This is a genomic window from Streptomyces sp. NBC_01304, from assembly GCF_035975855.1.
In the GTDB taxonomy this organism is placed as follows: domain Bacteria; phylum Actinomycetota; class Actinomycetes; order Streptomycetales; family Streptomycetaceae; genus Streptomyces.
In genome coordinates this window covers 1085473-1546845 of sequence record NZ_CP109055.1, presented here as the reverse complement: position 1 = coordinate 1546845, position 461373 = coordinate 1085473, and the positions used below count along the sequence as shown (strand labels likewise).

Annotated in this window: 411 protein-coding genes and 6 pseudogenes (2 of these 417 cut by a window edge); 217 read left to right on the top strand and 200 right to left on the bottom strand. The window is 70.9% G+C overall.

The window, feature by feature from the left end; genetic code table 11:
- A protein-coding gene (locus OG430_RS06845; RefSeq protein WP_327351517.1) for a uracil-DNA glycosylase crosses the window boundary here: on the top strand, positions 1-178 show its final stretch. The gene continues 500 nt to the left of window position 1, outside the view; only the last 178 of its 678 coding nucleotides appear in the window; the start codon falls outside the window, past its left edge; the stop codon is at positions 176-178.
- Between the two features lie 421 nt (positions 179-599).
- Complete coding sequence (locus OG430_RS06840) at positions 600-1331, top strand: hypothetical protein (RefSeq protein WP_327351516.1); 732 nt, start codon at positions 600-602, stop codon at positions 1329-1331.
- 49 nt (positions 1332-1380) lie between these two features.
- Here the strand turns inward: OG430_RS06840 and OG430_RS06835 are convergent, their stop codons facing one another.
- On the bottom strand, positions 1381-1581 hold the full coding sequence (locus OG430_RS06835) for a hypothetical protein (protein WP_327351515.1): 201 nt from the start codon (positions 1579-1581) through the stop codon (positions 1381-1383).
- Positions 1582-1988: 407 nt separating this feature from the next.
- Between OG430_RS06835 and OG430_RS06830 the strand changes: the two genes are divergently transcribed.
- Genes OG430_RS06830 through OG430_RS06815 form a run of 4 tightly spaced genes read left to right on the top strand, consistent with a single transcriptional unit; the run spans position 1989 to position 3418 of the window.
- Entirely contained in the window at positions 1989-2258 is a 270-nt protein-coding gene (locus OG430_RS06830) for a hypothetical protein (RefSeq protein WP_327351514.1), read from the top strand.
- 9 nt (positions 2259-2267) lie between these two features.
- Positions 2268-2627: an ANTAR domain-containing protein gene (locus OG430_RS06825; protein WP_327351513.1), complete on the top strand. Its 360-nt coding sequence runs from the start codon at positions 2268-2270 to the stop codon at positions 2625-2627.
- A gap of 44 nt (positions 2628-2671) precedes the next feature.
- Positions 2672-3028 (top strand): PRC-barrel domain-containing protein, encoded by a 357-nt coding sequence (locus tag OG430_RS06820; RefSeq protein ID WP_327351512.1) that lies wholly within the window; start codon positions 2672-2674, stop codon positions 3026-3028.
- A gap of 36 nt (positions 3029-3064) precedes the next feature.
- Positions 3065-3418 carry an ANTAR domain-containing protein gene (locus tag OG430_RS06815; RefSeq protein ID WP_327351511.1) on the top strand — a complete coding sequence of 118 codons (354 nt, stop codon included), beginning with the start codon at positions 3065-3067 and terminating at the stop codon, positions 3416-3418.
- A gap of 179 nt (positions 3419-3597) precedes the next feature.
- Here the strand turns inward: OG430_RS06815 and OG430_RS06810 are convergent, their stop codons facing one another.
- Both OG430_RS06810 and OG430_RS06805 read right to left on the bottom strand, forming a co-directional pair.
- Complete coding sequence (locus tag OG430_RS06810) at positions 3598-5004, bottom strand: PP2C family protein-serine/threonine phosphatase (protein ID WP_327351510.1); 1407 nt, start codon at positions 5002-5004, stop codon at positions 3598-3600.
- A gap of 55 nt (positions 5005-5059) precedes the next feature.
- Positions 5060-5713 carry a GNAT family N-acetyltransferase gene (locus OG430_RS06805; protein ID WP_327351509.1) on the bottom strand — a complete coding sequence of 218 codons (654 nt, stop codon included), beginning with the start codon at positions 5711-5713 and terminating at the stop codon, positions 5060-5062.
- A gap of 288 nt (positions 5714-6001) precedes the next feature.
- Between OG430_RS06805 and OG430_RS06800 the strand changes: the two genes are divergently transcribed.
- The 3 genes from OG430_RS06800 (at position 6002) to OG430_RS06790 (ending at position 7740) form a co-directional block, all read left to right on the top strand.
- Entirely contained in the window at positions 6002-6631 is a 630-nt protein-coding gene (locus tag OG430_RS06800) for a hypothetical protein (RefSeq protein WP_327351508.1), read from the top strand.
- On the top strand, positions 6628-6978 hold the full coding sequence (locus tag OG430_RS06795) for a hypothetical protein (protein WP_327359498.1): 351 nt from the start codon (positions 6628-6630) through the stop codon (positions 6976-6978). The genes OG430_RS06800 and OG430_RS06795 overlap by 4 nt, the downstream gene beginning before the upstream one ends.
- A 372-nt stretch (positions 6979-7350) precedes the next feature.
- Positions 7351-7740: a hypothetical protein gene (locus tag OG430_RS06790; protein ID WP_327359497.1), complete on the top strand. Its 390-nt coding sequence runs from the start codon at positions 7351-7353 to the stop codon at positions 7738-7740.
- A 76-nt stretch (positions 7741-7816) separates the two neighbouring features.
- On the opposite strand, the gene OG430_RS06785 is transcribed toward OG430_RS06790, so the two are convergent.
- The 4 genes from OG430_RS06785 to OG430_RS06770 all read right to left on the bottom strand — a co-directional run bounded on the left by OG430_RS06785 (position 7817) and on the right by OG430_RS06770 (position 10484).
- Complete coding sequence (locus OG430_RS06785) at positions 7817-8533, bottom strand: GAF and ANTAR domain-containing protein (RefSeq protein WP_327351507.1); 717 nt, start codon at positions 8531-8533, stop codon at positions 7817-7819.
- A gap of 87 nt (positions 8534-8620) precedes the next feature.
- Positions 8621-9376: a GAF and ANTAR domain-containing protein gene (locus OG430_RS06780; RefSeq protein ID WP_327351506.1), complete on the bottom strand. Its 756-nt coding sequence runs from the start codon at positions 9374-9376 to the stop codon at positions 8621-8623.
- Positions 9373-9954 carry a hypothetical protein gene (locus OG430_RS06775; RefSeq protein ID WP_327351505.1) on the bottom strand — a complete coding sequence of 194 codons (582 nt, stop codon included), beginning with the start codon at positions 9952-9954 and terminating at the stop codon, positions 9373-9375. Before OG430_RS06775 ends, OG430_RS06780 begins: the two co-directional genes overlap by 4 nt.
- An 80-nt stretch (positions 9955-10034) precedes the next feature.
- Positions 10035-10484, bottom strand: a complete 450-nt coding sequence (locus OG430_RS06770; RefSeq protein WP_327351504.1) for an STAS domain-containing protein — start codon at positions 10482-10484, stop codon at positions 10035-10037.
- A gap of 434 nt (positions 10485-10918) precedes the next feature.
- Between OG430_RS06770 and OG430_RS06765 the strand changes: the two genes are divergently transcribed.
- Positions 10919-11392: an Asp23/Gls24 family envelope stress response protein gene (locus tag OG430_RS06765; protein WP_327351503.1), complete on the top strand. Its 474-nt coding sequence runs from the start codon at positions 10919-10921 to the stop codon at positions 11390-11392.
- 268 nt (positions 11393-11660) lie between these two features.
- On the opposite strand, the gene OG430_RS06760 is transcribed toward OG430_RS06765, so the two are convergent.
- From OG430_RS06760 to OG430_RS06740, 5 genes are all read right to left on the bottom strand, one after another.
- Complete coding sequence (locus OG430_RS06760; protein ID WP_327351502.1) at positions 11661-12290, bottom strand: DoxX family membrane protein; 630 nt, start codon at positions 12288-12290, stop codon at positions 11661-11663.
- 396 nt (positions 12291-12686) lie between these two features.
- A complete protein-coding gene (locus OG430_RS06755; protein WP_327351501.1) occupies positions 12687-13505 on the bottom strand; it encodes a universal stress protein in 819 nt (272 codons plus the stop codon).
- 49 nt (positions 13506-13554) lie between these two features.
- Positions 13555-14442 carry a universal stress protein gene (locus tag OG430_RS06750; RefSeq protein WP_327351500.1) on the bottom strand — a complete coding sequence of 296 codons (888 nt, stop codon included), beginning with the start codon at positions 14440-14442 and terminating at the stop codon, positions 13555-13557.
- Positions 14443-14471: 29 nt separating this feature from the next.
- On the bottom strand, positions 14472-16859 hold the full coding sequence (locus tag OG430_RS06745; protein ID WP_327358979.1) for a phosphoketolase family protein: 2388 nt from the start codon (positions 16857-16859) through the stop codon (positions 14472-14474).
- Positions 16860-16920: 61 nt separating this feature from the next.
- The gene (locus tag OG430_RS06740; protein ID WP_327351499.1) at positions 16921-17790 is read right to left on the bottom strand and encodes a universal stress protein; all 870 of its coding nucleotides are present in this window, start codon (positions 17788-17790) and stop codon (positions 16921-16923) included.
- Positions 17791-18188: 398 nt separating this feature from the next.
- Here OG430_RS06740 and OG430_RS49425 point away from each other — a divergent pair.
- From OG430_RS49425 to OG430_RS06715, 6 genes and pseudogenes are all read left to right on the top strand, one after another.
- Positions 18189-18299 (top strand): annotated as a pseudogene (locus OG430_RS49425) (CBS domain-containing protein); the annotation flags it as partial.
- 13 nt (positions 18300-18312) lie between these two features.
- Entirely contained in the window at positions 18313-18813 is a 501-nt protein-coding gene (locus tag OG430_RS06735) for a flavodoxin domain-containing protein (RefSeq protein ID WP_327351498.1), read from the top strand.
- Positions 18814-19470: 657 nt separating this feature from the next.
- Positions 19471-19935, top strand: a complete 465-nt coding sequence (locus tag OG430_RS06730; RefSeq protein WP_327351497.1) for a Crp/Fnr family transcriptional regulator — start codon at positions 19471-19473, stop codon at positions 19933-19935.
- 59 nt (positions 19936-19994) lie between these two features.
- Positions 19995-20639, top strand: coding sequence for an oxidoreductase (locus OG430_RS06725; RefSeq protein ID WP_327351496.1), 645 nt, complete (start codon positions 19995-19997; stop codon positions 20637-20639).
- The gene (locus tag OG430_RS06720) at positions 20632-21288 is read left to right on the top strand and encodes a CBS domain-containing protein (protein WP_327351495.1); all 657 of its coding nucleotides are present in this window, start codon (positions 20632-20634) and stop codon (positions 21286-21288) included. Before OG430_RS06725 ends, OG430_RS06720 begins: the two co-directional genes overlap by 8 nt.
- Before the next feature lie 102 nt (positions 21289-21390).
- The gene (locus tag OG430_RS06715; protein WP_327351494.1) at positions 21391-22083 is read left to right on the top strand and encodes a response regulator transcription factor; all 693 of its coding nucleotides are present in this window, start codon (positions 21391-21393) and stop codon (positions 22081-22083) included.
- Between the two features lie 11 nt (positions 22084-22094).
- Here OG430_RS06715 and OG430_RS06710 read toward each other — a convergent pair whose 3' ends face one another.
- Together OG430_RS06710 and OG430_RS06705 are read right to left on the bottom strand one after the other, a co-directional pair.
- Complete coding sequence (locus OG430_RS06710; RefSeq protein WP_327351493.1) at positions 22095-23822, bottom strand: sensor histidine kinase; 1728 nt, start codon at positions 23820-23822, stop codon at positions 22095-22097.
- Positions 23823-24283: 461 nt separating this feature from the next.
- Positions 24284-24709 (bottom strand): STAS domain-containing protein, encoded by a 426-nt coding sequence (locus tag OG430_RS06705; RefSeq protein WP_327351492.1) that lies wholly within the window; start codon positions 24707-24709, stop codon positions 24284-24286.
- Between the two features lie 185 nt (positions 24710-24894).
- Between OG430_RS06705 and OG430_RS06700 the strand changes: the two genes are divergently transcribed.
- Both OG430_RS06700 and OG430_RS06695 read left to right on the top strand, forming a co-directional pair.
- Positions 24895-25311, top strand: coding sequence for a DUF3662 domain-containing protein (locus OG430_RS06700; RefSeq protein ID WP_327351491.1), 417 nt, complete (start codon positions 24895-24897; stop codon positions 25309-25311).
- A 714-nt stretch (positions 25312-26025) separates the two neighbouring features.
- The gene (locus tag OG430_RS06695; protein ID WP_327351490.1) at positions 26026-26364 is read left to right on the top strand and encodes a MerR family transcriptional regulator; all 339 of its coding nucleotides are present in this window, start codon (positions 26026-26028) and stop codon (positions 26362-26364) included.
- A gap of 216 nt (positions 26365-26580) precedes the next feature.
- Here OG430_RS06695 and OG430_RS06690 read toward each other — a convergent pair whose 3' ends face one another.
- From OG430_RS06690 to OG430_RS06680, 3 genes are all read right to left on the bottom strand, one after another.
- Entirely contained in the window at positions 26581-26835 is a 255-nt protein-coding gene (locus OG430_RS06690) for a hypothetical protein (RefSeq protein WP_327351489.1), read from the bottom strand.
- Complete coding sequence (locus OG430_RS06685; protein ID WP_327351488.1) at positions 26832-27326, bottom strand: DUF5994 family protein; 495 nt, start codon at positions 27324-27326, stop codon at positions 26832-26834. Before OG430_RS06685 ends, OG430_RS06690 begins: the two co-directional genes overlap by 4 nt.
- A 226-nt stretch (positions 27327-27552) precedes the next feature.
- A complete protein-coding gene (locus OG430_RS06680) occupies positions 27553-27903 on the bottom strand; it encodes a DUF5994 family protein (protein ID WP_327358978.1) in 351 nt (116 codons plus the stop codon).
- 85 nt (positions 27904-27988) lie between these two features.
- Between OG430_RS06680 and OG430_RS06675 the strand changes: the two genes are divergently transcribed.
- Entirely contained in the window at positions 27989-28441 is a 453-nt protein-coding gene (locus tag OG430_RS06675; protein WP_327351487.1) for a DUF5994 family protein, read from the top strand.
- 519 nt (positions 28442-28960) lie between these two features.
- On the opposite strand, the pseudogene OG430_RS06670 reads toward OG430_RS06675, so the two are convergent.
- The 3 genes and pseudogenes from OG430_RS06670 to mmuM all read right to left on the bottom strand — a co-directional run.
- Positions 28961-29194: pseudogene (locus OG430_RS06670) on the bottom strand (uracil-DNA glycosylase); the annotation flags it as partial.
- 73 nt (positions 29195-29267) lie between these two features.
- On the bottom strand, positions 29268-30359 hold the full coding sequence (locus OG430_RS06665; protein ID WP_327351486.1) for a WD40/YVTN/BNR-like repeat-containing protein: 1092 nt from the start codon (positions 30357-30359) through the stop codon (positions 29268-29270).
- A 128-nt stretch (positions 30360-30487) separates the two neighbouring features.
- Complete coding sequence (gene mmuM / locus OG430_RS06660) at positions 30488-31471, bottom strand: homocysteine S-methyltransferase (protein ID WP_327351485.1); 984 nt, start codon at positions 31469-31471, stop codon at positions 30488-30490.
- A 44-nt stretch (positions 31472-31515) separates the two neighbouring features.
- Here mmuM and aroQ point away from each other — a divergent pair, with 44 nt between their 5' ends.
- The gene (aroQ, locus tag OG430_RS06655; RefSeq protein ID WP_327351484.1) at positions 31516-31983 is read left to right on the top strand and encodes a type II 3-dehydroquinate dehydratase; all 468 of its coding nucleotides are present in this window, start codon (positions 31516-31518) and stop codon (positions 31981-31983) included.
- A gap of 10 nt (positions 31984-31993) precedes the next feature.
- Here aroQ and OG430_RS06650 read toward each other — a convergent pair whose 3' ends face one another.
- Both OG430_RS06650 and OG430_RS06645 read right to left on the bottom strand, forming a co-directional pair.
- Complete coding sequence (locus tag OG430_RS06650) at positions 31994-34447, bottom strand: ABC transporter permease (RefSeq protein WP_327351483.1); 2454 nt, start codon at positions 34445-34447, stop codon at positions 31994-31996.
- Positions 34441-35163 carry an ABC transporter ATP-binding protein gene (locus tag OG430_RS06645; RefSeq protein WP_327358977.1) on the bottom strand — a complete coding sequence of 241 codons (723 nt, stop codon included), beginning with the start codon at positions 35161-35163 and terminating at the stop codon, positions 34441-34443. Before OG430_RS06645 ends, OG430_RS06650 begins: the two co-directional genes overlap by 7 nt.
- Before the next feature lie 577 nt (positions 35164-35740).
- Between OG430_RS06645 and OG430_RS06640 the strand changes: the two genes are divergently transcribed.
- The 4 genes from OG430_RS06640 to OG430_RS06625 all read left to right on the top strand — a co-directional run bounded on the left by OG430_RS06640 (position 35741) and on the right by OG430_RS06625 (position 40175).
- A complete protein-coding gene (locus OG430_RS06640; protein ID WP_327351482.1) occupies positions 35741-37042 on the top strand; it encodes a sensor histidine kinase in 1302 nt (433 codons plus the stop codon).
- Positions 37015-37674 carry a response regulator transcription factor gene (locus OG430_RS06635; protein WP_327351481.1) on the top strand — a complete coding sequence of 220 codons (660 nt, stop codon included), beginning with the start codon at positions 37015-37017 and terminating at the stop codon, positions 37672-37674. Before OG430_RS06640 ends, OG430_RS06635 begins: the two co-directional genes overlap by 28 nt.
- A 118-nt stretch (positions 37675-37792) precedes the next feature.
- Positions 37793-38893, top strand: coding sequence for a hypothetical protein (locus OG430_RS06630; protein WP_327351480.1), 1101 nt, complete (start codon positions 37793-37795; stop codon positions 38891-38893).
- Between the two features lie 94 nt (positions 38894-38987).
- A complete protein-coding gene (locus OG430_RS06625) occupies positions 38988-40175 on the top strand; it encodes an aminotransferase class V-fold PLP-dependent enzyme (protein ID WP_327351479.1) in 1188 nt (395 codons plus the stop codon).
- A 59-nt stretch (positions 40176-40234) separates the two neighbouring features.
- Here OG430_RS06625 and OG430_RS06620 read toward each other — a convergent pair whose 3' ends face one another.
- The 3 genes from OG430_RS06620 to OG430_RS06610 all read right to left on the bottom strand — a co-directional run bounded on the left by OG430_RS06620 (position 40235) and on the right by OG430_RS06610 (position 43130).
- The gene (locus OG430_RS06620) at positions 40235-40789 is read right to left on the bottom strand and encodes a cupin domain-containing protein (protein WP_442816440.1); all 555 of its coding nucleotides are present in this window, start codon (positions 40787-40789) and stop codon (positions 40235-40237) included.
- Positions 40786-41946, bottom strand: a complete 1161-nt coding sequence (locus OG430_RS06615; protein WP_327358975.1) for a cytochrome P450 — start codon at positions 41944-41946, stop codon at positions 40786-40788. Before OG430_RS06615 ends, OG430_RS06620 begins: the two co-directional genes overlap by 4 nt.
- 104 nt (positions 41947-42050) lie before the next feature.
- Positions 42051-43130: a type III polyketide synthase gene (locus OG430_RS06610; RefSeq protein ID WP_327351478.1), complete on the bottom strand. Its 1080-nt coding sequence runs from the start codon at positions 43128-43130 to the stop codon at positions 42051-42053.
- A 230-nt stretch (positions 43131-43360) separates the two neighbouring features.
- On the opposite strand from OG430_RS06610, the gene OG430_RS06605 reads away from it, so the two are divergent.
- The 3 genes from OG430_RS06605 to OG430_RS06595 are packed head-to-tail and all read left to right on the top strand — an operon-like array spanning position 43361 to position 45994.
- Positions 43361-45055 (top strand): acyl-CoA carboxylase subunit beta, encoded by a 1695-nt coding sequence (locus tag OG430_RS06605; RefSeq protein WP_327351477.1) that lies wholly within the window; start codon positions 43361-43363, stop codon positions 45053-45055.
- Positions 45052-45309 (top strand): acyl-CoA carboxylase subunit epsilon, encoded by a 258-nt coding sequence (locus OG430_RS06600; RefSeq protein ID WP_327351476.1) that lies wholly within the window; start codon positions 45052-45054, stop codon positions 45307-45309. The genes OG430_RS06605 and OG430_RS06600 overlap by 4 nt, the downstream gene beginning before the upstream one ends.
- 28 nt (positions 45310-45337) lie before the next feature.
- The gene (locus OG430_RS06595; protein WP_327351475.1) at positions 45338-45994 is read left to right on the top strand and encodes a hypothetical protein; all 657 of its coding nucleotides are present in this window, start codon (positions 45338-45340) and stop codon (positions 45992-45994) included.
- A gap of 250 nt (positions 45995-46244) precedes the next feature.
- Here the strand turns inward: OG430_RS06595 and OG430_RS06590 are convergent, their stop codons facing one another.
- From OG430_RS06590 to OG430_RS06580, 3 genes are read right to left on the bottom strand one after another with little or no spacing between them, the layout of a single operon-like run.
- A complete protein-coding gene (locus OG430_RS06590; protein ID WP_327351289.1) occupies positions 46245-47015 on the bottom strand; it encodes a transposase family protein in 771 nt (256 codons plus the stop codon).
- 40 nt (positions 47016-47055) lie between these two features.
- Positions 47056-47739, bottom strand: a complete 684-nt coding sequence (locus OG430_RS06585) for a response regulator transcription factor (RefSeq protein WP_327351474.1) — start codon at positions 47737-47739, stop codon at positions 47056-47058.
- Positions 47736-49025 (bottom strand): sensor histidine kinase, encoded by a 1290-nt coding sequence (locus tag OG430_RS06580; protein ID WP_327351473.1) that lies wholly within the window; start codon positions 49023-49025, stop codon positions 47736-47738. Before OG430_RS06580 ends, OG430_RS06585 begins: the two co-directional genes overlap by 4 nt.
- 269 nt (positions 49026-49294) lie before the next feature.
- Between OG430_RS06580 and OG430_RS06575 the strand changes: the two genes are divergently transcribed.
- Together OG430_RS06575 and OG430_RS06570 are read left to right on the top strand one after the other, a co-directional pair.
- Positions 49295-49999: an ABC transporter ATP-binding protein gene (locus tag OG430_RS06575; protein WP_327358974.1), complete on the top strand. Its 705-nt coding sequence runs from the start codon at positions 49295-49297 to the stop codon at positions 49997-49999.
- On the top strand, positions 49996-52368 hold the full coding sequence (locus OG430_RS06570; protein WP_327351472.1) for an ABC transporter permease: 2373 nt from the start codon (positions 49996-49998) through the stop codon (positions 52366-52368). The genes OG430_RS06575 and OG430_RS06570 overlap by 4 nt, the downstream gene beginning before the upstream one ends.
- 94 nt (positions 52369-52462) lie before the next feature.
- Here the strand turns inward: OG430_RS06570 and OG430_RS06565 are convergent, their stop codons facing one another.
- Positions 52463-53542: an NADH:flavin oxidoreductase/NADH oxidase gene (locus tag OG430_RS06565; RefSeq protein ID WP_327351471.1), complete on the bottom strand. Its 1080-nt coding sequence runs from the start codon at positions 53540-53542 to the stop codon at positions 52463-52465.
- Between the two features lie 150 nt (positions 53543-53692).
- Here OG430_RS06565 and OG430_RS06560 point away from each other — a divergent pair, with 150 nt between their 5' ends.
- Positions 53693-54043, top strand: coding sequence for an ArsR/SmtB family transcription factor (locus OG430_RS06560; RefSeq protein WP_327351470.1), 351 nt, complete (start codon positions 53693-53695; stop codon positions 54041-54043).
- On the opposite strand, the gene OG430_RS06555 is transcribed toward OG430_RS06560, so the two are convergent.
- From OG430_RS06555 to OG430_RS06530, 6 genes are all read right to left on the bottom strand, one after another.
- Positions 53966-55447, bottom strand: coding sequence for a nucleobase:cation symporter-2 family protein (locus OG430_RS06555; RefSeq protein WP_327351469.1), 1482 nt, complete (start codon positions 55445-55447; stop codon positions 53966-53968). The two genes, OG430_RS06560 and OG430_RS06555, sit on opposite strands and share 78 nt — an antisense overlap.
- 179 nt (positions 55448-55626) lie before the next feature.
- Positions 55627-56016, bottom strand: coding sequence for a MerR family transcriptional regulator (locus OG430_RS06550; RefSeq protein ID WP_327351468.1), 390 nt, complete (start codon positions 56014-56016; stop codon positions 55627-55629).
- Between the two features lie 51 nt (positions 56017-56067).
- Positions 56068-57114 carry an MDR family NADP-dependent oxidoreductase gene (locus OG430_RS06545; protein ID WP_327351467.1) on the bottom strand — a complete coding sequence of 349 codons (1047 nt, stop codon included), beginning with the start codon at positions 57112-57114 and terminating at the stop codon, positions 56068-56070.
- Positions 57115-57228: 114 nt separating this feature from the next.
- Positions 57229-57936 (bottom strand): carbon-nitrogen hydrolase family protein, encoded by a 708-nt coding sequence (locus tag OG430_RS06540; protein WP_327351466.1) that lies wholly within the window; start codon positions 57934-57936, stop codon positions 57229-57231.
- Between the two features lie 5 nt (positions 57937-57941).
- Positions 57942-58475: an AAA family ATPase gene (locus tag OG430_RS06535; protein WP_327351465.1), complete on the bottom strand. Its 534-nt coding sequence runs from the start codon at positions 58473-58475 to the stop codon at positions 57942-57944.
- A complete protein-coding gene (locus OG430_RS06530; RefSeq protein ID WP_327351464.1) occupies positions 58472-59050 on the bottom strand; it encodes a hypothetical protein in 579 nt (192 codons plus the stop codon). Before OG430_RS06530 ends, OG430_RS06535 begins: the two co-directional genes overlap by 4 nt.
- A 181-nt stretch (positions 59051-59231) precedes the next feature.
- On the opposite strand from OG430_RS06530, the gene OG430_RS06525 reads away from it, so the two are divergent.
- The gene (locus OG430_RS06525; RefSeq protein WP_327351463.1) at positions 59232-59642 is read left to right on the top strand and encodes a hypothetical protein; all 411 of its coding nucleotides are present in this window, start codon (positions 59232-59234) and stop codon (positions 59640-59642) included.
- Between the two features lie 135 nt (positions 59643-59777).
- On the opposite strand, the pseudogene OG430_RS06520 reads toward OG430_RS06525, so the two are convergent.
- Positions 59778-60423 (bottom strand): annotated as a pseudogene (locus OG430_RS06520) (dihydrofolate reductase family protein).
- 170 nt (positions 60424-60593) lie between these two features.
- On the opposite strand from OG430_RS06520, the gene OG430_RS06515 reads away from it, so the two are divergent.
- Together OG430_RS06515 and OG430_RS06510 are read left to right on the top strand one after the other, a co-directional pair.
- Positions 60594-61154 (top strand): AAA family ATPase, encoded by a 561-nt coding sequence (locus tag OG430_RS06515; RefSeq protein ID WP_327351462.1) that lies wholly within the window; start codon positions 60594-60596, stop codon positions 61152-61154.
- A gap of 149 nt (positions 61155-61303) precedes the next feature.
- Positions 61304-62149: a DMT family transporter gene (locus tag OG430_RS06510; RefSeq protein WP_327351461.1), complete on the top strand. Its 846-nt coding sequence runs from the start codon at positions 61304-61306 to the stop codon at positions 62147-62149.
- A 27-nt stretch (positions 62150-62176) separates the two neighbouring features.
- Here the strand turns inward: OG430_RS06510 and OG430_RS06505 are convergent, their stop codons facing one another.
- On the bottom strand, positions 62177-62869 hold the full coding sequence (locus OG430_RS06505; protein WP_327351460.1) for a hypothetical protein: 693 nt from the start codon (positions 62867-62869) through the stop codon (positions 62177-62179).
- Positions 62870-63178: 309 nt separating this feature from the next.
- Here OG430_RS06505 and OG430_RS06500 point away from each other — a divergent pair, with 309 nt between their 5' ends.
- Positions 63179-63952 carry a GNAT family N-acetyltransferase gene (locus OG430_RS06500; protein WP_327358973.1) on the top strand — a complete coding sequence of 258 codons (774 nt, stop codon included), beginning with the start codon at positions 63179-63181 and terminating at the stop codon, positions 63950-63952.
- A 103-nt stretch (positions 63953-64055) separates the two neighbouring features.
- A complete protein-coding gene (locus OG430_RS06495) occupies positions 64056-64577 on the top strand; it encodes a carboxymuconolactone decarboxylase family protein (protein WP_327351459.1) in 522 nt (173 codons plus the stop codon).
- A 134-nt stretch (positions 64578-64711) separates the two neighbouring features.
- Here the strand turns inward: OG430_RS06495 and argG are convergent, their stop codons facing one another.
- Together argG and OG430_RS06485 are read right to left on the bottom strand one after the other, a co-directional pair.
- Complete coding sequence (argG, locus tag OG430_RS06490) at positions 64712-66157, bottom strand: argininosuccinate synthase (protein WP_327351458.1); 1446 nt, start codon at positions 66155-66157, stop codon at positions 64712-64714.
- Between the two features lie 219 nt (positions 66158-66376).
- The gene (locus OG430_RS06485; RefSeq protein WP_327351457.1) at positions 66377-66778 is read right to left on the bottom strand and encodes a hypothetical protein; all 402 of its coding nucleotides are present in this window, start codon (positions 66776-66778) and stop codon (positions 66377-66379) included.
- A gap of 127 nt (positions 66779-66905) precedes the next feature.
- On the opposite strand from OG430_RS06485, the gene OG430_RS06480 reads away from it, so the two are divergent.
- Complete coding sequence (locus OG430_RS06480; protein WP_327351456.1) at positions 66906-67751, top strand: aldo/keto reductase; 846 nt, start codon at positions 66906-66908, stop codon at positions 67749-67751.
- On the opposite strand, the pseudogene OG430_RS06475 reads toward OG430_RS06480, so the two are convergent.
- A pseudogene (locus tag OG430_RS06475) lies at positions 67748-67953 on the bottom strand (mycothiol transferase); the annotation flags it as partial. The gene OG430_RS06480 and the pseudogene OG430_RS06475 sit on opposite strands and share 4 nt — an antisense overlap.
- A gap of 250 nt (positions 67954-68203) precedes the next feature.
- Between OG430_RS06475 and OG430_RS06470 the strand changes: the two are divergent.
- Positions 68204-69046 carry a hypothetical protein gene (locus OG430_RS06470; RefSeq protein WP_327351455.1) on the top strand — a complete coding sequence of 281 codons (843 nt, stop codon included), beginning with the start codon at positions 68204-68206 and terminating at the stop codon, positions 69044-69046.
- On the opposite strand, the gene OG430_RS06465 is transcribed toward OG430_RS06470, so the two are convergent.
- Positions 68991-70340, bottom strand: a complete 1350-nt coding sequence (locus OG430_RS06465) for an FAD-dependent oxidoreductase (RefSeq protein WP_327351454.1) — start codon at positions 70338-70340, stop codon at positions 68991-68993. The two genes, OG430_RS06470 and OG430_RS06465, sit on opposite strands and share 56 nt — an antisense overlap.
- 327 nt (positions 70341-70667) lie before the next feature.
- Between OG430_RS06465 and OG430_RS06460 the strand changes: the two genes are divergently transcribed.
- Positions 70668-71201: a DUF6214 family protein gene (locus OG430_RS06460; RefSeq protein ID WP_327358972.1), complete on the top strand. Its 534-nt coding sequence runs from the start codon at positions 70668-70670 to the stop codon at positions 71199-71201.
- A 107-nt stretch (positions 71202-71308) separates the two neighbouring features.
- On the opposite strand, the gene OG430_RS06455 is transcribed toward OG430_RS06460, so the two are convergent.
- Complete coding sequence (locus OG430_RS06455; RefSeq protein ID WP_327351453.1) at positions 71309-71992, bottom strand: DUF305 domain-containing protein; 684 nt, start codon at positions 71990-71992, stop codon at positions 71309-71311.
- Positions 71993-72251: 259 nt separating this feature from the next.
- Between OG430_RS06455 and OG430_RS06450 the strand changes: the two genes are divergently transcribed.
- Positions 72252-73703: an LVIVD repeat-containing protein gene (locus tag OG430_RS06450; RefSeq protein WP_442816693.1), complete on the top strand. Its 1452-nt coding sequence runs from the start codon at positions 72252-72254 to the stop codon at positions 73701-73703.
- Here OG430_RS06450 and OG430_RS06445 read toward each other — a convergent pair.
- A complete protein-coding gene (locus tag OG430_RS06445) occupies positions 73691-74404 on the bottom strand; it encodes a TetR/AcrR family transcriptional regulator (protein ID WP_327351451.1) in 714 nt (237 codons plus the stop codon). The genes OG430_RS06450 and OG430_RS06445 overlap by 13 nt on opposite strands.
- Positions 74405-74608: 204 nt before the next feature.
- Here OG430_RS06445 and OG430_RS06440 point away from each other — a divergent pair, with 204 nt between their 5' ends.
- Positions 74609-75259 carry an HAD family hydrolase gene (locus OG430_RS06440; protein WP_327351450.1) on the top strand — a complete coding sequence of 217 codons (651 nt, stop codon included), beginning with the start codon at positions 74609-74611 and terminating at the stop codon, positions 75257-75259.
- A 16-nt stretch (positions 75260-75275) separates the two neighbouring features.
- On the opposite strand, the gene OG430_RS06435 is transcribed toward OG430_RS06440, so the two are convergent.
- Complete coding sequence (locus OG430_RS06435) at positions 75276-75914, bottom strand: L,D-transpeptidase (RefSeq protein ID WP_327351449.1); 639 nt, start codon at positions 75912-75914, stop codon at positions 75276-75278.
- On the bottom strand, positions 75907-76401 hold the full coding sequence (locus OG430_RS06430) for a SigE family RNA polymerase sigma factor (RefSeq protein ID WP_327351448.1): 495 nt from the start codon (positions 76399-76401) through the stop codon (positions 75907-75909). The genes OG430_RS06435 and OG430_RS06430 overlap by 8 nt, the downstream gene beginning before the upstream one ends.
- A gap of 140 nt (positions 76402-76541) precedes the next feature.
- Here OG430_RS06430 and OG430_RS06425 point away from each other — a divergent pair, with 140 nt between their 5' ends.
- From OG430_RS06425 to OG430_RS06415, 3 genes are all read left to right on the top strand, one after another.
- Complete coding sequence (locus tag OG430_RS06425; RefSeq protein WP_327351447.1) at positions 76542-77492, top strand: L,D-transpeptidase; 951 nt, start codon at positions 76542-76544, stop codon at positions 77490-77492.
- 69 nt (positions 77493-77561) lie between these two features.
- Positions 77562-78068 carry a hypothetical protein gene (locus OG430_RS06420; RefSeq protein ID WP_327351446.1) on the top strand — a complete coding sequence of 169 codons (507 nt, stop codon included), beginning with the start codon at positions 77562-77564 and terminating at the stop codon, positions 78066-78068.
- Between the two features lie 246 nt (positions 78069-78314).
- Positions 78315-78755 (top strand): GNAT family N-acetyltransferase, encoded by a 441-nt coding sequence (locus OG430_RS06415; protein ID WP_327351445.1) that lies wholly within the window; start codon positions 78315-78317, stop codon positions 78753-78755.
- Positions 78756-78896: 141 nt separating this feature from the next.
- Here OG430_RS06415 and OG430_RS06410 read toward each other — a convergent pair whose 3' ends face one another.
- From OG430_RS06410 to OG430_RS06400, 3 genes are all read right to left on the bottom strand, one after another.
- Complete coding sequence (locus OG430_RS06410) at positions 78897-79625, bottom strand: alpha/beta hydrolase (protein WP_327351444.1); 729 nt, start codon at positions 79623-79625, stop codon at positions 78897-78899.
- Positions 79626-79867: 242 nt separating this feature from the next.
- Entirely contained in the window at positions 79868-80596 is a 729-nt protein-coding gene (locus tag OG430_RS06405) for an SDR family oxidoreductase (protein WP_327351443.1), read from the bottom strand.
- Positions 80597-80618: 22 nt separating this feature from the next.
- Positions 80619-81689: a pyridoxal-phosphate dependent enzyme gene (locus OG430_RS06400; protein WP_327351442.1), complete on the bottom strand. Its 1071-nt coding sequence runs from the start codon at positions 81687-81689 to the stop codon at positions 80619-80621.
- Positions 81690-81781: 92 nt separating this feature from the next.
- On the opposite strand from OG430_RS06400, the gene OG430_RS06395 reads away from it, so the two are divergent.
- The gene (locus OG430_RS06395) at positions 81782-82705 is read left to right on the top strand and encodes a LysR substrate-binding domain-containing protein (RefSeq protein WP_327351441.1); all 924 of its coding nucleotides are present in this window, start codon (positions 81782-81784) and stop codon (positions 82703-82705) included.
- 101 nt (positions 82706-82806) lie between these two features.
- Here OG430_RS06395 and OG430_RS06390 read toward each other — a convergent pair whose 3' ends face one another.
- A complete protein-coding gene (locus OG430_RS06390) occupies positions 82807-83406 on the bottom strand; it encodes a TetR/AcrR family transcriptional regulator (RefSeq protein WP_327358971.1) in 600 nt (199 codons plus the stop codon).
- A gap of 55 nt (positions 83407-83461) precedes the next feature.
- On the opposite strand from OG430_RS06390, the gene OG430_RS06385 reads away from it, so the two are divergent.
- Positions 83462-83926 carry an SRPBCC family protein gene (locus OG430_RS06385; protein WP_327351440.1) on the top strand — a complete coding sequence of 155 codons (465 nt, stop codon included), beginning with the start codon at positions 83462-83464 and terminating at the stop codon, positions 83924-83926.
- Positions 83927-83952: 26 nt separating this feature from the next.
- Here the strand turns inward: OG430_RS06385 and OG430_RS06380 are convergent, their stop codons facing one another.
- From OG430_RS06380 to OG430_RS06340, 9 genes and pseudogenes are all read right to left on the bottom strand, one after another.
- Positions 83953-84807, bottom strand: a complete 855-nt coding sequence (locus OG430_RS06380) for a hypothetical protein (RefSeq protein ID WP_327351439.1) — start codon at positions 84805-84807, stop codon at positions 83953-83955.
- A 276-nt stretch (positions 84808-85083) separates the two neighbouring features.
- Positions 85084-85176 (bottom strand): annotated as a pseudogene (locus tag OG430_RS06375) (VOC family protein); the annotation flags it as partial.
- A gap of 33 nt (positions 85177-85209) precedes the next feature.
- Positions 85210-85776: a dihydrofolate reductase family protein gene (locus OG430_RS06370; RefSeq protein ID WP_327351438.1), complete on the bottom strand. Its 567-nt coding sequence runs from the start codon at positions 85774-85776 to the stop codon at positions 85210-85212.
- A 41-nt stretch (positions 85777-85817) separates the two neighbouring features.
- Positions 85818-86804: a GNAT family N-acetyltransferase gene (locus OG430_RS06365; protein WP_327351437.1), complete on the bottom strand. Its 987-nt coding sequence runs from the start codon at positions 86802-86804 to the stop codon at positions 85818-85820.
- A 141-nt stretch (positions 86805-86945) separates the two neighbouring features.
- A complete protein-coding gene (locus OG430_RS06360) occupies positions 86946-89642 on the bottom strand; it encodes a helix-turn-helix transcriptional regulator (RefSeq protein WP_327351436.1) in 2697 nt (898 codons plus the stop codon).
- An 86-nt stretch (positions 89643-89728) separates the two neighbouring features.
- Positions 89729-90400, bottom strand: coding sequence for a response regulator transcription factor (locus OG430_RS06355; protein ID WP_327351435.1), 672 nt, complete (start codon positions 90398-90400; stop codon positions 89729-89731).
- A gap of 1 nt (position 90401) precedes the next feature.
- Positions 90402-91379: a HAMP domain-containing sensor histidine kinase gene (locus OG430_RS06350; RefSeq protein WP_327351434.1), complete on the bottom strand. Its 978-nt coding sequence runs from the start codon at positions 91377-91379 to the stop codon at positions 90402-90404.
- Between the two features lie 150 nt (positions 91380-91529).
- A complete protein-coding gene (locus tag OG430_RS06345) occupies positions 91530-92786 on the bottom strand; it encodes a cation:proton antiporter (RefSeq protein WP_327351433.1) in 1257 nt (418 codons plus the stop codon).
- A 4-nt stretch (positions 92787-92790) separates the two neighbouring features.
- Positions 92791-93261, bottom strand: coding sequence for a cation:proton antiporter regulatory subunit (locus tag OG430_RS06340; RefSeq protein WP_327358970.1), 471 nt, complete (start codon positions 93259-93261; stop codon positions 92791-92793).
- Between the two features lie 407 nt (positions 93262-93668).
- On the opposite strand from OG430_RS06340, the gene OG430_RS06335 reads away from it, so the two are divergent.
- From OG430_RS06335 to OG430_RS06325, 3 genes are read left to right on the top strand one after another with little or no spacing between them, the layout of a single operon-like run.
- Positions 93669-94337: a hypothetical protein gene (locus OG430_RS06335; protein WP_327351432.1), complete on the top strand. Its 669-nt coding sequence runs from the start codon at positions 93669-93671 to the stop codon at positions 94335-94337.
- Between the two features lie 14 nt (positions 94338-94351).
- A complete protein-coding gene (locus OG430_RS06330) occupies positions 94352-96511 on the top strand; it encodes a hypothetical protein (protein ID WP_327351431.1) in 2160 nt (719 codons plus the stop codon).
- Positions 96512-96513: 2 nt separating this feature from the next.
- Positions 96514-97581: a hypothetical protein gene (locus OG430_RS06325; protein ID WP_327351430.1), complete on the top strand. Its 1068-nt coding sequence runs from the start codon at positions 96514-96516 to the stop codon at positions 97579-97581.
- 50 nt (positions 97582-97631) lie between these two features.
- Here the strand turns inward: OG430_RS06325 and OG430_RS06320 are convergent, their stop codons facing one another.
- From OG430_RS06320 to OG430_RS06310, 3 genes are all read right to left on the bottom strand, one after another.
- On the bottom strand, positions 97632-98645 hold the full coding sequence (locus tag OG430_RS06320; protein ID WP_327351429.1) for a helix-turn-helix transcriptional regulator: 1014 nt from the start codon (positions 98643-98645) through the stop codon (positions 97632-97634).
- Between the two features lie 525 nt (positions 98646-99170).
- On the bottom strand, positions 99171-99803 hold the full coding sequence (locus tag OG430_RS06315; protein WP_327351428.1) for a DUF6629 family protein: 633 nt from the start codon (positions 99801-99803) through the stop codon (positions 99171-99173).
- A 108-nt stretch (positions 99804-99911) separates the two neighbouring features.
- Positions 99912-100838 carry an AraC family transcriptional regulator gene (locus tag OG430_RS06310; RefSeq protein WP_327351427.1) on the bottom strand — a complete coding sequence of 309 codons (927 nt, stop codon included), beginning with the start codon at positions 100836-100838 and terminating at the stop codon, positions 99912-99914.
- Positions 100839-100938: 100 nt separating this feature from the next.
- Between OG430_RS06310 and OG430_RS06305 the strand changes: the two genes are divergently transcribed.
- Together OG430_RS06305 and OG430_RS06300 are read left to right on the top strand one after the other, a co-directional pair.
- Complete coding sequence (locus tag OG430_RS06305) at positions 100939-101889, top strand: MBL fold metallo-hydrolase (protein WP_327351426.1); 951 nt, start codon at positions 100939-100941, stop codon at positions 101887-101889.
- Positions 101890-101972: 83 nt separating this feature from the next.
- Positions 101973-102200 carry a hypothetical protein gene (locus OG430_RS06300; RefSeq protein WP_327351425.1) on the top strand — a complete coding sequence of 76 codons (228 nt, stop codon included), beginning with the start codon at positions 101973-101975 and terminating at the stop codon, positions 102198-102200.
- A 49-nt stretch (positions 102201-102249) separates the two neighbouring features.
- Here OG430_RS06300 and OG430_RS06295 read toward each other — a convergent pair whose 3' ends face one another.
- Positions 102250-102792 carry a TetR/AcrR family transcriptional regulator gene (locus OG430_RS06295; RefSeq protein ID WP_327351424.1) on the bottom strand — a complete coding sequence of 181 codons (543 nt, stop codon included), beginning with the start codon at positions 102790-102792 and terminating at the stop codon, positions 102250-102252.
- Positions 102793-102875: 83 nt separating this feature from the next.
- Here OG430_RS06295 and OG430_RS06290 point away from each other — a divergent pair, with 83 nt between their 5' ends.
- On the top strand, positions 102876-103304 hold the full coding sequence (locus tag OG430_RS06290; RefSeq protein WP_327351423.1) for a DoxX family protein: 429 nt from the start codon (positions 102876-102878) through the stop codon (positions 103302-103304).
- A gap of 73 nt (positions 103305-103377) precedes the next feature.
- On the opposite strand, the gene OG430_RS06285 is transcribed toward OG430_RS06290, so the two are convergent.
- Positions 103378-103749: a VOC family protein gene (locus OG430_RS06285; RefSeq protein WP_327351422.1), complete on the bottom strand. Its 372-nt coding sequence runs from the start codon at positions 103747-103749 to the stop codon at positions 103378-103380.
- Between the two features lie 116 nt (positions 103750-103865).
- On the opposite strand from OG430_RS06285, the pseudogene OG430_RS06280 reads away from it, so the two are divergent.
- Positions 103866-104339, top strand: a pseudogene (locus OG430_RS06280) (class I SAM-dependent methyltransferase); the annotation flags it as partial.
- 45 nt (positions 104340-104384) lie between these two features.
- On the opposite strand, the gene OG430_RS06275 reads toward OG430_RS06280, so the two are convergent.
- Entirely contained in the window at positions 104385-105851 is a 1467-nt protein-coding gene (locus OG430_RS06275) for an MFS transporter (RefSeq protein WP_327351421.1), read from the bottom strand.
- 180 nt (positions 105852-106031) lie between these two features.
- Here OG430_RS06275 and OG430_RS06270 point away from each other — a divergent pair, with 180 nt between their 5' ends.
- On the top strand, positions 106032-106802 hold the full coding sequence (locus OG430_RS06270; RefSeq protein ID WP_327351420.1) for a class I SAM-dependent methyltransferase: 771 nt from the start codon (positions 106032-106034) through the stop codon (positions 106800-106802).
- 185 nt (positions 106803-106987) lie between these two features.
- Positions 106988-107440, top strand: coding sequence for a DUF4267 domain-containing protein (locus tag OG430_RS06265; RefSeq protein ID WP_327351419.1), 453 nt, complete (start codon positions 106988-106990; stop codon positions 107438-107440).
- Between the two features lie 33 nt (positions 107441-107473).
- Here OG430_RS06265 and OG430_RS06260 read toward each other — a convergent pair whose 3' ends face one another.
- Positions 107474-107836 carry a DUF4180 domain-containing protein gene (locus OG430_RS06260; RefSeq protein ID WP_327351418.1) on the bottom strand — a complete coding sequence of 121 codons (363 nt, stop codon included), beginning with the start codon at positions 107834-107836 and terminating at the stop codon, positions 107474-107476.
- A 174-nt stretch (positions 107837-108010) separates the two neighbouring features.
- Here OG430_RS06260 and OG430_RS06255 point away from each other — a divergent pair, with 174 nt between their 5' ends.
- Entirely contained in the window at positions 108011-108214 is a 204-nt protein-coding gene (locus OG430_RS06255) for a hypothetical protein (protein WP_327351417.1), read from the top strand.
- Here OG430_RS06255 and OG430_RS06250 read toward each other — a convergent pair.
- Entirely contained in the window at positions 108211-109521 is a 1311-nt protein-coding gene (locus tag OG430_RS06250) for an MFS transporter (protein ID WP_327351416.1), read from the bottom strand. The genes OG430_RS06255 and OG430_RS06250 overlap by 4 nt on opposite strands.
- Positions 109522-109681: 160 nt before the next feature.
- Here OG430_RS06250 and OG430_RS06245 point away from each other — a divergent pair, with 160 nt between their 5' ends.
- Positions 109682-110602, top strand: coding sequence for a LysR family transcriptional regulator (locus OG430_RS06245; RefSeq protein WP_327351415.1), 921 nt, complete (start codon positions 109682-109684; stop codon positions 110600-110602).
- Positions 110603-110725: 123 nt separating this feature from the next.
- On the opposite strand, the gene OG430_RS06240 is transcribed toward OG430_RS06245, so the two are convergent.
- From OG430_RS06240 to OG430_RS06225, 4 genes are all read right to left on the bottom strand, one after another.
- Positions 110726-111376: a sigma-70 family RNA polymerase sigma factor gene (locus OG430_RS06240; protein ID WP_327351414.1), complete on the bottom strand. Its 651-nt coding sequence runs from the start codon at positions 111374-111376 to the stop codon at positions 110726-110728.
- A 137-nt stretch (positions 111377-111513) separates the two neighbouring features.
- Positions 111514-112182 (bottom strand): hypothetical protein, encoded by a 669-nt coding sequence (locus OG430_RS06235; protein WP_327351413.1) that lies wholly within the window; start codon positions 112180-112182, stop codon positions 111514-111516.
- Between the two features lie 189 nt (positions 112183-112371).
- Entirely contained in the window at positions 112372-113565 is a 1194-nt protein-coding gene (locus OG430_RS06230; protein ID WP_327351412.1) for an acyl-CoA dehydrogenase family protein, read from the bottom strand.
- 133 nt (positions 113566-113698) lie between these two features.
- Positions 113699-114631: a carbohydrate kinase family protein gene (locus OG430_RS06225; protein WP_327351411.1), complete on the bottom strand. Its 933-nt coding sequence runs from the start codon at positions 114629-114631 to the stop codon at positions 113699-113701.
- A 218-nt stretch (positions 114632-114849) separates the two neighbouring features.
- On the opposite strand from OG430_RS06225, the gene OG430_RS06220 reads away from it, so the two are divergent.
- From OG430_RS06220 to serS, 11 genes are all read left to right on the top strand, one after another.
- A complete protein-coding gene (locus OG430_RS06220) occupies positions 114850-115878 on the top strand; it encodes an urea transporter (protein ID WP_327351410.1) in 1029 nt (342 codons plus the stop codon).
- Between the two features lie 61 nt (positions 115879-115939).
- Entirely contained in the window at positions 115940-116245 is a 306-nt protein-coding gene (locus OG430_RS06215) for an urease subunit gamma (RefSeq protein ID WP_327351409.1), read from the top strand.
- 14 nt (positions 116246-116259) lie between these two features.
- Positions 116260-117039, top strand: coding sequence for a sirohydrochlorin chelatase (locus OG430_RS06210; RefSeq protein WP_327351408.1), 780 nt, complete (start codon positions 116260-116262; stop codon positions 117037-117039).
- Positions 117040-117054: 15 nt separating this feature from the next.
- On the top strand, positions 117055-117444 hold the full coding sequence (locus OG430_RS06205) for an urease subunit beta (protein ID WP_327351407.1): 390 nt from the start codon (positions 117055-117057) through the stop codon (positions 117442-117444).
- The gene (gene ureC / locus OG430_RS06200; RefSeq protein ID WP_327351406.1) at positions 117444-119168 is read left to right on the top strand and encodes an urease subunit alpha; all 1725 of its coding nucleotides are present in this window, start codon (positions 117444-117446) and stop codon (positions 119166-119168) included. Before OG430_RS06205 ends, ureC begins: the two co-directional genes overlap by 1 nt.
- Positions 119165-119866, top strand: coding sequence for an urease accessory protein UreF (locus OG430_RS06195; protein ID WP_327351405.1), 702 nt, complete (start codon positions 119165-119167; stop codon positions 119864-119866). Before ureC ends, OG430_RS06195 begins: the two co-directional genes overlap by 4 nt.
- 49 nt (positions 119867-119915) lie before the next feature.
- Positions 119916-120536, top strand: a complete 621-nt coding sequence (gene ureG, locus OG430_RS06190; protein ID WP_327351404.1) for an urease accessory protein UreG — start codon at positions 119916-119918, stop codon at positions 120534-120536.
- A 5-nt stretch (positions 120537-120541) separates the two neighbouring features.
- Entirely contained in the window at positions 120542-121510 is a 969-nt protein-coding gene (locus OG430_RS06185; RefSeq protein ID WP_327358969.1) for an urease accessory protein UreD, read from the top strand.
- A gap of 27 nt (positions 121511-121537) precedes the next feature.
- Entirely contained in the window at positions 121538-122926 is a 1389-nt protein-coding gene (locus tag OG430_RS06180; protein WP_327351403.1) for an ammonium transporter, read from the top strand.
- Complete coding sequence (locus tag OG430_RS06175) at positions 122926-124302, top strand: ammonium transporter (protein WP_327351402.1); 1377 nt, start codon at positions 122926-122928, stop codon at positions 124300-124302. The genes OG430_RS06180 and OG430_RS06175 overlap by 1 nt, the downstream gene beginning before the upstream one ends.
- Positions 124303-124717: 415 nt before the next feature.
- Complete coding sequence (serS, locus tag OG430_RS06170; protein WP_327351401.1) at positions 124718-125998, top strand: serine--tRNA ligase; 1281 nt, start codon at positions 124718-124720, stop codon at positions 125996-125998.
- Here serS and OG430_RS06165 read toward each other — a convergent pair.
- Entirely contained in the window at positions 125995-126573 is a 579-nt protein-coding gene (locus OG430_RS06165; protein ID WP_327351400.1) for a PadR family transcriptional regulator, read from the bottom strand. The genes serS and OG430_RS06165 overlap by 4 nt on opposite strands.
- Before the next feature lie 114 nt (positions 126574-126687).
- Between OG430_RS06165 and OG430_RS06160 the strand changes: the two genes are divergently transcribed.
- Positions 126688-127116: a nuclear transport factor 2 family protein gene (locus tag OG430_RS06160; protein WP_327351399.1), complete on the top strand. Its 429-nt coding sequence runs from the start codon at positions 126688-126690 to the stop codon at positions 127114-127116.
- Here OG430_RS06160 and OG430_RS06155 read toward each other — a convergent pair.
- A complete protein-coding gene (locus OG430_RS06155) occupies positions 127113-127670 on the bottom strand; it encodes a DUF421 domain-containing protein (protein ID WP_327351398.1) in 558 nt (185 codons plus the stop codon). The genes OG430_RS06160 and OG430_RS06155 overlap by 4 nt on opposite strands.
- A gap of 118 nt (positions 127671-127788) precedes the next feature.
- Positions 127789-129036: an MFS transporter gene (locus tag OG430_RS06150; protein WP_327351397.1), complete on the bottom strand. Its 1248-nt coding sequence runs from the start codon at positions 129034-129036 to the stop codon at positions 127789-127791.
- 114 nt (positions 129037-129150) lie between these two features.
- On the opposite strand from OG430_RS06150, the gene OG430_RS06145 reads away from it, so the two are divergent.
- The 6 genes from OG430_RS06145 to OG430_RS06120 are packed head-to-tail and all read left to right on the top strand — an operon-like array spanning position 129151 to position 134918.
- Positions 129151-130173 (top strand): ABC transporter substrate-binding protein, encoded by a 1023-nt coding sequence (locus OG430_RS06145; RefSeq protein ID WP_327351396.1) that lies wholly within the window; start codon positions 129151-129153, stop codon positions 130171-130173.
- A complete protein-coding gene (locus tag OG430_RS06140; protein WP_327351395.1) occupies positions 130163-131305 on the top strand; it encodes a FecCD family ABC transporter permease in 1143 nt (380 codons plus the stop codon). The genes OG430_RS06145 and OG430_RS06140 overlap by 11 nt, the downstream gene beginning before the upstream one ends.
- Positions 131302-132099 (top strand): ABC transporter ATP-binding protein, encoded by a 798-nt coding sequence (locus OG430_RS06135; protein WP_327351394.1) that lies wholly within the window; start codon positions 131302-131304, stop codon positions 132097-132099. The genes OG430_RS06140 and OG430_RS06135 overlap by 4 nt, the downstream gene beginning before the upstream one ends.
- 41 nt (positions 132100-132140) lie before the next feature.
- Entirely contained in the window at positions 132141-132971 is an 831-nt protein-coding gene (locus tag OG430_RS06130; protein WP_327351393.1) for a Rossmann-like domain-containing protein, read from the top strand.
- A complete protein-coding gene (locus OG430_RS06125; protein ID WP_327351392.1) occupies positions 132968-133993 on the top strand; it encodes a GHMP family kinase ATP-binding protein in 1026 nt (341 codons plus the stop codon). Before OG430_RS06130 ends, OG430_RS06125 begins: the two co-directional genes overlap by 4 nt.
- Entirely contained in the window at positions 133914-134918 is a 1005-nt protein-coding gene (locus tag OG430_RS06120) for a pyridoxal-phosphate dependent enzyme (RefSeq protein ID WP_327351391.1), read from the top strand. Before OG430_RS06125 ends, OG430_RS06120 begins: the two co-directional genes overlap by 80 nt.
- 140 nt (positions 134919-135058) lie before the next feature.
- Here OG430_RS06120 and OG430_RS06115 read toward each other — a convergent pair whose 3' ends face one another.
- The gene (locus tag OG430_RS06115; RefSeq protein WP_327351390.1) at positions 135059-135652 is read right to left on the bottom strand and encodes a DedA family protein; all 594 of its coding nucleotides are present in this window, start codon (positions 135650-135652) and stop codon (positions 135059-135061) included.
- Between the two features lie 81 nt (positions 135653-135733).
- On the opposite strand from OG430_RS06115, the gene OG430_RS06110 reads away from it, so the two are divergent.
- The 3 genes from OG430_RS06110 to OG430_RS06100 all read left to right on the top strand — a co-directional run bounded on the left by OG430_RS06110 (position 135734) and on the right by OG430_RS06100 (position 137433).
- Complete coding sequence (locus OG430_RS06110) at positions 135734-136354, top strand: L-threonylcarbamoyladenylate synthase (protein WP_327351389.1); 621 nt, start codon at positions 135734-135736, stop codon at positions 136352-136354.
- Positions 136355-136393: 39 nt separating this feature from the next.
- A complete protein-coding gene (locus tag OG430_RS06105; protein ID WP_327351388.1) occupies positions 136394-137041 on the top strand; it encodes a GNAT family N-acetyltransferase in 648 nt (215 codons plus the stop codon).
- Between the two features lie 92 nt (positions 137042-137133).
- Positions 137134-137433, top strand: coding sequence for a hypothetical protein (locus OG430_RS06100; RefSeq protein ID WP_327351387.1), 300 nt, complete (start codon positions 137134-137136; stop codon positions 137431-137433).
- A gap of 54 nt (positions 137434-137487) precedes the next feature.
- On the opposite strand, the gene OG430_RS06095 is transcribed toward OG430_RS06100, so the two are convergent.
- The 5 genes from OG430_RS06095 to OG430_RS06075 form a co-directional block, all read right to left on the bottom strand.
- Positions 137488-138405: an aminoglycoside phosphotransferase family protein gene (locus tag OG430_RS06095; protein WP_327351386.1), complete on the bottom strand. Its 918-nt coding sequence runs from the start codon at positions 138403-138405 to the stop codon at positions 137488-137490.
- A gap of 145 nt (positions 138406-138550) precedes the next feature.
- Positions 138551-139189 (bottom strand): LysE family translocator, encoded by a 639-nt coding sequence (locus OG430_RS06090; protein WP_327351385.1) that lies wholly within the window; start codon positions 139187-139189, stop codon positions 138551-138553.
- Between the two features lie 123 nt (positions 139190-139312).
- A complete protein-coding gene (locus tag OG430_RS06085; protein WP_327351384.1) occupies positions 139313-140302 on the bottom strand; it encodes an esterase/lipase family protein in 990 nt (329 codons plus the stop codon).
- A 191-nt stretch (positions 140303-140493) separates the two neighbouring features.
- Entirely contained in the window at positions 140494-140895 is a 402-nt protein-coding gene (locus OG430_RS06080; protein ID WP_327351383.1) for a hypothetical protein, read from the bottom strand.
- Positions 140896-141116: 221 nt separating this feature from the next.
- Entirely contained in the window at positions 141117-141542 is a 426-nt protein-coding gene (locus tag OG430_RS06075) for a spore germination protein GerW family protein (protein WP_327351382.1), read from the bottom strand.
- Positions 141543-142025: 483 nt separating this feature from the next.
- Between OG430_RS06075 and OG430_RS06070 the strand changes: the two genes are divergently transcribed.
- From OG430_RS06070 to OG430_RS05990, 17 genes are all read left to right on the top strand, one after another.
- A complete protein-coding gene (locus OG430_RS06070; RefSeq protein WP_327351381.1) occupies positions 142026-143669 on the top strand; it encodes an ABC-F family ATP-binding cassette domain-containing protein in 1644 nt (547 codons plus the stop codon).
- Positions 143670-143828: 159 nt separating this feature from the next.
- Entirely contained in the window at positions 143829-144806 is a 978-nt protein-coding gene (locus tag OG430_RS06065; RefSeq protein ID WP_327351380.1) for an endonuclease/exonuclease/phosphatase family protein, read from the top strand.
- A gap of 213 nt (positions 144807-145019) precedes the next feature.
- Positions 145020-145682 (top strand): GntR family transcriptional regulator, encoded by a 663-nt coding sequence (locus OG430_RS06060; RefSeq protein ID WP_327351379.1) that lies wholly within the window; start codon positions 145020-145022, stop codon positions 145680-145682.
- On the top strand, positions 145679-146581 hold the full coding sequence (locus tag OG430_RS06055; RefSeq protein ID WP_327351378.1) for a dihydrodipicolinate synthase family protein: 903 nt from the start codon (positions 145679-145681) through the stop codon (positions 146579-146581). The genes OG430_RS06060 and OG430_RS06055 overlap by 4 nt, the downstream gene beginning before the upstream one ends.
- Positions 146569-148362 carry an L-arabinonate dehydratase gene (gene araD, locus OG430_RS06050; RefSeq protein WP_442816439.1) on the top strand — a complete coding sequence of 598 codons (1794 nt, stop codon included), beginning with the start codon at positions 146569-146571 and terminating at the stop codon, positions 148360-148362. The genes OG430_RS06055 and araD overlap by 13 nt, the downstream gene beginning before the upstream one ends.
- Before the next feature lie 114 nt (positions 148363-148476).
- Positions 148477-149421, top strand: a complete 945-nt coding sequence (locus OG430_RS06045) for a carbohydrate ABC transporter permease (RefSeq protein WP_327351376.1) — start codon at positions 148477-148479, stop codon at positions 149419-149421.
- Between the two features lie 44 nt (positions 149422-149465).
- On the top strand, positions 149466-150344 hold the full coding sequence (locus OG430_RS06040; RefSeq protein ID WP_327358968.1) for a carbohydrate ABC transporter permease: 879 nt from the start codon (positions 149466-149468) through the stop codon (positions 150342-150344).
- A gap of 5 nt (positions 150345-150349) precedes the next feature.
- Positions 150350-151522 carry a Gfo/Idh/MocA family protein gene (locus tag OG430_RS06035; RefSeq protein WP_327351375.1) on the top strand — a complete coding sequence of 391 codons (1173 nt, stop codon included), beginning with the start codon at positions 150350-150352 and terminating at the stop codon, positions 151520-151522.
- The gene (locus OG430_RS06030; protein ID WP_327351374.1) at positions 151519-152361 is read left to right on the top strand and encodes a PmoA family protein; all 843 of its coding nucleotides are present in this window, start codon (positions 151519-151521) and stop codon (positions 152359-152361) included. Before OG430_RS06035 ends, OG430_RS06030 begins: the two co-directional genes overlap by 4 nt.
- Entirely contained in the window at positions 152358-153890 is a 1533-nt protein-coding gene (locus OG430_RS06025) for a glycoside hydrolase family 43 protein (protein WP_327351373.1), read from the top strand. The genes OG430_RS06030 and OG430_RS06025 overlap by 4 nt, the downstream gene beginning before the upstream one ends.
- Positions 153891-153940: 50 nt before the next feature.
- The gene (locus tag OG430_RS06020; protein WP_327351372.1) at positions 153941-155962 is read left to right on the top strand and encodes a pectinesterase family protein; all 2022 of its coding nucleotides are present in this window, start codon (positions 153941-153943) and stop codon (positions 155960-155962) included.
- Between the two features lie 51 nt (positions 155963-156013).
- Positions 156014-157375: an ABC transporter substrate-binding protein gene (locus OG430_RS06015; protein WP_327351371.1), complete on the top strand. Its 1362-nt coding sequence runs from the start codon at positions 156014-156016 to the stop codon at positions 157373-157375.
- A gap of 50 nt (positions 157376-157425) precedes the next feature.
- Positions 157426-158256 carry a rhamnogalacturonan acetylesterase gene (locus tag OG430_RS06010; protein ID WP_327351370.1) on the top strand — a complete coding sequence of 277 codons (831 nt, stop codon included), beginning with the start codon at positions 157426-157428 and terminating at the stop codon, positions 158254-158256.
- A 2-nt stretch (positions 158257-158258) separates the two neighbouring features.
- A complete protein-coding gene (locus OG430_RS06005) occupies positions 158259-159563 on the top strand; it encodes a pectate lyase family protein (protein WP_327351369.1) in 1305 nt (434 codons plus the stop codon).
- A 52-nt stretch (positions 159564-159615) separates the two neighbouring features.
- Positions 159616-160113, top strand: coding sequence for a hypothetical protein (locus OG430_RS06000; RefSeq protein ID WP_327351368.1), 498 nt, complete (start codon positions 159616-159618; stop codon positions 160111-160113).
- Positions 160114-160196: 83 nt separating this feature from the next.
- A complete protein-coding gene (locus OG430_RS05995; protein WP_327351367.1) occupies positions 160197-160958 on the top strand; it encodes a helix-turn-helix transcriptional regulator in 762 nt (253 codons plus the stop codon).
- A 212-nt stretch (positions 160959-161170) separates the two neighbouring features.
- The gene (locus OG430_RS05990; protein WP_327351366.1) at positions 161171-161821 is read left to right on the top strand and encodes a calcium-binding protein; all 651 of its coding nucleotides are present in this window, start codon (positions 161171-161173) and stop codon (positions 161819-161821) included.
- Between the two features lie 94 nt (positions 161822-161915).
- Here the strand turns inward: OG430_RS05990 and OG430_RS05985 are convergent, their stop codons facing one another.
- From OG430_RS05985 to OG430_RS05960, 6 genes are all read right to left on the bottom strand, one after another.
- Positions 161916-163997, bottom strand: coding sequence for a pectinesterase family protein (locus OG430_RS05985; RefSeq protein WP_327351365.1), 2082 nt, complete (start codon positions 163995-163997; stop codon positions 161916-161918).
- Between the two features lie 147 nt (positions 163998-164144).
- Positions 164145-165104, bottom strand: coding sequence for a pectate lyase family protein (locus tag OG430_RS05980; protein ID WP_327351364.1), 960 nt, complete (start codon positions 165102-165104; stop codon positions 164145-164147).
- A gap of 184 nt (positions 165105-165288) precedes the next feature.
- Positions 165289-166056, bottom strand: coding sequence for an enoyl-CoA hydratase-related protein (locus OG430_RS05975; protein ID WP_327351363.1), 768 nt, complete (start codon positions 166054-166056; stop codon positions 165289-165291).
- A 24-nt stretch (positions 166057-166080) separates the two neighbouring features.
- On the bottom strand, positions 166081-167397 hold the full coding sequence (locus OG430_RS05970) for a hypothetical protein (protein WP_327351362.1): 1317 nt from the start codon (positions 167395-167397) through the stop codon (positions 166081-166083).
- Positions 167394-169034 (bottom strand): amino acid adenylation domain-containing protein, encoded by a 1641-nt coding sequence (locus tag OG430_RS05965; RefSeq protein WP_327351361.1) that lies wholly within the window; start codon positions 169032-169034, stop codon positions 167394-167396. The genes OG430_RS05970 and OG430_RS05965 overlap by 4 nt, the downstream gene beginning before the upstream one ends.
- Before the next feature lie 307 nt (positions 169035-169341).
- The gene (locus OG430_RS05960) at positions 169342-172257 is read right to left on the bottom strand and encodes a glycoside hydrolase family 48 protein (RefSeq protein WP_327351360.1); all 2916 of its coding nucleotides are present in this window, start codon (positions 172255-172257) and stop codon (positions 169342-169344) included.
- Between the two features lie 269 nt (positions 172258-172526).
- On the opposite strand from OG430_RS05960, the gene OG430_RS05955 reads away from it, so the two are divergent.
- The 4 genes from OG430_RS05955 (at position 172527) to OG430_RS05940 (ending at position 178899) form a co-directional block, all read left to right on the top strand.
- A complete protein-coding gene (locus tag OG430_RS05955; protein ID WP_327351359.1) occupies positions 172527-173993 on the top strand; it encodes a cellulase family glycosylhydrolase in 1467 nt (488 codons plus the stop codon).
- A gap of 8 nt (positions 173994-174001) precedes the next feature.
- On the top strand, positions 174002-175711 hold the full coding sequence (locus tag OG430_RS05950) for a glycoside hydrolase family 6 protein (RefSeq protein WP_327351358.1): 1710 nt from the start codon (positions 174002-174004) through the stop codon (positions 175709-175711).
- 146 nt (positions 175712-175857) lie between these two features.
- Complete coding sequence (locus OG430_RS05945) at positions 175858-177705, top strand: alpha-L-fucosidase (protein ID WP_327351357.1); 1848 nt, start codon at positions 175858-175860, stop codon at positions 177703-177705.
- A 186-nt stretch (positions 177706-177891) separates the two neighbouring features.
- The gene (locus OG430_RS05940; RefSeq protein ID WP_327351356.1) at positions 177892-178899 is read left to right on the top strand and encodes a LacI family DNA-binding transcriptional regulator; all 1008 of its coding nucleotides are present in this window, start codon (positions 177892-177894) and stop codon (positions 178897-178899) included.
- Between the two features lie 34 nt (positions 178900-178933).
- Here OG430_RS05940 and OG430_RS05935 read toward each other — a convergent pair whose 3' ends face one another.
- The 5 genes from OG430_RS05935 to OG430_RS05915 all read right to left on the bottom strand — a co-directional run bounded on the left by OG430_RS05935 (position 178934) and on the right by OG430_RS05915 (position 185373).
- A complete protein-coding gene (locus OG430_RS05935; protein ID WP_327351355.1) occupies positions 178934-179638 on the bottom strand; it encodes a glycoside hydrolase family 12 protein in 705 nt (234 codons plus the stop codon).
- 55 nt (positions 179639-179693) lie between these two features.
- A complete protein-coding gene (locus OG430_RS05930) occupies positions 179694-181661 on the bottom strand; it encodes a beta-galactosidase (protein ID WP_327351354.1) in 1968 nt (655 codons plus the stop codon).
- A gap of 67 nt (positions 181662-181728) precedes the next feature.
- Positions 181729-182655, bottom strand: a complete 927-nt coding sequence (locus tag OG430_RS05925) for a carbohydrate ABC transporter permease (protein WP_327351353.1) — start codon at positions 182653-182655, stop codon at positions 181729-181731.
- Positions 182652-183701, bottom strand: coding sequence for an ABC transporter permease (locus OG430_RS05920; RefSeq protein ID WP_327351352.1), 1050 nt, complete (start codon positions 183699-183701; stop codon positions 182652-182654). The genes OG430_RS05925 and OG430_RS05920 overlap by 4 nt, the downstream gene beginning before the upstream one ends.
- A gap of 1 nt (position 183702) precedes the next feature.
- Positions 183703-185373: an extracellular solute-binding protein gene (locus OG430_RS05915; RefSeq protein WP_327351351.1), complete on the bottom strand. Its 1671-nt coding sequence runs from the start codon at positions 185371-185373 to the stop codon at positions 183703-183705.
- 273 nt (positions 185374-185646) lie between these two features.
- On the opposite strand from OG430_RS05915, the gene OG430_RS05910 reads away from it, so the two are divergent.
- From OG430_RS05910 to OG430_RS05880, 7 genes are all read left to right on the top strand, one after another.
- On the top strand, positions 185647-188598 hold the full coding sequence (locus tag OG430_RS05910; RefSeq protein ID WP_327351350.1) for a glycoside hydrolase family 3 C-terminal domain-containing protein: 2952 nt from the start codon (positions 185647-185649) through the stop codon (positions 188596-188598).
- The gene (yicI, locus tag OG430_RS05905) at positions 188595-190838 is read left to right on the top strand and encodes an alpha-xylosidase (RefSeq protein ID WP_327351349.1); all 2244 of its coding nucleotides are present in this window, start codon (positions 188595-188597) and stop codon (positions 190836-190838) included. The genes OG430_RS05910 and yicI overlap by 4 nt, the downstream gene beginning before the upstream one ends.
- A 180-nt stretch (positions 190839-191018) precedes the next feature.
- Positions 191019-192719 carry a sigma-70 family RNA polymerase sigma factor gene (locus OG430_RS05900; protein WP_327358967.1) on the top strand — a complete coding sequence of 567 codons (1701 nt, stop codon included), beginning with the start codon at positions 191019-191021 and terminating at the stop codon, positions 192717-192719.
- A gap of 14 nt (positions 192720-192733) precedes the next feature.
- Positions 192734-193303 carry a SigE family RNA polymerase sigma factor gene (locus OG430_RS05895; protein ID WP_327351348.1) on the top strand — a complete coding sequence of 190 codons (570 nt, stop codon included), beginning with the start codon at positions 192734-192736 and terminating at the stop codon, positions 193301-193303.
- Positions 193303-194130, top strand: a complete 828-nt coding sequence (locus tag OG430_RS05890) for a hypothetical protein (protein ID WP_327351347.1) — start codon at positions 193303-193305, stop codon at positions 194128-194130. Before OG430_RS05895 ends, OG430_RS05890 begins: the two co-directional genes overlap by 1 nt.
- A 118-nt stretch (positions 194131-194248) precedes the next feature.
- Positions 194249-195079, top strand: a complete 831-nt coding sequence (locus tag OG430_RS05885) for a pectate lyase (protein ID WP_327351346.1) — start codon at positions 194249-194251, stop codon at positions 195077-195079.
- Positions 195080-195213: 134 nt separating this feature from the next.
- Positions 195214-196893 (top strand): rhamnogalacturonan lyase B N-terminal domain-containing protein, encoded by a 1680-nt coding sequence (locus OG430_RS05880; protein ID WP_327351345.1) that lies wholly within the window; start codon positions 195214-195216, stop codon positions 196891-196893.
- A 102-nt stretch (positions 196894-196995) separates the two neighbouring features.
- Here the strand turns inward: OG430_RS05880 and OG430_RS05875 are convergent, their stop codons facing one another.
- From OG430_RS05875 to OG430_RS05865, 3 genes are read right to left on the bottom strand one after another with little or no spacing between them, the layout of a single operon-like run.
- Positions 196996-197859, bottom strand: a complete 864-nt coding sequence (locus OG430_RS05875) for a carbohydrate ABC transporter permease (protein ID WP_327351344.1) — start codon at positions 197857-197859, stop codon at positions 196996-196998.
- Positions 197856-198797: a carbohydrate ABC transporter permease gene (locus tag OG430_RS05870; RefSeq protein ID WP_327351343.1), complete on the bottom strand. Its 942-nt coding sequence runs from the start codon at positions 198795-198797 to the stop codon at positions 197856-197858. The genes OG430_RS05875 and OG430_RS05870 overlap by 4 nt, the downstream gene beginning before the upstream one ends.
- Positions 198794-200143: an extracellular solute-binding protein gene (locus OG430_RS05865; protein ID WP_327351342.1), complete on the bottom strand. Its 1350-nt coding sequence runs from the start codon at positions 200141-200143 to the stop codon at positions 198794-198796. The genes OG430_RS05870 and OG430_RS05865 overlap by 4 nt, the downstream gene beginning before the upstream one ends.
- Positions 200144-200389: 246 nt before the next feature.
- Here OG430_RS05865 and arfA point away from each other — a divergent pair, with 246 nt between their 5' ends.
- Positions 200390-201898 carry an arabinosylfuranosidase ArfA gene (gene arfA, locus OG430_RS05860; RefSeq protein ID WP_327351341.1) on the top strand — a complete coding sequence of 503 codons (1509 nt, stop codon included), beginning with the start codon at positions 200390-200392 and terminating at the stop codon, positions 201896-201898.
- Between the two features lie 71 nt (positions 201899-201969).
- On the top strand, positions 201970-202950 hold the full coding sequence (locus OG430_RS05855; protein WP_327351340.1) for an arabinan endo-1,5-alpha-L-arabinosidase: 981 nt from the start codon (positions 201970-201972) through the stop codon (positions 202948-202950).
- Here OG430_RS05855 and OG430_RS05850 read toward each other — a convergent pair.
- Positions 202944-203195 carry a DUF397 domain-containing protein gene (locus OG430_RS05850; protein ID WP_327351339.1) on the bottom strand — a complete coding sequence of 84 codons (252 nt, stop codon included), beginning with the start codon at positions 203193-203195 and terminating at the stop codon, positions 202944-202946. The genes OG430_RS05855 and OG430_RS05850 overlap by 7 nt on opposite strands.
- Positions 203192-204019: a helix-turn-helix domain-containing protein gene (locus OG430_RS05845; protein ID WP_327351338.1), complete on the bottom strand. Its 828-nt coding sequence runs from the start codon at positions 204017-204019 to the stop codon at positions 203192-203194. The genes OG430_RS05850 and OG430_RS05845 overlap by 4 nt, the downstream gene beginning before the upstream one ends.
- Before the next feature lie 85 nt (positions 204020-204104).
- Between OG430_RS05845 and OG430_RS05840 the strand changes: the two genes are divergently transcribed.
- Positions 204105-204542 (top strand): ATP-binding protein, encoded by a 438-nt coding sequence (locus OG430_RS05840; RefSeq protein ID WP_327358966.1) that lies wholly within the window; start codon positions 204105-204107, stop codon positions 204540-204542.
- Here the strand turns inward: OG430_RS05840 and OG430_RS05835 are convergent.
- Entirely contained in the window at positions 204530-205798 is a 1269-nt protein-coding gene (locus OG430_RS05835; RefSeq protein WP_442816692.1) for a D-arabinono-1,4-lactone oxidase, read from the bottom strand. The two genes, OG430_RS05840 and OG430_RS05835, sit on opposite strands and share 13 nt — an antisense overlap.
- Before the next feature lie 142 nt (positions 205799-205940).
- Positions 205941-210110 (bottom strand): S8 family serine peptidase, encoded by a 4170-nt coding sequence (locus OG430_RS05830; RefSeq protein ID WP_327351336.1) that lies wholly within the window; start codon positions 210108-210110, stop codon positions 205941-205943.
- A 91-nt stretch (positions 210111-210201) separates the two neighbouring features.
- Between OG430_RS05830 and OG430_RS05825 the strand changes: the two genes are divergently transcribed.
- Positions 210202-211152 carry a helix-turn-helix domain-containing protein gene (locus OG430_RS05825; RefSeq protein WP_327351335.1) on the top strand — a complete coding sequence of 317 codons (951 nt, stop codon included), beginning with the start codon at positions 210202-210204 and terminating at the stop codon, positions 211150-211152.
- Positions 211153-211159: 7 nt separating this feature from the next.
- Here the strand turns inward: OG430_RS05825 and OG430_RS05820 are convergent, their stop codons facing one another.
- The gene (locus OG430_RS05820; protein ID WP_327351334.1) at positions 211160-211756 is read right to left on the bottom strand and encodes a hypothetical protein; all 597 of its coding nucleotides are present in this window, start codon (positions 211754-211756) and stop codon (positions 211160-211162) included.
- A gap of 243 nt (positions 211757-211999) precedes the next feature.
- Here OG430_RS05820 and OG430_RS05815 point away from each other — a divergent pair, with 243 nt between their 5' ends.
- From OG430_RS05815 to OG430_RS05805, 3 genes are all read left to right on the top strand, one after another.
- Positions 212000-212707, top strand: a complete 708-nt coding sequence (locus OG430_RS05815) for a DUF2470 domain-containing protein (protein WP_327351333.1) — start codon at positions 212000-212002, stop codon at positions 212705-212707.
- An 88-nt stretch (positions 212708-212795) separates the two neighbouring features.
- A complete protein-coding gene (locus tag OG430_RS05810; protein WP_327351332.1) occupies positions 212796-213617 on the top strand; it encodes a siderophore-interacting protein in 822 nt (273 codons plus the stop codon).
- A 142-nt stretch (positions 213618-213759) separates the two neighbouring features.
- The gene (locus OG430_RS05805) at positions 213760-214986 is read left to right on the top strand and encodes an LmeA family phospholipid-binding protein (protein WP_327351331.1); all 1227 of its coding nucleotides are present in this window, start codon (positions 213760-213762) and stop codon (positions 214984-214986) included.
- 55 nt (positions 214987-215041) lie between these two features.
- Here OG430_RS05805 and OG430_RS05800 read toward each other — a convergent pair whose 3' ends face one another.
- From OG430_RS05800 to OG430_RS05770, 7 genes are all read right to left on the bottom strand, one after another.
- On the bottom strand, positions 215042-216205 hold the full coding sequence (locus tag OG430_RS05800) for an aldose epimerase family protein (protein WP_327351330.1): 1164 nt from the start codon (positions 216203-216205) through the stop codon (positions 215042-215044).
- Between the two features lie 54 nt (positions 216206-216259).
- A complete protein-coding gene (gene mmsB, locus OG430_RS05795) occupies positions 216260-217504 on the bottom strand; it encodes a multiple monosaccharide ABC transporter permease (RefSeq protein ID WP_327351329.1) in 1245 nt (414 codons plus the stop codon).
- Positions 217501-219069: a multiple monosaccharide ABC transporter ATP-binding protein gene (mmsA, locus tag OG430_RS05790; RefSeq protein ID WP_327351328.1), complete on the bottom strand. Its 1569-nt coding sequence runs from the start codon at positions 219067-219069 to the stop codon at positions 217501-217503. The genes mmsB and mmsA overlap by 4 nt, the downstream gene beginning before the upstream one ends.
- A gap of 32 nt (positions 219070-219101) precedes the next feature.
- On the bottom strand, positions 219102-220214 hold the full coding sequence (gene chvE / locus OG430_RS05785) for a multiple monosaccharide ABC transporter substrate-binding protein (RefSeq protein WP_327351327.1): 1113 nt from the start codon (positions 220212-220214) through the stop codon (positions 219102-219104).
- 5 nt (positions 220215-220219) lie between these two features.
- The gene (locus OG430_RS05780; protein ID WP_327351326.1) at positions 220220-221242 is read right to left on the bottom strand and encodes a hypothetical protein; all 1023 of its coding nucleotides are present in this window, start codon (positions 221240-221242) and stop codon (positions 220220-220222) included.
- Positions 221243-221413: 171 nt separating this feature from the next.
- The gene (locus tag OG430_RS05775; protein ID WP_327351325.1) at positions 221414-222436 is read right to left on the bottom strand and encodes a zinc-dependent alcohol dehydrogenase; all 1023 of its coding nucleotides are present in this window, start codon (positions 222434-222436) and stop codon (positions 221414-221416) included.
- Positions 222433-223587, bottom strand: coding sequence for a mandelate racemase/muconate lactonizing enzyme family protein (locus OG430_RS05770; protein ID WP_327351324.1), 1155 nt, complete (start codon positions 223585-223587; stop codon positions 222433-222435). Before OG430_RS05770 ends, OG430_RS05775 begins: the two co-directional genes overlap by 4 nt.
- Before the next feature lie 248 nt (positions 223588-223835).
- Here OG430_RS05770 and OG430_RS05765 point away from each other — a divergent pair, with 248 nt between their 5' ends.
- The 4 genes from OG430_RS05765 (at position 223836) to OG430_RS05750 (ending at position 226468) form a co-directional block, all read left to right on the top strand.
- The gene (locus tag OG430_RS05765; protein ID WP_327351323.1) at positions 223836-224612 is read left to right on the top strand and encodes an IclR family transcriptional regulator; all 777 of its coding nucleotides are present in this window, start codon (positions 223836-223838) and stop codon (positions 224610-224612) included.
- The gene (locus OG430_RS05760) at positions 224609-225451 is read left to right on the top strand and encodes an SMP-30/gluconolactonase/LRE family protein (protein ID WP_327351322.1); all 843 of its coding nucleotides are present in this window, start codon (positions 224609-224611) and stop codon (positions 225449-225451) included. The genes OG430_RS05765 and OG430_RS05760 overlap by 4 nt, the downstream gene beginning before the upstream one ends.
- An 88-nt stretch (positions 225452-225539) precedes the next feature.
- Positions 225540-225902, top strand: a complete 363-nt coding sequence (locus OG430_RS05755) for a DUF1304 domain-containing protein (RefSeq protein ID WP_327351321.1) — start codon at positions 225540-225542, stop codon at positions 225900-225902.
- Positions 225899-226468: a TetR/AcrR family transcriptional regulator gene (locus OG430_RS05750; RefSeq protein WP_327351320.1), complete on the top strand. Its 570-nt coding sequence runs from the start codon at positions 225899-225901 to the stop codon at positions 226466-226468. Before OG430_RS05755 ends, OG430_RS05750 begins: the two co-directional genes overlap by 4 nt.
- Here OG430_RS05750 and OG430_RS05745 read toward each other — a convergent pair.
- The 4 genes from OG430_RS05745 to OG430_RS05730 form a co-directional block, all read right to left on the bottom strand.
- Positions 226440-227282, bottom strand: a complete 843-nt coding sequence (locus OG430_RS05745; RefSeq protein WP_327351319.1) for a triphosphoribosyl-dephospho-CoA synthase — start codon at positions 227280-227282, stop codon at positions 226440-226442. The genes OG430_RS05750 and OG430_RS05745 overlap by 29 nt on opposite strands.
- 3 nt (positions 227283-227285) lie before the next feature.
- Complete coding sequence (locus OG430_RS05740) at positions 227286-228239, bottom strand: intradiol ring-cleavage dioxygenase (protein ID WP_327351318.1); 954 nt, start codon at positions 228237-228239, stop codon at positions 227286-227288.
- A gap of 52 nt (positions 228240-228291) precedes the next feature.
- Positions 228292-229860, bottom strand: a complete 1569-nt coding sequence (locus OG430_RS05735) for a glycoside hydrolase family 53 protein (protein WP_327351317.1) — start codon at positions 229858-229860, stop codon at positions 228292-228294.
- A 138-nt stretch (positions 229861-229998) separates the two neighbouring features.
- A complete protein-coding gene (locus OG430_RS05730; protein ID WP_327351316.1) occupies positions 229999-232068 on the bottom strand; it encodes a beta-galactosidase in 2070 nt (689 codons plus the stop codon).
- A gap of 185 nt (positions 232069-232253) precedes the next feature.
- Between OG430_RS05730 and OG430_RS05725 the strand changes: the two genes are divergently transcribed.
- Genes OG430_RS05725 through OG430_RS05710 form a run of 4 tightly spaced genes read left to right on the top strand, consistent with a single transcriptional unit; the run spans position 232254 to position 236477 of the window.
- Positions 232254-233600 (top strand): extracellular solute-binding protein, encoded by a 1347-nt coding sequence (locus OG430_RS05725; RefSeq protein WP_327351315.1) that lies wholly within the window; start codon positions 232254-232256, stop codon positions 233598-233600.
- Complete coding sequence (locus tag OG430_RS05720) at positions 233597-234520, top strand: carbohydrate ABC transporter permease (RefSeq protein ID WP_327351314.1); 924 nt, start codon at positions 233597-233599, stop codon at positions 234518-234520. Before OG430_RS05725 ends, OG430_RS05720 begins: the two co-directional genes overlap by 4 nt.
- Positions 234517-235449 (top strand): carbohydrate ABC transporter permease, encoded by a 933-nt coding sequence (locus OG430_RS05715; RefSeq protein WP_327351313.1) that lies wholly within the window; start codon positions 234517-234519, stop codon positions 235447-235449. Before OG430_RS05720 ends, OG430_RS05715 begins: the two co-directional genes overlap by 4 nt.
- Complete coding sequence (locus OG430_RS05710; RefSeq protein WP_327351312.1) at positions 235446-236477, top strand: LacI family DNA-binding transcriptional regulator; 1032 nt, start codon at positions 235446-235448, stop codon at positions 236475-236477. The genes OG430_RS05715 and OG430_RS05710 overlap by 4 nt, the downstream gene beginning before the upstream one ends.
- 26 nt (positions 236478-236503) lie before the next feature.
- Here OG430_RS05710 and OG430_RS05705 read toward each other — a convergent pair whose 3' ends face one another.
- Complete coding sequence (locus OG430_RS05705) at positions 236504-236935, bottom strand: SRPBCC domain-containing protein (protein ID WP_327351311.1); 432 nt, start codon at positions 236933-236935, stop codon at positions 236504-236506.
- A gap of 161 nt (positions 236936-237096) precedes the next feature.
- On the opposite strand from OG430_RS05705, the gene OG430_RS05700 reads away from it, so the two are divergent.
- Positions 237097-238068, top strand: coding sequence for a MerR family transcriptional regulator (locus tag OG430_RS05700; protein ID WP_327351310.1), 972 nt, complete (start codon positions 237097-237099; stop codon positions 238066-238068).
- A 19-nt stretch (positions 238069-238087) separates the two neighbouring features.
- Here OG430_RS05700 and OG430_RS05695 read toward each other — a convergent pair whose 3' ends face one another.
- A complete protein-coding gene (locus OG430_RS05695; protein WP_327351309.1) occupies positions 238088-238999 on the bottom strand; it encodes a LysR family transcriptional regulator in 912 nt (303 codons plus the stop codon).
- Between the two features lie 70 nt (positions 239000-239069).
- Between OG430_RS05695 and OG430_RS05690 the strand changes: the two genes are divergently transcribed.
- Positions 239070-240071: an NAD-dependent epimerase/dehydratase family protein gene (locus OG430_RS05690; protein ID WP_327351308.1), complete on the top strand. Its 1002-nt coding sequence runs from the start codon at positions 239070-239072 to the stop codon at positions 240069-240071.
- A 33-nt stretch (positions 240072-240104) separates the two neighbouring features.
- Positions 240105-240992 carry an aldo/keto reductase gene (locus OG430_RS05685; protein ID WP_327351307.1) on the top strand — a complete coding sequence of 296 codons (888 nt, stop codon included), beginning with the start codon at positions 240105-240107 and terminating at the stop codon, positions 240990-240992.
- A gap of 44 nt (positions 240993-241036) precedes the next feature.
- Here OG430_RS05685 and OG430_RS05680 read toward each other — a convergent pair whose 3' ends face one another.
- Entirely contained in the window at positions 241037-241501 is a 465-nt protein-coding gene (locus tag OG430_RS05680; protein WP_327351306.1) for a MarR family winged helix-turn-helix transcriptional regulator, read from the bottom strand.
- 175 nt (positions 241502-241676) lie between these two features.
- On the opposite strand from OG430_RS05680, the gene OG430_RS05675 reads away from it, so the two are divergent.
- Together OG430_RS05675 and OG430_RS05670 are read left to right on the top strand one after the other, a co-directional pair.
- Positions 241677-243122, top strand: a complete 1446-nt coding sequence (locus tag OG430_RS05675) for an MFS transporter (RefSeq protein ID WP_327351305.1) — start codon at positions 241677-241679, stop codon at positions 243120-243122.
- Positions 243123-243165: 43 nt separating this feature from the next.
- Entirely contained in the window at positions 243166-243936 is a 771-nt protein-coding gene (locus OG430_RS05670; protein ID WP_327351304.1) for an SDR family NAD(P)-dependent oxidoreductase, read from the top strand.
- A gap of 79 nt (positions 243937-244015) precedes the next feature.
- Here OG430_RS05670 and OG430_RS05665 read toward each other — a convergent pair whose 3' ends face one another.
- The 4 genes from OG430_RS05665 to OG430_RS05650 all read right to left on the bottom strand — a co-directional run bounded on the left by OG430_RS05665 (position 244016) and on the right by OG430_RS05650 (position 248535).
- The gene (locus OG430_RS05665; RefSeq protein ID WP_327351303.1) at positions 244016-244876 is read right to left on the bottom strand and encodes an ABC transporter substrate-binding protein; all 861 of its coding nucleotides are present in this window, start codon (positions 244874-244876) and stop codon (positions 244016-244018) included.
- A 298-nt stretch (positions 244877-245174) separates the two neighbouring features.
- Positions 245175-246164 carry a ubiquitin family protein gene (locus OG430_RS05660; RefSeq protein ID WP_327351302.1) on the bottom strand — a complete coding sequence of 330 codons (990 nt, stop codon included), beginning with the start codon at positions 246162-246164 and terminating at the stop codon, positions 245175-245177.
- Positions 246165-246394: 230 nt separating this feature from the next.
- Positions 246395-246850, bottom strand: a complete 456-nt coding sequence (locus OG430_RS05655; RefSeq protein ID WP_327351301.1) for a hypothetical protein — start codon at positions 246848-246850, stop codon at positions 246395-246397.
- An 89-nt stretch (positions 246851-246939) separates the two neighbouring features.
- On the bottom strand, positions 246940-248535 hold the full coding sequence (locus tag OG430_RS05650) for a hypothetical protein (RefSeq protein ID WP_327351300.1): 1596 nt from the start codon (positions 248533-248535) through the stop codon (positions 246940-246942).
- Positions 248536-248790: 255 nt separating this feature from the next.
- On the opposite strand from OG430_RS05650, the gene OG430_RS05645 reads away from it, so the two are divergent.
- Both OG430_RS05645 and OG430_RS05640 read left to right on the top strand, forming a co-directional pair.
- Positions 248791-250362: an FG-GAP repeat domain-containing protein gene (locus tag OG430_RS05645; protein ID WP_327351299.1), complete on the top strand. Its 1572-nt coding sequence runs from the start codon at positions 248791-248793 to the stop codon at positions 250360-250362.
- A 141-nt stretch (positions 250363-250503) separates the two neighbouring features.
- On the top strand, positions 250504-251592 hold the full coding sequence (locus tag OG430_RS05640; protein WP_327351298.1) for a hypothetical protein: 1089 nt from the start codon (positions 250504-250506) through the stop codon (positions 251590-251592).
- 27 nt (positions 251593-251619) lie between these two features.
- Here OG430_RS05640 and OG430_RS05635 read toward each other — a convergent pair whose 3' ends face one another.
- The gene (locus OG430_RS05635; protein ID WP_327351297.1) at positions 251620-252513 is read right to left on the bottom strand and encodes a hypothetical protein; all 894 of its coding nucleotides are present in this window, start codon (positions 252511-252513) and stop codon (positions 251620-251622) included.
- A 192-nt stretch (positions 252514-252705) separates the two neighbouring features.
- Between OG430_RS05635 and OG430_RS05630 the strand changes: the two genes are divergently transcribed.
- Positions 252706-252918, top strand: a complete 213-nt coding sequence (locus OG430_RS05630; RefSeq protein WP_327351296.1) for a hypothetical protein — start codon at positions 252706-252708, stop codon at positions 252916-252918.
- 148 nt (positions 252919-253066) lie between these two features.
- Here OG430_RS05630 and OG430_RS05625 read toward each other — a convergent pair whose 3' ends face one another.
- Positions 253067-253510, bottom strand: a complete 444-nt coding sequence (locus OG430_RS05625) for an adenylyltransferase/cytidyltransferase family protein (RefSeq protein ID WP_327351295.1) — start codon at positions 253508-253510, stop codon at positions 253067-253069.
- A 125-nt stretch (positions 253511-253635) separates the two neighbouring features.
- Between OG430_RS05625 and OG430_RS05620 the strand changes: the two genes are divergently transcribed.
- Positions 253636-254865, top strand: a complete 1230-nt coding sequence (locus OG430_RS05620) for a M20/M25/M40 family metallo-hydrolase (protein WP_327351294.1) — start codon at positions 253636-253638, stop codon at positions 254863-254865.
- A 306-nt stretch (positions 254866-255171) separates the two neighbouring features.
- Here OG430_RS05620 and OG430_RS05615 read toward each other — a convergent pair whose 3' ends face one another.
- The 3 genes from OG430_RS05615 to OG430_RS05605 form a co-directional block, all read right to left on the bottom strand.
- A complete protein-coding gene (locus OG430_RS05615; RefSeq protein ID WP_327351293.1) occupies positions 255172-255384 on the bottom strand; it encodes a DUF4287 domain-containing protein in 213 nt (70 codons plus the stop codon).
- 104 nt (positions 255385-255488) lie between these two features.
- Positions 255489-256820, bottom strand: coding sequence for a DUF2254 domain-containing protein (locus OG430_RS05610; protein ID WP_327351292.1), 1332 nt, complete (start codon positions 256818-256820; stop codon positions 255489-255491).
- Positions 256821-256854: 34 nt separating this feature from the next.
- The gene (locus OG430_RS05605; protein ID WP_327351291.1) at positions 256855-257412 is read right to left on the bottom strand and encodes a 2'-5' RNA ligase family protein; all 558 of its coding nucleotides are present in this window, start codon (positions 257410-257412) and stop codon (positions 256855-256857) included.
- Positions 257413-257535: 123 nt separating this feature from the next.
- Here OG430_RS05605 and OG430_RS05600 point away from each other — a divergent pair, with 123 nt between their 5' ends.
- The gene (locus OG430_RS05600) at positions 257536-258513 is read left to right on the top strand and encodes an oxygenase MpaB family protein (protein WP_327351290.1); all 978 of its coding nucleotides are present in this window, start codon (positions 257536-257538) and stop codon (positions 258511-258513) included.
- A 58-nt stretch (positions 258514-258571) separates the two neighbouring features.
- On the opposite strand, the gene OG430_RS05595 is transcribed toward OG430_RS05600, so the two are convergent.
- Positions 258572-259342 carry a transposase family protein gene (locus OG430_RS05595; protein WP_327351289.1) on the bottom strand — a complete coding sequence of 257 codons (771 nt, stop codon included), beginning with the start codon at positions 259340-259342 and terminating at the stop codon, positions 258572-258574.
- A gap of 228 nt (positions 259343-259570) precedes the next feature.
- On the opposite strand from OG430_RS05595, the gene OG430_RS05590 reads away from it, so the two are divergent.
- Positions 259571-260050 (top strand): YfbM family protein, encoded by a 480-nt coding sequence (locus OG430_RS05590; RefSeq protein ID WP_327351288.1) that lies wholly within the window; start codon positions 259571-259573, stop codon positions 260048-260050.
- Here the strand turns inward: OG430_RS05590 and OG430_RS05585 are convergent.
- Together OG430_RS05585 and OG430_RS05580 are read right to left on the bottom strand one after the other, a co-directional pair.
- Positions 260047-261276, bottom strand: a complete 1230-nt coding sequence (locus tag OG430_RS05585) for a TetR/AcrR family transcriptional regulator (protein ID WP_327351287.1) — start codon at positions 261274-261276, stop codon at positions 260047-260049. The two genes, OG430_RS05590 and OG430_RS05585, sit on opposite strands and share 4 nt — an antisense overlap.
- A gap of 124 nt (positions 261277-261400) precedes the next feature.
- Positions 261401-262744 carry a M64 family metallopeptidase gene (locus OG430_RS05580; RefSeq protein ID WP_327351286.1) on the bottom strand — a complete coding sequence of 448 codons (1344 nt, stop codon included), beginning with the start codon at positions 262742-262744 and terminating at the stop codon, positions 261401-261403.
- A 157-nt stretch (positions 262745-262901) separates the two neighbouring features.
- Between OG430_RS05580 and OG430_RS05575 the strand changes: the two genes are divergently transcribed.
- The 4 genes from OG430_RS05575 to OG430_RS05560 all read left to right on the top strand — a co-directional run bounded on the left by OG430_RS05575 (position 262902) and on the right by OG430_RS05560 (position 269084).
- A complete protein-coding gene (locus tag OG430_RS05575; RefSeq protein WP_327351285.1) occupies positions 262902-264251 on the top strand; it encodes a helix-turn-helix domain-containing protein in 1350 nt (449 codons plus the stop codon).
- A 482-nt stretch (positions 264252-264733) separates the two neighbouring features.
- The gene (locus tag OG430_RS05570) at positions 264734-265663 is read left to right on the top strand and encodes a trypsin-like serine peptidase (protein ID WP_327351284.1); all 930 of its coding nucleotides are present in this window, start codon (positions 264734-264736) and stop codon (positions 265661-265663) included.
- 10 nt (positions 265664-265673) lie between these two features.
- A complete protein-coding gene (locus OG430_RS05565) occupies positions 265674-265976 on the top strand; it encodes a carboxypeptidase-like regulatory domain-containing protein (protein WP_327351283.1) in 303 nt (100 codons plus the stop codon).
- Between the two features lie 123 nt (positions 265977-266099).
- Complete coding sequence (locus OG430_RS05560) at positions 266100-269084, top strand: helix-turn-helix transcriptional regulator (RefSeq protein ID WP_327351282.1); 2985 nt, start codon at positions 266100-266102, stop codon at positions 269082-269084.
- 126 nt (positions 269085-269210) lie between these two features.
- On the opposite strand, the gene OG430_RS05555 is transcribed toward OG430_RS05560, so the two are convergent.
- Both OG430_RS05555 and OG430_RS05550 read right to left on the bottom strand, forming a co-directional pair.
- Complete coding sequence (locus OG430_RS05555) at positions 269211-269897, bottom strand: ABC transporter ATP-binding protein (protein ID WP_327351281.1); 687 nt, start codon at positions 269895-269897, stop codon at positions 269211-269213.
- A 4-nt stretch (positions 269898-269901) separates the two neighbouring features.
- Positions 269902-271341 (bottom strand): ABC transporter permease, encoded by a 1440-nt coding sequence (locus OG430_RS05550; RefSeq protein ID WP_327351280.1) that lies wholly within the window; start codon positions 271339-271341, stop codon positions 269902-269904.
- 239 nt (positions 271342-271580) lie between these two features.
- Between OG430_RS05550 and OG430_RS05545 the strand changes: the two genes are divergently transcribed.
- From OG430_RS05545 to OG430_RS05530, 4 genes are all read left to right on the top strand, one after another.
- Entirely contained in the window at positions 271581-272243 is a 663-nt protein-coding gene (locus OG430_RS05545; RefSeq protein ID WP_327351279.1) for a response regulator transcription factor, read from the top strand.
- Positions 272240-273502 (top strand): sensor histidine kinase, encoded by a 1263-nt coding sequence (locus tag OG430_RS05540; RefSeq protein WP_327351278.1) that lies wholly within the window; start codon positions 272240-272242, stop codon positions 273500-273502. The genes OG430_RS05545 and OG430_RS05540 overlap by 4 nt, the downstream gene beginning before the upstream one ends.
- Before the next feature lie 175 nt (positions 273503-273677).
- A complete protein-coding gene (gene trpS, locus OG430_RS05535) occupies positions 273678-274793 on the top strand; it encodes a tryptophan--tRNA ligase (RefSeq protein WP_327351277.1) in 1116 nt (371 codons plus the stop codon).
- 47 nt (positions 274794-274840) lie between these two features.
- Positions 274841-275899 carry an enoyl-CoA hydratase/isomerase family protein gene (locus OG430_RS05530; RefSeq protein WP_327351276.1) on the top strand — a complete coding sequence of 353 codons (1059 nt, stop codon included), beginning with the start codon at positions 274841-274843 and terminating at the stop codon, positions 275897-275899.
- A gap of 51 nt (positions 275900-275950) precedes the next feature.
- On the opposite strand, the gene OG430_RS05525 is transcribed toward OG430_RS05530, so the two are convergent.
- The 5 genes from OG430_RS05525 to OG430_RS05505 form a co-directional block, all read right to left on the bottom strand.
- A complete protein-coding gene (locus OG430_RS05525; protein WP_327351275.1) occupies positions 275951-276217 on the bottom strand; it encodes a metal-sensitive transcriptional regulator in 267 nt (88 codons plus the stop codon).
- 39 nt (positions 276218-276256) lie between these two features.
- Complete coding sequence (locus tag OG430_RS05520) at positions 276257-276820, bottom strand: rhodanese-like domain-containing protein (protein WP_442816691.1); 564 nt, start codon at positions 276818-276820, stop codon at positions 276257-276259.
- 71 nt (positions 276821-276891) lie between these two features.
- Positions 276892-278511: an FAD-dependent oxidoreductase gene (locus OG430_RS05515; protein WP_327351273.1), complete on the bottom strand. Its 1620-nt coding sequence runs from the start codon at positions 278509-278511 to the stop codon at positions 276892-276894.
- Positions 278512-278683: 172 nt separating this feature from the next.
- A complete protein-coding gene (locus tag OG430_RS05510; RefSeq protein ID WP_327351272.1) occupies positions 278684-280654 on the bottom strand; it encodes a caspase, EACC1-associated type in 1971 nt (656 codons plus the stop codon).
- Entirely contained in the window at positions 280654-281112 is a 459-nt protein-coding gene (locus OG430_RS05505) for an effector-associated constant component EACC1 (protein WP_327351271.1), read from the bottom strand. Before OG430_RS05505 ends, OG430_RS05510 begins: the two co-directional genes overlap by 1 nt.
- 210 nt (positions 281113-281322) lie before the next feature.
- Between OG430_RS05505 and OG430_RS05500 the strand changes: the two genes are divergently transcribed.
- Positions 281323-284376, top strand: a complete 3054-nt coding sequence (locus tag OG430_RS05500) for an NPCBM/NEW2 domain-containing protein (protein ID WP_327351270.1) — start codon at positions 281323-281325, stop codon at positions 284374-284376.
- Between the two features lie 81 nt (positions 284377-284457).
- On the opposite strand, the gene OG430_RS05495 is transcribed toward OG430_RS05500, so the two are convergent.
- On the bottom strand, positions 284458-285318 hold the full coding sequence (locus tag OG430_RS05495; protein ID WP_327351269.1) for a LysR family transcriptional regulator: 861 nt from the start codon (positions 285316-285318) through the stop codon (positions 284458-284460).
- Positions 285319-285386: 68 nt separating this feature from the next.
- On the opposite strand from OG430_RS05495, the gene OG430_RS05490 reads away from it, so the two are divergent.
- Complete coding sequence (locus OG430_RS05490) at positions 285387-286379, top strand: EamA family transporter (RefSeq protein ID WP_327351268.1); 993 nt, start codon at positions 285387-285389, stop codon at positions 286377-286379.
- Positions 286380-286482: 103 nt separating this feature from the next.
- Here OG430_RS05490 and OG430_RS05485 read toward each other — a convergent pair whose 3' ends face one another.
- From OG430_RS05485 to OG430_RS05470, 4 genes are all read right to left on the bottom strand, one after another.
- The gene (locus OG430_RS05485) at positions 286483-287043 is read right to left on the bottom strand and encodes a dihydrofolate reductase family protein (RefSeq protein WP_327351267.1); all 561 of its coding nucleotides are present in this window, start codon (positions 287041-287043) and stop codon (positions 286483-286485) included.
- Between the two features lie 83 nt (positions 287044-287126).
- Positions 287127-288221, bottom strand: a complete 1095-nt coding sequence (locus tag OG430_RS05480; RefSeq protein WP_327351266.1) for a hypothetical protein — start codon at positions 288219-288221, stop codon at positions 287127-287129.
- 117 nt (positions 288222-288338) lie between these two features.
- Positions 288339-289352, bottom strand: a complete 1014-nt coding sequence (locus OG430_RS05475; protein ID WP_327351265.1) for a WD40 repeat domain-containing protein — start codon at positions 289350-289352, stop codon at positions 288339-288341.
- A gap of 52 nt (positions 289353-289404) precedes the next feature.
- Positions 289405-290097, bottom strand: a complete 693-nt coding sequence (locus tag OG430_RS05470; protein ID WP_327351264.1) for a hypothetical protein — start codon at positions 290095-290097, stop codon at positions 289405-289407.
- Between the two features lie 182 nt (positions 290098-290279).
- Here OG430_RS05470 and OG430_RS05465 point away from each other — a divergent pair, with 182 nt between their 5' ends.
- The 5 genes from OG430_RS05465 (at position 290280) to OG430_RS05445 (ending at position 296557) form a co-directional block, all read left to right on the top strand.
- Complete coding sequence (locus OG430_RS05465; RefSeq protein WP_327351263.1) at positions 290280-293000, top strand: NACHT domain-containing protein; 2721 nt, start codon at positions 290280-290282, stop codon at positions 292998-293000.
- Between the two features lie 384 nt (positions 293001-293384).
- The gene (locus tag OG430_RS05460) at positions 293385-293825 is read left to right on the top strand and encodes a subtilase-type protease inhibitor (protein ID WP_327351262.1); all 441 of its coding nucleotides are present in this window, start codon (positions 293385-293387) and stop codon (positions 293823-293825) included.
- Between the two features lie 353 nt (positions 293826-294178).
- Positions 294179-294901 (top strand): transcriptional regulator, encoded by a 723-nt coding sequence (locus tag OG430_RS05455; RefSeq protein WP_327351261.1) that lies wholly within the window; start codon positions 294179-294181, stop codon positions 294899-294901.
- A gap of 66 nt (positions 294902-294967) precedes the next feature.
- Positions 294968-295534 (top strand): hypothetical protein, encoded by a 567-nt coding sequence (locus OG430_RS05450; protein WP_327351260.1) that lies wholly within the window; start codon positions 294968-294970, stop codon positions 295532-295534.
- A 69-nt stretch (positions 295535-295603) separates the two neighbouring features.
- On the top strand, positions 295604-296557 hold the full coding sequence (locus tag OG430_RS05445) for an isopenicillin N synthase family dioxygenase (RefSeq protein WP_327351259.1): 954 nt from the start codon (positions 295604-295606) through the stop codon (positions 296555-296557).
- Between the two features lie 33 nt (positions 296558-296590).
- Here OG430_RS05445 and kstD read toward each other — a convergent pair whose 3' ends face one another.
- Both kstD and OG430_RS05435 read right to left on the bottom strand, forming a co-directional pair.
- A complete protein-coding gene (gene kstD / locus OG430_RS05440) occupies positions 296591-298378 on the bottom strand; it encodes a 3-oxosteroid 1-dehydrogenase (protein WP_327351258.1) in 1788 nt (595 codons plus the stop codon).
- Between the two features lie 236 nt (positions 298379-298614).
- Positions 298615-299685 carry a LacI family DNA-binding transcriptional regulator gene (locus OG430_RS05435; RefSeq protein WP_327351257.1) on the bottom strand — a complete coding sequence of 357 codons (1071 nt, stop codon included), beginning with the start codon at positions 299683-299685 and terminating at the stop codon, positions 298615-298617.
- Between the two features lie 531 nt (positions 299686-300216).
- On the opposite strand from OG430_RS05435, the gene OG430_RS05430 reads away from it, so the two are divergent.
- The 7 genes from OG430_RS05430 to OG430_RS05400 all read left to right on the top strand — a co-directional run bounded on the left by OG430_RS05430 (position 300217) and on the right by OG430_RS05400 (position 311468).
- The gene (locus tag OG430_RS05430; protein ID WP_327351256.1) at positions 300217-301515 is read left to right on the top strand and encodes an ABC transporter substrate-binding protein; all 1299 of its coding nucleotides are present in this window, start codon (positions 300217-300219) and stop codon (positions 301513-301515) included.
- Positions 301516-301570: 55 nt separating this feature from the next.
- On the top strand, positions 301571-302554 hold the full coding sequence (locus OG430_RS05425) for a carbohydrate ABC transporter permease (RefSeq protein ID WP_327351255.1): 984 nt from the start codon (positions 301571-301573) through the stop codon (positions 302552-302554).
- A gap of 41 nt (positions 302555-302595) precedes the next feature.
- Positions 302596-303453, top strand: coding sequence for a carbohydrate ABC transporter permease (locus tag OG430_RS05420; RefSeq protein WP_327358965.1), 858 nt, complete (start codon positions 302596-302598; stop codon positions 303451-303453).
- Positions 303454-303521: 68 nt separating this feature from the next.
- Positions 303522-304760: a glycoside hydrolase 5 family protein gene (locus tag OG430_RS05415; RefSeq protein WP_327358964.1), complete on the top strand. Its 1239-nt coding sequence runs from the start codon at positions 303522-303524 to the stop codon at positions 304758-304760.
- Between the two features lie 25 nt (positions 304761-304785).
- The gene (locus OG430_RS05410) at positions 304786-306849 is read left to right on the top strand and encodes an endo-beta-N-acetylglucosaminidase (RefSeq protein WP_327351254.1); all 2064 of its coding nucleotides are present in this window, start codon (positions 304786-304788) and stop codon (positions 306847-306849) included.
- 49 nt (positions 306850-306898) lie between these two features.
- Positions 306899-309928, top strand: coding sequence for an alpha-mannosidase (locus tag OG430_RS05405; protein ID WP_327351253.1), 3030 nt, complete (start codon positions 306899-306901; stop codon positions 309926-309928).
- A gap of 220 nt (positions 309929-310148) precedes the next feature.
- A complete protein-coding gene (locus tag OG430_RS05400) occupies positions 310149-311468 on the top strand; it encodes a hypothetical protein (RefSeq protein ID WP_327351252.1) in 1320 nt (439 codons plus the stop codon).
- A gap of 53 nt (positions 311469-311521) precedes the next feature.
- Here the strand turns inward: OG430_RS05400 and OG430_RS05395 are convergent, their stop codons facing one another.
- Entirely contained in the window at positions 311522-311902 is a 381-nt protein-coding gene (locus OG430_RS05395; RefSeq protein ID WP_327351251.1) for a DUF1801 domain-containing protein, read from the bottom strand.
- Between the two features lie 95 nt (positions 311903-311997).
- Here OG430_RS05395 and OG430_RS05390 point away from each other — a divergent pair, with 95 nt between their 5' ends.
- Together OG430_RS05390 and OG430_RS05385 are read left to right on the top strand one after the other, a co-directional pair.
- Positions 311998-312420, top strand: a complete 423-nt coding sequence (locus tag OG430_RS05390; RefSeq protein ID WP_327351250.1) for a hypothetical protein — start codon at positions 311998-312000, stop codon at positions 312418-312420.
- A 66-nt stretch (positions 312421-312486) separates the two neighbouring features.
- On the top strand, positions 312487-313368 hold the full coding sequence (locus OG430_RS05385) for a preprotein translocase subunit SecD (RefSeq protein WP_327351249.1): 882 nt from the start codon (positions 312487-312489) through the stop codon (positions 313366-313368).
- Positions 313369-313372: 4 nt separating this feature from the next.
- On the opposite strand, the gene OG430_RS05380 is transcribed toward OG430_RS05385, so the two are convergent.
- Complete coding sequence (locus OG430_RS05380) at positions 313373-314575, bottom strand: L-talarate/galactarate dehydratase (protein WP_327351248.1); 1203 nt, start codon at positions 314573-314575, stop codon at positions 313373-313375.
- A gap of 53 nt (positions 314576-314628) precedes the next feature.
- Positions 314629-315543, bottom strand: a complete 915-nt coding sequence (kdgD, locus tag OG430_RS05375; RefSeq protein ID WP_327351247.1) for a 5-dehydro-4-deoxyglucarate dehydratase — start codon at positions 315541-315543, stop codon at positions 314629-314631.
- A 168-nt stretch (positions 315544-315711) separates the two neighbouring features.
- Between kdgD (OG430_RS05375) and OG430_RS05370 the strand changes: the two genes are divergently transcribed.
- On the top strand, positions 315712-316587 hold the full coding sequence (locus OG430_RS05370) for a LysR substrate-binding domain-containing protein (RefSeq protein ID WP_327358963.1): 876 nt from the start codon (positions 315712-315714) through the stop codon (positions 316585-316587).
- A gap of 52 nt (positions 316588-316639) precedes the next feature.
- Here OG430_RS05370 and OG430_RS05365 read toward each other — a convergent pair whose 3' ends face one another.
- Both OG430_RS05365 and OG430_RS05360 read right to left on the bottom strand, forming a co-directional pair.
- Complete coding sequence (locus tag OG430_RS05365) at positions 316640-319162, bottom strand: polysaccharide lyase family 8 super-sandwich domain-containing protein (protein WP_327351246.1); 2523 nt, start codon at positions 319160-319162, stop codon at positions 316640-316642.
- 225 nt (positions 319163-319387) lie between these two features.
- Positions 319388-319855, bottom strand: coding sequence for a hypothetical protein (locus OG430_RS05360; RefSeq protein WP_327351245.1), 468 nt, complete (start codon positions 319853-319855; stop codon positions 319388-319390).
- A 687-nt stretch (positions 319856-320542) separates the two neighbouring features.
- Here OG430_RS05360 and OG430_RS05355 point away from each other — a divergent pair.
- Positions 320543-321250 (top strand): S1 family peptidase, encoded by a 708-nt coding sequence (locus OG430_RS05355; protein ID WP_327351244.1) that lies wholly within the window; start codon positions 320543-320545, stop codon positions 321248-321250.
- A gap of 3 nt (positions 321251-321253) precedes the next feature.
- Here OG430_RS05355 and OG430_RS05350 read toward each other — a convergent pair whose 3' ends face one another.
- From OG430_RS05350 to OG430_RS05305, 10 genes are all read right to left on the bottom strand, one after another.
- Positions 321254-322387 (bottom strand): acyltransferase family protein, encoded by a 1134-nt coding sequence (locus tag OG430_RS05350; protein ID WP_327351243.1) that lies wholly within the window; start codon positions 322385-322387, stop codon positions 321254-321256.
- Between the two features lie 97 nt (positions 322388-322484).
- On the bottom strand, positions 322485-326261 hold the full coding sequence (locus tag OG430_RS05345) for an nSTAND1 domain-containing NTPase (protein ID WP_327351242.1): 3777 nt from the start codon (positions 326259-326261) through the stop codon (positions 322485-322487).
- Positions 326261-326674: a hypothetical protein gene (locus OG430_RS05340; RefSeq protein WP_327351241.1), complete on the bottom strand. Its 414-nt coding sequence runs from the start codon at positions 326672-326674 to the stop codon at positions 326261-326263. The genes OG430_RS05345 and OG430_RS05340 overlap by 1 nt, the downstream gene beginning before the upstream one ends.
- Before the next feature lie 44 nt (positions 326675-326718).
- The gene (locus OG430_RS05335) at positions 326719-328047 is read right to left on the bottom strand and encodes an LCP family protein (RefSeq protein WP_327351240.1); all 1329 of its coding nucleotides are present in this window, start codon (positions 328045-328047) and stop codon (positions 326719-326721) included.
- A gap of 115 nt (positions 328048-328162) precedes the next feature.
- The gene (locus tag OG430_RS05330) at positions 328163-328909 is read right to left on the bottom strand and encodes a GntR family transcriptional regulator (protein WP_327358962.1); all 747 of its coding nucleotides are present in this window, start codon (positions 328907-328909) and stop codon (positions 328163-328165) included.
- A 142-nt stretch (positions 328910-329051) separates the two neighbouring features.
- A complete protein-coding gene (locus tag OG430_RS05325; RefSeq protein ID WP_327351239.1) occupies positions 329052-330056 on the bottom strand; it encodes a proline racemase family protein in 1005 nt (334 codons plus the stop codon).
- 83 nt (positions 330057-330139) lie between these two features.
- On the bottom strand, positions 330140-331054 hold the full coding sequence (locus OG430_RS05320; RefSeq protein ID WP_327351238.1) for a dihydrodipicolinate synthase family protein: 915 nt from the start codon (positions 331052-331054) through the stop codon (positions 330140-330142).
- A gap of 47 nt (positions 331055-331101) precedes the next feature.
- Positions 331102-332511, bottom strand: coding sequence for an NAD(P)/FAD-dependent oxidoreductase (locus tag OG430_RS05315; protein WP_327358961.1), 1410 nt, complete (start codon positions 332509-332511; stop codon positions 331102-331104).
- 382 nt (positions 332512-332893) lie between these two features.
- Positions 332894-333217, bottom strand: a complete 324-nt coding sequence (locus tag OG430_RS05310; protein WP_327351237.1) for a (2Fe-2S)-binding protein — start codon at positions 333215-333217, stop codon at positions 332894-332896.
- Positions 333218-333260: 43 nt separating this feature from the next.
- A complete protein-coding gene (locus OG430_RS05305) occupies positions 333261-334445 on the bottom strand; it encodes an NAD(P)/FAD-dependent oxidoreductase (RefSeq protein ID WP_327351236.1) in 1185 nt (394 codons plus the stop codon).
- A gap of 369 nt (positions 334446-334814) precedes the next feature.
- Here OG430_RS05305 and OG430_RS05300 point away from each other — a divergent pair, with 369 nt between their 5' ends.
- The 3 genes from OG430_RS05300 to OG430_RS05290 all read left to right on the top strand — a co-directional run bounded on the left by OG430_RS05300 (position 334815) and on the right by OG430_RS05290 (position 338537).
- Complete coding sequence (locus OG430_RS05300; protein WP_327351235.1) at positions 334815-337184, top strand: collagenase; 2370 nt, start codon at positions 334815-334817, stop codon at positions 337182-337184.
- 97 nt (positions 337185-337281) lie between these two features.
- On the top strand, positions 337282-337902 hold the full coding sequence (locus tag OG430_RS05295) for a TetR/AcrR family transcriptional regulator (protein ID WP_327351234.1): 621 nt from the start codon (positions 337282-337284) through the stop codon (positions 337900-337902).
- A 32-nt stretch (positions 337903-337934) separates the two neighbouring features.
- Positions 337935-338537 carry a DUF2867 domain-containing protein gene (locus tag OG430_RS05290; protein WP_327351233.1) on the top strand — a complete coding sequence of 201 codons (603 nt, stop codon included), beginning with the start codon at positions 337935-337937 and terminating at the stop codon, positions 338535-338537.
- On the opposite strand, the gene OG430_RS05285 is transcribed toward OG430_RS05290, so the two are convergent.
- From OG430_RS05285 to OG430_RS05265, 5 genes are all read right to left on the bottom strand, one after another.
- Positions 338513-338974, bottom strand: a complete 462-nt coding sequence (locus OG430_RS05285; RefSeq protein ID WP_327351232.1) for a hypothetical protein — start codon at positions 338972-338974, stop codon at positions 338513-338515. The genes OG430_RS05290 and OG430_RS05285 overlap by 25 nt on opposite strands.
- The gene (locus OG430_RS05280) at positions 338961-339383 is read right to left on the bottom strand and encodes a cystatin family protein (RefSeq protein ID WP_327351231.1); all 423 of its coding nucleotides are present in this window, start codon (positions 339381-339383) and stop codon (positions 338961-338963) included. The genes OG430_RS05285 and OG430_RS05280 overlap by 14 nt, the downstream gene beginning before the upstream one ends.
- A 121-nt stretch (positions 339384-339504) precedes the next feature.
- Entirely contained in the window at positions 339505-341067 is a 1563-nt protein-coding gene (locus OG430_RS05275) for a S53 family peptidase (protein ID WP_327351230.1), read from the bottom strand.
- A gap of 193 nt (positions 341068-341260) precedes the next feature.
- Positions 341261-343693, bottom strand: a complete 2433-nt coding sequence (locus OG430_RS05270) for a polysaccharide lyase 8 family protein (protein WP_327351229.1) — start codon at positions 343691-343693, stop codon at positions 341261-341263.
- Positions 343694-343880: 187 nt separating this feature from the next.
- Positions 343881-344507 carry a hypothetical protein gene (locus OG430_RS05265; RefSeq protein WP_327351228.1) on the bottom strand — a complete coding sequence of 209 codons (627 nt, stop codon included), beginning with the start codon at positions 344505-344507 and terminating at the stop codon, positions 343881-343883.
- Between the two features lie 120 nt (positions 344508-344627).
- On the opposite strand from OG430_RS05265, the gene OG430_RS05260 reads away from it, so the two are divergent.
- Positions 344628-345170: an FABP family protein gene (locus tag OG430_RS05260; protein ID WP_327351227.1), complete on the top strand. Its 543-nt coding sequence runs from the start codon at positions 344628-344630 to the stop codon at positions 345168-345170.
- 20 nt (positions 345171-345190) lie between these two features.
- Here OG430_RS05260 and OG430_RS05255 read toward each other — a convergent pair whose 3' ends face one another.
- From OG430_RS05255 to OG430_RS05245, 3 genes are read right to left on the bottom strand one after another with little or no spacing between them, the layout of a single operon-like run.
- Positions 345191-345694, bottom strand: coding sequence for a hypothetical protein (locus tag OG430_RS05255; RefSeq protein WP_327351226.1), 504 nt, complete (start codon positions 345692-345694; stop codon positions 345191-345193).
- On the bottom strand, positions 345691-346743 hold the full coding sequence (locus OG430_RS05250) for a class I SAM-dependent methyltransferase (protein ID WP_327351225.1): 1053 nt from the start codon (positions 346741-346743) through the stop codon (positions 345691-345693). Before OG430_RS05250 ends, OG430_RS05255 begins: the two co-directional genes overlap by 4 nt.
- A complete protein-coding gene (locus OG430_RS05245; RefSeq protein ID WP_327351224.1) occupies positions 346734-347681 on the bottom strand; it encodes a LysR family transcriptional regulator in 948 nt (315 codons plus the stop codon). The genes OG430_RS05250 and OG430_RS05245 overlap by 10 nt, the downstream gene beginning before the upstream one ends.
- 221 nt (positions 347682-347902) lie before the next feature.
- On the opposite strand from OG430_RS05245, the gene OG430_RS05240 reads away from it, so the two are divergent.
- Positions 347903-348667 (top strand): sulfite exporter TauE/SafE family protein, encoded by a 765-nt coding sequence (locus OG430_RS05240; RefSeq protein ID WP_327351223.1) that lies wholly within the window; start codon positions 347903-347905, stop codon positions 348665-348667.
- 100 nt (positions 348668-348767) lie between these two features.
- Here OG430_RS05240 and OG430_RS05235 read toward each other — a convergent pair whose 3' ends face one another.
- The 11 genes from OG430_RS05235 to aroF form a co-directional block, all read right to left on the bottom strand.
- Positions 348768-349988: an LLM class flavin-dependent oxidoreductase gene (locus tag OG430_RS05235; protein ID WP_327351222.1), complete on the bottom strand. Its 1221-nt coding sequence runs from the start codon at positions 349986-349988 to the stop codon at positions 348768-348770.
- A gap of 184 nt (positions 349989-350172) precedes the next feature.
- Positions 350173-350958, bottom strand: coding sequence for a helix-turn-helix transcriptional regulator (locus OG430_RS05230; protein WP_327351221.1), 786 nt, complete (start codon positions 350956-350958; stop codon positions 350173-350175).
- Between the two features lie 517 nt (positions 350959-351475).
- Positions 351476-352852 carry a hypothetical protein gene (locus OG430_RS05225; RefSeq protein WP_327351220.1) on the bottom strand — a complete coding sequence of 459 codons (1377 nt, stop codon included), beginning with the start codon at positions 352850-352852 and terminating at the stop codon, positions 351476-351478.
- Positions 352853-352933: 81 nt separating this feature from the next.
- Entirely contained in the window at positions 352934-354187 is a 1254-nt protein-coding gene (locus OG430_RS05220; protein WP_327351219.1) for an MFS transporter, read from the bottom strand.
- A 63-nt stretch (positions 354188-354250) separates the two neighbouring features.
- Positions 354251-355483, bottom strand: coding sequence for an NAD(P)/FAD-dependent oxidoreductase (locus OG430_RS05215; protein WP_327351218.1), 1233 nt, complete (start codon positions 355481-355483; stop codon positions 354251-354253).
- Positions 355480-356742, bottom strand: coding sequence for a nickel pincer cofactor biosynthesis protein LarC (gene larC / locus OG430_RS05210; RefSeq protein ID WP_327351217.1), 1263 nt, complete (start codon positions 356740-356742; stop codon positions 355480-355482). The genes OG430_RS05215 and larC overlap by 4 nt, the downstream gene beginning before the upstream one ends.
- On the bottom strand, positions 356739-357557 hold the full coding sequence (larB, locus tag OG430_RS05205; RefSeq protein WP_327351216.1) for a nickel pincer cofactor biosynthesis protein LarB: 819 nt from the start codon (positions 357555-357557) through the stop codon (positions 356739-356741). Before larB ends, larC begins: the two co-directional genes overlap by 4 nt.
- 3 nt (positions 357558-357560) lie before the next feature.
- Entirely contained in the window at positions 357561-358427 is an 867-nt protein-coding gene (larE, locus tag OG430_RS05200; RefSeq protein ID WP_327358960.1) for an ATP-dependent sacrificial sulfur transferase LarE, read from the bottom strand.
- A gap of 15 nt (positions 358428-358442) precedes the next feature.
- A complete protein-coding gene (locus OG430_RS05195; protein ID WP_327351215.1) occupies positions 358443-359942 on the bottom strand; it encodes an isochorismate synthase in 1500 nt (499 codons plus the stop codon).
- Between the two features lie 2 nt (positions 359943-359944).
- Entirely contained in the window at positions 359945-361066 is a 1122-nt protein-coding gene (locus OG430_RS05190; RefSeq protein WP_327351214.1) for a phenazine biosynthesis protein, read from the bottom strand.
- Between the two features lie 32 nt (positions 361067-361098).
- The gene (gene aroF / locus OG430_RS05185; RefSeq protein WP_327358959.1) at positions 361099-362142 is read right to left on the bottom strand and encodes a 3-deoxy-7-phosphoheptulonate synthase; all 1044 of its coding nucleotides are present in this window, start codon (positions 362140-362142) and stop codon (positions 361099-361101) included.
- A gap of 79 nt (positions 362143-362221) precedes the next feature.
- On the opposite strand from aroF, the gene OG430_RS05180 reads away from it, so the two are divergent.
- From OG430_RS05180 to hisC, 7 genes are all read left to right on the top strand, one after another.
- The gene (locus OG430_RS05180) at positions 362222-363028 is read left to right on the top strand and encodes a cyclase family protein (RefSeq protein WP_327351213.1); all 807 of its coding nucleotides are present in this window, start codon (positions 362222-362224) and stop codon (positions 363026-363028) included.
- 23 nt (positions 363029-363051) lie between these two features.
- Positions 363052-364272, top strand: coding sequence for a DUF362 domain-containing protein (locus tag OG430_RS05175; protein ID WP_327351212.1), 1221 nt, complete (start codon positions 363052-363054; stop codon positions 364270-364272).
- 1 nt (position 364273) lies between these two features.
- On the top strand, positions 364274-365695 hold the full coding sequence (locus tag OG430_RS05170) for an aldehyde dehydrogenase family protein (protein WP_327351211.1): 1422 nt from the start codon (positions 364274-364276) through the stop codon (positions 365693-365695).
- Positions 365696-365810: 115 nt separating this feature from the next.
- Positions 365811-366908: a hypothetical protein gene (locus OG430_RS05165; RefSeq protein WP_327351210.1), complete on the top strand. Its 1098-nt coding sequence runs from the start codon at positions 365811-365813 to the stop codon at positions 366906-366908.
- Positions 366909-367011: 103 nt separating this feature from the next.
- On the top strand, positions 367012-368289 hold the full coding sequence (locus OG430_RS05160) for an ATP-grasp domain-containing protein (RefSeq protein ID WP_327351209.1): 1278 nt from the start codon (positions 367012-367014) through the stop codon (positions 368287-368289).
- Positions 368286-369533, top strand: a complete 1248-nt coding sequence (locus OG430_RS05155; protein WP_327351208.1) for an ATP-grasp domain-containing protein — start codon at positions 368286-368288, stop codon at positions 369531-369533. Before OG430_RS05160 ends, OG430_RS05155 begins: the two co-directional genes overlap by 4 nt.
- Positions 369534-369547: 14 nt before the next feature.
- Positions 369548-370609, top strand: coding sequence for a histidinol-phosphate transaminase (hisC, locus tag OG430_RS05150; protein ID WP_327351207.1), 1062 nt, complete (start codon positions 369548-369550; stop codon positions 370607-370609).
- Between the two features lie 14 nt (positions 370610-370623).
- On the opposite strand, the gene OG430_RS05145 is transcribed toward hisC, so the two are convergent.
- A complete protein-coding gene (locus OG430_RS05145) occupies positions 370624-371109 on the bottom strand; it encodes a hypothetical protein (protein ID WP_327351206.1) in 486 nt (161 codons plus the stop codon).
- A gap of 458 nt (positions 371110-371567) precedes the next feature.
- Between OG430_RS05145 and OG430_RS05140 the strand changes: the two genes are divergently transcribed.
- On the top strand, positions 371568-372503 hold the full coding sequence (locus OG430_RS05140; RefSeq protein WP_327351205.1) for a GDSL-type esterase/lipase family protein: 936 nt from the start codon (positions 371568-371570) through the stop codon (positions 372501-372503).
- 6 nt (positions 372504-372509) lie between these two features.
- Here OG430_RS05140 and OG430_RS05135 read toward each other — a convergent pair whose 3' ends face one another.
- Positions 372510-374753 carry an arylsulfatase gene (locus tag OG430_RS05135; protein WP_327351204.1) on the bottom strand — a complete coding sequence of 748 codons (2244 nt, stop codon included), beginning with the start codon at positions 374751-374753 and terminating at the stop codon, positions 372510-372512.
- 148 nt (positions 374754-374901) lie between these two features.
- Between OG430_RS05135 and sigJ the strand changes: the two genes are divergently transcribed.
- Positions 374902-375837, top strand: coding sequence for an RNA polymerase sigma factor SigJ (gene sigJ / locus OG430_RS05130; protein ID WP_327351203.1), 936 nt, complete (start codon positions 374902-374904; stop codon positions 375835-375837).
- A gap of 43 nt (positions 375838-375880) precedes the next feature.
- On the opposite strand, the gene OG430_RS05125 is transcribed toward sigJ, so the two are convergent.
- The 4 genes from OG430_RS05125 to OG430_RS05110 all read right to left on the bottom strand — a co-directional run bounded on the left by OG430_RS05125 (position 375881) and on the right by OG430_RS05110 (position 383960).
- The gene (locus tag OG430_RS05125; RefSeq protein ID WP_327358958.1) at positions 375881-377305 is read right to left on the bottom strand and encodes a rhamnulokinase; all 1425 of its coding nucleotides are present in this window, start codon (positions 377303-377305) and stop codon (positions 375881-375883) included.
- A gap of 92 nt (positions 377306-377397) precedes the next feature.
- Positions 377398-379467, bottom strand: coding sequence for a bifunctional aldolase/short-chain dehydrogenase (locus OG430_RS05120; RefSeq protein ID WP_327358957.1), 2070 nt, complete (start codon positions 379465-379467; stop codon positions 377398-377400).
- Positions 379468-379472: 5 nt separating this feature from the next.
- Positions 379473-380672, bottom strand: coding sequence for an L-rhamnose isomerase (gene rhaI, locus OG430_RS05115; RefSeq protein ID WP_327351202.1), 1200 nt, complete (start codon positions 380670-380672; stop codon positions 379473-379475).
- A 78-nt stretch (positions 380673-380750) separates the two neighbouring features.
- On the bottom strand, positions 380751-383960 hold the full coding sequence (locus OG430_RS05110; RefSeq protein WP_327351201.1) for an alpha-L-rhamnosidase: 3210 nt from the start codon (positions 383958-383960) through the stop codon (positions 380751-380753).
- A gap of 246 nt (positions 383961-384206) precedes the next feature.
- Between OG430_RS05110 and OG430_RS05105 the strand changes: the two genes are divergently transcribed.
- From OG430_RS05105 to OG430_RS05085, 5 genes are all read left to right on the top strand, one after another.
- The gene (locus tag OG430_RS05105) at positions 384207-385703 is read left to right on the top strand and encodes a sugar ABC transporter ATP-binding protein (protein WP_327351200.1); all 1497 of its coding nucleotides are present in this window, start codon (positions 384207-384209) and stop codon (positions 385701-385703) included.
- Complete coding sequence (locus OG430_RS05100) at positions 385700-386782, top strand: ABC transporter permease (protein ID WP_327351199.1); 1083 nt, start codon at positions 385700-385702, stop codon at positions 386780-386782. Before OG430_RS05105 ends, OG430_RS05100 begins: the two co-directional genes overlap by 4 nt.
- A complete protein-coding gene (locus OG430_RS05095) occupies positions 386775-387806 on the top strand; it encodes an ABC transporter permease (RefSeq protein ID WP_327351198.1) in 1032 nt (343 codons plus the stop codon). Before OG430_RS05100 ends, OG430_RS05095 begins: the two co-directional genes overlap by 8 nt.
- Positions 387807-387831: 25 nt before the next feature.
- Positions 387832-388917 (top strand): rhamnose ABC transporter substrate-binding protein, encoded by a 1086-nt coding sequence (gene rhaS, locus OG430_RS05090; protein ID WP_327351197.1) that lies wholly within the window; start codon positions 387832-387834, stop codon positions 388915-388917.
- Positions 388918-389029: 112 nt separating this feature from the next.
- On the top strand, positions 389030-390052 hold the full coding sequence (locus OG430_RS05085) for a LacI family DNA-binding transcriptional regulator (RefSeq protein ID WP_327358956.1): 1023 nt from the start codon (positions 389030-389032) through the stop codon (positions 390050-390052).
- Positions 390053-390079: 27 nt separating this feature from the next.
- Here the strand turns inward: OG430_RS05085 and OG430_RS05080 are convergent, their stop codons facing one another.
- Positions 390080-390826 carry an NADPH-dependent F420 reductase gene (locus tag OG430_RS05080; protein WP_327351196.1) on the bottom strand — a complete coding sequence of 249 codons (747 nt, stop codon included), beginning with the start codon at positions 390824-390826 and terminating at the stop codon, positions 390080-390082.
- Positions 390827-391037: 211 nt separating this feature from the next.
- Here OG430_RS05080 and OG430_RS05075 point away from each other — a divergent pair, with 211 nt between their 5' ends.
- From OG430_RS05075 to nadE, 7 genes are all read left to right on the top strand, one after another.
- On the top strand, positions 391038-391865 hold the full coding sequence (locus OG430_RS05075) for a helix-turn-helix domain-containing protein (RefSeq protein ID WP_327351195.1): 828 nt from the start codon (positions 391038-391040) through the stop codon (positions 391863-391865).
- A gap of 111 nt (positions 391866-391976) precedes the next feature.
- Positions 391977-393182: a phosphatidylinositol-specific phospholipase C1-like protein gene (locus OG430_RS05070; protein ID WP_327351194.1), complete on the top strand. Its 1206-nt coding sequence runs from the start codon at positions 391977-391979 to the stop codon at positions 393180-393182.
- A 24-nt stretch (positions 393183-393206) separates the two neighbouring features.
- Positions 393207-394415 (top strand): epoxide hydrolase family protein, encoded by a 1209-nt coding sequence (locus tag OG430_RS05065; protein ID WP_327351193.1) that lies wholly within the window; start codon positions 393207-393209, stop codon positions 394413-394415.
- Between the two features lie 40 nt (positions 394416-394455).
- Positions 394456-395028: a GNAT family N-acetyltransferase gene (locus OG430_RS05060; protein ID WP_327351192.1), complete on the top strand. Its 573-nt coding sequence runs from the start codon at positions 394456-394458 to the stop codon at positions 395026-395028.
- Between the two features lie 348 nt (positions 395029-395376).
- The gene (locus OG430_RS05055; protein ID WP_327351191.1) at positions 395377-396606 is read left to right on the top strand and encodes an RNA-guided endonuclease InsQ/TnpB family protein; all 1230 of its coding nucleotides are present in this window, start codon (positions 395377-395379) and stop codon (positions 396604-396606) included.
- Positions 396607-396731: 125 nt separating this feature from the next.
- Positions 396732-396887 (top strand): hypothetical protein, encoded by a 156-nt coding sequence (locus OG430_RS05050; protein WP_327351190.1) that lies wholly within the window; start codon positions 396732-396734, stop codon positions 396885-396887.
- A 74-nt stretch (positions 396888-396961) separates the two neighbouring features.
- Positions 396962-397792, top strand: a complete 831-nt coding sequence (gene nadE / locus OG430_RS05045) for an ammonia-dependent NAD(+) synthetase (RefSeq protein ID WP_327351189.1) — start codon at positions 396962-396964, stop codon at positions 397790-397792.
- Between the two features lie 27 nt (positions 397793-397819).
- Here nadE and OG430_RS05040 read toward each other — a convergent pair whose 3' ends face one another.
- Positions 397820-399367, bottom strand: a complete 1548-nt coding sequence (locus tag OG430_RS05040; protein ID WP_327351188.1) for a glycosyltransferase family 39 protein — start codon at positions 399365-399367, stop codon at positions 397820-397822.
- 420 nt (positions 399368-399787) lie between these two features.
- Here OG430_RS05040 and OG430_RS05035 point away from each other — a divergent pair, with 420 nt between their 5' ends.
- From OG430_RS05035 to OG430_RS05015, 5 genes are all read left to right on the top strand, one after another.
- Positions 399788-401125 carry a gluconate:H+ symporter gene (locus tag OG430_RS05035; RefSeq protein WP_327351187.1) on the top strand — a complete coding sequence of 446 codons (1338 nt, stop codon included), beginning with the start codon at positions 399788-399790 and terminating at the stop codon, positions 401123-401125.
- A 44-nt stretch (positions 401126-401169) separates the two neighbouring features.
- Positions 401170-402117 carry a 5-dehydro-4-deoxyglucarate dehydratase gene (kdgD, locus tag OG430_RS05030; RefSeq protein ID WP_327351186.1) on the top strand — a complete coding sequence of 316 codons (948 nt, stop codon included), beginning with the start codon at positions 401170-401172 and terminating at the stop codon, positions 402115-402117.
- Positions 402118-402179: 62 nt separating this feature from the next.
- Positions 402180-403541 carry an enolase C-terminal domain-like protein gene (locus OG430_RS05025; protein ID WP_327351185.1) on the top strand — a complete coding sequence of 454 codons (1362 nt, stop codon included), beginning with the start codon at positions 402180-402182 and terminating at the stop codon, positions 403539-403541.
- A 114-nt stretch (positions 403542-403655) separates the two neighbouring features.
- The gene (locus tag OG430_RS05020; RefSeq protein ID WP_327351184.1) at positions 403656-404132 is read left to right on the top strand and encodes a cupin domain-containing protein; all 477 of its coding nucleotides are present in this window, start codon (positions 403656-403658) and stop codon (positions 404130-404132) included.
- Positions 404133-404553: 421 nt separating this feature from the next.
- Complete coding sequence (locus tag OG430_RS05015; RefSeq protein WP_327351183.1) at positions 404554-405027, top strand: DUF4352 domain-containing protein; 474 nt, start codon at positions 404554-404556, stop codon at positions 405025-405027.
- 281 nt (positions 405028-405308) lie between these two features.
- On the opposite strand, the gene OG430_RS05010 is transcribed toward OG430_RS05015, so the two are convergent.
- Complete coding sequence (locus tag OG430_RS05010) at positions 405309-405713, bottom strand: nitroreductase family deazaflavin-dependent oxidoreductase (protein WP_327351182.1); 405 nt, start codon at positions 405711-405713, stop codon at positions 405309-405311.
- Between the two features lie 208 nt (positions 405714-405921).
- Between OG430_RS05010 and OG430_RS05005 the strand changes: the two genes are divergently transcribed.
- Positions 405922-407328 (top strand): NAD(P)/FAD-dependent oxidoreductase, encoded by a 1407-nt coding sequence (locus tag OG430_RS05005; RefSeq protein WP_327351181.1) that lies wholly within the window; start codon positions 405922-405924, stop codon positions 407326-407328.
- A gap of 69 nt (positions 407329-407397) precedes the next feature.
- Here the strand turns inward: OG430_RS05005 and OG430_RS05000 are convergent, their stop codons facing one another.
- Positions 407398-407748 (bottom strand): hypothetical protein, encoded by a 351-nt coding sequence (locus tag OG430_RS05000; RefSeq protein WP_327351180.1) that lies wholly within the window; start codon positions 407746-407748, stop codon positions 407398-407400.
- A 242-nt stretch (positions 407749-407990) separates the two neighbouring features.
- On the opposite strand from OG430_RS05000, the gene OG430_RS04995 reads away from it, so the two are divergent.
- The 3 genes from OG430_RS04995 (at position 407991) to OG430_RS04985 (ending at position 412267) form a co-directional block, all read left to right on the top strand.
- On the top strand, positions 407991-409913 hold the full coding sequence (locus OG430_RS04995; protein ID WP_327351179.1) for a CASTOR/POLLUX-related putative ion channel: 1923 nt from the start codon (positions 407991-407993) through the stop codon (positions 409911-409913).
- A gap of 200 nt (positions 409914-410113) precedes the next feature.
- Positions 410114-411130: an SGNH/GDSL hydrolase family protein gene (locus OG430_RS04990; protein WP_327351178.1), complete on the top strand. Its 1017-nt coding sequence runs from the start codon at positions 410114-410116 to the stop codon at positions 411128-411130.
- A gap of 57 nt (positions 411131-411187) precedes the next feature.
- Positions 411188-412267 (top strand): LacI family DNA-binding transcriptional regulator, encoded by a 1080-nt coding sequence (locus OG430_RS04985; RefSeq protein WP_327351177.1) that lies wholly within the window; start codon positions 411188-411190, stop codon positions 412265-412267.
- Between the two features lie 21 nt (positions 412268-412288).
- Here OG430_RS04985 and OG430_RS04980 read toward each other — a convergent pair whose 3' ends face one another.
- The 4 genes from OG430_RS04980 to OG430_RS04965 form a co-directional block, all read right to left on the bottom strand.
- The gene (locus OG430_RS04980; RefSeq protein WP_327351176.1) at positions 412289-413521 is read right to left on the bottom strand and encodes a glycoside hydrolase family 64 protein; all 1233 of its coding nucleotides are present in this window, start codon (positions 413519-413521) and stop codon (positions 412289-412291) included.
- A gap of 135 nt (positions 413522-413656) precedes the next feature.
- Positions 413657-413881: a helix-turn-helix domain-containing protein gene (locus tag OG430_RS04975; RefSeq protein WP_327351175.1), complete on the bottom strand. Its 225-nt coding sequence runs from the start codon at positions 413879-413881 to the stop codon at positions 413657-413659.
- Complete coding sequence (locus OG430_RS04970) at positions 413881-414531, bottom strand: DUF2975 domain-containing protein (protein WP_327351174.1); 651 nt, start codon at positions 414529-414531, stop codon at positions 413881-413883. The genes OG430_RS04975 and OG430_RS04970 overlap by 1 nt, the downstream gene beginning before the upstream one ends.
- A 17-nt stretch (positions 414532-414548) precedes the next feature.
- Positions 414549-415532, bottom strand: coding sequence for a LysR family transcriptional regulator (locus OG430_RS04965; RefSeq protein ID WP_327351173.1), 984 nt, complete (start codon positions 415530-415532; stop codon positions 414549-414551).
- Positions 415533-415712: 180 nt separating this feature from the next.
- On the opposite strand from OG430_RS04965, the gene OG430_RS04960 reads away from it, so the two are divergent.
- The 5 genes from OG430_RS04960 to OG430_RS04940 all read left to right on the top strand — a co-directional run bounded on the left by OG430_RS04960 (position 415713) and on the right by OG430_RS04940 (position 422433).
- On the top strand, positions 415713-416996 hold the full coding sequence (locus OG430_RS04960) for a cytochrome ubiquinol oxidase subunit I (RefSeq protein WP_327351172.1): 1284 nt from the start codon (positions 415713-415715) through the stop codon (positions 416994-416996).
- A gap of 14 nt (positions 416997-417010) precedes the next feature.
- Positions 417011-418033, top strand: a complete 1023-nt coding sequence (cydB, locus tag OG430_RS04955; RefSeq protein ID WP_327351171.1) for a cytochrome d ubiquinol oxidase subunit II — start codon at positions 417011-417013, stop codon at positions 418031-418033.
- A gap of 30 nt (positions 418034-418063) precedes the next feature.
- Entirely contained in the window at positions 418064-419761 is a 1698-nt protein-coding gene (cydD, locus tag OG430_RS04950; protein WP_327351170.1) for a thiol reductant ABC exporter subunit CydD, read from the top strand.
- A gap of 121 nt (positions 419762-419882) precedes the next feature.
- Positions 419883-421592: a thiol reductant ABC exporter subunit CydC gene (gene cydC, locus OG430_RS04945; protein ID WP_327351169.1), complete on the top strand. Its 1710-nt coding sequence runs from the start codon at positions 419883-419885 to the stop codon at positions 421590-421592.
- A 226-nt stretch (positions 421593-421818) separates the two neighbouring features.
- On the top strand, positions 421819-422433 hold the full coding sequence (locus OG430_RS04940) for a short chain dehydrogenase (protein ID WP_327351168.1): 615 nt from the start codon (positions 421819-421821) through the stop codon (positions 422431-422433).
- A gap of 85 nt (positions 422434-422518) precedes the next feature.
- Here the strand turns inward: OG430_RS04940 and OG430_RS04935 are convergent, their stop codons facing one another.
- Positions 422519-422995 carry a carboxymuconolactone decarboxylase family protein gene (locus tag OG430_RS04935; RefSeq protein ID WP_327351167.1) on the bottom strand — a complete coding sequence of 159 codons (477 nt, stop codon included), beginning with the start codon at positions 422993-422995 and terminating at the stop codon, positions 422519-422521.
- Between the two features lie 138 nt (positions 422996-423133).
- Between OG430_RS04935 and OG430_RS04930 the strand changes: the two genes are divergently transcribed.
- A complete protein-coding gene (locus OG430_RS04930; protein WP_327351166.1) occupies positions 423134-424072 on the top strand; it encodes a nucleoside hydrolase in 939 nt (312 codons plus the stop codon).
- Positions 424073-424080: 8 nt separating this feature from the next.
- On the opposite strand, the gene OG430_RS04925 is transcribed toward OG430_RS04930, so the two are convergent.
- The 4 genes from OG430_RS04925 to OG430_RS04910 all read right to left on the bottom strand — a co-directional run bounded on the left by OG430_RS04925 (position 424081) and on the right by OG430_RS04910 (position 431419).
- Positions 424081-424530, bottom strand: a complete 450-nt coding sequence (locus OG430_RS04925) for a GNAT family N-acetyltransferase (protein WP_327351165.1) — start codon at positions 424528-424530, stop codon at positions 424081-424083.
- 115 nt (positions 424531-424645) lie between these two features.
- A complete protein-coding gene (locus OG430_RS04920) occupies positions 424646-427402 on the bottom strand; it encodes a TIM-barrel domain-containing protein (RefSeq protein WP_327351164.1) in 2757 nt (918 codons plus the stop codon).
- 45 nt (positions 427403-427447) lie between these two features.
- Entirely contained in the window at positions 427448-429460 is a 2013-nt protein-coding gene (locus tag OG430_RS04915) for a hypothetical protein (protein ID WP_327351163.1), read from the bottom strand.
- A 129-nt stretch (positions 429461-429589) separates the two neighbouring features.
- Positions 429590-431419: an RICIN domain-containing protein gene (locus tag OG430_RS04910; protein WP_327351162.1), complete on the bottom strand. Its 1830-nt coding sequence runs from the start codon at positions 431417-431419 to the stop codon at positions 429590-429592.
- 133 nt (positions 431420-431552) lie between these two features.
- On the opposite strand from OG430_RS04910, the gene OG430_RS04905 reads away from it, so the two are divergent.
- Complete coding sequence (locus OG430_RS04905; RefSeq protein WP_327351161.1) at positions 431553-432812, top strand: ROK family transcriptional regulator; 1260 nt, start codon at positions 431553-431555, stop codon at positions 432810-432812.
- Between the two features lie 4 nt (positions 432813-432816).
- Here OG430_RS04905 and OG430_RS04900 read toward each other — a convergent pair whose 3' ends face one another.
- Entirely contained in the window at positions 432817-433710 is an 894-nt protein-coding gene (locus OG430_RS04900) for a LysR family transcriptional regulator (RefSeq protein WP_327351160.1), read from the bottom strand.
- A gap of 80 nt (positions 433711-433790) precedes the next feature.
- On the opposite strand from OG430_RS04900, the gene OG430_RS04895 reads away from it, so the two are divergent.
- Entirely contained in the window at positions 433791-434744 is a 954-nt protein-coding gene (locus OG430_RS04895; RefSeq protein ID WP_327351159.1) for an EamA family transporter, read from the top strand.
- Entirely contained in the window at positions 434741-435376 is a 636-nt protein-coding gene (locus tag OG430_RS04890; protein ID WP_327351158.1) for an NAD(P)-dependent oxidoreductase, read from the top strand. The genes OG430_RS04895 and OG430_RS04890 overlap by 4 nt, the downstream gene beginning before the upstream one ends.
- A 75-nt stretch (positions 435377-435451) precedes the next feature.
- On the opposite strand, the gene OG430_RS04885 is transcribed toward OG430_RS04890, so the two are convergent.
- Positions 435452-436129: a macro domain-containing protein gene (locus OG430_RS04885; RefSeq protein WP_327351157.1), complete on the bottom strand. Its 678-nt coding sequence runs from the start codon at positions 436127-436129 to the stop codon at positions 435452-435454.
- A gap of 231 nt (positions 436130-436360) precedes the next feature.
- On the opposite strand from OG430_RS04885, the gene OG430_RS04880 reads away from it, so the two are divergent.
- The 4 genes from OG430_RS04880 (at position 436361) to OG430_RS04865 (ending at position 442384) form a co-directional block, all read left to right on the top strand.
- The gene (locus tag OG430_RS04880) at positions 436361-437980 is read left to right on the top strand and encodes an ADP-ribosyltransferase domain-containing protein (RefSeq protein ID WP_327351156.1); all 1620 of its coding nucleotides are present in this window, start codon (positions 436361-436363) and stop codon (positions 437978-437980) included.
- Between the two features lie 107 nt (positions 437981-438087).
- A complete protein-coding gene (locus OG430_RS04875; protein WP_327351155.1) occupies positions 438088-438618 on the top strand; it encodes an RNA polymerase sigma factor in 531 nt (176 codons plus the stop codon).
- A complete protein-coding gene (locus OG430_RS04870; RefSeq protein WP_327351154.1) occupies positions 438615-439733 on the top strand; it encodes a hypothetical protein in 1119 nt (372 codons plus the stop codon). Before OG430_RS04875 ends, OG430_RS04870 begins: the two co-directional genes overlap by 4 nt.
- 128 nt (positions 439734-439861) lie before the next feature.
- Complete coding sequence (locus OG430_RS04865) at positions 439862-442384, top strand: bifunctional serine/threonine-protein kinase/ABC transporter substrate-binding protein (protein WP_327351153.1); 2523 nt, start codon at positions 439862-439864, stop codon at positions 442382-442384.
- Positions 442385-442472: 88 nt separating this feature from the next.
- Here OG430_RS04865 and OG430_RS04860 read toward each other — a convergent pair whose 3' ends face one another.
- Together OG430_RS04860 and OG430_RS04855 are read right to left on the bottom strand one after the other, a co-directional pair.
- The gene (locus OG430_RS04860) at positions 442473-443012 is read right to left on the bottom strand and encodes a GNAT family N-acetyltransferase (RefSeq protein ID WP_327351152.1); all 540 of its coding nucleotides are present in this window, start codon (positions 443010-443012) and stop codon (positions 442473-442475) included.
- A 164-nt stretch (positions 443013-443176) separates the two neighbouring features.
- The gene (locus tag OG430_RS04855) at positions 443177-444511 is read right to left on the bottom strand and encodes an aspartate aminotransferase family protein (protein ID WP_327351151.1); all 1335 of its coding nucleotides are present in this window, start codon (positions 444509-444511) and stop codon (positions 443177-443179) included.
- Between the two features lie 90 nt (positions 444512-444601).
- Here OG430_RS04855 and OG430_RS04850 point away from each other — a divergent pair, with 90 nt between their 5' ends.
- The 5 genes from OG430_RS04850 (at position 444602) to OG430_RS04830 (ending at position 449911) form a co-directional block, all read left to right on the top strand.
- Entirely contained in the window at positions 444602-445579 is a 978-nt protein-coding gene (locus OG430_RS04850) for a LysR family transcriptional regulator (RefSeq protein ID WP_442816690.1), read from the top strand.
- 32 nt (positions 445580-445611) lie between these two features.
- Positions 445612-446301, top strand: coding sequence for a FadR/GntR family transcriptional regulator (locus tag OG430_RS04845; RefSeq protein ID WP_327351149.1), 690 nt, complete (start codon positions 445612-445614; stop codon positions 446299-446301).
- A gap of 47 nt (positions 446302-446348) precedes the next feature.
- The gene (locus OG430_RS04840) at positions 446349-447089 is read left to right on the top strand and encodes a creatininase family protein (protein WP_327351148.1); all 741 of its coding nucleotides are present in this window, start codon (positions 446349-446351) and stop codon (positions 447087-447089) included.
- Between the two features lie 183 nt (positions 447090-447272).
- On the top strand, positions 447273-448310 hold the full coding sequence (locus OG430_RS04835; protein ID WP_327351147.1) for an alpha/beta hydrolase family esterase: 1038 nt from the start codon (positions 447273-447275) through the stop codon (positions 448308-448310).
- A 35-nt stretch (positions 448311-448345) separates the two neighbouring features.
- Entirely contained in the window at positions 448346-449911 is a 1566-nt protein-coding gene (locus tag OG430_RS04830; RefSeq protein WP_327351146.1) for an AbgT family transporter, read from the top strand.
- A gap of 76 nt (positions 449912-449987) precedes the next feature.
- Here OG430_RS04830 and OG430_RS04825 read toward each other — a convergent pair whose 3' ends face one another.
- The 5 genes from OG430_RS04825 to OG430_RS04805 all read right to left on the bottom strand — a co-directional run bounded on the left by OG430_RS04825 (position 449988) and on the right by OG430_RS04805 (position 454884).
- The gene (locus OG430_RS04825; RefSeq protein WP_327351145.1) at positions 449988-450626 is read right to left on the bottom strand and encodes an SMI1/KNR4 family protein; all 639 of its coding nucleotides are present in this window, start codon (positions 450624-450626) and stop codon (positions 449988-449990) included.
- Positions 450627-450673: 47 nt separating this feature from the next.
- Positions 450674-451879, bottom strand: a complete 1206-nt coding sequence (locus OG430_RS04820; RefSeq protein WP_327358955.1) for a cytochrome P450 family protein — start codon at positions 451877-451879, stop codon at positions 450674-450676.
- 176 nt (positions 451880-452055) lie between these two features.
- On the bottom strand, positions 452056-453216 hold the full coding sequence (locus OG430_RS04815) for a hypothetical protein (RefSeq protein ID WP_327351144.1): 1161 nt from the start codon (positions 453214-453216) through the stop codon (positions 452056-452058).
- On the bottom strand, positions 453200-454042 hold the full coding sequence (locus OG430_RS04810; RefSeq protein ID WP_327351143.1) for a hypothetical protein: 843 nt from the start codon (positions 454040-454042) through the stop codon (positions 453200-453202). The genes OG430_RS04815 and OG430_RS04810 overlap by 17 nt, the downstream gene beginning before the upstream one ends.
- A 194-nt stretch (positions 454043-454236) precedes the next feature.
- Entirely contained in the window at positions 454237-454884 is a 648-nt protein-coding gene (locus OG430_RS04805; protein ID WP_327351142.1) for an RNA polymerase sigma factor, read from the bottom strand.
- Positions 454885-455212: 328 nt separating this feature from the next.
- Between OG430_RS04805 and OG430_RS04800 the strand changes: the two genes are divergently transcribed.
- The 7 genes in view from OG430_RS04800 to OG430_RS04770 are tightly spaced (at most 49 nt apart) and all read left to right on the top strand, a layout consistent with a single transcriptional unit that may run on beyond the window.
- The gene (locus OG430_RS04800; RefSeq protein WP_327351141.1) at positions 455213-455653 is read left to right on the top strand and encodes an acyl carrier protein; all 441 of its coding nucleotides are present in this window, start codon (positions 455213-455215) and stop codon (positions 455651-455653) included.
- A 49-nt stretch (positions 455654-455702) separates the two neighbouring features.
- Positions 455703-456821: a 3-oxoacyl-ACP synthase III family protein gene (locus OG430_RS04795; RefSeq protein ID WP_327351140.1), complete on the top strand. Its 1119-nt coding sequence runs from the start codon at positions 455703-455705 to the stop codon at positions 456819-456821.
- Positions 456818-458503 (top strand): MFS transporter, encoded by a 1686-nt coding sequence (locus tag OG430_RS04790; protein ID WP_327351139.1) that lies wholly within the window; start codon positions 456818-456820, stop codon positions 458501-458503. The genes OG430_RS04795 and OG430_RS04790 overlap by 4 nt, the downstream gene beginning before the upstream one ends.
- Positions 458500-460041: a phytoene desaturase family protein gene (locus OG430_RS04785; RefSeq protein ID WP_327351138.1), complete on the top strand. Its 1542-nt coding sequence runs from the start codon at positions 458500-458502 to the stop codon at positions 460039-460041. Before OG430_RS04790 ends, OG430_RS04785 begins: the two co-directional genes overlap by 4 nt.
- The gene (locus tag OG430_RS04780; RefSeq protein ID WP_327351137.1) at positions 460022-460579 is read left to right on the top strand and encodes an ester cyclase; all 558 of its coding nucleotides are present in this window, start codon (positions 460022-460024) and stop codon (positions 460577-460579) included. Before OG430_RS04785 ends, OG430_RS04780 begins: the two co-directional genes overlap by 20 nt.
- A complete protein-coding gene (locus tag OG430_RS04775) occupies positions 460576-461115 on the top strand; it encodes an ester cyclase (RefSeq protein ID WP_327351136.1) in 540 nt (179 codons plus the stop codon). The genes OG430_RS04780 and OG430_RS04775 overlap by 4 nt, the downstream gene beginning before the upstream one ends.
- On the top strand, positions 461112-461373 hold the 5' end (the start) of the coding sequence (locus OG430_RS04770; protein WP_327351135.1) for a cytochrome P450. Its footprint extends 1163 nt past the window's final position; the window shows 262 of its 1425 coding nt (coding positions 1-262); the start codon lies at positions 461112-461114; its stop codon lies beyond the right edge, outside the window. Before OG430_RS04775 ends, OG430_RS04770 begins: the two co-directional genes overlap by 4 nt.

The window sequence follows — 461373 nt, the reverse complement described above, 5'->3', positions numbered from 1 at the left end:
GTGGGGGCGGGACGCCCGCAATCTGCGGCCGCTCCTCGGCGATCTGCCGGCGGTGGAGTCCTCGCATCCCTCGCCCATGTCGGCGGACCGCGGCTTCTTCGGCTCGCGGCCGTTCAGCAAGGTGAACGAGCTCCTTGTGCGGCAGGGCGCGGAGCCGGTCGACTGGCGGCTTCCGTAGACCACGACCGTCGCAGTTCCCTGGCTTCTTCACCGAAGTACCAGAAGGTTCTTGATTCTCTTCGCGCTGGGGGTCTTGCCGCGGCTTGGCCTAAATTGGCATGACCAGAGATAGCGATGGTGCGTTGCCGCACTTCCTGTTTGGTGCGAGGGCGAAGGCCCAAGCGTTCGGTCACCCGGTGAGTGACGCACAACTGGCCGGGGTGTAGAGGGAGGGCGACGCGTCCGAAGTAGTTGCCCGGCGACTGCCGGGACCTGGGTATTTGTACTTCTGATCACCCGACCACTCGCAGGGGTGGTCGAGAAGCCCCCAGGGCGCGCAGGGCCCATCACATCGCCATCAGCACTCCTTCGCTCTAGCGATCAAGGATTATTTACGGCAATCTGGACTGGGGGCATTGAGGGTTATGGGGTGAATGCTTATGACTGGCGCGCCGCAATTCTTCTCGCCACCCCCGGAGGGTCCCGAAGTAGTGGAGATCCCGGGCGTGCGGCTGTGGCTGGAGGATTTAGAAGACCTTTATGATCTTCTAGCGCAGTGCTCGCAGGGGGTCACCATATTTCGCGGAAACACGGTTTCGGCTACCGTCGCGGACCTTCAAAAAGCCCGCAGGTCCGATCTTCAAAGAGTGCAATTTGAGACAGTTGGCCCGAACATTGTTATAAACTTTGAGAATGGTTCTATCTACTACCCAGCAGGAGTCGCCCCCTGCCTGAAGAATCGCGTTAAAGATATTTTCGACACCGCAAGGCGGGTATGGTACATCCCTAGCTTGGACGTCATCGGGACTACGTTGTTTATTCTAGGAATGGCCCTCGGGGCTCTATTTCTCCCGGCGCCAGAATATACTATCTCCCTCGTCGGCTACGCGGTATATGAATTGAGCCAGCATGTAAGTTGGGTGCCACGGCCGACTCGTGAATTTCTATTCTGGACTTACCTGCTCTGTGCGGGGGTCTTCGTTTCGGAGTCTATTGATAATTCAAAGCGTGCGGTGAAGGTCATACCGTATAGCCGTAGCGATATTCGGCAAGTCGTCATGCATGCCCACGTAGGTTGGGTGACGAATTTAATGGGGGCGATAGTTCTTCTGATTCTAACTGTTCCTGTTGCCATTCTTGTGGCATGGTTGAGTGACTATTACGGGTTCTAGTCTTGCTTTGGGCTCGAGGGATCGGCATGGCCGCGAACCCGCGGTGCGGTCAAGGCTCGGCGGCGTCGTCCGTCAATGAGCCTGTGCCATAGGGCGGTTGGGTGTGATCAGGTGCGGCTACTGGGGTGGATGGAGCCTCGGCGGGGGCTTCGGTCGCCGCGGTCGGAGGCAGTATCCGGTCCTCCCACCAGGCCAGGCTCATCACGGCGCCGAGCAGGATGAAGGGGACGAGGAGGACCAGCGCGTACATGGCACCGCCTGCTGTCGGGCATGGCGAGGGGACGGGCGACGGATCGTTGCCCGCACGGGGCGCATGGAGACGGGGCCGGGCTCGCGTGGCGACGGCGGGCCGGCACACTCGTGACGCGGTGGGATTCCGGAGCCGATGCGCAGGAGGCGCCCTACGGGGAGCGCGCTGACTTCTCGACGCTGCCGGGGGCCGGGGCGGCACGGGTGACACTAGTCCCCGGCGTTGATCCTGGACAGGCGTCAAGTGGCCATCTGCGCCGGGCCGTACGCGTTGAGGCTGGACGCTATCTGCAACCGTCGGGCGGGACTACGCTGTTGAGTGAAGCCCTGGTCCCCGGCAGCGACCAACCTCCCCCACGCTCGCGACTTCGTCGCGCAGGGGGACCCTTCGCGCCGGGGAGGCCCGCCGTGATCTTCTTGTTCGCCATCCTCGCGCTTGCCCTGTTCGGTCTGGGCTTTGTGAACTCCCTGTGGTGGCTTGCCGGGGCCGTGCTGATCTTCGGATACGTCCACTACGGCCGGCGCGGACCGGGGCGCCGGCGTCGCGGTGAGGATTCCGCGTACGGGGAGTACCGGGACTCCCGGGACCGTGAGGACCGCTGGGCCCGCCGCTACCGGCACCAGCGCCGCGGACGCTGGATGCGTCAGGACCGCCGCGACCGCGAACACCATCGCTAGGCGGGTGTCATGAACCAAACGGTCAGGGTCAAGGAAGAGCGATGGGCCTTGAAGGCCGAGGTGGCCTGGGGCGATGCGGCGCTTGCGCCGGCCATTGCCATGCTGCGCGTGGAGAACGACACACTGCGCCGGGCGCTGGCCGGCCACGTGGTGATCGACCAGGCGCGCGGCATGGTGATGGCCCTGGCTCCGTGTTCCCGCGGGGAGGCAAGGAGTCTGCTGGTGGATGTCTCACGACAGTGTGACCTCAGGCTCCGCGAGGTTGCCGCGGCTTTCGTGGCGACCTCGGACGGGGTGGAGCTGCCCCGTGAACTGCACGTAGCACTGCGCAGGGCGCTGCGGCGACTCCACGCGGCACAGCGCAGATGACCGTATCGCCGAACGCCGGGCGAGTCTCCCGGAAGGGCCAGAGCATGATCCGTACAGCTGACATCCGCGAGTGGCGTGACTGCGACGTCGTGGACACCGAGGGACACAAGATCGGTGTACTCGAAGCGGTCTATGTGGACACCACCACCGACGAGCCCGCCATGGCCACCGTGCGGACCGGACTGCCGACCCGCCACCGGCTGCTCTTCGTGCCTCTCGACGACGCCGTCGCAGGACCCGACCGCCTGCAGGTGCGGTACGTCAAATCCTTGGTGCGCAAAGCTCCTTCGATCGGTACGGACGACATCCTGCCTGCCGAGCAAGAAGCAGCGATCTTCCAGCACTACGGCCTCACCTACCAGCCCGGCGCGGGCGGCGAGCGACAACTTGCCCGCCGCTGATCACTCGCTGACCACCTGCGTGATGAGGGATGCGCCATGCAGCAGGCGATCACGGTCCAGGAAGCCCGGCAGGAAGTGAGTGCCGGGCTTTTGGAGGAGGAACTGGATTTGGCGACGGAGGTTGCCGAACTACGCGCCCAGAATGACCAATTGAGCCGCGCCCTGACCAGCCGCTCCGTGATCGACCAGGCGCGCGGCATGGTGATGGTCGTGGCGCCGTGTTCCAGTGAGCGGGCCTGGGGCCTGCTGGTGGACGTCTCGCAGCACTGCAACGTCAAACTCCGGGTCGTGGCGGCCGCCCTGGTCGCCACGGCCGACGATGAGGCGCTTCCGGAACACATGCAACGCGAGCTGCGCGGTGCACTGCGGCGCCTGCACGCGGCCGGCTGACTGTGACCGGCAACAGCGCCCTGCGAGTGGGAGCGGAACGAGACCAACGGGCGGCACCGGAAGCTGTGAACTCAACTCTCCGGTGCCTTCGTCCTGGCCGGCCGACGGACGCTCTCCTCGGGTAGCCCGCCTGATGCACCCCAAACACAGGCCGGACAGCCCTTGGCGGTCCGGTCCGCTCACGTGGGACGGGGCAGGCTGGTGTGGGCGGTGCCCGACGCGCCGGAAGGCGCTGTGGCCGGGGTGGTAGGGGTGGCGCTGAGGGCGAGCAGGGCGACGTCGTCGGCTGGGCCGGCGGGAAACGTACCGAGCAACGCGGTGAGGTCGTTGATGATTGCCGAGGCGCCGATGGCCGGACGGGTCGCGGCATGGTGACTGAGGTGGGCGGCCAATCCGGTCTCGCCGAACCGGGCGCCGTGGGATGTTCGGGCCTTGATGAGACCGTCGCTGTAGAGGAACAGCGCCTCGCCGGGAGCGAGGCGCAAACTGCGGCAGGTGAAGTCTGCCTGGGCCAGGGCGCCGACGAGCATTCCGCCGGGCAGGTTCACGGGCTCGGCGCGGGCGGCGGCCGGTGCGGGTCCGCCGTAGAGAGGCGGGCGCAGGTGGTAGGCCGGGAGGTGGCCGCCGCCGGTCAGAGTGAGGGCGAAGCCGCCCGCGGGGTCGGCGGCCAGGGTGCCGAAGGTGAGGGTGCAGAAGCGGCTGCCGTCGTCCGGGTCGAGCAGCAGGGTGGCGTTCAGCGTCCGCAGGACGGCGCGGGGGTCGGGTTCCAGCAGGGCGGTGGAGCGCAGGGTGTAGCGGATCAGCGAGGTGACCGCGGCGGCCGGTGCGCCACGGCCGCTGACATCGCCGAGGAAGAACGCCCAGCGCCGCGCGTCCAGCGGGAAGACGTCGTAGAAGTCGCCGCCCACGTCGTGGACCGAGGCGGTGGTGTAGTGGCAGGCCGCCTCGAGCCCCGGCACCTCCGGCAGGGCGGGAGGCAACAGGGTGCGCTGCAGGGTGGAGGCGAACGCGGCGATCTCCGCCCGGTCGCGCTCGGTCCGCTCACGCGCAGCGTGCTCGACCGCCAGTAGCTCGCGTTCCACCCGCAGCATCTGCATCGCGGACAGCCGCAGTTCCAGCTCGTCCATCACCAGCGCGGCCAGATCCGCCAGGGCGCCGGCCTGGTCGGCAGTGATCCGGCGGGGCTCGGTGTCCAGGACGTCGACGGTGCCGAGGCGGTATCCGTCGCTGGTGATGATGGGGGCGGCGGCGTAGAAACGTACCCGCGTCGGCCCGGTCACCAGGGGGTGGGTGTGGGCCAGCGGATCAGCCAGCGCATCGGGGACGATCAGGATGTCGTCGGCGAGCATCGCCGAGGTGCTCAGCCCTGGATCCCGGCCGGTCTGGGTGACGCCCGCCAGTCCGTACACGGCCTTGAACCAGACCCGATCGGTGTCCACGATCGTCACCGTCGCCGCCGGTGCGTCGAAGAGGCGCGCGGCCAGTGCGGCGATCCGGTCGAACGCCCCGTCGGGCGGGGTGTCCAGGATGTCGTACCGGCGCACTGCCGCGATCCGCCGTGCCTCCAGCTTGGGCGACCACTCCATGCGCCTCGTCCGCTCCCATCGGGTCCGAGCCGTGCTGGGCTGCCAACTCTGCCGACTATTCGGGCCGTTGGGTGCGGTCGTTGTGCGCGAGGCCGTCCGGATGCTCTGCCGTGCGCTCGCCGAGCGGAAGCACCAGGACCCGCAGGGCGGTGGCGCCGGGCGGTTCCCGGCGGATCTCTCCGACGTCCTGCCAGCCCCAGGACTGAAGGGCCGCGCAGGCGGTGCGATCAGACCGGTCCACCGAGGTGATGCCGAGGGATGCCTGGTGGTCGGCGAGCAGCCGCTCCTGCAGCCGACGCGCGAGACCGCGATGCTGCCCATGCGGGTGAACGACGACTTCGGTGATCGCGAAAACATGCCCGGACGCGGTCAGTTGCTCGATGTTCTGCGGCAGCGGCCCGTCGAACCCCTGCCACCAGGAGCCGTCGCGCACGACAGGGAATCCGTAGGCGCAGCCCACCACGGACTGCGCCTCCGCGATCAGCATGACGAATCCGGGCATCTGTACGTTGTCCGCCAGGCGGTGCAAGAACTCCTGTCGGCCGCGGAACTCTTCGCCGGGCCGGGTGGTCGAGGACTCCACATACAGGTCTGCGAGGTCCTCCCGGAGGTCCTCGGCCTGCCAGCGGTTCAGTCTGCGTAGCCGCACGGTGTCCATCGGGGACGGCTGTGACTCTTCGGCTTCGTCGGGGTGCGGCGGAATGCGCATGGGACGCCTCGGTTCAGAAGACCGGGTGGACGTACGGGGCAATGATCGTGGCCAACTGGCCCTGCGCCGCCGGGGACTGGGACGTCTCTCACCAGCATAGCTCCGGACCGAAGCCGAGGCCCCGGCCGGTTGGAGGCACGAGGCCGGCGGGTTGCGCGCAGCCCTCGCCCCGGTGTCATGCGGATGCCGTACGGGACCTCCGCCAGGTCGTTCCGTTTGGTGCCGCTGCCCGCGGCTACCCGGCCACGCACAGCCCCAAGTGTGGGCTCATCCACCGGAAGGCACACCATGTCCACCGGTTTCCTCATCGCCCTGCTCGTGGTGGTGATCCTCATCGCCGGACTGCTCGCCGCCAAGTTCCTCGCGGGCGAGGGCGCCAGCGGCCTGCGCCATCGCTTCGGCCCGGAGTACGAGCGGACCGTGGCCCAGTACGACGGTGACACCAAGGCGGCCAAGAAGGACCTGGACGGCCGGGTCCACCGCCACGGTGACCTGAAGGTCCACCCGCTGACGGCCGAGGCGTACGACCAGTACGCCGCCGAATGGTCCTATGCCCAGGAGGAGTTCGTCGACGCCCCCGCCAAGGCGGCGGCCCATGCCGACGGGGTGATCGGGGGGCTCGCGCAGGAGCGCGGCTTCCCGGCCGAACCGTACCGGGAGCAGCTCGCCGCGCTCTCGGTGCACCACCCGCAGCACCTGGAGAGCTACCGCCGCCTGCACGCGGCCGTCCACCACTCCGATGCAGGCAAGAGCAGGACGGAGGACCTGCGCGACCTCTTCGTGCACGCCCGCGCCTTCTACGACGACCTTGCCGGAGAACGGCCCGGCGCCGCGTGCTCACAGCACAGTGACGAGCCCGAGCGGCGCCCCTGGGGGACCTTGCGGCGCCGCGACGCCAGCCGAGGGAGCACGCCGTGACCGAAGCCCAGCAACCCGCGCGCAGGCCCGATCCCCAAGAACCCATGTCGCTGTCCGAGCCCCGCCGGCCCACCCGCCTGCCGGAGCCCGGCACGGCACTCCCGCCGGGCGAGCGTGACAAGCTGCAGCTGCGCCTCCAGCACGCCGTCAACGGCTTCGTGGATGCACCACGGTTGGCCGTCGAGGAAGCCGACGCACTGCTCGGCGAACTCATCACCACGGTCGGCCAGATCCTCGGTGAACGCCATGCCGTGCTGCGCGAGTCTGACCCGAATCCACCTGATCCGCGAGAACTGTGGGGCAGCCCTTTGGGGGCACCTCTGACGGGGCCGGGGGCCGCCTGTTGATCGAGATCGGTGAGGTCCGCGCCGCACGACTGCCGCGCGCCGCTTCCTGATGCGGCATGACGCCCGGTGCTACGAGCCGTCGTACGGAAAGGGGCGTCACCAGACTCGGAGGGGGCGAAGGAGCCGACGTTCCGTAGTCGCGGGCGACCCCGATGGGCCTGAGGCTGCTGGCGTCTTCTCCTTTGGCTCCTCGTTACGTTGGTGCCGCCCGTGGTCGACGTCATCCTGGGCGCACGCTATGACTCGGCCGGGTCGCCAAGGCCCGGCCTCTGGTCCTTTGCTCAACGCCGGCGTCCACGGCCTCGGCCCCGGGCAGCCCATCCGGATCCCACACCGCCCGAGTGCAGTGCAAGGAGGGCAAGTCCGACAAGCATGAGACCGGTCGGGCTGAAGATCGCCTCGGTCGACGTCTCGGTGGCGTGGATGATGAAGGCGATGACGAAGAGCACAGCTGCTGCGAAGGCGAGCATTTACCTACTCCTGCCAGGGGGCGATGCGCCTCAGCCCGTTGCGAGGTCTGCGTCGCTGTCGGCCGTGTTCCCCTATGTCAGCCAGTCATTCGGGCGGCCCGAGGTTTCATTCAGCTGTCGAGGCGGGTCGTCGGGTAGGGCGAGCCGCCACTGCGGAAATCCCGCGGGGACGGTCATCCTCCACATCGCGGACATCACAGCACTGATTCTGATCCTTTGGATCGCCTTCTTCCTGCTCAACGCCAACACTGCCAACAGCGCGGTGGACTGGATCCACGATGCGGCGAATTGACTCTCGGGCCGGTCGCGCGGCCTGATCACTGCCGAGTCGGACAACTGGCGCACCGTGGTCAACTACGCCATGAGGGTCAGGTATCCAGGCCGGCGAGCGGCTCGGCATTGTCGATGAAGGCACGGGCCACGTCAGACAGGCGCCGGTTGTGGGCGCGGGCGTAGCCGCGCAGCGCACTGAAGGCTTGTTCCATGTCGATGTTCCGGCGTTCGGCGAGTTTGCCCTTGGCCTGTTCGATCAGTACGCGGCTGTTGAGCGCGGTCTGGAGCTGCTCGTTGAGGACGGTGCTGCGCTGGGTCGAGCGCTGCTGCAGCAGGCTGATGGTCGCGACGTCGGCCAGGGCCTGGGCGATGGAAGCGCCGAACGGGTCGAAGGGGCCCGGCGTGGCTCGGAAGAGGTTGAGGGCGCCGACGACCTCGTCCCGCAGTCGCATCGGCACGGCCTGGACCGCGCCGAACCCGCACAGGTCCGCCGCCTCGGTGAACCGCGGCCACCGCGCGGTCTGCGTGCTCAGGTCCGCCACGGTCACCGGCACGCCGCCATGGAAGCACTCCAGGCAGGGGCCCTCGTCGCTTTGGAGCTGGAAAAGTTCCAGGAGGCGTACCTGCTCGTCGGAGGCGGCCATGACGCGCAGTTCACCGTCGTGGTCGGCAAGGAGCACACCGGCCGCGGTCACGTCGAGTATGCCCACGCAGCGGTCGGTCAGCAGGCGCAGGAAGTCGATCAGATCGAAGTCGGCTACCAGGTTGTCGGCCAGTTCGACGAAGGTCTTGGCCAGCAGCTGCTCATTCATCGGACACACCCTTGACGGAGAGTAGTACCGCCCCGAGGGAGCGGGAAGTGCAGCAGAGGGCATTGTCGATGTCGGGGCGCGAGGACGTCAGCCATGGTGATCGCCCGGATCCGTGTCGTCAGCGAGGTGGAGCCTGTGGGCCACCACGTCGGCGGCGACATCAGACAGGCGGCGGCCATGGGCGTAGGAGTAGGCGCGCAGCCGGATGAAGGCTTCCTCGATGCCGACGCCGAGCTGGACCGTGAGCATGCCGATGGCCTGGTCGATCTCGGCCCGGTATCCGCCCAGATCTGCAGCGTCTTCGTGTGCGGTGTCCGCGTCGGGGGGCGCTCCCGTCGCGTCGATCTGCGTGTCGAGCAGAACGAGGGTAGCCGTGCGGGCGAAGGCCAGGGCATCGGCCAGTTCCTCCACGTCCAACGTGCCGGGTGCATTGCCGTACAGGTCGAGCACTCCTGGGCTGATCGCCCCGATCTGTAGGGGGAAGGCGAAGACCGCGCGTGCTCCGGCCTCCAGGGCTGCTTCCGCGAACACCGGCCAGTGGTCCTGTAGTTCGCCGTTCCGCAGATCAGGTGTCAGGACGGCGGTCTGATGGGTGAAGGCATCCACGCAAGGTCCCTCGCCGAGAGTGAGCTGCAGTTCTTCCAACTTCTCGCTGATCTCGTCGGTGCTGCACAGGGGATGGCTGGCCGCAGTGCTGGACATCGCGGACACCCCGGCACCGTTCACCGGCAACGCGACCACGGCCGCCGTGCACACGTCCATCACGCCGACCTGCCCACCTCGCTGGGCCGCCTGTTCGGCGACCAGCAACTGGATCCGGACCGACCGGCCGTTGGACCTCACCCGGGCCACCGGGGCCGGGCATGGTGGGCAAGCCCTTCCAGCCTCTGTGGCGTTCGTTCACCGACGGGAAGCACCAGCACCCAAAACGCTGCGGGACCGGCGGGGCGCCAGATCTCTCCGAGGTCCCACCATCCCCAGGACCGGACCGAATCGAGAGCAGGATGATCGTCATGAGCCACCAGGGTGACGCCCAGCGACGCATGGTGATCGGCAAGCAGCCGCTCCTGTAAGCGGCTGGCCACCTCCAACTCCTGTGCATGTGGGCGGACCAGGAGATGGGTGATCGCGAACACGCCTCCAGACTCGGTGAGTTGCCGGACGCTGAGCGGCAGCACGCCGTCGAAGCCGAGCCACCACAAGCCGTCACGGGGGACCGGGAATCCGAACGCGCACCCTGCCAAGTCCACCGTCTCCGCGATCACCATGGCGAACCCCGGCCGCCGGGTGTCACCGCCGAGGCGGCTCAGGAAGTCGAGGCGGCTGCGACTTCGGAAGGGCTCGCTGGGAGATGTCGCGCAGAACGCCGCGTGCAGATCCGCCAGGTCCTCGCGCATGTCCTCCGCCAGCCAGCGGTTCACGCGACGCACACGCACTCCGTCCTTGGCGGAGGATCCCTCGGTGCCGGGTTTCCGTGACAGCGCTCGGCCGGGCCGGGCCTTCACGGCACACCGCCCGAGGTGACCGGCGCGGCGGGGGTGAGGCGGCGCAGGGTCTCGAGGCACGGCACGGGCAGCGTTGCCGGCATGGGTGCGGGAACGGGGTTTGGCAGGAGAGCCGTTGCCGGGGTGGGCGCAGGGCTTGAGAGGAGGAAGGTGCAGCGGGCGAGGGTGATCATCCGGGTCAGCATGGGTGGCGGGTAGTGCAGCTGGAGCGAGCCGCCGGCTGTGTTGATCTGCTGCGCCGCCTTGATGAAGGCGTTGAGGCCGGTGCAGTCGCAGAAGATGACGGGGGTGAGGTCGATGTCGAATGTGCGGATGCCGTCGCGCAGACATCGCTCCAGCGTCTCGCGCAGCAGGGGTACGGACTCCAGGTCGATCTCACCGGACAGGGTGATCAGGGCCCGGGTGTTCCGGTCGTGCCGGTAGACGTTCAATTGCGGTAACGCCATGGCGCCTCGGTTCGCAAGACCCGCCGGGCAGTTGCAGCACGACGGAGCCGGGGTTCTCGGGCACCGGGCGTGCTCTCGGCGGGGTGTAGGTACGGCGGAGGCAGGTGGAAGGCCGGTCCAGTAGAAGAGGAACCCGCCAGTCCCCCAGGGGGATGCGTCAGGTGAGGGGACGAGCAATCCGCTACCCGCAGCCATCCGTTGGAGCAACAACGAGCCGCCGGGGTCTGGGACGTCCACCGCTGAGCATAGTCCCCGGACCGGCCCGACGGGCGGCCGGAAGCCGTGCCCGCTTGGAGTGAGCCGATGCCCGCAAAGTGAAGCCGTGAACGCATGTTCGTTGCCCGGCAAGGTACTTGGACACGCAGGGTGCAACGTGGCCGTCGGTGGCCGCCCGGGCACGCCAGGCCCTGTACCGCCCGAGGAGGTGGCTTCCCATGACGGAGCCGAACAGTTCCACCCTGCAGAAGGCCAAGCCCGACGAATCCCGCACCGGCCTGGGCACAGTGCTGCCGGCCGAATCTGAGCTGCGCGGCAAGACGACCATCGCGGACGGTGTGGTGGAGAAGATGGCCGGGATCGCCGCGCGGGAGGTCCCCGGAATCCACGCCCTGGGTGGCGGATTCACCCGCACCATCGGGTCGATGCGCGACCGGGTTCCCGGCGGGGGCGCGAGCGCGGGGCGCGGCGTCAAGGTCGAAGTCGGTGAGAAGCAGACCGCCATCGACCTTCAGGTCGTCGTGGAATACGGGATCAGCATCACCGAGGTCGCCGCAGAGGTCCGCGAGAACGTGATCGGCGCGGTGGAACGGATGACGGGCCTGGAAGTCGTCGAGGTGAACATCGCCGTCAACGACGTGCACCTGCCGGACGACGACGAGCCGGACACCGGCGAGGGCCGCGTCCAGTAGCGCCGTCGAGCCAGGCTCCGTACAGCTGGGCAGGAACGCTCGCCTCATGGAGGTGACGAGCCGGCGTTCAAAGCCGACCTTGTAGAGGGTGGATCGCCTGGTACCGCCCAGCGCCGGCGTCCACCGCCTCGTCGGGGAGTCCACCCAGCCCCCCACGCCGCCCATGTGCACGGCGAGGAGGGCGAGTCCGACGAGGGCAGCGCAGAGGGGGGCCTGTGACGGGGTGAATTGGCGGGCCTCCCTTGGAGACCCGCCGCCCCTCCCGCGGTCAGCGCAGCCAACCGTTCCGGCTGACGAACGGGAGTTTGGCCCAGCGCCTGCCGAGGCCCAGGGCATCGCCGGCGGCTGCCGCTGCGAGGGCGATGAGGGCGACGGCGTAGATGACGTGGTATTCGACGAGTGGGTTCGTGGACAGGCTCGGCGAGCCGTCGGAGAGGGTCTTCGCGGGCGGCCATTCGGCGATCCACATCAGCGCCATCATCAAGGTGCCGGCGACTGCGGCGAACCGCAGTGCCACACCGGCGATCAGTGCGATGCCGATGCCGAGCAGGCCGAGCATGAACAGCCAGTTCGCCCAGGTGTCCCCGGCCCAGCCGTGGAACGTGGACTCCATCGGCCCTGCGGCCACGCTGCTGAGGAAGCCCTGGGTGGGTGAGCCGCCGTCGATCCAGCCCTTGCCGGACGGGGTTGCGTAGCCGACCCCGAAGGTCTTGTCGAGGAAGGCCCACAGGAAGGCGAACCCGATGAGCAGACGCAGGGACGCGAAGGCGTAGGCCCGACCGGCGCGGGTGCCGGTGCGTTCCGACACGGCGGGCTCGCGTGCGGAGGTGGTCCGGTTCCTGCGCGACGACGGCAGGTGGAAGCCCGGGTGCCGCTGAGGGTGCTCGTGCACGGCCATGGTGGTGATCCCTTCGGGACAGTGGGGTCCTTGCTTGACACCGCTCACTCTCGTCGGCGTGGGTGAGCGGCGCCGGATGCCGATGGGGTGCGGGTAGAGGGCTGAACGGCCCTGATCTCAGGGCTGGTTGGGTCGCCTGGCGGATGCCTGCGTAACGCTCAAACCGGTGCGGTCCTGCGCGGACTCTGGTCCGCCGGCGGATCACGAGGTGACGCTGCGGACAGCCCGTGTGCCCTGAAGTCGGGCGGACGCATCGCGAGATGGCGCTGTTTGGCGTGCCGAGGGTCGGCACGACATCGCTGAGTTCCTGGTTGAGTGCGGTTGTACTGCCTCGACGCTGCCGTACGACAGCGTCGCTTGTGGGCCGCTGATGGCGTAGCCGTCATGGAAGAGCGGTCACACGCGGCAGCGGCGCTCGGTGACGGGAACGATCAACACGGGGCAGTGCGACCGGTGCAGCAACGTGTGCGCGACGGAGCCGAGTTGCCGGCCGCGTGCGCCGGCACCGTGTCGGCGGGCGATCACGACGACGTCCGCTGTCCGGGTGGCCTCGAGCAGAGTCTGCGGGGCACCGGTAGCTTGGCGCGTCTTCGTGAGGGCTCGCGGTTGCGGTTCGCCGGCTGCCCGAGCCGATGCGTCGTCAGCTGGCAGGCGCGACGCAGAGGAACCGAGGCGCTCGTGGGCCATGGGCACTGGCACCACGTGCTGGTGGGCCGAGGTGCGCAGGGTCCGCAGCCACGCACCGCGTAGCTCGGCCTCCTCGAGGGCGTATGCCGTCGCGCCGGTCCGCGGCTCGCGGTCGAGCACGAGCAGTACTTCGCCGTACGGGCGCGGCGCACCATCGCCCCGTACGACGAGCAGCGGACCGCCCGCGAACGAGGCCAGGCGCCGGCTCACCGAGCCGAATGCCGCTCCGGCGAGTCCACCGAAGCTCCGGCAGCCGACGACTGTGAGCGTGGCATCGCGTGCGCGCGTCGCGAGGACGGCAGCCGCGTTCCCCGCGACCGGGAGCGTGGTGATCGGAAGCCCGGGGTGGCGGGCACGTACTCGTGCGGCCGCGGAGACAAGGACCGGGCCGGCCACGTCGAGGTCGGGGACGGCGTACACGATCTCCAGGGCCGCAGTGCGCCGGGCTGCCTCCTCGGCAGCCCGGTCCAGGGCGCGTACGGAGTTCAGAGAACCGTCCACACCGACGGTGACGCGACGGATGATCATGGCGTTCCTCCCTTTCGGCGGTGGCCAGGGGCCTGCGCCGGGAGCCGGGTCAGACGTGCGGGACCACCACGGCGGGGCAGGCCACGTGGCGGATGACGGAGTGCGCGACCCGGCCCAGGCGGGCTCCGGGCAGGCGTCGGCCGATGACCACCAGAGAGGCGCCCAGGGACGCCTTGAGGAGGGTGTGGCCGGCGTGTCCGTAAACGAGGTGTTCGGTGACGGGCGTGTCCGGGAACTTGCGCTGCCACGGCTGCAGGGTCGCGGTGAGGGCTTGCCGGGTGTCCGTCTCCAGGTCGGTGGTGTCGGCCGTGACGGTGATCGCGGGGATGTACGTCGAGAGCGGCGGCAGGGTCCAGGCGTGCACGACTTCGAGCGGTGCGTTCCGGGACGCGGCGGCGCCGAACGCGTACGAGAGCAGGTCGTCGCTCGGCTGCGTGAGATCGAGGCCGAGGACCACCGGGCGGTACGGCGTCGTGCGTGATGAGGCTTCCTCGGCGTCGGGTTCGTGGGCGTCCTCGGGGAGTTCGCCGGCGCGGACGAGGACGACCGGACGTTCGGCGCGGGAGGCCACCCCGAGGGCGACCGAGCCAACCATGAAGGCGGCGAATCCGCTGAAGCCCCGGGAGCCGAGGATCAGCTCTTCTGCCTCGGTCGCCGCTTCCACCAGGGCCGGGACGGGCGGTCCGGTGATGTGCCGGGCGTGGAGCTCCAGGGCCGGGTGGGCGTAGGAGAGGCCGACGACGGCCCGGCTCAGGGCGCCGGTCAACCGGTCTGCGCTGACGTCGAGTTCGGGGAGTCCGGTGCGTGAGCGGGGACCGTCGGTGGCGTGCAGCAGCTGCAGCGTGAGGCCGCGGCGTACGGCTTCGCGGGCGGCCCAGGCGGCGGCGTCCAGGCTTTCCCGCGAGCCGTCGAGGCCGACGGTGATGACACGGTTCATGACTCACCTCCATTGGTGACAAGAGCGGTTCAGTAGGGCCAGGCCCAGTCCGCGACCTCGGGCAGGTCGGTGCCGTGGGCGCGGATCCAGGCGTGGTGGCGGGTGCGGGTGTCGGCCATCTGCTGGCGTACGGAGGCGGCCCGGACGGCGAGGCCGGGGACGCGGTCGATGACGTCCATGACCAGTCGGTACCGGTCGAGGTCGTTGCGTACGACCATGTCGAAGGGGGTCGTGGTGGTGCCGGACTCCTTGTAGCCGCGCACGTGCAGGTGCGCGTGGCCGGTGCGGCGGTAGACGAGGCGGTGGATCAGCCAGGGGTAGCCGTGGTAGGCGAAGATCACCGGCTTGTCGCGGGTGAACAGGGCGTCGTACTCGGAGTCGGGCATGCCGTGCGGGTGTTCCTCACGCGGCATCAGACGGGCGATGTCGATGACGTTGACGACCCGGACCGTGAGCTCGGGCAGGTGCCCGCGCAACAGGGCAGCGGCGGCCAGGACTTCCTGAGTGGGCACGTCGCCCGCGCAGGCGAGCACGACGTCCGGTTCGCCGGTGCCGTCCTCGGTGCCTGCCCAGTCCCAGATGCCCGCGCCGCGTGCGCAGTGGGCGCGGGCCTCGTCGAGGGAGAGCCAGTCGAAGCAGGGCTGCTTGCCCGCGACGATCACGTTGACGTAGTCCCGGCTGTTGAGGGCGTGTTCGGCCACCGACAGGAGGGTGTTGGCGTCCGGCGGGAAGTAGACGCGGACGACCTCGGGGCTCTTGTTGAGCACGTGGTCGACGAAGCCGGGGTCCTGGTGGCTGAAGCCGTTGTGGTCCTGGCGCCACACGTGCGAGGTCAGCAGGTAGTTGAGGGACGGAACAGGCGCCCGCCACGGCAGGGCGAGGGATGACTTGAGCCACTTGATGTGCTGGTTCACCATCGAGTCGACGATGTGCACGAAGGCTTCGTACGACGAGAACAGCCCGTGCCGGCCGGTCAGCAGATAGCCCTCGAGCCAGCCCTGGCAGAGGTGCTCGGACAGCACCTCCATGACGCGGCCGTCACGGGCCAGGTGCTGGTCGGTGGCCAGGGTCTGGGCCTGCCATGCCTTTCCGGTCTGCTCGAGCAGGGCCCCCAGGCGGTTGGATTCCGTCTCGTCGGGGCCGACCACGCGGAAATCACGCCGCCCGGCGGTGTCCGCCATCACGGCGGCGAGCAGATCGCCGAGTACCCGTGTCGGTTCGTGCAGGGTGCTGCCCGGTTTGTCGACGGGGACGGCGAAGTCCTCCAGTGGGCGGATCGGCAGACTGCGGGTGAGCAGACCGCCGTTGGCGTGCGGGGTGGAGCCCAGGCGCCTGGTGCCCTCGGGGATGCAGGCGAGGACCTCGGGGCGGGGGCGGCCGTCGGCGTCGAAGAGCTCGTGCGGCCGGTAGGAGCGCAGCCACTGGTCCAACTGGCGCAGATGGTCAGGGTTTTCACGTACGGCGGAGAGAGGGACCTGATGAGCGCGCCAGGTGTCCTCGACCGGGATGCCGTCGACGCTCGCCGGGCCGGTCCAGCCCTTGGGGGTGCGCAGCACGATCATGGGCCAGCGGGGACGGCCCTTGGCGGCGGGGGCATCGGCCTTGATACGAGTGATGCGGTCGAGCGCCTGGTCCAGGGCGTGAACGAGGTCGCGGTGGACCCGGTCGGGCTCACTGCCCGTGACATACAGCGGCTCGTGTCCGTATCCCTTGAGCAGGGCGTCGAGTTCGTCCTGGGGGATGCGTGACAGGACCGTCGGATTGGCGATCTTGTAGCCGTTGAGGTGCAGGATCGGCAGGACCGCGCCGTCGTGCACCGGGTCGAGGAATTTGGTGGAGTGCCAGGACGCGGCAAGCGGGCCGGTCTCCGCTTCTCCGTCGCCGATCACACAGGCGACCAGCAGATGCGGGTTGTCGAACGCGGCTCCGTACGCATGGGCCAGGGAGTAGCCGAGTTCACCGCCCTCGTGGATCGAGCCGGGCGTCTCCGGTGCGACATGGCTCGGAACGCCGCCGGGAAACGAGAACTGCCCGAAGAGCCGGGCCATCCCGGCCGCGTCGCGGGTGACATCGGGGTAGGTCTGCGAGTAACTGCCGTCCAACCAGGACCCGGCGAGCACCGCCGGGCCGCCGTGGCCGGGACCCCAGATGCACAGAGTCTCCTGGCCGCGCTCCTTGATGATCCGGTTGAGGTGTGTGTACACGAGGTTGAGGCCGGGAGAGGTGCCCCAGTGGCCGAGCAGCCGCGGCTTGATGTGCTCGGGCCTGAGCGGCTCGGTGAGCAGCGGGTTGTCCATCAGGTAGATCTGGCCGGCCGCCAGGTAGTTGGCGGCGCGCCAATGTGCGTCCAGGGTGGAGAGCTGGTTCCTGGGCATGAGGCGCTTGCCTTCCGTCGGGGTACGCGAGTGGTCGTGCAGGGAGCGGGTTCCACGGGCGGCCGGGGTCAGGCCGCCGGTCCGCCTGAGGTGGTGTTCGGGCTCAGAGGTGCGGAACCACCGCGACCGGGCAGCTCGCGTGGTGCAGCACGGCGTGATTGACCGGTCCGAGCTGCATGCCGACGTGCCCCTTGCGGCGACGGGCGCCGACCACGAGCAGGTCCGCCGTCTTCGCGGAGTCGAGCAGCGCGGTGCGGGCCCGGCCCTCGACGACCTCGCGGCGCACGGTGCGGTCGCGGTGGACGGATAGCTGCTCGCGCAGCGCCTGCGCCAACTCGCCCTCGGCAAGCAGCCGATGGGCATCCGTGGCATCCTCGGCGCGCGGATGGTCGGGGAGTTCGTGCGCGGGGCAGCGCCACGCATGCACGGCCCGCACCTCTGCGTCTCGGCGCTCGGCGGCGTGGAACGCGAACTCCAGGACGGGCGCCGCATCCTCGGCGCTGTCCACGCCGACGGCCACCTGACCGAAGCCGCCCGCCAGATTCTGCTCGGCTCCGCGCACCACGATCACCGGGCACTCGGCCTGCGCGGCGACCGCCAGGCTCACCGACCCGAGCAACAGGCCGGTCAGTTCGCCCCTGCCCCGGCTACCGACGACCACGGCACCGGCCTCGCGGCTCTCCTCGATCAGCGCAGCCGCCGGGTCGGCGGGCAGGACCTGACCGGTGGCCTTCACGGCGACCGTGCGGCGGTAGGCCCGCTCGACGGCCTGCGCCACGATGGTGTCCGCGTACACCCGGACCGAGCTTCGGTTGATCTCGAAGGACGGTTCGCGGCCCTCGTACCACTCCCAGCTCGACCCATGCAGGATGCGCAGCTCGGTGCCACGCCGCAGGGCCTCGTCCACGGCCCAGTCCAGGGCGCGGAGGCTGGACTCCGAGCCGTCCACGCCCACTGCCAGCGGTTGCTCCATGGTCGTCAACTCCCCTTCGGGCGCAGCCCGGTGTGGCCGCGCTCCTCATCGAACGCTGGCACCGGCGGCAGAGGGTGGACAGGGGCGAACCGGCCCTGGTGAGGGCCGACCGGCCCGCACCGCCGGCAGTGACCGCGAGCAGGCCACAGGCCGACCGGACCTCGTCCGGGGCCCCTTGGCCTCTCGGCAGTCGACACGCCGGAGGTGGACGGTGGGTTCGTCAACCGGCCGGCGAGCAGCGGGAGAGGGACGACATGACCGCCACTCCATCCCCGCCCGACGGGTGCATGCCCTGCTGTCGGACGGCACGACCGTCCGCATGCGTCCCGCCGAGGTCGAAGACCACGACGCGGCGCTGCACCTATACGAGGCGCCGCAGAACCTGCGGCTGAGGTTCCGACGGCGTCGTCGCGGTCGTGGACAAGCTCACCTACTGCTGCGACGACTCCCATCTGCAGCCCAGTGACCAGGCGTTGCACGGCATCGCCGACGACTGGCTGCACAAGCTGCGAGGAGGCAGCCATGGCCAGGACCGTCCTGGTGACGTACGGAACGAAGTACGGGGCGACCGCCGACATCGCACGCAGCATCGGCGACGCACTGCGGGGGCACGACTGCACCGTGGAGGTCCGCCCGGCGGACGAGGTGCGAGACCTCGGAACGTACAACGCGGTGATCCTCGGCGGAGCCCTGTACGCGGGCCGCTGGCACCGCGACGCACGCCGCTTCGCCCGCCGCCACGGCAAGGCGCTGGAACGCGTGCCCGTGTGGCTGTTCAGCAGCGGCCCCCTGGACGACTCGGCCCCCGGCCGGCCGCCGACTGCCCAGGTGCGGCGGCTCATCCGCCGCCTCGACGCGCGAGGCCACCGGACCTTCGGTGGCCGGCTCGACGACACTGCCCGCGGCCGCATGGCCCGGATGATCGTCGACTCCGGGAAGGGCGGCGACTTTCGCGACACCTCCGCCATCACCTCCTGGGCTCAGGACATCGCCAGGGAGCTGCCGCAGGACACCAAGTCGTGAAGGCTGCCCTCCTGCAACGCAGTTGGCGCCACGATCCCTTGCGGCGCCGCTGCGACCTGGTGGCGGCCTGGACGTCGCCGTCCTGTTCCAAGGCGTGCCGGCCGCGGGAACGGCCACCGCGCTGACGGCATGAGGAGACGCACAGGCGGAGGCTCATGCCCAGGCACGTACGCGTCACCACGGGCGGGCCCACCTCATCGAGGACGCGCCACCAGTGGCGCCCAGGCAGGGCGGCAGGGCCCTTACTGCGGGGTACCGGTGCCCTGGACGGATTCCGACGGCACCTGACGTACGGTCACCGCCAAGGTTCCTGCCGGAACGGCACGCGGCGAGGCTGTCGGCATATGGCTCGACCAGCGAGGACTCATCGCTGCAGCGCCCCTGGCCACCGAGGACACCACCGGCCGGGCGATCGGCGTTGGCGTGGCAACCGCCGCAGCGATCGTGGCCCTCACATTCACGCTGCGCTGGTCCCTGCGCGGATTGGCATTACGCCACCGTATGTCCGAGCGGGAGCGCGACTGGGGCGTGGTCGGGCCCGAGTGGGGCAGCCGTCGGGGCTGAACGGACCGTCGACAGGCCCGAACGGCCCCTGCTGCATGCCCTTGTCCGCGCAGGACGCTGGTAGCAGACCGGACCAGAGCCGAGGAGGCAGCCATGACCACCACCGCCACCCCCCGCATGGTGCAGGTCCTGTCGACCGAGCACCGAGGCCGCCTCATGCGCATCGCCCGTGAGGTCAACATCCCCCAGGACACCCGCCTGTTCAACGAGGGCGGCCACGCCGACCGCTTCTGGATCATCCGCTCCGGCACCATCGCCCTCGACCTGTATGTGCCAGGCCGCCAGGCCCAGGTCGTCGAGCGGCTCGGCTTCGGTGAACTCGTCGGCTGGTCCTGGCTGTTCACCCCGTACGTCTGGCAGATGGGCGCCACCGCCGAGACCCCGGTCCGTGCACACGAGTTCGACGCCATGGCGGTGCGTTCGATGTGCGCCGACGACCCCGAGCTGGGTCGGGCGCTCGCCCAGTGGGTGGGCAAGGTCCTCGCTCACCGCCTGCAGTCTGCCCGCACCCGGCTGCTCGACCTGTACGCCCCGTACGGCAGTGGTGGCGCGCGATGACCGCCATGTACCGAGTGGTGGCTCGCTGGCCCGAAACATGCGATAGCGCCACCCTGCGAATGGACCCGGAGGGCGAGCCACTGCCCGGCTTCGTGGCCGGACAGTTCGCCCGCATCGGGAGGCACGCCGTCCCGGTCAGCGCCCTGCCCACGACCGGCGGTCTCGGCGTCACCGTGCGAAAGGCCGAAGCCACGGTGTACGCGGCCGCGGTTGGCGACCACCTGGATGTCGCCGGGCCGTTCGGGACCGGCTGGCACCTGGAGAAGGCCCTCGGCCATGACTTGCTGGTCATCGCGCACGGTATGGGGCTCGCCTCGCTGCGGCCGCTGATCCGGGACGTGGTCGCCGACCCCAGGGCATACGGACGCCTGAACCTCCTGCTGGGCGCACCGGAGTCAACGGCCCTCATGGCTCGCTACGAGACCCGCTGCTGGGCCACCGCCTTCACGGGGATCACGGTCGACCGCCCCGGCCTCGACTGGTATGGCGGCATCGGCCCTGTGCACGCACTCCTGGCCCGCGCCCGCTTCGACCCCGACCGCGCCACCGTTTTCCTGTGCGCGCCCAGCCAACTGGCCCGTGACACCGGGCAGGAGCTCCTGCGCCACGGCTTGCCGGCCGACCGGATCGTCATCGGCTCGCTCACCGACGACCGACCCACCACACCCGCGCACATCTGCACTTGGGGAGAGGCTGATGCCTGAGTCGACGCACAAGGTCAGCTCTCCGTACAAGGTCAGCGACGTGATGACGCACACGGTGGTCGCTGTCGGCCGTGACGCCCCCTTCAAGGAGATCGTCGAGCTGCTCGACGAATGGAAGATCAGCGCCCTGCCGGTCCGGTCCGGTGAGGGCCGCGTCATCGGCGTCGTGTCCGAGGCGGACCTGCTGCCCAAGGAGGAGTTCCGCGACGACGACCCGACCCGGTACGACGTGCTGCGCCGCCTCTCCGACCTCGCCAAGGCGGGCGCCGTGACGGCCGGAGAGCTGATGACCAGCCCCGCGGTCACCGTGCACGCAGATGCCACGCTCGCCGGGGCTGCCCGAGTCATGGCCCGGCGCCGCGTCAAGCGCCTGCCGGTCGTGGACAACTCCGGTCTTCTGCAAGGGATCGTCAGCCGAGGCGACCTGCTCAAGGTGTTCCTGCGCGAAGACGAGCAGATCGCCGACGAGATCAGCCGCACGATCCTCGCGCGGCTGCCGGCGATCTCCGAAGTGACCGTCTCCGTCGCCGGCGGTGTCGCCACGGTCGGTGGCCGGCTGCGTGACCGGGCGCTCGTGCCCGTCCTGGCGCGGGCCATCCGTGCGATTGAGGGCGTCGTCGACATCAAGGTAGACGTCGTACGCCCGTGAACGCACAGTTGGCACAGGGCCGTTCGGCCCCTGGTGTGCGCGACCACGCACCGGTCAGTCTCGTACGAGCCGTCGCCCGAAGTCGCCCGTGAGGGAGCCCCGATGACCGCACCGCCCCCCACACCACAGCCGCCCATCAGGGTCTTCCTCCTCGACGACCACGAAGTGGTCCGCCGCGGCCTGAGCGACCTGCTCGGCGCCGAACCCGACATCGAAGTCGTGGGCGAGGCCGGCACCGGCGAACAGGCCCTCGTGCGCGGCCCGGCCCTGCGCCCCGACGTCGCCGTCCTCGACGTACGCCTGCCCGACAGCGACGGCATCGCCGTCTGCCGCGAACTGCGCTCGCACATGCCGGAGTTGGCGTGTCTGATGCTGACGTCGTTCGACGACGAGGACGCCCTCCTCGACGCCATCATGGCGGGTGCGGCGGGCTACGTCCTGAAGCAGATCAAGGGATCCGACCTGGTTACCGCCGTCCGCACGGTCGCCGCCGGCCAGTCGTTGCTCGACCCGGCGACCACGGCCCGCCTCATGCGCAGCCTGCGCGGCCCGGACGAGACCGAGCAGCCCGCCGGGGACCCACGGCTGACCGGCCTCACCGACCGCGAACGCGCCATCCTCGCCCTCATCGGCCAGGGCCTCACCAACCGGCAGATCGGCAAACAGCTCTACCTGTCCGAGAAGACGGTCAAGAATCAGATCTCCCGCCTCCTCGCCAAACTGGGTGTGGCGCGCCGCATCCAGGCCGCCGTCATCGCGGCCCAGGCCCCACCCCTGCCAGACACATCCCTCTGACGTCCGGCCGGCTACGCCCCACTGGACCCGGACAGCGGAACCCGCCACACCAGCCGCGTCCCGCCGTCGCCGCCGGGGCCGACCGCCAGCTCACCGTTGAGCTGCTCGGCCCGTTCGGCCAGGTTCCGCAGCCCGCTGCGTCGGCCCGCGCCGCTCTGCGTACCGACGCCGTCGTCCTCAACGGTCAGCACCAGCTGCCCTGTGCGTACGACGAGAGACACCTCGGCCCGCGCGGCTCGCGCATGCCGGGCGACATTCGACAGTCCCTCCACCACCACGGCCACCACATCGTCGGCCACCGGGCGCGGCACATTCGTCTCCAGCAGGCCCTCCATCCGCAGCGCCGCGGTGAAGCCGAGCCCCGGCCCGGCCTCCTCGGCCGCCCGCACCAGACGGACCCGCAGGCCCGGTGCCACGCCGGGGGCATCGTCCTCGCGAAGCCCGAAGATGGTCGACCGGATGATCTTGATCGTGGTGTCCAGATCGTCCACGGCGCGCTGCAGCCGCTCCACCGCCTCCGGATGCTCCACGAACCGCTGCGCACTCTGCAACGTCATGCCCGTCGCGAAGAGCCGCTGGATCGCCAGGTCATGCAGGTCACGGGCGATACGGTCCCGGTCGGCCAGGAGGCTGACCTGCTCGGCGTCGCGCCGCCGGTCGGCCAGTTCCAGCGCGAGCGCTGCCTGCCCGGCGAACCCCGTCAGCGGCGCCGTCTCCAACGGTCCGAACGCCGGGCGGCCCGCCCTCCGCCCGAGCAGCAGCACACCCCGCACGCCGTCCCCGGTGCTCATCGGCACGGCCACGACGGGTCCGATCCCGTCCCACCGTTCGGGCCGGAACGTCAGCCGCCCGTCCTTGCCCGCCTCGGCTGTCTCCACCAACGCGCCCGCATCAAGAGCCGCCCCCGCGAACGTCCCCTCCCGGGGCAGCAGCACGCCTTCATGTGCCTGGGCGCCCTGCCCCAGGGCAAGCACGGGCTTCAACTCACCTGAGGGTTGCACCAGTTGTACGACGCCCAGCTCGGCAGACGTGAGCTGCTGTGCCCTCTCGACCATCAGCTCAAGGACCCGTGCCTCCGAAGCCCCGGACAACAGCTCACTGGTGACCTCGGCGCTCACCTCCAGCCACCGCTGCCGCAGGCGCGCCTCCTCGTACAGCCGCGCGTTCTCGATCGCGATCCCGGCAGCGACCGCAAGAGTGGAGAGCACCGCCTCGTCCTCGGCGTCGAACTGCCCCGCACCGCGCTTCTCCGTCAGGTACAGGTTCCCGAACACCTTGTCCCGCACCCGGATCGGTACTCCTAGGAACGAGTGCATCGGCGGATGGTGCGCCGGGAACCCTGACGACGCCGGATGCTCGGACAGCTCCGCGAGCCGCAGCGGCTCCGGATTTCGGATCAGCTCGCCGAGCAGCCCGTGTCCGGACGGCAAGTCCCCGATCTCCGCTCGTAGTTCGTCACTGATCCCCACCGGCAGGAACTCATCGAGGAGCTGTCCCTGCCCGATCACGCCCAGTGCTCCGTATCCGGCGTCCACCAGCGCCACCGCGGTCTCCGCGATCCGCTGCAGCACCTGCGCCAGATCCAGTTCCCGGCCCACCGAAAGCACCGCTTCGAGCAGCGTGTGCAGCCGATCCCGGGTCCCGCGTACTGCTCCGATCCGTGCCTGCAGCTCTTCGAGCAGCTCATCCAGCCGCAGCCGTGTCAGCTGCCCTGACCCCCGCGCATGGTCCTCGCCCATCGGTGCCTCCCGGAGCGGATGTGGCAGGCATCCGAGCCCAAGGTAGTCGGCGTTGACGATGCAGGGGAGAGGCCGCCGGACAGCGGGTTCCTGCACCGGTCGGCACGGTCAGGGCAAGGCGCGCGGCACAGCGAGCCGCTGACGCTGATCAGGATGGGGGTCTGTGTCCAGCTGCCACGAGCGTAAAACCACCGTGTGGTGTCGTCACAGGCCGCAGGGCGCCAACTTGGACACCGCTGTGATTGCCTTTCATGCGCGTTGCGCGAGCGCCTCAGGCATCCCGGCCGATGCCATGACGGCCACTTCGGGCACACCCCGAGACGGTCACCGTGCCTCGAACTACGGACGGGGACCTCGCAGACCACGAGCTTCCCTTCCCTTCCGTGCCACCCACCCAGGGCGTCGGCATGCACTGTCCACGGCATCCGGCCGGGCGACGGACACCCGACTGTGCGTTTCTGCTACCGCGTGTCTCGAGCCCTTCCCCCTGGCGGTCGTGGTGCCGGTGGCCAGTTGGGCCGGTGTGCTGGTGGCAGATCCTGGAGGGCCTGGCTCACCGTTCGATGGACAGGAAGCAGGCTGGTGCTGCCCGTCTGCGCCAGGAGTTCACTCAGCCGTCGACCCGCGCCGGCCAGCAGGAGCTTGCCGCCTCGACGTTCAAGGAGCCACCGGATGGCGAGCAAACAGTTCAGCCCCTGCGAGTCGCAGAAGGTCAGAGCCGTGACATCAAGGACCAAGTGACAATGGCCGGCGTCGACACATGCGCCGATGGTGCCCATGAACAACTGCTCGCAGCTCTGGTCGAGTTCGCCGCTGACGCGAAGGACCGCGCACGCCTCGCTACTCGCGACGTCGGTGATGGTCAAGCGGTGGGTCTGCGTGGGCATCACACCTCCATCCTGCCTTCGCCTGCGACCTCGACGCGACAAGTCCCCGCACGACGGCACCTGCTGCGCACTGGGCGAGACAGGCCGCGCCCGCTCTCGCAGCGGTGCCGTGTGCTCACGGTGCCCGACTGCACGGCACTCATATGGAGGAGCCTGCCCCGCATTTCGGTGGGCAGCGGAACAAAATGAGAAACCTCACCACCCTGGAATGCGCCATGGAGCGATGGTCCGACGCCCTGTGGGCGCTGCTGACACCGCCCACCCGCAAGCAGGCAGAGGTCGTGGGGATGCTCCGCCGGGAGTGCGACAACCGCGCCTTGATCCTGGACCGCCGGCGCACCCTGGTACCCAATACCTTCGTCATCGAGCTTCCCCCGGAGTCGCACCGTCAACTCGCGGCCAGCAGTGCCCAGGTGGCACGGCAGCTCGCCACACAGGTGCGCCGGCACGCCGCCGAGCAGGGGTATACCTTCGCCGGTCCCATCTCCGTCCGGCTCACCCCCGTGCACAGCGCAGCCGTCGGCCGCTACCGCATCGGCAGCCGCATCACGCCCGCACAATGCCGAGGTGAACAAGGCGGCCCGCCGCAGGCTCGGACCTGAGCCCCGCCCGGAGCCGGATGCAGGACGGATGCCGAGGGGGGCAAGCGGTCACCTGGCCGAGCCGGGAGCGTGACTTCACCCTGGTCTCTGGCTCGTCGATGCCCGCCACCTCGTACCGCGGCACAGCCCTCAGCCTGGCGGCTCGACTACCTCACGAACGCGCGAAAATCTATGTCGGCCGGAGTAGACATTGGATGGTGGCGTGGTTATGGTTTCTCTCGTAGGTGAGATCCAGAGAGGCCCGACAGACACGAACTGCCGGGCAGCAGAGTGCAGGACGGTTCGGTGGTGGAGTTCCGGAGCCAGGTGTTGCAGGACGGCGACGGGGCTGACGACCGGACCGGGTGGCCCACAGTGATCAGGGGCTGCCACCAGCGGTAGCGCAGTTGCAGTACCCGCAAGTGCAGTTCGCAGTACCAGCAGTACGCAGTCCCTTCGGTAAGTAGTTGATCAAGAGGGAAGAACGGAGGAGCCGAGCGCCATCAGGATCGCCCGGGTGGAAGCCTTGAGCCCGGGTACCGCAGGACATCGATAGTGAGGTGGTCTCCGGTCAAGCAACCGCGATCCCCGCATTCCCCGCCCTCTCCCGGGTGGGCGTGCGGACACAGAAGGCCGACGCAGTTCTAGGGTCGGCAGATGGTGTAGCAGTTCCTTCGGGGCCCTGGTGCCGTACGGCACCAGGGCCCCTCGACGCGTTTCCACAGAGAGGTGCAAATGACAGCAGACGACTCGTTCAACCGGCTCGATGACGACGACTACCCCGCCTACACCATGGGCCGGGCCGCCGAGATGATCGGCACCACGCAGGGCTTCCTGCGCGCCATCGGAGAAGCCCGCCTGATCACCCCGCTGCGCTCCGAGGGCGGACACCGCCGCTACTCCCGCTACCAGCTGCGCATCGCGGCCCGCGCGCGGGAACTCGTCGACCAGGGCACCCCCATCGAGGCCGCCTGCCGCATCATCATCCTCGAAGACCAGCTCGAAGAAGCCCAGCGCATCAACGCCCAATACCGCCGCGCCACCGACTCGACGAATCCGACTTCCCCAGCCTGAGACGCTGGGGCGGAACGCCACAGCATCCCGGGCAATACTGCCCTTCCCGTGCCGGGGGTCCGGGTGGTCGCCGCCCCCCCGGTGGCGCTGCGTGACGCCGTGACGTATGGATCGGCGACGGTTTCCCGTTGCTGTTCGGCCTGCCACCGGGTGCGCCTGCGCAGATACATCGGGGCCATCGGGACTCCCGTCGCGGTCCTTTGGGCGCGGCCTGGCTCAGCGGGCCTGTTTGTGCGTGGTGCGGTCACGGTGGCGGCGCGCCGGGAACCGCCCGCGGCCCCCGTCGCGATGGTCGTGCCGGTCGGCCGGGGCGACCGGCGGGGGAGGCGACGTGCTGCCGTCCTTCGGTTCGGCGGGGGTGCGGCGGTCGGGCAGGGCGCGGCTGTTGGTACGCAAGTCGATCCTTTCGGCGTGCTGCGCGTCGAGACGGTGGTTCACGTACGCGGCGAGTGCGGTGTCCTTGGCGGTCACCGCCCCGCGGCTGTGGCGACGGCGTGGGTGGAGGTCGCACCGCCCTCGTACTCCCATGATTCCTCCGTGTCCTGCAGCCGATCGCCCACGGCGTCGTGGTGGCGCGCGATCTCGGCGGCGACGAGAGCGGTGGCGGTCAGCGGGGGCCCGTCCGGGGCGCAGGCGGCGGTCATGAGCCGGGTGGCGGTCGCGGCGTCCGTCTCGGGCGGGATCACCAGGAGGTCCCAGCGGCCGGCCCTGTAGGAGAGCAACAGCAGCTTGTGCGGGTCGATTTGAGGGGTGAACCAGCCGACCTTCAGTACGCGGTCGCGGACGGTCACCCTACGCGGGACGACGGGCCAGAGCGTCGGATTGACGGCGACGCGGGTGATGCGGCCCCACAGCGGATCGAGCACGTCCGCCAGGGCGGGCAGCTCGCTGGCCAGGTCACGTGAACGGGGCCACCAAGCGCCGTCGAGCAGGCCGTGGCCTGTCGGGGACTTCAGCGCCACACGGGCCACGGAGGGGGGAGGTGAAGGAGGGGTGCGGGTAGACGTGGTGGTCGCGGTCATGATGCGAACCCGTCTCGGGGCGACGCGGCGGCCGTCCCCGATGCCATTGCTCACCGAGGACGAGACCCGCGTGGAAGCCGGAGTGCGAAGTGCCCTTGGTGTCTCCACGGTACTCCTGCGGAGGGGGTCGGTGACGAGCCCGTCGCCACCCGACAGGTCCGGATCGTCAGCTGGTCGGACCCACGGTCGCCATCAGAGCGGTACCGGTGAGGCGTAGGGCGGGATCGGCTGCCGCGGCCATCAGCCGGGCGGCCGCGCCGGCCTTGCTCTGTGGCGGGACGACGAGCAGGTCCCAGCGGACTGTGTCGTGTGAGAAGAGCCGGATGGTGTGCGGGCGGGGCCACCGACCTGTGGCCGCTGGCCCGGCTCTCCTTCGGCGAGAGCCGGCGCAACCTCCATCACGCCGATTTGGAACGCGGCTGGATCGATCTGTCGGCCGTCGTCCGTGTCCTCGAACGCCTCGGGCTGGCAAGCGAAGTGCGTCGGCCGCCCCCGCCCCCGTCGCTGCCCGCCGCATCTGACGCTCTTCCTCAACCACCCGCGAACCACCTATCAACCACCAGTCCGAGCAGGGCAGCGGCAGGAGCCGCACCCCATGACCCTTGCCCCGCACCCCCGCTTTTCTCTCTGCCCCTGCCCCTGCCCCAGCTCCGCCTGCGCCTGGCGCCCCACGCCGGCGGGCCCGGCGCCATCGACGGGGATGGTGGCAGCGCTCGTACGACCTGCTCGCCGAATTCCCAGCCCTGCTCGACGGGTTGCCCCGCATCTGGGGTCACATCGCCAGCGTCTTGCCCATCGGCCAGATGTGGCCGACGACGCCGGGCCGGATGTTCGTCGCCGGCCAGGTCTTCCGTCTGTGCAGGCGCCTGACGGCCACCGGCCGCGCACACCGTCGTCCTCGTCGCCCCGGACACGGGCGCTGGGACCTGCTCGTCGCTCCCGGATTCGACCGGGGAGGCCGCGGTGCCGGTCATGGTGCGTGCGGCGGGTACGGGTGGGAACCGCCGCCGCGTGTGAGAGGGCCGGGATGGCCGAAGTATCGGCATTCCCTGTAGCAGCCCCCCGGCCGGTTCGGATGGCCGCAGATCGCAGGTGCGCGCGTACCGGCCACAACGCGGCGGCTCGCGGTGCGCCTTGGTCGTCGCCGGGCGGTGAGCCGTGGTCCGGAAGGACAACGGGCGGGCGAGTGCGCCAGCAACTGATGTATGAAGAAGGGAAGTTGATACATGTCGGGCCTGAGGGCGGGTAGGTGCCCCCTCTACGTGCCCCACGACCCCGGGTGCGGTCCTGGAGACGGCCGGATCCGCGGCGCCGACACGCGCGGTTCCGGCGCCTCGCCCCTTCGGGCGGTCACCACCAGGGCACTCCCGCGCTCTGGAGCCGCAGGGGACGAGGTAGGCGAGGAGACGCCGATTGGGGAGCGCGTTCTCTCGCCGCAGTGGCCCCTGGCGATGTTCCTCGGATTTCCGTCAGGGGCTGTTCTGCGGCAGGCACGGCACGGAGGGGCGGGTTCGCCCCATGAGAGAGGGTATGCGTTGCGGCCCGCTGCTGACCGACCGCCCCCACCGGACCGGGAGCGGGGCCGCTCGCCGTGGGAAGCTGAGCGGGTCCCCCCGTTGACCCGGTGCCAGGTCGTAGACCGGCTGCTGGAACGCGCGCAGCACATTGGCCCCGGCCGGCAGATAGGTGCGCCCCGCGGCGATCTCCCCGCGCAGGAAGTCGCCCATCGCGGCGATCCGTTCGGCCACGGGCTCCAGTGCCTGCGCCCAGCCGGGTTCGACGATTTCTTTCAACGGTCGTGCGGCCACAGAGGATTGCTCGCTTCACAAGGTGGGTCGGGAATTACGGCGCGTCACTCTACTGGCGTACCGGGGCCCCGGATCAACCGATGGCCGCGGCTCGTACACACAGCACATCCGGCAGATGCGAGGCGAGCTGCTGCCAGCTGTCGCCGTCGTCCGCGCTCGCGTACACCTCGCCGTTCCGGTTCCCGAAGTACACCCCGGCCGGTTCCCCGTGGTCGACGTCGTCCGTGCACAGCGCGTCCCGCAGCACCGTGCCGAAGTGGTCGCCCTCGGGCAGCCCCGCCGACAGCGCCTCCCAGGACCTTCCGGCGTCCGCCGTGCGGTAGACGCGACATCGTCGCCCGGCCGGCACCCGGTCCGAGTCGGCCTCGATCGGGAAGACGTAGGCCGTGTCCCCGCGATGCGGATGGGTCGCCGCGGCGAACCCGAACGTAGAGGGCAGGCCCTCGCCGATGTCTACCCACTTGGCGCCCGCGTCGTCCGACCGGTACACCCCCCAGTGGTTCTGCAGATACAGCCGGTCCGGCTCCACCGAGTCCCGGGCCACCTTGTGCACGCACTGCCCGAACTCCGGGTCCGGATCGGGCAGGAACACCGCGGACACCCCGGAGTTGGACGGCGCCCAGCTCGCCCCGCCGTCCAGCGTCCGGAACACCCCGGCCGTGGACACGGCGACCGTCACCGCGTCCTTGTCCCGCGCGTCGGTGAGGATCGTGTGCATCCCCTCACCGCCGCCGCCCGGCACCCACTTGGAGCGCGTCGGATGCTCCCAGAGGGGACGTACGAGCTCGAAGGTCTCGCCCCGGTCCTCGGAGCGGTACAGCGCCGCGGGCTCCGTGCCCGCCCACACCACGTTCGGCTCGGCCGCGGACGGGTGCAGCTGCCACACCCGCTCCAGCGAAGCCCCGGTGTCCTTGGGGAACTTGACGGCGGCCTTGGCGGGCTCGGTCCAGGTCTCGCCGAGGTCGTCCGAGTGGAAGACCGACGGCCCCCAGTGCGCACTGTCCCCGCCGACCAGGAGCCGGGGTGCGGCGCGCCGGGTGTCGATCGCGATCGAGTACACCGCCTGCGCGTTGAAGTGCGGCCCCGTCAACTCCCAGGTGCCGCCGCGCCTGCGGCCGATGAAGAGTCCTTTGCGGGTGCCTACGGTGAGCAGTACGTCGGCCATGCCGACCACCTCCGGGACGTGTGGTGACTGCGCTGTCCACGCCGGCTGTTCGTGACGCTTTCCACGGCAGTCGTCCACGTGTGATTCAGGACACAGCTCAGTCTGCACCCCGGCACTGACAACGAGCCTCAGAACGCCTCTGACCAGCCATTTTCCGGCTTCTCGCCCACCTGGGAGGCCAGCGCCGCGATGTCCTCCGGCCCCACTCGGCAGCAGCCCCCGACCAGCCGCGCCCCGTCACGCACCCATCCGGCCACCCGGCCTGCGGCGAACGTCCCCGGGCCGCGCCACCTCCGCCGCTCCGCGTCCCACCGCTCCCCGCTGTTGGGGTACACCACCACCGGCTTCCCGGTGATCCGCGCCGCCAGGGCCACCGCGGCGTCCGCGTCCTCGGGCGCACAGCAGTTCACGCCGACTGCGAAGACCTCCTCGGACCCGGCCGCGAGCGCGAACGCCTCCTCCAGCGGCTGCCCGGCCCGGGTCCGCCCGCCGCTCACGCTGTACGACAGCCAGGCGGGTACGCCGAGCCCGCGCACCGCCCGCAGCAGGGCCCGGGCCTCGTCCGTGTCCGGCACCGTCTCCAGGGCCAGCACATCGGGCCCGGCCGCGGCCAGCGCCTCGAGCCGGGGCCGATGGAACCGCTCCAGCTCGGCCACGCCGAGCCCGTACCGCCCCCGGTACTCGGAGCCGTCCGCCAGCATCGCCCCGTACGGACCCGTCGATGCCGCCACCCACAACGGCCGCGCGACCCCCTGGGCCCCTGCCCGCCGAATCGCCTCGCGGCCCGACTCCACGCTCAGGGCGAGCAGTTCGGTGGTCCGCGCGGCAGAGATGCCGTGCCGCGCGAAACCCTCGTACGTCGCCTGGTAGCTCGCCGTGATCGCCACACTCGCGCCCGCCGCGAAGTACGCCAGATGCGCGTCCACGACCGCCTCGGGCCGGTCGGCGAGCAGCCGGGCCGACCAGAGCGCGTCGGACAGGTCGTGCCCGGCGGATTCGAGCTGGTTGGACAGGCCGCCGTCGAGCACGACCGGGCCTGCCGCGACCGCGTCCGGCAAGGAGGGGCCGGGCGGCGGCTGCGGGGCTGAGCTCACACTCGGACCAGTGGTCATAGTCCGACGCTAACCCCGACGCCGTACCGCCGTAGGCTGTGACCATGGCATCCGTACTGATCCTCAACGGCCCCAACCTGAACCTCCTGGGCACCCGCGAACCCGGCATCTACGGCGCGCAGACCCTTAAGGGCGTCGAGGCCCTGTGCCAGGAGACGGCCGCCGAGCTGGGGCTGACCGCGGACTGCCGGCAGTCCAACCACGAGGGGCAGCTGCTCGACTGGATCCACGAGGCCGGCGAGGAACAGCGGGCGGGCCGCCTGATCGGCGCCGTCCTGAACGCGGGCGCCTACACCCACACCTCCGTCGCCCTGCACGACGCGATCAAGGGCACGGGCCTGCGCGTCATCGAGGTGCACATCTCCAACGTGCACGCCCGCGAGCCGTTCCGGCACCACTCCTACCTCTCGCCGGCCGCCGCCGGCATCGTCGTCGGCTTCGGTACGGAGGGCTACCGTCTGGCCGTCCAGGGTCTGCACCGCCTGGCCGCAGCCGAGCAGGCCAAGGCCTGAACGGGCTGCCTCACTCCCGCATCCCCGCGAGCTCCGCAGGCCTGCGCCGCAGTGCGAACGCGGCGGGCACCACCGCGGCGATCACCGCGAGCGCCGCACACGCTCCGGCGACCGCGCCCATCTCCCGCCAGGGCACCAGCAGTGGCGAGGGCACCCGCAGCACCCCGAGCGCGCCCCATATGCCGAGCAGATTGAGCGCGGCGACCGCCGCCCCGAGCAGCGCGCCGACCGCGACCACCGTGGCGGACTCGGCGGCGACCAGGCGCAGCACCTGCCGCGGCGTCGCTCCCGCGAGACGCAGTGCGGCCAGTTCGCGCTTCCGGTCCGATGTGGCCATCACCAGGGTGTTGGCCAGCGCGATGCCCGTGTAGACCAGGGCGATGCCGAGGACGACCAGGTAGCCGAGCCGGGTGTGCTCGTTCGTCGTCGGGTAACCGGCCGCCACCCATTGGTCCTTGGTGAGCACCCGGCCGCCCGACGGTTCGACGGCGGCCCTCAGCCGGTCGGCCACCGCCCTCGCCTGCGCGCCGGGTGCGAGCTTGACGTCGATGCGGTCGACGGGGGCGCCCGCCGCGTTGTGCGGGGTGACGTAGACGCCGTTGTTGCCGGTGCCGGTGCGCAGGACGGCGGCTATCCGCAGCGCGACCTTGGTGCCGTCGGCCCGCCAGATGTCGACGCGCTGCCCGACCCGGTGACGTTCCCACTCCTCGTTGACGATGACGGAGCGGTCGTCCAGGTCGCTCACCTTGCCTGCCGCCAGGGGGAGCCGGGCGACGGCGGCCAGAGCCGCGGGGTCGGCGGAGCGGGCGTCCGACTTGAGCAGAGCGGTGCCCTCCTCCAGGACGAAGACGGAACTCGACCCGGTCGCCGAGGTGACGGCCCCGGGCACCTGGCGCACCCGGTCCACGGTCGCCGTGTCGAACACCGCGTCCCCGGGCTTGGTGAGGACGAAGTCCGCGGCTGTGTGGGCGCGCACCTCGCGGGCCTTCGCCTCGTTCAGGGTCGCGGTCGCCCCGTACAGCGAGCCGGTGAGAGCGACGGTGACCAGCACGGGGGCGGCGATCGCCGCCGTACGCCGGACCGCCGCGGCCGCGTTCTCCCGTACGAGCATGCCGACCGCGCCCGGCAACCGGGCCGGCAGCCAGCCGAGGAGCCGCGTCAACGGCCGTACCAGGACGGGCGAGAGCAGTGCGAACGCGGTGATCAGCAGCATCGGCCGGCTCGTGTACGCCTTGCGGCCGAGCAGCTCGCCCGGATTGTCCAGCAGCGCGAACACGAGCAGCCCCAGGCCGGTCAGCAGCAGTGCGCCGCCACATGTCCAGCGCCCCGCGGTCATCGCCTTGTGGTCGACCGCCGCCTCGCGCAGCGCCTCCGTCGGCCCGACCCGCCCGGCCCGCCGCGACGCGGCGACGACACCGGCGAGCGCCACGCCGAGCCCCGTCCAGAACGCCAGGTGATACGGCCACGCGTGGTCGCCGATCGCGAACCAGCGCGGCGCCACACCGCCGTCCACCATCCAGCCGGCGAGCAGCGGAGCTCCGAACCGGCCGAGCGCACAGCCCGCCGCCGACGCGAGCACCGCGACCAGCAGGGCCTCCGACAGCACCATGCGGCGAATCTGCCGAGGTGTCGCCCCGGCCGTACGCAGCAGCCCCAACTCCCGCCTGCGCTGCGCCACGGCGAACGCGAACGTGGACGCGACCACGAACACCGACACGAACCCGGTGACCCCGGCCGCCGTCCCGAGCAGCGCGTTCACCGCGACAAGCGCCTCTTTGTCGCGCTCCGGATCGGCGTCGGCGAGATGCCGCGCACTGCCGGTGAGGACCTGGGCGGGTACGTCCCCGAGGTGCTTGCGCACTGTCTTGGGGTGCGCGTCCACGACCAGGGCGTCGACGCGCGGCGAAATCTGTGCGGCGCGCGCGTCGGTGAAGAACATGGCGTCCTCGAAGCCCCGGTCGGGTGCCGTGCCGACCACCGTCACCGGGCCCCGGTCGGTCTTCAGCCGGTCGCCGGTCCGGGCCCAATCCCCGGTCACCAGAACTTCGTTGTACGCGGCCGGGGCGCGCCCCGCGCCGATCTCGTACGGTGCGTACGCCGCGGTGGACCAGGGGTGGCCCACCAGGGCGGCGGGCCCGCCGGGGGCGCGTACCGCAAAGGACCGGTCCGGCACGGCCCTGCCGGGCGCGGAGAGTTTCCTCACCAACTCCTGCGGGAGCGGGCGAGGTTGATCCAGCTGCTTGGTCTTCTCGCCGTGCCGGATGGGCACGCGCAGGGTGTCAGTGCCGCGGACCACCAAGGGCGCGGCCGCGAAGCGTTCGGGCCGCTGCTCCGGTGCGTCCAGGGTCGAGGCGAGGCCCAGGCCCATGGTGGCGATGAGGCCGACGCCCAGGGCGAGGGCGACGAACGTCCCGACGAACGTGATCCAGCGGGTGCGCAGCGTGCGCAGGGCGATGCTCAGCACGGGGCGGCCTCCAGTCGCGTCATGCGCGCGGCCACCGATTCGGCGGTGGGCGCGGCCAGTTCGCCCGAGACCCGGCCGTCCACGAGGAACAGGACACGGTCCGCGTACGAGGCGGCCACCGGGTCGTGGGTGACCATGACGACGGTCTGGCCCTCCTGGTCCACCATGCGGCGCAACATCGCCAGGACCTCGCGGCCGGTCCCCGAGTCGAGGGCGCCGGTCGGCTCGTCGGCGAACAGCACGTCGGGCCGGGTGATCAGCGCGCGGGCGAGGGCGACGCGCTGCTGCTGACCGCCGGAGAGCTCGCTCGGCCGGTGCCGGGCGCGCTCCGCGAGCCCGACCCGCTCGAGCACCTCGCGGACCTGCGCCCGCGCGGGACGGCGGCGGGCGAGTCGCAGCGGCAGCGCCACGTTCTGCTCCGCGGTGAGCGAGGGGAGCAGGTTGAACGCCTGGAAGACGAACCCGATGCGGTCCCGGCGCAGCAGCGTCAGGCGGGTCTCGCTCAGCCCCGTCAGCTCGGTGCCGCCCACGGTCACCGTCCCCGAGGTCGGCCGGTCCAGGCCGGCCGCGCACTGCAGCAGCGTCGACTTGCCCGAGCCGGAAGGACCCATGACGGCGGTGAACGAGGCACGGGGGAACGCGAGCGACACGCCGTCGAGCGCGTTGACGGCACCGTCGCCGCTGCCGAAGACGCGGCTGACCGAGCGCAGACTTATCGCGTCGACGGGCGTGGTGGCGGGCGCTTCGACCGGGGCGTCCGTCGGGGCAGGGTGGGCGTGGTGCGGGGCTGTGGCATCAGCCCTGCGGAAGATTCGCCGGGCCCGGCGCGCGCGAAGTGCGCCGAGGTGGGCGGATCCCGCCCGCGAGGCGCCCCCATGGGCCCGGGCGGAGTCGGCACCCCCGGGTTGTCTTTCGCGGCCTTCGGGGCCAGTGCCCCGGCCTGGCCCGATCTGCTGCGCCGGGCTCGGGTGGGCCGCCGTGCCGGCCTCGCCGGCCGGGCTCCCGGCCGAGGTCCCGATCGAGCTCCCGGGGGAGCCCCCGGCGGCCCCGTCGGTCGCTCCGCCGAGGGCTGCCCGAGCCGTCCCGTCCCGTGATGTGTTGCGGCCCCCGCGAGGAAAAGCGCCGGTGGATTCCGTGGCCGTGGCGGTGGATTTCGTCATGCCCCAACTCCACCGTCCGACAGCGCCCCGCACATCAGTGCCCGGGCGAGTCCTGGGGGTAGTGCCAGCACTACCCCCAGCCCTAGCCCTGGCGCGATGGCCGCAGGTCAGCCGTGCCTTCTACGGTGGTCGCATGCGTCCGACGAATGTGTGGCAGGCCCTCGCGGCACGCGGGTTCCTGCGCTCCGGCTGGCCCTGGCGGTCGGCCGGCTATCTGCTCACCGGGATTCCGCTCGGTATCGCGGTCCTGGTGGGCCTGCTTGCCGCCCTTGTCACGGGCGGTGTGCTGAGCCTCGTGCTGATCGGGCTGCCCCTGCTCGCCCTGACCGCGCTCGGCGGCCTGCCGGTGGCGCTGGTCGAGCGGCGACGGCTGAGGCTGGTCGACGACGCGCCGGCCGCGGACCCGCACCGGGCCCCCGCCGAGCCGGGCCTGCGCGCCTGGGCCCGGCTCCGCTTCACCGAGCAGGCCACCTGGCGCGAGCTCGGCTACACCGTGCTGTTCGCGCTCGTGCTCTGGCCGTTGGACGCCCTGCTCGTCGCCGTACTGCTCGGCGCGCCCCTGACGATGGCCGCCGCACCCGCGCTCATGGCCACCGTCGGCCACGGCGAAGAGGTGAAGATCCTCAAGACCTGGACGCTCACCAGCTACCCCGCCGCATGGGCGATCGCGGTTCTCGGTCTCGTCCTGTTCGGCGTCGGCGTCTACGCCCTCACGGTTGCCGCAGGGGCCCGGGCCGCCCTGACCCGGCTCCTCATCGCCCCCGTGGACCCGGGACTGGGGGAGCGGGTCACCCAACTCGCGCGCTCCCGCGTCCGGTTGGTGGACGCCTTCGAGGCCGAGCGCCGCCGCATCGAGCGCGACCTGCACGACGGCGCCCAGCAGCGCCTCGTCGCCCTCAGCATGGCCCTCGGCCTCGCCCGCCTCGACGCCCCGCCGGGCCCGCTCGCCGACCAGCTCACCAAGGCGCACGAGCAGGCCCAGGCGGCACTCGACGAGATACGCGAGCTGATCCACGGCATCCACCCCCAAGTCCTCGCGGACTACGGCCTGGAGGCAGCGGTCGCCGACGCCGCCGACCGTTCTCCCGTCCCGGTCGACGTCACCGCCGACCTGCCGGGCCGGCTGCCGCAACCGGTGGAGAGCGCCGCCTACTTCGTCGTCTGCGAAGCCCTCGCCAACATCGCCAAGCACAGCGGCGCCGAGCGCGCCGAAGTACGCATGGGACACCGGGACGGACAGCTGACGATGGAGATCAGCGACGACGGCACCGGGGGTGCCGACGCGCGCGACGGCACCGGCCTGACCGGGCTCGGCGACCGGGTGTCGGTCCTGGATGGCAGACTCTCCCTGTCCAGCCCGGTGGGCGGGCCGACCGTGCTGGCCGTGGAGATTCCCGTGGAGATCCCTTGCGAGTGGACCGAACGCTGCGCGTAGTGCTGGCCGAGGACAGCGTGCTGCTCCGCGAGGGCCTGGTCGGACTCCTCGAGCGCTTCGGGCACGAGGTGGTCGCCGCGGTCGGCGACGCGGACGCCCTCACCACCGCCGTACGCGCACACACCCCGGACATCCTCCTCACCGACGTCCGCATGCCCCCGGGCTTCCAGGACGAGGGCCTGCGGGCCGCGGTCGAGCTCCGCGCGCAGCGCCCCGGCCTGCCCGTGCTCGTCCTCAGCCAGTACGTACAGCGCGCGTACGCCGCCGAACTCCTCGACTCCGGCGACGGATCGGGCGTCGGCTACCTCCTCAAGGACCGCGTCGGCCAGGTCGAGGAGTTCCTCGACGCGCTGCGGGACGTCGCCGACGGCGGCACTGTCGTCGACCCCGAAGTGGTACGCCAACTCCTGCGCAGACGGCGCGATCCGCTGGCCGCGCTCACCCCGCGCGAACGCGAAGTCCTCGCTCTCATCGCGCAGGGCAAGTCGAACGGCGCGATCGCCCGCGAGCTCGTGGTGTCCGACGCCGCGGTGGGCAAGCACATCAGCAGCATCTTCGCCAAGCTCGACCTGCCGCCCGCCGACGAGACGCACCGCCGCGTACTGGCCGTACTCGCCTTCCTGCGCAGCTGATCCCGGCCCGCGAATCCGCGCAGCTGAGACCGTCCGCGCGGAACCACGGGAAGGGCCCGGGGCGTTCTCCCTGCGGAGGTGTTCGGCAAGGACACACAGCGACGAGGGGGACGGGTTCATGGCCACAGGGACCGTACGCATCGACGGGGACGGCCTGACGCTGCCCGGAGGCGTGCACATCCAGTTCATCCGCACCCTTCGGCTGCCGGAGAAGGGAACACATGCCCTGCCGCCGGGGCTCGGCCGCTTCCCGCTGCGCCGGGTCGAGGACTACCCCGACACCGTGCCGCCCGAGTGGCTGGCCCGCGGCGGGGTCATGCTCCCCGTGTATCTGCGCGAGGCCATGTGGCTGCGGTTCTCCGCTGGCGAGCCCGCCGCACTCCAGGTCGGCGTCGGCAAGGTGTGCGCGGTGTCCGGAAAGCCCTGGAGCGACCGGCTGGTCAAGAAGCCGCAGAACTATGTGGTGCTGCCGAGGCAGCCCTGGCTGGACGGCATCAACTCCGGTGACGGCACGGTCCGTCAGTTCGTCGCCGTCCCGCTCGGACTCGGTGCGACGGTCGAGGGCCAGGTCACCGGTGAGGAGCACTGGGGCGGCGTACAGCTGCAGTCACGTCCGCTGAACGACGAAGTCCTCGCGCGCCTGCGCGAGGAGCAGCGGCGCCAGGCCGCCGAGCGGATCGACTGGATGTCCGCCGACGGGCCGGCAGGTGGCGGATACGGGGCGGCAGGTGGCGGATACGGGGCGGCGATGCCCATGTCCGCACCCCCGGCGCCCGGGGGCGTGCCGGCGCCCGCGCGGTTCAAGGCCCGAGCGGGCGGGCCGGCCAAGCCCGCCGCCATGGGCCTCGGCGTCGGCGGCACCATGCGCCAGGAGGTCTACAAGGACGACCGGCCCCTCACGGACTGGGCGACGGAGGCGGCCGGCCGGGTCTTCGTCCACCTCGTGACGCCGCCGGAGTGGCGGCGGATCACGGGAGAACCGGCGCCCGCGTCCCCGGTCGACCGGGCCGCGTACACCCGGGCGGGACTGCCGTGGTTCGACTACTACGACGCGGACTCCGAGGACCTGGCCCCCACGGACACCCTGGAGGGCGTGAAGCCGGTCGGCGACTGGCTGGGCGACGACCACGAGCCGTGGCAGCAGCCGTCACCGGGCCAGACCAAACCGCTCAAGGACGCACCGGAGCCGGGAAATCCGGTGGCCGACGGCGATTGGTGACATCACCAACCCAGGACACCACCAACCCCGGACACCACCAACCCCGGGCAGCACCAGGCGCGGCAGCGCAGAGCAAGCAGGAGGAAAGAACCGCATGGACGTCGAAGCACTCCGCCGCGACACCCCGGGTTGCGCCCACCGCACCCACCTCAACAGCGCCGGAGCGGGCCTCCTTTCACGGCAGACCCTGCAGGCGATGACCGGCCATCTGGAGCTCGAGGCCACCATCGGTGGCTACGAGGCCGCCGCCCGGGAGCGGGCGCGATTCGAGGAGACGTACGACCTGATCGGCCGTCTCGTCGGCGGCCGGGCCGACGAGGTGGCGCTGTTCGACAACTCCACGCACGCCTGGAACGCCGCGTTCTACTCGCTGGACCTCCAGCCCGGCGACCGCATCCTGACCGGCCGCAACGAGTACGGCAGTGCCGTACTCGCCTACCTCCAGATCGCCAGGCGCACCGGTGCCGAGGTCGTCGTGGTGCCGAACGACGCCTCCGGGCAGATCGACACCGCCGCCCTCGCCGAGATGATCGACGAGCGCACCAAGCTGGTCGGGATCACCCATGTCCCGACCAGCGGCGGCCTGGTCAACCCGGCCGCCGAGATCGGCCGGATCACCCGGGCCGCGGGCGTGCCGTATCTCCTGGACGCCACCCAGTCGGTGGGCCAGTTCCCCGTCGACGTGGCGGAGATCGGCTGCGACATGCTCACCGCCACCAGCCGCAAGTTCCTGCGCGGCCCGCGCGGCCTGGGCTTCCTGTGGGTGCGTACGGACTTCCTGGACCGGCTCGACCCCTTCGTCGTCGAGATCGAGGCCGCCACCTGGGACGGCGCGCGCGGCTTCACCTGGCAGGAGGGGGCGCGGCGGTTCGCCACCTGGGAGATGAGCGGCGCCAACGTGCTCGGCCTGAACGAGGCGGTGCGCCAGGCGCTCGACCTGGGCCTGGACGAGATCGGGAAGCGGGCCGTCCGGCTCGGCGGCCGGCTGCGCGACGGGCTCGACGGGATCACCGGGGTCGGCACGTACGACCTGGGCCGCGACAAGTGCGCGATCGTGACCGCGAAGGTCGAGGGTGTGCCGACGGAGGAGGTGGCCGCGGCCCTCGCCCAGCACGACATCAACGTCTCGACGACCTCGCCCGAGCACACCCAGTTCGACGCCGAGGACCGCGGCGGCGTACACCCGCTGGTGCGTCTGTCGCCGCACTACTACAACACCGAGGCCGAGGTGGACCGGGCCCTGGAGGTGTTCGCCGAGGTGGCACGCAAGGCCGGGCACTGAACCGGCTGGGCCTTGAACAGGCCCGGGCAGGGCCCTGAATCAGGCCCGGCCCCGAAGAACTACACGTCGTGCCGCAGCGGCGTCAGCTGTTCGATGTCGTACCGCGCCCGCAGCTCGGCGATCGCCGCATGGTCGACGGCGCCGGGCGCGGGCGGCGAGTCGAGGAGGGCCAGCAACTCCTCGAAGTACCGCTCGTGATCGGGCGGCGGCGAGGCCTGGAAGAACATCTTCGCGGGCTTGCCGGAGCGGTTGGCGAACGCGTGCGGACAGCCCGGCGGCACCACGATCACGGTGCCCGGCGTGGCCCGCACGGTGCGCCGGCCGGAGGGCGACTCCCAGTGCTCCCAGCTGTCGCTCGTCCGCACCCGGGGCTCGAAGGCCAGTACGTCGAGCTCGCCCTCGAGGACGTAGAACAACTCCTCGCTGCGCGTGTGCACATGGGCCCCCACGTCGAACCCGGGCGGCACCACCACCTCGAAGCTGGACGCCGCCCGGGAGTGCTCACCGGTGACCTTGAAGGTGACCTCCTGGGCGGGCGTGCGCAGCGTACGGCCGTGTCCGCTCGGCACCAGGAGGCCGTCGGGCCGCGACAGGGGAGGGGGAGCGGCCGTCACCAGGTCACCGGCAATCCCTCGGGACCGCGGATCAACGCGCCCGGGCGCCAGCGCAGTTCCGCCTCGGGCACCGCGAAGCGCAGGCCGGGGAACCGGTCGACGAGCGCGTCGAGCAACAGCTCCTGTTCGAGGCGGGCGAGCATGCCGCCCACGCAGTAGTGCGGCCCGTGCCCGAACGCCACATGCGGATTGGGGCTGCGCTCGAAGTCGACGGTGTCCGGGTCGGGGAAGACGTCCGGATCGCGGTTGGCCGCCAGATACGAGACGTACACGGCGTCGCCCGCCGGGATCGTGATGTCCCCGACCGTCACGTCCTCCCTCGCGATCCGCGAAAGGCCGACGGAGCTCCGGTGCGGGATGAAGCGCAGCAGCTCGTCGAGGGCGGAGGGCCGCAACTCGGGCTCGGCGCGCAGCCGCTGAAGCAGATGCGGCTGCGTGAGCAGGATGTACACCATGTTCCCGGTGTTGTTGGTGACCGCTTCGCCGCCGATCTGGATGAGCAGCGCCAGGCCCACCGCCTCCGACTCGCTGACCTCGCCGCTGTGCACCGCGGCCGCGAGCAGCCCCACCACGTCCTCGCCGCCGTCGGCGCCGCGCTCGCGCAGCCGCTCGGCGAAGTACCCGCACATCGCGCCCTTGGCCTGCTCACTGAGCTCCCGGCCCTCGGACGAGGACAGGATGCGCGTCGTCCACTCGTGCAGCTGCGGCCGGTCGGTCTCCGGCACGCCCATCAGCTCGCAGACCACGGCCAGCGGGAAGGGCGCGAGCAGGCGCTCGGTCAGATCGGCGGGCGGCCCGTCCTGCAGAGCTGCGTCCACGAGCTCGTCGAGCATCTCCTGCGCGCGGGTCCGCAGCCGCTCGACCCCCCGGCTGGTGAACGCGGGCGCGACCGCCCGGCGCATCCGCGTGTGGTCGGGCGGATCCTGCATCCCGACCGCTTCCTTGCTGGGGATGAAGTGCGGGGCGAGCCGGGTGACATCGCGCTCCATCACGGCGGCGCGGCTGAACCGCGGATCGTTCGTCACCGCGCGTACGTCGCCGTGACGGGAGACGAGCCAGGCCCAGCCCTCTCCGTGCGGCAGCCGGATCCGGGTCACCGGGCCCTCGCGCATCAGCTCGGCGAGGACCGGGTCGAAGTCGACGCCGCGCAGCTCCATGGCGGGCCAGTCGCGGATCGGGGGCAGGTCGGCGGCGACGCCCTGGGGGCAGCCGGGCGGCGCGGCGGCGGTGCCCTCGCGGCGGCCGGTCGTGGTCTCGCTGGTCACCGGGTGCCTCCTCGCGCTCCGGGCCGGCCCGTGGTGGTCCAGCGGCCGAGCGACATCTCCGCGGTGATGCCGGGCCCGAACCCGGCGAGCAGCCCGCGTGCCGTGTCCTGCGCGCCACCCTCGTCGAACATCCGGCGCAGCGCGTCGAGGACGACGGCGCTGGCGATGTTCCCGTACTCGGTGAGCGTCGCCCGGCTGAAGCGGAACGCCTCCGGCGGCACCCCCAGGAACTTGCTCAGGTCGTCCAGGATGCGCGGCCCGCCCGCGTGGATGATGTAGAAGTCCAACTCCGAGGCGTCCCAGCCGTGTTGGACCGCCATCTCCTTCAGCGCGGGAGCGAGCGGTTCCATCGTGCCGGGCACGCGCCGGTCGAGCTGGAAGTGGAATCCGGTGGAGCGAACGTCGTACATGATCCAGCTCTCGGTGTCGGGCACCAGATACGAGCCGTTGCGCTCCAGCGAGATGCCGGTGCCCCCCTGCCCGCGGACGACGGCCGCGGCGACGCCGTCCCCGAACAGTCCGTTGGACAGCAGATTGCCGACGCCCAGATCGGTCGGCTGGTAGCAGAGCGAGCAGAACTCGCAGGACACGATGAGCGCGTTGGCCTCGGGATAGGCCGTGCAGAAGTCATGTGCCCGGTTCACGGCCGCGCCTCCTGCGGCACAGCCGAGCTGGGCTATGGGTATCTGGCGGGTGTTGGAGCGGAAGTCCAAGTTGTTGATCAACCAGGCGGTCAGGGACGGCATCATGAACCCGGTGCACGACACGTAGATGATGACGTCGATGTCGGCCGCCGTGAGGTCGGCGTCGGCGAGGGCCCGGAGGATCACCGGGGGCACGCGTTCCTTCGCCGCCTCCTGGTAGGTGGCGTTGCGGGCCTCGAAGCCGGGGTGGCGCAGGGTCACCTCGATGGGCTGGATGATGTGCCGCTTCTGCACACCGGTGTTCTCGATCAGGCGCAGCGCGAGCTCCAGTTGGTCGTGGTCCGCGTGCACGGAGCGCGCCAGCTCCAGCGTCTCCTCCATGGTGATCACATGCTCCGGAACGTCGACCGCAGGCCTGCACAGAGTCGCCATGGAGGTAAGCCCTTCTGTTGCCCCGAGCGATGAACCAGGCACTCACTATCACTCGCGTCACAGGGGGCATCCCTAATCGGGCTGCTCCGAACCAGTGACAGCGCCCCTTGCTCGCGCGGCGCCCCCGAACCCCGGTGGGCAACCCGAATGGCAGACCCCGGATGCCGTCACCGGGGCCCCGGCGGAACATGAGGGCTACGCATGTTCCGTGTGGGGCTGGAGGTCTCCCGATGACCGAGGTCGAGGAGCCGGCGATCGTCGCGGACACGGTGCGCCGCCCCGTCGCACCGTCGCCCGTCGCACCGTCGCCCCTGCCCGCGGCACCCCCGTCCGAGGCGCCCGCGCCCGCGGTGTTCACCGAGCAGGACGACGGTCCCCCGGAGTCGGCGCTCAGGGCCGCCGAACTGCGCTGGGTCAAGGACGAGATCGCCGCGGGCCCGGACATCGCACCCGGCCCCGCCCCCACTCCCACGAAGCTCACCGCACGCGAACGCATCGCCCTCCTCCTGGACGACGGCTCCTTCACGGAGACCGAACCGCTGCGCCGCCACCGCGCCACCGCGTTCGGCCTGGCGGACGACCGCCCCTACACCGACGGCGTCGTCACCGGCTGGGGCACGGTCGAGGGCCGCACGGTCTTCCTGTACGCACACGACGCGCGGATCTTCCAGGGCGCGCTCGGCGAGGCCCACGCCCAGAAGATCCACAAGGTGATGGACCGCGCCGAGGCGGCGGGCGCCCCCTTGGTCAGCCTCTGCGACTCGGCCGGCCCCCGCCTCCTCGAAGGAGTCGCCTCGCTCGCCCAGTACGGCGGCATCTTCCGCCGCAACGCCCGCGCGTCGGGTGTCATCCCGCAGATCAGCGTGGTGCTCGGGGCCTGCGCGGGCGGCGCCTCGTACTCCCCGGCACTGACCGACTTCGTCTTCATGGTCGAGGGCCTTGCGCAACTGGTGGTCACCGACCCCGAGAACGTCGAGTCCGCGACGGGGGCGCGGACCACCGCCGAAGACCTCGGCGGCACCGGCGTGCACACGACGACTTCGGGCGTCGCGGGCTTCGCGTACGAGGACGAGGAGACCTGCCTCGTCGCCGTACGCCGCCTCATCGGGCTCCTCCCGTCCAACAACCGGGAGTTCCCGCCGGCCGTGCCCAGCGCCGACCCGCCCGACCGGCGCTGCGAGGCGCTGATCGATCTCGTGCCGGCCGATCCGCGGCAGCCGTACGACATGCGCACGGTGATCGCCGAAATCGTCGACGACGGCGCCCTGTTCGAGGTGCACGAGCAATGGGCGACCAACGTTGTCTGCGCCCTGGTCAGGCTCGACGGCGAGGTCACCGGCATCGTCGCCAGCCAGCCGCAGTCGCTCGCCGGTGCGCTGGACGCCCACGGTTCCCTGAAGGCCGCCAAGTTCGTGTCGACGTGCGACTCGTTCAACATCCCGTTGGTCACGCTGGTGGACGTACCCGGCTTTCTGCCCGGCGTCGAGCAGGAGCTCGGCGGTCTGCTCCGGCACGGCGCGCACCTGCTCTACGCCTACTGCAACGCGACCGTGCCGCGGGTGTCGGTGGTGCTGCGCAAGGCGTACGGCGGCGCGTACGTGGTGATGGACTCGCGCTCCGTCGGCGCCGACCTGGCGTTCGCCTGGCCCGCCAACGAGATCGCGGCGCGAGGTGCCGGCCAGGCCGTCGCCGACGCCTTCCGGCAGGAGCTCGCGGACGCCGAGGACCCCGCCGCGTTGCGGGCGCAGCTGACACGGCAGTACGAGGACGAGCTGATGCACCCCTACCGCGCGGCCGAACAGGGCCTGGTCGACGACGTGATCGACCCGGCCGAGACCCGGGACGTCCTCGTGCGGTCGCTCGCGATGCTGCGGGCCAAGCAGGAGGACGTGCCGTCCCGCAAGCACGGGAACCCTCCGCTGTGAGCGACCAGGACGCGGTGCCGGATCCGGACGCGGATCCCGTACCGGATCCGGACTCGGACTCGGCCCCGGACTCGCTGGACATGCGCGTCGTCAGCGGAGAGCCCGACCCCGACGAGCTCGCGGCACTGACGGCCGTCCTGAGCCTGCTGATCGCACGCCGCCAGGCCGAGGAGCACCGGGCCCGCCGTCCGCGCCGCGCGGGCTGGGACCGACGCAGGTACGGCCACGGTCCGGCCGGGTCCTGGCGCAGCTGACATCGGAACGGAGCGAAGGGGACGAGAAGTGGTACGAGGCAGGGGCGTCGCCCGCCGACAGGTCCTGGCGGCACTCGCGCTGACCGTCCTGGCCGCGCTGACCGGATGCGGCGGTGGCCACCAGAGCCCCGAGGCCACGGTCTCGGACGCCGGGCGCGACACCACGATCATGATCATCCGGCATGGGGAGAAGCCGGGCCACGGCGAGCAGGGCGTCGACGAGGCGGGCAGGCCCGACAAGAAGTCGCTGACCCGGCGCGGATGGCGGCGCGCGGACGCGCTGCCCCGCCTGTTCGCCGCCGAGCCGGGCCGGCCCGCGCCGAAGCTGCCGAGGCCCGCGACGCTCTTCGCTGCGGCCGACACGGGCCCGCACGCGGGCGCCCACCGGATGCGCCAGACCGTGACCCCGCTGAGCAAGGCGCTGCACCTCCCCGTGGACACCTCCGTCGCGGAGGGGCAGGAGACCCGGCTCGCCACCGCGGCACTGGCGGCGAAGGCTCCCGTGCTCATCAGCTGGGAGCACTCCCGCATCCCGGCGATCGTGCGGGCGCTGGGCGCCGCGCAGGCCCGGGGAGTTCCCGGGAAGTGGCCCGAACGCTTCGACCTGGTCTGGGAGTTCACGCGCACGGGCGGCAACTGGGCGTTCCGGTCGGTGCCTCAGCACTTGCTGGACGGGGACGAGTGAGCGGCCCCAGGATCTAGGGCCTGTCTTCAAACTCCCGTCTGCCTCGCGACGCCTGGCACGCACGCTCGCCGCACCGGGCGAAAGCCCAAGTACGTCCAGTACGAGGACTTCCACCCGGCACGCCGAGAGCACGCACCAGACGCCGCAAGGCCGCCCTTCGGGCGACGACGGGAGTTTGAAGACAGGCCCTAAAGCGTGTTGCACAAGGCTGTGTTCGGGCAGGTCAGGGCCTGTGATCGCGGTCTTCTGGTCATGATGCGAGGGCGAGGTTGTGCATGTGGGCGACGGCCTGGACGGCGTGATGGAGGCCGTTGCCGCGTTGTCGGCAGTCGCGGAGGATCTTGTAGTTCTTCATCCGGCCGATCACATGCTCCACGCGGGCGCGGACCTTGCGGTGCGCGGCGTTGTCCGCTTCTTCGCCCGGTAGCAGGGACCGTCGGGGACGTTTGCGGTGCGGGATGACCAGACCGGTGTTGGTGTAGGCGCCGTCGCCAAGGACGGTGACGCCCTGGCAGTGCTCGGCGAGGCCGGAGGCCCGCCAGGCGTGGGCGTCCGCGGTGGTGCCCGGCACCGGGCGGGCCGCAGCGATCACCAGGCGGGTGTCAGCATCGACGATGACCTGCACGTTCGCCGAGAACCGATAGTTGCGGCTGGAGGAACCGACCTGCCGGTCGCGGACCGGGATCAACGTTCCGTCCACGATCCACAGTCGCTCCGGTGCGTCCGCCGGGCGGGAGGCCGGCTCGAGCGCGAGCAGCGGCCCGAGCCTTTGGATCACCCGGCAGACCGTGGACGAGGAGATACCGAACAGCGGTCCCAGCTGCCGCATCGTGAGGTTCGTGCGGTAGTACACCGCCACCACCAGCACCCGTTCGGCCAGCGGCAGACTCCACGGCCGGCCCTGCAGCGTGCCGTTGCCGCCGCGCTCGCGCACCGCCTTCAGCAGCCGCGCAAACTGCGTCACCCGCAGCCCGGTGAACGTCTCCACCCACACCCGTTCTGCCCTCAACACCCCAGCCATACAGCGGAGATGCCCAGATCACAGCCTTGTGCAACACGCTTTAGGAGCCGTCGCCACCAGGGGAGACCAGCCCCGACTCGTACGCCAGGACCACGGCCTGCACCCGGTCGCGCAGGTCCAGCTTCTGCAGGATGCGGCCGATGTGGGTCTTGACCGTGGTCGTGCCGAGGAACAGCCGCTCCGCGAGTTCGGCGTTGGTCAGACCCGTCGCGAGCAGCCGCAGCACCTCCAGCTCGCGCGGGGTCAACTCGGACAAGTCGCGGTGCAGGGCGGGAGGTTGGGCCTCGTCGTGCCGGGCGTAGCGTTCGATCAGACGGCGGGTGATCGTCGGCGCGAGCAGTGCGTCGCCGGTCCGCACCAGGCGTACGGCCGCCACCAGATGCTCGGGCGTGACGTCCTTGAGCAGGAAGCCGCTGGCACCGGCGGCGAGCGCGGCATAGACGTAGTGATCGAGGTCGTAGGTGGTCAGCATGATCACCTTGGTGGGGTCGGGGCCGGCGTCGGCGAGGATGTGCCGGGTCGCCTCGATCCCGTCCATCTGCGGCATCCGGATGTCCATCAGCACGACGTCCGGCCGGGTGCGCCGGCACGCGGCGACCGCCTCGGCCCCGTCGGCCACCTCGGCCGTCACCTCGATGCCGTCGGCGGCCAGGATCATCCCGAATCCCGTACGCACCAGGGCCTGGTCGTCCGCGATGACCGCGCGCAGCGGCGGGCGGCTCATGCGGTCCCCCGGGGGACTCGGGCCCTGACCCGGTAGCCGCCCGCGAGGGTCGGTCCTGCGGTCAACTCCCCGCCGTAGACGGCCAGTCGCTCGCGCAGCCCGATCAGGCCACGGCCGTTCCCGCTCGCCGGCCGCTCCGCCCGCGCCGGTCCGGTGTCGGTCACTTCTATCTCCAGTACGTACTCGACGGAGGTGATTCTGACCGCCGCGTCGGCGCCCGGCGCGTGCTTGATCGTGTTGGTGAGGGCCTCCTGTACGACGCGGTACGCCGCGAGGTCGATCCCGGACGGCAGCGGGTCCGGCGCGAGCGCCACCTCGACCTCGACCGGCACCCCGGCCGCACGCACCCGCTCGACCAGGGCGTCGAGCTGCCCCAGGCCGGGCTGCGGCGCCAGGCCGTCGGGGCTCTCGTGGTCCGGGGCGGCCAACAGGCCCATCACATGGCGGAGTTCGGCCATGGCGGCCCGCCCGCCGGCCTCGACCGCGAGCAGCGCCGCCTTCGACCGCTCGGGCGCCGTGTCCATCACCTTGCGGGCCGCGCCCGCCTGGATCACCATCACGCTCACATTGTGGGTGACGACGTCGTGCAGCTCGGCGGCGATCCGGGACCTTTCCTCCGCGACGGCCCGGCGCGTGGTCTCCTCCTGGGTCTGCTGCAGCCACAGGTAGCGGTCCCGGCTCGCGGCCAACTGCTGTTTCCAGAGCCGGACCAGGCCGGCCAGGACGCCCGCGGTCAGCAGCACGACCACCGGACTCGACCAGCCGGGAAGGACGGGTTCGGTCCGCCGGAACGCGAGACCGGCCAGTACGGCCGCGAGGAGCATTGCGGCCAGCGCCCGTCTGCGGTGGCGGCTGTGCACGACGGCGCTGTAGGCCGCGATGACACAGGTCAGCACGTTGATCCAGCCGGCGTCGTCGACCATGACCAGGGTGGCGCCGACGACCACGGCGAACGCCGCCAGCGGATAGCGGCGCCGGCCCGCCAGCGGCAGCGCGGACAGCACGACGAACGGCCAGATCGGTGAGGTCTCCTCGGCCACCACCTGGATGCTTCTGCCCGTGGGCGGCCGGGGCCCCGGAGGCGGGAAGGGAACGTCCTGGTTCGCCGTGATCAGCCCGCTGTCGGGATAGCGCACCGCCACGAACAGCGCGACGGCGGTCAGCATCACCGCCAACGCCGCATCCACGGCCAGCGCCTTGCGCGAGGGCGGAGCGGGCCTCGCCTCCTCCCGACGCAGCACATCGCGCAGCTGCGGACGCCAACCGTGCCCTGCCTCCAAGTCCACGGGCACATTGTGCAGTTCAACTCATCAAGCCCGCGTCAGCCTCGGAGACCAGGGCCGCGACCCTCGGGAGTAGGTCGCGGGGAGGACCCCCGGCCCGGATCGTCCGCGCGAAGGGCCGCATGTCGGTGCCGCGGCCGACGCGGTCGGCGAACGGCCGCGCCTACCTTCGCTGGGGCCTGCCGTCGGCAGACACCTCCCGACCGCGAAGGACGGACCTTCCCATGACCCCGGAAACGACCCCGGAAATGCGCGCGGAAACGGCCGCGGAAATGAGCCCGAAGACGACCCCGGTGATCCAACTGGCGGGGGTGGCCAAGCGCTACGACAGCGTCGGCGCTCCCGCGCTCGGACCGATCGACCTCGAGGTCGCCCGGGGCGAGGCGCTCGCCGTGATCGGCCCTTCCGGCAGCGGCAAGTCCACGCTGCTGAACCTCGTCGCGGGCCTGGACAAGCCGAGCGACGGCGCCGTCCTGGTCGCCGGGCAGCGCATCGACGAGATGAACGAGCACGGGCTCGCCCGCTATCGCCGCGAGCGGATCGGCATGGTCTTCCAGTTCTTCAACCTGCTCGACGACCTCACCGTCGCCGACAACATCCAGCTCCCCGCCCAACTGACCGGCGCCCCGAGGCGCAAGGCCGCGGCCCGCGCCGCGGAGCTCATGGAAGTCCTCGGTATCACCCGGCACGCCCGCGCCTACCCCGGCCGGCTGTCCGGCGGCGAGCGCCAACGGGTCGCGGTCGCCCGGGCCCTGGTCAACCGGCCGGCCCTGCTGCTCGCCGACGAGCCGACCGGGGCACTCGACACCGCCTCCGGCCACGACGTACGGGAGCTCCTCGTCGATCTGCACCGTGGCGGCCAGACCATCGTTCTCGTCACCCATGACCTCGCGCTGGCCGAGGCGTGTGCGAGCCGCACGATCCAGCTGGTCGACGGCCGGCTCGCGCTCGACTCCCGGGCGGAGGCCGTGCGATGAGCCTCTTCGGCGGCGGGGCGCTCGGCCGGGTCGTGCGCTCGGGGGTGGGCCGGCGGCGGGTGCAGACCGTGGTGGTCGCCCTGGCCACCATGATGGCCGTCGCCGCGGCCGTCGTGGCCGGGTCGCTCATCGTGGCTTCCAATGCGCCCTTCGACCACGCCTTCGCCCAGCAGAACGGCGCCCACCTCACCGCACGGTTCGACCCGGACAAGGCAACCACCGCCCAGCTCAAGGCAACTGGGCAGCTGTCCGGGGTCACCGCGACCGGGGGACCGTACCCCGTCACGTCCATCCACCCGGTCGACCGCAACGGCGGACAGCTGCCCGCGATGTCCCTGGTCGGCCGGTCCGGTCCGCACGGTGACGTGGACGACCTGGACCTCAAGTCCGGGCGCTGGGCGACGAAGCCGGGTGAGATCGTGCTGTCCGCGTCGTTCAAGGGGCCCGTGCTCGGGCTCGGTTCCACGCTGAAGGCCTCGGAAGCATCCGACAGCCCGACGCTCACGGTCGTCGGCTTCGCGGTGTCGACCAGCCAGACCGCCGACGCCTGGGCGACTGAGGGCCAGGTCGCGGCGCTGGGATCGAAGGCGAGCCCGGTCACCAGCCAGATGCTGTACCGCTTCGCGTCCGCGGCCACCAAGGGCCAGATCGCCGCCGACCGCAAGGCGGTTGCCGACGCGGTGGCGTCCGGGGCACTGCTGGGCACCCAGTCCTACCTGGACACCAAACGCGCCGCCGACCAGGGCGCCGCGCCCACCATTCCCTTCCTCGTCGCCTTCGGCGTGCTCGGCATCGCCATGTCGGTGATCATCGTGAGCAGCGTGATCAGTGGCGCGGTCGGCACCAGCCTGCGCAGGATCGGCATCCTCAAGGCCATCGGTTTCACCCCGCGCCAGGTCGTGCGGGCCTATGTGGCACAGGCGTTGATCCCGGCCGGGGCCGGCATCGCCCTCGGGGTGGTCCTCGGCAATGTGCTGGCCGTGCCGCTCCTGGAGGACACCGAGCAGGTGTACGGCACGGACTCGCTGTCCGTGACGTGGTGGGTGGATGTCGTGGTGCCCGCCGGTGCGTTGCTCGTCGTGGCGATCGCCGCGGTGATCCCCGCGCTGCGGGCCGGCCGGCTGCGTACCGTCGAGGCCATCGCGGTCGGGCGGGCGCCCCGCACCGGGCGCGGCCAGTGGGCGCACCGCGCGGCAGGCCGGCTGCCGCTGCCCAGGCCGGTGACGTACGGCCTCGCCAGTCCCTTCGCCCACCCGGTCCGTACGCTCGCGCTGCTCCTCGCCGTCACCTTCGGCACGGTCGCGGCCACCTTCGCCCTCGGGCTCACCTCGTCCCTGAACGCGGTCGGCAAGGCCTCGGATCCGGAGGAGCGGGCCGAGGTCACCGTGGTCAGCGGCGTACACGGCGGCGAGGGCGGCGGACCCCGCCCCGGGGGCGGCAACCGCCCGCCGCCGTCCGCCGACCCGGCGAAGGTCGGCGCGGCCATCGCGGCACAGGAAGGAACCGCCTCGTACTACGGCATGGACACGCAGGACGTCACCGTTGCCGGGATCTCCGGATCGGTCGAGGCCAGCCTCTACCAGGGCGACGCACGGGCCGGCAGCTACGAGATGATCGCCGGGAAATGGTTCACCGGGGCGGGTCAAGTCGTCGTGCCCACACGGTTCTTGGAGCGGACCGGCACCCGCATCGGCGACACGGTGCGGGTGACCCTCGGCAAGGACACGCAGACCCTGCGGATCGTGGGCGAGGCCTTCGACACCAACAACGACGGCCTGTCCCTGCATGCGGACATGAGCAGTTTCGGCGCGGCCAAGCCTCAGCTCTTTCACGTCGACGTGAAGTCGGGGCTCTCCCCGGCCACGTACGCGGAGAAGCTGGCCAAGACGGTCGGCCCGCTGGGCGGCGACGTCATGGCCAACGGGCCCGCGGAGGGCGAGAGCATGATTCTCATCCTGGACGCGATGGCCGTCCTGCTCACCCTCATGCTGGTGAGTGTCGCGGGCCTCGGCGTGCTCAACTCCGTTGTCCTCGACACCCGGGAACGCGTCCACGACCTGGGCGTCTGTAAGGCGCTCGGCATGTCGCCGCGGCAGACCGTGGGCCTCGTGCTCGCCTCGGTGGCCGGGATCGGCGTGCTCGGCGGACTGATCGGCGTACCGGCCGGATACGCGCTGCACGGATTCGTGCTGCCGGTCATGGGGCGCGCGGCGGGCACCAATCTGCCGCCGTCGGTCCTGGAGGTGTACGACGCTCCGCTGCTCGTGCTCCTGGGAACGGCCGGCATCGTGATCGCCATGCTGGGCGCGCTGCTCCCGGCCGGCTGGGCGGCGAAGGCACGCACGGCGACGGCGCTGCGGACCGAGTAGCGAGCCGCCCGGCCGTGCGTAGGACGGTGCGAGGGCCGGAACTCCCTTATGGATTCCGGCCCTTGTACGCGCGTGGGATGTGCGCCGACCGGAGTCAGACCGAGCGGTGGTACGGGTCCGGTACGTGCACCTCGGCGCCGAGTTCACGGGCGGCGTGCCGTACGAAGGACGGGTTGCGCAGGAGTTCGCGGCCGAGCAGGACGGCGTCGGCGTCGCCGTTGTCGAGGATCTTCTCGGCCTGTCCGGCGTCGGTGATGAGGCCGACCGCGGCGACCGGCAGTCCGGTCTCGGCCTTCACGCGGGCGGCGAACGGGACCTGGTAGCCGGGCCCGACCGGGATGCTGACCTTGGGGGCGTTGCCACCGGTGGAGACGTCGAGGAGGTCGACGCCGTGCTCCTGGAGCAGGGCGGCCAGGCGTACGGTCTCGTCCGCGGTCCAGCCCGCCTCGTCCAGCCAGTCGGTGGCGGAGATCCGGAAGAAGAGCGGCTTGTCCGCGGGCCACACCTCGCGCACCGCGTCGACGACTTCGAGGGCGAAGCGGGTGCGGTTCTCGAACGAGCCGCCGTAGGCGTCGGTGCGGTGGTTGGAGTGCGGCGAGAGGAACTGGCCGATCAAGTAGCCGTGCGCGCCGTGCACTTCGACGACCTCGAAGCCGGCCTCGAGGGCGCGGCGGGCGGCATCCCTGAACTGTCCGACGACGTCCTGGATCTGGTCGGCCGTCAGCTCGGCGGGTACCTGGTGCGCCTCGGAGAACGCCAGCGGGCTGGGGCCGACCACGGGCCAGCCGTGGTCGTCGGGGCCGAGCGGGCCGCCGCCCTTCCAGGTGCGGTCGGTGGACGCCTTGCGGCCGGCGTGGGCGAGCTGGACGCCGGGGACCGTGCCCTGTGCCTTGAGGAAGGTGGTGATCCTGCGCAGCGCCTCGACCTGGGTGTCGTTCCAGATGCCGAGGTCGTAGGGGCTGATCCGGCCCTCGGGGGAGACCGCCGTGGCCTCGGTGAGGATCAGTCCGGTGCCGCCGGTGGCGCGCGCGGCGTAGTGCGCGAAGTGCCAGTCGGTGGCCACGCCCGTGCCCGGGCCGACGGGCTCCGCCGAGTACTGGCACATCGAGGCCATCCAGATGCGGTTGGAGATGGTCAGCGACCGCAGGGTGTAGGGCTCGAAGAGCGTGCTCACGGCGGACTCCATTCGTCGGCGAGGACCGGACTCGTACGATACTCGCCGTACTACGGCTGATGTCAAACTACGACGACACTCGTACAATGGGGGTCTCGGTCCCGCACCCATCCCGGACGGGCCCGCACAGGAGCAGGAAGGGGAGCCGCCGTGACCGCCGCCACGGGCAGCAGCCGTGAACTCGCCCACCCGGCCCGCGAGGAGATCCGCCTGGAGGGCGTGCTGCACGCGCTGTCGGACCCGATGCGGATGCGCGTGGTCCGTGAACTCGCCGCAGCCGAGGGCGAGTTGGCTTGCTCGCGCATCGAGCTGCCGGTCACCAAGTCCACGTCCACGCACCACTACCGCGTGCTGCGCGAGAGCGGCGTCATCCGGCAGTGCTACCGGGGCACCGCCAAACTGAACGGCCTGCGCCGCGACGACCTAGCCGCGCTCTTCCCCGGCCTGCTCGACAGCGTGCTCGGCGCGGCCGCCGGGCAGGACGAGCGGCTCGGCGCCTGAGTCCGACGCCGCTCCCGTCTTCGCCGGGCCCGGCTCCGTTATCTCTGGCTCCGTCTTCGCCGGCTCTGCCTCTCCCGTGCCCAACTCCCTCTTGCCGCCCGGCAGATGATTGAACAGCAGGTTCAGCGCGAGCGCGGTGATGCAGCCCGCGCTGATCCCGCTGTCCATCACCGTCTGGAACCAGTCCGGGAACTCCTTGTAGATCTCCGGCACCCCCACCGGCAGCATCCCGACGGCCACCGACACCGCGACGACCGTCAGATTGTGGTTCCCGTGGAAGTCGACCTTGGCCAGCGTCCGCAGCCCGCTCGCGGCCACCGTCCCGAACATCACCAGGCCCGCCCCGCCGAGCACCGGCGCCGGCACGGCCGCCACCACCGCGCCCAGCTTGGGCAGCAGCCCGAGCAGCACGAGGATGCCGCCCGCGGCCGCGACCACCCAGCGGCTGCGTACGCGCGTCATCCCGACCAGACCCACGTTCTGCGCGAACGCCGTGTACGGGAAGGTGTTGAACACCCCGCCGAGGACGGTCGAAAGCCCGTCGGCCCGCAGCCCGTCGGCAAGGGCGCGCGGCTCCACCTCGCGGTCGGTCATCTCACCGACAGCGATCATGTCGCCGGTCGTCTCGGTCATGATCACCAGGGCCACCACCAGCATGGACACCACGGCAGCGGCCTCGAAGGTGGGCGCCCCGAAGTGGAACGGCGTGCTGATGCCCACCCAGTCCGCGTCCCCCACCCCGTCGAAGTCCGTGAAGTCCAGCGGCACGGCCGCCACCATCCCGGCCACGATCCCGATCAGCACCGCGATACGGCTGAAGAAGGGCGGCGCGAACCGCTGCACCGCAAGGACCACCACGAGCACCCCACCGGCAAGCGCCAGATTCTTCGGCGCCCCGAACTCCGGCGAACCGGCCCCGCCCGCCGCCCACTTGCCCGCGACCGGCAGCAGCGACACCCCGATGATCAGGATCACCGTGCCCGTCACCAGCGGCGGGAAGAACCGCAGCAGCCGCCCGAAGACCGGCGCGAGCAGCACCATCGCCAGGCCCGCGACGATGACCGCCCCGTAGATCGCCGGCAGCCCGCCGCCCCCGGTCCCGATCAGCACCATCGGCGACACGGCCGCGAACGTACAGCCCTGCATGATCGGCAGCCGTACGCCGAACCGCCAGAACCCCACGCACTGGATCAGCGTCGCTATGCCGCAGACCAGCAGGTCGGCGGTGATCAGATACGCGAGGTCGGCGGGCGACAGCTTCATCGCACCGCCCACGATCAGCGGCACGGCCACCGCGCCCGCGTACATCGCCAGCACGTGCTGCAGCCCGAAGGCGCCCAGCTGGGCGAGGGGCGGCACCTCGTCCACGGGATGAACGGGATGAGGGGACGTTGAGGAAGCCATGGGCCACTCCAGGCTCGGATACGGATGCGGCGGCGGGCACAGCGACGTACGCGGCGAACTGCGGGTACGGAATCACTGTGCGGGCAACTGGACGAGACCGTAAGTGGCTTGAACATTCTGTTGATTACGAGGGTGTTGCCGGGCTGTGTCCGAGCCGGGCCCCTGCTCAGGGGTGTGGATCAACGCGCCCCGTAAGCCCGCCGGGCGAGGCTCGCGCGCAGGTGGCTCAGGCGGTCGATCTCGGCGTCGAGGGCCGCGAGCCTGCGATCGACGACCTCGACGAAGGCGCCGGGTCGGCTGTCTCGTACCGCCTGGTCGTCGGAAGCGCACCGCGGCGGCGGCTCCGCGACGAGCAGAGGGAGGCGGTCGGCACGACTGCGCAGGTCCTCGACGGTCAGCCCGAGGCTCAGCAGTTCGCGGATGACGCGGACCAGGGCGACCTCGTCCGCGGTGTACTGCCGCTGGCCGGAGGTGGTGCGCACGGCGGGCGGCAGCAGCCCGCGCTGCTCGTAGAACCGCAACGCCCGTGGCGTCGTGCCGGCCGCCGCCGCTGCATCACCGATCCGCATCCGTCGAGGCTCCCCGTGTCCTGCGCGTCTTGTGCAGCTACAACTCCGCAGCTACAACTCCACCACGGTGGCCCCGAAGTGCCGCCCACCGATCAACCCGGGCAACGCCTGCGGCGCGCGATCGATTCCGGCGATCGACGTGTAGGGGAATCGGATGTCGCCGGAGCGCAGCCAGCCGCCGAACCGATCCGCCCACTCGGCCTCCACCTCGGGATGGTCCGCACCGCAATACCCCCGCACGGACACCCCTTTGACGACGAGGCGGTACGAATCGATCTCCACCGGCGCGCTGCCGCCTGCCCGCTCCGGCGACAGCTGCCCCGACAGCGCCCCGACCAGGGCGAACCGCGCGCCCTGCCGGGCCGCGCCGAGAGCCGCGGACAGCTGCTCGCCGCCGACGGTGTCCAGCAGGACGTCGATGCCTTCAGGTGCTACGTCGGCGAGTTGCGCCGCGATGCCCCGCGTCCCACTTCCGCGCAGCACGACGGCGTGATAGCCCAACTCCGACACCAGACGCTCGGCCTTCTCCGGCGAGCCGGTACTGCCGATCACCTTGGCGGCACCCAGCAGGCGGGCGATCTGCCCGGCCATGGTTCCTACCGCTCCCGCCGCTCCGGTGACGAAGACGACGTCACCGGGACGCACGCCCGCGAGCCGGGTCAGTGCCCCGTAGGCCGCGGCCCCCTGGGCGAGTGGGGCAACCTGGTCGGGCAGCGTGCCGTCCACCGGAGCGCAGTCCGCGGCGCCCACCAGCGCGTACTCGCGCCAGCCGAGCAGGTGCGCGACATCGTCCCCCGGGCGCAGCGGTCCGCCGTCCGGCGCGGCGACGACCTCGCCGACGGCGGGTCCGAAGAGGGTGTCCCCGCTGCGCAGCGGGGGCAGCGGCACGCCGTCGGTCTCTCCTCCGATCAACGTACGCAGGCCGGGAAAGACCAAGAAGTGCCGGTTCCGCACGAGCACCTGGCCGGGCCCGGGGACGGGCAGCGGCGTCTCGACCACGGTGAAGTGCTCGGCCGACGGCAGCCCTCGGGGATCGGAGGTGAGGCGGATTTCGCGGGTGGTGCGGGGCAGGGCGGGTGTCCGGGCCGGAGTCGTCATCGAGTGCATCTTCCTGTCAGGTTCGGGGGAGCGGCCCACCTCGCTTGTGAGCGGCGGAGGGACGCTAACCCTTGACCCGCACGTCAGGGTCAAGCAGGAGCCCGGCCCGTACGCCTATCCGACGTCGGCGACGACCACCATGGGCCGGTCGGCGTCGGCCTGCGCGAGAAGGGCGCCGCCCGGGGCCCACAGCGCGGAGCGGCCACAGCCGGTCCAGGCGCCGGCCGGGCCGACATGGTTGGCCACGACGACGTGCAGGCCGAAGTCCTTGGCGATACCCGGATACACCGTCGCCAGTTCTTCCACGCCGCCGCCCGTGCCGTACAGCGAGCTGGCCAGATGCACCTGACACCCGTCGGCGGCGCCACGGGAGGCCAGCTCCGGGAAGTGGTTGTCGAAGCAGGTGGCCAGAGCGAAACGCAGCCCTCCGACCTCGAACCGCCCGTCGCGCCGGCCCGCTTCGAATACGTCCTGCTCGTGCTCGAACAGATGCTGCTTGCGGTACGTGGTGATCAGTTCGCCGTCGCTCCCGAACACCAGCGTCTCGATGGCAGGCCGCTCTCCGCCAGTGGGGGCGGCACAGTTGACGACGCAGGCGACACCGCTCGCCCGGATCGCCTCCAGACGCGGGTCGTCCGCCCGCAGCCAAAGATCGGGGCGGGCGGCCACGGCTTCGAGCTCGTACCCGGTGAGCGACAGCTCAGGGAACACCACCAGCTCGGCACCCTTCGTACGCGCCTCGCCGGCGAGGGCGGCCATCTGCTGCACATTCGCCGGGATGTCAACGGGAACGCAGGTGAACTGAGCTGTCGCGATCTTCATGGACCTCAGCATGCCAGCCGGGCCAGCACCTCCTCCGCCAGGGCGGTCGGAGTGAGCTGGCCGTCCAGGAACACCGTGTCGCGGGGCAGGGTGTCGGCCGCGGCCATGCAGTCCTCGATCCGGCCCTTGCACCAGCGCCGGACCTGTTCGTCCTGCTCAGGGTCGTCCGGGGTGAAACTGCGGCCGTCGATCCGCTGCTCCAGAACATCCCGGGGGACCTTGAGGAAGAAGTGGTGGACGTCGATGCCCGCGTCGCTGAACGCGCTGAAGATCTCGCCGACATAACCCGGGTCGACCAGGGTCATCGGGACCAGGACCGGACGGCCGTACTCCGCGACCAGCCCGACCGCCAGCTCGCCGACCTGCCGCCGCCACAGCCGAAGGTCCTGGAAGTCGCCGGTCGGCACCTCCACGATTCTCCGCAGGAGATAGCCGACCGTCTCCGGGTCGAAGACGAGTGCTTCGGGCCGGCGCTTCCTCAACTCGTCCACCAGCGTGGTCTTTCCGCTGCCGAATGCGCCGTTCACCCAGACGATCAACGTGATCCTCCCTGTATCAGTTGCAGCTGCCACCGGCCGTACCCCTGGATACGCAGCAGCCCTTCGGACGGCACTGCTGCTATCCCTCGCAGTGCCTGGTTCTGCGTGAGAGGCCGCTCCTCGTCGTCGGTGAAGCTCCGGAAGTAGAGGGCTCCGCCATCACCGCTGTCCCACTCGAATCTCAGGTTCGCCCCTGGTCCCGAATGGAACAGAAGGCTGCTGTGCTTTCCCTTGACCACGTCTTCGCTGAGTTGCGTCAACTCCTCAACGGGTACGACGCGCAGGTGCCACGGCCCGTGGGCGATGGAGTTGCCCTTGGTGGTGAACCGACGGACGCGGACACGGTCGCAGCCGGCAGGGAGCACGAAACGATCCGGTCCGAGCCCCATGACGGTTGCGAGACTGGGGCCGACCGCCTCCTGATTCTGGACCGTTTCCAGTGCGTCCAGGCTGTACTGGGAGGTGAACCAGCCGCCTCGAAATTCCAGCACCGTCGGGCGGGCAGCATTCTGCGCAGGGATCTCAACCACCCGATTGCGCCAGCCACTTACCGCGAAATCCGCACTGTCCGTCATCCGGCACCCCACCCCTGTCGTTGACTGCGTCGGGGCAATCTATCCGCTCACTCGTGCCCCTGCACGTCCGGCGATTGGTAGGCCGAACAGGCGAAACGCCGTTCTGGAGCCGAGCTTTGGGGGTTAGGAGTTCGCAATGTATCGGCCTTGATGCGGCCGCCCTCGACGAAAGCAGGTCTTCATGCGATCCAGGACTCTGACCCTCTTCCTCGCGGTCACAGCTCTCACGGGCCTCGGAGTGCTCAACTCGCCCACAGCTACGGCGGACGCGGACCTCACGTTCGTCTACGGCGAACCCGAGATCAGCGAGCAAGGACACCGCCTCGGCTGGACCTGGAAGCTGACCAACACCGGTGACCGGACCGCCCGCCACGTCGTCCTGACCCACCGGCTCACTCCCCACCTGCCGGTCACCCGGGTGAGCCGCGAGTGCGTGGTCGCAGGCGAGACGATTCGGTGTGAGTACGCCGGCATCGCGGCCGGGGACGAGATCGAAGGGCGAGTGGATGCCGATGTGCCGCGTGGCATCCAGGAGTCGGTACGGATCAACGGGCGGGTGACCTACCAGCCGGCCCCCGCCCGGACCTCCTGATCCGATCGACCAGACCTCCTGACCCGACCGCCCGGCATTCGGGCCATGGCCGGGTCACTCACCTCGATCCTTACGTCATCGGCTTCGGCTTCGGCTTCGGCTTCGGCTTCGGCTCCGGCATCGTCATCGCCACTGTCACCGTCGCCAGAAGAGATGGTGCGTCACGCCGCTCGGGCTGGGCACGACATCGACGTGGAAGCGGTCGCGCAGCTCGTCGGGTGACTCCCACAGGCGGGCCCCTGATCCGAGCTTCACCGACGAGACCGCCACGTGCAGGGTGTCGACGAGGTCGGCATCGAGGAACTCCCGGATGACGGTGGCCCCTCCGCCGAGTCGGACGTCCTTGCCCTGCGCCGCTTCCCGTGCCTGTTCGAGGACGGTGGCAGGGTCTGCGTCGACGAAGTGGAACGTGGTGTCGGAGAGCGTGAACGAGGGACGCTCGTGGTGGGTCATGACGAACACCGGGGTGTGGAAAGGCGGCTCGGCCCCCCCACCAGCCGAGCCAGTCGTGGTCCTGCCAGGGCCCGCGCTGGGGCCCGAACTTGTTGCGGCCCATGATCTCGGCGCCGATGTTGTGCGTGAAGTCACGGGTGAAGTAGTCGTCGAGACCGCGGCTCCCTCCGGGGTCGGTGCGGTTCGGCCAGCTGGCCGTGGCGCCGGCCCAGGAGAACATGTCCCCGGGATCGGCATGGCCGAACGGCCGCTCGAGGCTTTGGTTTTCACCGGCACCGAAGCCATCGCTCGAGACCATGAAGTTCTGGACCCTCAGCAGCTGACTCACGTGGTTCCTCCCATGTCGTTCGTCGTCCGTCGTCTTGTCTGTCGTAGGTGACGGGTGACGGGTGGACTGTCCGTGGCAGGAAAAATCATCGGCCGTGCCCGATCTCCCGTGCCTTCCGGCTCGGCCATCATCATGGGAGGCAGGAGCCCGAACCCCGGAGAGGAACACACATGACCGAGCCCGGCCAGGTCATGGTGGTCACCGGCCCACCCGGGGCCGGCAAGAGCACCGTGTCCGCACTGCTCGCCGCGATGCTCTCGCCCAGCGTCCACCTGCACACGGACGACTTCTGGGCCTTCATCAAGGCGGGCGGGATCGCCCCGTACCTGCCGGCGGCCCAGCGGCAGAACGAGGTGGTGATGGGCGTCGTGGCGGAGGCCGCGTTCGGGTACGCGCGGGGCGGCTACCAGGTCGTCCTCGACGGCATCGTGGGACCGTGGTTCATCGAGGGATTTTTGCGGGCGGCCAAGACGTACGACATCTGTCTGCGCTACGTCGTGCTGCGGCCGGACGAGGAGACCACGGTGGTCAGGGCGACCGGCCGCGGCCCGGACGCCCTGACCGAGCGCGATCCGATTCTTTCCATGTACCGGCAGTTCCAGGACCTCGGCGAGCTCGATCGGTGCGTGCTCGATTCCAGCGGGCAGACGCCCGAAGTGACCGCGGAGCGAGTGTTCGCGGCGATCTCCGCGCCGGAGTCGGTGCTGTGGAGCCGCGCGCGGGCCTCATGACCAGCTAGGTCTCGCCGGCCCAGTCGTCGCCCGGTCAGCGCGCTGGCGCGGATCGACGGTCCGGGCTTTATCGGTTGGTACATTCCGAAAATGCCGATCACGCCGATTGTTCCGCTGTCGTCTGTCCGTCCCGACCCGCTCAGCTAGCCGTGCTGGTTCTCGCGGTGGTGTTCGCGGTGCTCGGTGCCGCCAGCAACGCGACCGGCACGGTGCTGCAGCGCCGCGCAGCGCTCGCCGTGCCGGACGCGGACGCGATGAGCGCACGCATGGTGTCGCAACTGCTGCGCCAGCCGGTCTGGGTGCTCGGGATCCTGGGGGTGACCTGCGCGGCGCTGTTCCAGGCCCTGGCGCTCAACACCGGTCCCATGGTGCTCGTACAGCCCGTGTTCGTGCTCGAGCTGCCGCTCGCCATGCTCCTCTCCATCCCGCTGCTGCGGCAGGGCCTTTCCCGGCAGGGATGGCTCGCGGTGGGTGCGATGGTGGCGGGCCTCGCCCTGTTCCTGGCCGCTGCCGCACCCGGCGCCGGCACCACACAGGCGCCCATGCGGCACTGGATCCCGGCGCTGGCCGTCTGCTGCGGAGCCATGGCCCTGCTCACCGTCGCCGCCCTGCGCCGCCCGTCGGGCGTGGTCCGCGCGGCCTGCCTGGGCTTTGCCGCGGCGATCGGCAACGCGCTCACCGCCGCGCTGATGAAGTCGGCCACGCACACCCTGGACGACGTGGGGCTCGGGGCATTTCTGACGACCTGGCAGACCTACGGCTTTGCCGCGGCCGGCATCGCCTCGGTCTTCCTCCTGGAAAACGCCCTGCAGGCAGGCCCGCTGATCGCCTCCCAGCCTGCCCTCACCCTCGGCGACGCCCTCGTCAGTCTGGCCCTGAGCCTCACCCTGTTCTCCGAGCCCGTCCGCACCGGCTGGTGGCTGCTCCCGGAGGCGGCCGGGCTTGCGCTCGTCACCGCGGGAGTGGTGGGGCTGTCCCGGCTCCGGCGGGATTAGCGCCGAAGCCTCAACTGCCCTCGGCGCTCAGGGCATTCGCGCGCTCAGGGTGCGTACGACCTCGGTGAGGACCTTCTTGCTCCAGTTCTGGTCCGCCTTCGGGTACTCCCCGACACCGTCCGCCGTGGACATGCCGCTCACCTCGAACTGGTAGGGGCCCTGGTGGCAGACCGGGCCGTCGGAGACGTCCGGGAAGTAACACCCGTCCGTGCCCAGGGAGTTGCCGAGATCCTGGAACTTCTTCTTGTACTTTCCCGCGTCCTTGCTGGCGTCGTCGCGGTCCTCGGTGTAGTTCTCCCGTACGAGAGCGGGATCCGCGATGGCCGTGAAGGTGACCTTGACGCTGCTGTTGTGCTCGCTCTCGTACTTGGCGGGCAGCCCGAACTCGAACTCGCACCCGCCGGCCGGCACGTCCCCGGTCGTCCCGGGGTCCGACTCTTCCATCGGGTTGAAGTTGATGATCGTGACCTTCACCGGTTGGCGTTCGACGTCGGTCGCCTGCGGGAGGATCGCGCGTATCTCCTTGTCGCTCAACACCTTGCAGGCATTGGGCCATTGGGCGAGGGGCAGCGAAGCGCCCTGCGCCGGCTGCGCGGCGAGCGGCTCGCCGGAGGCCTTGGCCTTTCCGAACTCCAGCTCCGGCGGCTCGTCGCTGCAGCCCGCCAGCATGAGCGGCACGGTCAGGGCCAGGGCAAGGCAGAACTGCTTCTGTCTGGACACGTCGAATTTCCCCCGAAAGCAAAGAAGCTGATGGCGGAGGCCATTCTGCCCTCCTTCTTATTCCCTTGCCGGTCGTCTCGCCGATGTGAAAGCCTCGACCGAGCATTCCGACTCGCACGCACCACCCTGCACTGACCAGCACGTACTCACTCACGATGAGGGACTGAAGCCAATGACTGCGGCGAGCCCCAGCGGCCGCCGTCGGCACTGACCTCCCTGCCTGCGCGGCACGGCGGCGACCAGTGCTGTACGCAGCCATGCGACGAGCGCACCTTCCGTCCTGCCATCTCTCTCGTGAGGCCATTCACCATGGACATCGACGTCCAGAGCTTTGCCGTCATCAACCTCCGCCGTCGCCCCGCAGCGACCGAAGTCGGCGGATTCGTCGCGGGCTTCGACCCCGCGACCACCAGCCCCTACATCAACTACGCGACACCGCTGCCCGGCGCCCGCCCGACCAGCCGGGACGTCGCAGCCCTCGTCGAAGCCTTCCGGGAGCGCGGGCTCACGCCTCGCCTGGAGTTCGCGCCGGACGGCGCGCCCGCCGTGGAACCGGCGTTGCGCCGGGCGGGGTTCACCACCGAGGCCGTGCACGAATACCTGGTCTGTACGCCCGCCACCTTGACCGTGCCGCCGCTCCCCGGGACGGTCCGGCCGGGCACCGCTGCGTCGCCGGTCGAGGCGCCGCGTACGGACGAGGACTATGCGTCGATCGACGCAGCCCTTTCCGAGGCGTTCGCCGGGGAGTTCGCCGCGTCCGAGGAGGGTGCTGCCCGGCTGCGCCGGATCGAGGAGGGCGGCGGCGCCGTCCGGTTCGTGCGTGCTCCCGGCGGCGGCTGTGCCGGTGCGGCCTCCTGCTCCGCGCCGGCCGTGGGCACGGCGGAGCTCGCGGGCGTGGGAACCCGGCCGGCCTTCCGGGGGCAGGGCATCGCCGCCGCCGTCACCGCGGCGCTGAGCGAGACCATGTTCGCGCGGGGGGCGCGCTCGGTGTGGCTGGAGTACGGAGGCGAGGGCTCGCGCCGCGTCTACGAACGCGTCGGCTACCGCCCCCACGGCACCCGCTTGTACATGACGGGTGGCTGACCGGGCTTTACATGGTGGGTGGCCGACCTCGGCCTGACGTTTTGAGCGTCCGTGTCGTCGGACTACTGAGACACCGTCCGACAGCGAGAGGGAAGCCACCACCATGACCACCACCACGGCCACGTCCACGCCCACCGAGGCCCAGCAGGACGACCTCCGGTCGCGTCTGCCCGAAACCACCGACTTCCCCGAGATGCCGACGATCGCCGGCTCCATGGCCAAGGCGATCCGGAACGGTTCGATTCCCCAGATCACCATCGGCCTGGTGCAGCTTCGCGCCGGACAGATCGTCGGCAGCACGTACCACACCGTCGACAAGACCAGCAATCTTCGGAAGGCGGGGGAGACGGAGGACCGGATCACCGCCCTGGCGTCATGGCAGGACGCCCCGTACTTCACCGACGCCGAACGGGTCGCACTCGAGCTCGTGGAGGCCATCCTCAGCCCGAACCCGTTCGGGGAGCGCGTCTCCGACGAACTGTTCGCCAGGGCCTGCGCCCATTACGACGAGAAGGCCCTCTGGACGCTCACCCTGGCGATCAGCCAGTTCTTCTACTTCATCCCGATCGCGCTCATCGCCAAGCCGATCCCCGGCAAGGCTCCGGGGCAGAACTACAGCAAGTAACTCCCCACGGATGAACGGGAACCGGCGAACGGAAGGGGCCGGCTCGACGACATCGTCGTCGAGCCGGCCCCTTCCGTGACTGCATCGCAGCCCGTGCGTCAGTCCGTACTTCAGGCCGTACGTCAGCCCGTACGTCAGTCCGTCCCGAACTCCATCGCGGCCCGGTCCAGCATCTCCTCGTCGCCGGAGACCTCACCGCGCGAGGCGATCGCCTCGGCGCCGCCCTCCGGCATGTTGCCGATCAGGCCGGTCGCGGCCGCCTGGGCGGCGCCGATGGCAGGATTGGCGGTGCCGATCAGGCCCAGACCGGCGTACTGCTCCAGCCGTGCGCGCGAGTCGGCGATGTCGAGGTTGCGCATGGTGAGCTGGCCGATCCGGTCCACCGGGCCGAACGCCGAGTCCTCGGTGCGCTCCATGGACAGCTTGTCCGGGTGGTAGCTGAACGCCGGGCCCGTGGTGTCGAGGATCGAGTAGTCCTCGCCGCGCCGCAGCCGCAGCGTGACCTCCCCGGTGACCGCCGAGCCGACCCAGCGCTGCAGCGACTCCCGGATCATCAGCGCCTGCGGGTCCAGCCAGCGGCCCTCGTACATCAGCCGCCCGAGCCGCCGGCCCTCGTTGTGGTACTGGGCGAGGGTGTCCTCGTTGTGGATCGCGTTCACAAGGCGCTCGTACGCGGCGTGCAGCAGGGCCATGCCGGGCGCCTCGTAGATGCCCCGGCTCTTGGCCTCGATGATCCGGTTCTCGATCTGGTCCGACATGCCCATGCCGTGCCGGCCGCCGATGGCGTTGGCCTCCATCACCAGGTCGACGGGGGAGGCGAACTCCTTGCCGTTGATGGTCACGGGCCGGCCCTGGTCGAAGCCGATCGTCACGTCCTCGGTGGGAATCTCGACCGAGGGGTCCCAGAACTTCACACCCATGATCGGCTCGACGGTCTCGACACCCGTGTTGAGGTGCTCGAGGATCTTGGCCTCGTGGGTGGCGCCCCAGATGTTGGCGTCGGTGGAGTACGCCTTCTCCGTGCTGTCGCGGTACGGCAGCTCATGGGCGAGCAGCCATTCCGACATCTCCGTACGGCCGCCGAGCTCGGTCACGAAGTCCGCGTCCAGCCACGGCTTGTAGATCCGCAGCTGCGGGTTGGCGAGTAGGCCGTAGCGGTAGAACCGCTCGATGTCATTGCCCTTGAAGGTCGAGCCGTCGCCCCAGATCTGGACGTTGTCCTCGAGCATCGCCCGGACCAGCAGCGTGCCGGTGACGGCACGGCCGAGCGGCGTGGTGTTGAAGTACGCCCGCCCGCCGGAGCGGATGTGGAACGCGCCGCAGGTCAGCGCGGCCAGGCCCTCCTCGACCAGCGCCGCACGGCAGTCGACCAGGCGCGCGATCTCGGCACCGTAGGCCTTCGCACGGCCGGGCACCGAGGCGATGTCGGGCTCGTCGTACTGGCCGATGTCGGCGGTGTAGGTGCACGGGACGGCACCCTTGTCGCGCATCCACGCGACCGCGACGGAGGTGTCGAGGCCGCCGGAGAAGGCGATGCCGACGCGCTCGCCGGCGGGAAGGGAGGTGAGGACCTTAGACATAGGAAGAGTATGCATGGACACGTATGAACATGCAACGCGGTCCGATTCTTGATCTCAAACGAACTTGAGGTTCTACGGTGATCACGTCCGGGAGCGAGGGCCCGGAGAAGGCCTGGAGAGCCCGGAGGAAGCCTGGAGAGCCCGGAAAGTGCGGGCGTGATGACCATGAAGGGGAGCCTCGTCATGACGACCACGGCGGTAACGGCGGTCAAGGAGTACTCACAGGAGATGCTCGCTGCCCAGCCCATCGGAGCCTGGAGCGGCGAGGCCTACCGGCGGGCGGTGGGCGCGCTGCGCGGCCAAATCGCGGTGGAGGGGTTGACCCAGCCGCACTGGTGGACGCTGAACCACGAGGCCGGACAGCCGGCGGCATGGGACCGCCCCGCCCTGACCGAGCGCCTCCAGTCGTACGACGGCCTGGGCATCGACTTCGACGGCGTCTTCGACGACCTCGTGACCCGTGGCTGGATGACCGAGGAAGCCGGCGTCATGACTCTGACCGAGGCCGGCGAGGCCGGCCGGCTGCGCGCCCGGGACCGCAATCTGCAGGTCCATCACCAGATACATGAGGGCATCGACGCCGGCCGACTTCGCGACCACCATCGACGTGCTGCGCCGCATGGTGGCCAACCTCGGGGGCGACGGGAATCTGGCCGATTGAACGGGAATCCCGCCGAACTGCGAGCGAAGGCCGGAGGCCCGGCCCGCACTGTTAGCCTTCGCGTCCGGAGCCAGGGGGAGATCGCAGATGACATCGACCAGTACGTTCCCGATCGGCGGGGACCTGACCGTGGGCCGGCTCGGATTCGGGGCCATGCGGCTGCCGACCGAAGCGGGAAGCGCGCGCGAGGCCTCCCTGGCTGTCGCCCGGCGGGCCGTGGAGCTGGGCGTCACCCTGATCGACACCGCCCATCTGTACGGCGGCGGAGCCAACGAGGAACTGCTGGCCGAGGCCCTGCATCCGTACCCGGACGACCTGCTCGTCACCACCAAGGTCGGCGTCGCACAGACGGGCCCAGGCGGGGAGTGGGAGCTCAACGGGCAGCCGGACGTCCTGCGCGACCAGGTCGACCACGCCCTGCGCCGACTGCGCGTCGACCGCCTCGAGCTGTTGCAGCTGCACCGCATCGACCCGGAGGTGCCGCTCGCCGACCAGCTCGGCACGCTGCGGGAGCTGCAGAGTGCGGGAAAGGTCGGCCGGATCGGGCTGTCCGAGGTCACGGTCGCCGAGCTGGACCTGGCCCGGGAGATCGTCGACATCGTGAGCGTGCAGAACCGCTACAGCCTGCTCGACCGTGAGCACGAGCCCGTGCTCGCGGCATGCGAGGCGGCGGACATCGCGTTCCTGCCCTGGAGGCCCGTCGCCCCGGCGGCCTCGGAGACGCAGACCGAGATCGCCGCCGTGGCAGCCGAACTCGACGCCACCCCTGCGCAGATCGCGCTCGCGTGGCTCCTCGACCGCTCCCCGGTCATCCTCCCGATCCCGGGCACCGCCCGGATCGGCCACCTGGAGGAAAACGTCGCCGCGGCCCGACTCCGGCTCACCCCGACCCACCGTGAGCGCCTCGACGGACTGGCGGCGGAGCAGGCCTAGTTGCCCGTTCCCGGCGCTTCCGCTTCCTGAGTCGCGCGCTCCTTGCGCATGCCCACGGAGCGTCCATGAGCTCCCGGAGGATGTCGGGGTACCCGGCGTGCCGACGCGTATCGGCGATCACGCGCACCACGGCGTGATGCAACGTCACGTCGGCCTTGTCGCTGAGCCACCACGGCACCCTGCCGACGGTGTGGTGCGGCAATTCTGCCGCTGACGTGATCCCTGTCCACCGGCTTCGCGACGGACGTAGCCATCGGCACCCAGCTGCAGGGGCCGCGTGCATACGTTCCCGGAGCTCAAATCTCCCTCTGAATCGGCCTGTTGAGCGGTTCGCCGACCAACCCCGCGGAAATGGGCGGCTCATGAAGCCGACCTGGCCCCGCCCGTGGCATCGACGGCGCAGCCCGCAGCCGCCGGCCCGTGACGCACACCCTGCGACAGAGCCCCGGGCCGTGCCCCCGTGGTCCCGGTCCACGCGGGCCGACGCCGACACCTGCCCGGTGTCGCCCGCCGAGCGGATATGGCTCGACACGGGCTTGGACTGGTGTCGCAGGGAGTTCGGCGTCGCCGTGGCCCGGAATCCCATCGCCCTGCCGACGGCAGACTTCTTCCCCGCCGATTTCGCCGGCTCGGGGGGACAGGTCGACGAGCTGGTTCGCCGGGTCGGCGCGGTGATGGGCGCGGACGCCGGGAGCCTGACCGTGAAGCTGTTCGGAAGCCTCTCGTCCGACGGCCGTGCGGCGTCAAAGGACCGCATCGGTCGCCGGACGGTCGGCCGCTACCGGAGCGTCGGCGGCCGCAATCAGATCGAGTTGGACCTGGCGAGGGCCGACGAGCCCGCTGTCTTCGCGGCCGTCGTAGCCCACGAACTCGGCCACGTCCGTGTCCTCGGCGAGGCCCCTCGCGTCCACGACCACTATGGCGTGGACGACGAGCAACTCACCGATCTGGTCACCGTCCACCTCGGCATGGGCATCTTCACGGCGAACGCCGCGTACCGCTACACCAAGTCCGTACGGGGATTCTCCGTGTTGCCGATGGGCGACCTCACCGACCGCATGCTCACCGGCACCGCTCACGACCCGACCTTCGCGCTCGGCTATCTCAGCACGAACCAGTACGGATACGCGCTTGCCCGTCACTGCCTGCTCCGCGGCGAGACCGACCCGCCCTGGAGCCGGTACCTGGAGCCGGGTGTCCGCCTCGCCTTCCTTCGCGCCTTGCGCCACCTCGCCGCCGCTACCCCGCCTCACCCCGCGCCGCCGCCAACAGCCCCTCCCAGTCCGCGATCTTGACCGGTCCGCGTCCGAGTGAGGCGCCCAGTGCCGCTTCGGCCTGTTCGATCGCCCGCCAGCCCGTCCACTCGACGGGCCGCACCCCTGCGGCCCGCAGCGCGTCCAGCGGGTCCGTGGACGCTTCGTGCCGTACGAGGTCGGGGGCGTCCTCAAGCAGCGAGGTGACCGTCTCCTTCGCGCAGGGGCGGTTGGTGCCGATCACGCCGGTCGGGCCGCGCTTGATCCAGCCCGCGACGTACTCGCCCGGAGATACCGCTCCCTCGCGCAGTACCCGCCCTGCCCGATGGGGCACCGTGCCGGGGCCCTCGTCGAAGGGCAGGCCGTCGAGCGGCACCCCGCGGTATCCCACGGAGCGCAGGACGAGTTGGGCGTCGATGTCCTCGTACGTTCCCGTCCCCGCGACCCCGCCGTGGCCGTCCGGCGCGGTCCGTTCGAAGCGCACGGCGCCCACCCGCCCGCCGGCGGCGAGGAGTTCGACGGGCCGAAGGAAGAAGCGCAGGTGGATACGGCGGGCCCGGCCCTGCGACGGACGTCCGGCCCAGGTGCGCATGGCCTCGATGTTGCGGCGGTTGACGGCGGGCAGCGCCGCCGGATCGGCCCAGGCCGGGTCGAGCGCCAACTCGGCCGGGTCGAGGACGATTTCGGCATCCGGCAGGGACCCGAGCTCGCGCAGTTCCTTCGTGGTGAACTTGGCCTGCGAAGGGCCCCGCCTGCCCACCATGTGGACGTCCTGCACCCGGCTCTCGGCCAGCGCGGCGAGTGCGGGGCCCGGCATGTCCGTGCCGCGCAGCTCGTCGGCGCCGCGCGCGAGGATCCGGGCGACGTCGACGGCGACATTGCCCACGCCGATCACCACCGCGGACCGGGCGCCGTGCACAAAGCCGTTCTGGCCCGCGTCGGGGTGCGCGCTGTACCAGGAGACGAACTCGGTGGCGGACCAGCTGCCCGGCAAGTTCTCGCCGGGCACCGCGAGGTGCCGGTCGGCGGCGGCGCCCACGCAGTAGACGACAGCGTCGTACAGCCGCAGCAGCTCCTGTGCGGGCACGCCCTGCGGTCCGATTTCGACCGCGCCGAGGAAACGTACGCGGGGATCTTCCAGGACCGTCCGCAGGTTGTTCTGCAGCGATTTGATCTTCTCGTGGTCGGGCGCGACGCCATAGCGGACCAGTCCGTACGGGCACGGCAGCCGGTCGAGCACATCGACCCGCACTTGCGGCATCCGGTCCTGGGTGATGAGGGACTGGGCGGTGTAGACCCCGCTCGGCCCCGATCCGACGACGGCGACATGAAGCACGGCATGGCCCCTTCCGCGATGTCTTCAGCATCGCACCGCGGTCCGACAACGGGGAGGGATGCGACGCGACCATGGACGAGCTGCGCTGACGGGGTGCCTTGCCGCACCTCGACCATTGAGCGTGTGCGTGCCGTTGCTGACCGTATGTGACAGTACGGCTACCTTGCCACTGTGCGGAAAAGCTCATTTCTTGACGAAGCTGATCATTTTCGACCGAATGATATGGCGTACACGGCACCTGATGAAGTGACGTACACGGGATCGGATGGCGTGACGTACGCGGGACCGGATGAAGTGACGTACACGGCGACGTCACCGAGCGCCGCGGTGTCCGTGTGGCCGACGTGGGAGCTGCAGGGCCACGGCAGCGCGTCGGCGTACGGCGGCGCGGCGCCCGCGCACTTCCTTCCGCCCTGGTTCAACGTGCGGTTGACCTTCGGCGACGGCGGGCGGATCGACGTGCTCGCCGTGGTGTCCGACGGGCGCATCGCCATCGAGGACATGCGCGCCGAACCCGCCCTCGCCCTCGACGGATTCGCCGGGCTCGGGGACTGGCTGGAGGGCCCGCTGCGGGACGCCTGCCGAGTGGTGGCCGAGCAGTGTGCGGCGGGCGGGCCGCGCGGTTACTACGACGCCTTTCCGCCCGACCCGCCGGCGGGTCACCGGGCGCGCCCGTCCTGGCCGCGCGGCAGCGCGGGGCGGCGGGTGGTGGCCGAGGCGTACCGGGCGGCGCAGGACGAGGGGCGCGATCCTGTGCTCGCGGTGATGTGCGCGACGGGGCGCAGCCGCCGCAAGTCGCTCAAGCTGATCGCGGGGGCGCGGGACGCGGGGTATCTGGCTCCGCGCCACAACCGCCGCTAGGCGCTCCGCGGGTAGCGGGGTCATCTTGGGCTGGGCGGGCGGAGTGTGTCAGCTGCAGGCCGGTGGGGGCTGGTCGCGCAGTTCCCCGCGCCCCTTCGGGGCACGCGTTACTCCATCTCGCGCATCCTGTTGATCTCGCTCGTCTGTTGGGCGATGACGTCGTTGGCCATCTCCTCGACCTGCACGTTGTTGCCCTCCGACAGGACCTGCGTGGCCATGGTCACCGCGCCGTCGTGATGCGTGATCATCAGCTTCAGGAAGAGCTCGTCGAAGGCCTTGCCGTCGGCCGCGCGCAGGTTCTTGAGCTGGGCCTCCGTGGCCATGCCGGGCATCGGGGCGTCCCCGTGGTCGTGACCGCCGCCGGCCTTGTCCTCGTCGCCGCCGTTGTGCTTGAGCCAGCCCTTCATGGCGTCGATCTCCGGGCGCTGGGCCGCCGCGATGCGCTCGGCGAGACGCTTCACCTTCGTGGACTCGGCGCGCTTGGGCGCCAGTTCGGTCATGGTGAGGGCCTGCCGGTGGTGCTCGATCATCATGTGCGCGTAGTCGAGATCGGCCGAGTTGGGGGAGTCGTCGCCGAGTTCCTTGGCGGCGTCCTCGGGGGAGAGGGTCCGGGCGGCTTCGCCCGGTTTGCCCGGAGCGATCACCGAAGGGCCGTTGCCCGCACCGGACTTGCCCTCCGGCTTGCCGTCGGACGCGTCGCAGCCGCCGAGCACGAGAACGGCCGCCACGGCCCCCGCGGCGACGGCGAGCAGACGGGCACGGGCGCGAGCGGATCGGTGGCTGTTCAGCAAGGGGCCCTCCCTCGGGTTCACTTCAAGCACTTCAGGACCATCGGCATCGTCGACAACACCGTGGATGATCGTTCCTAGCACGCATCCGATCGGTGATGATCAAAAAACTCGATTACAAGTGCGTTGCCGTCTGTTGATATGGGCATGTCGAGCACGATACTGCGGGTGTCCGTGACCCGTTGAACGATCAACGGCGACTAGGGAGGACACTGTGACCCAGTTGAACGAACCCCGTGCCCGGCGCAGACGCTGGGGCGTCATGGCCGCCGCGGCCGGGCTCGTCGCCACACTCATGACGGCCGGACCTGCCGTCGCGACCCCGGACCCCGGCGACAAGCCGACGTCCACGCCGGTCTCCAAGAGCGATGAGGCCGCAGCCGAAAAAGCCATCAAGAGCGGGGAGATACCCGACCCGGACGAGGTCGTCCACTCCGACAACATCCAGCACCTGGCGAACATCCCGAAGGAGACCCTGCCGGGCCTCAACACGGACCTCGCCTTCCAGGGCAAGTACGCGTTCGCGGGCAACTACGACGGTTTCCGCATCTTCGACATCAGCAACCCGAAGGCGCCGAAGACCGTCGCCCAGGTGCTCTGCCCCGGCTCGCAGAACGACATCTCGGTCTCCGGGAACCTGCTGTTCCTGTCCACCGACTCCTCGCGCAGCGACAACTCGTGCAGCAGCGTGACGCAGCCCGCCACGGAGAAGAACTCGTGGGAGGGCATCAAGGTCTTCGACATCAGCAACAAGGCCAAGCCCGAGTACGTCGCCTCCGTCGAGACCGCCTGCGGCTCGCACACCCACACGCTGGTGCCGAAGCGCAAGAACGTCTACGTGTACGTCTCCTCGTACTCGCCCAACGTCACCTTCCCGGACTGCCAGCCCCCGCACGACGGCATCTCCGTGATCAAGGTTCCGCGCAAGGCCCCGCAGCAGGCGGCCGTCGTGAACTTCCCGGTCCTCTTCCCGGGCAGCGGCCCGGACGGCGGCGGCAACCCCGGCGGGCCCACCAACCCGGGCGTCTCCAAGACCACGGGCTGCCACGACCTGACCGTCCTGCCCTCGAAGGACCTGGCCGCCGGTGCCTGCATGGGTGACGGCATCCTCTTCGACATCAAGGACCCGGAGAACCCGAAGGTCCTCGACCAGGTCCAGGACAACGTCAACTTCGCGTTCTGGCACTCGGCGACCTTCAACCAGAAGGCCAACAAGGTCGTCTTCACCGACGAGCTCGGCGGCGGCGGTGGTGCGACCTGCAACGAGGCCACCGGTCCGACCCGCGGCGCCGACGGCATCTACGACATCATCGGCAAGGGCGACAAGCGCAAGCTCGTCTTCAAGAGCTACTTCAAGATCCCGCGCCACCAGGCCGACACCGAGAACTGTGTCGCCCACAACGGCTCGATCATCCCGGTCAAGGGCAAGGACCTCATGGTCCAGGCCTGGTACCAGGGCGGCGTCTCCGTCTGGGACTTCACCAACTCGGCCAAGCCCAAGGAGATCGGCTACTTCGAGCGCGGTCCGCTGACCACCGACGCCATCACGATCGGCGGCTCCTGGTCCGCGTACTACTACAACGGCTACGTCTACTCGAACGACATAGCCAAGGGCTTCGACGTACTCAAGATCAATGACCGTCGTACGGACCCGGCGCGCTGGGTCCGACTGTCCGAGCTCAACGTGCAGACGCAGCCGGACTACTTCGACTGATCCCGTCGATCCGGATGTGATCGGTCCCGGTCATCGGCCGGCGGGCGGACCGTCGCCGGCTGCGTCAGATGACCGAGCAGTCCACCAGGTGTCCCGCCGGGCGGCCCTTCGCCCGGCGGGACACCGAGCTCCCAGTCGAGCCCGAACCGCTGGAAGAGCTCCGCCCGCAGGGTCGCCACCGGCATCGGTGCGCCCGGCAGCAGCACGGCGAACACCGCGCCCATGAGCAGCGCACGCAGCAGCGGATACTCGGTGTCCACGTCCCGCGTCCCGTACCGCACGACGGTGTCGCGCAACAGCTCCGCGAGACGCTGCTGCTCAGCGCAGCGTACGAAGCCGTCGGCCTGCAATATCCCCGCCATGTGCGTCCGCATCAGCACGGGCCGCTCCACCGCCAGGCCGAGAATCGCGTCGATGGCCCGCGCCATCCGCTCGTCACCGTTCTCGGTGTGCGGTTCACGCGCGAGCGCCGCTTCGAGGGTGACATGCATCAGCCGGTGCACCGCGGACTGCAGCAACTGCCGCTTCCCCGGGAAGTAGTACGACACCAGGCCGCGCGCCGCCCCGGCCCGATCGGCGATGTCCCCGAGCGTCGTCGCCTCATAGCCGCGCTCGCCCACCAGCTCGACGGTCGCCTGCAGCAACCGCTCCCGGGAACGCCGGCGCAGCTCCTCGTTGACCGCTGCGCTTCGGGGGGACATCAGGAAACTCCTGCGTTGACTGGCTCTCAGCCAACTATACTCAGCCTGTGCTGAACGGCCCTTCCGGGGCTCTGTTCAAGGCTGCCGTCTGCGCCGGGCGACGCGGGGGATCGTCCGGCGCAGACGGCAGCCTCACTTCGGGGGATGCGTGTGCGGAGCGGCCCGCAGGGCGGGCCGAGCAGGGCGAGCCCCTATCCTGCGGTGATGATCAAGCCGATTGAGCTCGTGATATTCGACTGCGACGGCGTTCTCGTCGACAGCGAACGCATCGCCGTCCGTGTCCAGGTCGCCCTGGGGGCGGAGCTTGGCTGGCCGCTCACCGAGGACGAAGTGATCGACCGGTTCATCGGACGTTCCAGCGCCTCCATCGGCGAGCAGATCGCCGCCCGGCTCGGCCAGGAGAAGGCTGCTACCTGGGCGCAGCGGTTCGAAGAGCTGCACCGCGAGGCGGTGGATGCCGGTCTGACCCCGGTCGAGGGTCTTCCCGAGGCGCTCGACGGACTCACGCTGCCGACATGTGTCGCCTCCAGCGGCTCGCACGAGAAGATGCGCCACACGCTCGGCCGCACCGGCCTGTACGAGCGCTTCGCGGGCCGCATCTACAGCGCCGGCGAAGTCGCACACGGCAAGCCCGCGCCCGACCTGTTCCTGCATGCCGCACGGCAGATGGGGGTCGACCCGGCGGCGTGCGTGGTGGTCGAGGACAGCCGGCCCGGCGTCGAAGCCGCCCGTGCCGCGGGCATGCGGGCCTTCGGCTACGCGGGCGGCATGACGCCGGCGGCACGGCTCGAAGGACCCGGCACGGTCGTCTTCCACGACATGCGCAAACTGCCGCGCCTCCTCGCCGAGCAGTGACCGATGCGTTCGCCGGTCAGCGGTCCACGCCGACCGTGTCCCCGACCTCTAGCTGCTCGTACAGCCACTCGGCATCCTCGCCCCGCTGCACTCCGATCAGACCGCGGCCCGACTTCGACGGCCACTGATACATGAAGACACGCGAACCGTCGTCGGACACCAACTCCACCACCCAGCGGGCCCAGTAGTCGTAATCCCCGACGATGCCGACCGCGGATCCGGGCAGCAGGAGCTTGGCCGACTTGGACACCACGGTCAGTCGCTCCAGCGGCGAGGCGCTCTGCACGGAGACCGGGATCACCCGCCCCTTGCGTCCGGCTCGCTCGACCACGACTTGCCGTCGGCTCAGATCGAGGGAAACCTTCGCACGTCCTTGCCGAACAGGGCTCGGGTCCTGGCTCGGGCTCGCCGGCGCCGACGCGGCGGGCGAGGCCGACGTCCCGCGCGTCTCCAGGAACCGCGGCAGCCCCAGCGCCGCGGCTGCGACCAGCACCACAGCCACCGCGGCGGACGTCGCCACCCGTCGGCGTCGGCCACGCGCCTCACCACGTAGCCGAATCTGCGAACCGGACAGCGAAGGGGGCGTCTCCGCCTCGGCGGCGAGTCCGCGCAGCAGGGAGCCGAACTCGTCCCTCTCGTCGTCGGCGTCAGACATGGCTGCCCTCCATCTCCTCCGTGTTCAGCAGCCGGGCGAGCGCGGCCCGGCCCCGCGACAGCCGGGCCTTGACCGTCCCGACCGGGGCACCGGTCTCCGCCGCGACCTCTTCCACGCTCATGTCGCACAGATGATGCAGCACCACCGCGAGCCGCTGCGCCTCGGGCAACTGCCCCAATGCCTCCACCAACACCGTGTGTTCGGGCCCGGGCCCGGGCGTACGGTCCTGCGGCGGGTTGCTCCGCACCAGGTCCAGCCAGCGCCGCGTCCGCCGCCAGCGGCTGACCGCGAGCCGCATCGCCACGGTACGGATCCATGCCTCCGGCGCTCCCTCGGCCAGGAGCGCGGCCCGGCGGTCCCAGGCGCGCACAAAGGCCTCCTGCACCACGTCCTGCGCCTCGCCGTGATCGCCCGTGAGCGCGTACAGCTGCCCTACGAGACGGGGGAAGGCCGTCGCGTAGAAGGCGTCGAATTCCTCCTCGGTCACAAGCGGAAGGAGTGTCCCAGAGGGCTTTCGGTTCCCCCCGGAAGATTTTGTGTTTCAGATGCAACCCCGCTGCCCTCCCGTGCGTACAGAAGCCGCACACCGCAGCTGACCTGCAGCTGCCTCAGGGGGAGGAACCACCCATGCCACGCCACACCCGCGCCCGTCACCGCGCCGTCGCCACCGCTGTCGCCGCCGGACTGCTCGGCACGCTGTCGCTCACCGCGTGCTCCGCCACCGACGTGACACCGGACGCCGCCGCGGCCGAACGCGGCCGGCCCGCCACCACCGCGCCCGCGAAGGCGAAGCCCACGCAGGAGCCGCCCTCCCCGGCTGTCCTCGCTCACTTGGCCGCGGCCTCGGTCAACATCGCCGACGGCCGGGAGGTCGGTGTCGGCATGCCGATATCGGTCACCTTCAAGCACCCGATACCCAAGGCCGAACGTGTCGAGGTCGAGCGTCTGTTGAAGGTCACCGCCGATCCGGGCGTCACGGGCGGCTGGGCCTGGATCAAGGACCGCAACCTGCACGACGGCCAGCGCGTCGACTTCCGCCCGCGGACCTACTGGAAGCCGGGCACCAAGGTCAGCCTCCAGGCGGGCCCCGACATCTCCCGCACCGTCACCATCGCCCGCTCCCTCGTGGCCACCGTGGACGTACGCACCCACCGCATGACCGTGGTCAAGGACGGGGCCGACACCCGGACCATCCCGATCACCGCGGGCGCAGCGGGCATGGAGACCTGGAACGGCACGATGGTCGTCTCCGACAAGCAGCGCTCGGTGGTGATGGACTCCCGCACGGTCGGCTACGGCGACTCGTACTACGGGCGGTACAACTACGCCGTGCACCTGACGACTTCGGGCACCTACCTCCATGAGAACCCGAAGGCGAACACGTACGCAGGCAACAGCAACGTCACCCACGGCTGCGTCGGACTCGCCACCGACGGAACGGCGCGCGGCTTCTACGAGCAGATCATCCCGGGCGACGTCATCCGCGTCACCGGATCCAAGGACCAGGTCGCTGTCGGCAACGGCTACGGCGACTGGAACCTCCCCTGGTCCGAGTGGCTCGCCCTCAGCGCCCTCTGACCGGGCCCCGTCGGCGCCGGGCGGCCCCCACCGCCCGGCGCTGTCAGTGGCGTGTGGAAGGGTGCCGTCATGACGACCACGACGGAACTCACGCTGTTCGCCGACTACTTCCAGATACATGTCTGCGACGAGGACGCGGACGGTGACCTGGGCGACGCATGGACGACTGAGGCCGTTGCCGATCAACTGGCAGTCGCGGAGGACGCGTTGGGCATCGGCACGGTCGTCAACGTCAACGTGTCGGTCACCGTCGAGATCCTGCCGCACGAGCCGAGCGAGGACAGTTCCGAGTTCGACCACGTCGTCGAGGCGAGTGTCGATGTGCCGTCGGGGCGCCTGTCGGTCATGGGCTGCTCGGACTACGGCCCGGACGCGGCCGCTTTCGAGGTCCCCGAGGGTTGGAATCGCGTCCGCGCGTCCCGGAGCAACCTCGCGCGGGCGGCTCAGGCCGACATCGACTCCGCCAAGAGCCCCGAGACCACCGAGCGGATCCGCATCCAGGTGTGGCCGGCCCCGGAGCTTCCCTCGAGGATCGTCAAGCGTTGGGTTCGGGACGACGACAAGGGACACGCGTAAGTCGTCATGGCGCATCGGCGGCGAAGCCCTGGCTGAGGAACTGTCGGGGGACGCCTCGTACAAGGGGCAGCATTGCGCGTGGTGATCGTTCCCCCGTTGTTGACGTGGGGTCGGCGTGCTGTTGCGATCATTCGGCAACGGCGCGGTGGCGCGGTTCACTCCCTGCAGACGGTTGTTGCCGATCACGCACGCGGGCGTCGTCCCTCCGCAGCCACCGCCGTCGAACGTACGTCAATGAGGAGAGCCGTGACTGTTGAGGTGGAGATCGTTCGGCACGCGAGCGAGGAACTGGTGGACGCTCTGGGCAGGCTCCTGCCGCAACTGTCCGCCGGAGCCGAGCCGTTGGACTTCGCCGCGGTCGACCGCCTGGCGCGAAGCGAGGCCACCACTCTGCTGGCCGCCCGTGTCCGGGGCGAAGTCGTCGGCACCCTGAGCCTGGTGCTGTTCCCGGTGCCGGCCGGCGTGCGGGCCCGCGTCGAGGACGTGGTGGTCGACTCGGCCGCCCGAGGGCAAGGCGTCGCGGCCGCCCTCACGAGCGAGGCGCTGCGACTGGCCGGGGAGGCGGGCGCGCGGACCGTGGATCTCACCTCGCGGCCCGATCGTGAGGCCGCGAACCGGCTCTACCAGCGCCTCGGTTTCGAGGCCAGGCAGTCGACGGTCTACCGGTTCACCGTGCCGGCTTCGTAGTCGGAGTAGCTTTCCGAGTCGTCGCCAGAGGGTCATCGACTGGGCCTGTGTGCGCAGCACCGGTCGGGAAGGCATGCCCGTGCTCGGCGCAGAGAACGACGACGGCGCCACGCCCGACGGTCGGTCGGCGCCCGCCGCGCGTCATTCGTGCGCGAGCAAGGACGCCGCTGCCGCTATCACGCGAGCCGTCGCCCGCCCGAGGTCCCTCACGGACGGCTCGTCCGTCGGCAGACACCGCTGAGCCGTGGGGTCGTACACGCAGCCCAGCACCCCGGCGTGATCCGTGGCCGGCTCGGAAAGCTCGGAGTCCCAGCCGAGGGCGAGGAGTTGCTCGTGCAGTTCACGCGAGGAATCGCCGGGTACGACCGTGTCGTGGGTGCCGTGCACGAGCCGGACGGGCACCGGTGTCACGGCCCGGCGGACCGCGTCGAGGGGCACGGTGCCGGTGGTGCGTGCCGGGCGCCGGTAGCCGCCCGCGATGCCGACGACCGCGGCTGGCCGCCAGCCGTCGAAGAGCTCCGGCTGCAGGGCCACGCCCACCGCGGCGCCCGCCCCCGCGGACCAGCCCGCGAGCACCAGTTGGGCGGGGCCGTCGACGGCGTCCCGTACGTGGTCGCGGGCGAACCGCAGGGTGTCGGTCAGATGCGCGCGGCCGCCGTCGGGGCGGTCCGAACGCCAGTCGGGGACAAGGACGGTGGCCCCCGACCGGGCGACCTCCTGGGCCAGCGGGGCGAGCACGTCTCGCTCATCGGGGCCCATGCCGTGCCACAGCAGCACGCATCGATTGCCCGGCCGGGCGGGGGCGTAGATGTCGAGAAGCTTGCCGTCGCTGCTGCTGTCGGTGGCGTACCGCACGGTCCGGGTCCTCATCCGCACAGTCTGCCGGTCGCGTGGGGCACGGTGAACGCGGGGCCTAGGGCCTGTCTTCAAACTCCCGTCGTCGCCCGAAGGGCGGCCCCGCGGCGTCTGGTGCGTGCTCTCGGCGTGCCGGGTGGAAGTCCTCGTACTGGACGTACTTGGGCTTTCGCCCGGTGCGGCGAGAGTGCGCCCGCTGCGGCAGCAGCTGATGTCACTGCGGCGTCGCGGGGCAGGCGGGAGTTTGAAGACAGGCCCTAGGAGTCCTGGGCCGTCGCCGCGAGGACGATCTCCCGAATGCACACCCGTTGCGGAGCCTCGTAGGCGTACTGGATCGCGGCCGCGACATCCTCGGGGGTCAGCGCGTCGGTCGACTCCTTGTACGCCTGGTAGTCGGCCTTGATGGCCTCGTCGGTGGTGTGGGAGAGCAGTTCGGTCTCCACTACGCCCGGGGCGATGGTGGTGACGCGGACGCCGTGCCCGGCGACCTCGGCCCGGAGGTTCTCGGACATGGCGTGGACCGCGAACTTGGTGCCGACGTAGACGGTGTGGTTCGGGTAGCCCTTCCGCCCGGCCACGGAGCCGACGTTGACGATGGTGCCGCGGCCGCGCCCGATCATGCCGGGGAGGACGGTCCGTACGCCGTTGAGCAGGCCGCGGACATTGACGTCGAGCATCCGGTCCCATTCTTCGGCCGGTTGCTCGGCGACTTCGCCGAGCAGCATCACGCCCGCGTTGTTGACGATCGCGTCGGCCGGCCCGAATATCGCCTCCGCCTCCTCGACGGCGGCCGCCAGCGCCTTCGCGTCGGTGACGTCCACGGCACGGGCGAGAGCCGAGGGCAGGCCGAGCGCCTCCAGGCGGTCGACGCGGCGGGCCAGGAGCAGCAGCGGGTGGCCGAGGCCGGCGAAGGCGCGGGCGGTGGCCGCGCCGATGCCGGAGCCGGCGCCGGTGATGACGATCAGGGGCTTGTCGGGAGAGGGCATTGAGCACTCCAACTTTCTTGATTCAGTGGCTGTTTGGGGCGTGCGGGTTGGCCTCGGCGCCTTCGGTGCTGAGCAGTACGACCGTGCGGTCGGCGTGCTCCGCCAGCGCCGCGCGGCGTTCGGCGGCGGAGAAGGCGGCGCGGGCGCCGGCCAGTGTGGCCGCGCCGCAGGGCCCCGAGGAGACCCCGAGCGCCGCCAGATCGCGGGCCGCGCGGATGCTGTCGGCATCGGTGACTGCGACGGCCGTGTCGAGCCCGTCGCGCAGCACGGGCCAGGCGGCGCCCGAAGGCGTGCCGCAGTTGAGCCCGGCCATGACGGTGGCGCCGGTGGGAACGGTGGTCGGGCGGCCAGCGGTGAGCGACGTCAGGACGCAGGCGGCGGTATCGGGCTCGACGCCCAACAGTGAGGGCGGCGGGGCGTCTCGCGGGACGCGGTAGTGGGTGACGGCTGCCTGGGCGAGCGAGCCGACGCCGACAGGGACGGCGACCAGTCCGGCGGGTTCGGCGCCCAGCGCGCGCAGTTGCGCGTCGATCTCGCCGAACAGCGTGCCGTAGCCCTCGGTGATCCACCCCGGGATCCGGGTGTATCCGGGCAGGGCGGTGTCCTGGATGAGGACGGCGCCGGGTGCGCGACCGGCCTCCTCGGCGGCATCGCGTACGGCGTCGTCGTACGGGCCGAAGACCCGCGTGACGCGCGCGCCCTCCGCCTCGATGGCGGCAGTCGCTGCCGGGTGCACCGCATCGGGGACGAAGACGTGGGCGGCCAGGCCCAGGAGCCGGGCGGTACGGGCCACCGCTCGGCCGTGGTTGCCGTCGGTGGCGGTGACGAGTCGTTCGCCGGGTGCCTCGGCCAGCGCCCGGTGGATCGCCCAGGATGCCCCCAGGATCTTGAACGCGGGCAGGCCGAGCCGGGACGACTCGTCCTTCACGAACACTCTGCGTACCCCCAACTCGACGGCAAGGGAGGGAAGTTCACGGAGCGGGGACGGTGCGTAGCCGGGGAGGGCGGCGTGGAAGGCGGCCGCGTCGCGCGGGGCCGGCGGGCAGACCCAGGAGCGGGCCGGCGGATGTGTGTACCAGTGGGCGGTGGGCATGACGATCACTCTGCCGTGCCATCATCTCAACGGTCCAGCACATCTTTTCGAGCAATACTCATCGGCAGAACCGAATGATTGGAGAGGTCCGCATGCTCGATCTCCACCGGCTGCGGCTGCTGCGTGAGCTCAAGCACCGTGGCACCCTCGCCGCGGTCGCGGCCGCCCTCTCGTACAGTCCCTCGTCGGTCTCGCAGCAGCTCTCGGTGCTGGAGTCCGAGGTCGGCGTGGCACTCCTCGAGCCGGTGGGGCGGCGGGTGCGGCTGACCGAGCAGGCCGAGATTCTCGTGGCGCACACGGAAGTTCTGCTGGAGAGGCTGGAGCGGGCCGAGGCCGACATCGCCGCCTCGCTGGCCGGCGTCACGGGCACGCTGCGAGTCGCCGCCTTCCAGACGGCCGCGCTGGCACTCGTCCCGCCGGCCCTCACCCTGCTGCGTGCCGAGCACCCCGGTCTCCGCATCCACGTCACGCAGGCCGAACCGGAGGCGGCGCTGCCCGCCCTGCTCGCGCGGGATGTGGACCTGGTCGTGGCCGAGGAGTACCCGGGGCACGCGGTCGCCCGCTCCGCCGAGATCGAGTCGGCGGAGCTGTGCGACGACGAGATGCGACTCGCCCTCCCGCCGCGGAGCGCCACCGATGCACCTGCACCCGAACCGGCAGCGGCCTTGCGTGAGTTGGCGGGTCACCCTTGGGCCATGGAACCGGCAGGCACCGCCTCCCGGCAGTGGGCGACGGCCCTGTGCCGGGAGGCCGGATTCGAGCCCGATGTGCGGTTCGCATCACCGGACCTGCTGGTTCAGCTGCGGCTCGTGGAGCAGGGGCACGCGGTGGCATTCCTGCCGGGCCTGCTGTGGGGCGGGCGCGCGCCGAGCGTTCCGCTGCTGCGGCTGCCGGATGGCGCTCGTACCCGGCGGCTCTTCACCTCCGTACGTCACGGCAGCGAAGGCCACCCGGCTGTCCGGGCCTGCCGATCGGCGCTGCAACGCGCGATGGAGAGCGCCCGCTGCCTGCCTTGAACGCCCGCTGCCTGCCTTGAACCCCTGCTGCCTGCCTTGAACGCCCGCGCCCGGACCGTTCGTCGCCCTTCCTTGCTGTTGGTTCGCGCCGGCGGTTCGGCTCACTGCGAGCCGTAATACATCCGAAGGAACTCCTCCATGGCCGCGTCGACGCCGGCGCGGTCGCCGGTGGCGAGCAGGTCGAGCAACAGGCCGCGAACGGTGGCGAGTCCCAGCCTGGCGCGGTTCCTGGCCGTGGCGGGATCCACCCCTGCGGCCACCTCGGCGGCCACGAGCGGCTCCAGCCAGTCCGTCACGAGCCGTTCCAGGAGGGGTGCCACCTCGGGGCGGCCCCGCAGGCCCTGTGCGCAGATCTCGAAGAAGAGCCGCTCTTGGCCGGCCAGTTCGGGGTCCGTCAACTGCTGCCACAGTCGCCGCGAGGCGTCGGCGGGCGAGAGGCCGGGCTCCAGTCGGAGCTGAGACAGGAGAGCGCGCTGGCGCAGCTCCGACGTCCTGACGATCTCGACGAGCAGTTGCTCCTTGGAGCCGAAGTAATGGATCAGCATGCGGTGACTCACACCGATCGCGGCGCCCAGGCGGCGCAGGCTCAGATCCGAGATGCCGTGAGCTGCGACGTGATCGACGGCCGCGTCCACGATCCGGCCGCGCCGGTCCCCGCCGGTGTCGTGTGCGGTCTCGCTCTTGGGGTGTACGTCGTCCATATTCGCCACGACGCGAGTGTACCAATTGGTACATGGCCCATGTACCGTGTGGTACATGAAGCCTGTCACCGCGTCGATCGATGTGCCGCACCCGCCCGAGCAGGTCTACGACTTCCTCGATGTCATGGCTCACCACGAGCGCTTCACCGATCACTACTTGACCAACTGGCGCTGCAGCGGGCCCGATCGGGGCATCGGCTCGTGCGCCACGGTCACCGCCGAGCTCGGTGGCACGAAGACCGAGATCTCGATCGAGGTCATCGAGGCCGACGCGCCGCGCAGCATCGTCGAACGCAATGTGAGCGCGGGTGGTCGGCGCCTGGCTCACGGCACCTACACCGTCGAAGCGCTGCAAGCCGGCGGCAGCCGCGTGTCGTTCACGTACGCCTGGGAGCGCGCCCCGCTCGCCGACCGCCTGCTGGCACCCGTGATCCGGGCCACGATGCGGCGGGCCAACGCCACGGTCATGCGGCGCCTGGCCGCCGAGTTGGCCGTCCATGTCGCGACTGCCGGCTCCTGACGGCGGGGCATCGGCAACTCGCCGGGTTATTGCGCCCAGTCGAAGACGCCTGATTCGAGGTCGATCTGCGCGTTCCCGCCACCGAAGTTGACCTCGCCGACGCCGTCCTCGAGCTCGAACACGTACGGGGTCAGTCCGCCGGGCACCGCCTGGCAGGGCACTATGGTTCCGCCGAGGTGGGAGCGTCCGCTGATGGTGGTCCAGTACTCCTGCAGGTGCGGGTCCTCGGACGACCAGGCCTCGACGTAGGCGTCGTCGCCGTCCTCGGACGGAGCGATGCCGGTGTTCGGGTCGTCCGCGCGCTCGCCGATCCAGACCGTGGTCTCGGCGGCGCTGTCGTCCCAGGCGTTGCGGCCGAAGCAGGACGGGTCGGAGGGATCGCCGGGATCGGCAGGGCGGATGTCGGCCGGGGGTTCGGTCCGGGGCGCGCCGAGTTCCGCTGCGGTGAGCCAGATGAGCGCGTGTGTGCCGCCGATCAGATCCTCGAGGTCCTGCTGCCGGGGATGGCGTGCGGCGGCCGCGGCGGCCACCGCGGCAAGGAACGGGTCGGCCGCCTGCTCGGCCGAGAGCGGCGAGCCCGCCAGCAGCTCGGCGACGCCGTCGACGTCGTCGGCGACATGGTCGTCGGCCTGGAAGAAGGCGATGGCGACCAGAGCCGGGCCCTTGCGGCGGTAATCCGGGGGGAGTTCGAGGGTGAGCACGTGCACCATCGGCAGGCCGGTGATCGGACTCCGGGGCCACCCCGCAGCCCCGATCCCGGGCGCGCGCCCGCCGCACCACCCGGCGACTCGGGCCTCGGGCAGATCGATGGCGGTATCCGATCCGGGCCGCACGAGCAATGCGTCCGCGGACTCCCCGAATCCCAAGTCGTAAGCCTTCACCCTGAATGCCTCCGTTCGCCGGCGAGGCATTGAAACTACGCGACAGCACTGACAGGCCTTCCGCGCCGGGGCGGAGAACGTCGTCGGGTGAAGTGGAACGGGCCCCGGCATTGCCGGGGCCCGACCTTCGCACGGAACCAATGGGGGGATCGATTCACTGCGTCAGCGTGCTCAACGAGCCGCCTGCAGGAACGTTATGGCTGAACGGGTACGCGATGCCGGGAGCGATTCGATCGCGTCAGGCCATCCAGGGCGGCAGGCCTCTCTGCTGCTGATCTACGCCCACTCGACGAGCTGGACGATCACGCCGTTGGGGTCGGTCAGCTGGAACAGCCGCTCGGCCCATGGCTCTTGGCGCAGAGGCAGGGTGGTGTTGGCAGGGCGGGCCGGGGTTGGCCGCCGCTAGCGGGTGTAAGTGGTGATGGTGAGGCCGGAATCAAAGCTGCGGGTGCTGGTCGGCTTGAAGGTCGTCGGGGTGAACGGCCCCTGGAACAGCGGGATGCCGGAGCCGAGGATCATCGGGTTCCTCTTGATGATCAGCTCGTCGATCTCTTCGCGGAGCACGGCAGCGAGCGTGCCGCCCCCGGACAGCCAAATCCCCATGCCGTCCTGCTTCTTGAGCTCACGGACGAGTGCGACGGGGTCACTGTCGACGACCGTCACCGCGGGGTCGGGGGCTACCAGCGTGCGGGACACGACGTACTGCCGCAGGTGTGCGTAGGGGCTGGTGAGGCCCATCTTGAAGCCCGGCTCGTACGCCCCACGCCCCATGATCACAGTGTCGAAGCGTTCCGCGGGACGGTCCGCCACGCCCCAGGGCCCGCGTGCGGGCGTCGGCATGGTCTCGGGGAAGTCGGCGAGGATCGCCGCGGCCTCCTCGCCCTCGAAGGGGAAGAAGTCGAACTCGCCGTTGGGGCCGGCGATGTAGCCGTCCAGAGTGGCGGCGACGTAGTAGGTCAACTTGCGCATGCAGGTGCTTCTTTCACGAGGGGGGGGCAGGTGCGATGTGGTCAGGCGCCGGGCAGATCGAGCTGGTACTCGTGGACGATCTGCTGGGAGCGGAAGCCCAGGCGCCGGTTGACGGCGAGCATGTGGGTGTTGTCGTCGGCGTTGTCGGTCTCGATCTCGACGATGGCGGGGTAGGTGTCCTTGAGGGTGCGCACCATGGCGGCCTTCAGCCACAGCCCGAGCCCGTGTCCGCGGTGGGCGGGCACCACGGCGGTGTCGTACTGCAATGCCTGGCGGGTTTCCCCGGCCCGGATGACGATCTCGGTGTAGCCGCCCATGGTGTCGCCCTTGAGCGCGGCGAGGGTGAGCAGGGTGTCGCCCCGGTCGGCCAGGACCTGGGCCATCTTGCGGACCCGGTCGGCGTCCCAGTCCGACTGGCCGTAGTCCATGTCCCCGGTGGGCATGTCGTTCATCGCGTTCTTCGCCGCGGCGAAGGTGCCGGCGAGGTGGTCGGGGACGGTGCCGGTCCAGCCCGCCAGTTCGTAGCCGGGGTACTCGGCATCGGCCGCGGAGTCGTCGGCCTCGGCGACGGACAGCAGGAGTTGATGGAGCGTCAGTACGCGGCGGAAGTCGCGTCCGGTGCAGAAGGCGTCGCCCGCGGTGCCGTCGGTGGCCACGGTCAGCAGGCTGCGGCGCTGCTCGACCTGGGCGGCGAAGGCGGCCGTGGACAGCAGCTGCGTACCGACGCCGCGGCGTCTGGCGGCCGGGTGGACGTGCAACTCCAGCTCGACCAGATGGTCCTGGCCTGCTGCGGTGAACAGGCGCAGCCCCGCCACGCCGACGACGCTGCCGTCTGTCTCCGTGGCCAGCCAGAAGAGTCGGCGGCTGTCCAGGCCTGGTGTGGTGAGCTGGGCGTGCACCTGCTTGGCGCTGGGCAGTGGCCGGCCCGGGAGGTCGTGCTCCATGGCGGCGCTGACCACCGCGTGCCATGCGGCGGTCTGCTCGGCCGACAGCCAGGCGACCGGGGCGATGTGGATCTGCTGGGACATGGGGAACTCCTGCGGTCGATGTGCTCACTACGCTAGGGAGCACGCCGACCTGCGGAATCGGCCCGCGTTACTTAACCCCATGACGGATACCGGGCGCGGTATCAGTCATCGGCTACCGGTGGGCGGCCATGGGAGCGCGAGTTATCGATGGTCGGCCATCGCCGCGGGCAGCTCATGACGCGAGGCGACGCCCAACTTCGGGTAGGCCCGGTAGAGGTGGTGCCCGACCGTCCTGGGGCTGATGAACAGCTGGGCGGCGATGTCCTTGTTCGACATGCCTTCCGCCGCCAGCGTGACGATGTGCAGCTCCTGCGGGGTGAGCAGGGACAGCACGCCCGGGCCGCGGCGCGGGGTGATCGCGACGCCGGTGGCCTCGAGTTCGGCCTGGGCACGGTCGGCCCAGGGCCGGGCGCCGATCAGGTCGAAGGTTTCCAGGGCCGCGGCGAGATGCGTCCTGGCCTCGGACTTGTGGCGGCCGCGGCGCAGCCACTCGCCGTACAGCAGCTGCGTACGGGCGTGTTCGAAGGGGCGGCTGTCGCGCTCGTGCAGTCGCAGCGACAGGGCGAAGGTGTCCTCTTGAGGGTCGAGCAGCGCCCGGCAGCGGTGCAGGAGCGCCTCGATGGAGGGTTCGGGCACCCGGCGTGCCAGGTCCGTCAGCCGGCCGAACGCCCCCGTGGCCAGGTCGAGTTCACCCAGCCGTGCCGCGGCCTCGACCAGGTCGGGCAGGCTGCGTTCGGCGGGCAGCTGGTGCTGTGCCGGTCCTTCGTACAGCACCGTCAGGTGGTCCAGGGCCTCCCGCACCCTGCCGTGGCCGAGGTCGAGCAGGCCCAGCGCCCACCTGGCCCGGTGCGGCCCCGCCGGACGGGCGCCCGTGCCGGGGTCGGTCAGCGCCTCCTGGGCCAGGTCGCGGCAGCGGTGCTCGTCGCCCTCGATCGCCGACAAGTACGCCATGACCCCGTGCGCGTGACTCACCCAGTGGGGCTGTCCGGTGTCCTCGGCGATGTCGAGCGCCTCCGCGGCGCTGGTCGCGGCGGAGCGGTAGCGGCCCAGGAAGGTCTGGGAGATGGCCGCGTAGTACAGGGCCGAGGGCAGGACGCCGACCTTGCCCTCGTTGCGTGCCGCGGACGCCACCTTCGACGCCAGGGCCTCCGCTTCCGCGTCGAGGCCGCCCATCAGGCCGATGCCACAGATCATCAGGAGATCCCTGGCCTCGTGTGCGCGCAGGGCGGCCGCCTCGGTGAAGACCTCCGGCAAGTCGGGCAGCCGCTCGGCGGAGCGGCAGAGTGCCAGGGCCGTCAACCAGCGCTGGAGCTGCAGCACCGACCAGGCGGGATTGCCTGCGGGCGGCCGCAGCGCCTCCAGTTGGGCCGCCGTCACGGTGGCGAGGTCGTGCTCGCCCGCGAACCAGGTGGTGTGCAGGGCGTCCATCATGACCTCGACGGCCCCGACCGGGTCGCTCTGCGCGAGCCTCGCGGCCTCCGCCAACTGCAGGGCATGGGCCTGGCGGAGGAAGCCCCGGCCGGCTGCGGCCGTCGCCCGGACCCGGACCAGGCCGCGGCGGGCCGCCGGGTCGGTGATCCGCTCCGCCAGGGTCTGGGCCCGGGCGAGGGCGCCGGACTCCAGGGCGGTCTCGGCGGCCAGGGTGAGCAGACGGGTGCGTACGTCGGCAGTGACGGCCAGCTGGGCCGCTCGTTCATAGGCCGCCGCGGACGCCGCGTACCCTTTGCGCCCGGCCGCCAGCGATGCGGTGCGCTCCAGTTCGGCCGCGATGTCGGCGTCGGGTCCGGTGGCGGCCGAGGCCAGGTGCCAGGCCCGCCGGTCGGCCTGGTCGGCATCGACCAGTGCGTCCGCCAACGCCCGGTGTGCACGCAGCCGTTGATCGAGCGGGGTGCCCTGGTAGACGGCGGCCCGCACCAGAGGGTGCCGGAAGGTCACCTGTCGGCCGTCGACCCGCAGCAGCCCTGCCCTCTCCACCGCGGGCAGGTCGCCGACACCCGCCCCCATCGACTCCGTGGCCCGCAACAGCAGGCCCAGGTCGCCGGTGTCGTCGGCGGCGGCCACGAGGAGCAGGGTGCGGCTCGCCTCGGGCAGCCCGCCGGCCTGGGCGTGAAAGGCCAACTGCAGCCGGTTGGTGAGGGGGAGTGCGGGACCCGGTGTGGACTCGGCGAGTGCGGTGGGCAGTTCGATCAGCGCGAGGGGGTTGCCCGCCGCCTCGGTGAGGACCCGCCGCCGTAGCTCCGACACCAGGTCGCCCTCGCGGGCGTCGACCAGTGCGGCGGCCGCTTCGCAGGACAGCCCTGCCAGGCGCAGCTCCGTCAACCCCGGTGTGGGGAAGGGGGCTTCGCCGTCGCGGACCGCGAACACCATCGCGACGCCCTCGGCCCCGAGGCGCCTCGCGGCGAACAGCAGCGCCTCGGCCGAGGGCCGGTCCAGCCACTGGGCGTCGTCGATCAGGCACAGCACGGGGGCGCCCTCGGCCAGCTCCGACAGCAGGGTCAGCACGGCAAGACCCACCATCATCCGGTCCGCCGGTACACCCAGGGCCAGCCCGAACGCCCCCTCCAACGCCTGGCGTTGGGGTTCGGGAAGACCCTTCAGCTGGTCGGTGAGGACCGGGCGGAGCAGCAGGTGCAGGCCGCCGAACGGCAGCTCGGCCTCCGACTCGATGCCCACGCCCCGCAGCACCAGCATGTCGCCCTGGTCGGCGAAGGAGTCCAGCAGCGCCGTCTTGCCGATGCCCGGTTCGCCGCGGACCACCAGGACACCGCTCGTCCCGGCGCGGGCTTCCTCGAGCAGCCGGCCTATGACCGATCGCTCGGCATCCCTCCCGTAAAGCATGCAGGTCAGATTACCTGCAGGTTGCCCGCCCACGACCTGGCCGTCGGAATGACCGTGGCCGGGCGGCGGCGGGGCCCGAGCGCGGCTCAGGGTTCGACGAGCCCCGTCCGGATCGCGTAGCGGGTCAGCTCGAGGCGATCCCGCAGGCCGAGTTTCTGCAGCATGTTGGCCCGGTGGCGTTCCACCGTCTTGGCGCTGATGAACAGGATGTCGGCGATCTCCTTGGACGTGTGTCCTTCGGCGACGAGCTTGAGGACCTGCTCCTCCCTGGCGGTCACCGCCTTGTCCGGCAGCGGCTCGCCGTTCTGCGCGCGCTCGAGGTAGTTGCGCAGCAAGGTGGTCATCGTGCCGGGGTACAGGAACGGCTCGCCCCGCATGGCCGCGCGGCACGCGGCGACCAGGTCCCGGTCGGCCACGGACTTGGGTACGTAGCCGCTGGCGCCGACCTTGAGTGCTTCGAAGAAGTACTGCTCGTTGTCGTACATCGTCAGCATGAGGATGCGCAGGGCGGGCTGGATCAGGGCCAGTTCGCGCGCGGCCTGCAGTCCGGTCGTCCGCGGCATCGAGATGTCGAGCACCGCCAAGTCCGGCCGGTGCGCGCGGGCCATGGCGACCGCCTCGACGCCGTCGGCCGCCTCGGCGACGACGTCGAGGTCGGGCTCGCTGTCGAGGATGAGCCGCACTCCGCGGCGTACCAGCGCGTGGTCGTCGGCGAGCAGGATGCGGATCGGCGCCGCGGCGGTCGGATTCTCGGGCATCTCACACACCCCTCGTCTCGGGAGGTACGTCCGTCGCCTTCTCGAGCGGCACGTTCATCCGCACGCGCGTGCCGCCCCCTGGGGCCGGGCCGATCGTGAACTCGCCGCCGACGAGCAGCGCACGTTCCCGCATGCCGCGGATGCCGGAGCCCTCCGGGACCCGCCCCACGCCCTGTCCGTCGTCGGCGACGAGGAGTTCCACGCCGTGGGAGGTGCGGCTCAGGGTCACGTCCACCTGTGCGGCGCGGGAGTGCCGTGCCGCGTTGGTGAGGCTCTCCTGGGCGATGCGGTAGAGGACGAGTTCGACCTGCTCGCCGAGGTCGGGCAGGTCCGTCGCGTACCTGCGGCGGATCGTGAAGTCGGCATGCGCGGTGATCTCGTTGGAGAGGGCCGTGAGGGCGCTGGTGAGGCCGAGTTCGTCGAGCACTCCGGGGCGCAGCCCGCGCGCGATCCACCGGATCTCGTCCAGGCCGGCCCGCGTGGTCTCCTGCACCCGGTGCAGATCCTTGCGCAGCGCCTCGGGAACCTGATCGGCGACCCGCTTGAGGTCGAGGAGCACGACGGTGAGGGTCTGGCCGACCTCGTCGTGGAGTTCCTGGGCGATGCGGCGGCGTTCGGCCTCCTGCGCCGACAGGACGAGGGAACTGCTTGCCGCGCGTTCGGCCTCCAGGCGGTCGAGCATCGTGTTGAACGTGCCGATCAGGTCGGCGATCTCGCCCTGGCCGGTGACCTGCAGCCGTCGTCCGGGGCGCAGCAGGTCCGTCGTGGTCATGGCCCGGGTCAGGCGCTGCAGGGGTGTCAGACTCACCCGGAACAGCGCCGCGTTGGTCCCGAGCATGACGGTGAGACCGGCCCCCGCGATCAGGACCTCGTGGAACAGGACGGGCGTGGACACGGTCGCGGGCCCGAGCAGCAGGAGCGTGGCCGCGACGAGCAGGACCGCGGCGTTGAACAGGAATATCCGCCAGAACAGTGACACGAACGCGCGGCCTCCTCGGGTGGTGCCCGACGGGTGCCGTGCACGTGCATGTCGGTACGCGTTCCGGGGCGTCCGGGACGTCCGACTGGGCGATGGTGTCTGTGCCGGGGCCCATTTGTCCATCCGTGCCGACATCTATTCCCGTGCAAATCAGGGCAATTGGCCGTTCGGCGACTTCAAGGGAGCGGGCTTCCTGTCGGCGTCCGCCTCGGCCGACGCAGGCGCAGGCGCAGGCACAGGCGCGGTCGGCGCCCGGCGGCGGGTGAGACGGGCGGCCACAGGCGCCGTGTACCGCGCGGTCAGGGGGCCGATCACCACGAGGATCAGGACGTACGCGGTGGCCAGCGGGCCGAGCGAGGGCTCGATCCCCGCGGTGACGGCGAGCCCGGCGATGACGATGGAGAACTCGCCCCGCGCCACGAGCGTGCCGCCCGCGCGCCAGCGCCCCTTGACCCCGACCCCGGCCCGCTTCGCCGCCCAGTACCCGGTGGCGATCTTCGTGCACGCCGTGACGATCGCCAGGGCCAGCGCCGGTACCAGTACCGGCGGGATGCTCGCCGGGTTGGTGTGCAGGCCGAAGAAGACGAAGAACACCGCGGCGAACAGGTCGCGCAGCGGCGACAGCAGGGTGTGCGCGCCTTCGGCGGCCTCTCCCGACAGGGCGATGCCGACGAGGAACGCGCCCACCGCCGCGGAGACTTGGAGCTGCTGGGCCAGGCCTGCCACGAGCAGCGTGAGACCGAGCACCACGAGCAGGAGCTTCTCCGGGTCGTCGCTGGAGACGAAACGCGAGATCAACCGTCCGTGGCGTACCGCGACGAAGAGCACGGCTCCGGCGACACCGAGCGCGATGGCGAGGGTCACGCTGCCCGTGGCGAGGCTCACGCCGGCCAGCAGGGCGGTGACGATGGGCAGATAGACCGCCATCGCCAGGTCTTCGAGCACCAGGATGCTCAGGACCACCGGCGTCTCGCGGTTGCCGAGCCGCCCCAGATCTCCGAGGACCTTGGCGATGACGCCGGAGGACGAGATCCAGGTGACACCGGCCAGCACCACGGCGGCCACCGGACCCCAGCCAAGGAGCAGCGCAGCCGCCGCTCCGGGCAGGGCATTGAGGGTGAAGTCCACGATCCCGGCCGGGTATTGGGTCTTCAGGTTGGAGACCAGGTCACTGGCGGTGTACTCCAGGCCCAGCATCAACAGGAGCAGGATGACGCCGATCTCGGCGCCGATGGCGACGAACTCCTCGCTGGCGCCGAGGGGGAGCAGCCCGCCTTCACCGAAGGCGAGACCGGCGAGCAGGTACAGCGGTATCGGTGAGAAGTGCAGCCGGCCCGCGAGCCTGCCGAGCAGGCCGAGGCCGAGGATGATCGCGCCGAACTCGATCAGGAAGAGCGCAGAGTGCATGTGCTCACTCACGTCCGAGTATCGACGCGGCCGACTCGACGCCCTCGCGGGTGCCGATGACGATCAGGGTGTCCCCGCCCGACAGCCGGAAGTCCGGTGCCGGGGACGGCATCGCGGTGGCCCGGCGCAGGACGGCCACCACCGAGACGCCGGTCTCGGTGCGCATCCGGGTCTCACCGAGCACCCGGCCGTTCCAGTACGAGTGTGCCGAGAGCGCGATCCGCTCCGCGACCAGGCCGAGATCGGTGGTGTGCAGCACGTTCGGGCTGTGGTGGGCGGGCGTCAGCGTCTCGACCAGGGCGGCCGCCTCCACCCGCGTCAGATGCACGGACTGCGCACACTCGTCCGGGTCGGAATCCTGGTGGACGCTCACCGTCCGGGTGCCGTCCCGGTGCGCGATCACCGACAGATGGCGCTGTTCACGGGTGGTGAGGTCGTACTTGACGCCGATCCCGGGCAGGGGAGTCGTACTCAACCGCGGTGCGGGCACAGCCCGAACCTCCTTCTTGTCGTTCTTGTCGTTCGCGCTTGCGGCCGGCGCCGCTCCTGGCCGTGGGGCACCCGCCGCAAACCAGACATGCTGCCACCTGGGGTCATGGCAGGTATATGGGTGTCAGCACGGATGGACAGTGCCCGAGCCGGCCATGGAGGCTGTGAACCGGCAGCGCTGGGACACGGGTGGGGACCGCCCTCCTGGCCGCCTGCCTCGCGTCGCCCGCGCCGACGTCAAGAACGCATCAGGCGTGGACGGCTTTCCTGGTTCGGGGCAATCGCGAGCGATTAGCGTCCGATGACAAGTGATCAAGAGCGTGCACAAGCATGCTGCCCCGCAGCGGGCACGCATGGGTACAGGGGGAAGTTGTGGGTGCAGAATCCGACTCAGTGGCCTCGATATCGGCGCCGAACACCGGGTTCGATCCGCGAGGCGGGCCGATCTCCGCGCCGCATCCCGGCCAACACGGCGGTCTGCAGCCGATCTCGGCCGCCGACGCCGCCCCGGACCCGCGCATCCAGGCGCCCACGACTCCGCTCGCCGCAACGGATCCGCGCACCTCGCACCAGATGCCCGCCCCGGACAGCCGCACCGACGTCCGTGACCGGGACCCCGCGCCCGGCACGCATCCCGACCCCGGGTTCAACCACTCCGGCATCCGGACCATGTCCGCCGGCGGCGGTCCGAGCGGCGGCCCGGGTGTCGGCGTGCAAGCAGGCGGCGGCCTCTCCGGCGTGGACGACCCGGGTGCGCTGAACCGCGCCGGGCAGGGCGCGTACCAGCTGGGCAGCCTCGTGCAGAGCAACGGCCGCGTCGGCGACGACGACCAGATGATCGCCGCAGCGGCGGCCCTGGGCGCCGACTTCTGGGGCGGTGAACTGGGCTTCGAACTCATGAAGACGATGGAGACCTGGGACAAGCAGGCCCAGCAGCTGTCCCGCACCTGCCAGGCCATCGGCGACCGCTGCACGACCACCGCGAACAGCTACACGACCACGGAGTCGGCGAACGACCAAGAGATGAGCACCCTCCAGCGCTCGCTCGCCGACTTCAACTGAACGGGACCGCCACGATGATCTCTTACACCGAGCTCTTCCACCTGGACGTCGCCGCCATCAAGGGCGCGGCCGACCAGTGGGACGAGTACCGGCGCCGCTACGAGCGCATGGACGAGGCGTACGACCAGCAGGTGCTCACCCCCTTCGACCAGGCCGGCTGGTCCAGCTTCGACGCCACCTCCGTCTTCGCGCGGGCCCAAGTGGCGGACGCCAACAAAGAGTTCACCGACGCGGGCATCGAGGCCAAGGGGCTGCGGGCCGTCCTTGAGGACGCGTACGACGAACTGAAGGGGTACCAGGCCGACCTGCGCCAACTCACCGAGGACGGCAAGAAGAACGGCGTGCTGATCAGCGCCACCGGCCAGGTGAGCCTGAAGGACCCCGACAAGGACGGCGACGGGGGAGGCGGGCTGCTGCCCTCCGGCGACGAACTCACCCTCAAACTGTGGGAGGGCCGCATTCAGCTGCTCCTCGTGGCCGCCACCAACGCCGACCAGTCCGCCGTCACCGCCTTGCGCCGCAACACCGGCAAGCTCGACGAGGGCTTCAACGACAAGACGGTCAAGTCAGTCGACCAGGACGAGTCCGAGCGCGCCTCCACACTCCTCAAGAAGTACGAGAAGGGCGAGAAGCTCTCCCCGTCCGAACTCGACGAACTGCACCGGCTGATGGTCCACAACCAGAAGGACCCCGAGTTCAGCCGCATGACCATCGACAGCCTCGGCCCCGAGGGCACCCTGCGCCTGGCCGAGGACCTGGAGAAGGAACGCACCGGCGACGGCGCGAACAAGGACAAGTACGGGAACATCCAGTCCGCGCTGGCCAACAACCTCGCCACCGCCAACAAGGACAAGCAGTTCTCCGAGCAGTGGCGCAAGGACATGGCCGAGCTCGGTACCGAACGCACCGGCGACGACGGCCGCAACCCGTACGGCTACCAGACCCTGGCCTCGCTCCTCAAGCAGGGCGACACCGGCTCCTATCCGCCGCACATGACGACCGGCCTCACCGACGACATCATCGAGGCCGAGAAGAAGCATCCGGGCCTCTGGGACGAGCACGACCAGGCCAACGCGGGCGCCGACGTCGACCCGGTCGCCGTCAAGGACCCGGTCGACGACATGCTGAAGGTGATGAGCGGCGACCCGGACACCGCGACCCGCTACCTGGACCCCGGCGCGGACGGCGGCAACAAGCGCCTGGAGTACCTGCTCGACAAGCGCGACTGGCCGGACCTGGAGGTCCGGGAGGTCTACCGGGGCATGGAGCCCACCGGGCAGACCGACCACATCGAGGCCACCAACTCCCGTACGGGCCTGGGCAGTGTCCTGGAGAACGCCGTCACCGGCGACAAGGCGGGCCCGCCGCACACCGACGGACAGGCGCGCATCATGCGCGACACCATCGACCTGCTCGACACCAGCCCCGGCAACGAGGGCATCCCCGCCAACCTCCAGAAGCCGATGGGCAACGCCCTGGCCGACTACACCAACGACACCCACCAGATCCTCACCGGCGTCAAGGGCGACTACCGCGAAGAAGTGCCGGGCATGGAGGGCAGCAAGGCGGGCGCGGACGGCGTCTTCGGCTCCGCCGACGACTCGCACATCTCGCCCGACCCGCAGAAGCTGATCCGCCTGATGCGGGGCGCCTCGGACGACCCGGAGGCGTACGCCACGATGCACAAGGCCGAAACGGCCTACATCGCCCAGCAGATGGATGCCGCGGACGGCAACACCGCGGACGCCATCAAGCGGCCGGCCCGGGAGGGCGGCTCCGTCCTCGGTACGTACGACGCCATCCGCGACGACGTCATCTACGACAAGCGTGACAGCGCCAACGCCCAGGAGGACTGGAACGCCAAGATCGCGTACCACGCGGTCGGCGCGCCCGTCACCGCCATCCCCGTCCTCGGCGACACGGCGCAACGTCTGGTCGACTGCTGGACGTACGACATGTCCAATCAGTACAAGGACGAGAACAACGACGCCGCCGCGGCGGAGGCCGCGGAGAAGAGCATGCGGTCCGAGCGCCAGATGGACCTGCTCGTCGAGGAATGGGCCGAGCTGGAAGGCCCCGGCCGGGATCACGCGAGCATCGACACCCTCCAGGAAGACCTGAAGAACAACCGCAACACCCGCCGTGAGCTGGCCAACGACGCGCTGGGGCGCTGACCGTGGGGCGGCGCGGGAAGACGGCGCTGTGGGGTGCGGCGGTCCTCGTGCTGGTGGCCGGGAGCGGGGCCGCGGTGTACGGGATGTCCAAGGCGCAGGCCGGACCCGGCCGGCCGTGTGCCGGAATCGAGGTTCCCGAGGCCGCGTCGGCGAAGTTCCTGAACGTGCCGGAACTGCCCCGGGAGGCCTTCCTGGACCGATCCGCATCCGATCCGCGTACGTGCACCATCAGGCCCGAACGCGGCCGCGACAAGGGGCAGTTCGACGAGGTCGACTTCCGCGTCAGCCGGTCCGATGACAGCAGGGACCTCCTGCTCGGCCTGCACCGCCAGATGTCCGACTCCTGGGGCCAGACGGTCTCGCCGATCGGCAACGGCTGGCGCGGGGTGCTCGGCGAGGACCACCAAGGCATCACGGCGACCGTGGTGATGCTCTGCGACGGCGGCAAGGACAGCGACCTCGTGGTCAACCTCAAGGCGACCGACCTGAGTCTCGACGAAGGCGACGTCACCGACGGGCACCGCGCACGACTGGCCGACCTCGCCACCCGGACCGCCGCCGCGGCAGCCGGCCAGGAGGGGTGCGAGGCCCCACGCGGAAAGCCGGTACGGGAGGTCGCGGCGCCGTTCCCGGGTACCAGGGAGAGCACGGACATCCTCGCGCCCGGTGCGGCCGAGGGCACCTGCGCCGGGATCCGGGCACGCACCCAGGAGACCGAGGCCGACCCCCTCGCCCCCGTCGAGGACTGCCTCCTCTTCGACGGGCACGACGAGCCCGCCTATCGCATCGCCGCCTACTACGGCCCCTTCGTGCAGGACGGCCACGTGGCGACGTACAAGCGCGGCGACAGCGGCAAGTTCCGGGGACCGGCGGGCGGTTCGGACGGTTTGTACTGGGCCGGCGCCGACTGCCCGGCCCAGGGCGGCACAGCCTTCTTCACTTCCGAGACCCTCTACACCGGTGCCGGCCACACGCCTCCGGATCCCGCCCTGCAGCGGGCCGCACTCAAGCAGTTCGCCCAGCGCTCGGCGAAGGCGCACGGCTGCGAGGCACCGGAGTTCGCGAAGTAGGGGCACTGCCGCGAACGGCCGCACCTCTTGATGGCCTGTCCGCCGATGTCTCAGGAGTTCAGCGTCGTGGACGGCGGATGCCCGTAGCGGTCGCGGTAGGAGGCCGCGAACCTGCCCAGATTGGCGAACCCCCAGCGGTAGGCGACATCGGAGACGCCGGCCGAGCCGTCGCGGGACGCGGTCTGCAGGTCCTGATGGGCCCGGTCCAGGCGTACGTCCCGCAAGTAGCCGAGCGGTGTCGTGTCCAGATGGCAGCGGAAGGCCTCCTGCAGGGCGCGCGGGCTGACGCGGGCGGCGACTGCCAGATCGGCGAGGGTGAGTGGCTCGTCGGCGCGCTCCTGGGCCAGTGCCATCGCCCGCCGTACGGCGGGGTGGGCGACGGCCCCCGTGCGTTGCGGATCCACTCCCGGGGTGATCAGCCGCTGGGTCTGGATGAGCACGGCGGCCGTGGCCTGGGTCAGGTGGGTGGCGACGAGGGGGTTCTGGCGCGCGATGCCGTCGCCGAGGACCTCGCGGTGCACGGCCTGCGAGATGCCCGACCAACTCCTGGCGGCCTGCGGCGAGACGGACGGGCCGAGGGCGAAGCGGGCCCGTACCGGCCGGTCCAGACCGAGGGAGTCCGCAGCGGCCTGCTCCATCGTCTCGCGTTCCAGCCGTACGGTGGTCATGCGGGCGCCGGGGGACCAGTGGACCTGGAACCCGCTGTAGGGGTCGAGGACGTAGGTGCCGCCGGGTTCGACGCTGCACTCCTCGCGGCCGGGGCGGCTCACCGTGACCCGGCCGTGCGTGACTTCGCACATCAGCAGGTACGAATCCAGGGCCTGGGGCCTGATCAGGGTCTCCGCGTGCAACTGCGGGGACCCGTACTGCAGACCGGAGACGGTGATCCCGGGGAAGCCGCTCTCCGCGTACCAGGCGTGGAATTCCCGGGCGTCGCCCAGGCAGCGCAGCTCGTACGGGCTGTAGGCGTTGCTGATGATCTCCTTGGTCTCTTCGAGGTCGTTGCTGCGCACCAAGGTGGTCAGTCGGCTCAGGTCACCAGGGACAGTGCTGAGCTGTGTCATCCGGAATCTCCTCCTCTCCGCGTTCTCCGGCCTGGCTCCGCGTTTGCCGGGTAGCTGCGGAGGCCCCCTGGTCAGTACTGTCGTGCCTGCTCACCGTCAAGGTGACACCGGTTCCGACTGCGTTCGGGACCGGTACCGCACGCGGTGGCAGTCCTGAATGCGCAGGGGACATCCAGGACGACCACGGCATGCACGAGCCCCACCCCACAAAAAGCAGTGCGGCGGGGCCCTCGGCGTTCACGGCACTTCTTCCATCAAGGCGCATGGGGAGTGCGCCTTGCCCATGAGGACGGTGCATGCTGCGCCGGATGCCGACGGGGGATGCGACACCCGGCGCAGCTGACCCGCAGCGTACGGCGCCGCCGCGCGGGGGGCGAGCGGCATCGGCGGAACTGGCGCGTTCTGTGCGGTGCGCGTCTTTATGCAAGTCACGCCGCTGCGGGCCTGTGGCTTGAAGTCACCCATCATCTCGACTCCGTCCTCGGCGCAGCCGACGGCGACGCGGTCGTCCGCACTGCGCCGCCCTCAACTCGTGTGCGTCGCACGGGGTTCCGCGCGCACCCACCCGTAGAGCACCAGCGAGCACAGCGCGGCGCAGGCGCACCAGGTGGAGATGAACTCCCGGCGCCACAGCACCGTGCAGAGGGCCGCGCCGACGGCGACCAGGACGCCGAGCCGGACCAGGCCCGCGTCGCCGGACAGCAACAGCGCCCCGATCGTCGCCACCAGATAGCCGCCGAGCAGCCATGGCGCGTACGGCAGTCCGATCGCGTACCCCATGGTGTGTCCGCGGATCTCACCGGTGACGGTCTTCGTGGCCAGCGTGTACGCGAGGGCGGCGGAGGTCGGCACTCCGACGGCGAGCGGCAGCGCCAGGCGCCGCCGCGCCCGGGGCGGCGCGGCGTACAGCACGGCGAACGGGACCCACAGCGGCAGCAGCGGCAGAGCGATCACCGCCCAGACGACGGTGGCCGGGCCGGTGCCGCCGCCCGCCTTCCAGACGAACGCCTCGACGATCTGATGCGCCCCGAGCAGCAGCGGCAGCGCGGCCAGCGGCAGTGCGCGGCGACGAGTGCGGGCGGCCCGTGTCACGCACGCGACCCCGACCGCGGTGATCACCGCGCCCGCGGCCAGGTCGGCCGATGCACTCCAGCACATGCCTGCCACGCTACGAGTCCATGATCGCGCCCGCGCTCGCGAGACCGCCGTCAGGGCGACGTCCGGCACACACGCCCCCACTGTGTGTCGCCGGTGGTCGGACGGCGCTCACGCGTTGACGGCGGGGCGCCCGGTCTGTGCCCGATACCGCCCCGGTGTGGTGCCGAATTCGCGGTCGAAGGCGTGGGAGAGCGCGTACGGGCTGCCGTAGCCGACGCGTCGGGCGATGGTGGCCAAGGTGTCGGGGGTGTCGCGCAGCTGGGTCGCCGCGAGGGTCAGGCGCCACCAGGTCAGATAGGCCATCGGGGGACGGCCGACCAAGGGGGTGAACCGGCGCGCCAGGGTGGGCCGGGAGACGCCGACCTCGGCGGCCAGGCGGTCGTTGCTCCAGGGGGCGTCCGGGGCCGTGTGCAGCGCCCGCAGGGCGGAGGCCGTCACGGGGTCGCCGAGGACCGCCGGCCAGGCTCCGCTCGTGCCCTCGGCCAGCCAGGCGCGGAGCATGTAGACGAGCAGGAGGTCGAGCAGGCTCGGCAGCGCGGTGCAGGAGCCGGGCCGCCGCGCGTCCAGCTCGCCGCTCAACAGGTCGATGGCGGCACGGAGTTCGGGCTGGCCGCCCACGCGATGCGGCAGGTGGACGACCGTGGGCAGCTCCGCCATGAGCGGGTGCAGGCGGCCCTGGTCCATGCGGTACTTTCCGCACAGCAGCTCCACCGCGTCGCGATCGGTGCCCGCGTCCGGGCCCGGCTCGCCGGCCCAGTCCTCGAAGGGCACCGCCTGTCGCACGGCCGCCGCGTCCTGCGGGGAGTCGGCGATCACGTGGCCCGTGCCGTGGGGCAGCAGCACCGCGTCCCCCACGCCGAGGGAAATCGGCGTACCCCCGTCGGACAGCAGCCAGCAGCCCCCCTTCAGCACGACGTGGAAGCCCGCGCCGTCGTACGGGGCCAGCCGCGCGCACCAACTCCCGGTCACCCGCACCCGGTTGGAGGAGGGCCGGCCGAGGCGTACGGCGGAGATCGCATCGCTCACCACATCCATCCGGGCAGGGTACCGCCAGCATCCTTGGTGAGACGAATGCGTATCTCAATGAGATGAAAGCGCATTGAGACGCTCGACGGGGCTTCCTAAGGTCAAGCACATGAAGAACGAGAACGTACAGAGCAGCACGCAGAGCAACACGCAGAGCGACGTGCAGAGCATCGTGCTGGGTGACGTCGAAGTCATCCGGATCGTCGAGCTGAGCAGCCCCTTCGTGCCGGCCCGCGAACTGGTGCCGCAATCCACCGCCGCACTGTGGAAGGACAACGCGGACTGGCTCGCGCCGGACCACTGGGAGCCGGACAGCGACCGGGCGGTGGTGGCGCTGCAGAGCTGGGTGCTGCGCAGCGGCGGCCGGACCGTCCTGGTCGACACCGGCGTGGGCAACGGCCGTGAGCGGCCGGACTCGCCGCAGTTCCATCACTGGCAGGGCGACTTCCTCGGCCTCCTGGCCCGGGCCGGCGTGCGCCCGGACGACGTCGACACGGTCGTCAACACCCACCTGCACAGCGATCATGTCGGCTGGAACACGACCGGCACCGACGGCGGTTGGGTGCCCACGTTCCGCAATGCCCAGTACCTCATCCCGGCCGCCGACGACGCCCATTTCGGCCCGGAGAACGGGTACGCGAACGGCCTGCGTGAGGACGACCGCCTCCTGTACGAGGACAGCATCGCCCCCATCCACGAAGCCGGACAGGCCCTCCTGTGGGACGGCCTGCACCGCATCGACGAACACCTCACCCTGGAGTCCGCACCCGGCCACACCCCCGGCTCGTCCGTGCTGCGCCTCGCGTCCGGCGGGGACCGGGCGGTCTTCGTCGGAGACCTGTTGCACAGCCCGGTGCAGATCCTCGAGCCCTCCTGCAACAGCTGCTTCTGCCACGACCCTGCGCAGGCGGTGGCCAGTCGCCGCAGGGTCCTCGAACGAGCCGCAGATGAGCGGGAGTTGGTCGTCCCCGCACACTTCGGTGGCACGGGCGCCGTGGAGGTCCGGCGCGAGGGGGCCGGGTTCGCCCTCGGCGCGTGGGCGGGGGCCGCCGTGGGCTAGGGCTGCTCCGTTTGGTCCTGCCGCGCAGCGGGGGCGCCCGTGGGGGTCGACGCTGTTTCCGGGGAACCCGGAAGGAGCAGATCATGAATGACGCACAGGACCAGCCCGGCGCCACGGGCTGCGAGCTGGACCCGATCACTTGGGACGCGCTGGTGTCGGGGATGCAGGCGCACGGTGTGGCCCATGACGTGATCGGCAAGGTGTGCCACGACGCGCTGCGCTCGATCAACGCGACTCCGGTCGCCGAGCGGGACCGACGCAACGCCGAAGCCGAGGCGAACGCCGCCAAGCGCCGGGCCGGGCAGCTCTAGCCCGTTCTCTGCGCCCTCGGCCGGTGCGTCGCCCGCAAGCCTTGGCTGCTCAGGCAATGAAGGACAGCAGCCGAATGACCGGTCGCGCCGCGTTCCCGGCGTCGTCGTCGAGGCCGGCGGGCAGCGCGCCGCTCAGCCACAGGTTGGCGAAGCCGTGGACGATCGACCAGGCGGCCAACTCCGTGGACGCGGTGGCCGATGCCGAGAGTGCGGCGGTGAGTGCCCGGTCGGCGCGCTCCTGTGCGCTGATCAGTTCCGGGTCGTCGGCGAGGTGCAGGCTGGGCTGGAACATCACTTCGAAGTGCGCCGGGTGCCCGACCGCGAACCGTACGTAGGCCACGCCGGCCTCGACGAGGTCGTCGCCCGCGGCGGTCACGGCGTCGGCCAGCAGGTCGTAGCCTTCCGCCGCCAGCGCGGTGAGCAGGCCGGGCTTGCCGCCGAAGTGGTGCTTGAACGCCGCGTGCGACACCCCGGCGCGGCGGCCCACGTCGCGCAGGCTGAGCGCGGCGGGCCCGCCTTGCTCGATGGCCTCGGCAGTCGCCGCGAGTGCGGTCCGGCGCAGGTCTCCGTGGTGGTACGGGCGGTCGGTCATGCCTTACATCTTACCGTTGACAACATTGTGGGCCGGGCCTATCTTTCCAGTGGAAAGTTCACGTGAGGCGGATGGAGGTCCCCATGGAACCGCTGCTCGCGCTCCTGATCGGTTTCGGCGGCGCCCGCATCGCCGGCCTCGCCGGCGTCGACGCGCTGGACGGCCGGCATCCGGCGCTGAGGGTGGGGCTGGCGGTGATGTTCCTGCTCACCGCGTTCGCGCACTTCTATCCGAAGCTCCGCGCCGACCTCATCGGCATGGTCCCGCCGGTGCTGCCGCGCCCCGACCTCCTAGTCACGCTCACCGGAATCCTCGAACTCGCCGGTGCCGTCGGCGTCTTGATCCCGGCGACCGCACGCCTCGCCGCGGCATGCCTGCTCGTGCTGATGGTCGCGATGTTCCCGGCGAACGTCTCGGCGGCCCGGCGCAAGGTGGCCCAGGGTGACCGGCTCGGCCCGCGCACGGCCCTGCAGTTGGTGTTCATCGGCGCGGCGGCACTTGTGGTTGCGTAGCGCACCGTCCCTCTGCCCGTTGGCAGTTCGGCTCCTCGACGAGACGGCGGACGGCAGCGCCCAGCCTCAGCCCTCAGCCGATGAGGGTCGCCTTCGGGCGGACCACGCAGAACTCGTTGCCCTCCGGGTCGGCCAGCACGGTCCACGACTCGTCGCCGCTCTGTCCGACATCCGCTCTGCGGGCGCCGAGTGCGAGGATGCGCTCGATCTCGGACTCGCGGTCCTCCGCGGCGGACGTCAGATCGAGGTGCAGGCGGTTCTTGACGGCCTTGTGGTCCGTCACCGGCATGAAGCAGATGCCCACCGGGGCCGCCGGGTCCGGCCCGATCACGACTTCCCGCTCCCGTGCCGACAGGATCCGCCAGTCAAGGACCTCGGCCCAGAAGCGGGCCAGGGCGGGCAGGTCGTGGGCGTCGATGACGATGTGGTGCAGCGAGAGAGGCATGTCGGCCAGTGTGGCCTGCATGTGACGAGCCGCGCCCGGCCGTTGACGATGCCGCGTCCGGCCGGCCAAGGGAACCGTTTCGGCACCCGGGGTGTCCCAGGGGGAAACGTGACGCCATGGGGGTCGGCATGCCGGAGCGCACCAACCAGTACGACGAGAACGAGCAGAGCTACCGCACGTATTGGCAGGACCGCAGCTATGAGCACGAGGCCGAGGTCGCCGCGCTCCGCTCGCTGCTCGGCGGCCTGCACTGCGCGAGCGCCGCGGACATAGGGGGTGGCTATGGCCGACTCGTCCCCGTACTGCGGGAGTTCGCCGACCACGTCACGCTCGTGGACGCCAGCAGGAAGCAGCTCGCCGACGCCGAGGAGTTTCTCGCGGGGCAGAGCGGAGTCGCGATGAGACTGATGAGTGCCGGGCGACTGGACCTCGACGAGGCGAGCCTCGACCTGATCACGATGATCCGCGTCATGCACCACCTCCCCGATCCCGCCCCGGCCCTGGCTGACATCGCCCGCGTGTTGAAGCCGGGCGGCATCGCCGTCGTGGAGAGCGCCAACCTCGCGCACGCCGCCAACCGCGTGCGCTACGCCGTCCGCAGGCAGCGCATACCCACCGAGCCGGTCGACATCCGCTCAGCCGCCAACCGCGCGCGGGACTCGATCCCCTTCGTCAACCACCATCCGCGCACGGTGGCCGGGCAACTCGCCGCCGCGGGCCTCGTCGTGGAGCGGACGCTGTCCGTCTCCAATCTGCGCAGTGCCCGGCTGAAGAGGCTCATCCCGCACCAGACCCTGGTCCGGGCCGAGGGCGCGCTCCAATCGCCGCTCGCCCGGCTCTCGTTCGGCCCGAGCATCTTCTTCCTGGCGCGCAGGCCCGGGTAGCGCAGGCCGGGGTAGCGCACGCCGACGGTTGCGGGCCGCCCACCGTGCCGCGGGCCCCATCGCATGGCCCGCGGCCAGGAACAGCCCACCGAGCACCAGCCACCCGGGCACGCCCCAGGTCACGATCAGCGCGGTGAGCAGCACCGGGCCGAGCGTGCGCGACACGGCAGTACTGGTACCGAAGAAGCCCTGGTACTGGCCTACTTGATGGGCGGGCGCGAGGTCGAAGCTGATCTGCCAGGAGCCGGCGGACTGCTTCATCTCGCCGACTACCTGGAGCGCCGCGGCGCAGATCAGCACCGCCGCCATCGCCCACAGCGGGAGGTCGAAGCCCGACACGGCGAAGACCGCACAGGAGGCGAGCAGCAGGACACCGGCCCCGCGTACGGCGCGCGAGGCCGTCCTCAGGTCGGTGATCGCGCGGGCCGTACGCACCTGGAAGAGCATCACCGCAAGGGTGTTGAGGACGAACAGGGCAGAGGCCAGCCAGGTCAGCCCGGGTACGCGAGTGGCGATCCACAGCGGAATGACGAGGCTCAGCAGCGGCAGCCGGAGCATCAGAACGGTGTTGATGAGGGTGACTACGGCGAACGGGTGGTCACGCAGCACCGCGAGCCGCGGCTCGTTGCCGCTGCGTCCCCGGGCCGTGGCGACCGGGGGCAGGCGCAACAGCACCAGCGCGCCGACCGCGAAGCTCAGCGCATCCACGGCGAAGACCGCGAGGAATCCCGTACGAGTGCCGTGACCGAGGGCCAGGCCGCCCAGCCCGGCGCCAACTGCCAGCCCCGCGTTGACCATTGACTGCAAGTACGCGAGCGCACCGGTGCGCTCGACCGGAGACACGAGCCCGGCGAGCAGCGCCTGCCTGGCCGCGGCGAGGCCCGACTGGACGGTGGCGTACAGGCAGATGGCGAGCAGGAACGGGACGTAGGAGCGGATGAGGAGGAAGGAGGCGGCGATCGAGGCGGCGGCGACGGTGAGCAGCACCGCCGTGCCGCGCGGTCCGTGCCGGTCGGCCACATGCCCGAGCGGCACCCCCGCCACCGAGCCCAGCGCCCAGGCCACGGTGAGGCTGAGCCCCAGCAGGGTGGGGGACAGCCCGACGAACTGGGTGAAGTACAGGGCCGAGCATGTGTAGTACGCGCCGTCGCCCAGCGAACTGCTCAACTGGGCGGCGGAGAGGGTCCGTACGACGCCTGCGGGAGGAAGGATCCGCATGGGTGAGGCACTCCTGGATGGTGCGGCCCAGGAGCCGCGTGCGGTCGGTGACGTCACCACGCTAGGCAGGTACCGGCCCAGGCTGCAGGGACAATGATGGGCTCAGATTGTGGGCCAATTGGACGGATTGGCAGGCCGAATGGAGTCGCCGTGTGCCACTTCGGGGAGTGAAGATGGGGCATGACGCCTACTTCACGCGCCCTCTCCTTCGACAGTGCCGCCGAGCAGTACGCGGCGAACCGGCCGTCCTATCCGCCGGGCGTCCTGGACGCCGTCGAGGAGATCATGGGGCGCCCGCTCGAAGGCGCCCGGGTCGCGGACATCGGGGCCGGTACCGGCATCGGCACGGCCCTGCTGCGGGAGCGCGGCGCGGTGGTGACGGCGGTCGAGCCGGGTGACGGCATGGCCCGACAGTTCCGTCGCACCCTTCCCGACGTGCCGGTCGTCCGCGGCGACGGCAACGCCCTGCCGCTGGCCGACGCGTCGCACGACCTGATCACCTATGCCCAGTCCTGGCACTGGACCGACACCGCCCGCTCCGTGCCCGAAGCCCTACGGGTCCTGCGTCCGGGCGGGGCGCTCGCCGTGTGGTGGAACACGGATGCCGGGGACGTGCCCTGGGCCGTTGCCCAGACCGAGCGGATCGCGCGGCACTGCAAGGTGCCGGCCACGACCCGCACACGCCCCGACGACTCGCGGGCCGCCCGGCTCGCGGGCGTGGACGGACTCGACTTCGCGCGGCGCCAACTGCGGTGGAGCCGCGTCGTCCCGCTCGACATGCATCTCGCCAACATCAGCAGCCACTCGGCGTTCCTCGTCCTGGGCGAGGCAGGCACCCGGGAATTCCTCGACGCGGAACGCGCCCGACTGTGCGAGCTCTTCCCGGACGGGGACGTCGAGGAGACCTATGTGGTGGACCTGCTGGTCGCCAGGAGCCCGGGCGGTCGCTGACTCCTGGGCGGAATGCGGGAGTTGAGCAGGGAGACCCCGGTTCTCGGCGCTGCCGTATAGCCATGAAAAAAAGCCTAGCGGCGCTAGACAGGAGTGCGGGGCCAGGTCTAACGTTGCGTCATCGCTAGCGGCGCTAGAACTTCTGGCACTGCACAAGCCTCGGTCAACTTCCCTTGGGGGGAACCATGTTCAAGCGTCGCGCCACCACAGCTCTCGCCGTCATCACCGGCCTCACTGTCATGTTCTTCGGGCTCAACTTCCTGCTGAACCCGGGAGCGCCGGACGGGTTCGGCATCGACCCCTGGCCGACCGGGAACGCCGACGGCTACTTCATCGTGAAGGGCGTACGCGACATCGCCGTCGCGTCCACGGTCTTCGTGCTGCTCGCGATGAAGCAGCGGCGTGCCCTGGGCTGGGTGATCCTGGTCGACGCGGTCATGCCGCTCGGCGACGCGGTGGCCGTGGTCACGAACGGCGGGAGCCTCACCACGGCGCTGAGCGTGCACATCTCGGCCGCCCTGGTGGTGCTGCTGACGGCCGGGCTGCTGATCGCCGAGGGGCGCAGGGCAGGTCGTACGGCGGGTCGCACGGCAGTCGCGGCAGACGAGGCCCCCCAGCCGGCCCGGGCGACCGCCTGAGCGCCGGCCTGTGGCGGCCGGAGGCGAGCCGCCTCAGCTCTTCAGGCGCACCCGAAGCTCCTCCGCGTCCTCCAGGAACCACGTCTGGCGTCCCCGGTTGCACTCGCGGACGAAGTCCCGCAGCGACGAACTGGCCGCCGTGTGGCGGGAGATGTCGCCGAGGACGACCAGGCCCATGCCGTACTGCACGAACTTCTGCACGATGTCCCCGGCGACGCGGCTGCTGAGCTCGAAGAACGCCGCGTCGAGCCGGGCGGCGGGGACGACGACCCACTGCGCACCCTGGTAGCCGCCGTTGCCGATGAGGTCGAGGGCGTCGCGTTCGCCGGTGATGGGCTCGCCGTCCGCGTCGCACACCAGGACCGGCACGTCGGAGATCGTCTGCAGGGTGCTCATGACCGTAGAGACTAGGTCCCGGTTCCCGGCGCCTTGTGGACGACCCCCGTAAGCCCGGGACCTAAGTCCCGTCCGAGCGAGGACCTTTGCCGCCTGCCCGGGCGGTGCGGCGCTCGTAGCCTTACCCACTGATCCCGGCCCACAGGGGCCTGTCGAGCATGATGAGGGGGAGCGGTGCGGTTTCACTTCGGGCTGCGCGTCGTCGGGTACCGGCCCGACCTGGAGAGTCCACTGTGCGGCCAGCTGGTCGAGTCCGCTCCCGAGGGGACGTACTACTGCGGCGAGCGAAAGGTGGGTGCCCGCTGCGCCGCCCACAGCGGCCAGGCCGCCTCGCCCCGGCGACGCCGGTCGGCCGGATCGGGCGCAACGGCCGCCTAGGCGACCGGGGTTGCGCACTTCAGGACGCCGGGCCGCGCCGCCCGCAGGAGCAGCAGCGACGTCGCCAGGATGAGGATCCCGGCGATCGCGAGCGCGGTGCGGGAGCCCACGAGACCGGCCAGCACACCCCACAGCCCGGTCATCGCCGCGGTGGTCGCCTTGCCGGTGACCGACCACGCGGAGAGGGTGCGCACGACCCGGTCCGCCGGGGTCTGCTCCAGGCGGTACGTGACGAGCACCGGGTTGAACACGGCCATGCACGTGATCATCCCCAGCTCGACGCTCATGACGAGCACCATCCCGCCGACGCCGGGCCCGATGAACGCAAGGCCGGGCAGCCAGCACACCCGCAGCGCCCCCGCGACGAGCAGCACCCGGCGCCGGCCGAACCGTGCCACGAGCGGGCGGGCGAGGCGGGAGCCGATCAGACCGCCGGCACACGGCAGGGCGAAGGCGAGACCGTACTGCCATGGCGCGAAGCCCAGTTCGCCGAGCATGAGGACGGCGAGCAGTGGCGCGGTCGCCATGATCAAGCCGTTGACCAGTGTCGTGTTGAAGAACAGCAGCCGCAGCGACGGGCTGGCCAGGATGGTCCGCCACCCGTCGAGCAACTCGCCCGAACGCAGCCCGGACGGTGCACCGGCCCGGGCCGGGCGCGGCTCGCTGCCGCCGATGGCGCGGATCCCCGCAGCCGAAAGCAGATAGCTGACCGCGTCGGCAAGGACGGTCAGCACCGGCCCGAACACTCCGGCCGCGGCCCCGCCGAGCGGCGGGCCGAGCATGGTGGTGGTCCAGGTCGTGGCCTCGAACCGGCTGTTCGCGACGAGCAGGTCCTGCGGCGGGACGAGCGATTTGAGGTACGCGCCGCTCGCCGCGCCGAACGTGATGTCGGCCGCGCCGACGATCACCGAGACGACCAGGAGCTGGACGAAGCCGAGCCGGCCGAGCGCGAACGCGGCGGGCACGGTGAGCAGCGCCGCGCACCGCACCAGGTCCATCGCGACCATCACCGGCCGCTTGCGCCGGAACTCCACCCAGGGGCCCAGCGGCACCGCCACCAGCGCCCCCACCGCAAGTCCCGTCGCGGCCAGCAGAGACACCTGCGCCGGACCGGCGTCGAGGACCAGGATCGCGATGAGGGCGAACGCGTCGAAGGCGAGGCGCGTACCGAAGGCGCTGACCCCGTACGCCGCCCACAGCCAGCCGAACTGCCGCCCCAGCGAGCGTCCGGTCGGTGGCTCCGGCGGGCGTCCGGTCGGTGGCTCCGGCGGGCGTCCGGCCCTCGTGTCCGATCGGCTGGCCGTCATGCCCGCGGCACTCCTTCACCCATGCGCACGGACAACCCGACGTTGTCCAGCGCTCGCTCTCCGCTTGCCGGTGCCATCAAACCCAGTCGTGAGCCTGCGGAGCAAACAACCGACCCGGCCGCACGACACAACCGGACGTTGTGCACCTAGGGTGGGCCGGGTGGACCTCAACGCCGTACGCACCTTCGTCGCCGTCGCCGACGCGGGGCAGTTCCAGGAGGCCGCGGCCGGCCTCGGCATCACGCAGCAGGCCGTGTCCAAGCGCATCGCCGCACTGGAGAAGGACCTCGGCGTGCAGCTGTACCACCGCACCCCGCGCGGGGCCCGGCTCACCATCGACGGGCAGGCCTTCCTGCCGCACGCCCGCGATCTGCTGCGGGCCGAGGAACGCGCGGCCGGTTCCGTGCGGCCCGGCCGGCGGGCGCTGCGCGTCGACGTGCTCGGGCGACGCAGCGCGCAGGCCGCCCTGCTGCGCGGCTTCCACCACGCCCATCCCGACGTGGCCCTCGACGTCGTGACCCTCTTCGACGGCGACGAGGCCATGGCCGCCGTCGGGTCCGGCAGCCTCGACGCGACCTTCCGCGCCGTCACCGTGCCCGCCGCCCAGCTGCCCGACGGCATCGAGGCGGTCCGGGTCCTCGACGAGCCGCACCAGCTGCTCACCGGGCCGGGCCACGCGTTCGCGGACGCCCGCGCGGTCACCCTGGAGCAGCTCGCCGGGCACCGGATCTGGATGCCCGGCGTCGTCCCCGGCACCGAGTGGGCCGCCTACTACGAGGAACTGGTCGCCGAGTTCGGGCTGACCATCGATGCGATCGGTCCCAACTTCGGTCCCGAGGCCCTGCTCGACGAGATCGCCGACTCCCCGGCCCTCGCGACCCTGGTCGGCGAAGGGACCCGCCTCGTCTGGCCCGCAGCCCACGACCTGCGGCGCATCCCCGTGCTCGACCCGACGCCGGTCTACCCCCACTCGCTCCTCTGGCGCGGCGACAACCCGCACCCCGCGCTGGCCGCACTCCGCGCCCACCTCGGCGCCGCACGTCCCGGGCCCGGGACGTGGGTGCCCACATGGGCGCGGTGAGCAGGCGCTAGTGAGCCGGTCTTGAGTTAGTGCGACACCACGTGAGGTGCGTCCAGCACCAAGCCACTGGTCAGCCGAGTGCCGATCATGCGATCGGTGACGCAGAATCTCGAAATCGGGACACTAGGCGACGGCCCGCAGCAAGCCGATCAGTGAGCCGCGTGCGCGGGCCACCCGGGAGCGCACCGTACCCACCGGGCAGCCGCTGAGCAGCGCGGCCTCCGCGTACGGCAGCCCCAACAGCTGGGTGAGGACGAAGGCCTCACGGCGCTCGTCGGGCAAGGTGGCCAGCAGTTCGTTGAGGGCGATGCCGTCGTCGAAGCCGGGCAGGTCCCGGGGCTGGGCGTGCTCGGCGGCGGACTGCCAGTCCTCGGTGTGGGCGACGCGGGGCCGGGCGGCGGTGTGCCGGTGGCTGTCGACGACCGCGCGGCGGGCTATGGAGAGCAGCCAGGTGCGTGCGGAGGAGCGGCCCTCGAAGCGGTGCAGGCTGCCGAGGGCGCGCAGGAACGTCTCCTGGGTCAGGTCGTCCGCGGACTGCGGGTCGGCGCCGAGATGGGCGACGTAGCGGCGTACGTCACGGTGCAGGGCGCGGACGAAGTGCTCGACGGCGTGGGTGTCTCCGCTGCGGGCGGCGAGCGCCCATGCGGTGATCGCGTCGTCGTGCGGGGGCGTGTTCCGGTCGGGCGGTGTGCCGCGTCGGCCGTACGCGGCACCGCAGGTGCCTTCCGGTGCGGTGCTTCTTCGCGGCAGGGGCGTGGGGAGGGTAGCGGGCATCGCCTGGCGTCCTTTGGGGAAGTGCGGGGTCCGGGCCCGCAGTGCGGCGGGCCCGGTGCGTCGTACGGCCGCGCGTCCACGCGACCGGTGCCCGAGGCGCGCGCGCCGTGGGGCCGCGGCGACCTCGGGGCCGGCTGTCACAGGACAGCGGGCCGCGCCGGTGGTCCTCTGGACGTGAGGGTGTGGACGAGCAGCAGGGGACGCAGGATGTGCGCGGCGCGGGCGCGGCGCATGCGCAGCCGTGGACCGCGCGGCAGCGGCGCGATCAGGAACAGCACCCGGAGCGGGGCGCCGAGCCAGCCGGCGACGGCGCGCAGGATCCGGAAGGTCGCCCGCTCGCCGTGCGCGAGCCACAGCCCGCTCAGCAGGGCCGCCAGCACGTGCGCGGCGAACATCCCGCCCACCGGAATGCCGTCCGTGGGCATGCCGTTCATCGCCAGGGCGCTCATGGAGGTGGCGGACATGTCGTGGCCCAGCGCGCCGAGGGCCCCGACGGCGGTGAACGGCACGTCGTGCGCGCCGTGCCCCTGCGGTCCCGGCGCGCCCCCGACTGCCGTACGGGACAAGGAGAAGGCGAGATGCAGCGCCGCCTGCGCGGCCAGCGTGAGCATGACGACCATCGCCGGACCGCGCTCGCGCCCGCCCAGACTCCAGGCCCCGGCCCCGATGAACAGCGCCCCGGCGATCAGGGTCCAACAGGGCACGATGGTCCCGGTCATCAGCAGGTGCCCGAGGGAAGCGAGCAGCACGCAGACGGCCGAGAACACCCCGGCCCGTACCGCGCGCGCACACCGTCCAGCAGTCATGGAGGGCTCATCGTCGCATTCGCGTCCCACGGGTCAAGCAGGGCGGGCAGTCTTTCGGAGGTCCGCCCGCGCTCCCCGGTGTACGCGTCCGAACTGCGGCTCAGGACACGGCAGATCGGGTCGGCCGGGGCCGGGCCGGATCAGGTCCGATCGGGTCGGACTCCTTGGCAGTTCGTGCGCGGCATCGGGTCAGACTCCGTGGTCCGTACGCAGCACCCGCCCCGCCACCGACGTGATGTGCAGCTCGTCCGGCCCGTCCACGATCCGCGCCATCCTGCCGTTGCGGAAGAGCGAGGGCAGGGCCGTGTCCGGGCCCAGGTCGGCCGCCCCGTGCACCTGGATCGCCGCGTCCGTGACCTGCTGCAGCATCCGCGCGGCGGCCACCTTCGCGAGCCCGACCTCGACATGCGCGTCGAGGCCCGCATCGAGACGCGCCACCGCCTCGTACACCAGCGGCCGGGTGGTGCGCAGCGCGAGCAGCGACTCGAAGACATGGCTCTGCACCAACTGAAGGTCCCCGAGCGTCCCTTGCGTACGGGTGCGGTGCACGGCCCGCTCGCGCATCAGGTCGAAGGCGCGCCGCGCCTGCCCGAGCCAGTGCAGACAGCTCAGCGTCCGGCCGAGCTGCAGCCGGGACCCGGCCACCGACAGGCCCTTGCCGCGCCCGCCGATCAGGAAGTCGTCATCCACCGCGACCTCGTCCAGCTCGATCTCCCACTGTCCGCCCGTGCCGAGGACCGGAAGCTCGCGCACCAGCTGGAAGCCCGGCGCGTCGGTGGGCACCAGGAAGAGCGACAGGCCCTCGGGGTCCGGCGCCGTGCCGTCGGTGCGGGCGAGCACGGCGACCAGGTCGGCCTCGGCGGCCGCGCCGACGAACCACTTGCGCCCGCTCACCCGCCAACTCCCGTCCGCCGCACGCTCGGCGCGGGCCTCGGTCAGCCGGGGCTCGGTGCCCGGCGTGCCGGGCTCGGTCATCGCGAACGACATGCGCAGCTCGCCGGCGACGAGCCGCTTCAGGAACAGGTCGTGCACCCGCTGACTGCCGTGCTGCTGCAGCGTCAGCGCGTCGAGGAGCGTGGCCGAGCCGAGCGCGGCGGGCCCGTGGTCGCTGGCGCCCTCGGCCTCGGCCAGCGGCGCGTACAGGGCGAGCGGCAGGCCCTGGCCGCCGATACCGACGGGCAGCGGCAGCGCCCACAGGCCCTGTTGCCGCGCCGCGCCCTGCAGCGTGCGCAGAGCTGCCGTCGCATCGGAGCCACCGCGGTCGAGGACGTCTTCGCGCGGGACGATCCGGCGGCGTACGAATTCCGCTATCTGGTCCCGCACTTCGCGCATTCCGTGCGGACAGTGCGGCAACCCGTACGTCACCGGCACCTGGCTCTGCATCACAATCCTCCGACCTTCCCGGGACCCCGTACGCAGGACGGTGCGCCTGCCTCTCACGGAAGTGGTCGGACGAAGGGCCTCCTGGGTTCCCGTCACCTTGTGAAAAGACCCTGTGAAAGTCGGAAACCCGCCGTTACCCCCGGTACTCGGAACCTCCCACCTCTGTGGCGTACGGCGGTTCGGCCCCCGCCCGCGAGCAGGTGACCGCGGCGGCCCGCGCGGCGTAGGCGAGCACCTTCCGCCACACTTCCGCAGGCAGCGCGTCCATGGCGTCCGCCGACAGTGCGTCCCGCAGCGAAAGGTCGTGCAGCAGCGCCGCGTTGACCGTGTCCCCGGCCCCGATGGTGTCCACGACCTCGACCCGCTCGCCCGGCACGGACACCTCGCCGCCGCCCCGGGTGAAGACGGTGAGCCCGCCCGCGCCCCGCGTGACCACGACCGCCGCGGGCCCCGCCGCCAGCCACCCCGGCACGTCCGGGCCGAGCCACTGGGCGTCCTCCTCGCTCAGCTTGAGCAGCGACACATGCGGCAGCCAGGACTTGAACCGGGCCCGATAGGCGTCCGCGTCCGGGATCAGCCCGGCCCGGATGTTCGGGTCGAGCGCGACGAACACCCCGCGCCCGGCCTCGCGCCGCATCAGCTCCTCGTACGCGCTCGCCCCGGGCTCGAGCGCCAGCGAGCACGTACCGAACGACAACGCCCGTACGCTGCCGGGCAGTTGAGCCTCGCCCGGTGTCGCGAAGAGCCGGTCCGCGCTGCCCTCGACATAGAAGCTGTACGCCGCCGCCCCGTGTTCGTCGAGCGCGGCCAGGGCCAGCGTGGTGGGCTCCGGTCCGCGCTGCACCAGCGAGACGTCGACGCCCTCGTCGCGCAGGTGCCCGACCAGGGCCTGTCCGAAGGCGTCGGTGGAGATCCGCGAGCAGAAGCCGACCTCCGCGCCGAGCCGGCCGAGCGCGACGGCCGTGTTGTACGGGCCGCCGCCGCGCGCGGGCCGCAAGGGCGCGAGCACATCGCCGCCGGCCTGCGGGACCAGGTCGATCAGGGCTTCACCGGCGACGACGATCACAAGGGATTCCTTCCGGATCGGGGCAGTGCGGCAGACAGCGAAGGGCGGACAGCGAACGGCAGGGGTCAGGCTCGCACGGCGGCCTCGCGCTGCCCAGGCCGGGCGACGCTCCGAGTCGACCCAACCCTGGTCCCTATTAGCTGAATTAGAGGCTCTTTCGATGAAATCTAAGCACTTCAGCTATTTCATACAGGGATAAACCGCCCAACTATGCCTAAATGCTCCTGCATCCACGTCCTGCATCACCACAAGCAAGGGAAGCCTCAGCCATCGGACAGGCCACCGACCAGGAGCAGGAGCGACTCCCGCAGTCCGCCGGCACCCAGGTCGTTCAGTTCGCCCGTGAGACCCTCACGGGCGTCGCCCAGGTCGACTTCATGCCGAGCGCGATCACAGGCGTCTTCTTCGTCGCCGCGCTGTTCGCCGCCAAGTGGGAATACGGCCTCTACGGGCTGCTCGGCACCGCCGTCTCCACCGCCACCGCCTACGCGTTGGGCGCGGACCGCGGACGCATCGCCTCGGGACTCGAAGGGTTCAACGGCACGCTGGTCGCCACCGGGTACGCCGTCTTCCTCGGGGAAGACCACCTCTCCACCGTGCTGCTCGCCATCGGCGGCTGCGTCGTCGTGGTCGTGCTCACCTCCGCGCTCGCGAACATCCTCGCCACCTGGAACATCCCCACCTTCACCATCCCGTTCTGCATCATGGCCAGCGCCATGACGATCGCGGCCCCCAGCTTCGAGCGGGTATGGCACCAGGGCCCCGGGCTCTCGGAGTTGGCGAAGGCGAGCACCGACACCACGCATCTGGGCTGGCACGACCTGTGGCACGCGTTCTTCGCCAACATCGGCCAGATCTTCTTCATGCCGCAGTGGTACGTCGGCCTGATCTTCCTCGCCGGGATCTTCTGGGCCAGCCGCACCGCGGGGATCATGGCCTGCGTCGGCAGCCTCACCGGCATCTTCACCGCCTGGGCGCTCGGCTCGCCCACCAACGGTATCGAGCAGGGCCTGATGGGATACAACGCGGTCCTCGTCGCGATGGCGCTGTGCGGGGTCTTCCTGACCGTCAGCGCGTGGAGCGTGGTCTACGCGGTGATCGGCGCGGCCGCCGCGACCGGCCTCACGGCCACCATGAGCACCTTCTTCGACCCCTTCGGCGGGCACACCTTCACCTGGCCGTTCGTCCTGACGGCCCTCGCGTTCGTCGCGGCCGTGCCCTCTTTGAACCGCCTGCACAGGACCTGACCGACCAGCCGTCAGGTGAGGGCCTGACCGGCGTCATCCGGAACCGAAAGCGAGTACGTCCATGAATCTTGCCCCGCGCGAGATCGACAAGCTGTACGTCTACATCGTGGCCGACCTGGCCCGAAAGCGCCGCGACCGCGGTCTGAAGCTCAACTACAGCGAGGCCGTGGCCCTCATCAGCGAGGCCATCCTGGAGGGCGCACGCGACGGCAAGACCGTGGCGGAGTGCATGGAGATCGGCAAGGGCGTCGTCACGGGCGGCGAAGTCATGGACGGCGTACGGGACATGGCGGCCTTGATCCAGATCGAGGCGACCTTCCCGGACGGCACCAAGCTGGTGTCCTGCCACGACCCCGTCGGCGCCTGACGGTGGCGACCGCGGTGGCCGGGCAGAGCGCTGCGACGCAGGTGCTCGCCGGCGGGCACGAACTGGGCGGCACAACCCCCGGGTTCACGGCAGTGCCCGGTGGGCGTCCGCTGCTCGACGCGGTGGCCGAGGCCCTGGCCGCCGGCGAAGGGCCGGTGTGCGTCGTACCGATGACGCTCGGCCGTGACCCCAAGCTGATCGCCGACACGGCCCGCGCCCTGCACTGGCTGGCCGAGGGCGAAGGCGCCGGACGGCTGGTGCTCAGCGAGCCGTTCGGCACCAAGGACCATCTCACCGGCTGGCTGCGCGCCGCCGCGGGCAAAGCGGTCGGGGGTATGGCTGCTGCGGGCAAGCCCGCCGCGCCGGACGCCCCACGGACCGCGATCCTCGTCACCGCCCCCGCCGCGGGTCCCTTCGAGGACGCCGACCTGTTCCGCGTCGCCCGCCTCGTGCGCCAGTACGGCCAACACCGCCTGGTCGAGGTCGCGTTCGCGGCCGGTGACCCCGGCCTCGCCGAAGGGGCCGAGCGCTGCCGGCTGCTCGGCGCCGAACGCGTGGTCATGATCCCGGCGGCCTTCGGTCCCTCGGGCGCCGAACAGGTCGCCGGAGCCGAGGACGGCGGGCCGCTGCTCAGCGCGTCCGCCATCGACGGCGTCATCGCCGCCCGCACCGCTGAGGCGCTGCACCGCCTCGCCCATGGAGACAACGGCATCGCTGCCGGCCGGGACGCCGAGCACGGGCACGGATACGCCCACTCGCACGGCCCGGGCACCTCCCCCCACACCCACCACTGAGAACAGGAGGCCGCCATGTCGGGTGGCGCCAAATATCTGTACGGCGACGGAGACATCGAGCTCAACGCCGGTAGGGCCAAGGCCAAGGTCACCGTGAGCAACACCGGTGACCGCGCGATCCAGGTCGGCTCGCACTACCACTTCTTCGAGGCCAACCGGGCGCTCGACTTCGACCGCAACGCCGCGTTCGGCATGCACCTCGACATCCCCGCGGGCACCTCGGTGCGCTTCGAGCCGGGTGCCACGCGTGATGTCGAGCTGACCGCTTACGCGGGCCACCAGCGGCTGATCGGCTTCAGCAACCTCACCGCCGGCGGGGTCACCGCCGGGGACACCCGCACCAAGGCCATGGCCCGCGCGGTCGAGCGCGGCTTCAAGGGCGCACGCAAGGAAGGCGACAACTGATGGTCACCCTGCCCCGCAAGCAGTACACCGACATGTTCGGCCCCACCGTCGGTGACCGCTTCCACCTCGCCGACACCAACCTCGTGGTCGAGGTCGTCAAGGACTACAACGAGGGCCACTACGGCGACGAGGCCGTCTACGGCGGCGGCAAGACCGTCCGCGACGGCATGGCCCAGGACCCGTCCGCCACCGGCGCGATGGGCGCCCTGGACACGGTCATCACCAACGTCGTGGTCCTCGACCCGATCCTGGGCGTCATCAAGGGCGACCTCGGCATCAAGGACGGGCGCATCGCCGGCATCGGCAAGTCCGGCAACCCGCACACCCAGTCCGGCGTCGACCCCCGCCTGGTCATCGGCCCCGGCACCGAAGTCATCGCGGGCGAGCACCAGATCGCCACCGCGGGCGGCATCGACAGCCACATCCACTTCATCTCGCCGCAGCAGGCCCTGCCCGCGCTGTCCAACGGCATCACCACCATGATCGGCGGTGGCACCGGCCCGGCCGACGGCACCAACGGCGTCACCAGCACCCCCGGCGCCTGGAACCTTGCCCGGATGTTCGAGGCCGTCGAGGACATGCCGGTCAACACCGGCCTCCTCGGCAAGGGCAACAGCTCGTTGCCCGGCGCCCTCGTCGAGCAGATCGAGGCCGGCGCCTGCGGACTCAAGGTCCACGAGGACTGGGGCACCACCCCGGCCGCCCTGGACTGCGCCCTCACGGTCGCCGACGAGTACGACATCCAGGTCGCCGTGCACACCGACACCCTGAACGAGGGCGGCTACTTCGAGGACACCCGCTCCGCGATCGACGGCCGCACCATCCACACCTTCCACTCCGAGGGCGCGGGCGGCGGTCACGCACCCGACATCATGCGGGTGGCGGGCGAGCCCAACGTGCTGCCCGCCTCGACCAACCCGACTCTGCCGTACACGGTCAACTCGGTCGACGAGCTGCTCGACATGGTGATGGTCTGCCACCACCTGAGCCGCGACATCCCCGAGGACGTCTCCTTCGCCGACTCCCGGGTGCGCGCCGAGACCATCGCCGCCGAGACCGTCCTGCACGACGAGGGCGTCATCTCGATCTTCTCCTCGGACTCGCAGGCCATGGGCCGCATCGGCGAGTCCTTCGCCCGTGCCTTCCAGACCGCGCACCACTGCAAGGACCAGCGCGGCAAGCTCGACGGCGACCACGAGCACAACGACAACTTCCGGGTCCTTCGCTACCTCGCCAAGCTCACCATCAACCCGGCGATCGCAACCGGCACCGCCGAGCACATCGGCTCCCTCGAGACCGGCAAGATCGCCGACATCGTGCTGTGGCCGACCGGCTCGTTCGCCGCCAAGCCGCGCCTCGTGATCAAGGGCGGCCTGATCAACTGGGCGCAGATGGGCGACCCCAACGCCTCGCTGCCCACGCCGCAGCCGGTCTACTTCCGGCCCATGTTCGGCGCCCTGGGCAAGGCCAAGCAGTCGACCCGGGTGACGTTCATGTCGCAGGCGGGCATCGACGCGGGCATCCCCGAGAAGCTGGGCCTCGACTCGCTGGTGCTGCCGGTCAAGCACTGCCGCTCCGTCGGCAAGCAGCACATGGTCCTCAACGACCGCACCCCGAAGGTCGAGGTCGACCCGGAGACGTACAAGGTGAAGCTCGACGGCGAGATCGCCACCATCGAGCCGGCCCAGACGCTCCCGCTGGCCCAGCTGTTCTACCTGGCGTGAGCGGTCCGGTGCAGGGTCTCGACGCGCTGTTGGTCAGCCTCCAGCTGACCGACTCGGCCTTCCCCAGCGGGTTCTACACGCTCTCGCACGGGCTCGAAGGCTATGCGCAGGCCAAGGCCGTCACCCCGGACGCCGTGCCGGAGCTCCTGGCCGATCTGCTCCGCCACGCGGTCGGCCCGGCCGACGCCACCGCCCTCGCGGTGGCGCACCGGGCCGCCCGTGCGGGGGACTGGGCGCGGGTCGTGGACTGCGACCAACGGCTGCACGCCACCAAGCTCAACCGGGAACTGCGCCTGGCCGCCACCCGCACCGGACGCCAACTCCTGGACATCGCCCAGGAGTCGGTGGGCGGTGCGGAGCTCGACCGGTACGCGGAACTCGTGGCCGCCAAGCAGACCCCTTGCTGCCAGGCCGTCGCGGCGGGCATCGCCTACGCGGCGGCCGGCGTGCCCGTCGAACAGGCCGTGGCGAGCGACCTGTTCGCGTTCTGTACGAGCTTCGTGGGGGCCGCGCTGCGGCTGCGGCTCACCGACCACCGCAAGGCGCAGGTGGTGCTGCGCACGACCGCTCCCGTGATCGCCGAGGTTACGGCGGACGCGGTCGTGCGCGACCTCGCCGACATCGGCGGCTGCGTACCCCTGGCGGATGCCATGTCCGGCCGCCACGAGCGGGCCGAGGCACGGCTGTTCGCCTCCTAGCAACCAGCAGAAGCCTCCTGGCAACCAGCAGAGAGAGAAGACGCACCTGATGACAGACAACGTGCTGCGGGTCGGCATCGGCGGGCCCGTCGGCTCGGGCAAGACCGCGCTGATCGAGGCCCTTGTGCCGGTCCTGATCGAGCGCGGCCACCGGCCCGCGGTCATCACCAACGACATCTACACCCAGGAGGACGCCCACCACGTACGGCGCACCCTGGCCGGGATGCTCGCCCCGGAGCGGGTGGTCGGGGTGGAGACCGGCGCCTGCCCGCACACCGCGGTACGCGACGACCCGACGATGAACCTGGCCGCGGGGGCCGAACTCCTCGAAGCCTTCCCGGACATCGACACCCTGCTCTTCGAGTCGGGCGGCGACAACCTGACCCTTACCTTCAGCCCGGTCCTGGTCGACCTGTTCCTGTTCGTCCTGGACACGGCCGAGGGCGAGAAGATGCCGCGCAAGCGCGGGCCGGGCATCACCGAGTCGGATCTGCTGGTCATCAACAAGATCGACATCGCGCAGTACGTACGGTGCGACCTGGGCGTCATGGAGTCCGACGCCGAGCGGGTCCGCGAGGGCCGCCCCGTCGTACTCACCAACTGCCTGACCGGCGAAGGCCTCGACAAGATCGCGGACTTCCTGATGACCTTCCGCAAGGTCCCCGCGTGAGCGTCATGGCCACCGAGCGGGACCTCCCCACGGACACTCCACCGGCCGTGCCCCGGCTCTCTCCCGAGCACTACGAGCCGGCCCGGGTCCCGCCCCAGGTACTGCGGCACGCCGGCCGCCCCGACACGCTCGGGGTCGGCCGGCCCGGCAAGATCGGGCTCCTGGAACTGGGGTTCGCCAAGGTCGGGGAGCGTACCGAACTCGTCTCGCACTACCAGAAGTCGCCCCTGCAGATCATGCGGCCGTTGTACTTCGACCCGCACCGCCCCGACCTGCCCATCACCTTCCTGATGGCGACCGGCGGCGGCGTCCTGCAGGCCGACCGGCTGCGCACGGACCTCACCTTCGGCCCGGACAGTTCCGGACTCCTCACCACGCAGGCTGCCACCAAGGTCTACCGGATGGAGCACGACTACGCCGTCCAGCAGGTCTTCCTCACCGCCGGCCCCGGCGCGTACGTCGAGTACCTGCCGGATGTGACCATCCCGTTCGCCGACTCGCGCTTCTACCAGCGCACCGTCGTCACCGTGGACCCGACGGCGACCGTGCTGGTGTCGGAGTCGATGACGGCCGGGCGCCTCGCGCGCGGCGAGCGGCACGCCTATGAGGTGTTCGCCTCGGACCTCGAACTGCGCCGTCCCGACGGGCAGTTGGTGGCGCTGGATGCGGTACGTCTCGAACCTCGCGGCAGCGGTGTCACCGGGCCCGCCGTGCTCGGCGGGCACGACCTGATGGCCGCCTTCTACGCCGTCACGCCGCTCGCCCCGGCCGCCGAGGTCGCCGACGCGCTGCACGCGGCGCTCGACGGAAGTGGCCTGCTGTACGGCGTGAGCGTGCTGCCGCAGGACAGCGGGGCCTGGCTGCGCGTCCTGAGCAGCGACTCCGTCGCGCTGCACGCGGCGCTCGAGCACGCCTGGGACGCCGTGCGGCGCCTGCTGACCGGTACCCCCGCGCCCTTGCTGCGCAAGTCGTGATCCCCTGATCGGAAGGGAAGCTCGCAGATGTCGTCCGCCTTCGATACCGGCAACACGGCCTGGCTGATGGTCAGTACGGCCATGGTCCTGCTGATGACCCCGGGCCTCGCCTTCTTCTACGGGGGCATGGTCAAGACCAATCACGTGCTGGTCATGCTCAAGATGAGCTTCGCCTGTCTGGCGCTCGTCTCGCTGCTGTGGCTGGCCGTCGGTTACACCCTGGCCTTCGGCCCGGACGCGGGCGCGGGGCTCATCGGCAATCTCGACCACGCGTTCCTGCGCGGCGTGGACATGACGTCGCTGCACGGCTCCATCCCCACCACGATCTTCTCCTGCTTCCAGATGTCCTTCGCGATCATCACGGTGGCGCTGATCAGCGGGTCGATCGCGGGCCGTGCCACGATGCGGGGCTGGCTCGTCTTCGTCGTCGCCTGGACGCTGCTCGTCTATATCCCGCTCGCCCACTGGGTGTTCGCGCCCGACGGATGGATCGCAGGCAACCTGGGCGCCCTCGACTTCGCGGGCGGACTGCCCGTCGAGATCAACTCGGGGGCGGCGGGCCTCGCCTGCGCCATCGTGCTGCGCAGGCGCAAGGACTTCGAGCGGCAGGCGATCACCCCGCACAACCTGCCGCTGGTCGTGATCGGGCTCGCCCTGCTGTGGTTCGGCTGGTTCGGCTTCAACGCCGGGTCGGCGCTGCAGGACGAGGGCGGCGCCCCGATGGCCTTCCTCAATACCCAGCTCGCCGCCTGCGCCGCGATGATCAGCTGGCCGATCGTGGAGAAGTATCAGCACGGCAAGGTCGAGATGCTCGGCGTCGCCTCGGCCTCGGTCGCCGGCATGGTCGCCATCACCCCGTCCTGCGGTGAGGTCTCACCGGTCGGCGCGCTGGTCATCGGCTTCGTCGCGGGTCTGGTCTGCGCCTTCGCGATCAACTTCAAGTACAAGATCCACGTGGACGACACCCTCGACGTGGTCGGGGTGCACGGCTTCGGCGGCATCGTCGGCACCCTCGGCATCGGCTTCTTCGCCACCGCCGCCATGAGCGGCAAGAAGGGCCTCTTCTACGGCGGCGGATTCGACCAGCTCTGGCGGCAGGCCGTCGCCGTCGTGGCCACGATCGCCTTCTCCTTCTGCATGACCTGGCTGATTGCCCAACTGATCAACCGGACCGTCGGTTTCCGTACGACTGAGGAGTACGAGGCCGTGCCCGGCAAGGAGGAGGAAGTGGCGTACGACCAGGCCACCATCGAGGAGATCCGCTCCCGGCTCGCGCCGGCCGGCGCCGCTGCCGGGACCTCCGGAGGCGTATCGGCGGCAGGCGTCCCGGCTCCGGCGGGCTCCCGGGCCGAGGCGGATGCCGCACTGCTCGGCGAAGTGATCACCCTGCTGGAACGACGGGAGCGTGACAAGTGATGGGCGCGGTATTCGACTCGGGCAACACCGCCTGGCTGATGATGAGCGCGGCCATGGTGTTGCTCATGGCACCCGGGCTGGCCTTCTTCTACGGCGGCATGGTCAAGACCGGGCAGGTCGTGGCGATGCTGAAGATGTGCTTCGTGTGCGTCGCCTTCGTCACCGTCATCTGGTTCGCCGTCGGCTACTCCCTCGCCTTCGGCGAGGACGTCGGCGGGCTCGGCATCATCGGCAACCTCGACAACGCCTTCATGCAGGGCATCGGCCTCAAGACCGCGACCGGGAACGTGCCGACCGTGATCTTCTCGGTCTTCCACATGTCGTTCGCCATCGTCACGGTCGCCCTGATCAGCGGCTCGGTCGCGGGCCGCGCCAAGATGGCCGGCTGGATCACCTTCGTCTGCGCCTGGACCCTGCTCGTCTACATCCCCATGGCGCACTGGGTGTTCGACGCCGACGGGTGGGTCGCCAAGCAGGTCGTCGCGGTCGACTTCTCCGGTGGCACTGTCGTCGAACTCAGCTCGGGAGCGGCCGGGTTGGCCCTCGCGATCGCGGCGGGCAAGCGCAAGGACTTCGAGCGCGAGGAGATCCGGCCGCACAACGTGCCGCTCGCCGTGATCGGCGTCTCGCTGATGTGGTTCGGCTGGTTCGGCTTCAACACCGCCTCCTCGCTGCACGTACCCGGTGCCGCGGCCATGGGCTTCCTCAACTCTCAGCTGGCGGCGGGCGCCGCGATGATCGGCTGGGCGCTCACCGTCTACTGGCGCAACCGGGCCGTCAGCCTGCTCGACATGTGCATGGGCGCGGTCACCGGCCTGGTCGCCATGACCCCGGCGGCCGGTGGTGTCTCCCCGGTCTGGGCCACGGTCATCGGCTTCCTTGCCGGTCTGACCTGCGCCTTCGCCATCAGCTGGAAGTACCGGCTCGGCGTCGACGACACCCTCGACGTGGTCGGCATCCACGGCTGGGGCGGACTGTTCGGCATGGCGATGGTGGGTCTCGCCGGCACGGGGGCCATGACCGGCCAGAAGGGCCTGTTCTACGGCGGTTCCTGGACGCTGCTCGGCCGCCAGCTGGTCGCCATCCTGGTGCTCGGGCTGTTCTCCTTCGTCATGACCGTGATCATCGGCAAGCTGATCGACATGACGGTCGGGCTGCGCCAGGAGGGCGGACCGGTCGAGGAGGAACAGGTCTACGAGTCCGATGTCGCCGCCCAGCTGACGGCCCTGGCCCGCACCTCCCGGCAGGGCGGCGCCCCCACCGAGCCGGCGGCGGACGCCTCCGAGCTGGTGGCCCAGTTGCGGGCGCTGCTCACGGACGACGCGGCGAAGAGCTCCGCGTCGAGGGCGTCCGGCAGCGGGACAGGAGACGCCTGACCCTTTCCGCGGCACGAGACCGCCCTCGGCACGCGAGGGCGGTCTCGTTTTTGTGCTCGGAGGCCGGGCGGGAAATTCGTTTCCGTCCAGCCGGGCCCGCGCTCTAACCTCGGGTGCAACGCGCTGACGGAGCCGAGTAGCCCCGGGACCACGCGAGCGAAGAGAGCTGCCGGTAGCTGAGAAGGCAGCCTCGCGCCCGAGGTGAATCCACTCCTGAGTGCGGGGAGGAACGGCCGCCCGAAGCCCCGGGCGTGCTCCATGCCCCGCCGGCCGGCCCCCGTGACCGGGCCCGAACGAGGCCGCCGACCGTGGCGGTGAAGGCGTGGTGGCACCGCGAGTAACCCCGCTCGCCCGCGCTCCAAGGGATCAACGCCGAGGCGGCGCCCCGCTTCGGCCGATCGGACGGAGCGATCTCATGCTGGATGTCACCGCACTGCGAGCCCACCCCGAGCGAGTCCGCCAAGCCTTGCTCAAGCGCGGCATGGAGGTGGATGTCGAGGCCTTCCTCGCCCTGGACACGGAGTTCCGCACGGCGCGCAGGACCGTGGAGCGGCTGCGTGGCGAACGCAGGCAGATCTCGGCGGACATCGCGGCGCTGCGCCGGGCGGGCGGCGAGGTCGAAGGGCCACAGGCCGCGGCAAAAGCCTTGGCCGAACAGGTCGCGGACGCCGAGGCCGTCCTCGCCAGGCTCGCCCGGCGGCACCGCGACTTCCTCGACGGCCTGCCCAACCTCCCGGACGACGACGTGGTCGCGGGCGGCAAGGAGAACAACGAGGTCGTACGGGAGATCGGGGCGCGGCCCGCCCTGGACTTCCCGGCCAAGGCACATGTCGAGCTCGCCCAGGACCTGGGCCTGGTCGACTACAAGCGGGGCACCAAGCTCGGCGGGAACGGCTTCTGGATCTATCGCGGTGAGGGGGCGGCCCTGGAGTGGGCGCTGCTCAACTACTTCGTGGACACCCACCGCCGGGCGGGCTACGAGTTCGTGCTGCCGCCGCACATCCTCACCTACGAGGCCGGGTACACCGCAGGACAGTTCCCCAAGTTCGCCGACGACGTCTTCGTACTGGAAAAGGGAGAGGGCGGGCGGCCCGAACGGTTCCTGCTGCCCACCGCCGAGACCGCCCTGGTCAATCTGCACCGGGACGAGACCCTCGACGCGAGCGAACTGCCGCGCAAGTACTTCGCGTACACGCCGTGCTATCGCAGCGAGAGCGGGGGATATCGGTCGGCGGAGCGCGGGACGCTGCGTGGGCATCAGTTCGACAAGGTGGAGCTCTTCCAGTTCGTACGCCCCGAAGACTCGGACGCCGCGCAGCTCGAACTCCTCGCCCGAGCGGAGGAGTTGGTGGCCGGGCTCGGCCTGCACTACCGGGTGACCAAGCTCGCCGCCGAGGACACGTCGGCCGCCATGGCCAAGACGTACGACGTGGAGGTCTGGCTGCCCAGCCTCGGCGCGTACGCGGAGGTCAGCTCGGTGTCGAACGCCCGCGACTACCAGGCCCGGCGCGGCAACATCCGCTTCCGGCCGGACGGGGGCGCCAAGGCGGCCTACGTCCACACGCTCAACGCCTCGGCCCTGGCGACCAGCCGGCTGCTGCCCGCGATCCTCGAGCAGCACCAGCGGGCCGACGGCACGGTGGCCGTGCCCGAGGTGCTGCGGCGGTGGGGGATGGGTGAAGTGCTCGGCGGCTAGCGGGAGTTCGGGCTGACCTGCTTGGCCTGTCGCGCGCGCAGGACGGCCGCGGTGCGCTCGCACCAGTCGCGGTTGCCCTGCTCGAAGGCGAGGCCGCGCAGGCAGGTGAGATAGGGGCCGATGCGGTGGCCGTGGCGCAGGAAGTCCTCCTCGCTGCGGTCGCCGCGGAACTTTTCCAGGAGCGAGGTGAACAACTCGACCTTGGCGGCGGCGAATGCGGCCCGCTCCGTCAGGTCCGCGATGACCTCCCCGGTGTCGATGAGATCGCAGGCCTGCACCTTGACGAGCAGGTCGTCGCGGAGGAACGACGGCTTGGCCGAGGCCGCCGCGAACCGCTCCAGCTCGGTGAGTCCGGCCTCGGTGACCTGGAACAGACGCTTGTTGGGCCGGCTGTCCTGGACCACCTCGCGGCCCGTGACCAGGCCGTCCGACTCCAGCTTGGCCAGCTCGGCGTACAGCTGCTGCGGCAGGGCGTGCCAGAAGTTGGCCACGCCCAGGTCGAAGGACTTGGCCAGCTGGTAGCCGCTCAGCTCCTCGTCGAGCAGGGCCGCGAGCACGGCGTGACGCAAAGCCATCGGCTGTCCTCTCCGTCCTCCGGGCCTGGGGTCTATCCTCTGGGCCTGCGGCCATGATAGTCAAGAATCTGACTACTCAGATTGATGACTAGTGATGACTATCGAGGAGCGCTCATGGCCACCACCGCAGACCTCTTCCGTGCCGCCGTGGAGAACAGTGATCCGGCGGGCCTGGACGACCTGTTCACCGACGACGTCCGCTTCTACAGCCCCGTGAAGTTCACCCCGTTCGAGGGCAAGCCCATGGTCCTCGGGCTGTTCGGCGTGCTGCTGCGCACTTTCGAGGACTTCCGCTACGTGGGGGCGCTGGACGGCACGGCCGAGACGAGCACCGACGGAGCGGAGGCGCCTTCGGACATCCTGATCTTCCGGGCCACGGTCAATGGGAAGCAGATCCATGGCATCGACCTGCTGCAGTTCGATGAGGCAGGGAAGATCAAGGAGTTCACGGTCATGGTCCGTCCGCTGTCGGCGGTGCAGACCCTCAGCGATGCGGTTCTCGCCGGGCTCGTTGCCGACGGACTGGTGCCCGCCCCGAACTAGGCCCTCTCGATCCGCTGCCGCAGCGCCGCGATTTCCGCACGCAGGGCGGCGATGTCGTTCTTGTCCGCGGCCTGGTCGCCGTCCTTGAGGGTGACCAGGAGCGCGCCGCCCGGCTCAAGGCTGACCTCGCTCGTCTCGGACACGTCGTCGCCGCCCTGTCGTTTGACCGCCACGTCCAGGTCGGCCGGGCGCAGCCCGGTGCGGCGGATCGCGGACGGCAGCCAGGCGCCGTCGCGGGCGAGGGTGAGCGGAGTGCCCTCGAGGAGCTGCCCGAACCGGTCGGACAGGGCGGCCGCCCGCACGACGAGCGCATTCGCGGCGACCAGGACGGCAGCGCCGAACGCCCCGCCGGCCACGGAGTTGTCGGGGCCGATGATGGCGTTCTGCACCACGTTCGACAGCAGCAGCATGACCACCAGGTCGAAGGTGTTGAGCTGGGCGAGGTCCCGTTTGCCGGCCAGGCGGATCAGGATCAGGACGACCAGGTACACCAGGACCGTACGGAGGGCCTTCTCGCCGTAGGGGATGCCCAGGCTCATCACGTCATGCCACATCGTTGCCACTCCTGCTGTCCGCGGGCCGGTGCCTGCTGTTCACGTAGGGATCACGTACGGATGCCGTACGAAGACGGATTCCGTACGAACAACGCCGCCCCGAACCCCCAGGTAGCGCCTAACCTTCCTCGCTCCGCGCGAACCCCCGCGTGCTCGGCACCAGTGCCGCCGCGGCCGGGGCGAGGAAGCAGATCAGCGCGCACACCGCGAGGACGGCCCTTATCCCCAGGGCGTCGATCGCCGGGGCCATCAGGGCGAGCCCCAGCGGGGCCAGGCCGTAGGAGAGCATGAAGTCCAGCGAGGACACCCTGGCCAGCTTGTCCGGCGCCACCTCGCGCTGAGTGGCCGTGAACCAGGGCACGTTGAAGAGCTCGATGCCGAGCCCCGCCACCGCATAGGCCGCGATCACGAAGGCGGGGTGTACGGGGAAGACCAGGCTCAGCGGCGCGAATCCGTAGCAGGCGAGGCCCGCGAGCGCCGACCAGCCCTGTGCGCGCGGCCTCAGCCGGGCGATCACCAGGGCCCCGGCGAGGGCGCCCACGGTGTACGCGGTCATGGCCGCGGCGAGCACAAGCTCCGTGTCGTACCGGTCGCGGCTGATGAGCGGCAGGGCGACGCCCGTCGCGGAGTAGCCGGTCGCGATGACGGCGGTCAGTGCGCCCAGGCCCGCCAGGAACCACGGATGGCGCCGCGCCTCGCGCAGCCCCTCCCCGAACTCGCGGAAGAACGAGGGACGTTGGGTCGGCTCGGAGGAGGACTGCTTGCCGACTCCCGGACCCGGGATCAGCGCCGCGACCAGCCAGAGCAGTCCGATGCCGAGGAGCAGCGTTGAGGTGTCGAGGACCACGGCGAGCAGCGCGGTCAGTGAGGGCGCGGCGAGCGTGGTGACGCGTACGGACAGGGTCATGGCCGCATTGGCCTGCTGGCGCCGCTCGGCGTCGACGACCTCGGCGGTCAGCGCCTGGAAGGCGGGCCGGCACGCCCCCTGCCCGGCGCCCGCCACCAGAGCGGCCCCGGCCGTCACCGCCAGCGAGTGCCCGACTCCCGCGGCCAGCACGGGAGTTGCCGCCGCCGCGGCAAGCCCGGCCCAGGCCACCACCGCCCGGCGCGAGTACCGGTCGGCCAGCACCCCGCCGATCGCCACGGCCACCAGGAACCCCACGGTCCGTGCGGCGAGCAGCAGCCCGAGTGCGGCCGCACTCAGCGTGCGGTCCAGGACGGCGAGGCCCAGGACGAACGGCAGGGCCCAAGTGGCAAGGCCCGATGCGGTGGTGCCCGACCAGAGTCTGAGGAAGGCGGGGTCGAGGAGGACGGGTCGGGTGCGGGGCGGGCTCGATTCGGGGGCCCGGGCAGGGGTGGTGGTCACGGGGTGGCGTTCCTCTCACAGGGGCGAGTGGCTTGTTAAATGAAAACGATTGTCATTACTGTATCGTCATCGCATCGCACTCCCCGCCGGGGGTGCTCACCCACCGGAGGACCCATGCGCCATCCCACCCGCCTCGGCATCGCCGCCCTTTCCCTCACCTTCGTGGCCGCCGGCTGCGCCCAGCCCGACGACGGCGCGAAGGGCGGCCAGAAGAACGCGGCGGACCGGCGGGCCGACGTCACCAGCTGCGGCCGGAAGCTCACCTTCGACGGCGCACCCGAGCGGGCCGTCGCCCTCGATCAGTCCTCGACGGAGGTCCTCCTCGAACTCGGCCTGCAAGACCGCATGGCCGGCACCTCCAACCTCAAGACGAAGATCGCCCCGGAGTACCGGGACGCCTACGCGAAGGTTCCGGTGCTCAGCCCCAAGATCCTCACCAACGAGCAACTGCGCGCCGCCACCCCGGACATCGCGGTCGCGGGCATGTCCGACTACTTCACCAAGGACCGGGTCGGCACCCGCTCCGAACTGGCCGACCTCGACCTGCCCTCGTACGTCAGCGCGGTCGACTGCCCCAAGCAGCAGAAGCCGGGGAAGGCCAAGACGTCCTTCGAGCTGCTCTTCCAGGACTACGAGAACCTCGGCAAGATCTTCGGCGTCGAGGACCGGGCCGCCCGCCTGGTCGAAGAGCAGCGGGCCACCCTCGACAAGGCGGCCAAGGCCGCGGACCGGGTCAAGGGCGAGCCGAACGTCGTCTGGCTCTACTCCGTGTACGGCGACGCGCCCTACGTGGCCGGCAAGAGCGCCATGCCCAGCGAGATGAGCCGGCTCGTCGGCGCCAAGAACGCCTTCGACGACGTCGACGAGGACTGGCCGGCCGTCACCTGGGAGCAAATAGCCGAACGCAACCCGGACTTCATCGTCGTCGGCGACCTCTCCGAGCGCGGAAAGCCCGGCGACAGCGCCGCCGACAAGCGCGCCGCGATGCGCGACAACCCGCTGATGTCCAAGCTCGCGGCGGTCGCCGAGAACCGCATCGTCGAGATCCCCGGGACCGAGATGGACCCGTCGGTACGCACCGTCAGCGCCCTGCCCCGGCTGACGGACGGTATGAAGGAACTCGGCCATGTCCGCTAGCGCAGACCCCGATGGCGCCTTGCCGGGGGTGGCTCAACTGCCGGATGCGCAGGGCCTGTTGCATCCCGCGGCACGGCATGTCGCACAGTCGGAGCCCGGGCCGGTCCCCGCAGAACCGGCCGCGCGGACCTCCCGGCCGGTGCTCTTCGTGCTGGCCGCAGCGGCCCTGCTCGTCTCCGTCGCCGTGTCGGTGCGGATCGGCACCACCGACGTCACGTACACCGCTCTCCTGCGCGCCGTCGGCGCCCATCTCGGCCTGGACACCGAGCCGTTGCCCCGCCTGGTCGACTCGCTCATCTGGGATCTGCGCATCCCGCGCGTGCTGATGGCCGCCCTGGTCGGCGCGTCGCTCGCGGTGTGCGGCGCGGCGCTGCAGGCGCTGACCCGCAACGCCCTTGCCGATCCCTACCTGTTGGGCATCTCGTCGGGCGCCTCGACCGGCGCGGTCGCCGTGGTCGTCCTCGGCGTCGGCGCGGGAGCGGTCGGCGTCACCGGTGGGGCCTTCGTCGGCGCGCTGGTCTCCTTCGGGCTGCTGATGCTGCTCCTTCGCCGGTCAGGGCTCGACTCGGTGCGGATCGTGCTGACCGGGGTGGTCGTGGCGCAGCTGTTCACCGCGCTCACCTCGCTCGTCCTGATGGCCTCCGGCGACCCCGAGATCATCCGCGCCATCACCCAGTGGCTGCTCGGTTCGATGGCGTCCGCCCGCTGGGACGCCGTGGCCGTGTGCGCCGTGGTGACTGCGGTCGGGCTCGCGGTGATGTGGGTGTACGCGACGGCGCTCGACGGCTTCTCCTTCGGTGCCGACACCGCGGCCTCGCTCGGCGTCGACGTACGCACCACCCGCACCGTGCTGCTCGTGGTGACGTCCCTGGTGACGGCCGTCGCGGTCGCGGCCGTGGGGGCGATCGGGTTCGTCGGGCTGATCGTGCCGCATGTCGTACGTTTCCTCGTCGGCCCCCTGCACCGGACGCTGTTGCCCTTCTCGGCGCTGGTCGGGGCGCTGTTCCTGGTGTGGACCGACGCACTTGCCCGGGTGGCGTTCGCGCCGCAGGAGGTGCCCGTCGGCGTGTTCACCGCGCTGCTCGGCGTGCCTCTGTTCCTGCTGGTGCTGCGCAAGCGGGGTGAGCTGTGAGGATCACCGCCGAAGCGCTCACCTGGCGGGCGGGGGACCGGACCGTCGTGGACGCCGTCGACCTGGACGTCGCCCCGGGCGAGACCGTCGGGCTCATCGGCCCCAACGGCTCGGGCAAGTCCTCGCTCCTGCGCTGCCTCGCGGGCCTGCGCCGACCCGACTCCGGCAACGTCTCCTACGACCGCGAACCGATCCACGACTGGAGCGCCCGGCGCATCGCCCAGCACCTCGCCTTCGTCGAGCAGGCCACCGACACCGGCAGCGAACTCCGCGTGGTCGACGTCGTGGGTCTCGGCCGCACCCCCTTCCAGGACCGGTGGCGGGGCCCCGGCGCCCATGACCGCGCCGTCGTCGCCGCGGCCCTCGACCGCCTGGGGCTCACCGAACTGGCCGACCGGTCCTGGAAGGAGCTGTCCGGCGGCGAACGCCAACGCGCCCACCTCGCCCGGGCCCTGGCCCAGCAGCCCTACGCCATCCTGCTCGACGAACCCACCAACCACCTAGACGTGAAGCACCAGTTGGAGCTGCTGCAGCTGCTCTCGGACACCGATCAAACCGTCCTGGTCGCCCTGCACGACCTGTCCCTGGCCGCCCGCCACTGCGACCGGCTGCTCCTCCTGCGCGACGGCCGACTGATCGCCGAGGGCCCGCCGAAGGACGTCCTCACTCCGGCCCGGCTCGCCGACGTCTTCGAGGTCGACGCCGAGGTCGGCCCCGACGCCCTCGGCCGGCTCGCCGTGGCCTATCGAGGCGTCGCCGCACCGGCCCGCCACACCGTGTCCGACCTTGCCTGAACGCTCCCCGAACCCACCCGCGTACGACAGGAAGAACCCCCATGGACACCCGCACGACCCTTGACGTCGAGTCCCTCATCAGCGGCGTACTGGCCGGTGAACACGGCCCGCTGCCCGCCGAGTCGACCGCCACCAGCGTGTTCTGGATCCATCACGGAACCCGCCTCAAGGGCGGCACCACCACCTACCTCAACCAGTACGTACTCGTCCGCCTCGGCGGCTCCTTCGGGGCCTGCGCCTTCGAGGCGGGGGAGATCGATCCGGCCATCTGCCGTGAGGCGTCCGGCAGTTCGCTCGACATGCTGCTGCGCGAAGGGCCGCGGCCGCTGCGGATCGCCGCCCTGGACGCCTACCTCGCCGAGGCCCGGCCGCACCGGGACGCCGCCGATGCCGAGGTGGTGACGCTGCCCGCCGGGCCGCCCGAGACACGGGCGCACGCCCGGGACGCGGCGATCGCCGGGCTGCTCGCCATCGAGGACGGCGCGAAGGTCGCCCTCATCGGCGTGGTCAACCCGCTGCTCGCGGCGATCCGCGAGCGCGGCGGTGTGCCGCTGCCCTGCGACTTCAACCTCCGTGAGACCCAGTGGGGGGAGCCGGTGAGCGCCGACATGGAGGAGGTGCTGAGCGCGGCCGACGCCGTCGTCGCGACCGGGATGACGCTCAGCAACGGGTCCTTCGACACGATCCTCGCGCGCTGCCGCGAGCGCGGGATCCCGCTCGTCGTGTACGCGCAGACCGGCAGCGCCGTGGCCCGCGCCTTCCTGGGGGCCGGAGTGAGCGCGCTGTCCGCGGAGCCCTTCCCGTTCTCGCAGTTCAGCGCCGAGCCGACCGCCCTGTACCGCTACCGGGCCCCGATCCCGGCTGCCCGATGACCGCCGCAGTCGGGGTCGTGGTCGGGGCCGGGTATGCCGCCTGCCATCACGGGGAGATCCTGCAGGGCGTCTTCCTCGATGACCGGGGACGGCGGTGTGCGGGCCTGGTCACGCTGCCGTTGCGAGGTCTGGGGACCCGCGCGGAGTTCGTACGTCGCCCGGGGACGGGGCCCTCGCGGGTCGAGGTGGTGCCGGCCGGGCGCACCAAGGCGCTGCGGGCGGCAGTGCTGGCGATCGAAGAGTGTGCTGAGCACTGCCAAGGGGAGCTCTGCGGCGGGGAGTTGAGGCTGTCCGGTGACATCCCGGTGGGGCTCGGCATGGGGTCCTCCAGCAGTGATGTGATCGCCGCCGTGCGGGCCGTCGCCGACGCCCATGGGGTGCGGCTCGCGCCGGAGACCGTCGCCCGGCTCGCGGTGCGCGCCGAACGGGCCTCGGATCCGCTGATGCTCGACGGGCGGCCGCTGCTCTTCGCCCAGCGTGAGGGGCGGGTCCTGGAGGTCCTCGGGGCCGCGCTGCCCCCGCTCGTCGTGGTCGGCTGCACGCTCGGCGGCGGGCGCCCCGTTGACACCGACACGCTCGCCCTCGCCGAGGCGACGTACGACGACAGTGATGTGGGCGCGTACGCGCGGCTGCGGACCCTGCTGCGCCGGGCGATCGTCCACGCGGACCCCGCCCTGCTCGGACACGTCGCCACCCAGAGCGCCCGGCGCGGTCAACGGCGGCTCGCCCACGCCGAGTTCGGGGCGATGACGCGGATCGCCGGACGGTTCGGGGCCGTCGGGGTGCAGATCGCGCACAGCGGCTGTGTGGCCGGGCTGCTCTTCGACCCCGCGAGCCGTGCGCTGCGCCACCGGCTGCGGCAGTGCACGGCCGCCCTGCAGGGCGAGGGCATCCCCGTCACCCGGACCTTCACCACCCATTCCACCAGCGAGGAGTTCCCGCATGGACACCCACATCGCCGAGGCGATCGGCCGGCCCGACCTCATACGCCTCGACGACCGCCTCATCTGCCTGCGCTTTGAAACCATGAAGGCCGTCTCCGCGATGGCCGCCGTCCGCCACCTGCTCGACACCGGGGCCGTACGCCGCGGCGACACCCTCCTCGACAGCTCCAGCGGCATCTACGCCTACGCCCTCGCCCTGGCCTGCCACCGCTACGGCATGCGCTGCCACATCGTCGGCTCCACGACTGTCGACCACACCCTGCGCACCCAACTGGCCGTACTGGGCGCCCACTTGGAACAGATGGACCCCTGCGACGACCTCAAGCTCGACCAGAAGCGACGGGTCGCACGGGTCGAGGAGATCTTGCGTGCACACCCCGAGTACCACTGGATGCGCCAGTACCACGACGACATCCACTACCTCGGCTACCGCGCCATCGCCGAGCGGATCCGCGAGGAGACCGGCGGCGAGCCGCTGACTCTGGTGGGAGGAGTCGGATCCGGGGCGTCCACGGGGGCGCTCGCCAGCCATCTGCGGGCGGCGGGGTCCGACGTCGAGCTGGTCGGGGTGCAGCCGTTCGGGAGCGTCACCTTCGGCGCCGAGCACGTGACCGACCCGGAAATCATCATCGCCGGGATCGGCAGCTCCATCCCCTTCCGGAACGTCTCCCACCACCTGTACGACACCATCCACTGGGTCGGCTTCGACGCGGCTCTCGCCGGGAGCGTCGACCTGCTGCGCCGCCATGCGGTGTTCGCGGGCCTGTCCACCGGGGCGGGCCATCTCGCGGCCCGGTGGGAACGGGCGCGGGCGGGGGATCGCACGGTGGTGTTCGTCGCGGCGGACACCGGGCACCGGTACGTGGATTCCGTGTTCGCACGTCATGGGGAGGCCGCTCCGGTCGAGGAGCTGTCGCCCAGGGAGGTCGGCGGCACCGACGAGCTGGCGCTGCCCTGGTCGCGTATGGCATGGGGGCGGGCGGAGGCTGCTGAGGGGCGCTGACCTGCGGGCGTCTCGATCGTGGCGCGGGGCCACCGGGCCGGATTCGTAGGCGAGGGCGACGAGTTGGGCGCGGTCGCGGTCGCGGTCCCGGTCGAGGGCGTGGCGCTTGGTCATGGCGAGGTTGGCGGGCCTCTTCGCGGTCAGGGCCTCCGTGTGCCCCGGTGCCGGCGGACCAGGGAGGTCACCACGAGGGCGAGGACGACGACCCCGGCGAGCACGAGATAGGCGTCGGCGCCCGGCAGGACCGCGCCCAGGAGGTAGCCGCAGAACGTCATGGCCGTGGCCCACACGGCGCCCGCCGCGCTCTGCCACACGGCGAAGGTGCGGCCCGGGACGAGCAGCGCACCCGCGACGCGGCTGGAGAGGGTGCGTACGACCGGAATGAACCTCGCGACAAGCAGGGCCGGACCCGGCCCGTACCGCTCAAGGAGCTCCTGCACCCGTGCCACACCCTGGCGCAGCCGTTCCTTGCGGAGGCGGGCGAGCAGGCCGGGTCCGGTGCGCCGGCCGATCCAGTAGCTGGTCTGCGCACCCAGCACGGTCCCGAGCACGCCGCAGAGCAGGATCAGCGGCAGGGAGAGGTGCCCCTCGCCCGCCGAGCACAGCATCCCGGCGGTGAAGAGCACCGCCCCGCCGGGCAGCACCACACCCAGGAGCGTGCCGGCCTCCAGGAACAGGACGACGAACACCCCGATGGTGCCGAAGCCGGACAGCAGCGCGGAAGCGTCGACCACGGCACCATGATCGCCGAATCGGGCGGAGCGGGCCCGTCGAGCCGGGTCCGGGGAGGCCGGAGTGGCCCTTAAACTCGCCGGATGGCGAAGTACTTCGATGTGCACCCCGAGAACCCGCAGCGGCGCACCATCACCAATGTGGCCGACAGCATCCGGTCGGGGGCGCTCATCGCGTACCCGACGGACTCCTGCTACGCACTGGGCTGTCAGCTGGGCAGCCGTGACGGCATCAGCCGGATCCGGGCGATCCGCAATCTCGACGACCGCCACCACTTCACCCTGGTGTGCCGGGACTTCGCCCAGCTGGGGCAGTTCGCGCAGGTCGACAACGACGTGTTCCGCGCGATCAAGGCGGCGACGCCGGGCCGCTACACCTTCATCCTGCGGGCGACCCGGGAGGTGCCGCGCCAGTTGCTGCACCCGAAGAAGAAGACGGTCGGCGTACGCATCCCCGATCACGTCGTCGCCCAGGCGCTGCTCGAGGAACTCGGGGAGCCGCTGCTCTCCAGCACCCTGCTGCTGCCCGACGAGTCCGAGCCGCTGACGCAGGGCTGGGAGATCAAGGAGCGGCTCGACCATGAGGTGGACGCCGTACTGGATTCGGGTGACTGCGGCACCGAGCCGACCACGGTCATCGACTTCTCCGACGGCGAGCTGGAGATCGTGCGCCGGGGGGCCGGCGACCTCACGCCGTTCGAGTAGCGAGGGGCGGGGAGCGAGTAGCGAGCGCGGGAGCGAGGGGTGGCCGGGGTGCTCAGCCTGGCGGAGATCGCCGCGGACCCGGGGCTGCTGACCTGGCGGCTGCGGCTCCCGGCGGGGGAGCGGGGCGGTGCCGCGGAGGTGATCCTCCGGCCGCTCGTGCACGGCGACGCGGACGGCCTCGGTGACTTCCTCGCGGGGCTGTCCCCCACGACGCGGCGGCTCAGCACCTTCGACGGGTACGACCTCCCGGCGGCCCGCGAGCTGTGTGCCGCGATCGGCCGCTACGACAAGCTGCGGCTGGTCCTTGAGGAGGCGCCGGGCGGCAGGATCGTCGGCCTCCTCGAGTTCAGCCTCGACCTCACGGCCGCGGACATCGCACGCCATGCGCGGGCCGGGATCCGGCTCGACCCGGCGACCGACTGCCGGTTCGGGCCGACCTTGGCCGACGACCACCAGGCGAACGGCGTCGGTTCGCTGGTCTTCCCGCTGCTGGTCGAGGTCGCCCGGCGGCTCGGCCGGACGCGGATCATCCTGTGGGGCGGTGTGCTGGCCGACAACGCCCGTGCCCTGCGCTTCTACGAGAAGAACGGCTTTCGGCGGGTGGGTTCCTTCACCGGGCCGGACGGCACGCTGTGTCTGGACATGCTTCTCGACCCGAACCTGGGGCGCGCGGACACCGGCTTGTAGTGTCTCGGGAGTGCGGCGCAGCGCATCGGGCGGGCCGTTTTGAGGGGGGTACGCAGATGTTCTTGAGGTTTGGTGTCCTCCTGCTGGGCGTCATGGTTCTGGGGACGTTCGTGATCGTGATGGTGGTCATGGCAGGCCGGAAACGCCGCGGTACGCCGCCGGCCGGGCCCGTCGGCTGGAACCCCAATCCGGGGATGGGCCAGCCGCAGCAGATGCCCGGAACGGGTCAGCCGCAGCAGCCCCAGTACCCGGCCGCGCCCCCGCAGCCCGGTGGGCCCTACCCGAACCCGGCGCCCCCGGCTCAGTACCCGAACCCGGCGCCTCCCGGGCAGTACCCGCAGGCCCCCAACCCGAACCCGTACGGCCAACAGCCCCCGTATCAGGGGCAGTAGGGCGCGATTCAAGGGCTGTACGGCGCACTGCTCAAGGGCTGTACGGCGCACTGCTCAAGGGCTGTACGGCGCACTGCCGGTGAGGACCTGCGTGATCTGGTGGCGGGTGTTGCGGGCCACGCGGGGGTTCGTCGCGGCGTAGTGCGCGTAGGCGTTGAGGCCGGTGGTGAGCGCCCAGCCGCGGCCCCTGGCCCAGGTGGCGTCGTCGATCCGCAGTGCCGTACGGAAGGCGGCGCGGGTCTCGGCGGTCAGGAGGGTCCACGCGATCACCAGGTCGCAGGCGGGATCGCCCATGCCCAGGCCGCCGAAGTCGATGACAGCGCTGACGCGTCCGTCGACGGCCAGCAGGTTGCCGGGGTGCAGGTCCCCGTGGAACCACACCGGCGGCCGGTCCCAGGCCGGCGCCCCGAGAGCCTCCTCCCATACGGCGATGAGCGCGGGGCCGTCGAAGTCGGCGGCCACGTCCTTGATCGCGGCGCGGGTGCCGTGGTCCCGCTCGTGCAGCGACGTACCGGCGAGGTCGTCGTGCGGGCCGGGGGCCAACTCCCCGGCGGGAGCGAGCCGTTGGAGTGCCCAGAGGAAGTCCGCCAGCCGCAGGGCCGCATCGAGCGTGTCGACCGGTGCGTCGAGGGTGGGCGTGCTGCCGTCGAGCCAGCGGGCGACCGACCAGTGCCACGGGTAGCCGAAGCCGGGCGTGCCCAGGCCCAGCGGCAGCGGGACCGCGAGCGGCAGCCGCGGAGCGAGCCGCGGCAGCCAGGTCTCCTCCTTGCGGGCCTGCCCGGCCGCCCAGTCGCCGCGGGGCAGGCGCACCGACATGGTCTCGCCGAGCCGGTAGATCACGTGGTCGGAGCCTGCCGGGTCCAGGAGGCGCAGCGGGAGGTGCGCCCACTGCGGGAACTGTGCGTCGAGCAGCCGGGCGACCAACTTGCCGTCGATCGCAGGGGTGTTGACGACGCCGCTCTCGGCCGGCACGTGCGCTCCCTCCCGGACCCGCACGGGCACGGCGGGCTGTCGGCGTCCATTTCAGCGGGCGGGGAACTTCTTGTCGATCTCTTTCCCCGGCCCCTGTCCCGATCCTTGTCCCGATCCTTTTCCGGATGCCTCTCCCGGCCCGGCTTCAGTCAGTGAGCGCCAGCCGCAGCCCGAACCCGGCGACGACCGTCCCGGTGACGCGGTCGAGGGCGCGGCGCGCGGAGGGGCGCTGGAGCCAGCCGCGCACGACCCGGGCGAAGGCGATGAGGGTGGCCGACCAGACGAGGCCGAGCGCGATGTGTACGCAGGTCAGCAGCAGGCCCATGGTGAAGTGGGGCGCGCCGGCCGGGATGAACTGGGGCAGGACGGCGACGTAGAAGACCCCGACCTTGGGGTTGAGGAGGTTGGTGAGCGTCCCCTGTCGCCAGCCTCCGGCCATGCTGTCCGTACCCTGCAGCGCGTCCGCGTCGCCCGCCTCGCCGCCGGGCGTACGGCGCCAGGTGTCGATCAGCATGCGCGCCCCCATCCACAGCAGATACGCGGCGCCCGCCCAGCGCAGCACCTCGTACGCGACCTGAGAGGCGGTCAGCACGGCCGTCACGCCGAGCGAGGTGAGCGCACCCCAGATCAGGGTGCCGCTCTGGATGCCGAGGACCACACCCCAGGCGCGACTGCGACGGCCGAGCGCGGCGGTGCGCAGAATCAGGGCCGTGTCCAGGCCGGGGGTCAGTGTGAGGAGCCCTACCACCAGGGCGAAGGACCAGAGTGCGGTGCTTATTGCCATGGGACTTCAGCTTACGCGGACCGCTTCACGGCGAGGGTGAGGGGTGGTCCGGCAGCGCCCGCTCGGCGGCGCCGAGCGGGCGGAAGGACTTGCCGGCCGCGTGGTGCTCGTTCCCCTGTCCGGTCAGACGCCGAGCAGGCCCAGGATGCTGGACGCGAGGGTGGGGCAGGTGGGCGTGACCGCGTGCTCGGGGTCGAGCGCGTTCAGGGCCAGGCGGGTGGCGACCGGGTCGGAGACCGAGTTGTTGTGCTGGGCGAAGTTGTCCTTGCACACGTCCTGCAGCAGGTAGTTCTTGACGTTCGGGCCCTCCAGGTACTGGCTCTTCCAGGGCGTGATGACGCTGTCCTTGTTCGTCACGATGGTCGTGTAGTTCACCCCGGGCAGCGTGTCCTCGCCCTTGTTGAGCCTCTTCTGGAACGGCGAGTTGGATACCTGGTCGGTACAGGCGGGGCACGGAATGTCGACGAACTTGCCGATGGGCACCAGCTCGGAGAAGCCCTCGAGGAGCGCCCGCAGGTCCGGGGCGTCGGCGAGCAGCGCGTCCATGAAGTCGGAGCGCCCGGTGCCGTGGCTGGACGGCGAGATGCCGACCAGCGTGTGCACCTTGTCCGCGCCGCCGGCGAACTTCATGTAGTAGCGGGGCATCATGCCGCCCTGCGAGTGCCCGACGATGTCGACCTTCTCGGTGCCGGTCGCCTCCAGCACGCCGTCGACGAAGTCCGCGAGTTCCATCGCGGACTGCGAGACCCGGTCGATGCCGCCCACGATGAGGCTCAGCAGGCCGCTCGACTTGCCGTAGTCGAGGGAGAAGACGCAGTACCCGGCCTTCTTGTAGTCCGGCGCGGTCTTCGCCCACACCCGGCCCGCGTCGAACGTGCCGTGCACCAGGATCAGCGGGCGGGGGTGCTCGGCGCTGGGTTTGCAGGACCAGTCGTTGACGCCGGGCAGGTTCGGGGTGGCGAACTTCTTGGCGTCGTCCACGGGGTCGGTGCCGGCGGGACCGGCTGCGGGCTGGGCGGCAGCGGCGGCGGCCGGCGCCGCCATGAGCGCGCAGGCGGCGAGGAGGGCGACGGTGGCGCGGCGGAGGTGCCTGCGCGCGGGACGTACGGACATGGGAACTCCAGGAAGGGACGAGGAGGGTCACTGAACTCCCAGCCTCTGCGGAGGTCCCGGCCGCCGCACCTGTACTTGGTCCGTACGCCGCACCCGTGCTGGTCCCGTGCGCCCGTACCGGCGCCGGTCCCGCGCACCGCACCCGCGCCTTGTGCTTCGGTGCGAAACCCGGTCCGACCGCGCACGCAGGCTCAGCCCGAAGGCTCGTCCGGGACGGGCTGCTCGGGATGGGGCCCTGCCTTCCGTGGCGCTCCGCGCGGCCCCGCGCCGGGCTGGTCGGGGTCGGGCAGCTCCGGGTCCGGCTCCCGCCCGCCGCCCGTCCGGGGTGGTTCGGGTTCCGGGACGTCCAGGGGGTCGTCCGCGTGGGCCTGTTGATCGGGCAGGTCGCGCGGCACCGCGGGCACCCGCTCGCCGGGGCCTTCCGGCAGCTCGTCGCCCGCCACCTCCGACGGCTTCTCCTTGCCGGTGGCCGGCGGGTCGCTGTCGAGAGCACGGTCCGTGGCCGTGGCCTCCTCGCCGGCGCCGCGCTCCGGCCGGACCTCCTCGATCTGCTCGTACTGGCGCTCACGTTTGGCATTCGATCCGCGAGGCACGCTCGCTCCTTTCCTGGGCCGACAGGGCGGTCGCGGCACGCTGCCGGGTCCGGGAGCCGACTGCGGGCGCGGCTCCCGCCACCGCTCGAAGCGGGGAGCCGCACCCGCGGTCCTTGCTTCCCCAGGGCCCCGTGCCCGCGGCTCGGGTCCCCTGTCGGGGTGTCCCCAAACGCAGGAGCCGGGAGCCCCTCCCGTGTCGCAGGCGCGTACATGCAAGGGGGTCAGTGGTGCCGGGCGCGGTGTGTCAGTGCACGGGCGATCCGGGGCAGCGCGGTCCCCGCCAGCAATCCGGCCAGTGGTAGGACGACCTGCACCCATGGATCGCGGATCGGCCTGTACGTGGCGTCCCCGCCCCGGATCACGATGAAGCCCAGCGGCTTCGCGCCGCCCCCGCCCCCGCCGCCCCCACCCTCGCCGGACTTGTCCGTCCCGGTTTCCTGGCCGGCGCCGCCACCGAAGCCGAAGCCGACCTGGGCGACGGGGATGACGGTGACGTCGTCGCGGGTGACCGGTTCGCCGTAGACCGCGGTCACCGAGGCCCGGCCGCCGAGCTTCTCGGCCAGGGCCTCAAGGAGCGCCACCGAGGCGTGGGCGGCGGACAGGCGCTGCGGCGGCCGGGGCGTGCCGGCTGCGGGTGGGGAGGTCATGGGGTGACTCCTGTGCGAGGGCGCCGGTACGCGGCGCTGGGCGGGCTCGGTGCGGACACTTCACGCTAAGCCGGAACTCCGCGCGCCGGTGGGTGCGTAACTGGACGCGCTGCCAAAGGAGTTGGGGGAGTGGCGCCGCAGCGGCCCGCTGACCTCGGGAAAAGGCATTGCTCAGGGCGTCGGCGGCTGGCTAAGCTTCCTGGCGTTCTGTTGTCTCCGATCGAGGTGGACCTTGCGCATCTGAGGTAGGCGATCACCACGCCCGTACGGCACCGTCCGTACGGATGTCACGCCACGGCGGCCATCGCGCTGTCCGTGAGCTCTCGCGTGGAGCGACCTCGATGCCCGAACCGCCCTCTCCCACAAGGGAGACGGCTCTCTCGTACGGCAACGGTCGCCGCGTGGTGCCGCACACGCCGCTCCCCCGGAGCTTGATCCCTTCGCCGCCCCCGGCGGCGACCGCATCGGCACGATTGGCGACTCATGTCCGCAACCCTCGTATCCAAGAACCTGGCCGCCGGCCACGGCGACCGCTCCCTGTTCAGCGGCCTCGACCTGATCGTGGCGCCGGGCGATGTGATCGGCCTCGTCGGGGCCAACGGGGCCGGCAAGTCCACCCTCCTGCGCATCCTCGCCGGGCTCGACGAACCGGAGGAGGGCGAGCTGCGCCTCGCCCCCGCCGTCGCGACCGTCGGGTACCTGCCGCAGGAACCCGAGCGCAGGCCGGGGGAGACCGTGCGGGACTTCCTCGCCCGCCGCACCGGCGTCACCGCGGCTCAGGCGGCGCTCGACCGGGCCACCCAGGCCCTCGTCGACGAGGTGGCCGGCGCCGATGACGCCTACGCCACGAGCCTGGAGCGCTGGCTCGCCCTCGGCGCCGCCGACCTGGACGAACGCGCCGAACGCGTCGCCGAGTCGCTGGGCCTGGGCGTCGGCCTGGACCAGACGATGACCTCGCTGTCGGGCGGCCAGGCGGCCCGCGCGGGACTCGCCTCGCTGCTGCTGTCCCGCTACGACGTGTTCCTTCTGGACGAGCCCACCAACGACCTGGACCTGGCGGGCCTTGAGCGCCTGGAGGAGTTCGTACGCGGCCTGCGGGCGGGCGCCGTCATCGTCAGCCACGACCGCGAGTTCCTCAGCCGCACCGTGACCCAGGTCCTCGAACTCGACCTGGCACAACAGGAGGTGAACCTCTACCGAGGCGGCTACGACGCCTACCTGGACGAGCGCGAGGTCGCGCGCAGGCACGCACGGGAGGCGTACGAGGACTACGCCGAGCGGAAGGCCACGCTCGAAGACCGGGCGAACGTCCAGCGCAGGTGGGCGGAGGACGGCGTCAAGAACTCCGTCCTCAAGAGCCGCGACAACGACAAGGCCGCCCGCAAGGCCCGCGCCGAGAACAGCGAGAACCTCGCTGCCAAGGCCAAGCAGGCGCAGCGGCTCATCGAACGCCTCGATGTCGTCGAGGAGCCCCGCAAGGAGTGGGAGCTTCAGATGGAGATCGCGGCGGCTCCCCGCTCGGGCACCGTCGTGGCCTCGTTGCGCGACGCGGAGGTCAGGCGGGACGCCTTCACGCTCGGCCCGGTGAATCTGCAGATCGACTGGGCGGACCGGGTCGCGATCACCGGGCCCAACGGCTCGGGCAAGTCGACCCTGCTTGCCGCGCTCCTGGAGCGGATCGAGCTGGACGCGGGCCACAGCGCCCTCGGGTCGGGCGTGCGGGTCGGCGAGGTCGACCAGGCGCGTGCCCTCTTCCACGGTGAGGAGCCGCTGCTCGACGCGTTCCGCGCCGCGGTGCCGGACTCCGAGCCGGCCGACATCCGGACCTTGCTGGCCAAGTTCGGCCTCAAGGCGGAGCATGTGCTGCGCTCCGCGGCCACGCTCTCGCCCGGCGAACGCACGCGGGCCGCGCTTGCGCTGCTGCAGGGGCGCGGGGTTAATCTGCTCGTCCTGGACGAGCCGACCAACCATCTCGACCTGCCGGCGATCGAGCAGCTGGAATCCGCGCTCGGCTCGTATCGGGGGACGCTTCTGCTGGTCACCCATGATCGCCGCATGCTTGCTGCGGTGCGGACCACGCGGCGGTTGGAGCTGGTGGACGGGAAGGTTGCCGAGACGTTGGTGTGAGAGATTTGCCCCTCCCCGCCCCTTCCCGTAAGGCTGCCGCCGGCTTCAAAGACTGTCCTCAAACGCCGGACGGGCTGATCTGTCGAGGCCGCGCTCGATGAACCAGCCCGTCCGGCGTTTGAGGACTTTCGGGAAGGGGCGGGGAGGGGAAGGATTCATATGGATACGGGAGCGGGGGAATCGGTGGGGCGTCGCTGGGACCCCTTCGCGTGTGGCAGGTGGGACCTCGTCCTGGCGGTGGGCGCCGTGCTCGTGGGTTGTCTGCTCGTCTTTCACGGCGCGGTGCCCAACGGGTTCGGCCGCCTCGGCAGTCTCCTTGAGACGTTCCTGCCCTGGCTGGGCCTCGCCGTACCGGCGCTGACACTCCTTGCCCTGTGGCGGCGGTCCGTGGTCGCGCTGTTCGCCGTGCTGCTGCCGGCAGCCGCCTGGGCCGGACAGTTCGCGCAGCTGCTGTACGTGCCGCCGGCGTCCGGGTCGGCGTACGACATCACCGTCGTCCAGCACAACGTCAGCGACGAGAACCCCGACCCGGCGGCCGCCGCCCGCGCGCTCCGTGCCGCCGACGCGGACGTCATCGCGCTGGAGGAGCTGACCTCCGCCGCCCTGCCTCTCTATGAAGGGGTGTTGGCCGCGCAGTATCCCCACCATGCGGTCATCGGCACGGTCGGTGTGTGGTCGAAGCATCCGCTGCGTGAGGTGCGGCCGGTGGACATCCGGCCGTCAGGTGTCGGTGCGGGCTGGAATCGCGGGTTGCGGGCCACAGCCACGACACCCGAGGGTGAAGTCGCCCTGTACGTCGCCCACTTGCCCTCGATCCGGCTGAGTCCTACACAGGGGTTGGCCTCGGCGCGCCGCGACGAGAGTGCCCGGCTGCTCGGGGCGGCCCTGGCGGCCGAGCGGCTCGACCGGGTGATCGTGCTCGGTGACCTCAACGGCACGGTGGACGACCGGGGATTGGCGCCGGTCGTCTCGCAGGCGGGGCCCGCCGATTCGGGATTCGCGCTGAGCTGGCCCGCGGGGATGCCGCTGGCCCGGATCGACCAGGTCCTGGCGCGTGCGGCGACCGTCACGCGTGTGTGGACGCTGGCCTCGACGGGGAGCGACCATCTGCCCGTCGCCGCGCGCATTGCGTTCTGAAGGTCTGATCCCCTGTTGTCCGGCCACGCAAACGATGCACGAGGACGCCACGACGATCGAGACGGGGCGCACCTACGACCCGTAAGGCGCGGCCCATCGGTGCGGACTTCTTTTGTCAGAAGCGTTGACGAACCAGCGCGCCCCTTCTAGCTTCAACGCGTCGTACTCCATACGTCATATATGAGACGCGATACGCGAAAGCCAAGGGTGCCCATGACCTCTGTGCCGACCCCGATCCCCTCCCGCACGCAGTTCGTGCTCGAGGCGATCAAACACCGCATCCTCACCGGGCAGTTGAGCCCGGGGCAGGCCCTGGTCGAGACCGAGCTCGCCGAGCAGTTCGGGGTGTCCAAGACGCCCGTGCGCGAGGCGCTCAAGACCTTGGCCGGCACCGGGCTCGTGGTGATGAGCCAGTACAAGGGCGGCACGGTGCGCATGGTGGACGCGGACATGGCGCGCGAGGTGTACGACGTACGGCTGCTGCTCGAACCCGAGGCGCTGCGCCGCACCGTGCGTCGTGCCGCGTCCCTGGACGAGGCGCGCCACGCACTCGAACGCGCCGATGCCGCGACCGACACGGCCGAACGCTCCCTGGCCAACCGGGAGTTCCACCGCTCCCTGTACGCCCCGTGCGGCAACCCGCTGCTCGGCCGCATGCTCGACGAGGTCCGCGACCAGGCCGCCCTGGTCTCCGCCGTGGCCTGGGCCGCGGACCCGTCCTGGGAGCGGGAGGCCGCCGAGCACCGCGAGATCCTGCGGCTCGCGCTCGACGGCGACGCGGACGGCGCGGCACGCGCCCTGCACGGCCACATCGCCTCGTTCGTGCGAAGGGCCTTTCCCGATGCGGGACTTGAGGAAGAGGACGCAGCCCGATGACCTTCGCATCCCAGCGGGCCGCGCTCGCCGACGTCGTGGCGATCCCGGTGACGCCCTTCGCCGCGGACGGGTCGATCGACCGCACCGCCCACCGTGCCCTGCTGCGTCGCCTGCTCGACGGCGGCGTACGCACTCTCACGCCCAACGGCAACACCGGCGAGTTCTACGCCCTCACCCCCGAAGAGCGCCGAGCCGTAACCGAGTTGACGATGCAGGAGGCGGGGGAGCGGGCCGCGATCCTGGTCGGGGTCGGCCACGACCTGCCGACCGCCGTGGCCGCCGCCGAGCACGCCCGTGCGGTCGGGGCGCACATGGTGATGGTCCATCAGCCGGTCCATCCGTACGTCTCCGAGGAGGGCTGGGTCGACTACCACCGGGCGATCGCCGAGGCGGTGCCCGAGCTCGGTGTCGTGCCCTATCTGCGCAATCCGCTGCTGCGCGGGGCGCGGCTGGCCGAACTGGCCGACGCCTGCCCGAATGTGATCGGGGTGAAGTACGCGGTACCGGACGCGGCGCGGTTCGCCGCGTTCGCGCGGGACGCGGGGCTGGAGCGGTTCGTGTGGGTCGCGGGGCTCGCCGAGCCGTACGCACCCTCGTACTTCTCGGCCGGAGCGACCGGGTTCACCTCGGGTCTTGTGAACGTCGCCCCGCACATTTCGCTGAACATGATCGAAGCGCTTCGATCCGGTGACTACACCGCCGCCATGAAGGTCTGGGAGCAGATCCGCCGCTTCGAGGAGCTGCGCGCGGCGAACGGGTCGGCGAACAACGTGTCCGTCGTCAAGGAAGCCCTGGCCCTCCTCGGCCTGTGCCGCAGGGACGTACGCGCCCCGAGCAGGCTGCTGACCGAGCCGGAGCGCGCCGAGGTCGCCTCGATTCTCGCGGGATGGTCGATATGAACGGCGAGAGGGCCGACAGGGCAGACGCTGAACCGGCCAGCAGAACAGGCGGCGAAAAGGCCGACAGCGCGCGGCAGTTGCGCAGCCACCAGTGGTACGGCACGGACGGACTGCGCTCCTTCAGCCACCGGGCCCGCACTCGCCAGCTCGGCTACCTCCCCCAGGAGCACCTGGGCAAGCCCGTCATCGCGATCCTCAACACTTGGTCCGACATCAACCCCTGCCACGTCCATCTGCGCGACCGCGCCCAGGCCGTCAAGCGTGGAGTGTGGCAGGCGGGCGGCTTCCCCCTGGAATTCCCGGTGTCGACCCTGAGCGAGACCTTCCAGAAGCCGACCCCGATGCTCTACCGCAACCTGCTCGCCATGGAGACCGAGGAACTGCTCAGGTCCTACCCGGTGGACGGCGCGGTGCTGCTCGGCGGCTGCGACAAGACGACGCCCGCGCTGCTCATGGGCGCGGCCAGCGTCGACCTGCCGACGGTGTTCGTGCCCGCCGGGCCCATGCTGCCCGGGCACTGGCGCGGCGAGGTCCTCGGCTCCGGCACCGACATGTGGAAGTACTGGGACGACAAGCGCGCCGGGCTCATCGGCGACTGCGAACTGGCCGAACTGGAAAGCGGGTTGGCGCGTTCGCCGGGCCACTGCATGACCATGGGCACGGCCTCGACGCTCACCGCCGCGGCGGAGGCACTCGGGGTGACCCTGCCCGGCGCCTCGTCCATCCCGGCCGTCGACTCCGGGCACGACCGGATGGCCGCCGCATCCGGTATGCGCATCGTCCAGCTGGTCGAGCAGGACCGCCGCCTGTCGCAGATCCTCACCGTGGACGCCTTCGCGGACGCGGTCACCACGGTCCTCGGCCTCGGCGGCTCCACCAACGCCGTCATCCATCTGATCGCGATGGCCGGACGGGCCGGCGTCACCCTCACCCTGGACGACTTCGACCGCACCGCCCGCACGGTGCCGGTCCTCGCCAATGTGCGGCCCGGCGGCGAGACGTATCTGATGGAGGACTTCCACTTCGCGGGCGGGCTGCCCGGATTCCTCTCCCGGATCCCCGATCTGCTCCATCTCGACCGCCCGACAGTCGCGTACGACAGCCTCCGCGAGCAGCTGTCGACCGCCCGCGTCCACCACGACGACGTGATCCGCACCCGCGACAACCCCCTGTTCGAGGAGGGCGGAGTCGCCGTCCTGCGCGGCAACCTCTGCCCGGACGGCGCGGTCATCAAGCACATCACCGCCGAGCCGAGGCTGCTCAAGCACACCGGGCCCGCCGTCGTCTTCGACGACTACCGGCAGCTGCAGCGCACCATCAACGACCCCGACCTCGGCATCACCGCCGATCACGTCCTGGTGCTGCGCGGCTCCGGCCCGGTGGGCGGTCCGGGGATGCCCGAGTACGGGATGCTGCCGATCCCCGACCACCTGCTCAAGCAGGGCGTACGCGACATGGTGCGGATCTCCGACGCCCGGATGAGCGGCACCAGCTACGGGACGTGTGTGCTGCACATCGCGCCCGAGTCTCATGTCGGCGGCCCTCTGGCCCTCGTCCGCACCGGCGACCTCATCACGCTCGACGTCGCGGCCCGCCGTCTCCAACTCGATGTGTCCGATGAGGAGTTGGCTGCCCGCCGCGCCGAGTGGACGCCGCCGCCCGTCCGCTACGGGCGTGGCTACGGAGCCCTGTACGCCGAACAGGTCACCCAGGCCGACACCGGTTGCGACTTCGCCTTCCTGGCCAGGTCCGGCGAGGTGCCGGAGCCGTACGCGGGCTGAGGCGGAGCCGCGGTGGGACGCCGCGCCCGTCAAGCGCCCTGCCCCACCCTTCATTTGTCCGAGATCTCGAACGTCATCTGCGAAGCGCTTCACCGGATCGAACGGAGAACTGTCATGGCCCAAGCCGCAGCCGTGGCGAAACCCCCCGCGCCACCCGCCCCACGCGGTCGGCGGCGAGGGTCGTCGACGCCGCGCGGGCTGCCCTATCTGCTGATCGCGCCGGCCGTCCTGCTGATGCTGGGCTTCATCGCCTACCCGGTGCTCAGCGTCTTCTACTACAGCCTGCAGCACTACAACCCCACCAAGCCGTGGCGCGACGGGTTCGCCGGCCTCGACAACTTCGTGCACGCCTTCACCGAGGACCCGCTGTTCTGGGACACCCTCGGCTTCAGCGCCAAGTGGGTCGTCGTCGAGGTCGGCCTGCAACTGCTCTTCGGGCTCGCCCTGGCGCTCATCGTCAACCAGACCTTCGTGGGGCGAGCGATGGGCCGCGCCCTGGTGTTCTCGCCCTGGGCCGTGTCCGGCGTGCTGACCTCCGTGATCTGGGTCCTGCTCTTCAACTCCCAGACAGGAATAACCCGTTACCTCGCCGACCTCGGCATCGGCAGCTACGGAACCTCATGGCTGTCGGACACCGCGACCGTGTTCCCGGCGGCGATCGTCGCCGACCTGTGGCGGGGCGTGCCGTTCTTCGCGATCCTCATCCTCGCCGACCTGCAGTCCGTCTCGAAGGACCTCTACGAGGCGGCCGAGGTGGACGGCGCGGGCAAGGTCCGCCAGTTCCTGCACATCACGCTGCCGCACCTGAAGGACGCGATCGTCCTGTCCACGCTCCTTCGCATGGTGTGGGAGTTCAACAACGTCGACCTCCTCTACACCCTCACCGGCGGCGGCCCCGCGGGGGAGACGACGACCCTTCCGCTGTACGTCGCCACCACCAGCGTCGACGCCCACAACTTCGGCTACGCCTCCGCCCTGACGACGGTGGCGTTCGTGATCCTGCTCTTCTGCTCGGTGCTGTATCTGCGCCTGAGCAAGTTCGGAGGTGACAGCAAGTGATCACCACGGACAAGAATGCGGACCGCGATGCGGAAGCGCCCGTCGTGACGCCCGCCCCCAACTCCCCGTCCGACAGCGTCGGTTCGCGCCGGGAGCCCAAGCGGCGCCGAGCCTGGGACGAGGTGCCGCGCTGGCAGATCTATCTGCCGCTCTCGGTCTATCTGGTCTTCACGCTCATCCCCTTCTACTGGATCATGCTCTTCGCGCTGCGCCCCGCCGGCTCCACCTCGCTGGTGCCCTGGCCCCTCACCCTGGAGCACTTCGACAAGGTGTGGACCGAGCGGGCCTTCGGCACGTACTTCCAGAACAGCGTGCTCGTCGGCCTCGCCACCTTGGTGATGACCACGCTGGTCGCGCTGGCCGGCGGCTATGCGCTCGCCCGCTTCGACTTCCGGGTCAAGCGCTGGTTCATGCTGGCGCTGCTGTGCTCGCAGTTCGTGCCGGGCGCGCTGATGCTGGTGCCGCTCTTCGAGATCTTCGCCAAGCTGCAGATGATCAATTCGCTCGGCAGCGTCATCATCGCCGAGACCGTCTTCCAACTGCCCCTGTCGATGATCCTCATCAGCAACTTCATCAAGAACGTGCCCTATTCGCTGGAGGAGCAGGCCTGGGTCGACGGCTGCTCGCGCTTCCGCGCCTTCTGCGCGGTGGTCCTGCCGCTCCTGCGCCCGGGACTGATCGCGGTGGGCTCCTTCGCCTTCGTGCACAGCTGGAACCACTTCCTGTTCGCGCTGATGTTCCTCAGCAACCAGGAGCTGCAGACGATCCCGGTGGGCCTGAACACGCTGATGAGCGCGGACAGCGTCGACCTGGGCGCGCTCGCGGCGGGTGGCATCATCGCCGCCGTCCCCGTCGTGATCGTCTTCGCATTCATCCAGAAGTGGCTGATCACCGGCTTCAGCGCTGGGGCGGTGAAGGGATGAGCGGCATGCATGGCCGACGTGCCCTGGAATCCCCGCTGTCCGTCGTCCTCGCCGGTGCGCGCGGACACGGCCGCCGGCACCTGGAGAACATCCAGCGCCTCCAACTCGCCGGACTGGTACGCCTCGTCGGCATCTGCGAGCTCAGCCCGCTGACGGCCGCCGAGCTGGACGGTCTGGGGGAACCCCTTCAATCGGCGGACTTCGCGGGCCTGTTGGACGTCACGGGCGCGCAGCTCGCCGTCGTGTGCACGCCCATCCCGACACATGCCGAACTGGCCCTCGCCGCCGCCGAACGCGGCGTACATCTCCTCCTGGAGAAACCACCCGCACCGTCGTACGCGGACTTCTCGCGCATCACGGACGCGGTGGCCGAGGCCGGCACCGCCTGCCAGATCGGCTTCCAGTCCCTCGGCTCGCACGCCCTGCCCGCGATCCGCGAGCTGGTCGCGTCCGGCGCCATCGGCGAGGTCACCGGGGTGGGCGCGGCCGGTGCCTGGGCGCGCGACGAGGCGTACTACCGCCGCGCCCCCTGGGCCGGGCGGCGCCGCATGGGTGGCTCGGACGTCGTGGACGGCGTGCTGACCAACCCCTTGGCCCACGCCGTCGCGACCGCGCTCGCCCTCGACGGCAGCACCCACGCCGAGGACGTGGCCGGCATCGAGACCGAGCTGTTTCGCAGCAACGCCATCGAAGCCGACGACACCTCCTGCGTCCGCATCACCACCGCAGAAGGCCGCCGGGTCACGATCGCCGCGACCCTGTGCGCCGAGCGGCCGGGGGAGCCGTACGTCCTGGTGCACGGCAGCGGCGGCCGCATCACCTTCTGGTACAAGCAGGACCGCGTCCTGATCCAGCGGGCCGGACACGGACCCGAGGAGGTCCTGCACGGCCGCACCGACCTCCTCGAAAACCTCGTCGGCCACCTCACCCGGGGCGCCGACCTCCTCGTGCCGCCCGCCGCGACCGGCGCCTTCATGCGCGTCGTCGAAGCCGTCCGCCGGGCCCCCGCCCCGGCCCCGCTGCCCGAGACCGCCTGGTACACCGCACCCGGCGAGACCACGGCCCGGCGCATCGTGCCCGGCATCGACGGCCTGGTCGCCGCCGCGGCCGACACCCTCGCCCTCTACTCCGAACTCGGCGCCCCCTGGGCGCATCCCGAAGAGGTGACCACCTCGTGAGCGATGACTACCTCGTGCTGCGCTGCGCCGGCCGCATGGTCGCCCGCTATCGCACCGGGCGGGACCTGCCCAGCACGCTCGCCCCCCGCCCCCACCTCCACCCGGTCACCACCCTTGCCGGCACCCCCGTCACCGAGACCCGGCCCGCCGACCACCCGCACCACCTCGGCGTCGGTGTCGCCGTTCCCGACGTCGAGGGGCACAACTTCTGGGGCGGACGGACCTTCGTACGGAACGAGGGTCCGACCGAGCTGGACAACCACGGAGTGCAGCAGCACGCCGCCTTCCCGCTGTGCGACCCCGACGGGTTCGTCCAGGAGCTGCGCTGGGCGGCGGGCGAGGGTGAGCTGCTGCGCGAGCGCCGCACCGTCGCACCGGTCCAAGTCACCGACTCCGCCTGGGCGTTGGACTTCACCTTCGCCCTGACCAACACCAGCGGGCGTGAGCTGTCGATCGGCAGCCCCGCCACCAACGGCCGCCCCGGCGCGGGCTACGGCGGATTCTTCTGGCGGGCCCCCAAGGAGGCCGCCGCCCCCGAGGTGTTCACCGCGGACGCCGGGGGCGAGGACGGCGTGCACGGCCGCCGCGCCGACTGGGTGGCGCTCACCGGCGACGACTGGACGCTCGTCCTCGCGGGCGCCACCGACGACACCCGCCACGACCCGTGGTTCGTACGCGCCACCGAATACCCCGGCGTCGGCTCGTCCCTGGCCGCGGAAGAGCGGCTGACCGTCGCCGCGGACGAGACCGTCGTACGGCGCATCGTCACCGTCGTCGCCGACGGCCGCCTCGACCGCGGTCAGGCGGCAACCCTGATCCACAAGGCGGTGACCGCATGATCCCCGGACCCGACCTGGGCGACGGCACCTACCGCAACCCGGTGCTCGCCGCCGACTGGTCCGATCCCGACGTCCTGCGCGTCGGCGACGACTTCTACCTCACCGCCTCCAGTTTCGGCCGCGCTCCCGGACTGCCGCTCCTGCACTCCCGCGACCTGGTCAACTGGACCCTCGTCGGCCACGCCCTCGAACGCCTGGAACCCGCCGCCGACTTCGGCAGGCCCCGCCACGACTGCGGCGTCTGGGCACCCTCCCTGCGCCACCACGACGACCGCTTCTGGATCTTCTGGGGCGACCCGGACCACGGCATCCACCAGATCAACGCCCCTACGATTAGAGGCCCTTGGACCCGACCCCACCTGATCAAGTCGGGGCAGGGCCTGATCGACCCGTGTCCCCTGTGGGACGAGGAGACCGGCGAGGCCTACCTGGTGCACGCCTGGGCCAGGTCCCGCTCCGGCATCAAGAACCGGCTCACCGGCCACCGGATGCGACCCGACGGCACCGAGCTGCTCGACGAGGGCAAGGTGATCGTCGACGCGGACCGCATCCCCGGCTGGTTCACCCTCGAAGGCCCCAAGCTCTACCGGCACGACGGCTGGTTCTGGATCCTGGCCCCGGCCGGGGGAGTGGCGACCGGCTGGCAGGGCGCGCTGCGCGCCCGCGAGTTCTTCGGCCCGTACGAGGAGCGCATCGTCCTCGAACAGGGGACCAGCGACATCAACGGCCCCCACCAGGGCGGCTGGGTGCGCACCGAGCGCGGCGAGGACTGGTTTCTGCACTTCCAGCAGCGCGGCGCCCACGGCCGCGTGGTGCATCTGCAGCCGATGCGCTGGGACGCGGCGGGCTGGCCGGTCCTCGGGGACGACGGCACCCCCGTACGCGTACACCGAAAGCCCGAACTACCCGCACAGCCGCCGTCCGCACCGGCCACAGACGACGACTTCCCCGGTGGGCGCTTCGGCCGGCAGTGGCAGTGGACGGCCAACCCGCAGGGCGGCTGGACGCCGCAGCACTCCGGCGACGGGCTGCGCCTGACGTGCGTGCGCACCCCGGTCACGGAGGACGTGCGGAAGCTGCCGAACGTCCTCACCCAGCGGCTGCCCGCCGTCCCGTGCGCGATCGAGGTGGAGCTGTCACTGAGCGCCGAAGTGCCGGGCGCGCGGGCCGGGTTGGCGGTGCTCGGGGACGCCTACGGCTGGATCGGCCTTGAACGCGGGGCGGACGGGGCGGTGCACCTGGTGCACCGGTTCGCCGAGGCCGTCGCCGAGCGCGAGCGGGACGCCGCGCATCCCAGGCTCGCGCCCGAGGGGCGGGCCCGGCTGCGGATCGAGGTGGGGGCGGGGGCCCGCTGCCGGTTCTTCGCCGACACCGGCGAGGGCTTCCGGCCCGGCGGGCCGGTGTTCGCCGCGACGCCGTGGCGGTGGGTGGGGGCGCTGCTCGGGCTGTTCGCGGTCGCGCCTTCGGGGGCGGGGAGTGCGGGGGTGGGGACGTTCACGCGGTTCCGCATCGCCCCTGACGGCAACTGACGCCCCAGCACTGCTTCTGAACTGATTCCGAACACTTCTGAGGAGCCTGAATGACGCCGCACCTCGATAGCAAGCGCTTGCCGGGACGAGGTTCGACCCTGGCTGCCGCCACCGCCCTGCTCGCCTCGCTGGTCTGCGCGGCAACTACGGCCGAGGCGGCCGAGCCCCGGCCCGGGTCCGCCGCCGAGCCCGCTCCGGCACCCAAGTGGTCCGACACCGCTCACGGTTTCGCCTCCCTGGCCGGCGGCACCACGGGCGGCGCGGGCGGCAAAGTCGTCACCGTCACGGACCAGGAGTCGCTGGTCCGGTACGCGGCGGCCGACGAGCCGTACATCATCCGCGTCGCCGGATCGATCGCCGCCGAGCCCTTCGGGGCGGACATCCCGGTCGCCTCCGACAAGACCATCGTCGGGGTCGGTGACACGGCCGAGATCGTGCACGGCGAACTGCACCTCGACCCCGGCACCAGCAATGTCATCATCCGTAACCTGACGATCCGGGACTCCGCGATCGACGGCAACTGGGACTGCAAGGACACCGACTTCGACGGCATCCAGATGGACTCCGCCCACCACGTCTGGATCGACCACAACCGGTTCTCGCGGATCTGCGACGGCCAGCTCGACATCCGCAAGGACAGCGAGTACGTCACCGTCTCCTACAACCGCTTCGAGAACAACAACAAGACCTTCGGCATCGGCTGGACCCCGAACGTCAAGACCCAACTGACCGTCGACCACAACCTGTTCAAGAACACCAAGCAGCGCAACCCGTCCGCCGACAACGTCGCCTACGCGCACCTGTACAACAACCACCTGTCGGGGCAGGCCGACCCGGGCGATCCGGTGTGGACGTACGGAAACTGGTCGCGCGGCGCGACCAAGATGGTCATCGAGAACAGCTACTACGAGAACGTCCAGCACCCCTATCAGGCCGATGCGACGGCCGAGTTGGTGCAGCGCGGCTCGCTCCTGAGGAACACCACAGGCCGACACGACGCCTGGGGCGATGCCTTCGTGCCGAGGGACTTCTACCCCTACCGTCTCGATCCGGCCGCCGCCGTGCCCGCCCTGGTGGGCAGGTTCGCCGGACCGCAGAAGGCCATCGGCGTCAGTACGACGCTGCGGGTGCCCGGCGACTACCCGACGGTGCAGACCGCCGTCGACGCCGTACCGGCCGGGAACGACGGGCCGGTCACGATCCGTCTCGCCCCGGGAACGTACCGGGAGAAGGTGCGTGTCGGCCGCGACCGCACGCACCTCGCCCTGGTCGGCACCGGCGACAAGCGCTCGGACACGACCATCGTCCACGACACCCCGTCGGGGGAGCCCAAGCCGGGCGGTGGCACCCAGGGATCGTCGGGCAGCGCGACCGCCTTGATCGAGGCCGACGACTTCAGTGCCCGCAACCTCACCTTCGCCAACGACTTCGACGAGGCCGCGCACGAGATCAACGGTGAGCAGGCCCTCGCGGTGAAGACCACCGGCGACCGGCTGCACTTCGAGAACACCGCGTTCCTCGGAAACCAGGACACCCTGATGACCGACACCCCCGCCCTTACCCAGGTGGCCCGGGTCTACGTCCACGACTCCTACATCGAGGGTGATGTGGACTTCCTCTACGGCCGGGCGACCACCGTGATCGAGGACTGCGTCATCAAGGCCCTCAGCCGTGGCTCCGACTCCAACAACGGCTATCTCACGGCCCCTTCGACCTGGAAGGACAACCCGTACGGCTTCCTGATCACCGGCTCGAAGGTGATCAGCGACGCGCCCGCCGGGACCTTCCACCTGGGCCGGCCCTGGCATCCGAGCGGCAACCCCGACGCGGTCGGCCAGATCCTGATCCGCGACACCGAGCTGCCCGCCGTGATCAAGACATCGCCGTGGACCGACATGGGCGGCTTCTCCTGGAAGGACGCCCGCTTCACCGAGTACCGCAACACCGGACCCGGCTCGGCCGTCACCGCCGACCGGCCCCAGATGTCCGACGCGGACGCGGCCGCGCACGAGGCCGTCGACTACCTGCGCGGTGTCGACGGCTGGCAGCCGCAGAGCCGCAGGCCGCACTGAAACGACCTCTCCGTACACGCCAGGCACCCACCACAGAGAAATGAGCCGACCATGTTCCCCATCCGCAACCGCGACCGCAACGGCAACCGCAGAACGCGCCTGCCCCTCGTCGCCCTGGCCCTCACCACCACCCTCGCCCTGACCGCCACCGCCTGCGGCGACGACGGCAGCGGTCCTGCGGGCAGCAAGGGCGGGGAGGGGTCGGGGAAGGGCGAGATCACCTTCTGGGACAACAACGGCGGGGTCCGTACCGACGTCTGGAAGGAGATCATCGCCGACTTCGAGAAGGCGAACCCGGACATCAAGGTCAAGTACGTCAGCGTCCCGGCGGAGGGCGTCCAGTCCAAGTACGACACCTCCATCCAGGGCGGCGGCCTGCCCGACGTCGGCGGACTCGGTACCGCGATGCTGGCCGGGATAGCGGCCCAGGACGCGGTGGAGCCGCTCGACGCCAGGCTCGCGGGCAGCTCGCTCAAGGGGAAGCTGAGCAACGGGATGGTGGAGAGCGTCCGTGCGGCCGGCGGCGGCGACAAGCTCTACACGATCCCGACCTCCGCCAACAACGGCACGCTCTGGTACCGCACCGACCTGTTCGAGGCGGCCGGCCTGGACGCGCCGACCGACTGGCCGAAGTTCTACAAGGCCGCCGAGAAGCTGACGGACCAGGGCAAGAACAAGTTCGGCTACACCATCCGCGGCGGCGAGGGCTCGATCGCGCAGGCCCTGGACGCGACGTACGGGCAGTCCGGGATCACCGAGTTCTGGGACGGCGACAAGACCACCGTCAACGACCCGAAGAACGTCGCGGCGCTGGAGAAGTACGTCGGCCTGTTCAAGAAGAGCACGCCGTCCGCCGACGTCAACAACGACTTCAAGAAGATGGTCGCCCAGTGGGACAGCGGCGAGATCGGCATGCTCAGCCACAACCTGGGCTCCTATCAGGACCATCTGAAGTCCCTGGGCAAGGACAAGTTCCGCGGCATCCCGAACCCGACGACGGCGGACGGCACCCGAGTCCAGCTGTCCAACCCGGTCGACGGGCTCGCGATGTTCAAGACGGGCAAGAACAAGAAGGCGGCCTGGAAGTTCATCGAGTTCGCCGTCGCCCACGAGTCCAACAGCAAGTGGAACGAGTCGGCCGGTGCCATCCCCGCCAACACCGAGGCAGCGAAGGACAGTTGGGTGCAGCAGGCGGAGGCGACCAAGCTGGCCTCCGAGGCGGTCAACGACGGCAGCATCAAGATCGTGCAGCTGCCGTACTACCTGCCGGACTGGAACACCATCTCGAAGGCCGACAACGAGCCGAACTTCCAGAAGGTGCTCCTCGGCAAGATGACCGCGAAGGACTTCCTGGACACCCTCGCGGAGCAGCTCAACGAGGCGCAGGCGGAGTGGAAGCAGCGGCAGCAGTGACATCGCCGCGCGCATCGGCGGAGGTGAAACCGCCGTACAGGCCGGCGGGAATGACACCGCCGCGCAGGCCGACCCGGCGGCACGTGGTCGCGGCCCTCGCGGGGCTTCCCCTCGCGGTGGCCGCGGCCCCCGCCGCACACGCCTCACCCGCAGGCCCGCGCCCGCACCCGCGCAAAGGACCCCGACGCATGCTGTACGTCGCAGGCGACTCGACCGCCGCCCAGAAGTACGCCGACGCCGCACCCGAGACCGGGTGGGGCATGGCGCTCCCCTTCTTCCTGCACCGTGATCTGGGCGTGGCCAACCACGCGGTGAACGGCCGCAGTTCGAAGAGCTTCCTGGACGAGGGCCGGCTCGTCCCGATCCTGGCGGCGATCCGCCCCGGCGACCTGCTCTTGATCCAGTTCGGGCACAACGACGCGAAGTCCGCCGACCCCACGCGCTACACCGAGCCCTGGTCGACGTACCAGGACTGTCTGCGCGAGTACGTCACCGGGGCACGCGAGCGCGGGGCGCGGCCGGTGCTCGCGACCTCCGTGGAGCGCCGCAAGTTCGACGCCGTGGGCACCGCCCTGCCCACGCACGGCGAGTACCCGGCAGCCATGCGGGCCCTCGCCGAGGAGGAAGGGGTCGCCCTCCTCGACATCCAGGCCCGGTCGCTCGCCCTGTGGCAGCGGCTCGGGCCCGAGGAGACGAAGAAGTACTTCAACTGGACCGCGACGGAACAGGACAACACCCACTTCAACCCGCCCGGCGCCATCGAGGTGGCCCGCCTGACCGCCACCGCCCTCCTTGAGCGTCGCGTCCTGGCCCCGCGCGAGCTGCGCCGCCTGGAAGACGTCATCCCCGAGTCGTGGATCACCTGGCCGGAAGGGGCCTGATCATGCGCACACCTCTGCCGAGACCCTTGGCACCTCTGGCGGCGACGGCCGCCTGCACCCTGCTCGCCCTCGCCGCCGCCGCACCCGGCACGGCCCAGGCTGCCCCGCACGACGTGGCCCGTCAGATCCTCGGCCCGAACGACGGCTGGGCATCGGAGGGTTCGGGCACGACCGGCGGTGCGAAGGCCGATGCCGCGCACGTGTACACCGTCACCACCTGGCAGGAGTTCACCGCTGCCCTCGAAGCGGGCGGCGACGCCCCGAAGATCATCAAGGTGAAGGGCGTCCTGAACGCGACCGCCGCCGGCTGCGCCGCCTTCGAGGCCGACGGCTACGACTTCCGGCAGTACCTCGCCGACTACGACCCGGCGGTGTGGGGCCGCGACCGGCCGGTCAGCGGCCCCCAGGAGGATCTGCGCGCGGCCTCTGCCGCCCGGCAGTCCGAGGCGATCAAGGCCGAGGTCCCGGCCAACACCACGATCATCGGCGTCGGCAAGGACGCCGCCATCACCGGTGGCAGCCTGCAGATCAAGGACGTGGACAACGTCATCGTCCGCAATCTCACCTTCGAGGCCCCGCTCGACTGCTTCCCCCAGTGGGACCCGACGGACGGCGCGACCGGCGCCTGGAACTCGGAGTACGACGCCGCCGTCGTGTACGGCTCCACCCATGTCTGGCTTGACCACAACACCTTCACCGACGGCCGCTACCCGGACAGCACGCTGCCCTCGTACTACGGCGAGGTCTACCAGCAGCACGACGGCCTGCTCGACATCGTGCGCGGCGCCAACCACGTCACCGCGTCCTGGAACGCCTTCCGCGACCACGACAAGACCCTGATGATCGGCAACAGCGACAGCGCGGCCGCGACGGATGCGGGCAAGCTGAAGGTCACCCTTCACCACAACCTCTTCGAGGGCATCGTGGAGCGCGCCCCGCGCGTCCGCTTCGGGCAGGTGGACACGTACAACAATCACTACGTGGTGAAGGGGGACCAGCACTACGCGTACGCCTTCGGTATCGGCTTCGAGTCTCAACTGGTCGCCGAGAAGAACGCGTTCACGTTGCCGGAGGGGGTGAGTTCCGGGCGCATCTTGAAGAAATGGAAGGACGCGCCGGTCACCGCCGAGCGCAACTACGTCAACGGCAGCGCGGTCGATCTGATCGCGGTCCACAATGCCGAATTCCCGGCAGAGGCGCTGCGGGAGGGCGCGGGCTGGTCGCCGACGCTGCGGGCGAGGGTCGACGATCCGCGGGCGGTGCCGGGGCTGGTCGGCGGGAAGGCGGGGGCCGGGAAGATCTGCTGAGCGCGGGGTGCGAGACTGACCGGCCGGGATCGGCAAAGGGGTGTGGGGGAGCGTGCGGCGGCGACACGGGGCCATCGGCCTTGCGGCACTCGTCATGGCGGTGAACGCGACGGCGACCGGTTGCCTGCTTGAGGACAAGGGCCCGCTGCCGCCGCGCTACTCGGGCCCGCCGGTGCCCGTGGACACGGTGGCGGCGGAGCTGACCTCGGCGCTGGCCGCCGAAGGCATCACGCTGAAACGTGATCCCCGCCCGGGAGACTGCCGGGAGGCCCTGGTCGGGGAGCACGAGTCGGCGACGGTGGACGCGGCGTTGAAGGCCGGTTTCGCGCGCGCCCGTACGACCGACGGCTGGAAGCGCGGCCCCCGCCTGGAGGCAGGCGGATCGCTGACCCTCACCAGGGGGAACTGGATCGCGGCGACCACGCTCATCGGGACCAGGGCTCCGAGTTCCCCCACCATGACAGTCGTGGTCACGCTGATGTGCGACCCGGGTGCGGAGACGACGTCCGCCACCAGCCCGCCGACATCGGCCTCGACCGTGTCTCCCTGATCTGGCTACGGCCCTTTTCCGTATGCCGCCGGTCCGGGAAGGCGCCTAGGCTCAACACACGGCCACTCCCGGAGGGGGCCCTCATGAGCAGCGGCCACTCGATCACGAATCGGCACCTCCGCGCGATGCTCGATGTCATCGACGACGCCCGACACGATGCCTCCGGCGATGTCCCGCCGCGTGTCCTCCTGAGTGGGCTGCGCCGGCTCATTCCGTGCGACCAGGCAGCGTTCTGCGAGCTGGATATCCCGACACGGCGGGAGTTGACGTACCAGGAAGAGGGAAACCCGTTCCTCGAATCCGGGCACGACCCGGATGCCTACTGGAAGTGGAGGCACGAGTACACGATGTGCCTCCAAGGGGAGCGGTCCGCCGGGAACATGCCCGTCGTTCAGATGGCGGACTTCATGACCGTCAGGGAGCTGCGGAGCACGGGCCTCTACAGCAACTTCCTGAGCCCTTGCGCTTCGATCATGACCGCAAATCTGCCCACCGCTCCTGGCCGTACGCGGGTGTTCATCTTCGAGCGCGAGGGCGCACGCCCGTACAACGACCGAGAACGGCTCACCCTGGATCTCCTGCGACCGCACCTCATAGCCATCTACCGGGACGCCGCCCTTCGGCGCCAACAACCCGTGCGGCTGACGCCCCGTGAGCTCGACGTCATGCGTGCCGTGGCCAACGGGCTGAGCAACGCGGCGATCGCAGGACAACTGGTCGTCTCAACGGGCACTGTGCGCAAGCATCTCGAGAACATATTCCACAAGCTGGACGTCTCCAGCCGTACCGCTGCGGTCGCAAGGATCTTTCCGGCACCGCAGACGATCTGCTCCTGGCGAGCCTGACGGTTCGACAGTACGCCTGGATTTGGGGCCGGTTACATACGAGGAAAGGCGAATGGTGGTCACGCCGGCCCAGGAACACGGTGGGTGTCGGAACATCCGACTCCATCAGAGGACTGGACATGCGAAAGCTATTGCGGGCGATCACCGGCCGACGAACAGGTTCCTTGGTCACGACATCGCGTACGAGGATCCTGATCGCGACCGTCGGAGGAGTGCTCCTCATCACCGCCGCCCCTGTTCAAGCTGCCGAGACCGCCGGGCCCGAAGCCCAGCGGTGCTACGGCTTCAGGGCCACCAAGGTGGGAACCCCGGGCCCCGACTTCCTGGTGGGCACGCAGGGCCGGGATGTCATTGTCGGTCTGGGCGGCGACGACCGGATCTTCGGTTTAGGTGGCAACGACGTCATCTGCGGTGGCGCCGGGCGCGACACCATCTACGGCGGCAATGGAAATGACCTCATAGCCGGCAACGCGGGCAACGACGCCCTCCACGGGGGTGCGGGCGACGACAAGCTGCGCGGATTCAGCGGGAATGACCGACTCTACGGAGACTCCGGGAATGACGCCCTGGACGGCGGCGACGGCCACAATTGGACGGCGAACTGGGGCAACGACACCCTGATCGGGGGCAGCGGAAAGGACATCCTGAAAGGCGGCGCCGGAAACGACATTCTCAATGCCGCCACCGGCGACCACCGGACCCGCGACCAGCTGTACGGCTGGGCGGGGGACGACAAGTTGTACTCGCGCGATAGGGCATTCACTGACTTTGTCAGCGGCGGGCACGACCGGGACCTCTGCGTGGTTGATGTGAATCGCTTCCTGCACAAGAGCGACTACAGGGTCGGCTGCGAGCTCCGGTGACCCAAGGCCCTCCCACGAGGGGGCCGTACTGCTCACGGGCTTCGCCCCCTCGCCTGAGGGAGCGGAGCCCGTTCCTGCGGTCGGGGACGGTTGGTCAGGAGGCCGAAGGCGTCCATCCCCCGAGCCAGTCGGCGACCTCGTACCCCGCGGCCTGCTGAGCCGTCAGCTGAGGTCGGTCGGAGCTCGAAGACCCGGAACCGGCACCGGTGTTGGCGTGCTCGGCGAAGCGGTCGTCCTTCCAGGAGAAGCCGCCCATGTCCGTCCACGGTGCGGCCTTTATCGCGACGCTCAGTTCGGTGTTGCGGACGATCGTCTGCGGGTCGAGCGTGGCGTCGCCGCCCGCGTGCCAGGGGCGGCCGAGGTAGAAGCTGCGGGCGGACACATCGCCGTTGACGACGGAGTTGGCGATCAGGAACCCCTTGCCGCCGGCGACCGTCGAGGGGGCCGTGACATAGCCCTGCGAGGTGCCGTCCCAGCGCTTCTTCAGGGTCAGCACCGATTGGTCGAGGACGGCGGTGGCCCGGCCGAAGACGAAGTCGGTGTTGCCGACGACGTACGACTTGCGGACGTAGACGCGGCCCACCGCGCCCTTGGCAGCGCTGTCAAGGAGCAGGGTGTCCTGGTCGCCGCTGACGATGATGCCGTCGAGGAAGACCTTGTCGGCGGCGGTGCGCAGGGCCACGGCCTGGTGACCGCTGAGGCTCTGGTTCGCCTTCTCGTCGAAGTCGTTGCTGATGGTGAGGTTGCGGGCCTGGAAGTCGTCGGCCTCGACGGCGACGGTCGCGCTGCCGGACGTGCCGTAGGTGCCGGAGCCGTCCGGCTTCTGCATGCCGGCGGCGTGGCCCTCGACGATGACCGTGTCCTTGCGGCTGCCGCCCGTGCCCTGGATCGTGACGTGTGGCTTGTTCGCGGGGACCTTGACGGTCTCGCGGTACGTTCCCGGCTTGACCTGGATCAGGACCCGGGAGGCGTTGCCGGCCGGGACCGCGTCGACGGCCTTCTGCACGGTGGCGTACTGGCCGGAGCCGTCCTTGGCCACCGTGAGGGTGGTGGCGGCTTCAGCGCTCGCTGTCGTCGTCGTGCCGAGTGAAGTGCGCGGCCCGGCACCGGACTTGAGCAGCGCCGGAACGTCTGCCGCCTTGTCGAGCGTGTAGCTGTAGTACGTCTTCGGGTCGAACGCCGTGCCGCCGCTCTCGTTGCGGCCGCTGGTGCCGGAGAAGACGTTGCCGCGCTGCACCAGGGCCGCGGTGGCGTCCTTGGTGACGGGGTTGTTCACCCCCTGGAAGTAGCTGTTCTCCAGGACCATCCTGGTGTTGCCGCGCGCGTAGTTGCCGTACGAGGACGTGATGTCCGTGCCCGCGTCGTCCTGCAGGTAGTTGTTGTAGAGGTGCGCGTGGGCCACGTTGTCGGTGGACGGGTTGCGCTGCTCGGTCTCGCGGATCCAGTTGTGGTGGATCGTGAGGTCGGCGGTGGTGTTCTCGGTCCAGCCGATGCCGAAGGCCTTGTTGTCGTGACTCAGCTTGTTCCAGGACACCGTCAGATAGGTGGTGTCCTTGCGGCTGTCGATGAGGCCGTCGGCCATGTTCCGCAGGTCGTTGTGATCGATCCAGACGTGGTGCGCGCCGTCCATCTGGATGGCGTCGAAGTCGTGTTCCTTGTCGTTCCAGGTGCCCATGTACGCGTCCCGGATCGTCAGATTCCTGATGATCACGTTGTGCACGCCCTGGCCGAGGAAGAAGCCGCCGCCGACGATATGCCCTGCGGTGCCGGAGCCCACGATCGTCTTGTCCGAGGCGACCTTGATCTCCTTCCCCTTGGGGTCCATGGCGATCGTCCCGGCGACGACGATGACGTACGGCTCACTGGCGGTCGCGTACTTCTCCAGGTCGGCGAGCGTCTTGACCGTGACGGTCTTGCCGTCCCTGCCCCCGTAAGTGCCCTTCTGGCCAAGGGCGTTGACCGAGGCGAAGCCGTCCGCGGTATCGGCGGCCCACTTCGGCGCCTCGGCGGCCGAGGCCCGGTCCGGGGCGTCCGCGCCGAACAGGCCGAAGGATCCGCCGTAGGCGAGCCCCACGGCGAGGGCCAGCGCGGTGGGCGCACCCACGAGGACGCCGACTCTGCGCCTGCGATGCGTGCCGGGCTGGTGGGGGCGATTGCTGTCGTGTTGTTCCGTCATGCCTGACTTCCGTCTCGCTGCGGGTGGGGGGGCGTAGGGAAGTGGCCGCACAGCCCAGGGAGGTTGCCGCGCCCCGCAGGGGCGCGGGGAACTGCGCGACCAGCCCCCGCCGGCCCGCGGATGAAGAACCCACCTCCCCGCGGAGCGTCAGAGCTTCCCGGCGCCCGCGCCGGACGTCACCGAAGCCACCACGGAAGAGGCAGGCTCGGCGGTGTAGGCGTACGGCGGCGTCGTGAAGGAGCCCTGGCGGCTGATCTCGATCGCCGCACCCCCGAGTTCATTGCCCCGCAAGTTCGCGTACCCGTCGACGTCGCTGCTGCGGCTCGTCGTCACGGCGACCTTGGTGGAGGCGAAGACGTTGTTCTCGACGAGCATCTGTGCGCCCATCCGGGAGTGCACGGCCGTGTCGGCGCCCTGGACGTAGTTGTCGTAGAAGTGCCCGGTGCCGAAGCGGAGGCTGGGGATGCGCGAGTAGACGTTGCTGAAGTGGTTGTGGTGGTACGTCACCTTCAGGTGCCCGGTGTCCTCGCCCGCGTTGTTGTCGCTGTGGCCGACCAGGGAGCCCTTGAAGTGGTCCTTGAAGGTGTTCCAGGACACCGTGACGTTGTCCGAGGCGTGCGTGACGTCGAGCAGACCGTCGTAGTAGTCCTTGTCGTGGCTGCGGTCGGCGGAGAACGAGTTGTGGTCGATCCACACCTTGGTGGACTCCTGCACGGTGATGCCGTCGGCGGGCGCGAGTGGCTTGCTGATGTTCAGATTCCGCACGACGACGTTGGTGGCCTCCTTGATGCGCAGGCCGCCGCCGGTGAATCCGGAGGCCGAACCGACCCCCAGGACCGTGGTGTTGGAGCCGATGTCCACCTGCCCGGACAGCGAAAGGAGACCGTTGACCTTGACGACCTTGGCGCTGCTGCCGGTGACGGCGGTCTTGAAGGCGGCGAGGGTGGTCACGGTCACGGGGGTGGCGTTGCCGCCGCCGGTGGTGCCGGCGCCGAAGCCGACCGGGGAGGTGTCGGCGGCCTGTGCGGACTGCGGGAGAGCGACGGCGAGCGCGGCCACGAGCGAGGCGGCCGCGCCGATGGCGAGGGTGTGGGGGCGGGTGCGCATGCGGGGGTCCCTTCAGGTATCCACGAAGCGTTCAGGTAGCAGAACGTCGTTCTGAATACTGAGCGCTGAAGACATGTGAGCTCTCAGCTGTTCATGTTTCTGAACGGAACGTAGAGGTGAAGCGCTTCCGCGTCAACGCTCCCCACGGACCACATCCAGCCAACTGCCGTCAGCGGCACCGCACTTACCTGCCCGTGAACCGGGGCGGCCGCTTCCCCAGGAACGCGCTCATGCCCTCGCTCTGGTCCTCCGTCGCGAACAGGGCGTGGAACACGCGCCGTTCGAAGAGGATCCCGTCCCGCAGGCCGGTCTCCAGTGCGCGGTCCACCGTCTCCCGAGCCGCCGTCACCGCGGCCCGGCCGTACGAGGCGACGGCCGCCGCCGCGGCCGTCGCCTCCTCGATCACCCGGTCGTCGGGAACGACCCGGGCGACGAGCCCTGCGCGCTCGGCCTCCGCGGCGTCCATGGTGCGGCCGGTCAGGACGAGGTCCATCGCCTTGGACCTGCCGACCAGCCTGGTCAGCCGCTGGGTGCCGCCGATGCCGGGGATCACGCCCAGCTTGATCTCGGGCTGCCCGAAGACCGCGGACTCGCCCGCGATGATGAAGTCGCACATCATCGCCAGTTCACAACCACCGCCCAACGCAAAGCCGTTGACGGCCGCGATCTTCGGCGTGCGGAAGGCGGCGAACTCCTCCCAGCCCGAGAAGTAGTCCTCGGCGGCCATCTCGGCGGCGCTCTTGCCGGCCATCTCCTTGATGTCGGCGCCCGCCGCGAAGACCCGTTCGGATGAGCCGGTGACGACGAAGCAGCCGACGTCCGGATCGCGGTCCAACGGCCGCAGTGCGTCCAGGAGTTCGGTCATGAGGGCATGGCTGAGCGCGTTGAGGACGGCCGGGCGGTGCAGACGTACGGTGACCACGCGGCCAGCACGGTCGATCTTCAGATTCATGAAGGTGCCTTCCGGTGAGGAGGGTTACGAGTCCCAGATCGCGCCGTACGCAGGGATGCCGCGCCGCTCCAGGCCGTGCACCACCTGCCAGGTGAGCTTCTTGTTGGAGATGCAGATGACCGCCTCGGCCCCGAACTCCCGGTAGGCGGCGTACGCGAGGCGCACCATGTCGGGCTTGCCGTCCTTGCCGGTGTCCCAGACGACCGCGTCCGGCTGGACCGCGAGGATTTCGTCGACCAGCTGGTCGCCGTAGGTCTTGCGTGGGTCGCGCGTCGCCCACACGAGGCGGGAGGGCACCTCGGCGGCCAGGAGGTGGGGCAGACACGGTCCGATGCCGCTGCCGGTGGCCACGTAGATCACCTTGCTGAAGAGCGTCTCGATATTGGCGACCCCGGCCGTGGTGATGCCCTTGACCCAGACGCGGGACGGGACGTCATCGATGAAGGACCCGGTCCAGTCCCCGGCCCGGGAGATCGTCAGCCGGAAGCCCGGCCGGCCGGGCGAGGGCACATTGGCGAAGGAGTGCCACTCCTTGAGCGGGGACCGGCTGATCGCCGTGGAGGACCCGGCGAAGGGCGTCACGCCGTGGTCGAAGCGGGCCAGGGCGACATGCGAGGACGGGCGCTCGATCGCCACGTCGACCTTGCGCAGCCGCAGCCAGGGCAGGGCGACGCTGAACGTGACCAGGGCGAGGATCCAGATGCCTGCCTCGCCGGGGCCGCGGGCGAGCAGCAGGGTATGGGCCCAGAAGAGCAGCAGCGCCGCCCAGCCGCCGAAGCGATGGATCTTCTCGAAATGGTCGTGGAAGCGGGACCGGAAGGGCGGCAGTGCGGTGGCCACGATGCCGGTGAGCAGAGCGATGAGCGCGTACGACACGGCGAGGAGCCCCGCCGAGGTGTCGGCCGCAGTCGTCAGGGACGCGGTCAGGGCGAGGAACCAGAGGGTGCCAGCCAGTGCGCCGCCCACGTGCAGGCCGCCGAAGTGGTACACCTTCCCCAGCGTCCAGCGCACCTTCAGCGGCCAGCTGACCGGGGCCCAAGTAGCCAGGCGGAAGAAGGAGTTGATGACGTACTGCTGGCGTACGACGACGGCGAGCGCGAGGTTCGCCAGGGCGGCGTACCCGAGCGTCCGCGGGTCCGGGAGGCCTCCGGCGCCGGCGAGGAAGACGAGGTTGGCGGCAAGGACACCGGCCGCGAGCCGGTTGTAGTGCATCAGCCGCGGGTGCTTGAGGGTGCGCCGGGGCCAGGACGTGAGCGGCGGCAGTCGGACGCCGTCGCCGAACTTCGGGGCGGGGGTGGTCTCTTGGGGAAGCGGCCGCCGTACGGACGGCGACGTGGTCATCGGCCGACCCCGGCGGCGAGACGGAGCAGCGCCCGCTTGTCGGTCTTGCCCCGGTCGGTCTCGGGCAGCGACGCGAGCGGCAGCACGGCCGCGGGCACGCAGTAATAGGGGAGTGCCTCGGCGACGGCGCTGCGGGCCGCCTCGGGGTCGACGTCCTGTGGGCAGACGAACGAGACGAGGTCGCGGGCGTCCCGTCTGAGGGTGACGGCGCGGGCGCAGCCGGGCAGGGACTCCAGGACCGCGGAGACCGAGTCGAGCTCCACCCGGAAGCCGCGCACCTTCACCTGGTCGTCGGTCCGGCCAAGGTGCTCGAGCTCGCCGTCCGGGGTCCACCGGCCCAGGTCACGGGTGCGGAACATCCGGCGGCTGCCGCCGAGGAACGGGTCGGGCGCGTACCTCTCGTCGGTGAGCGCCGGGTTGCCGAGGTATCCGGCGGAGATGCCGTCGCCGCCCGCCCACATCTCGCCGCTCTCGCCGATGGGGACCGGGCGGCGGTCCTCGTCGAGGACGTAGACGGTGTTGTTGGGAGTGGGCCGGCCGATGGTGAGCCGGGCCGCGTCGAGGCGATGGCGCTGCATGGTGTTGACGATCGTGGTCTCCGTCGGGCCGCAGCAGTTGTAGAAGGTGCGGGACCGGGCCCAGAGGTCGGCCAGCGGCCGGGGGCAGGGCTCGCCGGCGACGGCCACGGTCTTCACCTTCGGGCAGGCCGCCGGGTCGATCCCGGCGAGCACGGTGGGCGTGGCGATCAGGACGTCGGCCGCCCGTGCGGTCTGCGCGATGTCCTTGCCGCGGATGACCAGGGTGCCGCCACCGGTCAGGCAGCCGAGGATCTCCCAGGCCGCCATGTCGAAGGCGATGTTGAGGAGTTGGGCCACCCGTTGCCCCGGGCCGATGCCGAGGTTGCCCGGCGTCGTGAGCAGGAGGTTGCAGACATTGCGGTGGGTGACGGTGACGCCGTTGGGAGTGCCGGTGGTGCCGGAGGTGAACAGGACGTAGCAGCCGTCGTCCGGTCGGGTCTCGCGCGCGGGCCCGGCCTCCCAGGTCGCAGCGGTGGGATGGGGCAGGCGGTGCGAGGGGCGGCCGGGCCGCTGCGCCGGGAGCTCGTCCACGTCGTCCACGGAGATCCGTACGAGCCCGTCGGAGGTCGGCACCCGGTGCGCGTACCGGCCCTGGGTGAGGACGACCCGGATCCCCGCGGCCCCGACGACGTGGCGCAGCTGGGCCGCCGGGGTCAGCCCGATGTCCTGCGGGACGTAGGCGGCACCCGCCTTGAGCGTGCCGAGCAGCCCGACGAGCATCGGGATCGATCTGCGTACGAACAGGCCGACCCGGTCACCGGGACGCACGCCCAACCGCACCAGCCTGGCGGCGAGTTGGTCGGCCATCCGGTCCAGCGCGCCGTAGGTGATGCGGGCCCCCTCGTGCTCGGCGGCGACGGCGTGCGGAGTGGCGGTCGCCCAGCGTTCGACGGCGTGGTGGACGAGGGTGTGCGGCAAGGGGGCGGCCGGTCCCTGCCCGAACGCGGCGAAGAGGCGGCGGTCGTGCGGGCTCAGACCGTGGAGCAGGGGTGTGGTGGAGGTGAGGCGGGGGAGCGGACGTGCAGCCGGAAACGGACGCGCAGAAGAGAGCGGAAGCATGCGGGGGAGACCTCCTGGCTGTTTCGCATGACGGATCAGGGCGAGATCGGTCGGTATATCGAACGCCTTGCGGTCTTTCGGACCGAGACTCTAGCTCGATCCGTTGAACCATCAAGTAGGCGGGATCGGCCATGAGTTGATGCGAAACGAGCCACATGTGGCGCGGTAAGAAACGGCGGCAACTTCCGTGCCGTCCGGCGGCGACCAGAGGTGGGGAGACGTACGTGCTCGGCGGCAGGCACGGGGAAGAGCCGGGCAGCCCCCAGGGAGGAGAGGGCTGCCCGGCCGGTACGCGGAGCGGCGGGGGCTACTCCAAGAGCTCCGCGTACGAGCCCATGGCCAGTGCGATGTCGGCCTGGGCCCAGAACCGGTGGTATGTGAAGACCGGCGCGGCGCCGCCCTGCAGATAGGCCTCGACCTTCGGCCAGGCGGGGTCGTCCTCGTAGAAGGTGCGGATGGAGGCGAAGCTCGAACTCGCGTTGACCGCGTCTCCGTTGGGCATCGAGCCGGTCCAGCCTCCCGGCACGTACACCGGGTCGTCGAACCGGTTGTAGTCGGCCCGCGTCTCCGGCACGGAGATGCCGAGCGGGTCCTGATGGTGCTGCCACATGCCGTCGAGCAGCGCCTTGGCCGTCGACTTGGCCTCGGCGTCACCGGACTTGGCGGCGTAGTACGTCAGGGTCTTGGCGTACGCCGCGGCCACGCCCACGTCGTCGGTGTAGTCGGCGACCGTGACGTGAAGTCCCGTATTGGAACCGGGAGTTGACGGGTTCCAGGTGTCGGGCTTGCCCGCCCACTGGAGGGTGGCGGGGATCCGGTACGTGCCGTCCGGATTGACGGTGGTCTTGGACAGCGCCCAGTCGACCCACTTGTCGAGGACGGCCTTCGCCTCCGCGTCGCCGCTCTGGTGGTAGTACTCGGCGACCCGTTCCATGGACCAGGCCTGGAAGCCGAACCACTGGTTGGACGGCGGGTCGTGGTAGACGGGCTTCTCGTCGTACGGCATCCCGTAGAAGGTCGACGTACCGGCCGGCGGACTCGCGTACCGGCCCTGGACGCTGTTGGTCGCGCCGCCCGCGATGGCACCCTCGTCGGACTGCAGCCAGCGGTAGAACTCCAGCTGCCGGTCGAGGGACTTGGCCCAGTCCTGGGACCCGGTCGCCGACTTGGGCTTCAGGTCCGCGTACGAGCTGAGGGCGTAGGCGGCGAGGGGGTTCTGGTAGCCGCCGTGCGCGTGGCTGGAGCCGATCCGCCAGGCCCAGCCGGCCGAGGTGTCGGTGGCGCCGCCCCAGGCGTAGTACCAGGACATCAGGTAGTGCGAGCTGTCCTTGCCGGTGCCGGCCGGGCAGGTGGCGGGCCCCACGCAGTTGCCGACCTTCTTGAAGTACTTGTCGAACATGGCGTACCGCAGATAGTCGCCCATCTTCGCGGCCTTGCCGACGGTCGCCGAGACGGCCGACCCCTTGCCCTGCTCCTTGGCCCACACGTCCGCCCAGTAGGCGGCCTGCACGGCGCGGGCGTCGGCGTCGGGCGCGTCGGTGAACTTCCACTGCTTGGCGTAGGAGGCATCGCCGGTGAACAGGTCCAGATAGCCGTTCTTCCCGCCGTACGTGAAGTTGTCGCACGTCGGGTGGGGGACGGTCTCCCACACGGATTCCTGCGGCCCGCGCTGGAAGGTGTTGATGTACGAGGGGCCGGTTGCGGACGGTCCGGCCGAGCACTTGCCCGGCTCATTGCCGTAGCCGTAGACGTTGTCCACGTCCTGCAGCCAGTGCATGCCGTAGATGTCGTCCGTGCCGTACGCGCTCTTCAGTTCGGCGGCCAGCGGATCGGATCCGGCCGTGACCGAGGAGTCGAGCTTCGCCGGATACTCCGACGGCAGATCGTGCTCGGGTGCGTACGTGGCGGGCTTGGACGCGTTGTAGAACGAGTTGGTCGGCTGGTCCGCATGCGTGGGGATCATGAATTTCTCCATGGTCTCCCAGGAGTTGTTGAACCGCGTCCAGTCCCCGGTGACCTTCCCGTACATGGCCTGCAGCCAGATCAGATAGCTGTACGCCTCCGACGTCGTCTCGTGCCCGTGATCCGGGGCCTCGACGATCAGCGTCTCCACCGAGTGGTAGGGAATGCCCTCGGGCGAGAAGTAGCCGCTCGCCGGATTGGTGATCTTCCCGTAGAGGTCCAGGAAGCGTGCGTCGTACGCCTTCGACTTGGCCAGCTGTGTGACGGTGACCTCTGCCTTGGCGTGGCCGGGCGCGCTCGCCGCGAAGACGGCCGAACCCGTGCCGGTGTCATCGGCCGCGACTGTCACCTTCTGGGCGGTGTTCCAGTTCGCCGAGGTGAAGGTGAGCGAGGCGCCGCCGCTGACCGTCAGGCCCGTGTTGCCCGAGGTGCGGGCCACCGAGACCGTCACGTTCGAGGCCGGCTGGGTCGACAGCTTCACGTCGAAAGTGCCGGACGCGCCCTGCCGTACGCCGAGTTGGGCCGGCGAGGCGACCAGTGCCGGCCCGGAGGCGATCTTGATGCCGACGGGCGAGGACTCCGCGGAGGCACCCAGGCTGTCGTAGGCCTTCGCGTACAGCGAGTGGTCGCCCGCGGCCAGACCCTCGGCGTTCAGGGTGTACGGCGCGCTGGTGTCCGTGCCGAGGAGCTGGGTGTCGCGGTAGAACTCGACCTTCGTGATGTCCGCTCCGTCGGCGGCCGCCGCGCTCGCGGCCATCGGTACCGCGTCGCCCGCGGTGAACACGGCGCCCGGCGCGGGGCTGGTCAGCACGGTGACCGGTGCCTTGTGGGCGCCGGTGCAGGGAGTTCCGTTGACGGCGAAGGACGTGGGTGCGGTGTTGGTGCCGCTGTAGGTGAACTGGGCGCCGGTGGTCACGGCGGCGCCCGCGGCGATCTGCTTGTTCCAGTCGGCGTTCTTGACCGTGACGTTCTTGCCGGACTGGGACCAGGTGCCGTTCCAGCCGTTGCTGAGCTTCTGATCGCCTTGGTAGGCGTACGTGAGTGTCCAGCCGTCGACCGCGGCGGACGAGCGGTTGGTGAGCGTGAGGTCGGCGGTGAAGCCCGAACCCCAGTCATTGGTCTTGTAGTCGACGCTGCAGGCGATGTCCGCCGCCTGGGCGGGCGCTTCGACGACTGCCAGGGTGGCCAGCGGCAGCGCGAGCACGGCTGCCAGTGCGGTCCATAAGCGACGCCGGACCCGGCGTCTGTGTGGTGAGGGCATGGGGGCTCGCTCCTCCTTGCGGTTCTTGGGAGTTGGGGGGTGGAGCAACAGGCCTTGAACCAGTGGGAGCGCTCCCATCGTGAGACTGGGGCATCCGACGGTCAAGAGCCTTGAAGAGTCGAACTCATTCGACAGGAGGTGGCGGGAAATCGGGCCGAAATACTCTGTTCATTGAACTGAGTTGGCGCTACGTTCCTCTGCACCAGTGGGAGCGATTCCATCAGTCGTCGCGGCTGTCACAGCCGCGACAGAGCTGTGAGGAGTCGCTCATGCGACACCCCCCGCACTTGCCTGCGTTCCTCGTCACAGCCGCTTTCGCGCTCCTCGCGACCGCGGTCCCTCCCCTCGTCACGGCGGACGCCGCCGAGCCTGCCTGCACCGTGGACTATGCGGTGACAGGCGACTGGGACACCGGATTCCAGGGCAGCGTCACCGTCACCAACAACGCCGCAGCGCTGAGCAGTTGGCGGCTCGGCTTCGACTTCCCCGGCGACCAGAAGGTGACCCAGGGCTGGAACGCCAAGTGGTCCCAGACCGGCAAGTCCGTCACCGCGGCCAACGAGAACTGGAACGGGACACTCGGCACCGGAGCCAGTGTCACCACAGGGTTCCTCGCCTCTTACGGCGGCACCAACGCGAAGCCGTCCGGCTTCACGCTGAACGGCGTCGCCTGCAACACCGACCCGGGCGGACCCACCGACCCGCCGGACCCCGGCACCGGCCCGCCCGCCCTGCACGCCGAGGGAAACAAGCTGGTCGATGCCGCCGGCGCCACCCGGCGCATGCTCGGAGTCAACCGCTCCGGGGCCGAGTTCATGTGTGTCCAGGGCTACGGCATCTTCGACGGTCCGGTCGACGACGCCGCGATCAAGGCGATCGCGGACTGGAAGGCCAACACCGTCCGGATCCCGCTGAACGAGGAGTGCTGGCTGGGCCTGGACAACATCAAACCCGAGTACGCCGGGGCGAACTACGTCAACGCCATCAAGGACCTCGTCAAGCGTGTCGAGGCGCACGGCATGACGCCCCTCGTCGAACTGCACTGGTCCTGGGGCCAGTACACCGGCAACTCGGCGGGCTGCTCCGACATCCATGCCAGCTGTCAGAAGCCCATGCCCAACGCGCGCCACACCCCCGCGTTCTGGACATCGGTCGCCGACACCTTCAAGAGCGATCCGGCGGTCGTCTTCGACCTGTTCAACGAGCCCTACCCGGACCGCGCCACCTCCACCGCGGCCGAGGCCTGGACCTGCTGGCGGGACGGCGGCACCTGCCCCGGCATCGGCTACGAGGTCGCCGGCATGCAGGACCTGCTCGACACCGTACGGGCCACGGGTGCGCGCAATCTCGTCCTGATCCCCGGGATCGCGTACTCCAACGACCTGAGCCAGTGGCTGCAGCACCGCCCCACCGACCCGCTCGAGAACGTCGCCGCGGCCTGGCACATCTACAACTTCAACGTCTGCAACAGCGAGAGCTGCTGGAACTCCCAGCTCGCCCCCGTGGCCGCCGAAGTCCCCCTGGTGGCAGGCGAGATCGGCGAGAACACCTGCACGCACGGATTCGTCGACCGGGTCATGAACTGGTTCGACGAGCGGGACCTGTCCTACCTGGGCTGGACCTGGAACACCTGGGACTGCTCCTCCGGACCGTCCCTGATCAGCAATTACGACGGCACACCCACCGCATACGGCATCGGGCTGCGCGACCGGCTGCGCGCCCTGAACGGAAAGTGAGGAACGCCATGAGACCCCGTACGGCATTACTGGCCGCCGCCGCACTGATCGCGGCGAGCGCGTCCACCGCCACCGCCATGACCGCCCCGGAGCGCGGGGCCGCGGCAGCCGCCGCGGGCTGCAAGGTCGAGTACAAGGTGCAGAACCAGTGGGACTCCGGCTTCACCGCCGCGGTCACCGTCACCAACACCGGTGACGCGGTGAATAGTTGGGATCTGACCTGGTCCTTCGCCGGCAATCAGAAGGTCAGCCAGGGCTGGAACGCCGAGATCGCCCAGAGCGGCAGCGGTGTCAGCGCCAAGAGCCTCTCCTACAACGGGTCGCTCTCCACCGGCTCCTCGGCGTCGTTCGGCTTCAACGCCTCCTACAGCGGCAGCAACGCGCTGCCCACCGTGTTCAAGCTCAATGGCGTCGCCTGCAACGCGGATCCGGGCGGCCCCACGGACCCACCGGACCCGGATCCCGGTGACCGGGTGGACAATCCGTACGCGGGTGCCAAGGGCTATGTGAACCCCGAGTGGTCGGCGAACGCCGCCGCCGAACCCGGCGGCAGCCGCATCGCGAACCAGTCCACCGCCGTGTGGCTGGACCGCATCGCCGCCATCGAGGGTGTGGGCACCGGCATGGGCCTGCGCGACCACCTGGACGAGGCCCTGAAGCAGAAGGGCTCCGGCGAACTCGTCGTCCAGTTCGTCATCTACAACCTGCCCGGCCGTGACTGCTCCGCCCTCGCCTCCAACGGTGAACTCGGCCCGACGGAGATCGACAAGTACAAGACGCAGTACATCGACCCGATCGCAGCGATCTTCGCCGACCCCAAGTACGCGAGCCTGCGCATCGTGACGACCGTCGAGATCGACTCGCTGCCCAACCTCGTCACCAACACCGGCGGCCGCCCGACCGCGACCCCCCAGTGCGACGTGATGAAGGCCAACGGCAACTACGTCAAGGGCGTCGGCTACGCCCTGAACAAGCTCGGTGACGTGTCCAACGTCTACAACTACGTGGACGCCGGCCACCACGGCTGGCTCGGCTGGGACGACAACTTCGGGCCCTCCGCCGACATCATGAAGCAGGCCGCGACCGCCGAAGGCGCCACCGTCTCCGACGTCCACGGCTTCATCACCAACACCGCCAACTACAGCGCGCTGAAGGAGGAGTACTTCACGATCAACGACACCGTGGCGGGCAAGTCGGTCCGCGAGTCCAAGTGGGTCGACTGGAACCGGTACGTCGACGAGCAGTCCTTCGCCCAGGCCTTCCGCACCAAGCTGGTCTCCGTCGGCTTCGACAGCAACATCGGCATGCTGATCGACACCTCCCGCAACGGCTGGGGCGGCACCGCCCGGCCCACCGGCCCCGGGGCGAGCACCAGCGTGGACACGTACATCGAGGGCGGCCGCATCGACCGCCGCATCCACGTCGGCAACTGGTGCAACCAGTCCGGTGCGGGCCTCGGCGAGCGCCCGCAGGCCGCGCCCGCGGCCGGCATCGACGCCTATGTGTGGGTGAAGCCGCCGGGTGAGTCCGACGGCGCCAGCAAGGAGATCCCCAACAACGAGGGCAAGGGCTTCGACCGGATGTGTGACCCCACGTACACCGGCAACCCGCGCAACAACAACAACATGTCCGGCGCACTGCCCGACGCGCCGCTCTCCGGGAAGTGGTTCTCCGCCCAGTTCCAGGAGCTCATGAAGAACGCCCACCCGGCGCTGTAGCGGTTGGTGGGGTCGCTCGGGAAACATCGGATCGATAAGTATCAGTCCCTCCAACATCGCGGCTGCCTTGGCGAGTTGGAGCCGTTGACATCCGATGTATTCATCTCTACGTTCCCGAGCGACCCCACGAACTCAGGAGCCGCCCCATGCGCACAAGGACCCTCCGCACCCGGCGCAAACTCATAGGCAGAGCCCTCCTCCTGGCCGGAGTCCTGCTGGCCACGGCCGTCCCCACCGGCACCGCGGCACCCGCCCCGACCCCTGCATCCGCGACCGCGGAGGGGCCGGGCACCGACCACGCCCTCGACGACCCCTTCACCGCGGACCGCACCAGCTGGTTCCGGCAGGACCGGTTCGGCATGTTCATCCACTTCGGCGCCTACTCCAATCTGGAGGGCGAGTACCAGCGGCCCGACGGGACCGTGTGCCGCGACGCGGAGTGGATCCAGCGGCAGTGCGACATCCAGAAGGCCGAGTACGAGAAGCAGGCCGCCACCTTCAACCCGGCCGACTTCGACGCCAAGGCCGTGGTCAAGGCGGCCAAGGACGCGGGGATGAAGTACATCGTCATCACCTCGAAGCACCACGAGGGCTATGCGATGTGGCCGACGAAGGTCAACTCCTGGAATCTGCGCGACCATTCGGCCTTCGACAAGAACCGCGACATCCTGGCCGAGCTCAAGAAGGCGACCGACGAGGCCGGCATCAAGCTGGGCTTCTACTACTCGATCTGGGACTGGCACGACCCGGACTTCCCGGATCCGGCCACGTTCCCCGCGTACGAGAAGAGGATGTACGCACAGCTGAAGGAGCTGGTCGACAACTACGATCCGGCGCTGCTCTGGTTCGACGGCGAATGGTCGACCGACAAGCCCAACAACCCCTGGACCGCCCGGGACGGCGAACGCCTCGAGTCGTACCTCCGAGGACTCGACCCCGATCTGGTCATCAACAACCGCGTCGGCAAGCGCCGCGTCGTCGACGGCGACTACGGCACCCCCGAGCAGGAGATCCCCGACGCCCCCGTGGACGGGCAGCTGTGGGAGTCCTGCATGACCCTCAACGGGCACTGGGGCTTCGCCCGTTACGACCAGAACTGGAAGTCGAGCACCACCCTGGTCCGCAACCTCCTCGCCACGACGTCCCGCAGTGGCAACTACCTCCTCAACGTCGGCCCCGACGCCCGCGGCCGCATCCCGACCCCGTCCGTCGACCGCCTCAAGGAGATGGGCACCTGGCTGCGCACGGCAGGCCAGGGCAACGCCGTGTACGGCGCCCGCTACGGCGGACTCGTCGAGGAACCGGCCTGGGGCGCGGTCAGCCGCAAGGGCAACAAGCTCTACGCGGCGGTCACCCAGTGGCCGTCCGCCGGGACCGCCCTGCACCTGAAGGCGCGTACGGGCTTCGCGGTGACGTCGGCGCGGGTCCTCGGCTCCCCGCAGTCCGTGGCGGTCGCCAAGTCCGGTGACGGGTACGACCTCACGCCGTCCGGGGCCGCGACGAACGCGACCGCCACCGTCATCGAGCTGACCGTCGACCCGGGCCCGACCGCACCGGTCGGCCGCGGCAAGGGCCTGAAGCAGGAGATCTTCGACAACGCGGAGCTGAGCGGCACCCCGAAGGTCACCCGCACCGACCCGACCGTCAACCACGCCTGGAAGTACTCCGGTTCACCCGATGCGAGCATCCCCGCGGACCGGTTCGGCATCCGCTGGACCGGCACGATCGAGCCTCGCCGTTCGGAGACGTACACCCTCACCACCGTCTCGGACGACGTGGCACGCGTCTGGATCGACGGCAAGCTCGTCATCGACAGCTGGACTCCGCACGAGCCGCGCATCGACAAGGCGCAGGTGCAGCTGAAGGCCGGCACCCGCCACTCCATCCGGATCGACTACGCGGAGAACACCGGCGAGGCCCATATGAAGCTGCTCTGGTCGAGCCCCGGGCAGGAGCAACAGATCGTTCCCGCAACGCAGTTGTACGCAAGCTGAGAGGCCAGCGCCGAGATGTAGGCTCGAAGCGCTTCGACTCAGGGCGTCATCCGCAGCTGGGCCTGCGATGACGGCGTCCTCTTCAGAGGGCGAGTCGAAGCGCTTCGACAACAGTCTGGACAGCCGCGGAAGGGCCCGACTAGGGTCGAGCCCGTCAGTCGAGCGCCGCACAGTCCGGGAGAACGTATGGTCACCCTTGCCGAGGTCGCCCAGCACGCCGGAGTCTCGGCGAGCACGGTGAGCTACGTCCTCAGCGGCAAGCGGTCCATCTCGCTCGGCACCCGCGAGCGCGTCGAGCGCAGCATCCAGGAGCTCGGCTACCACCCCAACGCGGGCGCCCGCGCTCTGGCCAGCAGCAAGTCCAATGTCATCGCCCTGATGATGCCGCTGCGCACCGACATGTACGTACCGGTGATGATGGAGATCGCCATCGCCGTCGCCACCACCGCCCGCACCCACGGCTACGACGTGCTCCTGCTGACCGGCGAGGAGGGCGCGCCCGCCGTGCGCCGCGTCACCGGCAGCGGGCTCGCCGACGCGATGATCCTGATGGACGTCGAGCTGGACGACGCGCGGCTGCCGCTGCTGCGCGCGAGTGACCGGCCCGCCGTGCTCATCGGACTGCCCGCCGAGACGGCCGGGCTGACCTGCGTGGACCTCGACTTCACGGCCACCGGCGCGCTGTGCGCCGAGCATCTGGCGGGTCTCGGGCACCGTGACATCGCTGTCATCGGTGAGGCCCCCGCCGTCTACGAGCGGCACACCGGCTTCGCCGAACGCACCCTGGACGGGCTGCGCAACCGCGCCCGCGAGCTGAAACTGCGCCTGCTGCACCGCCCGAGCGACGGCGGCTACGACGCGATGGCCGCGACCCTGGCCCGCATCTTCGACGAGCGGCCCGGCACCACCGGCTTCGTCGTGCAGAACGAGTCGGCGGTCGAGCCGCTGCTCGGCCTGCTGCGCCAGCAGGGCCGCGCCGTCCCCGAGGACGTCTCGGTGGTCGCGATCTGCCCCGACCAGGTCGCGCTGCAAGCATCCGTGCGGCTCACGTCGGTGTCCATTCCGGCGCAGGAGATGGGGCGGCAGGCCGTCGAGCAGATCATCGCGAAGCTGGAGGGCCACGGCAGCGACGCCGTGGAACTGCTCGCCCCGGAACTGACCGTGCGGGCCAGCACGGGTCCCGCCCCGCACTGACCCACACTGCCCCACACGCTTCTCGTGCCGGGATTCAGCCGGAGGACACCGTCAGGCTGTCGGTCCGGAAGTCGAGCCCGCCCGGGGCCCCGCTGATCTCATAGCCGAACTGCACGTCGCCGATGGTCTCGTTGCCCATCCAGCCCTTGGTGTCCTTGATCCACTTGAGGATCGGCAGGATGTTCACCGTGCCGGCGGACGAGTCGGAGGTCCGCAGGAACGAGAAGACCTCGTTGGCGCCGTTGTCGCCCTTGTAGACGGCCCAGGTGTGGCCGCCGAGCGTGGCGTTGCCCTGGAAGGAGCCGAGCGCGCCGACGTTCCCGTGGTAATTCACCCAGAGCATGATCTCGTAGTCGTAGTCCGTGTCCCAGATGTCGTACGAGGTGTTGTAGTCGCCCGCCGACGGGACGGAGACGTTGTAGCTGCTGGTGAGCGAGGCCAGCGAGGAGATCGGCTTGTTGATCACCTTCTTGGCGTTGGGGTAGGACTTGATGCCGCTGGTCGCCGGGTGGTCGGCCCACACGCCCCAGTTGGTACCGGAGTTGGCCCAGACGCACTGGGCGCCGGCGCCGGAGCCCCAGATGTTGTTGTAGAGGGTGTACCCGCCGAGGCTGGTGCTGCCCCACTGGTCGCAGGAGCTCCAGACGGCGGCCTGGGCGGGGGCCGAGGCGAGGCCGAGGAGCGCGCCGAAGGCCAGGGCGGGGGCCAGGAGGAGGCTGGGCAGGGTGCGAGGTGCCATGGTTCGTCCCTTTCCGTGGGGGTGGTCGCGTGCCCGGGAAGAGCACGCGGGTCTGTCAGGGCGCGAGGACCGCGACGCCGTAGCGGCCGAGGGTGATCGAGCCCTCCACCGTGCCGCCGCCGAGGAGGTCGCGGTGCGTTCCGGGTACGGCCAACTCGACCGGCAGGCGGCCGTGGTTGAGGAGGAACAGCAGGTCGCCGCGGCGGACGGCCTCGACGCCCGCAGGCAGACCGTCGAGCACGGGACGTACGCCTGCCTCCCTCGCCACAGTGGTCAGCAGCTCGCGCAGCGCATCCGGCTCGGGGAGTGTGGAGATGTACCAGCCCTGCCCCCGGCGCAGCACTGCGGGCAGCCCGTCGAGTTCGCCGCCCTCATAGGAGGCGACGACCTCGGCGTCCTCGGCCGCCTCGAGCTCCTCCGACCACAGGGTGCCGCGGAAGGTTCCGCAGCCGACCGTCTCGCCCGGGTCGAGGGGCCACCACTCGTGGACCGTACGGATCCCGAACAGCTCACGCAGCCGCCCGTCCATGCCGCCCTCGCGGACCCGGTCGTCCGCGTCGGCGGCCCCGGTGTGGAAGCCGCAGACGAGGCTCCCGCCGTCGGCGACGTACGCCAGAAGGTTCTCGACGGCCGCGTCGGTCAGCAGATACAGATGCGGTACGACGACCACCCGGTAGGCGCCCAACTCGCCCTCGGGTCGGGCGAAATCGGTGGCGAGGCCCGCCTCCCACAGGGCGCGGTGCCAGGCCCGGATCAGCTCTTCGTAGCGGACCTGGTCGGAGAGCCGGCCGCCTTGCTGGTCGGCCCACCAGGAGTCCCAGTCGTGCACCACCGCCACCTGCGCGGGGGTGTGGGTACCCGTGACCGCGGGGCCGAGGCGGGCGAGGTCGGCGCCGAGCTCCTTGACCTCCTGGTAGGTGCGGCCGTGCTCGCCCGCGTGCGACACCATCCCGGAGTGGAACTTCTCCGCGCCCTGGCGGGACTGGCGCCACTGGAAGAAGCAGATCGCGTCCGCGCCGTGCGCCACGGACTGGAGGGAGAGGAGGCGGTTCAGGCCGCGCGGCTTGGGGTGGTTGATGCCACGGAAGTTGACCGGGCCCGCCGCCTGCTCCATCACCATCCAGGGGCCGTGCGCCTGGCAGCGGGTCATGTCGCCGATCATGGCGTTGAACTGGCCGGCGAGGGGATCCTTGGGGTCCGGGTAGATGTCGACGGAGACGATGTCCTCGTGCTGGGCCCACTCCCAGGCGTCCTGGCCGGTCCACAGGGGCATGAAGTTGGTGGTGACCGGCAGGTGCGGGCTGTGCCGGGTCACGATGTCGCGCTCGGCGAGATAGCACTCGAGCAAGGCGTCGGACGTGAAGCGCTTGAAGTCCAGGACCTGGGTGGGGTTCTTCAGATACTGGGCCCGGCGCGGCGGGATGATTTCGGCCCAGGAGTCGTAGCGCTGGCTCCAGAAGGCTGTTCCCCAGGCCTCGTTGAGGGCGTCGAGCGTCTCGTACCGGCGCTGCAGCCAGGCGCGGAAGGCGCGCGCGGACTCGTCGCCCCAGTCGTAGGTGCAGTACTCGTTGTTGATGTGCCACATGGTGAGCGCGGGATGCTCGCCGTAGCGGGCGGCCAGGTCCTCGGTGAGGGCGGCGGCGTAGTGCCGGTAGACGGTGCTGGAGTGGGAGAACTGCTGGCGCGAGCCCCACCACACGATCTGCCCGTGCTCGTCGCGGGGCAGCGTGTCGGGGTGGAGCCGGCCGAGCCACGGGGGCGGGGACGCGGTCGGCGTGGCGAGGACGACACCGATGCCGTGCTGATGCAGCAGGTCGAGGAGACGGTCCAGCCAGCCGAACTCCCTTGCGCCCGGGCGGGGTTCGAGCTTCGCCCAGGAGAAGACGCCGACGGTGACGGAGTTGACCCCGGCCGCCTTCATCAGGCGGACGTCGTCCTGCCACACCTCCTCGGGCCACTGCTCGGGGTTGTAGTCGCCGCCGAACAGGATGCGGCCACGGGTCACGTCGTTGAGGTCGGGCATGACGGAGATCGACTCCTTGCGAGGTGGTCAGGGCCTTGCAGGGCATCGGGCGGCAGCTGAACAGCGGTCAGCCCTTGACCGCGCCGGTGAGCATGCCTTCCTTGAAGTGCTTCTGGACGAAGGGAGAGAGGACCGAGACCGGGATCAGCGCCAGGACCATCACCGCCATCTGGAGGGCGAGCGGGGACAGGTGACCGGTGTTGACGGCCTGCATCAGGCCCGCGGGACGTTCACCCCGGATGACGAGCTGGTTCATGATGTTCTGCAGCGGCAGCTTGTCCGGGTCGGTGAGGTAGATCGAGGCGTTGAACCAGGCGCTCCAGTAGCCGACCGCGTAGAACAGCGTGATCACCGCGAGCACGGCCCTCGACAACGGCATGACGATCTGCCACAGGATCCGGATGTCGCCCGCGCCGTCGATGCGGGCACTCTCGACCAGTTCCTGTGCCGTCCCCATGAAGAACGCCCGCAGGACAAGGATGTTGAACACGTTCACGGCGCTCGGCAGGATCAAGGACAGGTAGGAGTTGGTGAGACCGAGGCCCTGCACCACCAGATAGGTGGGGATGAGCCCGGCGCCGAAGAACATCGTGGCGAGGAGGAGAAGGAGGAACGGCCGGTGCAGCACGGACCCGGGGCGCGAAAGGCCGTAGGCGCACAGGACCGACACCGTCATGCTGAACAGCGTGCCGACGACGGTGACCCCGACGCTCACCAGCGTGGCCCGGGCGACCTGGCCGCCGCCGAGCAGCTCCTGGTAGGCGACGAAGGTGACGCCCCTGGGGATCACCACGAGGCCGCCCGCCTCGGTGATGGTCTTCACCGAGGAGAGGCTGGTGACGATCACGACCCAGAGGGGGAAGAGGATCGCCAGGCAGGTCAGGACGAGGAGTACGCCTTTGGAGGCGAGCCCCGTTCTGGACGGCTCCTCCTCCCAGGCGGGACGGAGACCGCTGCGGCTGCCCGGCTTGATGCCGAAGGAGAGCACGCTCATCGCTTGTACACCCCCTGCTCGCCCATGAGATGGGCGACCTTGTTCGCGCCGAGGACGAGGAGGAGCCCGAAGGTGCCCTTGACGATGCCGACGGCAGCCGCGTAGCTGAAGTTTCCGGTCTTGATGCCGACGTTCCAGACATAGGTGTCCAGGACTTCGGAGGCGCCCGGCCCGACCGCCTGGCGTTGCAGCAGGATCTGCTCGAAGCCGACCGTCAGCGCGTTGCCCACCTGCAGGACGAGCAGCAGTGCCACCACCGGGCGCAGGGCGGGCAGCGCGATGTGCCATATACGTCGCCAGCGTCCTGCGCCGTCCATGGCCGAGGCCTCGTAGAGGTCCCGGTTGACCGCGGCGAGCGCGGCCAGGAAGACGATGACGCCCCAGCCCGCGTCCTTCCAGATCATCTCGAAGGTGATCAGGAACTTGAACAGCCCCGGATCGGTCATCAGGTCGATGCCGTCGTGGCCGTGGTCGCGCAGGGTCTGCGCGACCAGGCCGGCGCCGCCGAACATCTGCTGGAAGATGGTGATGACCAGGACCCAGGAGAAGAAGTGCGGCAGATACAGGATCGCCTGGGCCACGGCCCGCACCCGGGGGCGGACGAAGCTGTTGATGAACAGGGCGAGCAGGATCGGCAGCGGGAAGAACAGGGTGAGCTGGATCGCGAAGATCGCGAGGGTGTTGCGCAGCGCCTCCCAGAACAGCCGGTCGTCCACCATGTGCTGGAACCACTCCAGGCCCACCCAGGGGCTCTGGGTGATGGCCTGGAAGGCGTTGTCCGCGACATAGGGGTCGTAGTCCTGGAAGGCGACCACATTGCCGATCAGCGGTACGTAGTTGAAGACCAGCAGAAGCAGCAGCGCCGGGACGGTCATCAGGATGAGCGTCCGGTCGCGGCGCAGCCGGTGCCGCAGCGTTGCCCCGCCGGTCTTCGCTCCGGTCCTGCGGCGCCGGGTCCCGAGGCGCGTACGCCTGGCGGTGGGCTCGGCGCCCGCCTCCTCAGTGGCCGGCGTGGCGCCGCGCGTCTTCGTGGTGCTGTGTGACATCTCAGGCGGCCGAGTCGCCGGTCTCGTCGAGCAGCTTCTTGTACCAGTCGCGCAGCTTGTCGCCGCCGCCCGACCGCCAGTCCGAGACCATCTGCTGCATGTCGCTGACCTTCTTGCGGCCGCGGACGATGTCCTTCTCGGTGTCCTCGAACTGGGCGTTCAGCTCGGCGTACCGGTTGGGTTCGGCGATCTGCATGCCGTGGAAGAGCGGCTTCTTGAGGAACGGGCCCTGGCGCTGCTGCCACTCGACCACGCCCTTGACCACGTCCGGGTGGTCCGGCCAGGCACGGAAGGGCGGCGGCGAGCCCACGTACTCGTACGTGGCGAACACCTCGTTGTTGCCCTGGCCGTTCTTGACGAGCACGTCGTCCGTCAGTGTGTGGTGGACGCCCTCGACGCCGTACGCCTTGAGCCGCTGCTCCTTCGATCCCCAGGGCGCGGCACAGAAGTTGGCGAGGGCCAGCGCGTCCTGGACCGTCTTCTTGTCCGCCTTCTCGTTGACGAAGCACCAGAAGTCGGAGGGCTGGGCCATGTACAGCGTGGGGTCGCCGCCGTCGTGCGCGAAGTAGTCCATCGCGGCCATCTGGAAATCCGGGTTGTCGACGCGCTGGACCACCGTTTTGCCGTACCAGTCCTGGATGTTGGCGTTGTACATCCACAGCTTGCGGGAGGCCAGGAGATTGCCCGCGTCCTCGCGCTCGGCCTTGATGTCCGGGTGGACGAATCCCGCCGAGTACAGCGAGCGGGACCACGCCAGGGCTTCCAGGTACTCGTCGGTCTCGTAGCGGTTGACGAGCTTGTCGCCCTCCAGCTTCCAGTAGAGCGGCTTCTCGGGCAGTACGCCGAAGAAGCCCCAGGCGGCCCAGGTCATGTCGCCACAGGCCCAGACCTTGCTCTTGGGGGCGTTGATCTCCTTGCAGAGGTCGTAGAACTCCTGGGTGGTGCGCGGGACTTCGTAGCCCTTCTCCTTGAAGCGGTCGGCGGCGTAGAAGGGTGCGATGCCGGGAGAGGCCTCCAAGGGCATCGGGATGCCGCGCAGCTTGCCGCCGAAGACCGAGCGCTGCCAGGCGGCGGTCGGGACCGCGGCGAGGTTCGCGTACTTCTTGACCTTGTCGCCGCTCAGATGAGGGCCGAGGTCGGCGAACTTGTTGGAGATGGCGCTCGGTATCTTGCCCTGGAGTTCCCAGCCCGGGACGACCACGATGTCCGGGACGTCGCTGGAGGCGAGCACCGCGCCCAGCTTCTGCCCGTACGTGACGCCGTCCTGGTTCTGCCACTTGACGCGGACGCCGATGGCGTCGTCCATCGCCTTCCAGTACGCATTGCCCTGCTTGGGTGAGGTGCCCCACAGCGGGGCCATGACGCTGAGTTCGCCGCCCTTGCCCAGCTTCTTCGGCACCGAGGTGACCAACTGGTCCGCGGGCAGCGCCTTGGTGAAGCCGGCCGCCGACCCGTTCTTGCTCGGGATGTCGGGCGTGATGCCCTTCGTGGCGACATGGGCCGGAAGCAGGTCCTTGAGCTTCTTGCCCGTGGTCGTGCCCTCGTTGTCCGTCCCCTCGGAGCCGCTGCACGCACTGAGCAGCGGTACGCCTCCGGCAACAGCCGCCGCCACTACGGCTGATGAGGCCAGGAAGGTTCTCCGGCTGGGGGAGGAGGGCTGGTTCGGCGTCATGCGGTGACCTCACTATCGCCACTGTCGACACTGTCGAAGCGCTTCGATGTTGCGGCGAGGTTAAGTGAACGGGTTCCTGGCGGCAAGACTCTGCGCAGAGTTGAGTTGGCGTAACCAAAGCGGAGCTGTTGCTACTTGTGTGGGCGCTCTTGACAGCCGCGGTCTCCTCGATCGAGCATCGAAGCGCTTCGAAGATGCGTAGAGACTCATGAAGGTGCATCGCGATTCACTTCGTAGGGATTCATCCAGCCACCGCGCCAAGGGGACCTGTACGTGACGACCAGCCCACCACTGTTCCGCGACCCCGAGCTGCCCCATGACCGGCGCGTCGAGGACCTCCTGGCCCGCCTGACCCTCGACGAACGCATCGCGCTGCTGCACCAGTTCGCGCCGGCGATCGAGCGGCTCGGCATCGACGCCTTCCGTACCGGACAGGAGGCCCTGCACGGAGTGGCCTGGATGGGCCCCGCCACCGTCTTCCCGCAGGCCGTCGGGCTCGGCGCGACCTGGAACGACGATCTCGTACGCCGTGTCGGCGAGGCCGTCTCCACCGAGGCCCGCGCCATGCGCTCCCGCGACGACCGCGTCGGCCTCAACGTCTGGGCCCCGACCGTGAATCTGCTGCGCCACCCGCTGTGGGGCAGGAACGAGGAGGGCTACTCGGAGGACCCCCACCTGACCTCCGCGATCGCCGTCGCCTACACGCGCGGCCTGCGCGGCGACCACCCCGTGTACTGGCGTACGGCCCCCGTCCTCAAGCACTGGCTCGCCCACAACAACGAGACGGACCGGGACACCTCGTCCTCGTCGATCAGGCCGCGCGTCCTGCACGAGTACGACCAGCGGGCCTTCCGCACCGCCGTCGAGGCGGGCGCGGTCGCCGGGGTGATGCCCGCGTACAACCTGGTCAACGGCCGCCCCAACCACGTCTCGCCGCACCTGCGCGAGCACCTGCGCACCTGGACCGACGAGGAGCTCCTGGTCTGCTCCGACGCGGGCGCCCCCTCCAACCTGGTCGACTCCGAGCGGTACTTCGACACCCACGAGGAAGCCACCGCCGCGGCTCTCATCGCGGGCGTCGACAGCTTCACCGACCACGGCACCGACCCCACGCTCATCACCGGCCGCATCCGACGCGCCCTGGACCAGGGCCTGATCGGCGAGGCGGACATCGACACGGCGGTACGCCGCCACCTGTCCGTCCGCTTCCGGCTCGGCGAGTTCGACCCCGGGCACGCCCCTTACGCGGCGCTCTCGCTGCGCGACTTCGACACCCCCGCGCACCGGGCGCTCGCCCGGGAGGCCGCCGAGCAGGCGATCGTGCTGCTCAAGAACGACGGGCTGCTGCCCCTCGACCCGACCGCCGGGCAGCGGATCGCCGTGGTCGGGCTGCTCGCCGACGAGTGCAAACTCGACTGGTACAGCGGCACCCTGATCCGCCGCAGCACCCCGCTGGACGGCCTGCGCGAACGCTTCGGCGCGGCGAACGTCACCTTCGCCGAAGGCGCGGACCGGGTCAGGCTCAGATGCGCGGCGGGCTGGCTGCAGGTTCCGATGGCCGAGACGGAGGGCACCGTCCGTGGTGCCGCGACGGAGGGCACGCCCCCTGCAGTCGAGGGCGCGCTCGACCCGGCGTTGCTCGCCGGCCGCACCGATCTGCCGCCACTGACCCTCGGCGCCGAGCCCGCCGAACTCGCCCTGATGGACTGGGGCGAGGGCGTGCTGACCCTGCGCGCGGCGGACGGCCGCTACCTCTCGGTCGCCGAGGACGGCTTCGTGCGCGCCTCCGCGGACCAGCCGGGCGGCTGGGTCGTGCAGGAGACGTTCTCCCTCGAACCGCATGAGAGCGGGTTCCTCCTCAGGCACACAGGGACGGGTGGTCACGTCTGCGTTGCCGCCGACGGCGTGAAGGTTGCCGCCGCGGAGGAAGTTCCGGAGATTTTCGAGATCGACGTCATCGAGCGAGGCGAGGACGCCGTGATCCGCGCCGCCCTCGACGCCGACGCGGTGATCGTCGTCGCCGGGAACGACCCGCACCTGAACGGCCGCGAGACCGAGGACCGCACCACCCTCGCCCTGCCCCCGCACCAGGAACGCCTCTGGCGCGCGGCCCGCACCGCCAACCCGCGCACCGCGCTCGCCCTGGTCTCCGCCTACCCCTACGCGGTCGGCGACGCGCACGCCGCTCTGCCCGCCCTGCTGTGGACCGCACATGGCGGACAGGCCGCGGGCACCGCACTCGCCCGGGTCCTGGCCGGTGACGTCTCCCCGGCCGGTCGGCTCCCGCAGACCTGGTACGCGGCCGATGCCGACCTGCCGGACCTCCTCGACTACGACATCATCGGCTCCCGCCAGACCTACCAGTACCTGGAGGACGCCCCGCTCCACCCCTTCGGGCACGGCCTCGGCTACTCCTCCTTCGCCTACGCGGCCCTGACCGCCGAACGCGCGGGCGATGCCCTGTGGATCTCCTTCACCGTCACCAACACCGGCCCGGTCGCCGCCGACGAGGTGGCGCAGCTCTACACCCGGGCCCTCGACCCACCCGTGCTCCGCCCGCACCGGCAACTCGCCGCGCACCGCCGCATCCACCTGGCGCCCGGCGCGACAGAGCACCTCACCTTCCGGCTCCCGCTCTCCGACCTCGGGTTCTGGGACGTCGCCCACGACAGCTGGACCGTCTCCCCGGGAACGTACGAGTTCATGGCCGGAGCCTCCAGCGCCGACATCCGCCTCAGCACCTCGCTCCGAATCGACGGAGAACCGATCGCGGCCAGGCCGGTGCGGGAGGCCGGCCTGGCCGCGGCGGCGTACGACGAACAACTCGGCACGGAGATCGTCGACCGCACCAGGACATCGGGCGACGCGGTGACGGCCCTCGGCGGGCTCGGCGGCCTCAAAGGACTCGGCGAACTCGGGGGAGCGGAGGGCGAACTGGTCTTCCGTGCCTGCGACTTCGGCGTGCACGGAGTGTCGGCCGTCACGGTCGAGGCAGCGGGCGAAGGGACGGTCGAGCTCATCGAGGGCACTGCGGCCGTCACCGTCGACATCCCACCGACGAAGGGCCCGTACGACTACACCACCCGCACCGCCGACTTCACCGTCACGGGCGTACGCGATCTGCGGGTCCGGCTGACCGGCCCCGTCCGCCTGGCCCGGCTCACCTTCCGTGCCACCCCCGAGAGCCCGGCGCCCGCACCGAACCCGAGGAAGTCCACGCGATGAAGTTCACCGACGGCTTCTGGCTCATGCGCGACGGCGTCCAGGCCTCCTACGCCACCGAAGTCCGCGATCTGCGCGCGGACGACGACCACTTCACGGCGTACGCCGCTGTCCACCGCGTACGCGACCGCGGCGACACCCTCAACACCCCGCTGATCACGGTCGAATGCTTCTCCCCGGCCGAAGGCGTCATCGGCGTGCGCACCACCCACCACGCGGGCAAGGCCCACCACGGACCCGACTTCGACCTGCCCGGCGCGAGCGAGGCACCCGGCTCCGCGAAGGTCCGCCGCGACGGCACCGTCACCGAGCTGACCAGCGGCCCGCTCACCCTGCGCCTGGACAGCTCCGCCCCCTGGGGCCTGGAGTTCCTGGACGCCGAGGGCCGCCGCCTGACCGCCGTCGAACGCAAGGGCACCGCCTTCGCCACCACCCTCGACGGCGCCCACCACATGATCACGCAACTCGCCCTAGGTGTAGGGGAGTCCATCTTCGGGCTCGGCGAGCGCTTCACCCCGTACGTCAAGAACGGGCAGAGCGTCGACATCTGGCAGGCCGACGGCGGCACCAGCAGCGAGCAGGCGTACAAGAACATCCCCTTCCACCTCTCCTCGCGCGGCTACGGCGTCTTCGTCAACCATCCCGGGAAGGTGTCGTACGAGATCGGCTCGGAGTCGGTCGGGCAGGTGCAGTTCAGCGTCGAGGACCAGTCCCTGGAGTTCTACGTCGTCGCCGGGCCGACCCCGAAGGACGTCCTCATCCGCTACACCGCCCTGACCGGGCGGCCCGCGCTGCCGCCGGCCTGGTCGTTCGGGCTGTGGCTGACGACGTCCTTCTGCACGCCGTACGACGAGGAGACCGTCGCCTCGTTCGTCGACGGCATGGCCGAGCGTGAACTCCCTTTGAGCGTCTTCCACTTCGACTGCTTCTGGATGCGCGAATACCAGTGGTCGGACTTCGAGTGGGACCCCGACGTCTTCCCCGACCCGGAGGGCATGCTGGCCCGCCTCAAGGAGCGCGGGCTGAAAGTCAGCATGTGGATCAATCCCTACATCGCCCAGAAATCCGCGCTGTTCGCGGAGGCCGCGGCCGCCGGATTCCTGGTGCGGCGGGCGAACGGCGACATCTGGCAGTGGGACCTGTGGCAGCCCGGCATGGCCCTGGTCGACTTCACCAACCCGGCCGCCCGCGCCTGGTACACCGACCGCCTGCGCACGCTGCTCGCCATGGGCGTCGACTGCTTCAAGACGGACTTCGGCGAGCGGGTGCCGGTCGATGTGGTCTGGTACGACGGCTCGGACCCCGAGCGCATGCACAACTACTACACGCACCTCTACAACGAGGCCGTCTTCGACCTCCTTCAGGAGGTACGCGGCCGGGGCGAGGCCGTCCTCTTCGCACGCAGCGCCACGGCAGGAGGCCAGCAGTTCCCGGTGCACTGGGGCGGCGACTGCTTCGCGTCGCTGGAAGCCATGGCCGAGTCGCTGCGCGGCGGCCTGTCCCTGTCGCTGAGCGGGTTCGGCTTCTGGAGCCACGACATCGGCGGCTTCGAGGGCACGCCCGACCCGGCGGTCTTCAAGCGCTGGCTCGCCTTCGGCCTGCTCTCCTCACACAGCCGGCTGCACGGCAACGTCTCCTACCGGGTGCCGTGGGCGTTCGGCGAGGAAGCGGTCGCCGTGGCGGGCAAGTTCACCCGGCTCAAGCACCGCCTGATGCCTTACCTGTACGGAGTCGCGGTCGAGGCCCACCGCAGCGGGGTGCCGGTGATGCGCCCGATGCTCCTCGAGTTCCCCGACGACCCGGCCTGCCGCACCCTCGACCGGCAGTACATGCTCGGCCCGGACCTCCTGGTCGCACCGGTCTTCACCGCCGACGGGGAGGTCGAGTTCTACGTTCCCGAAGGAACCTGGACCCACCTGCTGACCGGCGAGACGGTCCAGGGCCCCGGCTGGCGGCGCGAGGTGCACGGCTTCGACAGCCTGCCGCTGTACGTCAGACCCGGCGCGGTGCTGCCGTGGGGGGCCGACGAGCAGCGGCCGGACGGGGCCTGGCTGGACGGGCTCACGCTGCTCGTGGCGCCGGGCGTGGACCGGGCCGAGGTGGCCGTGCCCGGCCTCGACGGCAGTCCTGCGGCCGTCTTCCGCGTGGAGCGCGTGGGCGACGAGATCCGGGTCCAGGCCGAGGGAACGCAACAGCCCTTCGAGGTGAGGGAGATGACCGGCACCCGCCGGAATGCCCGTTGAGATCTGTTACTTCCGGTCAGTTGACCCGCGCCGGAAGGCCCCTTACCGTTTCGCGTTCGGAATCACATACGGCGTACGAAACCCCGAACAGTCCAGTGTGAGGCGTGCGGAGAAGGCGTGGACGACGAGGACGTGCGGCGCCGCAGAGTCGCGGCGGCCCAAGCCGGTGACCGGCAGGCGATGGAGCAACTCCTCGCCGCCGAGCTGCCGTTCGTCTACAACGTCGTCGGGCGTGCCCTGAACGGACACCCCGACGTCGACGACGTCGTCCAGGACACCATGCTGCGCGTGGTGCGCTCCCTCGGCGAGCTCCGCGACCCCGGCCGGTTCCGCTCCTGGCTCGTGGCCATCGCCATGCACCGGATACGGGACCGGATACGTGAGCGGGCGCGGGCTCACGAGACCGCACCCGTCCCCCTCGGCGAGCTCGAAACGGCCGACCCCGGCGGCGACTTCGCGGACCTCACCATCCTGCGGCTCGGCCTGCAAGGCCAGCGTCAGGAGGTCGCCGAGGCCACGCGCTGGCTCGACGCGGACGACCGGCAGCTGCTCGCGCTGTGGTGGCTGGAGGTCGCGGGCGAGCTGACCCGGCAGGAGCTGGCGGACGCCCTGGGGCAGTCCAGGCAGCACACCGCCGTACGTGTCCAGCGGCTCAAGGAGCGCCTGGAGAGCGCCCGTTGCCTGGTCCGGGCGCTGGCCGCCGATGCGTGCGTCGGCCTCGTCGACCTCACCTCGGGCTGGGACGGCCGACCCGACTCGGTGTGGCGCAAGCGCATCGCCCGGCATCTGAGGCACTGCCCGGAGTGCGGGGAACCCGCGGCGGACGTCATTCCGGCGCAGCGGCTCCTCGCCGGGCTCGCGCTGGTGCCGCTGCCCGCCGGGCTTGCCGTACAGGCGCTGGGCTCGCTGCTGCCGGGGGCTTCGGGCGGGGGAGCGGCCGTGCAGGGGGCGGCCCTTGCCGCCGATCCTGTGGGCTGGTCGGGGCAGTTGATGCAGGTGCTCGCCAAGCCTGCCGTGCTTGCGACGGCGGGGGTCACGCTCGCGGTGGGCGGCACGTATGTCGCGTACGACCATGACGCCCCCCGGCCGTCGCCGCCGCGGGCCGCGCCGTCGCAGGTGCCGACCGCGTACCGCGCGCCGACGGGAACCCCCGCACCGTCTTCGTCGCCGAAGCCGACCCGCGCCCCGTCCCGGGTGTCCGCCACCGCCCGCCCCACGCCCGCCCGCCCCGCGCCCGCCCGCTACGGCTCCGTCGTGGACGCAGCCGACCGGGCCCCCGACCCACAGGCATCGCCCGCCGCACTGCCGCACCGCCCCGAATCGGGGCTGACCAGTTCGGCCGGGCCCAAGGCCGTGATGGAGCACCGCGGTGACACCGTGACCCTCAGCGGGCAGGGCTACTTCACGGTGCGCTGGCAGCTCGTGCCCGCCGAGCGCCCGGGGTCCCTCGCCATGCCGACCTGGACCGGACTCGACGGCAAGCTGTTCCACGTGGCCTCCGGCGGCGGACGCCGGATGGACGACCAGATACCGGGCGAGACCGACCGCCCGCACACCTGGATGGGCGCGAAGGACACCGGCTTCACGGTGCTGCCCGCCGGGGCCCAGCAGATGTGGCAGAACGAGTACTTCTACGTCGACGGCAAGGTCACCCTCCACCAGAACGAACGCGGCGCCGACTACAACCTCGCCGTCATGCCCGCCAGTTGGGCCGAGATCGACGGCGAGGTGCGCCTGCCGCCCGACCCCGCGCAGGGCATCGTGCGCCACGGACTCGTCCGCGACCGGGGCAGCGACCGCTCGCCCGTCCCGCAGTACCTCACCCGCTCGAACCCGCCCGACCCGGCCGGGGTCGAGCAGCGTTCCCGGGTCGGCCGATGAGGGAGCCCCTGCAGATGAGCGAGCCCGAGCGGCACACCCGCACCGAGGACGACGCGACCGTCGAGTTCCACGCCTTCTTCGAGCAGCACTACTCCTCCCTCGCCCGCCTCGCCCACCTGCTGACCGGCGACGCCGACGGCGCGGACGACCTGGCGGCGGACGCGCTGCTCGCGCTCTGGCACCGCTGGGACCGGGTGCGCGCCGCCGATCATCCGGCGGCGTACGCCCGTGGCGTGGTGGCCAACATGGCGCGCAGCCGGATCCGCAGCGCGGTCCGCGAACGCCGCAGGGTCACCCTGTTCTGGGCCGGCCGCAGCGAGCAGGCGGACGACCCCGACGTGCCGGCCGTGGTCGACGTACAGGAGGCCCTGCGCCGGCTGCCGTTCCGCAAGCGGGCCTGTGTGGTGCTGCGGCACGCCTTCGATCTCTCCGAGAAGGACACCGCGCACACCCTGGGAATCTCGGTGGGTACGGTGAAGAGCCAGACGTCGAAGGGCATGGCCGAGCTGCAGCGACTGCTCGGATCGCAGCAGCCGCTGGAACGGATGAGACTGACCGTCGCGGACGCGGGAGGGGGGAAATGATGACCTCGCACGAAGAGGAGCGGCAGGAAGCGGCCCGGGACCAGGAGCTGCGCAGGCGGCTGCGGCACGCGGCCCACGCACACCGGCCCGACCGGGAGCGGATGCTCGCGCGGATCGAGCGGGGGATGGCCGAGGACCGCACCCCTCGTACGCATGCCCCGCGTGCGCCCCGCGCCCCCTGGCTGCGCGTCGTGGGAGCGACAGCGGCCGTTGCCGGAGTCTTCGCCGTCGGCGGCTACGGCGTCGCCTCCGCGGTGCGCGGCGCGGACCCGGACCCCGGCCGGCAGACCGTGGCGACGAGCCCGACGCCCGACGCCACCACCGCCCGGCCCTCGACGCCGCCGACGTCGAAGCCGACCGGCAGCACGCGCCCGCCGACCTCCCGCCCGGTCAAGTCGCCGCCCACGACCTCCGGCACGGACCGGCCGCCGCGCACCGTGCCCGCCGCGGACCTGGTGTGGGCGGACGGCTCCATCGACCCCGGCAGCTCCGCCTTCTGGGCGCAGAGCAACATCACCGTGAAGACGGATAAGCCGCTCACCGCCCTCACCGTCGAGCTGCGCGTCAAGCAGACCGGCAACGTCGCCGACACCGGCAACTGGCGCTCGCTGCCCGCCGAAGACTTCGACGTCTCCGTACGCGAGTCGGACGGCGTGCTCGTCTACCGCTGGACGCTGAAGGCAGGCCGGACCGTCCCGGTCGGCGAGTTCGTGTTCGCCGGGCAGTACGACCACGCCGAGGGGGAGCGGAACGCGGACGACGACGCGTACAAGGTCCATGCGGCGACGGCGGCCGAACAGGCCGACTGGAAGGGCGACTTCGAGTAGCCCACGGACGGCGACCGCGACCGGTCCAGGAAATTTCCGGGTCCGCGGCAACCCCTTCCCCGACGGTGGCGACCACAGATCGTAAAGATCATCCCCCCACCCCGAAGGAATGGGACACATGACTCAACGAGCCGAACTGCGCAAGGGCCGCAAGCGGCGCCTGACGCGGCGTCGTGCCCTCGGCGCGGCCACCGCCGCGGTCGGGCTGACCGGCGCCGCGATCGTCACGAACGTGCTGACGTCACCCGCGGGCGCGGCGGCCGCCTGGCCGACCCCCAGCGGGCAGCAGGCGGTGACCAAGACCATCGAGGTCTCCGGCACCTACGACGGCGGCCTCAAGCGCTTCTACGGCAGCGGCGACCTGGGCGGCGACGGCCAGGACGAGGGCCAGGACCCGATCTTCAAGCTCGCGGAAGGGGCCGTCCTCAAGAACGTCGTCCTCGGCTCCCCGGCCGCGGACGGCGTCCACTGCTCCGGCAGCTGCACGATCCAGAACGTGTGGTGGGAGGACGTCGGCGAGGACGCCGCGACCTTCAAGGGCAAGTCGGCGTCCGCCGTGTACAAGGTGTACGGCGGCGGCGCACGGAAGGCCTCGGACAAGGTCCTCCAGTTCAACGGCGCGGGCAAGCTGGTCGTCAGCAAGTTCCAGGTGTCCGACTTCGGCAAGCTGGTGCGCTCCTGCGGCAACTGCTCGACGCAGTACAAGCGGACGATCATCATCAACGACGTCGACATCACCGCGCCCGGCACCGGGATCGTCGGCATCAACACCAACTACGGCGACACGGCCGCGCTGCGCAACATCCGCATCCACGGCGACAGCGGCAAGAAGATCGCCACCTGCGACCGGTTCACCGGCAACAACACGGGTGCCGAGCCGGTCAAGACGGGCACGGGCCCGGACGGCACGTACTGCAACTTCACGTCCTCGGACATCAGTTACCAGTAGCTGCGACAGATACCAGCAGCTGCGACGCCTCCCCCCGGTGCGGTACGGCCAGACCCCCCGGCCGTACCGCACCGCCCCCTCGCCCTGCCCTGCGCTTCCCTCTCCTCCCCCTCTTCGTGCTGGAGCGTCCCCCCATGAGCAGCCACAAGAGATCCCTGACCCGCCGCCGCGTCCTGGGCGCCACCGCCGTCGCGGCCACCGCCACCGCGGCCGCGGCCGTCACCAACTCGGGCCTGCTGGCCACCGCCTCGGCCGCCGCTTTCGGCTACAGCGACGACGGCACGAACTACGTCGTCGACACCGGAGCCCAACTCGTCTTCAAGGTAAGCAAGTCCACCGGCGATCTGACCTCGCTCGCCTTCCGTGGCAAGGAGTACGAGGGCTACGGCGGCAAGCACAGCCACGTCGAGTCCGGGCTCGGGGCCTCCACCGTCTCCGTCAAGCAGTCCGGCGCCACCATCCTGGTGTCCGTCACCCACGGCACACTGCGCCACTACTACGCGGCGCGCAGCGGCCAGAACAACGTCTACCTGTGGACGAACAAGGCCGACACGTCTTTCACCGCCACCCGCTACATCGCCCGCATCAAGGCCGGCATCTTCCCCAACTCGGGCCCGGACGCGTGGGTCGAGGCCTCGGACACCGTCATCGAGGCGGGCGACGTGTGGAAGCAGTCGAGCGGCCAGACCCGCTCCAAGCACTACTCGGGTGTCCGCGTCATGGACTACGACTACGTCGGGTACACCACCGGATCGGTCGGCCTGTGGATGATCCGCTCCAACCACGAGAAGGCCTCCGGCGGCCCCTTCTACCGCTCGCTCCTTCGCCACTCGAACGACGGGGGCGTCGGGCTGTACGAGATCCTGCACTACAACCAGAGCCAGACCGAGGCCATGCGCTTCGGCCTGCAGGGCCCCTACGTCCTCGGCTTCACCGACGGCGCCGCGCCCTCCAGCGCGCTGTTCGCCAAGAACCTGGACACCTCATGGGTCGACGGCCTGGGCCTCGCCGGCTGGGTGGGCAAGAGCGGCCGCGGCAAGGTCGCAGGCGTCGGCATCTCAGGCCGGGACACCGACCACCCCTACACGGTGGGATTCGCCAACGCGGCCGCCCAGTACTGGGCCACCGCCAACGCCTCGACGGGCGGCTTCTCCTGCGCCGGGATGCTCCCGGGGACGTACACGCTGACCATCTACAAGGGCGAACTCGCCGTCCACACAAGGCAAGTCGAGGTGACCGCGGGCGGCACGACCGCGCTGAACACCCTCACCGTCACCGGCGACCCGAGCAGCGCGAACGCCCTCTGGCGGCTCGGCAACTGGGACGGCACACCGGGGGAGTTCAAGAACGCCAAGCTCATGACGTACGCCCATCCCTCCGACACCCGCGCGAGCAGCTGGAAGGGCAACGTCGTCATCGGCTCCGACGCGACCACGTCCTTCCCCTGCTATCTGTGGAAGGACGTGAACGACGGCATCCTGGTCTACTTCAAGCTGACCGCGGCCCAGGTCGCCGCCGCGCACACTCTGAGGATCGGCGTGACGACCGCGTACATCAACGGCCGTCCCCAAGTCACCGTCAATGACTGGGTGTCGGCGATCCCCTCGCCGCCCACCCAGCCGTCCACGCGGTCCCTGACCACGGGCTCGTACCGCGGCGACAACCACACCTTCGTCTACAACGTGCCGGCGACCGCGTGGCAGAAGGACACCGGCCAGTACAACGTGCTGAAGCTCAACGTGGTGAGTGGTTCCTCCGGAACCGGGTACCTGAGCCCGGGGATCGCCGTCGACGCGATCGATCTCCTGGCCTGAACCATCCCGGCCCGTGGGCAGACCCCACCGGCCGGGAACCCACAGACCAGCGCCCCTGCCGGTGGGACCCGGCGGGGGCGCTTCTGCCTGTGCGGGTGCTCCCTACTGTCCGGCCAGGCCCGTGTGCGCGACACCGGCGACGATCTGGCGCTGGAAGAAGACGAAGACGACGATCAGGGGCAGGCCCGCCATCAGGCCGCCCGCCATGAGCTGGGCCCACTGGATGCCGTAGGAGTTCATGACGGTCGCGATGCCGTTCGGCATGGTCATCAGGTCCGGGTTGTTGGTCACCATGTACGGCCACAGGAAGTTGTTCCACGAGCTGATGAAGGTGAAGATGCCGACGGCCGCGAGCGAGGGGCGGGACAGCGGCAGGATGACGGTGAAGAACACCCGCCAGCGGCCCGCGCCGTCGATGAACGCGGCCTCCTCCAGTTCCTTCGGGATGCCCTGGAAGAACTTGTAGAGGATGTAGACCATGGCGGCCGGCGCGCACTGGGGCAGGATCATGCCCCAGTACGTGTCGACCATCCCCATCTGCTGGACGGTGGTGAACAGGGGAACGCCGAGCACGGCCGGGGAGATCATCAGGCCCGCCATCACGACGCCCATCACGATGCTCTTGCCGCGGAATTCGGTGCGGGCGAAGCCGTAGCCGGCGAGGGCGGAGACCGTCAGCACGACGGCCGTCACGAGGACCGACACCACAAGGGAGTTGACGAACCAGTTGGAGACGTTGCCGGTCTCCCACAGCGCCTGCCACGCCTGCACCGTCCAGTCCTCGGGCAGCCAGTGCGGCGGGATCTCGGCCGCCTCCGCCTCGGACTTGAGCGAGGTGAACAGGGCCGCGGCGATCGGCGCCACGAACACGGCGGAAACGGCGACGCCGAGCAGCGTGAGGACGATCTGACTCGGCGTCCAGGGCTTGCGGGTCTTGCGCACTTCGAGCGTCGTGGCGGTGGTCATCGGGCGCTCTCCTCACGGTTGCGCAGCAGCACCATGCGTCCGAGGGCGACGGCCGCGATGATCACGAAGAAGATGATGGACATCGCGGAGGCGTAGCCCACGCGGTAGCTGGTGAAGCCCTGCTCGAGCGTGTACTGGACGAACGCGCGCGTGCTGAGCTCGGGTCCCGGCCCGAAGTCCATCATCACCACGGCCTGGTCGAAGAGCTGGAGCGAGGCCAGGATCTGCAGCGCGACCACCAGACCGGTGATGTGGCGCAGCATCGGCAGCGTGATGTGGACCAGCCGGTGCCAGGCGTTCGCGCCGTCCAGCTTGGCGGCCTCGTAGAGGTGGGCGGGGATGGACTGGAGCGCGGCGAGGTAGAGCAGGAACGAGAAGCCGACCGTCCACCACAGCGTCTGGATGACGAGGGCGAACATCGCGTACGACTTGTCGGTCAGCCAGGGCGTGGTGAGCCCGAACGTCTCGTTGAACAGGCCGATCCCCTGGGTGAACAGCCACTGCCACATGTTGGCGGCGACCGTCGACGGCAGCAGGAACGGCACGAAGAAGCACAGCCGCCACAGCCACTTGCCTCGCTCGATGCTGTGGGCGAGCATCGCGAGGAGGAAGGCCAGGACGGTGATGCACGGCACGACGAGCAGCGTGAAGTACGCGCTGTGGCCCAGCGCGTCCCACATCGCCGAATCGCCCAGCGCCTCACGGTAGTTGTCGAGGCCGACGAAGTTCGCGCCGTCGCCGGAGATGTTGGCGTCCGTGAGGCTGAGGTAGACACCGCGCAACAGCGGCCAGATGACGAACAGCACGAAGAGCACCAGGAACGGGGCGATGAACCACCCCCCGTGCTGGAAGCCCTGCTTGCGGCGTACGGTCGCCACCCTCGCGACGGTCTTCGACCGGGCCGGGGCGATGACGGTCTCAGCGCTGGTCGTCGTCATGCGACCGCACCCCCTTGCGCGGCGGCCTTGCCGTCCATCGGGTTCTTCGAGGCGAGGAGCTTGACGAGCTCCTTCTTCATGCGCTGCGCGACCTGGGCCGGCCTGGCGGAGCCCATCGTCGAGGAGACGACCATCGGGCCGAGGTCCTGGGCGAGCACGCCGGTGGAGCCGGCGAACCACACCTTGGGCTCGGTGGCCTGGTGGTCCATGGCGCTCGCGTACTCGTTCTGCGGAGTGAGCTTCTTGTACGCGGCCGTGGAGAGCGTCGGCGTGTACGCGGGGATGTGACCGCCGGCCGCCCACTGCTGGGCGTGCCGGACGACGTACGCGGCCAGCTGGTGCGCGCCGTCGTTGGCGGGGCCGCCGCGGTGCGCCTGGTGCGGCAGGACGAACGCGTGCGCCTCGGCGTGCGTGGCCGCCTTGCCGAAGACGGGCGGCAGCGGTGCCGCGCCGTAGTCGAGCTTGGCGGTGTCGAAGGTGGGCACCGACCAGTTGCCCTCCCAGGTGAAGGGGGCACCGTTGACGAACTGCTCGCCGGTCGGCGCGCCCGGTATGACGTAGCCGTCGGTGACGTGCTGCCGGAAGAACTCCAGGACCTCGGTGGCCTTGTCGGCGTCGAAAAGAACCCCTGTGTTGCCGTCGTCGAACCACTCGCCGCCGAGCTGGGTGTAGAAGGCGACGAAGAACCACCACTGGAAGTTGAGGTTGTCGGTCCACAGGCCGATGGTCTGCAGGCCCTTCTTCTGGACCTTCTTGGCCTTCTTCAGGACGTCGAACCACGCGTCGGTGGAGGCGGCCTCGATCATCCGGCCGTCGTCGCCGAGCAGGCCGGCCTTCTTCAGTACGTCCTTGCGGTAGAAGCAGAGCTGTACGTGGATGTCGAGCGGCAGGGCGTAGAGCTTGCCGTCGACGACGCCCCGGTTCCACAGCGTCGGGCGGTAATCCTCTTTGCGCACGCCGTACTTGGCGAGAAGCGCCTCGTCCCACGGGTCGAGGAGCCGGCCCGGCGAGAAGCCCGACACGCGGCCCAGGTGCATGACGCCGAGCTCGGGGGCGCGGTCGCCCGCGGCCGCCATGGCGAGCTTGGTGTAGAAGGGGTTGCCCCACTGGAGCGTGGAGTCCTTGACCGCGATGCCGGGATGGTCCGCGCGGAAGGCGTCCAGCATCGCGATCATGTTGGCGCCGTCACCGCCACTGAAGAGGTTCCAGTAGCGGACCCGTACGTCCGCGTCGGACGCGAGCGCGGAGGCGCTGCGATTGGCGGCGGCCACACCGAAGCTGCCCGCGACGGCGAGCGCTCCGAGTCCGCCGAGCACGCCTCGGCGACTCGGGAGGGAGGGGGGCATGAAGGCTCTCTTCTTCAAGATGGCGGCCCGTACCTGGCCGCATCAGCGTGTTCGAAATATCAGACGCTGCTCGTGACTTCGAACGGGACCGTAAAGTCGAATGTCTTGCGCGTCAACGGTTTCGACGAACTCCCCGTGGGTTCACAGGCGTTGGTGCGGGATCCATTGACCCGAGGTGCGGCGCGCCTTACGGTCTGTCCGGATGATCGTTCAACGTCCGATATTTCGAACCAGGTTGAGGAAGTCATGACCCGTTCCGCCCGCTTCACCCTGCACCCGGACTTCTCCGTCGCCGATGTCGATCCAAGGCTCTTCGGCTCGTTCGTGGAGCACCTGGGCCGCTGCGTCTACACCGGCATCTACGAGCCGGGACATCCCACGGCGGACGAGGCCGGGCTGCGCGGCGACGTCCTCGACCTGGTCAGGGAGCTCGGCGTCACCGCCATCCGCTACCCCGGCGGGAACTTCGTCTCCGGCTACAAGTGGGAGGACTCCGTCGGCCCCGCCGAGGACCGGCCGCGCCGGCTCGACCTGGCCTGGCGGTCGACGGAGACCAACCGCTTCGGGCTCTCGGAATACATCGCCTTCCTCAAGAAGGTGGGCCCGCAGGCCGAGCCGATGATGGCCGTCAATCTCGGCACCAGGGGAGTGGCCGAGGCCCTGGAACTCCAGGAGTACGCCAACCACCCCTCCGGCACCGCACTGTCCGACCAGCGCGCCGCCCATGGCGACAAGGACCCCTTCGGCATCCGGATGTGGTGCCTGGGCAACGAGATGGACGGTCCCTGGCAGACCGGCCACAAGACGGCCGAGGAGTACGGCCGCCTCGCCGCCGAGACCGCCCGCGCGATGCGCCAGATCGACCCGGGCGTCGAGCTCGTCGCCTGCGGCTCCTCGGGCCAGTCGATGGAGACGTTCGGCGCGTGGGAGGCCACGGTCCTCGCCGAGACGTACGACCTCGTCGACCACATATCGCTGCACGCCTACTACGAGGAACTCGACGGCGACCGCGACTCGTTCCTCGCCTCGGCCGTCGACATGGAGTCCTTCATCGAGAACGTCGTCGCCACCTGCGACCACGTGGGAGCGCGCCTCAAGTCGAAGAAGAAGATCAACCTGTCCTTCGACGAGTGGAACGTCTGGTACCTCTCCCGTACGGAGGCCGAGGTCAGCGCCCTCGACTGGCCCGAGGCGCCCCGCCTCCTGGAGGACAACTACACGGTGACGGACGCCGTGGTCTTCGGCTCGCTCATGATCGCCCTGCTCCGGCACGCCGACCGGGTGAGCGTCGCCTGCCTCGCGCAGCTGGTCAACGTGATCGCGCCCATCCTCACCGAGCCCGGCGGCCCGGCCTGGCGGCAGACCACGTTCTTCCCCTTCGCGCAGGCCTCGAAGTACGGACGCGGACAGGTCCTGGAGGTGCGGGTCGACTCACCGACGTACGAGACGAAGAAGTACGGCGAGGTGCCGCTGCTGCACGCCACGGCGGTACGCGGCGACGACGGGAGCGTCACCGTCTTCGCGGTCAACCGCAGCCAGACGGACGCCCTGCCGCTCCAAGTCGAGCTCCCCGGCCTTGAGTTGTCGGAGGTCGTCGAGCACAGTGCGCTGGCCGACGCCGATCCCGACGCCCGCAACACCCTGGCGGACCCGGAGCGGGTCGCCCCGCACGAGGTGACCGGCACCTCCCTGGCGGACGGCACGCTGCACGCCACGCTCGAGCCGCTGTCCTGGAACGTGATCAGGCTCTCCTGAAGCGCGGCAACCTCCCGGACGCGGGCGGCGACCGACCGGCGCACCCCCGTCCCCCAGGCAAGGAGATCCAAGTGAGCCGCACTTCCCTCCCCTTCCGTCGCCGAGCCCTGATCGCCGTCCCCGCCGCCGCCCTGCTCGCGCTCCTGCCGAGCAGCGCACTGGCCTACCCGAACCCCGGCGCGGTCACCGGCGACATCGTCGTTCACGACCCGACCATGGCCCGCACCTCGTCCGGCAAGTACCTGCTGTACTCGACCGGCGACGGCCTCCAACTGCGCACCTCCACCGACCGGATCGCCTTCGGCCGCAGTGGTTCGGCCTTCCCCACGCGCCCCGCCTGGTGGAGCACCTACCACTCCACCGGGGACGTCTGGGCGCCCGACATCTCGTACCACGGTGGCAAGTACCTGATGTACTACTCCGTCTCGTCCTTCGGCTCCAACAAGTCGGCCATCGGACTCGCGGCCTCCACCACGGGCGAGCCGGGCAGCTGGACCGATTACGGCGCGGTCTACACCTCGACCACCTCCAGCGACTACAACGCCATCGACCCGAACCTCTTCGTCGACGACGGCAAGTGGTGGCTGTCCTTCGGCTCCTGGTGGTCCGGCATCAAGCTGATACGCATCGACCCGTCGACCGGCAAGCAGCACGCGGGCGACACGACCCGCCGCTCCCTCGCCTCCCGGCCGACCGGCACCAAGGCCGTCGAGGCGCCCTACATCGTCAAACGCAACGGCTACTACTACCTGTTCGCGTCGTACGACACCTGCTGCGCCGGCACCAGCTCCACGTACAAGATCAAGGTGGGCCGGTCATCGAGCATCACCGGGCCGTACGTCGACAAGAGCGGCGTCGCGATGATGAACAACGGCGGCACCGTGGTCCAGGAGAGCCACGGCCGCTACATCGGGCCCGGCGGCCAGTCGGTGATGAAGGACGCCGACGGGGACCTGCTCGTCTACCACTACTACGACGGCCAGGACGGGGGCACGCCGAAGCTCGGGATCAACTTGCTTAACTGGGGCAGCGGTTGGCCTGTCGCCTACTGACCCTGCTTGCTCGACGCCAGCGTCAGGAACGCGGTCCAGGACTCCGGGGGCACGGTGAAGTGCGGGCCCTCGGGGTTCTTGGAGTCGCGGATGTGTACGGCGGTGGGGTGGGCGGCTACCTCGATGCAGGCGCCGCCTTCGCTGCCGCTGTAGCTCGACTTGCGCCAGGTGTAGGCGACTTCGAGGCAGGCGCCGCCCTCATCGCTGCTGTAGCTCGACTTGAACCAGTGGAGTGCGGTGCTCATCGGTCTCCTAGCAGACTGTCCAGCAGATCCCTCGAATCCTCGGTGTTGAGGGCCTGTGTCCGCAGCATCGCATACTTCTGACTGAGGATCGCCACCTCGACGGGATCGGCGATCAGTTGGCTCCCGCGAGGGGTCTCGGCGTAGGCGAGCCGCTGGTACTCAGGGGTCTCCAGCAAGATGAACGGGCCGGCCAGCCCTGCGTGAGTCGTGCGCCCGAGAGGCATGATCTGCAGAGCGAGGCCCGGGAGGTCGGCGAACTTCCGCAGCTGGCGCAGCTGCTCTACGTACACCTTCCTTCCGCCGAGCTGGTCTTTGAGCACAGCCTCCGAGAACACAAAGCTGGTGGTCGGGGGGACCTTGCGCTGGAGGATCGCCTGGCGCTCGATGCGTTTGGCAACAAGCTGTTCGATCTCATCCCGGTCATAGACGGGGACGCGGCTCTCGAAAACCGCCCGCGCGTATGCCTCGGTCTGCAGCAGGCCCGGCAGTACCACGCACTCGTACCACGAGACTGCGATTGCCTCCCGCTCACGATCCAGGTACTCCTCCGCCCAGCGCGGAATGAGATCCACCTCGGGCATGTTCTCGACCGCAGTCGCCAACGCCCCTCCCGTGCGCAGGAATTCATCAAGCTGGATCGCGAGGTCCATCTTCAGGGGCCGACGCCCCTGCTCGATCGACGAGATCTGCTGCTCGCCGACCACGAATTGGTCACCCAGGGACTTCTGCGTATACCCGGCAGCCTCCCGGAACAGGGCGAGCAGTGAGCCCACCATCTTCATCGCCGAGGCGTTCTTCCGTGACCGTCGTCCGCTGCCGCTCATACGGTCCAACTCCCCATCCGGGCCCGTACATTCACTGGCGCGGGCTAGTACAGACGAGCTGTACGAGACGGCGCTCTGCTCCATGATGGGCACACTCTGTGACGCTCATCACGTGAACAGCGAAAATCAACCCCCGTCCCCACGCGAGCGTTTCTACCGCCGTGAGCGCCAGTTCATCCCGGCGGCAAGGCAGTTCGCTCGTGCCGCACTCACTGACTGGCGCGTGGACGGCCGGCGTACGGACGACATCCTTCTGTGCGTCAGTGAGCTCGCCACCAACGCCCTGGTGCACGGCGTCCCGCCGGGCCGGGGCTTCCTGCTGCGGCTCTCGTACGAGGGCGGGGTGCGGGTCGAGGTCCACGACAGCGGCGACGGCTGTCCTTACATCCCGGACTGTGCCGACGAGGGCGGGCGCGGGCTGCTGCTCGTGGCCGCCCTCGCCGACAAGTGGGGAGTGGGGGAGCGGCACCCCGGCAAGACGGTGTGGTGCGAGTTCGCGTTGTGGGCGGATCAGGTTACGTAGGCATCGACGAAGGCATTGCGGAACTTACCGGCCGGATCGAGCCGCCGCGTGAGCGCCGCGAAGTCGGCGAGGCGCGGATAACGTGCGCGGAGCTCGCGGGGCGCGACGCCGAAGACCTTGCCCCAGTGCGGCCGCGCACCGAACGGCGCGAGCCGCTCCTCGACGAGCGCGACGACGGGCAGCACGGCCGCGGTGTCCGGCACCCAGGTGAAGTGGACGGCGACCGTGTCGCGTCCGTGGGCGGGGCTGAGCCACTGGGTGTCGGCGGCGACCGTACGTACCTCGCAGATCTGCAGGACCGGAGCGAGCTCCGCCCGAACGGCGTCGAGCGCGTGCAACGCGGCGAGGGCGTCGGCCCGGGGAAGCAGGTACTCGGACTGCAGCTCCGCGCCGCTGCTGGGCGTGAACTCGGCCCGGAAATGCGGCAGTCGCTCGTGCCAGGGCCCCGGGACGCCGAGCTGTTGGGTGCAGTTGGCCGCGGGCATCCCCGGCACCGGATGCAGGGGGGAGGTGGCCGGAGCGGCCCACGGGAAGTCGAGGGGCGGACCGTCGCAGCGCCGCTTGAGCCACACCTGCGTGAAGCGCGGGCCGCGCCAGTCGGTGAAGAGGCTCACGCTGTACGCCGCCGAGGTGACCGCCTCGAAGTCCAGGCCCGCCAGGGGCAGTTCGGTGAGGACGTGCTGGCTGATCTCGAAGGCGGGTTCCAGGTCCAGCGTGAGCGCGGTGACCACCCCGAGGGCACCGAGGGCGACCACGGCCCCGTCGAACCCCTCGTCGCCGCGGTGCAGCGTGCGTGCGGAACCATCGGCGGTGATCAGCTCCACCGCGCGCACCGCATCCGCCAGTGACCGGTTGGCGTTGCCCGAGCCGTGTGTGCCGGTGGCGACCGAACCCGCGACGGAGATGTGCGGGAGCGAGGCCATGTTCGGCAGGGCCAGGCCGTGCCGGTGGACGTGCCCGGCCAGTTCGGCGTACCGCATCCCGGCGGCGACGCGCACCGTCCGCGCCGTGGTGTCGACGTCCACCGAGGGCGGCAGCCCGGCCACGGACAGCAGCGTGCCGGCCGGGCCGTCCACATCGGCGATCGCGTTGAACGAGTGCCCGCTGCCGAGCACCCGCACCTGGCGGCTGCCCGCGACCAACTCCTGCAACTCGTCCAGTGAGCCGGGCCGGTGGGTCCGTGCCGTCGAGAAGGTGATGTTCCCTGCCCAGTTCGTCGGGGCCGGGCGTATCGGTCCGTGCGTGCTGTCGGCGATCACCTGTCGACCCTGCCACAATTCCCGTCCGGCGATCCAGAGTTCGACATCACAGACTTCATTCGAGATACCGAACACACGCGCGCCGCGCGGGGCCGTGGCACGGCCCCGCGCGGCGAACCTGCTCACCGGCGTACGGGAGTCAGAGCTTCAGCCGGTGCACACCCCCGTTCACCGTGCCCACGTACAGCGAACTGCCGTCCGTGGCCAGCTTGGTGGCGTCCAGGTTCTGCAGGCCGGTGGAGATGTTGTGCCAGGTCCGGCCGTTGTCGGTGGAGCGAAGGACGCCCCGTCCGCCGCGCGGCAGGGCCGTCTCCCACACGCTCGTCGACGCCGCGTAGAGCGCGCCGTCGACCCGCAACAGGTCGCTGACCCGGACCGGCAGCTTGCCGGTGTCAGCCGTGCGGAAGGTGGCGCCGCCGTCCGTGGAGACGCGGATCGAGTCGCCGCCGAGGAGCAGCCGCGATCCGTCGCGCTCGATGGTGTCGACGCGACCGTCGGCGACCTTGGTGACGTCGGCGCCGCCGTCGGTGGAGCGGAACAGACCCTCAGGACCGCCGAGCAGTAGCTTCTTCGGGTCCTTCGGGTCGCCGGAGACGGCGTTGAAGTACGTCTCGTGGCGCAGGTTCTTCCAGGTGGCGCCGCCGTCCGTGGTGCTGAACAGGCCCTGGCTCCGGTTGTTGCCGTAGCCGACGTAGACCCGATCGGGATCGGCCGGGTGCACGGCGAGCGAAGTGACCTCGCCGTCGGTTGCGCCCTTCTCCTCCCAGGTCTTGCCGCCGTCGCCACTGCGCTGGACGAGGATGCCGCCGAACGCGGTGTTCTGCGTCCGCCAGACGACCTTCGGGTCCTTCGCCGACACGGCGAGCTTGCTGACCGTGTTGCCGATGGTGCCCTCGCCGCCGGTGTCACCCCAGTCGGGGCCGGCCACCGGCATCGCGGCGCGGTGGGTGCCGATCGGGCCCGCCGCGATCAGGGCGTCGCCGCTGACCGCGAGGTCGTTGACGGTGCCGCCCTGGACGCCGATGCGCCGGTAGTCCTTGCCCTCGGACGTGCCCTTGTAGAGGCCGGCCGAGCTCGTGGAGACGGACAGGCCCCCGTCGCCCCAGCGGTCGAAGTCCATCTGTACGGAAGAGGAGTTGATCCCGGGCAGGACGGACCAGTCACGGCCGTGGTTGCGGCCCACGTGGACACCGTCGCGCGAGCCGAGGTAGAGGTCGCCCCCCACCGCGGTGAGGCCGCTGCCGCCGTAGCCCTTGGCGAGGAGCGTGCTCCAGGTCTTGCCGCCGTCGTGCGAGCCGACGACGCCCTTGGAGATCTCATATCCCGCGATGACCTCGGAGTCCGCGGCGATCGTCACGATGGTGCGGCTGCCCTGGGTCTCGTAGATCGTGCGGGCCTCGCCCAGCGTGCCGTCGGCCGCTACGGACCGCGCCCACAGCTTCTTGCCCGACGCGAAGTACAGTTGCCCGCCGGCGAGTTCGGCGTCGTACACCTCGTCCGCGATGCCGGTGGGCTGCTCCGTCCAGTGGTCGCCGCCGTCCGTGCTGACCAGCAGGCCGGTCCAGGTGACGGCGATGAGCACCTTGGTGTCCTCGTCGGCCAGGAGCTGGTCGATGGGCACATTCGGGGTGTCGAGCGTCTCCCAGGTGCGGCCGCGGTCCTCGGTGCGCAGGATCGAGCCGGTTCGCGGGAAGCCGCTCTCGCTGTTGACCGTGTACCACCAGCGGTCGGGGTGGTGGGCGTCGATGACGAGGTCGCCCTCGCCCTTCTGGTCGGTGACGGGCAGTCGGTCCAACTGCTCCCAGGTCTTGCCGTTGTCGCCGGTGAGCCAGGGGCCGACCTTGTCGCCCTGCGTCAGCACGGCCTGGTCGCCGCGGCTCGGCGCGACGGAGACGGCGCCGGACTCGCTGTTGGGGCCGATGGGCTCCCAGCGGCTCTTACGGCTGTCCTCGGGGGTGACCTCGAAGCCGTCGGGGTTGCCGTTGAGGCTCTTGCCGTCGGTGGTCTCGGCGGTCGCCGACACCAGATGGGCGCCGGTCTCCTTGGTGGTGACCGCGGCCTTGTAGACGGTGTCCGACAGCTTGGTGGCCGGGACCGTCCTGGTCCGGCCCTTCGGCGAAGTGACCGTGATGACGGGGGCCTTGGCGAGCGGCACCGGACTGAACACCACCACGCCGGACCTGCCGTCGCTCGGGTCGGGGCCCGCCTGCACGAACAGCTTGCGCACGACGAGGAGGTAGGGGACGCGCAGCTTCTTGCCGCCGGTCGGGGTCAGGGTGACCTGGCCGCTGATCTCGGTCTCCGCCTTGGGCCGGTCGGCCCGGACGGTGACGGTCGCCTTGGCGCTGCCGCCCGCCGGGACGGTGATCCGGGACGGCGTGACGGTGGCCTCTCCGCTCACTCGGAGACGTACCGTACGAGCCTTCTTGCCCGAGTTGCGGACGGTCAGCTGCCTGCTGCCCCCGATGGTGCGCCGGGACAGATCGGCCAGACCGTAGGAGAGCGTGCTGGGCGAGGTGGTGATCCCGCCGTCCGCGGCATCGGCGGCGGCCGGGACGTCCAGGCGGCCGGAGCCGACGGTGGTCGGACCGAAGTCGTCCAACTCCTTGGCGCTGCCGACCAGTTCGGAACGTACGGCGTCCGGCTGCTGCTCCGGATGCAGCTGGCGGATCAGCGCCGCCGCACCCGCGACGTGCGGCGAGGCCATCGACGTACCGGACATGCGGTAGACGCCCGGCGCGTAGAGCGCCTTCGGGACGGTGGAGCGGATGTCGTAGCCCGGTGCGACCAGGTCCGGCTTGAGGTCGAAGGACGCGTCGGGGCCGCGCGAGGAGAAGTTCGCGATCTGGTCCGTGGCGTCCGTGCCCCCGAGGGTGACTTCGACCTTCCCGGCCGCGAGCCGACGGCCGAGCTCGTCGTACTGGGTGGCGTCGACCCCCATCATGACCAGCGAGTCCATCCGCAGCGAGTCGCCGGAGTCCTTGACGCCGATCGCACTGTCGGCGGACCCGGGCACCTCGCTCGGGCCCTGCGCGGCGAACACCGGTCCACCGCCCCCGCCGCCGATGAGGGCGAGCGCACCGCGCTTCTCGGCCTCGCGGGCCACCTCGATCTCCTCGAGGGTCGGCGTCCCCGTCGAGACCTCCCTCGCGATCCGGACGACCTTGCCCTTGACGTCTCCCGCGCGGTCCCAGTCCTCGGGGGCGCCGTAGCCGACGTCGACGAGCTCGGTCGTTACCGGATCGGCCGGCGGGCTCGCGGACAGCTGGCCGCGGACGACCTGGATCTTCTCGCCGTCCTTGTACGTGGCCGTGGGTACGCGGATGCCGGAGACCGAGGCGCCGACCGCGATCACACCTTCGGCGGCGGCGGGGGAGCCCACCGTGCCGCGGTCCGGGCCCTCGTTCCCGGCCGAGGCGACCACCACGACACCGGCCCGGGTGGCGGCGGTTGCCGCGAGGCCGAGCGGATCGGTGCCGTCGCCGGGGCCGCCGATGCTCATGTTGATGACGTCGGCGCGATGCGGGTTCGCCGGGTCGATGGCCGCTTCGATGCCCGCGACGATGTCCGAGGTGTTGCCGCCGCCGTCCGCGCCCATGACCTTGTACGCGGTGAGCGTGGCGCCCGGCGCGACACCGGTGACGCCGCCCTTGGCCGCCGCCTTGCCCGCGATGATGCCGGCGACGTGCGTGCCGTGGCCGTGGTCGTCCATCGGGTCGCCGTCGCCGTTGACGAAGTCGTAGCCCGCGACGACCTTGTGTCCCTCACCGAAACCGCCGCCCAGGTCCGGGTGGCTGTAGTCGACGCCGCTGTCGAGGACGGCGACGGTGACGCCCTTGCCGTCCGCGCCGTTGCCCGCCGGGTCCTTGCGCTTCCAGACGTCAGGGGCGCCGATCAGCGGCACGCTGTCGTCGGTGAGCATCCGGACCTTGGTGTCTTCCTGGACGGATGCCACGCCGGGCAACTGCTTCAGCTCGGCGATCTCGGAGGCCTTCACGGTCACCGCGACCGCGTTGAGCAGCAGGTTCAGCTTGCGCGGCTTGCCGGTGTGCAGCCCGGCTTCCTCGGCGCGGTCGAGGAAGGTCTCCTGCCGTCCGGCCAGCGCCTTGCGGTCCGCGCGGACGTCCGGGGCGTCGGAGGCCTGAAGCCGGCCCTTGCCGGTCGCGGCGGCCCCGCCGTCCAGCGTGACGATCACACGCCGGTCGGGGTCGGGTCGGGATGCGGCCGTCGCGGACGGGGGTGCCGTCGTGAGCAGTCCGCCGAGCACGGCCGCGGTGAGCCCGGCCGTCAGCGTTCTTCGAGGGGTCATGAACAGATGTCCTATTCGGAATGCAGTGGTCCAGACAACGATTTGGGCTGGCCCATTGCTGCCACTGGCACACACGGGCCAAGATCCGCCCATGCCCCAGGAACTCACCGCGGCCGGTATCGACCCCTTCGACGAACGGGCCTACCGCGCGATCCTCGTCCGCCACACCGCGGCCCCCGCCGAGCTCGCCGCCGACCTCGACTGCTCCACCGAGCGCGCCGCCCGGGCCCTCGACCGGCTGCGGGAGCACGGCCTGGTGGGGCGCCTCGCGGGCGGGCGCAGGCGGTACGCGGCGATCGAGCCGGGTGCCGCCGTCGAGGCCCTCGTACGGTCGCGTACCGCAGAACTCGACAGCGTACGAGCAGCGGCGGGGGAGCTGTCACGGCTGTTCGCGGCGGCCCGCCAAGGGGGCTCCGAAGAGGTCGAAATCCTCACCGGGAGCGAGGCGTTGGGACGCTGGTTCGTGCGGCTGCAACAGGAGGCGCGGGAGGATGTGATGACCCTGGACCGCCCGCCGTACGCCCTCACCACCTCCAACCCGGTCGAGGCGACGGCCCTCACCCGAGGGGTCCGCTACCGGGCCGTGTACGCACCCGAGGCCCTGGAGTGGCCGGGCGTGCTCGGCGACATCCGCGAACTCGTCGCGCACGGCGAACAGGCCCGCGTCCTGCCCGGGTTGCGCATCAAGCTGGCGATGGCCGACCGCCGGCTCGCCCTGATGCCGCTCTCCCTCGACTTCACCTCGGAGGTGCGGGCCGCGGTGATCCGCCCCTCGGCGCTCCTGGACGGTCTCGTCGACTACTGGGAGATGTGCTGGCGCCAGGCGACCCCACTGGACGCGCCCGCGGGCGACGGCCTCGCTGAGGAAGACCGTCAGCTCCTCACCCTCCTTGTCGGCGGCCTCAAGGACGAGGCGATAGCACGCCAGTTGGGCTGGTCGGTGCGCACGATGCGGCGCCGGATGAGCCGGCTGCACGAGGAGCTGGGGGCGGCGAACCGGTTCCAGGCGGGGGTGATCGCGGTGCGACGGGGGTGGATCTAGCGCTCGCTCACTCCGCCGCGGGGGTGCTCCCCGCGCCGCGCCGGCGCTTCGCGTACGCGACGGTGAGCACGGCCAGGAGCGGACCCCACAGGATCAGCGGCGTGTAGCAGACGTGGTACCAGGCGGCCTCCAGGCCACCGGCCTGGCTCGGGAAGTCGGCCGGCAGGTCGTCGCCCCGGATCGTGGTGCCCATGAGCTCGGTGACGGTCGTGAGCACGGTCCACAGGAGGGTGAGGAGCGTCGCCCCGAGCGCGGCCGGGACGAGCACCGCCTTCGCCGGGATCCGGCGGCCGCCCAGGAACGGGATCCAGCGCGGCACCACCTCGCCCCAGCGGGCGATCAGACCGATCGCGGTGAACGCGATGAGCTCGGACACCACCGACAGGACGACCACGTACGCGCGCTCGCCGGGCGTGATCCCGCCGTCGAACGCGGCCGGGAGCCGCCAGATGCTCGACGGCAGAACGGCGAACGGCACGGCGTAGGCGGCGAGTTGGATCCGGCGGGACACTCCGTCCACTGGCTCGTGGGCCGCCCGCCATGCGGCGCGGATCCGTCCGGTGCGGGCGGCGGGGGATTCTTCGACGTGCGGGAGAGGCTGCATGTCCGGTCCTCGGCTCCGGTGGGCCGGTGCCCGGCCCGTTCGTCAACGAAGATCGCAGCGAGGGGGGTTGCCGGGGATCGGCCTGCGGGCCGGACCCGCTCCGCCGTGCGGCCGACGGGGGGTGCGACCGGAGGACGAGGGCAGGGAGAGTCCCCCAGTACGCCTCTACCCCAAGTAGCCACCCCTCTGTTCACCGCAGAGCAGAGATGAGTAAGGTAAGCCTTACCTAATTTTGGAGTGGAGATGCCCAGCACCGATCCGTCCACCGAGCCCACCCCTGCCGAGCGGGCGCGGACGATCCTCGCCGCGGCCGGATCCGTGGCCCTGACCACGACCGGCCACCGCGTCGAATTCGTCTCGCTGCACAGCGTCGACGCCGCCTCCCGCCTGCTGCTCCTCAACCCTGAGGACGGAAGCCTCACCGCGGAACTCGCCGTCGCCCCGCGCTCGGGCCTTGCCGCCTATGTCGAGTTGACGGACGTGGCGCCGGTCGCCGTACGGGACCGGGTCAGGGCCCGCCTGGCACTGAGCGGCCGGCTCACCCTCGCCGGGCCGGACACCCTGATCTTCCGGCCCGCGCGGGTGGCCCTCGCCGACGGTGACGACGTACGGGCCGTCGACGCGGCGGAGGTGGCGGCGGCCGCCCCCGACCCGTTGGCCGCTCAGGAGGCGGAGCTCCTCTCCCACCTGGAAGCCGGGCACGCCGAGACCCTGACCGCGCTCGCCCGCCTGGTGCCGGAGCACCTCCTCGCCGGTGTCCTGCACATCAGGCCGATTCGCCTCGACCGCAAGGGACTCGTCCTGCGCCTGGAAGGGCTGGACACGCACGACGACGTACGCCTGCCCTTCGCGTCGGAGGCGACCGGCCCCCGGGACGTGGGCCACCGGATCCACGAACTCCTCGGCCACACCTGCGCACCACGCCCTCGCGCCCGGCGCACGCGACGCTGATCAGCCCCTCCGCCGAGCCTCGCCGCCGTGTCCCGCCGCCGTGTCCCGCCGCCAAGTCCGCCGCCACGCCCACCTGCCAGGGAGCCCCATGCAGCGCGGAAACATCGCCGCGAACCGGGTGAAGCCCGAGTCGTCCGCACCCGTCCGACTGCACGTCCTGCGGAGCAAGCGCCTCTCGCCGCACTTCATGCGCGTCACCCTGGGCAGAGGTGACATCGAGCGCTTCCGGCCGATGGGGTACGACCAGTGGTTCCGCCTCTTCCTGCCGACGGGCGAGGGCTCGCTCGACCGGATCCCGGAGCGCCTCACGACCCTGTCCTACTTCAAGCTCCTGGCGGCCTCGAAGGACGCCCGTCCCGTCCTGCGCAACTACACGGTCCGGGCGCACCGTCCCGACGGTCCCGAAGGCCCGGAGCTGGACATCGACTTCGTGCTCCACGGCTCCGAGCCCGACGCCCACGCCGGCCCCGCGGCGGCCTGGGCCCGGAGCTGCGCGGAGGGGGACGCCGTCGTGCTCGTCGACGAGGGCGTCGCCTTCAACCCGCCCGAGGGTGTGCGCCAAGTCCTGCTGGCGGCGGACGAGTCGGGGCTTCCCGCGCTGGCCGGCGTGCTCGCCTCGCTCCCCGCGGACGTCACCGGCTGGGCCGTGGTGGAGGTTCCGTCGGCCGCGGACCGGCAGGAGCTGGAAGGGCCGGCCGGGATCGACGTCGTCTGGGCCGACCGCACCGATGCGTCGGCTGTCCCGGGGGAAGCGGCGCTGGCCGCGGCACGCGGGTTGCCGGTCCCGGAGGGGCCTTGCTACGGCTGGGTGGTCGGCGAGTCCGGACTCGCCACCGGGCTGCGCAGGCACTGGGTGGGGCAGGGCCTGCCGAAGGACCGCATCATGTTCTGCGGGTACTGGCGGGCGTGAGACGGACAGCGAGATGGCGTGAGGTGAACAACAAGATAACGATCCGGAACCCATGCATTTCCGACCTTACCGGGAGTAAGGGGCTTGCGGTGAGGGGCGCCCCTCATGATCAGATGAGGCGATGCGTACCTCCCCCCACCGCATGGCAGACCGTAACTTCGATCACCGAGAACCGAACTTCGATCATCGAGACCCGCTGCACGACACCCCCGCGCAGGGGAACCCGTACGACGAACTCGGCATCCTCGCCGGCCGGCCGCCGGTCGACTACGTGCTCGACGACGAGGCCTTCGACGACGAGCCCTGGGAGCCGCCCAACCACCGTCGGCGCGGCCGCCGGCGCAACCGCTTCGCCGGACTGCCGCGGGTGGCCAAGGGATTCATCGGCCTCGGTGCCGTGCTCGCCTTCCTGTACGCGGGCGACCGCTGGGCCCTGCTCTACACCGAGCACGAGGCAGCGGAGAAGCTCAAGGATTCGATGCATCTGAGTACCGCGCCCGAGGTGGAGATCGACGGCTTCCCCTTCCTCACCCAGGCGATGGACGACCGCCTGGACAAGGTGCACCTCACCGTGCCCGACGTGGCCGCCGACCGGGTCTCGCTCGCCAAGGTCTCCGCGACCGCCGAAGACGTACGCATCAAGGGCGGTCTGCTGGACTTCAAGGGGGCGCACGTCGAGGACACGAAGGGTGAGGTGCTGCTCTCCTTCGAGGACCTGAACCGTGAACTGGGTGCCTCCCAGGTCACGTTCACCGGCCACGGCCGCGACCAGGTGCTGGCCCGGGGCACGCTGCCGGTCGCGGGCCACGACCTGAAACTGGCCGCCGAGGCCCGCATCAAGCGGTCCGGCCAGCACGGCATCTCCACCGAGATCGGCGGAATGCGCCTGGGCATCGGCGACTTGGCGACGTACCGCCCGGGAACGAAGGAGTCCCAGGGCCTGCACCTGACCCGGTCCTCCGCCTCCGACCTGCGCAAGGAGACCGACAAGGTCAAGGCCCTGTTCGCGGTTCCGGCGATCGTGGACCGCCTCGGCGTGCCCGCCTCCGCCGTCCGGCAGGCCATGCACAGCGAGCAGAAGCTCCATGAACTCACCGGATCCGCGCGCTTCGTCCGCGACCTGATGAAGATCAACCTGATCGACGCGGCCACCGGTCATCCCGCCCTGCTGAAGAAGCTGGGCCTGGACCCCGCCCTTCTCGACGGCCTCGCCAAGCTCACCAAGCCGGAACTGGCCGACCGCCTCTCCCTCGGCTTCCAGCTGCCGAAGCTGCCGGGTGACGGGGTGGTGAGCCTGAAGGACGTGAAGGTGGAGAAGGAGGGAATCCGGGTGCGGCTGGAGGGCTACGGAATCTCCTTCGGGAAGTAGGGCGTGGCGGTGGCCCGGGCACCCCTCGCGGGGAACCCGGGCCGCGCCCCCTGCCTCAGCGAGCCGAGAAGCTGTGCACCGTCGTGGAGCGGTACGTCTGTCCGGGCCGCAGCACCGTCGACGGGAAGGACGGCTGGTTCGGGGAGTCCGGGAAGTGCTGGGTCTCCAGGCACATGGCGTCGCCCTGGCGGTAGATGTGCCCGCCGGTCCCGACCAGCGTGCCGTCCAGGAAGTTGCCCGAGTAGAACTGCAGGCCCGGCTCGGTCGTCGCCACCTTCAGGGCGCGGCCGGACGCCGGATCCCGCAGGGTCGCGACGTGCTCGGGGCGGGCCGTGGCGCCCTTGTCCAGCACCCAGTTGTGGTCGAAGCCCTGTCCGTGGAGGAGCTGCTGGTGCGCCTCCCGGATGTCCTCGCCGGGCGTCTTCGGCCGCCGGAAGTCGAAGGGCGTGCCCGAGACCTTCGCCAGCTCACCGGTGGGGATCAGGCCCTTGTCGACGGGGGTGTAGCGGGAGGCGCCGATCTGGAGCTCGTGGTCGTAGACGGAGCCGCTGCCCTCGCCGGCCAGGTTCCAGTAGACGTGGTTGGTGAGGTTCACGACCGTGGCCTTGTCGGTGGTGGCCGCGTAGTCGATGCGCCAGTCGCCGTCCCGGGTCAGCGTGTACGTCACCTTCGTCTTGAGCGTGCCGGGGTAGCCCATCTCGCCGTCGCCGCTGGTGTAGTGCAGCACCAGGCCCACATCGGAGCCCGACGTGAAGCCCTCCACGTCCCAGACCCGCTTGTCGAATCCCTTCGCACCGCCGTGCAGGCTGTTCTCGCCGTCGTTGACGGAGAGTTGGTACGTCTTGCCGTCGAGGTCGAAGCGGCCCTGGGCCATCCGGTTTCCGAAGCGTCCGATGAGCGCCCCGAAGTACGGGCTGGAGGCCACGTAGTCGTCGAGGTTGTCGAAGCCCAGGGAGACGTTCCGGTACCGGCCGCGGCTGTCGGGGAGCTCCAGGGACTGGACGATGCCGCCGTACGAGAGCACCTTCAGCCGCGTACCGCCGTTGGCCAGCGACCAGCGGTGGACCTTCGTGCCGTCGGCGAGCTTGCCGAAGAGTTCCTTCACCGGCTTGCCTCCAGGCTTGCCTCCGGGGGAGGTCGCGTGCGACGTGCCGGCCGTGGCGGCGGTGATGCCCGCGGCCGCCGCGGCGGCGATGACCGTGCGTCTGCTCGTTTCCATGTGCGGCTCCTATGACGGAAGTTGAGTACGGGACGGATGGGGCGTACGCAGGGGCTATGAACCGACCTTGCGCTTGTTCCACACGTCGAACCCGACCGCGGCGAGCAGCACCAGGCCCTTGATGACCTGCTGCCAGTCGCTGCCGACGCCGACGAGGTTCATTCCGTTGTTCAGCACGCCCAGGACCAGGCCGCCGATGATGGCGCCGAGGACCGTGCCGACGCCGCCGCTCATCGACGCGCCGCCGATGAACGACGCGGCGATCGCCTCGAGTTCGAAGTTCACGCCGGCCTTGGGCGAGGCCGCGTTGAAGCGGGCCGCGAAGACCAGGCCCGCCAGGGCCGCGAGCATGCCCATGTTGAGGAAGACCAGGAAGGTGACCTTCTTGTCCCGTACGCCGGAGAGCTTGGCCGCGGGAAGGTTGCCGCCGATCGCGTACACATGGCGGCCGATGACGGCGTTGCGCATCACATAGCCGAACCCGACGACGAGCACGCCGAGGATCAGCAGGACCACCGGCGCGCCCTTGTAACTGGCGAGCAGCAGTGTGACGGTGAGGATCGCGGCGACCAGCGCCACCAGCTTGAGGGCGAACAGCTTGGCCGGCGGCACGTCGAGCGCGAACTCCTGCTGCCGCCTGCGGTCGCGGACCTCCTGCAGCACCACGAACGCGATCAGGGCGAAGCCGAGCAGCAGGGTCAGGTTGTGGTAGTTGGTCTCCGGGCCCGTCTCGGGCAGGAAGCCGTTGGCGACCTTCTGCATGCCCTTGGGGAACGGGCCGACCGTCTGGCCCTCCAGGAAGATCTCGGTGAGGCCGCGGAAGAGCAGCATCCCGGCGAGGGTGACGATGAAGGACGGTATGCCGAGATACGCGATGAAGAATCCCTGCATCGCCCCCGCGGCCGCCCCGAGCCCCAGCATCAGCAGCGCGGCGAGCGGCCACGGCATGTCGTGGTCGACCATCAGCACGGCGGCCACCGCGCCGACGAACGCGGTGAGCGAGCCGACCGACAGGTCGATGTGGCCCGCGATGATGACGAGCATCATGCCGATCGCGAGGATCAGGATGTAGCTGTTCTGCAGCACCAGGTTGGACACGTTGCGCGGCAGCAGCAGGTCGCCGCCGGTCCACGCGGCGAACAGGGCGACGATCAATCCGAGCGCGATCAGCATGCCGTACTGGCGCATGTTGCGGCGCAGCCCGGCGAGCATCAGCGCCAACAGGCCGCTCCCGGCTGCCTGTTCGCTCTTGCCGGGTGGGGCGGGGGCCGGGGTCTTGGCGGTCACATCGGCGCTCATCGCGGTTCCTTCTTGTCCCTCGTGCCGTTCTTGTCCTTGGTCATCTGGCGCATCAGCGCTTCCTGCGTGGCCTCGGCCCGCGGGAACTCGCCGGTCAGCCGGCCGGCGGCCATCGTGTAGATGCGGTCGCACATCCCGAGCAGCTCCGGCAGCTCGGAGGAGATGAAGACGACCGCCTTGCCCTCGGCGGCCAGCTTGTCGATGACGGTGTAGATCTCGTACTTGGCCCCCACGTCGATGCCGCGGGTCGGCTCGTCCAGGATCAGCACGTCCGGACCCGCGAAGATCCACTTGCTGAGGACGACCTTCTGCTGGTTGCCGCCGGACAGCTTGCCGACCGGCTCGAAGACGGTGGGCGCCTTGATGTTCATGGACTTGCGGTAGTCCTCGGCGACTTGGCGCTCCTCGTGCTCGTCGACGATGCCGCGCCGGGCGACCTTGTGCAGGGCGCTGAGCGAGATGTTGCGGCCGATGGTGTCGATGAGGTTGAGGCCGTAGTGCTTGCGGTCCTCGGTGACGTACGCGATCCCGTGGCCGACCGCCTCCGGGACGGTCTTGGTGCGGATCGCCTTGCCGTCCTTGAGGACCGTGCCGCCCGCGTAACGGCCGTACGTCCGCCCGAAGACGCTCATCGCGAGCTCGGTGCGGCCCGCGCCCATCAGGCCCGCGATGCCGACGATCTCGCCGCGCCGCACGGAAAGGGACACCGAGTCCACGACCTTGCGCTGCTGGTCGATGGGGTGGTGCACGGTCCAGTCGCGGATCTCCAGGGCCGGTGCCGCGCCCGCCTCCGGCTGGTGCGGGGTGCGTTCGGGGAAGCGGTGGTCGAGGTCGCGGCCGACCATGCCGTTGATGATCCGCTCCTCGGTGGTCTCCGCGGACTTCACATCCAGGGTCTCGATGGAGCGGCCGTCGCGCAGGATCGTCACCGAGTCCGCGATCTGCTCGATCTCGTTGAGCTTGTGGGAGATGATGATCGAGGTAATGCCTTGTGTCTTCAACTCCCCGATGAGATCGAGGAGTTTGCCGCTGTCCTCGTCGTTCAGGGCCGCCGTCGGCTCGTCGAGGATCAGCAGCTTCACCTGCTTCGACAGCGCCTTGGCGATCTCCACGAGCTGCTGCTTGCCCACGCCGATGTCCGCGACGCGGGTCCCCGGATTCTCGTCGAGACCGACCCGGCGCAGCAGCCGGCTTGCGTGCTTGAGGGTCTCGTGCCAGCTGATGAACCCGCGCGTCGCGTGCTCGTTGCCGAGGAAGATGTTCTCCGCTATCGACAGGTACGGCACCAGGGCCAGCTCCTGGTGGATGATCACGATGCCGTGCTGCTCGCTCGCCCGGATGTCCTTGAAGTGACAGGGCAGGCCCTCGAAGAGGATCTCCCCGTCGTACGTTCCGTGCGGGTGGACGCCGGAGAGGACCTTCATCAAGGTCGACTTTCCGGCGCCGTTCTCCCCGCAGATGGCGTGGACCTCGCCCGGACGGACGGTCAGGGAGACGTCCGAGAGCGCCTTCACGCCGGGAAAGGTCTTCACGATCGAGCGCATTTCCAGGACGGGTCCCGCCATGGTCGTGCCTTCCAATCCTTGGTGGGCGAGGGCTAGTTGAGGTCGTCGGCCTTGAGGTAGCCGGAGTCGACGAGCTCCTTCTTGTAGTTGCTCTTGTCGACGTTCACCGGCTCGAGCAGGAAGGCCGGGACGACCTTGGCGCCGTTGTCGTACGTCTTGGTGTCGTTGATCTCCGGCTTCTTGCCCTTGAGGGCGGCGTCGACCATGCCGGCCGCCGACTTGGCGAGCAGCCGGATGTCCTTGAACACGGTCTGTGTCTGTTCGTCCGCCGCGATCGACTTCACCGAGGCGACCTCGGCGTCCTGGCCCGTGACGATCGGCAGCGGCTTGTTCTTGGAGCCGTAGTCGTCGGACTTCAGCGCCGACAGGATGCCGATCGAGATGCCGTCGTACGGCGAGAGCACCGCGTCGACGCGCTCCTTGCCGTACGTCGACGTCAGCAGGTCGTCCATGCGCTTCTGCGCGGTGCCGCCGTCCCAGCGCAACGTGGTGACCTGGTTGAGCTTGCTCTGCCCGGACTTCACGACGAGCTGCTTCTTGTCGATGTAGGGCTGCAGCACCTTCATCGCGCCGGAGAAGAAGTACTTGGTGTTGTTGTCGTCGTTGGAGCCCGCGAACAGCTCGATGTTGAACGGACCCTTCTTGCTGCCGTCCTTCAACCCGAGTTTCTCGACGATGTAGTTGCCCTGGAGGGTGCCGACCTTCTCGTTGTCGAACGAGGCGTAGTAGTCGACGTTCTCGGTGCCCAGGATGAGCCGGTCGTAGGAGATCACCGGGATGTCGGCTTCGGCGGCCTGCTGCAGCACGTTGTCCAGGGACTTGTTGTCGATGGCGGCGACGACCAGGGCGCTCACGCCCTGCGTGATCATGCCTTCGATCTGGGTGACCTGGGTGTCGGGGTCGTCCTCGCCGTAGACCAGCTTCGTCTTGTACCCGGCGGCCTCGAGCTCCCTGACCACGTTGGCGCCGTCGGCGATCCAGCGCTCGGAGGACTTGGTGGGCATGGCGATGCCGACCGTGGACCCCTTGGTGTCCTTCTTGTCCTCCTTGCTGCCGCCCTCGCCGGACTGCCCGCAGGCGGAGAGGGTCAGGGCGAGGGAGGCGGCCGCGGCGATGGCGGAGAGTGCGGCTCTGCGAGTGCGCATGATCATCAGTCCTTGTCGGTGTGGGAAGCGGGGGCAGGCGTGGGTGCAGGCGTGGATGCAGGAGTGGATGCAGGAGTGGGGAAGCGCCGGAGCTCGCCCGGCAGTCGCGAGCCGAGCGGCGACATGCCGCCGTCCGCGCCGTGCCGGGCCAGGAGATCGAGGACGAGACGGCCGCGCCGGACGCGTTCGCGGGCGGTGGCCAGGGTGTGGTCGCGCAGATGGGCGCCGTACGGGTAGATGCCGGGCGACTTGCTCAGCCCGAACTTCAGGTAGATCGGCGCCCCGCGCCGGATCAGCTCGGCCACCTCGTACATGCGGACGTAGCCGCCGAGGTCGTCGGGCGCCTCGACGTACATGTCCATGGGGGCGCGGCTGACCCGGCGGATCTCGCTGAGGTGGTCCAGGGTCAGATCGGACGGCACGTTGAGCGAGTCGGCGCCGAGCTGTTCGTACACGGCGTACGCGGCCGGGTTGACCGGGCCGGTCAGCGCGGACAGCTTCAGCGTGGTGCCGGCCGGCAACAGGCCCGCGACGCGCAGCCGGTGCAGCGTCCACAGCACGCCCTCGTCGGCGACGAGCAGACAGCGCACCCCCAACTCCGTTGCCCGCAGGGCGTCTTCGACGCAGCCGGCGAGCGCGTCGTGCCCGCGGGCGCGCAGCCCGGCGCCGCCGGAGTCGCTGCGGGTGGAGCCGCCGATGTCCCAGGTGCCGCGCGGCCCGGTGAACAGGCAGAGCTCGATGTCCCGCTCGGCGCAGGACTCCCGCATCTCGGTGATCTCGTCGTCGGTGAGCATCCAGACGCCGCTGCCCTGGCTGACCCGGTGCACGGGCAGATCGAGGCGGGCGCTCTCCTTGAGGACGACGGCCAGGGCCTCGGGGCCCTCCACCGAGGGGATCTCGGTGCGCCAGGTGCCGCCGTCGGGGAAGGTGTGGGGTGAGGCGTCGGCCGGTACGAGCGGGGGAGCGGGGTGGCCGATGCGGGCGAGTGCTTCGCCGCCGGGGCGGCGGGGGGCTGACGGGGCGGTCACGGGACTCCCAGATTGTTCGAGATTTCGGACGACGTTCGGATCTTGGGGTGCAAGTCGTTCAGTGCTCGGGGCGTTCAGTTCTTTGGGTGTACGGCGGTACGCGCGGTCAGGAGGCGGCGTACCGCCGTACGTATGGGGAGGGGGCCGGGAAGATCTCCGGCATGGGAGCGTCTAGGGGCGCAGCAGAACCTTGCCGGTCTTGGGATCGCCGCCGCCCACCAGGGCGATGGCCTCGCCGAAGCGCTCCAGCGGGAACTCATGGGTGATCAGCGGCGCGGGGTCGAGCAGGCCCAGGCCGAAGGCGCGCACGGCGTCCGACCAGGCCGCGGACGAAGCACCGAAGACGCTGCGGATCTCCAGCTGGCTCAGCGACAGATGCACCGGATCGATGCCGATCGCGCCGGGCGTGAACATCCCGGTGAGCACGACCCGTCCGCCCCTGCGCGCGAGCAGACAGGACGAGGCCGCCGTGGACGGCGCCCCCGCGGTCTCCACCACGAGGTCGAACCGCCCGTGCAGCGCCTCCGCCTCCTCGGGCGAGTGGCACTCGCTCGCCCCGAACCCCAGTGCCTGCTCCCCGCGCGCCACCCGCGGGTCGATCACCGCGAGCTCGGCGGGCGAGGCGGCGGAGAGGAGTTGCACCGCGAGCAGCCCGAGGGTGCCCGCGCCGACCACCGCGATCCGCTCGCCGGGCCGGGGCCGGGCGGCCCGCATCGCGGCGGCGATCACCGCGGAGGGTTCAAGAAGAGCGGCGGCCCGCAGATCGGCGTCGTCGTCCAGGGGGTGCAACAGGCGGGCGGGGACGGTGAGATGGTCGGCGAAGGCGCCCGGCTCGGTGAACCCGGTCTCCGCGTAGCCGCCGGTGCACAGGCTGGTCTCCCCGCACCGGCACCGCTCGCACACCCCGCAGGCGCGGAACCCCTCGGCCACCGTCCTGCGCCCCACCAGGGCCGGATCCACCCCGGCGCCGACCGCCTCGACGGTGCCGGACCACTCATGGCCGGGGACCACCGGGTAGCGGACGTACGCGGCGTCGCGATGCCCGTCGTACACCTCGCGGTCGCTCATGCAGATCCCGGCAGCGGCCACCCGTACCAGAACCTCGCCGGGCCCGGGGACCGGTATCTCGCGCTGGACGAGGCGGTGTTGGCCTGGACTCTCGATGACCAGGCTGCGGCCTCGGGCGGTGCTCACTTCGGGGCCCTTTGCTCCCAGCCCTCGGCCCACAGGTCGAACCGGGCCTTCTGCTGCGGGAATTCGGCCGCGGCGTCGACATCCAGCTCGACCCCGAGTCCCGGGGCGTGCGAGATCTCGAAGCAGCCCGTCTCCGGGTCCACCTGGGGGGCGCCCTTCACGACCTTCTTGATCTCCGCGTCCGCGAAGTCGTTGAAGTGCTCCAGGATCTTGAAGTTCGGTGTGCAGGCGGCCAGTTGGAGCGAGGCCGCCGTGAGTACCGAGCCGCCCACGTTGTGCGGGGCGACCAGCATGTAGTGCGTCTCGGCGGTCGCCGCCAGCTTGCGGGTCTCCAGGATGCCGCCGATGTGCCCGAGGTCGGGCTGGATGATGTCGGCCGCCTGCGACTCGAAGAGCTCGCGGAACTCGATCCGGTCATGGATCCGCTCGCCGGTGGCGACCGGGATGTCGACCTTCGCCGCCACCTTCTCCAGTGCCTTCAGGTTCTCCGGCGGCACCGGCTCCTCCAGCCACGCCGGCTTGAACGGCGCCAGCTCACGCGCGAGCCGGACGGCCGTCGACGGGCTGAACCGGCCGTGCATCTCCAGCATCAGCTCGGCGTCCGGCCCGATCGCGTCCCGTACCGCCTCGATCAACGAGACGGCGTACAGGCTCTGTTCGTGGTCGAGCTCGAAGTGCCCGGTCCCGAACGGGTCGATCTTCAGTGCCCGGTAGCCGCGCGCCACGACCTCCTGGGCGGCCTTGTGGTAGGCCTCCGGGGTGCGTTCGGTGGTGTACCAGCCGTTCGCGTACGCCTTGACCTTGTCGGTGACCTTGCCGCCGAGCAGCTGCCACACCGGTACGCCGAGCGCCTTGCCCTTGATGTCCCAGCAGGCCATCTCGATGACGGCGATGCCGGACATGACGATCTCGCCGGCCCGCCCGTAGTCGCCGTACTTCATGCGGCGCACGAGATCCTCGACCGCGAACGGATCGGAGCCCGCGAGGTGGTTGGCCTCGGCCTCGCGGAGATAGCCGATGAGCGCGTCGGTGCGGCCGAGCATGCGGGTCTCGCCGACGCCGGTGAGGCCTTCGTCGGTGTGGACGAGTACGTAGGTGAGGTTGCGCCAGGGCGTCCCGACGACATGAGTAGTGATTCCCGTGATGCGCACGGCAGTTGCCCCTGAGTGTCCGTAGGGTCTGTTCGAGATTTCGTCATGCGTTCGAAATGTTGGCGTGACCGTATTCAGGCACAGCCAGGGGTGTCAATGGGTCGCGCACTGCTCGATTCCGCAGGACCATGGGCGCGGGAGCGGCCGAGTGTGCGCAGGGGCATTGCCTGGTGAACCCGGCTGTGTCTAGCCTGTGTTCGTCATACCGGCCATTGACCGGAGTTTCGAACGCGAGGGGGGTGGTGGCCATGGGGCGTCTCGTCCCCGCGGTGACCAGGGCGCTGGATGTAATGGAACTGTTCCTGGAAGGCGACGGCACGCTCTCCGCCCCGGACATCACCCGCAAGCTCGGGCTGCCCCGCACCACGGTGCACGAACTCGTCACCACACTGGCGGCCCGCTCCTACCTGGTGCAGGTTCCCGAACAGCCCGGCCGCTTCCGCCTCGGCGTGCGCACGTACCAGCTCGGCAGCCGGTACGCGGAGCAGCTCGACCTCGCCGCGGAGGGGCAGCAGGTCGCCCGTGAGGTCGCCGAGACCTGCGACGAGACGGTGCACGTGGCGATACTCGAGGACCTGGACGTCATCTACATCGCCAAGGTCGACTCCATCCACGCGGTCCGCATGGTCTCGGCCGCCGGCCGCAGACTGCCCGCGCACTGCACCTCCGTGGGCAAGATGCTGCTCGCCTCGCTGCCCGCCGACGAACTGGACGCCCGCCTTGATGAGGAGGGCGAACTGGTCGCGATGACGCACAACAGCATCACCGACCACGACGCTCTGCGATCCGCCCTCACCGAGATCCGCGAGCGCGGCATCGCCCATGAGCACCGCGAGTCCAACCCGGACGTCAGCTGTGTCGCCGCCCCCGTGCGCGACAGCGCGGGACGGGTCGTCGCGGCCCTGTCCATCTCCGTACCCATGATCCGCTGGAACGAGGAGCGCGAGGCCGAGCTCGCCGAACTGGCCGCCAAGGGAGCCCGCGACCTCTCCCTGCGCCTCGGTCACCGCGGCGGCGGCCGATGAGACCCGACGTCGCGGTCCGCGAGAGCGCGGCACTGGGCGAGGGTCCGACCTGGGACGCGACGGCCGGCCGCCTCCTCTGGGTGGACATCCTCAACTCCCGTGTCCACACGTACGATCCGTCGAGCGGCCGCCGTACGGTCCTCGCCACCGAGCAGCACGTCGGCGCCGCCAAGCCCCGCGCGGGCGGCGGCCTGGTGGTCAACCTGCGCGACGGCATCGGCCTGTACGACGCCGACCTCGCCTTCTCCTGGCTGGCGCGCGACCCGGTCCCGGGCCGCCGGGGCAACGACGCGGCGATCGCCCCCGACGGCGCCCTGTGGGCGGGCACCATGCGCTACGACGAGGGCCCGGGCGGCGGAAACCTGACGCGCTTCGCCCCGGACGGCACCGGGACCGAGGTCTTCGGCGAGGTGTCCGTCAGCAACGGCATCGGCTGGAGCCCCGACGGGACCCTGATGTACTACGTCGACAGCCCCACCCGCCGCATCGACGTCTGCCGCACGGAGGGCCAACTCCCGCTCGACCGCCGCCCGTTGGCCACCATCGAGCCGGGCGCGGGCTACCCCGACGGACTCACCGTCGACGCCGACGGCTGCGTATGGGTCGCCCTCTGGGACGGCGCGCAGGTACGCCGCTACACCCCGTCCGGGACGCTGGACCGCGTCCTCGACCTGCCCGTGCGCCGCCCCACGGCCTGCACTTTCGGCGGCCCCGCGCTGCGTGACCTGTACATCACCACCGCCCGCACGGGCCTGGACAGTCCGCACCCGCTGTCGGGCTCGGTCCTGGTGGTGCCGGACGCGGGCCTCGGCGTGCGGGGGACGGCCTTCGCGGGGTGACGTGCCTCCCGCGCGCGACGTACTTGATGGACAGGTGTCCATGTATCCTGGACACCTGTCCATCAAGTACGAGTGAACGAAGGCCACGATGCAGACGACGGCGAACATCCTGGTCGGCCTCGTGGCCGCCCTGCACGCGTACATCCTGGTCCTCGAGATGTTCCTGTGGGAGAAGAAGCCGGGCCGGGGACTCTCCGGCTTCGACGCACCCATGGCGAAGGCCACCGCGCCGCTGGCCGCGAACCAGGGCCTCTACAACGGCTTCCTGTCCGCCGGGCTGGTCTGGGGCCTGATCGCCGACGACCCGACGGGCTTCCGGGTCCAGGTCTTCTTCCTCGCCTGTGTCCTCGTCGCCGGTCTGTACGGCGGCATCACGGCGAACCGGCGCATCCTGTTCGCCCAGGCGCTGCCCGGAGCGCTGGCCCTCGCCGCGGTCCTGGTGGCCGGATGACGGCCGCCGACCAAGGAGATCCACGGTCGGTCCGCACCCGGGCCAAGCTGCGGCGGGCGCTCCTGGAGGAGGGCGCGCGGCGCCCGCTGGCGGAGCTCGGCGTGGCCGCGCTGGCCCGCCGGGCCGGGGTCGGCCGGGCCACGTTCTACCTCCACTACGCCGACATGGAGGCGCTGGCCGTCGACGCCTGCGCCGATGTGGTCCGTGACGCCGTGGACGCGCTGCACGCCTGGCGGGGCGCCCCCGACCCCGCCTCTCCGCCGCCCGCTCTGCTCGCCTTCTTCGAAGGACTCACCCCGCATGCCGCGCTCTACCGGGAGCTCCTGCGCCCCGGCGGTGGCGGCCCGCTCGGCCGCGTGCTCCATCAGGATCTGCGCGCGCGCAGCCACGAAGAGCGCAGTCTGGCCGGAGCCCCCGAGCCCGAACTGATCGCCTCCGCCGTGGCCGCCACCTTCGCCGGAGTGCTGGCCGACTGGCTGCACGGACTCATCGCCGCGAGCGCCGACCAGATCGCGCACCAGGTCTGGCGGCTGCTCGTCACCTTGCACCGCACCCCCTTGAAGTGACGGCCGGCGCGACCGCTCCGGATCGCAGGCCGTCCAGAAACAGCGCCCCTGCCAGTAGCTGGCCACTGCCTCTGGGGCGCAGCCGCTGCTCGCGCAACGACGCGTCGAAGGCGCGCAGTTGCCCGTCGTCCCGGTCGGTCACGACGCCACACGCGTCCAGCACCTCCCTGGCCCCCGCCTGGACCGCCCGCAGGCCCGGCGGACCGGACGTGTGCAGCGGGCCGGTGTCCTGCAGGGTGCTCATCACGGTGAGCAGCGCGATCAGCCGGGCCTCCGGCTCGCGTCCACCCGCCCGCCGGGCCGTGCCCAGCGCCGTCAACGCCCGGCGCACATGCGGAAATCCGGCCTTGGCCTCGCCCCGGGCCCCCGCCGCCCCGAACCGCGAGGCGACCGACGCCCCCGCCGAGGGAACGCGGGGCGCCCGCCGGTCGGGGAAGGCCGCGATCCGCCCGGCCACCGCCGGCAACTCGGCCGGCGAGGTGCCGGGCTCCAGGGCGGCGGCCGCCACCAGCAGGCCCAGCGCGAAGACCGCGCCGTGGTGCGGGGAGCCGCCGCCCGCCGCTCGCGCCATGCACCGCTCCGCCGAGCGGCCGATCGCGCCGAGCTCCTCGCGGAGGGTGCGGGTGGGTGTTCCGGTGCGGCGGGCGGCGGCCGCCATCGCCGCGAAGCCGGGGGCGAGTGCGCCGGCCGACCAGCGCAGCGCGCCGAAGTCCGGTTCGCGGGTGTCCGGCAGGCCCGGCTTGGGCGTCAGCTCGGCGTGGGCCACCAACGCGTCCACCGCGGCCCGCGCCAGGGCCTCGTCCTCGCGGTGCACGGGCTAGGAGGACGCTGATGCGGTGGGCGCCCCGCCGGTCGGGGCCCCGCTCGGCGGCTCACCGCCTTCACCGCCGGCCGGAGGCTCACCTCCACCGCCCGCTCCACCGCCCGCGCCGGTGCTCTCGGCGTCCGGATCGATGCCGAGGACGATCGTGCCCCGGTACCCCTTCTCCGGCTTGTTCTTGTTGACCGCCGCGAGGGTCAGCAGACCGCTCGCCGCCCCCTTGCCGTCGTACACCATGTCGTCCGCGAGCCTGGTCCAGCTGCCGGTGTGCTGCGCGTACGGCTCGATCTCGAAGACCGACTGTGCGACGTCGTCGTCGAAGAACAGCTGCCCGGTGAAGTTGACCTTGCCGCCCTCGTACGTGCCGTCCGACTTCTCACCGCCGGTGTGCACCTTCACATGGATGTGGCAGGTGCGCGGCGTGTACCAGCCGGGGAAGATCGTCCTGAACCTGACGACGCCGTTGCCGCCCGCGACCTGGTAGCCGCGCAGGTACGTCTTGTCGTTCGCGGTGGAGCCGTCCTCGCTCTCCGCCGGTGCGCTGCCGCCCGGATTGGCCGTGGTGTAGCCGGAGTAGTAGCCCCAGGCGTCGCAGTGCCAGATCTCCACCGCGGCGCCCTTCACCGGACTGCAGGACTCCGTGGTGTCCTGCACGGTGATCTCCAGGTCCAGCGGGACGCCCGCCTTGCCCTCGGTGATGTCCTTGCGGACGAGCGCGTCGTCCAGGTAGTACGGCCCCTCGGTGACGCCGGCCATCAGCACGCACTGCCCGGCGGCCGCCGAGCTCTCGGAGTCGGCGGCAGCAGCGGTGGTGCCCTCGGTGGTGCCGGAATCGGTCGCGAAGGCGTGGAAGCCGACCGCGGCGACCGCACCCGCACCCGCCACGGCACCACCGCCGATGGCCAGCGCCCGACGCCTGCTCACCCTGTTGTCCGCGTGTTCTGCTGTCATGAACGAGACGCTAGGGAACGGATCTTGGCAGACGCTGGCCGCAGCCTGTCGTTCACCTGTGGCTGAACCAGCTCATCGCGGGCAGCGCCTTGTCGTCGTACCCGAACAGCGCCTGGTTCTCCCAGCCGTTCCCCGACGCCGGATCCGACGGGTCCCAGCCGTTGCCGGGGACCGCGGTCCAGGTCGACTCCCAGTAGAAGAGGCCGAGCCCGCGGCCGTTGGGGACGGCCTCCACGATGCTCGCCATGTCCTTCATCCATTTCGTCTGCCCGGCCGTCGAGGCCGGGTAGCCGGACACCAGCTCACCGGGGAGATTGATGATGTTCTCGTGCGAGTCCTCGCTGTCGAGCCGGAACGGGTACGCCGTCTCCGCGACGAAGACCGGCTTGCCGTAGCGGGCCGCCGCGTCGTCCAGGGTGGTCTGGAAGTCGGCGAGCGAACCGTGCCAGTACCCGTAGAAGGACAGCCCGATCACATCGAACTTCACGCCGTTCGCGACCGCGCCGTCGAACCACCAGCGGGTACCCGCCAGGTCGCCGCCCTTGGCGAGGTGCAGCGCCACGGGGGTGCCGGAGCTGACCGCCTTGACCGCGCCGTAGCCGGAGTTGAGCAGCCCGGCGAGCTGCGGCCAGTTGTCGGTGGAGCCCTCGGACCAGAGCATCCCGCCGTTGATCTCATTGCCGACCTGCACCATGTCGGCGGTGGTGCCCTGGGCCTTGAGGGCGCTCAGCACGTCGTAGGTGTGGTGGTAGACGTCGGTCTTGAGCTGGCTGTACGAGTGTCCGGCCCAGGCTGCGGGCTTGGACTGGGCGCCCGGGTCGGCCCAGGTGTCGGAGTAGTGGAAGTCGACCAGGAGCTTCATGCCCTGCGCCTTGACGCGCTTGGCCATCGCCAGGACGCGCGCCTTGTTGTTGTAGCCGTCGGCGGGGTTCACCCACACCTTGAGGCGGGCGTAGTTCTGTCCGGCGGACTTCAGGATGCCGAGCGCGTCAGCGCTCGTACCGGAACTGCTCCGGTAGACGCCGCCCTTGGCTTCGCTCTTGGCGAGTGACGAGACGTCGGAGCCCTTGATGGACAGGCCGGTCGAACCCGGGGTGAAGGTCAGGTCGTCCACGTTCAGCCAATTGCCCGCATTCGCATCGGAGTTGATGCTGATCGTGCACTGGTTGTTCGTCACCGCGACCGAGGTCACGATGCGGACCCAGCCGCTGCTGGAGACCGGCAGATCGGTGCGCTGCTCTGCGCTGCCGCAGTCCTTCAGCGCCAGGTACGCGGCGTTCTGACCGCCGCCCGAACGCACCCAGGCCGTCAGCGTGTACGTGCCGTTGGTGAGACCGGACAGGTACTGATAGGTCTCCACCTTGTAGGCCGAGGACGACCAGTGGCTGAGCCGGTAACTGCCCCCGTGCCCACCGGACTCGGTGAAGGAGGCGGCGTTCTGACCACCGGCGGAGTACGTCGACCAGCCGGCCGGCGTCGTGGTGCCGGTGGCGTCCGACTCGAAGCCGCCGTTGCCGGGCGTGGCGGCGGCGTGGGCCGGGGCGGCGGGCAGGGCGGTCAGTGCCAGGCCCGCCAACAGCGGTATCAGCGCGGCCCGTAGAGCGTGTCTCGCAGGAAGCATCGTCGTGTCCCTTCGACGAAGGCGGACGGGAATGGGGTACGGACATGCGGCGGCGCCGCGCCCGAGGGCTCGAACACGGCGCCGCCTTCACCGGCCGGGAGTTCCCCCATGGAATCCGGCCGGAGTCTTGAGCGGGTATCAGCCGTCGAGGCGTACGACCCGCACGGCGCCCGCGGGCACGGCGAGGCGCCCCGCGGCACGCTCGCCGGTGAGCAGCTCGGTGCCGGGTGCGTCCACCGGCACCTTCACCTCGGCGGCGGTGTGATTGACCGTGAACAGATACGTGCCCGACTCGCCGCTGCGGCGCACCACTTCGACATCGCGCGGCAGCTCGGCACGCGGCGCGATCCCGGCGTCCTCGCAGGCCGGGCCGAGCAGGGCGTCGAGGTCGCCGGCGCCGAGCCGGGTGGAGACGTACCAGGCGGAGCCCTCGCCGAGCCGGTTGCGCGTGACGGCCGGCAGTCCGGCGGCGGGCCCGTCGGCGTACGTCCACACGGTCTCGGCCCCGCGCGGCACCACGAACTCCGTCCATACGTCGCCGACCAGCGCCGAACCGTCGACGGCAGTGACCCGCACCTGCTGCCCGGCGAGCAACGGCGAGAACTCCTCGACGGTCAGGCCGAGTACGTCGCGCAGCGGTCCCGGATACGCGCCGGGATGCACGGCGTCGTGCTCGTCGACGATGCCGGAGAAGTAGGAGACGACGAGCGTGCCGCCCTGCTCGACATAGGCGCGCAGGTTGTCGCCCGCGGCCTGGGTCATCAGGTACAGGGCGGGCACGACGACAAGGGGATAAGCCGACAGATCGGCCTCCGGGTGGGCGAAGTCGACCGTCAAGTGGCGGTCGTACAGGGCCTCGTAGAAGCTGTCTGCGCGCTCGCGCGCGTCATGGTCCTCGCTCGGCCGCCACTGCAGGCTCTGCGCCCACCACGACTGCCAGTCCCACAGCACGGCGACATCGGCCACCGTCCGGGTCCCCTTGAGCGTGCTCAACGAGTCGACGGCAGCGCCGAGTTCGACCACCTCGCGCCACACCCGCGACTCGGTGCCCGCGTGCGGCAGCATCGCCGAGTGGAACTTCTCCGCGCCGCGCCGCGACTGCCGCCACTGGAAGAACATCGCGCCGTCCGAGCCGCGCGCCACATGGGCCAGGGAGTTTCGGGCCATCTCGCCCGGCGCCTTGGCCGGGTTGCGGGGCTGCCAGCTCACGCCCGAGGTGGCGTGCTCCATGAGCAGCCAGGGGGCGCCGCCCGCCACCGAGCGGGTGAGGTCGGCGGTCATGGCCAGATTGACGTGCGTACGACGGCCGTCGGTGATCAGGTAGTGGTCGTTGGAGACGAGGTCGACCTCGCGCCCCCACGCCCAGTAGTCGACGGTGTCGCACTGGCTCAGCGCGGTCATGAAGTTGGTGGTCACCGGTATGCCGGGGGACAGGCGGTGCAGGATGTCCCGCTCGGCCACGAAGTTCTCGCGCATCGTGGCGTCGGCGAAGCGCCGGTAGTCGAGCTCCTGCGCCGGATTGCCCACGGTCGGGGTCAGCCGGGGTGGGTTGATCTGCTCCAGGTCCGCGTACCGCTGGCCCCAGAAGGCCGTTCCCCAGGCCTCGTTGACGCCGTCGACCGTCTCGTACGTCGCCGCCAGCCAGCGGCGGAAGTGGGCGGCGCAGGTGTCGCAGTAGCAGGCCGAGACGGGGACGCCGTACTCGTTGTGCACGTGCCACAGCGCGAGCGCCGGGTGGGCGGCGTACCGCTCGGCGAGCCGCGTGGTGATGTCGGCCGCGGCCGCCCGATAGGCCGGACTGCTGTGGCAGATGGCGCCGCGTGAGCCGAACTCGTGGCGCACGCCGTCGGCGGTGACGGGCAGCGCCTCGGGGTGCTCGCGGTAGAACCAGGCGGGCGGCGCGACCGTGGGAGTGGCCAGGTCGACGCGGATGCCGTTCTCGTGCAGCAACTCGAGGAGCCGGTCGAGCCAGCCGAACTCGTGGACGCCCGGGGCGGGTTCGAGCAGCGCCCAGGAGAAGATCCCGACGCTCACCATCGTCACGCCGGCCTCGCGCATCAGCCGCACGTCCTCGGCCCAGACCGACTCGGGCCACTGCTCGGGGTTGTAGTCCCCGCCGAAGGCGAGCCGCGGCAGGCCCAAGGGGGTGCCCAGGGGAGTGCCCGTGGGAGTGCCCGTGAGAGGGGCGGCCTCGGGGGTCAACGGCATGGATCTCTCCCGGAAGTTCGATCATTTGGGAACGTGCACACACATCATCAGCGGTGTGAGCCCAACATAACCGCACAGCAACAACCATTGACAAGTGTCCTGGATGTTTCTCTACTGTGAACGCTCACAGAAGCATGGCAGGCCTCCGCGGCAGAGCGGAGGCCCAGCTCAGGGGAGATTGATCCATGCCACACAGATCCGCGCCCGTCAGGTCCAAGTCGCACGTGCTGCCGCACCGCCTCGTGGCCGTCGCCGCTGCCGCAGCCCTCGGCGCAACCGCCCTCACCGCCTGCGGTTCGTCCGACGACGGCGAGGCGGAATCGGGCCCGGTGTCGCTGACGTACTGGAGCTGGACGCCCGGCATGGACAAGGTCGTGGACCTGTGGAACGACGGTCCGGGCAAGAAGGACCAGATCTCGGTCACCTTCAAGAAGCAGGCGTCCGGCGACACCCTGGTCACCAAGATCCTCACCGCACACAAGGCCCACAAGGCGCCGGACCTGGTCCAGGCCGAGTACCAGGCCGTGCCGACCCTCGTCAGCAATGACGCCCTCGCCGACATATCCGGCGAAGTGGGCGACGCAAAGGGCAAGTTCGCCGACGGCGTCTGGCAACAGACCACCCTGGGCACCGACGCGGTGTACGGCATCCCGCAGGATTCCGGGCCGATGATGTTCTACTACCGCGCCGACCTCTTCAAGAAGTACGGCCTGCAGGTCCCGAAGACCTGGGACGAGTTCGCCCGAACCGCCCGAACCCTGAAGGAGAAGGCCCCCGACAGGGACCTCACCACGTTCTCCGCCAACGACTCCGGCCTCTTCGCGGGCCTCGCCCAGCAGGCCGGCGCCAAGTGGTGGACCACCTCGGGCGACAAGTGGAAGGTCGGCATCGACGACGCGGCCACCCGGAAGGTCGCCGACTTCTGGGGCGGGCTCGTCGAGGAGGGCGCCATCGACAACCAGCCCATGTACACGCCGGCCTGGAACAAGGCCCTCAACACCGGCAAGCAGATCGCCTGGGTCAGCGCGGTCTGGGCCCCCGGCACCCTCACCACCGGCGCCCCGGACACCAAGGGCAAGTGGGCCATGGCCCCGCTGCCGCAGTGGAGCGCGGGCGACGACGTCACCGGCAACTGGGGCGGCTCCTCCACCGCCGTCACCACCGACTCCAAGCACCAGGCGGCCGCCGCGAAGTTCGCCGCCTGGCTGAACACCGACCCGAAGGCGCTGGCCGCCCTGGTCAAGGAGGGCGGCATCTACCCCGCCGCCACCGCCGCCCAGACCAGCGGCGCACTCGCGCAGCCTCCGGCCTATTTCGCCAACCAGCCGGACTTCTACACCACCGCCGCGGGCATCGCGAAGAACACCGCACCCTCCGCGTGGGGCCCGAACGTGAACGTCGCCTACACCACCTTCAGGGACGCCTTCGGCGTCGCCGCCAAGGACAAGTCGGACTTCGGCGCCGCCCTGACCAAGATGCAGGACGAGACCGTCGCCGACCTCAAGAAGCAGGGCTTCGAGGTCGCGGAGTGACCAAGGCACGCCGGCAGTCGTACGGGGCCAAGGGCGCCCCGTACGGCTTCCTCCTCCCCGCGGGCATCCTCTTCGCCCTCTTCTTCGTCCTGCCCATCGGCTACGCGCTCTGGCTCAGCCTGCACAAGGTCGAGGTCAAGGGCCTCGGCCTCGGCAAGGGCGCCCGCAGCGAAGTCTGGGCCGGCCTCACGAACTACGCCGACGCCCTCACCGAATCCGAACTCCTGGCCGGCGCCCTGCGCGTCCTCGGCTACGGCGCGATCGTCATCCCCGTGATGCTCGGCCTCGCCCTGCTCTTCGCGCTGCTCCTCGACACCGAGCGGGTCCGCCTCGCCCCGTTCACCCGGCTCGCGATCTTCCTGCCGTACGCCATCCCGGGCGTCGTCGCGGCGCTGCTCTGGGGTTTCCTCTACCTCCCGGACGTCAGCCCCTTCTACTACGTCCTGGACAAGCTGGGCATGCCCCAACCGGACCTGCTCGACGGCGGACCCCTCTACCTCGCCCTGTCCAACATCGCGGTCTGGGGCGGCACCGGCTTCAACATGATCGTCATCTACACCTCACTGCGGGCCATCCCCGCCGAGGTCTACGAGGCGGCCAAACTGGACGGCTGCTCACCCCTGCAGATCGCCCTTCGGATCAAGATCCCGATGGTCGCACCCTCCCTGGTGCTGACCTTCTTCTTCTCGATCATCGCGACGCTCCAGGTGTTCAGCGAGCCCACCACCCTCAAGCCCCTCACCAACTCCGTGTCCACCACCTGGAGTCCGCTGATGAAGGTGTACCAGGACGCCTTCGGCAAGGGCGACCTCTACTCCGCGGCCGCCGAGGCCGTCCTCATCGCCGTCGTCACACTCGCCGCGTCCTTCGGGTTCCTGCGCGCCGCGAACTCCCGTACCAGACAAGGGAATGCCCGATGAGCGCGCCTCATGCGCCGGTCTCGCCCAGCGCATCCGCCACACGAAAGTCCGCCCCGGCCGCAGGCACCACCCCCGGCACAGCCCAGGGCCCGCCCCTGCGCCGCCGCATCGCCCTCGTCCCGACCGCCGCACTCCTGCTCGGCGCCCTGTACTGCCTGCTGCCCGTGCTGTGGGTGGTGATCGCCGCCACCAAGTCCGGCAGCGAACTCTTCTCCACCTTCACGTTCTGGCCCGGCACCGGCTTCACCCAGAACGTCAAGGACCTCTCCGCCTACCGCGACGGCGTCTACTGGCAGTGGATGGCCAACTCCGCCTTCTACGCGGGCATCGGAGCCCTGCTCTCCACCGCCGTCTCCGCGATCAGCGGCTACGCCCTCGCGATCTACCGCTTCCGCGGCCGCGAGACCGTCTTCAACGTCCTCATGGCCGGCGTCCTCATGCCCCCGGTGATTCTCGCCGTCCCGCAGTATCTGCTCCTGGCCAAGGCCGACTTGACGGACTCCTACGCCTCGGTCCTGCTGCCGCTGATCCTCTCCCCGTACGGCGTCTATCTGGCACGCATCTACGCTGCCGCCGCCGTCCCCGCCGACGTGGTGGAGGCCGGCCGGATGGACGGCGCGAGCGAATGGCGGATCTTCCTCCGCGTCGCGCTGCCGATGATGGTCCCGGGTCTGGTGACCGTCTTCCTCTTCCAGTTCGTGGCCATCTGGAACAACTTCCTGCTGCCGTACATCATGCTCAGCGACGACGAGAAGTTCCCGATCACGCTCGGCCTGTTCACCCTGCTCGAACAGGGCTCCAACACCCCGGCGTTGTACACCCTCGTCATCACCGGCGCACTCCTCGCGGTCGTCCCGCTGATCGCGCTGTTCCTCGTCATCCAGCGCTTCTGGAGCCTGGATCTGCTGTCAGGAGCCGTAAAGTCGTGACCATGAGCACTACCGGGGGACGGCGCAAGCCGCCGACGATCCACGACGTGGCCCGCGAGGCCGGCGTCTCGCGGGGCACGGTGTCGCGCGTGCTCAACGGCGGGCACTACGTCAGCCCGGCCGCGCAGCAGGCGGTCGACGCGGCCATCCGCAAGACCGGGTACGTCGTGAACCGGCACGCCCGGTCGCTGATCACCGGCCGGTCCGACTCGGTGGGGTTCCTGCTCACCGAGCCGCAGGAGCGGTTCTTCGAGGACCCCAACTTCAATGTCCTGCTGCGTGGTTGTACGCAGGCCCTCGCCGCCCACGACATTCCGCTGCTCCTGATGATCGCGGGCACGCCCGACGAGCGGCGCCGGATCACGCGCTACATCTCGGCGGGCCACGTGGACGGCGTCCTCCTGGTGTCCAGCCACTCCGGCGACCAGGTCGCTGCCGAGCTGCACGAGGCCGGGGTGCCGCTGGTGGCGTGCGGGAAACCCATCGGGCAGAGCGCCAAGGTGAGCTACGTCGCCGCGGACGACCGCGACGGCGCCCGCGACATGGTCCGCCACCTGCTCTCCCTCGGCCGTCGCCGGATCGCCACGGTGACCGGCCCGCTCGACACCCCCGGCGGTGTCGAACGCCTCGCGGGCTACCGGGAGGTCCTTGCCGAGGCGGGCATCGACGTGGACGAGAGCCTTGTCGTGTCCGGCGACTACAGCCGCGCGAGCGGTGAGGCCGCCGCCGAGCGGCTGCTCGCCGGGGCCCCGGACCTGGACGCGGTGTTCGTCGCCTCCGACCTGATGGCGCAGGGCGTCCTCACCGCACTGCAGCGGGCCGGGCGCAGCGTCCCGCAGGACATCGCGGTCGCCGGATTCGACGACTCGCCGGCGGCCACCTCGGCGAACCCGAGCCTCACCACCATCCGTCAGCCCTGGGACCGGATCAGCGCCGAGATGGTCCGGGTGCTGCTGGCCCAGATCGGCGGCGAGGACCCGGCGGCGGTGATACTCCCGACGGAGCTGGTGCAGCGCGAGTCGACGTGAGCCGAGGGGGAGCGGGCGGAGGGCCGTCAGGCGCCTTCGGCCCGCTTCTTGAGCGCTTCGTTGAGCGCCTCGAAGTCGGCGACCGAACGCTCGATGACCTTGCCGAAGAGGGGAACGAGCAGCCCTCGGAAATCCTCGCTGTGCACCAGCTCGGTGCCGCCGTCCTCGAGTGCGGTGAGCCGGAATCGGTGGGTGCCGTCGAAGATGCCCGGGACGAGCAGGTGCCCTATCCAGGCCAGCTCCTGACCAGGTGCTGCAGCCAGTACCTTCGGCTTGAAGGTCATCGGGCGCCCCTTGGCCGGGAACATGCGCAGGTTCAGCCTGGCCCCCTCGGCCGGGTCGCCGGCGGCCTCGCGGATGAAGGGATTCCAGTCGGCGTAGGCAGGGAGATCGGTGAGGATCTCCCAGACTCTGGCGGGGTCGGCGTCGATACGGACGGTGGTGGAAATGCTCCGCATGCGTGGGTCCTCGGATCTCGATGGGGTGTGCCCGGTCGAAGGCGAAGGCCGCATAGTGCCATGCCCCACCCGGCGTTGACCAGCAGTTTTGTCCGCACCGTGGGCACCCCTTGACCTTGTCCTCAGGGGCAAGGTCTAGCTTTGCCGCAGGGGAGGACGACATGAAGATCGGCGAACTGGCACGGCGTGCGGACACGACGGCCAAGGCGGTGCGCTACTACGAGACGCTGGGCCTCATCACGCCCGAGCGCCAGGCCAACGGCTACCGCGCCTACGGCGAACACGACGTGCGCCTGGTTCGCGAGATCCGGGCACTCAGCGCGCTCGGCATCCCCGTCGAGGGCACCCAGCCGTTCCTGGAATGTCTCGCGGCAGGCAGCGCCCACGGCGACGACTGCCCGGCCTCCCTGGCCGGATACCGGACGGCCATAGACGAACTCACCACGCGGATCGAGGCGTTGACGGAGCGCCGCGACACCCTCACCCGGCAGCTGAAGCAGGCCGCGTACCGCAACAGCGGCGTGCCGCCGCACGACAAGGAGCGCCCCGAGATGTCCGAGACGGCAAGCAGCTCGCTCACGCAGCTCCCCGCCGGCCTGCCCGTCCCCGAGGACGACGGCGGGGCCGCCCACCTGCCCGGCCTGCCCGCACCCCGGATCGCCCTGCCCGGTACGGCGGGTGACACGGTCCGCCTCGACGCGCTCGGCGCGGGCCGTACCGTGCTCTACCTCTATCCGCTCACCGGCCGCCCCGACACCGACCTGCCGGAGGGCTGGGACGCCATCCCCGGTGCGCGTGGCTGCACCACCGAGGCCTGCGACTTCCGTGACCACCATCAGGAGCTGCTCGACGCCGGGGCGACGGGCGTGTTCGGTCTGTCCAGTCAGGGCACCGGCTATCAGCAGGAGCTCACCGCCCGGCTCCGGCTGCCGTTCGCGATGCTCTCCGACCCGGAGCTGAGCCTCGCCGCGACCCTGGACCTGCCCACCTTCACCGCCGGCGGCCTGCCGCTGTACAAGCGGCTGACGCTGATCGTGCGGGACGGGATCGTCGAGCACGCCTTCTACCCGATCTTCCCGCCGAACGAGCACGCCCGGCAGGTCCTGTCCTGGCTCCGCTCCCACCCCGCCTGAACCCGACCCCGGCGCTGAGTCAGCCCACGCCGTCCGCCGCCGCCTGCTCAAGCAGCGCCTCGGTCAGCGCCTCGGCGTACGGCTGCGGCCGTCGTCTGCGTGCGGTCGCGATGCCGATGTACCGGGCGGGCCGGGGCGGCTCGATCGGTACGGTGCGCACTTCCGGCAGCTCCGGTGCCAGGGCCACGGACGGGACGAGCGAGACCCCGACGCCCGCGGCGACCAAGGAACGGGCGAAGAAGTAGTCGGTCGTGCTCGCCCGCACCCGTGGCTCGAAGCCCGCGGTGGCGGCGTAACGGCGCAGATACGCCTCGGTCTTGAGGCAGCCGAGCACCCAGGGCTCGGCCGCCAGCTCGGCGAGGCCCACCGAAGTCTGCCCGGCCAGGCGGTGGCCCTCGGGGACGACGACGGACAGCGGGTCGTCCATGAGCGGGGTCCATTGCAGGCCCGAGCGGTCGCCGGGCCGCACGGGCAGCGGGCCGTCGAAGTGGTACGCGACCGCCAGGTCGGCGGCGGACTGCCGGACCATCGGCAGGCTGTCCTCGGGCTCGCGCTCCACCAGATGCAGCTCGACCTCCGGATGGCGCCCGGCGAACCTTGCGAGGGCCCCCGGCAGCAGCACTCGCCCGCCGCTGCCGAAGGTGGCGACGGTGAGCGTGGGCCGCTCGGCCGTGAGCCGACCGATCCGCTCCTGGGCGTGCGCCAGCTCGGCCGCCACCGCCTCCGCGGCCTCCACCATGATCCGGCCGGACTCGGTCAGGACGACGCCGCGCGTGCTGCGCTCGACGACCGGTGAGCCCACCGCCCGCTCCAGCGCGGCCACTTGTTGCGACACGGCGGAGGGCGTGAGCAGCAGCTCGGTCGCGGCCCGGTTGAAGCTGCCGTGCTCCGCCACGGCGCGCAGGATCCGCAGCCGCTGGACATCGATCAACAGTTTTCCTTAATGCGCATGAAGCAGGTCACCAGTTCCGCTGGTGATCGTAGTCGGTCAGGGTGGGGCCATGAACAAGGCACTGAGCAAGGCACTGAACAAGGCGCAGAACGAGGCGCAGAACAAGGCACTGAACATCGGCGTCATCGGTGGCAGCCGCTACTTCGGCAAGCGCCTGGTCGGGCAACTGCAGGCTGCGGGCCACCGGCTCACCGTGATCAACCGGGGCTCCACCACACCGCCGCCCGGCGTGGAGCACCTCGTCGTCGACCGCGACGACGAGGCGGCCCTGACCGAGGCGCTGGGCGACCGCACCTTCGACGTCGTCATCGACCAGGTCTGCTACACCCCGGTACAGGCCGCCATCGCCGCCCGTGCCTTCGCGGGACGCACCGGCCGCTACGTCATGACCTCCACCATCGAGGTCTACGACCCGGCGACCACGGATCGGCTCGACGCGACCGAGGGCGAACCGCTGCGCGAGACGACAGTGGACCCGGCCGCCTGGCCGATCGACCTCGCCCTGCCCTGGCACGACGCCGCCTACCTGGAAGCCCACTACGCGGAGGGCAAGCGGCAGGCCGAGGCGGTGTTCACGCAGCACGGCGGGCTGCCGTTCGTGTCGGTGCGCAGCGCCCATGTCCTGGGCGGCGGGGCCGAGGAGTTCACCGGCCGCCTCGACCACTACGCGGGGCGCGTCCTGCGCGGCGAGACGATCGACGTCCATCGCGGCGCCGCCTCGCCGACGGTGTTCATCCACCACCGCGAGATCGCCGACCTGCTGGCGTGGGCGGCGCTCGGCGACTTCACCGGACCGGTCAACGCCGCCTCGCACGGGTTGCTGGACGTACGCGACTTCAGCGCCGTCGTCGCCGCGCGGACCGGACGTGAGCCGGTGTACCGCGAAGTGGCCGCGGACGCCTCGCCGTTCTCCTTCGACCGGTTCTACGCGATGAGCAATGCCCGCGCCGAACAGCTGGGCTTCCGCTTCACACGCACCGCCGACTGGCTGCCCGGCGCGGTCGACGAGACCCTCGCCGCACATGAAGCGCTCACCGCTGCCTTCGCCTAGACAGCGTTCGTACGCAACCGAAGAGGATTCCCCGTGCAGCACCGCACCATCGGCGACTTCACCGTCGGCGCCATCGGCCTGGGCGCCATGCCCCTGTCCATCGAGGGCCGGCCCGACGAGGAGCGCGCCCTCGCCACGATCCACGCCGCCCTGGACGCGGGCGTCACACTCATCGACACCGCCGACTCCTACCACTGGTACGCGGACGAGGCGGGCCACAACGAACTGCTCGTCGCCCGCGCCCTGGCGAGCCACGGCGGTGACACCTCCGACGTCCTGGTCGCCACCAAGGGCGGCCGCGGCCGGCCCGGCGACGGCTCCTGGACGGTCACCGGCACCCCTGCCCACCTCAAGCGCGCCTGCGAGGCCTCGCTCAAGCGCCTGGGCGTCGAGGCGATCGGCCTCTACCAGCTGCACAAGCCCGACCCGGACGTCCCCTGGGCCGAATCGGTCGGCGCACTCGGCGACCTCCTGGACGAGGGCAAGATCCGCAGCGTCGGCTTGTCCAATGTGTCCAACGCCCAGATCCGTGAGGCCCGTTCACTCCTCGGCGACGGGCTCGTCTCCGTGCAGAACCAGTACTCGCCGGCCGTCCGGGACAGCGAGCCCCAGCTGCGCCTCTGCGCCGAACTGGGCCTGGCCTTCCTGCCCTGGAGCCCGCTCGGCGGCCTCTCCCGCAGCTCCCTGGACGGCCCGTCCGGCGCGGTCTCCGCGGGCACCGCCTTCCACCGGGTCGCAGCCGAACGCGGCATCAGCCCCCAGCAGGTCGGCCTGGCCTGGCTGCTGGCCCGCTCCCCGGCGATGATCCCCGTGCCCGGATCCAGCCGGCCCGCCTCGATCCGGGACTCGGCGGGGGCCGCCGAAGTCGCGCTGGACGAGCGGGAGTCGGCGCTGCTCGACGCGGCGGTGGACGCGGGCTGATCCGCGTACCGCCAGAACTGGCCCGCGTACCGCCAGAACCCCTGTCAGGGTCGCGGCCAGGGCCGCCCCTCCAGGCGCTCGATGTCCCGGTTGAAGCGGTTCAGGGCGGCGGCGAAGTCGGCCACCTCGTCGGGACTCCAGTCGGCCAGGACCTTCTCGAGCCCCTGGATGTTCCGTGCGCGGTCGGATTCCAGGCTGTCCTCGCCCGCCTGAGTGATCCGGAACTTGCGGGCGATGCCGCCCTCGGGGTCGGGGATCCGCTCGACGAGTCCGGCGCGCAGCATGGCAGCGGTCTGCCGATTGAGCGTCGAGGTGTCGAGACCGAAGGCCTCACTCAATTCGCTGATCGACAACGGGCCGTCCATCCGGATGCGGGTGAGCAGCAGATAGGCGCTGCGATCGAGTTGCCAATGCGGCTTCCGCGAGCGTGCGCTCGACAAATAGTCGTGCCGACTGAGCAGCATGGTCTCGAACTCGACCTGCTGTGTGGGCTTGTCGGTCTTGGCCATCAGTGGCGTCCCTCCCGGTCCCGTCCGGGCCCGCCGTGAGCTGGGGTGTTACCCGGTCAGGTATATCACGCCGGATATGCACCATGCATTGATTGTGCATCATGCATATCGCATGTACGGTGCATGTCCTCACGGCCTGGAACCGCTGTGCCTGACGAAAGCTGGGGAATGCCCAATGGTTGACACCGAACCCGACGGCCGCGCGGGGCGCGTCGTCGGCGTGCTCGCCCTCGCGGGCATCGTGGCCGCGCTGATGCAGACGCTGGTGGTGCCGCTGATCGGGGACCTCCCGAAGCTTCTGGACACCAGCGCTTCCAACGCGTCGTGGGTGGTCACGGCCACCCTGCTGTCCGCGGCCGTGGCCACGCCCGTGGCCGGCCGGCTCGGTGACATGTACGGCAAGCGGCGCATGCTGCTCGCCTTGACGGTGCCGCTCATCGCGGGCTCGGTGGTGTGCGCGCTGTCCTCGTCCGTGGTCCCGATGATCGTCGGGCGGGGCCTGCAGGGCCTGGGCATGGGCGTGGTGCCGCTCGGCATCAGCCTGCTGCGGGACGTGGTGCCGCCGGCGAAGCTGGGGTCGTCCATCGCGCTGATGAGCGCGTCGATGGGGGTGGGCGGTGCGCTGGGGCTGCCGTTCTCCGCGGCGATCGCCGAGAACGCCAGCTGGCGGATGCTGTTCTGGATCACCGGCGCGCTGGCCCTCGTGGTCGCCGCGGCCGTCTGGCTGTACGTACCGGCGGGTGAAGTGCGCACCGTGGCAGGGCGGTTCGACGTTCCCGGCGCGGTCGGCCTCGGCGTCGCCCTGATCAGCCTGCTGCTCGCCGTGTCCAAGGGCGCCGACTGGGGCTGGGGGAGCGGCACCACGCTCGGGCTGTTCGCCGTCGCGGTCCTGGCGCTGCTGGTCTGGGCCTGGTGGGAGCTGCGCACGAAGGAGCCGCTGGTCGACCTGCGCGTCACCGGCCGCCCTCAGGTGCTGATGACCAACGCGGCCTCGATCCTGGTCGGCTTCGCGATGTACGCCCAGTCGCTGGTGGTGCCGCAGCTGCTGCAGCTGCCGGAGGCCACCGGCTACGGACTCGGCCAGTCGATGATGGCCATGGGCCTGTGGATGGCCCCGGCCGGCCTGATGATGATGGCCCTCTCGCCGCTCGGCGCGAAGCTCTCGGCGGCCCGCGGCCCCAAGGTCACGCTGTCCGTGGGCAGCCTGGTGATCGCCGTCGGGTACGCCTCCGCGCAACTGCTGCTCGGCTCGACCTGGGGCCTCCTCGTCGTCACCCTCATCTGCAACACGGGCGTCGGTCTCGCGTACGGGGCCATGCCCGCCCTGATCATGGGAGCGGTGCCGCAGCACGAGACCGCCTCGGCCAACAGCTTCAACACCCTGATGCGTTCGATCGGCAGCTCCGTGTCGGCCGCCGTGATGGGTGTGGTGCTCGCCCAGCTGACGACGGACTTCGGCGGCCACGCCCTGCCGTCCGAAGCGGGCTTCCGGGTCGCCCTGGTGATCGGCGCCGCGGTCGGCCTCGCGGCGGCGGCCGTCGCCGCGCTCATTCCGGTACGGCCCGCCGCACCGGCCCTCGCGCAGGAGCCGACGCCCGAACCGAGCCCGGCCGCCGGCTGACGCCCCGCCCCACTCGCCGCAGACCGCAGAGAGCAGGCCCCACATGAGCACAGTCCAGGGTGACTTCGCCGACCGGAGCGTCATCGTCACCGGATCCGGCTCCGGCATCGGCCGGGCCGCCGCGCTCGCCTTCGCCGCGCGCGGCGCCAAGGTGGTTATCGCCGACCTGAACGCCGAACGCGCCGCACAGGTCATCGCCGAGATCGAGGCCGCGGGCGGCACGGCCCTCGCGGTCGTCGGCGACCTCGGCGAACAGGCCGTGGTCGACGACGTGGTGCGTACGGCCGTGAAGACCTTCGGCGGCATCGACGTACTGGTCAACAACGCCGGGATCATGGACACCATGTCGGCCGCCGCCGAGGTCACCGACGCCGAGTGGGAGCGGGTGATCCGGATCAACCTCACCGCGCCGTTCCTGCTGACCCGGGCCGCCCTGCCGCACATGCTGGAAGTCGGCCGCGGCGCCATCGTGTTCACCGCCTCCGAGGCGTCCTTGCGCGGCAGCGCCGCCGGAGCCGCCTACACCGCGGCCAAGCACGGCATCGCGGGCCTGGCCAAGTCCCTCGCGGTGACGTACCGCAACAAGGGCATCCGTACGAACGCCGTCGCCCCCGGCGGCACGATCACCAACATCGAGCTGAACATCGACGCCGAGGCGCCCGGCCCACAGGCGCTGTTCCCCTACATGGGCAACGTCGGGGAGCCGGCAGCGGCACAGACGCAGGCCGCCGCGATCGTGTTCCTGGCCTCCGAGGCGGCGAGCAACATCAACGGGGTCGTGCTGCCGGTGGACGGCGGCTGGTCCGCCGTCTGAACCGGCGGGCGGGCAGGGGGTGTTGGCGGAAGGCAGGCCGTCGGCGTCCCCTGCCTCAGCTGCCTCGTGCCGCCCGGGTTCAGCTGCCTCGCACTGCCCGGGCCACCACGTCCAGGAACCGTGCGTGGGCCCGGGCGCTGGGCGCGGGCTCCGGGTTCCAGGGGACGGCCGGGATGCCGTGTCGCAGGTGGTCACCGAGCGGCGCCGCATGGGCGCGGGCGTCGACGAGGACGAGGTCCGGCTCCAGGGCAGCCGCCTCCTGCCAGGCGGTGGTGGACCAGTTGATGCCGCCCGCCTGCGGTGGCTCGACCAGGGGCAGGCCCAGCCTCGTGAGGTCGGCGAGGTCCGGCCAGGTGTGCGGGCGGGCCAGGTGCACGGTCCGACCGTCTGCCGGGGACAGGGCGAGGACACGGCGGTACGCGGATGTGGCCGCGGCGTCCGTCAACCTCCGCTCGGCGGCGGCGAGTTCGGCATCGGCGGCGGGGGAGTCCGGTGCGCCCAGCGCGCGGGCAAGCTCGCCGAAGCGGCCGCGGACCCGCGCGAGCGGATGCGCCTGGCCCACGTCGAGCACGGCCAGGGGGACCTGTTCCTCCAGGTACTTGGTGGCCGGTACGGGGATGCCGTAGACCTGCCCGGCCGCATGGCTCACGCCCACCACGAGGTCGGGCCGGTCGGCCAGGACGGCATCCAGATCGAGGCCCTCGCCCGCGCCGTAGTACGTCACGCCCGACTCGGCGAGCGGGCCCGCCTTGACCGGGTCGGGGGCGTCGGCCCGGTCGTGCGCGGAGCCGAAGACGCCGATGGGCGGCACACCCAGGTCCGCGAGGGCCGCGCCCGCCTGTATGTAGGCGACGACCCGCGCGGGGCGTCGTAATGCCGCGACCACATGGCCGCGATCGTCGGTGAAGGTCCAGCCGGAGGGCTCGGGGAGGTAGGACATGTGCGGATCCTGTTCTCGTCGGAGGCGGTCGCGCCGCGATCTTCGGTGGATTCCTGCCCATGGCCGGGACGTACATACGCGGTCGGCGCCCCCTGCCGCCACCCTGGCCGGATGAGGCTCAGAGCCTCTGCTCCCGGGCCGTCGGGTGGCGCTCAACTCCCGCCCCGGGGCGGCCCGGTGGCCTCGGTTCGGCGCGCACGAGCTGCCGGGCCCCGTCGGCGGGCGGTTCGTCCGCGCAGCCGAGTGGCCGGCCGCGCAGAGCACGACCGGCCACATGACGCCTTTGCCGCTGGGGAGATCAGCCGCGCAGCCGCAGCACCAGGTGCAGCGTGCTCTCCTTCTGGATGTTGTAGTCGGACAGCGTCCGCCCGTCCTCGAGCTGCTTCCCGGCGAAGATCAGGCGCTGCTGGTCCGGCGGGATGCCCTCCTTGTCCTGGATCTTCTGCTTGACGTTGTCGATCGTGTCGGACGGCTCGACCTCAAGCGTGATCGTCTTGCCCGTGAGCGTCTTGACGAAGAGCTGCATGTCCGGGGCGATCTCGTACGACGTCGCCCCGTCGAAGCTCTGCCGCCGCTCGCCGATGCGGATGTCGGCGTCGAACTTCGGCGTCGCCTCGGCATCGGCGTTGCGCAGCTGCACCCGGATACTGCTCGAACGCAGGTACTGCGGCTGGCCCTTGGGGCGGACCACGCCGATCCCGTTGACCGTGACGGTTCCCCGCACGGGCACCTTGACGGTCTCGCCGTCGACCTGCACCGGCACCTCACCGCTGACAGGGGTCTGCCAGTTGTGCGGAATGGGCGCCTTCGGCAGCTCGACCTCTTCGCCGGCGATCTGCAGGGACTCGATGCGGGTCGAGTTGTGGCACTTGGCCAGGCCCTCGGCCTCGGAGAACGCGCAGGCCAGCGCGCCGTGCACCTCGGAGGCCGTGACCAGGTCCGACAGGACGCTGGCGTGCATGACGTCCGAGACGCCCGAGGCTTCCTGCTCCTTGTCGGCCTCGAACCCCCAGGCGCTCGCGTTGCCATGGGTGTTGGTGAGCGTCACCGCGTTCGGCACCGACTTGAAGTCGACCGGCAGGGCGCCCTGTTGAGCGTCCTGCTCCCATGGACCGTCCTGGAGGACGCTGCCCTCGCAGGCGAGGTCATAGGTGTCCGCGCCCACCGTGACCGTGCCGTTGGCGCCGCAGATCTCGTTGTGTTCCGGCTCGGTGGTGTCGGCCAGGGCCGGAGCGGCCGACAGCATCGCCACGGCCGCGGCGATGCAGATGCTCGTCATTCGTTTCATGAGCCAGCAGTATCAAAAAGTGGCTTATGTCATGTTTTGCCGCGCGTAGTTGAAAGCGAATCCGTCGGCGAGATTCACTCCTTGTGCGCGGGCCCTGGGGCGTGTGTCGGAAGCCCCTCCTGCCCCGCGACGCCCGGCACGCACGCTCGTCGCACCGCGAGACATCAGCTGCTCCGCAGCGGGGGCAGGGCCCGGCCTCCGGGCGGACGGAGGGACTGCCGACACACGCCCTAGCCGCGAAAGCTCCGCGACAGCCAGGGGCTCAGCGTGTTGTGGAGGACGAGTTCCTTGTACGTCTCGTCGCCGGGCAGCGGCACGATCAGCCAGTAGCCGGGCGGGAAGAACCTGCCCTTCACGTACGTCAGTCCGCCGTAGACCGAGCGCAGGAAGACGGGTACCGCGTCCCGTGGGACGTCGTGGAACTCCACCTCGTCGACCGTGATCTTCGCATCGTCCTCGGGGAAGACCCGCACGGTCACGGCGGGCGATCCGGCCAGCTCGACGAACGCCTCGTGCGGCAGCGAACCGTCCGGGTCGAGGACCGTGAAGACCCCGGCGGAGGTGCGACGGGTCGTCCGGTCCGCGCCGATGTCGTCGGTGACCGTCATGGCCCGGCCGTACTCGTCCGCGACCGCGCGGATCGCGGTGACGGTGGCCTCGGTGGTCGGCAGGTGAGGGTGTCCCATGGCGTCGATCCTGCCTCAGTCTGTGGGCGGCCCCGCCGTGAGGGGCGGCGCCCTTGCGGGAGCCGCCCCTCACGGGAAGGTGACCGGGGTCAGTCGTTCTTGCGGCCGCGACGCAGCATCGCGAAGCCGAGCGCCGCGGCACCGGCCGCCGCCATGCTGCCGCCGGCGGCGATCAGCGCGGTCTCGTCGGGCTCGGCCGTGGCGCCCTCGGAACCGGCCTTGACCCCGCCCTTCGGGACGATCCGGTCCTTCTTGCCGCCGTCGGTGCTGCCCTCGACCCAGCCCTTCATGGTGCCGTCGGGGTTGAGGACGAAGTGGGCGCCGTTGTGCTGCCCGTACGCGGGCTGCTTGCCGGACTGCTTGAGGGTGTCCCAGACGACCAGGTTCCCCGAGTCCGTGGCCTTGCCGATCAGGTCGGCCTCGAAGCCGGCCTTGGTCTTGTAGACCTTGGCGTCGAAGCCGCTGCCGCCGAGGTTCGTGTACTCGCGTACGAAGGTACGGCCGGGCTTGGGCGTCTCGTTCTTCTTCTTGGTGATCGAGCCGTCGGAGTTCAGCGTGAACGTACAGCCGTCGATCACCTTGGAGGCGGACTTGCCGGGCTCGGTCTGCAGCGAGCCCTTGGCCGCGTTGTTCAGGGATATCTGGGCCTTGGCGATCCGGGCCGAGGCGTTCAGCTGGACGTTGGCCGACCAGCCGCTGCCGAGGTCCTGGGTGCCCTTGGACTCCCAGCCGCCCGGGACGACCGGGTCGGAGTCGACCCAGCCCTTCATGGTGCCGTCGGCGTCGAGCGCGAAGTGGGCGCCGTTGTGCTGCCCGGTGGCGGGCTTGTCGCCGGACTGCTTCAGGGTGTCCCACTGGACGTAGCGGCCGGAGGACGGGTCCTTGGCGAACATGTCCGCCTCGAAGCCGGCCTTGGTCTTGTAGACCTTGGCGTCGAAGCCGCTGCCGCCGAGGTTCGTGTACTCGCGTACGAAGTCGCGCTGGTCCGGCTTCGGGGTCTCGTCGTTCTTCTTCGACACGGACCCGTCGGTGGTCAGCGTGAAGGTGATGTCGTTGATCTTGGTCGAGGCGGACTTGCCCTCGGCCTTGAGCGCGCCCTGGACCGACCCGTCGAGGGCGATGTCCGCCTTCGCGGACCGGGCCGAGGCGTTCACCTGGACGGCCGCCGACCAGCCGTCGCCGAGGTCCTGGGTGCCCTTGTCCTCCCAGCCGCCGGGCACGCCCGTGTTGTTCTTCTGGGCGGACACGTCCCCGGAGGGGCTGAGCGTGACCGTGTAGCCGTCCACGACCTTGGAGGCGGGCGAGCCCGAGGCCTCCAGGGTGCCGAGCTGCTGCCCGCCCTTGGCAAGGGTGGCCGCGGCGGAGTTCGCGGACGCCTTCACGCGGACGTCGGCGGTGATGCCACCGGCCAGCTGCCGCGCACCGAGGGACTTCCACTCGTCGCCGCCCGGCTTCGGCGTCTGGTCGCCCTCGTCCTTCTTGGGCTCCTTGGACTGCTCGTCGCCACCCGGCAGGACCTGGTCCTGGTCCTGGCCCTGGTTGTCCGTGCCGGGCCGGACCTGCTCCTGGCCGGAGTCCGGGGCGGCGGGAGTGTCGGCGAAGGCGGCCGTGGTGGAGAGGGAGAGACCGGCGACGACGCCGGCGGCGATGACCGAGGAGCGGAGCGTACGGCAGGTGACGCGCATGATCGAAGACTTCCTTGTGGCAGGGCTGCGGGGGGTTCGGTCGCGTCCCGAGCGGTGGCGACAACAACGAAGCTACGGGCGTCATATTTGGATAAGCCGTAGAGAATGTAACGAACAGGATGAAAACGTCACGCGTACTGTAAATGCGACAAAGGTCCTGGTGGGAGGCGGGTCGAACGGCCCTGCTCCACGACTGCGCAACAGTCCTCCCCGGACGCTGGAGCCCACAGCGGCACGGGTGTGAGGGTGGCGGACATGACACCTCGTGCCGCCGCCCCCGCCCGCACTGCCGGCGCCCTGTGCCTGACGCTCGCGGTGCTCGCCGGATGCGGCAGCGGCAACGCGGGCGGCACACCCTCGCCGTCGGACGACCGTGCCTCGGCTGGGGTGCCCAGCGCGCCCGCCGAGAGCCGGGCACCGGTCCCCGGCAAGGGCTCGAAGGACCCCGACGACATCAACGGCGACGGACACCGCGATCTCGTCGTCCCGGCCTGCGCGGGAGGCTGCGACCCGGAGAAGTCCGTACCCCGCGACGAGCGCCTCGCCGTGGTCCACGGCTCGGCCAAGGGCCTCGACCCCGCGACCCGCACCGTCTACGGGCGAGGCGACCTGAGGCTGCCCCGGGAGGAGCAGGGCACGGGCGGGCCCGACCACCTCAACACCCGCCAGGTGACCGTCGCCGACCTCGACGGCGACGGCTTCCCCGACTTCGTCACGACGGTCGCGGGCGAGCGGATCGAGGACGCGAACATGGTGGCCCCCCGCTCCCTCCCGTACGTGGTCTGGGGCGGACCCGACGGGCCCGGAAAGGCCGGCCGGGCGACCCCGGTGCCCTTGCCGCCGGCCGTGGCGAAGCTGGGCCTGACCCAGCTGGTGCGCGGCGACTTCGACGGCGACGGGCACCACGACCTCGCCGGAATCGCGGCGAACGAGTCGTCCCTGATGGTCCTGTACGGCCCGTTCAGCCGGTCCGGCGCGCCGGCGCGCAGCGACGCCACGCTGCCCGTCGAGAATCACCAGAGCCTGGTGGTCGACGACATCGACCCGACCGGCACACCACGGCCGACCTCTCTGCTTGTCCACGACGACGGCGACGGCGGACAGGACGGCAACACCCTCTACCGGGCCCATCGCGGGAGCGGCCTGTCCCCGAACGGCCAACGGCTGCGAGCCGGGAACGCCCACGCCTTCGGCGACTTCGACGGCGACGGGCTGCGCGACGTGGCCGTCGGGGACAGCGGCAGCCGCAACGACGAGCCCGGCTACGAGACGGAGCCCGCCGACATCAACGGCTCGCTCGCCGTCTACCCGGGAAAGGGCGGCACCCCGGTCAGCCACCGGCTGCCCGAGCCGCCCAAGGGCGCGGCCAACGACTACGGGCCCGGCGGCTTCGTGGCCGCCGACCCGGACGGCGACGGCCGCGACGGCCTCCTGGTGGCCACGTACGAAGGAGCCACCCTGATCGACACCGACACCGACACCGATACCGACACCGATACCGACTCCGACACCGATACCGACACCGATACCGACACCGACACCGACACCGACACCGGCGGCGACGGTGACCGGCGTACCCAGGTGCTGCGCGAGGGCCCCGCGAAGGTGGACGGCAAGAAGACGCCCGCCCGCACCCGGCACGCCCGCCCGGCCGGGGCCGCCGACTTCGACGCCGACGGCAAGGATGAGCTCATCCTGCACTGGGCGCCGGACGGCCTGTTCGCCCTCTACGGGGAGTACCCCACGTACTGGTGGATCACTGAGGGCACGACGTCCCGCGACCGGGCCTCCTTCGTGACCACGGAATTCGCCGCGCCGTCGTCGTAAGCGCACCCCCACCCTTCGCGGCCGCGACTACGCCGCGAGGCCGCCCCCGATTGGCGGCCGACCCGCGTCCATGGCTTGCTCGTCCCAGGAGCCGGAGGCGAACGGGCACCGGCGACACCGGCGACGACGAGAGGGTGCGGCGTGCGGCTGTTCGCTGGGATCGCGGGCCTCGCGGTCGTCCTGGCCACCTTCGTGTCGGTGACCCAGACCCTGGTCACCCCGCGCGCCCTGCGCACCTGGCTGCCGCGCACGGTGCGGGCCCTGGTGCGCGGCTGCTACCAGTTCCTCGCCGACCGGATGCCCAGCGAACGGCTCAAGGACCGGGTGCTTGCCCCGGCCGCCCCCATCTCCATCCTGCTCCTGCTGGTGATCTGGCTGGGGCTGTTCCTGATCGGGTACGGGCTCCTGGAGTTCGCCGCGTCGCGACTGCCGCTCAGCGCCGCGCTGCGGGAGGCCGGCTCGTCGGTGTTCACCCTGGGCTTCGCCAGCGACGAGCGGACCAAGCTGACGGTCGTCGACTTCTGCGCGGCGGCCACCGGGCCCATCGTGATCGGGCTGCAGATCGGCTATCTGCCCACCCTGTACGCCGCGTACGCGCGCCGCGAGGCCGAGGTGAGTCTGCTCCGGATCCGTGGCGGGGTACCTGCCTGGGGGCCCCAACTCCTGGTCAGGCACGCCCAGGTGGACCTGGAGGACGCCCTGCCCGGCATCTTCCGGGCCTGGGAGAGCTGGTCCGCCGAGGTCGGCGAGAGCCACACCAACTACCCGGTCCTCATCCACTTCCGCTCGCCCAGCTGGGAGCGGAGCTGGCTGATCGCCCTGCTCGCCGTCCTCGACGCGGGCGCGCTCCATCTGGCCCTCAACCCCTCGCTCCCGCAGACCCAGATCCGGCTCACCCTGCGCGCGGGCTTCACGTGCCTGCGCGACCTGGCGCGCGAGGAGGGCATCGCGTACGACCCCGATCCGTCCCCGGACGGCCCGATCGACCTCACCTATGCGGAGTTCGTGGAGGCCGTCGAGCGGATGCGGCTGCGCGAGGTTCCGATGGAGCGCGGCCCCGAGGAGGCGTGGCCGCACTTTCGCGGCTGGCGGGTGAACTACGAGGCGATCGTGTACGCCCTCGCCCTGCGCATCGACGCCGTCCCGGCCCCCTGGTCGGGGCCGCGCCGGCGCGACCGCGGGCCGGTGGACGTGCTCACCCCGAAGGACCGCAAGCCGACCGGCGGTTGAGGCCCCGGCCCGACGACGCGGAGAGGTTCATGGTGTGCGGCGGTCGAAGCGCGCCGCCACCGCCTGCTCCAGGGTGAGCCCGCTCGCGTCCTCGGCCGGCTCCAGAAAGGCGTGGATCACGGCCAGCGCGACCGTGCCCATCAGCGAGCGGCGCCGGGCGTCGTCGACGACGCCCGCACCGGGGTCGCCGATGGCCCGCATGATCGTGCCGTCCGTGGCCACGGACAGCGCGTTCGCCAGGTCGTCGAGGGTCAGCCCCGCGCGCAGCCGCAGTCCCCGCTCGCGGATGACGGCGGCGTACAGCTCCTTCCAGGAGCCGAGGTAGTCCGCGTACACGCCGGAGATGATCCGCCCGATCTCGTCGTCCCCGTCGGCAGTCGGCATGAGGGCGAGGCTGAGCCGGACCGACGGCAGCTCGACGCCTTCGGCGGTGGTCTGGTACGCGATGTCGTGCACGGCCCCCACGAAGTCGCTGCCGTGCACCAGCTCCTTGGTGTTGGCGGCGCGCCGGATCCGGTACTGCGGCCGGTAATTCTCCTCCCACACCGCGAAGTTGATCAGGTCCGTGACGAAGTTCGAGTACGGCTGCCAGCGGTCCCGCAACAGCGACTTGCCGTGGCCGACGCACGCGAAGGGGGGATCGTTCTGGGCGAACTCGTCGGCCACGCTGCCCAGGGAGAGCGGACCGAGCAGCAGCCGCTCACTGGTCACGGGGTAGCGGGCGCCGGGGCCGAGGTGGCGGTGCAGCAGCCGCATGCCGGCTCTGAGCAGCGCGGCCGTGATCTTGTTGTTGGCCAGCTGTCTGCGTCCCCAGGGAGTACGGCGGTTGAGGTGGCGCAGAACCGTGGACAGGTCCTGGTTGTACGGGAACGGCAGGCTCTTCTTCCCCTTGGGGACGCGCGGCTCGTCGATGTCGTCCATCCGCCCATGGTCCCCCCGTGCGGCGGCCACAACCTCCCCGCAGCTGTGCGGAGTGGGGCCTTCTCCAGGGGCCTTCCCGAGGGGGCATCTCGTAAGTCGGCGGTTCCGCGCAGTTGGAGGGACGCGCGAGCGCCGGATGCCGGGATAGACCCGTGGCCCATGGTCTCGCGACGAGCGAAGGGGTGACCGGTGATGCTCACCGTCAACATGGGCGCGGCAGCTTGGGCGGTGGCCGGAGTGGCCGTCAGCAGTGCCCTGGTCCGGCTGATCCTCGCAGTGCTCGCCGCCCACGCGGCCCGCCGCGCGCTGCGATCGGGGGACGGCACCAGGGCCGGTGATCGGCTGCGCGCCCACCGGCTCGCGGTGCTGCGGGCGCTGGTCGACGGGGCGCGGGGTCGGCGCTGAGCGCTCCGCTGGGGGCGGGTGCGTTGACCGCGGGCCGGTGGCGGGTGGGTGCGTTGACCGCGGGTCGGTGGGGGCTGGTCGCGCCCACGCGGCGAAGCCGCACAGTGTCACAGCCCCGCGCCCCTTCGGGGCGCGGACCCACCGCGACCTACTCCCGTCGCGCCCGGCACCTCCGAATGAGGTCCGTCGTGGAGACGCCCGCCGTGTAGCGCACGAGCCGCAGTCTTCCCGCTGCGGCCACCGGGCCGAAGGCCGCCTCGATCCCGTCCGGTGAGACGTCGTCGCCGTGGACGACCACCGCGATGCCGTGCGCGTCCAGGAACTCGGTGGTGACCCGGAACGGAGCGTCCGGCACGACGGCATCGACGTACCGGCAGGCCTCGATCACGGTGACCCGCTCGGCCAGGCTCATGATGGGCCGTCGCTTGTAGGAGGACGCCACCTCGTCCGAGAGCACCCCCACGACCAGGTGGTCGCCGAAGGCACGCGCGGCCTTGAGGAGGGCCACGTGCCCCGGGTGGAAGAGATCTCCCACCATGTCGACATAGACACGCGTCGGCGTAGGGTTGCTCGCATCTGCAGGGGCGGCCATGGGCGTACTCCTCCTGATGTGTGCGGGGTTCGGAACGCATCCGCGGGGATCGGAACGCATCCATTGTGATCGGCCGACCGGGCACGGGAAGCCCCCTGTTGCCGCGCCGACGAGAGGTGAAGGCAGTGACGGAGCACGCCGCACGGACACACCTTGCCGAGGTCCGGGCCTGGCTCGAGCCGCGGGCCGACGACATGGCCGCACTGCTCATGCGGCTCGTGGCCGTGGACAGTGAGAACCCGCCGGGCCGGGCCCTCGGCCGGTGCGCGCAGGTGCTGCGGGAAGCCATGGAGGCGCTGGGGCTCGGCCCCGAGATCATCGAGATCACCGACCCGTCCGGCGCGCTGGAGGACCCGTGCATCGTCCGCGGGAGCGCTGGCGACGGGGCGGAACTGATCTATTTCCACGGCCACTTCGACGTCGTACCGGCGCAGCACCGCCGCCAGTTCACCGCCGAGCGCCGCGACGGCCGGATCGTCGGCAGGGGCACGGCGGACATGAAGGGCGGCATCGTCAGCATGCTGTACGGCGCCGCGGCCGCCCGGGAACTTGGCCTGCTCGACGGCGGCCGGATCGTGCTGCACCTGGTCCCCGACGAGGAGACCGGCAGCGTCCTGGGCGCAGGACACCTGCGGTCGGCGGGCCTGATCGACCGAAGGGCCCGAGCCATGGTCACGGCCGAGCCGAGCGGCGGCAGCATCTGGAACGCCGCCCGCGGCGCGGTCTCCCTGCGCGTCGACATCCGGGGCCGCGAGGCGCACGTCGGTCAGGCGCACCTGGGCGTGAACGCCTTCCAGCACCTGCTGCACGTGGCCCGCCCCGTCGAGGCGTACGCCGCCGAGATGGCTGGGCGGCACACCGCCCACCCGCTCGCCGAGGGTGACGCACCGGGCACGATGCTCGTCGTCGGCGGGCTCTTTGGCGGCGGCTCCAACTTCAACGTCGTGCCCGGCTCGGCGCACTTCACCGTGGACGGCCGCTACAACCCCGAGGAGGACCTGGACGCCGAGCTCAAACGCCTGACGGCCCTCATCGACGCGGCGGCCGCGGAGGTCGGCGCGCACGTCTCGGTCGAGGTGACCCAACTGCAGCCCGCCGCAGGCACCGCCCCGTCCCACCCGGCGGCGGCCGCCCTGGCCCGTGTCGTCGGCGCGGTAGAGGAGTCCCCGGCCCGGTTCGCGCTGTGCGCGGGCATCCTGGAGACCCGCTGGTACGCCCAGCTCGGCATCCCGGCGTTCGGGTACGGGGCGGGGCGCCTCGATGTGTCGCACGGCCCGGACGAGTACGTCGACGAGGCCGCGATGCGCCGTGCCGCCGCCGTATACGCGTTGTACGCAAGGGAGTTGCTGGCCTGAGGTCGGGGTGGCGCGGAGGCGGGACCCGCTCCCGGGCGCCCTGCTCGGCCTGCTCGCAGCAACCTCCCTGCCGCAGCCGACGCCCGCACGCCCACGCCCTGCACTTCGGCGACGAGGCGATCCCCGGACGGGGCGAGGGGCGCGGCACCGTTGGTCGCGGCGGCCGCGGATCCGGCGGCGCTCGGCAGGAAACCGGCGTCGGGAGAAGTCCGGGGTGGGCGACGGTCCTCCTGGGGGGCATGGGGGAAGTGCGCCAGGAGGAGTCTTGCGTGCGCAACGCGCCGCCGGACAGGGGAAGTTGAGCCGTTACTTGCCGCTGTCCTCCGCGAGCGTGTGCGCGACGAGGGCGTTGGCGTGGCCGTGGCCCAGGCCGTGCTCGGCCTTGAGCCAGGAGACGAGCTCCATGTGCTTGGTCAGGTCGGAGGCGCGGATGAGGGACTTCCACTCCTCGATCGGGCGGCCGTACTTCTTCTCGATGGAGGGGAAGTAGGCGGCGGGGCCCTTCACGGGTGAGGTCATGGCAGGAGGTCCTTTCGATGCTGTGTGGTGCTCTGGTAGACCGGTCGGCCCGGGCAAAGTCATCGGTGAAGGGGAAATCCAGGGGGAGGAAAGGGTAACCGGCCTCAGCCGATGCCCTGCCGGTCGGGCGTGAGCGCGAACCGCTGACGATCAGCATCCGGCACCGTCGCGCGCACCGCCTCCTGGAGGAGCCGCCGCTGCTCGGCCAGTACCGGACGGTGGTCGTCGGCCGCGACCTGCTCCAAGTCGTCCAGGCAGGCCGCGATCCGGCGGGTCACCTGGGGGCAGGCCGCACCGAACTCCCTGATCTCGGTGAGCGCCAGATCCACCAGGTCCTGCCAGGTCGGCACGGACTCCACCAGGCGTACGACTCCGCCCTCGCCCCGGTGCCTGGTCCGGCCCAGTGGCAGCGGGGCGAGCGCGGCGAGCAGCACCTGGATGCGGTCGAGGGCCTGCACGGCGGTGGTCGGGTCGTTCACGGCCGGGGACAGGGCGCGGGAGGCGATGTCGGCGAGCTGGCGCAGGCCGAAGCCGAGGTCCTGCTCGTTGGTGCGCTCCACGCCGACGTCCATGGCCGCCCGGACCTCGGCCGCGGTGGGCGGCGGTCCGTCGCAGGCGAGCAGGAGCGGGATGCCGGGGGAGAGGAAGTCCCCGACGCGCGGCACCAGCCGAAGCCGCGTACCGTCGCGCTCCGCGAGCCGCACGAGGCGCCGGGCGTCGACGGCCTGCAGCACGCCCGGTGGCCCCTCGTACGCCAGGGTTTCGGCGTCCTCGGGGTCCGGGAGCGGCGCCGCGCCGGTCGTGGGCTGCGAGGCGGGCGCCGATTCCATCAGCTGCAGGCTCTCCTTGGCGACCCGGTCCATCACGTACGTGACCCGCATCAGCCGGATCGTGGAGTGCACGTAGATCACGAAAAGGACCAGGCTGACCACCACGAAGCCCATGCCGAGCGACGCGCCGAGGTAGGGCACCACGGCCTGGCCGGCGTCCTGGACGGTGGCGTACTCCTTCTGGATCCGCAGCGTGTAGAGGAAGGTGCACAGGAACACGGCGAGGGTGGTCTTGGTGACCCAGCTCTCGACGTAGATGCGCACCACGCGCGGGGTGAACTGGCCGGCCGCCATCTGCAGGGCGACCAGGGTGATGGAGAAGACCACACCGATGAAGGTCAGCATGGCCGAACTCATGGTCCCCACCGCGGTCTTGGCGGCCGCGCCGAAGTCCTGGGTGGCCCGCAGGAACCACAGGTCCTTCAGGTCCACGTCGTCCCACCGCAGGTCCAGGTCGTGGATGAACTCGTCGACCCAGACCGCGCCGCTGGCCAGGAACCAGCCGCAGGCGATGCCGAGGAACGGCACGACGAGGAACGAGCTGCGCAGCTTCTTGCGCAGCCTCGGAATGATGACGCGACGCCGACGCAGCGCGAGATGAGCCATGGCGCAAAGGTACAGATTGCGGAGTAAAACCGGCTTAATTGGACCCCAGTCGGTACGCCTCCCGGTCCTGCCAGCGTTCGCCGTCCCAGACGATCAGATGAACGTCGCGGACCTGGCAGGTGAGCGGCAGCAGCGGGGCGAGCTCGGTCTGCAGCGCGCCGTAGGCCGCGTCCTGGGTCGCGGGCCCCTCGCTGTTGGCGAGGGTCAGGTGGGGGTCGAGCCCGGCGCCGAATATCCCGCGGTACGGCACGGCTTCGGGCCAGCGCCGGGTGAGGTCCTTGGTGAGCGCCTTGACCGGGTCGTGCGGCCACGGGTCGAGGTACAGGACGCCGGGCCAGCGTCCGAACCCGGCGAAGGTGAGCGTGAACGGGTCGTGCGAGCACAGCAGGGCGGCCAGCTCTCTTCGGAGGTCGGCGTCGATGCGGCTCTCGTGGACGAACGGGTAGAGCACGGTCACATGGGCCGGAAAGCCGGCCCGGACGAGTGCGTCGCCCTGGGGGACGTTGATGGTCAGCGCGGTGTCCCCGGGCAGGTCCGGCCAGCCCGCGGTCCCGGCCCCGCCCTCATGCTGCTCGCTGCTGCTCCGCTCCATGACGAGCCATGATCGCAGTGCCGGGGACGAGCCCGGCAACTGGACCGCGCCGACCCCTTGTTGACTCGATTTCTAACGCCTTAGAGTGCCAGATGTTACTCGCCATTAGGTTGGAGCCTCGCCATGAACGCCACCGCAGCACGCCGCCACAAGCCCCTGCCGCGCCGCGAGGACTGGGGAATCTTCGGCCCGGACTCGCCCACGTGGAAGGTCTGGGGGTACGGCCCGACCGGGCTGCTCGCCTTCCAGCGGTCCATCGTCGTGGAGTCCTTCGATCCGTTTCTCGCCGCCGCGGTCGAGGACCAGAACGGGGTGCGCGAGTACGCCCAGAGCCGCTTCAACCACACCCTCGCCTACTTCCTCACCGTGGCCGTCGCCGACTCGAAGACCGCGCTGAAGGCCTCCGACGTCCTCATGCGCATCCACGACCGCGCCCAGGGCACCGAGCCGGTCACCCAGCAGCCCTACAGCGCCAACGACCCCGACTCGCAGCTGTGGATCCACGTCACCGGCTGGCACTCCAACCTCCTGATGTACGAGCGCTACGGCCCCGGCCCGCTCACCCCCGCCGAGCAGGAGCGCTTCTGGGCCGAGTCGGCGATCGCCGCCGAGCTGCAGACCTGCGACCCGGCCAAGGTGCCCCGCTCCCGCGAGGACGTCCGCGACTACTACGCCGACATCCGCAAGCGCCTGTGCATGACCGAACACGCCCGCGCCCTGATCCACTACTTCCTGCGCTCGGAGCGCGCCGTCGCCGGCACCCAACTCTGGCTCGGCAGCCGCCTGATGGCCCCCGCCGTCATCGCCACCATCCCGCGCTGGATGCGCGTCCTCGGCGGCTTCGACCAGCCCAGGGCGCTGGACGCGGCGGTCCGCGCACCCGCCCGCGCGATGGTCAGGGCCTCCGCCCGCCCCAAGGCGCTGCTCGCCATGGTGGACCGGCTCGCCCCGGCCGTACGCCCCGTCATGGAGCAGAAGCTGTACGGCGAGCCGCCGCTCCTCGACGCGACGCTCACCCCCGCCGAGGCCCGCGAGAAGTGGGGCAGGAGCACCGGTCGCGACTGGGACGAGCGGGCGGCGGCTCTGCGGGCTGCTTCCTAAAGCGTGTTGCACAAGGCTGTGTTCGGGCAGGTCAGGGCCTGTGATCGCGGTCTTCTGGTCATGATGCGAGGGCGAGGTTGTGCATGTGGGCGACGGCCTGGACGGCGTGATGGAGGCCGTTGCCGCGCTGTCGGCAGTCGCGGAGGATCTTGTAGTTCTTCATCCGGCCGATCACATGCTCCACGCGGGCGCGGACCTTGCGGTGCGCGGCGTTGTCCGCTTCTTCGCCCGGTAGCAGGGACCGTCGGGGACGTTTGCGGTGCGGGATGACCAGACCGGTGTTGGTGTAGGCGCCGTCGCCAAGGACGGTGACGCCCTGGCAGTGCTCGGCGAGGCCGGAGGCCCGCCAGGCGTGGGCGTCCGCGGTGGTGCCCGGCACCGGGCGGGCCGCAGCGATCACCAGGCGGGTGTCAGCATCGACGATGACCTGCACGTTTGCCGAGAACCGATAGTTGCGGCTGGAGGAACCGACCTGCCGGTCGCGGACCGGGATCAACGTTCCGTCCACGATCCACAGTCGCTCCGGTGCGTCCGCCGGGCGGGAGGCCGGCTCGAGCGCGAGCAGCGGCCCGAGCCTTTGGATCACCCGGCAGACCGTGGACGAGGAGATACCGAACAGCGGTCCCAGCTGCCGCATCGTGAGGTTCGTGCGGTAGTACACCGCCACCACCAGCACCCGTTCGGCCAGCGGCAGACTCCACGGCCGGCCCTGCAGCGTGCCGTTGCCGCCGCGCTCGCGCACCGCCTTCAGCAGCCGCGCAAACTGCGTCACCCGCAGCCCGGTGAACGTCTCCACCCACACCCGTTCTGCCCTCAACACCCCAGCCATACAGCGGAGATGCCCAGATCACAGCCTTGTGCAACACGCTTTAGGGCCTGTGTCGGAAGTCCCGTCTGCCCCGCGACGCCTGGCACGCACTCTCGCCGCAGGGCCCGCCCTCCGGGCGGACGGCGGGACTTCCGACGCACGCCCTAGGAGGCGCCTGCGACCTCAACTCGCCGATGTGGAACACTAGTTCGCGTTCCAGTCGGTCGATTTCGATGGGCGGCATCCCCCATGAGCATGGTCCTCTCCTTCACCTGCGTCACGCCGGAGGAGCTGGCGCGAGCCCTGCAGGATCCCGAATGGGCGGAGGAGTTCCTCGACGAGCTGGATTCGGACGAGGACCGTCCGGACAATCCCGACGGCTTCATCGAGAAGGCGTGGGCCGGTATCCAATATCTGCTCGATGCCGCGGAGGCGGGGGTCGATCTGCAGATGGGCGGTCTCCCGATCGACGAGGAACTCCTCTTCACCGGCTGGACCGCCGAGATGGTCCAGGACGCGGCGAGGAAATTGCAGGTGTTGCCGTTCGAGAAGCTGGCTGCCCATTACGACCCGGCCCGCATGCAGGAGCAGAACGTCTACCCCAACATCTGGACGCACGACCCGGACGGCGAGTGCGAATATCTGAAGTGGCACTACGGCACGCTGCTCACCTTCTTCGAAGAGGCCTCTGCCAAGGGCTCGGCGGCGATCGTGGAGTTCAACATCTAGGGCAGGCCCGCCGCCTCCGGGAGCAGCACCCGCACCCCCACCGAGACCAGATCGTCGACCAGCGCGGCCTTGCCCCTCGGGTCCTGCGTGCCACGGATCCGTACCGCATCGTTCACCATCATGATCACCGCCTGCACGGTCACCCGTGCCGCGTCCGCCCCGAGCGCCGGGTCGGCCTCGCGCAACAGCCCGGCCCAGCCGAGGATGCCGTCGCGCTGGACGGCCCGGTACTTCGCGGCCTCGGTCGCCGGCAGATGGATGACCTCGGTCACTGACACCGCGATCAAGTCGCCGTGGTCCAGGGCGAATTCGGCGTACGAGCGCAGCAACAGCCGCAACGACTCCTCGGGCGTGCTCCCCTCCAGGAGCGCCCGCGTCGTGTAGAGGCGGATCCACTGCCCGGCCCGTTCGATGATCTCGGCGAGCAGCTCCGCCTTGCCGGTGAAGTGGTGGTAGACGCTGGGCCCGGCGATCCCGGCCGCCGCGGCCACCTCCTCGATGCCGACCGCCGCATAGCCGCGCTCGCCGAACAGCCGCGTGGCCACCAGGATGAGCTGCTCACGGCGCGCGAACCGGTCGAGCGCGACATCGCGCGGACCCGGAACGACGGTCATCTGCCGCGCCCGTGACGGCAGCACGGTCCTCGCGGCCCGCTCGGCGAGCGCGTACAGCTGCCTCTCCAACGTGCCGCCGGGCGGCGTGACTTGGTGGTACGAGACGCTCCCCAGCAGCGACAGCGCACACTCGGCCAGGAACGCCGCGTCCGCCGGCGCGATGCCGCGCTCCGCGCACAGTGCGTCGCGTACGACATCGCGCAGCGCCAGCAACCGGCGCCCGCTCTCCAGCCGCCCCTCGTCCCCGAGCCGGCGGGCCTCCCGCTGCCACAGCGCGGGGTGCCCGCGATGGCGCAGCGCCTGGGCGGCCAGGGCGCGCAGGATGGCGTCGAACCCGTCCGGTCGTGCCTCGTCGGCCGCCGCCGACACCACGTCCATCGCCGCGGTCAGGACGGCGCCGAGCAGGGCCCGCTTGCCGGGGAAGTGCCGGTAGAGAGAGGTCGAGGTGACACCCAGGTCGGCGGCGATGTCCGTCATCGCGGTGCCGGCGTACCCCTGACGCAGAAAGCGCGCGGCGGCGGCTTCGAGGATCAGCTGCTTGCGATTGCGCGGCCGCACCCGCACCGCGTCCCGGCCCCGCCCGCCCACGTCGCGCCTTTCCGTCCCGGCCATCCGATCCGGCCCATTATGGCCTCGCCGCTACGGGCGTCCGGGGTGGGTCTGGGGCAAGGCGGTGGGCTGGGCCGGCCAGGGGAGCGGGAGTCTGCGCCGCTTCCCTGGCCGGCGGACTGTGCGGTCAGCGGCGGACGGTCCAAGTCAGCGTCGTCCGCAGCGACTTGGCGATCGCCGGATCGCGGACCGCGTCCGTGCGGTCGACGACCGTGACGGTCAGCCGGTGCGCGCCCGAGCCGCGTACGCCGAGGTCCGCGACCGCGACCTCGGTCGCGTCGGCCGGCGCGCCGATCCGCTTGCCGTCCAAGGACCAGCGCACCTGCAGCGGCCGGGCGTCGTCGCCGAGCGGCCGGGCCAGGGAGATGCGCGCGGTGTCCCCGCTCCGCAGGGGGCGCGACGTGGGCGTCAGGGCCCGCGCGGCCGAGGCGTGCCGGTGGAAGCCCGCGATCATCGCCTCGGTGCCGGGCAGGTTGAAGGGCTTGCCGAGGACTCGCATCATCGAGGCATCGGTGGGGCGGTTGAGGCCCGTGACGTAGTAGCCGCCGCCCTCGTACGCGCCGACCGTGCCGCCGTCCGGGGAGGTCTCGCCCAGCCAGCGGTACCACTTGGTGCGGGCGTTCTCCATCTGGGCGGCGCTCAGCGTGGAGATGTTGGAGTCGCCGGGCTCGGGACCCGAGTAGTGCTCGTAGCCGGGGGTGCCGGGGTAGAAGTACTCGTCGGCGAGCTTGCCGAGGGAGTGCCCCGTCTCGTGGATGGCGACCTGGCCGGACAGGGCGTTGCCCGCCGAGGCGGTGGCTATCCCGTCGTAACCCAGCGTCGGGCTGGGCGTGTTGTAGCCCGCGCCGCCGTACTTGGAGCTGTTGGAGAGGACCATCACCAGGTCGGCCTCGGGGGCGTTGTCGACGTACGAGTCGACCTTCGCCTCGTCGATGCAGAGCAGCCGCTCGATGTCGTCGCACCAGAAGTACGAGCCGAGCGCGGTGTCCCGCACGACGTCCTTGCCCGGGTCGCCGGAGACGCCGGAGTCGCGGGAGACCGCGTCCACCGCCCAGACGTTGAAGAGGTTCGCGTACGTGGCGTACGGCTCGACCGCGGCGACCTCGTTCCAGCGCTCCTTCACGTCCGTGTGGAACCGATCGAGTTCGGCGCCGGTGTAGCCGTCGCCGACGAAGACGATGTCGAGGCGGTCCCCGGTCGGGCCGTTGTCGACGACCTTGGTGACGTCGCCGTCGCCGGCCGCTTCGCCGGGGGAGAGGGCGGTGGACTTGGCGGGCTTCTTGCCGTGCGGGGAGACCAAGGTGTGGCCGGAGCCCGCCGCGGTGTGCCGGTGGCCGGACTGCTCGGGGCCGGGAATCTCCACCTCTACCTGGCCGTTCGGTGCGGGGTCCGCCGACGCGGGCTCCGGGACGGCGGCGAGGGCGCAGGCGACGGCGGCGGCCACCGCGGCCGCCGCCAGCGATCTGGTCATGCCTGTGGACGTGCGCAAGAGGTCCTCCGTGGGGGGTGAGTTAAGTTCCAGGATCAGGAGGTTTAAGTGCACGCTTAAGCTAGGGGTGGGGGTGATGGCCGCACAATGCCTTCAGGGGCGCGGATGAGTACTGGGTGAGATTTGAGGGGAATGCGCAGTGGACGAACCGGTGGAGATCGGACGCCGCATCCAACGGATGCGGACCGAACGAGGATTGACGCAGCGTCAGCTCGCCGAGCCGAAGTACACCGCGGCCCACGTCTCCACCCTGGAGTCCGGCAAGGCCCGCCCCTCCGAGACCGCCCTGCGCTACTTCGCCGGGCAGCTCGGCACCACCTACGAGGAACTGGTCACCGGCCGCCCCGCCCACCTCGCCACCGAACTCCGCCTCGCCCTCACCGACGCCCAGCGCCTCCTCGCCACCGGCACCCCCGAGCAGGCGGCCGTGCGCTACCGGGAGCTCCTGGCCGAGGCCGAACGCCTCGCCCTCGCACCGGAACAGGCCGCCGCCCGCACCGGCCTCGGCGAATGCGCCCTCGAAGCGGGCCAACTCGCCGACGCCCGCGCCCACTTCGAGGCCGCCGAACGCATGCTGGCCGACCAGCCCCTGCCGCGCCGCGCCCGCGCCATCCGGGGCCGGGCCGTGGCCCATCTGCTGGCCGGCGAACTGCGCTACTCCTGCTACGTCCTGGAGACCGCCCTCGACGAACTGGGCGCGGGCGAGCTGCAGGACCCCGACGCCCTCGTCCTGCTGTACGCCGCCGTCATCGCCCCCTACATGGACATGGGCGCCCACGCCCGCGCCGCGCATGCCGCCGAGGTCGCCCTCGCGCTCGCCCCGCAGGTCTCCGACCCGGCCCTGGTCGCGGGCATGCACCGCAGCGTCGCCCGCACGCTGCTCGCCGAGGGCCGCATCGCGGAGGCGGACGCCTCACTCGCCAAGGCCCAGGAGCTGTACCAGCAACTGCACCTGCGCACCGAACTCGCGCACTGCCACTGGATGCGCGGCTACGTCCACGCCCAGCACAACGCCCTCGAGGACGCCGAACGCGAACTGCGCACCGCCGCCGAAATGCTCGCCGCCAAGCGGGCCCCGCTGTTCACCGCCCAGGTCGAGGTCGAACTCGCCGACGTACTGCGCCGCCGCGGCCGCCACGAAGAGGCCCAGATCCTGCTCTCCCGCCTGCTCGACCTGGGCGACGCCCGCGGCGCCGTGCACGCTGCGGGCGCGCACCGGCTGCTCGGCCTGATCGCCGAGGACCGCGGCGACAGCGAGCGCGCCGAGGACCACTACCTGAGCGCCCTGGCACTCCTCGAACGCAGCGGCGCCGCGGGCGACTTGGCCGACCTGTGCCGGCTGCTCGGCGACCTGCTGCGCCGCATGGGCCGCACCGAGGCGGCGATGGACGCCTACCGCACGGGCCTCGGCCATCGCGCGGCCATCGGCACGACAACACTGGGGCCCGCGCCGGGATGTGCGGCGCCGGGCGGCGTCCACCTGGTGTGAGGGGTTCGGCGGGCCGGTGACCGTCGACGACACGGGTGCCGCGAGCGTCGCCGGACAAGTGACGGGCGTCGCCGACGACGCGATTAGGGCACGGTCCTCGGCCCTTGCCCGTAGCGGGGGCGACTCGGGCGCAGGGGCGGGGGCAGGCGGGCGCAGGCGGTGCGGCGTGAGCCGGTGCGTGAGGGGGCCAGGTTCGAGTCGAGTGGCGCGCGCGGCCTGCCGGGACGTTCCCTCGCCGCCAGCCCTGCGACGCCCCGGTGAAGCAGGGGACTTCAGGGGCGTACGGGCCGTGGGAGACGGTCAGTTGGGGTGTCCCCGGCCTCACTCGGACAGGTGTGCGTGCCGGGATTCTGTCGGCGCAAAACGCTCATTGCGGCACTAGTCCGGCGGCAGTAGAAGGGGCAATACACATAAACGTTGCGGCCGCGGCGTCCCCGAAGGCACCCACAGCGCACAGCCGAACAGAGATCAGGTGATCGAGCATGCCGCAAGATCCCCACAGTGCCGTGACGAACGAACCCGAGGACAGCGCAGCCGTAATGGTCGAGCAGGCGGCGGTGCTGCAGGCTCCGTCCGAGGGGTCGCAGGGCGAGGCGCAGCACGCGACGAGCGAAGGGCTCGAGCAGGTCGAGAACTACCGGCGGCCGGAGCACTTCGCGCCGGAATCCTGGACGCCGCCGTCCGCCACGCTGCCCGACATCGGTGAGGCCTCGTTCGGTCCGCCGCCCCCGGCACCCGAGACGGTGCACGGACCCGACGACCGCGTACAGATCACGAACACCAACGTGTACCCGTGGCGGGTGCACTGCTACCTCCTGATCACGGCCCGCGACAACACCCTCTACCAGGGCACCGGCTGGATGATCGGCCCGCACACCCTCGCCACCGCGGGCCACGTGGTCTACATCAAGGGCAGCGGTGTGGCCGGACGCGACGGCTGGGTGAAGAGCATCCAGGTCATGCCGGGACGCAACGGCGGGTCGCTGCCGTACGGCAGCATCACCTGCACCAGCTTCCGCTCGGTGCTCGGCTGGACGAACGACGGCGACGAGAACTACGACTACGGCGCGATCATCACGCCGTCCAACACGGGCTCCACCACAGGCTGGTTCGGCTTCGGCGTCTACTCGGACTCGGACCTGCTCAAGACCACCGGCAACATCGCGGGTTACCCGGGCGACAAGCCGGCCGGCACCCTTTGGTACGCGGCGCGCGGCATCGACTCGGTCGCCGCCCGCAAGGTGTACTACGACATCGACACCGCCGGTGGACAGAGCGGCAGCTCCGTCTACCGCATCGACAACGGCAACCGCTACGGCGTCGCCATCCACGCCTACGGTGGGGCACGGGTGAACTCGGGCACCCGCTTCACCACACCGGTCTTCAACAACTACGCGGCATGGAAGGCGTGAGCACACCGTCATGAGCGATCGTGAGTCCGCAGTGGAGATCACCGGCGTCGTCCGTGACGCCTCGGGGGCACCGGTGGCGGGCGCCCATGTCCTGTTCACCGACGGGCCCGTGCCGCTGCCGGACATCGCCGCCCTGACGGACGGCGGGGGAGGGTTCTCCCTCGCCGCACCCGCGCCGGGCGACTACACGATCCTGTGCCGGGCGGACCCCGTTCTGGGCTCGCCCGGCACGGCCCGGGCCACGGTCCACGTCGGGCCGCCCGGCCGGGGCGCGGCGGCGGCACAGGTGCGGGTCGAGCTGACCCTCGGCTGACCGCCGGGCGGCCAAGGGCCCGTCATCCATCCGGCCACGCCGGTCTCCGTCATCCGTCCATCCGCGTCGGCCCCCGCCGGCACCCCTGTCCCTGACCTCGTACGACGTGCGATGCTCGGTCCCGTGCACAGCAGTCACATAAGCCCTGTCTTCGTGGGCCGCAGCGCCGAACTGACCGCCCTCGGCGAGGCGCTGTCCCGGGCCGACGCCGGGGAGCCCCGCGCCCTCTTCGTGGGCGGCGAGGCCGGCGTCGGCAAGACCCGGCTGATCCAGGAATTCGTCGGCAGGGCCGCCGCTGACGGAGCCGTCGTCGCCCTCGGCGGCTGCGTCGAGGTCGGCGCCGACGCCCTGCCGTACCACCCCGTCTCCACCGCCCTGCGCTCCCTGCGCCGCCAACTGGGCGCGGAGGTCGACGCCGCGGTCGCCGGCCAGGAGGGCGAACTCGCCCGGCTGCTGCCCGAACTCGGCGAGATGGACCGGGGCCACATCGAGACCGACGGCCGCGCCCGGCTCTTCGAGCTCACCGTACGCCTCCTCGAACATCTCGCCGCGGACCGCACCCTCGTCCTCGTCCTGGAGGACCTGCACTGGGCCGACCGCTCCACCCGCGAACTGCTCAGCTACCTGCTGCGCGCCCTCACCGACAGCCGCCTGCTCATCGTCGCCACCTACCGCACCGACGACCTGCACCGCCGCCATCCGTTGCGTCCCGCCCTCGCCGAGTACGAGCGGCTGCGCACCGTCACCCGCCTCGCCCTGCCCCGCTTCGACCGCACCGAGGTCGGCCGCCAACTCGCCTCCCTGCGCGGCGAGATACCCGACGAGCAGGTACTCGACCGGGTCTTCGCACGCTCCGAGGGCAACGCGTTCTTCGTCGAGGAGCTGGCCTGCAGCATCCGCGAAGGCTCCCCGGGCGGCATCAGCGAGTCCCTGCGAGACCTGCTCCTGGTCCGGGTCGAGGCACTGCCGGACGAGGTGCAGCGCGTCGTGCGGATCACCGCCGAGGGCGGCTCCGAGGTGGAGTTCCGGCTCCTCGCCACCGTCACCGGCCTCGCCGAGGACGAGCTGATCGAGGCCCTGCGCACCGCCGTCGGCGCCGCCGTCCTGCTGCCGTACGACGAGGGCGAGTCCTACCGTTTCCGGCACGCCCTGATGCGCGAGGCCGTGGCCGGCGACCTGCTGCCCGGCGAGCGCTCCCGGCTCAGCCGCCGCTACGCCGAGGCGCTGGAGGCCGACCCCACGCTCGTACGCGCCGAGGAGCGGGCCGGGCGTCTCGCCGGCTACTGGTTCGATGCCCGCGACCCCGCCCGCGCGCTGCCCGCCGTGCTCGCCGCGGCCGCCGCCGTCCGTGGCCGGCACGCGTTCGCCGAGCAGCACCATCTGCTCGAGCGGGCACTGGAGTTGTGGGACGACGCTCCCGAGGAGCTGCGCGGCAAGGCGATGCGGCAGGGCGTCGAGGACGGCCTGGGTCCATCCATCACCCCGGACGTGCCCGGGGACTTCGTGGACCTGCTCGCCGCGATCGCCGTCGCCGCGCGCTTCGCGGGAGAGCGGGAGCGGGCCCTCGCCCTCTGCAAGCGGGCACTGCGCAAGCTGGACGGCGACCCTCTGCGGGCGGCCTGGTTCTGGACCGAGCGCCACAAGCTGATGCGTGACCTCGCCCGCTCCGACGGCTGGGACGAGATCGCCCACGCGCAGAAGCTGGTGCAGGACCTGCCGCCGTCCGTCGTGCAGGCCGAGGTGCTGACGCGTGCGGCGTACTGGCACGTGGTGCACCGGCCGACGCCGGCGGTGGTCGAGGCCGCGGAACAGGCGGTGGAGCTCTGCCGGGTGACGGGCGCCGAGACCACCGGGCTCGGCGCGCGGCTCACCCTGGCCTGGCTCACCATCCACGCGGGCGACGTCGAGGCCGGGCTCGCGCAGGCCCGCGCCGTGTGCGCCCGGGAGCTGGAGCCGGGCAACGCCAACGTCCTGCTGCGCGGCCACGGCAACCTGTCCACGGCGCTGCACGGCCTGGGCCGCTACGCCGAGGCCGTCGTGGTCGCCGAGAAGGGCAGCGGCCTCGCCGAGCGGTACGGGCTGCCGGACACCGCCTCGTACATCGACGGCAACCTCGCCGAGTCCCTCACCCAGCTCGGCCGCTGGGCCGACGCCGACGAAGTGCTCGGCCGGGCCCTCGGCCGCCGCGGGGTGAGCGCCCGCATCCTGTCGCTGATCGCCGAGGGGAGGGCCGAACTGGCCCTGCTCCGGGGCGCGTACGACGAGGCCCGGAGCAGGATGGCGGAGACCGGCAGCAGCACCGCCGGCCTCTACCCCGAGCCGCAGGTCACCCTGGCCGTGGGCCGCGTGGCCATCGCGCTGGCGGCCGCCGACGGCCGGATCCTCGACGTCCGCTCCCTGCTGGACGAGGCGGTCGGCGAGGCCATCCCGTTCGGCCACCATCGCTACGGCTGGCCGCTGCTGTACGCAGCCGCGGCGGCGGAGGCGCGGGCCCGCGGCCACGCGGTGGCCGAGCCGGGGCGCGCGGCCGCGGTGGAGCGGATCCGCACGGCGATGCGGGGCCAGCCCCGCTTCGTACCGCTGTGGGCCGCCCAGGCCCTGATGACCGAGGCCGAACTGCTCACCGCCGAGGGCGAGGACGCCACCGCCCGTTGGACGGAGGCCGTCGCCGTCATCGGGCGGTCGGAGGCCCCGGTGCTCCTCGCCACCGCCCGGCTGCGACTCGCGGAAGCCTTGATCGGCCAGGGCGGCGCCGGGTCCCGCCCGGCGGCCGGTGAGCTGCTGCGGCAGGCCGAGGCGGTGGCGCGGGAGTTGGGCGCGGCGCCGCTCCACACGGAGATCACCTCGCTGGCCGGCCGGGCCCGGATCCCGCTGCGGGAAGCCGACGCGAAGGCGGCACCTAGGGCCGAGCTGGGGCTGACCGAGCGCGAGGGGGAGGTGCTGCGGCTGGTCGCCGCCGGGCGGAGCAACCGGGGAATCGCCGAGGAACTGTTCATCTCACCGAAGACGGCGAGCGTGCACGTCTCCAACATCCTGGCCAAGCTGGGCGCTTCGGGCCGGGGGGAGGCCGCCGCCATCGCACACCGGCTGGGCGTCTTCGACGAGTGACGTTGCGCTGTTGCCGCGCCGGGGCGGCGTGGAAACCGGCCGACCGAGGCCTGGGTGGGGGACCGAGGGCGCGCCCGTACCGGCCACCGGGCCGGTACGGGCGCGCCCTGTGCGGGACGTACGCGGCTACCGCGCGCTGAGCTTCCCCCGCTTGAGCTGCAGCACCTCGTCCGAGGCGTCCGCGACCTCCCGGGAGTGCGTCACCACGATCACGCACTTGCCCTCGTCGTGCGCCAGCTTCTGGAACACGGCGATGATCCCGGCCGCCGTCTCGTGGTCGAGGCTCCCGGTGGGCTCGTCCGCGAAGAGGATGTCGACCTCGCAGGCCAGCGCCCGGGCGATGGCCACGCGCTGCTGCTGGCCGCCGGACAGCTGCAGGGTCTTGCGGTTCTGGTCGACGCCGTCCACGCCGAGCAGGTCCAGGAGTTCGACGGCGCGCTTCTTCTTGTTGACGCCCTTCACGCCGGTGATCTCCATGGCGGAGGTGATGTTCTGCACCGCCGTCATGTAGGTGAGCAGGTTCAACGACTGGAAGACCGTGGCCACATGACGGTTGCGGTACCGGCCGAGGCCAAGCGCCGAGACGTCCTGGCCCTTGAAGCGGACGCTGCCGGAACTCGGCGCGTCCAGGCCGCTGGCCAGGGAGAGCAGCGTCGTCTTGCCGCTGCCGGAGGGGCCGATGACGGCGTACATGCGGCCGGACTCGAAGGAGTAGTCGACACCCTTGAGGACGGTGCGCCTGCGGTTGCTGGTCTGGTAGGTGCGGGTCAGGTCGGTGAGTTCGAGCACGGGAGCCGCGCCGGGGGAAGTCATCGCGTCAGTCGCCCTTCGTGAGGATGTCGCGCGGGTTGAGGCGCAGCACGCGGGCGCCGGGGACGAGGGTGGCCAGGGCGGCGATGCCGAGGCCCGTGGCGCCGACCTTGGCGATGTCGGCGGGGCCGAGCCGGATGTCCATCTTGTCGATGGGCTTGACCTCGGGTTCGTTGCTCTTGTTCGCGCCGCCGGTCGGGTCGCTGGGGTCGGGCTTGTTGGCGTCGTTCTCGGCCTGCTGGTTGGCGGAGGAGACCTCGCCGGAGAGCAGCTGATTGCCGATGGCCTGGGAGAGGAACTGGCTGCCCGCGGCGGCGAAGCCGATCGCGAGGACCGCGCAGGCGACCACCTCGACCAGGTGCTGGCCGAGCAGCTTGGGCTTCTTCTCGCCGAGGGAGAGCAGGATGCCCAGCTCCTTGCGGCGTTCGCGCAGCGACGAGGCGACGATCAGGGCGAGGATGACGGTGCCCGCGAGCGCGACCAGCCAGACGGTGACGGAGGCGAAGTCGGCGGTCTTGCTGATCGGGCCGACCAGGGTCTTGTACTGCTTGTCGTTGACGCTGATCGGGAAGATCTTGAGGTCGGCCCCGGCCGCCTCCGCGTCCTTCTTCAGCTGGTCCAGGTCGCCGGGGTCGCGGAGGGTGAAGGTGGCCTCCTTGACGATGCCGCCGTCGGCGCCGACCTTCTTGCCGTCGAGCCGGGTCGCGCCGTCCGGGGAGACGTAGATCTGGTTCGACGGGGCCATCATTGGCGGTACGTACGTGCCGGTGTCCGCGGTGTTGTTCTTGTAGATGCCGCCGACGACGAAGTCCATCTCCTTGGTGCCCAGCTTGCCGTCGGGGTGCTGGATGTTGGCGTTGAGCTTGACCTTGTCGCCGACCTTGAGGTGGTTGTCCTTGGCCACCCGCTCCTCGATGACGACCATGTCGTCCTTGCTGTCCGGCTTGATCCCGGAACCGGAGATGATCTTCGAGTCGCCGTTGCGGAAGTCCTTGACCGCGTTCAGGTCACGGATCCCGTCCACCTTGAAGAAGTCCACGCCACCGGAGTCCTGGCCCCCCGGCGCGGGCACCGGCTGGTGCAGCTTGACCTGCTTGGTGGGGGCCGCGACACCGTCCTTCATGTAGTTGCACTGGGCGACCACCGACGACTTGCAGATCTTGTCCACGAGGCCGCGCTTCAGATCACCCTCGGCGCCGATCATGCCGCCCTGCTGGCCCTCGGGCTTCTGCATCTTCCCCGAGTTGATGAGGGCGTTCAGATCCAGCTGCATCGTGGCCACTGCGCCCACGCTGTTCTTCGCCGACTCGGCGGCCCGCGCCGCGGCGGACTGGATGAGAAAGCCCGAGAGCACCAGCGTGCAGATGACGAAGAACAGCCCGACCAGCATCAAGGTCTTGCCGAGATGGCTGGTCAGCCGCCACCACGCCCGTTTGAACAGATTCATTGCGTACGACTTCTCCCTGCCCGGTGACTTCGCGGAACTGCGGAACCGGATTGCGGAACCGGATTGCGGAACCCGATTGCGGAACCGGATTCACGCTAGACAGACCCCGTTTTGAGCCCCGTTTGAAAAGTCCGGGCTCCGGGCGGCCGCTCATACACGGTTCAAATCCCGCATCTGATAAATGTGGGCAGAAGCGCTGTCGAACGAGCGCGGGAATTCATAGGAAAGGGTCGCGGCTCGTGCGGGTGCTGGTGGTCGAGGACGAGCAGTACATGGCCCGGGTCCTGGAGATCGGCCTGCGCCGCGAGGCCATCGCCGTCGACGTCGTGCACGACGGGGCGGCCGCCCTGGACAGGGTCGCCGTCTACGACTACGACGCGGTGATCCTCGACCGCGACCTGCCCGGCATCCACGGCGACGAGGTGTGCCGCCGCATCGTCGCCATGCGCCTGGAGTGCCGCATCCTCATGCTGACCGCCGCCGGACGCCTCGGCGACAAGGTCGAGGGCCTCGGCCTCGGCGCCGACGACTACCTGGCGAAACCCTTCGACTTCCCCGAACTCATCGCCCGCCTGCGGGCGTTGTACCGGCGCAGCCCCATGGCCCACGCGCCCGTCCTCACCTTTGCCGACGTCTCCTTCGACACCCACCGGCGGCGCGTGCTGCGCGCCGGACAGGAGGTGCGCCTCACGCCGAAGGAACTGGCCGTCCTGGAACTGCTCATGCGCGCCGACGGCGGCGTACTGAGCGCCGAATACCTCCTCGACAAGGCGTGGGACGCGCACGCCGACCCGCTGACCAACGCGGTACGTCTCGTCGTGCACACCCTGCGCAAGAAGCTGGGCGAGCCGCAGCTGGTGCACACGGCGATCAGTGCCGGCTACTACCTGGGAGCGAAGTGAGACGGCCCTCCTGGCTGCGCAAGGGGTGGCCCGCCCGCACCCTGAGCATCCACACCCGGCTCTTCCTGGGCTTCGCCGGCGCCCTCGCCGTCTCGGCCGCCCTGATGGTCGCCATCATCTACTCAGGGATGCGGTTCCTGCCGACGTACGACTTCCAGGACACCGTTGTCATCACCGATACCCGTGTCCCGAACCAGCCGGCGCACACCGGGGAGCCCCTGCCCGAGGTCAGCCTGCCGCCGGGGGTCAAGCCGGGCACCAGGGTGGACGGGTCGATCAGCAGCAAGGAAGACGTCTGGAACACCGTGCTGTGGGTGTCCGTCGGCGGGCTGCTCCTGGTGATGACGATCGGCCTGCTGGTCGGCTGGCGGCTGTCCAAGCGGCTGCTCGCACCGCTCGGCATCATCAGCCAGGCCGCCGCGCAGGCCGCGGACGGCCGACTCGACAGCCGCATCAACGCCCAGGGCCCCGCCGACGAGTTGAAGCAGCTGGCCGACACCTTCGACACGATGCTGGCCCGTCTTGAGGAGTCCTTCGCCGCCCATCAGCGCTTCGCGGCCAACGCCTCGCACGAACTGCTCACCCCGCTGGCCACCACCCGCGCCGTGCTGCAGGTCGCCGTCGCCGACCCCACCGGCGAGGAGTTCGCGGAACTCGCCCCGATGCTGGTCGAGACGAACGAACGCAACATCACCATCGTCAAGGCCCTCCTCGACCTGGCCGCCGCCGAGCACACCCCCTTCGACCCCGAACCGGTGGACCTGGCCGACCTCGCCGAGGCCGCGGCCGCCGAACGCGCCGGGCAGGCAGCGGAGGCCGGCATCCGCCTGGAGACCGACGCCGAGGCCGACTGCACCGTCAGCGGCAACACCACCCTGCTGCGCCAGCTCGTGCTGAACCTCCTCGACAACGCCCTGAGGTACAACGTGCCGGGCGGCTCGGTGCACCTCGCGGTCCTGCGCGAGCAGCAAGCGGCCCTCGACGTCGAGCACGTGGTCCTCGAAGTGGAGAACACCGGGCCGTACGTCGACGAAGCCGTCGCCCAGCGCCTGTTCGAGCCCTTCTACCGGTTGCGGCCCCGCGTCGCCAGCGACCGCTCCGGCCACGGCCTGGGCCTGGCCATAGTCCGCTCCGTCGGCCACGCCCACCACGGCACGGTCACCGCGCGGGCGAACCCGGACGGGGGCCTGACGGTGCGGGTCGAGCTTCCCGCGGGCCCGGGGCAAAAGGCCCTGCCCGGCCCGCACACCGTGAGCTAGCCTTGAGGCATGTCTTCTGTGCCTTGTCTGTGCTGGTGGCGCTCCCCTTAGGAGCGGCCACCCCCAAGGCATACCCACGGGCCGTTCGTCGGACGGCCCGGTTCTGTGCACTCACTCCGCCCAGCGCCCGCCCGTCCGGGCACGGTCCCTCGACCACACGCGGCAGGAGAGTCCCATGAGCAACGACATCACCACCCCCACGGCCACCGAGCCGACCGACGCCCACACCGCCACCGGGGCCGTCGACGCCGGCACGGCCCAGCGACGCAGCGCCGAGATCGAGGAGCAGCTGCGGCGCGATCCAGGCCCCTTCCGGGTCCTGACCGGCGACCGGCCCACGGGGAAGCTGCACCTGGGCCACTACTTCGGCACGCTGCGTAATCGCGTACGGCTGCAGAACCTGGGCGTCGACACCTTTGTCGTCGTCGCCGACTACCAGGTGCTCACCGACCGTGACCTCGCCGATCACCTGAGCGAGCACGTCGAGGACCTGGTCCTCGACTACCTGGCGACCGGCATCGACCCCGAGCGGTCCACGATCTTCGCGCACAGCGCGGTGCCCGCCCTCAACCAGCTGCTGCTGCCCTTCCTGTCCCTGATCTCGGTCGCCGAGCTGAACCGCAACCCCACGGTCAAGGACGAGATCGCCCACTCCCGGCAGTCCGCGGTCAGCGGCCTGATGTTCACGTACCCGGTACACCAGGCCGCCGACATCCTGTTCTGCAAGGCCAACCTCGTGCCGGTCGGCCAGGACCAGCTGCCGCACCTGGAAGTCACCCGCACCGTCGCCCGCCGCTTCAACGACCGCTACGGGACGGACGGCCCGGTCTTCCCGACGCCCGACGCCCTGCTGTCCGCCGCCCCGCTGCTGCTCGGCACCGACGGCACCAAGATGAGCAAGTCCCGCGGCAACTCCATCGCGCTCGCGCACACCGCCGACGAGACCGCCCGCCTGATCAAGGGCGCCAAGACGGACGCCGAGCGTCGCATCACCTACGACCCGGCGGCCCGCCCCGAGGTCTCCAGCCTGGTGCTGCTCGCCGCGCTGTGCCAGGACCGGGACCCGCGGGACATCGCCGAGGAGATCGGCGACGGCGGCGGAGCCGTGCTGAAGAAGACGGTGACCGACGCGGTCAACGAACACCTCGCCCCCCTCAGGGCCCGCCGCGCGGAGTACGCCGCCGACCGCGCGTTCCTCCGCAAGATCCTGCGGGCGGGCAACGAGCGGGCGAACGAGGTCGCCGAGCAGACGCTGAGCGAGGTCCGCAGGGCCATGGGCACCGCATACTGAGGACTTCCGCGGCCCGTTGAAGATCGACGCCGACCTAGAGTGGAACGATGACGTACGACGACGATCTCGTCCTTGAACGGACCGAGGGCCACGCGGGCCGGCTGACCCTGAACCGCCCGCGTGCCCTCAACGCGCTCAACCACCCCATGGTCCGCGCCCTCGACGCGGCTCTTGAGCGCTGGGCCGACGACCCGGCGGTCAAAACCGTGGTGATCAGCGGGGCGGGGGAGCGCGGCCTGTGCGCGGGCGGCGACATCCGGGCCATCCGCGAGGACGTCCTGCGCACCGGGGGCACCGAGTCCGCGGCGTTCTGGGCCGACGAGTACCGCCTCAACGCCCGCATCGCCGCCTTTCCGAAGCCGTACGTCGCCCTCATGGACGGCATCGTGATGGGCGGCGGCGTCGGCGTCTCCGCGCACGGCAGCGTCCGCATCGTCACCGAGCGCTCGCGCATCGCCATGCCGGAGACGACGATCGGCTTCGTCCCCGACGTCGGCGGCACGTATCTGCTGTCCCGCGCCCCCGGCGAGCTCGGCACCCACCTCGCCCTCACCGGGGGTTCCGTGGGCGCGGCCGACGCCCAACTCTGCGGACTGGCCGACCACTTCGTGCCCTCCGGCCGACTGCCGGACCTCGCGGCCGACCTCGCGCACCGGTCCGTGGACGAGGTGCTCGCGCGGTACGCGGAGCAGGCGCCGGACGGTGACCTCGCCGCGGACCGCGACTGGATCGACGCGTGCTACTCCTGCGACGACGTACAGGAGATCGTCGACCGGCTCCTCGACGCCGGCGTACCGGCCGCCAAGGAAGCGGCCCAGACGCTCCTCGCCAAGTCCCCGACCTCCGTCAAGGTCACCCTTGCCGCGCTGCGCAGGGCCCGCGAACTGCCCTCCCTGGAAAGGGTGTTGGAGCAGGAGTACCGCGTGTCGTGCGCCGGGCTCGCGAGCCCGGACCTGCCCGAGGGGGTGCGGGCGCAGGTGGTCGACAAGGACCGCAACCCGCGCTGGCAACCCGCCACCCTCGCCGAGGTGTCGCCGCAGGACGTGGAGCGGTTCTTCGTGGCGCCTGCTTGGGGGGACTGGTCCCCGGCGGCGCCGAGGTTCTGACGAGCGGGCGGGCGCCGGGGCGCGAGGAGTGCAGCGCGACCGGTGCCCGGGTCAGGCCAGCGTCAGGAACAGCTTCTCCAGCTCGGCCTCGCTCAGTGGCGGCTGTTCCCCGTCCGTGGCGTTCATGCAGTCCCGCATCCCGGATGCGATGATCTTGAATCCGGCGCGGTCCAAGGCCCGTGACACCGCCGCGAGTTGGGTCACCACGTCCTTGCAGTCCCGCCCCGCCTCGATCATCGCGATGACCCCGGCCAGCTGCCCCTGGGCCCGGCGCAGCCGGTTGAGCACAGGCGTCATCGTCTCCTGGTCGGCGTTCATCGCGTGTTTCCTCTCGTACGGCTCGTACGTGGATGGGGTTCAGGCCGCGCGCAGGGCGTGCCGTGCGGTGTCCAGGGCCTCGGGGCGGGGCCGGTTGAAGGGGAGCTTGCCGAGCATGGCGGCCATGCCGCAGGTGTTGCTCAGGCCCGAGTAGATCAGACCCGAGGCCACCCCGGCCGACAGCAGTAGGGCCCATGGGGTGAGCAGCCCGGCGGCCAGGCCGAGCAGCACCAACGAACCAGCGGTGAAACGGACTTGGCGGTCCATCGCCCACACCGCACGTCCCTGATGCGGCGCCGTGCGGACGGCCAGCCCGGCCGCCCGCCAGGCGTCGGTGCCGCCGGCGAGCCCGATGGCCTCGATCCCGGCCCCGGTGAGCAGGTCGCAGGCGGTGGCCGAGCGCTGTCCGGCGGCGCACACCACTATCAGTTCGCGGTGCGCGGCGGCCTCGCGCAGCTCGGGCAGCAGCGTCTGGAGGCTGTCCAGCGGGAGGTTGACGGCGCCGGGGACATGCCCGGCGGCGTACTCGCCCGGTGCGCGGACATCGAGGACGAGCGTCTTGTCGGCGCTCCGGTCGGTCAGCTCGGCGGGGCTCACGGTCAGGATGGTGCTCACGTTCAAGTGCTCCAGGGATTCGGGGAGTTGAGAGTGGCGCGGCGGTCAGGCGGTGACGGTCAGGCGGTGGCTGCCTGGCCGGCCGCCCAGGTGGCGTAGCCGCCGTCGAGGTTGGCCGACCGGCGGCCGAGTCCGGCCAGGAGGCGCTGGGCGTTGTGGCCGCGCAGGCCCACCTGGCAGTGCACGATCAGCTCGCCCTCGGGCAGTTCGGCGGCCCGCTCGCGCAGTTCGTCGAGCGGGATGTTGACCGCGCCGGGAATCGCGCCCCGAGCGTGCTCGGCGGCGGTGCGGACATCCACCAGGGCCGCCTCGTGCGTGTCGAGCTCGTGCCACTGCACGGTGCGGGCCGTGCCGGTGGCGAGGTTCTCGGCGATCAGTCCGGCCATGTTCACCGGGTCCTTCGCGGAGCCGTACGGGGGCGCGTAGGCGAGCTCCAGATCGGCCAGGTCCGGGGCGGTGAGGCCGCCCGCCATGGCGGTGGCGATCACGTCGATCCGCTTGTCGGCGCCGTCCCGGCCGACCGCCTGGGCGCCGAGGATGCGCTGGTCGCGGGGGTCGAGGAGGAGCTTGAGGGCGATGGGGGAGGCGCCCGGGTAGTAGCCGGCGTGCGAGCCCGGGTGCAGATGGACGGCCTGGTAGGGGTGGCCGGCGGCGCGCAGCCGCTTCTCGGTCCAGCCGGTGGCCGCGGCGGTCAGCTCGAAGACCTTGACGACGGCGGTGGAGGTCGCGGGCCGTGCGCCGACCTTGCGCCCGGTGAGGGCGTCGGCGACGAGGCGGCCGTGCCGGTTGGCGAGATTGGCGAGCGGCACCAGGACGGGCTCGCCGCTCAGCGCGTCCCGCTTCTCGGCGGCGTCGCCGACGGCATGGATGTCCGGGTCGCTGGTGCGCTGAGCGTCGTCCACGGCGATGCCGCCGCGGGGCCCGAGCTCCAGGCCCGCCGCGCGGGCGAGCGTGGTCTCGGGGCGTACCCCGATGGCGAGCAGCACCAGGTCGGCCGGCACGGTGCGCCCGTCGGCGAGCTCGACGGCGTCGGGCAGCACCTTCGCCAGCTGGGCGCCCAGCACGACCCGTACGCCGTGCGCCTGAAGCTGCTCGGCGACGGGGGCCGCCATCTCCGGGTCGAGCGGCGCGAGCACCTGCCCGGCCAGCTCGACGAGGGTCACGTCGAGCCCGCGCTCGCGCAGGTTCTCCGCGACCTCCACCCCGATGAAGCCGCCCCCGACGACGACCGCGGTGCGCGCCCCGGCGTCCAGCTCGGCGGCGATCCGGTCGGCGTCGCTCACGTCCCGCAGGGTGCGGGCCCGCTCGATGCCCGGCAGCTCGGGCACGAAGGGGCGGGCGCCGGGGCTGAGCACGAGCTTGTCGTACGTCTCCTCGTACTCGCGCCCGCCCTTGACCTCGCGCACCCGCACGGTCTTGGCGGCACGGTCGATCGCGACGACCTCGTGGCGTACCCGTACGTCGATGCGGAAGCGGGCCTCGAGTGAGGCGGGGGTCTGCAGCAGCAGGTCGTCGCGCTCGGCGATGGTGCCGCCGAGGTAGTACGGAAGGCCGCAGTTCGCATAGCTGACGTGGGCGCCGCGCTCGAGCACGACGATCTCGGCCCGCTCGTCGAGCCTGCGCAGCCGGGTGGCGGCGGACATCCCGCCGGCCACGCCTCCGATGACGATGACCTTCATGACTTGCACTCCTGACCCTCTGGAAACGCTGGTGCTCTGTGACCCCCCTGGTCTCTATACCCCCGAGGGTATCACCAGATGCCCCCGGGGGTATTTCTGAAGCCGGCGGGGATCCGCCGACGCACGTCGGTGGATCACCCAAAAGAGCAGGTCAGTGAGGGGAAAGAGCAGGTCAGTGGGGGGACGGCAGCTCGACCGCGAAGGAGTAGAGCCTGGTGATCTGGTCCTTGCTGCCGTTGTCGTCCGAGACCAGGTAGAGCGGATATCGCCCCTTGTGCTCGCCCGAGGTCCACTTCTCGCCGAGCGCCATGCCTTCGACATTGCCGAGCAGCGGGTTGGGCTGGGCCACCTTCGCCGCCACCTCGCCGGGATCGCCCGCAGGGCAGTCCTGCAGGTCGAAGAGGTCCGTGGAGTGCAGGTACTTGTCCGCCCCCTCCCGGTAGAGGGGCTTGGCCGGGTCGAAGGTCCGCGCACCCTTGAGCGACAGGCTCACGACCTTGACCGCGTTGCCCACCCCTTCGACGTACTGCCGCTGCAGCGCGAGGAGTTGGTCGTCGCCGACCGCGAGGAGCTCGGTCAGGTGCAGGCCCGGTGCCGCCAGGAAGGCGTACTGCTTGTCCGGCTCGTAGGTGCTACCGGGGGTTCCCGCGTAGCGCTGGATGCGCAGAATGCCGCTTCCCCGGTTGTCGCCGTCGAGGGAGAGCGGAGCCTCGAGGCCCGCGTACAGATGGCGGCCGTCGGGGCTGACCGCGAGCGACTCGATGGTGCGGCCCGACTGCGCGCCGCCCTTCGCGCCCGGCTTGAACTGGGCAGGGACGGGAATCTCGCCGCTCTGGTGTCCCGTGGCCAGGTCGAAGCGGCGGATGGACGGCTCGGTCTCCGAAGCGACGAGGACGGTCTTGCCGCTCTGCTCCAGGACCAGGGCCTCACCGTCGAATTCGTACCTGCCGAACTCGGCACCTCCGCGCTTGCGCAGGGTCGTGGCCACCTCGACCTCGGGGTCCAGATCCGTCGCCGTGCCGAGGGTCAGCGGGAAGAGATGGGGCGGAACGGTGTCCGTGACCGTCAGCGCCCTGTTCTTCTCGCCCGGGTCCGGCGACAGCGCGATCCCGGACAGGCCGACCACCGATTCGTTGCTCATCTCGACCTTGTCGAGAGCGTCCGAGTGGTCGAGCAGCGTTGCCTGGTCGGAGCACGCTCCGTACAGGGGCGCGGAAGTCGGCCAGCGGTCGATCAGCAGACCGGCAGTCAGCCCCAGTGCGACACCCGCCGCCCCCGCCACCAGCCACCCGCGGCGAGAGCGACGCTGCGGGGGCGGCGCCGGAGGCTGCGGCTCGGGAGGCGGCAGCACCGCCATGTTCCGGATGAAGTCGATGTTGCTCACACCGTTGATGTCCCGGGACTGCGGCTCCTGATAGAGCTTGGGCTGCATGTCCCGCATCGTCGCCTTGACCCGGGGGAAGAGCGTGCCGAGGGTCAGCATCTGCGGCCCGCCCTCGATGCCTTCGCGCATGGTCTTCACCAGCGCGCCGGTGAACAGGGTGCTGTGCCGGGCGTTCGGCGCGTGGGAGAGCCTGTTGCGGGCGGCGGAGGCCATCACGTACGAGCCCTCGACGTAGGACCCGCCGGGTTCCTTCAGGACCTCCATGGCGGCCTTCACGCCGCGGTCGGTGGCGGACATCGGATCCCCCAGCATGCGACCGCTGTAGCAACAGTCGAGGAGCAGGATCCGGCGGCGGGCGGAGCCGTGGTCGCGCATGGCCTCACGGATGTACCGGGAGTGCACCGAGGCGAACGTCCCGTTCTCCACGGAGCCCGGCAGCGTCAGATACAGCTGGTCGTCGTGGTCGTCGACCTGCCCGTGCCCGGCGTAGTAGACGAGCAGGGTGTCCTCGGCCCGCTCCGCGGCCGCGATGATCGGGTCGATCAGTTTGCTGTGGGTGGCCGGCTCCGCCACCTCCACCAGGTGCTCGTCGTCGTCGGGGATGCCCCAGAGGTTGTCGTCGGTCAGTGCCGAACGAAGTTGCTTCAGGCTCTCCTTGACGCTTCTCAGCGGCTGGAGCTCCGTGTAGTCGCTGACTCCGATCAGTACGCAGACGGAGCGTGCCGGGTCGATCTTCTCGGGGCGTGCCTCCGCGGGCATCAGGCGTCCCCCGACTCGCCCGCGTGCTCCTGCCCCGGGTCCGGGAGCGCGGCCAGGACCCGCGTGACCTGCCCGGCGGTGAGACCGGTGAGGGTCAGCTGGGTGCCGGTCAGGTCCGCCTGCCACGTCGCCTCCGGCCCGAGCGCGCCAAGGACCCGCTCGACCTGCCCGGGGGTAAGGCCGTTGAGGGTCAGCCGGGCGCTGCGCCCGCGGCGTCGCCCGGTGAGCCACGCCGCGTACAGGGGCGGCAGCTGGGCCAGTGCGCCCGACACGCCGATCACCGCGAGGACGACCTCGATGCTGCTACCCATCGCGCCCGCCGGGGACTCCTTCTTGACCCCCTCGATCCGGATCTGCCCGCGCAGCCCCTCGTCACCCGCCAGCCAGGCGTGCAGGGATTCCACATCCTCGTCGCGCTCGTCCGTGGCGGAGCCGAGCAGCTCGAACCTGATCTCCATCGTGTACCCCCGTGCAACTGCGGCCCCGGACGCCGGTATCCCACGCCTCGATCGTCGCAGACGACATTGACCGCAACAGCCTTGCAGAGCAAGCGGGTTTGCATTCCGGTTTCCTGCTGCGGTAGGCGTGGCGCGTGGTGGCACGAAAGTCCAAGCAGGGCCCCGTCGAAGCCATGGTCGTGTACACGACCATCTGCTCCAATGCGGGCCATGAGATCACCAACTTGGTTCAGAGCGGCGGCCGTTGCCGCCGTGCTCGGCCTGTTCGGGGCCCTCGCCGGGCCCGGCGGGGCGCGGGCGGCCGAAGCGGACGAGACGACCGTCGGCGATGTCACCGGCTTCTCCCACGACGGGAGCACCTACCGACTGACGGCCGGCAAGGCCGAGGCGCGCGTGAGTTTCGTGTCGGCCGAGACCTTCCGGATCGAGCTGGCCCCGGACGGAAGGTTCACCGACCCCACCGGCACGGACATCGTCCTGCCCCAGGGGGCGGCGCCCGCCACCCGCTGGCAGGACAAGGGCGACCGCTACGAGATGGCCACGGACAAGGTCACCCTGCGCGCCTACAAGTCACCGCTGCGCTTCGCCCTGTTGCGGGCCGACGGCACCACCGTCTGGTCCGAGACCAAGGGCCTGAGCTGGACCAAGGACACCACCACCCAGACCCTGGCGCGCGGCGCCGACGAGCAGTTCTACGGCGCGGGCATGCAGAACGGCCGGGGCAACACCTCGCACCGCGGCAAGAGCGTCGAGGTCGGCGTGGACTACGACTGGGAGGACGGCGGTCACCCCAACTCCGTGCCGTTCTACCTGTCTTCGGCGGGCTACGGCGTCTACCGCAACACGTACGCGCCGAACACGTACGCCTTCCAGGAGCCGGTGACGGCGAGCGCGAAGGAACAGCGCTTCGACGCCTACTATTTCGCCGGGACCGGCGCCAAGGGCGTCAAGGACGTCATCGGGCAGTACACCAAGCTGACCGGCAAGCCCTTCCTGCCGCCCCTGTACGGCCTGGAGATCGGCGACGCCGACTGCTATCTGCACAACGCCAACCGCGGTGAACGGCACACCCTCGACGCCCTGAAGGTCGCCGACGGCTACCTCGAGAACGACATGCCGAACGGCTGGATGCTGGTCAACGACGGCTACGGCTGCGGCTACGAGAACCTCGCCGAGGCCGCGACGGGCCTGCAGGACCGCAAGATGCAGCTCGGCCTGTGGACCGAGGACGGCATCGACAAGCTCGCCGACCAGGTCAAGGCCGGCCAGCGCGTCGCCAAGCTCGACGTGGCCTGGGTGGGCGACGGCTACAAGTTCGCACTCGACGGCTGCAAGGACGCGTACAAGGGAATCGAGGACAACAGCGGTGCGCGCGGCTTCACTTGGGCCCCGGAGAGCTGGGCCGGCGCCCAGCGCTGCGGCGTGCAGTGGTCCGGCGACCAGTCGGGCAGCTGGGAGAACATCCGCTTCCAGATCCCGACCTATGCGGGCGCCACGATGTCCGGCCTCGCCTACACGACGGGCGACGTCGACGGCATCTTCGGCGGCAGCGCCAAGACGTACACCCGCGACCTGCAGTGGAAGTCCTTCCTGCCCGCCGTGATGACGATGGACGGCTGGGCCGCCAGCGACAAGCAGCCCTTCCGGTACGGGGAGCCGTACACCGCCGTCAACCGCAAGTACCTCAAGCTCAAGGAATCACTGCTGCCCTACATGTACTCGTACGCGAACGAGGCGACGAAGACCGGCGTCGGGCCGGTCCGCCCGCTCGCGCTCGAATACCCCGAGGACCCGAAGGCCGCGACGGACGCCGCCAAGTACGAGTTCCTGACCGGCGAGGACTTCCTCGTCGCGCCCGTCTATGAGGACACGACCGTCCGCGACGGCATCTATCTGCCGAAGGGCACCTGGACCGACTACTGGAGCGGCCGCGTCTACGAGGGCCCGACCACCGTCGACCACTACAGCGCACCCCTCGACACCCTCCCCCTGTTCGTGAAGGCCGGGGCGAGCGTCCCGATGTGGCCGGGCATCCGCTCGTACGCGGACCGCACCGCCGGCTCCCCGCTGGCCTGGGACGTCTACCCCCAGGGCAAGTCGTCGTTCACGCTGTACGAGGACGACGGCGTCACCCGTCAGCACCGGGGCGGCAAATACGCCACCCAGCGCGCCGACGTCGAGGCCCCGCAGCGGGGCGCGGGCGACGTGTCCGTGCGGATCGGTGCGAGCAAGGGCGAGTTCGAGGGCAAGCAGACCTCGCGGCCGTACCGGTTCACCGTGCACACCGGCGACGCGCCGAGCGGTGTGGAGCTCGGCGACCGCGACCTGCCGCGCCTGACGTCGAAGGCCGCGTACGAGGCCGCCTCCCAGGGCTGGTGGTACGACAAGGACGACCGCGGTGGCGTCGTCCAGGTCAAGACGCCCGCGCTGCGCACCGACCGGCCCTTCGAGCTGGAGCTGGACGACACCAGCGCCATCGGCGGCGCGGTCCCCGGTGCCCAGGCCACCCTCGCCGCCCCCGCCGGGCAGGAGCTCGGCGCGGGAGTCGCCGGGAAGGTCGCCGTCGATGTCACGGCCGGCAGCAAGGACGCCACCGGTGTCCGGGTCGGCCTCGACGTCCCGGAAGGCTGGCAGGCGACGCCCGCCGCGACCGTCGAGCGCATTGCCGCCGGGACCACGAAGCGCGTCGAGGTGCAGGTCACCCCGGCCAAGGACGCGCGCCCCGGCGAGACCACGCTCACCGCGACCGCCCGCTATCGCGCGGCGGGGCAGGACCGCACCTCCGTACAACGGTTCGCGACCGCCGTCATGCCACCGCCACCGACCGCCGACACCTGGGCGAGCGACATGGTGTGGCTCAAGTCCGCCAACGGCTACGGCCCGCCGGAACGCGACCGCAGCAACGGTGAGTCGGGTGCCGAGGACGGACACACCCTGACGCTGGCCGGGAAGACGTACGAGAAGGGCATCGGCGGGCATGCCGACTCCGACATCGAGGTCTACGCCGGCGGCCGCTGCTCCAAGCTGACCGCCGACGTCGGCATCGACGACGAGATCAACGGCTATGGCGAGGTGGCCTTCTCCGTCGAGGCGGACGGCAAGGTGCTGTGGACCTCACCCAAGGTCACCGGGGCCTCGGAGACCGTGGCGGTGGATGTGGCGCTGGACGGTGCACGGCACGTACGGCTGAAGATCACCGATACGAATGGCTCCAAGAGCGGCGACCACGGGGACTGGGCAGCGGCGAAGTTCAGCTGTTCGTGAGTGCCGGGGCGCCCCGCAAGGGGCGCGGGGAACTGCGCGCCCAGCCACGAACGGCCCGCAGTTCCCCACCGGCCTCGCGCCTTACGGCGCCTTGGCGATCACCTCGTGGGCGAGCGCCACCAGGTCCGCGATCGCCGGGTGCCCGAGCCCGTCGCGCCAGGCCAGGACCACTGGCACGGTGGGGGCGTCCGCGAGCGGGCGGTAGACCAGGGAGGGGTGCGCGTGGTTGCTCGCGGTGGCCGAGGTCGTGACCCCCACGGCGCGGCCCGCGGCGATCGCCATCAGCCACTCGTCGGTGTTGGTGACCTCGATGGTCGAGGTGGGGCGGGCCGTCGGCGGCCACAGGGCCGGCGTCGTCGTGCCGGAGACGGTGTTGAGGGCGATCGGATACGCGGCGAGGTCCGCCAGGGTGACCCGGGGAAGCGCCGCCAGCGGGCTGTCCGTCGGCACGACCACCATGCGCTCCTCCATCAGGAGCAGCTCCGTACGAAGCCCCGCCGAGGTGACCGCGCCGCGCAGCAGGGCCGCGTCGACCTTGCCCTGGGTGAGGCCCGCCGCGCGGTCGTCGATGCGAAGGAGCTCCAGCGGGGTGCCCGGATGGGTCTCGTCCCAGCGGCGCAGCAACGGGATCGTGTGGTCGCCGAGCGCCGCCCAGGTGTGGCCCAGGCGCAGCGGCCAGCTGCGCAGTCCGTCGGGGTCCAGGGCGGTCTCGACGGCGGCGAGCGCGGCGGCGGCCTTCTCGCGGAAGGTACGGCCCTCGGCGGTCAGCTCCAGGTGGTGGGTGGAGCGGTCGACGAGACGCGCGCCCAGATGGCTTTCGAGCTGGCGCAGGGTGCGCGAGAGCGCGGGCTGGCCCACGTGCAGGCGGGTCGCGGCCCGGGTGACGTTGCCCTCCTCGGCGATGGCGAGGAAGGCGCGCAGATGCCGCAGCTCGATGGTCATGCCTCAAAAGCATAACCGCGCGGGGACCGGCATTTCACACGTGGCCCGGAGCTTCCTACCGTGAGGGCATGACATCCACCCCGGTGCACGGCTCAACCGCGGGGCCGGCCGCTTCGGCCGCCGCCACCGTGCCTGCTTCCGCCGCTTCCGCCGCACCCGCGTCGGCCTCGGCCTCCGCGTCGACCGAGGCCGCGCCGCTCGTCCAACGGCACGCCCCGGGGCGCGGCACCCTCGGCGGCGTCGGCCTGGTGCTCGCCGGGGCGGTGTCCGTCCAGTTCGGGTCGGCCTTCGCCGCGCTGCTGTTCCCGCGGGCCGGGGCGTTCGGCACGGTGGCGCTGCGGGTGACGCTGGCCGCGGTGCTGCTGCTCGTCGTCGTGCGGCCACGGCTGCGCGGCTACTCGCGCGGCGACTGGGCGGTGGCCTGTGGGTACGGCCTTGCCCTCGGCGGCATGAACATCCTCTTCTACCAGGCCCTCGACCGGATCCCGCTCGGCGCGGCGGTCACGATCGAAGTGCTCGGGCCGCTGCTCCTGTCCGTCGTCGTCTCGCGCCGCCCCGCCAGCCTGCTCTGGGCCGCGCTCGCCCTCGCCGGGGTCTATCTGCTCGGCAGCGGCGGCGACGGCTTCGGTGAACTCGACCTCGTGGGCGTGGCGTTCGCCCTTGCCGCCGGGGCGATGTGGGCGGCGTACATCGTGCAGGGCGGCCGTGCGGGCGCCCGCTTCCCCCGCCTGGACGGTCTCGCGATCGCGATGGCCGTCGCCGCGCTGGTCAGCCTGCCGTTGGGCATCGGCTCCGCGGGCGCGGCCCTGCTGGAACCAGGGGTGCTCGTCCTCGGCCTGGCCATCGCGGTGATGTCCTCGGGCGTGCCGTACACCTTGGAGCTGCTCGCCCTGCGCCGGCTGCCCGCGGCGACCTTCGCAGTCCTTGCGAGCCTGTCGCCCGCCCTGGCCGCCCTGGCGGGCTATCTGATCCTCGACCAGGGGCTGTCGCTGACGCAGTGCGCGGCGATCGCGCTGGTGGTCACGGCGAGCGTGGGTGCGGTGCGCATGACCAAGCGGTGAACCGGAGCGGCGGCCGCGCCGGGCGGGCCGGATCCCACCAGGGCCAGGCCCCGCCCACCGCGGCTTCTCGCTCGGCCAGGACCCGCCCACCGCGGCTGCCCGCTCAGCCCTCGCGCTCGTACCGCAGATACACGGCGCCCGAAGCGAAGGACCGCTGCTCGGCCAGGCGCAGCCTCAACTGCCCGGCGCCGACCGGGTAGTACGGCTTGCCGCCGCCCACCAGGACCGGCATCACATAGAGCCGGAACTCGTCGACCAGGTCGAGCAGCGAAGCGGCGAGCCCCGCCCCGCCCAGATCCAGATCGCCCTCGGAGTCCCGCTTGAGGCGCTCCACCGTGGCCACCGCCTCGTCGCTGCGCACCAGTTGGACGCCCGCCGGAACCTCGCGCAGGGTGTCGGAGAAGACGAACCTCGGCGTCGCCAGGTAGATCCGCGCGAACTCCGCCTCCACCTCGGGCAGATCGTCCTTGCGGGCGGCCGCCGTCCAGGGCTCCTCCATCGCCTCGTACATCCGCCGCCCGAACAGCATCGCCGAGGCCTCATGGGCCTGCTGGTTGGCCATCCGGTGCACTTCGGGATCCGGCGCGGAGAACTCGATGCTGCCGTCGCGGTCCTCGATGCAGCCGTCCAGCGACACCATCATCGAGTACAGGACCTTGCCCATGGCCGCTCCTGGGGGTCGTCGGGGGTGGTCGCCAGTGTGGACCGCGCGTCGCGCCGGAACTCGTCGACGGCCACCCCAGGCTCTCAACTCTGCCGCAACGGCGGCATCGGCAGCGGCACCCCGTACGCGGTCGCTCCCGCGCCGACCCCGCCCTCGCAGGTGTTCGGCGGCTGGGTGCCGAGCCCTCGCGAGGACGGCTTCTCGGCGGCCCAGAACATGTATCCGAGCATCCCGGAGCTGGTCCCCGCCCCCTTCGGCGCGACGCTCTGCACGAACGAACCTGTCGATTTCTGCAGGGAGCCCGCGAAGTTGTTGCACTCGGGCATGGGCGAGTTGCCGTACCCGATGTAGAGCCCGCCGGTGAACTTGGCGGGCGCGAGCGGCGGCACCGGCGGTGAGTACTGCGGCTTGCCGTCCACGTGTTCCTGCCAGTTGGCGATCGCGTTGCTGGTGGACGGCTGGCGGGCGGGCACCATGGCGTTGGCGTAGTCGAGGACCGGTGTGTCGGTACGCAGCCAGTCGGCGGTCGCCTTGCGGTTGATGCCGATCAGCCAGCGGTCGCCCGCGGCCGTGTCGATGGTGAGCCGGGCGGCGGGCTTGGCGCCGGTCGCGTCGTAGGCGTGCACGGAGCGGTAGGCCGTGATGAAGGACTGCAGCCCGGCCAGGTTCGGGTTGGTGTTCTGCTCGTAGTCGATCTCGATGCCGACACCGAGATCGCTCGCCACTGCGGCGGCGTTCAGGCCGAGTTGGGTGGCATTCTCGGCCAGGGCCGCGTCCCATTCGTCGGTGTACGTGATGCCGCCGACGGAGAGCATCACGCGCACCCCGCGCGAGGTGAAGTACTGCACGATGTCGCGGTTCATGCCCTTGGGGACGCCGTTCACCGTGGTGGCGTCGTTCGTACGGTGCAGCAGCTTCTGCGGTTCCACGAAGCTGAGGACGACCAGATTGACGGACGGCCGGCCGTCGCCCCGGTCGACGAGCCAGTGATTCATCGAGTCGAACTCGGCCACCGTACGCACCCGTCCCCAGATGCAGGCGTCGTCGCTGCAGTGCCACGCCCCGTAGACCTGGGGTGTGGTGGCGGCGCCGGGTTCGGCCGCCGCCGCGGCGGCCGGGGCGTACGGGACGAGCAGGGAGACCAGGAGCCCGAGCACGGCGAGAAGTCTGTGGCGCACAGGTACCTCCATGAAGGGAGGAGCAACGGCCGTGGGGGGCTCCGTCAGAATGGCAGGTACATACCAACCCGACAAGAAGTGGTGGCCCGCACCCCGTAAGCGGTCCGGGCTCGCCCGCTACGACAGAGCGGCGGCCAGGTCCCAGACGCGGACGACGCCGTCCCGGCCCCCGCTCAGGGCCACTTCGCGGCCTTCGAGCACGGTGGTGCACACCGTCTCGACGCTGCTGTGGTGTCCGGTCAGCGGGGCGCCGACGGCCTCGCCGGCGGCCAGGTCCCACAGGCGTACGGTCTCGTCCTTGCCGGCCGTGACCGCGAGGAGCCGGTCGGCGACGGTCGCGGTGTCCATGGCGAGGATGCTGTCCTCGTGGCCGGTGAGCGGCTCGTGCAGCGGGTCGCCGTCCTGGTCGCCGTCCTCGGGCAACTCCCATACGTACAGCTCCCCGGGCCCGCCGGCCGCGGTCACCAACGGGCGGGACCGGCCCGGACGGGCGGCCACGGAGACGGCCCAGATCCCGTCGTCGTACGGGCAGAACGACGCCAGTTGCTCGCTCCGGGACAGATCCCACACGTCCACGCTGTCGCCGCCGACCGCGAGCAGCGAGCGGCCCTCGACCCACGCCGAGGCCAGGGCGGTGATGTCGTACTGCTCGCAGGGCAGTTCCTGCGGGGGAGTGCGGCCCGAGGCGTCCCACACCTGGAGCAGACCCACGTACTGCGAGCCGGTCACGAAACGCGCCGGGCCCGCGCCGCGCACGGTGGTCACCGCCCCACTGTACGGCTGGCCGTAGGTCGTCCCGCGCAGCAGCTCGCCGCTCGCCAAGTCCCAGAGCGCGGGCGCCTGTTCGTCATCGCCGGCCGCGAGGACCACCCGCCCGTCGACGACGGTCGCGGCCACCTTGTCGATCTCGTTCTCGGCGTCGGGGTACTGCGCGGCGAGCGGGTCCCCGGTGAAGGCGTACGTCAACGGCCGCTTCTGCCAGACGTCCCGCAGCGGATCCCAGGTCCACGCGGCCCCGTAGAAGTCGGCGCACACCACCAGCGGGCCGTGGCCCGTGTCGACCACCGTGAGGTCGGAGACCGGGTTCTCGGACGGTATGGGGCTGCTCAGCAGGAGCCGTGCGTCAGACATGCGGCGAGAGTAGTGGTCCGCACTGACACCGCCGCTCCTCTCATTCCTCGAATCATTCCTCGAAGTCGAGATTCCATGGCTCGGGAAGCAGGAGTGTCCCGCCGAGGGTGTCGGTGGTGGGCACTTCGCTCCCCACGGTCTCGAAGCGGAAGCCGTCCACCCAGACCTTCCCGCGCCCCGCCAGAATCACGCCGAACGCGACTTCGAGGCTGTCGGCGGCGACGTCGAGGACGGTGCTGTACTCGCGCCAGTCGGTCGTGCCCGTGATGGGGCGATCGGCCATGTTGTCGAAGGCGGAGGAGATGTGCTCGGTGCCGTCCACCCGCATCCACAGCGCGGCCCACCTGACGTCCTGGGTCCTGACGAAGGCCGACATGCGGATGCGCCGACCGCGCATCGTCACCGAGCTGACGCTCTGCATCAAGGTGCCGAATCCCCGCGCGTCCACCTGCGCCTCGACGCACGCGCTCCCGCTGCCGCTGTGTGCGACGGTCCGGTCGATCGTCATCTGGTAGTCGTCGGGCCTGCTGCCGCGCCGCCGCCAGCCGGCGATCTCCGTCTGCTGGCCTCCGCTCACGCTGCCCCCGGCCAACGTCGCGGTCTCCGCACGCACCCGGTCCGCCTCGGCCCGCAGCTTGGCCGTCTCGGCCCTGAGCTTCTCCCGGTTCCCGAGAAACGTCACCAGGGAGACCAACGCCCCACCGCACAGGGCGGCTCCCAGCCCCACCAGGGCGTCTTGGCTCATCGCGTTCCCTCCCTGTGCCGGCACCGCTGTCGGGCGCGCCGAGCGTGAGGAATCGACCATGTTCGCATCGGGCTCCCCGGCAAAGTGGCGGAATCGGAACATTGGTCATCGCCTCACGCGCTCCTCCCTAGCCTGGCCGGAAGGGCTGGTCAATCGCGCCGTACGCACACCTCGGAGAGCTGATGGAACCCGCCGTGATCGGTGCTCGGCTGGCGTCGAGCATCGTGGCCCCCTTGGTCAGAAAGCTGTTCCTGTGCGAGGGCGCCGGAGCCGACCTGGTCGACGAGCCGATCCGCGTCTCCCGGCTCGTGTCCTTCCAGGGCGAGAAGCGGACGCTCAACGACAAGGACCTGCAGAAGATCGCCTACGAGCTGGTCAGGCGTGCGGCCCACTCGACGGGGCTCGAGGAACTGCTGCCGTCGTTCGAGAAGCAGGCCGTCATCCATGCCGTCGCGGATTCCCTGCGCTCCTTGGGGACGCTCGACATGGAAGACGTACAAGCCGTACGCCTGGGCCATCTCGAGCTCTCGCAGCACCTGCGGGCCCAGAACAGAACCGCCACCCTCGGCCTGTCCGGCGACGCCATCGCGCTGCACGCCCGTGTGGTGGACACCGCATGCCTGCACATCCTGCACTTCTTCACCCAGCGGTCCACCTTCGTACCGCGCACCCTGCTCCAACAGAGCCGCAACATCGAGGAGTTGAAGCGAAAGATCGACTCCCTGGTCGCCCGGGAACCGTCTCCGGCGGACGGCCCCTTCGAAGAGCGCTATGCGCGCTACATCGCGGACAAGCACGGCAAGCTGAGCATCTTCGGCCTCGACCTGTCGGGGGCGCCGGAGAACTGGCGGCTCGATGTGGCCTACCTCAGCCTGGACGTGGTCGGAGACGCGCTGAACGCGATGACCACGCTCGTCTCGGCCGATCACGTGCTCGCCGGCCGCAATCGCGTCCTCTTGAGGGGTGTTGCCGGCTCGGGCAAGACCACCCTCGTGCAGTGGCTGGCGGTCTCCACCGCGAAGAAGTCCGTCGACGAACACCTGCTGTACCTCTACGGACTTGTGCCCTTCGTGCTGCCGTTGCGCACGCTCACCCGCAGTGGCGCCGCGCTCCCCGCCCCGGACGGGTTTCTGTCCGCGGTGGACTGCCCCATCGCCGGTATGCAGCCTCCCGGCTGGATCGACAGAGTGCTGCAGGCGGGCCGTGGGCTGGTCCTGATCGACGGCATCGACGAGGTTCCGGCCGGTGACCGCAACGATGCCCGCCGGTGGCTCCAGGAACTCCTCAGCGCCTACCCGGGCAATCGGTGGCTCGTCACCTCCAGGCCGTCGGCCGTACGCGAACGCTGGTTGACGGAGGACGACTTCGCCGAGCTGGACCTCGCGCCCATGCAGCAGGACAACATCGCCGAGTTCATCAAGCGTTGGCACCGGGCGGCCGGCCTGAGCGACCAGTACGCCACGGAGCTCCTGCGGACCGTCCGGGCCAAGCAGGACCTGAGCAAACTCGCCACCAACCCGTTGATGTGCGGCCTGATCTGCGCACTGCACCAGGACCGTCGTGGCTATCTTCCGGAGGGCCGCAAGGAGATCTACGACGCGGCGCTGTCCATGCTGCTCTTCCGGCGCGACCGCGAGCGGGGCGTGGACAAGTCCGGGCCGATCCAGATCAGCGAGGCCGAGCACATCCAGCTGATCCAGAAGCTGGCCTATTGGATGATCCGCAACGGCCGTTCCGAGATGAACCGCACCGATGCCGTGGAACTCCTGCGACGCGTCCTGCCGTCGATGCCCAGGGTCTTCGAGCAGGGCACGCCTCAGGAGGTGTACCAGCATCTGCTCGTCCGCAGCGGTCTGCTCCGGGAGCCGAGTCCGGAATCCATGGACTTCATTCACCGCACCTTCCAGGACTACCTGGGGGCCAAAGCGGCGGTCGAGGACCTCGATTTCGACTTCCTCATCGCCAATGCCCATCTGGACCAGTGGGAGGACGTCATCAGAATGGCCGTCGCACACGCGCGGCCCACCGAACGGACCCGCCTGCTCACCGGCCTCGTCAGCCGCAAGGACACCTCGCCGCAGGGACTGAACCGGCTCCATCTCCTCGCCGCCGCCTGCCTGGAGCACGCAACCGAATTGAACCCCTCGGTGCGGGCCGAAGTGCAGGACAGGGCCGCCGCGCTGATCCCGCCGCGTTCGGCGGACCAGGCCCGTGCGCTGGTCTCGGTGGGGGCGGTCGTCCTCGACCTGCTGCCCGGGCCCCGCGTGCTGCCGCCCCACCCGAGCCGACCGGAGAGCGTCGACCCTCCTGCGGAGCGTGCCAGGAAGCAAGCCATGCTGGATGCCTATCAGGCCGTGGCCGACGAAGCCTATTTCACGGTGCTTTCGGCCACCCGGATCGGGACCGACGCCTCGATCGACGTGTTGGTCCAGTATCGCGACCACCCGGACCTGCGCGTGCGCACGGAACTCGCCCAGGCATGGAGCAGATACGACACCGGCCTGTACGGCGAGGAAGTGATCGCGCACTTGGTGGAGGACGACCTCTACTTCACCGTGTCGAAGCTGCGCGAGCTGGAGACGCTGCGGGACTTCGGCGGGCGCTCGCGGATCAAGGTCTCCGGCGAATTCACCGTTGCGGACTTCGTCAACGCCTGCCGCAGAGAGCCCCTCACGCACCTGTGGGTCGAGGCCGACATGGGCCGCACCTGGGGCTGGCTGAGCATGTTCCCCCGCCTGCAGGAGCTCACCATCGAGACGCTCCACGCACACATCGACCTCAGCACGATCCAGCTGCCGCCTTCCCTGCGCACCATCCGTGTGCCGGAGGGTGTCGCGCTCTCCGGTGCCGCCCGGCTGCCGCAGTCGGTGGACATCGTGCACGAACGCCTGGGCGCCGTCTGAACGGACGGGCGGACGAGTGGCGGGTGGCGAGTGGCCAGTGGACCAGCGACGCTTTCCGGTCGATGCGGGCCGTCGCAAGCGGAAAGTCGATCTGAGTAATCGCAGGTCAGGCAGTGGTGTTCGCTTGAACTACCGCACATCGTCCATATGTTGGACGTCAAGACTCGGGTGCGCAGCCGCTGGCCGGGCGGGGTGATCGCCCGCTCCGGGTCCGAGCATCGGACAGTCGCGTCCGGTAATCGACCATCGATTGGCACTCACTCTCCGCAGGGGCAAGACTCCAGTCCGCAACGACCGCCGAGCGCGCCCGGCAGGCGCCACAAGCGCCGCCGTACGCGCCCGGCAGGCACGGATGAGCACCCGCATCGAAGGAGAGGCAACACCATGCGCCGCATAGTGAAGACCATCGGCACCGCCGCCACCGTGGCCGGCTGCCTGCTGGCCGCGAGCACCGCCACCGCCCAGGCCCAGACGCCCCGGCCCACCGGGCTCTACGCCCCGTCCGACCTGGTCCTCGCCGTCGGCCAGGGCGACGACCCCGCCACGGCCACCGTCGAGCGCGCCGTCACGTTGACCTGTGCGCCCCGCGCGGGCGGCACCCACCCCGCGGCGGAGGCGGCCTGCGCCGAACTCACGCTGGCGGAAGGGCAGTTCGACGACCTGGCCGCGCCCGCGCCGCACGCCCTGTGCACCAAGGAGTGGAACCCGGTCCACCTCACCGCCGACGGCGTGTGGCAGGGCAGACGCGTCGCCTGGACCACCACCTTCGCCAACCCCTGCGAGATGCGGGCCGCCCTGACCGACAGCGCGGCGCTCAGCTTCTGACGCCGACCTCGACCTGGGCGCAGCCTCCGGCGCGCCCTCCGATTCGCCGGCCCTTCGTGGGGGAGGGCAGCGAAGAGATGGCGCCGGTCACCCGGACCGCCATCGCGGGGCCGTGGCCTCCCCGCGTCCGCTGACTCCCGGACGTGCGGGCGGCCCGGCCCCACCTCATGCGCCGCGTGTGGGGCGAGCGGTGCAGGCAGGACGCCCGGCGCGCGGTCCGCACCGTGGCCGAATCGCCGAAGCCGGAAAACGCCGCCCGGGCGCCGCGGCAGATCCGTGCCGACGCCGCATGGGAACCTGGCTCCGGCGGGGGGCCGCCCCTACTGGGGCACGACGTTGAAGGGGCCGCCGCGATGGCACGCACGACACGCACCACACCTACGACAGGTACGGCACCTACGGCAGGTTCGACACGTACGGCGCAGGAAGTGCTCGACGCGATCCGCACCGAACTCGCCCCGTCCGCCACGGAGAACCGGCTCGTGCCACAGCTCTCCGCAGGCACGGCGAACCGCGCCGCACTCTGTGCCCTCGCGCTGGAGCAGCGGCACATCATCGCCGCCGACCAACGCGCCTTCGCCCACCTCGCGCAACGCTCCCTCGCCCAGGACCGCACCGCGGCCGCTGCCTTCTTCGCCGCCCTCGCGGAGGGCGAGACGATCGCCGCACGCCATCTGGACGCCCTGGCCGCCGGCTGCGGTCTCGACGACACCGCCCGCGCGACCTACGAGCCGCGGCCCGGCTGCCAGGCCTACCCCTCGTACGTCGCCTGGCTCGCCCTGAACAGCGAACCGGCCGGCGCAGTGCTCGCCCTGACCGCCAACTTCGCCGCATGGGGCGGCTCTTGTGCGGCGATCGCGACGGGGCTGCGTACGCACTACGGCTTCGCCGACGAGGCCTGCGCCTTCTTCGACTTCTTCGCCCAGCCGGCCCCCGACCTCGACGAGCAGGGCGCGGCCGCCGTCCAGGAGGCCCTGGACGGCGGCCATCTCGACGAGGCCGCCGCGCTGCGCCAGGGGCGACTGCTGCAGGGCTACGAGGCGCTGTTCTGGGACACCCTCGCCGAACTCGCCTGAGGACTCCTCTGGCCCTCGTGATCGAATGGCCTCGGACACCGCACCCCGGGAAGGGACCCCGTAGCCATGCCGACAGCCATCCCCGTGCCCGACAACTGGCGCCCGCTGTTCGGCGATTGGGACGAACTCCGCCACGGCTACCACGCCGGAGACAAGGACGAGACGGTGCGCGACTGCGTCCGCCGGCTCGCGGCGGTGGCGGCGCGGCCCGCAGGGGAGCCGCTGCTGTTCTGGACGCTGGGCGCGCTGATGCTCACCCCCTATGTGGCGTTCGGCGAGCCGGGTGCGGGAGTCGAGGACGAGGTAGTCGACGCGCTGAGCGCAGTCGCGCGCGGCGGCGAGGACGGCCGGGCCTGCGCGCACGACTGGCATCCGTACGAGGCCGACGTGGACGAGCTCCTCGAGCACCTTCCCGCCACCCTCGACGTGCTGGCCGCCCCGCTGGAGGCGGCCCTCGACGACCTGCTTCCGGAAGACCTGCTCCCCGAGGGATACCTGGACGAACTCGACGACGAGGAAGCCGAACCCGCGAAGCTCTCCGGGCCGGAGCTCCTGGCCCGCTGGCAGTGCCCGGACACGGCACCCGGATTCGCCCTCGCCGCCCTCGACTACCTGGGCGCGACCGTCCGCTGACCGGCGGACCCGCGGCGGGGCACGGACAGGACCGGACTACCCACGGTGAGCCGTGGATAGGTTGGAAAGGTGACCACACAGCCCCCCGCCCCCGGCGCCGAATCGCGCATCCCCACCATCGACCTGAGCGCATGGCTCTCCGGCGACCGCGCCGCTCGCGCGGCCATCGCCCAGACCGTCGACCGAGCCCTGCGGAGCGCCGGATTCCTGCTGGTGCGCGGCCACGGCGTCGACCCGGAGCTGCGGGCCCGCATCCGGGACGTGGCCCGCGGCTTCTTCCACCTCCCGGCCCCGGCCAAGGACGCGTACGCGGTCAAGGTCGGCGGCCGTGGCTGGCTGGGCCCGGGCGCCGAGGCCAACGGCTATGCGGAGGGCACCGAGACCCCGCCGGACCTGAAGGAATCCCTGTCCTTCGCCGCCGACGAGCCGACCGGGAATCCTGCCGTGGACGCCGAGTGGTTCCTGCCCAACGCCTGGCCGGGGGAGGCGCCGGAACTCAAGGATCTGGTGGAGACGTATCTGACGCAGATGCGCAGCCTCTCCGACCGGCTCCTGGAACTCCTCGGCGTCGCCCTCGGTGAGGACGAGGACTTCTTCACCCGGCACACCGGGCACCCCACGTGGGGGTTCAACATCAACTGGTATCCGGGCACGGAGCGGGTCGGCCCGCCGCTCGCCGGACAGTTCCGGATCGGCCCGCACACCGACTTCGGGACCGTCACGGTCCTCGACCGGCAGCGCGGCAAGGGCGGGCTGCAGGTCTTCACCGACGACGGGGGCTGGGAGGACGCACCGTTCGACCCGGACGCCTTCACCGTGAACATCGGTGATCTGATGGCGCGTTGGAGCGGCGAACGGTGGAGCTCGGGCCGCCACCGCGTGCTGCCGCCGCCGTCCGACGCGCCGGCCGAGGAGCTGATGTCCCTCGTCTACTTCTACGAGTGCGATCCGGGCACCTCGGTGCGCGGCCTCGACTCCCACACGTATCTGCGGGGACAGCTCGACGCGATCACCTCGTCCTAGGGGTGTCCCCCCTCTGGTCGGCCGTGCCGGGCATCACCCCGCCAGGTCGTTCGCCGCGATGTGTCCGAAGGTCATGGCCGGGCCGATGGTGGAGCCGGCGCCCGCGTAACTGTGGCCCATCACCGCGGCGCTGGCGTTCCCGGCGGCGTACAGGCCGGAGATGACCGAGCCGTCCGGGCGCAGCACGCGCGCCCGGGCGTCGGTCAGCATCCCGCCCTTCGTGCCGAGGTCCCCGGGGACGATCTTCAGGGCGTAGAACGGGGCAAGCCACAGCGGGGCCAGACAGGAGTTGGGGGTGATGGCGGGGTCGGTGTAGTAGTGGTCGTACGCGCTGTCGCCGCGCCGGAAGTCGGTGTCCTTGCCGTTCCTGGCAAGGGAGTTGAAGCGGTTGACGGTGGCTTTGAGGGCGGCCGACGGGACGCCGATCCGGGTGGCCAGCTGATCGAGGGTCCAGGCCTTGTGAGCGGCGCCCGAGTCGTACCAGGAGTCGGGGAAGACGAACGTCGGAGAGATGTCCTTGAACAGATAGCGGTTGCGGTAGTTCTGGTCGACGATCAGCCACGCCGGGATGTCGGGCGCCGTGGGGTTCTTGTCGTACATGACGTGGACGACATCGCTGTACGGAGCCGCCTCGTTGACGAAGCGGGCGCCCGCCTGATTGATCAACAGGCCGCCGGGCAACGTGCGTTCGGCCAGGCAGAAGTACGGCTCGCCCGGCAGCGGGATCGCCGGACCCCACCACGCGTCGTCCATCAGCCCGAGTGCGGCTCCGGCCCGCGCGCCCGCGCGGATGCCGTCACCGGTGTTCTCCTTGGCGCCCACGGTCCAGTCCGTGCCGATCGGCTGGCGCTGGTACTGGGCGCGCATGGCCGCGTTGTGCTCGAAGCCGCCCGAGCCGACGACGACCCCACGGCGCGCCTTGACCAGGGCGGGCGCACCGCCCTGGGTGACGACAACCCCGCGCGCGGCGCCGTTCTCGAAGTGGAGGTCGGTGAGCGGGGTGTTCAGCCAGAGGGGGACGCCGGCCGCAAGCAGCCCCGCGCGCAGCCCGCCGGCCAGGGCCTGGCCCATGGTCAGCGGCTTCTCGCCGTGCAGCGCGGCCTTGGTGCCGCGCGCCAGACACTCGGTGGCGACGGCGAGGCCCTTCGCGCTGACTGCCGACAGGGTGAGCCACTTGTAGTCCGCGCTGAACACGACCATGCCCGAAGGGACCGTCATATAGGCCGGGTTGAGGCGGGCGAGCTCGGCGCCGAGGATGTTCCCGTCGAGCTGGTCCGGCTCGATGGACCGGCCCATCGGGAGCCCGCCGGGCAGCTCCGGGTAGTAGTCGCTGTACCCGTCCATCCAGCGGAAGCGCAGCGGGCTGTTCGCCATGACGAAGGAGAGCATGCCGGGCCCGTGTTCGAGGAACGCCCGCTGCCGGTCCGCCGGTACCTCGTCGCCCACGACCGCCGCGAGATAGGTCGCGGCCTTCTGCGGGGTGTCCGGCACTCCGGCGCCCAGGATCACCTGGTTGTTGGGGATCCAGATGCCCGCGCCCGACCGGGCCGCCGAACCGCCGTACGTCGCCGCCTTCTCCACGATCACGCAGCTCAGGCCGCGCTTCGCCGCGGTGAGCGCGGCGGTCATCCCGGCCGCCCCGGCGCCCACGACCACGACGTCGTACTCCCCGAGGACAGGCAACGCGGCCCCGGCCGCGACCGAGGGAAGTCCGGCGACGGCCAGCGAGGCGCCGGTCGCGCCGATGACCTGACGACGGGTGGGGCGGAGGCGGGCGGACCTGGGTCTGACGGGGTCTGCGGCTCCGGTGCTTTCGGGCATGACGGATCGCTCCTGCGAGGTGAGTCCTGCGGGGTGGGTCCTGAGAGGTGAGGGGGAAGCGGGGAGTGCTGCGGCGCGCGAAGCGGGGAGGGCCGGGCGGCACTGGTTCTGATGCCGCGTCAGGGAATGTCGCGCGAGGGTCTTGGGAAGTCAAGGCCCGTCCGCATGCGGAACGCCACCTCTCACGAAAGGAGTTGGCGGCGCGGACGGGCCCGGGATTTCCGGACCGGGGTGGGTCACCCCGCGGCCGGCGGCGCCGTGCTCTCCCGAGGCTCCAGGTGCGGAAGCTCGGCCTGGATGCTGCGGACCGGGCCGCCGTCCAGGCGGTCGAGCAGTTCCTGGGCGGCGAGGCGGCCGAACCCCGAGGTGTCGCGGACCAGGGCGGTGAGGCGGGGGTGGGTCACCCGGCACAGGGCCGAGTCGTCCCAGGCCACGATGGACAGCCGGTCCGGCACCTGGATGCCGCGCTCGGCGGCGACGGCCGAGCCCGCGACCGCCATCACGTCGTTGTCGAAGACGATCGCGGTGGGCGGCTCCGGCTCGTCCAGGATGCGGCGGGTCGCCTCGGCGCCCTCCGCGTCGGAGTAGTCGGTGGTCACCGAGCGGATGCCGTGCAGGCCGAGGCGGGCCGCCTCGGTACGCAGCGAGCGGATCCGGCGTTCGGTGTGGGCGAGGCCCGGCATCCCCGCGACGTGCACGATGCGGCGATGGCCGAGGCCGTGCAGATGGGCGAGGACGGAGGCCATGGCGGCGGAGTCGTCGGCCCACACGGAGGACACGTGCGGGGTGTCCTCGCCGGGGGCGGGCGCACCGATGACGACCGCGGTCAGGTCGAGGGAGGCGAGGAGTTCGGGGCGGGGGTCGTGGGCGCGCGGGTCGACGACCAGCACGCCGTCGACGCGCTTCTCGGCCCACCACCGCTTGTACACCGCACACTCGGTGTCGATGTCCTCGACGACCTGGAACAGCAGCGCGACCTTCCGGGCGGCGAGCACTTCCTGGACGCCGGAGACGAGCTGGAGGAAGAACGACTCGACGCCCAAGGTGTGCGCGGGCCGCGCAAGGACCATCCCGACGCAGCCCGAGCGCTCCCCGGACAGGGCCCGGGCGGCGCTGTTGGGCTGCCAGCCCAGCTCCTCGGCCACCCGGTTGATCCGGTCCCTGGTGCCCTGCGACACGCCGGGCCGGCCGTTCAGGGCGAAGGAGACCGCGCTCTCGGACACGCCCGCGCGACGTGCGATGTCCTTGATCGTGGGCCTGCGCGCGGGAGTTGTCCTGGCGCCGTCGCCCGGCGGTGGCGGTGTCATCGTGGCGGCTCCCCGTGCGGTCCGTGCTCCTGGCTCCGGGCCGGCCTCGCGGCCGGCCCGGCTGCACACTTCGCTGTCGTCGTGGTCGATGGTGTCTCCGGTACGCCCAACAGGTACTGCCCGTCCGCCACTTGGACGGCGGCGGTGACGGTGACGGCCGGACCGGGACCGTGGGCGCTACGACCCTGGCACACGGCCTCGGTCCCGCGCACCTGACTGCGCAGAGCGTTGCGCACGCGCGCGGTGGCGCCGTTGCCCATGACTGAACCGCTTTCGCATGCGTACGGGAAAGGGCGCTCGGAGCCCAATTGACTAAAGCGCATTAGTGGCCACAGCTTGGCCGGTCTTCGATTCGCTGTCAACGGTTCGGTCGAAGCAACTCAACTTACCTGTCCTGAGCTGGGGTTAAGGCCTATTTCGCGGCCAACCGTTGACACGTACTAAACCGCATTAGTAGCGTCAGCGCCGCCGCGAGGGAGGACATTGCCCCGCGCCACTTTCTGTCCAGGTCCGAGCAAAGGAGCCCCGGCCATGCGGATATCCCGTAGAGCAGTCACTGCCACGGCGATCGCGATCACTTCGGCACTCGTCATGACGGCCTGCGGGGGCGACGGGGGGTCGGGCGGCGGCAGCAACGACGCGTCCGGGAAGATCGAAGGCACCGTCAAGTTCCAGACCTGGAACCTCAAGACGAACTTCAAGGACTACTTCGAGGGCGTCATCGACGGCTTCGAGAAGAAGTACCCGGACGTCAAGATCGAGTGGATCGACCAGCCGGCCGAGGGCTACGCCGACAAGCTGAGCGCCGACGCCGCAGGCGAGACGCTGCCCGACGTCGTCAACGTCTCCCCGGACCTGGCGACCCCGCTCGCCAAGGCGGGCCTGGCGCTCAACCTCGACGAGGCCGCGGCCAAGTACAAGGGCGAATACCTCGAAGGCGCCTGGAAGAGCCATGCGATGCCGGGCAAGGAGGGCACGTACGCCTTCCCCTGGTACCTCAACACCGGGCCGATGTTCTACAACAAGAAGCTCTTCAAGGACGCGGGTCTCGACCCCGAGAAGCCCCCGACGTCGTACGACCAGCTCTTCAAGGACGCCCTGACGATGGCGGACGAGAGCAACGGCAAGATCGCCATGCTCGCCAACGCCCCGGCCGTCGAGGACTTCGGGCGCTACGGCGTGAAGCTGATGAACGACGACATGTCGAAGTTCACCTTCAACGAGCCCAAGGGCATCGAACTGGTCGAGAAGTACAAGGAGTTGTACGACGCCAAGGCGCTCGACTCCGGCGCCCTGACCAGCGTCGCCGAGTCGGCCGGCCGCAAGTTCCAGCAGCAGTCCATCGCCATGAACCCGGGCGGCGCCGGCGACCTGGCGAAGTACAAGGACGAGGCCCCGAGCCTGTACAAGAACATCGGCATCACGCCCGCGGTGAACAACACCGGCAAGGACAACATGTACGTCCAGGGCCTGATGGTGAACGCCACCTCCAAGGTCAAGCCGGCCGCCGTGGCGTTCGCGCACTGGGTGACCGACGCCGATAACCAGATGGCGTTCGCGCACAAGGTGGCGATCTTCCCGTCCACCAAGGGCAGCCTCGACGACAAGTACTTCTCCGAGGACGGCGGCACCGACGAGGGCCGGGTCCGGGTCGCCGCCGCCAAGGCGCTCAAGACCGCGGTCAACTACACCCCCGCCGTCTTCAGCGAGCAGATGAAGACCGCCCTCAAGAACGAGGTCGCCAAGGCGATGCAGGGCAAGAAGTCCGCGAAGCAGGCCCTGGACGACGCGGCCGCCGAGTGCGACAAGCTGCTGCAGCAGGCCGGCTGAGCGGAGGCTCAGCCCAGGGAACCTGGACCATGACTGCCCTGTCGACGAGGAACCCATGACTGCCCTGCCGACGACGAACGGTGAGCCGGTCGCCAAGACCGGACCGGCCACCGGCTCCCCGGCCACCCCCCGCTCCCGCACCACGCCCGGCGCCGAGCGCCGCAAGGGCATCCGCACCCATCTGCCCGGCACCCCCTGGCTGTTCCTGCTGCCCGGCCTGGCGATCATCGGGGGCTTCGTCCTCTTCCCGTTCCTCTCGACGGTACGGAGCTCCTTCACCGACCGGCGCACCCTCATCGAGGGGCAGTGGACCGGCGGCGCCAACTACCAGGAGCTGATCCATGACGACATGTTCTGGACCGCCCTGCGCAACAGCCTGCTGTACATGGCCGGCGTCGTCCCGCTCCTGGTGATCCTGCCCCTGCTGCTCGCGATGCTCGTGCAGAAGTACCTCCCGGGCATCGGCTTCTTCCGCTCCGCCTTCTACACCCCGGTCGTCGCCTCCGTCGTCGTGGTCGGCCTGATCTGGGTCTGGCTCCTCGACGACCGCGGCCTGGTCAACGCCGTGCTCGGCGCGATCGGCGTCGGGCCGATCTCCTTCCTCAGCGACCAGTGGCTGCTGCTCATCAGCGCCATGCTGGTCACGGTCTGGAAGGGCCTCGGCTACTACATGATCATTTACATGGCGGCGCTCGGGAACGTACCGCGCGAACTGCACGAGGCCTGTGCCGTGGACGGCGCGGGAGCGGTCCGCCGCTTCTTCACCGTCACCGTCCCGGCCGTGCGCTCCACCATGGTCCTGGTCGCCGCCCTGTCCTCGGTCAACGCCTTCAAGGTCTTCTCCGAGGTCTATCTGATGGCCGGGCCGAACGGCGGTCCCGGCGGCGAGGACACCACCCTCGTCATGCTCATCAAGCAGGTCGGCACCGGCCTGACCGGCCGCGTCGGTTACGCCTCGGCCCTGTCCGTCGTCGTCTTCGTCATCACACTCGGCCTGATGCTGCTCGTGCTGCGCGCCGACCGGAAGGAGGACGCGTGAGCACCCAGGGCACCACCACCAAGTCCCGTACGCGCAAAGGGATCAAGGCCAGGTTCGAGGCCGAGGGCGGCCGCCGCCCGCCGGTGTGGCAGCTCGTGCTGCGCTACCTGCTGCTCCTCGCCGTCTTCGCCCTCCTGGTCGGCCCCTTCCTGTGGCAGCTGTCCACCTCCCTCAAGGGCCCCGGCGAGGACATCTACAGCTACCCGCCCGACCTGCTGCCCTCCGAGCCGACCCTCGGCAACTACTCCAAGGTCGCGGAGCTCATCCCGGTCTGGGACTTCGCTCTGAACTCCCTGAAGGTCGCCACCGCCAACGTCCTCACCAACTGTGTGGGCGCCGCGCTCGCCGGATACGCCCTGGCCCGGCTGAAGTTCAAGGGCCGCAAGCTCGCCACCGTGGCCTTCGTGATGGCCATGCTGGTGCCCGTCGAGTCGATCATCATCGCCCAGTTCATCACCATGCGGGAGCTGCAGCTCAACAACACCCTGACCGGAGTGGTGCTGCCCGGCTGCATCGGCGCCCTGAACGTGCTCCTCATGCGCAACGCCTTCTCCAACATCCCGTACGAGATCGAGGAGGCCGCGTACTGCGACGGCGCCAACGCCTGGCAGCGCTTCACCCGGATCGCGCTGCCCGCCGTGAAGGGCACCGTCGCCGTCGTCGCGATCTTCTCCTTCATGGGTGCCTGGGACGACTTCCTGTGGCCGCTGATCGTGCTGAGCGACCAGTCCAACTTCACGCTCACCATCGGACTGGACTACCTGCACGGCACGTTCGCCAACAACCAGCGCCTGGTGGCCGCCGGCACCATCATCGCCGTCGCCCCGCTCATCGTGATGTTCGCCTGTCTGCAGCGCTACTTCTTCCGCGGGGTCGGCGAGGGCGCGGTCAAGGGCTGAGCCCGGTGACCGCCACCCGTCCACCCCTGTACCGCAAGGACTTCCCTGTGCCCGACGCCCCCCGCACCCTGCGCTTCGGCGCCAACTACACGCCCACCCAAGGCTGGTTCCACCACTGGCTGGACTTCGACCTCGATGCCGTACGCGCCGACCTCGACTCGATCGCGGCCCTGGGCCTCGACCACATCCGGGTCTTCCCGCTGTGGCCCCTGTTCCAGCCCAACCGCACCCTGATCCGGCCCCGGGCGGTCGAGCAGCTGGTGCAGCTCACGGACGCCGCCGCCGAGCGCGGCCTCGACGTCAACGTGGACGGCCTGCAGGGGCACCTGTCCAGCTTCGACTTCCTGCCCGCCTGGACCCAGACCTGGCACCGGCGCAACATCTTCGCCGACCCCGAGGTGATCTCCGGCCAGGAGGAGTACCTGCGCACCCTCGCGGCCGCACTCGCCGACCGGCCGAACTTCCTCGGCATGACCATCGGCAACGAGATCAACCAGTTCTCGCACGACCCGCACCCCGACCCGGACCGCATCTCCCATGAACAGGCGGCCAGTTGGCTGGAGCGGATGCTCGCGGCCTGCGAGGCGGGCGCACCCGGCAAGTTCCATCTGCACGCCGAGTACGACGCCGCCTGGTATCACGACGCCCACCCCTTCACCCCCGCCCAGGCCGCCCGGCTGGGCGCCGCGACCGCCGTGCACTCCTGGGTCTTCAACGGCACCGCCCAGCGCCACGGACGTACCGGCACGGCGACCGAGCACCACGCCGCGTACCTGATCGAACTGGCCCGCGCCTGGCACACCGACCCGCACCGGCCGCTCTGGCTGCAGGAGGTCGGCGCGCCCGCCCCGCACATCCCCGCCGAGCACGCCGCGCACTTCACCGAGCAGACCATCGCCAACGCGCTGGACTGCGCAGACGTGTGGGGCGTCACCTGGTGGTGCTCGCACGACGTGTCCCGCGACCTCGCCGATTTCCCCGAACTCGAATACAGCCTCGGCCTGTTGACCAACGACCGCGAGGTCAAGCCCGCAGGCACGGCGATCGCCCGGATCGTCGAGGACTGGCGAGGACGCAAGCACCGGCCGCAGCCGCGTACGACCGCACTCGTCGTGGACACCGGCGACACCCTCGCGTCGCCGAAGCGGGCCACCTGCGCCCCCGGCGGCGCCTTCTTCGAGGCCTGGACCACGCTCACGGCCCAGGGCGTCCGCCCCGCCGTGGTCCTCGCCGAGCACGCGCACGACACGGCACACCTGGCCGCCCGCGGCATCACCGCGGTGGTCACCCCCGAAGAGGTCGACTGATTCCCTCATCAAGGAGAAACCAGCCATGACCCGCACACCTCCCACCCTCCGCACCAGCGACGTGAGAGCCACCGGCCCCACGCGCCGCACGGTCGTCCTGAGCACCGCCGGCGCGGCCGCGGCCCTGCTCGCGCCGTCGGTGGCCCACGCGGCGGCCGGCAAGCCGCAGGCCGTCGAGAACCTGCAGCCGTACGCCTCCTACTGGTTCCCCGACTCGCTGCCCACCGGCACCCCGGACCCGGGTGCCGTGTGGCGCTCCTTGAAGACCTGGACCCCCGAGGGCGACGCCGACCTCGCCTTCAACCGCTCGACCGTGCCGCTCGCGAGCCGCTTCACGCCCGTCCCCGTGAACACCACGGCCCGCGCCGGACAGGCCCGCATCGACTCCCTGGTCTCTTTCGCCCCGACCGCGGCCAACCCCTCGCAGGGTGCCGCCACCGCCGACTACTACGCCCTGACCCACTGGGCGTACATCGACGAACTCGTCTTCTGGGGCGGCTCGTCGGGCGAAGGCATCGTCCTGGCCCCGAACGCGCCGGTCGTCGACGCCGCCCACCGCAACGGCGTGCCCGTCCTCGGCAACATCTTCCTGCCGCCGGCCGCGTACGGCGGTCAGCTCCAGTGGACCCGCGACCTGGTGCAGAAGGACTCCCTCGGCAGATTCCCGATCGCGGAAAAGCTGGTGCGGGTCGCCACCTCGTACGGTTTCGACGGCTGGTTCGTCAACACCGAGACCGGGGGAGGGGACGCCGCGCTCGCGGCCCAAATGATCGCGTTCCTCAAGGAGTTGAAGCGCCTGGGTGAGCCGCACGGGCTGCGCGTCAACTGGTACGACTCGATGGTCAAGTCGGGCGCGATCAGCTGGCAGGACGACCTCAACGCGCAGAACCAGGACTTCTTCCTGGCGGCCGACTCGATGTTCCTGAACTTCAACTGGACAGCGGAGGACCTCTCCTCCTCCGGGCAGCTCGCTCAGGACCTCGACCGTGACCGCTACGAGCTGTGGGCGGGCATCGACGTCGAGTCGAACGGCTGGAACACCCAGGTCAAGTGGGACGCGGTCATCCCCTCCACCGGCTCGCACGTCACCTCCTTCGGCTTCTACCGGCCCGAGTGGACCCGCAACCAGCTGCCCGCTCAGACCCGCACCCCCGGCCAGTTCCACGCGGCCGACGACCGCTTCTGGACCGGCGAATCGCTCGACCCCGCCAAGCCGGGCGGCACCTGGCGCGCCCCGGCCTCCGCGGTCGCCGACCGTTCCACCGTCTCCGCGCTGCCCTTCGGCTGCAGCTTCAACACCGGTCACGGCCTCAAGTGGTACGAGGGCGGCGCGGTCCGCTCCGACGCCGCCTGGAACCAGCTCGGCCTCCAGGACCGCCTGCCCGGCCGCCGCTGGGTCGTGCGCACCACCGGCAGCCGCCCGGCCGTCACCCTCGACTTCGCCGACGCCTGGCGCGGCGGGTCCAGCCTCCTGGTTAGCGGCACCCTCAACAAGCCCACAACCGTCGAACTGCACGCCACCCGGCTGCCGTTGAGCTCCGCGACCGTCGTGGAGCTGACCCAGCGCGTCGAGTCGGGCTCGGTCAAGGTCGAGCTGGGCGTCGCCCTGCGCGAGCCGGCCAAGCCCGGCGCCCCGCTCACGTACAGCTTCCTGCCCGCCGGGACCCTGAGCGCGGGCGGCTGGTCGAAGGCGACCGTGCGGCTGTCCTCGCTCGGCACCGGCACGGTGTACGGCCTGGCGGTACGGCTGTCCGGCAGCGGCGCGGTGAAGTACCGGCTCGGCGGGCTCACCGTCCGCGACGCCGACGAGCCGGTGCCCGCCCCGAGCGGGCTCAAGGTCGACAAGGCCACCGCCGACGGCCAGTTCCGCCTGTCGTGGCAGGGCGCCTCCGGGCGTGTCCGCCACTACGAGCTGTACCGCGTCCTGAAGGACGGCACGCGCCGCTTCCTCACCGGGACGTGCGCGAACGCCGCCTACGTGAAGGGGCTCACCGCCGCACAGGGCGAGAGCGCCGTCACCTTCGAACTGCGCGCAGTGGGCGAGCTGTTCAGGACGTCCTCGCCGGTCACGGCCACCCGCCCCTGGTAACACTGCCCTGGTAGCACCACCCGTCCGAACCTCAGATACGGAGCCCCTCATGCACGACGACCGCGCCCTCGTCGAAGCCCGCCTCAAGCGCGTACTCGACGAGCGCATCCGCCCGGCCGTGTACCCCGCGTCGATACCCCTGCAGGTCGAGGCCTGGGTCGCCCCCGGCGAACCGGTCCCGGTGGCCGAAGGCCTCGCCGCGACGCACACGCCGGTCAAGGTCGGCGAGGCGTGGGGGGCTCCGTGGGGAACGACCTGGTTCAAGGTCACCGGCGAGGTGCCGGCCGAGTGGGCCGGCAAGACCGTGGAGGCCATCCTCGACCTGGGCTTCGACGAGAACATGCCGGGCTTCCAGTGCGAGGCGCTGGTCTACACGCCCGAGGGCGAGCCGCTGAAGGCGATCAACCCGCGCAATCAGTGGGTACGCGTGGGTGACCCGGTGAGCGGCGGGGAGCGCGTCGAATGGCACCTTGAGTCCGCGTCCAACCCGGTGCTCCTGGACTACAAGCCCTTCCAGCCGACGCAGCTGGGCGACAAGGAGACCGCGGGCGACGCGCCGCAGTACCGCCTGGAGCGCATGGACCTCGCGGTCTTCGACCGTGAGGTGTGGGAGCTCATCGCCGACCTGGAGGTCGTCGGCGAGCTCATGGCGGAGCTGCCGGTCGAGGGCGGCCGGCGCTGGGAGCTGCTGCGCGCGGTCAACCGCTGCCTCGACGCCGTCGACCTGCAGGACGTGAACGGCACTGCGGCCAGGGCGCGCGCGGAGCTCGTCGAGGTGCTGAAGGCGCCCGCCGACGCCTCCGCGCACCGCATCAGCGCCATCGGGCACGCCCACATCGACTCCGCCTGGCTGTGGCCGCTGCGCGAGACGGTGCGCAAGGTGGCGCGTACGACGTCGAACATGACCTCGCTCCTGGAGGACGAGCCGGAGTTCATCTACACCATGTCCCAGGCCCAGCAGTACGCCTGGATCAAGGAGCACCGCCCCGAGGTGTACGCCAAGGTCAAGAAGGCCGTCGCCGAGGGCCGCTTCGTCCCCGCGGGCGGCATGTGGGTCGAGTCGGACACGAACATGCCGGGCTCGGAGGCGATGGCCCGCCAGTTCGTGCACGGCAAGCGGTTCTTCCTCGACGAGTTCGGCATCGAGAACGACGAGGCCTGGCTGCCCGACACCTTCGGCTTCGCCGCCGGACTGCCGCAGATCATCAAGGCCGCCGGGTCCAAGTGGCTGCTCACCCAGAAGATCTCCTGGTCGCAGATCAACAAGTTCCCGCACCACACCTTCAACTGGGAGGGCATCGACGGGACGCGGATCTTCACGCACTTCCCGCCGGTCGACACCTACAACTGCTCCATGCTGGGCCGTGAAATCGCCCATGCGGCAAAGAACTTCAAGGACAAGGGCGTCGCCAAGCACTCCCTCGCGCCGACCGGCTGGGGCGACGGCGGTGGCGGCACCACCCGCGAGATGATCGCCAAGGCCCGTCGCCTCAGGGACCTCGAAGGCTCGGCGAAGGTCGTCTGGGAGACCCCGGCCGACTTCTTCGCGAAGGCCGAGGCCGAATACCCCGAGCCGCCGGTCTGGGTCGGCGAGCTCTACCTGGAGTTGCACCGCGCGACCCTCACCAGCCAGGCCAAGACCAAGCAGGGCAACCGCCGCTCCGAGCACCTCCTGCGCGAGGCGGAACTCTGGGCCGCGACGGCCGCCGTACGGGCCGGATTCCCTTACCCGTACGCCGAGTTGGACCGCATCTGGAAGACCGTCCTGCTCCACCAGTTCCACGACATCCTGCCCGGCTCCTCCATCGCCTGGGTGCACCGCGAGGCGGAGAAGACGTACGCGGCGGTGGCGGCCGAGCTCAACGGGATCATCGCCGCGGCGCAGACAGCTCTCGCCGGCGATCCCGCGGCGGGCAACGAGATCGTGTTCAACTCCGCGGCACACACCCGCTCCGGCATCGCGCCGGGCGGCGCGGGTCGGGCCACGGTCACCGGTGAGGTCACCCTGGCGGCGCGGCCCGGCGGCGGCCACGTACTCGACAACGGCCTGCTGCGGATCGAGATCGACGAGCGGGGCCTGGTGGTCTCGGCGTACGACATCGAGCACGACCGCGAGACGATCGCCCCCGGCGGGGCCGCGAACCTGCTGCAGATCCACCCGGACTTCCCGAACATGTGGGACGCGTGGGACGTCGACGAGTTCTACCGCAACGTCGTCACCGACCTGACGGACGCCGACTCGGTCACCGTCGCCGCCGAGTCCCCGTCCGCCGTCTCCATCGAGGTCGTACGCTCCTTCGGCGCATCCCGCGCCACCCAGGTGCTCACCCTCGGCGCGGGCGACAAGCGCCTCGACATCGATACCGAGGTCGACTGGCACGAGACGGAGAAGTTCCTCAAGGCCGCCTTCCCCGTCGACCTCCACGCCGACCGGTATGCCGCCGAGACCCAGTTCGGCCACTTCTACCGGCCGACCCACACCAACACCAGCTGGGAGGCGGCCAAGTTCGAGGCCTGCAACCACCGCTTCCTGCACCTGGCCGAGCCGGGCTGGGGCGTGGCCCTGGTCAACGACTCGACGTACGGCCACGACGTGACCCGCGCGGTCCGGCCCTCGGACTCGGGCACGACCACCACGGTCCGCCTCTCCCTGCTGCGCGCCCCGCGCTTCCCCGACCCGGAGACCGACCAGGGCATACACCGCTTCCGCTACGCCCTGGCGCCCGGCGCGTCCGTCGTCGACGCGGTCCGCGAGGGCTTCCGCATCAACCTGCCCGAGCGCCGGATCGCGGGCGACGCGGAGGTCGCCGCGCTGGCCGGCGTGGACAGCGACGCGGTCGCGATCAGCGCGGTCAAGCTGGCCGACGACGGATCGGGCGATGTGGTCGTACGTCTCTACGAGGCGGGCGGCGGTCGCGCCAGGACCTCGCTGCGGCTCGGCTTCCCGGCGACCTCCGTGGTCGCCACGGACCTCCTGGAACGTCCGCTCGCCGAGGCGCCCGCCCATGAAGTGGTGGACGGGGCGGTCGAGTTGAGCCTGCGGCCGTTCGAGCTGGTGACGCTGCGGCTGACGAGGTAACGGGCCCCTTCGCGGAACGTACGGCCCCGGGCGTCCTGCGTACCGGGGCCGTACGCCGCTGTTCACCGGGCGTACGTACGGCGGGCCCCCGCAGTTGGCGTGCCCCGCACAGCCTTCTCGTCGACACGACGCCGAGGAGAGGCCCCCAGTGCAGGACCATGTTTCCCCCCGAGGCCGCAGAGGCCTTGCCGTGACCGGTATCGCCCTTACGCTCGCATTCATGACGATGGGCACCCCCGCGCAGAGCGCGAGTTACGGCACGCCGACGATCTCGCTGTCGGCGGAGTACCTGTCCGGAGCGGTCGGCGCGAGCGGAGACCCGACGGTGACCGCGACCGTCGCGCAGAGCGGCGCCGAAGCCTCCGCGCTCACCGTGAGCGCCACGGCGAGCACCAAGTCCTCCGTGGCCGGCACCGGCGACGTGGCCGTCACCGGCACGGGCCCCACCCGTCGGATCGCGGTCTCGGCGCGCGGTCAGGGCTACACCGATCTGACCTTGAAGGTCACCGGCGTGAACGGCGCGACCGCCACCAGGACGCTGCACTACGCCGCGTCCGCCGCCGTGCAGCAGGGCCAGGACAGCCGCTACTTCACCGGCTCCAGCGACGCCTCCGCCGCGGTCGACGTCGGCGGCGGGCACGTCGTGGTGGCCGACGACGAGTCCAACGTGCTGCGCCTGTACGACCGTTCGGCGTCCGGCGCGCCCGTGAAGACCTGGGACTTCAGCTCCCAGCTCGGCGTCACCAAGGAGGTCGACATCGAGGGCGCCGCCCGCGTCGGCGACACTATCTACTGGACCGCGTCGCTCGGCAACAACAAGGACGGCGAGTACAAGGCCGCCCGCAACACCCTGTTCACCACCAAGGTCAGCGGCAGCGGCGCGGCCACGGTGCTCACGTACGGGGGCGCGTACAAGAAGCTCCGGGACGACCTGATCGCCTGGGACGTCGCGGCGGGCGGCCGGTACGGCTTCGAGAAGGGCTCGGCCGACGGCCAGGTGCCCAAGCAGATCGACGGGTTCAACGTGGAGGGCCTCGAGTTCGCACCGGGCTCGACCACCACCGCCTACCTCGGCTTCCGCGCGCCGCTGGCCCCGGCCGTGCCTGGCGGCAGGGCACTGCTCGTCCCGATCACCAACATCGACAAGGTCGTCACCGGTGCCAAGGCGACCTTCGGCACCCCCGTCGAACTGGACCTCGGTGGGCTGAGCATCCGCGACATCCGCAAGAACGCCGCCGACCAGTACCTGATCGTGGCCGGGTCCTGGGCCGCCGATGACAACTCCGACCCCTACGCCCTCTACGCGTGGGACGGCATCGCGGGCCACGCCCCGGTCAAGCGGATGGACCTGCCGACCGCCGACCCGGGCGGCTGGGAGGCCGTCGTCGACGTCCCCGACCTGACGGCCCCGGGCGCCCGCGCCCAGCTGCTCACCGACAGCGGCTCCGCCGACCTGTACGGCGACGGCACGGCCGCCAAGGACCTCACCCACGCCGAGTGGAAGAAGGCGCGGGCGACCTGGTTCACGGTGACGGGCTGACCCGCGTCGGCGGTACCGCCCATGTTCGGCGCGTCACCGGCCCACGGCAGGCGTCATGCCTTGACCCAGCGCTTGACCAGAGCGATGAAGGCCGGCTCGCTCTCCTTGATGTCGTCGAGGTCCTTGAACGTGACCACGGCCCGGTCGCTTGAGCGCCACTGCATCAGGCCGGTGTCGTCGACGAAGGAGAAGGTCCCGGTGTCGTCCTTCACCTTGGCTCCCCGGTGGAGGATGAGCTGGATGTCCGTGGACTTCAGCTGGAAGGTCACCCGGTCGACGCCGTCGTAGCAGAAGCTCGGCGCGTTCCACTTCACCTGCTCGGTGATCTTCGGGTCGGCCTGAAGGATGGCGGAGCGCAGGTACTCGACGGCTTCCTTCTGCGGGTGATCGACCTTCTCCATGAGCTGGTCGACCTTGTCGCTCTGGTTCGTCATCGTGTGTGGTCCTCTTCGCGGTCGGCGGCGGGATGTCCCTATATCTGCCAGTGTGCGGCATGGGCAGGCGGTGACGAGGCCGCTACGGTCTGGGCATGGAATGGGGAACCGTACCGGCATGGGCAGCCGTCGGGGCATCCGCGTTGGCTCTCGTGATCAGCTGTTTGGCGTTGCTGCAGAGCAAGCGGTCCGCCGATGCCTCGACCCGCTCCGCCCAGACCGCCGCCGACGCCCTCGAGTTCCATCGGCGGGCCGCGCAGCCGCGGGTCGCCCTGGCGATCAGTCGTCTGGGGTCCGGCACGTACCGGCTGACGAACGGAGGCACGGCTCCCGCCCTCGCGCCGGCCCTGGCCGCCGACGACGTGGCACTCGTCCGATGGCGTGAACCGGTGGGTGACGTCCTGCACCCCGGCGATTCCCGGGTCTTCACCCTCAACGGGTCCCGCCCCTCACGCCTCAGATTCAGCTGGGAAGGGCACGAAGAGGTCGTGCATGTTCCGGTTCCGCCACCGGGGTAGTCGCCGTCGTGGAACCCTTGGGGGAGGGGCCGGCACTCGCCGGGATTTCGGTGATCGGGGGAGCATGTGAGTACACAGGGACGCCGTCTTCGCCGCGCACGGCTGGTCGTGCCGGCTGCCGTTCTCGCCGCGGGGCTCACGCTGACCGCGTGCGGTGGGTCCTCGTCGGACGAGCCGAAGGGGCAGGACAAGTTGCCCTTCCCGGCCGGGAGCAAGTCCGGCGCCGCATCGTCGGGGGACTCCTCAGGAGACTCCTCGGGGGGCTCCTCGAAGGGCGGCCTGACCTCCGTCACCTACAGCACCGATCGGCCGCAGACCAAGGCCGAGTTGGAGCAGACCGTCGATCTGATGCGGCGGCGTGCCGAGGCCCTGAAGATCGACGGCGTACGCATCGAGGTGGCCGGCAACGACATCGTCGCCACCGCCCCGGGGAAGCGCGAAGAACAGCTGGTGGCGCTGGCTCAGACGGCCCAGCTGGACTTCCGCCCCGTCGAGTCCGTCACACCGCAGGAGTCGGGGGAGCGGTGCAGGCCGGCAACGGCCCCGGCGTCGAAGCCGCTCGGCGCATGTGGAAGGGACGACCACATGGAGTACGGGCTGGGGCCGGTTGCCGTGGCCGGCACCGATGTGGCCGACGCGGACGCGAAGTTCGACTCCAACATCACGACCTGGAAGGTGAACCTGACGTTCACGTCGAAGGGCACGAAGAAGTTCGCCGACGTCACCGCCCGCCTGGCCGCCCAGCAGCCGCCCGCCAACCAGTTCGCGATCGTGCTGGACGGCGAGGTGCTGTCCGCGCCGTCCGTAAGCCAGCCGCTCACCCAAGGAGAGGCCGAGATCTCCGGCAACTTCACCCAGCAGTCGGCCGAGGAACTGGCCGCCTTCCTGCGGGCGGGTGCTCTGCCGGTAGTCCTGAAGGTTGACAGCGTGACCAGCCTGCCCGGCTGACCGGTCACCCGCGGGCCCCCACCTCGAAGGTGTCCTTCGTCCAGGCCCGCGCCTGATCGCTGAGGGTGAAGCCGAGGCCGGGTCGGGAAGGCACGTGCATCCGGCCCTCGCTGGTCTCCAGGCGCTCGTTGAACAGCGGCTCGAGCCAGTCGAAGTGCTCCACCCAGGGCTCGCGCGGGTAGGCCGCCGCGAGATGCAGGTGGATCTCCATCGCGAAGTGCGGGGCCAGTTGCAGGTGATGGTGGTCGGCGAGGGCCGCGAGCTTGAGGAACTGGGTGATGCCGCCGATGCGCGGGGCGTCGGGCTGCACGATGTCGGCCGCGCCCTGACGGATCAGCTCGTAGTGCTCGGCGACGCTGGCCAGCATCTCGCCGGTGGCGATCGGGGTGTCGAGGCTCGCGGCGAGCGCCGCATGGCCCTGCGCGTCGTACGCGTCGAGCGGCTCCTCGATCCAGGTGAGCCCGAACTCCTCCATGGCGCGGCCCATGCGCTGTGCGGTGGGCCGGTCCCACTGCTGGTTGGCGTCCACCATCAGCGGTACGTCGTCGCCGAGGTGCTCGCGTACCGCGGTGAGGCGGCGCAGGTCCTGCTTGCCGTCGGGGTGACCGACTTTGATCTTGATGCCGCCGATGCCGTGGGTGAGGGAGGCCGACGCGTTGTCCAGGACCTCGGGGGTGGGCGTGTGCAGGAAGCCGCCCGAGGTGTTGTAGCAGCGCACCGAGTCGCGGTGGGCGCCGAGGAGCTTGGCGAGCGGCAGGCCGGCCCGCTTGGCCTTGAGGTCCCACAGGGCGACGTCGAAGGCGGCGACGGCCTGCGTGGCGAGCCCGCTGCGGCCGACGGAGGCACCGGCCCAGACGAGCCTGTCCCACAACTTGCCGATGTCGCTGGGGTCTTCACCGATGAGGACCGGGGCTATCTCACGTGCGTGGGCGAACTGGCCCGGCCCGCCGGCCCGCTTGGAGTAGCTGAAGCCGATCCCGTGGTGGCCGCCCTTCGTCGCGATCTCGGCGAACAGGAACGCCACTTCGGTCATGGGGCGCTGGCGACCGGTGAGCACCTTCGCGTCGCTGATCGGCGTGGCCAGCGGAAGGACGACGGAGGAGAGCCTGACCCGGGCGATGGTGTCGAGCGTGGCCGCGCCGGGGCGCAGGGCGGCGGGCAGCGCAGGGTTGGTCGGCCGGTCCGTGGCGCTGGGGAGTGCGGTCATGGCTCTGTCCTTGGGGTGGGAGGGGTGAGGGCGGGCGGGGCGCGGGGAGAGGGTCAGGACACCTTCTTGACGAGGTCGGCCAGTTCGGCGACCTCGACCTCGGTGAGGTCGGTGAGCGGGGTGCGTACCGGACCGGCGGAGCGCCCGACCGCCCGCATGCCCGCCTTGACGATGCCGACCGCGTAGCCGGGGACGCGACGGCGGATCGCGCAGTACGGCAGGACGAACTCGTTCAGGCGCCGGTGGACCTCGGCGGTGTCGCGGCCGCGTACGGCGTCGTAGAAGTCGAGGGCGAACCGCGGCAGGAAGTTGAAGATGGCGGACGAATAGGTGGTGACGCCCAGCTCCAGATAGGGCAGGGCGAAGGTCTCGGCGGTGGGCAGCCCGCCCACGTACAGCAGACGCTCGCCCAGGCGTGCGTGGATGCGGGTCATCAGCTCCAGGTCGCCGACGCCGTCCTTGAACCCGATGAGGTTCGGGCAGGACTCGGCGACTTCCGCGACGGTCGTCTCGTCGTAGACGGCGTTGGCCCGGCTGTACAGGATCACGCCGAGCCGCGTCGCCCGGCACACCGCCTTCACGTGTGCGGCCAGGCCCTCCTGGGAGGCCTCCGTCAGATACGGCGGCAGCAGCAGAACGGCGTGCGCGCCGTCCAGTTCGGCCTGCCGGGCGAGTTCCACTGCGGTCGCGGTGCCGCCGCCCGCGGGGGCGATCACGGGCAGCCCCTCGGGAGCCTCGCGCACCGTGGCGGAGACGACCCGCGAGACCTCCTCCTGGGTGAGGGAGAAGAACTCGCCGGTCCCGCCGGCCGCGAACAGGCCCGCGGGCGCGAAGCCGCTGAGGTGGGCGACGTTCTCCCGGTAGCCCGACTCGTCGAAGGAGAAGTCGTCGTGGAAGTGGGTGACGGGGAAGGACAGCAGACCGCTGCCCAGCTTCGTCGCGACCTCTTCGGGCGAAAACTGCGACATGGTCTCGAACTCCTCAAGCGGCGCAAGGCGAGTGATACGGGCGTTGATGCGGATGTTCGCGAGGGAACCGGTCAACGCCGTATCGGTGGGCGTGCTGCCGAGGCTAGGATCACGCAGCGATTCCCGTCCAACACGAAAATGGCATCCACTGATACCGGGAAGGCATCATTGTTCACGCTCGCCCAGCTGACGAACTTCGTGGCGGTCGCCGAAGAGCTCCACTTCGGGCGGGCCGCCGAACGTCTGCAGATGACCCAGCCACCGCTGAGCCGCCAAATACAGCTCCTGGAGGGCTACTTGGGGGTCCAGCTCTTCGACCGCACCAACCGTTCCGTGCGGATGACGCCCGCGGGCCGCGCCTTCCTGCACGAGGCCCGGCGCATCCTGCGCCAGGCCGAGCAGGCCACGCTCGCCGTGCGTCAGGTGTCCACCGGCGAGGCGGGCAGCATCGCCATCGGCTTCACCGCCGGGGGCGCGTACGCGATGCTCGACCGGCTCCTGGACACGGCCCGCCTGGCCATGCCGGCCGTCGAGATCGTGCTGCGCGAGATGGTCACCCGCGACCAGTTCGAGGCGCTCGCCGAATCGAGCCTGGACCTCGGCCTGGTGCGGCCGCCGGTGACCGATCCCGATCTGGCGTCCCGCATTGCCGCGAGGGAGAAGCTCGTCGCGGCGCTGCCCGCCAGACACCCCCTCGCCGAGGGCCAGGAGCCGCTGGACATCGCCGCCTTCGACGGGCAGGACGTGCTGATGTACTCGCCGATCGAGGCGCGCTACTTCCACGAACAGCTGATCAGCGTCTTCCGCGCCGCCCGCATCACCCCGGTCTTCACCCAGTACCTGAGCCAGGTGCACAGCATCCTCGCCCTGGTCAACGGCGGCTGGGGCATCGCCCTCGTCCCCGAGACCGCCGCCAGCCTGCGCTATGCGGGCGTGGTGTTCCGGGACGTACGGCTCACCGCGCCCGCCCCGGTCGAGCTGATGCTCGCCTGGCGCCGGAGCAACGACAATCCTGCGCTGCACGCCTTGCTCCAGCACTTGTGAGCCGCCGGCAGACGCCCTGCTCCAGCACTTGTGAGCCGGACCGGAGGGCTCCTCACTCCCGCAGTTCGGCCGTGAAGCTGCGCCCGTACGCATGCCGGGTCGTGACCTCGACCAGGGTGCCGCCGGGCACCGCACGCACCAGCACGCCCTCGTCCGCGGAGACCTGCTTCAGCCGCCGCCCCCGGATCAGCACTTCGATGGTGTCGCGCCCCGTCGTCGGATCCGCGACCGCGAGGCTGACCCGGCCGTGGCGCGCACGCCGCAGCAGCACCGAAGCGGGGCCGTCGATGCGCAGTCCGGCGACCTCGTGCCGGCCGGGCGTGAACGTGTTCACGGCCGTCAGGCCGAGTCCGGTGTGGACGACGGCCTGCCGGCGGGTGGAGTTCGCCACGACGTGCAGCGGCCCCTCGGCGTACGCGCGCACGCGGGACTCGTCCGCGTTCGGCAGCAACGCATAGGCGAGCCGGGCGGGTTCGGCGCCGGGGGAGTGCTCGACGGTGATGCCGAAGACCGTGCGGGTGACGGCCGTGTCGGGGTTCGCGGCACGCACCACGCGCCGGCTGCGGGTGACCCGGTCCGCGGAGACCCGCACCGGGGGAGTGTCGAGGAAGAGATAGCCGACCGAGCTCTTCGTGGTGGAGTCGGTCATGAGCAGGCTGCGCAGCTCGGCGGTACCGGGACCGTTCCACGGGCGGCCGTCACGCCGCACCCCGACGAGCCGGAGCTCACCGTCCGGCGCCGCGATCCGGGTGTCGAGCGTCGTCGTCACCGCCCGCCCCGCCGGGTCGCCGACCCCGGCCGCGAGCACCACGATCTCTTCGTCGAACAGGAACCACGACTTCGTCGCCGTCGCATTGCGGTACGTCACGAAGTCGTCCGGGAGCAATGCCCGGTCCCGCACCCCGACGTCGTCGGACTGCACCATCGCCGCAACCCCGTACGCGCCGAGCACCGCACCACCGGAGTGTTCGGCGGTACCGCGCGGGAAGTAGACGTACTTGTTCTGCGACTCCGAGGACGAGGTGAAGTTCAGCGGGTGCCCGGGGTTGTCGTAGAACTGCTTCCCGTACAACTCCGGTACGGTGCCCCGCTGTTCGACCGGCGCCGTCACCCCGGCAAGGCCGTACGGCGAGACGGTCGTGTAGTAGTCCACGCCGAAGGCCTGGGTCTGGTCCTGCCCGGCGAGATAGAGGTAGTGGGCGCCCTCGCCCTGGAACCAGGGCATCAGGTTCTCGCCGAGCATGTACTCGTACTTGCTGATCCGCGCGGAGCTGCGGGCGAGCGCGAACGCGTACCCCGGTCTGCGGTGCACCGCGCGGTCCATGGCGTTGAACGCGACGCTGCGCGCGGCCGGGTTGAGGTCCGCGGGCGGGATCGCCTCGTCGGCGAGGAGCGCCGTGTAGCGCACGATGCTGACCGGTGAGACGAACGCGGTCGGGTCCAGGGCGGCGCGCGAGGTGGCGCGGATGTGCTTGACGTAGCTCTTGAGCGCGGTCGCGTCCGCGCCGCTCGCCAGCGAGGACAGATCGACGACGGCCTCGACGACCACGGCGACATCGGTGTAGCCGGTCTCCGGCCGGGACACCGCCCGGCCCTTGACGATCTCCATCATCCAGCCCTCGAAGATCAGCGGCGCGAAGCCGTCCCGCACCCAGCCCCGCACCACCGGCACCAGGTTGTCGCCGTGCGCGAAGCCGCTGCCGTCGAGGATCTTCAGGGTCTGTACGACCCGGGTGAGCAGGCCCTTGCCGTAGGAGCCGGTGTAGGCGACCGAGGAGTGCTGGATGAACGACCCGTCGGCGTAATGGCCGTCCGTCACCTGGTGGTTGAGGTGGTACGGGTCGATCGTGACGAACACCGTCAGCTGGTCGGTGAGGGCCTTGCGGATGCGGGCCTCGTCGTCCAGGACCGCGCCCTGCAGGATCCTGTTCGTCGTGATGTCCGCGAGGTTGGCTCCCGTGTGGAAGCGGGAGTCGAGGTTCACGTCCCCGTCGATGCCGTTGCGCAGATAGGCGTCCATCGAGGCGACGTAGGTGCGGACGAGGTCCGGGCGGTATTCGCCGAGCCGGTCGAGGAGCAGCACCAGAGTGCGGCTGATGTGCTGAGGGATGCCGATCTCCCAGTGGAACCAGTTGCCGTAGTAGCCCTTGGACTGGTCGCCGTAGTAGCGCTCGTGCAGCCACACCAGGCCGTCGATGACACGGCGTTGTACGGGCGTGCTGTCGTACAGGTCGGCGGGGATTCCGGGTGCGCGGGTGGCGAGTGCGATCTCGTACAGCCGGCGGAACGCGGTGTTGAGGTTGGTCTCGCTGGTGCCGAGGACCAGGCCCGCGAACAGTTCGTCCGGGCCCGCCGCGTCCATCGCCGCGAGGTTGGCGCGCGCGGTCTTCTCGATCGCGGCCAGCTTGGCGGCCGTCTCGGGCCGGGCGTTGGAGTCGGCGGTGCCCGCGAACACCGCCACGGTGTTGGCGAGCAGCCGCCCACGGTCGGCGGCGGCCGCCGGCCATGCGGGCAGCACGGTGAGCAGGCCTGCGGCCGACAGTGCGGACAGCAGATGTCTGCGGGTGAGCTCCATGCCGACCTCCGTCGCTGGGTTCCGGCGGCGGAGTCAAGCAGATCCCCGAAGGGCCGACAAGGGTGGGGAGTCGGGCATCCGCCGACGAACGGACCTAGGGCCTGTCTTCAAACTCCCGTCGTCGCCCGAAGGGCGGCCTTGCGGCGAGAGGGGGTCCCCCCTGCTCGAAGAGCTTGGGGGAGCGTGCCAGGCGTCGCGAGGCAGACGGGAGTTTGAAGACAGGCTCTACGCCCTGGGCCGGTAGGGCAGCGCGAGCGGGCTGTGTGTCCGCCCGAGCGGCAGCCGCCGGTTGCCGGGCGGCAGTGCCGGAGCCACCCGGCGCATCCGCAGCGCGTCGACGGACTCGGCGAGGAGCTCGTACTCCGTGGTCTCGTCGTGGGCGACGAAGCGCACCAGGAGACCGCTCGCCAGCTGCACCGCCACGACCTCCTGACGCACCGGGTCGCTGCGCCAGGCCCGCAGTTCGGTGGGCGCGTCGGGAGTCCCGGGCGGCACCGGGGCCAGGGCGGCCGGCGGCAGTCGCGTGGTGTCGGGCGTCGGGTCGAGCCGCTCGGCGAGCCAGGTGGCGCGCTCGCGCAGCCACCACAGCGCCAGCGGCAGCGACGGTGCGCGATAGGTGCCCAGGGGCACCCCGATGCGCCGGCCCCGGTGGACGCCGTACCCGGTGACCTCGCACAGGAACTCGTCGTGCACTGCCGCTCCCCCCTGTGACGACCGCCCGTCGGGCGGTTCGGCCGGTGCCGTGCCGGTGTTGCGGGGTCAGTACGGTGGTGCGGGCGGGATCGCAGGGAACTGCCGGGAAACGACAGCTCCTTCCGCTCTTCAACCATTGTCCTGCCGGGCCCGGCGCCAGCGGCATATGCGCCGGGGGTTTGGCCGAGAGTGGTCTGCGGGCCGTGGCCGGTACGGCAGGCGATCGGGCCCTCGCTGAGCGTGAGGCGATGCGTGCGCCAACGGGACGCGCGACTGCGCAAGAGGCGGGGATCGCCTCGCGGGGTGACCCAAATCACCTGACATGAAGGGAAGTTGAAGCCCGAGGGTGTGTATGCCCCGAGGGACTTGGGAGAGGGGTGTGAAGGGCGGCAAACGACGGCAAACGGTGGAGCGCCCGCTTCCGCCTGTCGTCGCCGCGCGCGGCGGCCGGACGGAAGTCGGGCATCTGTTCACAGGGATGGCCGGACTTCGACGCTGGAACTGGCCGGTTCGCCGCGGGAGTTCGGCCGATGCGCCATCGAACTCGGCCGAAATGCCACCGGAGGCGGCCGATACACCACCAGTGCCGGCCGAAGCTCCACCGGAACCTGTCGCAGCTCGCCCCCTCACCACACAATGGCAGGGACACGCTCGCCGGGAGACCTGACGCTCGTACCGGAGGCGGCCATGCGGCCACGCCCTGCCCTCATCGGCTCGACCTTCATCGGCTCGACCCTCGCCGTACTGGCCCTGCTGCTCGCCGGGCTGACCATCGCCGGCCCCGCCTACGCTACGGGCCGCGCGGGCCCGGCGGCGACCGCGGTGCGCGGCGGTGACGTGATCTACGGCGACCACGGCGGCCGCTGCACGGTCGGCTTCAACGCCCGCAAGGGAAGCGCCACTTACGCCCTGCTCTCCGGCCACTGCGTCCAGGGCGGCAGCACCTGGTACGCGGACACGGCGAGGACGGTCCAGATCGGCGTCACCCAGGCGGTGAGCTTCCCCGGCAACGACTTCGCGGCGATCCGCTACACCAACACCACGCTCACCTACCCGGGCGAGGTCAGCCTCGGCTCCTCGGGCGTCCGCGACATCACCGGCGCGGCCAACCCCACCGTGGGGCAGTCCCTGTGCCACGTCGGCAGGGCGAGCGGATACCACTGCGGCAGGGTGCAGGCGGTGAACGTCACGATCTCCTATCCCGAAGGCACGGTGAGCGGACTCTTCCGCTCCACCATCTGCTCCGAGCCCGGCGACCTCGGCGGTCCCGCGTTCTCCGGCACCACGGCCCTCGGCCTCATCGTCGGGGCGAGCGGCAACTGCGCCACTGGGGGCACGACTTACTACCAGCCCGTCACCGAGGCGCTGTCCGCGTACGGCCTCTCGCTCTACTGACTGCTAGCGGGGACCGGCGGCACCGGAGCCCGCACCCACCGCGGGCTCCCGCCGGAACACCCAGGACACGCTCGGCTCCACCACGAGCCGGAACGCGCGCCGCACCGGCAGCGTGCACAGCACCGTCGCCACCGTGACCGCGGCGGCCGTCACGGCGAGCTCGCCGAGCGGCGTGTGTAGCCACGGGTGGGCGTACCAGTCCCAGAAGCGGGCGGACTTGATCAGGAAGCCGTGCAGCAGATACGCGTAGAGCGTGCCCGCGCCCAGCGAAGTGAACCAGCGCCGCCGGCCCGGCACCCACGCCAGGAAGCACGCCGAAAGGAGCAGCGCGAGCCCGAACAGCGCGGGCGTCGCGATCAGCCCCGCCCAGGCCGGCACCCCGCGCCCGGTCACATCGCCGCGATGGTAGAACCACCCCGAGTCGAACCAGGGCGCAGCCCAATACGCCGCCACCAGAGCCCCAACTCCGGCCGGCAGCGCGGCAAGCCGCACTCCCCGGGAACGTACCCACGCGAAATGCTCGGGCCGCAGCACAAGCCCCACCACGAAGGCCGGCAGGAACGCGAGCACCCGCTGCAGCGCCAGATCGCCGCCGAGACCGGGCGAGGCCGAGGCCAGCGCGGCCACCGCGACGGAGGCGGCCACCGCGACCGCGGGGCGCAGCGCCAGCCAGATCGGCGTGCTCAGGCGCCAGATGAACAGCGCGAGCAGAAACCACATGACATACCAGGGATCGAGCAGGCTCAGCGGATAGTGCGGATCGTCCTGCGCCCAGCGGTAGAACAGCGTGTACGCCGTCTCGAAGACGAGGTACGGCACGACGACGCTTGTGACCAGGCGGCGCAGCCGCTTCGGCGCGGTGTCGAAGGTGCGCGAGAAGTAGCCCGAGACCAGGGCGAAGGCGGGCATGTGGAAGGCGTACACGAGGAGGTAGAGCGCGGTGGCGGCGCGGCTGCCGTAGGTGAGGGGCTCCCAGGCGTGACCGCAGACGACGAGCACGATCGTCAGGAACTTGACGTTGTCGAAGTACGCGTCGCGCTCCCGCGAACCGCCGCCCGCCCCCTCGGCCGCCCGGCCCGGGTCCGTTGCCGGGTTGTTCGCCGCTGCGGGCTGCGTAGGACGGTCCAGTTGCTGCATCTCTCCCCTGGCGGTTCCGGGCGCCGTGGGTCGGCACCTGTTCCAGCTCGGTTGCCCAGGAGACGCGGGAGCATGCGCGGGACAAGGGGTACGGGCGTCAGGTGCACGGCGCCGTGAACGGGATCTCCGGGAAGTGGAGCTGCCATTCACCCCGGGTGAGCGTGCCGGCGGTGGCGTCGCAGACACGGCGTGCGGCCCGGTCGACGTCCAACTCCCAGAGTCGCACGTCGATCCCGCCGCTGGCCAACGTGTGCCCGTCGGGGCTGAAGGCCAGGGACTGGATGGTGCTGGTATGGCCGGTGAGGGGTTCGCCCTGCGGGGTCGGCCGAGCCCGGTCGCCCAGGTTCCACAACCGCACCACCGCGCCCGAACCGCCGGCGGCCAGCGTGCCTCCGGTGGGGCTGAACGCCAGGGCGTGAAGGTCGTCGTCGCCGACAGCCAAGGGCGGTGACAGGATCGTGGGGCGGTCGGCCCCGGCGAGACTCCACAGCTGTACCGCCGCACCGCCGGCGGCGGCGAGAGTCTGTCCGTCGGGGCTGAACGCCAGCGCATGGGCCGTGGCTTTGAGAGGTGCCCCGAGTGCCGTGGGGCGGGCCGGATCGGCCACCTTCCACAGGCGGACCGTCCTGTCGTCGCCGGCGGACGCCAGGGTGTGCCCGTCAGGGCTGAAGGCCACCGAGTGAACAGGGGCCGCGTGGCCGGTGAGGGGCGTGCCGAGCTGCCTGGGGCGTACCGGATCCGCCACGTCCCACAGCCGCACCGTGTGGTCCTGCCCGCCGCCCGCCAGCACCCGCCCGTCGGGGCTGAACGCCAGCGACCACATGTTTGCCTGCCCGGTAATCAGTTCGGCACCGAGCGGTGCGGGCCGGGCCGGGTCGGCCACATTCCACAGCCGCACTGCCCTGTCGGCCCCCGTGGCAAGGGTGCGCCGGTCGGGGCTGAAGGCCACCGAGTGGATCTCTCCGGTGTGGTCGACCGTGGGTCTGCCCAGCGGGGTGGGGCCGGCCGAGTCTGCCGTCTTCCACAGCCGCAGCTCGCCGTGCTCTCCGGCGGTGGCGAGCGTGCTCGCGTCCGGGCCGAACGCCAGGGGATCGTGGGCCGAGGTCACAATCGTGCGTGGAAGGTTCCACAGCAGGGTGGTTCCGCCACCGCCTGCGCTGGCGAGGGTGTGTCCGTCGGGGCTGAAGGCCACCGAGCGCACGCCTTCGGTATGCCCGGCCAGCGGCTTTCCCAGGGAGGTGGGATCGTACGGATCGGTCAGATTCCACAGTCGGACCGTGTCCCCTCCCGCGGTAGCGAGGGTGTGTCCGTCGGGGCTGAAGGCCATCGACCTGATCGCGCTCGTGTTGTCGGCCAGGGGGCCGCCGAGGAGTCTGGGCTGCGGCGCGTCGTCGGCCAGACTCCACAGGCTCAGCGTGTTGTCGTTCCCGGCGGTGGCGAGGGTGTTCCCGTCCGGACTGAACACCATGGTGTTGGCGACGGCCTTGAGGGGTTTCCCGAGTGGAGTGGGGCGGGCCGGGTCCCGCACGTTCCACAGCCGGAGCCCACCACGGTCGGCGGCGGCCAGCACATGTCCGTCGGGGCTGAACGCCACGGTATGGACGGTGGTCGCCAGGGGTTTGCCGAGCGGGCCGCGGTGGGCCGGATCATTGAGCTTCCACAGTTGCAGGGGCCCCGTGAAATCGGCGATGGCCACGGTGCGGCCGTCGGGGCTCAGTGCCACCGAGGCGATGACGGCGGAATGACCCATGACTTGTCGCAGGGGCCGGGGACGAGCCGGTGTCGTCACGTTCCACTGCCGAACCGCACCGCCGATCCCTGCTGCGACGAGTGTGCGCCCGTCCAGGCTGAACGCCATGCTGTCGACGGTCGAGTCGTGCTGCAGGGGCCGTCCCAGCGGCAGCGGGGGGATACCTGAACTGGCCGACTTCCAGAGCCGGACCGTGCCGTCGTTGCCGGCACTTGCCAGCGTCTTTCCGTCCGGGCTGAACGCCACCGCGTTGACGGAACCCTTGTGGCCGTGCAGCGGCATGGACAAGGGGCCGTTCGCGTCAGCGATCAGACGCGTGCGTACGTCCTGGTCATCGGCCCGCAGGCGATGCGCCACCAGGTCGAACCGGGCGGCGACTGAGGACTGGCTGTCGTACAGCCGCTCGGCCTCGGACGTGATGCGGTTGAAGATGACGTTGTCACGTTGCCCCTGGGCGTCCGCGCGCTGCTGGAAGGCGAAGACCGCGGCGGCCGAAGCGACGAGCGACAGGGAGGCCAGGACGGCGATGATTGTGCGGCGAACCCGGGTGCCGCGTCGTTCCTGACGGGTGGCGGCCTTGAGGAACTCCGAGGCGGTGGAACTGGTGGGGGACTGCTGGGACCGGACGGCCCAGGTGCGGACTGCTTCCAGCCGGGCGCCGCGGTAGAGCATCGTGCTGTCGCGGCGGGCAACGTCCCAACCGGCGGCTGCCTCTTCGAGATCCTGATGAATGAGGTGACCTGCCCGGTCCTCGCCGAGCCACTGCCGCAACCGGGGCCAGGCGTGCAGCAGAGCCTCGTGCGTGATCTCGACGGTGTCCTGGTGCCGGGTGAGGAGGCGGCTTCGGGTGAACGTGCCGACGATCCTGTCGCAGGACTCCGGGGCACCGCAGGCATTCCGCAGAACGGCGAAGGGCAGTCGGCGCCGGGTGTCCTCGATGCCGTCGCCGATCTTCACCAGGCGCAGGAAGACCGCACGAGCGGAGTGCTGCGCGGGTGGATCCAGGCCGGTGTAGAGGCGTTCGGCGGTGGCGGCGACGGCGCGGCCGATGCCGCCGGTGTCCCGGTAGCCGTCCACGGTGAGGGTGTGGCCGTCCCGTCGCTGCCAGGTGGCGCGCAGGGCGTGCGCCAGGAGCGGCAGACGTCCGGCCTCGTACGCTCCTGGCGGGCCGGCGCCGGGCGGTGCGCCGAGATCACGCAGGAGGAGTTCGACCAGGCCCGGCTCGATGTCCAGCCCTTCGGTCCTGGCCGGGAAGAGGACCGCTTCGCGCAGTTCGGTCTCCGTCATGGGGCCGACCAGTATCTGGCGGTCCTGCAACGCGGTGCGCAGCCATGGATGGCCGGCGCACGGCGTGTAGAAGTCCGAGCGCAGCCCGCAGATCACCAGTGCGGTCGGGCCCGTGCCAGGGGTGGCGGGCCGTGCGAGGGCATCGAGGACGCCGACGAAGTCGCGCTGCTCCTGCTCGTCCTCGCACTCGCTGAACAGCTCCTCCAGTTGGTCGACCACGACCACCAGCCGCCGGTCCGGCCGACCCGGGCCGGCGCCCGGCGCCCGTAGCGCTGTGCGGAGCAGGTCCATGCACGCCTGCGGGTCTGCTGCCAGCGCCTCGGTCATCTGCTGCGGACCGACACCCGAGCCATGGGCCAGCTGCTCGGCCAAGACCGTGCACGGACGGGTGCCGGGGGTGAACAACAGGCGTGGCCAGTCCTCCGACCCCGCGGCCGGCAGGGCGCCACGGGCCAGAGCGGGGAGCAGACCGGCCCGCAGCACCGAGGATTTGCCCGCACCGGACGGGGCCACCACCATCAACGGCCCGCCCGTGGCCATGAGTTCGTCCAGGCGCACCAGAATGCTCGCCGTGACCGTGTCCCTGCCGAAGAACCAACGCACCTGCTCCGCACCGAATGAAGCCAGCCCCGGGTAAGGGCACTCGTCCGCCGTCGAGGCTGCGACGGTGGTGCTTCGGCGGGATCGGCGCACGCCGTCGGTGTAGTGGACGTGCAGATCCCGCTCCGCGATGTACTGGTCCCGTCGGGCCTGGTAGATGCGGCTTCGGCCGGATGCCCGGGCCTGCGGAGGAACCCCTTCGCCGTCGCCCGGCGGCCGGTCCTCGAAGTCGTTCATCACTCGGTGATGTGCTGGTCGCGGCCCGCCTGATACACACGGGTGTGGCCGGTGGCCTTCGCCCTCATCGTCAGTGTCCCGATCCGGGTCTGCTCCTGGCGGGTCAGCAGGGGAGTCAGCTGTGCGTCGAGCAGTTCGCGCAACTCGCCGGCGACCGCCGGATTCTCCCGCAGCAGGGACTGCAGCCGGTTCTGCCAGCCCGCCGTCAAGGCCAGTTCGGCCTCTGCCGCTCCGGTTTGACGGGCTGTCAGTACTCGGGCGCGGGCCTCGACGAGCTCCTCGTCGATCTCATCGACCTGTGCCGGCCGCACGCGACGCCAGACCGCGATCACGGCAGACCGGGCTTGCTCCCATGCGTCGGTGGCCATGGCCCCCACCAGGGCGGTTCCCGTCGCCAGCACAATCGGATCCATCGCACCCCCCACGTACGGACTCCGCCCACCACGCTAGCGGCATTTCATGGTGAGAGCGTCGTGGCTGCGGCTGTCGGGCAGAGCAGCTTGTCCCCGGTGGCCGGCGGGCCCTCGACACCGCTGCGGTCGTAGATCACCGGCACGACGGTACGGCCGCCGGAGCCGACATGGATGTCGAAGACCCGGCCGTGCCCCCGCACGGGCACCAGGCGGGCGCCCGGCAGGGCGGCCGTGAGCGCGGGTGTGTACCGGGCCCGGACCGGGTCGTAGTAGATGACCGTCCGGTCCGTGTGCGGCGGCGGGGCATGGTGCGGTGGGCCGCTGAGGACCGTGAACCCGGCGCGCAGCAGGGCGAAGCCGACCTCGTCGTCGGAGGCGCGCAGGTGGATGGCCGACAGCGGCACGCCCACCCGCGTCCCGCCCTGCGGCTGGATGCGGGGATCGCCGGTGAGGGGGCGGTCCTCGCGCAGCGCCGACCACAGGGCCGCGGCGCGCTCGCGGTCCCACAGCACCGTCGACCCGGCCCCGGGCACGAAGTGGTCGACGTCGGCGACGGGCACGTTCGCGAACTCCGTCTGCTCCGGGCGCAGTCGGCCCACCGCGGAGCCGAGCGCGACCAGGTCGGCGAGGCTCGTGGCGGAGTCGGTGCGTACGAGGTCACGCAGGGCGGCGACCGTGCGGAGCGTGGCGACCGGGCCGTCGAGCGCCCCCGCCTCCCGCAACTTGCCGATCAGGCCCGCGAGCAGGCGCTGCTGGCGGCGCACCCGCCCGCCGTCGCCAGGGGGGTTGACGTGCCGGGCGCGCACATAGCGCAGCGCCTTCTTGCCGTCGATGAGGTGGGTGCCGGGCGTGAGCCGCAGCCCTGCCGAATTGTCGCGCAGGAGCTTGTCGGTGCAGACGGTGGCACCGCCGAGCCGGTCGACCACGCCGACGAATCCCCGGAAGTCGGTCTCCAGATAGTGGTCGATGCGCAGCCCCGTCGCCCGCTCCACCGTCCGCTTCGCCAGGTCGGCCCCACCGCGCCGGAACGCCTCGTTGATCTTGCCGGACGTGCGGGCCCCGGGCGGGTGCGGGTGCTCGGCGAACTCCACGTAGGAGTCGCGGAGCACGGACACCACGCTCATCCGCCGCCCGTCCTCGGCGAGATGGACGACCATCATCACGTCGGTGCAGTCGCACTGCTTGCCGCCGACGTGCAGCCGGTGCTGCTCGTCGGCCGACATGCCCGCGCGGCGGTCGATGCCGACCACCAGGATGTTGGTGCCGTGGTGTGCGGCGGTGTCCGCGTCGCCTTTCGACGCAGGTCCGGCAGCGGTCAGGGTGCCGCCCGCGAGGGCGGCGACGAGGGCGGTGGTGACGGCGAGGCGGCGCATGCCCCTCAGGCTCGCGCAGGGTCGACCGGAGCGCCGCTCCTGCTCCCGCAGACGGAGCAAGCAGTGGCCGGGGCCGGTCGTGATCACCCCTGGCCCGGGCCACGGGCCGGCCGCGTCAGCGGGCGGCGCCGAGACTCCGCCGGGGCCGCCGCGCGGCCGGCTTCCGCTCCTGACCGCCCTGACCGCCCTTGCTGTCCTGGCCGTCCTTGGCCCACAGGGACCGCACATGACCCAGATGCCGCGTCATGCACTTCTCCGCACCCCTGGCGTCCCCCGCCAGCATCAGGTCGAGGAGCTCGATGTGCTCCTCGGCCGAGGGCAGCAGCTCGCCGCGCTCGTCGAGCGTGGTCAGCCCGTAAAGCCGGGACCGCTTGCGCAGATCGCCGACGGCCTCCACCAGCCGCTCGTTGCCGGACAGGGCGAGCAGCGAGAGGTGGAAGAGCCGGTCGGCCTCCAGATAGCCGATGAGGTCGTGCTCGCGCGCGGCCCGCACGATCTCCTCGGCGATCGGCCTGAGCGCCTCCAGGTCCTCGCGCGCCGCACTGCGGGTGATCCGCCCCACCGTGGGCACCTCGATCAGCAGCCGGATCTCGATGTACTGGTCCAGGTCGCGCTCATTGACCTCGGTGACCCGGAACCCCTTGTTGCGCACCGGCTCGACCAGGCCCTCCCTGGCCAGGTCGAGCATCGCCTCGCGCACCGGCGTCGCGGACACCCCGAAGTCCTCCGCCAGGGCGGGCGCCGAGTAGACGCCGCCGGGCTCGAGTTCACCGGAGATCAGGGCCGCGCGCAGTGCGTTCGCCACCTGGTCGCGGAGCCGTTCCCGGGTGGCGCCCAGGTCGCGCTGCTGGAGGTGGCCCATGGCGGTGGTGGTCCCTTCGTGCCTGCGCCCCGCGCCTTCGTGGCCGAGCGGATCACCAGCGTACAATGTCACGTTGTTTTCGCAGGTGCGCGCGGGTGTACGGAAGTTCCGGCCACAGCCCCGGTGACAACCGCAGCCACGGTCACAGCAAGAACCCGGCAGGGAAGGGGTCTTGGGGATCGAGGAAGTATTGCGCGGTGCCGGTGATCCAGGCCCGCCCCGTGATCCGCGGCACGACCGCCGGGAGCCCGCCCACCACCGTCTCCTCGAGCAGCCTGCCGGTGAACTCGGTACCGATGAACGACTCGTTGACGAAGTCACGGCCGAGCGGCAGCTCACCGCGGGCGTGCAGCTGGGCCATGCGGGCGGAGGTGCCGGTGCCGCAGGGGGAGCGGTCGAACCAGCCCGGATGAATGGCCATGGCATGCCGCGAGCGGTGCGCGTCGGAGCCCGGGGCGGTGAGATGGACGTGCTTGAGCCCCGCGATCTCCGGCTGCTCGGGGTGGACGGGACGATCCGGCGAGGCGTTGATCGCGTCCATGACGGCCAGTCCGGCGGCAAGGAGCTCTTCCTTGCGGTCGCGGTCGAACGGCAGCCCCAGGTCGTCGAGTTGGACGAACGCGTAGAAGTTCCCGCCGAAGGCGATGTCGTACGTCACCGTCCCGTATCCCGGCACCTCCACCTTGCGGTCCAGGCCCAGACAGAACGCGGGCACATTGGTCAGCGAGGCCGACTTCGCGACGCCGTCCTCGACCTGTACGTCGACGGGGACGAGCCCGGCCGGGGTGTCCAGGGTGACCCGCGTGACCGGCTCGGTGACCGGCACCATCCCGGTCTCCACCAGGACGGTGGCCACCCCGATCGTGCCGTGGCCGCACATCGGCAGGAGCCCGGACACCTCGATGTAGAGGACTCCGTAGTCCGCGTCGGGGTGGATCGCAGGCTGGAGGATCGCGCCGCTCATCGAGGCGTGGCCACGAGGTTCGTACATCAACAGTGTGCGCAGGTGGTCCAGGTGCTCGATGAAGTGGAGCCTGCGCTCGGCCATCGTGGCGCCGGGTATGACGCCGACGCCGCCGGTGATGACACGTGTCGGCATGCCCTCGGTGTGGGAGTCGACGGCGTGGAAGACATGACGGGTACGCATGGTGGATCCTCCGAATTCCTCGGCTGGGACTGCCGGTTGCTCAGTGGGTGACCGCCGGTTGCTCGGCGGTGTCTGCCGTCCGCTCAGTGGTGTCCGTCGGCGACGGCCTTCTCGGTGGCGGAGAGCACGGCCGCCTCGACGGCCCCCGTGAGCGGCCGGCGGGGCGCCCGGGTCGGGCCGCCGGGCCGTCCGGCGAGGTCCATGGAGAGCTTGATGGCCTGCACGAACTCGGTCTTGGAATCCCAGCGAAGCAGCGAGTGCAGGGACTTGTAGAGGGGCAGGGCCCGCTCCAGGTCACCGGCCGCCGCCGCGTGGTACAGCTCGGCGCAGGAGGCGGGGAAGGCGTTCGGATAGCCGGCGATCCAGCCGACCGCGCCCGCGAGGGCCAGTTCGAGCAGGACGTCGTCGGCGCCGACCAGGAGATCCAACTCCGGTGCCAGCTCGGCCAGTTGGTAGGCCCGGCGGACGTCGCCGCTGAACTCCTTCACGGCCACGATGTGCCCGGCCGTGTGCAGTTCGGCCAGGAGCTCCGGTACGAGGTCGACCTTGGTGTCGATCGGGTTGTTGTACGCGACCACGGGCAGGCCCGCCTTTGCCACCTCGGCGTAGTGGGCGCGTACGGCGTCCGCGTCCGCGCGGTAGGCGTTCGGCGGAAGCAGCAGCACGCTGCCGCAGCCCGCCGCGGCGGCCCGCTCGGCCCACAGCCGGGACTCCGCGCTGCCGTACGCGGCCACCCCGGGCATCACCCTGGCCCCGTCCCCCGCCGCGTCGACGGCGGTCGACACCACGCGGGCCCGCTCCTCGGCGGTGAGGGTCTGGTACTCGCCGAGCGAGCCGTTGGGGACCACGCCGTCGCAGCCGTTGTCGAGCAGGAAGCGGACGTGCTCGGCGTAGGCGTCGTAGTCGATGGAGAGGTCCTCGCGCAGCGGGAGGGCGGTGGCGACCATGATGCCGCGCCAGGGGCGGTCGGTGGTCCAGGAGGTGCTGCTCTCGTTCATGGCTGACTCCTTGCGGGTGCGGGTGCGGGTGCCGTGCGGTGGTGTGGTCAGGAGGCTTCGGTGGCTTCGGCGGGGAGGTCGGCCAGTGCGGCCAGCGGCACGGGGGAGGCGAGCGGGCGGCGGTCCGGGGCGGGACCGGCACCCGAGAGGCAGGCGACGGCGGCCGAGCACATCCGGCCCTGGCACCAGCCCATCCCGGCCCGGGTGAGGAGTTTGACCGTGCGGGCGTCCCGGGCGCCGAGCTCGGCGGTGGCCTCACGGATGCGGGCCGCGGTGACCTCCTCGCAGCGGCAGACCTCGGTGTCGTCGGTGAGCCAGGCCGTCCAGCCGGGGGCCGGGGCGTGCACGGCCGCCATGGCCTCGGCGAAGGTACGCATGCGGGTGATGCGGCGGCGCAGCTTGGCCGACCGGGCCAACAGTGGCTCGGAGTCCGGGGGTTGGGCGGTGAGACGGGTGGCAGCGGCGATCCCGGCCAGCTCGCCCTCGGCGCGGGCCGCGCTCGCGCCGCCGATGCCGCAGCTCTCGCCGGCCGTCCAGACGCCGGGGACCGAGGTCTCCTGGTCCGGGCCGGTGTCGAGGGCGTGGGTGCCGTCGGGGGAGCGGCGGGTGGCGCAGCCGAGGGCGGTGCCGAGGTCGGTCTGGGCCACCAGGCCGTGGCCGACCGCCACCGCGTCGCAGGGGATGCGGCGGGCCGTACCGGGGATCGGACGCCAGTCGCGGTCGAGGCGGGCCACGGTGACGGCTTCGACCCGGTGAGTGCCGTGGGCCGCGACGACCGCGCTGCGGCTGCGGAGGGGGATGCGGTGACGCAGCAGGGCTGAGCCGTGGGTGAGTGCCTCGGTGAGCTTGCCGGGGTTGGCGGCGAGGGCCCGCAGGTGCCGGGCGTAGCCGGGGTAGCCGGCGGCCTCCACGACGGCCGGGATCTCGGCGCCGGCCGCGGCGAGCGAGGTCGCGGCGGCGAGCAGCAACGGCCCGCTGCCCGCGACGACGATGCGCCGCCCGGGCAGCACCAGGCCGGACTTCAGCATGGCCTGGGCGCCGCCCGCGGTGATCACTCCGGGCAAGGTCCAGCCGGGGAAGGGCAGTTGGCGCTCGACGGCTCCGGTGGAGAGGAGCAGGACCCGGGCGCGCAGAACTACGGGCGTGCGGTCCGTTCCGTCGGCGCCGGTGAGTGCGTGGACGGCGAAGTGGTCGCCGTCCCGGACCACGCTCCACACGTGGTGCGCGGGGAGATGAGTGACGGAGGGGGTGGCCGCGAGACGGTCACGGAGTTGTGCGTACGCCGCCCAGTCGTGGTGCAGGGCCTCGGGGCGCCGGGCGCGCAGGCCGGGCGCGGGGTGGCGATAGAACTGGCCACCGGTCTGCTCGGCGGCGTCCACCAGGGCGACGCGCAGGCCGAGTTGACCGGCGGCGACGGCCCCGGCGAGGCCGGCTGGGCCTGCGCCGATGACGGCCAGGTCGTAGCGGACGGGGGGTTCGGCCGCGGTGGCGGGCTCGACCGGCTCGGCGGTCTCGGTCGCCTGCGCGGTCCCGAGAGTCTCGGTCGCCTGTGCAGGCCAGAGAGCCTCGGTCGCCTGTGCAGGCCAGAGAGCCTCGGTCGCCTGTGCAGGCCCGGTTGACTCGTTGGCTTTGGGGGTGCCGGGCGCCTCATTGGGGCTGCTGGCTGCCTTGTTCAGCCCGTCCGGCGTTTGAGGACACCGCCCGGAGGGCGGAAGGCTTCGCAGAATCACGGGAAGGGGCGGGGCGGGGAAATCCTCGGTGGACGCGACGGCCCCGCACGGTATCCGCGATTCAGACGGCGGTTCAGACGGCGGTTCAGACGGCGGTTCAGACGGCGATTCAGATGGCGAGGTCGGCACGGCCGTGACCCTCCTGCGTGGTGATCGCGTCGCCGGACCGGGCCGGAACGAGGCAAGCACGGCGATTGGGCGAGCCATTGACGGTGGCCAGGCAGTCGTGGCACTGCCCGATGCCGCAGAAGGCACCCCGTGGACGGCCCCCGGTGCGGGTGGTGCGCCAGGCCACGATGCCCGCGGCCCAGAGCGCGGCGGCGAGGGACTGACCCGGCAGAGCGGGGACCGGACGCCCGTCGAAGGTGATCTCGAAGGCGGGGCCTGGTGCGGCGTCCGCCAGCTCGGCGGGCGTGGTGCGGCGGAGTTTCACAGGGATCGCTTCCCCTTCGGTACTCGGTGCGACGGCGGAGTCATCAGGCCACGGCTCCAGGGGACTTCGGGAAGCGGTCCGGGCGGAAGGGCCTGACGTCCACGGGCGGCGCCGCGCCCGTGAGCGCGGCGGCGATCAGCGCACCGGTCGCGGGCGCCAGCCCGATGCCCGCCCCCTCGTGCCCGCAGGCATGCAGCAGACCGGGCACCCGCGGATCGGCCCCGATGGCCGGGAGATGGTCGGGAAGATAGGGGCGGAACCCCGTGTAGGAGCGGATGGCCCGCACCTCCGCGAGCACCGGGAAGAGCTCCGTGGCCTGCGCGGCGAGGCGGCGCAGCACCTCCACCGACAGGGTGCGGTCGAAGCCGACCCGCTCCCGGCTCGCGCCGATGAGCACCGGGCCCGCCGGGGTCCCTTCGACCACGGCGGAGGTCTGCAGTGCCGCCGAGCCGCTGGCGACATCGGCCACGTAGTCGGCGGCGTACACCTTGTGCCGTACGACGCGTGGCAGTGGCTCGGTGACCAGGACGAAGCCGCGCCGGGGGAGGACGGGCAGCGGGGCCCCGGCCAGGCGGGCGAGTTCGCCGCCCCAGGTGCCCGCCGCGTTCACCACGTGCGGGGCGTGCAGCCGGGTCCCGGAAGCGGTGACCACTCCGCGGACCGTGCCTCCCCGGCCGGTGAGGAAGCCGGTGACCTCCTCTCCGCACCGCAGCTGAGCACCCGAGGCGCGCAGCAAGTGGGCGGCGGCCAGGGCGGGTTGGACCTGCGCGTCCCCCGGGTAGTGGAACGCGCCGGCCTGACCCGCGGCGAGATGCGGCTCCAGTTCGTGGATCCGATCGCCGGGCACTTCGAGTGCCTCGACGCCGGCGGCGGTCTGCGCCGCGGCGAAGGTGCGCAGGGCGGACAGCCGTCGCTCGTCGGAGGCGACGACGACACCGCCCTTGGCCTCGTACTCGACGGCCGCGGGCAGTTCCGCGGCCAGTTCCCGCCACAACAGGGTGGAGTGGAGGGCGAGTTCGAGCTCGGGACCGGGCTCCTTGTCGGAGACCAGCAGGTTCCCCTCGCCCGCCCCGGTGGTGCCGCCCGCCACGGGGCCGCGGTCGACGACGGTGACGGTGAGGCCGGAGCGGGCCGCGTAGTGGGCGCAGGCCGCTCCGATCACGCCGGCTCCGACGACGATGACGTCGGAGGTGGCGTCCGAGGCGCGTGAAGGGGTTCCCGTGAGCACGTCAGTAATATTTCACATGGCACTGACGCTGCCAAGGGATCGCCCTCAACCTTTTCAAGTGCGGCGAAGTGGGCCGATCGGCCGAGCCAACGGGGCGTGGCAGAGGGGAAGTTGACGCCTGCGGAACCCATGGGCGTCGAGGGGTTCTCAGTGCAATTTCACATTGCTATGTTACGTGGCACTTCTCGTGCACCGCTGCGGGATTCCTTTGGTTCCAGCCCCACTTGAGCCAGTTCTGGCCCCACTCGAGCCCGTTCCGGCCGCACTTGAGGCCCGGGGTGCGCGGAGACGACGACGTCTTCGCGCGCCCCGGTCATCGCACCGATGCGCCACCCCCCAGGCAATTCCCCCTTCACCCAGGAGACTTCGGTGACCACGTCCAGACGCATACGCAAGCCCCTGCTCACCGCCGCCATGGCCGCGGCCCTCCTCGCGCCGGCCGCCCCGCTCGCCCAGGCCGACACCCGGACCGCCCCGCAGGCCCCGGCCACCTTCCGTCCCGCGGCCGCACCGGGCGCCACGGGCACCGGCTCGGACCACCGCAACCCCTTCGACGAGGTCGACCGCTACGGCAAGGCCCCCAGCTCCAAGCCCCGCCCGGCAGTCGCCCCCGCCGGCATCGTCAAGGGCCGCGTCCCCGGCGCCCACCCCCTCAAGGCCGCCTCGGTCACGCGGGCCAAGGGGAACGCGAAGACCGCCGCCGGAGTGCCCTGCACCCTGGACGGCATCACCGGCCTGACCCCCACCCAGCTCGCCGACTTCCTCACCGACCCGGCCGTCACCGCCGACGGCTGCCTGCGCGACATCCTGTGGACCTGGGACGCCCGCCTCGCCCGCGTCATGTCCGACGCCCACGCCCAGGCGGTCGCCAATCGCGCCAAGTCCCTTTCGGCGTCGCACGACGGAAAGAACAGCACCCACCTCCTGGAGCTGTTCACCTACCTGCACGCGCTCGTCTACCACGACTTCAGCCACGACGAGATCGACGTCACCGACGGCCCCACCAGCACCACCCTGCGCGACGCGATCAACGCCTTCGGCACCGCGGCCCGCTCCTTCGACACGACCAAGTCCAACGCCGAGACCCTGCGCGAAGCCCTCACCACCGGCGGCTCCACCGGCCTGCGCCAGTACCAACTGCCCCTGATCAAAAAGGTCCTGGCCCAACTCGACGCCGCCCACCCGGACACCGCCACCGACCCCGCCTGGGGCGGCGCCGCCCTCGCCGCGCTCTCGGCCAACTACCTCGGCGTCTACCCCGGCAACAACGACACCGCCTTCCACGCCGCCGTCACCCAGGACGCCGACTACCGCGCGAAGTTCAGCGCCTTCGCCGGCCACACCCACCTCAAGGGCACGCCCAATGCCTGGGTCGTACGCGACGCGCTCGGCGAATACGGACGCTTCGGCCAGATCGCCGCCCTCAAGACGCAGATCGTCGCCGACCTCGGCCCGCTCCTCGGCACCGCCGAGCGCAACTTCGGCACCGGCAGCCAGCCCTGGGCCTCCGTGGTGGGGTGGCTCAACTTCTACGAGGCCTGCGCCCCCTACAACGTCTGCAAGGCCGACATCGAGAAGCGGATCTTCCCCTACACGTACACGTACGACAACGGAGCCATCAAGGTCCGCACCGGCCTCGACCGGGCCACCGTCGACCAGCTCTACTACGCGAGCAAGCAGGTCAAGGCCCAGTACCACCGCGTCCTCGGCACCGACGAACCCCTCGCCGGCGACCCCAACACCACTCTGAACATCGTCCTGTACGGCTCCCGCGCCGACTACGAGACGTACCACCCCATCCTCACCGGCATGGACACCAACAACGGCGGCGTCTACATCGAGCGCGGCGCGACGTTCTACACGTACCAGCGGCGCGTCCCCCAGGACTCCTCGCTGACCCTGGAAGAGCTGTTCCGCCACGAGTACACGCACTACCTCAACGGACGCTTCGCCGTGCCGGGCTTCTTCGGCGAGGGCGACTGGTACACCGGCGACCGGACGACCGCGATGGACGAGGGCACCGCCGAATTCTTCGACGGCGCGACCCGCGACGACGGCATCCTGGTGCGCAAGTCGCTGGTGAAGGGGATCATCAACGACACCGCGGGCGGCGGTCCGCGCATGACCGTCGACCAACTCGTGCACGCCACGTACGACGGCGACGGATTCCGGTTTTACAACTACGCCGGCACGTTCTTCGAGTTCCTGTGGACCGAGCGCCCCGCCCTGCTGCGGTCGATGTACGGGTACCTGCGCGCGAACGACGTCCGGGGCTTCGACGCCTGGCGCGACAACGTGGGCAAGGACCCCGGCACCCAGGCCGCCTACGACAAGTTCCTCGACGAGAAGATCGCCAAGGTCGACGAACTCTTCGTGCCGGACACCAAGTACGAGGACCCGGCCGGGCTGCGCCACGCCACGGCCGCCGAGATCAAGACAGCCTTCGCGGCGGCCACCTCCAACACCCCCGACTGCCGCAAGTCGGCCGGCGACACCACGGCCGACAAGCCGCGCTTCACCTGCACCGGCCGGATCACCGCCAACATCACCGACCCCGCCGACCCCGACCAGATCTTCAAGGACATGTCCGAGACCGTCGACTACTTCATCCTCGACCGCACGGCTCCCGCGGCGAACAACTTCAAGGACATGAACTGCACCTTCGGCAAGGTCGAGATGTGGAACACGGGCGCGGCCGGCACCGCGTCCTACACCTGTGAGGGCCCCCTGCGCGGCTGACCTCACTGACTCCAGGTAAAGCTCCAGCTCAGCACCCGCCTCGTCACCCAGCCCGGCCCCCGTGCGCGGGCTGGGTGACGCGCGCTAACATACATACATGCATGTACGTAACCGGGAGAGCCAGGCCGACCGCAGCGCCCGCACGCGCGGCGCCCTGCTGGAGTCGGCGGCCCGAGGCCTGTCCCGCTACGGCTACGGCCACCTCAAGCTCGAACAGGTGGCACGCGAGGCCGGATACTCGCGCGGCGCGCTCTACCACCAGTTCAAGGACAAGCAGGACCTGACCCTGGCCGTGCTCGACTGGATCGGCGAGACCTGGATGCAGCAGGTGGGCCCCCAGATCGAGCGGGAGTCCGAGCCGGTGGCCGCGCTGCTCGCCCTGGCCCGCGGTCACGCCGTCTACTGCCGGCGCACCGGGGCCCGCGTGGCGACCGCGCTGAGGATCGAGTTCAGCGGCCAGGACCACCCCGTCGGGCATGAGGTCGAGCGCCGCTACGAGCAGTTGGTCAAGCGCTGCCGGCGGCTCATCAACGCCGGCCGGGCAGCGGGCACGATCCCGCCGGGACCGCCCGCCAGGACCCTCGCCCTGGCCTTCGTCGGCGCCCTCGACGGCACCGTCAGCGCGCTGGCCGACCGGGCCCCCCTAGACGAACTGCTCACCGCGCGCGCCGTGGCGGGCGTACTCGGCCTCGACCCCCTGGCAGTGACACAGACCTGACAGACCTGACTGAACAGCTGGAGGTCCACGCAATGAAACTCCCCGACTCCGCACACACTTCCCGGCCGTGGCGGATCCACGAGATCACGCCCGACTTCCGCCTCTACGACGTGTGGGCGCTGCCGACGCCCGGCGGCCCCGACGACTTCCCGCGGCTGATCCGGCAGACCTCCGGGGGCGACACCTCGGACAACCCGTCCTGGGTGGCCCGCACCCTGTTCTCCATCCGCTGGAAGCTCGGAAAGATCTTCGGCTGGGACGACCCGGACTCCGGCGTCGGCAAGCGGGTGCCGACGCTGCGCGACCGGCTGCCGGCCGATCTGCGCGACGGGCCGAGGGGGCCGGAGTTCGACCGCCTGCCCTTCACCTCGGTGTACCTGGCAAAGGACGAGTGGGCCGCCGAGATGGGCAACCGCACCGTGCACGGGGTGATGCACCTCAGCTGGGTCGAGGACGGAGCGGGCGGCCACCGCGGACAGATGGCCGTCCTGGTGAAGCCCAACGGCCTGTTCGGCAAGGCCTACATGGGCCTGATCGGGCCGTTCCGGCATGTGCTCGTGTATCCGCCGCTGATGCGCGGGATCGCCAAGGAGTGGGAGGCCGGCCGCGCTCAGGACTCCTCGACCGCGCCGTGACCGCCGCACCCCGCGCGACGGGTGTACTCCGCACGGCCGCCGTCCGGCAGCTCCTCGATCAACTGCGGTTCCTCGTACCGTAGTTGATCGGGCATCGCGTCGGTGCGACCGTTGTCGTACGTCAGCCGTACGTCATCGCCCTCCACGGCATACGTTCCCTGCGCGCTGTTGATGCCCGACCAGACGCACTGCACCTTCGGCGGGCACGGCGACACCAGGTCACGCACGCGGAACGTACCGGAGGCGTCGAAGTCCACTTCCCGGGGATAGCCACGGTCACCGCTCGCGGGCGACACCCAGGTGCCGGCCAGCTCCTCGGGCTCCACGGCGTACGCGACGCCTTGGCCGGCCGGCAGCACGAGCAGCGCGGCGGCGGCCACGGCGGCGAGGCGCAGACGCGGCACTCGGACGCGCCTGCCCGGCTCAGTGCGCGACATCGGCCGGCCGGTCATCAGTGGTCGAAAAGTCTTGCAGCTCACGGAAGTTCTCCCAGGGTTTGTCCCAGACGACCGCGGTCGCCCGGCGGGGTTCGGGTCGGTCGAGGCGGAGGTGGAGGTGGTACAGCGAGCCGGCCACGACCTGCCGCCCGGCGGCGGCCACGCACTCCAGGCGGTACGCCGTGTCAGGTCCGCGTCCCTCGGTGCGGTTGGCCTCGGCGATGGCCCAGGCCGCCATCTCCTGGATGTCGGCGTCGTCGGCGGGAGCGGGGTGGATGGCGCCCGCGGTTCCCTCGGGCGGTTCCGGGAACGGCTCACCGGCCTGCGCGCACACGGGCACTCCTTCCTGGCCTGCCGTCGCGGCGGGGCCCGCCCCGCCGACGAGGGCCGTTGTCGCCAGGAGCGTCACCGCTCCGGCTCGTACATGTCGTCCGGTCCACCTGCGCACCGCGTCCGCCCTTCCGTGCCCCGTACGTTCGATGCCGCATCAACGGGTCACGCGGGCCCGAGGTCACCCGGCCGCCCGGACGTCACTCGTCCGACTCGGAGTACGACTCCGACTCCGGCTCTGAATAGGACTCGGGCTCGGGCTCGGGCTTTACCTTCGGCTGCGACTGAGGGTCCGCCTGCGGCTCTGAGTCGGCGGCCGCGCCCGAATCCGAGCCGGCGTCCGCACCCGATGCCGCGGCCGCCAGCGCTGGGACGAAGACGGATGCGTCCACGGTTCCCAGCCCGGAGGCCAGGTCGTAGCCGGGCCCGGCCCGGAAGCCGTCCGGGCCGTTGACGCCCTCGGTGATGTCGACAACTCCGCCCTCCGGCTTGCCCACAAGTCCGTACAGCGCCTCGTGCACGGAGCCGATCCGGGCCTCCGCCTGTTGGTTCGCCAGCGCGACCAGAGCCGCGAACATCGGCGCGGACTCGCTGGTCCCGCCCACCGGCATCCAGCCCGCGCCCTCGGGCAGGAACCCCTGGTAGATCAGCGTCCCGCCGGACGCGGAGCCGTCCATGGAGATGTCGGACGTACCGCGCTGCTTCCCGGTCACCTTCTCCACGCCGTTCTGGTAGCCGGGCCGTGCGAAGGTCTGCGAAGGTCCACCGCCGGTGGCTCCGTGGCGGTCGCTCCACACCGTGTCCGGGGCGGTGCGCTTGCCCTGGTCGTCCAGGTGCAGCCGGGAGGCGCCGAGGGAGAGCACGCTCGGGTCGGAGGCCGGCCACGACACGGACCTGACCCGCTGGTGCTCCCGGCCGACCGGGGGAGCGGCCCCGGAGTCCCCGGCGCTCGCCACCAGCGTGGTGCCGCCCGCGACGACCTCGGCCAGCGGCGCGCTGAGCTTCTCCAGCGCCTCGGCGGGGAACATGGTGCTGTCGGCAGCCGTGTACTCCTGGAGGCCGAAGCTGATCGAGAGGGCGTCCGGGCTGTGCTTGTCCACGCTCTGGGCGATCCCGTCCATGATCAGCGCGGCCCCCGCCTTCGCCCCCTGTGCCGCCTGCTCGGCGGTCTCCGGCTTGGGCTGCTGCGAGGCGCCGCTGCGGAACGCGGCGCCGGGCAGCCCGATCTGGGTGACGACGATCTTCGCGTCGGGCGCGGCCATGTGCACCATCTGCACATCGAGGGTCGCCTCGGTGGCGGACCGTGCCATCGTCTCGTTGCGTGCGTCGAACTTGGCGACGGAACCGCCCGGCGCGTACGTCTCGACCGTGACGTCGGGGGCGGGCAGCTTCATGGCCTTGCTGAAGGTCTCCAGGTCCTTCTTCAGGGTGTCCGGCACGACCTCCTCATAGACCACGACCGTGCGGCCCTTGCCGGTCAGCCCCTCGGAGTTGAGCTTGTCGATGCCGTACGCCGTGCGGACCTGGTCCGCCGTGTAGCAGGCCGAGCCGAGGACCTTGCGGCACTCGGCGATGCTCGGCACCGCGGGGAACGGGCGGTGGCGGGGCGCGGCGGACGCCGACGCGGACGCCTTCGCGGCGACGGGGAGGGGCGACGGGGCGGCCTTGACCGGCTGCTGCGGGGAACCGCCCGCGCAGCCCGAGACGGCCGCCGTCAGGGCGGCACTGCACACGACGGCGACGGCACGAGACACAGAGATCATGTCCCCATGGTGGGCAAGGCCCGCGCCCGCCGCCCGCCGCGTGGTCCGTCCGGGCTCAGAGCCTGCCTTTGAACCCCCGCCTGCGCCCCGACGCCCGGCACGCACGCCGAGCGCACGCACCGAACGCCGCTGCGCCCGCGCTTCGCGCGAACGACGGGGGTTCAAAGGCAGGCTCTCATCCCCCCGCCGTGGGTCAGCCGAGCTTCACGGTGATCTTCTGGGTGGTGCCGCGAGTGCCCCTGAGGTCGCCGAAGGTGAGCTTCAGCGAGGCGCCGGTGGTCGCCGACGTCACGGTCGCGGGCTTGGACGTCACCGAGGTGACGGCGCGGTTCCAGGTGAGGGTCAGCGACGTCTGCATCCGCATCGGATCGCTGACACAGATCACCGCCGTACCGTCGCTCTTCTCGCTGATCATCACCGCGCAGGGCGCGCTCGCGGTGAGCGTCCCGACGCTCCCGCCGAACCAGAAGTTGACCCCGGTGAAGCCGAGCGCGGGCACGGCGATGCCCTGCTGGTTGTCCGAATTGGCAAGGACCTTCAGCCAGTTGGCGTCCGCGGACCGGGCCGAGGTCTGCGCCGCGCTCGCGCCGGGCAGCAGCTGGTACGCGTAGCTCCCGGCGGTCGGGTTGGTGCCGTGGTCGACGTACAGCGTGAGGTACTTGCGACTGACGGCGGTGGTGGCGCCGCCCTTGTTGATGTCGCTCCACTTGCCCGTACGTTCCTGACGCAGCGCCTTGATATTCGCGCCGCCGGGGAAGACATAGCCGCCGTGGCCGCCGAGGTGCGCCCACTTGGCGCCGGTGAGCGTTTCCGACCAGGGGGCCGTGGTGGGCTTGGCGGTGCCGTCGACGGTGAAGGACGTGGTGCCGGTCGGGCCGAGGTTGCGGTTCTCCACGGTCGACTCGACCGCGGCGCCGTCGGTGCACTTGATGCCCGCGCCGAGGCACACGATCGTGTCGTCCAGGCAGAACCAGGACTTCTTCGCCATGAGGGTGGACTGCAGGCCCTTGAGGTACTGGCCGATGGCCGCCCGCTGTCCGTCGGAGGCGCCGCCGACCCAGTTGACGTCCGGCTTCGAGGCGCCCCAGTCCCCGCCCGCCGCGTCTGCGAGGACCTTGCGGGAGGCGGTGGTGCCGGGCAGCCGGTAGGGGTCCACGGTGGGCCAAAAGGCGTCGCTGTACTGGCCGTTGGCGAAGGTGTCGCCCCACCAGGAGAGCATTCCCGAGCCGGTGTGCCAGCCGCGCAGGTTCTCGCCGTTGCCGGTCTCGTAGTACGTGATCCGCTTGTCGGCCATGCTGATCGAGGCGGCCCAGCCGGGACGGCGGTGCGTGGCCCGCGCCATCTCGGTGAACAGCCGGTGCCCGGTCGGCTCGGCGATCGCGGTCACGGAAGAGTCGTCGGCAACTGCCTTGAGCCGGGCCAGACTTGTCAGCCCCAGTGACGGGTTGCTGAGCGGCGGGCTGTAGTAGTCGCGCTGCATCCAGCCCTTGACCAGGCCTCGCCAGCGCCCGTTCTCGGCGGCGGAGGCGCCCTGCCCGAGCAGGGCGATGGAGGCGAGGATGGAGTGGCCGCGCAGATGGTCGTCGGCCTGGATCTTCTTGGGGTCGGCGGCGGCGACGCCCCGGCTGATGGCGCGGCCCGCGACGTTGTCCATGACCAGGCCGTTGTAGAGGAACGGCGCCCAGGCGTGCTCCACCGCGTCTAAGATGATCTGCCGCTTGGCGTCGGTGACCGCCCAGGTGGACCCGGCGAGCAGCGCGAACAGCATGCCGAGACCGCCAAGCATGACCGAGCCGTACGAGCCGGTGTAGGGGACGGTGGTGTGCTGGATGAACGAGCCGTCGGTGTAGAGCCCGTCGCCCGAGGTGACGTACGGGAAGACCGGCGAGAGCGCGTCCCTGGCCAGGGCGATCTTCGCGGAGTTCGCACCGACGACGCCGCGCAGCGCGAGGACCCGGCACAGGTCGACGCGGTTGGCGCCGGTGGACGTCCCCGTGTACGAGCCCACCGCGGAGTCCGGCACGAAGTGGTCCACGGCCTTGCAGTAGTTGGCGATCTGCGTCGCCGACAGCTGGTCGTACATGAGGACGCAGACGTCGAGGAGCGCCTGCGGGGCGCCTATCTGCCAGCTCCACCAGTTGCCGTAGCGGGCCTGCCCCTCGTTGTAGACCTTCGAGTAGAGGTGGTCCAGGCCCGTGAGGATCGCCGACTTCAGGGCGGCGTCACCGGTCAGGCCGGTGCCGGGCTGGCTGTAGGCCTGGGCCATGGTGTTCAGGCGGCCGTAGCTGTTCGCCATGTTGCCGGAGAAGGTGAACGACTCCTGGTCGGTGTCCGGCTCGGGGTCCGCGTAGACCAGGTCCGGCCACAGCGAACCGGTCGCCGGGGACATCGAGGCCCGGTAGGTGCTCGCGCTGGTGCCGAGCTCGGCCAGGCGGCTCTTGAAGGGCTCGGCCGTCGGGCTGAACCCCTCGCCGAGGATCAGGGTGCGCCACTTGGCACGCAGCTCGCCGTACGCGTCCGCCGCCGAGGCCTGCCCGGTGAACAGGGCCGGTGCGGCGAAGGGCAGGGCGAGTGCGGCGCCGCCGGTCGCGGCGAGCAGGGTGCGGCGGGACCAGGAACGCGTCATTGCGGTCTCCGGGTGAGGCGAAGGAGGGAGGGGGGAGGCGGTACGGGCGCGGGTGCCGCTGTGGGGTAAGCGGTTTCTAGCACGGGTGCGCTCAAGTACTCAATGGAGGAAGGGGAATTGATCGATCCGATCGTTTCCCCGGGGTTCCGTGCCCTCCGGGTTGCTCCCTGCCGAGGCCTGCCCAGGCCTACCGTGGTTCTTCGCTCAAGAACTCCGTGATCAGTTCCGCGGGATTGGCGGCCCGGGTGAGGGCGAACATCGCGTCGGGGTCGAACATGTCGTAGAGGATCACCGGCAGTGGCCGGCCGAGGGCGGCGGCGATCCGGCCGTCCCTGTGGAGCTGCCGGGCGACAGCCACGCAGAGCTCGCGGAACTCCTCGGTGAGGCGCTCGTCGCGAACCTCGTCGTCGTCCTGCTCCGCGTCGTCTTGCTGGTCCTCCGCGTCATCTCCCTGCTCATCCTCGTCGTCCTCGTACCAGAGGCCCTGGGCCACCGCTTCCCGCCGGTGCAACTCGGCCCCGACCGGGTCGTGTTCGGGGTCGTGGCCCGCGATGCGGACGCCTTCGAGGCCGGACGCCGGGAAGTAGGCGTAACTCCACCTGGCCTCCCACGGCTCCGGCGGCCGCGGCTGTGCCAGCACGCGGGCGACCTCGGACTCCGTGGTGTGGCCGACCGCCAGGTAGGGGTACCTCGGGTCCTGGTCGACGCTGTCGAGGCGGAACGTGACGGCGTAGATGCCGGGCAGCGCCTCCTGCGGGAACGACTGCAGGGCGTGCAGGGCCAGTTGCTCCATGTGCTGCCGGAACGTCGTCAAGTTCCCTCTCCCCGGGTGCGGCCCCCTGCCGTCGTCGAGGGCACCGGCGCTCTAGGCTGCCATCCGGCACCGAACCTGCCCGCACCGGCCCGACCTGATCCGATCCCAGGAGCGCACCCCTTGTTCGACCCCGCACCGACGCACCCGTACCCCGACAGCCCGCGACCGGACGGGGCGCCCGCACCGCACGCACTCCTTGCGCCCGTGCTCGGTCTGCTCGGCACCTGGCACGGCCAAGGGCAGGGCGAGTACCCGACGCTCGACGCGGACTTCCGTTACGCGCAGGAGGTCACCTTCAGCCACGACGGCAGGCCCTTCCTCCACTACGACGCCCGGGCCTGGCTGCTCGACGCCGACGGCAGCCCGCTGCGCCCGTCGGCCCGGGAGAGCGGCTGGTGGCGGCTGCAGCCCGACGGCCGGGTGGAGGCGCTGATCACGCAGCCCACCGGCATCGCGGAGATCGCCGTCGGCCGGGCGGCCGGCGGCTCGGTCGACCTGGCGACCTCCGAGGTGGCCCGCACCCCCACCGCCAAGGAGGTCGACGCCACCCGTCGCCGCTACACGCTGACCGACGCGGACACGCTCACCTTCGTCCACGACCTCGCGGCGGTCGGCCAGCCCCTGCAGCACCACCTCTCGGCACGCCTGCAGCGCAAGGGCTGACCACCCCTGCAACGCAAGGGTCAGAGCGGTACGGCGTACCAGCGGCGGTGCACGACCGGCTCGACGAGCAGCACCGCCGCCGACGCGACCGTCGCCACGACGGCGCCCGGCAGCGACCCCCGGGCCGCTGCCACCGCGCCGGCGAGGACGACCAACGGCCGCAGCAGGGTCAGCGGGCCCAGGCCGATGACGACGGCCAGGGTGCTGATCCGGAAGTTGCCCCAGAAGTAGCAGCACAGGCTCGCGAGGACCACGGCCGTGTACGGGGCGTACACGAGGAGCATCCGGCCGGCCGCGTCGTCGAGTGTCGCGTAGCGCTCGGCCCGGTCGCCCGCACCGAGCAGCAGGCCCGCCGCGACGGCGGCGGTCAACACCAGGCCGGGCACTCCTGTCGCCAGCCCCCGCCGGGCCGCGAGCAGCGCCGCTCTGCCCTTGCGGATGCGGCCGTCGCGCCCGGCGTAGGCCCGGAATCCGGCGAAGGCCGCATCGGCGAGGCCGAGGGCGAGCAGGGCGAGCGCGTTCATCGGGCGCCACCGGCAAGGGACTTGTCCGGAGCCCCGACCAGGCGGCTCGAGGCCGCCGCGCCAAGTGCGGCCCGCAGCGGCGGCAGCAGGGCGGGGCGCAGGCCGACGACGGGGCGGATCGTGGTGCAGAACGGGCTGCTGCGACCGCGCGGTTCGTACACCAGCGGGACCATTCCCTCGGCGTGCGCCGCCGCGCTCAGCAGGGTCTCGTCGTCATGGGCACGGCGGGCGGACACCACGCCGTCATGACGCCCCAGCGGATCCCGCATCCGCGCCCGGTGGAAGATCCAGGCCCCGACGGGTGCGAGTGAGGTGGCGGCGATGTCGAAGTGGCAGAAGGCCGCGGTTCCCGGCGTGGCCTGGGCGGCGAAGAAGGCTTCGAGGTCGGGCCCGCGGAAGTGGTGGAGCACGCCGGTGGAGACGTACACGGTGGTGGGCTCGGCGACGGCCTGTGGGTCGGAAGGACCCTTCGACGGACCGGGCGTACCTGGCCTTTCGCCCGGTGCTCCCGCTCGCCGCGGGGCAGACACGACTTCCGCCGCGGGCCCCAGGGCGAACGCGTCGCCCTGGACGAACCGGCAGTCGAGGCCCTCGTCCCGGGCCAGGCGGTCGGCCTCGGTGACCAGTGCGGCGTTGAAGTCCACGCCGAGCAGGTCGACGTCGGGCCCGAGCGCGCCGGACGCGGCGAGCCACCGTACGAGATGACCGAGACCGCACCCCACGTCCACCACCCGCAGCCGGCCCGCCGCCGGGTCGGCGGCGCGGATCACGGCGAGCAGCGGGCGCAGCAGATCGGCGATGCGCTCGCCGAGTCGCAGCTCCTCGCTCAGCCGCTGCAGCTCGGTGTGCACGGCGACCAGGCGCCGGTCCACGGCGGCTGGGTCGAGCACCCCGTCGGCGTCGCAGGCCAGTCCCGCGGCGATGCGGGCCCCGCGCCGGTCGCCCGCCGCCGTGAGGCGCGCCACGACCTCGTCCCGGCGCACGGGAAGGCGGTCGTGGGTGCCCGGGGAGTGGTCGACGACCAGGTCGGATATCTCGATCAGCTGCACGCGTTCACGGTACGTCGCCGCCTGTCCGGCCCGTCCGGTCTGGCTCCGAAGGCCTGCTCGCAGCTCGCCTCCACCGTGTCGGCGAACGCGCGGGCCGGCGGGGACAACGACTCCCAGCGGCGGACGGCCCAGCCGGTCCACAGCGCGGGCAGGTCGGGGATGGGTACGAGGCGCAGGTCGGGGTGGGTGGGGCCGTGCCAGGCGGGGAGGTCGGGGACGATGGCGTGGCCGAGGCCGAGCTCGGCAAGGAGGATCGCGGTGTCCCAGTCGGAGACGCTGGTGTCGGAGGCCGGGTCGATGCCGGCGCCGGCCAGCCAGGCGTCCAGGTGGGAGCGGGACGTCGCGTTCTGCGGCAGGGCGAGCAGGCGGATGTCGGCAAGGTCGGCGGGGGCGATACGGGACTTGGTGGCCATGGGGTCGTCGGCGGCGACGGCGAGGACCCAGGGGAGCTCGACGACGGGGCGCAGTTCGATGCCGCGCACCGGCTCGCCGAGGGTGATCCAGGCCAGGTCGAGGCCGCCCGCGAGGAGCGCGTCGAAGCAGCTGCGGCTGGAGGTGGCGGTCTGGAATTCCAGGCTGACGCCGGGGTGGCGGTGGCGGAAGGCGACCACGGCCTCGGACATGAAGTGCCGGACCGTGGTGGCTCCGGTGGTGACGCGGACCGAGCCGGCCTCGCCGCGGACCAGGTCGCGCAGGCGGCGCAGGGCGTGGTCGATGTCGCCGAGGCCGCCGGCCGCCGCGGTGTGCAGGAGCCGGCCCGCGGGGGTCGGTATGACACCGCGCGGATGGCGCTCCAGGAGGCTGATGCCCGTCTCCCGCTCGAGCCGCTTGATGTGCTGGCTCACCGCCGATTGCGTACAGGTCAGATCACGGGCGACGGCGCTCAGACTGCCGGTGCGGCAGACGGCGACGAAGACGCGGAGGTCGTCGAGGGTCATGGAGGGTGAAGCTACAGCTTGGGGGTGGGCAAGGAAACCCGAGGATTGACTTGGCAGTTGGCCGGGCGGGAGGATCTTGTCGGGCCCAGGGCGGCAACCCGGCCGGGCCCGGAGACCGTTCCGGACGGTTTCCGGGCCCAATGCCGGGTGCCGACCCACCCGTTGCCCCTGACTCTGCTGTTTCCCGGGACGCGCCGCCGTTCCGGGCCGAAAGGTGATTTGTGCAAGCACTCGAAATGGTCGGCCTGGCTGCCGCTGCCGTCGCGGCGGGCGCCATCAACGCCGTGGTCGGCTCCGGGACCCTGATCACCTTCCCGACCCTGCTGGCCCTCGGCTACCCACCCGTCCTTGCCAACGTCTCCAACACCATCGGCCTCGTGCCGGGCGTCCTCGGTGCGGCCTACGGCTATCGCGAGGAGCTCAAGGGGCAGGGGGCGAGGCTGCTGCGGCTGGGCGCCGCGGCGCTCGTCGGGGGGATCGTCGGTGCCGTACTGCTGCTGCGACTTCCCTCGGACACCTTCAGCGCGGCCGTGCCGGTGCTCATCCTGATCGCCTGCGTCCTGGTCCTGATCCAGCCCCGGCTGAGCAAGTGGCTGACGGAGCGCCGCAAGGAGAAGGAGAGGGAGGCCCGCGACGACGGTGGTGTGCCGGTGTGGCTCGGCGTGGGGTGCACCGCCGTGTACGGCGGCTACTTCGGTGCGGCCCAAGGGGTCCTGCTCATGGCCCTGTTCGGCACCTGGCTGCGGGACGACCTGCAGCGTCTGAACGCCGCCAAGAACGTGCTCGCCGCGATCGTCAACGGTGTTGCCGCGGTCCTGTTCATCGCGGTGACGGATGTCGCCTGGGCGGCGGCAGGCGTGATCGCCGCGGGCTCCGTGGTGGGCGGCCTGGTCGGCGCGAAGGTGGGGCGGCGGCTGCCTCCCCAGGTACTGCGCGGCATGATCGTCGTGATCGGTGTGACGGCGGCTGTCGCTGTGGCCGTCTGAGCCAGTGATGATCGCCGTGGCCGTCCGAGGCACGTGACGCGGGCCGGCCGGACCCTGGGATCAGGGTCCGGCCGGCCCGCGATACGTCTTGCCCGTGCCGTCAGTCCTGCAGCGGCATGATCGCGCTCGGCGGCAGCACGGTGTGCTTCAGGTCCTCGGGCACCGGGTTGTTGTGGGAGGGGTACTTGGGGCCCTGGGCGTTGCGCCGGTAGACCGCGGTGGAGTGCTCCGGGTTCGTGTCGAACTCGGGGATGACCTTGTTGCCGAAGATCTCGACCATCTCCAGGTGCTCGTCGAAGGTCATGCCGCCGGTCATGCCGAAGACCAACTGGTCGCAGCCCACGGTCTGATAGGCCGCGACCTGCTCGCAGACCTCGTCGGGGGTGCCGCAGAGCATCAGCCCCGCCTTGATGATCTCGTCCAGGATCTCCTCGCCACCGAGCTCGCTGAACGCGATCGGCGGCGTCGGCCAGGTCCGCTCGTCCATCGACTTGGGCATGGTGTCGTGGTACAGGTTCACCAGCGTGACCAGGTAGCCGAGACCCGCGTGCATCGCTATCTCACGTGCCCGCTTGCGGTCGTTGAGGCAGATGACCGTGTTGGTCATCATCACGTTGTTGTTCTGGTAGTCGCCGAGGATGCTCACCGGGTTCTCGGCGGCCTCCTTGTAGGCGGCGATCCGGCCCTTCAGCTCGAAGATCGGCTCGAAGTTGAAGGCGATCGCGCCGATGCCGAGGGAGCCGGCCTTGGCGAACGACCCCGGGTTGCCGCACGCCATCCAGATCGGCGGGTGCGAGTGGCCGTACGGCTTGGGCAGGATGTTGTGCGGGGTCGGCACGGTGAAGTGCTCGCCCTGGAAGGAGTAGTCGTACTGCTCCCACATCCGCACGATCTCGGGCGCGACCTCGTCCCATTCGGCCTTGGTCGTGGAGGTGTCCATGATGTTGAACGAGGCGACCTCGTGGCTGCCCGCGCCGCGCCCCGTGCCCCACTCGAAGCGGCCCTCGGTGATGTGGTCGAGCATGGCGGCGCGCTCGGCGTAGCGGACCGGGTGCTCCTTGCGCGGCGAGAGGCTGTTGATGCCGGTGCCGAGGTGGATGCGCTCGGTCTTGGCGGCGACGTACCCCATCACGACCTCGGGCGCCGACATGTGGCTGTACTCGGTCAGCGAGTGGTGCTCGCCGAACCACACGTACTTCCAGTTGTGCTTGTCCGCCTTGATCGCGAGGTCCATCTCCCGCTTCAGCGCCAGGTGTTCGGAGGGGCGGTCGTGCGCCGCCATGCCGGGAATGAATCCGTTGAGGAAGAGTCCGAACTCCATGAGATGCCACTCCTAAGTCATCACGGTGCGCGGGCGAGGCGCGGTCACCACCCTCGCCCTTGTGGTGGGGCGGAGAATGCACTAATCGGCGACAAGGGGCCATGGGTATGACGGGTCGAGATCCAGGCGGAGCTCTCAGGATCCCGGGCGGGCCCTCTGACCTGGGGATGCGGCCCCGATGTGATCAACCGCACTGTGGCGTGAAGGAGCGGTACAGGTCTCTCGGCAACTCGGGGGAGCGTTTGGGTTTCTGACGTTCCATCAGGAGGCCGAGCTCCGCGGCGCTGAGTCCGGCCTCGAACCTGGTGCTGACGCCCAAGGCCCGCAGGATCGTGGCGACGTGCCGTCGGTAGGTGCGTACGGACACGTTCATCTGGCGGGCGGCGGCGTCGTCCTTCATGCCGGAACCCAGCATCCGCAGGACCTGCAGCTGTGCCGGGTCCAACTGCACCGGGCGCCCGGTGCGGCGCGGCGGCGGCAACTCCTCGGCGTGGTCCCACAGGGTCTGCTGGATCTGCTGCAGCGCGGCGGTGGCCTCCCGGTGGACGACCATGATCCGCGGACCTCCATTCCGCAGGCTCCCCGTGTGTACGAGGGCGAGTTCGGCGGCGAGCGAGGCCAGGTTGGGCAGTGGCCCGGCGGTGACGCGGATGCGCGCGCCCTGGGCCGCGACGCGTGCCATGTGCGGGCGGGCGCCCGACCCCTGGCTCGCCGGCCGGGCGAGCAGCAGGCGCAGCACGTGGCCGCGCCCGATGACCTCGGCGCTCATGAACCGCGCCAACTCGGAGTCGGACCCGTTGACCGCCTCCGTGGCGAACCGGCCGGTCAGCTGCACGATGCGGCGCGGGCCCGGCCGCTCGGCCAGTACCCGGCGAAAGGCCTCGCAGGCCGTGACCGGTTGTGCGGCCGACGTCCTGCATAACTCGTCCGCGTCGGCGCAGACATCACTGTCCTGATGAGATTCGTGCATGATGTTTCCCCCGTGTCTGAAGTCGATGCCGGTGTACGACTCGAATTCAGCTGATCTTTCATCCGATGGGCCGCGACGTCTCAGGCGGTGAATTGATCGGTAGGTGGCCGTGGCCTTTCAGCGTGCTGTGAGCGTAGCGTTCCGGCCGGTGCGAACGCGACGCAGTACGCGTCACGTAGTTCACTCTTCAAGTCCGGTGCTGAAGTGGGCTCGGGGGTGTCGCCCTGTGCGTGGTGTGGCTCCGACCAGCGTGTACGCGGACGTTCCGCGGGTCGATGGGTGGTGCGGAGCGCCCCCTTCGACGGCATATGCCCTCGAGGGGGGCGCGTGGTGCATGGCTGGAATTCGACTGAATCAGGCATTGCCGATTTTCGTGCCGGCGTGGTGTGCCGGTCAAGGATTCAGGAGTTGATTCCGTCATGGTGGCAGTGGCCTTTCCGGACGTCCGAACGAGGAAATCTCGGTTTGATCGACGATCTCCTGTCGAATCCCGGTGGCGCGGGATTGCGGCGGTCGGTCAGGCCGGTCCTGACTTTGTCGTCTGATGTAGTACGGCTCCCACGTGCGCTCCGTTCGACACATTCACGACGACATCTCCCACGGTTGCCGGAATGGCCCGGACGCTGGCGCCGATGAAGCCGTCGACCCCGGTCAACACCCCCCACACGGGCCGGAATTGCCGCAGTCGGCCGTCGTCGTCGGGGACTTCCTCCAAGGCCGGGTGGATCCGGCGCTGGAGGACCCAGGGGCCGTCGACGGCCGTCTCGATCTGCTCGCGCCACCGCTCGGGGGTGACGCCGTCGGCCCAGCCGAGGACCACGCCCTTGCCGCCGGACAGCGAGGTCGGTTTGAGCACGAGCTGCCGCTGCTGCGCCAGCGCGTGCCCGACGAGGTCGACCCGCTCGCCGCCTTCCAGGGTGACGGGGCCCCGGCGGACCATCCGGGTCCACGGGAGGATGCGGTCCAGGCTCGCCCGTTCCCCGGCGCTGAAGTGCTCCCGGTTGTTCTCGTCGGAGAGCATGGCGAGCGCACCCTTGCTGGCGTACGCCGACGTGTCCAGCGGAGTGAACATCTTGACCTCGCCGCGCAGCGCCGCGTCCAGGACCGGCTCCAGGAGCGCGCGCACCTGAGGATTCAGGACGTCCCCGATGGCGAAGGTGCGCATGACGATGTCCACGGGCGCGTCGTCGAGCCACACCCGGCCGTCGCGCAGCGCCAGCTGCCCGAGGTGGCAGGGGTGGGCGCGCAGCCCGGACTCCCGCAGGCGCGCGCACAGTTGCGTCATGTACGGGAGTTCCTTGGCGAAGTGCTCCGGGGAGTCGGTCATGGCCACCAGCGGACGGTCGCCCGGCGCGAACCCGCTCTCCACGAGGATGTTGTGCCCCATCCCGCGCAGCGAGTCCATGAAGCCGAGCGCGTGGCGGTCGGCGAACTCGGCGAGCGCGGGGTGGGCGAGCAGTTCACGGCAGGCGTCCACGTTCTCCGCGCCGCCGATCGTGCTGCCCATGTTGAGTTCGAGCAGTTTGAAGCCGGTCCCGTCGCAGATCAGGTCCGCACGGGTCTGGCGCGTCATCGGGGTGCTCCGGCTGCGCAGCACCGCGGAGACCTGGATGTCGTTCAGGCCCACCGCGCGGGCGAACGCTTCGAAGTCGCCCCCGAAAAGCCGGTCGGGCAGGCTTGCCAGCGCGGCGAGCAGGGTCTCCAAGTCGCCTGCCACCTGCGCCTGTTCGGCACGGCCGAGGAACAACGGGCGGGCGAGCCACTGGCCCTTGCCGCCGGGCTTGTCGCTGTTGAGAATCCTGTTCTCGGGCAGCGCGCCCAGGAGTTCGCCCGCCTTGAGGTTTCCCTTCTGCAGCTTGTCGAGGTACTCCGCGGTCAACGAGACGCGATCCATTCCAACCTCTCTCTGTGTTCCTCGGTTAGGTGTTCGGAAGCCCGGTCGGGGCCGGATTGGCCCGAAGGGACTTCGGATGTGTCAGGTCGGCAGGGCCGAAGCCGTCCTGGGCGGGAACCGGACGGCCTCCGGCGCGAGGGAGCGTTCGACCCGCAGCAGGAGCGCCCCGCCGAGCAGCGACGTCACCGTCACGACCAGCCAGGGCAGCCGGCCGTCGACGCTCAGCAGCAAGGTGAACAGCGCGGGCGTCAGCGCGTACGCCAGTGACCAGGAGAGCTGGAACGCGGCCATGTACCGCCCGCGCAGCTCCGCCGGCGCCACCGCCTGGGTCAGCGCGGCCGCGGCGGGGCTGTGCACCAGCTCGCCCATGGTCATCACGATCACGGCCGCGAGCAGACAGCCCAGGAGCACGGACACGTGGTGCGGACGGACCACGCCGATCGCGGTCATGCCGAGGAAGGACAGGACGAACAGGCCCGCCCCGGCCGCCGCGGCACGGCTGCGCGTGGTGAAGCGGTGCCGGATGAGGGCGCCGACGGGGACGCCGAGGGTGGCGCAGAGCGCGGTGTTGACCACGAAGGCGACCCCGGTGAGCCCTTCGGGCAGCTCCAGCCAGTCGGAGTAGACCGGGAGCAGCACGGTCAGGGACGTATAGCCGAGTGCCACCAGGACATTGGCGAGGATCAGCGCGAGGAACGGCCGGTCCCGCGCCACCAGCCGGTAGGAGCCCGGCCGCTCGGCCCGGCCGTGGGCCGCCGCCACCGGGCTCGCGGGCGTGCGCAGGGCGAGCAGCGCCGCGAGCAGGAAGCTGCCCGCGTTCGCCAGGGCCGCGATGACATAGCCCGCGTCCCCGCCGACGGCGATGAGCAGCGAGGCGAGCAGGGTGCCCGCGCCGAGCCCGGCATTGCCGAGGCTGCGCTGCAGCGCCTGCATCCGGTCCCGGTCGCCCTCGCCGACGAGTTCGGCGATCCGCGCCTGCAGCACGGCGGGGAAGGCCCGGGTCCCGATCGCGGTGAGCAGCGCCAGGGCCGCGAAGGTCGGCAATTGGTCGGCCAGCGGGAACAGGGCGAAGCTCACCGCGCGCAGCACGTACAGGAACAGCTGCACCCGCTTGGCGCCGAACCGGTCGACCGCCGTACCGGCCAGCGGCACGGTGGCGATGGCGGCGAGGCCGGTGACGGTGAGCACGACGCCGATCACGCCCAGCGGCAGGCCGGTGACGTGCAGGAAGAAGACCAGCGTGAAGGGGACGTACATCCCCGAGCCGGTCGCGTCGATGGATATCCCGGTCACCAGGGCGCGTTCACCCGGGAAGCGCGGGCGGCGGAAGGACATGAGTCTCCAGTGGGTAGGCCGGTGCCCGTGGTGCGTGGGGTACCGGTCGTGGAACGAGGCGGATCAGGTTCCGGGGGCGCGGCTCGTACGTGCGGCGCGCGGGGGCCGGTGACGTGCCGCGTCGCGCAGGGGCACGTTCGGGTCGGCCATGAGGTTGCTGTCGAGCGCGGTGGCTTCGGCGATGAGCCGTCGCCCCTGCACCATGTCGCGGGGCCGGTCGATGGTCAGGACGGCTTCCAGCCGATTGCCGCGGAGCCAGAGCGCGCTCCAGCCGCGATCCCCGGGCGGGCGGCGCAGGAGCAGCCGGTCCGCGGCCGCGGGATGCCCCGCGTACTGCACCATCCGGCCGAACTGCTCCGACCAGAAGTAGGGCACGGGGTCGTACGAGGCTTCCTTGCCGAGCAGTGAACTAGCCGCCACCGCTGGGGCGTTGAGGGCCGAGTCCCAGTGTTCGACGAGGAGCCTGCGGCCGTAGCGGCGCGACCACCAGGCGGCGCAGTCGCCCACCGCCACGATCTCCGGGCGGCCGGTCCGCAGTGAACTGTCGACCACGACGCCCCGCCCCACCTCGATTCCGGAGCCCGCAAGCCAGCCGACCTCCGGGCGCACCCCGACGCCGGACACGACCGCGTCGCCCGGCACGAACTCCCCGTCGGCCAGGGCCACTCCGCCCCGCTCCACCGAGGCGACCCGCACCCCGCAGCGCAGCGCGACCCCGGCCTCGGCGTACCAGCCGGCGGTGAGCGCGCCCGCTTGCGGGCCGAGCGCCGCGGCGAGCGGGGTGGCCGCGGCCTCGAGGACGGTGACCCGGCAGCCCTTCGCGGCCGCCGCGGTCGCCACCTCGGCGCCGATCCAGCCCGCACCGACGATCACCACCCGGGCGCCCTCGCGGAGTTGGATCCGCAGCCCCCGCGCGTCGTCCACGGTCCGTACGACGTGCTGGAACCCCTCGCCCGGCAGCCGCACGGGCGTCGCACCCGTCGCGACGACCAGTCCGTCGAAGTCCAGCGGCCCCGCATCCGTTTCGAGGACCCCGCCCGGCTTCTCGTCGTGCGGGCGCAGCCCCTCGGCCCGAAGCCCCAACCGCCGCTCACAGCCCAGCTGTTGCCAGTCCGCGGGCAGGGTGGTGTCGTCACACTCGCCCGCCAGGACGTCCTTGGAGAGCGGCGGCCGGTCGTACGGTGCGTGCGGCTCGGCCCCGACCAGCGTCAGCTCGCCGTCGTAGCCCTGCGCCCGCAGCGCCTCGGCCGAGCGCAGGCCCGCGAGCCCGCCGCCGACCACGATCACATGCTTCATCGACCTGACTCCTCGTCCTGCGTGTCCTGCGTGGGCTGGGCACGGCCTTCGGCCGCGGCGATCGACCGGGCCAGCGCCGTCTTCACCGGGACCCCGAGACGCGCCGCGGCGATCACCACGTCCTCGTACTCGGGCTGTACGTTGACGACCCGCCCGCGATGCCGGGCCAGCTTGACCCGCACAGGGGCGCCGTCCACCGAGGCCGTGACCGTCTCGCGCGCCAACTCCCGCTTGCCGACCCGGTATTCACGGGTGCCGATGGTCGACGTCTCGGTCACCACCAGCTCCCGTACGGCCGCCACGACACCCGGCGTGCACAGCACGGAGAGGGTGTGGGCGGGGCGGCCCTTCTTCATCAGTACGGGAGTGAGCCAGGCGTCGGACGCGCCGAGCGCCATCAGCCCGGCCAGGACGTGCGGCCAGATCCGCGGGTCGAGATCGTCGACGTTCGCCTCGACCACCGCCGCCTCCGCGGCCGGGTTGAGCGGCTCCGGCGGCGCACTGTGCACGGCGGTTCCGAGGACCACCCGGACCACATTGGGGGCGTCCGGCAGCTCACGAGTGCCGGCCCCGACCCCGACATCGCGCACCTGGAGCGGAGGCATCGCACCCCACGCGGAGGCCAGCGACAGCATCAGGGCGGCGCCCGTCGGCGTACACATCTCGTACGGGAAGCGACCGGAGCGGGCCGGTGCGCCGCGGTCGGCGAGCAGCCTGAGGACGGCAGGAGCCGGAACGGGCAGCTCGCCGTGGGCAGTTCGCGTCCTGCCGGAGCCGAGCACCAGCGGTGTGGCCGTCGCGTCGCCGATGCCGAGCTCGTGGAAGGCAGCGCACACCCCCACGACGTCCCCGATCGCGTCGAGCGCGCCGACCTCGTGGAAGTGGACGTCGTCGACGCCCGTCCCGTGCACGGCGGCCTCGGCCTCGGCGAGGGAGGCGAAGACGGCGTACGCCCGGTCCCGCACCGGGTCGGGGAGCGCGGCCCGTGCGAGCGTGTCGCGCAGTGAACTCCAGGTCCGGTGCGGGGGGTCGGGTGCGGTGTCGACGTACGCCTTCGTGGCGGACATGCCGCAGCGCAGGACCTTCCCCACGCGGATCCGGATGCTGTCGGGTACGGCGGCGTCGACCGCTCGCTGGACCGTCTCCAGCGAGGCGCCGGCATCGAGCAGCGCGCCCAGGAGCATGTCTCCGGAGGCCCCCGCCGAGCAGTCGAACCAGGCGGCCGTCGACCCTGTACCGATGCCTGCCCTCGGGCTCATGGGCCCACCGCAGCGGGTGACTCCGCCTCGCGGCGTGCCGCGACGCGCGTGATCCGTGCTGCCGCCACTGCGGCCCCGAACCCGTTGTCGATGTTGCACACCACCACGCCCGGACCGCAGGAGTTGAGCATGGCGAGCAGCGCGCCGAGCCCGCCGAAGGCACTGCCGTACCCGACGCTGGTCGGCACCGCCACGACGGGAATGCGGACAAGCCCGGCCACCACGCTCGGCAGCGCCCCGTCCATCCCGGCGACGACGATCAGGCAGTCCGCGTCGTCCAGCTCCGCGCGGACCGCGAGCACCCGGTGGATTCCGGCCACCCCCACGTCGCGCACGATCTCGGTCGAGCAGCCGAACTCCCTTGCCACGAAGGCCGCTTCGCGCGCCACCGGTTCGTCCGAGGTACCGGCCGACACCACCAGGACCCGGCCGGTGGGAGCGGCCGGCTCGCCCACCGCCACGCAGCGGGCGAGCCGGTCGACGCGGGCATCGGGGATTGCCCGGGACGCGGCATCCATGGCCTCGTCCGTCAGTCGGGTCGCGAGAGCCGGGCGCCGTCCCGGCTGCCGGACCAGAGCTTCGAGGAGTGCGAGGGTCTGCGCGGCCGATTTGCCCGCGCCGTAGACCACTTCGGGGTCGCCCGTGCGCAGCGCCCGATGCGTGTCCAGGCGGGCGAAGCCGAGATCGTCGATTCCCGCCGCCCCGGTACGGCCGGGGGACAGCGGGCCCGCCACCAAGGTGTGCAGGGCCGCTTCCGCAGTCTCGGTGCCGGAGGCCACCCGGCGCAGGAGCGTCCGGACTTCGTCGCGGTCCATCGCTCAACGCCCCCTGGTGGTGGGGGTGTTGTGGGCTGTCTCGTTGAGCGATCCGGACCGGAAGCCGCGAGGGTCGACCGCGACCGAGGCGAACCCGGCCCGCAGCACGGCGTCCAGGCCCTCCTGGCAGGCCGCGACCTCGGGCACCGCCGCCGGGTCGACCTCGATCAGGGCGCTGTCGCCCCGGTCGCGGACCCGCAGGTCGTACGTGTCGATGCCGGCGCGCCGCAGGATCGTACGCAGGGAGTGCTCGGCGGTGTCCACCCGGCGCAGGCGTTCCCGCGTGATGGTCAGGCCGTACGCGATCCGGCTGGACAGACACGGCGCGGCAGGCTTGTCCCAGGTGACCAGGGACCAGGCCCGGCTTGCCGCGCGCACCTGGTCCTTGGTGAGGCCGGCGTCGGCCAGCGGGGTCACGGCGCCGTGCAGCGCGGCCGCCCGGATGCCGGGGCGGAAGGGGTCGCTGAGGTCGTCCGCGTTGGTCCCCGTCGCGACATGGGCGAAGCCCGCCTCCGTGGCCAACTCCTGGAGCCGCTTGACCAGTTCGTCCTTGCAGAACCAGCAGCGCGACCGGGAGTTGTCCCGGTACCCGGCCGTGTCCAGCTCATGGGTGTCGACGAAGGAGTGGGCCGCGCCGAGCTCCCCGGCGAGGTCCCGCACGGCGCCGCGTTCGCGCTGCGAGAGGCTTGCCGAGTCGCCGGTCGCGGCGATCACCCGGCCGGGGCCGAGCGCGCGGACGGCGGCCGCCACCAGGAGCGCGGAGTCCGCGCCGCCGGAGAACGCGACCACGACCGAGCCCAGCTCCGTCAGGCGCCGGTCGAGCAGCGCGAGTCGTTCGGTGAGGAGGTCGTCCAGGGTCGTAAGTGGCATGTCGGTCAAGGAGATTCACTCCATTCCCAGGGCGGACAGCATGGGCCGTAACTTCGCGCAGCTCTCCGCGTACTCGGCCTCGGGGTCGGAGTCGCCGACCAGACCGCAGCCCGCGTACAGCGAGGCGGTGGGCCCGTCGAGCAGCGCCGAGCGGATGGCGACCGCGAACTGGCCCTGGCCGGCACCGTCGGCCCAGCCCACCACGCCCGCGTACCAGCTGCGGTCGAGCCCTTCGTGACCGGCGAGCCAGTGCAGCGCCTGCCTGCGCGGGTGGCCACCGAGGGCAGGCGTCGGATGAAGCGCCTCGACGAAGTCCAGGACGCCTGCCGGGGATTGCTCGCGTATCCGGCCCCGCACCCGCGTCGACAGGTGTTGTACGTGGGCCAGCTTGGTCACGCGGGGAGCGGTGTCGGCGGTGACCTCGGTGCAGGAGACGCCCAGTGCCTCGCGGAGCATGCGGACGACGACGTCGTGCTCGTGCCGGATCTTGGCGCTGGCGACCAGGTCGCGCTCCAGCGCCGAGTCCTGGTCGGGTGTGGCCCCGCGCGGCGCGGTGCCCGCGAGGCCGAGTGCGTGCACCGAACGCCCGGCGACGCGTACGAGATATTCCGGGGTGGCGCCGAGGAACGTGTACTCCTCGTGGTCGACGGCGAAGACGGTGGTGCCTGGGTTGGCGCCGCGCAGCCGCTCGACCGCCGCCGGTACGTCGAAGGGCGCGGACGCGGTGACCCGGAGCTCGCGGGCCAGGACGACCTTCTCGAAGACACCTGCACGGATCCGGCCGGTGGCCTGGCGTACGAGATTCTTCCAGTCGGCGGCGGACGGCAACTCCTCCCTGTGGCAGGTGAGTTCGGCCTTCGGACGGGGGGCGACCGCCTCGGGTGTGGAGTCCTGGGTGAGGCAGAGGTCGGCGAGGTGGCGGAGGCCGCCCGCCACCTGCCAAGGGTCGCTGTCGTGCAACAGGACCGCGTTGAGCCGCAGTTCGGCCGTTCGGCGAGTCTCTTGGGCGGCGGGGGAGGGGACGGTGCCGCGGATCTGCAGCGCGGGCACCCACATCAGCGCGTCGGGGAACCGGCCCATCTCGTAGCCCTGTTCGGGACGGAAGGCGAAGCCGCCGAGCGCGAGCGGCCCCTTTCCGGGCGGCAACGGGGACACGGCGGTGCCCCCGGTGACCGCGTCCGCTGCGAGTGCCCGCCAGGCCGCACGGACGGTGCGCACCCGGCTCGCACCGCGGCCGCGCAGATCGCGGGCGGAACCGATCGCCACGATGGAGCCGCCGTCCCACGGCGACTGCCACAGGAACGAGCGCGGTGTGCTGCGCCGGGCGCGACTCCACACCGACACCGGATCCGCGATGTCCGACGGCCCGGCCCAACTGGCCAGGACGGGGCGCTGGGACCGCCGGGCCGTGTCCCGGGCCCGGATGCACGTGGCGAGCAGACTCGCGTGGTCGGCACGGTCGAGCGCACTGACGGTCCCCCGCAGGGGCAGGACAGGGACGGGGCTGCGCGCCATGCTCAGTACACCCCTTCGACCGTGGCCGGGGCGCCGTCTGTGTCGAGGGGCCGGATGTCGGCAAGACCGTCCTGCGGGTACGCCGCCGTCGGCGCCACGCGCACCACGCTGTCGCGCTCCAGGGTCCAGGGCAGCAGCAGGTCACGGGAGAGCAGACTGATCCGGACCTGTCCGCGCTCGCCGTACGCCACCGGTGTGCCGGCGGCGTCGGAGTCGGGCGGGCCGACGACCTGGACCTGGCTGAAGGGATGGAACGGCACGAACACGCAGGGCGGTTCGTCCGGTCGCCCGGTCCTGGGGCGTTGAGGGGCGATGCCCATCATGGTGTTGCCGTACAGGCCGACGACGGCGGCCTGCGGGAAGATCTCCTCGTCGAGGGTGCGGAGCGTCTCGGGGCTCGCGCTGGTGCCCGCCCAGATGATGCCGCGGACCTTGCGCCGGACCAGGTCCAGGAGCGCCTCGTCGGCGGCCAGGGCCTCGAGCACCGGCGGGGTGGCGAAGAGCACCGAGACGGGCTGCGTGGACAGGACGTCCCGGGCCTGGGCCAGGATGTGCCGCACATAGCGGGCCGCCTCGTCGGTGCGGGACTCCTTGACGGCGGCCTTGACCCAGCGCGGGTCGAAGTCGATGAAGTGGCAGAACGTCCTGCGCATCCGGGCGAGCAGCCCGACGGAACGGCCGACGATGTGCGGTCCGGTGGGGCCCAGGTGCAGCCAGTGGCCGTCGCCCTCGCCGGGGATGCCGTGCTCGGCGAGGACGCCGCTCACCCAGCGCACACCGGCCAGGCGTGACTTCGATTCGACGATGCGCTTGGGGCGGCCGGTGGTCCCGCCGCTGTCGAACACCTGGAAGTCCCATGGGGCGCGGCCGAGTCCGGCCGGCACGAGGTCGTCCACGGATATGTCCCGCCATTCCTCGCTGACGTCGGGAAAGCGCGCCAGGTCGTCCCAGGTGCGAATGTCGGTGAGCGGATCGAAGTCCAGCCCCGTGGCGCGTTTCACCCAGTACGGGGAGCCGGTCTCCGGCGAGAAGTGCCACTGCATCGCGGCGTGGATGAACTCCTCCGGCGCGAGGTCGGCGGGGAGGGGCCCGGAGGTGAAGGGTTCGGCGGTGCTGTCCAGCATGTTCTCTCCTCGGGATCTCGTCGGACGTGCGGTCAGACCTGGGCAAGGGACTGTGAGCGGGGCCGCGCGAGGGTCCGTCCCACGGCCTCCACGACGGGCCTGAGCCGCTCCATCAGCGTGCTGAACTGCTCGCCGGACAGTGCCTGATTGCCGTCGCACAACGCATTGCGGGCATCGGTGTGCACATCGATGAGCAGGCCGTCGGCACCGCACGAGGCGGCGGCGAGGGACATGGGGCCGACCAGATGGGGCCGGCCGGTGCTGTGGCTGGGGTCGACGAGAACGGGCAGATGAGTGAGGCGCTTTGCCTCTGCCACGGCGCCGAGATCCAAAGTGAACCGAGTGCTGCGGTCATAGCTGCGGATGCCTCGCTCGCACAGCACGACGGAGCTGTTCCCCACGTGCATCACGTATTCGGCGGCAAGCAGCCATTCCTCGATCGTCGAGGACATGCCCCGCTTCAGAAGTACGGGCCGTCCGGATTCCCCGGCCGCACGCAGCAGATCGAAATTCTGCATGTTCCGCGTGCCGATCTGCAGCATGTCGCTCTCCTCCGCGACGCATTTCACATCGTCGGCCGTGACGACCTCGGTGACTACCGGCAGTCCCGTGCGCCTCCGCTGTTCGGCGAGGAGGGTGAGGCCGGCGAGTCCAAGTCCCTGAAAGCTGTAGGGAGAAGTACGCGGTTTGAAGGCTCCGCCGCGCAGGACGACCGCGCCGGACGCGACGACCACGTCGGCCACCGAATTCATCTGCGGCGCGCTCTCGACCGCGCAGGGGCCCGCGATCACCACGAACTCCGGCCCGCCGATGACCGGCCCGCCCGCCGGACCGACCTGGACCCGGGTGTCCTCCGGGCGGAAGATCCTGCTGGTGAGGCGTTGTGTGCCCGGAACGACGACGACACGGTCAACTCCGGGAGCCTTCTCGATCGTTGCGGCGATGTCCGGCGTCACGCTCTCTTCGGTGATGAGCATCACGATGTCCGCCATGGTGCTGGAAACAGATGTCAAACCATTTTCGTGGAGAAGTCCAATTACGTATTCCAGCTGTTCACGGGTGGCTCGCGGACGCATTGCAACGATCATGGGGCACCTTCCAAGTGGGCAGTCGTGCACGTTCCTTCGCCGGAAGGCTAACCATGGTCACGTATGAATGGCAGGGCGCTGGCAGGATGCTGACAACGTAATCGGCGATCGTTGTTCCGGATCTACGCACCATGCTCTGATGGCCGCACCGTATCGCCGACGAGGCGATCTTTTCACCGGTGGAGCAGGGGAGTGGACCGTGAAGATGATTGATATCAGCCAGGGTTGGTACGAGGGGATGCCCTCCTTTGACGCGCCCTGGTACCCGGAATTCGAAATCCGTCGTGCCATGACACCGCAGACGGATCTTTCGCGTCCCGGTGGCCGCACTTTCTCGGACCTCAGCCTATTTCCGCACAACGGCTCGCACGTGGAATCGGGATACCACTTCTTCGCGGACCGCGAGAAGATCGACGAGGTGCCCCTGGAGACTTTCGTGGGGCGCACCTGTGTCGCCGACCTCTCGTGGAAGGGCGACCTGGACCCGGTCACCGGCGAGGACCTGGACAAGGCGCTGCGCGGCAGCTGGCGGCCCGGCGACCGGCTGTTGATCCGCACCGACCATCCCAAGCGCCATCTGGGCCGCGCCGACTACTGGGACAAGCCGCCCTACCTCACGCTCTCCGCGGCGGACTGGATCGTGCTCAGCGGCGCCGTCCTGGTGGGTCTGGACTGCATCACGGAGCGTCCCGACGACCGCAGCGGCCAGGTGCACCGCCGGCTGCTCGGCGCGGGCATTCCGATTCTGGAGAACATCCAGAACCTCGACCAAGTCACCGGGCCTGTCGTCCAGTTGATGGCCCTGCCGATCAAGGTCTCCGACGTCGAGGCCGCTCCGGTGCGCGCCGTCGTCTTCGACGGTCCGACGTTCTGAAGCGGCACGGAGGGGGAGTTCTCATGGCGGGGGACCACCGCACAGCCGTCGCGCTGACCAAAGCCTCGGCCTTCACGACCGCTGAGGTCGACCGCGCGGTCGACGAGGCCCTGCACCTGCTCGGCGACCCGCTGCGCGACGTCGGCAAGGGCGACCGGGTCGTCATCAAGCCCAACATGTTCCAGCGCACACCGGGCTTTTGCACCAGCCCGGACATCCTCCTTGCCGTGGCCAAACGGGCCTCGGCGCGCGGCGCCGAGGTGTTCGTCGCGGAACGCACCCACGTGCTCAAGCACATCCTCGAAGGCAGCCCGGTCCACCGCCACGCCCAGGTCGTCAGCTTCGACGACCGGCCGCTGCGCGTGGTGCAGATCCCCGGTGCCACCTCGCTGAGGGTGCCGATCGCGGTCCCCGACCTCGTCACCGACTGCGACTTCTTCATCGGCGCACCCCACCTGCGCACCCATTCCAGCGTCGTCCTCACCGCCGCCATGAAGAACCTCGTCGGCCTGCTGCCCGGATTCACCACCCGCGTCGTCCACATGGCCGGCGTCGAGGAGTCGATCGTCGACCTCAACCAACTCCGTCCGCAGCACCTCGTCGTCTGCGACGCCCTCACCGTCATCGAGGGCAACTACCCGATGGCGGGCACCTCCCGCCCGGTCGGCGTCATCGCCGCCTCGCGCAACGCCGTCGCCCTGGACGCGGTCCTTGCCACGGTCGCCGGCGTACAGCCGAGGGAACTGGCCTATCTGCTCGACGCCGAGCGGCGGGGTCTCGGACCGGCCACCCTCGCCGACATAGCGGTACGGGGCGTCCGCGTCGAGGATGCCGCCTTTCCGATCCGACGCGCCCCGGTGAACCTCATACCGCCCAGGGAGGGCATCCACCTGTACGCCGACACGGCGTGCGCGGACTGCCGCCGCTGGCTGGCCGCCGCCCTGCACAAGCTGCGCGCCGAACTCCTGGCATTTCCCGGCGAGTTGACCATCGTCGCCGGACCCCTCGCGACCCTCCCCGAGCTGCGCGGCGCGGTCGTCCTGGTGGGCAACGCCCTGTACGAGCACCGCGAGGCCGGCGTCTACCTGGAGGGCTGCCCGCCGCGCGCGATCCAGACGGCCGGCCTGCGCCACGCGATGGGTCTCCCCGTCACCGAGCAGGAGCGCACCCAGTTCCGTGTCCCGGCCCGGGGCGCGGTGGACATCACGAGGTCGGCCTGGCCGGCACCCGAGGAGTTGGTCTGACGTGTCGCTGTCCCTACCGTCCGCACTGTCCCTGCAGTCCCTACCGTCCGTACCGTCCCTGCAGTCCCTGCCGGCCGTACCGGTGCTCCGCGACGGACAGGAGCGCGGCTCGCGTGACACCCGTGTCCTGCACGCCGTGAACGGCGCACCGCTCGCCGCGGTCCATGAGGCGCCCGCCCTCGTCGCGAGGCTGACCACGAAGGCCATGCGCCAGGCGCCCCGTATGCCCCAGGACGAGCGGCTGACCGTCCTCGCCGCGGCGGGCCGCCTGTTCGCCGAGGCCACCCTGGGCGGCCAGACGCCCGAGGAGTACTGCCTGACGCAGGCGCTGGCCTCCGGGGTTCCCGTCGCCGTGGCCCGCCGGACGCTCGGCCGTATGAGCCGGGTCTGCGGGCTGCTTCCCGAGATCGTCCGCAGGCAGTCGCCCGTCGGCGCCGGCGGCACGGCCCGCTGGGTGCGCCGCGGGTCCGTGCTCGCCGTGGTGGCGCCGAGCAACCACCCGGCCACGCACGCGGCGTGGCTGCAGGCCGTCGCGATGGGCTACCGGGTCGCGGTACGGCCCGGCGCGCGCGACCCCTTCACCCCGCTGCGTCTGGTGCGGGCCCTGCTCGCCGCGGGCATCGAGCCCGGCTGGATCGGCCTGCTGCCCGGCGCCCACGGCGCCGCCGACGCACTGACCCACGCGGCCGACCTGGCCCTCGTCTACGGCAGTGAGGCCACGGTGGCCCGGCTGCGCGGCGACGACCGGGTCTTGGTGCGGGGCCCCGGCCGCAGCAAGGTCCTGGTCGACGGACCGCTCGACGACGCGACGCTGGACCACCTGGTCACCGAGATCGCCGCGGACGGCGGAGTGCGCTGCACCAACGCCACCGCGGTCCTCACCTCGGGCGACCACCGGGTGCTGGCCGAAGCCCTCGCCGAGCGGCTGGCCAGGCTCCCGGTCCACCTGATCACCGAGGAGGCGGCCGTGCTGCCGGCCCGCTCGCTGAAGGACGCAACGGGCCTCCGGGCGAGCCTCGACCGTGCCGCCCGCGGCGCGCCCGAGCTGACGCGTCGCCACTACGACAAGGACGGGACCGGCGAAGGGCCCCTGCCCGTCGTCGACGGCGACGCCGCCGTGCTGCGGCCCGCCGTGCTCTGCGTCGACCGCAACGACCACCCGGGCCTGGGCACGGAACTGCCCTTCCCCTGCGTATGGGTGGCGCCCTGGCAGCCGTCGGACGGCCTCGCCCCGCTGGACGACTCGCTCGCCCTGACCCTGCTCACCGACAACACCGCGCTCGTCGAAGAGGCCCTGGACACCCCGGGGATCCGCACCGTCCTGCACGGCCGGGTCCCGGGCTGGTGGACGGACCCGTACCTGCCGCACGACGGATACCTCGGGCAGTTCCTCAAAGAGGCCCGCGGATTCGCCACGTCATGACCCCGTACTCGATCCGCCCTTTCCACGAACCGCCAGCTGCTGAAGAACCGCCAATTACCGAAGAACCGCCAACTACCGAAGTACCGCCAACTACCGAAATGCACAGGTGAGTTACGTGTCCGCTGGATGCCCCGACCTTCCGATCGTCGTCTTCCCCGCCAACAACGAGGTGCGCGCCCGCACCCGACCCGCCGCACCGGTGCGGGCCGCCCTGCGCGACGCGACCGCCTCGCTCAGGCACCTGCACACCGCGCTGCTCAACCCGGGCGGCGCCAACGACGTCCTGCGCAAGGCGACGGACGACGCGGTGGACCAGGTCCGCCGCCTGGCCATCGAGGCGGTCGTGCCCCCGATGGACACCGCGCCGCTGAAGCCGATCGTCCCCCACCACATCTACTTCGGGATCAGGACGGCGCCCCTGCACGACCCGTATCTGGTGTCCGAGGTGACGACGGTCGGCGCACGGGTCCTCGCCGACATACGGCATGCCCGGCTCGGCCTCAACGACCGTGATGCCGAGGTCTGTTCGATGATCCGCCTCCTCGAAGGCCTGGACCCCGGACCGGGCGCGCCCGCACAGCACCCGACCGCGGCCTCGGCCGGGACCGGGACCCTGTACGAGCCGGGCCACGACGAGCTGACCCGGTGGATCATCGCCCACCAGCTCTACCTCATGCTCACCCTCGCGGCGGCCGACTCCGTCAACCGCGCCGTCACCGCGCTCAAGGCGGGCGAGCGCGAAACGGCGCACGACGCCCTGCACGAGGCCGCCATGTACGTACGCGGATTCACGGCGGCCATGGTCCACGCCGGCGACATGTCGGCCCCGTGCTACGGCGCCCGGGTCCGCCCGACCATGCAGCCGCCGGCCCTGCCGGAGGCGCTGAGCGGCGGGGTCATGCCCGAGCCCCGCGCCTTCCGCAAGGCGATGCGGACCCTCGTCAAGGTGTCCTGCAAACCCTTCGACATGCTCATCACCACCGACCCCGAACTGGCCTTCGCCCGCGACGCGTTGCTCGAGGCCGACCTGATCAACATCGAGCGGCACGTGATCGTCGCCGCCGACCAGGTCGGCACGGACTCCTCGATCGTGCGCCACGACCCGAACGCCGAGAGCGCGGTGGCCTCGCTGCGGATGATGCGGCACGCCAGGGCAGTGACCTACCGCGACCTGATGCGCTTCGGCGATCCGGTCAGCCTCACCAACCAGTGACAGCCCCAGTGACACCCCTCCGACAGCCCCAGTGGGGGGACCTGTGACAGCCCCAGTGATGAACCTCCGCACCCAGCCGGTGACCCGGTGGAAAGAGATCGCCATGAGCGCTGCGGCCGCGTCCCGCAAGGTCGTCATCGTCGATGCCTACGCGAGCGCCCGTTGCCTCGCGCCGGTCTTCCACGCGCAGGGGTACCACTGCGTCCACGTGCAGAGCACGCCCGATACGCCCGCGAACTACGCGCCGAGCTTCAGGCCGGGCGACTTCGGCGCCAACATCGTCCATACGGGAGACGTCTCGCGCACCGTCGAGGCCCTTGCCGCGCACGCGCCGACCGCACTGGTCCCCGGCGTCGAACGCGCGGTCGTCCTGGCGGACCGGCTCAGCGAGAAGCTCGGCCTGCCGACCAACGGCACCCTGCTGAGCCAGGCCCGCCGCGACAAGTACCTGATGCTCGACACGGTCCGGGCCGCCGGAGTGCCCAGCGCCGACCAGTTCCTCGCCGCCGACCTCGGCTCCCTGCTGCGCTGGTACGCGGGGACCGAGGGCCGCGTCGTCCTCAAGCCGGTGAGCAGCGCGGGCAACGACAGCATCTCCTACTGCCACGACGCGACTCAGGTGCGTACCGCGTTCGAGGGCCTGATCGGCACGGACAACGCCCTGGGCCAGCGCAATCACACCGTGCTCGCGCAGGAGTACCTGGCGGGCCACGAGTACATCGTCAACACCGTGGGCCGCGACGGAAAGCACCACGTCTGCGACATCTGGAAGGTGCACCACCTCAGCGCCAACGGCGTACAGGACATCCCCGCCGGCTCGGAGTTGCTGCCCCGGCGCGGCCCCGAGCAGGACCGACTGGTCGCGTACACCCTCCAGGTCCTCGACGCCCTGGGCATCCACAACGGGCCCGCGCACACCGAACTCAAGCTGACCCCGCACGGCCCGCGGCTGATCGAGACGGGCGCCCGCATCTGCGGCGCCGACCTGCACGTGCCCGCCGGCGCCGCGACCGGCGAGAGCCAGCTGGACTGGACCGTGCTGGCGTGCGTCGACCCCGAACGGTTCCACGCACGCCGGGACACCGACTACCAAGTGCTCAAGCACGCCCGGATCATCAACATGGTCTCGCCCGTCGGCGGCACCCTCGTGAGCCTGCCGAAGATGGACGAACTCCGGGCGCTCGAAAGCTTCCACGACGTGCTGCACCGGGTGACCCCCGGCGCCGCCCTGCACCGGTCCGTCGACGACTGGACCCTCCCGCTGCGCGTCTACCTGCTCCACGAGGACGCGAGCACCGTGGCCCGCGACGCCATGACCACGCGCTACCTGGACGGCGACGGCTTCTACGCGGTCGACGCGGCGGAAGGCCCCGCACGTTGACCGGGGACCGCACCGTGCTGCTCATCGGCGGCACCGGCACCCAGGTCGAGCGGGCCGCGCAACTCGGGCCGCGCATCGTCCTGTTCCAGCACCAGGGACGGATCGGCCCCGCCCAGACCGGCCTCGTCGACGCGCTGATGATGGTCGACTACACGGACTGGCGCACGGTGGGCCCGCTGGCCGAGGCCGCCCACGAGATCTGGGGCTTCGACGCCGTGGTCGCCCTGGCCGAGGGCGGCCTGGTCAACGCGGCCCGGCTCAACACCTTGCTCGGGCTCGGCGGGACCCCGTACGAAGTGAGCGTGCGGCTGCGGAACAAGCATCTGATGCGCCGGCACCTCGCCGAGCGGGGCAGCCGCCTGACCGTGCCGGGCGAGCCGGTCACCGACCGGGCCTCGCTCGATGCCTTCGGGGCGCGCGTGGGCTACCCCTTCATCGTCAAGCCGACCGACGCCACCGCGGGATTCGGCGTGACCCGGGTGAACGGCGCCGGCGAGCTGGCCGGGGTGTGGCACCGGCTCGGGCAGCTGCGCAGCACCCGTACGGACCGCGGCTTCGGCTCGAAGCTGTTCACCGCCCGCGACTTCCTCATGGAGGCGTACATCGACGGGCCCGAGTTCAGCGTCGAGGCCTTCAGCTTCACCGGCCGCCACGTCGTGGTGGCCGTCACCGAGAAGCTGGTGGACGAGGCCCACTCCGCCGAACTCGGCCACGCCCTGCCGGCCCGCCTCACCCTCGCCGACCGCACCCAAATCGCCGCCGCGACAAGGGAGTTCCTGACCACCATGGGCCTGACCGACGGCCCCAGCCACACCGAGATCAGGCTCAGCCGCCGCGGACCCATGGTCATCGAGTCCCACAACAGGGCCGGCGGCGACCACATCGACGAGCTGGTCCGCGCCGCCTACGGCATCGACCTCGCCGCGTACGCGGTCGGCTGGCCGACGGGCCTCGTCGCTGAACTCCCCGACGACCCGCGGCCGGTCGCCGCCGCGAGCATCCGCTTCCTGATGCGCGCCCCGGGGATCGTCACCGCGGTGAAGGGCGTCGAGGACGTCGCCGCCCGCCCCGACGTGCTGGCCGCCGAGGTCCGCGTACGGCCGGGCGACGTGGTGCGCCCGCTGCGGGACAACTGGGACCGGCTCGGCTTCGTCGCGGTACGCGCCGCCGACACCGACGCGGCGGTGGAGCTGTGCGAGCGGCTGGCCGCCGAGGACATCCGCATCGACCTCACCGATCTATGAGAGCTGACCGACCCATGACCCCCCAGGCAACCACGAACAACACCTCCAACACCTCCAACACCTCCAACACCTCGACTCTCGAAGGCCACTTGTACCGGCTGTCCGCCAACGAGTCCCCGCACGCACCGCTCCCCGCCGTGCTGCAGGCGATCAACGAGGCGGCGCGCGAGGTGAACCGCTATCCGGACCTGCGCTGCGCCGAGCTGACCGCCGCGATCGCCGGGCGCCTCGGCGTCCCCGAGGGCGGCGTCGTCGTGGGCCCCGGCTCGGTCGCCGTCCTCCAGACGCTCCTGTCGGCGATCGCCGGGCCCGGCGCGCAAGTCGTCTACGCGTGGCGCTCGTTCGAGGCGTACCGGCTCCTGACCCAGCTCGCGGGAGCGACCGCCGTGGAGGTCCCCCTGCGGTCGGACGGCACGCACGACCTGCCCGCGATGGCCGACGCGATCAACGACCGCACCCGGCTCGTCTTCGTCTGCACCCCGAACAACCCGACGGGCACCGTGCTGCACCGGCCCGCCCTGGAGGCGTTCCTGGACCGGGTGCCGGCCGGCTGCCTGGTCGTCATCGACGAGGCCTACCGCGAATACGTACGCGACACCGAGGCCCCCGACGCCCTCACGCTGGGCCCCGGCCGGCCGAACGTGCTGGTCCTGCGCACCTTCTCCAAGGCGTACGGCCTGGCCGCCCTCCGCGTCGGCTTCGCGGTCGGGCCGCCGGCCGTGATCGCGACGATCCGCAAGGCGGGCCTGCCGTACGCGGTGAGCAGCCTTGCCCAGACCGCCGCCGTCGCCTCGCTCCTCGCGCAGGACGAGCTGATGGCACGCGTGGAGACCGTCACGAAGGAACGCGGCCGGGTCCGCGAGGCCCTCCTGGCCCAGGGCTGGTACGTCCCTGAGAGCGAGGCGAACTTCCTCTGGCTGCCGCTCCCGGACCGGGCCCTCGGCCTCGGCGCGCACCTCGCCGCGGCGGGGGTGGCGGTCCGGCCCTTCCCGGGCGCCGGTGTGCGCGTCTCGATCGGCTCCGCCGAGGACAACGACGCGTTCCTCGTGGCGGCGGCCGCCTTCCCCCGGCCGTGACGAGCCGGCAGGGGTCAGTTCTGCCTACGCCGCCGCACCACCAGCACTCCGCCCACGACGGCGGCGGCCAGCAGGGCCGAACCCGCGGCGAGCTCCGTGGTGTTCATGCCGTCGACGCTGCCGCCGAGGCCGCCCCTGACGCCCTTGACGGTGGTCGAGGAGCCGACCGTGATGGAGTACGTGGAGGTTCCGCTGCCGGGGCAGTCGATGTTCACGGAGTGGGTGCCGGCGGAGGCGTCCGACTTGATGGTGGCGGTGCCCGTGTAGATGCGGGCGGAGCCGGTGGACAGCGGCACCGAGGCGGTGAAGGCGTCGGACGTGGCGGTGGCCGACGACGCGGTGCAGCCTCCGCTGACGGACACCACGACGGTGGAGCCGGGCACTCCCGGGCTCGGGTTGATGGACAGCGAGGTCCCGTCGTCGGCAAGGACGGGGGCCGCGCTCGCACCGAGGGCGAGCGAGGTCATGGCGGCGGTGGCGAGGAGGCGAGCAACACGCATCAGGCGAATCTCCACTTCCGCGGCACGGCACGGACGTGGACTGCCCGCTCGGAGGACCGCACCGAGACCTCCATCGAAGGCTCGTCAGCGGCAGTCGGCCTGCGGAGCGGACCCGCACCGCTCGCCCAACTGGGCGAGCGGGCGCACCATACGCACTGGTCATGGCCGCACCGAACGGGGACGTGAGACTGCGAGCGGCTACGCCGCCAGGGTGGCGCACTCCTGCGTACGCACCATCGACGGGCCAGACGCGGCCGTCGGCCGGCGCCCGGGTCGTCGGACGTGCAGCGCACCCGGGGAACTGTTCGGGAGCCCCGGTCGGGCCACTCGGGGCGGACGTTAGGGTGACCCGATCAGTCCGTATCCGATCAATCCGTAATCGGTCAATCCGTAAACGCCCAATCTTCGCCGGATCGTCCCGTATCCGGCAGATCCTTGAGGAAAGGCCCCGCACGCACGTGCCCGCACCACGCCCCCACACCTTGTTCTCCTTCGGCACGCTGCTCGACGAGCGGGTCCAGAACGTGCTCTTCGGTCAGGCCGTGCCGTGTTCCCCGGCGTCGCTGGCCGGCTACACCACCAGGCCCCTGCCGATCACTGACGAGGCCGTGATCGCCGCCAGTGGCCTCGACGTCCATCTGACCCTCACGCGCAGGCTCGACGCCGAGGTCGAGGGTGCCGTTCTGCACCTCACCGACCAGGACCTCGCCGCCGCCGACGCGTACGAAGTCGACGACTACGCGCGCCGACGGGTGCGGCTGTCCTCCGGGGAGAGCGCCTGGGCCTACCTGGACGCGAATCCGCTGCGGGCGGCCGCGCGCATCGCGATCGTGGGCGACAGCATCGCGTACGGACGCTGTGATCCGCAGGGCGGCTGGACGGCCCACTTGGCGGGCGCGCACATCGCCGGGAACGAGGCGGACCACCGGGTCTTCAACCTGGCCATCCCCGGCAGCACCCTTGCCGAAGTGGCCGAGCAGACACCCGCGCTGCTTGCCCCGCGCCGCCCCGACACCCTCCTCGTCGCGGCCGGCATCAACGACTCGGCCCTGCCGGTCGCCGTCGCGGAGGCGCGGGCCGACGAGCCGGTGCGGATCGCGGACAGCCTCGACCCGCTCGCCGCCACGGCCCTGCGACACGACGCACGGCTCGTCGTCGTGGGACCGCTCTGGCTCGACGAGGAACGCACCCGCGACTACGAGGGCCTGCGCTTCACCGAGGCGCGCGCACGGGCCCTGCGCGAGTCCCTGCGGAGCTGGTGCGACGCGCACCACGTCGACTTCCTCGATCTGTGGGAGCCGCTGCGCAAGAGCCCGGAGCTGTTCACCGACGGCCTGCACCCCACCCCCGAAGGGCACCGGGCGCTCCACCGTCACCTCGCCGCCCTCGGCTGACCTGCGTCAGTCGCCGTGCAGCGCCGCCTCGATCTCGTCCTCGATCGGGCGGCGCGGCGCCCGGTGCGCCGGCGGGCCCTCGATGACGACTTCCCGCAGTGCGCCGGTCCAGGGATGCGGCGGCCGGTAGGTGTCCTCCACCGGCAGGCCCCGGTCGCGGCCCACGCACAGGCCGGTGCCGCCGTGCTGGAAGGTGAAGGGGAAGGGCCCGCTGAGGGCCGAGGTGGCGACGTCTTCGCCGTCCACCTGGAGGGTGAAGGTGTTCGCGCGGGCGTCGAAGCGTACGCCGAGCAAGTGGCTTCCTGCGGTGAGGGGTTCGGGGGCGCGCACCCGGTCCAGGTCACCGGCGCGGGAGCAGGCGAAGACGAGGTGTCCCGCGTCGTCGGCGTACAGGGCGAAGCCGCCCGTGAGGTCGCCCAGCGCGCACAGCACCCCGGCCGCTCCGGCCTCCGGTACGTCGGCGTCCGCGGTGAGCGTGAACCCGCCGAACAGCAGCGGCAGCGTCTCGTCGTGCACGGGCGAGCCCCCGGGCCGGTAGACGCCGCGGGCGGGCAGCGGCCAGGCGGGCGGGATCATCGCGCTGAGCCGCTCCTGCATCCGGTCGTCCAGCGGCAGCACCTGGTTGCGTTCCGCCTCCGCGTCCCAGAGCGCCGCCAACTCCTTGACCACCTCCGGGTGTTCACCGGCGACGTCGTGGGCCTCGGCGAAGTCCTCGGCCAGCCGGAACAGCGACCAGCGGTCGGCGGCGAAGTCACGGCTGCCGGGCAGCAGCCGCTCCTCGTCCGCGACGCCGTGCGACACATGGTCGGTGGTGGCCTTCCACGGGCCGTGGACGAGCGAGCGGGAACCCAGCATCTCGAAGTACTGCGTACCGCGCGGCGCGGGCGCCCCGGCGTCGTCGAGGACGGGCAGCAGGCTGCGGCCGTCGAACGGATCCTGGCCGACGCCGTCGACCACCGCCGGCCGCGCCACCCCGCACGCGTCGAGGATCGTCGGCATCAGGTCCACGGCGTGCGCGAACTGCCCGCGCAGCGCGCCCGCGTCGCGGATCCGGCGGGGCCAGTGCGCGATCAGCGGGGCGCGGGTGCCGCCGAGCCAGGTGTAGCGCTTCCACAGCCGCAGCGGGGTGTTGCCCGCCCAGGCCCAGCCCCAGGCGTAGTGCGGATACGTCGTCGGACCGCCCCAGTCTTCGAGAGCGGCGAGGTTGGCCTCCGCGGTGTCGCCCGAACGGGCCGTGAAGCGGTGCTCGTTGGGGGTGCCGAGTTGGCCGCCCTCCGCACTGGCGCCGTTGTCGGAGAGCAGCAGCACGAGGGTGTTGTCGAGGCGCCCGATGCGCGCGAGGAAGTCGAGGAGACGCCCGATCTGCGCGTCGGTGTGCGTGAGGAACCCCGCGTACACCTCCTGCATGCGCGCGAACACCCGGCGCTTGTCGGCGGACAGCGACCGCCAGTCCTGGATCCACGGCGGGCGTTCGGTCAGCGTGGTGCCCTCGGGGACGACGCCGAGGGCGACCTGACGGGCGAACGTCTCCTCGCGCCAGCGCTCCCAGCCCTGGTCGAAGCGGCCCCGGTAGGCGTCGCTCCACTCGCGCGCCACGTGGTGCGGCGCGTGCATGGCGCCGAGCGGGAAGTAGAGGAAGTACGGCTTGTCGGGCGTCGCCTGATGCTGGTCGAGGATCATCCGGATCGCGGAGCCGGCGAGATCCTCGCTGAGGTGATAGCCCTCGTCCGGACCCGCCGGGGGCTCCGTGTAGTGGTTGTCGCGCACGAGTTGGGGCGCCCAGTGGTTGGTGTCGCCCTGCAGGAAGCCGTAGTGGCGCTCGAAGCCGTAGCCGAGCGGCCAGCGGTCGAAGGGGCCGGATGCGGAGCGCTCCCAGCGCGGTGTGAGGTGCCACTTGCCGACGGCGAGCGTCGAGTAGCCGGCGTCGCGCAGCACACGCGGCAGCGGGGCGGCGGACTTGGGCGGCCGCGCGGTGTAGCCGGGGTAGGCGATCGGCAGGTCGACGAGGAAGCCCATGCCGACCGCGTGGTGGTTGCGACCGGTGAGCAGGGAGGCCCTGGTGGGCGAGCACATCGCGGTGACATGGAAGCGGTTGAACCGCAGCCCGCCGGCGGCGAGCCGGTCCATGTGCGGGGTGTCCATGTCCGAGCCGTAGCTGCCCAGTTGGGCGAAGCCCAGGTCGTCCAGGACGATCACGACGACGTCGGGGGCGCCGGGGGAGGGGCGGGGGTCGCGCGGTGGCTGGCTCACGGCGGTAAGTGTGTGCGGGCCTCCCGACCGATTCAAGGGCCACGCACCAAGTGATCTGACAGGCCGTCAGTCGCGGCCGTCTCACATTCCGGCGCGCTGTTTCGTCGGACTCATGAGACCGGATGCCACAGAGGGAGCCGTCGAAACGATGAGCAACGAATCCGAGCAGGACGACGCCGGAGCCGATCCGAGCCTGAGCGTCATCGTGAGCGAGCGACGCCAGCTGATCAATGTCGGCTACCGGCTGCTCGGTTCACTGGCCGACGCCGAGGACGTCGTACAGGAGACGTACGCCCGCTGGTACGCCCTGACGCCGCGGCAGCGGCAGGCCGTCGCATCCCCCGGCGGCTGGATGACGAAGGTCGCCAGTCGCATCTGCCTCGACCTGCTCGGCTCGGCCCGGGTCCGGCGGGAGAGCTACGTGGGCGAATGGATCCCCGAACCGCTGCCCGACCGCACCGAGTGGGCCAGCGCCCGGGCGGGTGGCGCCGCGCCCGATCCGGCCGACCGGGTCACCCTCGACGAGTCGGTCGGCATGGCCTTCCTCGTCGTGCTCGAAGCCATGACCCCGGCCGAGCGGGTCGCCTTCGTCCTGCACGACGTCTTCCGCTACTCGTTCGCCGAAGTGGCCGAGATCGTCGGCCGTACGCCGCCGGCCTGCCGGCAGTTGGCCTCGTCGGCCCGCCGCCGGATCCGCGCCGCGCAGGCTCCGGCGGCCCCGGTGGCCGAGCACGCCGAGGTCGTGGGGCGCTTCAAGCGGGCGTGGGAGGCCAAGGACATCGAGGCGCTGATCGGCCTCCTCGACCCCGATGTCGTCGCGGTCGGCGACGGCGGCGGCATCGTCAGCGCGGCGCTCCGCCCGGCGGTCGGCGGCGAGGTCGTCGCGCGCGGTTTCGTCGACATCGTCAGCCTGATGTCCGGCATGACGATCCTGGAGCGCACGGTCAACGGCCAGGCCGGACTGGTGGCCCAGCGGGGCGGCATCACCGAGACGGTGCTCGCCTTCGACGTCGTGGACGGGCGGATCAAGCACATCTGGTCCGTACGCAACCCCGAGAAGCTCCGGCCCTGGGTGAGTGGCTGAACCCCGCGGACTGTCATGACGGTGAGACCGCTGCCGCCCCGACTCAGTGTGCGGCGAGCCGGCGTTCGGCCGCCCGCCAGGGTTCGGGGGTGCCGCGCGGCACGTACCGGCGCAGTGGTTGGGTGCGGGCCACCAGGGCGCGCATCGCGCCGAGCGAGTCGCCGACCGCGCCGTGTGCGCGGGCCTGTACGAGGACGTTGCCGAGCGCGGCAGCCTCGGCGGGACCGGCAACGACCGGCAACCCGCAGGCGTCGGCGGTGAGTTGGCACAGCAGCGCGTTGCGTGCGCCGCCGCCGACGATGTGCACGACGTCCACGGTGCGCCCGGCCAGCCGCTGGGCGTCCACGACGGCCCGGCGGTGGGCGAGGGCCAGCGAGTCGAGGATGCAGCGGGTGGTGGCCGCCGGGTCCTCGGGGGTGGGCTGTCCGGTGGCGCGGCAGGCCTCGGCGATGCGTTGCGGCATGCGGCCGGGGCTCAGGAAGCCGGGGTCGCCCGCGTCCACGACCGACCGCAGGGGCTCCAACTCCGCTGCCGCATCCAGCAGTTGACCAAGTTCGGGCTCGCCCCAGGAGCGCAGGCACTCCTGCAGGAGCCACAGGCCCATGATGTTGCGGAGGTAGCGGACGGTGCCGTCCAGGCCCAGCTCATTGGTGAAGTTGGCCTGCCGGCTTGCCTCGGTGAGTACGGGGGCGTCGAGTTCGAGGCCTGCCAGGGACCAGGTGCCGGTACAGATGTAGGCGAACCGTTCCCCGTCGGCGGCCGGCACCGCGGCGACCGCGGAGGCCGTGTCGTGCGAGCCGACCGTCGTGACCGGCACCGGACCCCTCAGGCCGGTCTCGGCGAGCACGGCGGGGAGCAGCCGGCCCGCGGGGTCGCCCGGGTGCCGCAGGGGAGGGAAGAGGTCCAGGTCGATGCCCAGGGGCTCGGCGACGTGCGGGGACCAGGTGCGGGTGCGCGGGTCGAGGAGCTGGGTGGTGGAGGCGTTGGTGAGCTCGGTGCCGCGGGTGCCGGTCAGCCAGTACGTCAGCAGGTCGGGGATCAGCAACAGCTGCCGGGCGGCGTCCAGTTGGGTGCTGTCCCGGGCGGCGACAAGCTGGTAGAGCGTGTTGAACGGGGCGTGCTGCAGGCCCGTCGCCGCATACAGCTCGGCCGCCGGGACCTTCGCCCACACCTGCTCCGCCACGCCCTGGGTGCGGTCGTCGCGGTAGTGCACCGGGTTGCCGAGCAGCGCCCCGTCGGCGTCGAGCAGGCCGTAGTCGACGGCCCAGGAGTCGATGCCCACCGAGGCCAGGGACGCCCGGTCGTCGTCCCGGGACACCGACCGCCCGGCGGACCGCAGGCCGTCCAGGACACCCGCGTACAGGCCGAGGATGTCCCAGTGCAGCGCGCCCGGCAGCCGCACCGGACGGTTCGCGAACCGGTGCGCCTCCTCCAAGTGGAGCCTGAGGGGGCCGACCCGGCCGACCATGACGCGCCCGCTGGACGCACCGAGGTCGACCGCGGCGAACGCGCTCGTGCCACCCTGGGCATGCACCGACCCGGCACTCACCGCCCCGGTGCTCACCGGAGGAACGCGGCCGCCACGCCCGCGTCGACCGGAATGTGCAGCCCGGTGGTGTGCGTGAGGTCGCCGCCGGTCAGGGCGAACACCGCGTTCGCCACGTGCTCGGGCAGCACCTCGCGCTTCAGCAGGGTGCGCTGGGCGTAGAACTCGCCGAGCTCGTCCTCCTCGATGCCGTACGTCGCCGCCCGCTGGGCACCCCAGCCGCCCGCGAAGATCCCCGAGCCGCGGACCACGCCGTCCGGATTGACGCCGTTGACCCGGATGCCGTGGGGCCCCAACTCCACGGCGAGCAGCCGTACTTGATGGGCCTGGTCGGCCTTGGTGGCGGAGTAGGCGATGTTGTTCGGGCCCGCGAAGACCGCGTTCTTGGAGGCGATGTACACGACGTCGCCGCCGAGTCCTTGCTCCGTCATCACGCGGGCCGCCTCACGGGAGACCAGGAAGGAGCCGCGGGCCATGATGTCGTGCTGCAGGTCCCAGTCCGCGGCCGTCGTCTCCAGCAGCGGCTTGGAGAGGGAGATCCCGGCGTTGTTCACCACCAGGTCCACCCCTCCGAACGCGAGCACCGCCTGCCGGAAGGCCCCGGCGATCTGCTCCTCGCTCGTCACGTCCACCGTGACCGGGACCGCCTTGTCCGGCCCGCCCAGCTCCTCGGCCACCGCTGCCGCACCCTTGAGGTCCGCCACCACCACACAGGCGCCCTCGGCGGCGAGGCGGTGGGCGATCGCCCGCCCGATGCCGGAGCCCGCCCCCGTCACCAGGGCGACCCGGGTGGCCAGCGGCCGCGGCTTCGGCATCCGCCGCAGTTTGGCCTCCTCCAGCTCCCAGTACTCGATCCGGAACTTCTCGCGCTCCTCGATGGGCGCGTACGACGAGACGGCCTCGGCCCCGCGCATCACATGGATGGCGTTGACGTAGAACTCGCCCGCGACCCGCGCGGTCTGCTTGTCCTTGCCGAAGGAGAACATGCCGACGCCCGGCACAAGGACGATCGCCGGATCCGCGCCGCGCATCGCGGGGGAGTCGGCGGTGGCGTGCCGCGCGTAGTAGGCGGCGTACTCCTCCCGGTAGGCGGCGTGCAGTTCGCGCAGGCGTGCCTTCGCCTCGTCCAGCGGCGCGGTGGGCGGCAGGTCGAGGACGAGGGGGCGCACCTTCGTGCGCAGGAAATGGTCGGGGCAGGACGTGCCGAGCGCGGCGAGCCTCGGGTGTTCGGCGTGCGAAAGGAACTCCAGGACCGGCGCCGAGTCGTCGAAGTGGCCGATCTGCGGCCGGTCCTGGGAGGCGAGGGCCCGGATCGCCGGGGCCAGGGCGGCGGCCCGCTCCCGGCGTGCGGCCGGCTCCAGGGGCGCGTGGTCCTTGAGGAGGCTGCCGAAGGGCTTCGGCCTTCCGCGTGCGGCGAGGAAGGCCTCGGCGGTGCGGATGATGTGCAGGGCGCTCTGCTCGCACTCCTCGGAGGTGGTACCCCACGCGGTGATGCCGTGCCCGCCGAGGATGACGCCGATCGCCTGCGGATTCGCCTCCTTGACCGCGGCGATGTCCAGGCCCAGTTGGAAACCGGGCCGCCGCCACGGCACCCACACCACCCGCTCGCCGAAGCACTCCGCGGTCAGCTTCTCGCCGTCCGCGGCGCAGGCGAGCGCGATGCCGGAGTCCGGGTGCAGATGGTCGACGTGGGGCGCGTCCACGAGGCCGTGCATCGCGGTGTCGATGGACGGCGCTGTGCCTTCTCCCCCCGGGAGCCATCCCTTGCCGTGCAGGCAGTAGTCGAACGCCGCGACCATTTCGTCCTCGCGCTCCACCCCCGGATAGACCTGGGCGAGCGCCCGCAGCCGGTCCAGGCGCAGGACGGCCAGACCCTCGGCGGTGAGCGTGCCGAGGTCGCCGCCCGAGCCCTTGACCCACATCAACTCGACGTCGTCACCGGTCACCGGGTCGGGGGCGGCGCCCTTCGCGGAGGCGTTGCCGCCCGCGTAGTTGGTGTTGCGGGGATCGGCGCCCAACCGGTGCGCGCGATCCAGGAGTTCGGCCACTGCGGTGTGCTGCTGTGCCGTGTGCCGCGATGCCATGTCGTTCACGCGCCCCACCCGGCCTGCTCGCCGCCGACCCGCTCCTTGACGATCCGCTCCTGCCAGCCCGAGCGCCGGTAGGCCGCCATCGGATCGGGGTCGAGGCCCCACTCCTCGCGCAGTGCGCCGAGGAGGGGACGTACATCCGTGTTGAAGGCGTCCATCAGCACCCCGTGGGCCGTCAGCACATCACCGTCGCGCTGCGCCTCGCCCAGGGCCTCGGCGTCGACGAGGAGGGCCTTCGCGGTGGCCTCCTGGACGTTCATCACCGAGCGGATGATCGCGGGGATCTTCGCCTCGATGTTGTGGCACTGGTCGAGCATGAACGCCACGTCCGGGGTGAATCCGCCACCGCGTACGACCTCGTACATGATGCGGAACAGCTGGAAGGGGTCGGCGGCGCCCGCCATCAGGTCGTCGTCCGCGTAGAAGCGGGAGTTGAAGTCGAAGCCGCCGAGCCTGCCCTCCCGCAGCAGCGTCGCGACGATGAACTCGATGTTGGTGCCGGGCGCGTGATGCCCGGTGTCCACCACGACCTGCGCCTTCGGGCCGAGCTTGAGGCAGTGGGCGTACGCCGTGCCCCAGTCCGGTACGTCGGTGGCGTAGAAGGCCGGCTCGAAGAGCTTGTATTCGAGGAGCATCCGGTGCCCGTCGCCGAGCCGGTCGTACACGGTGCGCAGGGCCTCGGCGAGCCGGTCCTGGCGAGCCCGAAGGTCGTCCTGGCCGGGGTAGTTGGTGCCGTCGGAGAACCAGAGCTTCAGGTCCCTCGAACCGGTCGCCTCCATGATGTCGACGCAAGTGAGGAGATGACCGACGGCCTTGCGGCGCACCACCGGGTCCGGGTTGGTGACCGAGCCCAGCTTGTAGTCGTCGTCCTGGAACACATTGGAGTTGATCGTGCCGATCCGCAGTCCGCGTTCTTCGGCGTACGCGGCGAGCGCGGCGTAGTCGTCGACGCGGTCCCACGGAATGTGCAGGGCGACGGTCGGCGCCACCCCGGTGTGGGCGTGCACCTGGGCGGCGTCGTCCAGCTTCTCGAACGGAGTGCGGGGGACGCCTGGCTGTGCGAAGACCTTGAAGCGCGTGCCGGAGTTTCCGTACGCCCACGACGGGGTCTCGACGGCCTGGGTGGTGAGCGCCGCTTTCACGGCTTCCCGGGCCGGGGGCCGGGCCCCGGGGGTGTCCTTGCTGGTTCCGGCGGTCATCGCGCAGCCCTTCTGGAGGATGGTTCCGGTGCTCGGGCGGGTGCCGGACGCAGTGGCGTCCGGCACCCGCCCGGTGGGTCAGGCGGAGAAGCGGTGCGTCCCCGAGCCGGCGGCGAACACGGCGCAGCCGTCCGCGCGGCGCAGCAACTTCGCGCTTCGGTCCGCCACTTGGGCCGTACCGCGGCCCTCGGGTACCCACACCTCGGCGGTGGTGTTGGCCGGCACGGTGAGGGTGAGACGGAAGCCGTCGGACCCGGAGGTCCAGTCGGTGCTGATGCGGCCGTACACCGAGTCGAAGCGGGCGTGTGCCTCGTTCACCCCGCCGCCCGGCCGCGGCCGTACGAGGATCTTCCGGAAGCCGGGCGCCGCCGGGGCGATCCCGGCTAGGTGGGCGTACATCCACTCGCCCACCGAGCCGTACGCGTAGTGGTTGAAGGAGTTCATCCCGGCGTCCTGGAAGCTGCCGTCGGGCTTGATGGAGTCCCAGCGCTCCCACATGGTCGTGGAACCCCGGTCGATCGGATAGCCCCAACTCGGGAAGGTGCGCTGCGTCAGCAGCCGGTGGGCGACGTCCGTGTGCCCGGTCGCGGTGAGCACGGGCAGCAGGCGCGGGGTGCCGAGGAAGCCCGTCGAGAGGTGCCAGTCCTTGGCCTCGATGAGGTCCACGAGCCGGTCGGCGGCCGGGGTGCGGTCGGCCTCGGTGAGCAGGTCCATGGACAGGGCCAGGACGTACGCGGTCTGCGTGTCGCCCTTCACCCGCCCGCCACTGGTGACGTACGCGGTCCGGAAGGCATCGCGGACATCGGTGAAGAGTTTCTTGTGCGGCGCCGGGTCCTTGCCCAGGGCCTCGGCGGCCTGGGCGACGAGCGAGGCGCTGTGCGCGAAGTAGGCGGTGCCGATGACGTCCTTGGGCGTCTCGTCCTGGACGTTCAGCCAGTCCCCGAAGCCCTCGTCCGGCCGCAGGAACCCCGAGCTGTGCGCCTTCAGGTAGTCGAGCCACTTCACCATCGACGCCCAGGCCTGCTCAAGCACCCGTACGTCCCCGTAGGCCTGGTAGAGCGCCCACGGCACGGTCACCCCGGCGTCGCCCCAGCCCGCCACGCCGCCGCCGGTGTCCATGAGCGGGGCCACGTTCGGGAACGCGCCGTCCGCCGCCTGGCCGTCGCGCAGGTCGTCCAGCCACTTGGTGAGGAAGCGTGCGGACTCCATCGTGTAGGCGGCCGTCGGCGCGAACACATTGATGTCACCGGTCCAGCCGAGCCGCTCGTCGCGGGCGGGGGTGTCCGTGGGGATGGACAGGAAGTTGCCGCGCTGGCCCCAAGTGATGTTGCTGTGCAGCTGGTTGAGCATCGGGACGTTCGTGCGGAAGTCCATCGTGAAGGGCGCCGACGTGTGGATCACCCGGCCGGTGACCGCGTCCAGCGGCGGCTTCCCCGGATGGCCCGTGACCTCGACGTAGCGGAACCCGTGGAAGGTGAAGCGCGGCTCGAAGGTCTCCGTGCCGCTTCCCTTGAGGACGTACGCGTCCGTCGCGCGGGCCGACCGCAGATTCGCCGTGTACACGGTGCCGTCGGGATTCAGCACCTCCGCGTGCCGCAGCCGCACCGTGGTGCCCGCCTTGCCCGCGACCCGAAGGCGCACCGCGCCCACCATGTTCTGGCCCAGGTCGTAGACGAAGACGCCCGGCTTGGGCTCGGTCATCTTCTTGGCGGCGAGATCGCGCTCCAGGCGCACCGGGCCGTCGACCTCCGCGACCAGCGCGGCCTTCACGCCGTCCACGGCGTCGACGGCCGCCCACCGGGAGTCGTCGAAGCCGGCCCGCGTCCAGCCCGGCGTCTCGAGCCGGGCGTCGTACTCCTCGCCCGACATCAGATCGGCGCTCGTGATCGGCCCGTTCGCCGCGCGCCAACCGGTACCGGACAGCACCCGCTCGCTCGTGCCGTCGGTGTACGTCACCTCCAACTGGCCCAGGAACGCGGGCCGTTCGCCGTACTGGTGCGGGCCGAACCAGGCGATGTTCCCCGCGTACCAGCCCGCGGCGAGGGTGACGGCCAGCGCGTTGGCGCCGGACTTCAGCTGCGTGGTGACGTCGTACGTCTGGTACTGGACGCGCTTGTCGTAGTCGGTCCAGCCGGGCGCCAGCCGGTCCTCGCCGACGCGCCCGCCGTTGAGGTGGGCGTCGTAGAGGCCGAGCGCCGTGGCGTACAGGCGGGCCCGGGCGACGCTCTTCCCGGCCGGGAGGCGGAATTCGTGGCGCAGTTGGGCGGCGGGTGAGGAGCCCGCCACGACCTTGCCCCAGGGGGCATCGCCCCACTCGGCGGCCACCTTGGCCGCCGGCCACGCGCCGTCGTCATAGCCGGCGGACTGCCAGTCGCCGGTGGGCTCCTTGTCGGTGGACTTCCAGGAGGCATCGGTGACGAAGGTGCGCACGCCGTCCGCGGTCGTCAGCTCAAGCAGGCCGAGCAGCCCGGCCGGGCCCGCCGTGGCGTTGGTCGCGGAGACGGCGATCACGGTGGCGCCCGGTTCCAGTCGGGCCTCGACCACCACGGGGCGCTGCCAGTTGTTGGCCGCTCCGTCCGGCTCGGTGTGCGCGAGCCGCGTACCGTTGGCGTACGCGGTGAACCCGTCATCGGCCGCCATCACGAGCCGCGCCCGGGTCACGCCCGCGGGGACGCCGATCCGGCCACGGAACCAACGGGTCGCGGCGGGCGCGTTGTTGGCGGGATCGCCCGCGGGGAACCAGATCCAGGAAGCACCCTCCAGCGAGGGCGCCCCGGCCAGTGCCTTGGGCGCCGCGATCCAGCGCGCCGACCAGTCCGAGGCAGCGGTCAGGCCGGTCTCCCACCATGACGGCTCGCTCCAGCCGGAGGGCGACCCGGCGGTGTCCCAGACCCGCACCTGCCAGTGGTAGCGGGTACGCGCCTTCAACTCCGGCCCCGCATAAGGGACAAGCACCGAGTCCGGGGAGGCGACCTTGCCGCTGTCCCACACGTCCGGCTTCTCCAGCCGGTCCGGTGCGGTGGCCACCCGCACCTGGTAGGCGCTCTGCGCCTGGTCCTTCTCGTCCGAGGCCAGCGGCCAACTGAGCCTGGGCCGGGGCACGTCGAGGCCGAGGGGGTGCCTCACGTACTCCACGGTCGGCGCGGTGACGCGTAGGGCCTGTCTACCGGCGCGGGCGGAGACAGGCGCTGCCTGCGCTCCCGTCGCGGCTCCGGTGCCCACGGCCGTCGCTGCTGTCGCGAGGGCGGCCGTGGCGGTGGTGCCTAGCAGTCGTCTTCTGCTGATCACAATCGGCTCCGTAACGACTCGAGGATGAATCGTTTCACGAGAGGCGAAGCTAGGGAGCTGCCCGGAGCCTGTCAAGGTCTTCCGCGTGACCTTCCGGGCACGAGCAGAAATCCAAGTCCCGCCCATTGACGCGGCAGTTGGGCGAGGTTTAGCTTCCCTGAAAATTGATTGAAACCTTTCATACGCTGCTGCGCACCTCCCCCCACCTCGTCGCCAGTGTTCCGCCCACACCGATCGGTGCTGCCCATGAGAGAGCCCCCCGTCCTGGCCGTGCAGGGCCTGAGCAAGTCCTTCGGAGCCGTGCGTGCGCTCCGGGACGTCTCCCTCGAGCTGTACGCCGGCCAGGCGCATGCCCTCGCCGGTGAGAACGGCGCCGGGAAGTCCACGCTCATCAAGGCCCTCGCCGGGGTCCACCGCCCGGATGCCGGCGGCCTGTTGCTCGACGGGATGCCCGTCGTCTTCCACGGCCCGGCCGACGCCCGCGACGCCGGCGTGGCCGTCATCTACCAGGAGCCGACGCTCTTTCCCGACCTGTCCGTCGCGGAGAACATCTTCATGGGCCGCCAGCCCCGCCGCTCCTTCCGGCGCGTCGACCACAAGGCCGTGAACGCCGCCGCACAGGCCCTGTTCACCCGCCTCGGCGTCGACCTCGACCCCGAGCGGCCCGCGCGCGGCCTTTCCATCGCCGACCAGCAACTCGTCGAGATCGCCAAGGCGCTCTCCTTCGACGCCCGCGTCCTGATCATGGACGAGCCGACCGCCGCCCTCACCGGCAGTGAAGTCGCCCGCCTCTTCGGCGTCGTACGCACGCTGCGCGAGCAGGGCGCGGCGATCCTGTTCATCTCGCACCGTCTGGAAGAGATCTTCGCGCTCTGCCAGTACGTCACGACCCTGCGGGACGGCGAGTTGATCGCGAGCGAGCCGGTCGACGGTCTGACCGAGGACGCTCTGGTGCGCCGCATGGTGGGCCGGGACCTCGACGAGCTCTACCCCAAACAGGACACCCAGGTCGGTGAAGTCGCGCTCAGCGTGCGGCGGTTGACCCGCGAGGGCGTCTTCACCGATGTGTCCTTCGAGGTGCGCCGCGGCGAGATCGTGGGTCTCGCGGGCCTGGTCGGGGCCGGCCGCAGCGAGGTCGCGCGGGCCGTGTTCGGCGTCGACCGGTGGGACGCCGGAACCGTGGAGGTCCAGGGCCGGCCGCTGACGAACGGCGCACCCAGCACCGCCATGGCCGCGGGCATCGCACTCGTCCCCGAGGACCGGCGCGCCCAGGGCCTGGTGATGGGCATGTCCATCGAACGCAACATCGGGCTCACCGGGCTGCGTACGACCGTACGGGCCGGACTCATGGACCGCGGCGCCGAACGCAGCCGCTCCCTCGACTGGGCCGTACGACTGCGGGTCAAGTACGCGCGCCTCGCGGACGCCGTGGGCACCCTGTCGGGCGGCAACCAGCAGAAGGTCGTGCTCGCCAAATGGCTCGCCACCGGGCCCCGGGTGCTGATCGTCGACGAGCCCACCCGCGGCATCGACGTCGGCACCAAGGCCGAGGTGCACCGGCTGCTCTCCGAACTCGCCGCCGACGGCGTCGCCGTCCTGATGATCTCCTCCGACCTGCCGGAGATCCTCGGCATGGCCGACCGCGTCCTCGTCATGCACGAGGGACGCCTCACCGCCGAACTGGCGCGCGCGGACGCCACCGAGGAGTCCGTCATGGCGGCGGCCACCGGGAGGGCGGCATGACCGTCACCGAGCACGCCGCCGTCCCCGCGGTCGACCCGGCGAAGTCCGGCGCGACCCGGCTCGTGGACCGCGTCTTCAAGCTCCGTGAACTCGCCATCCTGCTGGTGTTCCTGGTGATGATCGCGATCACCCAGGCCGGGAACAGCGAGTTCCTTTCCGAGCAGGGCATCAAGGACCTGCTCCTGAACGCGACGATCCTGGTCCTCGTCGCGGTCGGCCAGGCGCTGGTGGTCATCACCCGCAACGTCGACCTGTCCGTCGGCTCCACGCTCGGCATCAGCGCCTTCGCGGCGGGCAACCACCTGCAAGGCGGCGGCAGTTCAGCGGTCGCGATCCTGCTCGCCGTCGTACTCGGCGTCGGCTGCGGACTCCTGAACGGCGCCCTGGTCAGCCTCGGCCAGGTGCCCGCCCTCGTCGTCACCCTGGGCACCCTCTACATCATCCGGGGCATCGACTCGATCTGGGTGGGCTCGCGCCAGATCACGGCGTCCGACCTGCCCGGCGGCTTCGTCGACTTCGGCTCCGGCGGCATCTCCGCCGTCCCCTACCTCGCGCTGATCGCCCTCGCCGTCCTGCTCGCGACCGCCTACTACCTGCGGCACTTCGGCGGCGGCCGCGAGTTGTACGCGCTCGGCTCCAACCCGGAGGCGGCGCGCCTCGCCGGTATCCCCGTACGCAGGCGGATCCTCGCCGCGTACACGGCGTGCGGCGCGCTCGCCGGACTCGCCGGAGCGCTGTACCTGGCACGCTTCGGCAACGTCGACAGCTCCACCGGCAACGGCTATGAACTCACCGTCGTCAGCGCCGTCGTGGTCGGCGGCGTCGCCTTCACCGGCGGCTCCGGCAGCGTCTACGGCGCGGCCCTCGGCGCCCTGCTGCTCACCTCGATCAACAGCGTGCTGCCCGCCCTCGGCGTCAGCTCCGTCTGGGTCCTCGCCATCAACGGCGTGCTGCTTGTCCTCGCCATCGCCGTCGACCGGATCGTGGCCGTCCGCGTGGCCCTGTCCCTCAAGAAGAGGGCCGCGGCGAACCGGTCCGCGGTCAAGACAGCCGACTCAAGGAGTGGTCTCGATGGCTGACACGCCACTGCTGCGCGCCGTCCGCTGGGACACCGTCGTCGGCGCCCTCCTGCTCGTCCTGCTCCTGCTGTCCTTCTCCTTCGTGGACGGGTTCGGCAACGCCCTCAACCTGTCCTTCCTGATCGGCAATACACTGCCGATCGCGCTGATCGCCCTGCCCATGACCCTGCTCGTGGTGTCCGGCGAGATCGACCTCTCGGTCGCCTCCACCGCCGGACTCTCGGGCGCGGTGATGGGCGCCCTGTGGAACGCGGGCATGGCGATCGAGACGATCATTCCGCTCTGTCTTCTGCTGGGTGTGGTCTGCGGTCTTGTCAACGGCCTCCTGGTGACCCGGCTCGGGCTGCCGTCCCTCGCCGTCACCATCGGCACGATGGCCGCCTACCGGGGCATTGCCCAGATCGTCCTCGGCTCGGACGCGGTCACCGACTTCCCCTTCCAGTACCTCGACTTCGCCTCGGGCCGCATCGGCGACACGTTCATCCCGTACGCCCTGCTGCCCTTCCTGGCGCTGCTCGCCGTCGCCGTCATCGCCCTGCACGCCACGCCGTTCGGGCGTGCGCTCTTCGCGGTCGGCGCCAACGAGGAGGCGGCCCGCTTCGCCGGCGTACGGGTCAAGCGGCAGAAGCTCTGGCTCTTCACCGCCACCGGACTGATGGCGTCGGCCACCGGGATCTTCTGGGCCCTGCACTACGCCAGCGCCCGCTACGACAACGCCACCGGGCTCGAACTCTCCGTCGTCGCCGCGGTGTTGCTCGGCGGCATCGACTTCGACGGCGGCAAAGGCACCCTCGGCGGCGCGATCGCCGGAGTCTTCCTGCTCGGCGCGCTGCAGAACGTGATGAGCCTGCTCAACGTCTCCGCACAGTCGCAGATCGTCGTCACCGGCGTCCTGCTCGTCGTCTCCGTGCTCGGCCCGCGCGTCGCACGCCAGATCGCCACGGCACGGGCCGGCCGCAGAGCCACCACCACCGGCACAGCCACCGCCACCGCCTCCGATTCCGCCCTCCCGCGCACCTCCTGAAGGCTCCTGAAGGGACCCACCCGCGATGTTCACTCCCAAAATCCGCCAGGCGGCCGTGGCGCTGGCCGCCGTCACCTCGCTCGCCCTGACCGCGACGGCCTGCGGCGGCACCACCAAGGACTCGACCAAGGACGACGACGGCGGCCCCAAGGCGTCGCACGCCAAGGCCGACCCGAACGCCGCTCTCAAGAAGGGCCTCACCGTCGCCTACCTGCCCAAGCAGGTCAACAACCCCTACTTCACCGTCGCCGACAAGGGCGGCGAGCAGGCCCTGAAGGAACTGGGCTCCTCCTTCAAGGAGGTCGGCCCCAACAGCGCCACCGACACCGCAGGGCAGGTCAGTTACGTCAATACGCTCACCCAACAGCAGGTCGACGCCATGGCCGTCTCCGCCCAGGACCCCGGCGCCCTGTGCACCGCGCTCAAGCAGGCGATGAAGAACGGCATCAAGGTCGTCACGTACGACTCCGACACCAAGCCCGGCTGCCGCGACGCCTTCATCTCCCAGGCGAGCGCCGAGGCCATCGGCCGCAGCCAGGTCGAGCTCCTGGGCAAGCAGCTCGACTACAAGGGCGACATCGCGATCCTGTCCGCCGCGCAGACCGCCACCAACCAGAACACCTGGATCGAGTTCATGAAGGACGAACTCAAGGACCCCAAGTACAAGGACATGAAGCTGGTCAAGACGGCGTACGGCAACGACGACGCCCAGCAGTCCTTCCAGCAGACCCAGGGCCTGCTCCAGGAACACCCCAAGCTGGCCGGGATCATCTCCCCGACCACCGTCGGCATCAAGGCCGCCGCCCAGTACCTGTCCGGCTCCAAATACAAGGGCAAGGTCAAGCTGACGGGCCTCGGCACCCCCAACGACATGCGCCAGTACGTCAAGAACGGCACGGTCGACGCCTTCGAACTCTGGGACCCGGCCAAGCTCGGCGCGCTCGCCGCGCACACCGCCGTCGCGCTGTCCTCCGGGCGGATCACCGGACAGGAGGGCGAGAGCTTCAAGGCGGGCGACCTCGGCAGCTTCACCATCGGCGCCGACGGGGTCATCGACCTCGGCGACCCGACGGTCTTCGACAAGAAGAACATCGACCAGTTCGAGTTCTGAGCCGGTGGAAGTTCTGAGCAAGTACAAGTTCTGAGCGGGGCCGGGGCGCCGCCCCGCACGCGCATACGCTGTGCCCATGGCGGGGGACGGCAGGACGGAGCACGAGGCACGCATGGCAGGCATGGTCGGCATCAAGGACGTGGCCCGGCACGCCGGAGTCTCCGTGGGCACCGTCTCGAACGTCATCAACCGCCCCGAGACGGTGGCCGAGGAGACCCGACTGCGGGTGCAGGCCGTCATAGACCGGCTCGGCTACGTGCGCAGCGAGAGCGCCCGCCAGCTGCGGGCCGGGCGCAGCCGCATCATCTCGCTGCTCGTGCTCGACATGGGCAACCCGTTCTTCGTGGACGTCGCGCGCGGCGCCGAACGCGCCGCGCGCGAGGCCGGACTCGGCGTCATGGTCTGCAACAGCGACCAGAGCCCCGCCGAAGAGGCCGACTACCTCTCCCTCTTCGCCGAACAACGCGTCCGCGGCGTACTCCTCACTCCCGCCGACGCCACCGGCCGCAACATCGACGCCTTCCGCCGCCACCACATCCCCTTCGTCCTCGTGGACCGGGTCGCCGAGGGCGCCACCGAATGCTCGGTCTCCGTCGACGACGTGGCGGGCGGCGCCCTCGCCGTGCGCCACCTCGTCGAGACCGGCCACCGCTCCCTCGCGTACGTCAGCGGCCCGCCCCACCTCAACCAGGTCAGGGACCGCCGGGAGGGAGCACTCGCCGCCCTGCGCCAGGCGGGCCTGCCCGCCGAAGCCCTGCGCGAACTCCCCACCGAACGCCTCGACGTGGCCGCGGGCCGCGACGCGGGTGCCCGCCTGCTCGGCCTCGCGGAGCGCCCCACCGCCGTCTTCTGCGCCAACGACCTGCTGGCCCTCGGCGTACTGCAGGCCCTGTACGCGGCCGGCGTGAAGGTCCCCCAGGACATGGCGATCGTCGGCTACGACGACATCGAGTTCGCCGCCGCCGCGGTCGTCCCCCTCACCTCGGTACGCCAGCCCGCCGCGACCATGGGCGCCCTCGCCGCGGAACTCCTCCTCGAAGAGATCTCCGCCGAGGCACCCGGCGCCCATGAGCACCGCCGGGTCGTCCTCCGTCCCGAACTGGTCGTACGCGGATCGAGCCTGGTGCCGCGCTGAGCGACACCCGGCCCGTACGAGTCGCGGTCAGGCATCGCTCGGGAGCCTGGCCTCGCCCGCCCGACGACGCACCGCGCTGTCCACCAACTTGCCGACCTGCGCGGCAGGAACGGGGATGCCGGGCGTCTGCCGGGTCCAGCTGAGGAATTCCTCGACGCTCAGGGCGGGCACTTCGCCGAGATAGGGCCGGATGTACACCGGCGTATCCGGTTCGCTGCGCCAACTGTCGGCGAGCGTGCCGATGTCCACCGCGTCGTATCCGAGCACGTCGAGCAGCCGGGCTGCCGCTGTCTTGGCCTCCGGGTCGTCCCCGGCGAGGGGCAGTGCGCTGCGGTCCGGCCCGCCCGCAGGCCGGGCGAGTGAGAACAGCTGGTGCGGGGTGATGGTGTTGAACGCCTTGACCACGTGCGCGCCCGGCAGATGGCGCTGCAGCAGCGCACTGGAGGTCAGGTCACCCGCTTCCAGCTCGGCCACCCGGCCGTCCCGCTCGGGGTAGTAGTTCGCCGTGTCGAGGACCGTCCTGCCGGCCAGGGCAGCGGCGGGCAGCCGTCCGAACGCAGTCAGCGGGACGGCCGCCACCACCAGATCTCCCGCCTGTGCGGCCTCTTCCGGCGTGGCCGCCCGGGCCCGCCCGCCCAGTTCGGCGACCAATCCGGCGAGACTGTCCGGGCCGCGCGTATTGCTGAGGACGACCTCGATGCCTGCCGCTACGGCCAGGCGGGCGAGGGAAGTTCCGATCATGCCGCTGCCGATGAGTCCGAGGGTTCGGGGCACGGTTCCGCTCCGTTCAGAGTGCGTGTATGCCAGTGCGTGTACGTGATTCGGGTACGTGAGTACGTGCATGTGATGCGTGTACGTGATGCGTGTACGCGAGTGGGGGTGGCTCGATGGACAGCCTGGGACCGCCCCAACTCCCCAGCCAGGCCCGCCTGCTGCGTACTCACGGCGTGATCACCCAACGCCCGCACGGACGTAGGGTTGGCGAGTGGACGACCGGAGCGAGTTGAGCGACTTCCTCAAGTCACGCCGTGCCCGGCTGCGCCCGGCGGACGTCGGGCTGCGGGACTACGGCAAAGTGCGCCGCGTCGAGGGCCTGCGGCGTGAGGAGCTGGCCCGTGTGGCGGGCGTGAGCATCGCCCACTACACACGGCTGGAACAGGGCAGGGGCGACAGCGTCTCGGGCGACGTCCTGGACGCCGTCGGCGCGGCCCTGCGCCTGGACCCGGACGAACTGGCCCACCTGCGACGGATCGCACGGCGTCCCCTGCCGTGCGCGGACGTCGGAGCCTCGGCGGACGTGCCGGTGGGCCTGCGCCACCTGATGCGGTCCTTCACGCTGACCCCGGCCCTGCTGGTCGGCCGGCACACCCAGATCATCGGCTGGAACCAGCTCGCCGGGGCGGTGTTCGGCGACCTCGCCGCGCTGCCCGAAGACCACCGCACCCTCTCGCACCTGCTGTTCACCGGGCCACGCCTGTGGCTGCGCCCCACCGACCGGGAGCGGGCGGCACGCGCGCATGTGGCGCATCTGCGCGTGCTGTTCGGCCGGTACCGCGGCGATGCCGCGCTCACGGCGCACATCGACCACATGCGGGAGCTGAGCGCCGACTTCACGCGGATGTGGGCCGAGCACCCGGTGGCGCAGGCCCGGTCGAGGACGTATGTGCTGCAACACCCGGTCGTGGGCGAACTGACCCTGCACGGGGAGCTCGTCTCGCTGCCCGACCAGCCTTCCTGCTGCGGGCTCGACCTGTTCGCCGCGGAGCCGGGCTCGGCGTCCGAACGGGCGCTGCGCAAGCTCGGGAGCCCATAGTCCCGTCTCCCGGGTGGCCTGTTCATCTCCCGGTCCGGCGAGCGGTGTTGACCACATCACCGCCGCGCGCGATGGTCCTTCCGGTAGCCGTGCCCGAGCCGGGAGGACCTTGTGCGTACGACCTCAGAGACGACCTCAGCGAGATCATTCGGAACAGTCCGCCGCCTTGCCGCCGCCGCGACCGCGCTGACCGCCGTCGCGGCGCTCGCACTCGCGTCCTCGGCCGCGGCCGAGCCCGCCGGGCGGTCCGCCGCGGGCCGGGATCCGGCAGCCGGGCTGCGGATCAACCAGCTGCAGACGATGGCGACGCACAACAGCTATCACCGCGAGGTGTCCTTCAAGGAAGTCCAGATCCAGATGCAGCAGGACCCGGGCGCGGCCACCCTGCAGTACAGCCACGCCTCCCTCCCGGTGCAGCTGGAGCGGCAGCGGGTGCGCGGCATCGAGCTCGACGTCTTCCCGGACCCGCAGGGCGGCCTGTACGCGAACCCGCTGATCCGCAAGGTCGCCGGCCTGCCCGCGCTCACCGACCCGGACTGGAAGAAGCCCGGCTTCAAGGTGATGCACTGGGGCGACTTCGACTACAACACCACCTGTGTGACGCTGGCCGGCTGTCTGCGCCAGGTCAAGCAGTGGTCCGACGCCCACGGCGGGCCTGTCACGGTGCCGATCCTGATGGAGCTCAAGCGGACCGACCCCCGGCTGGAAGAGTTGGGCGGCGCGAAGTCCCCGCCCTGGGACGCGGCGATGCTGCAGGCCCTCGACGACGAGATCCGCACCGTCTTCGGGGAGAAGGAGATGGTCACGCCCGACGACATCCGGCACAAGGGCAAGACGCTGGAGCAGTCCGTCCTGAAGCACGGCTGGCCTCGCGTGTCCGCCGCCCGTGGCCAGGTGATGTTCCTGATGGACAACAGCGACCCCGCCTTCCAGGCCCCGTATCTGGCGGGCGGCCATGAGTCGCTGCAGGGCCGGGTCCTGTTCACCAACTCCCGCGCGGGCCGCCCGGACGCGGCATTCATCGCGGAGAACGACCCGACGGGTCCCCGGCAGGCCTACATCCAGGACCTGGTCAAACGCGGCTACTTCGTCCGTACGCGCTCCGACGTGCCGCTCATCCAGGCGACGTCCGGCGACACCTCCCAGCTGCGGGACGCCCTGTCCTCCGGCGCCCAGATGATCTCCACGGACTTCCCGGTGCCGGGCCTCGCGGCCCGCTACGGCAGTGACTACGTGGGGGAGCTGCCGCACGGCGCGACCGTACGGTGCAATCCGGTGAGCGGACCGGCGTACTGCCCGCGGCGACTGGAGCCGTAGCCGCTACCCGTAGGGTGCGGTCGCATGATCACGCATACCGGCGCGGAGATGTCTCCGTTCGTCATCGACATCCCCCAAGGCGACCTGGACGACCTCCACGAGCGCCTCGACCGCACCCGCTGGCCGGACGAACTGCCCGGTGTGGGCTGGGCGTACGGCATCCCGCGTGACTACCTCAGGGAGCTGGCGCACTACTGGCGGCACGCATACGACTGGCGTGCCGCCGAGGCCGGGCTGAACCGGTGGCCGCAGTTCACCACCACGATCGACGGGGCGAATGTCCACTTCGCCCACATCAGGTCCCCGGAGCCGGACGCGACCCCGCTCCTGATGACCCACGGCTGGCCGGGCTCGATCGTCGAGTTCGCGCAGGTCACCGGCCCACTCACCGACCCGCGCGCCCACGGCGGCGACCCCGCCGACGCCTTCCACCTCGTCCTGCCCAGCATCCCCGGATTCGGCTTCTCCGGGCCGACCGGCGACACGGGCTGGGAGTTCAAGCGGGTGGCCGCCGCCTTCGGCGAACTGATGGAGCGCCTCGGCTACGAGCGCTACGGCGTGCAGGGCGGCGACTGGGGAGCGGCCATCTCCCGGGAGCTCGGCCGCACCCGGCCTGACCGGGTCATCGGCGTACATCTGAACCTGCTGCCGAACTCCGCGCCCACCCGTGAACCCGGCGCGGACGAGCTGGCCGCGCTGAGCCCGGACGAGCGCGAGCGGACGCTGGCCTCCTGGCAGCGCATGCAGGCCTGGACCCGGGACCGTCAGGGCTACGCCGACCTCCAGGCCACCCGGCCGCAGACGCTCGCCTACGCGCTGACCGACTCGCCGGTCGGCCAACTCGCCTGGATCGCCGAGAAGTTCAAGGAGTGGACCGACTCCCGGGACCGCCCGGAGGACGCCGTCGACCGGGACCAGATGCTCACCAACGTGATGCTGTACTGGCTGACCGGCACGGCTGGCTCCTCCGCCCGCGTCTACTACGAGCGGGCCCACGCGGACTACTGGGGCGAGCCGCCGCAGTCGTCCGGCACGCCGACCGCGCTGGCCGACTTCCCGCGGGACAACTTCATTCCGCTGCGCCACATCGCCGACCGGACGAACAACATCGTGCAGTGGACGACCTACGGCAGCGGCGGGCACTTCGCGGCCATGGAACAGCCGGGGCTCCTGGTCGGCGACGTACAGCGGTTCTTCCGGCTGCTCCGCGCCCGGACCGGCGAACCGAGTTGATCTACGCCCCGACCCTCGGCCGCCGTGGCATCGTGGCGCCATGACCATGGAAATCCGCCCGGCTTCGGTCTTCGAGGACGTCCGCACCCTGGTCGGCCCGAAGTCGCCCGGCGCCAACGTCTGCTGGTGCCTGAGCTACCGGATCCCGTCCAAGCTCAACAACGAGCTCCGCGGGCCGGCCCGCGGGGAGTACGTCGCCGACCTGTGCCGCGCGGAACCTCCGCCGGGCGTGCTCGCGTACGACGGCGACGAGCCGGTCGGCTGGGCCGCCGTGGCCCCGCGCGCGGAGACCTCCTTCGCGCGGAACCGGAAGATCCCGCACGTCGACGACCTGCCGGTCTGGTCGCTGTGGTGCATCCGCGTGCGCCCGGGCCACCGGAAGCAGGGGATCTCGCACGCCCTCATCGCCGGCGCGGTCGATTTCGCACGGGCGCACGGCGCACCGGCGATCGAGGCGTACCCCCTCGACAACGGGGCTGCCAAGGTCGACCTGACCATGGCGTACGCCGGGATCCGGAAGAACTTCGAGCGCGCCGGGTTCGCCCACGCCGCCGACACCACCTCGGTCCTCGCCGGTCATCCCCGGATCCTGATGCGGCTCGACCTGCGCTGACCGGTCCGCCGGGTCCGACCGGTCCGCCGGGTCACTGCATGGTCCGGGCCAGGCGGGCCGCCCTGGCGCGCAACGTCAGCTTCGGCTGTTCCAGCGGTTCGGCGTCCTCGTCGGCGTGCCGCAAATGCGGGGCTCCCCGTCCGAGCGGTCGGCGACGAGGGCGCGGTGGCTGTTGGTCCATGCCCGGTTCAACGAGTCACTCGCGTCCGGGTCGCACAAGATGACAATGCTCTTGGGTGTAGGGCCGGTCCTTCGGGGCTGGGTTGGCCCGTCCTTGCTGTATGGGAGGCGCGCAGCAGCAAGACGCAAGGCTCACCAACGATCATGCTGGCCTGGGAGCCTGGGTGCATGCTGACCGGCCGCCGATACCGCCTCGCCCTCACTGGCGAGCAGGCGGAGCAGTGTGTGGAGTTCGGGCATGTCTGCCGAGCGGTGTGGAATACCGCGCTTGATCAGCGGCGGCAGTACCGACAGCGTGGTGGGTGGATGAACTACGCACCGCAGTGTGCAGAGCTGGCGGAGGCCAAGACCGAGCACGAGTGGCTGAAGGTTGCGCCGTCGCATGTGCTGCAGCAGACGCTCAAAGACCTGGATGCGGCCTGCCGGACGCATGGGACGTTCAAGGTCCGCTGGCGGTCCAAGAATCGCTGGGTGCCGTCGTTCCGGTTCCCGATGGGCAAGTTGATCACTGTGGAGCGGCTGGGTCGGAAGTGGGGCCGGGCCAAGCTCCCTAAACTCGGCTGGGTGACCTTTCGCTGGTCGCGTCCGCCTGGAGGTGCGGTGCGGTCGGCGACGGTGTCCTTCAAGGGAGGCCACTGGTATATCTCGTTCCTCGTCGACGACAGACAGCAGGCCCCCGACACACATGCCATGCCTGGCACGGCGGTCGGTGTGGACCGAGGCGTGAAGGTTGCGGCTGTCACGTCTGAGGGGACTTTCCATGACCGGGAGTTCGCCACTGCAGGGGAGTTGGAGCGGTACCGGAGGCTGCAGCACCGGCTCTCCCGTTCCAAGCGCGGGAGCAGCAACCGGGCCAAGGTCATCAAGGCCATGAACCGGATCATGCGTTGCGTCATCGACCGGCGCGCAGATTTCGCTGCGCAGCTGGCGAACCGGCTCACGGCCGACAACGCGCTGGTGGTGCTGGAGGATCTCAAGACCCGGCACATGACTGCAAGTGCGTCCGGGACGATCGAAGTACCAGGCAGGAACGTGCGGCAGAAGTCCGGACTGAATCGGGCGATCCTGAACAAGGGCTGGTACCGCCTCGAACTTGCTCTCAACAGTGCGGCCCGGTACTCGGGCAGCCGAATCATCAAGATTCATCCTGCGTACACGTCGCAGACCTGCCACCGCTGCAAGGAGGTGGATGCGAACAGCCGCAAGAGCCAAGCCGACTTCGTGTGCACCGCATGCGGGCATCGGGATCATGCGGATCTGAACGCGGCGAAGAACATCAGGGCGGCGGGACTCGCCGTTGCAGCTTGTGGAGACCTCGGCATCAGCCGGTCTGTGAAGCAGGAACCTGTCAGCCGGGCAACCGGCCCGACCCCGACAGCAGCGCCAAGCGCTGCCTAAGGAATCCCGGCCCTTCAGGACCGCGAGGATGTCAAAATGATCTGTCCCGTACACTCGTCCGGCGTCCGCGCAGAGAGACCGCGTGGGCCGCAGGATCGAACCAAGCACGGGGGATAAGGCACACCATGCACTCCATAGACACCACCGACATGCCCATCTACGCGGCCATGATCGAGGAACACGGCGACGTCCCGGCCGATGTCAGGGACACGGCCGAGCGCACACTGCGCCGCATCGAGCAGGTCATGGACTTCCGTACGCAGCGGCCATCAGCCGCCTGACCAGCATAGAGTCGGCTGAGCGGAGGCCCTGGGCCCGCCGCTCCACCGCCACGACCGAACCCCGAGGAGCAGCCGTGACCGACCAGGTGTCCAGCACCGTGCAGCAGGAGATCGCCCGCGAGCTCGAGGTGTCCGCGACCTTCGACCCGCAGCTGGAGATCGAGCGTCGGGTGGCTTTCCTCACCGAGCGGCTGACCTCGACGGGGCTGCGCTCGCTGGTGCTCGGCATCAGCGGTGGCGTGGACTCCACGACCGCGGGGCGGCTGTGCCAGCTCGCGGTGGAGCGCGCCCGCGCTGCCGGGCACGACGCGACCTTCTACGCGATGCGGCTGCCGTACGGAGTCCAGGCCGACGAGCACGACGCCCAGCTCGCCCTGGGCTTCATCAACGCCGACCAGGTGCTGACCGTGGACGTGAAGGCCGCGAGCGACGCCTCGCTGGCCGCGGCGCTGGCCGGTGGCGTGACCTTCCGGGACGCGCACCACGAGGACTTCGTGCAGGGCAACATCAAGGCTCGGCAGCGGATGATCGCGCAGTACGCGGTCGCGGGCGCGCACGGCGGACTGGTTGTGGGCACCGACCACGCGGCCGAGGCGGTCTCGGGCTTCTTCACGAAGTTCGGGGACGGCGCGGCCGACGTGGTCCCGCTCACGGGTCTGACCAAGCGCCGGGTGCGCGCCGTGGCAGAGCTCCTCGGCGCCCCGGCCGAGCTGGTCTGGAAGACGCCGACGGCGGACCTGGAGACCCTCGACCCCGGCAAGCCGGACGAGGACGCCCTCGGGGTGACGTACGACGAGATCGACGACTTCCTGGAGGGCAAGCCGGTGGGCGAGCCGGCCTTCGCGTCGATCGTCCGCCGCTACCGGCTCACGGAGCACAAGCGTCAGCTGCCCATCACGCCCTGACGCTGCCTCTGCCTCGACCGGTTGGGCTCAGGCGTCGGGCCGCTCGTCGAGCTCGATGTCCACGCCGTTGGCGCGGTAGTGGTCGACCGGGGTGAAGCCTGCGTGGGCGAGGGTCTGTTCCTGGGCTGCCGCGGTGCGGTCGGCCGCCTCGCGGGCGGCTGCGGACAGGTGGGTGCAGCTGATGTGCCAGACGCGGGTGGTGTGGGCAAGGCGCTGCTGCAGGAGGGCCGGGTCGGCGGGCAGGTTGTCCAGGGCGCCGAGCCCGGCGGCCGTCCGGTCCGTGCCCAGGTCGGGATGGCCGGTGAAGGCTTCCTTGAAGGCGGTGGCGATCAGCCCGCACCGGGCGCCGCTGAACAGGATGGCGTCGCCGGGGGCTTCGTGGATCCGCAGCGTCCTGATCACGGCGTGGGTGTCCCACGGTCGGCTGTCCTCCTGGCGTATGGCGAGGTGGGACGCGGCCAGAGGCACTGCCGGCAGGAGGGCGAACACCAGCTGCTGACGCGGGGCGAGGACGGTGGCGGCCGTCGCGAGCAGCAGGGCCAGGGCCGGCAGACAGAACAGCAGGTACCGGTAGGCGAAGAGGGGGTGGCCGAGCGAGCCGGCCGCCAGGAGCAGTGGGGGAACTACCAGCCAGGGCACGCCGACGGCGAGGGCCAGGGGCGGAGCCTTGTGCCGGCGGACCACGAGCAGGGTCAGGGCGGCGACGGCCGTGGCCGTGAGAAGGAGCTTCAGCGCGGTGGGCAGAGTGCCCTGGCCGGGAGTGAGCAGCCAGGTGAAGTAGTTGAGCGGGGTGCCCGCGGTGACCGGTGCCGCCTCACCCACGGCGGCGCTCTGGGCCGCGGCGACGAGCAGCAGCGGGACGACGGCGGTGAGGCCCGCGACCTGGGCGAGGAGCAGGCGCATCACCACGCGGCGGCCGGGCCGCCGCAGCGCCACGGTGACCACGTGGGCGGGCACCAGGAGCAGGCCGAGCAGGTTGAACCAGCCCAGCAGGGCTATGAGCGCGGCATAGGCGAGCGGCCACCGGCCCCGGCCCTCGCCGGACAGGGACTTCACGAGGGCACCGGTGGCGAGCACGGCCACCACCATGACGAAGGCGAACGAGCGGGCCTCCTGTGCGTACCGTGACGCGGTCGGCAGTACGGCGAGCAGCAGCCCGGCGCAGAGTCCGAGGCGCGGACCGCCGAGCAGCCGTCCCAGCCACGCGAGGCCCGCTGCCGCACCGGCCACCGCCAGCGCCGAGGGCACGCGCGCGGTGAACTCGCCCAGCCCTGTGACCTGGTCGACCAGGTGCAGCAGCACGTAGTGCAGGCCGTGCACCGCGTCGACGTGTCCGAGAAGCTGTCCGAGCTCTGGCCAGGACCGGCGTGCCACGTCGATGGTGACGATCTCGTCGGTCCACGCGGAGGGGCCGGTGATCCCCCACAGCCCGAGGACGAGCGCGACGACCGGCGGCGCCCACACGGTCGCGAGCTTCCCACGGGCGCGGCCGGCAACTGTGCCGGGTGCGCGGGGCGCGGTGGGCTGGGGTGCGGTGACGGTCATGGTGCGTATGTCCTCGGTGAGCGGCGTCATGTGGGACGCCGAGCAAGAGGACACCCCCCACGTTTCGGACATTATGCGTATTTCGTGCCTGATAACTCAAAACCGGGTGACGTGGCCCGTGAGGCCCAACTCGCCATGGTCCGGCGGCCCGGACGGCAGTCGCGAGTGGAGTGGCAGGCCGGAGGCCCGTCATGCGTGGCGCGGGCGGGCCGGAGGCATTGATGCCTTTCGCGCATCACAGCATGCGAAAACAGTCTTGGACCTGCATGACGATCACCCCATAGTTTCCACTGCAACGCGCCGACCGGCCACGGCCCCTCCGGGACGAGGGGCAGGCGGCGGCGCGGCCCCGCACCGGCTCATGGTCGGGGGACTCGAAGCGGACCGCGGTGGGCAGTGCGCCGCGACGTGTCGGACCTCCGGCCCAGTTCAAGGAAGAACGGGTCACCCATGCCGCTCGTAGTCGTCGGGATCAGCGTGCTGGTCCTGCTCCTGCTGATGACGAGGTTCAAACTCAACGGCTTCACCGCGCTGTTGTTCGTGGCGATAGCCGTGGCGCTGGTCCAGGGGATACCCGCCGAGAAGATTCCCGACGTCCTCGGCGAAGGCGTCGGCGGACAGATCGGCGACACCATGCTGGTCGTCGGGCTCGGCGCGATGCTCGGCCGGGTCATGGGCGACGCCGGCGCCGCCCAGCGCATCGCCGACAAGATGATCGACGCCTTCGGGCCGCGCGGGGTGCAGGCCGCCATGGTGGTCACCTCGATGCTCATCGGCGTGACCATGTTCTACGAGGTCGCCTTCGTCATCCTCGTACCCGTCGCCTTCACGCTCGTCCGCTCCACCGGCTCGAAGCTGCTGTGGGTCGGCCTGCCGATGTCGATCGCCCTGTCGACGATGCACAGCTTCCTGCCACCGCACCCCGGCCCCACCGCCGTGGCCGGCACCTTCCACGCGTCCGTCGGCCACACCCTGCTGTACGGGCTCGTCTTCGCCGTGCCGCTCGGCGCGCTGATCGCGCTGGTGTGGCCGCGCCTGCCCTTCGTCCGCTCGATGAACCCCGCCATCCCCAGCGGCCTGGTGACCGAGCGGCAGTTCGCCGACGAGGAGATGCCCGGGCTCGGCTGGTCCCTGTCGATCGCCCTGTTCCCCGTGGTGATCATCGCCGGTGCCGCGGTCTTCGACATGGCGGCGGGCGACGACAACTCCCTCGCCTCGCCCATCGCCTTCATCGGCGGACCGCCCGTCGCCCTGCTGCTCACGCTGCTGCTCGCGATGTGGGTGTTCGGACCGCGGATGGGCCGCCCACTGGAGGAGGTCGCCGACTCCTGTACGTCGGCCGCCAAGGCAATGGCCATGATCCTGCTGGTGGTCGGCGCGGGCGGCGCCTTCAAGCAGGTGCTCATCGACGGGGACATCACCGACTACATCGGGGATCTCACCGCCGACTGGACCATCTCGCCGATCGTCCTCGCCTGGCTGATCGCCGTGATCATGCGCGTCGCCCTCGGTTCGGCCACGGTCGCCGTGGTCACGGCCGCCGGGATCGCCCTGCCCCTGCTGGCGGGCAGCGGGGTCCACCCCGAGCTGATGGTGCTCGCGGTGTCCTGCGGATCCATCGCCTTCTCCCACGTCAACGACCCGGGCTTCTGGCTGTTCAAGGAGTACTTCAACCTGTCGGTCATCGAGGCCATCAAGGTCCGTACGACGTATACGACGGTGCTCGCGATCCTGGGCCTCGGCGGGGTGCTCGCGATGGAGTGGGGGCTGGACGCCCTCGGCATCTGACCTCATCAACTCCCGGGCCCCGGCAAGCAAGGAAGTGCACGACCATGTCCTCCCAGTCCTCCCGCACCCGCCCCACCCCCGCCGAACTCGGCGCACGGATCGGCTCCGGGCTGCTCTCCTTCCCCGTCACCCACTTCCGCCCCGAGGACCTCTCCTTCGACGAGGACGCCTATCGCGCGCACATCACTCGGCTCGGCGCGTACGAGGTCGCGGGTCTGTTCGCGGCCGGCGGCACCGGCGAGTTCTTCTCGCTGCGGCCCGCCGAGGTCGACGCCGTGGTGCGGGCCGCCGTCGCCGCGGCCCCCGAGGGCACACCGATCCTCGCCCCGGCGGGCCTCGGGACCGCCGCGGCCGTCGAGTTCGCGCAAGCAGCGGAGCGGGCGGGCGCCGACGGCATCCTGCTCTTCCCGCCCTATCTGACCGAGGCGAGCCAGGACGGTCTGGCCGCACACGTCGCAGCGGTGTGCCGCGCCACCACGCTCGGCGTGATCGTCTACAGCCGAGCCAACGCCGTCTATACGGCCACCACGCTCGCCCGGCTCGCCGAGTCCTGCCCGAACCTGATCGGCTACAAGGACGGCGTCGGCGACATCGCCGAGATGACCCGCATCCACGCCACCCTCGGCGACCGCCTCACCTACGTCGGGGGCTTGCCGACCGCCGAGCTGTTCGCCGTCCCGTACCTGGAACTGGGCGTCAGCACGTACTCGTCGGCCCTCTTCAACTTCGTACCGGAGTTCGCGCTGAAGTTCTACGCGGCCGTGCGCGAGCGCGACCATGCCACCGTGGAGCGGCTGTTGAACGGATTCGTGCTGCCCTACACCGAGCTGCGCGACCGCAAGCAGGGCTACGCCGTGAGCATCGTCAAGGCCGGCCTGACCGTGACCGGCCACCCGGCAGGACCGGTACGCAGCCCGCTCACGGACCTGACCGAGGACGAGCACCGGATCCTGCGGGAACTTGTGTCCGCCGCCGACGAATTCGTCACCTGACGCCTCGCTCCGACGTGCCCTCAGGTCACCTAACTGCCCGCCCCCGCAAAGGAGTTCCCCGCATGACCCAGGCCATGGCCACCGCCACCGCCACCCAGCCCGTCGTCACCGCGATGCGTGTCGTCCCGGTCGCCGGTGACGACAGCATGCTGCTCAACCTCAGCGGGGCCCACGCCCCGCACTTCACCCGCAACCTCGTCGTCCTCACCGACTCCGAGGGCCGCACCGGTGTCGGCGAGGTCCCCGGCGGCGAGGCGATCCGGCGGACCTTGGAAGACGCCCGCGACCTGATCGTGGGGCAGCGCGTGGCACGACACCACGCGGTGCTGCGCGACATTCGGGAGCGGTTCGCGGACCGGGACACCGGCGGGCGCGGCGCGCAGACCTTCGACCTGCGGGTGACCGTGCACGCGGTGACGGCCGTCGAGGCGGCCCTGCTCGACCTGCTCGGCCAGCACCTCGAAGTCCCGCTGTGCGAACTCCTCGGCGAGGGACGCCAACGGGAGTCCGTGCCCGTCCTCGGCTACCTCTTCTACGTCGGTGACCGAGGCCGCACCGATCTGCCCTACCGCTCGGCACCCGACGCGGGAGACGCCGGCGACGACTGGCTCCGGCTGCGCGACCAGGAAGCCCTCACCCCCGACGCGGTGGTACGCCTCGCCGAGGCCGCCCAAGCCCGGTACGGATTCCAGGACTTCAAGCTGAAGGGCGGCGTCCTGGCCGGCGCCGAGGAGGCCGCGGCGGTCAAGGCGCTGGCCGAGCGGTTCCCCGAGGCACGCATCACCCTCGACCCGAACGGCGCCTGGCCCGTCGCCGAAGCCATCGCACTCGGCCACGAGCTGCGCGACGTACTCGCCTATGCGGAGGACCCGTGCGGTCCCGAAGGCGGCTACTCCGGGCGCGAGACGATGGCCGAGTTCCGCCGCGCCACCGGCCTGCCCACCGCCACCAACATGATCGCCACCGACTGGCGCCAGCTCGGGCACGCGGTCACCGCGCAGGCCGTCGACATCCCGCTGGCCGACCCGCACTTCTGGACGCTCGCCGGATCGGTGCGGGTGGCGCAGCTGTGCGACGCCTGGGGGCTGACGTGGGGCTCGCACTCCAACAACCACTTCGACGTGTCGCTCGCGATGTTCACGCACGTCGCCGCCGCGGCGCCCGGGAAGATCACCGCCATCGACACGCACTGGATCTGGCAGGACGGCCAGCGCCTGACCAAGGAGCCGTTCACCATCGCGGGCGGGCAGATCGAGGTGCCGCGGCGGCCCGGACTCGGTGTCGACCTCGACCTGGAGCAGGTCGAGGCGGCCCACGAGCGCTACCTCGCCCTCGCCTCCGGCAGCCGGGACGACGCCGCGGGCATGCAGTACCTGATCCCCGGCTGGACCTTCGACGGCAAGCGGCCCGCGCTGGTGCGCTGAGCCGGCCGGCGCCGGACCCGACGAACCCGCCACGGTCGATCAACTGCCGGGTAACGTAAGCGCTTTGGATCAAGCATCAGGCAGGGCCTGACGATCGACCTCGGAGGGGTTCAGATGCGTAGCAGCAAGCAGCAGGGGTGGATACGCAAGGCCGTACTCGGCGCCGCATGCGTGAGCGCGCTCGTGCTCGTGCCGTCGGCCGCGATCGCCACCCCCGGCAGCGGGGTCACCGGAACGATCCTCGCCAAGGGCACGTCCGAGGGCACCCTCAAGCTCAAGTCCAAGGGCGCCACCGACGTCGTCGTCCGCACGATCACCATCGCCCCCGGCGGCACCACCGGCTGGCACCACCACCCCGGTGAGGTGCTCGCGGTCGTCAAGTCCGGGACCCTGACCCGGACCCTGGACGACTGCTCCGTCGAGACGACCACCGCGGGCAAGTCCTTCGTCGAGCCGGCCGGCACCGCGCACCGCCATGTCGGACGCAACCTGGGTTCGGAACCGGTGGAGCTGTACGTGACGTACCTGCTGCCCGCCGGCAGTCCGATCTCCGTCGACGAGGAGGCGCCGGAGGCTTGCCCGGAGCCCTGACCGGAGCCCTGACCGGGGCAGAGGCCGCGCCGAGGCGCGAAGCGGCGCCCGTCCGCGCTCTTCGCCCTTCGTCGCCTCCGAACGGAGCAGCAGCGTTGCGCCGTCGTCGCTAATGGCTGTGATCAGCGGACGCATGTCCGATATGAGGAAGGAACGGGCCCGTATAAGCGTGCCCATGAACTCCTCTGATTCACCACCGAACCCCGGCAACAGCGATGATCCATGGGGCAGCCGTCCGGAACAGCCGCAGGGGTGGGGTGGTGCAGGGCAAGGGGGACGGCAGCATCACTCACCGCCGCAGCCGCCGTCCTGGTCCGCTCAGCCACCTCAGCCACCGAAGAAGAATCCTTGGAAGTGGCTCGTCATCGGCTGTGGCGGACTCCTGGTCCTCACGGTCGGCGGGTGCGCGGCCATCGTCGTCATGGTCGGTTCCGACCAGGGCAAGAAGCCCGAGAAGGTCTCCTCGTCACCGTCGGGTACGGACCGCGGTGCGTCGACGGACCGGGAGGCCTTCAAGGTGGGCGACACCGTCGCGGCGGACGGCTGGGAGCTGAAGGTCAATGAGGTCATCGACCCCTTTGTCTCCGACAACCAGTTCACCCAGCCCGAGGCGGGCAAGCGATTCGTCGTCGTGGACCTGACGGTGAAGAACACCCAGGACAAGGCGCGGACGGCCAGTTCCCTGTTCACCAGCGAACTCCGCGACGAGGAGGGCCGCGCGTACAGCAGGTCCATCGTCGTCGGCGTGGACAGCGCCCCGGACGGGGAGTTGGCGCCGGGGGAGCAGCGCAGGGGACAGATGGCGTTCGAGGTCCCCACGGCGTCGAAGGAGCTGCGCCTGGACTACACCAACGGGATCTTCGGCCACCGGGTCGTCATCGACCTCACGCGGTAGCCGCAAGCTGCCGGGCCCGGCGGGCCGTTGTCGAGCGGACGTGGCGTCAGGGGCCTCGGTCGGTTGTCAGTGGGCGCTGTCACAGTCGACGGCATGACGACTCCACTCGCGTGGGTGCCCGCGTTACACGGCCATGAGCCGGCGTCGGACGGGACGAACCCGTGCGTCGCACAGGCACTCCAAGGGCCACGCACCTCTTGCCGGTTGGCGCTGGCGCCGTAGGCGCGCGCGACGCGTGCGGCTTGCGGGCCTCCCCGCAGGCCGCACCCGTCGAGCCGACATCAGATCCGGTCGAGCACGACCACGGGGATCTCGCGGTCGGTCTTGGACTGGTACTCGTCGTAGTCCGGCCACACGGCGGCCATCTTCGGCCACAGTGCTTCGCGCTCGGCGGCCTGGGCGGTGCGCGCCCGCGCGGTGAACTTGTCGCCCAGGACCTGGACCCGCACCTGGGGGTCGGCCTGCAGGTTCAGATACCAGTCGGGGTGGGCCGGTGCGCCGCCCTTGGACGCCACGATGACGTAGCCGCCGTCGACCTCCTGGTAGATCAGCGGGAACTTGCGGTCCGCACCGGACTTGCGGCCCTTCGTGGTCAGGATGAGGGTCGGGGCGCCCTTCTCCCAGATGTGCCCGACCTCGCCGTCGGTCTCCTCGTAGCGGCGTACGTGCTCCTCGCCGAAAAGCATGGGTTCCCTTTCGTAGCGTGATCCTGCGTGATCTTGCGTGCTGCCGTCGCCGGCTGGTCCTGTCGCGGCCCAGAACCTGTCGCCCATGGGCAACACCCGCTGCCCGCGGGTTAATCCACCCCGGGTGTACGCCGTCCCCACCGCGCGGCGGATGCGGTTCCGTCCCCGGGGTGACGTCGCGGGCGCCGGGGCGGACCAGATTGGAGGCATGACGACAACCGACAAGCACAGCAAGGGTTTCGCACCGCGGATTCTCATCGTCGGCGGCGGCTTCGCCGGGCTCGAGTGCGCGCATCGGCTCGAGCGCAGGCTCGCCGCCCGCGAGGCCGACATCACGCTCGTCAGCGACCAGAACCATCAGCTCTATCTGCCACTGCTGCCCCATGTCGCCTCCGGCCGCCTCACACCGCAGTCGGTCGCCGTTCCGCTGCGCAGGATGCTGCGCCGCACCACCCTGGTGCCGGGGCGGGCAATCGGCGTGGACACCAAGGCGAAGGCGGTGGTCGTCCGCGACAGCGAGGGCGAGCTGCAGGTGCGGGCGTACGACTACCTGGTGCTCGCCCCGGGCAGCGTGACCCGGCAGTTCGACATCCCCGGGGTGGCCGAGCACGCGCTCGGCATGAAGACGCTCGCCGAGGCCGCGTACGTACGTGACCACGTCATCGCCCAACTCGATCTGGCCGCAGCGACCGACGACCCCGCCGAGCGCGAGGCGCGGCTGCAGTTCGTGGTCGTGGGCGGCGGGTACGCGGGCACCGAGACCGCCGCCCACCTGCGGCGGCTGACCGCGTCGGCGGCCAAACGCTACCCCCATCTCGACCCCGCACAGATACGCTGGCATCTGGTGGACACCGCGGCGAAGTTGATGCCGGAGCTCGGCGACGGCCTCGGACGCAAGGCCGTGCGGATTCTCGAACGGCGGGGCGTCGAGGTGTCGTTGGGGGTGTCCGTCGCCTCCGCCGGACGGGACGTGGTCAGGCTCACCGACGGTCGGGTGCTGCCCTGCCGCACGCTGATCTGGACGGCGGGCGTCGCCCCCAGCCCGCTCATCTCCACCCTCGACGCTGCCACCGACCGCGGCCGGCTCGTGACGGAGGCGGACATGACGGTGCCGGGCCTCGACGGAGTGTTCGCCCTGGGCGACGCGGCAGCCGTGCCGGACCTCGCCACCGGCGGCGACCAGGTGTGCGCCCCGACCGCCCAGCACGCGCAGCGCCAGGGCAAGGCCGCCGCGATGAACGTGCTCGCCGCGATCCGGGGATTCGACGCCACCGAATACCGGCACCGGGACCTCGGTCTGGTGGTCGACCTCGGCGGCCTCCAGGCGGTCGCCAAGCCCCTCGGCGTACCGCTGTCGGGACTGCCCGCGCAGGCCGCCACCAGCGGCTACCACCTGATGGCGATGCGCACCCTGACCGCCCGCTGCCGGGTGGGCGCGGGGTGGCTGCTGCACGCGCTGGCCGGCGACGATTTCGTCCGGATCGGCTTCCAGTCGCACCGGCCCGCCACCCTCGCCGACTTCGAGGACACCGACGGCTATCTGACCTCGGGGCAGATCCACGATCTGACCCGCACGGTGCGCCCTCCCCAGGCGGCCGCCGGGTCGGTCGCGTAGGCCGGACGGGTTACGCACACCCGCCCCGCGACGGTGCTCACGGGGCGGGTGACCTGCGGGGTCGGTCGGTTACACGCCCCGCGTGCAGTAGTAGGGGATCCAACCGCGGATGCCCCGGTACGTGATCTCCTCCCACTTCGTGCTGCGGTGCCCGCAGAGGTTGTAGGAGCCGCCCGTGGTGTTGGGATTGTTGGTCGTACAGGCGCTCGAGCCCTTCGGCAGCAGACCGAGCGCGGTGCCGTTCACCGCCTTGGTCTTGCGTATTTTCACGCTCTCCGCGGCCTCCACGTAGACGCACGCGGCCGGCGCGGACTTGGCCGCGGTGGCGGTGTGCGTGGTCGCGGCGGCGACCCCGCCGGTCAGGGCGGTGCCGATCAGGGCCAGCGAGGCGATGGCGGGAGCCACCAGTTTCAGCCTCATGTGTCGTCCCCCTCTTGGTAGTTGTCGGAGCGTCAGATCTGGTCGCCCCGTACGTGATCAAGGATTCGAGCACACTACCGGGCCCGCCCGGACCGCCCGCAGGCCGGGGGAAGGGTGCGGTGGTGCGCCCCGTGGGGTCGCTCCGCTGCGCCACTGGAGCTGCGAGGGCACGGGATCCGGCAGAGGATCGAAAATGCCCGGCACGTCTGGAGGTCTTCTCACAGCAGGGAGCGTGGTGCTGCATGGGTGGCGAGCCCTCGCCCAGGGCGCGGCTTCGGTACTGGTTCGACAACACCATGTCCCGTGGCACACCGGCCCTGATCGGCTGGCTCTCGGCGATCTGTCTCGTGATCGTCATCCCGGTGAGCGCGCTGCTGGTGTGGGCGGACAAGAACACCCCCACGACCCTGGGCAACCAGCTCGTGTCCATATGGAAGAACACCGCCAAGACTTTCGCGCTCGGCGGCCCGGTCGGCACCCCGCTCTTCGTGCTCTTCTCGATCGTCCTCGCCCTGGTCGGCCTGTTCTTCGCCAGCACTCTCGTCGGTCTGATCACGGCAGGCGTGAACCGCAAGATCCTGGATCTGCGCAAGGGCCGTTCGGTGGTCCTGGAGAAGCAGCACACGGTGCTCCTCGGCTGGTCGGACCAGGTCTTCCCGATCGTCTCCGAGCTGGTCGAGGCCAACTCCAATCTGCGCCGGTCGGCGGTCGTGATCCTCGCCGACAAGGACAAGGTCGAGATGGAGGACGAGATCCATGCGAAGGTGCCGCACACCGGAACCACCCGGGTGATCTGCCGGACCGGCAGCCCGATGGACACCACCGACATCCATCTGACCAACCCGGACGAGGCCCGCTCGATCATCGTCCTGGCACCGCCCCCCAAGGACCCCGAGGCCGCGCAGGTGTGCGCCAGCGACGACAGCGGTGACGCCGAGGTCGTGAAGACCCTGCTCGCGATCACCCAGAGCCCGCAGCGGCGCGAGCAGCCGTACCACATCGTCGCGGCCGTGCAATGCGGCCACAACCGCGAGGCGGCCCGGCTCGCCGGCGGCGCGGAGGCCTGCGTGGCCGGCATCGACGACATCTCCGCGCGGCTGATCGTGCAGACCAGCCGGCAGCCGGGACTGTCCGTGATCTACATGGACCTGCTGAACTACGCGGGCGACGAGTTCTACATGTGCCCCGAGCCGACGCTGACCGGCAGGACGTACGGCGACGCGCTTCTCGCCTACGACACCTCGTCGCCGGCCGGGCTGCTGCGGGCGGCCGACGGGGCGATCGTGCTCAATCCGGCGCCCGACACCGTCATCGCCGAGGGCGACCAGATCATCGCGGTGTCGCGGGACGACGACACGGTGATCGTGTCGGACTTCGCGTACGAGATCGACGAGGCGGCGATCGTCACCCCCCGGCCGCGCGAGATACAACCCGACACGATCCTCGTACTCGGCTGGAACCGGCGTGCCGCAACGATCATTTCCCAGCTCGACACCTATGTGGCCGCAGGCTCCCGGCTGCACGTCGTGGCCCGCGGGGCCGAGGCGAAGGGCGTGGTCGAGGCGGCCCGCACCGAGCTCACCAACCTCGAGGTGTCGTGCGAGACGGGCGACATCACCCGCCCCAGGACGCTGAAGCGGCTCGACATCGGCGGGTACGACCACGTCATCGTGCTCGGCTACGACGACATCGACACCGGCCGGGCCGACAACCAGACGCTGGTCACGCTGCTGCACCTGCGGGACCTGGAGAACACCCTGGGCCGCGAACTCCCGGTCGTCACCGAGATGGCCGACGACCGCAACCGCGCCCTCGCCCCGATCAGTGAGGGCGACGACTTCATCGTCAGCGACAAGGTCATCAGCCTGCTCATGACCCAGGTGTCGGAGAACCGTCACCTCGCCCGCCTCTTCGACGACCTGTTCGCCGCCGACGGCTGCGAGATCTACCTCAAGCCCGCGGGCGACTACGTGGCGCTGCAGCACGACATCGACTTCTACACGGTGGTGGAATCGGCCCGCCGCCAGGGCCACTCGGCGATCGGCTATCGCCTCCAGGCGGAGGCCGCGCTGCCGCCGTCCTTCGGGATCCGGCTCAACCCCGACAAGAAGGAAAGGCTCTCCTTCGGCGTCGGCGACAGCGTGATCGTGATGGCGGAGTCCTGAGCCCACGGGGCGTGGCGCGCGAGGCCGTCCGGATCACCGTCGGGTAGTTCTTTCGGGCTAGGCCGTCACCCGGTGGTCGCACTCCTGGGCGAGGGGGGAGGGGCGGGCCGGGTGAACCTGCGGTGGGTATGCGCCCTACGGTGCCCGGCGGATGGCTGGATGGGCGGACGAGGTCCCCACCCCCGTCCCCCGGAGTGCCCATGCGATTCCCGCCGTCCCGCCTCGCCTGTTCCGTCGCCGCCGCGTGCACCGCGCTGCTCGCCGGCGCGCTGCCCGCCCAGGCTTCCCCCGCCCAGGCTTCCCTCGCACCGGCCGACGACCGGCCGGCCGCGCCCCGCAAGTACAAGGAGTACGTCGCGCTCGGCGACTCCTGGTCCGCCGACGTCGCCCTGCTGACGAACGTGTCGAGCGAACACACCCCGTACGCCTGCTTCCAGTCCACCTGGAACTATCCGAAGAAGGTGGCCAAGCAACTCGGCGTCACCACCCTGCGCGACGCCACCTGCGGAGCCGCCACCTCCGAGCACCTGGCCAAGCCTCAGGAGCTCAACCACCTGGGCCTCTTCAAGGGCACCAACCCGCCCCAGTTCGACCGACTGACCCGCACCACCGACCTGGTCACCCTCGGCATCGGCGGCAACGACGCGGGCCTCGCGGGCGTCGCCGGATCCTGCTTCAACCTGCTCCCGTCCCTGGAACTGCTGCCCGGCCTGGCCCTGCCCGCGCCCCTCGGGGGCCAGTGCAAGAAGAGCTGGGTCAAGGGCGGAGTCGACGCGATGTCCCGGCAGATCGCACCGGTCGAGAACAAGGTGTACGACGCCCTCAAGCGCACCCATGCCCTCGCGCCGCACGCCACCGTGCTGGTCGTCGACTACCTCGCGGGGGTGCCCACCACCGCCGGCTGCTTCCCGTACGTACAGGTCAACGACGGCGACCTCATGTGGCTCGGCCGCAAACTGCAGGAGATCAACGCGACGTTGACCAGGGCCGTCAAGCGGGCCAAGAGGGACGTCAAGGGCTTCGACGTGCGCCTGGTGAACACCTACGAGGGCAGCGTCGGCCATGACGTCTGCCAGTGGCCCGGCACCAAGTGGGTCGAGGGCTTCGTCCCCCTGACGGCCAATCCGCCGGGCCTCGCCGTCCCGCTCCACCCCAACGAGCTGGGCGCCGATCACCAGGCGGCCACGGTCCTTCGCACGCTCGGGCACCGCGCCTGACCGGGGGTCGTATCCTGACCGGCGAACGCGAGTCCGCCACTGCGAGGAGCCCTGCCGGTGACCGAGGAGAGCGCCGCCCCCCGTCCCACCCTCGAGGCGGTGGCCGCCCGTGCCGGGGTGTCCAGAGCCACGGTGTCCCGCGTCGTCAACGGTGACGCGGGAGTCCGCGCGGTCCTGGCGGAGCAGGTGCGACGCGTCGTCGACGAGCTGGGCTACGTGCCGAACCGGGCCGCCCGCAGCCTCGTCACCCGACGTCACGACGCGGTGGGCGTGGTCATCGCCGAACCCGAGACGAGGGTGTTCGCCGACCCGTTCTTCGCCCTGCAACTGCGAGGTATCAGCCGGGAGTTGGCGGCTCGGAACGTGCAGCTCGTGCTGCTGCTCACGGAGGGCGGGGACGACCACGAGCGGGTCGGCCGCTATCTGGCGGGCGGCCATGTCGACGGCGCGCTCGTCTTCTCGCTCCACCTGGACGACCCGCTGCCCGGCCTCGTCCGGCGGGCCGGGCTGCCGACCGTGTTCGGCGGCAGGCCCGGCTGGTCGGGCGGTCCGGAGAGCGCGTCGTACGTCGACTGCGACAACCGGGGTGGCGCTCGGGAAGCCGTACGCCACCTCGTGGGCCTGGGGTGCACCCGCATCGCGCACATCACCGGACCGCTGGACCAGACCTCGGCGGCCGACCGTCTCGACGGCTACCGTGACGCCCTGGCGGACCCGGGCCGGGAGCTGGTCGCGGCGGGCGACTTCACCCCGGCGGGCGGGGAGCGCGCGATGCGTGAACTCCTCGACCGCTGCCCGGACCTGGACGCGGTCTTCGCGGCCAACGACCTGTCGGCGTCCGGGGCCCTGCGGGTGCTGCGCGAGCGGGGCAGGAGCGTCCCGGACGACGTCGCGGTGGTCGGCTTCGACGACATGCTGCCGCTCGCCGAGCAGACCGAGCCGCCGCTGACGACGGTCCGTCAGGACATCGAGCACATGGGCCGGTTGATGGCCCGGACGCTGCTGCGCGATCTCGGGGTGGAGGCGCCTCGCGGCGCACCGAAGGAGCCCGGTGGCCCCGGCCCTGATGAGGGGGCCGGGGCCGGGCCTGCCGGGATCGTGCTGCCGACTGCCCTGGTGCGCAGGGCCTCGGCGTGAGCGGCGCGGACCTGCCCGGGGCTACGCCCCGACGCTGACCGTGAAGCGCCTCGGGTTGCCGTCGTGCGCGGCCCCCGAGACGTCGGGCTGGCCGTCCGGGCGTACGTCGTCGTACGGGAAGGCGTACCCGATGGGCGAGTTGGCGTGGACGACGCGCGCCCAGTGGTTGGTGACGTCGCCCTTGTAGTAGTCGGCCGTCGTCGTGCCGTTGGGCTGCTCGGGGTGGGTGAGCATGATGCTGCGGTTGAATCCGGCGGCGAGCCGCGCGAGGAGGGCCTTCTTGTCGTCGGGGTCGCCGGGGTTGTTGGCGAACGGGCCGTGGTTGCAGGTGAAGATGTCCTTCGAGGTGGGCTTGGCGAAGGTGTGCCCGCCGTCGAAGGTGAGGGTGTCGCCGCTGACCCGGCCCGTGCGCACGCCCCGGCCGCCCTGGAGGTCGATCTTGAGGTCGGTGCCGCGGTACTTGTCCCACACCTGGTCGATGTACGCGTTCCACAGATCGCGGAACGGCATCTGCTCGGGCCGGTCGAAGTACGGCGCCATGAGGTTCTGCGGCGAGATGACGCGCAGGACGCCGCCGTTGCCGCGGATCACCAGCTTGTCCCAGGGCTGTCCGTCCTTGGCGGCCTGTGCGGCTAGATCGGCGGCGATCTTGTCGACGGCGCCGTCGGGCAGCGGGGCGACGGTGTGGGTGGCGTCGCCCTCCAGGGTCAGCCCGATGGGGAGCGCGGTCACGAGGTCGACGTAGCTGATGTTGGCGTACAGCTGCTGCGGGTTGAAGGTGAATTCGCAGAACGACCAGACGCGCCCGTAGTTGGGGTCCGCGGGCGTCGCGAACGCCGGCTCCACGAGGGACGGGCCCGGGTTGAGGAAGAAGTCGAGGGTGTCGTCGCGTACGAAGTAGACGCGGGCGCCGTACATCTGAGGAAGGGTCAGGACCTTCGGCGGGGAGCCCGCGGCGCCGAGGGGGATGGCGCAGTCGACGGGCAGGGGCGTCTGCGGGGCCGCGGGGGAGTCGGGGCGGTAGACGCCGCCGTCGGGCTTGAGCAGGACCCAGCGGTCGGTGCCCTGCTCGTGGCCGGTCACGTAGGCGCGTACCTGGCCGGGCAACGAGGTGTTCTGGAGCGCGAGTTCACAGGTGGCCGGGGCCGCCTCGGCGCCCAGGGCTAGGGCGCTCGCCCAGTTGGGAGCGGTGAGGGCGACCGCGGCACCCGCGGTGGCGGCGGCGGACGTCAGGAATGCACGACGCGATATCACGTGGGTCTCCTGGGGTTGTGGGGGAGCTCCCACTGTTGTGGCGACGCCGGATGCCGTCAAGAGTTGTTGCTGAGAGCGCTCTCAAAATCTCGCCATGTTCACTAAATGGCGTGGCTGGATGGGGAGTTGAGCGGATCAGGGACGGTGGCTGAGCAGGTCGCCGGGCTGGCAGTCCAGGACCTCGCAGAGGCGGGTCAGGGTGGTGAAACGGATGGCCCGTGCCCGGCCGTTCTTCAGGATCGAGAGGTTGACGTGCGTGACGCCGACCCGTTCGGCGAGCTCGGTGAGCGTCATGCCGCGCTCCTGGAGCAGCCGGTCCAGGTGGACCTCGATCCCGTGCTCCTCCTTGTCCTCCGGCACTAGACCGTGCCTGCGAGGTCTTCGCGCATGTCGCTGCCGATGCGCATGATCCGTGCGAAGGAGAGGATGCCGAGGCCGGTGAGGATTGCCATGAAGGGAACATCCCACATCCACAGGCCGGCGAAGGCCGGCACCTCGTCGTCCGGGTTCCGGCTCAGGGAGGCGATGAGGGCCGTCTCGGTCACGGAGGTGGTGAGCGCGGCGAGCACGCTGCCCGCCAGCAGCCACCATCCGAGTACGCGCAGCTGCCCGGCGGTCCGCGTGGTGTAGAGGCCGTCGCGCTCGGCGCCCCGGATCAGGCGGACGACCAGGAAGAGTGCGCCGAGGGTGAAGCCGAAGGGGACTGCGTAGCCCGCGGTGTTGAGCACGCTCTGCAGTGCGCTGGGGTCATCGGTGCAGTAGCGAGGCTGGGCGTCGAGGGCGACTGTGGCACCCGGGGCCGGTCGGTAGGTGTCCGTGTGCTGCCCCTCGTCGACGCTGGTGCTGGTGCTGGTGTCCGTGACGCACACCGAGTCCTCGCCGATGCCGAGCACGGTGATGTTCAGGAAGGGCGCGGCAAGCAGCGCCAGGACGATCGACGTCACCATCACGACCAGGATGTTCGTGGCCGCCGTTGATATCGGTTCCAGTGGATTGCGCAGCTTCGCCATCTTGAGCCCCCGTTGACCTATCGTTTATCGATGTTATCGATAAACGATAGGTCGCTCGGTGTGTCGGTGGCAAGTCCTGGTCGGCCGCCGGTCGTTCGGCGCGGATCGGGCAGGCGATGGGCCATGAGGGGCCCGGTGGTGATGAACTCGCGGAATTTCAGGGCGGCTTCGGACAGGTAGGAGTCGCGGTTCCAGGCCAGGGTGAGCACACGATGGCAGTCGGGTGCGTCCAGGTGGACCCAGGCCACCGGGGTCTGCGCCTCCGTGCCGACCTCGCGGGAGACCGACGGGATCAGGCCGATGCCGAGGCCCGCGCTGACCATGAACTGGATGGCGGCCGGTTCGTTGCCCTCGCAGGACAGCAGCGGAGTGAGCCCCTCGGACAGGAACAGCCGGTCGAGCAAGGCGCGCTGCCAGTGCCCGCGGCGCGTGGTGACGAAGGGCTCGACCGCGATCTCGGGGATCGTCACGCTCTCCCGCCCGTCGAGCCGGTGCCCGTACGGAACGGCGAGCAGCACCTCCTCGCGGGTGAGCTCGACCGACTCGAGATTCGCTCCGGTCAGGGGCTGTGAGGCGACGCAGAAGTCGACCTCCCTGGCGCGCAGTTGGCGGTCCATCTCCTCCACGTTCGATTGGAAGAGCCGCACGTCGGTACGGGGATGGGCGGCTCGGAAGCTGCCAAGGAGCGGGCTGATCGTCAGCAGGGTCTCGCAGGCGACACTGACCCGCCCGAGCCCGGTGTCGCGGGCCTCGCGGACGGCACGACAGCCGTCGTCGAGCTCGCTGAGCGCGCGATCGACGTGACGTAGGAACGTCGCGCCGTACTGGTTGAGCCGGATCCGGCGCCCCTGGCGGTCGAAGAGCGGGGAGCCGAGCTCGGCCTCCAGGCGGGCGATGGTGCGACTGAGCGAGGGCTGGGCGACGCGCAGTTCCTCGGCGGCGCGACTGATGTGCTCGTAACGGGCGACGGCCTGGAAGTAACGCAACTGCAGAAGATCCACTGTCCACCTTCACTTATGCCTGCGGAGTCATGTCCACATGACCAAACCGGTCTTGGAGTGCATAAGCAATTGTCCCTACGGTCGTCAGTGAGGTCACCACGCGGGTGACACGTTCCTCCCAGTCCCCGTCCCAGTCCCCGTCCCAGTCCCAGTCCCGTCCCGTCCTAGGAAGGCCGAACCATGAGCGCTGCGGATCTGGCCCGACTCCAGTTCGCGGCCACGACCGGCATCCACTGGCTGTTCGTGATCCTCACCATGGGGCTCGTCCCCATCGTGGCGATCATGCACACCAGGGCCGCGTACGCCCGTGATCCCGCCAAGAGAGCCGTCAGGGAGCGCATGACCCGCTTCTGGGGTCAGCTCTACGTCATCAACTACGCGGTCGGCATCGTCACCGGCCTCGTCATGGAGTTCCAGTTCGGACTCAGCTGGAGCGGCCTGAGCAAGTTCGCGGGCAATGTCTTCGGCGCCCCACTGGCGCTCGAAACCCTCATCGCCTTCTTCGCCGAGTCCACCTTCCTCGGCATGTGGATCTTCGGCTGGGGCCGGATGCGCAGAGGCGTGCACGTCACCCTCATCTGGCTGGTCGCGCTGACCGCGTACGCATCCGGGTACTGGATCCTGATCGCCAACGGCTTCATGCAGCACCCCGTCGGCTTCGAAGTGCGGGACGGCGCGGCCTACTTGACCGACTTCGGGGCGCTGCTCACCAACTCCAGCGCCCTGGTCGCACTCCTCCACCTCGCGCTCGGCGCGCTGACGACGGGTGGCGTCTTCGTCGCCGGGGTCAGCGCCTACCACTTCCTGCGGCGCACCAAGGAAACCGAGCTGTTCGGCGGCTCCCTGCGCCTGGGGCTGTGGGTGTCCATGGTCGCCTCCTTCTTCGTGGTCGTCGCCGGCGAGCTGCAGCGGCCGATCATCGAGCGGACGCAGCCCATGAAGCACGCGGTCCTGGAGGGCAGCGGCGTCGCGGAGGTGCAGGCGCGGCTCGTCAAGGAGTACGGGCCCGGCGACTACGTGCCCTGGCAGGACACGATCCGGATCTCGATGGACGTGATGACGATCATCGGCAACACCGTGTCCACCATCACGTTCATCGCCGTCATCCTGCTGTGGAAGAACCGGCTGATGCGCTGGCGGCCCGCCTTGTGGGTGCTGCTCGCGACCGTCCCGTTCCCCTTCATCGCCTCCGTGGGCGGCTGGGTCGTCCGCGAGGTCGGGCGCCAACCCTGGCTCGTCTACGGCCAGTTGACGGTCGAGGACGCGCTCTCGAACGTCAGCACGGCCGCGCTGGCCGTGTCCTGCGCCGTGTTCATCGCGCTCTTCCTCGCGCTGGCCGTGACGAACTGGACCCTGATCACCCGCTTCGCCCGCCGCGGCCCGGACGCCACGCAGCTCGGCGTCACCGAGCCGCCACCTGACGACGGCCTGGATGTCGCGCCCGTCCGAACAGCCTCGTTCTGAACAGGAGTTGACCGATGAATCTCGAGATCGCATGGCTCGCCCTGCTGGGCTTGCTCCTCGGCGGCTACTTCGTGCTCGGCGGCTACGACTACGGCGCACAGATGCTGCATCCCTTCCTCGGCCGGGGCGATCGGGAGGGCATGCGCACCAGCGGGAGCGCCGCCCTCGACGCCATCGCGCCGTTCTTCCTGGGCAACGAGGTCTGGCTGGTCGCCTTCGCCGGCGTCCTCTTCGGTGCCTTCCCGCACCTGGAAGGCACCCTCCTGTCCGGCCTGTACCCGCTGATCGTGGCGATCCTCGTCGGCCTGGTCCTCGGCAACGCGGCGGTCCAGCTGCGCCGCCGCTCCGACGGCGCCGGGGCCCGCCGCCGGTGGGACGCCCTGATCGTGTTCGGCGGGGCGCTTCCCGCGGTGTGCTGGGGACTCGTCGTGGGACTGCTGCTGCACGGCGTGCCCCGACGGGCCGACGGGAGCTTCCACATCGGGTTCGGTGAGGTGTTCTCGCCGTTCGTGCTGGCCTGTGGCGTCATCACCGCACTGCTCTTCGCGGCGCACGGCGCAGCCTTCGTCGCATTGCGTTCGGCCCCCGAACTTGCCGCACATGCAAGGCGATTGGGTGCGCGCCTGGCGCGCGGGGCCGTCGTCGCAGGTGCCCTCGCGCTGATGCTCACCCTCTTCGGGGCGGGCGCCTCGATGACGAACCGGGCGACCGCGGCGGTCATCGCCGCCCTGTGGGCGGCGGCCCTCCTCGGTGCCTGGTGGTGCCTCGACCGTGGGGGTCGGGTTCAGGCGTTCGTGGCCACGAGCTGCGCGACCGTGCTGCCCGTGCTGCTCGTGGGCGCCGGCCACTACCCGTACCTCCTGATCAGCCGGGCGGGCACGGGGCTGACCATCGAGCACGCCGTCACGGACGAGGCCACGTTGAAGCTTCTGAGCGTCTTCGGAGTCGTGCTGATCCCGGTGATCCTCGCGTATCAGAGCTGGAGCTGGTGGGCCTTTCGAGGGCGGACCGGGAGCCGTCACCCCAGCTACTTCTGACCACTTCCGACCGTGTGAAGGGATCCCGGGATGAAGCCGATCGAACGCCGCCTGCTGCGGGAACTCCCCGTCCTGCGGCGCCACATGACGTCCTCCACTGCACTGGCGCTGCTCGCCGCCGGGCTCGTCGTGGCCCAGGCGAGCCTGCTGGCGACGGTCCTTGCGGACGGTTTCGCCGACCACCCGTTCCGGGACGCGCCGCTGGTCGCCCTGGCCGCCGTCATGGCCCTGCGGGCGCTGCTGACCTGGACCCGTGGCCTGCTCGCGCAGCGGGCCGCCGCCGACGCCAAGCGCGCCCTGCGTGACCGGATCACCGGCCGGCTGCGGCACACCGGCCCGCTGCGCCTGACGGCCGGCCGGCACGGCGAGACGGCCACGCTGCTCACGCGCGGCCTCGACGCCCTGGACCCGTACGTCGTCGGCTCGCTGCCCGCGATGACGGCCGCCGCGGTGGTGCCCCTCACGGTGGTCGCCTGGCTGCTGTGGACCGACTGGACCTCGGCCCTGATCGTCGTGGTGACGCTGCCGCTGATCCCCGTGTTCGGCGCGCTGGTCGGCCGGCACACCGCCCTGCGCACGGCCCGGCAGTGGCAGCTGCTGTCCCGCCTCGGCGGGCACTTCTTCGATGTGGTGGCCGGACTTCCGACGCTGCGCGCGTTCGGCCGCGAGCGGCACCAGAGCCGGGTCGTGGGCGAGATGGCCGGGGCCCATCGACGGGCCACGATGCGAACGTTGCGGGTGGCGTTCCTCTCCTCCTTCGTCCTGGAGACCGTCGCCACCCTGTCCGTGGCCCTGGTGGCCGTCCCGGTCGGGCTGCGACTGCTCGGCGGGGAGCTCGATCTGCGTACCGCCCTGGTCGTGCTGTTCCTCGCCCCCGAGGCGTACTTGCCGCTGCGTGCCGCGGGGGCGGCCTTCCACGACAGTGCCGAGGGGATCGCCGTGGCCGAGCGGGTGTTCGCGCTCCTCGATGCTCCCGGAGAGACGGACGCGCCTGTCGTGAGCGCCGGACGTACCCCGGTGCCGCACCCCCGCCGGGCGGATCTGCGCCTGGACGAGGTGACGGTCCGGTACCCGGGCCGCCCGGAGCCGGCCCTCCGGAAGGTCTCCCTCACCGTCCGTCCCGGCGAGCACGTCGCCCTGATCGGCCCGAGCGGCGCGGGCAAGTCGACCCTGCTCGCACTGCTGCTCGGCTTCGTGCCCCCCGCAGCGGGCCGGATCACGATCGGTGGCACCTGCCTTTCCCACCTCGACCTCGACGAGTGGCGCGCCCAAGTGGCGTGGGTGCCTCAACGCCCCCACCTGTTCGCTGCGTCCGTCGCGGACAACATCCGCCTCGGGCGCCCCGGAGCGAGCGACGCCGAGGTGCGCCGAGCGGCCCGCGCCGCTGCCGCGGACCTCTTCATCGAGGAGCTCCCACGGGCGTACGACACCCCGCTCGGCGAGCACGGCGCCGGGCTCTCCGCCGGGCAGCGTCAACGGATCGCCCTGGCCCGGGCGTTCCTCAAGGACGCGCCGGTGCTGCTCCTCGACGAACCGACGGCCCACCTCGACGCCGAGAGCGAGGCCGCCGTCACCCACGCCACGGTCCGCCTCATGCGCGACCGCACCGCACTCGTGGTGGCCCACCGGACGAGCCTGCTGCCACATGCCGACCGGATCGTCACGGTGCGGGCAGGGGGACTCGCATTCCCCCAAGCGGTGGCCGGAGAAGGGCTGGTGTTCTCGTGAGCGAGCCCGCAGTCGCTGACCGCTCGCGGCGACTGCGTACAGGCAGGGCCCGCTCGGCAGGAGAACCGCCGCTGTTCGCGCTTCAAGTCCAACTAACGTCCACAGGAAGGCAGATGGCCGCATGACCTCCTACGTCGAAGTCGCCGCCCCGGCGTCAGCGCGCGGGCCGCGCCCCACCTTCCGGCTGCTGCGGCACCTCCTCCCGTACTGGCGCAGGCTGCTGCCCGCCGCGCTCGCCGCCGCCGGCACCGAGCTGGCCGGGGCCGCGCTGATGGGCACCGCCGCCTGGCTGATCACGCGGGCCGCCGAGCAGCCCCCGCTCGCCTCGGTGAGCCTCGCGATCGTCGCCGTACGCGCCCTGGCGCTGGGGCGCGGAGCGCTGCGCTATGCCGACCGACTCCTCGGTCACGACGGCGTGCTGCGGGCCGTCGCGGGATTTCGCGCCCGGGTGTACGAGGCGCTGGTGCCGCTCGCGCCGGCGGGCACCCCCGCCTTTCGCAGCGGCGACCTGCTGACCCGTCTCGTCGACGACGTGGACGCCGCCCAGGACCTCCTGTTGAGGGTCCTGATCCCGGTCGTGGCCGCCTGCGCGGTCGCCGCGACCGCCACCGGAGTGGCCACGGTGCTGCTGCCACAGGCAGGCGTGCTGCTCGGGCTGCTGCTCGCCGTGGCGGGACTCCTCGTGCCCGCCCTGGTGCTCGCGCTCTCCCGCCGCGCGGGCCGCGCCGGGAAGGCGGCGCGCGCGGAACTCGCCGCGATGTCACTGGACTTGACCCAGGGGGCGGCGGACCTCGCCGCCTTCGGCGCCCGGGGACAGGCCGAAGCGCGGGCCCGCCGTGCCTCGTACCGGATCGCCACACTGGAGCGCCGTGGCGCCCTGACCACATCGGTCGCTTCCGCCGTGGTGCTGCTGCTCCAGGCCGGGGCGACGGTCGGCGTCACCTGGCTCGCGCTGCGCGCGCACGCTTCCGGCGCGCTGCCCGCCGTGCACCTCACCGTGCTCGCGGTCCTGGCCCTCGTCGCCTTCGAGGCCCTCGCCCCACTGCCCGCCGCCGCGCGTCGCCTCGCCGAAGTGCGGGCCTCGGCACGCCGGTTGGCCGACCTCTTCGACACCGTGCCGCCGGTCATCGAGCCGGCCGACCCGGCCCCCCTGCCTGCCGACAAGCCGCTCGGCGTGGACATCACCGGCCTGCGGGTGCGCCACCGCCCCGGCGGCCCCGCGGCCCTGGACGGGGTGAGCCTGCGACTGCCGCCCGGGCGCCGGGTCGTGCTGGTCGGCGCCAGCGGGTCCGGCAAGTCCACGCTGATCGCGGCGCTCATGCGGTTCGTCCCGTACGAAGCCGGGAGCATCCGGGTCGGCGGACGCGAACTGCGCGACTGCGCCGGCGACGAAGCTCGCCGCGTGATCACCGGCATGACCCAGGACGCCCATGTCTTTCGCACCACGATCCGCGCCAACCTGCTGCTGGCCCGCCCCGGCGCCGACGAATCCGACCTGCGCGAAGCGGCCCGCAGGGCCCGGCTCCTGGACTGGATCGAGTCGCTGCCCGACCGCTGGGACACCGTCCTGGACGGGGACGGCGCCACGATGTCCGGCGGCCAGCGCAGCCGACTGCTCCTTGCCCGAGCGCTGCTCGCCGACCCGCCCGTCCTCGTCCTGGACGAACCCACCGAGGGGCTCGACCCGGACACCGCGGCCGCGGTACTCGCCGACATCCTCGACGCCACCCACGGCCGGACCACGCTCCTGGTCACCCATGAGCGGTCGGGGCTCGCCGGCGCGGACGAGATCGTGACCCTCGACGGGGGCCGGATCCGCTCGTGGTCGTGAGCGGTAGTGAAGCGTTCGCTAGGCGGTCGTGAGGCGGTCGTGAGGCGGTCGTGGGGCGGTCGCGAGGCGGGCCTCGTTCATGCCTTTGAGTTATGGCTTCAGGTATTGGCCGACCGGCCCGACCCGGGATGAGGATGGAGCCACCGGCAGGGCAGGGCGTGTCAACGCCCCGATCTCACCCGGCAGTTCATTCACGCAACGGACCAACTGATCGCGAGCCCCAGTCATGAAGATCGTCGTCATCGGTGCCACCGGCACCATCGGCTCGGCCCTCGCCGACGCGTTGGAGTCGAACCCCGCGCACGAGGTGGTCCGGGCATCCCGGCGCGGCCCCGTCAAGGTCGACCTGGAGGACCCCGCCTCGATCGACGCACTGTTCGCCACGATCGGCCCGGTCGACGCCGTGGTCGCGGTCGCGGCCGGCGGCACCATCGCCCGCATCGACGACTCGACCGACGCCGACTACTTCACCGGCCTCGACGGCAAGCTGCTCGGCCAGCTCCACCTCACGCGCCGCGCCGCCCGCGAACTCACCGACGGCGGCTCCGTCACCCTCACCGGCGGCATCTCGGAGTTCACCGAGGCCGGCCTGAGCTTCGGAGCCCTGGTCAACGCGGGTCTGGCCGGTTTCATCCCGGCCGCGGCGCGCGAGATGCCGCGCGGCATCCGCCTCAACTCGGTGAGCCCCGGCTGGATTTCGGAGACCCTGCGGGCCATGGGCCGTGACGCCTCGGCGGGCACCCCTGTCGCCGAGGTCGTCCGGGCCTACGTCGAGCTGATCGAGGGTGCCGACCGGGGGCGCGTCATCGAGCCGGGCACACCCGAGGCCCGCAAGGGGTGACGCACCGGAACATCTCACCGGAGACCTCACCGGGCATCCCACCGGGCATCGATCGATACGATCCGGGCCATCCGAACCGGCCTGGCTATCCGAACTGGCCGGGCTGGTAGCTGCCGCCGGGCATCTGGTTGATGACGCCCATCCGATTCGAGGCGTTGATCAGGGCGATCATCATGATCAGGGCGGCAAGCTGATCCTCGTCGTAGTACTTGGCGGCGTTCGCCCAGACCTCGTCCGGGACCCCACCGGCCGCATCGGCGATGCGGGTGCCCTGCTCAGCCAGCTCCAGGGCGGCGCGCTCGGCATCGGTGAAGACGGTGGCCTCCCGCCAGGCCGCGACCAGATTGACCCGCACCGCGCTCTCCCCGGCGTGCGCGAGATCCTTGGAATGAGCATCGGTGCAGTAGCCGCAGCCGTTGACCTGACTCGCACGGAGCAACACCAGATCCTGGGTCGCCTTCGGCAGCGACGACCCCTTGATGAGCGTCATGCTCGCCGAGGCGAACTGTTTTGCCGCCTTGGCGACGACGGGGCTGGCGAAGAGGTTCAAACGAGCAGTCATGGTGTGCTCCTCAGGGGTTGTGCCGCTGTTGCCGTTGTCGGCGTCCTCGGCGGCTGTACCCCCGAGACGAGACAGCCCTGAATCCTGTGACACGGCCGACGCGTTTCACGCCCCGGCGACGCGGGGGAGGACGGACCCATGGCGATTCCTGTGATTCTCGACTGCGACCCGGGCCACGACGACGCGTTCAACATCCTGCTCGCGGCGGCCAATCCGGCCGTCGAGCTACTGGCCATCACCACGGTCGCGGGCAACCAGACCCTGGAGAAGACCACGCTGAACGCCCGCCGGGTGTGCAGCACGGCCGGGATCACGGGCGTGCCCATCGCGGCGGGCCGGGACCGGCCGTTGCACGGCACCGCCTCGGTGGCCGAGAAGATCCACGGTGAATCCGGCCTGGACGGACCGGAGTTCGGGGAGCCGAGCGTGCCGCTGGACGCACGGGACGCGATCACCTTGATCCGGGAGACCCTGCTCGCGCACCCCACCCCGGTCACCCTGGTGCCGACCGGCCCCCTCACCAACATCGCGGCCCTGCTGCTCGCCCACCCCCGGCTGGCGGAACGCATCGAGCGCATCGTCCTGATGGGCGGATCCACCGGCCGCGGCAACACCACCCCGGCCGCCGAGTTCAACATCCACTGCGACCCCGAGGCTGCCGACGTCGTCTTCTCCAGCGGACTGCCGATCACCATGATGGGCCTCAACGCCAGCCACCAGGTGCTGGCCACGGACGAGGTGATCGGCCGGGTCGAGGCGCTCGCCACGCCGCTGAGCCGGACCTGCGCACAGCTGCTGCGGTTCTTCGCCGACGGCTACCGGGAGGTGTTCGGCTTCCCCGCCCCGCCGCTGCACGACCCACTGACGGTGGCCCACCTGATCGAGCCCAAGCTGGTCGAGCTGGTCACTGCGAACGTGGTCGTCGAACTCACCGGCACCCACACCCGCGGCGCCACCGTCGTCGACCTGCACGGCGTGACCGGGCGCCCGGCCAACGCGCAGGTCGGCGTCACGGTCGACGCCCCGGCCTTCTGGGACCTGATCGTCGATGCGGTACGCGTCCTCGGCGCACGCTGAACCGCTCCTCAGGCCGCGAGCGCGCCCGGCCCGCGCACCATGAAGACGTCGACCGGGTCCTGAGCCTCCACCGTGAACCCGTGGCGCGCGTACAGCCGCCGGGCGGCGCTGCCCTGCAGGACGTTCAGGCGGACGGGCAGGCCGTCGGCGTCCGTCCGGGCGAGCAAGGTGCGCAGGACCGCCGAACCGAGCCCCTGGCCCTGGACCGTCGGGTCGAGGTAGAAGTGCTCCAGCCACTGCTCGTCCTCGCCCGGCCGGAGGGCGACCGAGCCCGCGAAGACGCCACCGGACAGGACGACCGAGGTGTGCTCCGGCGCGAAGGCCTCGCGAAACCGTTGCCGCACCCGTTGCTCGTCGAACCGTCCCAGCCGCTCCAGATCAGGCCGCATCACCACGGCCCGCAGCTCCGCGATCGGCTCGACATCGGCCGGTTGAGCAGGGCGAAGAGTCCATTCCATGGGTTGATCATCTCAGTGGGGTTCCTGGGGCTCTTGGGCTGCCCCGGTGAGCCGAGTACGCCGCAGCCGTCCGGGAGCGCCCCGAGCGGCTGCGGCGTCGGGCCGGCGGACCGGGTCAGCGCACCGCGATCACCGTCCGGCTGTCCGTGGCCAGCTCGCCCGTCGTGGCGGTCACGACGCGCTTGTTCGCGTCGTACGTCCACGCGAGCGCCCTGCCGTTGACCGTGACGGCACTCGGGCGCGCTGCGTTGCTCAGGCGCAGCGTCCAGGTGCGGGTGGTGACCCGGCCCTTGTACGTCCCCCGCTGCGGCTCGATCGTCACCGTCGAGCCGTCCGCGCGGACCTTCGTGTCGGCGTGGGCAGACGCGTACCGAGTGCCGTCGCCCTCGTCCTCGTACAGCGAGAAGGAGCCGCGACCGCCGGCGGCGACGTTCAAAGTGACCTTGTCCATGGGGGACTTGGCGTCGTAGTCCTTGTACTCCTGCTGGGCGAGGATGCCGCCGGAGCGGATCAGGACCGGCATCTCGTCCAGCTTCGAGGTCGTCTCGACGGTCTTCGGGCCGGTGTACGTCTTGCCGGTGAAGTAGTCGGTCCAGGTGCCCGGCGGCACCCACACCGTCGCCTTGCCGCCCGGCTTGGTGACCGGTGCGACCAGGACGTCGTCGCCGAGCGTGTACTGCGAGGTGTGGTCGTAAGCGCCTTGCTCCTCGGGGTAGTTGAGGTACAGCGGGCGGGCCATCGGCAGTCCGGTCGCGTGTGCCTCGGCCGCCAGTGAGTACATGTACGGGGTGAGCGCCCCGCGCAGCCGCAGCGCCTTCTCGCCCGCCGCGCCCTCGGCGCCGCCGAACTCCCAGGGCAGCGACTCGCCGCCGCCGGAATGGATGCGGTCGATCGGGGAGAACGCGCCGAGCTGCATCCAGCGGGCGTACAGCTCGGGGTCACGGGTGCCCGGGTCGCCGTGGAAGCCGCCGATGTCGTGACTGACGTACGGGAGGCCGATGTTGCCCTCCGTGGCGTTGATCTTCGAGGTGAAGGCGAGGGTGTCCCAGTTCGCGTAGTCGTCACCGGTGAAGTGCATCGTGGAGCGGTGGTCCGCCCACGGTCCTGCCGCGTAGCCACCGCCGAGGCGCTGGTAGGAGGCGCCGATGCGGGAGAACGCGAAGCCGCGCAGGCCGGTGGCCTCGGCATTGTGGGCCGCGTAAAGGGAGTTCACCAGCGTGTCGGGCGAGATGCCCTTGCCGGAGGCGAGTGAGGCGTCGCAGCACCAGTCGTTCCACCACAGCCGCACGCCCTGGGCGTCGTACGGCTTGTGAAGGTCGAAGAAGGCCTTCGCCTGACCGGCGTCGGAGAAGTCGAATCCGTAGCAGTCGGCGCTGGAGAAGCAGCCGATCTTGGGGAGCTTGCCGCCCGCGGTCTGCTGGGCCTGTGCGAAGGCCGGGTCCGAGGCGTCGATGGAGGGGTGGGTGTTGAGGGTGATGGGCAGGCCGTTGTCCTTGGCCCACTTCATGAAGGCGTCGGGGTCCGGGAAGAGGTCCTTGTTCCAGCCCGTCCAGCCGTTCCACCACCCGGATCCCTTGTAGTCGGTGTCGACGACGAGCGAGTCGAGCGGGACCTTGTTCGACCGGAACTTGGCGAGCAGCTTCTTGTAGTCGTCGAAGGTGTAGGCGTTCCAGCGGGAGAACCACACGCCGAACGCCCAGCGCGGCAGCATCGGCGCGGGCCCGGTGAGTTCCCGCAGGTCTCTGAGGCCCTGCTTGTAGTCGTGGCCGTAGCCGAAGAGATAGCCGTCCTGGTACGCGTCCTCGGCCCGCTCGACGCGCGGCGTGGGCTGCTTGTCGTCGCCGTTGGTGAGCGCGGTCCGCGAGTCGTCGAGCAGGTACCAGCCGTCCTTCGACAGCACGCCGTCGTTCAACTGGTAGGGCGCGGCGGGGGTGTTGTCGAGGCCGCGGGTCCACCCGCCGAGGTTGGCCGTGGCGCCCTTGGTGGCGGGCGTCGGGTAGGGCGCGTCCTCCTTCGTGGTGAGCGCGAAGGAGTCGATGTTGGCGCGGCCGGTGTCCCCGGCGCGCTGGGCGACGGTGATGTCGTTGACGCCGCGCTTCAGCCGCACGGTGACCGGCTTCGAGATGCCGTACGCGTTCCAGTCGCCGGTCGGCGCCATCGTGACCTGCTGCGAGGCGCCGCCCGCCGTCACGGACAGGCTGCGGTCGACGGTCTGGCCGTCGGAGGCCTTCGCGTTGGCGTAGCGCAGGCGCAGCGTGTACGTACCGTCGGCGGGCACGCCCCGGACGCGGACCGTGCTCTGCGCGCCCTCCTGCTCATAGCCCTGGACGACGCCGCGGCCGTACGCCTTGGTGGTGCCTCCGGGGAAGTTGAACTTGGCGCCGCCGGACATCACCCCGTACTCGGCGTCGCACACCGCGCCGAACACGCACGTCGACGTGGACTCGCCGAACTGCGGGCGACCGGTGACATCCCTGTCGCCGGCCTTGAGGCGGACCTCGGTGTTGTCCTGGGTGAAGGGGCCCGAGTCCAGCTTGTGGCGCAGGGTCAACTCGCCGGTGGAGATGACCCGTTGGCCGTCCTCGACCTTGGAGGTGTACTCGGGGGCGTCGAAGTCGCGATTGATCGCGTTGACGGTAGCCCGGTCCTCGAAGCGGCCGTCCTTCGCGTACTCCATGCGGATCAGGGTGGGGGTGAGGACCTGGAAGCGGACGTCGCCGTCCACCACCACGCCGTCCACCACCACGCCGTCCGCGCCGCGCGGCTCCGCGCCGGCCTGGAGCGCACCCGCTGTCACCGGCAGCGTGAACAGCGCGCCCGCGGCCAGCGCGGCCCAGGCCCGCTTGCCCTTGCCGGGCTCTTTGACGGTCATCTCTGCTCTCCTCGTCGGGGGAAGGAGTGAAGGGGGGTGGGGGGATCAGGGGAGGTCGACGAGGAGCCAGCCGCGGTGCGGCAGGTCCTGGTCGAGGGTGAGGGTTGCGGCGGCCGCCGTCATCGAGGCGGGCGCGGGTGCGGCGAGTGGCGCGAGCAGGGTCGCCTCCGCCGCGCTCGGCGCGGTGGGGAAGGTGATCCGGGGGCGGGCCGGGTCGGCGCTGCCGTTGGCGACAGCCAGTCGCAGGCCGTGTGCCGTACGGGCCAGGCGGGGGATCAGATGGGGGCCGCCGCTGATCAACGGGAGCGTGGGCGCGTCGCCTTCGAGGTGGCGGACCATGGCGTGCAGCAGGCGTTGGCCGTCGTCGTCCCGGGGCAGCAGGTCGGGGGCCGTGGCGGCGAGGACCGCGACGCGGCCGCCGAGCGCGTTGGTGAACACACAGCGGCCCGCTCCCCAGGTGCGCAGGTCGGGGGTGAGGATGCTGCTCCAGACCTCGGCTCCAGGGGCGGGTTCAAGGCGGGCGAGGGCGGGTTGCAGATTGACGCTCAAGTAGACGGGGGAGTCGTCGGGGGCGTCGGGGGCCGTGGGGGAGGCGGGCAGGAGCTGCTCCAGGGAGTACGGGCCCGGCGCGGACGGCGCCTCGCGGTCGACGATCTCGGTGACGGAGACGCCGAGCAAGTCGCCGAAGCCCCGCGCGGTGAGCACCTGGGCGGCGACGCCGTCGAGGAGGAGCCCGCCGGTGAGCATCCGGCGCAGGGCGTCGTCGTCGAAGGCCCGGGCCAGGTGGCCGAACAGCACGCGCACGGGGGCCTCTTCGGCCGTCACCGGTACGCCGTACCGCAGCAGGAAGTCAGCCGCCGCGCCGGGGTCGACCTCCAGTTCCGTGAGGTCGCCGGCGCGCGTCGTGCATACGTGGGCCGCGGCGTCCGGAGCGAAGGGCAGGCCCACGCCGAGCGTGCCCAGCTCACCGGGGGCGCGCTCGGCCACGTGGTCGAGCGCGGGCCGGGAGCGCTGCAGCAGGTCGGCGACGCGGGGGAAGCGCTGGGCGTGGCCGGACTGGACCGGCACGAGATTGAGGAACAGCGCGTCCGCGCCGGAGAGTTGTGCGGCGACCATTTCCGACCAGGTCTGCGTGTCGGACTTCGACCAGGAGGTGTGCGGCCAGTTCTCGATCTCCGGCTCGACGCGTACGTACGACGGTCGCAAGGACCGCTGCACTTCCAGCATCCAGACGGACCGGCTCAGCGCCCGGCCGGGGGCGTCGCTGTACGGGGCGAAGTGAGGTCGCTGGGTGACCTCGCCGTGCAGGGCGAGTGCGTCGAACAGGGCCGGCCAGTCGCGGCCCTCGACCCCGTGGGCGCCGGGTCCCGAGCTCATCAGGCCGAGCCGGGAGCGGCCCGCCGATGCCTTGTCGACCGCCTCGGCGACGAGCGCGGCGACCTCCAACTGGGCGGTCTGCCAGGTCTGTTGGAGCAGGGCGCGCCAGGGGTGCGGAGCGCCGGGCGCGGTCACGTTGGCCACCACTGCCTCGCGCGTCACGGGCTCGCCGACCAGCTCCGCCAGGCGGTCGAGCATCAGCGGCTCGAAGCCGCCGCCCCAGGGGAGCGGTGCGTGGTTGTGGTAGCGGAAGTCGTCCTCGAGCCACAGGGCGCGGAAGCCGAGCGAGGCGAACCGGGCGTAGTGTGCGGCGATCCAGGACCGCCAGCGCGGACAGGCGAAGGACGCCTGTCCGGCCGCGCGCGACCCGTCGGGTCCGACCATGGGGGCGAAGCCGTGCCGGTCGTGCCGGCCGCGGTCGGCGTGTCCGGAGGTCACCCACGGGTTGAGGCCGACCTCGAGACCGGCGCCGCGCAGGACGTCGACCGCGGTGGCGGTCGCGTCGTACAGGCGGTCCTCCTCTCCGCCTTGGGGGTGGCCGGCGTGGAACTCCTCGGCGGCGAGCAGCAGGACGACCTCGTCGACCCCCGACTCGTGGCAGAACTTGGCCAGCTCGACGGCCTGCTGGGCGCCGCCGGGCGTGGCATGGAGCTGGAATCTCAGGTGGTACCGGGTGGGCACGCGGGGGCCTCCTCGTGGTGCTGACGTGCTGACGTGCAGGCGTGCTGACGGCGAGCAGGGACCGGGGCCGGGGTTGTCCGTCCGCCGAACGGACAACCCCGGCCCCGGAGTTGACGGGGGAGGCGGGCCCTAGCGGGTCACGGCGGTCAGCTTGAGGGTCTGCTCGGCGGCCGTGCGGGTGCCGCCGACCGGGTTGCCGGTCGTGTTGGTCCAGGCCCGGGTGGGCGTGGTCTCGGCGCGCCGACCCTCTGCGGAGGAGAGGCCGATGACGAGTCCGCTGTAGCGGTTGACCAGGCGGAAGGTGCCGGTGAGCGCGCCGTCCGTCGTGGTGTTCTTGATGACGAACCACTGCTGCCCGACGGTGGCGGCCCGGGTGCCCGAGTCCGTCACGGTGGGCTTGGCGGCCCAGGCGCGACCCGCGTCGGTCTTCGAGTTGACGCCGAGGAGCTTGCCGGTGGAGGCGTTGGCGATGCGGTACGAGCCGTCGCCGTTGGAGGTGAAGACCCACCGGCTCAGGGCCGAACCGCCGCTGGTCCCCGACGTGGTGGCCGAACTGCCGGAAACCTGGGACAGATAGCGACCGTTGCCACTCGCGATCGTGTACTTCTTGCCCGACGTGATGGGAGCGGCCGGGGAGTTGGTGTCGATGGTGGTGTCGTAGTACTCACCGGAGCCGCCGCCCGAGCACTGCCACGAGCAGTAACTGCGGAAGTTCTTGCCGACGATGGTCTCGCCGGTCTTGTTCACCGAGTCGAGCATCCAGCGGTACCAGGAGCCCGACTTGTAGGCGCCGGAGTCGCCGATGAGCTTCCACTTCTGGGTGGCGAGGTCGTCGGTGGCGTAGAAGCGCTGCGACTCGTTGCTGTCCTGGACGACGGCCTCGGGCTGGCCGATGTAGAGGCCCAGGTGGGCGTTGTAGGCGATGTTCATGGTCAGCAGGTCGGACTTGGCGGGCAGGGTGCCGGCCGCCTGCTGTTCCTTCACGTTGCCGTCGTTGGCCGGGTCGTAGTCGTTCGCGACGGGCGTGTAGCCCGTGCTGTTGTCGGCGTCGACGGGCTCCATGTTGCTTTCCTTGCCGCCGACCCCGGGCTGGGACCACTTGCCGTCGTACCACTTCTTCCAGGAGCCCGGCGCCATCTTGGCGGACATCGGGGCGCGGGCGACGTGCCCCCGGCTGCCGTCGGTCCAGCCGCCGGAGACGCCGCCCTTCGGGATGGCGCGGGAGTTGTAGTAGACGTAGAAGTAGCCGGAGGCGGTGTCCACGAACAGCCGGGCGTCGCCGTTGCCGTAGTGGTACAGGTCGTTGGGGAACGCCGCGTTGTCGCCGCGCTTCGTGCTGTACGGCGAGGTGAGGACGTGGTCCTTGATGTCCCACGTCTTGCCCTGGTCCTTGGACACGGTGTAGTCGATCGCGTCGTAGTGCAGACCGTCGCCGAAGGGGCTCGGCGTGAACTCGTTGTGGACCAGGCCGTACCAGTCACCCGTGTCGGGGTCGACCCAGACGCCCATCAGGTCGCAGTAGTTCTTCTGCGCGTAGTGCGAGGTGTCGGGGGCGTACGTCGACTCGCGGCCGGTGGGGCTGTTGTTGCAGCGCCACGTGGTGTCGTTGTTCTTGTCGTTGGCGTTGGCCGGGTTCACCGCGTCGCTGATGGCGTCGGAGCGCTTCGCGGCGTCGAAGTCCTTGCCCGTGTAGAACGTCCACTTGCGCGGGTCGTTGGCGGCGTACAGGGCGTGCGCGGACTGGTAGTAGAACGCGCCGTCCTTGTCGATGTAGGTGGCGGCTGGGGTGTCGTCGGGGTTGGTCCACGAGCCCTTGGCGCCGATGGTGACGGTGTAGGTGGCGGCCTTCGCGCCGGCGGGCGACCCGGCCGAGGCCGGCGCGGTGGCCAGGGTGGCGAGCAGGACGGCGGCGATGCCGGTGAGCGCGCCGACGGCCTTGGTTCTGGGGCGAATTGACACAGGTACTCCGTTCATGGCGGGGGGTGTACACAACGGAGAGCTAATTAGTTCGGATAGAATCCGAACTATTGCCAAGGCTGTCAAGACTCATGGCAGGATCCCTGGTGACAGCCCACGCAGAGCGGAGGATCCAGTGGCCGATCTTGGTTTGCTGACGCCGTCGTACGCCGCCCCCGCGGGCCCCTCGCGGCCCCGTGACCGGGGGTCCATCCGGCGCACCAACCTCGGTGTGGTGCTGCGCATCCTGCGCGACGGCGGCCCGCGCTCGCGCGCGCAGATCGCCACCGACACCGGCCTGCCCAAGCCGACCGTCACCAGCCTCGTCGCCGAACTCGTCGCCCTCGGCCTGGTCCGCGAGGGCTCCGCGCAGCGCGAGGGCGCGGTGGGCCGCCCCGGCACGCTGGTGCAGATCGACGGCCGGTCCCTCTGCGGCATCGGCTTGGAGATCAGCACGAGTTACGTCCACGTCCTCGCCCTCACCCTGAACGGGAGCAGCGCCTTCGAGCACCGGATCCCGGTCGCGGTCGCAGGCGTGGGGGCGGAAGCGGTCCTGGACCTGACCGCGCAGGAGATCCGCGCCTGCCTCGCGGCACTCGACCGCGAGGGCATCCGTCCCGTCGGCGTCACACTCGCCGTGCCCGGCGTCATCGATGTGGCCGCGGGCACGGTGGCGTACGCACCCGCCATCGGCTGGCGCGACGTCGCCGTCGTCGACGGGCTGCGCGCACGCCTGGAGCGGACGCCGCCCGCCCTGGTCGTGGAGAACGACGCGAAGCTCGCCGCACTCGCCGAATACGTCGCGGTGCAGGGCGCGGACGAGGTGCACGACATGGTGTGCATCACCGGCGAGCGCGGCATCGGCGCGGGCATCGTCACCGACGGGCGGCTGCTGCGCGGGGCCACCGGATTCGCCGGCGAGGTCGGCCACATGCCCCTGGATCCAGAGCGCCGCCCCTGCGTGTGCGGGCGGCGCGGATGCTGGGAGGTCATGGTCGGCCTGGACGCGATCCTGCGCCTTGCCGCCGATGACGACGACCAGGTCCACGACCCGACCGTCGAGCTCGAAACCCGTCTCGCGGAGCTGCGCCGTCGCGCCCAGGACGGCGACCCGCGCACCGGCGCGGCGCTGGCACAGGTGGCGGAGGACCTGGGCCTGGGCCTGGCGCTCCTCGCCGACGTGCTCAACCCCAAAGTGATGGTCCTGGGCGGGTACTTCACCCACATCGGAGACCTCATGCTGGACCGGGTCCGCGAGGTGGTGCGCGAGCGGGTGATGGCGCCGGACGCCGGCGGGTGCGAGGTGCGCCTGTCCGGGCTGGGCTTCGCCGCGGCGGCCCGCGGCGGTGCCTACCTCGCGCTGGACGCGGTCCACCAGGACCCCGGCGCGGTCTGACGCACTACGTGTCTTGCGTGGTGTCCGGTTGCGTGGTGTCCAGGATGGCGAGGAAGGCCCTGGTCGAGGGCGTGGGGTTGAACTTGCTCCAGACGACGTGCTCGACCCGGCTCGGACCGTCGGTGAGCGGTAGCGAGCGGACCTCCGGGTGGGAGCGGGCGAGGGCCGCGGGCAGGAGGGCGACGGCGAGCCCCCGGCTGACGAGCCGCAGCATCAGCTCGGTGGACATCAACTCGTAGGCGACATCACGGTCCAGCTCCGCTTCCTCGAAAGCCTGGTCACTCTGCATCCGGCCGGGGGAGCGGGCGGGAAAGTCGGCGAAAGGTGAGTCGGCGAGCTGGCGGAGGCTGACCTTCTTGCGGTCGGCGAGTTCATGCGTGGGCGGGACCACAGCCATGAGCCGTTCCCGGGCGAGCTCGCGGGCCGCGACGCCCTGCGGCTCGTTGCCGGCCGGCAGGCCGAGGAACGCCACGTCCAGATCGCCTGCGGCAACCTCCGCCGCCATGACGTCGCTGGCCCCGACGTGCAGGCTCACCCGCACCTGCGGGTGCAGCTCGCGAAACCGTTGCAGGACTTCGGTGATGTCGACCGCGGTGACGGTGGGAATGGTCCCGATCGCGAGCCGGCCCCGCACCTCGCCCACTGCCGCGGCGGCGTCGGCCACGGCCCGCTCGGCGGCCTCCAGGCACTGCCGGGCGCCGACGAGGAACGCCTCGCCGGCCGGGGTCAGCTCCACCCGCCGACTGGTCCGGGCAAACAGCTTCACCCCCAACTCCCGCTCCAGGTTGGCGATCTGGTGGCTCAGCGCCGACTGGGCGACGAAGCACTGCCCGGCGGCCCGGGTGAAGTTCCGGGTCTCCGCGACGGCGGCGACGTACCGAAGCTGTCGAAGTTCCATGTCATCCATCTCTCAGCACGATCGATCCCATGCCAACAATATGTTGGACGCATGGATGGTGGTCGACTGAGACTTTCCGCATGACCACTTCGCCGCCCCGGCAACGGGCAACACCGACCGCACGCAGCACAGTTGTACGCGGGGCGAGTGGAGCCGTCGCGCTGATCGCCGCCACGGCCCTCGCACCGGCCGCGTGGGGGACCACCTATGCGGTGACCACCGAGCTGCTGCCGCCCGACCACCCGCTGTTCGGCGCCCTGTTGCGGGCCCTGCCCGGTGGGCTTCTCCTCCTGCTGGTCACGCGCACGCTGCCGCGCGGTGACTGGTGGTGGAAGGCCCTCGTGCTCGGTGCCCTGAACATCGGCGCGCTCTACCCCCTCCTCTTCGTGGCCGCCGAGCTGCTGCCCGGCGGTGTCGCGGGCACCCTCGGCGCCGTACAGCCGCTGATCGTCGCGGGCCTCGCGGTCGCCGTACTGCGCGAACGCCCCTCGGCGTGGCGGATCGGCTGGGGGGTGGCCGGAGTCGTCGGGATCGGCCTGGTCGTCCTCGGGCCGACCGCGCGACTCGACGGGGTCGGCATCCTCGCCGGCCTCGCTGGGGCCGGCTCGATGGCCCTGGGAGTGGTCCTCACCAAGCACTGGGGCTTTCCCGCCGGGGTCGGCCCGGTGACCCTCGCAGGCTGGCAGTTGACCGCCGGCGGAGTTCTGCTGCTCCCGCTGACCCTGCTGGTCGAAGGGGCGCCGCCGCACATCGACGGGTCGGCGGTGACCGGCTACCTGTGGCTCGGCACCGTTGGCGGCTTCATCGCCCACGCCCTGTGGTTCCGCGGCATCGGACGTCTCCCGGTCACCGCGACGGCCATGCTCGTCCTGCTGTCCCCTCTCGTCGCCGCACTCATTGGCGCGCTCGTCCTCGGCGAGGCGTTCACGCTCAGCCAGTTCGCCGGATTCGGTCTCGCCCTGGCGGCGCTGGTCGCCGGGCAGCTCAACCCCGACCAGCTCGCCCGATTCCGCAAGGAAGGAAACCTCGCATGAAGATCCTCGTCATCGGAGCCACCGGAATGGTCGGCAGCCGCGTCATCGACGAGGCCGCACGCCGCGGGCACGCCGTCACCGCCGTCTCCCGGAGCCTCACTCCCCACGCCGACGCGGCAGGCGTCGAGTGGGTCGCGGCGGACGCCGGCGACCCCGACGCCCTGAAGCCACTCCTCTCCGCAGCCGACGTGGCCGTCCTGGCCGTTCGGCTCGCTCCCGGCTCCGAGCACGCGCTGGCCCCGACGACCACCAGGGTGCTGGACGCCGCGGCCACCACCGCGACGCCGCTGCTCGTCGTGGGAGGCGCCGGCCCGCTGCGCAGCCCGGACCGGCCCGACCTGCTCATCGCAGACAACCCCGAGTACGTACCCGCCGTATGGCGCGCCATCGCGGTCGCCAGCACCGACCAGCTGGAGGCGTGCCGACGGCACCCCGGCGCCGAGTGGACCTACCTCAGCCCACCGGCACTGCTCGCACCGGGCGAACGCACCGGCACTTACCGGCGCGGCGCCGACACCCTCCTGGTCGCTTCGGACGGCCGCTCCCACATCAGCGCCGAGGACCTCGCCCTGGCAGTGCTCGACGAACTCGAAACCCCTTCGGGACAACGTCACTTGACCGTCGGGTACTGAGCCCGCTCCCGCCCACCCGCCGCAAGCGAGTGGCCGCCGTCTGCGCGTGGCCGCCGGCGAGCGGCCGCCGGTGAGTCAGCGGCGGGCGGCGGAACGCCGGGGAGTCTGGATGCGCACCCGCTTGTCGGCGGGTGCGCTTTCTATGTCGTCGAGTTGGGCGACGATCGTGCTGCGCAGGTCGTCGTAGTCCTCGAAGTGGTAGTCCTGGAACAGCGTGTAGCCCGTCCACATCAGGTTGGCGCACACCCGCGCCGGCACCTGGCCGGTCTGGGCGCCCATGCCGACCAGGGCCACCGAGGTGATGCTGTCCGGCGTCTGATTGTTCTGACGGTGGACGGCTTGGAAGGCGGCGGCGCAGGCCAGGGCTACGTTCAACGTCTCGCTCACGTTCTGCGAAGACGTCTCCATCGTCGGCGTCGAGATCAGGAACTTCGGGTTGACCGCGCCGGACGGCACGCACACCGCGCTGCCCACCGGGAGCCGCCCCTCGAACCCGTCGCGTATCGCCCGCTGGACGCGCAGTTGGATGCCCGCCCCGAGGTGGCGCTTGATGACCCCGTCCACCCCGCCGTCCATCCGGCCCCGGGAGTTGGTGGGGCTGACCCAGGCATCGACCTTCTCGTCCAGGATCGAGCCCTCGCGGATCTCGATCTCGGGGGTGTCGGCGAACGCGGCCCGCCATGACTCCACCACGCCTGCGTTGACATCCGCCAGCACTACCCTGAGCGACGACTTCACGCGATCCACTGCCATGAGCAACTCCGATCGAGACTCGGTATTTCCACCGCTCACGACGCTACCGTGCCCCACTGACAACGCAGTTGCGGGCCAAGATCCGTGACGGATCGTCATGGCGGGGGACTGTCAGAGGCCGGTGTTAGCGTGCCGTCACATTCCGCGGGTCGGGCCTCGCAGGCGACCGACTGCCCGGCCGGCCCTGCCCTGCCCCGCGACCATGGACCGATCCTTTGGAGTCCCGCGCAGATGACCCATGCCGACACCCCCGCCCAGCCCGACCCGAACGACCCGCTGGCCCTTGCCGAACTGTTCAGCGGCGGCGGTGAACCGTGGCTTCCGCTGCTGAAGCCCGTCATCGAGGCCCAGCCGGACGCGGCCGCGTTCATCGGCCCGGGGCGCGGCCCGCAGGTCGTTCCCGTCCGCGAACTGACCTTCCAGGCGCTCAAGCCCCACCCGCCGCACAAGTGGAAGGTCGTCGTCTTCGGCCAGAACCCCTACCCACGGCCGGAGAGCGCCACCGGCATAGCCATGTTCGACAACACCTTCCACGACTGGAAGGACAGCCAGTTCGGCAGGGTCGTCAGCATCCGCTGCATCATCAAGGCGGCGGCCATGTGGAAGTACGGGATACCCAAGAAGACCCCGATCGCCGACATACGCGCGCTCCTGAAGAAGCAGGACACCGTCCAGCCGCCGGAATGGTTCCAGGCGATGCTCACCCAGGGCGTACTGCTGTTGAACGCGGCGCTCACCGCCGGCACCGACGAGGCGCGCGGGTCCGACCGGCACGGCGCGTTCTGGCGTCCGGTCGCCGAGCGGATCATCGAGGAAATCCTCAAGGCCAAGCAGAACGCCGAGGACGAGGAGGACCGCGGCGTCGTCTTCGCCTGGTGGGGCGCGCACGCGCGCAATCTGAAGCAGATCGTCCTGCGGCTCCAGAAGAAGTACCCCGGCGTCGAGGTCCGCCACATCGATCACCCCAACCCCGCGGCCCAGGGCGACATCTTCTGCGACGGCGACCATTTCGCGGGGGTGAACGACGCGCTCGCGTCGCTCGGCGCCGAGCAGATCGACTGGCTGCCGAGCAAGGGCTGGGACACGCTCGCGGGGGAGTCCGGCGGGGCCGGCGGAGGCACGGCGGAACGCATGGGCGCGTTCATCGCGTCCACCATGGAGCTGCACCAGCTCTACCTCGAACGCCTCGCCAGTGTGAAGGACGAGGGCCTCGTCCTCCCCGCGATCACCGGTGTGTTCGACACCCCGCTCATGGACTTCCGCGACGCCGTCACCCCGGTCGCCCGGCTGCTCTCCGGTCTCGACGGACACGTCAAGCTGTCGCACGACTTCGGCAAGCGGCGGGCGGACGAAACGGTCGGCGCACTGTCCGCGGACGCGATCGCCGCCCTCTACCTCTACACCTGTGAGTCGGCCTTCTACCGGGAGATCAACGCCGTCCTGCGCACCCCGGACCGGAGCAAGCTCGTGCCGTACCTCCCGTATCTGCGCCTGCTGTTCTCGGCGGTGTCACGGCTGCCCGCGCGTACGGAGCCGCTGTGGCGCGGAGTGTCGCTGGACCTGCGGGCCCAGTACCCCGTCGGTCGGACCGTGGCGTGGTGGGGCGTGTCCTCGTGCACGTCCGAGCTCGGCGTGGCCAAGGGGTTCCTCGGCGGCCGTGGCAAGCGGACGCTCTTCGAAGTGCGCCCCGTCCGGGCCGTGGGCATCCGCGACTTCTCCGCGTTCACCGGCGAGGAAGAGTTCATCCTCCTCCCCGGTACGCAGCTGGAGGTGACGAACGTGAAGACCGAGCGCGGCGGCCTGTGCACGGTGCAGCTGACCGAACTGGAGGAGCAGGACCTCGTGTCTTGAGCAGTGCCGGGCTGGCGTGCGTCAAGAGTTCGCACCCTCGGGTGTAATCCATGGCGCCGTCGCATGTCATACGGGGTGAGACGGCGCCGCACCTTGAAGGGCAACGCATGGACGAGCAGCAGAGGTTCGCGGAGTTGTACCGGGCATTCCACCCGCAGATCCTGCGCTACCTCCGCCGCAGGCTCCCGGCGGAGCAGATCGAGGACGTGTGCGCGGACGTCTTCGTCAAGGCCTGGCGTTCGCTGCACCAACTGCGTGCCCGGGACGAGCCCCTGCCCTGGCTGTACACCATCGCCCGGCACCAACTGGCCGATCACATCAAGGACGTCGAGCGTGCCGGGCAGGCGCAGGAGCTGCTTGCCGCGGCCTGGCGTGAGGCGATGGAGGAGTCCGCGGAGCAAGGCGCCCTCGACCGCGTACACGCCTACCGCGCGCTGGCCGATCTGCCGCCCAACGACCGCGAGGCGCTGCTGCTGACCACCTGGGACGGCCTCGCACCGACGGAAGCCGCGCGGGTGGCCGGCTGCTCGAAGGCCGCCTTCACCGTGCGGCTGCACCGTGCCCGAAGACGCCTGGCCAGGCACATCACCCTGCTCGACACCCATCCGACGCGGCCGGAAAGGACACCCACGCCATGAACATCCCTCCGGACCCCGCCGAACACCTCGACACCACCGCCGTGGGCGAGCGCGTCGCGACCCGCGTCCGCGCCCGCATCGAAGCGCTCGACGCCGACGCTCTCGATGCGGACGCCCAGGACCGCGCCGCACGCGGCGGGCATCGGCCGAGGCGCCGCGTCGTCCTCGCCCTGGCCGGGACCACCGCCGCGGCTGCCACGGCAGCGATCGTCTTCGAGACACGCCCCGGGCTGCTCCCTGAGGATGAGGACGGATACGTACACGTCGCCTCCGTGACCCCACCCGTCCTCCAGCTGAAGCCCACCGAAGAACCGGCCAAGCAGACGCTCCTCGCGCTGGCCGACAGGGTCGAGAAGCTGTCGGATCCGCCCGCCTCGGAGTGGGTGTACACCAAGAAGTGGGCCTGGTACCTCAACACGTGGGGCGACGCCCCCCTCGGTGCGGCGACCGCCGCGACCCCACGCACCATTGAAACCTGGGTCAGGACCGACGGATCGGGGCATGAGCGTTCGGAGTTCGCCGAGCCGATCTTCCCCAATCCCGACAGCGAACAGGCCGCACGCGAGGGCAAGTTGGTGGACGGCACCGGAGTCGAGGAGGACGAGTTCGGCCCGGCCGGCCACCGCAGACCCTTCCGGCTGCCGGACGAAGTCACGAAGCTGGCCACCCGCTTGCGCAGGGTGGAGCAGATCGAGGAGAACGGCCGAGCCCAGCTGCTCACCGAAGTGGGAGAACGTTCGGGCGCGCTGGGCGGGATCGGCACCTCGGAGCAACCCACCGCGAAGCAGCGCGCCGCCGTCCTGCGTCTGCTGGCCGAGGCCGACTACTACTTCGACTTCGGCACCAGCGACTACGGGCCGCTGCAGACCTACACCACCACCACATGGCAGGGGCGGCGGGCGCTCGCGGTCTCCTCGCAGCAGCAGCCGGGCCACGACCCCGAATACCCGAAGCACTATTCACGCCAGACGCTGCTGATCAGCCCGGACAGCGGCGAGATCATCGGTGACGAGGAAGCCCTCTTCGGAGACCCGCTCAAGCTCAACCTCAAGCACGTACCTGCGACGCTGAGTATCACCGAGGTCCTGGAAAGGCGTGCGGCGAAGCCGAGTTGACCGAGATCCGCAGCGCTGAGGCCGTTGCCCGGCCGTTTCCGTAACGGCCGGACAGACTCCGCTTGTTGCCCGTCCGTGGTCGTGAAATCGTGAGGCAGGCAACGGAGTTGCGGGGGCAGGGGGGCGCCATGGCGGAGCAAGCCGGTTCCAGTATTGGCCGCTATCGCTTGGCCAGGCGCCTCGGCGCGGGCGGCATGGGCAGCGTCTGGCTGGCCGACGACACGACGCTGGGCCGCCAGGTCGCCCTCAAGGCCATCGGGGCGATGCACGGTCTGAGCGAGGAGGAGCGCGGCGCCCGCATCACTCGGGCGCGGCTCGAAGCCGAGCATGCCGCGCGGCTCAGCCACCATCCGCATGTGGCGGGGGTGTTGGACATCCTCGAGCACGACGGCCTGCCGTGGATCGTGATGGAGTACGTGCCCGGGGCGACCGACCTGGGCGCCGTGGTGCAGCGTGACGGACCGCTGCCCGACGCCGAGGTCGCCCACATCGGCGCAGCGGTGCTCAGCGCGCTCTCCGCGGGCCATCAGGTCGGCATCATCCATCGGGACGTGAAGCCGGCCAACATCCTGCTGGCGCCGGACCAGACGGGGCGACCGTACGGCCGGGTCTCGCTCACGGACTACGGCATCTCGCTGCACACCGACTCCCCACGGCTCACCCAGGGCGTGATCGGCACCCCGGGCTTCCTCGCGCCCGAGCGCATCCGGGGCGCCGACCCGTCCCCGGCCTCGGACCTGTTCGCCCTCGGAGTCACGCTGTACGTCGCCTCGCAGGGCGGAGCCCCCTTCCGCAGCACCGAGGGTCCGGCCGGTTTTGTCGCGCCGCTCCTGGAGACGCCGCAGCCGCTTGACCGGGCCGGTGCGGAGCTCGCCTCGGTGATCATGGGTTTGCTGGAGAAGGACCCCGCGCTGCGGCTGACGGCCGAGCGGTGCGAGCAGGCCCTCACCGGCATAGCGGTCGGACGGCCGTCGGCCCCGGCGGCGGGCCCGGTCGAGCCGACGGTGCAGGACACGCCTGCCCCCGTCCAGGACACGTCTGCCCCCGTCCAGGACACGCCTGCTCCTGCGCGGGACACTCCAGCTCCCGTGCAGGACACGCCCACTCCTGGGCAGTCCGCGCCCGCCCCCGCGCAGCCCATTCCCGACCATGCCCAGCCGACGGCCACCACCCCGCAGCCACCCGCAACACCCCGGCCCTCGGCCCAGGTCCCCTCGACACCCCCGCCCTCCTCGACGCCCGAGCGGCCTGTCCAGCCACCGGCGACGCCCCAATTCCCTCCGGCGTTCCCACCCTCCGACCAACTCGCCACACCCCCAGCGCGCACCGGATCCCGGCCGCTCCGCCGCCCCCTCACGGTGGGCCTGGCCGCACTGGTGACCCTCGGGGTGATCGTCGCGGCAGCGGTGTTCCTGCCCCGGCTGGGCGAGAACGGCTCCAGCGGTTCGGGCGGGCAGAGCTCCGGTGGATCGGGCGGCCAGAACCCCGGGTCCGGCGGCTCCGACGGGGGCTCCGGTGGCAGCACGGCCGGGAACAAGGTCGTGACCATCGCGGTGGACGCCCCGCTCACGGGCGATCTGGCGGCCCTGGGCATCGGCATCAAGAACTCGGTGGACCTCGCCGTCCGAAAGGCGAACAGCAGCCGTCTCGTCGACGGCATCACCTTCCAGGTCAAGGCCGTCGACGACCGGGCCCAACCCGCCAACGGCCAGCAGAACGCCACGAGCCTGGTCGCCGACAAGGACGTGCTCGGCGTCGTCGGCCCGCTCAACGCCTCCATTGCCCAGTCGATGCAGGCACCGCTCGACGCGGCCCAACTGGCCCTCGTCTCCCCGGCGACCTCCAACCCGCTGCTGACGCTGGGCAACGACTGGCAGACCGGCGAGCCGAAGCGCCCCTTCGCCTCCTTCTTCCGTACCGCGCCCCTGGACCCGATGCACGGTTCGATCGCGGCGCAGTACCTCTACCGGGACAAGGACCGCAGGAAGGCCTACGTGATCGACAACACCGGCCTTTACGGCGTCGGCATCGCCGACGCCTTCAAGGAGGAGTTCACCCGACTCGGTGGCAGGATCGTCGGCGTCGATCATGTCAGCCCCGAGACAAGGGACTTCGCGGCCGTGACCGACGAGGTGGCCTCCTCCGGCGCGGACGTCGTCTACTACGGCGGCGAGTACCCCGCGGGCGGCCCGCTCTGCGCGCAGCTGAAGGACGCCGCGGCCGACACCCTGTTCGCCGGCGGCGACGGCCTCTACGCCACCGAATTCGTCAAAGCCGCCCAGCAGGGCGGTCAGGGCGCCTACGTCACCTCCGTGCTCGAAGCGGCGAACCTGCCGTCCGGCAAGGACTTCGTGAAGAGGTACAAGGCAGCCGACTACCAGGATGAGTACGGCAGTTACGGCGCCTACGCCTACGACGCGGCCTGGGCCCTCATCCAGGCGATCAAGGCAACCGTGGACGCCAACGACGGCAAGCTGCCGACGGACGCTCGCCCCAAGGTCGTCGCGGCCCTGCAGCGCGTCTCCTTCGACGGGGTGACGGGCCCGGTCGCCTTCGACAGGTTCGGCGACACGACCAGCAAACGGCTCGGCGTGTACACGGTCGAGAACGGCAGGTGGAAACTCGCCAAGCCCGTCTCGTACGAGAACTGACCCTTCCCCGGGGGCAGCCGCGACCGGGACCGGCAGCCGCGACCGGGACCGGCAGCGGCGACGCGCGCCGCTGCCGATCCCCGAAGAACTATCGCCGGGACGGATCCGGCCCCGTGGCGCGGAACCGGGCCGTGGTCGCGTCCTCGCTCCAGCGCCGCAGTCCGGCCCTCTCCAGCACCCGCACCGAGGCCGGGTTCGACAGCTCGACATCGGCGTACACCGTGTGCACGTCGGGCAAGCTCAGCGCGAGCTCGACCAGCGCCCTGGTGGCTTCGGAGGCATAGCCGCGACCGCGCCGTGACGCCACGATGCCGTACCCGATTTCCAGGGCGCCCTCGCGCGGCGGCCACAACAGGCTGATCGAGCCGACCACCGAGCCGCCCTCCCGCTCGACGATCAGACGGTGGCCGTACGCGGCTGTCGCATCGGACTGCTCCGAGATGAAGCCCGCGATCACGCGGTCGCCCTCGGCGGGGAAGTCCCCTGCCCAGCACGCGAGGTGGTCGTCACCGAGGACCGCGCGGATCTCGTCGGCGGACCACGGCCGCAGCACAAGGCGCTCCGTGGTCAGATCCGTACCGGTCAGAGAGGAAGGAGAAGAGGGCGGGGTGGAAGAGAAAGAAGACACGCGACACTCCAGGTCGATGTGGACGACCGGGTCGCTCACCTACCAGGCGCGACCCGGACAAGGGCATGCTGATGAAGCGTCTGGCGGGCCATATTCATCAACCTCCCTCGTCGCTGGAGCAGCCGCGTCGGTCACGCGTCCGGTGATCGTATCAACGGATCCGGTCACCGCCCGGCGCAGGCGTCGCCGATCGCCTCGTCCAGGATCGTCAGGCCGAGCGAGAGCTCGTCCTCGGTGGAGGTCAGCGGTGGTGCGATGCGGAAGACCCCGCCCATGCCCGGGAGTTGGACGATGTTCATGTGCAGGCCGAGAGCGAGGCAGCGCCGGGTGACCCGGGCGCCCAGCTCGTCCGAGCTCTGCGACGGCGCCCAGCGATCGGCGACGAGTTCGAGCCCGGCAAGGAGGCCCCGGCCGCGGATGTCCCCGACGACCGCGTGGCGCCCGGCGATGTCGGTCAGGCCCTGACGGAGGAACTCGCCCAGCGACCGGGCGCGTTCGTCGAGCTTGTCGTCGATCAGGACGTCGAGGACGGTGTTGCCGACCGCGGCCACCAGCGGGTCGGCGACGTGTGTGGTGAAGAAGAGGAAGCCGCGGTCGTACGCCTCCTGCTCGATCTCGGCGCTGGTGAGCACGGCGGCCAGGGGGAGTCCCGCACCGAGGGTCTTGGAGAGGGTGAGGATGTCGGGGACGATGCCGTCGCGCTCGAAGGCGTACCAGGTTCCGGTGCGACAGAGGCCGGTCTGCGCCTCGTCGAGGATCAACAGCATGCCCCGCTCCCGGCACTTGGCGTGCAGGGCGGCGAAGTATCCGGGCGGCGGCTCGATGACTCCGCCGGAGCTGAGGATCGGTTCGACGAGGCACGCGGCGAGGCTGCCGGTCGACTGGGCGTCGATCAGGTCGAAGGCGAAGTCCAGCTGGCGCCGCCAGTCCAGGGAGCCGTCGGCCGTGGTGAAGTCGGGCCGGTACGCGTTCGGCACGGGAATGGCGAAGTTGCCGGGCGCGGCAGGGCCGTAGCCCTTGCGGCCCGCGCTGTACGTGGCGGACGCCGCGGCCTGCGTCATGCCGTGCCAGGACCGCGCGAACGAGACGATCTCGTGCTTGCCGGTGACGAGCTTGGCCATCCGGATCGCGGCCTCGTTCGACTCCGCGCCCGTCGTCAGGAGCAGCGCCTTGTCGAGCGGCGCGGGAAGGGTCTCGGCTAGGCGCCGGGCGAGGTCGACCACCGGGCGGCTGAGCATGCCGCTGTAGAGGTGGTCGAGGGTGGCGACCTGCCGCTGGACCGTCGCGACGATCTGCGGGTGCGAGTGGCCGAGGATCGCGCTCATCTGGCCGGAGGTGAAGTCGAGGATCTTCCGGCCGTCCGCGGTGTACACGAAGCTCCCGGCGGCGCGGTCGATGATCTCGCGGGTGAACTCGCCGCCGTAGCGCACGAGATGCCGCTCGGCGTCGGCCCAGAAGCTGTTGGCGGTCGGCAGGGAGGAGGAAGTCGAAGCAGCCATGGCTTCGACGGTAGGTCGCGCCCGAGTGACACGTCCATCTCACAATTCCGGGTTTCCTGTTCGGCAGATCCGCACAACAATGACGGCGTGATGAACCCCTGGAGGCTGCGCCTGCTGAGCCAGCTCGACACGTTGGGCACGGTCCGGGCCGTCGCCCAGGCCGCGAACCTGAGCCCGTCGAGCGTGTCCCAGCAGCTCGCCGTGCTCGAGACGGAAACGCGCACCCAACTGCTCGAACGAACGGGCCGCCGGGTGCGGCTGACCTCGGCCGGACTGATCCTCGCGCGGCGGGCCCGGGCGATCCTCGACCACATGGACGGCGTCGAGGCGGAGTTGCGCGGCTTCGGCGAGGAGCCGGCCGGGCTCGTGCGGCTCGGGGCGTTCCAGAGCGCGATCCACACCATGGCCGTGCCGGCGGTGACCCGACTGGCACGCGCGTATACGCATCTGGACGTCGAGCTGCTGGAGTTGGAGCCGCACGCCAGCATGCCCGCGCTGCGGACCGGCGACGCGGACATCATCATCACGACCTCGGACTTCGACGAGCTGCCGCTCGGGCCGGACATCGATCTCGTGCCGCTGGCCACGGACCCGATCGTGCTGGTGGTCCCGCCGGAGCACCCCGCGGCCGGGCGTGGCGCCGTGGACCTCGCGGCCTGCGCGGACGAGCCGTGGGCGTTCGACGTGCCGCAGTCGTACATGGCGAACCTCGCGCTGCGGCTGTGCCGTCAGGCGAGGTTCGAGCCACGGGTGGTGTGCCGGTTCAGCAACTACATGATGACCCTGCAGCACGTGGAGGCCGGTCTGTCGATCGCGCTGCTGCCCGGCCTGGCGGTCGACAGCCGCTATCGCGTCGCCACCCGCGAGCTCGCCACCCCGGTGACGCGCACGATCACGGCGGCGATCCGCCGCGGCACACCCCCGCGCGCGGCCGTCCGCGTCGTACTGGACGCGCTCCGCCACGGCCCGGACCTGGCCGAGCCACGCCACGGGCTGAGCGAACTCGACCCGCCGGGAGCCGCCCGGGCCGCTGAAGTCTCCTCGGAGAAGTCCTGTCACGAGCGTTGACACCCCAACTCATCAAGTGATCTATTCACTTTATGAGTCGTGGTGAGTTGTCGCTGTCCGAGCATCTCGCGGACAGCATCGTGGAGATCATCCGTTCCGAACAGCTGGGCCCGGGCGACGCGTTGGCGTCGTCGCGCGACCTCGCGCGCCGCTTCGAGGTGACCACTCCGACGGTGCGCGAGGCGCTGCGCCGCCTTGAGGCCACCGGCGTGGTGGAGTTCCGGCACGGCTCGGGAACGTACGTCGGACCGGGCATCGAGCGGCGGCTGATGGCCAACCCGCATCTGCCGCGCAGCAGTCGCGAGTCGGTCCTCGAACTCGTCGAGGCACGCCTCGTCGTCGAACCGGCCATCGCGGGGGCGGCCGCGCGTGCCCGGGTGGCCGAGGGCGTACGGCAGTTGGAGGCAGCCGCCGGCAACGCGCTGCACCCGCCCGAGGAGTCGCTGCGGCAGTCCGTGCACTTCCACGTCGCACTGGCGGCCACCAGTGGGAACGCCCTGCTGCGGGAGGCCGTCGAGGCGCTTCTGCAGGTCCGTTCGCGCGAGCAGGTCGAGATCAGGCACCGCTACAACGACCGCGCACGCGACCACGCCGAACACCTGGAGATACTCGAAGCGGTACGCGAGGGGGACGCGGACCGGGCCGAGCAGCTGACCCGCGACCACTTGGTTGCGATCCGCGACGCGGTCCTGGCCGCCGACTTCCCGGAGGACTCCCGATGAGCCGGGCGGCGGGGTCCGGAACTCAACGGCCCCTGCGGCTGGCGGAGATGACGACCGAGGAAGCGGCCCGGGCGGTGACGGAGAGCCCGGTGGTGATCCTGCCGGCCGGTGCCTTCGAACAGCACGGCCCCGGCATGCCGCTGGCCACCGACACGATCCGCGCCGAGCAGGTCTGCCGGCTCGTGGCGGCCGAGCTGGCGGGCCGCGCGGTGATCGGCCCCTCGCTGCCCGTCGGGGTCTCCCCGCACCATCTGGCCTTCGCCGGCACGGTCACCCTGACGACCACCACCCTGGCCACGGTCGTACGCGAGTACGTCGACAGCCTGCACCGCCACGGCTGGCGCAAGATCCTGGTGGTGACCGGGCACGGCGGCAACAACGCCACCCTGTCGACCGTGGCGCAGGACCTGCTCGTCACCCACCCCGAACTGCAGTTCGCCTGGACACCGCTGACCCCGCTCGCCTCCGACGTCGTGGCGGGCATGCGGGTCAGCGAGGTGCACGGGCACAGCGGCGAGGCCGAGACCGCCCAAATGCTCCACCTGGCACCGCACTTGGTGCACGAGGACCGCCTCACCGCAGGCTCGGCGCGCACGGCGGACCTCGACCCGCTCTCCCGGCTCGCCCGGCGCTCCGGCCACCCCGCCCTCGCCGTGCCCTACGACCGGCTCAGCGCCAACGGCGTACTCGGCGACCCGCGCAGCGCCACCGCCGCCGACGGCCGGGCGATCGTCGGCGCGGCCGTTGCCTCGATCACCGCCTTCGTCAAGGAGTGGCTCGACATCTGAGCCGCCCCGGCCGGGTTCCCCACCTGAACCGCCCCACCCGGGTTCGACACCTGAGCCGAGTCACCCGCCCCCCACACCCGTAACGAGACAGCGGCACGCACTCCGCCGCCGGTCCGCCCTGCCCGCAAGCCCCGTTGACACAGCCGGACGCACGCCGATGGCGCCCGGCGGAAGGAGCATGCCTTGAATCGCACCGCGCACGGCAGCAACCGGAAGATCCGTACGGCCGGGACCGGCAACCGAAGGGGCCGCCCCGGACTGATCGCGGCCGTGGCCGCCTCCGCGATCGCCCTGCTCGGCGGCCTGTGCACACCGGCCGCCGCCGCACCCCGCACCGCGGGGACGGCCACGGAGGTCCGGAACCCGGCGGGGTGCGGGCAGAGCGCACCACAGGAGCCGGGCAGCAGCGCCCTGCACCCGCTCACCAGCGGCGGCCTCGCCCGCACGTATCAGCTGCACCTGCCACCGGAGTACACCCCCGACCGCGGCTTCCCGGTCGTGCTGGCCTTCCACGGCCGAGGCAACACCGGCCAGGGCACCGAGGAGTTCTCCAAGCTCTCCGAGCTGCCCGCGATCGTCGCCTACCCCAACGGCGTCGTCGGGACCGGCGACGGCGAACGGCAGGCCTGGCAGGGCGCGCCCTACGCGGCACCGGGCGTGGACGACGTGGCCTTCACCGACGATCTCCTGGACGAACTGGAGCGCACGCTCTGTGTGGACCGCGCCCGCGTCTATGCGACCGGGAAGTCCAACGGGGCAGGATTCACCGGCCTGTTGGCGTGCCGCAGGGCCGACCGGATCACCGCCGTCGCGCCGGTCGCGGGTGCCTTCTATCCCGACACCGGCAAGAACTGCCGTCCCTCGCGGCCCGTCCCGGTCATCGACTTCCACGGCACCGGGGACGCGACCATCCCGTACCTCGGTGACGAGGAGCGCGGCCTCCCGGCGATCCGCGACTGGACGGCGCGCTGGGCGTCCCGCAACGGCTGCGCGACCCGACCCACGACGGAAACCGTCGCACCCGACATCACCCTCACGAACTGGACCAAGTGCCGCTCCGGCGCCGACGTACGCCATGTCGCGGTGACGGACGGCGGACACACCTGGCCCGGCGCCGACAGCTACAGCGGCGGCGGCTACACCACCCAGACCATCGAGGCGCACGAGGTGCTGTGGGACTTCGTGTCCCGCCACCGGCTGCCCGACTCCGTCCTGCGCTGACCGACGACCCGACGACCCGAGCAAGGAGGCCACCCATGAGCGCACCGCCCCCCGCCCCACCCGGCACACACGACAAGGCCGCGGCACCCGAACTGCCGCGTCTCATCCGCGCGTTGGGAGTGGTCGAACGGGCCGGCAACGCCCTGCCCCACCCGTTCTGGCTGTTCTGGATCCTGTCCGGGATCCTCGCCGTGATCAGCGCCGTACTCGCCGCGGCCGACCTCTCCGTGGTCTCGCCGGCCGACGACAAGACCGTCGCCGTGCAGAACCTGCTGAGCGGCGAGGGCCTGGCCATGGCCGTCTCGACCATGGTCGAGAACTTCGCCACCTTCCCGCCGATGGCGACGATCGTCGTCGTCATCATGGGCGTCGCCGTCGCCGAGCGCAGCGGCTTCCTCGCCGCGCTGATGCGGGTCAGCGTCTCACGCGTCCCCGCGTCCTGGGTGGTGTTCGCCGTCGCGTTCGCCGGGACGGTGGCACATGTCGCCTCGGCGGCCGCGTACATCATTCTCGTGCCGCTCGGCGGTCTCGCCTTCCGCGCGGTGGGCCGCTCGCCGATCCTGGGCATCGTCGTCGCCTATACGTCGATCGCCTCCGGGTACGACGCGAGTCCGGTCCCGACGCCCAATGACGCGATCTTCGCGGGCATCACCACCGCGGCCGCCAAGGTCGTCGGCGGCGAGAGCGCGTATGTGTCGCCCCTGTCCAACTGGTTCTTCAACATCGCCTCTTCGCTGCTGCTCGCCGCCGTGATCACGCTGGTGACGAAGCTCGTCCTGAGCAGGCGGCCCGATCTCGACGCCGACCCGGACGCGGACCTCGACGACATCGGCACCCTGACCCTCAGCGCGCGGGAGCGCTCGGCGCTGCGCACGGCCGTGCTCGCCATGACGGCCGCGATCGTGGTGCTGATCGCGCTGCTCGTGCCGGCCTCGTCCCCGCTGCGCGGCGAGGGAGGCAGCATCGTCGAGTCGCCGTTCCTCGACGGGATCGCGGCCGTGGTCGCGTTCCTGTTCGGCCTGGTGGGCATCGTCTACGGATTCCGCTCCGGGTCGATCACCAAGCCGGGCGACGTGCCGAAGCTGATGGGGCAGGGCATCCGGCAGATGGCACCGGTCCTGGTGCTGTTCTTCGCGATCGCCCAGTTCCTGGCCTACTTCGACTGGACGAACCTCGGCGATGTGCTCGCCGTCAGGGCAGCCGAGGCACTGCAGAGCAGTGGGATGCCCATCGTCGTGGTGTTCCTGCTGATCCTGCTGCTGCTCACGCTGGTGAACATCATGGTGACCAGCGGCTCGGCCATGTGGGCGCTGGCGGCGCCGGTCCTCGTACCCATGCTGATGCTGGTGAGCGTGCCGGCGGAGACGACGCAGGCACTGTTCCGGATAGCAGACTCCGGCTCCACGGCGATCACCCCGATGAGCCCGTACTTCGTGATGGCCCTCGGCTTCCTGCAGCGCTACCGCAAGAGCGCGGGCATCGGAACGCTCGCCTCGTACACGCTGCCGCTGGCGATCGCGATGACCGTGGCGTGGACGGTGCTGTTCCTGGTGTGGTGGGCGCTCGGGATTCCGCTGGGGCCGGGGGCGCCGGTGCGCTGACTTCGGGGTGTACGCGGCTCCCGGCGAGGGGTGGACCTTGGCCGGGAGCCGAGCTGTGTGTGGCCGTCCTCCGGGCTTACCTCGGTGCCTTCGGCCCACCTGCGCGAGAGCTCGGGTCGTACGTGTACTCGTGCTCGTCGCTCAATTCCTCGAACGACCGCCGTTGGTCGATGACCAACTGGCCGAACGAGGCGCTGGGCATGCTCAGCCCGGGGTGCCAGCTCGCCCATGTGTACGCCGTCCACTCCCCGGCGGGCGACACCTCGCCCGGGTCCAGGAGCCAGTACTGGGCGTCGCCGACCGCGGATACCAGCAGGACGCGGTCCATGAAGGCGGCCTCGTCCCCGCCGTGTGAGTGCAGCATCTTCCAGAAGGTGGGTTCGGTGTCCCGGAGCCATCCCACCGTCTCGGTGGTCCGCATCTCGTACATGAACGGGCCCAGGTGCCACCAGCCGTCGGACGCTCCGAGGAACGCACGGTAGGAGGGCGGCAGCCGCATGCCGAGCCGCCGCTCGACGGCGGCCAGTTGCTGCTCGCTCGCCCCCTCGAACCCGAGCCAGCCGGCTGCCAGTTGGTCTTCGGTGACGTCGCACCACTCGTACGATTCCGCCGCGCGCAGGACGTCCGCGCTGTACGAGGTCAGAAAGGTGCGCCACTGCTCGACGGTGCTCAACTGCGGTGACTCGGGTTCCGGTGGGACCGCGCTGTCTGCCATGTCTGCCTCCTGCCTCCCCTGCCATGCCGGTCTCCTCCTGCGCGGGCTCAGCCGTGCAGCCGTACGGGCAGCCTCCGCACGCTGTTCCCCACGAACGACGCGTGGCGCGGCAGCTCCGACTCAGGGACGGCGAGGTTGAGTTCGGGGAAGCGGGCGAAGAGCTGCGCGAGGGCGGTGGTGGCCTCCATGCGGGCCAGTGGTGCGCCCAGGCAGTAGTGCGCGCCGTGCCCGAGGGAGAGATGGCGCGCGGAGCCTTCGCGGGCGAGGGAGAAGCGGTCGGCGTCCGGGCCGTGGGCCCCCGGGTCGCGGCCCGCCGCGGAGTAACCGGCAAGCACCGGGGTGCCCTTGGGGATGACAGTGCCGTCCAGCATCAGGTCCCGGGTCGGGTAGCGGAACGGGAAGTAGCTGACGGGGCTGTCCCAGCGCAGTGTCTCCTCGACCACGTCCGCCCAGCTCGCCCGGCCCGACGTGACCAGGTCGAGCTGGTCGCGGTGCGTGCACAGGGCGCGTACGGCGTTGGTGATCAGGTTCAGCGTCGTCTCGTGCCCGGCGATGATCATGAGCATCAGGGTGCCGATCAGCTCGTGCGGGCCGAGCCGGTCGCCGTTCTCCTCACGGGCGGCGATCAGGGCGGAGGTGAGGTCGTCGCCGGGCCGCTCCCGGCGGGCGGCGGCGACGGCGCCCAGCACCTCCACCATCTCTCGGTTGGCCGCCAATGCCCGTTCGGGGCCGATGTCGGTGGCGACGATCTGGTTGGAGAGGTGGTGCAGACGGTCGTGGTACTCGGCGTCCACGCCGAGCAGTTCGCAGATGACGCCCATCGGCAGCGGCAGCGCGAAGTGCGTGCGCAGGTCCGCGACCCCGTCGCCCGCGACGGCCGCTCGGTCGAGGTCGTCGAGCAGGTCGGACGTCAACTTCTCGATGCGCGGGCGCAGTTCCTCCACCCGGCGCGTGGTGAACGCCCGGCTCACCAGGGACCGCAGCCGCCGGTGGTCGGCGCCGTCCGCCGTGGTCATGCCCTGCACCGTGGCGAAGGTCTTCAGCGGCCAGCCGTCCGGTATCGCGCCCGCCTGCAACGCCGTGAAGTGCAGGGCGTTCTTGGCGACGTCGGGGTGCGAGACGAACTCCCGGAGCGCGTCATGCCCGAGGACCGCCATCCCCGCCACCTCGCCGGGCAGCAGCACCGGAGCGACCGCGCCCCGGGCGAGCAGCCGGGCGTTGTCCGCGTGCGGGCAGCCGCCGGACGGGTCCATGCGGTGCGCCGGCCGGGAGGGCTGGTGCCGGGCGGGGGTGGCGGGTGCCGGTGAGGTGTCCAACGGGGCGCTCCGGTGGGAGAGGCGGGTGGGTGCTGCGGAAGGGTGCGGGGGTAGCCGGATATTAGGTCAACAGTGCGTCTCTGTACGACTGTTGTGCAGAGCAGTACCGGCCGTCACGCTCCGTCGCAGCCCGGCAGACGGCGCAGCCGGTCCGCGCGGGCCACCTGGATGACCGCGCGCGCCTGCGCGGACTTCGCCTCGCCCCGACTGTAGGCGATGGCCAACGTGCCACTCCTGGCCTGCGCGTAGCCGTACTGCGGAGTGACCCTGGCGTAACTGGACGCACGCAGATCGAGCGCGTACGCCGCCTCGGTCGTCCGCCACGTGATCAGGTCGCCGCCGACCCGCAGCTGGTCGGCTCCCTCCGTGGAAGGCGCGCCGGTGACCGCGGTCGTCGGCGCCGGCACGCCCTGCTGCCACATCCGTAATCGGGGTTCGGCCTCGCCGTCCACCCATGCCCAACGGCGCCCGTCGGAGGCGGCCGAGCGAATGTCGCGCAGCTCGGCGATGGCCCCGGGCAGTGCGATGGGGCGCTCGGTGTCGAGCGACAGGGCGAGCAGCCGGGTGCCCTCGGCGTTGCCCTCTCGCCACACCAGCCGCTCGCCGGCCGCGAAGGGAGTGTCGAACACCCCGGTGTGGAGGGTGCGCGGCTTCCCGCTGCCGTCGCCCGATGCCCGCAGGACGGCAGCCTCGCCCCCGCCCAGACCCTGCGCCCAGTACACCCGGCCCTTGTGCAGCACGGGCTGTGGCAGCGGTCCGGGCTGCGTGGAACGGGCCAGTCTGCGTGCCTTTCCGGACCGCGCATCCCATACGTACAGCGACCACGGGCTGCTCAGGGAGCGGCCTTCCAACACCGCGAAGGCCGCTCGGCGACCGTCGAAGTCGGCGCTCAGCAACTGGTGTTCGACCGGGTCGGCGAAGTTCAGCAGGGTCCGGGGCGAGCCGCCCGACGGGATCAGTGCGGCCCGTCGGCGCGGACCGTCCGTCAGCTGGACGGCCACCCATTGCGCGTCGGGACCCGCCTCGGTGAGTACGGCATGGGCGTCTGCCGGTGCCTTCACCTCGCTCGCGGCGAGCGCCGAGCGCCAGCCGCCGGGCAGCGTCACCTCACAGGCGGGCCCTGACATGAAGGGCCCGGACGAGGGGGACACCTCGGCCCGGGCCGTGCTGTGGGCCGGCCGGGCGGACGGCTGACGGTCCGGAGTGCAGCCCGCCAGGCCGGCCAGGACCAGCCCGGCGCACAGCACGGCGGCGTACCTACCAGACGTACCCACGGCCGCCCATGATCGTGGTGAGGGTGTCCGCCGAGATGTGCGCGGACCTGGGCACACTCCCGGCCCACGAGATGACGCTGGTGCTCACCCCGCCCACCGGGTCCAGATAGTTCACCTGTCCGGCGCCGTTGTCGCTGTTGTAGCCGTCGACCGACACCCAGTGGAAGATCTCGATGTTCGGATGGCCGACCAGATGGGGGCCGCCCGGCACCTCCCAGGCATTGCCCGCGATCCCGTAGTCGACGTCGGTGTTGTGGATGATGTGCGACTTGAAGTTCGCCTTGTCGGTGGCAGTGGGGGAGTACGGCAGCGCCTTCGGTACGTAACCGGCCCCTGGCAGGCGGGCGTTGAGGGCGTCCGCCATGGGATAGCCGGTCGGATTGGGCACGTTGATGTCGATGCCGTACCAGGCCGTGCCGCTGGTGTTGGTCTTGAGGAGGGTTGCCGCGTCCTGCTGGGAGCGGCCGCCGGCCTCGTCGTGGGCGGACTGGGTGATCACCAAGGTGGCGGGGCCGCACCAGTACGAAGTCTTCTGCGACTGCTGGATGCCGCCGGAGGTGACGTACCCGGCCTGGATGCCCTGGGCCGAGGCGCCGCTGTGCCCTCTCGCGGCCGCGGCTTCCTTCTCCGCGATGAGTCTTCGCTGCGCCGCCGTCAGCCTCTGCGGGCCGAGCGTGTCGTGCGCGGCCTTGTAGGCGGCGCCGGGTGCGTCCGGCGGTGCGGACGGGGAGTCCGCCGCGGAGGCGGTCCCGGTGAGGGCGCTTAGTCCGAGGAATGCGGTGGTTGCTGCGAGGGCCGCACACCGTCGGCTGAACACTGCTGACATCACTGTCTCCTTGCCGAGGAAAGGGGGGAACTCGGAGAAGTGCTATGCAGGTTGACCGTGCGTGTGCGGCGATTCTGACTGGACTGGACCACTCGTGCCAGTGTTTTGGCGTGCGTGCGTGAACCAACATTGGGCCGACCAAAGGCGCCGCCTCTGACCTGCGGAATCGCCCTCCGGCGTGCAGAGTACGAGGGTCAGATCGGCACCGGCGCACTGTCCGGGCCGGTCGAGCGCAGCAGAGCGGCGAGCCTGCGCAGCGCCCGGCCGCGCAGCGGGCCGACCGAGCCGCGGGCGATCCCGAGGCGGCGGCTCACATCGTCGTAGCTGACCGGCTCGTCCGCGCTGAGCAGGGTGAGCAGCGCCCGGTCGCGCGGCGGGAGCTCCCGCAGGGCCGCGAGCACCTCGCCGCGCAGCTCCGAACCGATCCAGGAACCTTCCGGCCCGCTGTCGTCGACGACGGGCCCGCCGCCGTGCCGGTCGAGCTGGGAGCTGTCGCCCACCGGGACGTAGCGGGCGGCGCGGCCCAGCTGCTTGACGCTCTCGCGGCGCGCGCACGTGGTCACCCAGGCGGGAAAGCTCGCGGCGCACCGCAGCTGGGCCAGGTTCTCGTACACCCGCAGCCAGGTCAGCTGACAGACCTCGTCACAGTCGGCGGTGCTCAGCCGGTGCGACCGCGCCACGGTGCGCACCAGCGGCGAGTAGCGGTTGACCAGCTTCGACCAGGCGTCCTGCTCACCGGCCAGGCAGGCCGCGACGAGCGCCTCCGAGGGCTGCTCGCGGGTGACCCGGCCCGCGACGGCCGGACGCGTGCGCAGTCGTTCGTGATCGCTCAGCTGGGTCATCGACGTCCCCTTGCCAGAGGTTCCTGCGGTCCCCGGATCTTCGGCTCAAGATCTTGCCCGGGGGCCTCGGCGGCAGCTTGTTTTAGTCGCCCAAGAGGGGTGGGGCACCAGGGCGCGCCGTTCACTGTCAGTGAGGAACGACTACGGAATTCGGGGGAATTTCCGCATCCTGGTGACCGACGGTGTATCCAGCTGGCCCGCCGGCGGATCTGTGTCGGCGAGGGTGCCGGCAGTGCCCGGGCAGGACGGAGCCGGCGCCCCGCCCTGCGGAAATCCCGCGGCGGCCGCTCCGGAAGGAGCAGCCGCGGCGCTAGACAGAGGTGGTGCCATGGACCAGGACGAGATCCGCGAAGTCATCGGCAAGGCCGTCGCCGAAGCCACCGGCGCGGAGCCCGAGGAGGTGGTCCCCGAGGCCAGCCTGCTGAACGACCTGGACGCCGAATCCATCGACCTCCTCGACATCCTCTTCCGCATCGAGCGCCGGCTCGGCATCAAGATCGAGGCCGCGGAACTCGCGGAGTACGTCCAAGGCGGCATCCCCGACGAGGAGTTCGGCGACGCCGACGAGATCGTCACGGAGCGTGGCCTCAACCAGCTGAAGCTGGTCATGCCGCAGATCGACACCGCGCAGCTCGTCGGCAACCTGCAGGCGGCGAAGGTCATGGGGCTGTTCACGGTGGACAACCTGGTCCAGATGGTCGTACGGAAGGCCGAGGCGGGCGGCGCCCGGATCCCCGAGGCCGATGCCGTACCGGCCGTGGGCTCTTGAGCCCCTGCCGGCCCCCGCAGCCTGTGAGCCGCACGTGCGGGGGGACGCGATGAGCGCGGTACGCATCGTGGGCACCGGCGGCTATCAGCCGGGGGAGCCGATCACGAACGACCGGATCGAGCGTCTGGTCGGGCCGCTCCCCGATGACGTACTGAACGGGCTGTCGATCGAGCGCCGGTTCTGGATCATCGATCCGGAGACGGGCGAACACCGGGAGAACAACTCGGACATGGCCTGCGAGGCGGCGCGCCGCGCGCTGGACTCGGCGGGGATGGAGCCCGGCGACATCGACCTGTTCATCCTGGCGACCGGCACCCCGGACTACACGCTGCCGCCCGTGGTGAACCTCGTACAGGAACGCCTCGGCGTCGCGCGCTGCGCCACGATGGAGCTGCGCTCCGGCGGGGCGGGGGTGGTGCAGGGCCTGGACATCGCCCGCATGTACCTCGCCTCGGGCCGCTACCGCACGGCGATGGTGATCGGCAGCGAGGCCATCTCACCCGTGCTCGCCCCGGTCTTCCTCGGCCGTGACCCGGAGACCATCCGGATGCGGGACCGCATGCCGGTCTACATGTTCGGCGACGGCGCGGGCGCCATCGTGCTCCGTGCCGACGAGGTCGAAAGCGGTGAACAGGCGTACGGCGTCGGGGAGTTGACCGGCGGCCTGCTCGCCGGTGCCACGCGGGCCATCGGCGGCGACCGGGCGCCGGGCATCTGGGCGGTCGGCGGCGGCACCCACGCCCCCATCCACCGGCAGCTGGCGGCCAAGCGCCTGGTGGACCTCAAGGTCGACGTGGTCGGCGCGGGCGACTTCACCCCGGTCATGGTGACCGAGGCGATCTCCGACACCCTCGCCTGCGCGGGCGTCACCTCCGACAGCATCGACCTGTGCCTGGTCCCCGAGGGAAACGTGGGCTGGATGCTGGACGCGCTGCGGGCCGCGGGCCTGGACACCCCCGAGTGGCGCTCGCTGGCCGGGAAGATCATCGACAGTCTGTCCACCATGGGCGCGGTCGGCTGCGCGGCGGTCCCGCTCTTCCTCGACGACGCCTGGCGCTCCGGACGGATCAAGCCCGGACTGCGGGTCATGCTGATCGGCGTGGAGAGCACGAAGTGGATCTACGCGGGCACGGTCGTGGACTGGACGGCGGAGGTGCCTGTCCGGTGAACCGGGAAGCGAGCACCCCGCTGAGCCGGGAAGGGAGCAACCCGCGCACGGAGAGCGGCCACCGTCACCGCTGGGCCATCCTGGCCGTTCTCTGCCTGAGCCTCGTCGTGATCAGCATCGACACGCTGATCCTCAATCTCGCGCTGCCCAGCATCCAGACCGAACTGGGCGCCTCCGGCACGCAGTTGCAGTGGACCGTCGATGCCTACACGCTCTGCTTCGGCGGGCTGCTGCTGCTCAGCGGCAGCCTGGCCGACCGCTTCGGCCGCAGGCTGACCTTGACGCTCGGGCTGCTCGTCTTCCTCGGCTGCTCGCTGGCCGCCGCGTACGCGGACACGTCGGGCGCGCTGATCCTGGCGCGGGCCGGGATGGGCGTCGGAGCGGCCATGATCATGCCCGCCACCCTCGCGATCATCAAGGACGTGTTCCCCGCGGGCGCGGAGCGGGCCCGCGCCATCGGAGTGTGGGCGGCAGCGGCCGCCCTCGGCGTCCCGTTGGGACCGGTGGTCGGCGGACTGCTGCTCGAACACTTCTGGTGGGGCGCGATCTTCCTGGTCAACGTGCCGCTGGTCGCCCTCGCCCTCGTCGCGGGAATGCTCCTGATCCCCGAGTCGCGCACCGCCCGCCACCCGGGCCTCGACCTGGCCGGCACGCTGCTGTCCGTCGCCGGTCTGGGAATCCTCGTGTACGGCCTGGTCGAGGCGTCCCGCGACGGATGGACGGGCTGGACGAGTCTGGGGCCGGTGGCCGTCGGCGCACTGCTGCTTGTCGCCTTCGTACGGCACGAACGGCGCACGGCGCGCCCGATGCTGGCGCCCGAGCTGTGGCACAGCCGTGCCTTCACCGGCTCCGCCGTGGCCATCGCGGCCCTGTCCTTCGCCATGTACGGCGTGCTGTTCGTGCTGACCCAGTACCTCCAATTCGTCCTGGCCCACGACCCGTTGGCGGCGGGACTGCGGCTGTTGCCGGTGGCCGCCGTCATGCTCACCGCGCCACTCGCCCCCCACCTGGTCCAGCGGCTCGGCCTGAACACGGTCGTCGCCACCGGCCTCGCCCTCACCGTGGGGGCGCTGCTGCTCGCGTCCGGCGCCGGACGCCCCACCGAGAACGCCGTGATGGCCGGCCTCGCCGTGCTCGGCCTCGGCATGGGCCTGACCATGCCGGCGGCCACGGACGCCATGCTGGCGGCGGCGCCGAGCGAACAGGCGGGCGCCGGAGCCGCGATGACCGACGCGTCCATGCAGATCGGCGGCACCCTCGGCATCGCCGTCATCGGCAGCGCACTGTCCACCTCCTACCGTGGCGGCCTGCCCGACCTGGGCGCGGCTCCGCCCGCCGCGGCGGACGCGATTTCCGATTCGATCGGGCGCGCCATGGCCGTCACCGCGCGGATCGGCGGGGAGAGCGGCGCGACGCTGTGGGCCGCGGCACGGGCGGCGTTCGGACACGCCTTCGGCGAAGTGCTGCTGATCGGCGCCTGGGCCGCGGTCCTCGGCGTATTGGTCGCCGCCCTGGTGCTGCCCCGACGGGGCACGGACGCGGTGTCCCCGCCGCTCGAAGTCGCGCCTGCGGACGGCCCGGCGACGTACGACCGTACCCGGCACAGCGCGGGTCCACGGGTGTCCGTGGCCCACCGTTCCGGCTCTCTCGAAGCAGGCCCCCGCCCCATGGAGCGACCATGACCAGCCAGGCAGAGCCCGGGACAACACGGAGCACCGCGCCGGCAGACGGTGCCCACGACTACGACGCGATCGTCGTCGGCAGCGGCCTCGGCGGGCTCGCCGCGGCCGCCTACCTGGCGAAGTTCGGGCGGCGCGTCCTCGTCGCCGAACGCGGCCGGGGCATCGGCGGCTACGCCCACGCCTTCGAGCACGACGGCCGCTACTTCGACCCCGCCATCCACGTGGTCCCCGGCGCCCAGAGCGGCGGCACGATCGACGTCCTGCTGCGCTGGCTGGGCGTGCGCGAGATGTGCGACTTCATCGAGTCGGACGCGCTCTACCGGGTCGTCATCGACGGCGACACCCTGGAGGCGCCCTTCGGCACGGAGGCGTTCATCGCCGCGCACGCCGAGCGCTTCCCGCACGAGGCCGCCGGCATCCGCGCCTTCTTCGAGCTGTGCGAACGCTTCCTCGCCGAGGCGCACCAAGTGCCCGTGCAGCTGACGCCCAAGGAGCTCGGCGAGGCGGTGAAGCGCTTCCCGACCCTGTTCGGGCACCGGATGCACACCCTGGCCGAGGTCCTCGACCGGTACGTGACCGACCCCCGGGCCAGGGCCTTCTGCACTGCGGGCTGGCCGTACATGGGACTGCCCCCCTCACAGCTGTCCTTCGAACTGTTCGCGCGCTTCCTGTTCACGCAGATGCACGGCCTCTACCACTGCCGGGGCGGCTTCCGAAACCTGGTGGACGCCCTGGTCACGGCCATCGAACGGCACGGCGGGAAGGTCGTCACCGAATCCGCCGTGGAGAAGATCGAGGTGTCCGAGGGCCGGGTCACGGGAGTCGTCCTCGCCGGTGGCGAGGCGCTGACGGCACCCGTGGTGATCTCCAACGCCGATGCCACCCACACCTTCGAGGACCTCGTGGGCATCGAGCAGTTGCCGCGCGCGTACCGCCGCAGACTGCGCTCGCTGAAGCCGTCGATGTCGATGTTCGTGGTGTACGCCGCCACCACCCTGGACATCGCGGCCCAGGGTGGCGCCCACGAGACGTTCATCTACGAGGACACCGACCACGACTACACCTTCAAGCGCATCGCCGACGGAGACGCCCCGGCCACCGTGGTCGTCGTACCGACCCTGCTCGACCCCGAACTCGGCCCGCCGGGCGAGCACTTGGTCACCTCGACAGCGCTCGCCCCCTACGAGGGTCCCAAGGCGTGGGAGGAGCTGAAGCCGGAGCTGGAGGAGAAGTACCTCGGCCTGATCGAGCGGCTCTACCCGGGCTTCCGGGCCCACATGACCTTCGTGCAGAGCGCCACCCCGCTGACCCTGGAGCGCTACACCGGCAACCACCGGGGCGCCGCCTACGGCTGGGAGAACACACCGCTGCAGGCGGGCAGCAAGCGCCTCAACTACCGCACTCCCATCGGGGGGTTGTACCTGTCGGGGCACTGGGCGCAGGCGGCGAGCGCCCTGCGGGTCATCGTGTCCGGCAGCCATACCGCCCAGGAGATCCTGCGCAGCGAAGGGGTCCGCGATGTCGGCCCCGAGCTGTGACCCGCCGCCGTACACCGGCGGCCCGGAGGCGGATGCGTACCCGGCGATCGCAGACCGTCTCGCCGACCGGCTGTGGAATCACGGTGACCTGAGCGCCATCGACGACCACTGCGGACCGCATCTGCGCACGCATCTGCCTGACGTCTCCGAGGAGTTGGGCGCGGCGGCCCTGGAGCAGGCGGTCCTCGACCGGCGCCGGGCGCTGCCCGACACGCGGTACCGCACGCTGGACGTGCTGGCCGAGGGCGACCTGGTCCTGCTGCGCGCCGAGTACCGCGGCACCCATCGGGGAGAGCTCGCCGGGCTGCCGCCGACCGGCCGTGCGGTGTGTGCGACCGAGACGACGCTGTTCCGGTTCGAGGACGGTCGGGTGGTCGAGCTGTGGCAGCAGTCGGACGGCCTCGCCGTGATGACCCAACTCGGCCTCATCGCCCCCGAAGAGACCCCTCCGCTCGGGCGCATCGCCCACTCCCTGAAGGCAACCGCCCGGCTCGCACTGCTCAGAGTCAGGGCGGCCCGGAGCGGAGGCAGGCGGTGACGGCGGCGGGGCCCGACCTCAAGGCCCGCGCGCGCGAACTCGGCGAGCGCGTCTTCAACGAGCACGACCTGACCGCCTTCGACGAACTCGCCCAGCCCGAGGCCCGGTTCCGGCTGCCCGGCCGGCCGGTCCTGGACCGCGAAGGGTTCAAGACCCTGATCGGGCAGCTCCTGAGCGCCCAGCCCGACCTGCGCCTCGACCTCCTCCACATCCTCCGCGACGGCGACCGGGTCGGCTCGCGGATCCGCCTCACGGGCACCCATCACGGCGAACTGTTCGGCATCCCGCCCACCGGCCGGGTGATCCGCATGGACGAGTTCGCACTGCAGCGCTGGGACGCGCGGGGCCTGCTCGCCGAGATGGACATGGAGTCGGACTACCTGTCCCTGCTGCGGCAGGTCGGCGCCGAACCGCCGCCCGGCACCGGGCTGCTCGGCCGCTGGGCGCACCCCTTCACCAGCACCGCCCGCTTCGCCTGGCTGCAGGCCACCGCGGGCCGCCGCGCCCAGGCCTCCGCACACAAGGCGGGCACATGAGCGCGGCCGGCGCCGGACGCCGGGCGCCGGGCCCGCGCGGCTACCCGGTGGTCGGCTCAGGACCGCACCTGGTGCGCGATCTGGTGGGCACGTTCGCCCGGTCCTGGCGCCAGTACGGCGACATCGTGCGCTTCCAGGTCCCCGGCGTCGAACTCTTCCTGGTCACACACCCGGACTACATCAAGCACGTCCTCGACGACCGGCAGCCGAACTACCCCAAGGACCCGCTCTCCGTCGGCAAGTTCGAACCCTGGTGCG

Coding starts and splice junctions, on each gene's coding strand:
- OG430_RS06295 (WP_327351424.1), bottom strand. CDS start 102,792: ATGACCGACCGCCCGTACCACCACGGAGACCTGCGCCGGACCGCACTC.
- OG430_RS05225 (WP_327351220.1), bottom strand. CDS start 352,852: ATGGATCGCGTCTCGTTGACCGCGGAGTACCTCGACAAGCTGCAGAAG.
- OG430_RS05865 (WP_327351342.1), bottom strand. CDS start 200,143: ATGCCCCCCTCCCTCCCGAGTCGCCGAGGCGTGCTCGGCGGACTCGGA.
- cydD (WP_327351170.1), top strand. CDS start 418,064: ATGAAGCCGATCGAACGCCGCCTGCTGCGGGAACTCCCCGTCCTGCGG.
- OG430_RS05850 (WP_327351339.1), bottom strand. CDS start 203,195: ATGAGCACCGCACTCCACTGGTTCAAGTCGAGCTACAGCAGCGATGAG.
- OG430_RS06525 (WP_327351463.1), top strand. CDS start 59,232: ATGCGATCCAGGACTCTGACCCTCTTCCTCGCGGTCACAGCTCTCACG.
- OG430_RS05630 (WP_327351296.1), top strand. CDS start 252,706: ATGCTCACCGTCAACATGGGCGCGGCAGCTTGGGCGGTGGCCGGAGTG.
- rhaS (WP_327351197.1), top strand. CDS start 387,832: ATGTTCACTCCCAAAATCCGCCAGGCGGCCGTGGCGCTGGCCGCCGTC.
- OG430_RS06330 (WP_327351431.1), top strand. CDS start 94,352: ATGATCTCTTACACCGAGCTCTTCCACCTGGACGTCGCCGCCATCAAG.
- OG430_RS05335 (WP_327351240.1), bottom strand. CDS start 328,047: ATGCGCCGCCTCGCCGTCACCACCGCCCTCGTCGCCGCCCTCGCGGGC.
- OG430_RS06055 (WP_327351378.1), top strand. CDS start 145,679: ATGACCTTCGCATCCCAGCGGGCCGCGCTCGCCGACGTCGTGGCGATC.
- OG430_RS06260 (WP_327351418.1), bottom strand. CDS start 107,836: ATGAGCACCCTGCAGACGATCTCCGACGTGCCGGTCCTGGTGTGCGAC.
- OG430_RS06405 (WP_327351443.1), bottom strand. CDS start 80,596: ATGCCCTCTCCCGACAAGCCCCTGATCGTCATCACCGGCGCCGGCTCC.
- OG430_RS06125 (WP_327351392.1), top strand. CDS start 132,968: ATGACCGCCGCAGTCGGGGTCGTGGTCGGGGCCGGGTATGCCGCCTGC.
- OG430_RS05915 (WP_327351351.1), bottom strand. CDS start 185,373: ATGACGCCGAACCAGCCCTCCTCCCCCAGCCGGAGAACCTTCCTGGCC.
- OG430_RS05295 (WP_327351234.1), top strand. CDS start 337,282: ATGCATGTACGTAACCGGGAGAGCCAGGCCGACCGCAGCGCCCGCACG.
- OG430_RS06075 (WP_327351382.1), bottom strand. CDS start 141,542: ATGACCTCCCCACCCGCAGCCGGCACGCCCCGGCCGCCGCAGCGCCTG.
- OG430_RS06215 (WP_327351409.1), top strand. CDS start 115,940: ATGAATCTTGCCCCGCGCGAGATCGACAAGCTGTACGTCTACATCGTG.
- OG430_RS06665 (WP_327351486.1), bottom strand. CDS start 30,359: ATGGCCGACGTACTGCTCACCGTAGGCACCCGCAAAGGACTCTTCATC.
- OG430_RS06265 (WP_327351419.1), top strand. CDS start 106,988: ATGTTCAAGCGTCGCGCCACCACAGCTCTCGCCGTCATCACCGGCCTC.
- OG430_RS05565 (WP_327351283.1), top strand. CDS start 265,674: ATGAGCGATCGTGAGTCCGCAGTGGAGATCACCGGCGTCGTCCGTGAC.
- OG430_RS06725 (WP_327351496.1), top strand. CDS start 19,995: ATGGACCCGGAGGGCGAGCCACTGCCCGGCTTCGTGGCCGGACAGTTC.
- OG430_RS06545 (WP_327351467.1), bottom strand. CDS start 57,114: ATGACGACTCCGGCCCGGACACCCGCCCTGCCCCGCACCACCCGCGAA.
- OG430_RS06175 (WP_327351402.1), top strand. CDS start 122,926: ATGGGCGCGGTATTCGACTCGGGCAACACCGCCTGGCTGATGATGAGC.
- OG430_RS06290 (WP_327351423.1), top strand. CDS start 102,876: ATGGAACCGCTGCTCGCGCTCCTGATCGGTTTCGGCGGCGCCCGCATC.
- OG430_RS05345 (WP_327351242.1), bottom strand. CDS start 326,261: ATGAACGACTTCGAGGACCGGCCGCCGGGCGACGGCGAAGGGGTTCCT.
- OG430_RS05015 (WP_327351183.1), top strand. CDS start 404,554: ATGGTCGGTTCCGACCAGGGCAAGAAGCCCGAGAAGGTCTCCTCGTCA.
- OG430_RS04935 (WP_327351167.1), bottom strand. CDS start 422,995: ATGACTGCTCGTTTGAACCTCTTCGCCAGCCCCGTCGTCGCCAAGGCG.
- OG430_RS05475 (WP_327351265.1), bottom strand. CDS start 289,352: ATGTCTGACGCACGGCTCCTGCTGAGCAGCCCCATACCGTCCGAGAAC.
- OG430_RS06300 (WP_327351425.1), top strand. CDS start 101,973: ATGAATGACGCACAGGACCAGCCCGGCGCCACGGGCTGCGAGCTGGAC.
- OG430_RS05120 (WP_327358957.1), bottom strand. CDS start 379,467: ATGGCATCGCGGCACACGGCACAGCAGCACACCGCAGTGGCCGAACTC.
- cydB (WP_327351171.1), top strand. CDS start 417,011: ATGAATCTCGAGATCGCATGGCTCGCCCTGCTGGGCTTGCTCCTCGGC.
- OG430_RS06480 (WP_327351456.1), top strand. CDS start 66,906: ATGACATCGACCAGTACGTTCCCGATCGGCGGGGACCTGACCGTGGGC.
- OG430_RS06640 (WP_327351482.1), top strand. CDS start 35,741: ATGCGTCCGACGAATGTGTGGCAGGCCCTCGCGGCACGCGGGTTCCTG.
- OG430_RS04870 (WP_327351154.1), top strand. CDS start 438,615: ATGAACATCCCTCCGGACCCCGCCGAACACCTCGACACCACCGCCGTG.
- OG430_RS05760 (WP_327351322.1), top strand. CDS start 224,609: ATGAGACCCGACGTCGCGGTCCGCGAGAGCGCGGCACTGGGCGAGGGT.
- OG430_RS04825 (WP_327351145.1), bottom strand. CDS start 450,626: ATGGCAGACAGCGCGGTCCCACCGGAACCCGAGTCACCGCAGTTGAGC.
- OG430_RS05215 (WP_327351218.1), bottom strand. CDS start 355,483: ATGAAGCATGTGATCGTGGTCGGCGGCGGGCTCGCGGGCCTGCGCTCG.
- OG430_RS05570 (WP_327351284.1), top strand. CDS start 264,734: ATGCCGCAAGATCCCCACAGTGCCGTGACGAACGAACCCGAGGACAGC.
- OG430_RS05365 (WP_327351246.1), bottom strand. CDS start 319,162: ATGGAGCTCACCCGCAGACATCTGCTGTCCGCACTGTCGGCCGCAGGC.
- OG430_RS05650 (WP_327351300.1), bottom strand. CDS start 248,535: ATGCGCGTCACCTGCCGTACGCTCCGCTCCTCGGTCATCGCCGCCGGC.
- OG430_RS05320 (WP_327351238.1), bottom strand. CDS start 331,054: ATGAACGAGAGCAGCACCTCCTGGACCACCGACCGCCCCTGGCGCGGC.
- OG430_RS05985 (WP_327351365.1), bottom strand. CDS start 163,997: ATGACGGAACAACACGACAGCAATCGCCCCCACCAGCCCGGCACGCAT.
- OG430_RS05465 (WP_327351263.1), top strand. CDS start 290,280: ATGGAACCCGCCGTGATCGGTGCTCGGCTGGCGTCGAGCATCGTGGCC.
- OG430_RS06120 (WP_327351391.1), top strand. CDS start 133,914: ATGGACACCCACATCGCCGAGGCGATCGGCCGGCCCGACCTCATACGC.
- OG430_RS05405 (WP_327351253.1), top strand. CDS start 306,899: ATGCACGACGACCGCGCCCTCGTCGAAGCCCGCCTCAAGCGCGTACTC.
- OG430_RS06740 (WP_327351499.1), bottom strand. CDS start 17,790: ATGGAGCAACCGCTGGCAGTGGGCGTGGACGGCTCGGAGTCCAGCCTC.
- OG430_RS05350 (WP_327351243.1), bottom strand. CDS start 322,387: ATGCAGCAACTGGACCGTCCTACGCAGCCCGCAGCGGCGAACAACCCG.
- OG430_RS06060 (WP_327351379.1), top strand. CDS start 145,020: ATGACCTCTGTGCCGACCCCGATCCCCTCCCGCACGCAGTTCGTGCTC.
- OG430_RS06425 (WP_327351447.1), top strand. CDS start 76,542: ATGCCACGCCACACCCGCGCCCGTCACCGCGCCGTCGCCACCGCTGTC.
- OG430_RS04895 (WP_327351159.1), top strand. CDS start 433,791: ATGACCACTTCGCCGCCCCGGCAACGGGCAACACCGACCGCACGCAGC.
- OG430_RS05725 (WP_327351315.1), top strand. CDS start 232,254: ATGCCACACAGATCCGCGCCCGTCAGGTCCAAGTCGCACGTGCTGCCG.
- OG430_RS05490 (WP_327351268.1), top strand. CDS start 285,387: ATGACATCCACCCCGGTGCACGGCTCAACCGCGGGGCCGGCCGCTTCG.
- OG430_RS06575 (WP_327358974.1), top strand. CDS start 49,295: ATGAGCCCGAAGACGACCCCGGTGATCCAACTGGCGGGGGTGGCCAAG.
- OG430_RS04890 (WP_327351158.1), top strand. CDS start 434,741: ATGAAGATCCTCGTCATCGGAGCCACCGGAATGGTCGGCAGCCGCGTC.
- OG430_RS05755 (WP_327351321.1), top strand. CDS start 225,540: ATGCAGACGACGGCGAACATCCTGGTCGGCCTCGTGGCCGCCCTGCAC.
- mmuM (WP_327351485.1), bottom strand. CDS start 31,471: ATGACCACTGGTCCGAGTGTGAGCTCAGCCCCGCAGCCGCCGCCCGGC.
- OG430_RS05285 (WP_327351232.1), bottom strand. CDS start 338,974: ATGTCGCGCACTGAGCCGGGCAGGCGCGTCCGAGTGCCGCGTCTGCGC.
- OG430_RS06695 (WP_327351490.1), top strand. CDS start 26,026: ATGACAGCAGACGACTCGTTCAACCGGCTCGATGACGACGACTACCCC.
- OG430_RS05010 (WP_327351182.1), bottom strand. CDS start 405,713: ATGCTTTTCGGCGAGGAGCACGTACGCCGCTACGAGGAGACCGACGGC.
- OG430_RS05145 (WP_327351206.1), bottom strand. CDS start 371,109: ATGCGTGTTGCTCGCCTCCTCGCCACCGCCGCCATGACCTCGCTCGCC.
- OG430_RS05590 (WP_327351288.1), top strand. CDS start 259,571: ATGAGCATGGTCCTCTCCTTCACCTGCGTCACGCCGGAGGAGCTGGCG.
- hisC (WP_327351207.1), top strand. CDS start 369,548: ATGACCCCCCAGGCAACCACGAACAACACCTCCAACACCTCCAACACC.
- OG430_RS06005 (WP_327351369.1), top strand. CDS start 158,259: ATGCGCACACCTCTGCCGAGACCCTTGGCACCTCTGGCGGCGACGGCC.
- OG430_RS05460 (WP_327351262.1), top strand. CDS start 293,385: ATGCGCCGCATAGTGAAGACCATCGGCACCGCCGCCACCGTGGCCGGC.
- OG430_RS06550 (WP_327351468.1), bottom strand. CDS start 56,016: ATGCGGATCGGTGATGCAGCGGCGGCGGCCGGCACGACGCCACGGGCG.
- OG430_RS06540 (WP_327351466.1), bottom strand. CDS start 57,936: ATGAAGATCGCGACAGCTCAGTTCACCTGCGTTCCCGTTGACATCCCG.
- OG430_RS06800 (WP_327351508.1), top strand. CDS start 6,002: ATGTCCACCGGTTTCCTCATCGCCCTGCTCGTGGTGGTGATCCTCATC.
- OG430_RS05875 (WP_327351344.1), bottom strand. CDS start 197,859: ATGACCACCGCCACGACGCTCGAAGTGCGCAAGACCCGCAAGCCCTGG.
- OG430_RS05935 (WP_327351355.1), bottom strand. CDS start 179,638: ATGGCACCTCGCACCCTGCCCAGCCTCCTCCTGGCCCCCGCCCTGGCC.
- kdgD (WP_327351186.1), top strand. CDS start 401,170: ATGTCCTCCCAGTCCTCCCGCACCCGCCCCACCCCCGCCGAACTCGGC.
- OG430_RS06840 (WP_327351516.1), top strand. CDS start 600: ATGACTGGCGCGCCGCAATTCTTCTCGCCACCCCCGGAGGGTCCCGAA.
- OG430_RS06045 (WP_327351376.1), top strand. CDS start 148,477: ATGGCCCAAGCCGCAGCCGTGGCGAAACCCCCCGCGCCACCCGCCCCA.
- OG430_RS05800 (WP_327351330.1), bottom strand. CDS start 216,205: ATGGAAACGAGCAGACGCACGGTCATCGCCGCCGCGGCGGCCGCGGGC.
- OG430_RS05095 (WP_327351198.1), top strand. CDS start 386,775: ATGGCTGACACGCCACTGCTGCGCGCCGTCCGCTGGGACACCGTCGTC.
- OG430_RS05805 (WP_327351331.1), top strand. CDS start 213,760: ATGGCAGACCGTAACTTCGATCACCGAGAACCGAACTTCGATCATCGA.
- OG430_RS05670 (WP_327351304.1), top strand. CDS start 243,166: ATGAGCACAGTCCAGGGTGACTTCGCCGACCGGAGCGTCATCGTCACC.
- OG430_RS05750 (WP_327351320.1), top strand. CDS start 225,899: ATGACGGCCGCCGACCAAGGAGATCCACGGTCGGTCCGCACCCGGGCC.
- OG430_RS05435 (WP_327351257.1), bottom strand. CDS start 299,685: ATGACACCGCCACCGCCGGGCGACGGCGCCAGGACAACTCCCGCGCGC.
- OG430_RS04805 (WP_327351142.1), bottom strand. CDS start 454,884: ATGACCCAGCTGAGCGATCACGAACGACTGCGCACGCGTCCGGCCGTC.
- OG430_RS05455 (WP_327351261.1), top strand. CDS start 294,179: ATGGCACGCACGACACGCACCACACCTACGACAGGTACGGCACCTACG.
- OG430_RS05255 (WP_327351226.1), bottom strand. CDS start 345,694: ATGAACGCGCTCGCCCTGCTCGCCCTCGGCCTCGCCGATGCGGCCTTC.
- OG430_RS05585 (WP_327351287.1), bottom strand. CDS start 261,276: ATGGCCGGGACGGAAAGGCGCGACGTGGGCGGGCGGGGCCGGGACGCG.
- larE (WP_327358960.1), bottom strand. CDS start 358,427: ATGCCACTTACGACCCTGGACGACCTCCTCACCGAACGACTCGCGCTG.
- OG430_RS06010 (WP_327351370.1), top strand. CDS start 157,426: ATGACACCGCCGCGCAGGCCGACCCGGCGGCACGTGGTCGCGGCCCTC.
- OG430_RS06705 (WP_327351492.1), bottom strand. CDS start 24,709: ATGCCCACGCAGACCCACCGCTTGACCATCACCGACGTCGCGAGTAGC.
- OG430_RS05845 (WP_327351338.1), bottom strand. CDS start 204,019: ATGAGCGGCAGCGGACGACGGTCACGGAAGAACGCCTCGGCGATGAAG.
- OG430_RS06450 (WP_442816693.1), top strand. CDS start 72,252: ATGGCCGCCGCGGCCGGGCTCGTCGCCACACTCATGACGGCCGGACCT.
- OG430_RS05495 (WP_327351269.1), bottom strand. CDS start 285,318: ATGACCATCGAGCTGCGGCATCTGCGCGCCTTCCTCGCCATCGCCGAG.
- OG430_RS05735 (WP_327351317.1), bottom strand. CDS start 229,860: ATGCTTCCTGCGAGACACGCTCTACGGGCCGCGCTGATACCGCTGTTG.
- OG430_RS05060 (WP_327351192.1), top strand. CDS start 394,456: ATGACCATGGAAATCCGCCCGGCTTCGGTCTTCGAGGACGTCCGCACC.
- OG430_RS05505 (WP_327351271.1), bottom strand. CDS start 281,112: ATGGAGATCAGGTTCGAGCTGCTCGGCTCCGCCACGGACGAGCGCGAC.
- OG430_RS05950 (WP_327351358.1), top strand. CDS start 174,002: ATGAGACCCCGTACGGCATTACTGGCCGCCGCCGCACTGATCGCGGCG.
- sigJ (WP_327351203.1), top strand. CDS start 374,902: ATGAGCAACGAATCCGAGCAGGACGACGCCGGAGCCGATCCGAGCCTG.
- OG430_RS05410 (WP_327351254.1), top strand. CDS start 304,786: ATGACCCGCACACCTCCCACCCTCCGCACCAGCGACGTGAGAGCCACC.
- OG430_RS06630 (WP_327351480.1), top strand. CDS start 37,793: ATGGCCACAGGGACCGTACGCATCGACGGGGACGGCCTGACGCTGCCC.
- OG430_RS05890 (WP_327351347.1), top strand. CDS start 193,303: ATGACCTCGCACGAAGAGGAGCGGCAGGAAGCGGCCCGGGACCAGGAG.
- OG430_RS05960 (WP_327351360.1), bottom strand. CDS start 172,257: ATGCCCTCACCACACAGACGCCGGGTCCGGCGTCGCTTATGGACCGCA.
- OG430_RS05500 (WP_327351270.1), top strand. CDS start 281,323: ATGAGATCACCAACTTGGTTCAGAGCGGCGGCCGTTGCCGCCGTGCTC.
- OG430_RS05885 (WP_327351346.1), top strand. CDS start 194,249: ATGACTCAACGAGCCGAACTGCGCAAGGGCCGCAAGCGGCGCCTGACG.
- OG430_RS05245 (WP_327351224.1), bottom strand. CDS start 347,681: ATGACCCTCGACGACCTCCGCGTCTTCGTCGCCGTCTGCCGCACCGGC.
- OG430_RS05595 (WP_327351289.1), bottom strand. CDS start 259,342: ATGGCTGGGGTGTTGAGGGCAGAACGGGTGTGGGTGGAGACGTTCACC.
- OG430_RS05330 (WP_327358962.1), bottom strand. CDS start 328,909: ATGGGCCACCTCCAGCAGCGCGACCTGGGCGCCACCCGGGAACGGCTC.
- OG430_RS06315 (WP_327351428.1), bottom strand. CDS start 99,803: ATGTGCTGGAGTGCATCGGCCGACCTGGCCGCGGGCGCGGTGATCACC.
- OG430_RS04940 (WP_327351168.1), top strand. CDS start 421,819: ATGAAGATCGTCGTCATCGGTGCCACCGGCACCATCGGCTCGGCCCTC.
- OG430_RS06070 (WP_327351381.1), top strand. CDS start 142,026: ATGTCCGCAACCCTCGTATCCAAGAACCTGGCCGCCGGCCACGGCGAC.
- OG430_RS04850 (WP_442816690.1), top strand. CDS start 444,602: ATGAACCCCTGGAGGCTGCGCCTGCTGAGCCAGCTCGACACGTTGGGC.
- OG430_RS05995 (WP_327351367.1), top strand. CDS start 160,197: ATGAGCAGCGGCCACTCGATCACGAATCGGCACCTCCGCGCGATGCTC.
- OG430_RS06435 (WP_327351449.1), bottom strand. CDS start 75,914: ATGTCTGACGCCGACGACGAGAGGGACGAGTTCGGCTCCCTGCTGCGC.
- OG430_RS05580 (WP_327351286.1), bottom strand. CDS start 262,744: ATGACCAGATCGCTGGCGGCGGCCGCGGTGGCCGCCGCCGTCGCCTGC.
- OG430_RS06165 (WP_327351400.1), bottom strand. CDS start 126,573: ATGGCTTTGCGTCACGCCGTGCTCGCGGCCCTGCTCGACGAGGAGCTG.
- serS (WP_327351401.1), top strand. CDS start 124,718: ATGCTGGATGTCACCGCACTGCGAGCCCACCCCGAGCGAGTCCGCCAA.
- OG430_RS05430 (WP_327351256.1), top strand. CDS start 300,217: ATGCGGATATCCCGTAGAGCAGTCACTGCCACGGCGATCGCGATCACT.
- OG430_RS05730 (WP_327351316.1), bottom strand. CDS start 232,068: ATGCCGTTGACCCCCGAGGCCGCCCCTCTCACGGGCACTCCCACGGGC.
- OG430_RS05180 (WP_327351213.1), top strand. CDS start 362,222: ATGGCAGGGCGCTGGCAGGATGCTGACAACGTAATCGGCGATCGTTGT.
- OG430_RS05085 (WP_327358956.1), top strand. CDS start 389,030: ATGGCAGGCATGGTCGGCATCAAGGACGTGGCCCGGCACGCCGGAGTC.
- OG430_RS05550 (WP_327351280.1), bottom strand. CDS start 271,341: ATGAATCTGTTCAAACGGGCGTGGTGGCGGCTGACCAGCCATCTCGGC.
- OG430_RS06730 (WP_327351497.1), top strand. CDS start 19,471: ATGACCACCACCGCCACCCCCCGCATGGTGCAGGTCCTGTCGACCGAG.
- OG430_RS06785 (WP_327351507.1), bottom strand. CDS start 8,533: ATGAATGAGCAGCTGCTGGCCAAGACCTTCGTCGAACTGGCCGACAAC.
- OG430_RS04925 (WP_327351165.1), bottom strand. CDS start 424,530: ATGGAATGGACTCTTCGCCCTGCTCAACCGGCCGATGTCGAGCCGATC.
- OG430_RS05530 (WP_327351276.1), top strand. CDS start 274,841: ATGACGTACGACGACGATCTCGTCCTTGAACGGACCGAGGGCCACGCG.
- OG430_RS05665 (WP_327351303.1), bottom strand. CDS start 244,876: ATGTCCTACCTCCCCGAGCCCTCCGGCTGGACCTTCACCGACGATCGC.
- OG430_RS05220 (WP_327351219.1), bottom strand. CDS start 354,187: ATGTCCTTCCGCCGCCCGCGCTTCCCGGGTGAACGCGCCCTGGTGACC.
- OG430_RS04970 (WP_327351174.1), bottom strand. CDS start 414,531: ATGGCGAAGCTGCGCAATCCACTGGAACCGATATCAACGGCGGCCACG.
- OG430_RS06815 (WP_327351511.1), top strand. CDS start 3,065: ATGCAGCAGGCGATCACGGTCCAGGAAGCCCGGCAGGAAGTGAGTGCC.
- OG430_RS06025 (WP_327351373.1), top strand. CDS start 152,358: ATGATCCCCGGACCCGACCTGGGCGACGGCACCTACCGCAACCCGGTG.
- OG430_RS06750 (WP_327351500.1), bottom strand. CDS start 14,442: ATGAACCGTGTCATCACCGTCGGCCTCGACGGCTCGCGGGAAAGCCTG.
- OG430_RS05955 (WP_327351359.1), top strand. CDS start 172,527: ATGCGACACCCCCCGCACTTGCCTGCGTTCCTCGTCACAGCCGCTTTC.
- OG430_RS06720 (WP_327351495.1), top strand. CDS start 20,632: ATGCCTGAGTCGACGCACAAGGTCAGCTCTCCGTACAAGGTCAGCGAC.
- OG430_RS06805 (WP_327351509.1), bottom strand. CDS start 5,713: ATGCGCATTCCGCCGCACCCCGACGAAGCCGAAGAGTCACAGCCGTCC.
- yicI (WP_327351349.1), top strand. CDS start 188,595: ATGAAGTTCACCGACGGCTTCTGGCTCATGCGCGACGGCGTCCAGGCC.
- OG430_RS05515 (WP_327351273.1), bottom strand. CDS start 278,511: ATGAAGGTCATCGTCATCGGAGGCGTGGCCGGCGGGATGTCCGCCGCC.
- OG430_RS06590 (WP_327351289.1), bottom strand. CDS start 47,015: ATGGCTGGGGTGTTGAGGGCAGAACGGGTGTGGGTGGAGACGTTCACC.
- OG430_RS06160 (WP_327351399.1), top strand. CDS start 126,688: ATGGCCACCACCGCAGACCTCTTCCGTGCCGCCGTGGAGAACAGTGAT.
- OG430_RS05055 (WP_327351191.1), top strand. CDS start 395,377: ATGCTGACCGGCCGCCGATACCGCCTCGCCCTCACTGGCGAGCAGGCG.
- OG430_RS05655 (WP_327351301.1), bottom strand. CDS start 246,850: ATGGGACACCCTCACCTGCCGACCACCGAGGCCACCGTCACCGCGATC.
- OG430_RS05270 (WP_327351229.1), bottom strand. CDS start 343,693: ATGACGCGTTCCTGGTCCCGCCGCACCCTGCTCGCCGCGACCGGCGGC.
- OG430_RS04810 (WP_327351143.1), bottom strand. CDS start 454,042: ATGTCAGCAGTGTTCAGCCGACGGTGTGCGGCCCTCGCAGCAACCACC.
- OG430_RS05900 (WP_327358967.1), top strand. CDS start 191,019: ATGGAGCAACTCCTCGCCGCCGAGCTGCCGTTCGTCTACAACGTCGTC.
- OG430_RS05635 (WP_327351297.1), bottom strand. CDS start 252,513: ATGGACGACATCGACGAGCCGCGCGTCCCCAAGGGGAAGAAGAGCCTG.
- OG430_RS05940 (WP_327351356.1), top strand. CDS start 177,892: ATGGTCACCCTTGCCGAGGTCGCCCAGCACGCCGGAGTCTCGGCGAGC.
- OG430_RS05125 (WP_327358958.1), bottom strand. CDS start 377,305: ATGGTCGGCCGGGTCGGCCCCCTCAGGCTCCACTTGGAGGAGGCGCAC.
- OG430_RS06130 (WP_327351393.1), top strand. CDS start 132,141: ATGGACACCCGCACGACCCTTGACGTCGAGTCCCTCATCAGCGGCGTA.
- OG430_RS05880 (WP_327351345.1), top strand. CDS start 195,214: ATGAGCAGCCACAAGAGATCCCTGACCCGCCGCCGCGTCCTGGGCGCC.
- OG430_RS04885 (WP_327351157.1), bottom strand. CDS start 436,129: ATGGCAGTGGATCGCGTGAAGTCGTCGCTCAGGGTAGTGCTGGCGGAT.
- OG430_RS06015 (WP_327351371.1), top strand. CDS start 156,014: ATGTTCCCCATCCGCAACCGCGACCGCAACGGCAACCGCAGAACGCGC.
- OG430_RS06305 (WP_327351426.1), top strand. CDS start 100,939: ATGAAGAACGAGAACGTACAGAGCAGCACGCAGAGCAACACGCAGAGC.
- OG430_RS05660 (WP_327351302.1), bottom strand. CDS start 246,164: ATGAAACGAATGACGAGCATCTGCATCGCCGCGGCCGTGGCGATGCTG.
- OG430_RS05870 (WP_327351343.1), bottom strand. CDS start 198,797: ATGACGACGACCAGCGCTGAGACCGTCATCGCCCCGGCCCGGTCGAAG.
- araD (WP_442816439.1), top strand. CDS start 146,569: ATGGTCGATATGAACGGCGAGAGGGCCGACAGGGCAGACGCTGAACCG.
- OG430_RS04785 (WP_327351138.1), top strand. CDS start 458,500: ATGACCAGCCAGGCAGAGCCCGGGACAACACGGAGCACCGCGCCGGCA.
- ureC (WP_327351406.1), top strand. CDS start 117,444: ATGGTCACCCTGCCCCGCAAGCAGTACACCGACATGTTCGGCCCCACC.
- OG430_RS04900 (WP_327351160.1), bottom strand. CDS start 433,710: ATGGAACTTCGACAGCTTCGGTACGTCGCCGCCGTCGCGGAGACCCGG.
- OG430_RS06110 (WP_327351389.1), top strand. CDS start 135,734: ATGGCGAAGTACTTCGATGTGCACCCCGAGAACCCGCAGCGGCGCACC.
- OG430_RS05290 (WP_327351233.1), top strand. CDS start 337,935: ATGAAACTCCCCGACTCCGCACACACTTCCCGGCCGTGGCGGATCCAC.
- OG430_RS06220 (WP_327351410.1), top strand. CDS start 114,850: ATGCTCCTGCATCCACGTCCTGCATCACCACAAGCAAGGGAAGCCTCA.
- OG430_RS05965 (WP_327351361.1), bottom strand. CDS start 169,034: ATGCTTCCGCTCTCTTCTGCGCGTCCGTTTCCGGCTGCACGTCCGCTC.
- OG430_RS06755 (WP_327351501.1), bottom strand. CDS start 13,505: ATGATCATCCGTCGCGTCACCGTCGGTGTGGACGGTTCTCTGAACTCC.
- OG430_RS04830 (WP_327351146.1), top strand. CDS start 448,346: ATGAGCGCACCGCCCCCCGCCCCACCCGGCACACACGACAAGGCCGCG.
- OG430_RS05700 (WP_327351310.1), top strand. CDS start 237,097: ATGAAGATCGGCGAACTGGCACGGCGTGCGGACACGACGGCCAAGGCG.
- mmsB (WP_327351329.1), bottom strand. CDS start 217,504: ATGAGCGCCGATGTGACCGCCAAGACCCCGGCCCCCGCCCCACCCGGC.
- OG430_RS06735 (WP_327351498.1), top strand. CDS start 18,313: ATGGCCAGGACCGTCCTGGTGACGTACGGAACGAAGTACGGGGCGACC.
- OG430_RS05400 (WP_327351252.1), top strand. CDS start 310,149: ATGACGATGGGCACCCCCGCGCAGAGCGCGAGTTACGGCACGCCGACG.
- chvE (WP_327351327.1), bottom strand. CDS start 220,214: ATGCGCACTCGCAGAGCCGCACTCTCCGCCATCGCCGCGGCCGCCTCC.
- OG430_RS06825 (WP_327351513.1), top strand. CDS start 2,268: ATGAACCAAACGGTCAGGGTCAAGGAAGAGCGATGGGCCTTGAAGGCC.
- OG430_RS04855 (WP_327351151.1), bottom strand. CDS start 444,511: ATGGCTGCTTCGACTTCCTCCTCCCTGCCGACCGCCAACAGCTTCTGG.
- OG430_RS06240 (WP_327351414.1), bottom strand. CDS start 111,376: ATGCCCGCTACCCTCCCCACGCCCCTGCCGCGAAGAAGCACCGCACCG.
- OG430_RS05425 (WP_327351255.1), top strand. CDS start 301,571: ATGACTGCCCTGCCGACGACGAACGGTGAGCCGGTCGCCAAGACCGGA.
- OG430_RS05895 (WP_327351348.1), top strand. CDS start 192,734: ATGAGCGAGCCCGAGCGGCACACCCGCACCGAGGACGACGCGACCGTC.
- OG430_RS05970 (WP_327351362.1), bottom strand. CDS start 167,397: ATGACCACGTCGCCGTCCGTACGGCGGCCGCTTCCCCAAGAGACCACC.
- OG430_RS06320 (WP_327351429.1), bottom strand. CDS start 98,645: ATGACACAGCTCAGCACTGTCCCTGGTGACCTGAGCCGACTGACCACC.
- OG430_RS05380 (WP_327351248.1), bottom strand. CDS start 314,575: ATGACCGCACTCCCCAGCGCCACGGACCGGCCGACCAACCCTGCGCTG.
- OG430_RS06715 (WP_327351494.1), top strand. CDS start 21,391: ATGACCGCACCGCCCCCCACACCACAGCCGCCCATCAGGGTCTTCCTC.
- kstD (WP_327351258.1), bottom strand. CDS start 298,378: ATGCCCGAAAGCACCGGAGCCGCAGACCCCGTCAGACCCAGGTCCGCC.
- OG430_RS05815 (WP_327351333.1), top strand. CDS start 212,000: ATGCCCAGCACCGATCCGTCCACCGAGCCCACCCCTGCCGAGCGGGCG.
- OG430_RS06680 (WP_327358978.1), bottom strand. CDS start 27,903: ATGCGGCGGGCAGCGACGGGGGCGGGGGCGGCCGACGCACTTCGCTTG.
- OG430_RS06250 (WP_327351416.1), bottom strand. CDS start 109,521: ATGACGGCCAGCCGATCGGACACGAGGGCCGGACGCCCGCCGGAGCCA.
- OG430_RS05615 (WP_327351293.1), bottom strand. CDS start 255,384: ATGACCTCACCCGTGAAGGGCCCCGCCGCCTACTTCCCCTCCATCGAG.
- OG430_RS04840 (WP_327351148.1), top strand. CDS start 446,349: ATGACGACCGAGGAAGCGGCCCGGGCGGTGACGGAGAGCCCGGTGGTG.
- OG430_RS05675 (WP_327351305.1), top strand. CDS start 241,677: ATGGTTGACACCGAACCCGACGGCCGCGCGGGGCGCGTCGTCGGCGTG.
- OG430_RS05100 (WP_327351199.1), top strand. CDS start 385,700: ATGACCGTCACCGAGCACGCCGCCGTCCCCGCGGTCGACCCGGCGAAG.
- OG430_RS06360 (WP_327351436.1), bottom strand. CDS start 89,642: ATGCTTTACGGGAGGGATGCCGAGCGATCGGTCATAGGCCGGCTGCTC.
- OG430_RS06585 (WP_327351474.1), bottom strand. CDS start 47,739: ATGAGCCGCCCGCCGCTGCGCGCGGTCATCGCGGACGACCAGGCCCTG.
- OG430_RS06820 (WP_327351512.1), top strand. CDS start 2,672: ATGATCCGTACAGCTGACATCCGCGAGTGGCGTGACTGCGACGTCGTG.
- OG430_RS04780 (WP_327351137.1), top strand. CDS start 460,022: ATGTCGGCCCCGAGCTGTGACCCGCCGCCGTACACCGGCGGCCCGGAG.
- OG430_RS05450 (WP_327351260.1), top strand. CDS start 294,968: ATGCCGACAGCCATCCCCGTGCCCGACAACTGGCGCCCGCTGTTCGGC.
- OG430_RS06090 (WP_327351385.1), bottom strand. CDS start 139,189: ATGGCAATAAGCACCGCACTCTGGTCCTTCGCCCTGGTGGTAGGGCTC.
- OG430_RS05925 (WP_327351353.1), bottom strand. CDS start 182,655: ATGAGCGTGCTCTCCTTCGGCATCAAGCCGGGCAGCCGCAGCGGTCTC.
- OG430_RS06395 (WP_327351441.1), top strand. CDS start 81,782: ATGCTCGATCTCCACCGGCTGCGGCTGCTGCGTGAGCTCAAGCACCGT.
- OG430_RS05395 (WP_327351251.1), bottom strand. CDS start 311,902: ATGACGAACCAGAGCGACAAGGTCGACCAGCTCATGGAGAAGGTCGAT.
- OG430_RS06020 (WP_327351372.1), top strand. CDS start 153,941: ATGACGCCGCACCTCGATAGCAAGCGCTTGCCGGGACGAGGTTCGACC.
- OG430_RS05600 (WP_327351290.1), top strand. CDS start 257,536: ATGAACGCCACCGCAGCACGCCGCCACAAGCCCCTGCCGCGCCGCGAG.
- argG (WP_327351458.1), bottom strand. CDS start 66,157: ATGTCTAAGGTCCTCACCTCCCTTCCCGCCGGCGAGCGCGTCGGCATC.
- OG430_RS04990 (WP_327351178.1), top strand. CDS start 410,114: ATGCGATTCCCGCCGTCCCGCCTCGCCTGTTCCGTCGCCGCCGCGTGC.
- mmsA (WP_327351328.1), bottom strand. CDS start 219,069: ATGGCGGGACCCGTCCTGGAAATGCGCTCGATCGTGAAGACCTTTCCC.
- OG430_RS06625 (WP_327351479.1), top strand. CDS start 38,988: ATGGACGTCGAAGCACTCCGCCGCGACACCCCGGGTTGCGCCCACCGC.
- OG430_RS05235 (WP_327351222.1), bottom strand. CDS start 349,988: ATGGAGTTCGGACTCTTCCTCAACGGATTCATTCCCGGCATGGCGGCG.
- OG430_RS05525 (WP_327351275.1), bottom strand. CDS start 276,217: ATGAACGCCGACCAGGAGACGATGACGCCTGTGCTCAACCGGCTGCGC.
- OG430_RS06370 (WP_327351438.1), bottom strand. CDS start 85,776: ATGCGCAAGTTGACCTACTACGTCGCCGCCACTCTGGACGGCTACATC.
- OG430_RS06445 (WP_327351451.1), bottom strand. CDS start 74,404: ATGTCCCCCCGAAGCGCAGCGGTCAACGAGGAGCTGCGCCGGCGTTCC.
- OG430_RS05810 (WP_327351332.1), top strand. CDS start 212,796: ATGCAGCGCGGAAACATCGCCGCGAACCGGGTGAAGCCCGAGTCGTCC.
- OG430_RS06270 (WP_327351420.1), top strand. CDS start 106,032: ATGACGCCTACTTCACGCGCCCTCTCCTTCGACAGTGCCGCCGAGCAG.
- OG430_RS04845 (WP_327351149.1), top strand. CDS start 445,612: ATGAGTCGTGGTGAGTTGTCGCTGTCCGAGCATCTCGCGGACAGCATC.
- OG430_RS05820 (WP_327351334.1), bottom strand. CDS start 211,756: ATGCAGCCTCTCCCGCACGTCGAAGAATCCCCCGCCGCCCGCACCGGA.
- OG430_RS06835 (WP_327351515.1), bottom strand. CDS start 1,581: ATGTACGCGCTGGTCCTCCTCGTCCCCTTCATCCTGCTCGGCGCCGTG.
- OG430_RS05830 (WP_327351336.1), bottom strand. CDS start 210,110: ATGACCCCTCGAAGAACGCTGACGGCCGGGCTCACCGCGGCCGTGCTC.
- OG430_RS04795 (WP_327351140.1), top strand. CDS start 455,703: ATGAGCGCGGTACGCATCGTGGGCACCGGCGGCTATCAGCCGGGGGAG.
- OG430_RS06365 (WP_327351437.1), bottom strand. CDS start 86,804: ATGTCCCAGCAGATCCACATCGCCCCGGTCGCCTGGCTGTCGGCCGAG.
- OG430_RS06100 (WP_327351387.1), top strand. CDS start 137,134: ATGGTTCTGGGGACGTTCGTGATCGTGATGGTGGTCATGGCAGGCCGG.
- OG430_RS05050 (WP_327351190.1), top strand. CDS start 396,732: ATGCACTCCATAGACACCACCGACATGCCCATCTACGCGGCCATGATC.
- OG430_RS05065 (WP_327351193.1), top strand. CDS start 393,207: ATGATCACGCATACCGGCGCGGAGATGTCTCCGTTCGTCATCGACATC.
- OG430_RS05390 (WP_327351250.1), top strand. CDS start 311,998: ATGGAATGGGGAACCGTACCGGCATGGGCAGCCGTCGGGGCATCCGCG.
- OG430_RS06205 (WP_327351407.1), top strand. CDS start 117,055: ATGTCGGGTGGCGCCAAATATCTGTACGGCGACGGAGACATCGAGCTC.
- OG430_RS05160 (WP_327351209.1), top strand. CDS start 367,012: ATGAGCGCTGCGGCCGCGTCCCGCAAGGTCGTCATCGTCGATGCCTAC.
- OG430_RS05680 (WP_327351306.1), bottom strand. CDS start 241,501: ATGGCCAAGACCGACAAGCCCACACAGCAGGTCGAGTTCGAGACCATG.
- OG430_RS05705 (WP_327351311.1), bottom strand. CDS start 236,935: ATGCGGAGCATTTCCACCACCGTCCGTATCGACGCCGACCCCGCCAGA.
- OG430_RS06235 (WP_327351413.1), bottom strand. CDS start 112,182: ATGACTGCTGGACGGTGTGCGCGCGCGGTACGGGCCGGGGTGTTCTCG.
- OG430_RS04820 (WP_327358955.1), bottom strand. CDS start 451,879: ATGGACCCGTCCGGCGGCTGCCCGCACGCGGACAACGCCCGGCTGCTC.
- OG430_RS04865 (WP_327351153.1), top strand. CDS start 439,862: ATGGCGGAGCAAGCCGGTTCCAGTATTGGCCGCTATCGCTTGGCCAGG.
- larC (WP_327351217.1), bottom strand. CDS start 356,742: ATGAGCCCGAGGGCAGGCATCGGTACAGGGTCGACGGCCGCCTGGTTC.
- OG430_RS06790 (WP_327359497.1), top strand. CDS start 7,351: ATGAGACCGGTCGGGCTGAAGATCGCCTCGGTCGACGTCTCGGTGGCG.
- OG430_RS05690 (WP_327351308.1), top strand. CDS start 239,070: ATGAACAAGGCACTGAGCAAGGCACTGAACAAGGCGCAGAACGAGGCG.
- OG430_RS06155 (WP_327351398.1), bottom strand. CDS start 127,670: ATGTGGCATGACGTGATGAGCCTGGGCATCCCCTACGGCGAGAAGGCC.
- OG430_RS05325 (WP_327351239.1), bottom strand. CDS start 330,056: ATGCGTACCCGTCATGTCTTCCACGCCGTCGACTCCCACACCGAGGGC.
- OG430_RS06180 (WP_327351403.1), top strand. CDS start 121,538: ATGTCGTCCGCCTTCGATACCGGCAACACGGCCTGGCTGATGGTCAGT.
- OG430_RS06410 (WP_327351444.1), bottom strand. CDS start 79,625: ATGAGGACCCGGACCGTGCGGTACGCCACCGACAGCAGCAGCGACGGC.
- OG430_RS05175 (WP_327351212.1), top strand. CDS start 363,052: ATGGCGGGGGACCACCGCACAGCCGTCGCGCTGACCAAAGCCTCGGCC.
- OG430_RS06065 (WP_327351380.1), top strand. CDS start 143,829: ATGGATACGGGAGCGGGGGAATCGGTGGGGCGTCGCTGGGACCCCTTC.
- OG430_RS05190 (WP_327351214.1), bottom strand. CDS start 361,066: ATGCTGGACAGCACCGCCGAACCCTTCACCTCCGGGCCCCTCCCCGCC.
- OG430_RS06760 (WP_327351502.1), bottom strand. CDS start 12,290: ATGGCCGTGCACGAGCACCCTCAGCGGCACCCGGGCTTCCACCTGCCG.
- OG430_RS06555 (WP_327351469.1), bottom strand. CDS start 55,447: ATGGCTTCCTCAACGTCCCCTCATCCCGTTCATCCCGTGGACGAGGTG.
- OG430_RS06390 (WP_327358971.1), bottom strand. CDS start 83,406: ATGGACGACGTACACCCCAAGAGCGAGACCGCACACGACACCGGCGGG.
- OG430_RS06085 (WP_327351384.1), bottom strand. CDS start 140,302: ATGTCCGTACGTCCCGCGCGCAGGCACCTCCGCCGCGCCACCGTCGCC.
- OG430_RS06400 (WP_327351442.1), bottom strand. CDS start 81,689: ATGCCCACCGCCCACTGGTACACACATCCGCCGGCCCGCTCCTGGGTC.
- OG430_RS05230 (WP_327351221.1), bottom strand. CDS start 350,958: ATGCACGAATCTCATCAGGACAGTGATGTCTGCGCCGACGCGGACGAG.
- OG430_RS05470 (WP_327351264.1), bottom strand. CDS start 290,097: ATGAGCCAAGACGCCCTGGTGGGGCTGGGAGCCGCCCTGTGCGGTGGG.
- OG430_RS06700 (WP_327351491.1), top strand. CDS start 24,895: ATGAGAAACCTCACCACCCTGGAATGCGCCATGGAGCGATGGTCCGAC.
- OG430_RS05980 (WP_327351364.1), bottom strand. CDS start 165,104: ATGCGCACCCGCCCCCACACCCTCGCCATCGGCGCGGCCGCCTCGCTC.
- OG430_RS05485 (WP_327351267.1), bottom strand. CDS start 287,043: ATGGGCAAGGTCCTGTACTCGATGATGGTGTCGCTGGACGGCTGCATC.
- kdgD (WP_327351247.1), bottom strand. CDS start 315,543: ATGTCGCAGTTTTCGCCCGAAGAGGTCGCGACGAAGCTGGGCAGCGGT.
- OG430_RS06485 (WP_327351457.1), bottom strand. CDS start 66,778: ATGCGGCGCAGCACGTCGATGGTGGTCGCGAAGTCGGCCGGCGTCGAT.
- OG430_RS05975 (WP_327351363.1), bottom strand. CDS start 166,056: ATGAATCTGAAGATCGACCGTGCTGGCCGCGTGGTCACCGTACGTCTG.
- OG430_RS05625 (WP_327351295.1), bottom strand. CDS start 253,510: ATGGCCGCCCCTGCAGATGCGAGCAACCCTACGCCGACGCGTGTCTAT.
- OG430_RS05740 (WP_327351318.1), bottom strand. CDS start 228,239: ATGACAGCAGAACACGCGGACAACAGGGTGAGCAGGCGTCGGGCGCTG.
- OG430_RS05840 (WP_327358966.1), top strand. CDS start 204,105: ATGGGCACACTCTGTGACGCTCATCACGTGAACAGCGAAAATCAACCC.
- OG430_RS06440 (WP_327351450.1), top strand. CDS start 74,609: ATGATCAAGCCGATTGAGCTCGTGATATTCGACTGCGACGGCGTTCTC.
- OG430_RS06765 (WP_327351503.1), top strand. CDS start 10,919: ATGACGGAGCCGAACAGTTCCACCCTGCAGAAGGCCAAGCCCGACGAA.
- OG430_RS06185 (WP_327358969.1), top strand. CDS start 120,542: ATGGCCACCGAGCGGGACCTCCCCACGGACACTCCACCGGCCGTGCCC.
- OG430_RS06500 (WP_327358973.1), top strand. CDS start 63,179: ATGGACATCGACGTCCAGAGCTTTGCCGTCATCAACCTCCGCCGTCGC.
- cydC (WP_327351169.1), top strand. CDS start 419,883: ATGACCTCCTACGTCGAAGTCGCCGCCCCGGCGTCAGCGCGCGGGCCG.
- aroF (WP_327358959.1), bottom strand. CDS start 362,142: ATGCGTCCGCGAGCCACCCGTGAACAGCTGGAATACGTAATTGGACTT.
- OG430_RS04800 (WP_327351141.1), top strand. CDS start 455,213: ATGGACCAGGACGAGATCCGCGAAGTCATCGGCAAGGCCGTCGCCGAA.
- OG430_RS06420 (WP_327351446.1), top strand. CDS start 77,562: ATGACGACCACGACGGAACTCACGCTGTTCGCCGACTACTTCCAGATA.
- OG430_RS06770 (WP_327351504.1), bottom strand. CDS start 10,484: ATGGCGTTACCGCAATTGAACGTCTACCGGCACGACCGGAACACCCGG.
- OG430_RS05005 (WP_327351181.1), top strand. CDS start 405,922: ATGACGACAACCGACAAGCACAGCAAGGGTTTCGCACCGCGGATTCTC.
- OG430_RS06495 (WP_327351459.1), top strand. CDS start 64,056: ATGACCACCACCACGGCCACGTCCACGCCCACCGAGGCCCAGCAGGAC.
- larB (WP_327351216.1), bottom strand. CDS start 357,557: ATGGACCGCGACGAAGTCCGGACGCTCCTGCGCCGGGTGGCCTCCGGC.
- OG430_RS06615 (WP_327358975.1), bottom strand. CDS start 41,946: ATGGAGCTGCGCGGCGTCGACTTCGACCCGGTCCTCGCCGAGCTGATG.
- OG430_RS06515 (WP_327351462.1), top strand. CDS start 60,594: ATGACCGAGCCCGGCCAGGTCATGGTGGTCACCGGCCCACCCGGGGCC.
- OG430_RS06230 (WP_327351412.1), bottom strand. CDS start 113,565: ATGCAGAGCCAGGTGCCGGTGACGTACGGGTTGCCGCACTGTCCGCAC.
- OG430_RS05340 (WP_327351241.1), bottom strand. CDS start 326,674: ATGGATCCGATTGTGCTGGCGACGGGAACCGCCCTGGTGGGGGCCATG.
- OG430_RS06385 (WP_327351440.1), top strand. CDS start 83,462: ATGAAGCCTGTCACCGCGTCGATCGATGTGCCGCACCCGCCCGAGCAG.
- OG430_RS06530 (WP_327351464.1), bottom strand. CDS start 59,050: ATGACGGACAGTGCGGATTTCGCGGTAAGTGGCTGGCGCAATCGGGTG.
- OG430_RS06145 (WP_327351396.1), top strand. CDS start 129,151: ATGCGCCATCCCACCCGCCTCGGCATCGCCGCCCTTTCCCTCACCTTC.
- OG430_RS05765 (WP_327351323.1), top strand. CDS start 223,836: ATGGGGCGTCTCGTCCCCGCGGTGACCAGGGCGCTGGATGTAATGGAA.
- OG430_RS05025 (WP_327351185.1), top strand. CDS start 402,180: ATGACCCAGGCCATGGCCACCGCCACCGCCACCCAGCCCGTCGTCACC.
- OG430_RS05715 (WP_327351313.1), top strand. CDS start 234,517: ATGAGCGCGCCTCATGCGCCGGTCTCGCCCAGCGCATCCGCCACACGA.
- OG430_RS05825 (WP_327351335.1), top strand. CDS start 210,202: ATGCCCCAGGAACTCACCGCGGCCGGTATCGACCCCTTCGACGAACGG.
- OG430_RS06285 (WP_327351422.1), bottom strand. CDS start 103,749: ATGCCTCTCTCGCTGCACCACATCGTCATCGACGCCCACGACCTGCCC.
- OG430_RS04930 (WP_327351166.1), top strand. CDS start 423,134: ATGGCGATTCCTGTGATTCTCGACTGCGACCCGGGCCACGACGACGCG.
- aroQ (WP_327351484.1), top strand. CDS start 31,516: ATGGCATCCGTACTGATCCTCAACGGCCCCAACCTGAACCTCCTGGGC.
- OG430_RS05510 (WP_327351272.1), bottom strand. CDS start 280,654: ATGCCCGCGGAGGCACGCCCCGAGAAGATCGACCCGGCACGCTCCGTC.
- OG430_RS05275 (WP_327351230.1), bottom strand. CDS start 341,067: ATGATCTCTGTGTCTCGTGCCGTCGCCGTCGTGTGCAGTGCCGCCCTG.
- OG430_RS06355 (WP_327351435.1), bottom strand. CDS start 90,400: ATGCCCGAGAATCCGACCGCCGCGGCGCCGATCCGCATCCTGCTCGCC.
- OG430_RS05920 (WP_327351352.1), bottom strand. CDS start 183,701: ATGTCACACAGCACCACGAAGACGCGCGGCGCCACGCCGGCCACTGAG.
- OG430_RS06345 (WP_327351433.1), bottom strand. CDS start 92,786: ATGCACTCTGCGCTCTTCCTGATCGAGTTCGGCGCGATCATCCTCGGC.
- OG430_RS04960 (WP_327351172.1), top strand. CDS start 415,713: ATGAGCGCTGCGGATCTGGCCCGACTCCAGTTCGCGGCCACGACCGGC.
- OG430_RS05355 (WP_327351244.1), top strand. CDS start 320,543: ATGCGGCCACGCCCTGCCCTCATCGGCTCGACCTTCATCGGCTCGACC.
- OG430_RS05605 (WP_327351291.1), bottom strand. CDS start 257,412: ATGGAGCGGAGCAGCAGCGAGCAGCATGAGGGCGGGGCCGGGACCGCG.
- OG430_RS05945 (WP_327351357.1), top strand. CDS start 175,858: ATGCGCACAAGGACCCTCCGCACCCGGCGCAAACTCATAGGCAGAGCC.
- OG430_RS04880 (WP_327351156.1), top strand. CDS start 436,361: ATGACCCATGCCGACACCCCCGCCCAGCCCGACCCGAACGACCCGCTG.
- OG430_RS06605 (WP_327351477.1), top strand. CDS start 43,361: ATGACCGAGGTCGAGGAGCCGGCGATCGTCGCGGACACGGTGCGCCGC.
- arfA (WP_327351341.1), top strand. CDS start 200,390: ATGACCCGTTCCGCCCGCTTCACCCTGCACCCGGACTTCTCCGTCGCC.
- OG430_RS05040 (WP_327351188.1), bottom strand. CDS start 399,367: ATGACGCCGCTCACCGAGGACATACGCACCATGACCGTCACCGCACCC.
- OG430_RS05000 (WP_327351180.1), bottom strand. CDS start 407,748: ATGAGGCTGAAACTGGTGGCTCCCGCCATCGCCTCGCTGGCCCTGATC.
- OG430_RS04995 (WP_327351179.1), top strand. CDS start 407,991: ATGGGTGGCGAGCCCTCGCCCAGGGCGCGGCTTCGGTACTGGTTCGAC.
- OG430_RS05645 (WP_327351299.1), top strand. CDS start 248,791: ATGACACCTCGTGCCGCCGCCCCCGCCCGCACTGCCGGCGCCCTGTGC.
- ureG (WP_327351404.1), top strand. CDS start 119,916: ATGACAGACAACGTGCTGCGGGTCGGCATCGGCGGGCCCGTCGGCTCG.
- OG430_RS06810 (WP_327351510.1), bottom strand. CDS start 5,004: ATGGAGTGGTCGCCCAAGCTGGAGGCACGGCGGATCGCGGCAGTGCGC.
- OG430_RS06570 (WP_327351472.1), top strand. CDS start 49,996: ATGAGCCTCTTCGGCGGCGGGGCGCTCGGCCGGGTCGTGCGCTCGGGG.
- OG430_RS05020 (WP_327351184.1), top strand. CDS start 403,656: ATGCGTAGCAGCAAGCAGCAGGGGTGGATACGCAAGGCCGTACTCGGC.
- OG430_RS06610 (WP_327351478.1), bottom strand. CDS start 43,130: ATGGCGACTCTGTGCAGGCCTGCGGTCGACGTTCCGGAGCATGTGATC.
- trpS (WP_327351277.1), top strand. CDS start 273,678: ATGAGCAACGACATCACCACCCCCACGGCCACCGAGCCGACCGACGCC.
- OG430_RS05610 (WP_327351292.1), bottom strand. CDS start 256,820: ATGGCTCATCTCGCGCTGCGTCGGCGTCGCGTCATCATTCCGAGGCTG.
- OG430_RS05195 (WP_327351215.1), bottom strand. CDS start 359,942: ATGGCGCGCAGCCCCGTCCCTGTCCTGCCCCTGCGGGGGACCGTCAGT.
- rhaI (WP_327351202.1), bottom strand. CDS start 380,672: ATGACCGCCGGAACCAGCAAGGACACCCCCGGGGCCCGGCCCCCGGCC.
- OG430_RS05930 (WP_327351354.1), bottom strand. CDS start 181,661: ATGCCCGACCTCAACGACGTGACCCGTGGCCGCATCCTGTTCGGCGGC.
- OG430_RS06275 (WP_327351421.1), bottom strand. CDS start 105,851: ATGCGGATCCTTCCTCCCGCAGGCGTCGTACGGACCCTCTCCGCCGCC.
- OG430_RS04920 (WP_327351164.1), bottom strand. CDS start 427,402: ATGACCGTCAAAGAGCCCGGCAAGGGCAAGCGGGCCTGGGCCGCGCTG.
- OG430_RS06140 (WP_327351395.1), top strand. CDS start 130,163: ATGTCCGCTAGCGCAGACCCCGATGGCGCCTTGCCGGGGGTGGCTCAA.
- OG430_RS05105 (WP_327351200.1), top strand. CDS start 384,207: ATGAGAGAGCCCCCCGTCCTGGCCGTGCAGGGCCTGAGCAAGTCCTTC.
- OG430_RS05035 (WP_327351187.1), top strand. CDS start 399,788: ATGCCGCTCGTAGTCGTCGGGATCAGCGTGCTGGTCCTGCTCCTGCTG.
- OG430_RS06035 (WP_327351375.1), top strand. CDS start 150,350: ATGCATGGCCGACGTGCCCTGGAATCCCCGCTGTCCGTCGTCCTCGCC.
- OG430_RS06710 (WP_327351493.1), bottom strand. CDS start 23,822: ATGGGCGAGGACCATGCGCGGGGGTCAGGGCAGCTGACACGGCTGCGG.
- OG430_RS05555 (WP_327351281.1), bottom strand. CDS start 269,897: ATGACTTCCCCCGGCGCGGCTCCCGTGCTCGAACTCACCGACCTGACC.
- OG430_RS04875 (WP_327351155.1), top strand. CDS start 438,088: ATGGACGAGCAGCAGAGGTTCGCGGAGTTGTACCGGGCATTCCACCCG.
- OG430_RS06310 (WP_327351427.1), bottom strand. CDS start 100,838: ATGGATGTGGTGAGCGATGCGATCTCCGCCGTACGCCTCGGCCGGCCC.